Origin of the sequence: Cellulosimicrobium cellulans, assembly GCF_024124905.1 — a bacterium.
GTDB classification, from domain to species: domain Bacteria; phylum Actinomycetota; class Actinomycetes; order Actinomycetales; family Cellulomonadaceae; genus Cellulosimicrobium; species Cellulosimicrobium cellulans_G.
This window is the reverse complement of sequence record NZ_JAMXST010000003.1, coordinates 454,141-816,349: the sequence shown is the minus strand read 5'-3', so window position 1 is coordinate 816,349 and position 362,209 is coordinate 454,141. Positions and strand designations below refer to the sequence as shown.

General features: G+C 74.6%; 295 protein-coding genes, 4 tRNA genes and 3 pseudogenes (1 of these 302 cut by a window edge). 118 read left to right on the top strand and 184 right to left on the bottom strand.

Annotated elements, in window-relative coordinates:
• Window positions 1-176: 176 nt before the first annotated feature.
• The 7 genes from NHH00_RS12265 to NHH00_RS12235 all read right to left on the bottom strand — a co-directional run bounded on the left by NHH00_RS12265 (window position 177) and on the right by NHH00_RS12235 (window position 9,849).
• Window positions 177-4,526, bottom strand: a complete 4,350-nt coding sequence (locus tag NHH00_RS12265) for an HtaA domain-containing protein (RefSeq protein WP_253052458.1) — start codon at window positions 4,524-4,526, stop codon at window positions 177-179.
• 254 nt (window positions 4,527-4,780) lie between these two features.
• Window positions 4,781-5,356, bottom strand: coding sequence for an orotate phosphoribosyltransferase (gene pyrE, locus NHH00_RS12260; RefSeq protein ID WP_253052456.1), 576 nt, complete (start codon window positions 5,354-5,356; stop codon window positions 4,781-4,783).
• Between the two features lie 25 nt (window positions 5,357-5,381).
• On the bottom strand, window positions 5,382-6,146 hold the full coding sequence (locus NHH00_RS12255) for an SDR family NAD(P)-dependent oxidoreductase (RefSeq protein WP_253052454.1): 765 nt from the start codon (window positions 6,144-6,146) through the stop codon (window positions 5,382-5,384).
• Window positions 6,147-6,205: 59 nt separating this feature from the next.
• The gene (locus NHH00_RS12250; RefSeq protein WP_253052452.1) at window positions 6,206-6,604 is read right to left on the bottom strand and encodes a universal stress protein; all 399 of its coding nucleotides are present in this window, start codon (window positions 6,602-6,604) and stop codon (window positions 6,206-6,208) included.
• A complete protein-coding gene (locus NHH00_RS12245; protein ID WP_253052450.1) occupies window positions 6,604-8,175 on the bottom strand; it encodes a tripartite tricarboxylate transporter permease in 1,572 nt (523 codons plus the stop codon). The genes NHH00_RS12250 and NHH00_RS12245 overlap by 1 nt, the downstream gene beginning before the upstream one ends.
• A complete protein-coding gene (locus NHH00_RS12240) occupies window positions 8,168-8,794 on the bottom strand; it encodes a tripartite tricarboxylate transporter TctB family protein (RefSeq protein WP_253052448.1) in 627 nt (208 codons plus the stop codon). Before NHH00_RS12240 ends, NHH00_RS12245 begins: the two co-directional genes overlap by 8 nt.
• Window positions 8,791-9,849 (bottom strand): Bug family tripartite tricarboxylate transporter substrate binding protein, encoded by a 1,059-nt coding sequence (locus tag NHH00_RS12235; protein WP_253052446.1) that lies wholly within the window; start codon window positions 9,847-9,849, stop codon window positions 8,791-8,793. Before NHH00_RS12235 ends, NHH00_RS12240 begins: the two co-directional genes overlap by 4 nt.
• A 183-nt stretch (window positions 9,850-10,032) precedes the next feature.
• Between NHH00_RS12235 and NHH00_RS12230 the strand changes: the two genes are divergently transcribed.
• The 5 genes from NHH00_RS12230 to NHH00_RS21095 are packed head-to-tail and all read left to right on the top strand — an operon-like array spanning window position 10,033 to window position 14,714.
• Window positions 10,033-11,724, top strand: a complete 1,692-nt coding sequence (locus NHH00_RS12230; RefSeq protein WP_253052444.1) for an ATP-binding protein — start codon at window positions 10,033-10,035, stop codon at window positions 11,722-11,724.
• Window positions 11,721-12,455, top strand: a complete 735-nt coding sequence (locus tag NHH00_RS12225) for a response regulator (RefSeq protein WP_253052442.1) — start codon at window positions 11,721-11,723, stop codon at window positions 12,453-12,455. The genes NHH00_RS12230 and NHH00_RS12225 overlap by 4 nt, the downstream gene beginning before the upstream one ends.
• A 42-nt stretch (window positions 12,456-12,497) precedes the next feature.
• Window positions 12,498-13,283, top strand: coding sequence for an exodeoxyribonuclease III (locus NHH00_RS12220; protein WP_253052440.1), 786 nt, complete (start codon window positions 12,498-12,500; stop codon window positions 13,281-13,283).
• A 34-nt stretch (window positions 13,284-13,317) separates the two neighbouring features.
• The gene (locus tag NHH00_RS12215; protein WP_253052438.1) at window positions 13,318-13,920 is read left to right on the top strand and encodes a DUF4190 domain-containing protein; all 603 of its coding nucleotides are present in this window, start codon (window positions 13,318-13,320) and stop codon (window positions 13,918-13,920) included.
• Window positions 13,921-13,922: 2 nt separating this feature from the next.
• Window positions 13,923-14,714 (top strand): septum formation family protein, encoded by a 792-nt coding sequence (locus tag NHH00_RS21095; protein ID WP_253052436.1) that lies wholly within the window; start codon window positions 13,923-13,925, stop codon window positions 14,712-14,714.
• 23 nt (window positions 14,715-14,737) lie between these two features.
• Here NHH00_RS21095 and NHH00_RS12205 read toward each other — a convergent pair whose 3' ends face one another.
• Both NHH00_RS12205 and NHH00_RS12200 read right to left on the bottom strand, forming a co-directional pair.
• Window positions 14,738-15,415, bottom strand: a complete 678-nt coding sequence (locus NHH00_RS12205; RefSeq protein WP_253052434.1) for a TetR/AcrR family transcriptional regulator — start codon at window positions 15,413-15,415, stop codon at window positions 14,738-14,740.
• Window positions 15,416-15,513: 98 nt separating this feature from the next.
• Window positions 15,514-16,317 (bottom strand): peptidoglycan-binding domain-containing protein, encoded by an 804-nt coding sequence (locus NHH00_RS12200; RefSeq protein WP_253052432.1) that lies wholly within the window; start codon window positions 16,315-16,317, stop codon window positions 15,514-15,516.
• A gap of 291 nt (window positions 16,318-16,608) precedes the next feature.
• On the opposite strand from NHH00_RS12200, the gene NHH00_RS12195 reads away from it, so the two are divergent.
• From NHH00_RS12195 to NHH00_RS12180, 4 genes are all read left to right on the top strand, one after another.
• Window positions 16,609-17,322: an ABC transporter ATP-binding protein gene (locus NHH00_RS12195; RefSeq protein ID WP_253052430.1), complete on the top strand. Its 714-nt coding sequence runs from the start codon at window positions 16,609-16,611 to the stop codon at window positions 17,320-17,322.
• Entirely contained in the window at window positions 17,322-18,215 is an 894-nt protein-coding gene (locus tag NHH00_RS12190) for a hypothetical protein (protein ID WP_253052428.1), read from the top strand. Before NHH00_RS12195 ends, NHH00_RS12190 begins: the two co-directional genes overlap by 1 nt.
• A gap of 222 nt (window positions 18,216-18,437) precedes the next feature.
• A complete protein-coding gene (locus tag NHH00_RS21090) occupies window positions 18,438-19,763 on the top strand; it encodes a sensor histidine kinase (RefSeq protein ID WP_253052426.1) in 1,326 nt (441 codons plus the stop codon).
• Complete coding sequence (locus NHH00_RS12180; RefSeq protein ID WP_253052424.1) at window positions 19,760-20,419, top strand: response regulator; 660 nt, start codon at window positions 19,760-19,762, stop codon at window positions 20,417-20,419. The genes NHH00_RS21090 and NHH00_RS12180 overlap by 4 nt, the downstream gene beginning before the upstream one ends.
• 2 nt (window positions 20,420-20,421) lie before the next feature.
• Here the strand turns inward: NHH00_RS12180 and NHH00_RS12175 are convergent, their stop codons facing one another.
• The 5 genes from NHH00_RS12175 to clpB all read right to left on the bottom strand — a co-directional run bounded on the left by NHH00_RS12175 (window position 20,422) and on the right by clpB (window position 26,247).
• A complete protein-coding gene (locus NHH00_RS12175) occupies window positions 20,422-21,237 on the bottom strand; it encodes a YqjF family protein (RefSeq protein ID WP_253052422.1) in 816 nt (271 codons plus the stop codon).
• Window positions 21,234-21,962, bottom strand: a complete 729-nt coding sequence (locus NHH00_RS12170; RefSeq protein ID WP_253052420.1) for a UdgX family uracil-DNA binding protein — start codon at window positions 21,960-21,962, stop codon at window positions 21,234-21,236. Before NHH00_RS12170 ends, NHH00_RS12175 begins: the two co-directional genes overlap by 4 nt.
• Window positions 21,963-22,051: 89 nt before the next feature.
• Entirely contained in the window at window positions 22,052-22,450 is a 399-nt protein-coding gene (locus tag NHH00_RS12165) for a hypothetical protein (protein ID WP_253052418.1), read from the bottom strand.
• Window positions 22,451-22,520: 70 nt separating this feature from the next.
• On the bottom strand, window positions 22,521-23,501 hold the full coding sequence (locus tag NHH00_RS21085; protein ID WP_253052416.1) for a diacylglycerol/lipid kinase family protein: 981 nt from the start codon (window positions 23,499-23,501) through the stop codon (window positions 22,521-22,523).
• Between the two features lie 124 nt (window positions 23,502-23,625).
• The gene (gene clpB / locus NHH00_RS12155) at window positions 23,626-26,247 is read right to left on the bottom strand and encodes an ATP-dependent chaperone ClpB (protein ID WP_253052414.1); all 2,622 of its coding nucleotides are present in this window, start codon (window positions 26,245-26,247) and stop codon (window positions 23,626-23,628) included.
• A gap of 295 nt (window positions 26,248-26,542) precedes the next feature.
• Here clpB and NHH00_RS12150 point away from each other — a divergent pair, with 295 nt between their 5' ends.
• A complete protein-coding gene (locus tag NHH00_RS12150; RefSeq protein WP_253052412.1) occupies window positions 26,543-27,853 on the top strand; it encodes an LppM family (lipo)protein in 1,311 nt (436 codons plus the stop codon).
• A gap of 291 nt (window positions 27,854-28,144) precedes the next feature.
• A complete protein-coding gene (locus tag NHH00_RS12145; RefSeq protein WP_253052410.1) occupies window positions 28,145-29,230 on the top strand; it encodes a ThuA domain-containing protein in 1,086 nt (361 codons plus the stop codon).
• A gap of 89 nt (window positions 29,231-29,319) precedes the next feature.
• On the opposite strand, the gene NHH00_RS12140 is transcribed toward NHH00_RS12145, so the two are convergent.
• Window positions 29,320-30,651, bottom strand: a complete 1,332-nt coding sequence (locus NHH00_RS12140) for an enoyl-CoA hydratase/isomerase family protein (RefSeq protein ID WP_308202301.1) — start codon at window positions 30,649-30,651, stop codon at window positions 29,320-29,322.
• A 169-nt stretch (window positions 30,652-30,820) separates the two neighbouring features.
• On the opposite strand from NHH00_RS12140, the gene NHH00_RS12135 reads away from it, so the two are divergent.
• The 3 genes from NHH00_RS12135 to NHH00_RS12125 all read left to right on the top strand — a co-directional run bounded on the left by NHH00_RS12135 (window position 30,821) and on the right by NHH00_RS12125 (window position 34,177).
• Window positions 30,821-31,849: an alpha/beta hydrolase gene (locus NHH00_RS12135; protein ID WP_253052532.1), complete on the top strand. Its 1,029-nt coding sequence runs from the start codon at window positions 30,821-30,823 to the stop codon at window positions 31,847-31,849.
• 154 nt (window positions 31,850-32,003) lie between these two features.
• Window positions 32,004-33,614, top strand: a complete 1,611-nt coding sequence (locus tag NHH00_RS12130; RefSeq protein WP_253052408.1) for an AlkA N-terminal domain-containing protein — start codon at window positions 32,004-32,006, stop codon at window positions 33,612-33,614.
• On the top strand, window positions 33,611-34,177 hold the full coding sequence (locus NHH00_RS12125) for a methylated-DNA--[protein]-cysteine S-methyltransferase (RefSeq protein WP_253052406.1): 567 nt from the start codon (window positions 33,611-33,613) through the stop codon (window positions 34,175-34,177). Before NHH00_RS12130 ends, NHH00_RS12125 begins: the two co-directional genes overlap by 4 nt.
• An 81-nt stretch (window positions 34,178-34,258) precedes the next feature.
• Here the strand turns inward: NHH00_RS12125 and NHH00_RS12120 are convergent, their stop codons facing one another.
• The 10 genes from NHH00_RS12120 to NHH00_RS12075 all read right to left on the bottom strand — a co-directional run bounded on the left by NHH00_RS12120 (window position 34,259) and on the right by NHH00_RS12075 (window position 44,639).
• A complete protein-coding gene (locus NHH00_RS12120; RefSeq protein WP_253052404.1) occupies window positions 34,259-35,251 on the bottom strand; it encodes a cation diffusion facilitator family transporter in 993 nt (330 codons plus the stop codon).
• 95 nt (window positions 35,252-35,346) lie between these two features.
• Window positions 35,347-35,775 carry a monovalent cation/H(+) antiporter subunit G gene (gene mnhG, locus NHH00_RS12115; RefSeq protein ID WP_253052402.1) on the bottom strand — a complete coding sequence of 143 codons (429 nt, stop codon included), beginning with the start codon at window positions 35,773-35,775 and terminating at the stop codon, window positions 35,347-35,349.
• Window positions 35,775-36,182: a monovalent cation/H+ antiporter complex subunit F gene (locus NHH00_RS12110; RefSeq protein ID WP_087470905.1), complete on the bottom strand. Its 408-nt coding sequence runs from the start codon at window positions 36,180-36,182 to the stop codon at window positions 35,775-35,777. Before NHH00_RS12110 ends, mnhG begins: the two co-directional genes overlap by 1 nt.
• Window positions 36,179-36,778: a Na+/H+ antiporter subunit E gene (locus tag NHH00_RS12105; RefSeq protein WP_253052400.1), complete on the bottom strand. Its 600-nt coding sequence runs from the start codon at window positions 36,776-36,778 to the stop codon at window positions 36,179-36,181. Before NHH00_RS12105 ends, NHH00_RS12110 begins: the two co-directional genes overlap by 4 nt.
• Window positions 36,775-38,373 carry a Na+/H+ antiporter subunit D gene (locus tag NHH00_RS12100; protein WP_253052398.1) on the bottom strand — a complete coding sequence of 533 codons (1,599 nt, stop codon included), beginning with the start codon at window positions 38,371-38,373 and terminating at the stop codon, window positions 36,775-36,777. The genes NHH00_RS12105 and NHH00_RS12100 overlap by 4 nt, the downstream gene beginning before the upstream one ends.
• Window positions 38,370-38,954, bottom strand: coding sequence for a Na(+)/H(+) antiporter subunit C (locus tag NHH00_RS12095; protein ID WP_253052396.1), 585 nt, complete (start codon window positions 38,952-38,954; stop codon window positions 38,370-38,372). The genes NHH00_RS12100 and NHH00_RS12095 overlap by 4 nt, the downstream gene beginning before the upstream one ends.
• Window positions 38,955-38,965: 11 nt before the next feature.
• Window positions 38,966-42,025 (bottom strand): Na+/H+ antiporter subunit A, encoded by a 3,060-nt coding sequence (locus tag NHH00_RS12090; RefSeq protein WP_253052394.1) that lies wholly within the window; start codon window positions 42,023-42,025, stop codon window positions 38,966-38,968.
• A gap of 204 nt (window positions 42,026-42,229) precedes the next feature.
• The gene (locus NHH00_RS12085) at window positions 42,230-43,303 is read right to left on the bottom strand and encodes a hypothetical protein (RefSeq protein ID WP_253052392.1); all 1,074 of its coding nucleotides are present in this window, start codon (window positions 43,301-43,303) and stop codon (window positions 42,230-42,232) included.
• A gap of 65 nt (window positions 43,304-43,368) precedes the next feature.
• A complete protein-coding gene (gene dcd, locus NHH00_RS12080) occupies window positions 43,369-43,944 on the bottom strand; it encodes a dCTP deaminase (RefSeq protein WP_141390646.1) in 576 nt (191 codons plus the stop codon).
• A gap of 107 nt (window positions 43,945-44,051) precedes the next feature.
• Window positions 44,052-44,639, bottom strand: coding sequence for a TM2 domain-containing protein (locus NHH00_RS12075; RefSeq protein ID WP_253052390.1), 588 nt, complete (start codon window positions 44,637-44,639; stop codon window positions 44,052-44,054).
• Window positions 44,640-44,795: 156 nt separating this feature from the next.
• Between NHH00_RS12075 and NHH00_RS12070 the strand changes: the two genes are divergently transcribed.
• Window positions 44,796-44,866 (top strand) — tRNA-Gly (locus NHH00_RS12070).
• Between the two features lie 142 nt (window positions 44,867-45,008).
• Here the strand turns inward: NHH00_RS12070 and NHH00_RS12065 are convergent.
• The 7 genes from NHH00_RS12065 to NHH00_RS12035 form a co-directional block, all read right to left on the bottom strand.
• Window positions 45,009-46,304 (bottom strand): AGE family epimerase/isomerase, encoded by a 1,296-nt coding sequence (locus NHH00_RS12065; protein WP_253052388.1) that lies wholly within the window; start codon window positions 46,302-46,304, stop codon window positions 45,009-45,011.
• A gap of 151 nt (window positions 46,305-46,455) precedes the next feature.
• Window positions 46,456-51,876, bottom strand: a complete 5,421-nt coding sequence (locus NHH00_RS12060; RefSeq protein ID WP_253052386.1) for a GH92 family glycosyl hydrolase — start codon at window positions 51,874-51,876, stop codon at window positions 46,456-46,458.
• A 204-nt stretch (window positions 51,877-52,080) separates the two neighbouring features.
• A complete protein-coding gene (locus NHH00_RS12055) occupies window positions 52,081-53,220 on the bottom strand; it encodes a LacI family DNA-binding transcriptional regulator (protein WP_253052384.1) in 1,140 nt (379 codons plus the stop codon).
• Entirely contained in the window at window positions 53,220-54,434 is a 1,215-nt protein-coding gene (locus NHH00_RS12050) for a sugar ABC transporter permease (RefSeq protein ID WP_253052382.1), read from the bottom strand. Before NHH00_RS12050 ends, NHH00_RS12055 begins: the two co-directional genes overlap by 1 nt.
• The gene (locus NHH00_RS12045) at window positions 54,431-55,252 is read right to left on the bottom strand and encodes an ATP-binding cassette domain-containing protein (protein ID WP_253052380.1); all 822 of its coding nucleotides are present in this window, start codon (window positions 55,250-55,252) and stop codon (window positions 54,431-54,433) included. Before NHH00_RS12045 ends, NHH00_RS12050 begins: the two co-directional genes overlap by 4 nt.
• Window positions 55,249-56,382 carry a substrate-binding domain-containing protein gene (locus NHH00_RS12040; protein ID WP_253052378.1) on the bottom strand — a complete coding sequence of 378 codons (1,134 nt, stop codon included), beginning with the start codon at window positions 56,380-56,382 and terminating at the stop codon, window positions 55,249-55,251. Before NHH00_RS12040 ends, NHH00_RS12045 begins: the two co-directional genes overlap by 4 nt.
• A complete protein-coding gene (locus tag NHH00_RS12035) occupies window positions 56,379-57,497 on the bottom strand; it encodes an ROK family transcriptional regulator (protein ID WP_253052376.1) in 1,119 nt (372 codons plus the stop codon). Before NHH00_RS12035 ends, NHH00_RS12040 begins: the two co-directional genes overlap by 4 nt.
• 372 nt (window positions 57,498-57,869) lie before the next feature.
• Between NHH00_RS12035 and NHH00_RS12030 the strand changes: the two genes are divergently transcribed.
• The 7 genes from NHH00_RS12030 (at window position 57,870) to NHH00_RS12000 (ending at window position 71,920) form a co-directional block, all read left to right on the top strand.
• Window positions 57,870-59,168 (top strand): ABC transporter substrate-binding protein, encoded by a 1,299-nt coding sequence (locus NHH00_RS12030; RefSeq protein ID WP_253052374.1) that lies wholly within the window; start codon window positions 57,870-57,872, stop codon window positions 59,166-59,168.
• Window positions 59,169-59,306: 138 nt separating this feature from the next.
• Window positions 59,307-60,209, top strand: coding sequence for a carbohydrate ABC transporter permease (locus NHH00_RS12025; protein WP_237841486.1), 903 nt, complete (start codon window positions 59,307-59,309; stop codon window positions 60,207-60,209).
• Window positions 60,206-61,108 carry a carbohydrate ABC transporter permease gene (locus NHH00_RS12020; protein ID WP_253052372.1) on the top strand — a complete coding sequence of 301 codons (903 nt, stop codon included), beginning with the start codon at window positions 60,206-60,208 and terminating at the stop codon, window positions 61,106-61,108. The genes NHH00_RS12025 and NHH00_RS12020 overlap by 4 nt, the downstream gene beginning before the upstream one ends.
• A 190-nt stretch (window positions 61,109-61,298) precedes the next feature.
• Window positions 61,299-65,021 carry a glycoside hydrolase family 97 catalytic domain-containing protein gene (locus NHH00_RS12015; protein ID WP_253052370.1) on the top strand — a complete coding sequence of 1,241 codons (3,723 nt, stop codon included), beginning with the start codon at window positions 61,299-61,301 and terminating at the stop codon, window positions 65,019-65,021.
• A 331-nt stretch (window positions 65,022-65,352) separates the two neighbouring features.
• Window positions 65,353-69,330, top strand: a complete 3,978-nt coding sequence (locus NHH00_RS12010) for a discoidin domain-containing protein (RefSeq protein WP_253052368.1) — start codon at window positions 65,353-65,355, stop codon at window positions 69,328-69,330.
• Window positions 69,331-69,519: 189 nt separating this feature from the next.
• Window positions 69,520-70,287, top strand: a complete 768-nt coding sequence (locus NHH00_RS12005) for a response regulator transcription factor (protein ID WP_290445179.1) — start codon at window positions 69,520-69,522, stop codon at window positions 70,285-70,287.
• A 94-nt stretch (window positions 70,288-70,381) separates the two neighbouring features.
• Window positions 70,382-71,920 (top strand): sensor histidine kinase, encoded by a 1,539-nt coding sequence (locus NHH00_RS12000; protein WP_253052366.1) that lies wholly within the window; start codon window positions 70,382-70,384, stop codon window positions 71,918-71,920.
• A 15-nt stretch (window positions 71,921-71,935) separates the two neighbouring features.
• On the opposite strand, the gene NHH00_RS11995 is transcribed toward NHH00_RS12000, so the two are convergent.
• The 5 genes from NHH00_RS11995 to NHH00_RS11975 are packed head-to-tail and all read right to left on the bottom strand — an operon-like array spanning window position 71,936 to window position 78,109.
• The gene (locus NHH00_RS11995) at window positions 71,936-73,915 is read right to left on the bottom strand and encodes an HlyD family efflux transporter periplasmic adaptor subunit (protein ID WP_253052364.1); all 1,980 of its coding nucleotides are present in this window, start codon (window positions 73,913-73,915) and stop codon (window positions 71,936-71,938) included.
• On the bottom strand, window positions 73,908-74,855 hold the full coding sequence (locus NHH00_RS11990) for a hypothetical protein (RefSeq protein WP_253052362.1): 948 nt from the start codon (window positions 74,853-74,855) through the stop codon (window positions 73,908-73,910). The genes NHH00_RS11995 and NHH00_RS11990 overlap by 8 nt, the downstream gene beginning before the upstream one ends.
• Before the next feature lie 49 nt (window positions 74,856-74,904).
• Window positions 74,905-76,122 (bottom strand): ABC transporter permease, encoded by a 1,218-nt coding sequence (locus NHH00_RS11985; RefSeq protein ID WP_253052360.1) that lies wholly within the window; start codon window positions 76,120-76,122, stop codon window positions 74,905-74,907.
• The gene (locus NHH00_RS11980; protein WP_308202300.1) at window positions 76,119-76,865 is read right to left on the bottom strand and encodes an ABC transporter ATP-binding protein; all 747 of its coding nucleotides are present in this window, start codon (window positions 76,863-76,865) and stop codon (window positions 76,119-76,121) included. Before NHH00_RS11980 ends, NHH00_RS11985 begins: the two co-directional genes overlap by 4 nt.
• Window positions 76,862-78,109 carry an efflux RND transporter periplasmic adaptor subunit gene (locus tag NHH00_RS11975; RefSeq protein ID WP_253052358.1) on the bottom strand — a complete coding sequence of 416 codons (1,248 nt, stop codon included), beginning with the start codon at window positions 78,107-78,109 and terminating at the stop codon, window positions 76,862-76,864. The genes NHH00_RS11980 and NHH00_RS11975 overlap by 4 nt, the downstream gene beginning before the upstream one ends.
• A gap of 456 nt (window positions 78,110-78,565) precedes the next feature.
• Here NHH00_RS11975 and NHH00_RS11970 point away from each other — a divergent pair, with 456 nt between their 5' ends.
• Window positions 78,566-79,279, top strand: a complete 714-nt coding sequence (locus tag NHH00_RS11970; protein ID WP_253052356.1) for an anaerobic ribonucleoside-triphosphate reductase activating protein — start codon at window positions 78,566-78,568, stop codon at window positions 79,277-79,279.
• A 91-nt stretch (window positions 79,280-79,370) separates the two neighbouring features.
• Here the strand turns inward: NHH00_RS11970 and NHH00_RS11965 are convergent, their stop codons facing one another.
• The 4 genes from NHH00_RS11965 to NHH00_RS11950 all read right to left on the bottom strand — a co-directional run bounded on the left by NHH00_RS11965 (window position 79,371) and on the right by NHH00_RS11950 (window position 81,951).
• A complete protein-coding gene (locus NHH00_RS11965; protein ID WP_253052354.1) occupies window positions 79,371-79,994 on the bottom strand; it encodes a GyrI-like domain-containing protein in 624 nt (207 codons plus the stop codon).
• An 89-nt stretch (window positions 79,995-80,083) separates the two neighbouring features.
• A complete protein-coding gene (locus NHH00_RS11960) occupies window positions 80,084-81,109 on the bottom strand; it encodes an alpha/beta fold hydrolase (protein ID WP_253052352.1) in 1,026 nt (341 codons plus the stop codon).
• Between the two features lie 37 nt (window positions 81,110-81,146).
• On the bottom strand, window positions 81,147-81,755 hold the full coding sequence (locus NHH00_RS11955; RefSeq protein ID WP_253052350.1) for a TetR/AcrR family transcriptional regulator: 609 nt from the start codon (window positions 81,753-81,755) through the stop codon (window positions 81,147-81,149).
• Window positions 81,756-81,878: 123 nt separating this feature from the next.
• Window positions 81,879-81,951 (bottom strand) — tRNA-Arg (locus tag NHH00_RS11950).
• Between the two features lie 231 nt (window positions 81,952-82,182).
• Between NHH00_RS11950 and NHH00_RS11945 the strand changes: the two genes are divergently transcribed.
• Together NHH00_RS11945 and NHH00_RS11940 are read left to right on the top strand one after the other, a co-directional pair.
• Window positions 82,183-83,100 (top strand): ABC transporter ATP-binding protein, encoded by a 918-nt coding sequence (locus NHH00_RS11945; RefSeq protein ID WP_253052348.1) that lies wholly within the window; start codon window positions 82,183-82,185, stop codon window positions 83,098-83,100.
• Complete coding sequence (locus tag NHH00_RS11940) at window positions 83,097-84,467, top strand: FtsX-like permease family protein (protein WP_253052346.1); 1,371 nt, start codon at window positions 83,097-83,099, stop codon at window positions 84,465-84,467. Before NHH00_RS11945 ends, NHH00_RS11940 begins: the two co-directional genes overlap by 4 nt.
• Window positions 84,468-84,592: 125 nt before the next feature.
• Here the strand turns inward: NHH00_RS11940 and NHH00_RS11935 are convergent.
• From NHH00_RS11935 to NHH00_RS20705, 8 genes are all read right to left on the bottom strand, one after another.
• A tRNA-Ser gene (locus NHH00_RS11935) sits at window positions 84,593-84,681 on the bottom strand.
• A 102-nt stretch (window positions 84,682-84,783) separates the two neighbouring features.
• Window positions 84,784-86,061: a threonine/serine exporter family protein gene (locus tag NHH00_RS11930; protein ID WP_253052344.1), complete on the bottom strand. Its 1,278-nt coding sequence runs from the start codon at window positions 86,059-86,061 to the stop codon at window positions 84,784-84,786.
• A 109-nt stretch (window positions 86,062-86,170) separates the two neighbouring features.
• Window positions 86,171-90,628, bottom strand: a complete 4,458-nt coding sequence (locus NHH00_RS11925; protein WP_253052342.1) for a prealbumin-like fold domain-containing protein — start codon at window positions 90,626-90,628, stop codon at window positions 86,171-86,173.
• Window positions 90,629-90,879: 251 nt separating this feature from the next.
• Window positions 90,880-90,964, bottom strand: a tRNA-Ser gene (locus NHH00_RS11920).
• A 99-nt stretch (window positions 90,965-91,063) separates the two neighbouring features.
• Window positions 91,064-91,600, bottom strand: coding sequence for a GTP-binding protein (locus tag NHH00_RS11915; protein WP_082141054.1), 537 nt, complete (start codon window positions 91,598-91,600; stop codon window positions 91,064-91,066).
• A 439-nt stretch (window positions 91,601-92,039) separates the two neighbouring features.
• Window positions 92,040-92,426 (bottom strand): DUF742 domain-containing protein, encoded by a 387-nt coding sequence (locus NHH00_RS11910; protein WP_031317001.1) that lies wholly within the window; start codon window positions 92,424-92,426, stop codon window positions 92,040-92,042.
• Between the two features lie 34 nt (window positions 92,427-92,460).
• Window positions 92,461-92,910 carry a roadblock/LC7 domain-containing protein gene (locus tag NHH00_RS11905; protein WP_024839165.1) on the bottom strand — a complete coding sequence of 150 codons (450 nt, stop codon included), beginning with the start codon at window positions 92,908-92,910 and terminating at the stop codon, window positions 92,461-92,463.
• A 36-nt stretch (window positions 92,911-92,946) separates the two neighbouring features.
• A complete protein-coding gene (locus tag NHH00_RS20705; protein ID WP_290445178.1) occupies window positions 92,947-96,858 on the bottom strand; it encodes a sensor histidine kinase in 3,912 nt (1,303 codons plus the stop codon).
• Window positions 96,859-96,924: 66 nt separating this feature from the next.
• On the opposite strand from NHH00_RS20705, the gene NHH00_RS11895 reads away from it, so the two are divergent.
• Window positions 96,925-98,067, top strand: a complete 1,143-nt coding sequence (locus tag NHH00_RS11895) for an NAD(P)H-quinone oxidoreductase (protein ID WP_308202299.1) — start codon at window positions 96,925-96,927, stop codon at window positions 98,065-98,067.
• A 77-nt stretch (window positions 98,068-98,144) separates the two neighbouring features.
• Window positions 98,145-98,792 (top strand): bacterial proteasome activator family protein, encoded by a 648-nt coding sequence (locus NHH00_RS11890; RefSeq protein WP_290445177.1) that lies wholly within the window; start codon window positions 98,145-98,147, stop codon window positions 98,790-98,792.
• Window positions 98,793-98,856: 64 nt separating this feature from the next.
• On the opposite strand, the gene NHH00_RS11885 is transcribed toward NHH00_RS11890, so the two are convergent.
• The 5 genes from NHH00_RS11885 to NHH00_RS11865 form a co-directional block, all read right to left on the bottom strand.
• A complete protein-coding gene (locus NHH00_RS11885) occupies window positions 98,857-99,783 on the bottom strand; it encodes an EamA family transporter (protein ID WP_253052338.1) in 927 nt (308 codons plus the stop codon).
• Between the two features lie 110 nt (window positions 99,784-99,893).
• Entirely contained in the window at window positions 99,894-100,844 is a 951-nt protein-coding gene (locus NHH00_RS11880) for a carbohydrate ABC transporter permease (RefSeq protein ID WP_253052336.1), read from the bottom strand.
• A complete protein-coding gene (locus NHH00_RS11875; protein ID WP_253052334.1) occupies window positions 100,841-101,824 on the bottom strand; it encodes a carbohydrate ABC transporter permease in 984 nt (327 codons plus the stop codon). Before NHH00_RS11875 ends, NHH00_RS11880 begins: the two co-directional genes overlap by 4 nt.
• A gap of 181 nt (window positions 101,825-102,005) precedes the next feature.
• Window positions 102,006-103,412, bottom strand: coding sequence for an ABC transporter substrate-binding protein (locus tag NHH00_RS11870; RefSeq protein WP_253052332.1), 1,407 nt, complete (start codon window positions 103,410-103,412; stop codon window positions 102,006-102,008).
• 262 nt (window positions 103,413-103,674) lie between these two features.
• Window positions 103,675-104,685, bottom strand: a complete 1,011-nt coding sequence (locus NHH00_RS11865) for a LacI family DNA-binding transcriptional regulator (protein WP_253052330.1) — start codon at window positions 104,683-104,685, stop codon at window positions 103,675-103,677.
• Window positions 104,686-104,917: 232 nt separating this feature from the next.
• Here NHH00_RS11865 and map point away from each other — a divergent pair, with 232 nt between their 5' ends.
• Window positions 104,918-105,709: a type I methionyl aminopeptidase gene (gene map, locus NHH00_RS11860; protein ID WP_064316124.1), complete on the top strand. Its 792-nt coding sequence runs from the start codon at window positions 104,918-104,920 to the stop codon at window positions 105,707-105,709.
• On the opposite strand, the gene NHH00_RS11855 is transcribed toward map, so the two are convergent.
• The 3 genes from NHH00_RS11855 to serS form a co-directional block, all read right to left on the bottom strand.
• Complete coding sequence (locus NHH00_RS11855) at window positions 105,684-105,863, bottom strand: hypothetical protein (RefSeq protein WP_253052328.1); 180 nt, start codon at window positions 105,861-105,863, stop codon at window positions 105,684-105,686. The genes map and NHH00_RS11855 overlap by 26 nt on opposite strands.
• A 77-nt stretch (window positions 105,864-105,940) precedes the next feature.
• Window positions 105,941-106,765: an HAD family hydrolase gene (locus NHH00_RS11850; RefSeq protein WP_308202298.1), complete on the bottom strand. Its 825-nt coding sequence runs from the start codon at window positions 106,763-106,765 to the stop codon at window positions 105,941-105,943.
• On the bottom strand, window positions 106,762-108,045 hold the full coding sequence (gene serS, locus NHH00_RS11845) for a serine--tRNA ligase (protein WP_253052326.1): 1,284 nt from the start codon (window positions 108,043-108,045) through the stop codon (window positions 106,762-106,764). Before serS ends, NHH00_RS11850 begins: the two co-directional genes overlap by 4 nt.
• A gap of 72 nt (window positions 108,046-108,117) precedes the next feature.
• Between serS and NHH00_RS11840 the strand changes: the two genes are divergently transcribed.
• Window positions 108,118-109,254: a diacylglycerol/lipid kinase family protein gene (locus NHH00_RS11840; RefSeq protein WP_253052324.1), complete on the top strand. Its 1,137-nt coding sequence runs from the start codon at window positions 108,118-108,120 to the stop codon at window positions 109,252-109,254.
• Window positions 109,255-109,270: 16 nt separating this feature from the next.
• On the opposite strand, the gene NHH00_RS11835 is transcribed toward NHH00_RS11840, so the two are convergent.
• A complete protein-coding gene (locus NHH00_RS11835) occupies window positions 109,271-109,825 on the bottom strand; it encodes a TetR family transcriptional regulator (protein ID WP_253052322.1) in 555 nt (184 codons plus the stop codon).
• A gap of 2 nt (window positions 109,826-109,827) precedes the next feature.
• A complete protein-coding gene (locus NHH00_RS11830) occupies window positions 109,828-110,352 on the bottom strand; it encodes an FBP domain-containing protein (protein WP_253052320.1) in 525 nt (174 codons plus the stop codon).
• 172 nt (window positions 110,353-110,524) lie between these two features.
• On the opposite strand from NHH00_RS11830, the gene NHH00_RS11825 reads away from it, so the two are divergent.
• Window positions 110,525-115,234 carry a hypothetical protein gene (locus tag NHH00_RS11825; protein ID WP_253052318.1) on the top strand — a complete coding sequence of 1,570 codons (4,710 nt, stop codon included), beginning with the start codon at window positions 110,525-110,527 and terminating at the stop codon, window positions 115,232-115,234.
• Between the two features lie 10 nt (window positions 115,235-115,244).
• Here NHH00_RS11825 and bsh read toward each other — a convergent pair whose 3' ends face one another.
• The 6 genes from bsh to NHH00_RS11795 all read right to left on the bottom strand — a co-directional run bounded on the left by bsh (window position 115,245) and on the right by NHH00_RS11795 (window position 121,645).
• Entirely contained in the window at window positions 115,245-116,192 is a 948-nt protein-coding gene (gene bsh / locus NHH00_RS11820; RefSeq protein WP_253052316.1) for a choloylglycine hydrolase, read from the bottom strand.
• Window positions 116,193-116,341: 149 nt separating this feature from the next.
• Complete coding sequence (locus tag NHH00_RS11815; RefSeq protein ID WP_374614856.1) at window positions 116,342-117,226, bottom strand: glycosyltransferase family 2 protein; 885 nt, start codon at window positions 117,224-117,226, stop codon at window positions 116,342-116,344.
• A gap of 188 nt (window positions 117,227-117,414) precedes the next feature.
• On the bottom strand, window positions 117,415-118,239 hold the full coding sequence (locus NHH00_RS11810) for a DUF5926 family protein (RefSeq protein ID WP_253052314.1): 825 nt from the start codon (window positions 118,237-118,239) through the stop codon (window positions 117,415-117,417).
• 10 nt (window positions 118,240-118,249) lie between these two features.
• A complete protein-coding gene (locus NHH00_RS11805) occupies window positions 118,250-119,329 on the bottom strand; it encodes a pirin family protein (protein ID WP_253052312.1) in 1,080 nt (359 codons plus the stop codon).
• Between the two features lie 641 nt (window positions 119,330-119,970).
• The gene (locus NHH00_RS11800; RefSeq protein WP_253052310.1) at window positions 119,971-120,978 is read right to left on the bottom strand and encodes a hypothetical protein; all 1,008 of its coding nucleotides are present in this window, start codon (window positions 120,976-120,978) and stop codon (window positions 119,971-119,973) included.
• A 91-nt stretch (window positions 120,979-121,069) separates the two neighbouring features.
• Window positions 121,070-121,645: a DinB family protein gene (locus tag NHH00_RS11795; protein ID WP_253052308.1), complete on the bottom strand. Its 576-nt coding sequence runs from the start codon at window positions 121,643-121,645 to the stop codon at window positions 121,070-121,072.
• 142 nt (window positions 121,646-121,787) lie between these two features.
• Between NHH00_RS11795 and NHH00_RS11790 the strand changes: the two genes are divergently transcribed.
• The 3 genes from NHH00_RS11790 (at window position 121,788) to NHH00_RS11780 (ending at window position 124,572) form a co-directional block, all read left to right on the top strand.
• Window positions 121,788-122,402: a TetR/AcrR family transcriptional regulator gene (locus tag NHH00_RS11790; RefSeq protein ID WP_253052306.1), complete on the top strand. Its 615-nt coding sequence runs from the start codon at window positions 121,788-121,790 to the stop codon at window positions 122,400-122,402.
• A gap of 103 nt (window positions 122,403-122,505) precedes the next feature.
• A complete protein-coding gene (locus NHH00_RS11785; RefSeq protein WP_253052304.1) occupies window positions 122,506-123,807 on the top strand; it encodes an MFS transporter in 1,302 nt (433 codons plus the stop codon).
• A 96-nt stretch (window positions 123,808-123,903) separates the two neighbouring features.
• The gene (locus tag NHH00_RS11780) at window positions 123,904-124,572 is read left to right on the top strand and encodes a biliverdin-producing heme oxygenase (RefSeq protein WP_253052302.1); all 669 of its coding nucleotides are present in this window, start codon (window positions 123,904-123,906) and stop codon (window positions 124,570-124,572) included.
• 33 nt (window positions 124,573-124,605) lie between these two features.
• On the opposite strand, the gene NHH00_RS11775 is transcribed toward NHH00_RS11780, so the two are convergent.
• Both NHH00_RS11775 and fdhD read right to left on the bottom strand, forming a co-directional pair.
• Complete coding sequence (locus tag NHH00_RS11775) at window positions 124,606-126,894, bottom strand: FdhF/YdeP family oxidoreductase (RefSeq protein ID WP_253052300.1); 2,289 nt, start codon at window positions 126,892-126,894, stop codon at window positions 124,606-124,608.
• A complete protein-coding gene (gene fdhD, locus NHH00_RS11770; protein ID WP_253052298.1) occupies window positions 126,891-127,757 on the bottom strand; it encodes a formate dehydrogenase accessory sulfurtransferase FdhD in 867 nt (288 codons plus the stop codon). Before fdhD ends, NHH00_RS11775 begins: the two co-directional genes overlap by 4 nt.
• A 178-nt stretch (window positions 127,758-127,935) precedes the next feature.
• Between fdhD and NHH00_RS11765 the strand changes: the two genes are divergently transcribed.
• From NHH00_RS11765 to NHH00_RS11740, 6 genes and pseudogenes are all read left to right on the top strand, one after another.
• The gene (locus NHH00_RS11765; RefSeq protein WP_253052296.1) at window positions 127,936-129,177 is read left to right on the top strand and encodes a heme/hemin ABC transporter substrate-binding protein; all 1,242 of its coding nucleotides are present in this window, start codon (window positions 127,936-127,938) and stop codon (window positions 129,175-129,177) included.
• A 131-nt stretch (window positions 129,178-129,308) separates the two neighbouring features.
• Window positions 129,309-130,319, top strand: coding sequence for a FecCD family ABC transporter permease (locus NHH00_RS11760; RefSeq protein ID WP_253052519.1), 1,011 nt, complete (start codon window positions 129,309-129,311; stop codon window positions 130,317-130,319).
• The gene (locus NHH00_RS11755) at window positions 130,316-131,188 is read left to right on the top strand and encodes a heme ABC transporter ATP-binding protein (protein WP_253052294.1); all 873 of its coding nucleotides are present in this window, start codon (window positions 130,316-130,318) and stop codon (window positions 131,186-131,188) included. Before NHH00_RS11760 ends, NHH00_RS11755 begins: the two co-directional genes overlap by 4 nt.
• Before the next feature lie 471 nt (window positions 131,189-131,659).
• On the top strand, window positions 131,660-132,115 hold the full coding sequence (locus tag NHH00_RS11750) for a helix-turn-helix domain-containing protein (RefSeq protein ID WP_253052292.1): 456 nt from the start codon (window positions 131,660-131,662) through the stop codon (window positions 132,113-132,115).
• A gap of 10 nt (window positions 132,116-132,125) precedes the next feature.
• Window positions 132,126-132,431 (top strand): transposase, encoded by a 306-nt coding sequence (locus tag NHH00_RS11745; protein ID WP_253052290.1) that lies wholly within the window; start codon window positions 132,126-132,128, stop codon window positions 132,429-132,431.
• A pseudogene (locus NHH00_RS11740) lies at window positions 132,431-132,895 on the top strand (IS3 family transposase); the annotation flags it as partial. The gene NHH00_RS11745 and the pseudogene NHH00_RS11740, both read left to right, overlap by 1 nt.
• Window positions 132,896-132,945: 50 nt before the next feature.
• Here the strand turns inward: NHH00_RS11740 and NHH00_RS11735 are convergent.
• Together NHH00_RS11735 and NHH00_RS11730 are read right to left on the bottom strand one after the other, a co-directional pair.
• Window positions 132,946-133,203 (bottom strand): annotated as a pseudogene (locus tag NHH00_RS11735) (transposase); the annotation flags it as partial.
• Window positions 133,204-133,464: 261 nt separating this feature from the next.
• On the bottom strand, window positions 133,465-134,295 hold the full coding sequence (locus NHH00_RS11730; RefSeq protein ID WP_253052288.1) for a hypothetical protein: 831 nt from the start codon (window positions 134,293-134,295) through the stop codon (window positions 133,465-133,467).
• A 162-nt stretch (window positions 134,296-134,457) separates the two neighbouring features.
• Here NHH00_RS11730 and NHH00_RS11725 point away from each other — a divergent pair, with 162 nt between their 5' ends.
• The gene (locus NHH00_RS11725) at window positions 134,458-135,177 is read left to right on the top strand and encodes a hypothetical protein (protein WP_253052286.1); all 720 of its coding nucleotides are present in this window, start codon (window positions 134,458-134,460) and stop codon (window positions 135,175-135,177) included.
• A 42-nt stretch (window positions 135,178-135,219) separates the two neighbouring features.
• Here the strand turns inward: NHH00_RS11725 and NHH00_RS11720 are convergent, their stop codons facing one another.
• Window positions 135,220-136,290 carry a hypothetical protein gene (locus NHH00_RS11720; protein WP_253052284.1) on the bottom strand — a complete coding sequence of 357 codons (1,071 nt, stop codon included), beginning with the start codon at window positions 136,288-136,290 and terminating at the stop codon, window positions 135,220-135,222.
• A gap of 422 nt (window positions 136,291-136,712) precedes the next feature.
• On the opposite strand from NHH00_RS11720, the gene NHH00_RS11715 reads away from it, so the two are divergent.
• Window positions 136,713-138,560 (top strand): hypothetical protein, encoded by a 1,848-nt coding sequence (locus tag NHH00_RS11715; protein WP_253052282.1) that lies wholly within the window; start codon window positions 136,713-136,715, stop codon window positions 138,558-138,560.
• A gap of 201 nt (window positions 138,561-138,761) precedes the next feature.
• On the opposite strand, the gene NHH00_RS11710 is transcribed toward NHH00_RS11715, so the two are convergent.
• Window positions 138,762-140,864 carry an elongation factor G gene (locus tag NHH00_RS11710; RefSeq protein WP_253052280.1) on the bottom strand — a complete coding sequence of 701 codons (2,103 nt, stop codon included), beginning with the start codon at window positions 140,862-140,864 and terminating at the stop codon, window positions 138,762-138,764.
• Between the two features lie 104 nt (window positions 140,865-140,968).
• Window positions 140,969-141,793, bottom strand: coding sequence for a MerR family transcriptional regulator (locus tag NHH00_RS11705; protein ID WP_253052278.1), 825 nt, complete (start codon window positions 141,791-141,793; stop codon window positions 140,969-140,971).
• A gap of 194 nt (window positions 141,794-141,987) precedes the next feature.
• On the opposite strand from NHH00_RS11705, the gene NHH00_RS11700 reads away from it, so the two are divergent.
• Complete coding sequence (locus NHH00_RS11700) at window positions 141,988-142,773, top strand: SAM-dependent methyltransferase (RefSeq protein ID WP_253052276.1); 786 nt, start codon at window positions 141,988-141,990, stop codon at window positions 142,771-142,773.
• Window positions 142,774-142,836: 63 nt separating this feature from the next.
• Here the strand turns inward: NHH00_RS11700 and NHH00_RS11695 are convergent, their stop codons facing one another.
• From NHH00_RS11695 to NHH00_RS11675, 5 genes are all read right to left on the bottom strand, one after another.
• Window positions 142,837-143,514 (bottom strand): HAD family hydrolase, encoded by a 678-nt coding sequence (locus NHH00_RS11695; protein WP_253052274.1) that lies wholly within the window; start codon window positions 143,512-143,514, stop codon window positions 142,837-142,839.
• The gene (locus NHH00_RS11690) at window positions 143,511-143,909 is read right to left on the bottom strand and encodes a hypothetical protein (RefSeq protein WP_253052272.1); all 399 of its coding nucleotides are present in this window, start codon (window positions 143,907-143,909) and stop codon (window positions 143,511-143,513) included. The genes NHH00_RS11695 and NHH00_RS11690 overlap by 4 nt, the downstream gene beginning before the upstream one ends.
• 122 nt (window positions 143,910-144,031) lie before the next feature.
• Window positions 144,032-144,562, bottom strand: a complete 531-nt coding sequence (locus tag NHH00_RS11685) for a DinB family protein (protein WP_253052271.1) — start codon at window positions 144,560-144,562, stop codon at window positions 144,032-144,034.
• A 59-nt stretch (window positions 144,563-144,621) separates the two neighbouring features.
• On the bottom strand, window positions 144,622-144,990 hold the full coding sequence (locus NHH00_RS11680; RefSeq protein ID WP_253052269.1) for a MazG nucleotide pyrophosphohydrolase domain-containing protein: 369 nt from the start codon (window positions 144,988-144,990) through the stop codon (window positions 144,622-144,624).
• 99 nt (window positions 144,991-145,089) lie between these two features.
• A complete protein-coding gene (locus NHH00_RS11675; RefSeq protein WP_253052267.1) occupies window positions 145,090-145,863 on the bottom strand; it encodes a YwiC-like family protein in 774 nt (257 codons plus the stop codon).
• Window positions 145,864-146,121: 258 nt separating this feature from the next.
• Here NHH00_RS11675 and nrdD point away from each other — a divergent pair, with 258 nt between their 5' ends.
• Window positions 146,122-148,377 carry an anaerobic ribonucleoside-triphosphate reductase gene (gene nrdD / locus NHH00_RS11670; RefSeq protein ID WP_253052265.1) on the top strand — a complete coding sequence of 752 codons (2,256 nt, stop codon included), beginning with the start codon at window positions 146,122-146,124 and terminating at the stop codon, window positions 148,375-148,377.
• An 8-nt stretch (window positions 148,378-148,385) separates the two neighbouring features.
• Window positions 148,386-148,979: an anaerobic ribonucleoside-triphosphate reductase activating protein gene (nrdG, locus tag NHH00_RS11665; protein WP_253052263.1), complete on the top strand. Its 594-nt coding sequence runs from the start codon at window positions 148,386-148,388 to the stop codon at window positions 148,977-148,979.
• Window positions 148,980-149,077: 98 nt separating this feature from the next.
• On the opposite strand, the gene NHH00_RS21080 is transcribed toward nrdG, so the two are convergent.
• From NHH00_RS21080 to NHH00_RS11650, 3 genes are all read right to left on the bottom strand, one after another.
• Complete coding sequence (locus tag NHH00_RS21080) at window positions 149,078-150,202, bottom strand: cytochrome P450 (RefSeq protein WP_253052261.1); 1,125 nt, start codon at window positions 150,200-150,202, stop codon at window positions 149,078-149,080.
• Window positions 150,203-150,402: 200 nt separating this feature from the next.
• Window positions 150,403-151,263 (bottom strand): ABC transporter permease, encoded by an 861-nt coding sequence (locus tag NHH00_RS11655; RefSeq protein ID WP_374614844.1) that lies wholly within the window; start codon window positions 151,261-151,263, stop codon window positions 150,403-150,405.
• Complete coding sequence (locus NHH00_RS11650; protein ID WP_253052257.1) at window positions 151,260-152,270, bottom strand: ABC transporter ATP-binding protein; 1,011 nt, start codon at window positions 152,268-152,270, stop codon at window positions 151,260-151,262. The genes NHH00_RS11655 and NHH00_RS11650 overlap by 4 nt, the downstream gene beginning before the upstream one ends.
• 132 nt (window positions 152,271-152,402) lie before the next feature.
• On the opposite strand from NHH00_RS11650, the gene NHH00_RS11645 reads away from it, so the two are divergent.
• Both NHH00_RS11645 and pgm read left to right on the top strand, forming a co-directional pair.
• The gene (locus NHH00_RS11645) at window positions 152,403-153,332 is read left to right on the top strand and encodes a TetR/AcrR family transcriptional regulator (RefSeq protein ID WP_253052252.1); all 930 of its coding nucleotides are present in this window, start codon (window positions 152,403-152,405) and stop codon (window positions 153,330-153,332) included.
• Window positions 153,333-153,477: 145 nt separating this feature from the next.
• Complete coding sequence (gene pgm, locus NHH00_RS11640; protein WP_253052250.1) at window positions 153,478-155,172, top strand: phosphoglucomutase (alpha-D-glucose-1,6-bisphosphate-dependent); 1,695 nt, start codon at window positions 153,478-153,480, stop codon at window positions 155,170-155,172.
• Window positions 155,173-155,248: 76 nt separating this feature from the next.
• On the opposite strand, the gene NHH00_RS11635 is transcribed toward pgm, so the two are convergent.
• Both NHH00_RS11635 and NHH00_RS11630 read right to left on the bottom strand, forming a co-directional pair.
• Window positions 155,249-156,151, bottom strand: a complete 903-nt coding sequence (locus tag NHH00_RS11635; RefSeq protein WP_253052248.1) for a 2Fe-2S iron-sulfur cluster-binding protein — start codon at window positions 156,149-156,151, stop codon at window positions 155,249-155,251.
• A complete protein-coding gene (locus NHH00_RS11630; RefSeq protein WP_253052246.1) occupies window positions 156,148-158,052 on the bottom strand; it encodes an FAD-binding protein in 1,905 nt (634 codons plus the stop codon). Before NHH00_RS11630 ends, NHH00_RS11635 begins: the two co-directional genes overlap by 4 nt.
• Before the next feature lie 228 nt (window positions 158,053-158,280).
• Here NHH00_RS11630 and NHH00_RS11625 point away from each other — a divergent pair, with 228 nt between their 5' ends.
• Window positions 158,281-159,009 carry a hypothetical protein gene (locus tag NHH00_RS11625; protein ID WP_253052244.1) on the top strand — a complete coding sequence of 243 codons (729 nt, stop codon included), beginning with the start codon at window positions 158,281-158,283 and terminating at the stop codon, window positions 159,007-159,009.
• Window positions 159,010-159,120: 111 nt separating this feature from the next.
• Here the strand turns inward: NHH00_RS11625 and NHH00_RS11620 are convergent, their stop codons facing one another.
• Window positions 159,121-159,426, bottom strand: coding sequence for a GNAT family N-acetyltransferase (locus NHH00_RS11620; RefSeq protein WP_253052242.1), 306 nt, complete (start codon window positions 159,424-159,426; stop codon window positions 159,121-159,123).
• 203 nt (window positions 159,427-159,629) lie between these two features.
• Here NHH00_RS11620 and NHH00_RS11615 point away from each other — a divergent pair, with 203 nt between their 5' ends.
• Window positions 159,630-160,904 (top strand): MFS transporter, encoded by a 1,275-nt coding sequence (locus tag NHH00_RS11615; protein ID WP_253052515.1) that lies wholly within the window; start codon window positions 159,630-159,632, stop codon window positions 160,902-160,904.
• Between the two features lie 64 nt (window positions 160,905-160,968).
• On the opposite strand, the gene NHH00_RS11610 is transcribed toward NHH00_RS11615, so the two are convergent.
• From NHH00_RS11610 to NHH00_RS11600, 3 genes are all read right to left on the bottom strand, one after another.
• Entirely contained in the window at window positions 160,969-161,286 is a 318-nt protein-coding gene (locus tag NHH00_RS11610; protein ID WP_141389852.1) for a type II toxin-antitoxin system PemK/MazF family toxin, read from the bottom strand.
• A complete protein-coding gene (locus NHH00_RS11605; protein WP_253052240.1) occupies window positions 161,283-161,609 on the bottom strand; it encodes a hypothetical protein in 327 nt (108 codons plus the stop codon). Before NHH00_RS11605 ends, NHH00_RS11610 begins: the two co-directional genes overlap by 4 nt.
• 148 nt (window positions 161,610-161,757) lie before the next feature.
• A complete protein-coding gene (locus NHH00_RS11600; RefSeq protein ID WP_253052238.1) occupies window positions 161,758-162,333 on the bottom strand; it encodes a helix-turn-helix domain-containing protein in 576 nt (191 codons plus the stop codon).
• A 47-nt stretch (window positions 162,334-162,380) separates the two neighbouring features.
• Between NHH00_RS11600 and NHH00_RS11595 the strand changes: the two genes are divergently transcribed.
• The 6 genes from NHH00_RS11595 (at window position 162,381) to NHH00_RS11570 (ending at window position 169,732) form a co-directional block, all read left to right on the top strand.
• Complete coding sequence (locus tag NHH00_RS11595; RefSeq protein ID WP_253052236.1) at window positions 162,381-163,265, top strand: class I SAM-dependent methyltransferase; 885 nt, start codon at window positions 162,381-162,383, stop codon at window positions 163,263-163,265.
• Between the two features lie 84 nt (window positions 163,266-163,349).
• On the top strand, window positions 163,350-164,342 hold the full coding sequence (locus tag NHH00_RS11590; protein WP_253052234.1) for an NAD(P)/FAD-dependent oxidoreductase: 993 nt from the start codon (window positions 163,350-163,352) through the stop codon (window positions 164,340-164,342).
• Between the two features lie 203 nt (window positions 164,343-164,545).
• On the top strand, window positions 164,546-166,342 hold the full coding sequence (locus NHH00_RS11585; RefSeq protein ID WP_253052232.1) for a pyruvate dehydrogenase: 1,797 nt from the start codon (window positions 164,546-164,548) through the stop codon (window positions 166,340-166,342).
• Window positions 166,343-166,415: 73 nt separating this feature from the next.
• Window positions 166,416-167,450: a phosphotransferase family protein gene (locus NHH00_RS11580; protein ID WP_253052230.1), complete on the top strand. Its 1,035-nt coding sequence runs from the start codon at window positions 166,416-166,418 to the stop codon at window positions 167,448-167,450.
• A 173-nt stretch (window positions 167,451-167,623) separates the two neighbouring features.
• Window positions 167,624-168,094 carry an NfeD family protein gene (locus NHH00_RS11575; RefSeq protein ID WP_253052228.1) on the top strand — a complete coding sequence of 157 codons (471 nt, stop codon included), beginning with the start codon at window positions 167,624-167,626 and terminating at the stop codon, window positions 168,092-168,094.
• A gap of 168 nt (window positions 168,095-168,262) precedes the next feature.
• The gene (locus tag NHH00_RS11570) at window positions 168,263-169,732 is read left to right on the top strand and encodes a flotillin family protein (RefSeq protein ID WP_253052226.1); all 1,470 of its coding nucleotides are present in this window, start codon (window positions 168,263-168,265) and stop codon (window positions 169,730-169,732) included.
• A 95-nt stretch (window positions 169,733-169,827) separates the two neighbouring features.
• Here the strand turns inward: NHH00_RS11570 and NHH00_RS11565 are convergent, their stop codons facing one another.
• Window positions 169,828-170,706: a GAP family protein gene (locus tag NHH00_RS11565; protein WP_253052224.1), complete on the bottom strand. Its 879-nt coding sequence runs from the start codon at window positions 170,704-170,706 to the stop codon at window positions 169,828-169,830.
• Window positions 170,707-170,856: 150 nt separating this feature from the next.
• Here NHH00_RS11565 and NHH00_RS21075 point away from each other — a divergent pair, with 150 nt between their 5' ends.
• The gene (locus NHH00_RS21075) at window positions 170,857-172,227 is read left to right on the top strand and encodes a sensor histidine kinase (RefSeq protein WP_253052222.1); all 1,371 of its coding nucleotides are present in this window, start codon (window positions 170,857-170,859) and stop codon (window positions 172,225-172,227) included.
• Window positions 172,224-173,003: a response regulator gene (locus NHH00_RS11555; protein WP_253052220.1), complete on the top strand. Its 780-nt coding sequence runs from the start codon at window positions 172,224-172,226 to the stop codon at window positions 173,001-173,003. Before NHH00_RS21075 ends, NHH00_RS11555 begins: the two co-directional genes overlap by 4 nt.
• 12 nt (window positions 173,004-173,015) lie before the next feature.
• On the opposite strand, the gene NHH00_RS11550 is transcribed toward NHH00_RS11555, so the two are convergent.
• Window positions 173,016-173,609: a TetR/AcrR family transcriptional regulator gene (locus tag NHH00_RS11550; protein ID WP_253052218.1), complete on the bottom strand. Its 594-nt coding sequence runs from the start codon at window positions 173,607-173,609 to the stop codon at window positions 173,016-173,018.
• Window positions 173,610-173,704: 95 nt separating this feature from the next.
• On the opposite strand from NHH00_RS11550, the gene NHH00_RS11545 reads away from it, so the two are divergent.
• Window positions 173,705-174,769 carry an ABC transporter permease gene (locus NHH00_RS11545; RefSeq protein WP_253052216.1) on the top strand — a complete coding sequence of 355 codons (1,065 nt, stop codon included), beginning with the start codon at window positions 173,705-173,707 and terminating at the stop codon, window positions 174,767-174,769.
• A gap of 46 nt (window positions 174,770-174,815) precedes the next feature.
• Here the strand turns inward: NHH00_RS11545 and NHH00_RS11540 are convergent, their stop codons facing one another.
• From NHH00_RS11540 to NHH00_RS11525, 4 genes are all read right to left on the bottom strand, one after another.
• Window positions 174,816-175,712, bottom strand: a complete 897-nt coding sequence (locus tag NHH00_RS11540; protein ID WP_253052214.1) for a carbohydrate kinase family protein — start codon at window positions 175,710-175,712, stop codon at window positions 174,816-174,818.
• A 21-nt stretch (window positions 175,713-175,733) separates the two neighbouring features.
• Entirely contained in the window at window positions 175,734-176,399 is a 666-nt protein-coding gene (locus NHH00_RS21070; RefSeq protein WP_253052212.1) for a pentapeptide repeat-containing protein, read from the bottom strand.
• A gap of 59 nt (window positions 176,400-176,458) precedes the next feature.
• A complete protein-coding gene (locus tag NHH00_RS11530; RefSeq protein WP_253052210.1) occupies window positions 176,459-177,778 on the bottom strand; it encodes an MFS transporter in 1,320 nt (439 codons plus the stop codon).
• Window positions 177,779-177,880: 102 nt separating this feature from the next.
• Window positions 177,881-178,843, bottom strand: a complete 963-nt coding sequence (locus NHH00_RS11525; RefSeq protein WP_253052208.1) for a sugar phosphate isomerase/epimerase family protein — start codon at window positions 178,841-178,843, stop codon at window positions 177,881-177,883.
• Window positions 178,844-178,930: 87 nt separating this feature from the next.
• Here NHH00_RS11525 and NHH00_RS11520 point away from each other — a divergent pair, with 87 nt between their 5' ends.
• The 3 genes from NHH00_RS11520 to NHH00_RS11510 all read left to right on the top strand — a co-directional run bounded on the left by NHH00_RS11520 (window position 178,931) and on the right by NHH00_RS11510 (window position 183,016).
• Window positions 178,931-179,911: a pyruvate, water dikinase regulatory protein gene (locus NHH00_RS11520; RefSeq protein ID WP_253052206.1), complete on the top strand. Its 981-nt coding sequence runs from the start codon at window positions 178,931-178,933 to the stop codon at window positions 179,909-179,911.
• Window positions 179,908-182,649 carry a pyruvate, phosphate dikinase gene (gene ppdK, locus NHH00_RS11515; protein ID WP_253052204.1) on the top strand — a complete coding sequence of 914 codons (2,742 nt, stop codon included), beginning with the start codon at window positions 179,908-179,910 and terminating at the stop codon, window positions 182,647-182,649. The genes NHH00_RS11520 and ppdK overlap by 4 nt, the downstream gene beginning before the upstream one ends.
• 97 nt (window positions 182,650-182,746) lie before the next feature.
• Window positions 182,747-183,016: an HPr family phosphocarrier protein gene (locus tag NHH00_RS11510; RefSeq protein ID WP_253052202.1), complete on the top strand. Its 270-nt coding sequence runs from the start codon at window positions 182,747-182,749 to the stop codon at window positions 183,014-183,016.
• Window positions 183,017-183,185: 169 nt separating this feature from the next.
• Here the strand turns inward: NHH00_RS11510 and ptsP are convergent, their stop codons facing one another.
• Both ptsP and NHH00_RS11500 read right to left on the bottom strand, forming a co-directional pair.
• Window positions 183,186-184,865 carry a phosphoenolpyruvate--protein phosphotransferase gene (gene ptsP, locus NHH00_RS11505; RefSeq protein WP_290445301.1) on the bottom strand — a complete coding sequence of 560 codons (1,680 nt, stop codon included), beginning with the start codon at window positions 184,863-184,865 and terminating at the stop codon, window positions 183,186-183,188.
• A gap of 50 nt (window positions 184,866-184,915) precedes the next feature.
• A complete protein-coding gene (locus tag NHH00_RS11500; RefSeq protein ID WP_253052200.1) occupies window positions 184,916-186,298 on the bottom strand; it encodes a PTS transporter subunit EIIC in 1,383 nt (460 codons plus the stop codon).
• A gap of 375 nt (window positions 186,299-186,673) precedes the next feature.
• Here NHH00_RS11500 and NHH00_RS11495 point away from each other — a divergent pair, with 375 nt between their 5' ends.
• The 5 genes from NHH00_RS11495 to NHH00_RS11475 all read left to right on the top strand — a co-directional run bounded on the left by NHH00_RS11495 (window position 186,674) and on the right by NHH00_RS11475 (window position 188,990).
• Window positions 186,674-187,513, top strand: a complete 840-nt coding sequence (locus NHH00_RS11495) for a GntR family transcriptional regulator (RefSeq protein WP_253052198.1) — start codon at window positions 186,674-186,676, stop codon at window positions 187,511-187,513.
• Complete coding sequence (locus tag NHH00_RS11490) at window positions 187,510-187,755, top strand: PTS transporter subunit EIIB (protein ID WP_024839826.1); 246 nt, start codon at window positions 187,510-187,512, stop codon at window positions 187,753-187,755. The genes NHH00_RS11495 and NHH00_RS11490 overlap by 4 nt, the downstream gene beginning before the upstream one ends.
• 147 nt (window positions 187,756-187,902) lie before the next feature.
• Window positions 187,903-188,133 (top strand): PTS transporter subunit EIIB, encoded by a 231-nt coding sequence (locus tag NHH00_RS11485; RefSeq protein ID WP_087470800.1) that lies wholly within the window; start codon window positions 187,903-187,905, stop codon window positions 188,131-188,133.
• Entirely contained in the window at window positions 188,133-188,597 is a 465-nt protein-coding gene (locus NHH00_RS11480; RefSeq protein ID WP_253052196.1) for a PTS sugar transporter subunit IIA, read from the top strand. Before NHH00_RS11485 ends, NHH00_RS11480 begins: the two co-directional genes overlap by 1 nt.
• 144 nt (window positions 188,598-188,741) lie before the next feature.
• The gene (locus tag NHH00_RS11475; protein ID WP_087470798.1) at window positions 188,742-188,990 is read left to right on the top strand and encodes a hypothetical protein; all 249 of its coding nucleotides are present in this window, start codon (window positions 188,742-188,744) and stop codon (window positions 188,988-188,990) included.
• An 87-nt stretch (window positions 188,991-189,077) separates the two neighbouring features.
• On the opposite strand, the gene NHH00_RS11470 is transcribed toward NHH00_RS11475, so the two are convergent.
• On the bottom strand, window positions 189,078-191,102 hold the full coding sequence (locus NHH00_RS11470) for an NHL domain-containing thioredoxin family protein (RefSeq protein WP_253052194.1): 2,025 nt from the start codon (window positions 191,100-191,102) through the stop codon (window positions 189,078-189,080).
• Window positions 191,103-191,156: 54 nt separating this feature from the next.
• The gene (locus NHH00_RS11465; protein WP_253052192.1) at window positions 191,157-192,338 is read right to left on the bottom strand and encodes an FAD-dependent oxidoreductase; all 1,182 of its coding nucleotides are present in this window, start codon (window positions 192,336-192,338) and stop codon (window positions 191,157-191,159) included.
• A 94-nt stretch (window positions 192,339-192,432) separates the two neighbouring features.
• On the opposite strand from NHH00_RS11465, the gene NHH00_RS11460 reads away from it, so the two are divergent.
• Genes NHH00_RS11460 through NHH00_RS11445 form a run of 4 tightly spaced genes read left to right on the top strand, consistent with a single transcriptional unit; the run spans window position 192,433 to window position 196,265 of the window.
• A complete protein-coding gene (locus NHH00_RS11460; RefSeq protein ID WP_253052511.1) occupies window positions 192,433-192,645 on the top strand; it encodes a heavy-metal-associated domain-containing protein in 213 nt (70 codons plus the stop codon).
• Window positions 192,642-193,601, top strand: a complete 960-nt coding sequence (locus NHH00_RS11455; protein ID WP_253052190.1) for a heavy-metal-associated domain-containing protein — start codon at window positions 192,642-192,644, stop codon at window positions 193,599-193,601. The genes NHH00_RS11460 and NHH00_RS11455 overlap by 4 nt, the downstream gene beginning before the upstream one ends.
• 46 nt (window positions 193,602-193,647) lie before the next feature.
• A complete protein-coding gene (locus tag NHH00_RS11450; RefSeq protein WP_253052188.1) occupies window positions 193,648-195,966 on the top strand; it encodes a heavy metal translocating P-type ATPase in 2,319 nt (772 codons plus the stop codon).
• A gap of 26 nt (window positions 195,967-195,992) precedes the next feature.
• Window positions 195,993-196,265, top strand: coding sequence for a hypothetical protein (locus NHH00_RS11445; RefSeq protein WP_253052186.1), 273 nt, complete (start codon window positions 195,993-195,995; stop codon window positions 196,263-196,265).
• 113 nt (window positions 196,266-196,378) lie between these two features.
• Here NHH00_RS11445 and NHH00_RS11440 read toward each other — a convergent pair whose 3' ends face one another.
• The 5 genes from NHH00_RS11440 to NHH00_RS11420 form a co-directional block, all read right to left on the bottom strand.
• Complete coding sequence (locus NHH00_RS11440) at window positions 196,379-196,639, bottom strand: hypothetical protein (RefSeq protein ID WP_253052184.1); 261 nt, start codon at window positions 196,637-196,639, stop codon at window positions 196,379-196,381.
• A gap of 76 nt (window positions 196,640-196,715) precedes the next feature.
• On the bottom strand, window positions 196,716-197,804 hold the full coding sequence (locus NHH00_RS11435; RefSeq protein ID WP_253052182.1) for a hypothetical protein: 1,089 nt from the start codon (window positions 197,802-197,804) through the stop codon (window positions 196,716-196,718).
• A gap of 121 nt (window positions 197,805-197,925) precedes the next feature.
• Window positions 197,926-198,252 carry a hypothetical protein gene (locus NHH00_RS11430; RefSeq protein WP_253052180.1) on the bottom strand — a complete coding sequence of 109 codons (327 nt, stop codon included), beginning with the start codon at window positions 198,250-198,252 and terminating at the stop codon, window positions 197,926-197,928.
• 45 nt (window positions 198,253-198,297) lie between these two features.
• A complete protein-coding gene (locus NHH00_RS11425) occupies window positions 198,298-200,622 on the bottom strand; it encodes a YhgE/Pip domain-containing protein (RefSeq protein ID WP_253052178.1) in 2,325 nt (774 codons plus the stop codon).
• Entirely contained in the window at window positions 200,619-203,627 is a 3,009-nt protein-coding gene (locus NHH00_RS11420) for an MMPL family transporter (RefSeq protein ID WP_253052176.1), read from the bottom strand. Before NHH00_RS11420 ends, NHH00_RS11425 begins: the two co-directional genes overlap by 4 nt.
• A gap of 128 nt (window positions 203,628-203,755) precedes the next feature.
• On the opposite strand from NHH00_RS11420, the gene NHH00_RS11415 reads away from it, so the two are divergent.
• Window positions 203,756-204,460: a TetR/AcrR family transcriptional regulator gene (locus NHH00_RS11415; protein WP_253052174.1), complete on the top strand. Its 705-nt coding sequence runs from the start codon at window positions 203,756-203,758 to the stop codon at window positions 204,458-204,460.
• A gap of 59 nt (window positions 204,461-204,519) precedes the next feature.
• The gene (locus NHH00_RS11410) at window positions 204,520-204,885 is read left to right on the top strand and encodes a VOC family protein (protein ID WP_253052172.1); all 366 of its coding nucleotides are present in this window, start codon (window positions 204,520-204,522) and stop codon (window positions 204,883-204,885) included.
• A gap of 33 nt (window positions 204,886-204,918) precedes the next feature.
• On the opposite strand, the gene NHH00_RS11405 is transcribed toward NHH00_RS11410, so the two are convergent.
• The 4 genes from NHH00_RS11405 to NHH00_RS11390 form a co-directional block, all read right to left on the bottom strand.
• Window positions 204,919-205,791: a helix-turn-helix transcriptional regulator gene (locus NHH00_RS11405; RefSeq protein WP_253052170.1), complete on the bottom strand. Its 873-nt coding sequence runs from the start codon at window positions 205,789-205,791 to the stop codon at window positions 204,919-204,921.
• Between the two features lie 115 nt (window positions 205,792-205,906).
• Window positions 205,907-207,340 carry an MATE family efflux transporter gene (locus NHH00_RS11400; RefSeq protein ID WP_253052166.1) on the bottom strand — a complete coding sequence of 478 codons (1,434 nt, stop codon included), beginning with the start codon at window positions 207,338-207,340 and terminating at the stop codon, window positions 205,907-205,909.
• Window positions 207,337-207,984, bottom strand: coding sequence for an acyltransferase (locus tag NHH00_RS11395; RefSeq protein WP_253052164.1), 648 nt, complete (start codon window positions 207,982-207,984; stop codon window positions 207,337-207,339). The genes NHH00_RS11400 and NHH00_RS11395 overlap by 4 nt, the downstream gene beginning before the upstream one ends.
• Window positions 207,984-208,946 (bottom strand): glycosyltransferase, encoded by a 963-nt coding sequence (locus NHH00_RS11390; RefSeq protein ID WP_253052162.1) that lies wholly within the window; start codon window positions 208,944-208,946, stop codon window positions 207,984-207,986. The genes NHH00_RS11395 and NHH00_RS11390 overlap by 1 nt, the downstream gene beginning before the upstream one ends.
• Before the next feature lie 437 nt (window positions 208,947-209,383).
• Between NHH00_RS11390 and NHH00_RS11385 the strand changes: the two genes are divergently transcribed.
• The 6 genes from NHH00_RS11385 (at window position 209,384) to NHH00_RS11360 (ending at window position 213,450) form a co-directional block, all read left to right on the top strand.
• Entirely contained in the window at window positions 209,384-210,121 is a 738-nt protein-coding gene (locus NHH00_RS11385; RefSeq protein ID WP_253052160.1) for an alpha/beta fold hydrolase, read from the top strand.
• A 190-nt stretch (window positions 210,122-210,311) separates the two neighbouring features.
• Window positions 210,312-210,518, top strand: a complete 207-nt coding sequence (locus NHH00_RS11380; protein ID WP_047231861.1) for a hypothetical protein — start codon at window positions 210,312-210,314, stop codon at window positions 210,516-210,518.
• A 102-nt stretch (window positions 210,519-210,620) separates the two neighbouring features.
• Complete coding sequence (locus tag NHH00_RS11375) at window positions 210,621-210,809, top strand: hypothetical protein (protein ID WP_253052158.1); 189 nt, start codon at window positions 210,621-210,623, stop codon at window positions 210,807-210,809.
• 136 nt (window positions 210,810-210,945) lie between these two features.
• A complete protein-coding gene (locus NHH00_RS11370; RefSeq protein ID WP_253052156.1) occupies window positions 210,946-211,500 on the top strand; it encodes an RNA polymerase sigma factor in 555 nt (184 codons plus the stop codon).
• 233 nt (window positions 211,501-211,733) lie between these two features.
• Complete coding sequence (locus NHH00_RS11365; protein ID WP_253052154.1) at window positions 211,734-212,135, top strand: YciI family protein; 402 nt, start codon at window positions 211,734-211,736, stop codon at window positions 212,133-212,135.
• A gap of 7 nt (window positions 212,136-212,142) precedes the next feature.
• The gene (locus tag NHH00_RS11360; protein ID WP_253052152.1) at window positions 212,143-213,450 is read left to right on the top strand and encodes an RNA polymerase sigma factor; all 1,308 of its coding nucleotides are present in this window, start codon (window positions 212,143-212,145) and stop codon (window positions 213,448-213,450) included.
• A gap of 96 nt (window positions 213,451-213,546) precedes the next feature.
• Here NHH00_RS11360 and NHH00_RS11355 read toward each other — a convergent pair whose 3' ends face one another.
• Entirely contained in the window at window positions 213,547-215,820 is a 2,274-nt protein-coding gene (locus NHH00_RS11355) for a prolyl oligopeptidase family serine peptidase (protein ID WP_253052510.1), read from the bottom strand.
• 292 nt (window positions 215,821-216,112) lie between these two features.
• Here NHH00_RS11355 and NHH00_RS11350 point away from each other — a divergent pair, with 292 nt between their 5' ends.
• Window positions 216,113-217,114, top strand: coding sequence for a type IV toxin-antitoxin system AbiEi family antitoxin domain-containing protein (locus NHH00_RS11350; protein ID WP_253052150.1), 1,002 nt, complete (start codon window positions 216,113-216,115; stop codon window positions 217,112-217,114).
• A gap of 49 nt (window positions 217,115-217,163) precedes the next feature.
• Here NHH00_RS11350 and NHH00_RS11345 read toward each other — a convergent pair whose 3' ends face one another.
• A complete protein-coding gene (locus tag NHH00_RS11345) occupies window positions 217,164-219,317 on the bottom strand; it encodes a cytochrome c oxidase assembly protein (protein ID WP_253052148.1) in 2,154 nt (717 codons plus the stop codon).
• 68 nt (window positions 219,318-219,385) lie between these two features.
• A complete protein-coding gene (locus NHH00_RS11340; RefSeq protein WP_253052146.1) occupies window positions 219,386-219,901 on the bottom strand; it encodes a PPOX class F420-dependent oxidoreductase in 516 nt (171 codons plus the stop codon).
• Window positions 219,902-220,151: 250 nt separating this feature from the next.
• On the opposite strand from NHH00_RS11340, the gene NHH00_RS11335 reads away from it, so the two are divergent.
• From NHH00_RS11335 to NHH00_RS11300, 8 genes are all read left to right on the top strand, one after another.
• Window positions 220,152-221,150 carry an AAA family ATPase gene (locus tag NHH00_RS11335; protein WP_253052144.1) on the top strand — a complete coding sequence of 333 codons (999 nt, stop codon included), beginning with the start codon at window positions 220,152-220,154 and terminating at the stop codon, window positions 221,148-221,150.
• A 32-nt stretch (window positions 221,151-221,182) separates the two neighbouring features.
• Window positions 221,183-222,085, top strand: a complete 903-nt coding sequence (locus NHH00_RS11330; RefSeq protein ID WP_253052142.1) for a DUF58 domain-containing protein — start codon at window positions 221,183-221,185, stop codon at window positions 222,083-222,085.
• Window positions 222,072-222,575: a hypothetical protein gene (locus NHH00_RS11325; protein WP_253052140.1), complete on the top strand. Its 504-nt coding sequence runs from the start codon at window positions 222,072-222,074 to the stop codon at window positions 222,573-222,575. The genes NHH00_RS11330 and NHH00_RS11325 overlap by 14 nt, the downstream gene beginning before the upstream one ends.
• Complete coding sequence (locus NHH00_RS11320; RefSeq protein ID WP_253052138.1) at window positions 222,569-223,663, top strand: vWA domain-containing protein; 1,095 nt, start codon at window positions 222,569-222,571, stop codon at window positions 223,661-223,663. The genes NHH00_RS11325 and NHH00_RS11320 overlap by 7 nt, the downstream gene beginning before the upstream one ends.
• 7 nt (window positions 223,664-223,670) lie before the next feature.
• Window positions 223,671-224,855, top strand: a complete 1,185-nt coding sequence (locus NHH00_RS11315) for a vWA domain-containing protein (RefSeq protein WP_253052136.1) — start codon at window positions 223,671-223,673, stop codon at window positions 224,853-224,855.
• The gene (locus NHH00_RS11310; RefSeq protein WP_253052134.1) at window positions 224,852-225,895 is read left to right on the top strand and encodes a hypothetical protein; all 1,044 of its coding nucleotides are present in this window, start codon (window positions 224,852-224,854) and stop codon (window positions 225,893-225,895) included. Before NHH00_RS11315 ends, NHH00_RS11310 begins: the two co-directional genes overlap by 4 nt.
• A 157-nt stretch (window positions 225,896-226,052) precedes the next feature.
• Window positions 226,053-226,688, top strand: a complete 636-nt coding sequence (locus tag NHH00_RS11305; protein WP_253052132.1) for a nitroreductase family protein — start codon at window positions 226,053-226,055, stop codon at window positions 226,686-226,688.
• A 109-nt stretch (window positions 226,689-226,797) separates the two neighbouring features.
• Window positions 226,798-227,520, top strand: a complete 723-nt coding sequence (locus tag NHH00_RS11300) for a GNAT family N-acetyltransferase (protein WP_253052130.1) — start codon at window positions 226,798-226,800, stop codon at window positions 227,518-227,520.
• 4 nt (window positions 227,521-227,524) lie between these two features.
• On the opposite strand, the gene soxR is transcribed toward NHH00_RS11300, so the two are convergent.
• Window positions 227,525-227,995 (bottom strand): redox-sensitive transcriptional activator SoxR, encoded by a 471-nt coding sequence (soxR, locus tag NHH00_RS11295; RefSeq protein WP_253052128.1) that lies wholly within the window; start codon window positions 227,993-227,995, stop codon window positions 227,525-227,527.
• Between the two features lie 149 nt (window positions 227,996-228,144).
• On the opposite strand from soxR, the gene NHH00_RS11290 reads away from it, so the two are divergent.
• Window positions 228,145-229,185: an alcohol dehydrogenase catalytic domain-containing protein gene (locus NHH00_RS11290; RefSeq protein WP_253052126.1), complete on the top strand. Its 1,041-nt coding sequence runs from the start codon at window positions 228,145-228,147 to the stop codon at window positions 229,183-229,185.
• Window positions 229,182-230,687: an MFS transporter gene (locus NHH00_RS11285; RefSeq protein WP_253052125.1), complete on the top strand. Its 1,506-nt coding sequence runs from the start codon at window positions 229,182-229,184 to the stop codon at window positions 230,685-230,687. The genes NHH00_RS11290 and NHH00_RS11285 overlap by 4 nt, the downstream gene beginning before the upstream one ends.
• A gap of 159 nt (window positions 230,688-230,846) precedes the next feature.
• On the opposite strand, the gene NHH00_RS11280 is transcribed toward NHH00_RS11285, so the two are convergent.
• The 15 genes from NHH00_RS11280 to hisC form a co-directional block, all read right to left on the bottom strand.
• Complete coding sequence (locus tag NHH00_RS11280) at window positions 230,847-231,749, bottom strand: sirohydrochlorin chelatase (RefSeq protein ID WP_253052123.1); 903 nt, start codon at window positions 231,747-231,749, stop codon at window positions 230,847-230,849.
• Window positions 231,746-232,837, bottom strand: a complete 1,092-nt coding sequence (locus tag NHH00_RS11275) for a uroporphyrinogen-III synthase (RefSeq protein ID WP_047232004.1) — start codon at window positions 232,835-232,837, stop codon at window positions 231,746-231,748. The genes NHH00_RS11280 and NHH00_RS11275 overlap by 4 nt, the downstream gene beginning before the upstream one ends.
• 119 nt (window positions 232,838-232,956) lie before the next feature.
• On the bottom strand, window positions 232,957-234,315 hold the full coding sequence (cobA, locus tag NHH00_RS11270) for a uroporphyrinogen-III C-methyltransferase (protein ID WP_253052121.1): 1,359 nt from the start codon (window positions 234,313-234,315) through the stop codon (window positions 232,957-232,959).
• Window positions 234,312-234,770, bottom strand: a complete 459-nt coding sequence (gene nirD, locus NHH00_RS11265; protein ID WP_253052119.1) for a nitrite reductase small subunit NirD — start codon at window positions 234,768-234,770, stop codon at window positions 234,312-234,314. The genes cobA and nirD overlap by 4 nt, the downstream gene beginning before the upstream one ends.
• Entirely contained in the window at window positions 234,767-237,499 is a 2,733-nt protein-coding gene (gene nirB, locus NHH00_RS11260) for a nitrite reductase large subunit NirB (RefSeq protein WP_308202294.1), read from the bottom strand. Before nirB ends, nirD begins: the two co-directional genes overlap by 4 nt.
• A 244-nt stretch (window positions 237,500-237,743) precedes the next feature.
• Window positions 237,744-239,570 (bottom strand): FAD-dependent oxidoreductase, encoded by a 1,827-nt coding sequence (locus NHH00_RS11255; protein WP_253052117.1) that lies wholly within the window; start codon window positions 239,568-239,570, stop codon window positions 237,744-237,746.
• A complete protein-coding gene (locus NHH00_RS11250; RefSeq protein WP_253052506.1) occupies window positions 239,567-241,783 on the bottom strand; it encodes a molybdopterin oxidoreductase family protein in 2,217 nt (738 codons plus the stop codon). Before NHH00_RS11250 ends, NHH00_RS11255 begins: the two co-directional genes overlap by 4 nt.
• A gap of 41 nt (window positions 241,784-241,824) precedes the next feature.
• Window positions 241,825-243,333 (bottom strand): MFS transporter, encoded by a 1,509-nt coding sequence (locus NHH00_RS11245; RefSeq protein ID WP_253052115.1) that lies wholly within the window; start codon window positions 243,331-243,333, stop codon window positions 241,825-241,827.
• A gap of 161 nt (window positions 243,334-243,494) precedes the next feature.
• Window positions 243,495-244,196, bottom strand: a complete 702-nt coding sequence (locus NHH00_RS11240; RefSeq protein ID WP_253052113.1) for a DUF6766 family protein — start codon at window positions 244,194-244,196, stop codon at window positions 243,495-243,497.
• 85 nt (window positions 244,197-244,281) lie between these two features.
• Complete coding sequence (locus NHH00_RS11235) at window positions 244,282-244,770, bottom strand: hypothetical protein (protein ID WP_253052111.1); 489 nt, start codon at window positions 244,768-244,770, stop codon at window positions 244,282-244,284.
• A 97-nt stretch (window positions 244,771-244,867) separates the two neighbouring features.
• Window positions 244,868-246,340, bottom strand: coding sequence for a dihydrolipoamide acetyltransferase family protein (locus NHH00_RS11230; RefSeq protein WP_253052109.1), 1,473 nt, complete (start codon window positions 246,338-246,340; stop codon window positions 244,868-244,870).
• Window positions 246,341-246,396: 56 nt separating this feature from the next.
• Complete coding sequence (locus tag NHH00_RS11225) at window positions 246,397-247,389, bottom strand: alpha-ketoacid dehydrogenase subunit beta (RefSeq protein WP_253052107.1); 993 nt, start codon at window positions 247,387-247,389, stop codon at window positions 246,397-246,399.
• The gene (gene pdhA, locus NHH00_RS11220; RefSeq protein ID WP_374614819.1) at window positions 247,386-248,591 is read right to left on the bottom strand and encodes a pyruvate dehydrogenase (acetyl-transferring) E1 component subunit alpha; all 1,206 of its coding nucleotides are present in this window, start codon (window positions 248,589-248,591) and stop codon (window positions 247,386-247,388) included. The genes NHH00_RS11225 and pdhA overlap by 4 nt, the downstream gene beginning before the upstream one ends.
• A 221-nt stretch (window positions 248,592-248,812) precedes the next feature.
• Window positions 248,813-249,079, bottom strand: a complete 267-nt coding sequence (locus NHH00_RS11215) for a DUF805 domain-containing protein (protein ID WP_253052105.1) — start codon at window positions 249,077-249,079, stop codon at window positions 248,813-248,815.
• Between the two features lie 72 nt (window positions 249,080-249,151).
• Window positions 249,152-250,231: a histidinol-phosphate transaminase gene (gene hisC / locus NHH00_RS11210; RefSeq protein ID WP_253052103.1), complete on the bottom strand. Its 1,080-nt coding sequence runs from the start codon at window positions 250,229-250,231 to the stop codon at window positions 249,152-249,154.
• A gap of 92 nt (window positions 250,232-250,323) precedes the next feature.
• Here hisC and NHH00_RS11205 point away from each other — a divergent pair, with 92 nt between their 5' ends.
• A complete protein-coding gene (locus NHH00_RS11205; protein WP_253052101.1) occupies window positions 250,324-250,713 on the top strand; it encodes a phage holin family protein in 390 nt (129 codons plus the stop codon).
• A gap of 33 nt (window positions 250,714-250,746) precedes the next feature.
• Here the strand turns inward: NHH00_RS11205 and NHH00_RS21065 are convergent, their stop codons facing one another.
• Together NHH00_RS21065 and NHH00_RS11200 are read right to left on the bottom strand one after the other, a co-directional pair.
• Complete coding sequence (locus NHH00_RS21065) at window positions 250,747-252,417, bottom strand: PGAP1-like alpha/beta domain-containing protein (RefSeq protein ID WP_308202293.1); 1,671 nt, start codon at window positions 252,415-252,417, stop codon at window positions 250,747-250,749.
• Window positions 252,414-252,728: a hypothetical protein gene (locus NHH00_RS11200; RefSeq protein WP_253052099.1), complete on the bottom strand. Its 315-nt coding sequence runs from the start codon at window positions 252,726-252,728 to the stop codon at window positions 252,414-252,416. The genes NHH00_RS21065 and NHH00_RS11200 overlap by 4 nt, the downstream gene beginning before the upstream one ends.
• Window positions 252,729-252,923: 195 nt before the next feature.
• Here NHH00_RS11200 and purB point away from each other — a divergent pair, with 195 nt between their 5' ends.
• Window positions 252,924-254,411, top strand: coding sequence for an adenylosuccinate lyase (gene purB, locus NHH00_RS11195; protein WP_253052097.1), 1,488 nt, complete (start codon window positions 252,924-252,926; stop codon window positions 254,409-254,411).
• Between the two features lie 102 nt (window positions 254,412-254,513).
• On the opposite strand, the gene NHH00_RS11190 is transcribed toward purB, so the two are convergent.
• Both NHH00_RS11190 and NHH00_RS11185 read right to left on the bottom strand, forming a co-directional pair.
• Window positions 254,514-255,677 (bottom strand): hypothetical protein, encoded by a 1,164-nt coding sequence (locus NHH00_RS11190; RefSeq protein ID WP_253052095.1) that lies wholly within the window; start codon window positions 255,675-255,677, stop codon window positions 254,514-254,516.
• Window positions 255,674-256,087 (bottom strand): PadR family transcriptional regulator, encoded by a 414-nt coding sequence (locus NHH00_RS11185; RefSeq protein ID WP_253052093.1) that lies wholly within the window; start codon window positions 256,085-256,087, stop codon window positions 255,674-255,676. The genes NHH00_RS11190 and NHH00_RS11185 overlap by 4 nt, the downstream gene beginning before the upstream one ends.
• A gap of 136 nt (window positions 256,088-256,223) precedes the next feature.
• Between NHH00_RS11185 and NHH00_RS11180 the strand changes: the two genes are divergently transcribed.
• The 6 genes from NHH00_RS11180 (at window position 256,224) to NHH00_RS11155 (ending at window position 262,637) form a co-directional block, all read left to right on the top strand.
• Complete coding sequence (locus tag NHH00_RS11180; protein WP_253052091.1) at window positions 256,224-257,567, top strand: glycoside hydrolase family 6 protein; 1,344 nt, start codon at window positions 256,224-256,226, stop codon at window positions 257,565-257,567.
• A 349-nt stretch (window positions 257,568-257,916) separates the two neighbouring features.
• Window positions 257,917-258,372: an NUDIX hydrolase gene (locus NHH00_RS21060; RefSeq protein ID WP_253052089.1), complete on the top strand. Its 456-nt coding sequence runs from the start codon at window positions 257,917-257,919 to the stop codon at window positions 258,370-258,372.
• Window positions 258,373-258,500: 128 nt separating this feature from the next.
• Window positions 258,501-260,303 carry a hypothetical protein gene (locus tag NHH00_RS11170; protein ID WP_253052087.1) on the top strand — a complete coding sequence of 601 codons (1,803 nt, stop codon included), beginning with the start codon at window positions 258,501-258,503 and terminating at the stop codon, window positions 260,301-260,303.
• 50 nt (window positions 260,304-260,353) lie between these two features.
• Window positions 260,354-261,676, top strand: a complete 1,323-nt coding sequence (locus tag NHH00_RS11165) for a CoA transferase (RefSeq protein ID WP_253052085.1) — start codon at window positions 260,354-260,356, stop codon at window positions 261,674-261,676.
• A complete protein-coding gene (locus NHH00_RS11160) occupies window positions 261,673-262,131 on the top strand; it encodes a helix-turn-helix transcriptional regulator (protein ID WP_253052083.1) in 459 nt (152 codons plus the stop codon). Before NHH00_RS11165 ends, NHH00_RS11160 begins: the two co-directional genes overlap by 4 nt.
• A gap of 68 nt (window positions 262,132-262,199) precedes the next feature.
• On the top strand, window positions 262,200-262,637 hold the full coding sequence (locus tag NHH00_RS11155) for a VOC family protein (RefSeq protein ID WP_253052081.1): 438 nt from the start codon (window positions 262,200-262,202) through the stop codon (window positions 262,635-262,637).
• Between the two features lie 55 nt (window positions 262,638-262,692).
• Here NHH00_RS11155 and NHH00_RS11150 read toward each other — a convergent pair whose 3' ends face one another.
• From NHH00_RS11150 to NHH00_RS11140, 3 genes are all read right to left on the bottom strand, one after another.
• On the bottom strand, window positions 262,693-263,628 hold the full coding sequence (locus NHH00_RS11150) for a Ppx/GppA phosphatase family protein (RefSeq protein WP_253052079.1): 936 nt from the start codon (window positions 263,626-263,628) through the stop codon (window positions 262,693-262,695).
• 104 nt (window positions 263,629-263,732) lie between these two features.
• Window positions 263,733-266,438, bottom strand: coding sequence for a GH92 family glycosyl hydrolase (locus NHH00_RS11145; RefSeq protein WP_253052077.1), 2,706 nt, complete (start codon window positions 266,436-266,438; stop codon window positions 263,733-263,735).
• A gap of 226 nt (window positions 266,439-266,664) precedes the next feature.
• Window positions 266,665-268,086 carry a glutamyl-tRNA reductase gene (locus NHH00_RS11140; RefSeq protein WP_253052075.1) on the bottom strand — a complete coding sequence of 474 codons (1,422 nt, stop codon included), beginning with the start codon at window positions 268,084-268,086 and terminating at the stop codon, window positions 266,665-266,667.
• Between the two features lie 50 nt (window positions 268,087-268,136).
• Here NHH00_RS11140 and hemE point away from each other — a divergent pair, with 50 nt between their 5' ends.
• From hemE to hemL, 6 genes are all read left to right on the top strand, one after another.
• Window positions 268,137-269,297, top strand: a complete 1,161-nt coding sequence (gene hemE / locus NHH00_RS11135) for a uroporphyrinogen decarboxylase (RefSeq protein ID WP_253052073.1) — start codon at window positions 268,137-268,139, stop codon at window positions 269,295-269,297.
• Window positions 269,294-270,775, top strand: coding sequence for a protoporphyrinogen/coproporphyrinogen oxidase (locus tag NHH00_RS11130; RefSeq protein ID WP_253052071.1), 1,482 nt, complete (start codon window positions 269,294-269,296; stop codon window positions 270,773-270,775). The genes hemE and NHH00_RS11130 overlap by 4 nt, the downstream gene beginning before the upstream one ends.
• 175 nt (window positions 270,776-270,950) lie before the next feature.
• Window positions 270,951-272,087 carry a hydroxymethylbilane synthase gene (hemC, locus tag NHH00_RS11125; RefSeq protein ID WP_374614811.1) on the top strand — a complete coding sequence of 379 codons (1,137 nt, stop codon included), beginning with the start codon at window positions 270,951-270,953 and terminating at the stop codon, window positions 272,085-272,087.
• Window positions 272,084-273,163, top strand: a complete 1,080-nt coding sequence (locus NHH00_RS11120) for a uroporphyrinogen-III synthase (RefSeq protein WP_253052068.1) — start codon at window positions 272,084-272,086, stop codon at window positions 273,161-273,163. Before hemC ends, NHH00_RS11120 begins: the two co-directional genes overlap by 4 nt.
• Window positions 273,160-274,194, top strand: a complete 1,035-nt coding sequence (hemB, locus tag NHH00_RS11115) for a porphobilinogen synthase (protein ID WP_253052066.1) — start codon at window positions 273,160-273,162, stop codon at window positions 274,192-274,194. The genes NHH00_RS11120 and hemB overlap by 4 nt, the downstream gene beginning before the upstream one ends.
• Window positions 274,191-275,606 (top strand): glutamate-1-semialdehyde 2,1-aminomutase, encoded by a 1,416-nt coding sequence (hemL, locus tag NHH00_RS11110; RefSeq protein WP_253052064.1) that lies wholly within the window; start codon window positions 274,191-274,193, stop codon window positions 275,604-275,606. Before hemB ends, hemL begins: the two co-directional genes overlap by 4 nt.
• A gap of 120 nt (window positions 275,607-275,726) precedes the next feature.
• Here the strand turns inward: hemL and NHH00_RS11105 are convergent, their stop codons facing one another.
• The 3 genes from NHH00_RS11105 to NHH00_RS11095 form a co-directional block, all read right to left on the bottom strand.
• The gene (locus NHH00_RS11105; protein ID WP_253052062.1) at window positions 275,727-276,320 is read right to left on the bottom strand and encodes an HdeD family acid-resistance protein; all 594 of its coding nucleotides are present in this window, start codon (window positions 276,318-276,320) and stop codon (window positions 275,727-275,729) included.
• 138 nt (window positions 276,321-276,458) lie between these two features.
• Window positions 276,459-277,562, bottom strand: coding sequence for a DUF2330 domain-containing protein (locus NHH00_RS11100; protein ID WP_253052060.1), 1,104 nt, complete (start codon window positions 277,560-277,562; stop codon window positions 276,459-276,461).
• A 171-nt stretch (window positions 277,563-277,733) separates the two neighbouring features.
• On the bottom strand, window positions 277,734-278,216 hold the full coding sequence (locus NHH00_RS11095) for a hypothetical protein (protein WP_253052058.1): 483 nt from the start codon (window positions 278,214-278,216) through the stop codon (window positions 277,734-277,736).
• Window positions 278,217-278,456: 240 nt separating this feature from the next.
• Between NHH00_RS11095 and NHH00_RS11090 the strand changes: the two genes are divergently transcribed.
• The 3 genes from NHH00_RS11090 to NHH00_RS11080 all read left to right on the top strand — a co-directional run bounded on the left by NHH00_RS11090 (window position 278,457) and on the right by NHH00_RS11080 (window position 282,140).
• On the top strand, window positions 278,457-278,795 hold the full coding sequence (locus tag NHH00_RS11090; RefSeq protein WP_141389926.1) for a metal-sensitive transcriptional regulator: 339 nt from the start codon (window positions 278,457-278,459) through the stop codon (window positions 278,793-278,795).
• Window positions 278,796-278,819: 24 nt separating this feature from the next.
• Window positions 278,820-279,203, top strand: a complete 384-nt coding sequence (locus NHH00_RS11085; RefSeq protein WP_253052056.1) for a heavy-metal-associated domain-containing protein — start codon at window positions 278,820-278,822, stop codon at window positions 279,201-279,203.
• 255 nt (window positions 279,204-279,458) lie between these two features.
• A complete protein-coding gene (locus tag NHH00_RS11080; protein ID WP_374614807.1) occupies window positions 279,459-282,140 on the top strand; it encodes a heavy metal translocating P-type ATPase in 2,682 nt (893 codons plus the stop codon).
• A 110-nt stretch (window positions 282,141-282,250) separates the two neighbouring features.
• On the opposite strand, the gene NHH00_RS11075 is transcribed toward NHH00_RS11080, so the two are convergent.
• From NHH00_RS11075 to NHH00_RS11060, 4 genes are read right to left on the bottom strand one after another with little or no spacing between them, the layout of a single operon-like run.
• Entirely contained in the window at window positions 282,251-283,042 is a 792-nt protein-coding gene (locus tag NHH00_RS11075; RefSeq protein WP_253052054.1) for an ABC transporter permease, read from the bottom strand.
• On the bottom strand, window positions 283,039-284,013 hold the full coding sequence (locus tag NHH00_RS11070; RefSeq protein WP_253052052.1) for an ABC transporter ATP-binding protein: 975 nt from the start codon (window positions 284,011-284,013) through the stop codon (window positions 283,039-283,041). The genes NHH00_RS11075 and NHH00_RS11070 overlap by 4 nt, the downstream gene beginning before the upstream one ends.
• Window positions 284,010-284,315: a transcriptional regulator gene (locus NHH00_RS11065; RefSeq protein WP_253052050.1), complete on the bottom strand. Its 306-nt coding sequence runs from the start codon at window positions 284,313-284,315 to the stop codon at window positions 284,010-284,012. The genes NHH00_RS11070 and NHH00_RS11065 overlap by 4 nt, the downstream gene beginning before the upstream one ends.
• Complete coding sequence (locus tag NHH00_RS11060; RefSeq protein ID WP_253052048.1) at window positions 284,308-285,078, bottom strand: hypothetical protein; 771 nt, start codon at window positions 285,076-285,078, stop codon at window positions 284,308-284,310. Before NHH00_RS11060 ends, NHH00_RS11065 begins: the two co-directional genes overlap by 8 nt.
• 274 nt (window positions 285,079-285,352) lie before the next feature.
• On the opposite strand from NHH00_RS11060, the gene NHH00_RS11055 reads away from it, so the two are divergent.
• From NHH00_RS11055 to NHH00_RS11045, 3 genes are all read left to right on the top strand, one after another.
• A complete protein-coding gene (locus NHH00_RS11055) occupies window positions 285,353-286,303 on the top strand; it encodes an SPFH domain-containing protein (RefSeq protein ID WP_253052046.1) in 951 nt (316 codons plus the stop codon).
• A complete protein-coding gene (locus NHH00_RS11050; protein WP_253052044.1) occupies window positions 286,300-286,599 on the top strand; it encodes a hypothetical protein in 300 nt (99 codons plus the stop codon). The genes NHH00_RS11055 and NHH00_RS11050 overlap by 4 nt, the downstream gene beginning before the upstream one ends.
• Before the next feature lie 305 nt (window positions 286,600-286,904).
• Window positions 286,905-287,654, top strand: a complete 750-nt coding sequence (locus NHH00_RS11045) for a CPBP family intramembrane glutamic endopeptidase (RefSeq protein WP_253052500.1) — start codon at window positions 286,905-286,907, stop codon at window positions 287,652-287,654.
• Window positions 287,655-287,693: 39 nt separating this feature from the next.
• On the opposite strand, the gene NHH00_RS11040 is transcribed toward NHH00_RS11045, so the two are convergent.
• Window positions 287,694-288,542 carry a hypothetical protein gene (locus NHH00_RS11040; protein WP_253052042.1) on the bottom strand — a complete coding sequence of 283 codons (849 nt, stop codon included), beginning with the start codon at window positions 288,540-288,542 and terminating at the stop codon, window positions 287,694-287,696.
• A 36-nt stretch (window positions 288,543-288,578) separates the two neighbouring features.
• The gene (locus tag NHH00_RS11035; protein ID WP_253052040.1) at window positions 288,579-289,466 is read right to left on the bottom strand and encodes an HdeD family acid-resistance protein; all 888 of its coding nucleotides are present in this window, start codon (window positions 289,464-289,466) and stop codon (window positions 288,579-288,581) included.
• A gap of 169 nt (window positions 289,467-289,635) precedes the next feature.
• Here NHH00_RS11035 and NHH00_RS11030 point away from each other — a divergent pair, with 169 nt between their 5' ends.
• Entirely contained in the window at window positions 289,636-292,455 is a 2,820-nt protein-coding gene (locus NHH00_RS11030) for a flippase-like domain-containing protein (RefSeq protein ID WP_253052038.1), read from the top strand.
• Window positions 292,456-292,474: 19 nt separating this feature from the next.
• Here NHH00_RS11030 and NHH00_RS11025 read toward each other — a convergent pair whose 3' ends face one another.
• On the bottom strand, window positions 292,475-292,801 hold the full coding sequence (locus NHH00_RS11025) for a hypothetical protein (protein WP_253052035.1): 327 nt from the start codon (window positions 292,799-292,801) through the stop codon (window positions 292,475-292,477).
• A 256-nt stretch (window positions 292,802-293,057) separates the two neighbouring features.
• Between NHH00_RS11025 and NHH00_RS11020 the strand changes: the two genes are divergently transcribed.
• Both NHH00_RS11020 and pntB read left to right on the top strand, forming a co-directional pair.
• Window positions 293,058-294,659, top strand: coding sequence for a Re/Si-specific NAD(P)(+) transhydrogenase subunit alpha (locus NHH00_RS11020; RefSeq protein WP_253052033.1), 1,602 nt, complete (start codon window positions 293,058-293,060; stop codon window positions 294,657-294,659).
• Window positions 294,656-296,068, top strand: coding sequence for a Re/Si-specific NAD(P)(+) transhydrogenase subunit beta (gene pntB / locus NHH00_RS11015; protein ID WP_253052031.1), 1,413 nt, complete (start codon window positions 294,656-294,658; stop codon window positions 296,066-296,068). The genes NHH00_RS11020 and pntB overlap by 4 nt, the downstream gene beginning before the upstream one ends.
• Before the next feature lie 72 nt (window positions 296,069-296,140).
• Here pntB and NHH00_RS11010 read toward each other — a convergent pair whose 3' ends face one another.
• The 10 genes and pseudogenes from NHH00_RS11010 to NHH00_RS10965 form a co-directional block, all read right to left on the bottom strand.
• Window positions 296,141-296,728 carry a hypothetical protein gene (locus tag NHH00_RS11010; protein ID WP_253052029.1) on the bottom strand — a complete coding sequence of 196 codons (588 nt, stop codon included), beginning with the start codon at window positions 296,726-296,728 and terminating at the stop codon, window positions 296,141-296,143.
• Between the two features lie 62 nt (window positions 296,729-296,790).
• Window positions 296,791-299,046 carry an immunity protein Imm33 domain-containing protein gene (locus NHH00_RS21055; protein WP_253052027.1) on the bottom strand — a complete coding sequence of 752 codons (2,256 nt, stop codon included), beginning with the start codon at window positions 299,044-299,046 and terminating at the stop codon, window positions 296,791-296,793.
• A 74-nt stretch (window positions 299,047-299,120) separates the two neighbouring features.
• Window positions 299,121-299,984: an HpcH/HpaI aldolase/citrate lyase family protein gene (locus NHH00_RS11000; RefSeq protein ID WP_253052498.1), complete on the bottom strand. Its 864-nt coding sequence runs from the start codon at window positions 299,982-299,984 to the stop codon at window positions 299,121-299,123.
• Between the two features lie 164 nt (window positions 299,985-300,148).
• Window positions 300,149-300,640 (bottom strand): annotated as a pseudogene (locus tag NHH00_RS10995) (MaoC family dehydratase); the annotation flags it as partial.
• A gap of 131 nt (window positions 300,641-300,771) precedes the next feature.
• The gene (locus NHH00_RS10990) at window positions 300,772-301,947 is read right to left on the bottom strand and encodes an acyl-CoA dehydrogenase family protein (protein WP_253052025.1); all 1,176 of its coding nucleotides are present in this window, start codon (window positions 301,945-301,947) and stop codon (window positions 300,772-300,774) included.
• The gene (locus tag NHH00_RS10985) at window positions 301,944-304,529 is read right to left on the bottom strand and encodes an ATP-binding protein (protein ID WP_253052023.1); all 2,586 of its coding nucleotides are present in this window, start codon (window positions 304,527-304,529) and stop codon (window positions 301,944-301,946) included. The genes NHH00_RS10990 and NHH00_RS10985 overlap by 4 nt, the downstream gene beginning before the upstream one ends.
• 4 nt (window positions 304,530-304,533) lie before the next feature.
• Window positions 304,534-306,189, bottom strand: coding sequence for a carboxyl transferase domain-containing protein (locus NHH00_RS10980; protein ID WP_253052021.1), 1,656 nt, complete (start codon window positions 306,187-306,189; stop codon window positions 304,534-304,536).
• Entirely contained in the window at window positions 306,186-307,943 is a 1,758-nt protein-coding gene (locus tag NHH00_RS10975; RefSeq protein ID WP_253052496.1) for a dihydrolipoamide acetyltransferase family protein, read from the bottom strand. The genes NHH00_RS10980 and NHH00_RS10975 overlap by 4 nt, the downstream gene beginning before the upstream one ends.
• Complete coding sequence (locus NHH00_RS10970) at window positions 307,943-309,016, bottom strand: alpha-ketoacid dehydrogenase subunit beta (protein WP_253052019.1); 1,074 nt, start codon at window positions 309,014-309,016, stop codon at window positions 307,943-307,945. Before NHH00_RS10970 ends, NHH00_RS10975 begins: the two co-directional genes overlap by 1 nt.
• A complete protein-coding gene (locus NHH00_RS10965) occupies window positions 309,013-310,335 on the bottom strand; it encodes a thiamine pyrophosphate-dependent dehydrogenase E1 component subunit alpha (RefSeq protein ID WP_253052017.1) in 1,323 nt (440 codons plus the stop codon). The genes NHH00_RS10970 and NHH00_RS10965 overlap by 4 nt, the downstream gene beginning before the upstream one ends.
• 253 nt (window positions 310,336-310,588) lie before the next feature.
• Between NHH00_RS10965 and NHH00_RS10960 the strand changes: the two genes are divergently transcribed.
• Window positions 310,589-311,065 carry an Lrp/AsnC family transcriptional regulator gene (locus tag NHH00_RS10960; RefSeq protein ID WP_253052015.1) on the top strand — a complete coding sequence of 159 codons (477 nt, stop codon included), beginning with the start codon at window positions 310,589-310,591 and terminating at the stop codon, window positions 311,063-311,065.
• Between the two features lie 55 nt (window positions 311,066-311,120).
• On the opposite strand, the gene NHH00_RS10955 is transcribed toward NHH00_RS10960, so the two are convergent.
• From NHH00_RS10955 to rpmF, 12 genes are all read right to left on the bottom strand, one after another.
• Window positions 311,121-312,164 (bottom strand): glycosyltransferase family 2 protein, encoded by a 1,044-nt coding sequence (locus NHH00_RS10955; RefSeq protein WP_253052013.1) that lies wholly within the window; start codon window positions 312,162-312,164, stop codon window positions 311,121-311,123.
• Window positions 312,161-312,799, bottom strand: a complete 639-nt coding sequence (locus tag NHH00_RS10950) for a hypothetical protein (RefSeq protein WP_253052011.1) — start codon at window positions 312,797-312,799, stop codon at window positions 312,161-312,163. Before NHH00_RS10950 ends, NHH00_RS10955 begins: the two co-directional genes overlap by 4 nt.
• Window positions 312,800-312,819: 20 nt before the next feature.
• Window positions 312,820-315,348, bottom strand: coding sequence for a glycoside hydrolase family 3 C-terminal domain-containing protein (locus tag NHH00_RS10945; protein WP_253052009.1), 2,529 nt, complete (start codon window positions 315,346-315,348; stop codon window positions 312,820-312,822).
• Window positions 315,349-315,593: 245 nt separating this feature from the next.
• The gene (locus NHH00_RS10940) at window positions 315,594-318,587 is read right to left on the bottom strand and encodes a glycoside hydrolase family 3 C-terminal domain-containing protein (RefSeq protein WP_253052007.1); all 2,994 of its coding nucleotides are present in this window, start codon (window positions 318,585-318,587) and stop codon (window positions 315,594-315,596) included.
• 200 nt (window positions 318,588-318,787) lie between these two features.
• Window positions 318,788-319,201, bottom strand: a complete 414-nt coding sequence (locus tag NHH00_RS10935) for a hypothetical protein (protein ID WP_253052004.1) — start codon at window positions 319,199-319,201, stop codon at window positions 318,788-318,790.
• A 128-nt stretch (window positions 319,202-319,329) separates the two neighbouring features.
• Complete coding sequence (locus NHH00_RS10930) at window positions 319,330-321,726, bottom strand: glycoside hydrolase family 3 protein (RefSeq protein WP_253052002.1); 2,397 nt, start codon at window positions 321,724-321,726, stop codon at window positions 319,330-319,332.
• A 267-nt stretch (window positions 321,727-321,993) separates the two neighbouring features.
• On the bottom strand, window positions 321,994-323,379 hold the full coding sequence (locus NHH00_RS10925) for an ATP-binding protein (protein WP_253051998.1): 1,386 nt from the start codon (window positions 323,377-323,379) through the stop codon (window positions 321,994-321,996).
• Window positions 323,376-324,089, bottom strand: coding sequence for a LytR/AlgR family response regulator transcription factor (locus tag NHH00_RS10920; RefSeq protein WP_253051996.1), 714 nt, complete (start codon window positions 324,087-324,089; stop codon window positions 323,376-323,378). Before NHH00_RS10920 ends, NHH00_RS10925 begins: the two co-directional genes overlap by 4 nt.
• Window positions 324,090-324,264: 175 nt before the next feature.
• Complete coding sequence (locus NHH00_RS10915) at window positions 324,265-328,500, bottom strand: SCO7613 C-terminal domain-containing membrane protein (protein ID WP_253051994.1); 4,236 nt, start codon at window positions 328,498-328,500, stop codon at window positions 324,265-324,267.
• Between the two features lie 93 nt (window positions 328,501-328,593).
• Window positions 328,594-329,511, bottom strand: coding sequence for a ketopantoate reductase family protein (locus tag NHH00_RS10910; RefSeq protein WP_253051992.1), 918 nt, complete (start codon window positions 329,509-329,511; stop codon window positions 328,594-328,596).
• Window positions 329,512-329,543: 32 nt separating this feature from the next.
• Window positions 329,544-330,839, bottom strand: a complete 1,296-nt coding sequence (locus NHH00_RS10905) for a YibE/F family protein (RefSeq protein WP_253051990.1) — start codon at window positions 330,837-330,839, stop codon at window positions 329,544-329,546.
• A 61-nt stretch (window positions 330,840-330,900) separates the two neighbouring features.
• A complete protein-coding gene (rpmF, locus tag NHH00_RS10900) occupies window positions 330,901-331,071 on the bottom strand; it encodes a 50S ribosomal protein L32 (RefSeq protein ID WP_154797174.1) in 171 nt (56 codons plus the stop codon).
• Between the two features lie 177 nt (window positions 331,072-331,248).
• Here rpmF and NHH00_RS10895 point away from each other — a divergent pair, with 177 nt between their 5' ends.
• Window positions 331,249-331,620, top strand: coding sequence for a hypothetical protein (locus NHH00_RS10895; RefSeq protein ID WP_253051988.1), 372 nt, complete (start codon window positions 331,249-331,251; stop codon window positions 331,618-331,620).
• Window positions 331,621-331,831: 211 nt separating this feature from the next.
• Here NHH00_RS10895 and NHH00_RS10890 read toward each other — a convergent pair whose 3' ends face one another.
• The 3 genes from NHH00_RS10890 to aztD form a co-directional block, all read right to left on the bottom strand.
• Window positions 331,832-332,113: an HU family DNA-binding protein gene (locus tag NHH00_RS10890; RefSeq protein WP_087470693.1), complete on the bottom strand. Its 282-nt coding sequence runs from the start codon at window positions 332,111-332,113 to the stop codon at window positions 331,832-331,834.
• A gap of 177 nt (window positions 332,114-332,290) precedes the next feature.
• Window positions 332,291-332,704, bottom strand: coding sequence for a Fur family transcriptional regulator (locus tag NHH00_RS10885; protein WP_308202292.1), 414 nt, complete (start codon window positions 332,702-332,704; stop codon window positions 332,291-332,293).
• Window positions 332,705-332,828: 124 nt separating this feature from the next.
• A complete protein-coding gene (gene aztD / locus NHH00_RS10880; RefSeq protein WP_253051986.1) occupies window positions 332,829-334,241 on the bottom strand; it encodes a zinc metallochaperone AztD in 1,413 nt (470 codons plus the stop codon).
• Window positions 334,242-334,406: 165 nt separating this feature from the next.
• On the opposite strand from aztD, the gene NHH00_RS10875 reads away from it, so the two are divergent.
• Entirely contained in the window at window positions 334,407-335,465 is a 1,059-nt protein-coding gene (locus tag NHH00_RS10875) for a CobW family GTP-binding protein (RefSeq protein WP_253051984.1), read from the top strand.
• 84 nt (window positions 335,466-335,549) lie between these two features.
• On the opposite strand, the gene NHH00_RS10870 is transcribed toward NHH00_RS10875, so the two are convergent.
• The 12 genes from NHH00_RS10870 to rpmB form a co-directional block, all read right to left on the bottom strand.
• Window positions 335,550-339,125: a choice-of-anchor M domain-containing protein gene (locus tag NHH00_RS10870; protein WP_290445163.1), complete on the bottom strand. Its 3,576-nt coding sequence runs from the start codon at window positions 339,123-339,125 to the stop codon at window positions 335,550-335,552.
• Window positions 339,126-339,319: 194 nt separating this feature from the next.
• A complete protein-coding gene (locus NHH00_RS10865; RefSeq protein WP_253051982.1) occupies window positions 339,320-339,901 on the bottom strand; it encodes a hypothetical protein in 582 nt (193 codons plus the stop codon).
• A gap of 168 nt (window positions 339,902-340,069) precedes the next feature.
• Complete coding sequence (locus NHH00_RS10860; protein WP_253051980.1) at window positions 340,070-341,014, bottom strand: anchored repeat-type ABC transporter permease subunit; 945 nt, start codon at window positions 341,012-341,014, stop codon at window positions 340,070-340,072.
• Window positions 341,011-341,793: an anchored repeat-type ABC transporter ATP-binding subunit gene (locus NHH00_RS10855; RefSeq protein ID WP_253051978.1), complete on the bottom strand. Its 783-nt coding sequence runs from the start codon at window positions 341,791-341,793 to the stop codon at window positions 341,011-341,013. Before NHH00_RS10855 ends, NHH00_RS10860 begins: the two co-directional genes overlap by 4 nt.
• Before the next feature lie 71 nt (window positions 341,794-341,864).
• Complete coding sequence (locus NHH00_RS10850) at window positions 341,865-342,941, bottom strand: choice-of-anchor M domain-containing protein (RefSeq protein WP_253051976.1); 1,077 nt, start codon at window positions 342,939-342,941, stop codon at window positions 341,865-341,867.
• 63 nt (window positions 342,942-343,004) lie between these two features.
• Window positions 343,005-344,585 (bottom strand): anchored repeat ABC transporter, substrate-binding protein, encoded by a 1,581-nt coding sequence (locus tag NHH00_RS10845; protein WP_253051974.1) that lies wholly within the window; start codon window positions 344,583-344,585, stop codon window positions 343,005-343,007.
• A gap of 96 nt (window positions 344,586-344,681) precedes the next feature.
• Window positions 344,682-348,812, bottom strand: a complete 4,131-nt coding sequence (locus NHH00_RS10840; protein ID WP_253051971.1) for a TIGR03773 family transporter-associated surface protein — start codon at window positions 348,810-348,812, stop codon at window positions 344,682-344,684.
• A 214-nt stretch (window positions 348,813-349,026) separates the two neighbouring features.
• Window positions 349,027-349,149, bottom strand: coding sequence for a type B 50S ribosomal protein L36 (gene ykgO, locus NHH00_RS10835; protein ID WP_021483271.1), 123 nt, complete (start codon window positions 349,147-349,149; stop codon window positions 349,027-349,029).
• Window positions 349,146-349,442, bottom strand: coding sequence for a type B 50S ribosomal protein L31 (locus tag NHH00_RS10830; RefSeq protein WP_253051969.1), 297 nt, complete (start codon window positions 349,440-349,442; stop codon window positions 349,146-349,148). Before NHH00_RS10830 ends, ykgO begins: the two co-directional genes overlap by 4 nt.
• Window positions 349,443-349,501: 59 nt before the next feature.
• Window positions 349,502-349,807 carry a 30S ribosomal protein S14 gene (gene rpsN, locus NHH00_RS10825; RefSeq protein WP_253051966.1) on the bottom strand — a complete coding sequence of 102 codons (306 nt, stop codon included), beginning with the start codon at window positions 349,805-349,807 and terminating at the stop codon, window positions 349,502-349,504.
• Complete coding sequence (gene rpmG, locus NHH00_RS10820; protein ID WP_021483268.1) at window positions 349,807-349,974, bottom strand: 50S ribosomal protein L33; 168 nt, start codon at window positions 349,972-349,974, stop codon at window positions 349,807-349,809. Before rpmG ends, rpsN begins: the two co-directional genes overlap by 1 nt.
• The gene (gene rpmB, locus NHH00_RS10815) at window positions 349,974-350,210 is read right to left on the bottom strand and encodes a 50S ribosomal protein L28 (RefSeq protein ID WP_021483267.1); all 237 of its coding nucleotides are present in this window, start codon (window positions 350,208-350,210) and stop codon (window positions 349,974-349,976) included. Before rpmB ends, rpmG begins: the two co-directional genes overlap by 1 nt.
• Window positions 350,211-350,384: 174 nt before the next feature.
• Here rpmB and NHH00_RS10810 point away from each other — a divergent pair, with 174 nt between their 5' ends.
• Entirely contained in the window at window positions 350,385-351,599 is a 1,215-nt protein-coding gene (locus NHH00_RS10810) for a CobW family GTP-binding protein (RefSeq protein WP_253051963.1), read from the top strand.
• Between the two features lie 37 nt (window positions 351,600-351,636).
• On the opposite strand, the gene NHH00_RS10805 is transcribed toward NHH00_RS10810, so the two are convergent.
• From NHH00_RS10805 to NHH00_RS10795, 3 genes are all read right to left on the bottom strand, one after another.
• Complete coding sequence (locus NHH00_RS10805; RefSeq protein WP_253051960.1) at window positions 351,637-352,491, bottom strand: SDR family NAD(P)-dependent oxidoreductase; 855 nt, start codon at window positions 352,489-352,491, stop codon at window positions 351,637-351,639.
• Window positions 352,492-352,625: 134 nt separating this feature from the next.
• Window positions 352,626-353,927: a 5'/3'-nucleotidase SurE gene (gene surE / locus NHH00_RS10800; RefSeq protein ID WP_253051958.1), complete on the bottom strand. Its 1,302-nt coding sequence runs from the start codon at window positions 353,925-353,927 to the stop codon at window positions 352,626-352,628.
• Between the two features lie 337 nt (window positions 353,928-354,264).
• On the bottom strand, window positions 354,265-357,984 hold the full coding sequence (locus NHH00_RS10795; protein WP_253051956.1) for a PQQ-dependent sugar dehydrogenase: 3,720 nt from the start codon (window positions 357,982-357,984) through the stop codon (window positions 354,265-354,267).
• 387 nt (window positions 357,985-358,371) lie between these two features.
• Here NHH00_RS10795 and NHH00_RS10790 point away from each other — a divergent pair, with 387 nt between their 5' ends.
• Window positions 358,372-359,241: a helix-turn-helix transcriptional regulator gene (locus NHH00_RS10790; protein ID WP_253051954.1), complete on the top strand. Its 870-nt coding sequence runs from the start codon at window positions 358,372-358,374 to the stop codon at window positions 359,239-359,241.
• A gap of 152 nt (window positions 359,242-359,393) precedes the next feature.
• Window positions 359,394-360,092, top strand: a complete 699-nt coding sequence (locus NHH00_RS10785; RefSeq protein WP_253051952.1) for an SDR family NAD(P)-dependent oxidoreductase — start codon at window positions 359,394-359,396, stop codon at window positions 360,090-360,092.
• 7 nt (window positions 360,093-360,099) lie between these two features.
• Here the strand turns inward: NHH00_RS10785 and NHH00_RS21050 are convergent, their stop codons facing one another.
• Entirely contained in the window at window positions 360,100-360,693 is a 594-nt protein-coding gene (locus NHH00_RS21050; protein WP_253051950.1) for a TetR/AcrR family transcriptional regulator, read from the bottom strand.
• A 90-nt stretch (window positions 360,694-360,783) separates the two neighbouring features.
• Between NHH00_RS21050 and NHH00_RS10775 the strand changes: the two genes are divergently transcribed.
• Window positions 360,784-361,224 carry a DUF1772 domain-containing protein gene (locus NHH00_RS10775; protein ID WP_253051948.1) on the top strand — a complete coding sequence of 147 codons (441 nt, stop codon included), beginning with the start codon at window positions 360,784-360,786 and terminating at the stop codon, window positions 361,222-361,224.
• Window positions 361,225-361,457: 233 nt separating this feature from the next.
• Here NHH00_RS10775 and NHH00_RS10770 read toward each other — a convergent pair whose 3' ends face one another.
• Window positions 361,458-362,078, bottom strand: a complete 621-nt coding sequence (locus NHH00_RS10770; protein ID WP_253051946.1) for a DUF1775 domain-containing protein — start codon at window positions 362,076-362,078, stop codon at window positions 361,458-361,460.
• Window positions 362,075-362,209 carry the end of a copper resistance CopC/CopD family protein gene (locus NHH00_RS10765; protein WP_253051944.1) on the bottom strand. Its footprint extends 1,593 nt past the window's final position, so 135 of the gene's 1,728 nt are visible here — the last part of the coding sequence; its start codon lies beyond the right edge, outside the window; the stop codon is at window positions 362,075-362,077. Before NHH00_RS10765 ends, NHH00_RS10770 begins: the two co-directional genes overlap by 4 nt.

Here is a 362,209-nt window from a genome sequence, read left to right as displayed (position 1 = left end):
GACGGGCTCCACGAAGATGTCCGACGTCGACCGGTTCCCGTTCCGCCCGAGCAAGGTCGTCGACTCCGTCGCGGACCTCGTCGACCTGGTCTGACGCCCCCGCTCCCCCCGCACGCACGACGGCGCCCGGTCACCTCGTGAGGTGACCGGGCGCCGTCGTGCCGGGGGCCGGTGGCTCAGGCGGTCGCGACCGCCTGGACGCCACCCGCGCGCCGGCGCCGCACGGCCAGGATCGCCCCGCCCGTGAGCAGCAGGGTCCCGGCGAGGAGCGCGAGGCTGCCCGCGTCCGTCCCGGTCGAGGCGAGCGCGCCCGAGTACGCGTCGCACTCCACGTCGCCGCCGATCGGGAAGCCGAACGTCACGGGCGACAGCGCCGTGCCGGCCTCGTAGAACCCGGCGAAGGCCTTCGCCCCGGCGGCCGTGAGGGTCGCGGGAGCGCCGCTCCACGTGATCGTGGAGCCCGACGTCGACTTCTTGCCCGACAGGTCCAGGCTCGCGAACGCGACGCCGTTCGACGAGCTCTTGGTGCCCTCCATGTCGCTGCTCCGGACGTCCACCACGAGCGTGCCCGACGAGCCGTTCACGACGACGCGCGGGTTGCTGATCTGCAGGTCGAGGATGCCCTCGTGCCCGGAGAACGACACCGAGCCGCCGAAGCTCGCGCGCCCCTTGCCCAGGTCCGTGTTGAACGAGCCCTTGCCGCCGCTCCACGTGAACGCCGAGCCGGAGTCCTGCACGCCGCTCGTCGAGACCGAGCCCTTCGCGATCGGGCCCGTCACGTACGCGCGGAACCGGTCGCTCACGCCCCACGAGAGCGTCGCGCCGTTGACGCCCTGCGCGAAGCACTGCTCCGCCGCGCCGCCCGTCCCGGTGCCGGTGGTCCCGGTGCCGACGATCGTGATGGGCGCGGACGCCGTGTGGTTCGCGCCGACCAGCAGCAGCGTGTGCTCGCCCGGGGCGACGTCCTGGGGGATCGTCACCGTGGAGGTCGCGGCGCCGCCGGCGTTCGCCGTGACGCCCGTCGCGAGCGTGCGCGGGGTCGAGCGGATCTCCGTGCGGATCCCCGCCTCGTTCGTGCCGAACCCGATGCCGCTGATGGTGACCTCGTCGCCCGGGGCGGCCTGGTACGCCGAGAGCGTCGCCTTCGTCCGGTCCACCGAGCCGCCCGTCGAGCCGTCGCCCGGGGTGCCGATCGTGCCGCCGCCCCCGGGTCCGGTCGCCGTCGCGCCGACCGTGAACGTCACCGGGTCGAGCGCGGTCCCGGCCGGGTAGAAGCCGACGAACGCGAGCGAGCCGTCCGCGGTGAGCGTCGCCGCGGCGTCCGTGTACGTCACGGACCCGTCCGCGCTCGTCGTCGGCGCGCCGAGCGCGAGGGTCGCGACCGCGACACCCTTGCGGTCGAACGTCGAGCCGTCGAGGCCCGTGGAGCGGGCGTCGACGAGCAGGCGGCCAGCGCCCGGGCCGGTGACCTCGACGACCGGGTTCGCCAGGGTGAGGTCGAGCGCCCCCGCGTGTCCGGTGAAGCGGACCGTCCCGGCGTACGCGACGGTCCCGCGGCCGCTCGCGGCGGTCCACGTGCCACCGTCCGCCTGGCCGAAGCGGAAGACGCCGTCGACGACGCTCGCGCCGTTCGTCGCCGTCGCGCCACCGCCCGCGACCGGGCCCTGGATGTAGCTGCGGAACGACTCCTTGACGCCCCAGGTCAGAGCGCCTGCCGTCGTCGGGACCGACGGCTTCGCCGTCACCGTCACCGTGACCGGCGACGAGGTCGAACCGACGAACGCGGTGCTGTCCGCCGGGACGAACGTCGCCGTCACGGCGTGCGACCCGGCCGCGAGACCGGTCGCCCGGTACGACGCGGCGCCGTCGACGACCGTCGCCGTGTCGAGGGCCGTGTCCCCGGCGGTGAACCGGACCGTGCCGGCCGCCTTCGGGGTGACGGTCGCCGTGAACGTCACCGCCGTCCCCTCGACGACCGAGGTCGCCGAGGAGGCGAGGGTCGTCGTGGTCGGTCGAGCCCCCGGAGCCGGGGCCGTGACGGTGAGCGTCGTGCTGCCGGTCACCCCGAGCTCGGAGGTCACGACGACGGGGACGGGCCCCGCGGCGGCGTCGGCCGGGACGGTGAGCAGGATCGCGGTGCCGTCGCGCGAGAAGGTCGCGGCCTTGCCGCCGAACGTCACGCCCTTGACGTCGTCGCCCTCGACGAGGCCGCCCACGGTGAGCCGGACGCTGCCTCCGGCCGCGACCGTCGTCGTGGCGGGTGTCAGCGTGAGCGACGCGGGGGCGTCGAACGCGACGGGAGCGAAGAGCTCCTGGTCCGCGTTGCTCACGCCGCCGGCGCCGTAGGTGTAGACGCCGTACCGGCCGCCGTCGAGCAGCCCCGGGCTCTTCACCACGAGCCGCGCCTCGAACGTGCCGTCCGCGGCGATGTCCGTCCACTGCGCGCGGACCACCGACTGGTACTGGGCGGGGACCTGGTCGAGCACCGGCTCGGCGAGGGCCCACACCTGCGACCCGACCTTGCGCGCGGACGACGCCGCGCCCTCGGACGGGCGCCACTGCTCGGCGAAGCTCCCGAACACGACGTACGTGCCCTGCGGCAGGCTCGCCGGGATCGGGACGCCGCGGCCACCCACGTTCGCCGCGGGGTCGAAGCCCGAGCCGCGGACCACGATCGTGTCGCCCACCGAGACCGCCGTGTCACCGAGCGGCGTCACGCCGTCCTCGGCGAGGACCGCGATCTCCGGCTCCCACACGGGAGCGGCGGGCTCGGTCGTGAACGCGACGGGCGCGTAGAGCTCCTGGGCGGCGTTGACGGTGCCGCCGGCGGCGTAGGTGTAGACGCCGTAGCGGCCGCCGTCGAGCTCGAGCTCGCTCGCGACGAGCTCGGCCGTGAACGTGCCGTCCTCGGAGAGCTCTGCCCACTGGGCGCGGATCGCGCCCTGGTAGCGCGGGTCGACCTGGTCGAGGGCCGCGGACGCGAGCGCCCACTGCTGCGACCCGGCCTTGCGCGCGGACGACGCCGCGCCCTGGGACGGCCGCCACTGCGGCGCGAACTTGCCGAACACCACGTAGGTGCCCGCCGGGATGCCCCCGGAGATCGGCGGGCGGTTGCCCTCGGGGGCGACATTCGCCTCCGGGTCGAAGCCCGAGCCCTTGACGACGATCGTGTCGTCCGGACGGACCGGGGTGTCGCCGAGCGGGGTGGTGCCGTCGGCGGCGAACAGCTCGATCGACGGCTCCCAGCCGGGTCCCGGGGTCGTGGCGCCCTGCACCGCGACCGGCGTGAACGTGTCGAGGCTGCGGTCGGTCGCGGAGAGCGCGTGGGCGGCGGACGTCGCGACCACGTACTCCGTGGCCGGGTCCAGCGTGCCCGCCGGGACGGTGAGGGTCGTGGTGAACGCGCCGTCGCGCACCTGCTGCGGCATGACCCAGCCCTGGGCGAGCCAGCCGCTCGCGACGAGCGGTCCGCTGCCGTCCCAGATCGAGGCGTCCCCGAGGAGCACGTAGGCGCCGTTTGCGGCGCCCGCACCGACGAAGCCGGTGCCGGAGACCGTGAACGTGTTCTCCACGGCCGGGTCCACCGGGGCCGACGGCGAGACGGTCACCACCGGGTCGGCGACCGGCTCCGGCTCGGGCTCGGTCGCGGGCTCCGTCACCGTGTGCGCGACGGCGCCGGAGGCGGACGCCACGAACGCCGCCGGGTCGGCGGGCGTGAACGCCGCGCTCAGCTCGTGCGCACCCGTAGCGAGGGCCGACGTCTCGAGGCGCGCGACGCCGTCGGTCACCGGCGCGGCGCCGAGCACGGCGCCGCCGTCGCGGAACTCGACCGTGCCCGCGGCGGCGGGCGCGACGGTCGCGGTGAGCGTCACCGGGGCGCCCGCGACGGACGCGCCGGACGGTGCGACGGCGAGCGCCGTCGACGTCGCGGTCGCCGGGGCGACGGGCGCGGGGACGTCGAGGGTCGCGGTGAGCGTCGAGATCGGCTCGTCGACGTAGCCGCCGAACTGGGGGTCCACCGCCGCGATGCCCGCGGCGAAGGTGCCGTTCGCGGTGAGGACGAGCGTGTCCCCCGCGCGTGCGGTGCCGACGGAGACCTCCGCGACGACCACGTCGTCCGACACGGTGCCCGCCGACGTGAAGTCCGCGGTGAGCACGCCCGACGTCGGGCCCGTGACGGCGAGCCGGAGGTCGGAGATCGTCAGGTCGAGCGCGCCGCCGTGCGCGGAGTAGCGGACGGAGCCGCCGAGGCGGACCGTGCCGACGGCGGTCTCCGGGTCGACGCTCCCGGACGCGGAGGGGTAGACGGACTTCCCGCCCACCAGCGCGGGCGTGATGGTGCCCGCGCCGCCGACGTAGCCCGTCCAGGAGTCCTTGAAGTTCCAGGTGGCCGAGCCGCCCCGGATCTCGGCCGGCGCGGCCTGGGCCGGGGCGGACGTGCCGGCGACGGTGAGGCCGGCGGCGAGTGCCGCGGCGAGGAAGGAGGCGAGGCCGCGGCGGACGCGTCTCGACGAGGAAGTGCGCACAAGGTCTCCCGTGCTGGTCCGGGCGAGGTCCCGGCGGGGAGCGGGACCGACGACGCGGAGCGTGCTGACGCTCCGTCGTGACGGACCATATAAGGCTCGCCTCACCAAAGCAAGGTAAGCCTGACCTATCTCGATGTGACGCACGCCTCGTCGCACGTCGCGCCGCACCGCCTGACCCGCACGACGACGCCCCGCGGCACGGCCACGGGGCGTCGTCAGGCAGGCGGCGGCGCTGCGCCGGGGACCGTCCGGGCTCAGGCGAGGCCGAGGTCCTCCAGGCTGAACAGGAAGTGGTAGGGCACGCCGAGCGCCTCGATCTTCTCGCCCGCGCCCGTCGCGCGGTCGACGATCGTCGCCACCCCGACGACCTCGCCCCCGGCGGCGCGCACGGCCTCGATCGCGGTGATCGGGGACCCGCCCGTCGTCGTGGTGTCCTCGACCACGACGACCTTGCGGCCGGCGACGTCGGGACCCTCGATCTGCCGCTGCATGCCGTGGGCCTTCGCGGCCTTGCGCACGACGAACGCGTCGAGGTCCTGCCCGCGCGAGGCCGCGGCGTGCAGGAGCGCGGTCGCGATCGGGTCCGCCCCCAGCGTCAGCCCGCCCACCGCGTCGACCTCGGCCGTCCCGAGCCCGCGCTCCTCGAGGAGGTCGAGGAGCTGGTGCCCGATGAGCGGCGCCGCGCGGTGGTGCAGCGTCACGCGCCGCAGGTCGACGTAGTAGTCCGCCTCCTTGCCCGAGGAGAGCGTCACCCGGCCGTGCACGACGGCGAGCTCGCGGATGAGGTCGAGCAGCTGCTCGCGGGGCGTCGAGGAGAGATCACTGGTCACGCCGCCAGCGTAGTCGGCTCCCGGTCTACCGGTACTTGCCGATCGCCCGGACGGCCGAGCGCGGCATCGCCCGCAGGGCGGCCGACGCGACGCGGTAGCGCACCGACGGGGTCGAGATGACGACGCCGCGCCGCACGTCCGCGAGCGCCGCGGAGACCACGCGGTCGGCGTCGAGCCACGCGAGGTCGGGCAGGACGGACTTGTCGATCCCGGCGCGGTCGTGGAACTCCGTGTGGGTGAAGCCCGGGCACAGCACGGTCGCGGTGACGCCGGTGCCGTGCAGCTCGACGGCGAGCCCCTCCGTGAACGAGCGCACCCACGCCTTCGCGGCGGCGTAGGTGCCGCCCGCGGTGAGCGCCGCGACGGACGCGACGTTGAGGATCGCGCCCCGCCCCCGCGCGGTCATCTGACCGGCGGCGGCGTGGGACAGGACCAGGACGGCCCGCACCATGACGTCGAGCGCACGGAGCTCGACGTCGAGGTCGCCGTCCACGAAGTGCTGCTGGGTCGCGAAGCCCGCGTTGTTCACGAGCAGCCCGACCGGGCGCTCGTCCGGGCCGCCGGGAGAGGCGAGGCGCTCGGCCACGCGCGCGACGTCGTCGGGCACGGAGAGGTCTGCCGGGAGGACCTGGACCCGCACGCCCGCGGCGGCCCGGATCTGTCCGGCGACCTCCTCGAGGCGCGCCTCGTCGCGCGCGACGAGCACGAGGTCGTGCCGCGCCGTGGCGAGCTGCCACGCGAACTCCAGGCCCAGGCCGGCGCTCGCGCCGGTGATGAGTGCTGTCGCCATGGCCACAGCCTACGGGCGCCCGGGACCGGGACGCCCGCAGGCGGGGGTGGGGCCGCGGCTCACCGCGCGGGCGGCTTGACCGCGAGCACCGGGCAGGTCGCCCCGAGCAGGATCTGCTGGGCGGTCGAGCCGAGGACGAGCTTGCCGACCGGGGTGCGGTGCCGGACCCCGACGACCACGAGGTCCGCCTGCACCTCCTTCGCGACCCCGAGCACGACCTCCGCCGGGAGCGCGGACGACTGCAGGTGCCGCACCGTGTGCTCGATGCCCGCTCCCTCGAGGAGGGTGCCGACCTCGACGAGCTGGTCGTGGTCGGCCCACCGTGGGTCGACGAGGCGGTCGCCGCGCGTCGTGTTCACGACGACGACGTCGGTCCCGAGGAGCAGGGCCGCGCGGCCCGCGGCCCGGATCGCGGCGGTCCCGAGCTCTCCGGGGGCGTAGGCGAGGACGACGGTCATCAGCGCACCTCCTGGTCCTGGGCCTCCACGCGGACGTCCTCCGCGAGGTCGGCGAGCTCCGTCCCGGAGCCGGGGCCGGCACGGCGCTCCCGTCGGCGCAGCCACAGCCCGGCGAGCACGACGAGGCCGACGAGCGCGTACGCGGTGGCCGCGAACGGGCTGGTCACGAGGGTCGTGAGGTCGCCCTGGCTGATCGCGAGCGAGCGCCGCAGCCGGTCCTCGGCCATGGGGCCGAGGATCATGCCCACGACCATGGGGGCGACGGGGTAGCCGTAGCGGCGCATGAAGAAGCCGATCGCCCCGACCACGAGCAGGACGAGGACGTCCACCGGCGAGAAGTTCAGCGCGTACGAGCCCAGCGCGCCGAACAGGAGGATGCCCGCGTACAGGTAGTGGCGCGGGATCTGGAGCACCTTCACCCACATGCCGACGAGCGGCAAGTTGAGCACCACGAGCATGAGGTTGCCGACGTACAGGCTCGCCACGAGCGCCCACACGAGCGCCGACTGGTTCTCGAACAGCAGCGGGCCGGGCTGGATGCCGTACGACTGGAAGGCGACGACGATGATCGCCGCGGTCGCCGTCGTCGGCAGCCCGAGGGTGAGGAGCGGGACGAGGACGCCGGTCGAGGCGGCGTTGTTCGCCGCCTCCGGCCCGGCGACGCCCTCGATCGCGCCCTTGCCGAACTCGTCCTTGTGCTTCCCGGCGGCCTTGCGCTCGGCGGCGTAGGACAGGAACGTCGCGACGTCCGCCCCGCCGGCCGGGATCGTGCCCACCGGGAACCCGATCGCCGTGCCGCGCAGCCACGGCTTCCAGGAGCGCCGCCAGTCCTCGCGCCGCATCCACGAGCGCCACCCCTTCGCCACCGGGATGACGCGCACGGGACCGTGGCGCAGGCGCGAGCCGACGTACAGCGCCTCCCCCACGGCGAACAGCCCGACCGCCACGATGACGACGTCGATCCCGTCGGCGAGCGTCGGCACGCCGAACGTGAACCGCTGCTGACCCGTGAGGGTGTCCGTCCCCATGAGACCGAGGAACAGACCCAGCGACAGGGACGCCATGCCGCGCGGCACCGACGAGCCGAGCAGCGCCCCGACCGTCACGAACGCGACGACCATGAGGGCGAAGTAGTCGGGCTCGCCGAGCTGCACGGCCCACCGTGCCACGTACGGCGCGACGAACGTCAGCGCCACCGTCGCGATCGTGCCCGCGACGAACGAGCCGATGGCGGCCGTCGCGAGCGCCGCCGCGCCCCGCCCGAGCTTCGCCATCCGGTTGCCCTCGAGAGCCGTGACGATGGACGCGGACTCGCCGGGCGTGTTGAGCAGGATCGACGTCGTCGACCCGCCGTACATGCCGCCGTAGTAGATGCCCGCGAACACGATGATCGCGGCGGTGGCGTCGAGCGAGTACGTGAGCGGCAGGAGCAGCGCGATGGTCATGGCCGGCCCGATGCCCGGCAGCACGCCGACCGCCGTCCCGACGAACACGCCGAACAGCGCGTAGAGCAGGTAGACGGGCTGGACGACGGTCGCGAACCCGTCCATCAGCGCGGAGAAGTTATCCACGGAGCCAGGTCACCCCCTCCAGGAGCGGTCCGGGCGGGAGGGACAGGCCGAGCAGGCCGCCGAACACCACCTGGATCACGAGGGCCAGGACCACGCCGAGCACGACGGCGCGCCACCAGGGGCGCGCCCCGAGGACGATCGCGCCCCCGGCGAAGAGGACCGTCGCCGCGACGGGCCAGCCGAGCAGGTTGATGGAGTAGACGTGCGCGAGCAGGAGGGCGCCGAGCAGCCCGACCGTCGTCCAGTCGGTGCGGGCGTCGGGGTCGACGTCCTCCCCCTCCTCGGGGTCGCCGAGGCGGCCGCGCCAGACGGCGACGAGCAGCACGAGGCCGGTGACGAGGAGCATCCCCCCGACCAGGTACGGGAAGGCGCGCGGCCCGAGCGTGTTCGTCGACCCGGGCACGACGATCGACCCGGCGTCGACGAGCACGAAGACCCCGAGGGCTGCGGTGGTCCCGGCGACGACGAGCTCACCGGGACGCCGCCGGGGCCCCGCGGCGGGGGTGTCGTCCGCGGGTGCCCCGGCGGCCGGGGCGCCGACGTGGTCGTCGGCGACCGGAGCCGACGTCGCCCCGGGGCGGGGGACGACGTCGGCCGGTTCGGGGGCGTCGGCACTCACGGGGCGACCAGCCCGATGTCGACGAGGGTCTTCTGGATGTCCGCGATGTTCTCGCCGAGGTACGACTCGAACTCGGAGCCGAGGAGGAACGCGTCGTCCCACCCCTTCTCCTCGAGCGTGAGCTGCCACTCCTCCGAGGTGGCCATCTCCTCGACCACGGTCTCCAGCGCTTCCCGGTCGGCGGCGCTCAGGTCGCCCGGCGCCACCACGCCGCGCCAGTTCGTCAGGTGGACGTCGTAGCCCGCCTCGATCGCGGTCGGGGTGTCGGGGAGCGTCGTGGTCCGCCCGCCGCCCGAGACGGCCAGCGCACGCACCTCGCCGGCGTTGATCTGCTCGGCGTACTCGGCGACGCCCGAGATCCCGGCGCTGACCTTGTTGCCGAGGAGCGCCGCCAGCGACTCGCCACCGCCCGAGTACGGGACGTAGTTGAGCTTCGTCGCGACGTCCGCGGGGGCGACGCCCGCGGCCTGCAGGAGCATGCCCGCGAAGATGTGGTCGGCGCCGCCCGCGGAACCGCCCGTGATCGACACGTCCTTCCCGTTCGCGACGACGTCAGCGACGAGGTCCTCGAGCGTCTGGTACGGGGACTCGGCGGGGACGACGACGACCAGCTGCTCCTCCGTGAGGCGCGCGATGGGTGTCGTGTCCTCGAGGCGGGCCTGCGACTCGTTCGTCTCGACCGCGCCGACCATCACGAGGCCCATGACCATGAGGGTGTGGGGCTCGGACGTGGTGGCGAGCGACGCGAGCCCGACGGTGCCGCCCGCGCCGCCCACGTTGGTGACGGTCGCCGTGCCGACGAGACCGGTCTCCTGCAGGTTCTGCTGCATCGCGCGGCCGGTCTGGTCCCAGCCGCCGCCGGGGTCGGCCGGCACGATGATCGCCAGCTCGTCGACGGACACCGCCTCGGCCGACCCCCCGCCCTGCGGGGTGCTCGGCTCGAGCCCCGAGCACGCGGCGAGCGTGAAGCCCAGACCGACCGCGAGGGCCGAGACGGAGAGCGCGGAGCGCGGACGGACGGGGTGCCCGGGGAGCGGGCGGACGACGGATCGCATGTCTCCTCCTTGAGCGGGCCCGCACCGGCGCGGGCCTCACGACCTGGTCCGGGGAGCGTAGGAGCGGCGCCCGGCCCGCCGGGGGCTGCGGTCGTACTGGACGTTGTGGTCGATCCGGACGTTGCGGTCGTTGTGGTCACGGCGCGTGGCGGAGCGGCCTGCCGCCTGGGGCACACTGGTGCGGTGGGTCGGGCAGTGTCGCTCCGTGTGCAGCTCCTCGTGCTGCAGGTCGCCATCGTGCTCCTGGTCGTGTCCGCGGCCGGCGGGGTCGCCTCGACGCTGCAGCAGCGCCAGCTCCGCGACGCCTACCTCGACCGCATGACGGCCGTCGCGCTCTCCGTCGCACGCCTGCCCGCGATCATCGACGCGTTTGACGACGACGACCCGGCCGCCACGATCCAGCCCATCGCCGAGGTCATCCGCGAGGCGTCCGACGTCACGTACGTCGTCGTCACCGACGACGCGGGCGTGCGCTACTCGCACCCGGAGCCCGACCGCATCGGGGAGCGCGTGTCGACGGACCCGTCCGTCCCGCTCTCCGGGGAGGTCTGGACGGGCACCCAGACCGGGACGCTCGGCGAGTCGTGGCGCGTGAAGGTCCCGGTGTTCGACGCCGACGGCGAGGTCATCGGGACGGCGAGCGTCGGCATCCTCGAGTCCCACCTCGCGGACGACCTCGCCGACGACCTCGGGTGGCTGCTCGCCGCCCTCAGCGCCGCGGCGGCGCTCGGGGTCGTGTGCGCCGCCCTCGTGACGCGCGCCGTGCGGCGCCGGATCTTCCGCCTGGAGCCGGAGGAGATCGGCACGCTGCTCGAGACCCGGGACGCGATGCTCCACGGCATCTCCGAGGGCGTCGTCGCGATCGACCGCGAGGGCCGGGTGGTGCTCGTCAACGACGAGGCCCAGCGCTTGCTCGGGCTCGGCGCCACCGCGGAGGTCGTCGGGCAGCCCGCGCACGACGTCCTGGACCACCAGCTCCTCGCGCTCGTGCCGGACGGCACCGCGGAGCCGGGCGGCCCGGGGCCGGAGGCCGACGAGGGCGGGGCGCTCGTGCTCGCGGGCGAGCGCGTCCTGCTCGCCCGCGCCGACCGTGCGCGCGTCGACGGGCGGCCGGTCGGCACCGTGCTCCTCCTGCGCGACCACACCGAGCTGCACGCCCTCCTGCGCGACCTCGACGGGGCGCGCGGGCTGACCGACGCCCTCCGCGCGCAGTCGCACGAGTTCGCGAACAAGCTCCACGTCGTCTCCGGCCTGCTCGAGCTGGGGCAGCCGGACGAGGCGGTCGCGTTCATCGAGCGTGCCGGCCACGGCGGGCTGCTCACGGCGTCGGGCGTCGCGCCCGGCGTCCACTCCCCCGAGGTCGCCGCGCTGCTGCTCGTCAAGGCGACGACGACGCGCGAGCGCGGCTCACGGCTCGAGGTCTCGCCCGCCGCCCACCTCGCCGCGCCGGACGGCACGGACGGCGCCGTGCTGCACGGGGACGTCCTCACCGTGGTCGGCAACCTCGTGGACAACGCGGTCGACGCCGCCGGGCCGGGCGGTCACGTCCGGGTGCTCGTCACGGACCGCGACACCGAGGGCCCGGCGCCGACGCGGGACGGCGTGGTCGTCGTGGTGGAGGACGACGGTCCGGGCGTCCCGCCGGGCGCCCGGTCCGACGTCTTCGCCGCCGGGTACACGACGAAGGCGGGGCCGCACGGCCGCGGCATCGGGCTCGCGCTGGTCCGCCGCGTGGCCGCACGGCGCGGCGGGACGGTCGACCTCACGACGTCGACCCTCGGCGGTGCACGCGTCGTCGTGGTCCTCCCCGCGACGGCCACGGACGGGCCGCCCGCCCGCGCCGCCGCGTCGCCGGGGCTCGGGGTGACGTCGTGATCCCGGCGACACGCACCGCCGTGGCGGCGGGGACGCCGACCGTGGACGACCGCCTGCGCGTCCTCGTCGTGGAGGACGACCCGACGATCGCCCGGCTGCACCGCGGCTTCGTCGAGTCACACCCCCGCTTCGTCGTCGTGGGCGAGGCCCGGACGGCCGCCGAGGCGCTGCGCGCCTTCGCCGTGCTCGACCCCGACGTGGTGCTCCTCGACATCTACCTGCCCGACGCGACCGGCCTGCACGTGCTGCGCCAGATCCGACGGCGGCCGTCGCCCCCCGTGGACGTCGTCGCGACGACCGCCGCGCGCGAGCTCGAGAACGTCCGGCAGGCGATGGCGGGCGGCGTGCAGCACTACCTCGTCAAGCCCTTCACGGCCGCCGCGCTGCGCGGTCGGCTCGACGAGGTCGTCCGGCTGCGCGCCGAGCTGCGGGCCGCGGGCGACGAGCTCGACCAGGACGCGGTCGACCGGCTCGTGCGACGCGGCGCGCCCGGCTCCGGGAGCATGCCCAAGGGCCTGTCGGACCGGAGCCTGCGCCTGGTCGTCGAGGCGCTCGCGGCGGTGAGCGCCGAGGCCGGCGACGCGTCGGCGGGCGAGGTGGCCGCACGCACCGGCATGTCGCGCGTGAGCGCACGCCGCTACCTCGAGCACCTCGTCGCCTCCGGCCGTGCCGAGGTCGCGCCGCGCTACGGCGCCGCCGGCCGCCCGGAGAACGGCTACCGCCCGGCCTGACCGAGAGCCTGCTCGACCGTCCGAGGCCGTACCGTGGGGCCCGTGCGCCTCGCGACCTGGAACATCAACTCCGTCCGCGCCCGGGTCGACCGGGCGATCGCGTTCCTCGAGCGGACGGGGACCGACGTCCTCGCGCTCCAGGAGACCAAGTGCGCCGACGCGCAGTTCCCCGTCGCGCCGTTCGAGGCGGCGGGGTACGAGGTCGCGCACGTGGGCGTGAACCAGTGGAACGGCGTCGCGGTCGTCTCGCGCGTCGGCCTGGACGACGTCGCGACCTCCTTCCCGGGCCAGCCCGCGTTCGGCGAGAAGGTCGAGGCGCGCGCGCTCGGCGCGACGTGCGGCGGCGTGCGCGTGTGGAGCCTGTACGTCCCGCACGGCCGCGAGGTCGGGGACCCGCACTACGCGTACAAGCTGCGCTGGCTCGACGAGCTCCGCGCGCAGGCGGCGGGCTGGCTCGCGGACGACCCGACCGCGCGGGTCGCGCTCGTCGGCGACTGGAACGTCGCGCCGCTGGACACCGACGTGTGGGACGTCGCGTACTTCGCGGGGAAGACGCACGTGACGCCGGCGGAGCGCGACGCGTTCGCGGCGTTCGGCGCGGCCGGGTACACCGAGGTCACGCGCGAGGCGATCCCCGGCGAGCACACGTACACCTACTGGGACTACCAGCGGCTGCGGTTCCCGCGGAACGAGGGCATGCGGATCGACTTCGCGTACCTCTCCCCCGCCGCGCGCGCCCGCGTGACCGGCGTGGCGATCGACCGTGACGAGCGCAAGGGCAAGGGCGCGTCCGACCACGTGCCGGTCGTCCTCGACCTGGCGGACTGAGCGACCGCCTCGCGCGCGTCGCTACGGTGTGTCCATGACCACGCCCCCCGTCCCGCCGTACGGGTCTCCCGACGAGCCGGTCGACCCGTACGCCGCACCGCGCCCGCACCAGCCGCCGCTCACCCCGTACAACCCGCCGGCGGACGCCCCGGCACCCGAGCAGGGCGGCTTCGTCGCACCGTCCGGGGCGGGCGGCGCGTACCCGGGCGCACCCGGGGCGGGCGCCCCCTACGGCTCGCCCGCCGCTCCGGCCGGGCCCGCCTCGCCCTACGGCCCCGGCGCGGGACCCGCCTACGGGTCGTTCCCGGGCGCGGGCCGCGCGCCGTCGGACCCGGCGGGCTACGCGGGCAGCTCCGGCTACGGCGCGTACCCGCCCCCGTACGGGTCCGCGTACACGCCGCCGCCGCGGACGAACGGGCTCGCGCTGGCGTCGATGATCGTCTCGATCGCGAGCCTCGTCGTCTGCGCCGGCTTCCCGGGGATCGTCGGCCTCGTGCTCGGGATCGTCGCCCTCAACCAGGTGATGCGGGACGGGACGCGCGGGCGAGGGTTCGCCGTCACCGGCATCGTGGTGGGCGCCGTCTGCACGGCGTTCGCGATGCTCATCGTGCTCGCCGCGACCCTGAGCGACTCGTAGCCGTGGCCGACGACGACCTCTTCGCCCCGCCCGGCGGGCCGACCGTCCCGCCCCGACCCACCGCCCCGGTGCCGCCGCCGCCCGCGGGTGTCCCGGCGCCTCCGGGCACCGCGGTGCCACCCCCGGCCGCCTCGGCCGCCCCGGCCGGGCAGGCCGGACCGGGATTCGCGCCGGAGACGTACTACGCGCCCGGGTGGCAGCCGGCCGCGCCGCGCGTCGAGCCGCTGGCCGTCGCGAGCGTGCCGGCGGGCCTGGTGCTCGGCCCCGTCGGGATCGGGCTCGGCGCCGCGGGCCTCTCCCGCGTGCGGTCCCGGAGGACGCGCGGGCGCGGTCTCGCGGTCGCCGGCATGGCGGTCGGTGCCGTCGTCACGCTCGCGTGGACCGCGGGCGCGCTCGCCTGGTGGCAGGGCGAGCAGGCGCGCGTGCCGCTCGCGGGCGACGTCTCCACCCCGCAGACGGTCAACGCGGTCCAGCTCGTGCTCGGGACCTGCCTCGACGAGCTCCCGCCCGACGGCGAGGTGACGCAGGTGCGGGCCGTGCCCTGCGCGGACGAGCACCGGGCCCAGGTCGTCGCGCGGACCGACCTCGGCGCGGACGAGGTGTGGCCCGGTCAGCAGGCCGTGGACCGGCGGGTGGCGCGGGTGTGCACGCCGGACGTGCTGGGGTCGGACGCGCCCGAGGGCGTCGAGCTCGTCGTGTGGTCGCCGACCGAGGCGTCGTGGCGCGACGGCGACCGGACCGGCCTGTGCCTGGCCGCCGGCACCGACCCCCTGCCGGGCGACCTGCTCGGCTGAGCCGCGACCGGGGGCCACCGGGCTCAGCGCGCGGAGACGTCCTCGGCGAGGATGAGCCGGAGGTAGGCGCGCAGGTCGGCCGCCATGTCGACGCGCTCGGCCCGGGGGCGGTCGAGCGACAGCAGCCACTGGACCTGGAGCCCGTCCATGAGCGCGACGATCTGCCGCGCCGCGGCGCGCGGGTCGACCCCGGCCCGCAGCCCGCCCGCGCTCGCCCGGCGGGAGAGCTGCTCGACCGCCCGAGCGACCGCCCACTCGTACCGCCGGACTAAGTACTCGTGCGCCGGGTGGTCCGGGGACGTCGCCTCGGCCGCGAGCGCCGTGAACAGCTCGACGATGTGGCGTCGGAGGGCGTTGCGCTCGACAAGGCGCACGAGCGCGTCGAAGTAGTCCGTCCCGCGCGCGAGGTCCTCGTCCAGGTCCGCCTGGTCGACGGTGTCGCGGTAGTCGAGCACCGCCTCGAGCAGCGCGACCTTCGTCGGGAAGTGGTGGAGCAGGCCGGGGTGCGACATGCCGACGCGCGACGCGAGCTCGCGCAGCGAGGCGGCGTGGAAGCCGACCTCGCCGAAGAGGACGACCGCGGCCTGGATGATCTCCTCGCGCTTGGCGCGGCCCTTCGCGTAGCCGCGCCCGAGGTCCGGGGTCGCGGCGCGGCCGGGTGCCCCGCGGTCCTGACCCGCGCCGATCGCCGCGCTCGTCATGGTCCTGCTCCGTCCGTCGTCCGACGAGGGAAAACCCTACCGACCGCGGCGCGGTCCGGGGCCCGCACGCCGCGAGTTCACCCGCGGCCGGCCGGCGCTCAGGACGCGGGCGTGAGGGCCGGGTCCGCCGGCCCGCCGGAGCTCGGGGCCGTCGCGCCGGGCACGGTGGCCGACGGCGTGTCGGTGGGCGACGGCGGCGCGGGCTCCGTCGGGGCGGCGCCGCCCGGGTCGGTGGACTCCTCGCCCCCGCCGGCAGGTGCGGCGGCCAGCGCCTCGGCGGTCGCGGCCGTCACGGCGCCGTCCGCGGGCAGCCCGTGCGCCTGCTGGAACGCGCGCAGCGCCGCACCGGTCGCGTCGTCCATGGTGCCCGTGACCTCGACGTCCGCGCCGTGCACGCGGAGCCGCTCCTGGAGCCAGGTCACGGACGCGGCGTCGTCCGTCGGTGCCGTCGGCGCGGGATCCGGCGTGCCCGCGCCCGGGGTGGCCGCGGGCTCCGACGTCGGCGCCGACCCGGGGTCGGCCGACGAGGGGGGCGTGCCCGTCCCCCCGGACGACGGTCGCGGCGCGGGCGTCGCCGCCGGGTCGCCGCCCTCCTCCGGTTCGTCCGCCTGGTCGGGCGGCGGGATGCGCGTCACCTCGGGGCGGGGCGCGTCGGGGCGGGGCGTGACGGCCGGGACGCCGTCCTCGACCGCGGTGCCGCCGTCGGTCGAGGCGCCGACGACGACGGCCTCGCCACCGCCGGTCGCCGCGCCCACCATCCCGGCGACCGCGACGACGAGCGTCACCGCACCGGCACCGGCCGCGACCGTGACCCACGGCGTGGCCGCGCGGTGCGCGACGGGCGTCGGCGAGGCGGCGTTGCGCCCCTCGGGGGTGGCGGACGAGTCGTGACGTCGGCGCACGTCGCCTCCTTCCGGGGCGGTCGGGGACCGGCGGACGACGCGTGGCGCTGCCCGCCAGAGCGGTCGGGTGAACGTCCACCCTGCCCCATGCGCCGGTCGGATGTCACGCCCGGTGCCCTCACCTGCGGCGACACCGGCCGGTCGGCGCGGGTCCCGTCGTGCCGACGACGCTTGCGACGGAGGTCGCAACCCAGGTTCCTCCCTGCGCCGCAAGACCCGGCGTCCCCCCGCGCGACAGCCTGGTGGGGCACCGCGCGGGAACCGTGCGGGACGCGACGAGAAGGGACCGGCATGACCACCATCCACGTCTCCGGGCTGCGCAAGTCCTACGGGGCGTTCGACGCCGTGCACGACGTGACCTTCACGGCCGCGCCCGGCCGCGTCGTCGGGCTGCTCGGGCCGAACGGCGCCGGGAAGTCGACGACCCTCCACGTGCTCCTGGGGCTGGCCGCAGCCACCGCCGGGAGCGCGACGTTCGACGGCCGCGCGTTCGCCGACCTGACCCACCCGGCCCGCACGGTCGGCGCCCTGCTCGACGCGGGCGGCCTCCACCCCGGGCGCTCGGGCCGCGACCACCTGCGCGTGCTCGCCGCCGCGGGCGAGATCCCGGCCCGGCGGGTCGACGAGGTGCTCGCGCTCGTCGGCATGACGCCCGCGGCCGACCGGCGTGTGCGCACCTACTCCCTCGGGATGCGGCAGCGCATCGGCATCGCCGCCGCGCTGCTCGGCGACCCGGAGGTGCTCGTCCTCGACGAGCCCGCCAACGGGCTCGACCCGGCGGGCATGCGCTGGCTGCGCGACCTGGTGCGCGGCTTCGCGGACGACGGCGGGACCGTGCTCCTCGCGAGCCACGTCCTGTCCGAGGTGCGGCAGGTCGCGGACGACCTCGTGGTCGTCGGGCAGGGTCGCGTCGTCGCCGACGGCCCCCTCGACGACCTGCTGAGCGGGGAGTCCCTCGAGGACTTCTACCTCGACCTGACCGCCACGACCGAAGGGGTGCGCTGATGTACCGCGCCGAGATGCTCAAGCTCCGCACGACCCGCGCGACGTGGGTCGTCGCCGCCGTCGCCGTCGCCGGGATGCTCGTCGTCCAGGCCTTCACCCTCCTGCTGCCCACGATCCTGCGGGGCACCGAGGCGCTCGGCGGGGGCGCGACCGTCGGGTTCCAGGCGTCACCCGAGATGCTCGAGGACCTGGCACCGGACCTCGGCGCGCTCACCGACGCCGCCCAGCCGGCGTTCCAGCGCGGCATGCTCGACCTGCTCGGCAACGGGCTCAACGGCTCGGGGTCGGTCGGCGTCGCGACCATGTGCATGCTGCTGCTCGGCGTGCTCGCCGTGACCACGGACTTCCGCACGGGCGGCATCGTGCCGACCGCGCTCGTGCAGCCGTCGCGGCTGCGCATCCTCGCGGCCAAGGCCGGCGCGACCGCGACCGTCGCCCTCGGCGTCGGCGTGGTGCTCGCCGTCGTGGGCGCCCTGGGCCTCACCGTCGCGATCGTCACGACCCCGGGCGCGTCCCTCGCGCTCGGTCCCGGCGAGGTCCTCGGCGTGTGGGCGCGCGGCCTCGCGGTCCTCGTGCTCCTCACCTGGTTCGGGCTCGGGATCGGGACGCTCGTGCGCGGCCAGGTGGCCGCCGTCGTGACCGTCGCGGCGCTCGCGCTCGCCGAGCCGATCGTCCGGGGCGCGGCGACGCTGCTGTCGGGCGGCGAGTCCGCCGCGGCGGAGTGGCTCCCGCTCGGCCTGGGCGCGCTCGCCTCGACCGGACAGTCCGGGGCGGCGCTCCTGGGCGGCGCCGCGCCGCTGGGGACGCTCGCCGCGCTCGCCGGGCTCGTCGCGTGGGTCGCGGTACTCCTCGGGAGCGGCGCCCTCACCCTCCAGCGCCGCGACCTGGTCTGACGCCCGCCGGGGGAGAGCCCCGGTACCGCGAGGGAGAGGCGTGGTCACTCATCCTGGAGACCACGGCTCTACCTCGCGGCACCACGGCTCTCCCTCGGTGGACCACGGCTCTACCTCGCGGCTGGGGCGGTGCGCCCCCGTAGGGTGGGCGGGCCGCCGTGCCGTCCGTGACCGTCGTCCGAACCCCGTCGTCCGAACCCGTCGTCCCCCTGGAGGAGACTCGTGACCGAGGCCCTGCGCCGCGCGCTCGACCGGGTCGGCGTGCGCACCGACACCGGGCGCGACGCCGTGCTCGCCGGGGTCGTCGCCGTCGCGACCGTCGTGCTGTTCCTCGGCATCGAGCGCGTGCTCGCCACGGACGTCGGTGCGACCTTCGGCGCAGGGCCCGGCGCCGTGATCCTCACGCCCGGCGTGCGCGCGACGGTGCTCGCGCTCGTCGTGCTCCAGGCGGCGACGCTGACGGTGCGCCGTCGGGCGCCGCTGGTCTGCCTCGCGCTCGCGGTGGCTGCCCAGGTCGCGATCACCGTGCTCCTGCCGCCGTACGTCGGCTTCCAGGCCCCTGCGACCCTCGTCGCCGCGTACTCCGCCGGCGCGTACGCGCCGCGGCGGGCGCGCCTCGGCGCCCCGGCGCTCGCGGCGCTCGCGCAGGTCGTGCTCGTCTTCGCCCTCGGGGGCTTCGCCGTCCCCGCCGGGGCGGGACCGGCGCAGCACGCGCTCCAGGTGGGCGGCGCGCTGCTCTCCGCGCTGCTCACGTTCGTCGGGGCGGCGCTCGTCGGCTCGTACGTCGCCACGCGGCGGGAGCTCGTCGCCGAGCTGCGCGACCGGGTGCTCCGCGCCGAGCGCGAGCGCGAGGCGCTCGCCGCCCAGGCGGTCCTCGAGGAGCGCGCGCGCATGGCCCGCGAGCTGCACGACGTCGCGGCGCACCACCTGTCCGGCATCGTCGTCCAGGCGTCCGCCGCCGAGCGCCTCGTCGAGGCCGACCCGGAGCGCGCCAAGGAGTCGGTGCGGTGGATCCGCGCGCAGGGCCGCGAGACGCTCGACGACCTCCGCCTCGTGGTCGGGATCCTGCGGGGCCGCGACGACGAGGACGGCGCCGAGCGGGAGGCGCCGCAGCCGACGCTCGCGGAGGTCCCCGCCCTCCTCGACACGGCGCGCGCCGCGGGCACCGCGGCGACGGTCGAGACCGCAGGGACGCCGTGGGACCCCACGCCGAGCGCGCAGATCGCCGTGTACCGCGTGCTCCAGGAGGCGCTCGCCAACGCGCGCCGGCACGCACCGGGAAGGCCCGTCGCGGTGCGGTTCGCGTGGTCCGCCGCGGACCTCGTCCTCACGGTGCGCAACCCGACGGCCGGCACGGTGCCGCCCGCGGACCCGCGGCCCGGCCACGGGCTCGTCGGTATGCGCGAGCGGGCGGTCATGCTCGGCGGCAGCCTCGACGCTCGGCGGGCGCCCGACGGCGCGTGGCTCGTCCGCCTCACCGTCCCCCGCGCCGCGGCACGGGATCCCCGCGCCCCCGACCAGCACCCTGCCGACCAGGAGGTCTCGTGACACGCGTCGTGCTCGTGGACGACCAGGCCGTCGTCCGCGCCGGGTTCACCGTCATCCTCGAGAGCGAGGGCGTCGAGGTCGTCGGCGAGGCGTCGAACGGCACCGACGCCGTCCGCGTCGCGCGCCGCGAGCGCCCGGACGTCGTGTGCATGGACGTCCGCATGCCCGGCGGCGACGGCATCACCGCGACGCGCGCGCTCGCCGGGCCGGACGTCGTCGACCCGGTCCCCGTGCTCGTGGTGAGCACGTTCGACCTCGACGACTACGTGTTCGGCGCCCTGGAGGCCGGGGCGAGCGGGTTCCTGCTCAAGGACGCCGAGCCGGACGTGCTCGTGGACGCCGTCCGGCGGGTCGCCGCCGGCGACGGTCTGGTCGACCAGACCCTCACGCGTCGGGTCATCGGCGAGTTCGCGCGCCGACGCGCGCCCGTCGCACGGGACGACGCCGCGGCCGCGCTCCTCACCCCGCGCGAGCTCGACATCGTCGACCTGCTGTGCCGCGGGTCGTCCAACGCGGAGATCGCGACGGCCCTGTTCCTCGAGCCGAGCACCGTGAAGTCGCACCTGAGCCGGGCCATGACCAAGACCGGGTCGCGCGACCGCGTGCAGCTCGTCGTCTGGGCGTTCCGGCACGGGGTCGTCGACCCGGCGGGCTGACCTCAGCCGACGGGCCGCGGGAGCGCGAACCGGGCGTGCACGGGCGCGGCCACGTGCACGAGCCCCGGGTCGGCGGACGGCAGCCCGAGGCGGGCGAGCACGTCCGTGTCGAGCGCGTCGAGCGTGCCGCGCCGCAGGGTCCACGGCTCGTGCACGACCGGGAACCGCCACAGCCGTCCGGCCCGCACGCCGTACGCGTTCCAGCGCGCCGTGAGCCACCGCACGAGGCCCGACGACGCGTCGACCTCCTCGTGCGCGCGCACCTCGGCGCGGAACGTGGCGTCGCGCAGCAGCCCCGGGTGCTCGTGCGGGACGCGCAGGGGACCTCGGCCGGTCGAGCGGAACCGGTAGCGCACCGCGGAGGGCGGCCCGTTGCGGTCGCCGCCCGCGTGCACCGCCGCGTCCACCGCGGCGCGCGCCGGGTGGTACGGGACGCCGGCCGCGCGCGTCGCGGCGACGAACGCGGGCGACGTGGCCCACAGGCCGAGGAACCACACGCCCTCGGTGCCCGCGCGGTCGCGCACGTACACGCGGACGTTGAGCTCGGGGAACGTCGACCACGCGCCGAGAGCGGGCAGGGGCGGGACCCGGACGCCCGCCATGACGAACGGGACCACGCCGAGCCACGTCGTCCCGTCGACCTCCTGCACGGAGAGGCCGGGTGGGAGCCAGCCCTGCACGACGGCCGGGTCGACGCGCCAGTGGAGGAACGTGAGTGCGTCCCAGCGCTGCACGTTCACGACGACCCGCGAGGCACTGGGCCGCGAGACTCCCGGCGCCGCGGGGTCGGGTGCGGTCGGGAGCGGACGGTCGGTCACCGGGCGCCCGCCGTGTCGGACGCGAGGCGGAGGTCGTCGACGAACGCGGCGAACGCCGCCTCCCGCTCGGCCCGCTCACGCACGCGCAGCAGCGCGGACGGGTGCGTGGTGAGCACGACGCGCGGCGGGCGCTGCCGGGGCGGGCGGTCGCCGTCGGGCACACCCTGCGAGAGGGGCGACGCGGACCCGGCGCCCTCGTCGTCGAGGTCGAGCACCCGGCCGCGCTCGGCGGTGACGCGCACCGGGCGCCCGAGCACGGCACGCCCCGCGGTCGCGCCCATCGCGACGACGACACGGGGCGCGACCGCGGCGACCTCGGCCGTGAGCCACGGGAGGCACGCCCGGACGTGCGCGACGTCCGGGCTCTTGTGCAGCCGGCGCTTCCCCCGCTCCTCGAACCGGAAGTGCTTCACGGCGTTCGTCAGGTAGACGTCGTCGGCGGACAGCCCGGCGGCGTCGAGCGCCTCGTCGAGGAGGCGCCCCGCCGGCCCGACGAACGGCTCGCCCTCGCGGTCCTCCCGGTCGCCCGGCTGCTCACCGACGAGCACCAGCCGGGCGCGCTCGGGTCCGCGCGAGAACACGACCTGCGTGGCGTCCGCCCACAGCTCGCACCCGTGGCAGTCCCGCGCTGCCCGGGCCAGGGCGTCGACGTCCCTCGCGGCACGCCCGCGCGGGAGCCACTCCTGCGCGCCCGGGCGCTCCGGAGCCGGTCGTCGGGGGCTCATGGGCCCACCGTGCAGCACCGCACGCCGACTCGCACCCGGCGCCCGCGGGACGCACGAGCCCGGCCCGGGACCAGGCCGGGCGGAGGTGGTCAGAGAACCTGGTAGAGCGCACCTTGGACGAGGCCGAGGACGACGCTCAGGAGCGCCGCCGCGCCGAGCGCCGTGCCGGCGGACGCGAGCGCCGTGCCGGGCAGCCGCCGCACGAGCGCGACCGCGCCGGTGACCGTCGCGGCCAGCGCGAGGACGCCCGTGAGGATGCCGTTGACGAGCTGGAGCACGCCGACCGACGACGGCGAGTAGCCCGACGACGAGAGCACGAACGGGAAGGCCAGCGTGACGACCGCACCCACCAGGACGGTCGCGACCCCCAGGACGAAGGCCACGACGGCGAGGGGCGAGCGTCGCGCGCCGGTGGCCGGTGCGGGTGAGCCGTAGGCGGACGGGGCGGGGGCGGACCAGGACTCGGGGCCGGGCCGGGGAGCGCTCATGCGCCCATCCTGCCGAACCTCGCGGTCCGGCGACGGGGACGTCCGCGGTCCGCGACCTCGGGCACCGGGATCACCGACGGCCGGGGGCGCCCTGCGCGAGGTCCTCCGACTCCTCGGGCCGGTACACGCACACGTGCAGCGCCTCCGGTCGCACGCTGACGTCGAGCCGCTCCGCCGGCTCGATCACGTCGCCGTCGAGCTGGCGCGGCTGCGGCCGGTCGGAGACCACGGAGACCTCCCGGCCCCGCACGACCTCCCGGCTCGGCACCCGGCTCTTGCCCCGCACGACGCCCCACAGCAGCTGGACCCAGTGCTGGAGGTTGCGCGGCGCGATGATCGCGACCTCGAGCTGCCCGTTGTCCGGCTCCGCGTCCGGGAGCAGGTTGGTGCCGGCCTGGAGACGGCCCACGTTGCCGACGACGACCGTGCGCGCACGACGGCGCCGCGTCCGCCCGTCGACCGTCACCTCGACGTGCATCTCGTCGTCGGCGAGATGCTTGAGCGCCGAGAAGACGTACGCGACCGACCCCGCCCGGGCCTTGAGCGCCGTCGGGGCGTCGCGCATCATCGCCGCGTCGAGCCCCATCCCCGCCATGATCGCGAACGTCTGCCCGTCCGCGACGCCGACGTCGATGGTCCGCCGGCCGCCCCGGAGGACGAGGCGCAGACCCTCCTCGGCGTCGGTGGGGACGCCGAGGTTCACCGCGAGGAGGTTCCCCGTGCCGCCCGGGAGGATCGCGAGCGCGGCGTCGGTCCCCGCCAGCCCCTCGACGACGGCCCGCACGGTCCCGTCCCCGCCGCTGACGAACACCACCTCCGCGCCGTCCTCGACGGCCTGGCGCGCCTGCCCCGTGCCCGGGTCCTCGGCCGTCGTCTCGAGCCACGCGGGCTCCGGCCACCCCGCCTCGGTGAGCCGCGCGACGATGAGGTCGCGCAGCGCGTCCAGGCCCTCCACCCGGTTCGGGTTGACGATCACGGCCGAACGGCGCGGGGCGTCGTCGGGCTGCCGCGGGGAGGAGGGTGCGGGGCTGGTCGTCTCGTCGGTCGGCACGGACCGAGTATGTCCCGGCGCCGCACCACCCGCCCGGCGTCGGACAGCGAAGCACCGGCCCCGGCACCGCGAGGGAGAGCCCTGGTCGGGCTCTCCCTCGGCGGACCGCGGTTCTGCGTGATGCTCAGGCCGTGAGGATCTCCGTGCCGAGGGTCAGGCCCTCGGCCTCGGGGTCGCGGTCGACGCGCACCACGTCGCCGTCGGCGACGTCGCCCGAGAGCAGCAGCCGCGCGAGGCGGTCGCCGATCTCGCGCTGCACGAGGCGGCGCAGCGGGCGCGCCCCGTACGCGGGGTCGAAGCCCTCGAGCGCGAGCCACTCGCGCGCCGCCGTCGTGACGTCGAGCGTGATGCGCCGGTCGGCGAGGCGCTTCGCGAGGTGCGCGACGCTGATGTCGACGATCCGGCCGAGCTCGTCGAGCGTGAGCGGCTCGAACACGATCACGTCGTCGAGGCGGTTGAGGAACTCCGGCTTGAAGCTCGCCCGCACCGTGCTCATCACGGCCTCGCGCTTCGCGGCGTCGTCGAGCATCGGGTCGACGAGGAACTGCGAGCCGAGGTTCGACGTGAGCACGAGGATGACGTTGCGGAAGTCGACGGTGCGGCCCTGGCCGTCGGTGAGGCGGCCGTCGTCGAGCACCTGCAGCAGGATGTCGAAGACCTCCGGGTGCGCCTTCTCGACCTCGTCGAGCAGCACGACCGAGTAGGGGCGGCGCCGCACGGCCTCGGTGAGCTGGCCGCCCTCCTCGTACCCCACGTACCCCGGGGGCGCGCCGACGAGCCGGGCGACCGAGTGCTTCTCGGAGTACTCGGACATGTCGATGCGCACCATGGCGCGCTCGTCGTCGAAGAGGAAGTCGGCGAGCGACTTCGCGAGCTCCGTCTTGCCGACCCCCGTCGGGCCGAGGAAGAGGAACGAGCCCGTGGGGCGGTCCGGGTCGGCGACGCCCGCACGCGAGCGCCGGACGGCGTCGGACACCGAGCGGACGGCGGCCTGCTGGCCGATGAGGCGCTCCCCGATGACCTCCTCCATGTGCAGGAGCTTCTCGCTCTCGCCCTGGAGCATGCGGCCCGCGGGGATGCCCGTCCACGCGGACACGACCTCCGCGATCTCGTCCGCGCCGACCTTGTCGGCGATCATCGGGGCGGCCTCGGGCCCGGACGCCGCGAACGCGTCGTCCGCCTGCTCCTCGGCCTCGGCCGCGTCGAGCTCGCGCTGGAGCTGCGGGATCTCGCCGTACTGGAGCCGGCCCGCGGTCTCGAGGTCGCCCTCGCGGATCGCGCGCTCGACCTGGACGCGCAGCTCGTCGAGCTTGGCGCGCAGGTCGCCCACGCGGTTGTGGCCCGCCTTCTCGGCCTCCCAGCGCGCGGTGAGCGCGGCGAGCTCCTCGCGCCGGTCGGCGAGGTCGGCGCGCAGCTTCTCGAGGCGCTCGAGCGACGCGGGGTCGGTCGACTCGGACAGCACGACCTCCTCCATCTCCAGGCGCGTGACCGCGCGCTGCAGCTCGTCGATCTCGATCGGCGAGGAGTCGAGCTCCATGCGCAGGCGCGACGCCGCCTCGTCGACGAGGTCGATCGCCTTGTCCGGGAGCTGGCGCCCGGTGATGTACCGGTCGGAGAGCGACGCCGCGGCGACGAGCGCCGAGTCGGCGATCGTCACCTTGTGGTGCGCCTCGTACCGCTCCTTGAGGCCGCGCAGGATCGCGACGGTGTCCTCGACCGAGGGCTCGCCGACGAACACCTGCTGGAACCGGCGCTCCAGGGCCGGGTCCTTCTCGATGTACTCGCGGTACTCGTCGAGCGTGGTCGCGCCCACGAGGCGCAGCTCGCCGCGGGCGAGCATGGGCTTGAGCATGTTGCCCGCGTCCATGGCGCCCTCGCCGCCCGCGCCCGCCCCGACGACCGTGTGCAGCTCGTCGATGAACGTGACGACCTCGCCGTCGGAGGACCGGATCTCCTCCAGGACGGCCTTGAGCCGCTCCTCGAACTCGCCGCGGTACTTCGCGCCCGCGACCATGCTCGCGAGGTCGAGGGACACGAGGCGCTTGCCCTGGAGCGACGTCGGGACGTCGCCCGCGACGATGCGCTGGGCGAGGCCCTCGACGACGGCGGTCTTGCCGACGCCGGGCTCGCCGATGAGCACCGGGTTGTTCTTGGTGCGGCGGCTGAGCACCTGCACGACGCGCCGGATCTCGGAGTCGCGCCCGATGACGGGGTCGAGCTTGCCCTCGGCGGCGGCGGCGGTGAGGTCGGTGCCGTACTGCTCCAGCGCCTTGTAGGTGCCCTCGGGGTTGGGGCTCGTCACGCGCGCGCTCCCGCGCACCGCGGGCAGCGCCGACCGCAGCGCGTCGGCGGTCGCGCCGGCCTGCTGCAGGATCGTGGCGGCCTGCGAGGATCCCGCGGCGATGCCGAGCAGCAGGTGCTCGGTGGAGACGTACTCGTCGCCGAGCGCCTGCGCCTCCTTCGCGGCGTTGTCGAGCGCGGTCGACGTGGCGCGCGACGGCGTCGGCTGCGCGACGGCGGACCCGCTCGCCGTGGGCAGCGCGACGAGCGCGGCCCGGACCTTCTGCCCGACGGCCTGCTTGTCCGCGCCGACGGCGTCCAGGAGCCCGACTGCGACCCCGCCCTCCTGCGCGAGCAGCGCGGCGAGGAGGTGCGTGGGCTCGAGCTGCGGGTTGCCGGCGGCCGACGCGGTCTGGATCGCCTCGCCGATCGCCTGCTGCGACATCGTGGTGAACTTCGTTTCCATAGGTGCTCCGGTGTGGTGCTCGAAAAGATGGTCTGACCAGTGGAACGACTCCGAAGTTGAGTGTATTCCGCTCAACTTCGATCGTCAGCCTCGCGCCCGACCTCCCGGTGGTCCGTCGTCCGACGTGGATGAACTCTCGGCCGCATTCCGTCTCAAATCGGCATCGTCCCTCGCCTCGGGCGACGATCCGCGACATGCTGGGCCGGTGAACTCCTCACCCTTGCGCAGACGACTCGGCCTCGGCGCCCTCTTCGCCACCCTCGCACTGTTCCTCGCGGGGTGCATGAGGATGGACATGGCCATCACCCTCAACGAGGACGACACGTTCGACGGCAGCGTCGTGATGGCGTTCTCCGACGAGATGGCCCAGTCCCTGGACATGGACCCGCAGGAGATGTGGGACCAGATGGGCTCCGAGATGGAGTCCGACCTGCCCGAGGGCGCGACGCAGGAGCCGTACGCGCAGGACGGCTACACCGGCACCAGGATCACGTACGCCGACCAGCCCATCTCCCAGCTCGACACCGGCGCCACCGACTCCATCTCCGTGACGCGCGAGGGCGACGAGTACGTCGTGAGCGGCTCGATGGACATGACGGGCGAGGAGTTCAACCCCGAGACCGGCGACGCGGCCGGCGACGAGATGACGCGGCAGATGATGGACAGCCTCGACATCAAGGTCGCCATCACGTTCCCCGGCGAGGTCTCCGAGTCCAACGGCACCGTCGACGGCAACACCGTGACCTGGACGCCGGTCGTCGGCGAGGTCAACGAGATGACGGCGCGCGGCTCGGCCGTCGCGGGCGGCGCGGCCGGCACGGGCGACGAGGGCTCCGAGGAGGCCACCGACGACTCCGACGGCGCCACTGCGCCCGACGGCGGGGAGAGCGCGGGCGACTCCTCGGACTCGGGCTCCCTGGCCTGGCTGTGGTTCGTGATCGGCGGCGTCGTGCTGCTCGGCATCATCGGCCTGGTGCTCTGGCTGGTGCTCCGCTCCAAGCCGGGCACGCAGGACGGCCAGGCGGCCGGCTTCCAGCAGGGCGGCTACCCGGGTCAGCCGGGTCAGCCGGGCGCGTACCCCGCGGCCGGTCAGCCCGGTCAGTACCCCGGTCAGCCCCAGGGCCAGTACCCGGGCCAGCAGGGCTACCCCGCCCAGCAGCCGAGCCAGCAGGGCGGCTACCCCGGCCAGCAGGGTCAGTACCCGGGACAGCAGCCGGGTGCCTACCCGGGCCAGCCGGGTCAGCAGCCGGGCGCCTACCCCGGGCAGCCGGGGGCACCGCAGGGCTACGGGGCGCAGCCCCCGGCCCCGGGCCCGTACGGCACCCAGCCGCCGGCCCCGCCGCAGCCGCAGGGGGGCTACCCGGGCGCGGCTCCGTACGCCCCTCCCGGCGCGCCGCACCCGCAGTCGTCGCCGACGACGCCGCTCCCCGCCCAGCCGCCCGTCCCGCCGGGGGCGACGCAGCCGCTGCCGCCGTACCAGCAGCCCGCGCCGACCCAGCCGCTCCCGCCGCAGCCCGGCGCCCCGGGCCCGGACGGCCCGGCGAGCCCCGCCGGCCCGGACGACGAGATCGACGACGCGACGCGCCTGCGCCCGCCGCCCGAGTGACGGCTGCGCGTCCGACGGCGCGTGGTCGGTGACCGGCGGTCGGTGACCAGCGGTCGCTGACCACCCGCTGGCCCCCGTCGCCGGTCCGCCCGCAGCACCACCCTTGACGGCCCGCCCCGAGACCGGGGCGGGCCGTCGTGCGTCCCCGAGCCTCGTCCCCACCACCCGACGGCATTTTGTTTATCGGTATTGCCTTTTAGGGACGGGGCGGGATACCGTCGCTCGAAGCCGCCGGGCACCTGGATGCCCGACGGTCGGGGGGCGTACCGGTTCACTCAACGAGGAGTCACCATGAAGCACCACGCCTGGCGTCTGGCCACCGGCCTCACCGCTGCAGCGAGCGCTCTCGCGGTCGGGGTCGCCGCGGTCCCGGCGAGCGCGGCCGACGACGAGTACAAGGTCCTCGTCGTCGGCGAGACTCTCGGCTTCCGTCACTCGCACATCGACGAGACGACCGAGGCGGTCATCGCCATCGGCGAGGAGCGCGGGTTCACGGTCGACGTGTGGGACTCGCGGCAGCCCGAGCTGACGCTCGACTCGACGCCGTTCACGAGCGCCGAGGACCTCTCGCAGTACGCGACGATCCTCTTCGCCTCGCCGGTCGACGGCACCAACAACCAGGACCCTGCTCGTCCCCGGCTGCTGAACGACTCGGAGCTCGCGGCACTGCAGGGCTACATCCGCGACGGCGGCGGGTACGTCGGCCTGCACGCCGCGACCGACACCATGCACGCGGTGCCGTGGTACAGCGAGCTCAGCGGCGGGTCGGCGCGGTTCAAGAGCCACCCGGCCCAGCAGACGGCCACGATGCGGGTCGAGAGCCCCGGCCACCCGTCGACCGAGATGCTCCCCGCGGAGTGGACGAGGTTCGACGAGTGGTACAACTTCACCAGCAACCCGCGGGAGGACGTGCACGTCCTCATCACGCTGGACGAGTCGACCTACAACCCCGGCCGCGACGCCATGGGCGACGACCACCCCCTGGCCTGGTGCCAGAACTTCGAGGGCGGACGGTCCTGGTACGAGGGCGCCGGCCACGTCGACTCCTCCTACTCGGACCCGCTGTTCCTCGCGCACCTCGCCGGGGGCATCGAGTGGACTGCCGGCAAGGTGAGCGGCGGCGGTGACTGCGTCACCTTCAAGGAGGTCGACGGCATCGTGACGTCGCTCTCGACGGGCTCGAACCGCGCGGAGAAGCTCTCCGCCGGCGTGCGCGACTACCTCGACCGGGCCGAGGCGGCCGCCGACGCGGGCGCGCACGCGGACGCGATCCACATCCTCAAGCAGGCCCAGGGGAAGGCGCACGGTCTCCAGGACGAGACCCTCGTCGCGAAGATCGGCGACCTGATCGAGTGGCAGCAGACGCTCGTCTTCTGACCTCGGGAGCCCACCTCCGGCCGAAGCGGCCACGCCTTCCGGGCGTGGCCGCTTCGGCGTCTTCCGGCGAGCGCGTGCGTGCCGGCGAGTCAGGACTCGACGGTGACCTCGACGACGTCGCCCACGGCGTCGAACCGCACCGCGGGCCAGTACCCGTCGAGGAAGTGCTCGCCACACGAGTCCGCGAGGTGCACGACCGTGCCGCCGTCGTCGCGCCGCTGGACGAGCTCGACCACGAGGTCGTCGGCCGCCTCTGCCATCTCCTGGGCGGTCGGCTCGTCCTCGCTGAACCGGCGTACGACGGCCTCGACCGCGCGGCGTGCGAGGCGCGGGCTGAGCGCGTCGTCCCACAGGGGCTCGGCGGGGACGTAGGCGAGCGCCTCGGCGCCGACCCCGGGGTCGACCTCGGCGAGCGTCGCCGGGCTCCACGAGGGGTCGCGGTCCTTGTCGACGAGCTGCGCGCGGACGCCCTCGACGAGGTCGGGCTGCGTGTCGACGAACCAGGAGACGAGGCCGTACTCCTGCTCCAGCGCCGCGCGCAGGTCGGGGAGGTCGCGCGCGCTGCGCACGGCCGCGAGCGCCACGGTGACCGCGGTCGGGGAGAGCCGCTCGAGCTCGTCGGCCTCGGCGCCGGACTGCTCGTCCCCGTCCTGGGCTGCGGCGCGCAGGCGGGCCAGGATCTCGGGCACGGTGTCCGCCGAGTACGCGGCCTCGACCGCCGCCTGTCGGGTGACGAGTCGCGAGACCGGCGCCGGCAGGGCGTGGCGACGCACGACCTCCCGCACGTCCTCGACGTCGAGCGGGTCGACCCCCGCGCTCGCGAGCGCGGCGAGGTCGGCGGCGAGCACGGGCAGCCGCTCGCTCGGCACGTAGTGGTCCGCGAGCCCGACGAAGATCGCGTCGGCGGCGTCCATCGTCACGGCACCGAGCGCGAGCATCTCCCCCAGCCGCCCGGGCGCGCGCGCCAGGAGCCAGGACCCGCCGACGTCGGGCGTGAAGCCGATCCGCGTCTCCGGCATCGCGACGCGCGACCGCTCGGTGACGACGCGCACCGGGGCGTGCGCGCCGAGGCCGACCCCGCCGCCCATGGTGATGCCGTCCATGATCGTCACGACGGGAACGGGCAGCTCCGCGAGCGCCGCGTCCACCGCGTACTCGCGCCGGAAGTAGCGGCGCGCCTCGGCCTGCTTCCCGGCCACGATCGACGCGTGGAGCGCGCGGACGTCGCCGCCCGCGCACAGGCCGCGGTCGCCGGCGCCGTCGAGCAGCACGACGCGCACGGTCGGGTCGACGCGCCACTCCTCCAGCACGTCGGCGATCTCGCCGAGCATCGCGTCGCCGAGCGCGTTGAGCGCGCGGGGCCGGTCCAGGGTGAGGTGCCCGACGCCGTCGTCGACGCGGGCGATGATCTCGCTCGTCACGCGCGCCACGCTACCTCGCACCGCGAGGCGTCGGCGCGCCGCGGGTGCCGGGGCCCCGGGCCGCCGACACGTCTCGCCGCCGTCCCGTGCCAGCGCTCGACGGGCCCGGGGAGCGGTGGGACGCTGACAGGTCGGACGAGCCGGTGACGAGGAGGAGACGGTGGACGAGATGGCCGGGACGGGGACGTGGCGCACGGACGTGCTGGGTGAGGACTGGGTCGCGCGGGACCTCGACCTGCCGGACGGCGCGGTGGCGACGCTCGTCCGCAGGGCCGACGGCGCACGTCCGGCCGCCCCGTCCACCGCGCCGGGCGCGGGTCCCGCCGCGGGCGGGGAGCCGCCGTCGGGCGCGGGAGAGCGGCCCGCGGTGCTGTACGTCCACGGGTTCATCGACTACTTCTTCCAGACGCACGTCGCCGAGGCGGTCGAGGCGCGCGGGTACCGGTTCTACGCGCTCGACCTGCGCGGCTACGGGCGCTCGATCGGGCGCGGCTCGGGCGCCCCGGCCCGGCCCGACGACGACCCCAACTTCGTCACGGACCTCGCCGTCTACGCCCGCGACCTGGACGCCGCCGCGCGCGCGATCCGCGCGGAGGGGCACGAGCGGCTCGTCGTGCTGGGCCACTCGACGGGCGGGCTCGTCGCGAGCCTGTGGGCCGACGCGCGCCCGGGCCGGCTCGCGGCGCTCGTGCTCAACAGCCCGTGGTTCGACCTCAACAAGCCGTGGGTGTTCCGGGGCCCGGTGACGTGGGTGGTCGACGCGGTCGGCCGGGTCGCGCCGCGGCTGGTGGTGGGCGGCCTGGACCCGCACTGGGCCGAGGCCCTGCACGCGAGCACGGGTGGCGAGTGGGACTTCGACCTGGCCTGGAAGCCGATCGAGGGCTTCCCGGTCCGTGCGGGGTTCCTGCGCGCGGTGCGGCGCGGGCACGCGCGCGTGGCGCGCGGTCTGCACGTCGACTGCCCCGTCCTCGCGCTGGCGTCCGCGCGCAGCGGCCCGGCGTCGGGCTGGCACGACGCGCTGCTCACGACCGACAGCGTGCTCGACGTCGGGCAGATCGCGTCGCGTGCGGAGCGGCTGGGCGACGACGTCACGGTCGTCACGGTCGAGGGCGGCGCGCACGACCTCGCGCTCTCCCCCGAGCCCGCGCGGTCGACCTACCTGCGCGAGGTGCTCGACTGGCTCGACGCCCGCGTCTGACGGGTCCCGCCGACGCCTCCGGCTGCCGAGCCCGGGGTGGCTCCCCACGACCCGACCCTCCTGAGGAAGGACCCCGGGTTCGCGCCGGAGGGGCGACACCGTCGTGTCCGAATACCGCTAGCCAGGCGTGGGTTCGTCGGGTGAGGATCGAGGCATGACCACGACCCTCGCGACCCCCCGAACGACGGCGGACCCCGTCTTCGCGGAGCGCTACCGCGCCATCGCGTCGCGCGACCGCCGGTTCGACGGGCAGTTCATCACGGCGGTGAGCAGCACGGGCATCTACTGCCGGCCGTCGTGCCCGGCACGGACGCCCAAGCCGGAGAACGTCACGTTCTACCTCACGTCCGCGGCCGCGCACGAGGCCGGCTACCGCGCGTGCAAGCGGTGCCTGCCGGAGGCCGTCCCCGGCACGCCGAGCTGGGACCTCGGGCACGACCTCTCCGCCCGCGCGATGCGCCTCGTCGCCGACGGGGTCGTGGACCGCGAGGGGGTCGACGGCCTCGCCGCGCGGCTCGGGTACTCGGCCCGGCACGTGCACCGTGTGCTCGTCACGGAGCTGGGCGCCGGTCCCGTCGCGCTCGCCCGCGCGCTGCGCGCCCAGACCGCGCGCGCCCTGCTCACGGGCACCGACCTCCGGCTCGCCGACGTCGCGTTCGCCGCGGGCTTCGGCAGCGTCCGGCAGTTCAACGACACGATCACCGAGGTCTTCGACACCACGCCCAGCGAGCTGCGCCGTCGGGCCCGGCCCGGCCGCCCGACCCCTCCGCGCGGCGGCGCGGGCGTGCGCGTCCCCGACGACGCTCGTGCCGTCCGGGACGACGGCGGCACCACCGCGGTGCTCGACCTCACGCTCCCCCTGCGCGAGCCGTTCGACGCACGCGGCGTGTTCGCGTTCCTGGCGGCCCGCGCCGTCGACGGCGTCGAGGTCGCGGACCTCACCGGACCCCTCCTGTCGTACGCGCGCACGCTCGCGCTGCCGCACGGGCCGGGCGCGTTCCGCGCGACGTACGGCCCGCCGCCGGGGCGCACCCGCGGCGCGGCGCGGTTCCACGTCGAGCTCGAGCTCACGTCCGTGGCCGACCTGCCCGCGGCGATCGCCCGGGTCCGCCGCCTGTTCGACCTCGACGCCGACCCCGCGGCCGTGGACGCCGCCCTCGCCACCGACCCGGCGCTCGCCGCGTCGGTGCGCGCCGTGCCCGGCATCCGCGTCCCGGGCGCGGTGGACGCGACGGAGATCCTCGTCCGCGCGCTCGTGGGACAACAGATCTCCGTCGCCGCCGCGCGCACGCACCTGTCGCGGCTCGCCGTCGCGCTCGGCACGCCGTTCGCGTCCCGGTTCGGGCCGACCCGCCTCTTCCCGACGCCGGCGCAGCTCGCCGACGGCGGAGCCGACCACGTGCGCGGGCCGGCGCGGCGCACGGCCGCGATCCTCGGCGTCGCCCGGGCCCTCGCGGACGGCGCGCTCGCGCTGTCCCCCGCCGACGACCCGGCGGCCCAGTGCGCGGCGCTCGAGGCGATGCCCGGCGTCGGCCCGTGGACGTCCGGGTACGTCGCGATGCGCGTCCTGCACGACCCCGACGTCCTGCTCGACGGCGACCTCGCCCTCCGCGCGGGCGCCGCGGCGCTCGGTCTGCCCGACGAGCGTCGCGCGCTCGCCGCGCACGCCGAGCGTTGGGCGCCGTGGCGCTCGTACGCCGCGATGCACCTGTGGCGCGCCGCGACTCCCCGACCCTCGTCCGACCCCACGAAGGAGACCCCGTGACCACCGCACCCACCGCCCCCGCGACCTCCGCGACCGCCGTGACGACGACCGTCGAGACGCCCGACGGTCCGTTCACCGTCGTCGTCGACCCCGACGGCACGGTCCTCGCCTCCGGCTGGACGGCCGAGCCCGCGGCGCTCGTCGCGCTCGTCCACCCCGACCTGCGTCCCGCGGACGTCTCGACCGTGCCCGACGACGCGCCCGCCGTCGTCCCGGCCGTCGCCGCGGTCCGCGCGTACTACGCGGGCGACGTGCACGCGATCGACGCCGTCCCCGTGCGCCAGGTCTCGGGCCCGTACCGTGCGCACGCGTGGGACGTGCTGCGCACGGTCGAGCCGGGCGACCCCGTCACCTACACCCGGTACGCCGAGCTGTCGGGGCGGCCCGCCGCCGTGCGCGCCGCTGCGGGCGCGTGCGCGATGAACGCCGCCGCGCTGTTCGTCCCGTGCCACCGCGTGCTGCGCACGGACGGCAGCCTCGGCGGGTTCCGCTACGGCCTCGAGGTCAAGCGCAGCCTGCTCGACCGCGAGGCCCGCGCGACGGGGGCGCCGTCGCTCCTCTGAGCACCCCCTGAGCCGAACCCGGGGTCGCTCCCCGGCTCGGCGTCGAACAGGGGAGAAACCCCGGGTTCGGCACCGTCAGGGTCAGGAGATCGACGGCTCCTCGGGGGCCGAGACGGTGAAGACCGCGCCCGCGATGAGCGGCACGGACGTCACGCGGCGCTCGAGGTCGTCGAGGCGGCGCGCGACCGTCGTCTCGGTCTCGTCGCCGCGGAGGTCGACGCTCGCCACGAGGTAGAGCGCGCGCGGGCCCACGTACTCGAGCCGCAGGTAGGTCACGCGCTCGACCTCCGGCAGGTCCCGGATGCCCTGCAGGACCGCGGCCCGCGTCGCGGGCAGCGCGGCCTCGCCGACGAGGAACCGGCGGTTGCGGTCGATGAGCACGACCGACACCACCGCGAGCACGAGGCCGACGACGATCGACCCGATCGCGTCCGGGACGGGAGAGCCGGTGAGCTGGTGCGCGAGCACCCCGCCGAACGCGACGACGAGGCCGACCAGGGCGGCGGCGTCCTCCGCGTACACGGCCCGCAGCGTGGGGTCGGAGGTGACGAGCACGTGGTGCAACGTGTCCCGGTCGGCGGCCCGCGCCTCGTCGCGCGCCTGGCGCCGGGCGCGGAGGAACGACACGCCCTCCAGGACGAACGCGAGCGCCAGCACCGCGTAGGCGACGACGAAGTCGTCCGCTGGCTCGGGGTGCACGAGCTCCTGGATGCCGTGCGTGATCGAGACCCCCGCACCGACGGCGAACAGACCGATCGCCGCGAACATCGACCACACGTACGCCTCGCGGCCGAACCCGAGCGGGTGCTCGGCGTCGGCGGGGCGCCGCGAGCGCTTGTCGGCGACGAGCAGGAAGACCTCGTTGCCGGTGTCCGCCCACGAGTGCACGGCCTCGGCGAGCATCGACGCCGACCCGGTGATCGTCGCGGCGACGGTCTTGGCGCCCGCGACGAGCGCGTTCGCGAGGAACGCGACGACGACGGTGACGGTGCTCTCTCCGCCGTCCTCCGGCCGGGCGACCCGCGGGTTGCGCGACTCCGGCTGCGGCGGGGCGGGCGTGGGGGCGTCGGCCATGCAGCCGGTCTACCAGCCGCGCCCGCGGCCCGCGCGCGGAGCAGCGAACGACCGTCGAGCGCTCCGGCCGTCGGCCGCAGGTCCGGACGAGCGCGTCAGCGCTCCGAGGTGTCGGCCCCGGCAGCGGGCCCGACGTCCTCGTGCTCGCCCGAGTCCTCGCGCTCGGCCGCGTCCTGGTCGCGCGTGAGCTCGTCCACGACGAGCAGGTCCGTGCGCACCTTGCCGGTCCGGTACCCGGCGCGACCGACCATGTGCGCCGCGACCGGCGACGTGAGGAGCTGGAAGATCACGACGAGGAACAGCGTCGCGACGGCGCCCCACGAGCGCAGCCGCAGGCTCAGGCCCGCGAGCACGAGGATGAGCCCCAGGACCTGCGGCTTCGTCGCGGCGTGCATGCGCGCGAGCAGGTCGGGGAAGCGGACGACGCCGACCCCCGCGGCGAACGCGAGGAACGCGCCGCTCAGCAGGAAGACGGCCGAGACGACGTCGGCCAGGGTGTCCCAGAAGCTGGTCGCCGGGTCCATCAGCGCACCTCCCCCTCGGGCGCGCCGCCGTGGTGCTCGGGGTCCACGGCGGAGTCGCGGTCGGCCTCCTCGGCCTCGCGGCGCGCGGCGTCCTCCGCGGCGACCTCGTCGGCCGTGCGGATGCGGCCCTCGTCCTCGGGCTCGACGGACGCGAAGCGCGCGATCGTCACCGAGCCCACGAACCCGACGAGGGACAGCACGACGAGGATCGGGATGGTGTCCGTGCGCCGCGAGAACGCGGCCTCGAGCGCGATCGCGCCGACGAGAGTCGTCGTGAAGACGTCGAGCGCGATGGTGCGGTCGAGCATCGACGGGCCGCGCTCGGCGCGCACGATCGCGAGGCTCGCGCCGACCGCGAGGAGCGCGGCAGACGCGATCACGACGACGAGGTAGACGGTGTCGCTCATGCCTCGGCCACCTCTCGCTCCGACGGTTCGCGGTACAGGCCGGCGGCGCGCAGCTCGTCGTTGGACGCGAGCGCGTGCAGCACGCGGGCCTCCAGGGCGAGCGTGTCCTGGCGGACCTTCTCCACCCCGCCCGCCGTCTCGACGTCGAGCACGTGCAGGTAGAGCATCCCCGTGAGCCGGTGCGCCTCGACGACGATGGAGCCGGGCACGAGCGAGGAGAGCTCGGCCGTGATCGTCAGGTAGATGTCCGACGGGTTGCGCAGCCGCACGCCCACGACGGCGCCGCGCGGCGTGTGGCGGGGCGTGAGGGCGAGCAGGCTCACCTGGAACGAGGCGACGACGAGGTCGGCGACGAAGCGCCCGACGAGCACGGCGAACGGCCACGGCCGGAGCTTCCCGCGCGCCGCGATCGACGGCAGCGGGAAGAACGTGATGACGGCGAAGCCGAGGATCACGCCCGCGAGGACGTTGCCCCACGACAGGTCGCCCCAGAGCATGACCCAGACGAGCGTCAGCCACAGGATCGTGCGCCACTGCGTGGTGACGCGCGCGAACCAGCCGGAGGCGAGCGCGCGACGGCGGCGGTGCAGGCTCATCCGTCCCCACCCCCGGTCGTCGTGGCGGGCTCCGTGCCGTCCGACTCGCCCGTCGCGACCTCGTTCGACTCGCCCTGCCCGCGGTCGGAGTCGCCCGGGAACACCGCGTCGACGTACGTGTGGCCGTCGAGGAGCGTCGTGGCCGCGCGCTCGGTGTACGAGTAGAGCGGGCCGGCCACCACGGTGAGCGCGAGGCCGAACGCGACGAGCGCCGTCGCCGGCCCGACCATGCCGCGCGGGAGGCGCGCGTCCGCAGGGATCTCCACGGGCGCCGTCTGCCAGAACGCCTTGTTCCACGCCTTGACGATCGCGTACAGCGTGAGGAGCGACGTGACGACCGACCCGACGACGAGCGCCCACGTGAGCGGGGTGCCCTGCGCGACGCCCTCCTCCAGCAGGCCCACCTTGCCGAGGAAGCCGGACAGCGGCGGGATCCCGGCGAGGTTCATCGCGGGGATGAAGAACAGGATCGCGAGCCCGGGCGCGAGCTTGGCGAGGCCGCCGAGCCGGTCGAGCGAGGTCGACCCGCCGCGGCGTTCCACGAGGCCCACCACGAGGAACAGCGTCGTCTGGACGGTGATGTGGTGCACGACGTAGAAGATGGCGGCCGCCATGCCCGGCTCGGACGCGAGCGCGATGCCGAAGATCATGTAGCCGATGTGGCTCACGAGCGTGAACGACAGGAGTCGCTTGATGTCGTTCTGCGCGACGGCGCCGAGGATCCCGACGACCATCGTGAGCAGCGCGAGCCACATGAGCACGTCGTCGACCACGCTGTCCTCGGGGAACAGCAGCGTCTGCGTGCGGATGATCGCGTAGACGCCGACCTTCGTGAGCAGGCCGGCGAACACCGCCGTGACGGGCGCGGGCGCGGTCGGGTACGAGTCGGGCAGCCACGCGGACAGCGGGAAGATCGCCGCCTTGATGCCGAACGCGAGCAGCAGCAGGAGCTGGATCGTGAGCGCCATGCCCGGGTCGATCTCCCCGTAGCGCTCGGAGAGCTGGGCGAGGTTCACGGTGCCCGTCGCCGCGTAGGTCAGCGCGATCGCGACGAGGAACACGATGGACGACAGCAGTGCCACGACGACGTAGATCGACCCGGCGCGGATGCGCTCGCCCGTGCCGCCGAGCGTCAGGAGCACGTAGCTCGCGGCGAGGAAGATCTCGAACCCGACGTAGAGGTTGAACAGGTCGCCCGAGAGGAACGCGTTGAACACCCCCGCGGCGAGCACCATGAACGTCGGGTGGTAGATCGCGACCGGCGCCTCCTCGTCGCCGTCCGCCACGCCCTGCGCGAGCGAGTACAGCAGGACGCACAGCATGACGAAGCTCGAGACCACGAGCATGAGCGACGAGAGCCGGTCCGCGACGAGGTCGATGCCGACCGGGGCGGCCCAGCCGCCGACGTCGACGACGATCGGACCGGAGTCGGCCGCGACGAGCAGCCCCACCGACGCCGCGAGGACGAGCGCGAGCGCGGCGACCGTGATGAGCCGCTGGGCGCGCGGGTGGCGCCACAGCGCGAGCGCGGCGCCCGCCGCGACGAGCGGGAGGACGACGGGCAGCGGGACGAGCGCCGCGGCGGTGAGGCTCATCGCGGCTCCTTCCCGTCGTCGCTGCGGTCGTCAGGTCGTGGGTCGTCCGGGCGGTCGGGCCGGGCGGCGTCGTCGTCCGGCGCGGCCGGGGACGACGGCGGTTCCTGCCCGTCGGTGATCCCGTCGCCGTCGCCGTCGGTCTCGTCGCGGACCTCGGCGGCCTCGTCGTCCAGGCTCGCGCCGCTCTCCTCCGTGTCCGCGTCCTCGAACGCGGGGGCGTTGCGCGCGGCGTGCCGCGCGACGCGGCGGTCCTCGAGGTCGTCCTGCACCTCGTCGTGGCCGTGGAGCTGCCACGACCGGTACGCCATCGCGAGCACGAACGCCGTGATGCCGAGCGTGATGACGATCGCGGTGAGCACCATCGCCTGGACGAGCGGGTCGCTCATCTCGTCCTCGGGCGTCGTGCCGATGAGGGGCGCGCCCCCGGCGCGCCCGCCCGCGACGAGGAACAGCAGGTTCGCGCCGTTGCCCATGAGGATGAAGCCGAGCAGGACGCGCGTGAGGCTGCGCTCCAGCAGCAGGTAGACGCCCGCCGCGAAGAGCACGCCGATCGCGAGCACGAGGACGACGCTCGGGGTCATGTCGATGACGTTCACCGGCGGCCGCCCCCGATCGAGTCGGGCTCCATGGCCTCGAACGGCCCGGTGTCCTCGCCCGGCTCGCGCCCGGCGGCGGCGCGCTCGGCGTGCCGGTCGATCTCCGCCCCCAGGGTGCGCAGGATGTCGAGGACGAGGCCCACGACGACGAGGAACACGCCGACGTCGAAGAACAGCGACGTGACGAGGTGGATCTCCCCCACCAGCGGCAGCGCGATGTCGTACGCGTCGCTGCCGAGCACGTTGCCGGTGAGCAGGAACGCGACGAGCCCCACGCCCGCGGACAGGAACAGGCCCGTGCCGAGCAGCAGGCCCGGGTGGACCGGCGCCGCCTCGCCGAGCTCGTAGCGACCGCCCGCGAGGTAGCGCACGATGAGCGCGATCCCGACGACCAGCCCGGCCGCGAACCCGCCACCGGGCGCGTTGTGGCCGGAGAACAGCAGGAAGAGCGCGAAGACGATCATCGCGTGGAACAGCACGCGCGTGACGACCTCGAAGATCACCGAGCGTCTCTGGGGCGCGAGCGTGCGCCCCGCGCTGAGCCACACGAGCATGCGCGGCTGGTCCTTCTCGGTGACGCCGCGGCGGCGCAGCGCCGCGCCCGGGTCCGCGCTGCCCTCGCTCCAGACGCCCGAGCCGGACGCCGTCGTCGCGGGCTTCGCGCCCGAGGCGCGCAGGATCTCCCCGCTGCGCGTGCGCAGGAACACCAGCGACGCGACACCCGTGGCCGCGGCCAGCAGGACGGAGATCTCGCCCATCGTGTCCCACGCGCGGATGTCGACGAGCGTCACGTTGACGATGTTCTTGCCGTGCCCGAACTCGTACGCCTCGGCCGGGAAGTCGACGGAGATCGGCGTCGCGACCCGCGCGAGCGGCGCCACGACCGCGAAGCCCATCATGACGACGGCGACGGCCAGGCCGATGCCCAGGCGCACCCAGCGGCTCGCGGCGAGCGGCCGGTTGGAGAAGTACGCGGGCAGGCGCCGCAGCACGAGCACCATGACGACGAGCGTGATCGTCTCGACGAGGACCTGCGTGAGCGCGAGGTCGGGCGCGCCGTGCAGGAGGAAGAGGACGGCGTTGCCGTACCCCGCGATGCCGACGAGGATCACGGCCTTGAGGCGGCGGCGCGAGCGCGCGGCGAGCACCGACGCGACGCAGATCGCGGCGACCGCGACGAGCTGCGCGGGGCGGTCCCACGCCTTGAGCTGCTCGGGCCACGCCGTCTGCGCGACCATGACGACCCCCGGCCCCAGCACGAGGACGACGAGGATCGCGCCGAGGTAGAACGGCAGCGAGCCACGCTGGGTGACCGCGGTGACGTCGGCCGCGAGGTCGTCGAGCTTGCGCATGACCTTGCGGTACGTGACGTCGGCCTCCGGGCCGGTCCACAGCGACGCCTGGAAGCGCTCGACGCGCGCCCGCTGCCAGAACAGCACGACGCCGACCGCGAGGACGAGGACGGTGAGCGCGAGCGCGGGGGTGAAGCCCGCCCATAGGACGAGGTGCCCGGGCTCGCCCACGGGATACGTGTCCGCGTAGGGCGCGAGGAGGTCCTCACCGAAGTGGGGAACGAGCGCCGTCGCGAGGCCCAGGACGGCGAGCACGACGGCCGGGCTCACGAGCAGGAACGGCTGGCGATGGATCCGCGCGGGGTCGATCGGCGGCTCGTCCGCCGCGACGGCGGGGCCGCGCGCGGCGAGCGCGCGCAGGTTCACGTGCTCGTTGGCCCGCGCCGGGGGCGTGCCGAGGTGCGGCTTGGACGCGAACGCGCCCCACCAGAACCGGATCCCGTAGGCGACCGTGAACATCGACCCGACGACGACGGCCCACAGGACCACCGTGTCGACCCAGACGGGCCCCGAGCCGTGCAGGAGCGACTCGAGCGCCGCCTCCTTCGCGACGTAGCCCGCGAACGGCGGGAGCCCGATCATCGAGGCGGTCGCGAGCCCGCCCGCGACCGCCGTCCACGGGAGAGCCTTGCCCACGCCCGTGAGGCGACGCAGGTCGCGCGTCCCGGTCGCGGCGTCGACGACGCCGACCACGAGGAACAGCGACGCCTTGAACATCGCGTGCGCGCCGATCATCGCGAGACCGGCGAGCGCTGCCCCGCGCGTCCCGAGGCCGACGAGCAGGATGATGAGGCCGAGCTGGCTCACCGTGCCGAACGCGAGCACGAGCTTGAGGTCGTACTGGCGCAGCGCGCGGTAGCCGCCCACGAGCAGGGTGCCCGCTCCGAGCGCGATGACCATCGACCGCCACACGGTCGTGTCGGAGTAGGCGGGCGCGAACCGCGCGACGAGGTAGACGCCGGCCTTGACCATCGCGGCCGCGTGCAGGTAGGCGCTCACCGGGGTCGGCGCGGCCATCGCCGCGGGCAGCCAGAAGTGCAGGGGGATCAGCGCGGACTTGCTCGCCGCGCCCACCAGGAGGCACACGATCGCGGCCGTCACCGCGCCGCCCGTGGGCGGGTCGGCGATGATCTCCGACATCCGGAAGGTCCCGCCCTGGACCCCGAGGATCACGACGCCCACGAGCATCGCCAGACCGCCGGCCGTCGTCACGACGATCGCCTGCATCGCGGCGCGCCGGCTCGCCTTGCGATCGGCGTAGTGCCCGATGAGGAGGTAGGAGAAGACGGTCGTGAGCTCCCAGAAGACGAACAGGAGCAGCATGTCGTCCGCGGTGACGAGCCCGACCATGGCCCCGGCGAACGCCGTGAGGACGCCGCCGAACCGCCGCAGGCCCTGCGCGGTGGGCGAGAAGTAGGCCGAGCAGTAGACGAGGACGAGAGCGCCGACGCCGCCGACGAGCAGCAGCATGAGCCACGACAGCGTGTCCATGCGGAAGGCGAGCTCGAGGCCCAGGCCCGGCACCCACTCGACGACCTGGGTGGGGTGCTCCCCCGCCATCACGCGCTCGGTCCAGGCGAGCGCGTAGACGGCCGCCGACGCCGGCGCGAGCGCCATGACGAGGAACGCCCGGCGGCCGAGGAGCGAGACGAGTGCGGGCGCGCCCAGTGCCATCACGAGATGAGCAACGAGCACGTAGAGCACGGGCCGCTCCGTCCGGGTCGGGGGCGGGGTGGGCAGGCAGAGCCGGGGTTCTTGCTGGACTTGTCATCGTCGCACCCGCGGAAGGGAGTCGCAGGGCACGACAGTTCACGGCGACGGCGATGCCGTGCCGAGGATCATTTTACCGACTCCCCAGCCCTCCACCGGCCCCGCAGGCCGGACCGTGACCGATTCCTCAGTCTCCCGTCACAGATCCTCGGGGTCCACGAGGAACTCCGCCTCGTCCGCGATCTCGCCCCCGACGGCGTCGTGCAGCGTCCGCGCGATCTGCGCGACGACCTGCGCCGCACGCTTGCGCGCGACCTGGTGGTCGAGCGACGGCTGCTCCTGCTGCGACTCGACGAGGTCGCGCGGCTCCCACCGCACCCGGTAGCTCACGGCGCCGTCGGCCGTCCACGGCAGGCCGCGCAGCAGCAGCGGCAGGGCCTCCTCGCCGCCCACCTCCACCGCGACGAGCCCGTCCATGCCGAGGTCGACGATCAGCCCGTACCCGTCGAGGACCGCACCCGTCGTCAGCGCCTTGATGTCGACGTCGTCGGCGGCCGCGTGGATCGCGCGCCGGAGCGCGGGGTCCATCTTCTCGCCCGGGTAGAGCGGCAGGTCCGCGATGCCCTTCGGCGGCCCCTCGTACGACTTGCCCTCGGTCGCGAGCCGCGTCCGGGGGTGCAGCCGCGCGACGAGCGCGAGCGCGGCGTTGGGGTCCAGCCAGACGTCCGAGTAGAGGGTCATGTCGATCGCGACGCCCGGGTCGGGCGTGAGGACGACGCCCGGGCCGGCCGGGTTCCCGACGTCGGTCCGCACCGACCCGCCGAGCCTGCGCGCCGCCGCGACGAGGAACGCCACGACCCGCTCCTCCTCCCGCACCGGCAGCCCGCCGGGGAAGGCGCGGCCGATCCCGTCGCGGTCTCCGCCCCCCGGGTAGGGGACGTCGCCACGCTCGCGCGGGCACACGACGTCGAACACGAGCGTCGTGCCCGGCGGCAGGCCGGCCCCGGACCCCGCGTACGGCCCCGTGATCGTCGTGTGACGCGACGTGCGCAGCACGCCCGGCGCCCCCGGGGCCGCGGTGCGGGCGGGCGGCACGAGCGGCTCGGTCCCCTCCGGCGCGACGTCCCAGCGCGCGCCCGCGAACCGCGAGAGAGCGAGCGTCTCGACCTCGTCCACGACGACGTCGGCCGGGAGCCCGAGCAGGTGCCGCGCCTGGTAGGACTGCGCGGCGCCGGGCCCGTCGGGGTGCGGCAGCGGCGGGAGCGGGCTCATGCGGTGCGGTCCTCCGGTCCTCGGGTCCTGCGGGGTCGAACGGCGTCCGACGCGGCGTGCCGCGCTCAGACGTCGGTGCGGTGGAAGCTCTGCCACGAGCGGGAGGCCGTCGGGCCGCGCTGGCCCTGGTAGCGGGAGCCGTAGACGCTCGAGCCGTACGGGTTCTCGGCGGGAGACGACAGGCGGAAGAAGCAGAGCTGCCCGATCTTCATGCCCGGCCACAGCGTGATCGGCAGCGTCGCGACGTTGCTCAGCTCGAGCGTCACGTGCCCGGAGAAGCCCGGGTCGATGAAGCCGGCCGTGGAGTGCGTGAGGAGGCCGAGCCGACCGAGGCTCGACTTGCCCTCGAGGCGCGCGGCGACGTCGTCGGGCAGGGTCACCGTCTCGAACGTCGACCCGAGCACGAACTCCCCCGGGTGCAGCACGAACGGCTCCGCCGGGTCGACCTCGACCAGGCGCGTGAGGTCCGGCTGGTCCTGCGACGGGTCGATGAACGGGTACTTGTGGTTGTCGAACAGCCGGAAGAACCGGTCGAGTCGCACGTCGATGCTCGACGGCTGGAGCATCGACGGGTCGTACGGCTCGAGCTGGACGCGCCCGGCGTCGAGCTCGGCCCGGATGTCGCGGTCGGAGAGCAGCACGGCCCCACGCTAGCCGACGCCGGCGCCCGCCAGGACCGGTCGCCGAACCCTGGATCGCTCCCCGGGAACGCGTCGCCGTGGGGAACGGTCCAGGGTTCGGCGCGGCGTCAGGCGCGCAGCGGGCGGCCCGTCGAGTCGACCGAGTAGTAGCCCGTCTTCGAGGTCAGGTAGAGGATGCCCTCGACGAGGCCCCAGATCGCGATGACCGGCGCGGCGAAGCCGAACGACAGCACCGACACGAGCAGCATCGTCAGGCCGATGCCCGTGTAGCCGAGGTAGAACCGGTGGATACCGAGGCTCCCGACGAGGATCCCGAGCAGGCCCGCGGCGAGCCGGGACTTGGCCTGGGGGTCGTACGCCGGGTCGAAGCCGGGCTGCCCGTACCGGCCGGGCTGCGCGTACCCCGGCTGCTGGCCGTAGCCCTGCTGGGGGTAGCCCTGCTGGGGCGCCGCACCGTAGGCCGCGCCCTGCGGCTGGCCGTACCCCGGCTGCGCACCGGGCGTCCCGTACGGCCGCTGGCCGTAGGCGTCGCCGTAGCCCTGCTGCGACTGGCCGTACGCGTCGCCGTAGTCGGGCTGCTGGTCGTGGCCCGGCGCTGCGCCCGACGGCGTCGCCCCGCCCCCGTAGACCGGGTCGCCCGGGGCCGGGGTCCCCTGCGCGGGGTCGGGCTGCTGCTGGTACGGGTTCTCGGACAAGGCTGCTCCTCGGGCGGCGCGCGGCACGTCGGCGCGGTACTGGGTCGTGGTGCGGTCGGGTTCTGGCATCACCGGCGACGTCCGCTATGATCGGGGCGCGCGCTGGTTCGCCGAGGATCCTCCCAGAGGGCCCGGGGCGGACGCCACCGGCGCCGCGCGGGTGTAGTTCAATGGTAGAACTTCAGCTTCCCAAGCTGACAGCGCGGGTTCGATTCCCGTCACCCGCTCAGCGCTCGAGAGCCCCGCACCGGTCCGGTGCGGGGCTCTCGTCGTCGTTGTCCGGCAGAGGACGGCGCCGAGCCCGGGGTTGCTCCCCACGGCGACGGTGACGTGGGGAACGACCCCGGGCTCGGCGGTCTGGGTGGGCGATCAGCCCAGGATGCTGCCCGCGGCCTTGGCCGATGCGGCGAGCGAGCCCGTCAGGGGCAGGTCCGGGAGGATCACGGCCTGGGCGGCGTGGTAGACGTCGGGCTTGCCGACCCACGTGACGCCGTCGGGGCGGTTGGACGTGTCGAGCTCGTGGTGCCACGAGCCGCGCTCGGGGTCGACGAGGAACCTGTCGATCCACGCCCACCACCCCGCGGCGGCCTCGGCGAAGCGCGACTCCCCCGTGACCCGGCCGAGCACGTCGGCCGCGGCGACGGCCTCGGCCGCGACCCAGTGGTAGCGGCGCGGCTCGACGGGTACCCCGGACCAGTCGACGGTGTACACGAACCCGCCGCCGTGCTCGCCGTCCCAGCCGTCGGCGACGGCGCGGTCGAACAGCGCGACCGCGGCCTCGGTGCGCGCACCGGGCGTGCCGGCCGCGACGTCGACCTGCAGGACGAGGCGCGACCACTCGAGCCCGTGCCCCGGCGTCGACCCGTACGGCTTGAACGGGTCGCGCGGGCGGTCGGCGTTGTAGTCCGGCAGCGGGTTCCAGTCCGCGTCGAAGTGCTCGGGGATGCGCCACTCGTTCTCGCTCGCCCAGCCGATCACGCGGTCCGCGATCGACGCGGCGCGGCCGAGCCACTCGGCGTCGCCCGTCGCGTCGTGGGCCGCGAGCAGCGCCTCGACCGCGTGCATGTTGGCGTTGACCCCGCGGTACGCGTCGAGCGTGGTCCAGTCGCGCGACCACTCGTCCGCGTGCATCCGGGGCCCGGGCTCCCAGAACCGCTCGTCGAGCACGGCGAGCGCCGCGTCGAGCAGCTCGCGCGCGCCCTCGCGGCCCGCGATCGTCCCCGACGCCGCGGCGAGCACCACGAACGCGTGCGCGTACGCGCTCTTGGTGCCGTCGACCGCCCCCTCCTCCGTCGCAGCGAAGTCGCCGGGCCGCGGGCCCGGACCGCGCGAGGACACCCAGCCGCCGTACTCCGCGTCGACGAGCACGCCCCGCAGACCCCGCAGCGCCTTGTCCGCGAGCTCGCCCGCGCCGGGGACGCCGAGCAAGGACGAGAAGGCGTAGACGTGCGCCATGCGCGACGTGATCCACGTGTGCACCGGCCGCGCGAGGTCGGGGACGTCGTCGTCGTCGAGCCACTGCGCGGCGCCGTCCGACCGCAGCGAGGCCGCGCCGAAGTACAGGAGGTCGGCGAGCTGGTCGCGCCGCCACGCCGTGAGGTCGGCCGTGGGGTCGACCCGGGGGGCCGCTGCGGGCGAGGGCTGCTCGGACGGGTGCTCGGTCATGTCTCGGTCCTTCTCGTGCTGGGAACGTGGTGCCGCACCGGGCGCGGTGCCGGTACGGCGCGGTGCCCCGGGACGATCATCCCGGGGCACCGCCGGTGGTGCATGCTCACCGTGCGCCCCGGAGACCGGGGCGCACGGTGGGCTCAGGGGCTCAGCCGCAGGTCACGGCCGCGTAGTCCGCCGTGATCGACGCCGTCACCCCCTGGTCTCCTCGGGTCGCCTCGACGGTGACCGTGCCGGCCTCGACCGACGTCGCCCGCGTCGCGAACGACTGGTAGGCGTTGGCCCCCGGCGCGACGGCCGCGAACTCCTTGGTCCCGAACGGCGTGACGAGGCGGATCGCGACGGGCGCGTCCTCGCCGTTCTCGGCGCGGACCGCGACGTACGCCTTGCCGGCGAGGCAGCGCGTGCTCACGGTGACGTCGATCGCGAGCTGCGGCTGGCCCTCGGTCACGGTCACGGGGACCTCGACCACCTGGCTGGTCCAGCCGTCGTCGACCACGACGTACGCGGTGTACGTCCCGGCCGCCGCGTAGGCGTGCGCCCCGGAGACGGAGCCGTCCGCCACGGTGCCGGCCGCGACGTCGGAGCCGTCGCCCCACGTGACCGCCGCGCGGAGCTCGGCGCCCTCGCGGCCGCCGGTCACCTGGGCGAGCACGGCGTCCGCGGACTGCCCGACGGCGAGGGTCACGCCGTCCGCGGCCGTCACCTCCAGCGCGGGGTGCTCGGCGAACGTGCCGTCGTGCGCGACCGCGACCACGTGGATCCGGCCGTCGCGCGCGAGCTCGCCCGGCTGGTCCGGGAGCGTGAGGCTCACGGCCCGCTTGCCCTCGGGGAGCGTGATCGGCGCCGTCGCGAAGAACGCGGCAGGGGTGCCGGTCTGCGGGCTGCCGCCGCGCAGGCGGTTGTCCGTGACCGCGACGGGGATGTTGCCGAACACCGGGTTGCGCGCCGCGCCCGACCAGTCGCCGAAGCTCAGGTCGATGGGCTGCGACGAGCCGTCGTCGAAGGTCAGCACGCCCTGGGCCTGCTGGTTCTTCTCCGTGCCGGTGCCGATCACCGAGAGCTGCTCGGCGTCCGCGGGGACCTCGAGCTCGATGGTCTGGCCGTCGCCCGTCGCGTTGTCCGGCTGGCCGGCGGGGACCGCCGGGACGTCGAACGCGAGGTCCGTGCCGGGCACCGTCGAGCGCTGGCCCTGGACGAAGCCCTTCGCCGCGAGCTGGGCCCGGTCGAAGAAGACGCCCTGGCCGTCGCACGACCCGACGGTCGTGCCGAGGTCGCCGATGCAGACGTTGTCGTACGCCGCGAGCAGCGAGCCCTCGCGCAGGAGCGAGACGGAGACGTACGAGGTGGTCGAGACGGGCTCGATCCCCTCGCCCGAGACCGTGACGGTCACCGGGTAGACGCCCGGGGCGGTCCACGAGTGCGCGGCGTTCACCGCGTACCCGCCGAACGCGCCCGCCTGGAGCGAGCCCGCGACCGGCTCGGAGCCGTCGCCGAACGCGACCTGCACGTCGAGCGCCGACGCGTCGCCCTCGACCCCGGTGAGGGTCGCGAACGAGCCCGAGACCTCGCGCCCGGTGACCGTGTCGCGGTCGGGCGCGGCCGAGAGCGTCAGCTCCTCGGCCCCGGAGGCCTTCGGATCGGCGAGGAGCTCGACCTCGGCGAGCGACAGCGCGCCCGAGCCCGAGGCCGCGGTGACGGTCACGCGGTACTGCGCGAACGCCGTCGGCTCCTTGACCGTGAACGGCCGCGTCTGCAGCGCCCAGCGGAACTGCTCGCCGGACCGCTCGTCGAGGGTCGTCCAGGTCTCGCCGTCGTCGGAGCCCTCGAGGGTCCACGCGGACGGCGACGCCGTCCCGCTCGCCCCGGAGGTCAGCGTGTACGACTCGACCGTCGGCCGGATGCCGTTGCCCGCCCACGTGATCGACGGGGTGGTCGTGGCGAACGTCGTGCGCGTGCCGGACGTGTTGTCCGTCAGGGCCGCGGCGCTCGTCGCCGCGTCGCCGTCCGCGACGGTCGTCGTGCCGAGGCCCGACGTCGTCGCGTCCTGGACCGGCGCCGGGGGCTCGTCGCCCTCGGTGAGCGACGGCGGCGCGTCGTCCTCGCCCGTGCCCCAGTCGGACGGCTCCGGACCCATGACGAAGTCCAGCGTCGCGCCGCCCGAGAGGTCGGCCTGGGAGAGCGACGTCGAGGTGCGGGCCTCGCCGTCCACCGCGAGGGACTGCACGTAGACGTTGTCCACCGAGTTGTTCTCGGCGTTGACCACGAGGTCGCCGTCCGGCAGGTGCACGGTGGCCTTGTCGAAGAGCGGCGAGCCGACCGCGTACTCGTCGGAGCCGACCTGGAGCGGGTAGAAGCCCAGCGAGGCGAAGATCCACCACGACGACATCTCGCCGTTGTCCTCGTCGCCCGGGTAGCCCTGGCCGATCTCGCTGCCCACGAACAGGCGGCGGGTGACCTCGCGGACCTTCTCCTGGGTCTTCGAGGGCGCGCCCGCGGCGTCGTACAGCCACGGGATGTGGTGCGACACCTGGTTGCTCATGCCCCACATGCCCATGCGCACGTCGCGCGCCTCGCGCTGCTCGTGGATGCCGCCGTTGCCGGCGCCCTTCTCCGGGGTGGAGAAGAACAGGTCGAGCTTGTCCTCCAGGCCCTGCTTGCCGCCGTAGAGGTTGGCGAGACCCTGCGGGTCCTGCGGCGCGTGGAACGCGAAGTTCCAGCCGCTCGTCTCGGTGTACCCGCCGCCCCAGGCCTCAGGGTTGTAGGTCTCCGGGTCGACGGCCCACGTGCCGTCCGCGTGCCGCGGCACGAAGAAGTCCACCTCGGGGTCGAACAGCTCGACGTAGTGCGTGGCGCGCTCGAGGAAGTACGAGGACTCCTCGCGCAGCGTCTCGCGACGCTCGTCCGGCGTGGCCGGGTCCTCCGCGAGGGCGGCGGCCATGTTGCCGATGCCGAAGTCGTTGATCAGGCCCTCCAGGCCCCACGACACGGACTCGTGCGTGGACTCCGGCGTGAACCCGAGGAACGGCGACGTCTGGAGGCCCTTGCGGCCCACGGCGTTGTTCGGCGGCGCGACGGACGCGTTGCGCAGCGCGGCGTCGTACGCCTCGAGCGCGGTGGCCGTCGGGAGCGAGCCCTTGAGGTACGCGTCCGCGAACGCGACGTCGGAGCTCGTGCCCGTCATGAGGTCGGCGTAGCCCGGCGAGGACCAGCGCGCGACCCAGCCGCCGTCGCGGTACTGCTGGACGAACCCGTCGACCAGCTCGCCCGCGAGCTCCGGGTAGAGGAGCGAGTACGCCGGCCAGGCCGTGCGGTACGTGTCCCAGAACCCGTTGTTCACGTAGATCTTGCCGTCGACGATCTTCGCGTTCGTCTGCGTGTCCGTCGCGGAGCCCGTGGTCGCGGAGACCGGGCTCGCGTACTTGTACGCCGGCGCCTGCGCCGTGCCCGTGTTCTCGAACTGCGAGTTCGGGTACAGGTTGAGGCGGTAGAGGTTGGAGTACAGCGTGACGAGCTGGTCCTCGCTCGCTCCCTCGACCTCGATGACGCCCAGGCGGTCGTTCCACGCCTGCGCGGCGGCGGCCTTGACCTCCGTGAAGGTCTTGCCCGTCACCTCCAGGTCGAGGTTCTTGCGCGCCTGGTCGAGGCTGATGAAGGAGGTCGCGACGCGCAGCTCGACCGTCTTGTCGGACGACGTGTCGAACGTCGCGAAGCGCGCGTCCGCACGGTTGCCCGCCGCCGTCCCGACCGCCGTCGGACTACGGTCGAAGGTGCCGGCGACGAACATGCGCGTACGGCCCACGGACAGGCCCGAGCCGTTCTCGACCCACCCGGAGAGCGTCCCCGTGGCCTGGTCGTACGTGAGCTTGGACGAGCCGTCCACCTTGTCCACGAGCACGTGGCCCGTGGCGCCGGGGTAGCTGAACCGGAGCACCGCGCCGTGGTCGGTGGGCGTCGCCTCGATGGCGGACCCGTTGGTGAACGTGACCCCGTAGTAGTCCGGACGCGCCAGCTCGTCGGCGTGGTCGAACTCGAGACCGCGCGTCGAGAGCGTGGCGTCGGGCGTCCCGGACGCCGTCGACGGGAGGAACGTGAGCTGGTTGCGGTCGCCCATCCACGGGCTCGGCTCGTGCGAGACGCCGAATCCCTGGAGCACGGGCTTGTTGTTGGCGTTGTTGGCCTTGTGGTACTCGTACAGCCAGCTCTGCGAGGAGGCGTTGGTGTAGGGCACCCAGAAGTTGAAGCCGTTGGGCGTCGCCGTCGCCGGGATGTTGTTCCCGCGCGAGAAGCTGCCCGACGCGAGCGTGCCGCGACGGGTGTCGACGTAGTTGGCGAGGCTCGAGCCGTCGATGGTCGCCGGGTTCGCGGTGATCGCGACGTCGTCGAGCCAGCCCGCGAACTTGGTGCCCGCGTGGCCGCCCGGGTTGTCGTAGCCGAGCAGCACCTGGTCGACGGTCTTGCCCGCGGCGACGTCGCCGAGGTCGATCCGCACGGAGTTCCACTGGTCGGCGTAGAGGATCTTGCCCTCGCCCTGGGCCTGCGCCGTCGCGACCGTCTCGTGCGCGTCGCGCGCGCCGAGGTCGGACAGGTAGGTGCCGTCGGTGAACAGCACGTCCACCGCCGCGTACGTCGACGGGTACTGCAGGTCGTCGAGCAGCTCGGGGAAGATCGTGTAGCTCAGACGCGTGTCCTCGCCCACGACGACGTCGACGTCGTCGTAGAGCACGTTGGTCGCGTAGGTCTCGCCGTCGGCGAGGTGCGAGCCGTCGTACCGCAGCGAGTGCAGGCCCGAGAACCCGACGCCCGCCTTGTTGGTGAAGCTCACGCGGGGCCCGGTGCCGACCTTGGTGTTCATGGGCGCGGCGGAGGGGCCCGCGCTCAGGTCGTCCGAGAGGTCCCACCCGGCGAGCTGGACGATGGAGTCGCCCGAGTTCGCGGTCACGTTGAGGCGCAGGTACGTGTACGCCTCGGTGGGCTCGTCGAGCTCGAAGCTGCGCGTCTGCTGCCGGTTCGGGAAGTCCTCGTCGGTGCGCTGGTCGAGGGGGGTCCACGTGGAGCCGTCGTTCGAGCCCTCGATCGTCCAGGTCTTCGGGTCGCGGCCCGCGGCGTCGTCGCCCGACGTCATCGAGTAGGCGACGAACGAGACCGGCTCCGTGAACTCGTACCGGACCCAGCCGGTCGAGGCGAACGCGAGCCACTTGGTGCCGGAGCTGCCGTCCGCGAGGTTCGCGGCGCCCTCGTTCGGCAGGTTCTGGGCGCTCGCCGTGACGGCCTTGAGCTTCCCGAGCACGCTGCCGGGGAGGCCGCTCGTGAACGACCCGACGTTCGCCTGCCAGGGCGCGCCGTCGCGCTCGGCCACCGTGGAGGCGAGCGCTGCGGGGTCTCCCGACTCGAAGGACGACGAGAAGTCCCCGGGCTCCGCGGCAGCGGCGGGGGCTGCCGTGAGGGCGCCGACGGGGACTGCGAGAGGGACGGTGAGGGCCGCGGCGAGCGCGAGGCCGAGGGGCCTCGCGCGGCCGCTCCTGGAGCGCGCGGCGTCCGCGCGTCCGGGCGGGAGGGGTCTGGTCATGCTCGCGATCTCCTTCGATCATCTGACAGCGCTGTCAGGCTGCAGGGGTGCCCCTGACAACGCGCAGGGGGGAAGCGTTGTCAGGGGCAGCCCGAACTTATGCGCGGGCGACGGTCTTTGTCAACGCGGCCGACGCCGCCGTGACCGGACGGGACGCTGCCGTCGCGCCCGGCACCGCGGGCCCGGGCTCCCGGGCCCGCGGGCCTAGGCTCCCGGGCCGGAGACCTCGCCCGTGCCCCGCACGACGAGGCGCGTGGGCACCACGACGAGGCGCGGGGCCAGCTCCGGGTTCTCGGCCCGTGACACCGCGAGCGACGCAGCCTGGCGCCCCATCTCGACGACGTCGTACCCCACGACCGTCACGTTCAGCAGGTCCGCGAGCTCGAAGTCGTCGAAGCCGACGAGCGCGACGTCCGCCGCGCCGCCCGCGGACACGCGGTCCCGCAGCGCGTGGAGCGCACCGACCGTGATCTTGTTGTTCGCCGTGACGAACGCCGTCGGGGGCTCCGGGAGGGCCAGGAGCTCCGCGACGAACGCGCGCGCGAGATCGGCGTCGTGGGCACCGTCCCGCACGTACCGCGACGGGTCCTCGACGCCCGCGCCGCGCAGCGTCGCGACGAACTCGTCGCGACGCTCCTGGAACGTCCACAGGCGGGAGACGTCTCCCACGAGGGCGATCCGCCGGTGCCCGTGCGCGAGCAGGTGCGTGACGGCGTCGCGCACCCCGCCGCGGTTGTCGATGACGACGGTGTCCGCGTCGACGCCCTGCGCGGGCCGGTCGATGAAGACGACGGGCAGGCCGTCGTCGAGCTCGCGGCGCAGCGACGAGTGGTCCGTCGACGTGGGCGTCACGACGAGCGCGCCGACGCGGCGCTCGACGAGCGCCTCCGTGAGCGAGCGCTCGCGCTCGGGCTCCTCGTCGGAGCTCGTCGTGATGAGCTGGAGCCCGTGGTGACGCAGCTCGCGCTCGATCCCGCTCGCGAGCGCGGAGTAGAACGGGTTCGCGAGGTCGCCGGTGACGAAGCCGACGAGCCGCGAGGAGCCACCGCGCGCCAGGTCGGCCGCCACCGCGTTGCGGCGGAAACCGAGCCGCTGCGCGGCCTCCTGCACCTTGGCCCGCGTCTGCGGCGCCACGTTGGGCTCGTCGTTGAGGACGCGCGACGCCGTCTTGAGGCTCACGCCGGCGACCTCCGCGACGGCCGCGAGGGTCGGCCGTCGGCCCCCGCGCCCTGCGTGCGGGCGTGCCGCCGTCTCCGTCGGGGCGCCCGTCCCGGCACCCCGCGCCGTCGCCGCGCTCCCGCCCGGCGGGAGCGCGCCCGTGCTCTCCCCCTGCATCACCATCATCAGACCTCCCGTCGACCGCGGATGAGCATGTCGACGACGATAGCGAGCAGGAGCACCGCTCCGGTCACGATGTATCGCGTCGCCGTGTCGAGGTTGAGCAGCGTCAGCCCGTTGGCGATCGACTGGATGACCAGCACGCCGAGCAGCGCGGACCATGCGCTCCCGCGTCCGCCGAACAGGCTCGTCCCGCCGATGACCGCCGCGGCGATCGCCGTGAGGTAGGTGTCGGCGGCGCCGGTGCCCTGGTTCGCGGCGGCGAGACGCCCGGCCGCGAGGATGCCGCCCAGTGCGGCGAACGTGGAGCAGGCGACGAAGCACGAGACGACGGTCCGCCGCACCGCGACGCCCGCGAGGAGCGCGGAGCGTCGGTTCCCGCCGACGGCGCGCACCGACCGCCCCCAGCGCGTGCGGCGCAGCAGGACGTCCACCACCACGACGAGCGCGACGAACAGCACGACCGTGTAGCCGATCCCGCGCGCGGTCCCCAGGTACGCGACCGAGCCGACGAGGACCGCGGCGAGCACGGCGGTGCGGACCGCGATCCGGCCCAGGCCCGGGCTCGGCAGCTCCGCGCGCACGCGACGCAGGTGGTCGACGACGCGCAGCGCGGCGTACCCGACCACCACCACGACCACGAGGACCCAGGCGGCGGCCGGCGCGAGGAAGCCCTGCTGCACGGTGCGCACGAGCCAGGACTCGAACGGGATGTTGATCGAGCCCGAGGGACCGAGCACCCGCAGCTGCACGCCCGCGAGGACGAGCAGCCCGGCCAGGGTGAAGACGAACGACGCGAGCCCGAGGCGCGTGGACAGCATCCCGTACCCCAGGCCGACCACGACGCCCACGGCGAGCGCCGCGAGGATCGCGAGCCCGACGGGCCAGTCCAGGTTCACGGTCCCGACCGCCAGCACCGCCGCGGCGAGCCCACTCACGGAGCCGACGGACAGGTCGATCTGGCCGACCAGCAGCACGAGCACGACCCCGAGCGCGATGATCCCCGTGGGCGCGCTCTGGAGCGTGAGGTTGACGAGGTTCTCCGCCGAGAGGAACGCCGGGTTGATGGCGCCGAGCACGACCCAGATGAGCAGGAGCGCGCCGACGATCGGGAGCATGCCGAGGTGGGCGCCGCGCAGCTGCCGGACGACGCTCCCGGACAGCGCGCCGGTCGACGAGCGGTCGAGCGCCGCGCCCGAGGTGCGGCCGGGGACGCTCATCGGTGCACCGCCCCGGTGCCGCCGGAGCGCCGCTCGCGCGGCTCGCGCCCGGGGCCGGTCGGGGGCCGGGTGGCGCCCCCCGACCGCGCGGGCCGGACGGCGCCCGTCATCGCGGCGAGCAGGTCCTCGTAGGACGTGTCGCCCGCGAACTCGCCGTGCACGCGCCCGAGCCGCAGCACGAGGATGCGGTCGGCGACGGCCTGCAGGTCGCCCGCCTGGTGGCTGATGAGCACGACGGCGTGGCCGCGCTCGCGCAGCTTCTCGATGAGGTTGAGCACCTCGGCCGTCTGCCGGACGCCGAGGGCCGCCGTCGGCTCGTCGAGGACGAGCACGCGCGGTGCGCCCAGCAGCGCCCGCGCGACGGCCACGACCTGCCGCTGCCCGCCGGACAGCGTGCGCACGGGCTGCCGCACGGACGGGACGGTCGCGGCGAGCTGGTCGAGCAGGCCCCAGGCCTCGCGCTCCATGGCGATCTCGTCGAGGAACGGGCCGCGCAGCGTCTCCTGCCCGAGGAACACGTTCTCGACGACGTCGAGGTCGTCGACGAGGGCGAGCTGCTGGAACACCGCCGCGATGCCGTGCGCGCGCGCCGCCGCGGGCGAGTCGAGGACGACGGGCGCGCCGTCGAGCAGGACCTCTCCCGCGTCGGGCCGGAACGCGCCCGCGACGACGCCCGCGAGGGTCGACTTGCCGGCGCCGTTGTCGCCCACGACGGCGAGCACCTCGTGCTCGTGCACGTCGACGTCCACGTCGACGAGCGCGCGGACGCCGCCGAAGTTCTTGGAGACGCCGCGCAGCGACAGGACGGGGGCGCTCACGGGGCGACCTCCAGGAGCCCCGCCTCGACGCACGCGTCGACGTAGTACGAGGTGCAGATCTCGTCGACGGTGTAGACCCCGCCGTCGACGATGACGCGCTGCACGTCGTCGATCCCGACCGCGCGCGGCGCGAGGAGGAGGCTCGGGACGCCGTCGATGACGGCGGTCGCGCGGGGGTCCTCGCCGCGGAGCACGCGCACGGCGAGCTCGGCCGCCGTGCGCGCCTGCTGGGCGGTCGCCTTGTACACGGTCATGTACTGGTCGCCGGAGACGACGCGCTGGACCGCCGCGAGCTCGCCGTCCTGTCCCGTGGTGGGCGGGACGGGGTCGAGGCCGGCGGCCTTCATCGCCGCGATCGCGCCGCCCGCGATGCCGTCGCTCGCCGCGAACACGCCGTCGACGCGGCCGCTGTACTGCGTGAGCTGCCCCTCGACCCACTCGGTCGCCTTGTCGGGGCTCCAGTCGGGGGTGTCGTACTCGGCGAGCACGTCGATGTCCTCTCCCTCGAGCGCGCGGTGGGCGCCGGCGGCGAGCTCCGCGGCGTTCGGGTCGGTCGGCGAGCCCTGCACGAGCAGGACGCCCGGCCGCCGGCCCTGCGCCGGCGGGTCCTGCTCGGCGCGGTCGAGGACCGCGCCCACGAGCGCCTCCCCCATGAGGTACCCGATGAGCTCGTTGTCGAACGAGACGTAGTAGTTCGCACCCTCGACGAAGCGATCGTAGGCGATGACCGGCACCCCGAGCCGCTGCGCCTCCGCGACGATGCTCACCGCGGCGACCGCGTCGACCGCGTCGAGGACCAGCACGTCGGCACCGCGCGCGAGCATGGACTCGGCCTGCTGCTGCTGGTTCGCGGCGTCCTGGGCGGCGTTGGCGTACAGGACCTCGCACGTGGGGCAGCGGCGCTCGACGACGCCGACGAAGGTCGGGCGGTCGGTGGTCTCGTAGCGCGCGGTCTTCGCCTCGGGCAGCAGGAGCCCGATGGTCCCCTCCGACGGCCCGGTCGGCTCCTCGGGCGCGGCGCAGCCGGCGAGCGCGAGCAGCGCGACGACGACGGCCGCGAGGGCGCCGGTCACGGCGGTCCGGGCCCGACGGCGGGTCGGCCCCGTGCGCGCGGCGGTCGCCCCGGTCATGCGCTCACCCCCAGCGACCCGCTGACGCGTGCGAGGTCGAGCGCGACGGCGAGCGCCCCGCGCACCTCGGCGGCGGACCCGAGCTCGGACGCGACCACCTCGACGGGGCCGGCGGTGCTCGGCACGGTCCGCTGCTCGAGCGCCGTGCGCAGCGGCCCGAGCAGGGCCTCCCCCGCGTCGGCCAGCTGTCCCCCGACGACGACGATCTCGGGGTCGACCAGGTTGCACAGGTTGGCGGCCGCGACGCCGAGGTGCTGGCCGGCGTCGAACAGGACGCGGCGGCACCCGGGGTCGCCCTCCTGGGCGCGCGCGATGACGTCGCGCAGGGTGAGGGGGCCGCGGCTCTCGGAGAGCATGGACAGCAGCACCCCGGCACCGACGTACATCTCGAGGCAGCCCCGGTTGCCGCACCGGCACACCGGGCCGTTCTCGTCGATGGTGACGTGGCCGATCTCGCCCGCGACGCCCGCGCGCCCGTGCACGACCCGCCCCCCGAGCACCAGCCCTCCGCCCACGCCGTGAGAGACCCGCAGGTACGCGACGGCGTCGTGCCCGACGGCGGCCCCGAACCGGGTCTCGGCGAGCGCGCCGAGGTTGGCGTCGTTGTCCACGGTCACGGGCGCGCCGAGCTCGGCCTCCAGCACCTCGGGCACCACGACGCCGTCCCAGCCGCGCATCATGCCGACCGTCGCGATGCGCCCCGCGCGCACGTCGACGGGCGCGGGCACGCCGACGCCGACGGCGAGGAGCTCGTCGGGTGCGGCGTCGACGGACGCGACCATCTCCTCGACGAGCAGGGCGGCGCGCTGCAACCCGGTGTCCGCGCGGTGGTCGGGGGCCAGGGGCATGCGCTGGTCCGCGAGGACGCGCATGGACGCGTCGGCGAGCGCGACGCGCATGGACCGGGTGCCGAAGTGGACGCCGGCGACGAGCCCGAGGTTGCGCGCGAGCGTGACCTGGAGCGCGCGGCGGCCGCTGCGCGTGGACGGCGAGGTGTGCAGGACGCCCGCGCCGGTGAGCTCCTTGACGATGTTGGAGACGGTGGCCGGGGACAGGCCGGTGACGCCGGCCAGCTCGATCTGCGTGAGGGAGCCACGCTGCTGGACGGCGCTCACGATCCGAGCTCGGTTGGCCTCACGCAGTGAAGTCTGCGAGCCCGGGGTCACCCGGTCAGCGCGCACGCAGGTCAGGATACCGCCGGGGCACTCCCGTCCAGGTGGGACAGGCCGGGCGTGGACGCTGAGCCGATCTTCTGAACGAACTGGACAGCGCTGTCATCCTAGGCCAGACTCGACAGAACCGCTGGTTGCGTGCAGGACCTGACGCGAAGATCACGATTCGGCGACGCTTGCGTTCATTTCTTGACATCAAGCCGCACCGGGTCGTTGTATGGGCAGCGGGTTCGAGGGCGCGCCGGTGCGCCCGGCCGATGAGACGTGGTCGTCTCGCCGGTCCCCCACGACCGAAGAAGGCGTAGGGAAATCACGATGCGAATCGATCGCAGGACGAGCGCGACGGTGGCGACGGCCGCCCTCGTGGGTCTCGCACTCGCCGCGTGCAGCGGCGGTGGTTCCGGTGACGGGGGCACCGGGGACGGAGGCGCTTCGGGGGGCGGCGACGAGGTCGAGGTGTTCACCTGGTGGGCCGCGGGCTCCGAGAAGGCGGGTCTCGACGCGCTGGTCGGCGTGTTCAACGAGCAGCACCCCGACGTGGAGTTCATCAACGGCGCGGTCGCCGGCGGCGCCGGCTCGGCCGCGAAGGACCTCCTCCAGTCCCGCCTGCAGGCGCAGGACCCGCCGGACACGTTCCAGGCGCACGCCGGTGCCGAGCTGCAGGACTACATCGACGCCGCGCAGATCGAGGACGTCTCGTCGCTGTACGACGAGTTCGGCCTCAACGACGTCTTCCCGGCCGACCTCGTCGACCGCCTCAAGTCCGACGACGGCGCGATCTACTCGATCCCGTCGAACATCCACCGCGCGAACGTCGTGTGGGCCAACCCGACCGTCCTCGAGGCCAACGGCGTCGACCCGGCGGCGACCTACGCGGACCTGGACGCCTGGATGGCGGACCTCGACAAGCTCAAGGCCGCGGGCGTCACGCCGCTGTCGGTCGCGACGACCTGGACCCAGGTCAACCTGCTCGAGACCGTGCTCCTCGCGGACCTCGGCGCCGAGGGCTACAACGGCCTGTGGGACGGCTCGACCGACTGGGAGGGCGCCGAGGTCACGGCCGCCCTCGAGGACTTCGAGAAGCTCATGAGCTACACCAACACCGACCGCGACGGGCTCGACTGGCCCGAGGCGACCCAGATGGTGATCGACGGCAACGCCGCGTTCAACGTCATGGGCGACTGGGCCGTCGCGGCGTTCGAGGAGCAGGGCAAGACGCTCGGCACCGACTTCACCGCGTTCCCGGTCCCGGGCACGGACGGCGTGTTCGACTTCCTCGCCGACTCGTTCACCCTCCCGGTGGGTGCGCCGCACCCCGACGGCGCCAAGGCGTGGCTCGAGACCGTCGGCTCGCTCGAGGGCCAGGTCGCGTTCAACAAGGCCAAGGGCTCCATCCCGGCCCGCACCGACGCCGACCCGTCGGAGTTCTCGGAGTACCAGCAGACGGCGATCGAGTCGTTCGGCAACGACACGATCGTGTCCTCGCTGGCGCACGGCGCCGCCGCGCCGGTCGCGACGCTCAACGCGATCTCCGACGCGACGAGCAAGTTCACGTCCGGTGGGTCCGACCTCGCGACCTACCAGTCCGAGCTCGCTGCCGCCGCACAGGGCTGACACCGCTCCACCGGAGCCGCCGCGCGTCGTCGGGAACCTCCCGTCGGCGCGCGGCGGACCCGCGCGACCGGAACGCGTCCCCGGGACACCGGGCGCCCCCTGCGCCGCGTCCCACACCCACGACCGGGAAGACCCACCATGCTCAAGTCACTGCGACGAGCCGGCCCCGCGCTGCTGATGCTCGCCCCCTCGCTGATCCTCGTCGGCGTGTTCGTGTACGGACTCATCGGCGCGAACTTCCAGACCTCGATCACGGACAACCACACCGCCGCGCAGGCCACGGGACAGAAGCCGTCCGTGGTGGTCTGGTTCGAGAACTACGTCGACCTGCTCGGCAGCGAGGCGTTCCAGCACTCGCTGAAGAACCTCGTCCTCTACACGGTGGTGTTCCTCGCCGGCACGCTCGTCATGGGCTTCCTCTGGGCGTGGATGATGGACAAGCCCGTCAAGGGCGAGGGCCTGTTCCGCTCGGTCTACCTGTTCCCCTTCGCCGTGTCGTTCGTCGCCTCCGGCGTCGTGTGGCGCTGGCTCCTCAACTCGAACCAGGACGCGCAGGCGAGCGGGCTCAACCGGCTGTTCCAGATCATCGGGCTCGACTTCCTCCAGAACAACTGGTGGAACAACGTCACCTGGGGCATCACGGCCATCGCGATCCCCGCGATCTGGCAGCTCTCCGGCTACGTCATGGCGCTCTTCCTCGCCGGGTTCCGCGGCATCCCCGACGAGCTGCGCGAGGCCGCCCGCATGGACGGCGCCAGCGAGTGGAAGCTCTACCGCCACGTGCTCTTCCCGCAGCTCTCGCCGGTGGCGCTCTCCGCGCTCATCATCATCGGCCACATGTCGCTCAAGTCGTTCGACCTCATCATGTCGATCTCGAAGCCGGCGAACTACCAGACCAAGGTGCCGGCCGTCGACATGTACGTGTTCAAGTCGAGCTTCGACTACGCGAACGCCGCGGCGGTCGGCTCGATCCTGCTGATCATCGTGGCCGTCGTCATCGTGCCCTACCTGGTCCGCACCAACCGTCAGGAGAAGCGATGACCGACGTCGTAGCCACCTCGGTGCCGGCACCGGACACCGCCGGTCGCCCGATCGACCTGCACCGCACGGTGCCCAAGAACCGTTTCTCCGTGGGTCGCACCCTCAAGTACGCCGCGCTGATCTTCTTCGTGATCATCGTGCTCATCCCGGTCTACGTGCTCCTCGTGACGAGCTTCAAGGGCACCGGCGACGCGTCGCCCGCTCGCGCGTGGTCGCTGCCGCAGGTGTGGACCCTCGAGAACTGGCAGACGGCCTGGACCGCGCTGTCCCCCGCGATCCTGCGCACGCTGCAGATGGTCGTGCCGTCGGCGATCATCGCGGCCTTCCTCGGCTCGCTCAACGGGTTCGTGCTCTCGCGCTGGTCCTTCAAGGGCTCGAACCTGGTCTTCACCCTGATCCTGTTCGGGATGTTCATCCCCTACCAGGCCGTGATGATCCCGCTCAACCAGCTCGTGCTGGACCTCGGCATCCCGAGCGGCGTGCCGTCGCTGATCCTGCTGCACGTCGTGTACGGCATCCCGATCACGACGCTCATCTTCCGCAACTACTACATGACCGTGCCGCACGAGCTCATCGAGGCCGCGCGCGTCGACGGCGCCGGGATGTTCCGGACGTACTGGTCGATCATCCTGCCGATCTCGATCCCCAGCTTCGTGGTCGTGCTCATCTGGCAGTTCACCTCGTCGTGGAACGACTTCCTCTTCGCGGTGTTCTTCTCCTCGAGCCAGAACGGCCCCGTCACGCTCGCGCTGAACAACCTCGCGAACGGCGCGCTGCTGCAGAACTACGGCGTGTCCATGGCCGGTGCGCTCTTCGCGTCCCTGCCGACACTGCTGGTCTACATCATCCTCGGCAAGTACTTCATCGGCGGACTCATGTCCGGCTCGGTGAAGGGCTGACCTCCGGTCGAGCCGAGCACGCGGGGGGCGGGCGGGACCTGGTCGTACCAGGTCCGGCCCGCCCCTCCGTCGTACCACCACCCACCGCACGACGACGGGCGCGCACCCCGCGACCGCCGCGCCGCGCGGCACCCGCGCACGACCGCAGGCTGCCGACGGCCCCCAGGACGACGACGTCTCAAGGAGCCTCGTGTACCACCACATGCCGCACCATCCCACCCCGCCCCCGCCGACCGCACGACGCCGCCGCGCCCGTCTGCTCTCCGGCGCCGCCCTCACGCTCGCGCTCGTCGCGCCCGTCGGCGCCGCGGCTCCCGCGCTCGCCGCACCGGAGGCGTCCGCCTCCTCGTCGGCCGTCGAGCCGCTCGACGGGCACGAGGTCTCGTCGCCCGACGGCAGCCTCGACCTCACGGTCGGCGTCGTCGACGGGCGCCTCACCTACGACGTCGTGCGGGACGGCACGACGACGGTCGTCGGCTCCTCCGGTCTCGGCCTCGTGCTGCGCTCCCCCGACGTCGACCTCACCTCCGGGATGACCGTCGAGTCCGTCGAGCGCGACGAGATCGACGAGACGTGGACACCCGCGTGGGGCACGAGCTCGTCGGTGCGCAACCACGCGAACGAGCTCACCGTGCACGCGCGCCACTCCTCCGGCCTGGCGCTGGACGTCGTGGTCCGCGTGTTCGACGACGGCGTCGGGTTCCGCTACGTCCTGCCTCACCAGGACGCGCTCGCGAGCGGCCCGTTCGTCGTGACGGCCGAGCGGACCGAGTTCGCGCTCCCGGCGGACCTCACCGCGTACTTCATCCGCGCCGGCACGGACTGGAACGCGGACGAGAAGCACTACAGGACCGCGCCTGTCGGCGACGTGCCCGACGCGCAGACGCCGCTCACGCTCTCCCGCGGCGACGACCTGTTCCTCGCCGTCCACGAGGCCGACCTCACGGACTACGCGAGCATGACGCTCGTCCGCGGCGCGACCCCCGGGACCCTGGTGAGCGAGCTCGTCGCGCTCCCGGACGGCACCAAGGCGGTGCTCGACGCGCGCGAGAAGGACGTCGTGACGCCCTGGCGTACGGTGCAGGTGGGCCGCGCGGCGGGCGACCTCGCCGAGTCGCACCTGGTCCAGAACCTCAACCCGCCGTGCGCCGTGTGCGACGTCGACTCGGACGGCGACGGCACCGCCGACACGACCGACTGGATCGAGGCGGGGACGTACACCGGCGTGTGGTGGGAGCTCCAGCGCCGCGACACGACGTGGACCGCAGGTGCCAAGCACGGCGCCACGACCGCGCGGATCAAGGACTACATCGACCTCGCGGCCGACGCGGGGGCCCGGTACGTGCTCGCCGAGGGCTGGAACACCAACGCCGGGGGCTCCTGGACCAACCAGGACTTCACGACGCCGATGCCCGACGTCGACCTCGACGAGGTGCTGCGCTACGGCGCCGAGAAGGGCGTCGGGTTCGTCGCGCACAACGAGACGCGCGGCTACGTCGACTACTACGACCAGAACCTCGAGCGCATCTTCTCCCAGTACGAGGAGTGGGGGATCCACGCGATCAAGACCGGCTACGCGACCCGCTTCCAGCTCGGCGGCGTCAACCGCAGCCACTACGACCAGGAGGCGGTGAAGCACTACCAGCGCGTCGTCGAGGCGGCGGCGCGGCACGGCATCTCCGTCAACGCGCACGAGGCGATCAAGCCCACGGGCAAGGACCGCACCTGGCCCAACATGATGACGGGCGAGGGCGTCGCGGGCATGGAGCAGCAGAACTACATGGGCGCGAACGGCAACCCGCCGGAGCAGGCGACCATCCTGCCGTTCACGCGCTGGATCGGCGGCCCGGCCGACTACACGCCGGGCGTGCTCGACGTGCTGTGGGACCCGGCGAAGCTCAACACGCGGGTGCAGACGACCGCCACCACCCAGCTCGCGCTCTACACGACCTTCTACAGCCCGCTCCAGATGCTCGCGGACACGCCCGAGAACTACGCGAAGCACCCCGAGGCGTTCGAGTACCTGCGCGGGATGCCGGCGACGTGGGACGAGTCGCGCGTGGACGCGCAGATCGGCGACCACGTGACGACCGCCCGCCGCAGCGGCGACACCTGGTACGTGGGCGTCGTGACCGACGAGGTCGACCGCACGCTCGACGTCCCGCTGGACATGCTCGACGACGGCGTCACGTACGTCGCGGAGGTCTGGGCCGACGCCCAGGACGCGAGCTGGAAGGGCAACCCCACGGCGGTCGAGGTCACGCGGTCCCTCGTGACCTCCGACGACGTCCTCAGCGCGTCGCTCGTCGGGGCGGGCGGGCAGGCGGTCCGGCTCCGGCCCGCCACCGCGGAGGACCTCGCGGAGCTCACGCCGTACGAGCGCGCCCGTCTGGACCTCGTGGGGACGCCGACCGCGACGTTCGACCCGGCGACCGGGTCGGTCCACGTCACGGCCCAGGTCGCGAACGCGGGCAGCACGGTCGCGGAGGCGCACCTGGTCCTCGACGGCGAGACGGTCGCGGGCACGACCGCGCGGGTCGGCGGCGGACAGACGCGCGAGCTCGCGTTCACCCTCGACGCGGCCGACGTGTCCTACACGGAGCACAACGAGCTCGCCGTCGCCGGGGCGGACGGCGCGCTGGGCGAGCCCGCCCGGGCGGCGCTCCTGCCGTACCCGGACGGCGCCGCCCTGGAGGCCCTGGTGGCCGCCGCTCGCACGGACGGCGACCTCGACCCCGCGACGGCGGCGCTGCTGACGACGCGGGTCGGTGCGCTCGTCGCGGCGGCGGCCGACGCCGACCTGGGCGCCGCCCAGGTCGCCGCGCAGAGCGTGCGGACGGTCCTGCTCACGCGCTCGTCCGAGCAGGTCGGGGGAGGCGCGCTCGCGACGCTCGACACCGCGGTGGCGCCGTGGCTCGGCGAGCGGGTCGGGCTGCCGCGCGTGCTCGCCGACCTGCACGCGGCCGAGGAGGCGGGAGAGCTCACCGCGGGCGACGCCGCCGCCGCGAGGGCACCGCTGGCCGCCGCGGTCCGTGCCGCGACGCGCGACGACGACGCCGCCGTGGGCAGGGCCCTCGACCGGGCGGCCGCCGCGCTCGCCGCCCTGCCCGCCGGTCCCGCGGCCGAGGCCCTGGGCGGTCTCGTCGCGGCCCAGCGCGAGGAGCTCGTGCTCGAGGCCGAGGCCGGGACGCTGAGCGGGGGCGCGATCACGACGACCGAGCACCCCGGCTACACGGGCACGGGCTTCGTCCGCACCCTCAGCCGCGAGGGGGCGGCCTTCGCCGTGGACGTCGCGGGCGTCGCGCCGGGGACCACCTACGAGGTGAGCTTCCGCTACGCCAACGGCATGGTCGTCGCCCCCCTCGACCGCCAGCTCTCGCTCACGGTCGACGGCGTCTCGTCCGGCCCCGTCCCGTTCCCGAACCTCGGGCAGGACGCCGAACGGTGGCGTCGCTGGGGCTTCACGGAGCCGGTGCGCGTGACCGTGGGCGAGGGGACGACGCGCGTCGGCCTGCGCTACGACCGCGGCGACACGGGCAACGTGAACGTCGACCACGTGCGGCTCGTCCCCGACCGTGGCGTCGTCGTCGGGTCGTCCGGCGGCGTCGTCGGCACCGCCGCCGACGTGCGCGTCGAGGCGCAGGCGCGGTGCCTGGCCGGCAAGGCCTACGTGGCCCTGCGCGCGCTCAACGGCGAGGACGTCCCGGTCGGGCTCACGCTCGGCCTGGCGACCGCGTTCGGCGAGCGCACGGTCGCCGACGTCGTGCCCGGCGCGTCCGGCTACCAGTCGTTCGCGACGCGGGCGCGGGCCGTCGAGGCGACGACCGCGGTGGTCACCGCGCACGGCGAGCTCGGCGGAGAGCCCGTGGACGCGCAGGTGTCGGTCGACGTGCCCGCCGTCGACTGCGGCTGAGCGGACCGCCCGGTCGGCCGTCACGGCGGCCGACCGGGCGAAGTCCGCGGCGCTCCCTTCACTCCCGGGAGAACCCCGCCTATACTCGCTGTCGACAGCGCTGTCAGGTGGCCTCGCGTCACCGCGTGCGACGTCGCACCACCCGAGAGGAACGCACCGCGTGAGCATCCCCCGCCCCGCCTGAGCGGCTCCCCCGACCCGCGCGGGGGCGCCGGTCGTCCGACCCTGGACCGGCGCTCCCCGCGCGCACGCACCACCTCCCACCCGCCCGCACCCGTACCACCCGCCCGAGCACCAGCACCGTTGCCGCTCGACGACGCCCGGAGGCCCCATGACCCGCCCGCCCACCCCACCGCCCGGACGGCGCGCACGCCGCCGCGCCACCGCCGCCGTCGCGCTCGCGACCGCCGGGGCCCTGCTGCTCACCCCCGCGGTCGCGCAGGGAGCGCCCTCGGCCGCCTCCCCCGCAGCCGTGACGGCGGAGGTCGACCCCACGCCCGCGTTCGGCGCGCCCGACGCGACCGCGGCCGACTATTACGGCGCGCTGCTGCGCCACACCCGCTGGGTCGAGACCGTCTGGGACGAGTCCGCCGGGGTGTACCAGCTCAAGGACTTCAACTTCGCCGTCGTGCTGGGCAACGCCGTGCTCCTGACCCACGGCGAGTACGACGCCGAGCTCGCGGGCATCTCCGAGGAGACGCTCCGCGCGCACACGCTCGCCACGATCCGGCACTACGCCGCGAGCAACCGGTTCGTCGACCCGGCGGGCACGTGGGGCAAGAAGCTGTTCTGGGACTCGACGTTCCAGTCCTACTTCCTCGCGGCCGGGACGCTGCTGTGGGACGAGCTCGACGCGACGACGCAGGCCAACCTCACGACGATCGCGACCGGCCAGTCCACGTACACCGCCGACCTCGACTTCGGCAAGGACCCCCTCTCCGGGTCGTGGACCGCCGACTGGCCGACGGGCAAGTTCGAGGGCGACACGGCGCAGGAGGAGGTCGGCGTCTACACGCAGGCGCTCGCCCCCGGCCTCGCCTGGGCCCCCGACGACCCCGACGCGGCGCGCTGGGCCGAGCAGCTCGGCGACTGGGGCCGCAACGCGGCGGGGCAGCCGACCGCCGACCGCAACAACCCGGCCGTCGTCGCGGGCAAGCCCGTGTCGACGAACACCATGCAGACCATCCACGACACGTACCTCGTGGAGAACCACGGGTCGTTCGGCCCGCACTACCAGTCCGACATCTGGCGGTCCGGCGGGCGCAACGCGATCCACTTCCTCCTGCGTGACGAGCCGCTGCCGGAGATCCTCACGCACCAGCCCAACTCGGCGGAGCTGTGGGAGTCGATCAAGCTCGTCATGTCCGACGCGGGCGAGCCGTTCATGCCGATGGTCGCCGACCGCGAGTACCTCTACGGCCGCGACGCCATCCCGATGGCGTTCCTCGGCCAGGTGCTGCGCGACCCCGACGCCGCGCGCGCCGAGGCGAACCTCGCGGCCGCGCTCGCGGACTACCAGTCCTACGCCCCGGTCTACCGCCTCGCGAAGTTCTCCGGCGAGCCCAAGTACGAGCCGGAGGCGCGCGCCGAGATCGCCATCTCCTACCTGCTGCACGTCGAGGCCGCCGAGTCCCCCGAGGGCCCGGTCGAGCCGACGCCGCAGGACGCGTTCTTCGAGCGCCTCGCCGGGGTGCGCGACTTCGGCGCCGGCCCCGGGCTGACGGTCCAGCAGTCCGCGGACGCCTGGGCCGCGGCGTCGAGCCGCAAGGGCTTCGTGAAGTTCCCCTGGGTCCCGTCGCACGACTCGTGGCTCTTCCACGTCTCGGGCTCGACCCCCTACCTCTACCCCAGCACCGGCGCGGCCGTCGACGAGCGGCACGTGACGACGTACACCGGGCCGCGCGACGGCTTCGAGGGCACGTCGTCGGTGTTCCGGATCGGGACGGGGTACGCCGGCCAGGTCACGCTCCCGACCGGGGCCGCGGTCTACGCGTCGACCGGCGCGGGCACCGAGGACGCGAGCCTGTCCGTCCGCAACCTCGACATGAACGGGTACTCCGGCCTCGACGGGTCGCGGACCTACACGACCGCGGAGGGCGAGACCACCGCGACGCTCCCGGTGACGCGCCCCGCCGACCCCGCGGACGCCAAGGCCGCGCGCGTGGACGACCTCACCTTCGCGCCCGTCACCGCGCGGTACGTGCGGCTCCTCGGACAGCAGGGCCACCCGCAGTACGGCTACTCGATGTTCGCGTTCCACGCGTACGGCGCGGACGAGGGATCGGCGACCGACCTCGCGGCCGGCAAGGTCGCGACCGCGTCCAGCGAGGACGCCGCGAACGGCCGTACCGCGGCCCGCGTGACCGACGGCAACGCGTCGACCCGCTGGGCCGTCGCGGTCGGCGAGCGCACCCGCCCCGACTCGTGGATCCAGGTGGACCTCGGCGAGGAGACGACCGTGGGCGGCGTGCGGTTCGCGTGGGAGGCGAGCGCGGGAGCGCGGTACCTCGTCCAGACGTCGACCGACGGCCAGACCTGGACGACGGCCACGGCCTACGGCAAGGCCCCGGCGGACGTGAACGTCGCGCGCCTCGACACCGTCGACCTCACCCCGGAGGGCGCGGACGAGCCCGCGCCGGTCACGACGCGCTACGTCCGCATGCAGGGCGTGCGCGGGGACGCGGCGTACGGCTACTCGCTCTACCACCTGCGCGCGTTCTCCCCGACCGGCACGGACGTCGCGGCGGGCAAGCCGGCCACGGCGTCGAGCGCCAACGGCTCCAACCCCGCGAGCGCCGTCACCGACGGCTCGGCCACGACCCGCTGGGCCGTCGCGGTCGCGGACCGCACGAAGCCCGACTCGTGGATCCAGGTCGACCTCGGCGCCCCGACCGAGGTCAGCCAGGTCCAGCTCGGCTGGGAGGTCGCCGCGGGCCAGGAGTACCGCGTGCAGACGTCGCTCGACGGCCGGACCTGGCACGACGCCGCGTCGTTCCGGTACACCGGCGACCAGGTGCTCAGCAGCGACGGCGACTGGCTCAACGTCGAGGGCGAGGCCGGGTTCGTCGTGCGCGGCTCCGACGCGCCGGTGACGGTGTCGCGCGCGACCGACACGCGGCACGTCGTCCGGCTCACGGACGGCGCGACCGGCCCCCGGCTCGTGGAGATGGTCCCGGGCGACGCCGCGGCGACCGCCGCGCAGGCCGGGGCCCGCGTGCCCACGGCCGCCGACCCGGCGGTGCTCGTGAGCGCCGTCGACGGCTACGTCGTGGCGTTCAACCTCACGGGCGCGGACGTCGCGACGACGCTCACCGTCCCGCACGACGGCGGGGCCGTCCCCGTCTACGCGGGCACGCAGACGGTCGGCGCGGACGCCTCGACGCTCGACGTCACCGTCCCCGCGGGCGACGCGGTCGTCCTCGCACCCCGCGCGACGGTCGCCGCGCACGGCGGAGCGACCCCGGCCGGGGTCACCGTCGCCGTCGACGACGCCCGGTCGTTCCGCGTGAGCGGCGACGGGACGCCGGTCGAGCTCCGCCACGCCGAGACGGGAGCGACCCGCACGGTCGGGGCGACGCCGTCCGGCACGCGCGTCACCTTCCGGGACGCGACCCCGTTCCCGGTCGCCGACCACGCGCTGAGCACCCTCACGTTCCCCGCGTCGGTGCTGCCCGACGGCATGACGTCGCCGTCGCTCGCCGTCGACGGCGACGCCACCACGGCGTGGGTCCCCGGTCCGGACGGCCGCATGGTCACCGACCTGGGCGCACCGCGCGAGATCGGCACCGTCGTCGCCGCCTGGGAGCGGGGCGGGGCGCCGGAGTCGGTCGTGTCCGTGAGCGACGACGGCCTGACGTTCACCGACGTCGGCACCCTCGGCGCAGGGGACGTCCGCGGCACGCTCGCCGTCGACCGCACGGCGCGGTACGTCGCGCTGAGCACGTCGTGGCAGGACGGCGACCCGGGGCTCACCGCGCTGCGGGTGCTCGCGCCCGGCGCGGCGGACCCGACGTCTCCGGCAGCAGTCGCCGTCACCGCGACGGCCGAGGTCCGGTGCCTCGGCGGCAAGCCGTACGTCGCCGTGCGGGTCGTGAACGACGACGACGCGCGCCTCGACGTCGAGGTCGCCACGCCGTGGGGCTCGAAGAGCTTCCCCTCGGTGGCCCCCGGCAAGAACGCGTACCAGTCGTTCGCCGTCCGCGGCGACGCCACGGACGGTCCCGTGAGCGTCACGGCCGCGCCGTCGGACGACGCCGACGAGCGCGAGACCGTCGCGACGCCGGAGCACGGCCGACCGACCTGCGGCTGACCCCCGGCCGCCCGCGGCCGACCCCGGCCGACCCCGGCCGAACCACCCCGAACCCGGGGTCGCTCCTCGATCCACCTCCGGATCGAGGAGCGACCCCGGGTTCGGCGCGCTGGGGTGCAGCCCTCAGGACCTAGGTGACTCACAGGTTCGGCTCAGGCGCGTCACCGGGTCAGGGAGGAGGCTGGTTCCATGACCGCAGCCACCGCCCCCGTCGGCCGTCCCGACCAGCCCCGCCTGACGCGCCCGGACGGCTCGCCCGTCCGCGTGCTCGTGGTCGACGACGAGCCCAACCTCGCCGAGCTGCTCACCTCGGCGCTGCGCTACGAGGGCTGGGACGTGTCCACCGCGCTCGACGGGGGCTCCGCGATCCGGACCGCGCGCGAGACCGATCCCGACGTCGTCGTGCTCGACGTCATGCTCCCCGACATGGACGGCCTCACCGTGCTGCGACGCCTGCGCGAGCAGGAGGCCCGGAGGCCGGTGCTGTTCCTCACGGCGCGCGACGCCGTCGAGGACCGCGTCGCCGGGCTCACCGCGGGCGGCGACGACTACGTGACCAAGCCGTTCAGCCTCGAAGAGGTCGTCGCGCGCCTGCGCGGGCTGCTGCGCCGGGGCGGCGCCACCGCGCGCGAGGACTCGGTGCTCGTCGTCGGCGACCTCGAGCTCGACGAGGACGCGCACGAGGTGCGCCGCGCGGGCGAGGAGGTCCGGCTCACGGCCACCGAGTTCGAGCTCCTGCGCTACCTCATGCGCAACCCGCGCCGCGTGCTCTCCAAGGCGCAGATCCTCGACCGCGTCTGGAGCTACGACTTCGGCGGCCAGGCGAACATCGTCGAGCTCTACGTCTCCTACCTGCGTCGCAAGATCGACAAGGGCCGCGAGCCCATGATCCACACGCTCCGCGGCGTCGGCTACGTGCTCAAGCCCGCGGCGGGCGCGGCCGACGCCGGTGCCTGAGCCGTCACGGGCCGGGACGGCCCCGGCGCAGGGGACCGGGACACCGGGCCCGGCCCGCCGACGTCCCACCGCGCTGCGGCGACGGCTCGTCCTCGTGGTCGCCGGTGTCGTCCTCGTCGTGACCGTCGGGCTCGCCGCCGCCTCGACCGCGGCGCTGCGCACCCAGCTCGTCACCCAGGTCGACCACGAGCTCGAGCAGGCGAGTCAGCGGCTCGCGCAGGGGCCCGGGGGCCTTCCGCCCGGCAGGCAGCTCCCTGACGACGCGACGGGCACCCCGGCCCCGTCGCCCAGCAGCCTTCCCGACGGCGACGACCCGGCACGCCTGCCTGCCGGCATCGGTCCGGGGAGCGCGCTCGTGCGCTACGCCGACGGCGAGATCGTGCTCGCGGAGTACGTCTCGCCGACGCTCGAGCGCGTCACGCTCGACGAGGCCCAGATCGCCACGCTCGAGGCCGTCCCGGCCGACGGCAGGGCGCACGACGTCGACCTGCCGGACCTCGGGCCGTTCCGTGCCGTGCACCGGACGACGGACGACGACCAGCCCGTCGTCGTCGCCTCGAGCACGACGAGCGTCGACGCGACGGTCGAGGACTACGTCTCCGTCCAGGTCGCGCTCGGCGCCGCGGGCCTGCTCGCCGCCGTGCTCCTGGGCACGTGGCTCGTGCGGCGCTCGCTCCGGCCGCTCGACGACGTCGCCGCCGCGGCGAGCCGCGTCTCCGAGCTGGAGCTCGCGCAGGGCGAGATCGACGCGATCCCGCGCGTCCCGGCCGACCTCACCGACGAGCGCACCGAGGTCGGGCAGGTGGGCGCCGCGCTGAACCGCATGCTGGAGAACGTCGAGACCTCGCTCCAGGCGCGCCACGACTCCGAGACCCAGGTGCGGCGGTTCGTCGCCGACGCGAGCCACGAGCTGCGCACCCCGCTCGCCTCCATCCGCGGGTACGCCGAGCTCGTGCGCCGCTCCCCCGACGACGTCCCGCCCGCCACCGCGCGCTCGCTCGACCGCATCGAGTCCGAGGCCGTCCGCATGACGGGGCTCGTCGAGGACCTCCTGCTCCTCGCGCGGCTCGACGCCGGCCGCCCGCTCGACCGCGCGCCCGTCGACCTCGCCGGCCTCGCCGTGGACGCCGTCATGGACGCCCACGCCGCCGGGCCCGACCACGACTGGGACCTCGACCTGCCCGGCACCGGCGACCTGGACGTCGACCTCGCCACGGACCTGCCCGACGCGCGCGGCGAGGACACCGACGAGGACGTCGACCTCGAGGTCCTGGGCGACGAGGCGAGCCTGCGCCAGGTGCTCGCGAACCTCCTCGCCAACGCGCGCACGCACACCCCGCCCGGCACCCACGTCGCGGTACGGCTGACGACCGACGGCGAGGACGTCGTGCTCACCGTCGCCGACGACGGCCCCGGCGTCCCGCCGACCCTGCGCCCGACGCTCTTCCGGCGCTTCACGCGCGGCGACGACGCCCGCAACCGCACCGGCGGCTCCACCGGCCTGGGCCTCGCCATCGCCGACGCGATCGTCACCGCGCACGGCGGCACGATCACCGTGACGTCGGCGACCGCGGACGAACCCGACCCCACCGGCACGACCTTCACCGTCCGCCTGCCTCGCGGGTCCGGATGACCTGGATCGACGTCCTCATCCGCCGGTGCGGGAGAAGCCACCCTCAGGGAAGCCCCCCTCGGGGAAGCCCCCCTGGGGGAAGCCTCCCTGGGGGAAGCCGCTCTGCCCCTCGGACCCGCCCAGGCCGGCGAGCCCGCTCGACTCCTCGTCGTCGGGCACGAGCTCTCGGGCCAGGTCGGCCAGCACGACCTCGTCGCCTGCGGCGAGGCCCTCGGTGACCTCGGTGACCTCCGGCCCGACGGCGCCCGTCGTCACCGTCACGGTGCGCACGCCGTCGCCGTCGAGCACCCGGACCGTGCGCGCCGGCCCGTCCGCGGCCACGGCGGACGTCGGGACGACGAGGACGTCGCTCACCTCGGCGACCGCGATCGTCGCGGACGCGGACGCGCCCTCGGGCAGCTCGCCGTCGACCGCGTCGAGCGCGACGGCCGCGGCGTACGACGGGGTCGAGGTCTGCGAGTCGTCGAGGATCCCGATGCTGCTCACGGTGCCCGTGTACGCACCGCCCGTGGCGGGAACGGTCGCGGTGACGGCCTGGCCGACCTCGACCGCACCCACCTCGGCGAGGTCGAGGGTCGTCGTGAGCACGTAGCCGCCGTCGCCGAGGACGGTCACGGCCGTGTCGCTCGTGCCGACCGACGCGCCCGGGGTCACGTCCACCTGTGCCACGGTCCCGGAGATCGGCGCGGTGAGGGTGCCCGCCACCGCGGCCGCCGCGGCGATGTCGAGCTGCCGCTCGGCCACGCTGACGGCCGCGCGGTCGGCGAGGATGCGCTCCGCGGTCACGGTGCCCGACGACGTCCCGTCGCCCCTGGTCGTCGCGGATCCGCCCGACGGCGCGCCGCCCGCGGCCGACCCGACGGCCCCGGTACCGCCGCCCGAGAGATCCGGGGTCGCCCCCGCGCCCCCGCCCGAGGGAGCGGCTCCGCCCCCGGGGGACGCACCGCCGTCGGCGCCCGTCCCCGCCCCCGTGCCGGCTCCGGCATCAGGTGCCCCACCGGCGCTGCCGGAGCCGCTGCCCGGACCGGAGGCGTCGAGGAGCGCCGCCACCGCGGCGTCCAGCTCGGCGGACCTCTCGCCGAGCGTGGTCACGGCGTCGTCGAGGTTCGCCACGAGGTCCCGCAGGGCCGTCTGCGCCGCTCCGGTCGTCTGCTGGGCGCCGTCGGTCGCGGCGAGGGCCTCCTGCGCGGAGACGATCGCGGCGACGCACGCGGTCAGCTCGTCCTCGGTCACGGCGGCGTCGGCGGTTCCGGCCACGAGGACCGCGGCGCACGGGCCCTGGTCGCCGGTCGCGGCGGCGACCGCGTCGCCCGAGGTGCCCAGCGCCGCGGTGCCGGCGAGCAGGGCGTCCGCGACGGACTCGTACCCCGCGAGGAGCGCCTCCTGCGCCGTCTGCACGGCCGTCCGTGCGTCGGCCAGCGCGTCGAGCGCGGTGGTGACCGCCTGCTCGGCCTCGCTCGACCCGTCGGCGGCCGTGAGCGTCACGGCGCGCGCGCCCGCACCCGTCGTGCTGACGAGGAGCACGGACCCGCCCGCGGAGGTACCGGCCCCGACCGCGCCCGTCCCGGAGGCGGACGTCACGCTCGCCGTCGAGCCCGAGCCGGACGACTGGGCGTCGAGGTCGTCGGCGAGGGTCTGCTGCGCCTCGGCAAGGGTCTCGTTCGCGTCGTCGACGGCGTCCTGCAGCGCGTCGGCGTCGAGCGTGGCGAGGACCTGGCCCGCCTCGACGCGGTCACCGGCGGCGACGTCGACGGTCGCGACGGTGCCCGACGCGCCGAACGTCACGTCGGCGCGGCTCGCGGACGCCACGGTGGCGCTGACCGACACCTGCTGCGCGACGTCACCCGTGGCGACCGTCGCCGTGCGGTACTGCGCGGCAGCAGGCCGCAGGGCGACGGCGGCGCCCCCCGCGCCCAGCACGGCGACCGCGATGCCCGCGGCGACCCACCGGTGGCGCCGCGACCGGCGGCGACGACGAACGACCGCGTCACGCATCGCGACCGTCCTCGTCCTGGCCACCGCGCACGCCGGGGAACCCGCCCCGGCCGCCGGGGAACCCGCTCGTGCACCCGTCGTCGCCGGGAGCGGAGACGCTCAGGCTCGTCGCGGCGAACACGCCGCCGTCCTCGCTCTCGCCCTGGGCGGTGACGCACTGCCCGACGACGACGTCGTCGGCCGTGCCCGCGCGCTGGACCGTGTAGGTGGTCGCGTCGTCGACCGAGACGCTCTCCTCGGAGGTCTCCCCCTCGGGCGAGGTCGTGCGCACCGTGATCGTGGAGCCGTCGACCGTCGTCACGAGGCCCGTCGTCAGACCGCCGAAGCCTCCACCCGGCCCGCCCTCGCGGTCCGGTGCGCCCGAGGGCATGTCGGTCGGTGCGCCGTCGGGCATCTCGGGCAGGTCGGACGGCATGTCCGTCGGCGCGCCCTGAGGTCGCTCACCGCCGCCGGGGAACCCGCCACCGCCGAACCCTCCGAAGCCGCCGGTGCACGCGCCGTCCACCGGCTCGCTCACGGCGACGCTCGTGGCCGCGTCTCCCGCCGAGTCCTCGGCCTCGTCCCGCGGCAGGGAGCCGGTCACCGCCAGGACGCACGACCCGACGGTCACGTCGGTGAGCGCGCCGTCCACCGTGACGCTGATCGTGGTGTCGTCGGCCCAGACGACGGCGGTCTGCGACTCGTCGTCCTGGACCTGCGCGGTCGTCCCGTCGACGGCGGCGATCTCGCCCGAGACGCCGGGGGCACGGCCGCCGCGGCCCTGGGACGCGCCCTCGGGCGCCGCGCCCTGGTCGGCCGCGGCGTCCGACGGTGAGTCGTCGGGGGTCGCGGCGTCCAAGGCGGAGCACGCCGTGAGGGCGAGCGCGAGGCCGAGGGCGCCGAGCGCGACGAGGGCGCCGCGAGGCCGGCCGGTGCGGGGGCGCGTGGTGCGCGAGGTCATGGAGCTCTCCAGGTGTGCGTGTCGAGGATCGGGAGGGAGCAGGGCGGGGTCACTCGCTGCGCAGCGCGTCGATCGGGGCGAGGCGCGCGGCACGGACGGCGGGATACACGCCGAACACGAGCCCGATGGCCAGGGCCACGGCGATCGAGCCGCCGACGGCGAGCGGCGAGACCACGATCGAGGAGCCCAGCGCGGCCGGGAGGGCGAGCGCCGCGACGACGCCGAGCAGCGCGCCGACGAGGCCGCCGGTGACGCCGAGGATCGACGCCTCCGTGAGGAACTGACGGCGGATCGCGCCGGGCGGCGCACCCAGCGCCTTGCGCAGGCCGATCTCGCGCGTCCGCTCGGACACGGACACGAGCATGATGTTCATGACGCCGATGCCTCCGACGAGCAGCGACAGGCCGGCCACCCCGGCCAGCAGGACCGTGAGCGTGCGGTACACCGACGTCGCGGTGGACACGAGCGAGTCCTGGGAGTCGATCGTGAAGTCGGCGGCGTCCGCGCTCGACGCGCCGTGCAGCGCGAGGAGCAGCGACTGCGCCTCCTGGTAGGCGGCGGAGATCGCGTCGGTGTCGGTCGCCTTGAGGTAGATCGTGCTGACCGACGTGTTCGTGCCGCCCGTGATCGCCGACGTCATCGCGGTCATGGACACGACGGCGACGTCGTCCAGGTTCGCCGACGCGCTCGACCCGGCGGCCTCGAGGACGCCCACGACGTCGAACGTCGTCCCGGCGATGCTCACGGTGCGGCCGACGACGTCGGTCGTGCCGAACAGCTCGCTCGCGGTCTCGGGGCCGAGCACGACCTCGTCGGTCGAGGCGACGTCGACGAACGCGCCGACCGCGACCTCGCGCGAGCGCACCTCGAGCCAGTCGTCGGTGACGCCCGTGACGGTCGTCGTCCAGTTGGCGTCGCCCGCCTCGAGCGACTGCGACGACTCCTTCTCCGCGGCCACCGCCGCGACGTCGGGCACCGCGACGTCCGAGGCGAGAGCCTCGGCGTCGGCCACGGTCAGCGTCGACGCGGAGCCGAACCCGCCGCGGATCCCCGAGGAGTCGGTGGAGGACCCGGGGGTGACGATGAGCAGGTTCGACCCGAGCGAGCTGATGTCCTCGGAGACGTCCTTCTGCGTCCCCAGACCCAGCCCGACCGTGAGGATGACGGCGGCGATGCCGATGAGGATGCCGAGCACCGTGAGCAGCGAGCGCATCGTGTGCGCGCGGATCGCGTGCCACGCCGTGGCGGCGGTCTCGGTCCAGCTCATGACGCCACCACCCGCTCGTCCGACGTCACGAGGCCGTCGAGCACGCGCACGACCCGCCGGGACCGCTGCGCGACCTCGTGCTCGTGCGTGATGAGGACGATCGTGCGGCCCTGCGCGTGCAGCGCGTCGAGCAGGTCGAGCACGTCGGCGGTCGAACGGGAGTCGAGGTTGCCGGTCGGCTCGTCCGCGAGGACGAGCGCCGGCTCGCCGACGAGCGCCCGCGCGACGGCGACGCGCTGCTGCTGGCCGCCCGAGAGCTGGCCGGGCCGGTGCGCGGTGCGGTCGGCGAGGCCGACGCGGGCGAGCGCCTCCGCGGCCCGCTCCCGGCGCTCCGCCGAGGCCACGCCCCGGTACACGAGCGGGAGCTCGACGTTGCGCAGCGCGGAGAGCGACGGCAGCAGGTTGAACTGCTGGAACACGAAGCCGATCTGCTCGTTGCGCACGCTCGCCAGGTCGGTCTCGTCCAGGTCGTCGACGTCGTCGCCCGCGAGCCGGTACGTGCCCGAGGTGAGCGTGTCGAGGCAGCCGAGCACGTTCATGAGCGTCGACTTGCCCGAGCCCGACGGCCCGACGATCGCGACGTACTCGCCGCGATCGATCCGCAGGTCGACGCCGCGCAGCGCCTCGAACTCGAGGTCGCCCGTGCGGTAGGTCTTGCGCGCGCCGCACAGGTCGATGACCGGCGAGTAGCCCGGATCGGCCGGGAGACCCGCGAGACCGACCACGCTCGTCGCGGCGGTCACGAGTTCCCCCCGCGGCCGGGGAAGCCGCCGGCGGGCAGCTGCGAGGGATCGAAGCCCTCGGGGAACCCGCCCTGGCCGCGCCCGGGCATCTGGGACGGGTCGAAGCCTCCCACCCCGCCCTGGCCGCGTCCGGCGCCCGGGGTGAACGCGGTGTACTGCACGGTGTCCCCCTCCGACAGGCCGGACACGATCTCGATCATCTGGCCCGACGACTCACCGGTCTCGACGACCTGCTCCGAGGTCGACCCGTCCCCGTCCACGAGCGTCACGACCGAGGCCCCGTCGTCGTTCGTCGAGACGGCTGCGGCCGGCACGGAGAGCACGTCGGTGCGGCGCTCGGTGACGATCGAGACGTCGACGCTCACGCCGTCGTGCAGGCCCTCGGGACTGCCGGTGACCGCGACCGTCACGGGGTACGCGACCGCGCCCTGCGTCGTGGAGGGCAGACGCCCGATCTCGCTCACGGTGCCGAACACCGTCTCGGCGAGGTCGTCCGACGTCATCTCGACCTGATCTCCCGTCTCGATCGCCGCGACGTCGGACTCCCCGACGCTCACCTCGACCGTCCACGCGTCGGTCCCGACGATGGTGAACGCCGCGGTGTCGGACGAGCCGGACGACGAGGTGCTGGTCGACCCGCCGCTCGACGTGCCGGGCATCGCTCCGGCACCACCCTGGTCGGCCGCGCCGGTCGACCCGGACGAGCCCGTGCTCGACGACGGGCCCACCGTGTCCCCCACCGCGACGCCGACCGACGTCACCAGACCACCCACCGAGGCGGTGAGCGTCGCGTCGGACATCGCCGCCGCGGCCTCGTCGTACGCCTGCTGCGCGACCGCGACGGCGGACTCGCGCGCCTCGACGGCTGCCTCCGCCGCGTCGCTGCCGTCGTCGGACTCCCGCGCGTCCGCGAGGTCGGCCTGCGCCTGCGCGAGGTCCGCGTTCGCCCGCGCGAGCGCGGCGTCGAGCTGCAGGGTGTCGATCGTCGCGAGCGTCTGACCCGCCTCGACCGTGTCGCCCGCGGCGACCTCGACCGACTGCACGGTGCCCGACGCCGCGAACGACACGTCCTCCCGCACGCTCGGCGTGAGCGTCCCCGTCGTCGTCACGGTCCGCTCGAACGTCGTCGTGCTCGCCTGCGCGGTGGTCGGCTGCAGGGCTCCCGCCTCCGGGGCCGACGACGCGCGCGGCCGCAGGACCGTGAGGTAGACGACCAGCGCGGCGACCACGAGGACGGCGATCACCCCGACCACGACCGCCCGCCGGCGGGGCCGAGGCCCGCGCAGCCGCCGCGTCAGCCGGCCACGACGGGTGCCGCGGTCTTCGCTGGTCCCCGGCGCCTCGTCCGGCTCCGGTGGATCGGCGGGCCTCGTCCCCGACTCCGTGGTGGGCACGGACGACCGCGAGCGTTGCAGCAGCACCCTCGACTCCCAGGATCGATGCCACCCCGACGGGTGGCGGATGACCAGGACGCTAGGGAGCGCGACTGGGACGGGAGTAGCGCGCGGCTATGTCCTCCCTGTGAACCCGCCCGCGGCGGCGGGGCGTCGACCGGGGACGCCGTCGTGCGCCGCGCAGGTCGGGACCTTCGGCCGGTCCGGCGCACCGGGCGGCGGCGCTACGTTCGAGGTCCTGGCAGCGCGGCGGGCGACCCCGACCCGTCGGACTGCCGGGCCGTCGTGCGTCGGAAGGAGCCGCCGATGACCCGCCCCGGCCTCGTGGTCGCCGGACTGAACCGGTTGTCCGTCACGGACTGGCCCGGGCGGAGGGTGGCGACGGTCCTCACCCAGGGCTGCCCGTGGCACTGCGGGTACTGCCACCACCCGGGACTGTGCGCGGTCGCGGCCCACGGCGCACCGCCGCCCGGGGACACGGTCCCGTGGTCGGAGGTCGTCGCGTTCCTCGCCCCGCGCCGTCGGCTGCTCGACGGCGTCGTCTTCTCGGGCGGCGAGCCGACGCTCCACCCCGGCCTGCTCGGCGCGATCGACGACGTGCGCGGCCTCGGCCTCGACGTCGGGCTGCACACCGCCGGCCCCTGGCCGGCCCGGCTCGCGCGGCTCCTGCCGTTCGTGGACTGGGTCGGGCTCGACATCAAGCACCTGCCCTCGCGCTACCCGGTCGTCACGGGGACGATCCCGTCCGGGCGCCGCGCGTTCGAGGCGCTGACCGTGCTGCTGCGCTCCGGCGTCGACCACGAGGTGCGCACCACGGTCGACCCGAGCGTGCACTCGCGCACCGAGCTCCTCGCGCTCGGCACGCACCTGCGCCGCCTCGGGGTGCGCGAGTGGGTGCTCCAGGAGGCCGCGCCGGACGGCGCGTCCGCCGCGTGGACCCGCGCGCTCGCGGGCCGCCGGCTCGCCGACGTGCTCGACGAGACGGACCTCGCCTGGGCACGACGCCGGTCGGCCGCCTGACCGCGGGTGGTCGCTGCCCAGGTAGCGCGAGGCAGAGCCCTGGTAGCGCGAGGTAGAGGCCCGGTAGCGCGAGGTAGAGGCCTGGTCGTCGTCAGACCGGGCGGACGGGTTGGCGCAGCACCGTGCGGAGCCTCGCCGGGTCCGTGCGTCGCACGTCGCTCAGGTAGATCTCGTGGTGCGGACCGGCGAACGTGAGGCCGTGCTCGGGCAGGTAGACGTCGTGCAGCTCCGCGAGCACCGGGCCCTCGTCGTCGTACGACCCGACGTGCAGGGTCTCCACGGACCGGCCCTCGGTCAGGCTCGTGCGCCGCACGAGGTCGAGCGCGGCCGGTGCGTCCTTCTTCGCGCGGACCGACTCCGTGGCCGCGACGACGAGGTCCTCGTCGACCCAGTCCGGCTGGAGCACCAGCAGCGTCCAGCGCCACGCGCCCTTCTCCCGCCGCACGAACGTGCCCGGGTCGTCGGCCGTCCACAGGCCCTCCAGCGGACCGACGACGTAGTCGCGGCCCTCCCGCTTGCTCGCGAACTTCACGGCGTACGCGAGGGAGAAGAGCGCCTCGACCGCCTCGCCGTAGGCGGGCGACGTGTTCGGGTCGCCCTCGCCGTCGACCGCGAGGTAGGCGAGCGTCGGGACGTCCACCTCGACGAACCTCCCGCGCGGCGGGGCGTACAGCTCGCGGTGCAGCGCCTTGAGGTCCACCTTGTCCGAGGGCATGGCCCGACGCTACCCGCCGCCCCCGACGCCGGCCTGCCCGCGCCGTCGTGCGGGCCACGGGCACCCTGCCCCGGCCTGACGCGACGGGCTCAGGCTCCGCGGCGCGCGAGGTCGGGCTCGACGGGCGTGTCGGGGCGCAGCGGCGTCACGTAGTCGACGACGGCCCGCACGACCTCGGGGTCGCGCAGCAGCCGGTGGTGCCCGAGCCCGTCCGTCGTGAGGAGCTCGCCCTCGGGCCATGCCGCGGCGAGCGCCGCCCCGACGGGGTACGGGACCTCCTTGTCCGCGCGGTCGTGCACGACGAGCGCGGGCGGGACCGGGTGGGTGCGCAGGGTCTCGCGCACGTCCAGCTCGGCCAGCGGACGGCCCGCGACGTCGGAGAGCAGGCCCCGGAGCAGCTCGCGGGTCCGGCGCGAGAGCCGGAGCACGTCCGCGAACCCGTCGAGCTCGCCCAGCACGTCGGCGATCGCCGCGACGAGCACCAGCCGACCCGCGGACAGCCCGTCGCGGACCGCGAGGACGGTCGTCGCGGTGCCCAGCGAGTGCGAGACGACCGCTGCGGGCTCGCCGTGGGACCGGACCACCGTCGCGAGCGCGTCCGCGAGCTCGGGCATGGTGCTGCGCCGCCGGCCGAGGCTGCCGGGACCGGAGTCGCCGTGGCTCGGCGCGTCGAACGCGACGACGCGGTAGCCGGCTGCACGGAGCGGCTCGACGAACGCGCCGAGCTGGCCGCGCCACCCGCCCCACCCGTGGGCCAGGTAGACGACGCCGACCTCGGTGGGCGCACGGGTGCCCGCCGGGTCGCCGTCCGGGCTCGTCGCCCCCTCGCCGCCGGTCGCGGCCCACGTCTCGACGACGACCCGCGACCCGGCGGCCGTGGTCACCGTGGTGAGCGTGCCGGGGGCCGTGCGGTCGTCGCGGCGCCGCCCCGCGCCGTCGGGCGGCGTGCACCAGAGGTCGAGCGCGAGACGCGCGGCCCGGCGCGGGGAGACCGCCTGGAGGACGGCGAGGCGCGCGCGGACGACCGCGAGCCGCAGGGCGGCCTTGCGCCGTCGCGCGGCGCGTCGCCGGTCGGCACGAACGGTCGTGCTTTTCTTCGAGCCTGGGACGCCCACGGCGGTTCCTCTCGGTCGGCGGTGCAGACGGCGGGGGTCAGCGGACGGGGAGCGGCGCGGTCGTGCGCGCCGCGTCGAGCAGCGCCTCGAACGCGCGCCGGGCGCGCTCCTCGGCGAGCGGGTCGGCCATGAGGACGTGCGCGTGGTTCACCCCGAGCATGACGCCGTAGAGGTCCGAGGCGAACTGCTCCGGGTCCGCGTCGGCGCGGAACCCGCCCTCCGCGACGCACGTGCGGAAGACCTGCGCGACGGCGTCGCACAGGTCGCGGTGGTCGCGCACGAGCTGGTCCCGGACGGGACCCTGCTGCGCGGAGAGCTCGGTCGCCGCCTTGACGAACAGGCAGCCGCCGGGGTCCTGGCGCAGGTCGCACGCGAGCCACCCCTCGAACAGCGCCCGCATCCGCGGCTCGCCGCGGGGGGTGCGCAGCGCGGGGGCCACCACCGTGTCGATGAACTCGGCGCGCGCCTGGCCGAGGACGGCGAGCTGGAGCGACTCCTTGGAACGGAAGTGCGCGTACAGGCCGGACTTCGACATGCCCGTGGCCGACGCGAGCTCGCCGATGGTGAGGCCGGTCAGCCCGACGCGGTACGCGGCCTCCACGCCACGGTGCAGGATCACCTGCCGCGTCTCGTCGCCCTTGGTCATCCGGCGAACGTAGCACGATCGTGCGGAAAGGGGGAGGGCCCGCTCGGCGCGGGACGGGAGCGACGCCCACGCTCAGAACGACGAACGGCCCCACCCGTGCGGGTGAGGCCGTTCGTCATGAGGTGCGCCCGAAGGGATTCGAACCCCCAACCTTCTGATCCGTAGTCAGATGCTCTATCCGTTGAGCTACGGGCGCCGGTCCTGCCTGACCGCTGATCGCTCACCGGCCGTCGAGAACACTACCGTGTCCCCGCCCCGAACCCAAACCGATCCGGCCCCGGACGGGTGCGAGGTGACGGACGCCACGCCGTCCGACCCTCGCCGCACGCGACGCGCCGGACGGTCCCCCCAGGGTCGGACCCGCACGCGACGACGTCCCGTCCTCAGCCCGACGCGGCGGGACCCGCCGCCGTCGGACGATCGGTCCATGACGTTCACCGGCCCCTCCTCCGCCCCCGGCGGCTCGCCCCTCGTCGCGAGCGCGCTCACCAAGGTCTACGGCTCCGCCCAGACCGCGACGCACGCCCTCGCGGGCGTGAACCTCACGGTCCACCCGGGCGAGTCGCTCGCGATCATGGGCCCCTCGGGGTCCGGCAAGACGACGCTCCTGCACGTCCTCGCGGGCATCGTCACCCCGACCTCCGGCTCCGTGTCGTGGCGGGGCGAGGACGTCACGACGCTCTCCGAGGCCCGTCGCACCGTCCTGCGGCGCCAGGACTTCGGCTTCGTGTTCCAGTCGGGTCAGCTCCTGCCGGAGCTGCCCGCGGTCGAGAACGCCGCGCTGCCGCTCATGCTCGCGGGGACGGCGCGCACGGAGGCGACGGCCGTCGCCGCCCGCTGGCTCGCGCACCTCGGCCTCGCCGGGATGGAGCAGCGCCGCCCGGGCGAGCTGTCCGGCGGCCAGGCGCAGCGCGTCGCGATCGCGCGCGCGCTCGTCGGGTCGCCCGGCGTCGTGTTCGCCGACGAGCCGACCGGCGCGCTCGACCAGTCGACCGGTGCCGAGGTCCTCGACGTCCTCACGCGCGCCACCCGGGACTCCGGCGCCGCGCTCGTCGTCGTCACGCACGACGCGGGCGTCGCGCGGCACTGCTCCCGCACCGTGACGATGCGCGACGGGCGCATCTCCGGCGAGTTCTTCGCGCCCGGGGCCCAGCCCGCCCCGGGCGCGACACAGCCCGCGGCGACCGCCGTCGTCGGGCAGCCCGCTCCCCTGCCGCCCGCCCCGTACGACGCCGCCACGCGGGCCGCGATGGCCGCGCACCCGGCCGCGGGACACGCACCCGGCGCGCCCGCGCCCGTGGCGCCGGCCGCTCCCGCCGCACCGAGCCAGGAGAGCGCCCGATGAGGACCGTCGACCTCTGGTGGCTCCTGCGCCGTCGCAGCGCCGACGAGCGCGACCCGCAGGGCCTGACGAACGTGCTCGCGATCATCGCGTTCGCGGTCACCACCGCGATCCTGCTCGTGGTCATGGGCGGCTTCCACGCCTTCCTCCTGCGCGCCGGCGGTCTCGAGGGCGTCCGCGAGGGCATGGAGGGCGTGACCCCCTACGACGCGCAGTACCCGTTCCTCGCGGGCATCGCCTCGCTCCTGCTGCTCATCCCGCTCGTGACCCTCGGCGCCGCCGCCGCGCGCCTCGCCGTCGCCCGCCGCGACGCGCGGCTCGCGGCGCTGCGCCTCGCGGGCGCCACGACGGGCCAGGTCACGACCCTCACCGCCCTCGACGCCGCCGCGCAGGCCGTGATCGGGGCGCTCGTGGGGCTGGTCGGCTACGGAGCGCTGCTGCCGCTCGTCGCCCAGCTCCGCTTCCAGGGCCGCACGTTCGACCTCGGCGAGCTGTGGGTCGGCGTCCCGGCGCTCCTCGGGGCGGTCGTGCTCGTGGTCGCCGTCGCGCTCGTGTCCGCCCTCGTCAGCCTGCGCCGCGTGGCGATCACGCCGCTGGGCGTCGCGGCCCGCGTGACGCCTCCGGGGCTCAAGGCCGTGCGGCTGCTGTCGATGGGCGTCGCGTTCGTCGCGCTGATCGTCGCGACGAACCTGTCGTTCGGGTCGGTGGCGGTCGTCCTCACCGTCCTGACGGTCATCCTCCTGGTCGGCTTCGCGACCGTGAACGTCGTCGGGCCGTTCGTCATCTGGCTCGTCGGCAGGATGACGGCCGGCGGCGCCCGCCGCGTGCCGACGCTGCTCGCGGGGAGGCGGATCGTCGACAACCCGAAGACCGCGTGGCGCTCCGTCGGCGGGGTCGCCCTCGCGACGTTCATCGCGGGGCTGACGAGCATCTTCGCGCTCCTGGAGCCGGGCATGGGCGCGGACCCGGACGAGGTGCAGTACCTCACCGACATGAAGACCGGCGGGTTCCTCACCCTCGCCATCGCGGGCGTGCTCGCCGCCGTCTCGACCGGCGTGATGCAGGCCGGTCGCGTGATCGACCAGCGCAACGAGTACCGCACGCTCGTCCTGTCCGGGACGGACCTGCGCACGCTCGACCAGGCCCGGTTCCGCGAGACGCTCGTCCCGCTCGTCGTGAGCGTCGGCGTGGCGACGTTCGCCGCGCTGCTGTTCATGGTCCCCGTGATCGGGCTCAACGCGTTCGCGAACGTCGGGGTCGTCGTGCAGTTCCTGCTGTGCGTCGCCGCCGCGTCGGCCCTCGTGCTCGCCGGGGCCGGGGCGTCCCGGTTCGTGGTGCGGTCCGCGCTCGCGACGTCGGGCAGCGCGTAGCGCCCCGGACCTGTCAGCGCCCCGCCGGTCACCCCACCGGTGGGGCGCTGACGGCTCTGCGCCGGGCGACAGAAGTCGGGCAACAGAAAAGGCCCCGGGCGCTCGGCAGCCGGGACCTTCCTGAGCGGAGACGGAGGGATTTGAACCCTCGAACGGATTGCTCCGTTACCACCTTAGCAGGGTGGCGCACTAGACCTGACTATGCGACGTCTCCTCGCAGGCTCGGCGGAGAGCCTGCGTCGCCCAGGGTACAAGGGCGCCGCCGCGAGACCAAACCGCCGAGCCCTGCGGGTCGCCCGCGCCGCCGTCCGGACCGCTACCGCTCGAAGGTCCACTCCCGGTCGGTGAGCATCCGGGCCACGGCGAGCCCGATCGCGAGCGCGACGATCACCAGCCCGGCCTCGACGGCGTAGGCGAGCGCCTGCGCCGTCGCGCCGGTGTTGAACTCGTACACCGCCCGGTACGCCGTCACGCCGGGGACCATGATGACGACAGCGGGCACGGAGACGGTGATGCGCGGGACGCGCAGCGCCGGGGCGACCGTGGCGGCGAGCAGGCCCACGAGCAGGGCGGCCGCCGCGGCGGCCGCCTGCGGGACCACGTCGGCGTCCACGAGGAGCAGGCGCCCCACGTTCGCGACCATGCCGATCGACGCGGCCCCGAGCGCCATCGCCCACGGGCTGTTGAACATGAGGGCGAACCCGAGCACCCCGAGGAAGCTCGCGACGCTCCGCAGGCCGAGGAACAGCGGCTCCGCCAGGCCGGGCGGCGGCACCGGGTCCGGGGCGAGGCCCGCCGCGGCCGACACGCCCCACACGGCCAGGGCGGCCGAGGCGAGGATCATGAGCGCGTACGTCACGCGCGCGACCCCGGCCGAGAAGTCGAGCTTCGCGAGGTCGAGCGCGCCCGTGACGAGCGCGAACCCCGGCACGAGGAACAGCACCGCGGAGACGTACCCCGCCTCGTGCCCGCCGTCGACGCCCGCGAGCGCGGACAGCGCCAGGACGAGCGCGAGGTAGGCGATGCTCGCGACCGCTGCCGCGAGCATCGTCACGCCGAACTGGTTGATCCCCCGGTGCAGCATCGCGCGGCGCACGCCCTGGCCGAGCGCCGCGGCGACCAGCACCGCCCCGCACTCGACGAGCCCGCCGTTGTTGAGGAACGCGAACGCCGCGCACGCGATCCCCGCCCAGAGGGCGTTGAGCAGCGCCCCGTACAGCGGCGGGCGGCGCGAGATCCGGTCGAGCTCCGCCTCGACGGCATCGAGGTCGGCGCCCGCCGGGAGGGCCGCGGAGAACCGCTCGAGCTGCGCCAGGCGGTCGGCGTTGATCCCGATCGACCGGACCTCGGTGAGCTCGGTGCGGAAGATCGGGCCCCGGTACGACGTCGCCGTGATCTCCGTGAGCGTCACGTGGGCGGCGATGTGGTCGAGCCCCAGCGCGCGCGCCGCGCGGGTCATGTGCGACTTGACGCGGTAGCTGCCCGTCCCGGCGGAGAGCGCGAGGCGACCGATCCGCAGCACGGTGCCCGACCGGCGGATGAGGTCGACGGGCTCGAGACCGGCTTCGTCGGCCGGGGAGGGCTCAGGCGTCACGAGGCCATGATCCCGTAGGTCCGTCCGCGCGGCACTCGCCGAAGGTCCCGGTCCCCGGTGCCCAGGGGCCGGACGCCGGACGTCCCCGGTCCGCCCGGCCCGGGCCCGGTCAGGAGCGTCGCACCCGCCGGACGGCGAGGAGGCCGCCTCCCACGAGCAGCAGCGCCCCGGCCACCCCGAGCAGCCAGCCCGGGTCGGCACCGGTCGCCGGGAGCGGCCGGTCCGCCTGCCCGGGCGGCACGGTCGGCCCGGGAGCCGGCGGCGTGGGGCCGCCGTCGTCCGGGGGCTCGGGTGCGGGCGCGCACGCGGCCGCCTCCGACTCGGCCGCGCCGTCCTCCCCGAGCACGGCCGCGGTGTTGAGGAAGCCGCCCGGGGCCGCACCCGCCGGGTCGCACAGCAGCGCGTCCGGGACGACGTCGGCCGGGACCTGCGCGGTGACCGTCACCCGGAAGAGGTGCGTGGCTCCCGCGGCGAGGGTCGCGCCGGAGACGACCGTCGTGCGGTCCCCGCCGTCCCAGTCGTCGGCGACCGGCGGGCCGTCCACGGGCTCGACCGTCGCGTCCCGCACAACGATGCCCCGGCCGAACGCGAGCCGGTCGACGAGGTCGTAGGTCCGCTCGACGGCCGCGGCGTTGCGCACCGCGACCTCGTAGACGACGCGGACGACGCCGGGCGCGACGGCGACCGGGCCCTCGACCACGGTCTTGGCGACCTCGAGCGCCGTCGGGCGGGCGTTCGTGAAGGTGCACAGCACCGTCTCCCCGGACCTGACGTCCACGGTCGCGGTCGCGCCGTCGACCGTCGTCGGCGCGCTGGACCCGACGCACACGAGGTCCGCGAGGGTCCAGCCCGGGGTCGGCGTCTCCGTCACGGTGTACGTCCCCGGAGCGAGCGGGCCCGGCGAGAACGGCTCGTCGCCGTCGGTGAGGGTGAACGGGGACGACGCGCCGCCCTCCGGCGCCCACGCGAGCCCGAACTCCTGGTCCGACCCCGCGGGCTCGGTGACCTTGTCGACGACGAGGGTGCCCCACGGCGTGTTCGTGTAGGTGCACACGACGGTCTCGCCGGGGTCGAGCGCGATCGCCCCGGTGCTGCCCGAGGCCGTGGACGGTGACCCGTCCGGGTCGCCGTCGACGCACGTCAGCGCCGTGTTCTCGAACCCGTCCTGCGCCACCTCGGTCACGACGTACGACCCCGGGGCCACGTCCTCGAACGTCGTGGTCCCGACCCCGCCCTCCGTGACGACGGAGAAGCCCTCCGCGTCCGGCCAGTCCCCGCTGAAGTCGAACTCGCCGTCGGCGCCGTCGACGACCTTGGCGACCACGATCGTGCCGTGGCGCGCGTTCTCGGCCGTGCACGCGGCGACGTCGCCGGGCCCGACGGAGAAGTCGGAGAGGTCCGTCAGCGGGAACGGCTCCCCACCGTCCGCGGGGGTGACGAGGCACGTCAGCGCGCCCTCGACCCAGCCGTCCCCGTCCGACTCCACGAACGAGTACCGCACGCCCGGGACGATCTGCGGGAGGCCGAGCGTCGCCGTGCCGTCGACGGTGGTGACCGGCACCGTGATGGGGTCGACGGCGCCGTCGACGTCCGTGAGCACGAACTCGAACGTCCCGTCACCGCCCAGGGAGGTCTTCGTGAGCGTGCCGCTCCCCTGCACCGCGGTGTTCGTGAGCGTGCACGACACGTCCAGCCCGACCGGGGCGACGAACTGGATCCCGGGCGTGCCCGGGTCGGTGTCCGTGACTCCCGTGCACGCGACGTCGACCGCGGTCCAGCCCGGGACCGGCGCCTCGGTGATCGAGTAGGCGGTGCCCGGGACGAGACCGGACCACGTGACGACGTCCGCCGCCTGTCCGGCGCCCGAGGCGGTCTGCGGCGACGTCTGCCCTGCGGGCACGGGGTCGATCGCGACGTCGAACGACCACGGCAGGTCGCCGCCGATCCCGGTGGCCACCTTGGCCACGGAGATGCTCGACGTCGCGACCGAGTTCTGCACCGAGCAGGCGATCTGCTGCCCGGGCGTCGCCTCGATCTGGAACCCGGGCGCCGTGGGGTCGGCGTCCGCGAGCCCCTCGCACGTGACCTCCCCCCGGGTCCATCCCGGCGGGACCGTGCCGGCCTCCCGCACCGTGTAGAGCGCGCCGGGGACGAGCTCTCCCCACGCGACCGTGGGCGCCGCCGTCGTCGCCGTCCGGCCGTCCACCGTGCCGTCGGGAGCCACGAGCTCGACGTCGACGGACCATCCGAACGCGGGGTCGGCGCCCACGACCGTCTTGGTCAGGGAGAGCGACGCCGGCGCGGCCAGGTTCGTGAAGAAGCACACGATGACGCCGCCGTCCGGCAGGTCGACCGTCACGCCGCGCCCGTCCGCGCTGGGGGACCAGAAGTCCGCGTTGCACGTGGGCGGGTCGGCCGCGAGCGACCACCCGACCGGGTCCGCCGGCTCGGTGATCGTGTAGGTCCCGGGCTCGAGCCCGTCGAACGAGCGCAGGGCGACGTTCGGCGGGGTGGAGCTTCCGCTCAGGCTGAACGCCGTCGGGTCGCCGACCGGTGGGACGAAGAGGAAGTCGAAGTCCTGCTCGTACTCGACCGGGACGGTCCGCTTGACGACCGCGATCGACCCGGGGGTGACGTTCGTGAAGAAGCAGCGCACCGTCTCCCCGGGGAGCACCGTCAGGCCGATCGTGCGGCCCTCGGGGTCGGCGGAGTGGTCCTCGCCGCCGTAGGTGCACGCAAGGTCGGCCAGCCGGGTCGCGGGCAGCTCGTCGTCCGTGAGCTCCTCGATCGTGTACGTCCCGGCCGGGACGTCCTGGATCGTGTGCTCGTAGAGCGTCCCGTCGCCCTGCTCGACCGTGATCGAGAAGTCCTCGTTCCCCGGGAGGTCGCTCGTGAAGTCGAACGTGCGCCCGTCGACGCCGTGCGCCTCCTTGGAGACGATCACCGTGCCGAGCTGCGTGTTCGTGAACGTGCACTCGATGTTCTGCCCGGCCACCGGGGTCACCGTCACGGCCTGCCCGGCCGGCGTGGAGGGAGCCGTGCAGACGATCCCCGGGGGGAGCCACCCCGGCGTCGCCTCCTCGGAGACCGTGAACGGCACGCCGGCGGGCACGGGGAAGGACGCGCTCTCGCCGTCGTGGAGCGTGAAGCCCGCCTGCCCCGTCGCCTCGAAGGAGAACGCCTGCGGCGACCCGTCGGGGTCGGTCTGCTTGGTCACCGTGACGACGGCCGCCTCGTTGGTGATGACGCAGTCGGTGGTGCTCAGCGGACGCACCGGGAACCGGTCCGCCGGGTCGTCGAGCACGAACTGCTCGGGCGGCCCGCCCCCCGCGGGGACCGCGGTGCACACGACGGACTGCAGGTCCCACGGGGGCGGGACGTCGGTCTCCGTGAGGGAGAAGGCAGAACCGAACAGGACGTCGTCGAACCGGACGGTCTCCCCGCTCGCGAGCGTCCCCGAGACCGTCGGCACGGGCGGCGGACCCGGCTGCACCGGGCCCGTGTCGCTCGCCACCGTGAAGCCGAACCGGGCCCCGGTGTCCGCGCTCTGCGGGACCGTCGCCTTGGTCACCGTGAGCGCACCGCAGTTGGCGATGATCATCCGGTCCGGCGCGTGGTCGGCGAAGTCCTGGATGTTCGCGTTCGGCGAGTTGCCGGTGCGCGTGAGCATCTCCGAGACCTCGTAGGTCGCGCACTCGGAGGGCGCGAGGACGCCCGCCGTGTTCAGGTCGATGGCGAACTCCCCGAACGTGTCCTGAGGCTGGTTCGTCAGGGGCGGGCCCTCCGAGCGCACGCCGACCGCCCAGGCGAAGTCCACCGAGCCGGCGTCGGCCGCCCAGGTCCCGGGCCCGAGCGGGTTCGCGCACCCGTCCCCCGCCGTCGGCGCCCACCGGTGGACGGCGGCCGTCGTGCCCGACGACGCGTAGTTGAACTCGAGCAGGACGTCGTCGCAGCGTCCCGGCCCGGGGCCCTCGAGGTGCTGGAAGACGCTGACCTCGCCCGCTCCCGAGTACCGCGTCCAGTACCCGTAGAGGATCGCGTGCCGCATCCCGTCGTCGTCGACGACGTACTCGAGCCCGTAGGCGGTCGAGCAGAGGTCGCCCTTCGCGTTGGGGTTCGCTGGCCCGGGCCGCCACGGGTTCGTGCTCGGGCTCTGGCTCGGCGGCGCGCCCGTCTGGTCGGGGTTCGCGTTGCACGACTCGGCGAGGCTCCCGTTGTCCCACGCGAAGCTGGCCTGCACGATCCCCGACGACTCGAACCCCTGCGGCGTCGTGTAGGGGCCGGTCGGCGTGAACGTGAACGCGCCGTCGGGCTGCACGTCGGTGAGGAAGTCGTCCCAGTTGAACGTCTCGGGCGGGCTGCCGGAACCGGACGTCCCGTCGATCTCCATGCCCGTCTGCAGGCCGGACGGCTGGAGCGTCGCGGCGTCCGCCGTCGGCGGCGGGGTAAGAGGCACCAGCACGGCGCCGAGCAGGAGCGCCGCGACCAGCCCGGCGAGCAGCCGCCGCACCCGCGCGCGCGACGAAGGCAGACCGCGCTCGTGCACCGTCCCGGTCGTGCTCGTCATGGGCCGCTCCCCCCAGAGACCGCACCTCACCCGCTGGCGGACGCACCGCGCCGTGCCGTCCCGTGCGCCCAGGCCGGTCCCCGTGGCACGCGCCCCCGCCCGCCGGACCACCCGTGGCGACGCGCGCAGGCACGTCCGACCGTCATCGTCCGACCGACGATAGTACGAAGGGGTCCTCGTCGCGCGGGCGTCGCCGGGACGCACGTCGGGCCGGGTCCGGAGCACTGCTCCGGACCCGGCCCGACGACCTGCGGAGGGCGAGGGATTCGAACCCCCGGTGCGTTGCCGCACAACGGTTTTCAAGACCGTCACATTAGGCCGCTCTGTCAGCCCTCCCGGCGAGCCATTGTGGCACGCCCGTCCCGTGCACGACGACGGCGGGCCGCCCCGTGGAGGGCGACCCGCCGTCGGGCGGTGGGACCGGGACCGCGGAGGTCAGGCCGCCCCGCGGAGCTGGCGCATCGCGAGCTGGACGAGCGCGATGAGCGTCTGCTTGGTGGCAGCCCGCGACCGCGCGTCCGTGTAGAGCATCGGCACGTGCGCAGGGATCTGGAGCGCCTCGCGCACGTCCTCGAGCTTGTGCTTGGCCACGCCGTCGAAGCAGTTCACGCCGACGACGAACGGGATGTTGCGTGACTCGAAGTAGTCGATCGCCGGGAAGCACTGCTCGAGGCGGTCGGTGTCCACGAGCACGACGGCACCGATCGCGCCGCGCACCAGGTCGTCCCACATGAAGAGGAAGCGGTCCTGGCCCGGCGTGCCGAACAGGTACAGCCACAGGTTGCCCGGGAGGGACACGCGGCCGAAGTCCATCGCGACGGTCGTCGTCGTCTTGCGGTCGGACACGCCGCCCGCGTCGTCGACGCCCACCGAGTGCTCCGTCATCGCAGCCTCGGTGTTGAGCGGCTCGACGTCGGAGATCGACCCGATGAACGTGGTCTTGCCGACGGCGAACCCGCCCGCGACCACGATCTTGACGACCGTCGGCGCCGTCCGCGCCGCGGCCGGGGCACCGGCGGGCTGGGCTGCGGCCGACGGCTGGCCTGCCGCGGGAGCCTGCGCCGCGGAGGGCTGCGCCGGGGCGACGGACGGGGCGGGCTGGGCCGGGGCCGCGGGCTGCGCGGCGGCGACGGGCTGCGGCGCGGTGCGCGGCTGAGCCGCAGCCTGGGCGACCGGTGCCGGCGCCACGGCGGGCGTCGCCGGGGCGACGGCCGAGACCGACGGCGCCGTCGGTGCCGGTGCCGGTGCCGCGACGGGACGCGCCGGAGCCGACGCCGCCGGCGCCTGCGTCGGCACGCCGGCGGGCGCGCTCACCGGAGCCCACGCGGTCTGACGGGCGGCCGCCTGGCCACCGGGCACACCCCCGATCACCCCGGACGGCTGCCCGGCCTGCGGCGCGCTGCCCGAGCCGTCAGAGGGTGGAAATGCCATTGAGAACACTCTCCAAGACGCTCAGGGACAGACCCGAGTGGTTGCTGCCGTGACCCGTGTGGACGTTGAGCGGGGTCGACGTGTGGACGGTGATGTAGTTGTCCTCCTGCAGGTCCGCGACGAGCACCTTCGTCACGCCGAGCGGCAGGCGCAGGAGCGCGGAGAGCTCGGCGATCGAGACGTACGTGTGCGCGGCGTGCTGGAGGATCGAGCGCTTCTCGGGCGGGAGCCCGAAGCTGTTCACGGCGCCCGGCATGACCTCGACGAGCGCCTCGAGCGGGAGGTCGGACGTGGCGGAGCGCACACGACCGCCCGTGACCGCGTACGGGCGGACCGTGGCCGCCTCGTACCCGTCGTGTGCTCCCATGCTGCCGAAAGGTACGTTCGTCATCGATCAGTCCTCATCCCACCGGGGCTCGCGTCGCGCCGTCGACGGGAAGGCTACCCCGCATCTCCGAGATGAGCTGCGGCGTCAGTGTCGCCTCGGTGCGGGAGACCAGGAGCGCCATCTCGTAGCCGATGAGGCCGATGTCGCAGTTCGCCTCCGCCACGACGCCCAGGACGGACCCGTTCGAGACGTTCATCAGGAACAGGAACCCGTTGTCCATCTCGATGATGGCCTGGCGGACGTTCCCTCCGTTGAGCTGCCGGGCCGCCCCGCGGGTCAGGCTCGACATGCCGGAGACGATCGCCGCGAGCTGGTCGCCGCTCGTGCGGTCGAGCTGGTCCGACATCGCCATGAGCAGGCCGTCCGCCGACACCACGAGCGTGTGCCGGCTGCCCGGGACCGTCCGCACGAAGTTGTCGAGCAGCCACCCGAAGTTGGTTGCCTCGGTGCTGAGCGCGTTCACTCTTCCTCCTCGTCAGTTGCCGCAGACGGCATGTCGTCACCGCGCCTGCGGCGCTGAATCAGGGACATAATCCATGGCCTGGGGGGTCCAGGTCGAACTCGTCTCGTCCTGGCCCTCGACACGGCCACGGGCCGTGGCCGACTGGAACGCCGACAGACGGGCCCGGAGCTGCTCCGGGTCACGGTCGATGCGGGCCGTGAAGCGGTCGACGTAGCCCTCCCGCTCCTCGCCGCGCGAGCGTCGGGTCAGGCCCGACGCCGTCGTGCCGTCGACCTGGAGGGGCTGGTAGATGCCGTCGTTCGGGTCCGCCAAGGTCGCTTCCTGGAAGTCGGTGCTGCCCTGCAGCAGGGTGGACATCTCCTCGTACAGCACCGCGGACGCCATCCAGTCCGACCGCGCCTCGACCGAGTCGGCGATGTACCCGGGCTCCAGCGGCTCGATCGCGTCGCCCACCTGTCGTCGGACGAGCGGGGTCGGCGGGCCGTACCCCGTCGCAGCCGGGCTCGGCGCAGGGTCGGGGGCAGCGACCGACGGCTCCGGCGCCGTGTAGCCGGCACCGGCCGGCGGCGCGTCCTGGACCGGGTCGAGCGCACGCGTCTCCTGCACCGGGGCGACGGGCGCCTCCGGGGCGAACGACGACGCGTTCGCGGCTCCTGCGGGCTGACCGGCTCGCGGGGCGAACGCCGACGTCCGCGCGGGGGCCTGGGCCTCCTGCGGCGGAGCGGCGGGCGCGGCGACCGGAGGAGCGGCGACCGGGGCTGCCGCGACGGCGGGCGCGGACGCCGGGGCAGCAGGGGCCGGGGTCGGAGCGGGGGCCCCGGGTGCTCCCACCGGGCGCGAAGCCAGGGCCTCCGGGGACGGTCCGGCCGGCCGCGCCGACGGCGTCGCCGTCGTCCGAGGACGCCGGCCGAAGAGCCCGCGCTTGCGCGCCTGGCTCTCCCGCAGCGACCGCCGCGTCGGCAGGTCGGCCATGAGCTCCTCGAAGCGGGGAAGCGCCTCGAAGGTGAGCTCCGCAGGGATGTCCTCCGCCACCGCGGCCTCGCCGCCGGTCGCCACGACCGGGACGTCGGTCGGGAGCTCCGCCTCGACCGGGGTCGCCGCCGGCGCGGGGGCCGCGGCCGGCTCGGGGGCCGCCGGGGTGCGCTGGACCAGCGGGACGCGCGCGACGGTCGCGTCGTCGACGGGCTCGGCCGGGACCGCCGGCACGACACGCGTCGCGTCGAGCGGCGCGTCGGCCACGGACGACGGCGCCCACGCGTCGGCAGCCGGCTCGGGCGTCCACGCCTGCTCGGCGGGCTGCTCGGGTGCCCAGGCGTCGGCGGCAGGCTCGGGCGTCCACGCCTGCTCGGCGGGCTGCTCCGGCGCCCAGGCCTGCGCAGGGGTCCACGTGTCCTGGACCGGCGCGACGGCGGGGTCCTGCGGCGTCCACACGTCCTGCTGGACCGGGGTGTCGGCCGGGGCCTCGGCGACGAGCGGGATGTCCGTCGCCGTGACGTCCGGGGCGACGGGCAGCTCCACCGGGTTCTCGGTGGCCGGACGGTCGCCGACCGGGCGGAAGCTCGAGAAGAGCGCGCTGCGCGTGCTCACGTCGAGGACCGGGATCTCGGCGGAGACCGGCTCCACGGGGGTCGCGGCCGGGCGCGACCGGCTCGGGAGGGCAGCGCCGGCGTCGGCGACCTCCGCGGGCGGGGTCCATGCCTCGTCCGCCGCCGGGAGCTGCTCCGGGAGCGCCGGCGTGGCCAGCGGCGGGAGGACGATCGCGCCGGTCTGGGGACCCGACGCGAAGGACGCGCTCGGTGCCGCGGCGGCGGGGTCGACCGTGCGCGAACGACGGCGGGGCATGCCGGTCTGCGTGGTGCCGTCCGTGAGCGCGTCGAGGTCGACGGGCACCGCGACGGGCGCCTCGGGCTCGACGGTCGGGAACGACGCCGTCGCCGCGGGTGCGGGGACGGACGGCGCGGCCGGGGCCGCGACGTCGGCGGCGGGGAGCGCCGGGAGGACCCCCGTGCCGGCAAGCTGCTGGGCGGCGGCCTGCGTGCTCGTCTCCAGGGGATCCGTCGGCTGCGGGAGCGGCACGTTCGAGTCAGGGACGAAGAGCGCGGCCGGGAACGACACGACGACCTCGGTCCCCTGGTCCTCGCCGCTCGTGCTGAACCGGACCTTCGCGCCGAGGCGGTCGGAGAGACGACCGACGACGAAGAGGCCCAGGCGCTGCGCGCCGACGACGTCGGACGCCGCGTGCGTCGCGACCTTGCGGTTCGCCTCCGCGATCTCGTCCGGCGTCATCCCGAGGCCGTGGTCGCGGACCGTCACGTAGACGAAGTGCTCGTCCCGGCCGGTCGTCACCTCGACGGGGGTGTGCGGCTCCGAGAACATCGTCGCGTTCTCGAGGAGCTCGGCGAGCAGGTGCGCGGCGTTGAGCGCGTTGTGCCCGAGCATGAGCGGGTCGACGACCAGGTTCAGGCGGACGCGGTCGTACAGCTCGATCTCGGACGACGCCGTACGGATGACGTCCGAGGCCGGCATGGGCTGGCGCACGCGGCGACCCGAGTCGATGCCCGCGAGGACGAGGAGGGACTCCGCGTTGCGGCGCATACGCGTCGCGAGGTGGTCGAGGCGGAAGAGGTTGGACAGCGTGCCCGCGTCCTCCTCGGAGCGCTCGAGGTCGTCGAGGAACGCGAGCTGTCGGTTGAGGAGCACCTGGTCGCGGCGCGCGACGTTGACGAACATCTCCGCGATCGAGCCACGGAGAGCGGCCTGCTCGCGCGCGACCTTGATGGTCGTCTGGTTGACGTCGTTGAACGCGGTCGCGAGCTGGCCGACCTCGTCCGTGGACTCCACCGTGATCGGCGCCAGGTCGATGCCGGGGCCCTGCCCCGGGACGGCGACCTGCTCGACGAGGCGGGGCAGCTGGTCACGCACGTCCTCGGCCGCGTCGGTGAGGCGCCGCAGCGGGTTGACGATCGCACGGGCGATGAAGCCCGCGACGAGGATCGAGGCGATGACGGCCGCGAGGGTCGCGAGGATCGTGACGACCGCGCGGGTCGTCGCCGCACCTGCGAGGTCGGACGCCTTCTCCGCGGTAGCGGTACGGACGTCGTCGCGCACCGGGCTCGTCTGGTCGCGGTCCGCCTGCGACAGCGTCGGCCACTGCGCGGCCTGGCTGGGGGGCGTCGACTTGGGTCGGGAGCCGGCGAGGTTCTGCCGGATCTGGTTGTACGTGGCGCTCGGCGGCTCCAGCAGGAAGTCGCCCGGGAGCCGTCGGACGGCCGTGGCCGTGCGCGCCGTGAGGGCGTCGCCGTTGGTCACCAGGACCGCGGCCTGCTGGTTCGTCTCGGTGCTGTCGACGCCCTGCTGGGCCGCGGCGAGGACCGCACCGGCGAGCGGCTGCTCGAGCGCCTGCTGGGCGAGGAGCTCGTCGAGGAGGACGTACGCGTCGAGGTACTGCGCGAGCTCGCGGTCCGGGGCCGTGTCCGCGAGCGTCCGCGGCACCTCGAGCGCATCGTCGATGAGCGCGTTGTACTGCGAGTTGCGCGCGAGCTGGCCGATGGAGGACCTGTCGATGCCCTGCCGGATCGCCAGGAGGTCGGCCCTGTCCGCGATCGTGTCGGAGACCGCCTTGCGCACCCGCGGGTCGAGCGCGGACGTGTCAAGCTTCTCGTACGCGCGGTCGCGCGCGTCGAGCGCCTTGTCCGTCTTCTCGCGCTGCGCCATCATCTGCGCCGCGGCTTCCTCGGAGCCTTCGTTCGCGTCCAGGAACGAGTACGTGCGCTCGGCCGCGATCTCTGTCCCCGCCGCGTCCTGTGCCGCGAGCGCCGCGACGAGCGCGCTCGTCTGGCTGGCGTCGCGCGCCGACCCGATGGCCTGCGCCGAGATGATCGCGGCGGCGGCGAAGAGGACGAGGACGGGCACCGCGAGGGCCGCAAGGATCTTCCCGCGAACGCTCAACCTGCGGAGCATACGAACCTGCCTCCATCACCCTGGTCCACCCGTTCGGCGGCGCGGTCGGCGCGCGTGGCAGCGGCGCCTCCCGGGCTCCGCTCCCCGGTCGTGCGTACTAACTATCGGTGCACATCCCCCGGACACCTAATCCGCGAGGAGCGTGAACTTTCGTCCCGCGCTCGCGGTGCCCCGTCGGCGAACCGGCGCCTCCCGGGCCGTCCGCGTAGTCTCGGCGATGTGCGAGGCGTCACGATATCGGCCCCCGGTGGCCCTGAGAAACTAACGGTTTCCGCGCTCCCTGACCAGACCCCCGGGCCGGACGAGCTCGTGGTCCACGTCGCTTCCGCTGGCGTGAACCGTGCTGACCTGCTACAACGCGCCGGATCCTACCCACCTCCCCCCGGCGCGCCGGACTGGCCCGGCCTCGAGGTCTCGGGCACGGTCGCGGCCGTCGGCGAGTCCGTCACGGGGTGGTCCGTGGGAGATCGCGTGGTCGCGCTGCTCGACGGCGGTGGCTACGCCGAGCAGGTGCGCGTCCGGTCGACGCAGGTGCTCCCCGTCCCCGACGGCGTGGACCTCGTGGACGCCGCCGCGCTCCCCGAGGCCGCGTGCACGGTGTGGAGCAACGTCGTCGACGTGGGCCGCCTCGGCGCGGACGAGTGGCTGCTCGTGCACGGCGGGTCGGGCGGCGTCGGGACGGTCGCCGTGCAGGTGGGTGCCGCGCTCGGCGCCCGCGTCGCCGTCACGGCCGGCGGGCGCGACCGGGCCGACCGGTGCCTCGCGCTCGGTGCGAGCCTCGCCGTCGACCACCGCGAGGAGGACTTCGTCGCCGCGGTGCGGGAGTCCTCCGGCGGGCACGGCGCGGACGTCGTGCTGGACGTCGTCGGCGCCGCCTACCTGCCGCGCAACCTGGAGGTGCTCGCCACGGGCGGGCGACTGGTCGTCATCGGCATGCAGAAGGGCCGACGCGCGGAGCTCGACCTGGGCCTCCTCCTCGCCCGGCGCGCCACGGTGGCCGGGACGACGCTCCGGGCGCGCCCGCCGGCCGAGAAGGCGCGGATCGTGCACGAGGTCCTCACGCACGTCTGGCCGATGGTGGAGGACGGCCGCGTCCGCCCCGTGGTGCACGCGCGCCTCCCGCTCGAGGAGGCCGCGACGGCGCACGAGCTGCTCGACTCGGGCGACGTCTTCGGCAAGGTGCTCCTCGTGCCCTGACCACGGGCGACGGCCGACGACGGCTGGAGATCCCGCGCCTCGGTGCGCGCGTGGGCGCCGCGCGCCAGACTGGACCCATGGCTGACGAACCGCGCGACCCCCGCCCCGACGACCCCACGGCCCCCGAACCCGCGAACGGTGCGCAGGACGCCGCCGACGACGCCGACGAGCCCGCCCGCGCCACCGTCGTGATGCCGGACGGGACGGGGGTGAGCGTCGTCGAGAGCGACGACTCCACCGACCCCGACCGCAACCCGGCGACGGTCATCGAGGAGCCCGCCAAGGTGATGCGCATCGGCGGCATGATCAAGAAGCTCCTCGACGAGGTCCGGGACGCCCCGCTCGACGAGGCGGCGCGGTCGCGCCTCGCCGAGATCCACGAGCGCTCGCTCACCGAGCTCGAGGAGGGCCTCTCCCCCGACCTGGTGGCGGAGCTGCACCGGATCACGCTGCCGTTCTCGGACGACACCGTCCCGACCGACGCGGAGCTCCGCGTCGCGCAGGCGCAGCTGGTCGGCTGGCTCGAGGGCCTGTTCCACGGCATCCAGACGGCGCTCGTCGCCCAGCAGATGGCTGCGCAGGCGCAGCTCTCGCAGATCCGGCGCGCACTGCCTCCCGGCTCGCTGCCTCCGATGGGCCCCGGTGGCCCCGGCGCCGCTCCGGGACATCCCGGCGGGCGTCCCGACGAGCACGACGGGCGGCCGTCTCCGGGCCAGTACCTCTGACGGCCCTGCTCGCCCTCGCCGGTCCCGGGCGGACGCGCCCGGACCGGTGGCGCGCGGTCGCTCGTCAGGCGGGCGGCGGGTCGAGCGGGACGTCGTCCCCGGGCGGCGTCCCGCCCGCGCGCCCGCCCGGTCGCGCCGCGGTCATGGCGATGGCCCCGGACACGAGGACGAGGCCGACGAGCTCGGGGACCGTGGGGACCTGCCGCAGCACGACGGCGCCCACGACCGCAGCGGACGCCGGGAGCAGCGCGAGGAGCACCGAGAACGTCGCCGCGCTCACGCGGCGCAGGATCACCTGCTCGAGCGCGTACGGGACGACGGACGAGAAGAGCGCGATCCCCGCGACGGCCGCGACGTGCCGCCAGTCGCCGAGGACCGGCAGGGCGTCGCGCGCGAGGAAGGGCGCGAACACGACCGCGCCCACGGTCATCGCGACGGCGAGCGACGTCACCCCCGACCCGGAGACGGCGACCCGCCGTCCCAGCAGGATGTACGCCGCCCAGCACGCGGCCGCGACGCCGATCGCGGTGAGCCCGAGCACGGCGTCCGCGCGCGGGAGGTCCGACTCGATCGTCACCCCGGCGAGCAGCACGACCCCCGCCGCCGCGACCGCGATCGCGCCCCGCTCGCGCCACCCGCTGCCCGTGACCGCGGCGACCGCGACGGGGCCGAGGAACTCGATGGCGACGGCCGTCCCCAGCGGCAGGTGGTCGATCGCGACGTAGAACGCGAGGTTCATCGCGGCGAGGGCGACGCCGAACACGGCGACCCACGCGAGGTCGTGCCGGGTCCATCGCCGACGCCACGGCCGACGCCATGCGAGCAGCAGCAGCGCGGACGCCGCGATGCGCAGCCACCCGATCTCGATCGCTCCGGCCACGGCGAACAGCCCGACGGCGATCGCCGCGCCCAGGTACTGCGTCAGCCCCGAGACGACGAACAGCGCCGGGACCGGGACCCGGTCGAGGGCGGCGGCGGGGTGGCGAGGCACGCGACGACTCTAGGCGCCCGCGCGGCACGGGACGGCGCCGGCCGAGCACACGGCTGCGGCCCGTCCCGTGCACGGGACGGGCCGCAGACGCCTGCGCGAAGAGGCGGGCGTCAGCCCTTGACCGACCCGGCGAGGAGACCGCGCACGAAGTAACGCTGCAGCGCGAGGAACACGATGACCGGGACGACCATCGAGATGAACGCGCCCGCCGGGAGCAGGTGCCAGCTCGCCCCGCGCGAGCCGGACAGCTCGGCGAGGCGCACCGTGATGGGCGCGGTGTCCTGGCCGGACGCGAACGTGAGGGCGACGAGCAGGTCGTTCCAGACCCAGAGGAACTGGAAGATCCCGAACGCCGCGATGGCGGGCACGAGCAGCGGCATGAGCACCTGGAAGAAGATCTTCACGTGCCCGGCGCCGTCCACGCGGGCGGCCTCGACGAGCTCGCGCGGGATGTCCTTCATGAAGTTGTGCAGGAGGAAGATCGCCAGGGGCAGGGCGAAGATCGAGTGCGACAGCCACACGGGCCAGAACGACCCGTCGATCCCCCAGTCCACGTACTGGGTGAGGAGCGGGACGAGCGTGACCTGGATCGGCACGATCTGCAGCGCGAACACCGCGACGAACAGCAGGTTGCGGCCCTTGAAGTCCACCCAGGCGAACGCGTACGCGGCCAGCGACGCGAGCGTGATGGGGATGATCACCGCGGGCAGCGTGATGACCAGGGAGTTGATGAAGTACGTCGCGAAGCTCGTCGACCCGCCGAACAGCGCGTCGGTGTAGTTGTCGAGCGTGAACTCGGGGTTGGCGAACGCCTCCCACCAGCCCGACCGCCGGATCTCGCGCGGCGGGCGGAACGACGTGACGAGGAGCCCGAACGTCGGGATGGTCCACAGGACGGCGAGGACGATCGCGATGATCGACGCCGGCCGGGACGAGACCTTGCGGCGCACCTTGCCCGCGCGCTCGTCGAGGCCCGCGACGATGCCCTTGCCGCTGCCCTCCTCGGCGGTCTCGTCGACGAGCGGGGCGTCCGGGACGGAGGCGGACAGTGGGGTGCTCATCGGATCTCCTCCGCCTGCTTCAGCTGCCGCACGTTGTACACGATGATCGGGATGACCAGGACGAACAGGATGACCGCGAGCGCGGCGCCGAGCCCCTGCTCGCCCTGCCGCAGCGCCTGCGTGTAGAACTCGTTGGCGACCACCGACGTCTCGAAGCGGCCGCCGGTCATGGTGCGGACGATGTCGAAGACCTTGAGCGTGCCGATCGCGATCGTCGTGAGGACGACCACGAGCGCGGGGCGGATGCTCGGCACGGTGATGTAGCGGAACATCCGCATGCCGCCGACGCCGTCGAGCCGGGCGGCCTCGACGATGTCGTCCGGGATGGCGCGGATCGCGGCGGCGAGGATCGTCATCGCGAACCCGGCCTGGATCCAGATCATCACGAGGATGAGGAAGAACGTGTTGGCCGGCGCGCTGAGCAGGAACTGCTGCGGCTCGAGCCCGAGCCAGACGAGGACCTGGTTGAACAGGCCGATCTGCGGCTGGCTCGCCGGCTTGTACTCGTACATGAACTTCCAGATGATGCCCGCGCCGACCATGGAGATCGCCATGGGCAGGAAGATCAGCGTCTTGGCGAACTTCTCGAAGCGGGACCTGTCGACCACCACCGCGTAGACGAGGCCGAGGAAGGTCGAGACGAGCGGGACGACGATGACCCAGATCGCGGTGTTGCGCAGGACGATCTGGAACTCGTCGCGCGTGAACGCGGTGACGTAGTTGTCGAGCCCGACGAACGCGGAGCCCGTGCGGTTGTAGAACGAGTCCCGGATCGTGCGCAGGCCCGGGTAGAGCAGGCCGAACGCGAGCATGACGACCGCGGGCCCGGCGAACGCGAGCGCGACGACCCAGCCCGGCACGCGCCGCGGCCGGTCGACGAGGAAGAGGATCAGGCCCATGACGACGACGAAGAGCAGGATCGCGACGAGCATCACCGCGAGCTTGCCCCCCGTCCCGGCGGGTTCGAGCAACCAGTCCATGTGAGAGCTCCTGAGGTGGCCGGCGGCGGGCCGGACGACGACGTGGTGTGCGGCGGGGACGGCCCGGGGACGGGTCGTCCGGGGATCGGCCCCCCGGACGACCCGCCCCCGGGTCGACGCGTGGACCCGGAGCCCGGCCCGCGGCGCGTGCCGCGCGGTCAGGCCCCGGGTCGCCCGCGGGTCAGGACGTCGGCCAGGACGCCTCGATGGCGTCGAGGACGGCCTCGTCGGACTTGTCGCTCGCGATCCACTCCGTCATCTCGGTCCAGAACGAGCCGGCACCGACGGCGGCGGGCATCATGTCCGAGCCGTCGAAGCGGAACGTGTAGCTGTCGTCCGTGAGCAGCTCGTACGCCTGCTGGTCCATCGGCGACTGGAGCAGCTCCGGGTCGAGGCCGTTGTTGGCGCTGATCCAGCCCTGCGGGGTCACGCTCGCCTTGGCGTTGGACCACTCGGGGCTCGACAGGTACGCGTGGAACGCCTGGACCTCGGGACGGTCGTTGAACGCGGCGACGAACTCGCCGCCACCGAGCAGCGGCTTGTCCTCCGCGGTCTCGCCCGGGAGGTAGAAGGCCCAGACGTCACCGTCGGGCGCGACCACCAGGTCGGGGTCGAGGGTCGTCCAGTTGGCCTGGTAGAACGTCGCCTGGCGGTGCATGTAGCACAGGCCGTCGATGATCGGGTAGCCGCCCTCGGTGAACTCGGTCGTCGCGATGGTGCTCACGTCGCCGAGGCCGCCGTTGACGAACTCCTCGTTCTTCAGCACGTCGCCGACCGTGGCCAGCGCCGTGGCGATCTGCGGGTCGTTGAACGGGATCTCGTGGTTGACCCACTGGTCGTAGACCTCGGGGCCCGCCGTGCGCAGGACGACGTCCTCCATCCAGTCGGTGGCCGGCCAGCCGGTCGCCTCGCCGGACGCGATGCCCGCGCACCACGGCTTGACGTCGCCGCCGGGGTTGTCCGCGACGATCTGGTCGGAGAGCTCCATGAGCTCGTCCCACGTCGTCGGGACCTCGTAGCCCGCCTCCTCGAACATGGACGGCGAGTACCAGACGAACGACTTGACGTTGGCGCCGAGCGGCGTCGCGTACAGCGTCCCGTCGACGGTGCCGTAATCCTTCCAGGACTCGGTGTAGTACTGGTCGACGTTCGCGGACGCCGCCTCCCCGACGGGCTGGATCGCGTCGGGGAAGTCGGCGACGATGCGGCGCAGCAGGCCGGGCTGCGGCAGGTACGCGATGTCCGGCGCGCTGCCGGACTGGATGCGGACGGGGAGCTGCGCCTCGAACTCCTTGGAGCCCTCGTACTCGATCGTGGCGCCCGTGCACTCCTCGAACGGCTCGTACGACGCCTGCTGCTGCTCCGCCTCGGTGTCGACGATCGTCGAGTACACCGTCACCGTCTTGCCGGAGAGGTCCCCGTACTGCTCGTAGTCGGCGCAGTCCACCTCGGCGCTCGGCGACTCGTCGTCACCTCCGCCGCCGCCACCGCCGCTGCACGCCGCGAGCACGAGCGCGAGGCTCGCGCCGCCGGCGGCGACCACCAGCGTGCGACGACGCGCCGCGCTGGTCCTCGTGGTCCTGGTCATGTCAGCCTCCACCTCGTCGTGGGTACGGACGCCGTCACCCCGGTCCGGTGAGGACCGGGCGCATCGCGACGTCGCGAGCGCGGGTGCGCTCTCGCCCTAGGCACCATGCAAGCGGTTGCATCGCGCTGCCGCAAGCACAGGAGAGGCGAGTTTGCGTAACGATTCCGTCACGTGCGCCGGGTGCGCGCTCTCTCACCCCTCCCCTCCTGGCCACGCTCCCACGCGGCGTCGTCGAGCGCGCGGCGAGGCGCGGCTCGGGGCCTCAGGCTCCGGCGCCCGGCGGCGCCGTCGAGCCGCGGCGCACCAGCTCGGTCGGATAGGTGAGGCTCTCCGGCACCGGGGCGCCGTTGATCATCTCGAGCAGGAGGAGCGCCGCGTCGAACCCCTGCTGGTAGGCGTCCTGGGCGATCGTCGTCAGCCCGACGAGCTCCCCGAGGTCGTGGCCGTCCACCCCGACGACCGACAGGTCGTCCGGGACGCGCAGCCCCAGGTCCCGCGCCGCGAGGATGGCCCCCATGGCCATCTCGTCCGACGCCGCGAAGACGGCGGTCACGTCCGGCCGGCGGCGCAGGAGCTCCGCCGTGGACTCGCGCCCTCCCGCGACGTCGAAGTCGCCGTTCACCTCGAGGTCCGGCTCGACGACGATCCCCGCCTCCTCCAGGGCGCGCACGTAGCCCCGGGCCCGCTCGACAGGCGGCGACCACGACGACACGAGGTCGGGCACCCCGGTCACGTGGCCGATGACCCGGTGCCCCAGGTCGAGCAGGTGGCGCGTCGCGGCCCGGCCGGTCGCGACGTCGTCGAGCCGGACCGTCACCTGGTCGGCCGGCCCCGACCCGACGAACGCGAGCGGCCGGGCGAGCCCGACGAGCGAGCGCACCTCGTCGTCGTCGAGCGGCAGCCCGACGACGAGCGTCCCGTCCACGCGGTGGCGCAGCACGCTCGGGTCGACCCGGCGGCGGGACGACGTCCGGCGGACGTCGAACGTGTACAGCAGGACGTCGTAGCCGAGGTCGCGGAGCGCACGCTCGGCGCCCTCGATGACGTTGGCGAAGAACCAACGGTTGACCCACGGGGTGAGCACCCCGATGGTGCGGGTGCGCCCGGTGGCCAGCGACGACGCCGACGGCGTGGGCACGTACCCGAGCCGGGCCGCCTCCGCGAGCACCCGCAGGCGCGTCGCCTCCGACACGTTGGGCAGGCCGCGCAGGGCGCGCGAGACGGTCGCCGTGGACACCCCGGCGGCCTGGGCGACGTCGTCGATACCTGCCACGACGGGTGATGCTGCCACGCCCGGAGGCCACGTGGCGAGGCGCCGTGCCGCATCGTGAGCAGATCGATGCAAGCGCTTGCGCCCCGGCGGCGTGCGCACGGCACCCGCTCCCGCCGCACCGCGGCAGCGCGGACCGATATCGTGGGGAGGCCCGTCCCGCGGCACCGCTCGGCACCGCTCGAGCCGGCCGCGCCGCCGTCGGGCACGCCACCTGCGAACCGGAAGGACCACGATGATCGAGCTGAGGACCCCGCGGGAGATCGACCAGATGCGACCCGCGGGACGGTTCGTCGCCGACGTCCTCACCACGGTGCGCGCCGCCACCAAGGTCGGGACGAACCTGCTCGAGCTCGACGAGGTCGCGCACAAGATGATCCGCGACCGCGGGGCCGAGTCGTGCTACATCGACTACCACCCGTCGTTCGGGGCGAGCCCGTTCGGCAAGGTGATCTGCACGTCCGTCAACGACGCCGTGCTGCACGGCCTCCCCCACGACTACGCGCTGCGCGACGGCGACCTGCTGAGCATCGACTTCGCCGCGTCCGTCGACGGGTGGGTCGCGGACTCGGCGCTGTCGTTCGTCGTCGGGACGCCGCGCGCCGGGGCGCTCGGCGAGGCCGACGCGAAGCTCATCCAGACGACCGAGCGCGCGCTCGAGGCCGGCATCGCGGCCGCGCAGCCGGGCAAGAAGGTCGGCGACATCTCCGCCGCCATCGCCGACGTCGCGCACGCCGCGGGCTACTCGGTGAACACCGACTTCGGCGGGCACGGCGTGGGCCGCACGATGCACGGCGAGCCCCACATCCCCAACGACGGCCGTCGCAAGCGCGGGTTCCCCCTCAAGCCGGGCCTCGTCATCGCGATCGAGCCGTGGTTCCTCGAGACCACGGACGAGATCTACACCGACCCCGACGGCTGGACCCTGCGCTCGGCCGACGGCTCGCGCGGCGCCCACAGCGAGCACACGGTCGCGATCACGCCCGACGGCCCGGTCGTCCTCACCGCGCGCGAGCCCCGCGACTGACCACCCCCGCGAGGTAGACCCCCGGTACCCCGGAAGAAACGTCCCCCGCCTCGGCGACGAGGAGCAGCGCGTCGTCGTCCGCGAGGAGCGTCGCGAACGACGCGTCGAAAGCCGCACGCTCGGGGACGAACGACGTCGCGAAGACGCTACCCATCCCGCCGAGGTAGAACCGCAGGTCGCGACGTAGAACCCCGCGAGCTCTATCTCGCGCCCTGCTGTTCTACCTCGCGGTCAGGGCAGGAGGCTGCGCAGGAGGTGGGCCGCGCCGTCGTCCTCGATCGAGCCGGTGACCTCGTCGGCGGCGGCCTGCACGACGGCGTCCGCGTGGCCCATCGCGACGCCGTGCGCCGCCCAGCGGAGCATGTCGACGTCGTTGCGGCCGTCGCCGACCGCGACGGTGCGGTGCGGCTGGACGTGCAGGGTGCGGCGCACGAGCTCCAGGCCGGTCGCCTTCGTGACGCCGAGCGGCGCGATGTCCATCCACGCCGTCCAGCCGACGGCGTACGTGACGTCGTCCAGGCCGAGGCGCTCGACGAGCTCGTGGAACTGCTCGCTCGTCGACCCCGGCGCCCGCACGATCACGCGCGTGACCTCGCCCGACCACAGCTCGTCGAAGTCGACGACGCGGTGCACGCCGTCGAGCTCGCCGTCGGGGAAGAGCTCGTTCATGCGGAAACCGACGCCGACGTCCTCGACGGCGTACCGCGCGTCGGGCAGGTGCTCGCGCAGGAGCCGCAGGGCCGGGCCCGGGTCGAACGTCACGACGTCCTCGAGGACGTACCCGTCGGGCTCGTCCGGGTCGAGCCGCGCGGTCACCGCGCCGTTGGACGCGACGACCCAGCCGCGGTCGATCCCCAGGATCTCCGCGACGGGCGTCATCGCGATGAGCGACCGCCCCGACGCGAGCACCACGTGGTGCCCGGCCGCGCGCAGGTCGGCGACGGCGTCGCGCACGTCGTCCGACAGCTCCTGGTCGTACGACATGAGGGTGCCGTCGATGTCGAGCGCGACGAGCAGCGGCCCGGACGCGTCGTCCGGGACGAGGGGACCCGTCACGCCACCACCGGCTCGAGGACCTCGAGGCCGCCGAGGTACGGCCGCAGCCCCTCCGGCACGCGGACCGACCCGTCGGCCTGCTGGTGGTTCTCGAGGATCGCGACGATCCAGCGCGTCGTGCCGAGCGTGCCGTTGAGCGTCGCGACGGTGCGCGTCTCGCTCTTGCCGTCGACCTCGACGCGCTCGCGCACGTTGAGGCGGCGCGCCTGGAACGTGGTGCAGTTCGACGTCGACGTGAGCTCGAGGTAGCGCTGCTGCGTGGGCAGCCACGCCTCGCAGTCGAACTTGCGCGCGGCGCTCGACCCGAGGTCGCCCGCCGCGGTGTCGATGACGCGGTACGGCAGGTCGACGAGGCGCAGCATCTGCTCCTCCCAGCCGAGCAGGCGCTGGTGCTCCGCCTCGGCGTCGGCCGGGTCGCAGTAGGAGAACATCTCGACCTTGTGGAACTGGTGCACGCGGATGATGCCGCGCACGTCCTTGCCGTGCGAGCCGGCCTCGCGGCGGTAGCACGCGCTCCACCCGGCGTAGCGCAGCGGCCCGGCCGAGAGGTCGACGATCTCGTTCGCGTGGTAGCCCGCGAGCGCCACCTCGCTCGTCCCGACGAGGTAGAGGTCGTCCTTCTCGAGGCGGTAGATCTCGTCCGCGTGGGCGCCGAGGAACCCGGTGCCCTGCATGACCTCGGGCCGCACGAGCGTCGGCGTGATGACGGGCGTGAACCCGGCCGCGACCGCCGTGTCCATCGCGGCGTTGAGCAGCGCGAGCTCGAGGCGCGCGCCCACGCCCGTGAGGTAGTAGAACCGCGCGCCCGAGACCTTCGCGCCGCGCTCGGTGTCGATCGCGCGCAGGCCCTCGCCGAGGTCGAGGTGGTCGCGCGGCGTGAAGCCCTCCGCGGCGAAGTCGCGGATCGTCCCCTCCTCGCGCAGCACGACGTAGTCGTCCTCGCCGCCCGCGGGAGCGCCCGCGACGACGTTCGAGATGCGGTAGAGCAGCCCGCGCAGCTCCTCCGACGCGGCGTCCGCGTCGGCCTGGCGCGCCTTGACGTCGGCCGCGAGCTGCTTGGTGCGCGCGAGCAGCTCCTGCTTCTCCTCCCCCTGCGCCTGGGCGACCTGCTTGCCGAGGGACTTCTGCTCGGCGCGCAGGCTCTCGAACTCGCTCAGCGCGGCGCGGTGACGGGCGTCGGCGTCGAGGGCGGCGTCCACCAGCGCGGGGTCGTCACCACGGGTGACCTGGCTGGCACGGACGATGTCGGGGTTGTCGCGCAGGAGGCGGAGGTCGATCACGCCAGCAGCCTAACGAACCGGGCGGCCCCCGGTCGCGGACCGTTCCCGCGCCCACCCCGCTACGGTGTCGCCATGTCCTGGACGCTCTGGCTCGCGATCGCGGCGCTCGCCGTCGCGGTGGTGGCACTCGTCGTCGCGCTGGGCCTGCGCGCGCAGCAGACCCGGCAGCGCCGCGCGCACGGCGACGCGCCGCCCGTCGAGGAGCCCGCGGTCGAGGACGACCCGCGCGAGCTCGTCGCGTTCGTCGCGAACCCGTCGAAGCCCGACGTCGCCGGGCTGGAGGCGGTCGTGCGCGCGGCCTTCGCGGACGCCGCCCTGCCCGACCCGCTGTGGTTCCAGACGACGGTCGAGGACCCGGGCGTCGGGCAGACCCGCGCGGCGCTCGCGCAGGGCGCGGACGTCGTCGTCGCCGTGGGCGGGGACGGCACGGTCCGCGCGGTCGCCGAGGGCATGGTCGGCAGCGGCCGCACCATGGGCCTGGTCCCGGTGGGCACCGGCAACCTCCTCGCGCGCAACCTCGACCTGCCGGTGGGCGACGCGCGCGCCGCGCTGGCCGTCGTGATCGCGGGTTCCGACCGCCCGGTCGACGTCGGCTGGGTCAAGGTCCTGCGCTACGCCGACGTCACCCCCGCCGAGGGGGACGAGCCGGGGACGGCGCCCGACCCCGCCCAGGACACCGACAAGGAGCACATCTTCCTCGTCATCGCCGGGCTCGGGTTCGACGCCGCGATGGTCGCCGACACCGACGACGACCTCAAGGCGAAGGTGGGCTGGGTCGCCTACTTCGTCGCGGGCATCCGGCACCTGCACGGGCGCCGCATGCGCGCACGCATCCAGCTCGACGACACGCCGCCCGTCGAGGCGCGGCTGCGCTCGCTCCTCATCGGCAACTGCGGCCGCCTCCCCGGGGGCCTGACGCTCCTGCCCGACGCGGTGATCGACGACGGGATCCTGGACATCGCCGCGATCGACACGCGCGGCGGGGTCGTGGGCTGGGCGCAGCTCTTCGGGGAGGTCGTCATGCAGGGCCTCGGCGTGCGCAACGACCTGCCCGCCAAGATCGGACGCATCGACCACGCGCGCGCCCGGCGCGTCCGCGTGCGCGTGGAGGGCGGCGAGCAGGCCCAGGTCGACGGCGACGTGCTGGGCCTCGCCGTGGAGATCGAGTCCCGCGTCGACCCCGGCGCGCTCGTGGTGCGCACGGCCTGACCCGCGTGCCGTGCGGTCAGCGCGACGTCGTCTCCGTGTCGATCGCCGACCGCATGACCGCGCGCGGAGGGATCGCCGCGGCCCCACCCACCCGGCTCAGCCCCGCCAGGCCGACGCCGACCATGAGCACCCTGCCCGCGGCGTCGCGGCGGTCCGGGCCGCCGAGGACGTCCGCGAGGACGGCGACCAGGTGGTCGAGCGTCTCCACGTAGGCGTCCGCGACCTCCGGCCGCAGCTGGGCGTGGGCGCCCGCCTCGGCCCAGAGCGCCAGGGCCCGGCCGTCACCGTCCGGCCCGACGAGGTCCTCGAAGAAGAGCTCGAGCCCCGCGCGCGGCGCCAGACCGCGGGACGCGCCCTCGAAGGCGACGATCTCCTCTCGGGCATAGCGCCGCCAGGCCTCCGCGACGAGCTCGTCCGTCGACGCGAAGTGGTGGTGGATCTGGCCGGGGGAGCCACCGAGCTCGTCGGCCACGACGCGCGCGGTGACGGCGCCGAGCCCGGCACGGCGCACGACGGCGGCCGCTGCGGCGACGATCGAGTCCCGACGCTCCGCGCGCGGCAGGTAGGCCATCGTCAGCTCCTCGTCCGTGTCGTGCCGACGCCGTCGGTCAGGCCGTGCAGGAACGCGAGAGTACGCGCCCGGAGCCCCGCCCGGCGAGCCCGGACGACCTCCTCCGCGGGCGGGTCGAGCGGGCCTCGCACGGGGGCAGCCAGCACGTTCCGGCCGCAGTCCAGGTCGGTGCAGACGAGGATGCCCACGGTGCTCAGGCGCCGCCTCTTGTCGGACGACGGCCGGGGAGCGGCGAAGAGCGCCACCTCGTTGAAACGCCTCGTGAAGCGACAGAGGGCGCACATGACCGCGCGCCCTCCGGTCTCCGCGTGGCTCGGGCTCTGGCGCAGGACCGCGCCCAGCGCACGGCCGTCGAGGCCCTCGGCCACGAGGAAGGCGCGCTGGGGCGCCCGAGGGTCCCGCCACCCGAGGTAGTCGAGATCGTCCCAGCGCAGAGCGTCGAAGTGCGCAGGCAGGCGGACCCTGCCCTCCGACGGGTCGGTGTTCACGATCGCGGCGCGCGCCTCGGCACGGCTCAGCGGTCGCACGGTCGGCTCCCAAACTTGTACATGGACCCAATTTGTACACGGGTACAAGTTTGACCGTCCAGCGCATACCCGCGCAGCGGGCGTGGAGGGCGCGTGAGCGTCCCGCGCGGACCTGCGACGACGCCGCTCGTCGGCCCGGTCCGGGCGCGAGGCGCCCCCGTAGGCTGGACCGGTGACGTTCCCGGCCGCCGCGCTCCCCCCTGCCCGCACCCTCCCCGCACGCCGGGGAGCGACGGGCACGCGGGCGACCGCGCTCGCGGCGGCGGTCGCCCTGACCCTGCTCGCCCTCCTCGGGACCGTCGCCGCGCCGGCAGCGGCCGCGACGCCGTCGGGCACGACCGCGACCGCGACCGGCACCACGAGCGCCGCCGCGACGGGCACGACGACCGGCACCGCGCCGACGCACGACCCGCGCCCCGTCGTGCTCGTCGCGGTGGCGGGCCTGTACTGGAGCGACGTCTCGCCCACCGCGACGCCCACGCTGTGGTCGATGATCCGGACGGGGTCGGTCGCGTCGCTCGGCGTGGGGCGGACGTCCTGCGCCACGGACGCGTGGCTCACGCTGTCCGCCGGGCAGATGGTCTCGTCCTCCGACCCGGCGGCCGACGAGCCGGTGGAGGCGCCGCCCGTCAGCGCCGAGCCGCCCACGCCGGGCTGCCCGCCGCTCCCCGTCCCCACCCCGACGACGTCGGGAGCGACCGCGCCCGAGGCGCTGCCCGCCGACGTCCCCGGGTGGGCGACGCTCACGGCGCCCTCCGAGGAGGAGGCCGCCGCCCCGACGACGCACCACGCGCCCGGGACCCTCGCGACGCGGCTCGCCGAGACCGGCGTCTGCACGACGGCGGTCGGGCCGGGCGCGGCCGTGATGCTTGCCGACGCGAACGGGCACGTCGAGCGGTACGCGTCCGCGCTCGCGGCGCTGCCCGAGGGCGGGCTCGACGCGTGCGACGTGACGGTGGTCGACCAGGGCGAGATCGTCGACTCCTCCCCCGGGCGGGGGCAGAGCCTCGACGCGCTCGACGAGGCGCTCGCGCGCGTCATGGACGAGGTCGACCGCGGGACGCGCGTCCTCGTCGCGGGCGTGCCCTCGGGGCCGGTCGGCGAGCCGGGGCTCCCGGTCGTCGTCGACTGGCGCAAGGGCGAGCCCACGAGCCGCTGGCTGCACTCCCCGAGCACGCAGAAGGACGGCATCGTCCAGCTCGTCGACCTCACGGCGACCGTCGTCGAGGAGGCGGGCGGGAGCACCGAGGGTCTCGACGGCGCACCGCTGTCGCTGGGCGAGGTCCGACGCATGGACGTGGCGCGCACGGTCGAGAACCGGCAGTACCTCAACGTCCTCACGAGCACCATCCCGACGCTCTACCCCGTGCTCGTCGGGCTCCTCGTCGCGACGCTCGTCGTCGCGCTCGGCGGGGCGCTGTGGGTGCGCCGCGCGGCCGCGCGGCGCGGGCTGCCGGCGCGCCCCGGCCCGGCCGGCCTGCGCGTCCTGTCCGCGGTGCTCCTGGTCGCGGCCGCTGCCCCCGTCGCAGCCTCCCTCGCGAGCCTGTCGCGGTGGTGGGTGTGGAGCGCGCCGGCGCCCGCGCTCACCCTCGCCCTCGCCGTCAGCGCCGTCGCCGTCGCCCTCGTCGCGTGGGCCGCCTCGCGCCTCCTCCCGCGCCGCCCGTGGGCGCTGCCGACGGCGCTCGCGGGCGTCACGTGGCTCGTCCTCACGGTCGACGGCGCGACGGGCACGACCCTCCAGCAGGCGTCCCTGCTCGGCACGTCCGCCGTCGCGGGCTTCACGCGCTTCTACGGCTTCAACAACGTGACGTTCGCCGTGTACGCGGTCGCGGGCCTCGTGCTCGCCGGCGGCCTGGCGTCCACGGCGCTCGCCCGGGGACGGCGGCGGCTCGCGGCGTGGCTCGTGGTCGCGGTCGGGGCGGTGACGATCGTCATCGACGGCTGGCCCGCGTTCGGCGCCGACTTCGGCGGGATCCTCGCGCTCGTCCCCGCGTTCGCCGTCCTGGCGCTGCTCGTCGGCCGGGTGCGGATCACGTGGCTGCGGGCGCTCGTCGTCGCGGGGCTCACCGTGCTCGTGGTCGCCGTCGTCGCGGTGGTGGACTGGCTGCTGCCCGGTGGCAGCTCGCACCTCGGCGGGTTCGTGCAGACCGTCCTCGACGGGGCGGCGCTCGAGGTCATCGGACGCAAGGCTCTCGGGGCCTGGCACACCGTCGCACAGCCGGCGGGTGCCGTCGCGGCGGTGCTCGTCGTCCTCACCGCCCTCGCCGCGCTGCGTCCGGAGCGCTTCCGTCTGCCCGAGGTCGCGCGTGCCTACGAACGGTGGCCGCTGCTGCGCGAGCTCGTGGTCGCGCTCGTGGTCGTCGCGGGGGTCGGCTCCGTGCTCAACGACTCGGGCATCATCATCGCCGTCATGGTCGTCGTCGTCGGGACCGCGATGATCGTGCCCGGCTTCCTCGCGCGCGAGGCGCCGCGACGCCCGACGTCCGCGCTCCCCGAACCGGGGATCCGGCACATGCCCACGATGCTCCTCACGGTCGGGGGCGGGCTCCTGCTCGTCGTCCTGCTCGTGTCGACGGTGCTCGCCTCGGGTGGGCTGCGTCCCACGTCCAGCGCCGCGCCCGCGGGAGGCGAGGCGGCCGTGACCCGTGCGGACGCCATCGCCACCGACCGGCCGCTCGTCGTCGTCGGGACCACGGGCGTCACGTGGAGCGACGTCACGGCGGCGACGACGCCGAACCTGCACGCCCTGCTCACCGACGGTGCCGGCGCCGGCGGCGTCGCCCAGCCGACCGGAGCGGCGAGCCGCTGCACCGTCGGCGGCTGGCTCGCGCTCTCGGCCGGGCAGCTCGCCGAGGTCGCGACGCAGCGCGCGCCCGACGGCACGTGGGAGTGCCCGACGGCGCAGCCCGTCACCTCCACCGAGGCCGCCGACGGCGCGCAGGTCGAGGGCTGGGACGAGCTCGTCGCGCTGCAGCACGGCTCGGGCTACCAGGCACGGCTGGGCGTGCTCGGCGACGCGCTCACCGGCGACGTCGCGGGCGCCTCGTCGGGCGCCTCGACGAGCACAATGTGCGCGACGGCCGTCGGGCCCGGTGCGGCGATCGCCCTCGCGGACTCGCGGGGCGACGTCGCGCGCTACCGGGACCTCGCGCGCGCGACCGCCTCCGGGAGCGACGCGTTCGCGTGCCCCGTGACCGTCGTCGACGCCGGCGACGCGACGACCCCGACCATCGACCCCGACCTCCCGGCCGAGGAGCGCGCCGCGCTGCGGGCCTCCCTGCGGACGGACCGGCTCGCCGCCGTGGACGCCACCGTGGGCGCCGTGCTCGACGCCACCCCGACCGGGACGACGGTGCTCGTCGTCGACGTCGCGGGCACGCCCGGGACGCGCCCGGCGCTCGGCGCGACGCTCGTGCGACCGTCGTTCGACGGCCCCGAGCAGGCGCGCTACGTGACGAGCGCCGCCACGCGGACCGACGGCGTCGCGCGCGTGCTCGACGTCCCGGCGACCGTGCTCGACGCCGCCGGCGTCGCGACCCCCGCACGCATCCAGGACACGCCGCTGGCGTGGGGCTCGCCGCGGCCCCCGGACGCGACCTCGACCGCGGACGCGCTCGCCGACCTCACGACGCGCGACCACGTGCGGCGCGCCGTCTACACCGCGTTCGTCGACGTGCCGCTCTACGCGGGCCTCGCCATCGCCGGGCTGTGCCTGCTGCTCGCGCCGCGGGCCGCGCGCGCGACCGGCGACCGGGCGCGCGCCCGCTGGGCCCGGGGCGCCCACTGGGCGCGCGGGGCCGCGCTCGTCGTGGCCGCCGTCCCGACCGCGGCCTTCCTCGTGTCGCTCACCGGCTGGTGGCGGTTCGCGAACCAGACCCTCGCGATCGTCGTGTCGACCGTGCTCGCGACGGCGGCCGTCGCCGCGCTCGGCGCGCTCGCCCCGCGGCGTCCCGTGTGGCTCGGGCCGGGGATCGTCGCCGGGATCACCTTCGCGGTGCTCACGCTCGACGCGCTCGTCGGGACGCCGCTGAACCGCGCCAGCCCGCTCGGCTCCGCACCGACGTTCGGCGCGCGGTTCTACGGGTTCGGCAACCCGACGTTCTCCGTGTACGCGGTCGCGGCGCTCGTCCTCGCGGCCGCGCTCGCCCAGTGGCTCGTGGTCCGCGGGCGCCGGTACGTGGCCGCGACGGTCGTGGGCGTCATCGGCGTGGTGACGATGGTCGTGGACGTGTGGCCGACCCTCGGGGCCGACCTCGGCGGCGGGCTCGTCGTCGTGCCGGCGTTCGCCGTGCTGGGGCTGGCGGCGTCCGGGGCCCGGGTCACGTGGCGACGGTTCCTGCTCGTCGCCGCCGCCGGCGTCGGCCTCGTCGCCGCCGTCGGCGTGCTCGACTGGCTGCGCCCGGCCGACGAGCGCTCGCACCTCGGCCGGTTCGTCGGCCAGGTCGTGGACGGCTCGGCGTGGGAGACCCTGCTCCGCAAGGCCGGCTACGCGGCCCGCTCCGTGCTGGGCGGCGTGCCCGTGTGGCTGACGATCCTCGTCCTCGTCGCGACGGCGCTCGTGCTGTTCTGGCCGCGGCGGTACACGCCGGGGTGGTTCACGCGGACCGAGGCCGCGTGGCCGCTCGTGCGCCCGACCGTGCTCGCCCTGTGGATCGTGTGCGTCGCCGGGTCGCTGGTCAACGACTTCGGCGTGCGCATCGCGCTCATCGCGCTCATCCCGGCGGTGCCGCTGCTCACCGTCGCGGCGCTGCACGCCGCCGCCGACGGCACCGGGACCGAGGAGGGGCCGGGCTCCCGGGAGGGCACGCCGGGCGCCGCGCCGGACGCGGCCGGGAGCGAGCCGGAGGACTCCACCTCACGGGTGCAGAGCGCGGCGCGCTGAGCCTCCCCTCCTACGCGAGCACGAGCTCGGTGCCGCCCGCCGCGAGGTCGGACATCGCGACGCGCCGGACCGCCGGGTCCTCGTAGGTGTTCCAGTAGTAGGTCGACGTGCGCGAGGAGAACAGCCCCGTGTAGACGGTGATCTCGGACTCGCCCGACGCCATCACGGCGCTGCCCTCGACCATCGCGACCTGCTGCAGCGTGTGGAAGGCGCGGCTGACGTTCTGCTCCTCGCTCTCCCGCGTCGGGTAGTGGGCGTTGACGTAGGCGGCGCGGACGAACCGCGACGGCGAGTAGTAGTCCCCCGGGATGCCGCGCATGTGCGAGCCCGAGCCGAACGGGGTGAGGACCGCCCCGCCCAGCTCCGTGTCCCCGGGGAAGTCGGGCGAGGTGTTGAGGTAGTTGCGCAGGTTCTCGTGGTGCCAGCCGAACCCGGGCTGGTTCGTGAGGACGTCGACGTCGTCGTGGAAGACGTGCATCCCGTCCGCCGTGTGCTCGACGACGACGGCGCGCGTCGCGTCGGCGACGATCCAGTGCAGCATCGAGCTCGGGTAGGTGTCGTCGATCGGCCGGTCGACGACCACGACGTCCTGGAGCGCGGCCTCCACCTCGTCCACCGTCGCGAACTGCGAGCACACCCACAGCGGGAGCTCGTACGCGGCGACGTTGACCGCGCCGTCGACCGGGCCGGGCGCGTACGCCGCGTATCCCGGGAAGTTGAGCCCCGCGACGGCGAGGCCCGCGTCGTTGCCGCAGTCGAAGTAGAGCGGAGTCCCCTCCGCCACGATGCCCATGCCGAGCGTCGCGTGCCGGACGGCGGGCACCGCGCCGAACGGTGACCTCGGCGCGTACCCGGTGGGCGTCAGCACCACCCGTTGCCCGTACCCGCTCGTCCAGTCGAGGTTGCGTGCGAGGTAGACGCTCCCCCTGCCGTCCGAGAACCTGATGCCCGTGCACATGGCGATGCCCCCGTCGTCGTCGGTGCGGCCTCGCGCGGACGCGAGCCACCGGGCACGACACCGTGCTCCGTCCACCCAGGGTGGGCTCCCCCGGAGACGCTCGCCACCCGCGGGACGGGACCGCGCGCCGGGCGGTGGCCGGGCCGGGCTCAGTGCTGGTCGGCGGCCCGCACCCGGTCGACGGCGGAGCGCATCTTGCGCGCGTTCACGGCCAGGAGCACGTCGCGGTACTGCGCGGCGCGGTGGAGCTGGCCCTTGAGGTCGTTGGACGACGCGCGGTGGCGCAGGTCGCACGGCACCTCGACGGCGACGTACCCCTTGCGGAGCAGGTCGATCGTCATGCCGGTCTCCACGCCCCAGCCGCGCGCGAGCGGGGTCGCGGCCTCGAACGCCTCGCGCGTGAGGCAGCGCATGCCCGAGAGCGGCTGCGTCGGGGTCCACCCCGTGAGCGACTGGATCGCGCGGCGCGCGGCCCCGACGACGATCCCCCGGCCGCCGGCGCCCGGCTGCGGCGGGAGCAGCGCGATCGCGAGGTCCGCGTACCCGTCGAGCACGGGCGCGACGAGCGGCGCGGTGTTCACGGCGGTCTCGCCGAGGTCGCCGTCGATGAAGAGCAGGAGGCGCGGGGGACGGTCGGCGGCGTCGCGCATCGCGACGACGGCCGCGCCGGTCTCCATGGCCGCGGCCTTGCCGCGGTTGTGCGAGTGGCGCACCACGACCGCGCCGGCCTCGCGCGCGACGTGCTGGGTGTCGTCCTCGCTCCCGTCGTCCACGACGAGCACGAGGTCGACGTGCGGGATCGCCTTGGCCGCGCGGACCGTCGCGGCGATGCGCCGGGACTCGTCCTTCGCCGGGATGATCACGGCGACGCGCTGCCGCACCGCGCGGCCGGTCCGGCCCTCGCCGGTCGTCGGCCGGGGCGTGCGTGCCCGCGTGCCGGACGCCGAGAGGTACGTCGGCGGCGTGCTCGCCGCGCCGGCAGGAGCACTGCCCGTGTTGTTCCCCGACTCAGTCGACCGATGGTCCGCGTTCACGCCGTCCAGCCTAGTAGTGCAAAGAGTTGGCCGCAGAAGTGTCGTCGTTCCACCAGCAGATCCGCTCGGGATCTTCGCAGGACGACCGGGCTGCGTTCCCAGGTCCCCCGGATCCTACTCGACGCGACAGCCCGCCGACAGGGGCGTCGGCGGGCTGCGCGTCGGGCCGCCGGCCGGCAGCGGGTGCGTCAGCGCAGGGTCACCTGGCGCGACACGATCCCCGCGCGCGCCCGGCGCTCGTTCGCGTCGAGCGGCTCCGTGACGGCGAGCGCCTCCGTGAGGAGCGCGTCGAGCTCCGCGACCGGGCCCTCGAGCTCGTCGGCCTCCGTCCCGCGCGGCAGCTCCCACACCGGGACGAGCACACCGCTCGACCGGAACGCGCCGACGAACTTGCCGCCCGCGAGGCCCGACTCGCGCCGCGCGTGCAGGCGCGAGATCGCGTCGATGAGCGCGTCCTCGGGCTCCGGACGCGCCCAGCGCAGGAACTCGCGCGACATGCGGCACCAGTACGCCGAGGGGACGGCGTCGAGCTTCACCGTGGGCACCATCGACTCGGCCGCCTGGTCGAGCGACGCGCGCAGGTCCGGCGTGACCTCCTCGGCGGGGTCGAGCCAGAACGCGAAGTCGTCGTGGACGGTGACGTCGAACGGGACGGAGAGGTCGAGGACGTCCTGCAGGCGCGGGCCGGCGTCGGGCAGCGCGCTCATCTCGATGGACGTGCCGGGCTCGGCGTCGATCGCCTCCAGCAGCGCCGCGGCGAGGTCGCGGCTCGTGTCGCCCGAGCCCGCGAGCGTCTGGACCGCGAGGAGGATCGCGCCGTCCTGGCGGTGCAGCGCGGCCCAGCCCGCGGGCAGGACGGTCACGACGGTGACGTCGCGCGCGCCGTGCTCCGCGGTCGTGCGGGCGGTCGCGGTGGCCGAGGGCACGACCTCGCGCATCGCGACCCAGTCGGTCTCGCCGGGGAGCCCCTCGAACGGGCGCAGCACGAAGTCGGGCGTGGAGTTCTTGGCCATGCGCGGCAGTCTACTGGCGCGCCGCCGGGCGGGTGCGGGGCCGCAGGCGGACGTCGGGCAGCGCGGGTGCCGGGAGCGGGCCGCCGTCGTACCCGACGACCTCGCCGTAGCGTCCGTCGCGCGCGCCCTCGGCGTACCGCGTGCCGCCGTGGTTCGGCCCCTCCCCGCCGGTGACCACCAGCTGCGCCTGCCAGTCGGCGCGGGCGCGCGCGACGTCGTCGTGCGAGCGGCCGACGAAGTTCCACCACATGACGATGTCCTCGCCGAACGGCTCGCCGCCCACGAGCACGACCCGCGCGGGGCCCTCCGGCCCGGCCTCGACGGTGAGCGTCGCACGGCCCGGCGCGACGTACCCGAGCGACGACGGCGGGACCACCTCGCCCTCCAGGCGCACCGTCCCGTCGTCCACGAGCAGGCCGTGCTCGAACGCCGGGTCGACGTCCAGCGTCACGCGCGCCCCGGCCGCCAGGTCCACCTGCGCCCCGACGAGGGGCGAGTACGTCGTCGCGGGCGAGCGCAGCCCCGCGCCCGCGACCCGCAGGCTCCCGAGGAAGACCTGGACCCGGGCACCGGCGACGTCCGCGACCGGCAGGTCGGCGTGGTGCTCGAACGCCGGCGGGTCGTCGAGCCGGTCGCCCGGGAGCGCGACCCAGAGCTGGACCCCGTGCAGGACCGGCGGGCGGACGCCGCGCGGCGACTCCTCCGAGTGGGAGATGCCACGACCCGCGGTCATGAGGTTGAGCTCGCCGGGCCGGACCGTCTGGAGGGAGCCGACCGCGTCCCGGTGCAGGATCTCCCCGGCGAACAACCACGTGACGGTCTGCAGGCCGGTGTGCGGGTGCGGCGGGACCTGCATGCCGTCGGTGCCGTCGCCGATCGCGGGCAGCGGGTCCGGCCCGTAGTGGTCGAGGAAGCACCACGCCCCCACGAGCGAGCGCGCGCGCTGCGGGATCGTGCGGCGCACCCGCATCGCGCGCGTGCCCCCGAGCGGGACGTCGCGGTGCTCGAGGATCTCCACCGCGGGCGCCACGCCGTCAGGGGCGCCCGCGGAGCAGACGCGCTCCTCGGGCCGGGTCTCGAGGTTGCTCATGGCACGAGCGTAGGCGCGGCGGACGGACCCGGCCCACCGGCCCGCGGACGGGTCTTCGCGTCGCGGGACGCCCGCGAGAGAATGGCAGCGAGGCCCCTCGGAGCAGGATTCCGAGGGGCCTCGCCGTGTCCGCGCGACCCCGGGGCGGTCGGGCCGGTGGCCCGTCGGGGCGCCGCTCGCGACGTGGCGGCCCGGCGTCCCCACGCCCGCTCCGGATGGCCCGGGCAGGCGTGCTGACGCCGATCGCGGTCGGCCTTCCGGGTCCGGTCGGAACCTGCGCCGTCGCGCGCAGCCCGCAGCAGGGGGTCGCGGGTCGTCCACCGTTCTCCGGTCAGCCGTGCCCTGGCGTGCGCGCCGGTCGTCGTGCGCTCCTGGCGGGGCCGTCAGACCCCTGCGTGCGGAACACCGTCGTCCGTCTGCGCCCGTCCGGGCCGTTAGCACGTTTGTAGTCCTCACCCGGAGGCCCTGCAAGAGTTCCCACCGATGTCATTTGACCGGTCGCGAAGGCCACAGGTTCGTCCACAGGCGGCCCCGCACGATTCCCACGGGACCCACAACCCTGTGGACGAAATCTGTGGACAGTTCGCGCGGGCGACACGCCCGGTTCCACCACGACCCGCGCCTCGTGCGCACGCCGTCGCTCAGACCCAGAACTGCGTCGTCGGCGTCGCCGCCGGCGTGAGCCGCTCGTCGAGGTCGAGGTCCCGCACGACGAAGCCGCCGTCGTCGACGAGCGTCCCCGCGAGGCGGCCCTGGAGCATCGCCGCGAGACGGGCGACGAGCACCCGGGCGCGCGAGCGCGCGATGACGTGCAGCCCCGACGGCCGCTCGACCTCGAGCTCGTACGGGTCCTGGGGGACCCACGTGACGCGGTAGGCGTGCGGCCCGTGCTCGCGCCAGTCGAGCGCACCGAGCGCGAGCGGCACCTGCGGCACGCGCTGCGCGGCCAGCCGGACCGCGCCGTCGTACGGGGTGTCCCCCGACAGCACGTACTCCGCGAGGCCGTCCGGGCGGGGGTGGACCGCGACGACCTGCGCGCTCGGGACCGTCGTGCGCAGGACGCCGAGCGCGGCGTCGGGGCCGAGGACCTGGGCGCTGTAGAGGGTCAGGTCGACCCCCGAGGCAGGGTCGGGCGTGAGCACGGTCCGGCCGTCCGCGACGACCGCGCCCCCGACGCGCCGGGCCGCCGCGACCGCCCAGCCCAGCACCTGGAGCTCGAGCCCCTGCGGCAGCCCCGCCGCGAACGCCCGCGCGAGGCCGTCGCGGTCGTCGACGAGCGGGGCCGGGGCCCCGCGCGGCGCCGGGTCGTCGACGTGCAGGGCGAACGCCTCGGCGCTCCCGCCCGCGAGGTCGAGCGCCTGCGTCTGCGGTGGCGTGAGCGGGAAGGGTCCGACGAGGCGCGCGCCCTCGGCGAGCCGGAGCTCGCCCGGCGTCACCACGCCCTCGGGCACCACGCCGCGGAACCGCGCCCCCACCATGGGCCGGGTCGCTCCCCCGCCGCCGGGCGGCGTCGTCCACGCCGCGTCGGCGAACCAGGCGCGCGCGAGGGTGTCCACGGGCGTACGAGCCGCGCCGCGGGAGCGAGGCACCGCGAGAAGGTGCGCTCCCGCGTGCGCGTCCGGCACGAGACCGGCGACGGTGGCGTCCATGACCGGACCGTAGGGCGTCCGGAATGCCGGGACGTTACGGCCGTGTCACGACCGTGCTTCTCCTGCCGCGGCGGGCCGGGGCCGCGCCCGGTCAGGCGCCGACGTCGTGCAGGTGGTGGACGACGTCGTGGACGAAGTACTGGCCGAGGGTGCGGACCGTGAACGCCGACCCGTTCGAGCGCCGTCCGGGACGCTCCCACTGCTCCGGGACGAGCGCGTCGAACCGGCCCGCGACCCGGTCGCCCGCGATCTCGAGCTCGCGCGCCACGGTCGCCGGGTCCTGGTGCGCGTAGTCCTGCTCGACCGCCGTGGCGTCCTGGTCCCAGTTCGCGAACTGCGGGTCGTCGCCCTCGACCATCGACTGCACGCGCACGTCGAAGACGGAGAAGACGTCGCGGACGTGCGCGGCGTACTCCAGCACGGACCAGGTCGTGGCGTCGGGGCGGACGCGCACGTCCTCGCGGCCCAGCGCGCCGACGTAGCGCGGGATCGCGTCGCGCACCGCGGCCCCCACGCGGTCGGGCGACACTTCGGCCGCCACGAACCCGCACTCCGGGCACGGCCGCTCCATGACCCACGTCCAGTCCTTGGTGTCCGCGGGGACGGGCGGGAAGTCCGGGTCCGGGGCGCTGGCGGGGACGCCGTCGGGCGCCGCGGTCGTGTCCATGGCGGCAGTGTGCCAGACGTCGGGGCGCGCCCGGGAGGCCCGGCTGCGGCCCGGCTGCGGCCCGGTTCCGGCCCGGTTGCGGCACGGTTGCGGCACGGAGGAGCCGATTAGCGTTCTGACACGACCTCCCTATGATGTCAGCATGCCCAAGATCATCGGAGGGTCCCTCCACGAGCACCGCGCCCAGACCCGGCAGAAGCTCTTCGCGGCGCTCTCGACCCTCATGATGGACCGCGGCTTCGACGCCATCTCGCTCGCCGACATCGCCGCCGCCGCGGGCGTCGGCCGCACCGCGGTGTACAACCACTTCCCCGACAAGGAGGCCCTGCTCCTCGGGTTCATCACCCACGAGACGGAGCAGTACGTCGGGACGCTCGAGCGGGCGCTGGAGGACGTGGACGACCCGGTCGAGCAGCTCCGCACCTACATCCGCCAGCAGGCGCAGCTCAAGCGCATCTTCCACCTCGCCCCCGGTCCGGACCTGCGCACCGTGCTGTCGCGCACGACGCGCCAGCGCCTGCGCGAGCACGCCGAGCTCGTCGAGACGATCCTGCGCCGCATCGTGGCGTCGGGCATCGAGGTCGGGGAGTTTCCCGAGCAGGACATCGACACCACCGTGCAGCTCGTCAACGCGTGCCTGTCCGGTCGGCTCGTCCCCGACGACCCGGCCGCGCGCGAGCAGGCGATCGAGGCGACCGAGGCCTTCGTGCTGCGTGCCGTCGGGGCCGACGCGACCTCACCCGCGCTCTCGCGCTGACGCTGCGCCCGCGCACGGACACCAGCGGCCGCGCCCTCTGCTGCGCGCAGAACCGACCGGAGGGTCGGTGATGCCCCCGGCAACGGTCGCTTAGCCTCGGGGGGTGCCGACCCGCCGCCGCAGGCTCCCCGACGCCCCCGCCCGGGCGCGCGCCGGGCTCGGCGCGCCGTTCCGCAACGTCTTCACCGCGAACCTCAGCTCCAGCCTGGGTGACGGCATCGCGCGCGTCGCGTCGCCGCTGCTCGCCGCGCGCCTCACCGACGACCCGTTCCTCGTCTCCGGCATCGCCGCCGTCTCGCTCCTGCCGTGGCTGTTCTTCGCCATCCCCGCCGGGGTCCTCCTCGACCGCGTCGACCGTCGGCACGCGCTCGCGCTCGCGAACGGTGCCCGCACGCTGCTCGCCCTCGGGCTCGTCGCCCTCGCCGCGACGGGCACGCTGACGATCTGGTGGCTGTACGCCGTCGTGTTCCTCTACGGCGCGCTGGAGACCGTGTACGACGGCGCGATCCGCGCGGTGCTGCCCTCGATCGTGCGGCCCGCCGACCTGCCGCGCGCCAACTCGCGCATCGAGGCGGGCGAGATCACCGTCCAGAACTTCCTCTCGGCACCGCTCACGTCGGCGCTCTTCGCGGTCGCCGTCGTCGTGCCCCTCGGCACGGGCGCCGCCGCGTACGCCGTCGCGGGCGCGCTCGCGCTGTTCCTGCCCGCCGTCGCGGCGGGCGAGCACCGCGCCCCGGCCGACGCGGGCGCAGAGCCCGCTCCGCCCTGGTTCCGCCAGCTCGGGGACGGCTTCCGCTACCTGTGGGCGCACCCGACGCTGCGACCCCTGTGGGTCCTGTCCGTCGTCGTCGGGCTCTGCTTCTCGGCCGCGACCGCGACGACCGTGCTCTACGTCCTCGACGTGCTCGGCGTCCCGGAGGCCTGGTACGGGACGTTCCTACTCGTCGGGGCCGGAGGGTCGCTCGTCGCGGCGGCGCTCGCGAACCCCGCCAAGGAGCGCTTCGGGACCGGGCGGACCATCGCCGTCGCGAACCTCGTGACGCCCGTGGCCCTCGTCCTCCTCGGGGTCGTGCCGCACCTGCCGGGCGGCGGCGTCGCCGTCGCGGCCGTGCTGCTCGCGGTGGGGTTCGGCGCGGTGACGGTCTGGAACGTGCTCGTCATGTCGCTACGGCAGGCGATGATCCCCGGCCGCCTGCTCGGCCGCGTGCACGGCACGTGGCGCACGCTCCTGTGGGGCGCCATGCCGCTCGGGTCCTTCCTCGGCGGTCTCCTCGCCCGGGCGGACCTGACCACGCCGCTCGTCGTCGGCGGCGGGCTCGGCACGCTGGTCGCACTCCTGGGTTTCCGGTTCCTCGCGGGGCTCCCCGACCCGGAGGACGTCGACCAGATCCCGGACCGAGGATAGGCAAGCCTCACCTGGGTGGGTTACAGTTCCTGACGCATCGTCATGACGTCGCGTCAGGACGAGCGCCCCGACCCGACGCTACCCGCAGGAGCCACCGTGACTGCTCTCACCCAGGACCTCGACCGCACCGACGAGTCCGTGCCGCTGTCCCAGCGCCTGCGCGAGGGCACGCGCCCCGAGCACGAGCGGGCCGAGAGCTCCGGGTTCGTCGAGCGGCTCATGTCCGGGCAGCTCGACGTCTCGGCGTACGCGGACCTCGCGGCCCAGCAGTGGGCGATCTACGGCGCGCTCGAGGACGCGAGCGCCGCGATCCGCGCCGACGCCCAGGGCTCCACGCTGGTCTTCGACGAGCTCACGCGCACCCCCGAGATCGAGAAGGACCTCACGTTCCTCGTCGGCGCCGACTGGGCCGAGCGCATCACCCTCCACCCCGCGACCGAGCGCTACGTCGCGCGCCTGCGCACGGTCGGCGCGTCGCTGCCCGCCTACGCCGCGCACGCGTACACCCGCTACCTCGGCGACCTCTCCGGCGGGCAGATCATCAAGCGCATGCTGGAGCGGCACTACGGCCTCTCGGGCGACGGCCTCGCGTTCTACACGTTCGTCGAGATCCCCAAGTCCAAGCCGTTCAAGGACGTCTACCGCGAGCGCCTCGACGGCCTCGTCCTCACGCCCGAGCAGCTCGACGAGACCGTCGCCGAGGCCAAGCACGCCTTCCGCCTCAACAGCGACCTCTTCGCCGACCTGGGCGCCGCCCACCGCTGAGCCCGCCGCGACCCCGGCAGCCGGACCGGGGCTCTACCTCGCGGCGTGCAACCGGACGACGACGGACTTCGAGACCGGCGTGTTGCTCCCGTAGGCCGTGCTCTCGAGCGGGACGAGGACGTTCGCCTCCGGATAGTAGGCGGCGGCCGACCCCCGCGCCGTCGGGTAGGCGACCACGCGCTGGGCGGCGAGGACGCGGTCGGGCTCGCCGGGCCACTCGGCGTGGACGTCGACCCGGTCGCCGTCGGCGAACCCCAGCTCGGCGAGGTCGTCCGGGTGCACGAGCACGACGTCGCGGCCCCCGCGCACGCCCCGGTACCGGTCGGACAGCCCGTAGATCGTCGTGTTGAACTGGTCGTGCGAGCGCAGCGTCTGCAGGATCAGGCGACCCGGTGGGCACTCGACGGGCTCGAGCTCGTTGACCGTGATCTCGGCGCGCCCGCTCGGCGTCGTGAACGTGCGCGAGTCGCGCGGGCCGTGCGGGAGCACGAACCCCTCGGGGCGCCGCACGTCGACGTTGAACCGCTCGAACCCGGGCACGACGCGGCTGACGTGGTCGCGCACCACGTCGTAGTCGTCCCGCATCGCCGCCCAGTCGATCCCCGGCGCCGGGTCGGCGCCCGGGCCACCCCGCAGCGTCGCCTCCGCCATGCCGACGACGATCGCCACCTCGCTGCGCAGGCCCGGCGCGACGGGGTCGACCTTGCCGCGCGACGCGTGCACCGCGCACACCGAGTCCTCCACGGAGACGATCTGCGCCCCGCTCTTCTGCACGTCGACCTCGGTGCGCCCCAGCGTCGGCAGGATGAGCGCCTCGCGCCCGGTGACGACGTGCGAGCGGTTGAGCTTGGTGGAGATCTGCACCGTGAGGTCGGTGCCGCGCAGCGCCGCCTCGGCGGCCGCGGTATCCGAGATGGCGCCGGCGAAGTTCCCCCCGAGCGCGACGAACGCGCGGATGCGCCCGTCACGCATGCGCCGGAGCGTCTCGACGGCGTCGGCGCCGTGCGCGCGCGGCGGCTCGAACGCGAACTCGCGCCCCAGCGCGTCGAGGAAGGAGTCCGGCATCTTCTCCCAGATGCCCATGGTCCGGTCGCCCTGCACGTTGGAGTGCCCGCGGATCGGCGACGCCCCGGCGCCCGGCCGACCGATGTGGCCGCGGAGCAGGAGCAGGTTGACGATCTCCTTGATCGTGTCGACGCCCTTGCGCTGCTGCGTCAGGCCCATCGCCCACGTGACGATCACGCGGTCCGCGGCGAGGTAGCGCGCCGCGAGGTCGTCGACGTCGGCCGGCGTCAGGCCCGTGGCGGCGAGCACCGCGTCCTCGTCGAGGTGCGCGAGGTGCGCGCGGAACGCGTCGAGGCCGCGGGTGTGCGCGCGCAGGAACGCGTGGTCCAGCACCGTCCCCGGGGCGGCGTCCTCGGCGTCGAGCACGCGGCGGGACACCGCCTGCAGGAGCGCCATGTCCCCGCCCGGGCGCACCTGGTACAGCCGGTCCGCGATGTCCGTGCCACGGCCGACGAGCCCGCGCACGGTCTGCGGGTTGCGGTAGCGCACGAGCCCGGCCTCGGGCAGCGGGTTCACCGACACCACGGACCCGCCCGCGCGCTTGGTCCCCTCGAGCGCGGTGAGCATGCGCGGGTGGTTGGTGCCCGGGTTCTGCCCCATGACGATGACGAGGTCGGCCCGGGCGAAGTCGTCGTAGGAGACCGTGGACTTGCCGATCCCGATGGTCTCGAGCATCGCGGTGCCGGTGGACTCGTGGCACATGTTGGAGCAGTCGGGCAGGTTGTTGGTGCCGAACGCCCGGACGAACAGCTGGTAGACGAACGCCGCCTCGTTCGATGCGCGCCCGCTCGTGTAGAAGGCGGCCTCGTCGGGGGACCCCAGCCCACGCAGCCGGTCCCCCACGATCTCGAACGCGCGCTCCCAGGTCACGGGCTCGTAGTGGTCCGAGCCCGCCGGCTTGTGCACCGGCTCGGTGAGCCGGCCCTGCTGCCCCAGCCAGTACTCGTCGCGCCCGGCGAGGTCGGTGAGGGAGTTCTCGACCCAGAACTCGCGCGGCACGGTGCGCGGCGTCGCCTCCCACGTGATCGCCTTCGCACCGTTCTCGCAGAACTCGGCGTGGCTGCGGTGCGCCGGGTCCGGCCAGGCGCAGCTCATGCAGTCGAAGCCGTCCTTCTGGTTCGCGGACGTGAGCAGCCGCGCCGCCCGGGCGGGGCCCATCTCCCGGACCGACGCGAGGAGCGTGCGCACCACGGCCTCCGGTCCGGCCGCGTGGTCCTGGGGCGGGCCGACGCGGAGCTCGTCCCCGGGCCCGCTCATGCCGGGACCGCCGTCGGGCGCGGGACCGCGGTCGCGCCCGGGGCCGCCGCGCGGACCCGGTGCTCGCCCGCGTAGACGACCATCGAGTCACCTCGGGCGAAGCCTGCGAGCGTGATCCCGGCCTCGACCGCGAGGTCGACGGCGAGGGTCGAGGGCGCGGAGACGGCGACCATCGCCGGGATCCCGGCCGTCGACGCCTTCTGCACGAGCTCGAACCCCGCGCGCCCGGACACGACGAGCACCGTGCTGGGCAGCGGCAGGCGGCCCCGCTGGACCGCCCACCCGACGACCTTGTCGACCGCGTTGTGCCGCCCCACGTCCTCGCGCACGACGAGCAGCTCGTCGCGCTCGACGTCCACGAGCGCGGCCGCGTGCAGCGACCCGGTCCGCGCGAACACGACCTGGGCGGCTCGCATCCGGTCCGGCAGGCCGAGGAGCCAGGCGGGGTCGAGGTCCGGCCCGTCGTCGGACAGGGCGTGGGCGGAGCGGGTCCGCACCGCGTCGATGCTGTCCGCGCCGCACAGCCCGCACGCGCTGGTCGTGGGCAGCGCCCGCGCGAGGCCGACGGCGCGCGGCCGGGCCGCCTCGGCGAGCGTCACCTCGACCGTGTTGTCGGCCGTCGTGCACAGGCGTGCCGTGCGCACGTCGTGCGGGTGGTGCACCACGCCCTCGGCCACGAGCAGCCCGAGCGCGAGCTCGAGGTCGTGGCCCGGCGTGCGCATGGTGACGGTCAGCACCCGACCGTCGACGCGGACCTCGAGGGGCTCCTCGACCGTCAGCTGGTCCTCGCGCCTCGAGACGTGCGCGGAGTCGTGGCCGAGCGTGTAACGGGTGACGCGTCGTCGCGCCGAGTGTTGTCCCACCCCGCCTATGGTGCCAGGCCCGGCACGTGGTGACGGAGGTGACATGGACGACGGTCGGGATTTCCTCGAAGTCAGGTTAGGCTCGTCTTACCCGGGCCTGGCGACGACCACGCCGTGTCGCGCCGCCCCAGCGCACCTGCCCCCTGGAGATCTCCCCATGCGTCACCGTGCCCGCGCCGTGCAGCGACCGAGCGACTCGTCGACCCGGGCGGCGAGCGCGCCCTCGACCACGCGCAGGTCCCGACGCGCGGCGACGAGCCTGGCCGGGGCGGCTGCCGGCGTCGTGCTGGGGCTCGTCGCCGCGTGCGCGCCGCTCCCCTACGAGCCGCCCGCGACGCCGTCGGCGGAGGCGAGCCAGGACGCCGCGCCCGTCGAGGCGGCGCCCGCGGAGACGGCCGACGCGGCGACGGGCGCGCCGGTCTGCACGACGCTCGACGCGTCCCGCGCCGCGGGGGGCGGGACCGACGTCGACCCGGCGTCCTTCCCCACCGGGCCCACGAGCGCGACGTTCGCCGACGACGCGATCCACCCGGTCGCCGAGGCGCCCGTGCCGCAGCTCCCGGTGACCGTCGAGTCGGTCGACGGACGCCAGGTCGAGATCACCGACGTGAGCCGCATCATCCCCGTCGACCTGTACGGGACGCTCGGCGAGATCGTCTACAGCCTGGGGCTCGGCGCGAACGTCGTGGGCCGCGACCTGCCGACCGGCTTCCCCGAGGCGGCAGACGTCCCCGTCGTCACGGGCGCGGGGCACGCGCTCGACGTCGAGGCGATCCTCGGGCTCGACCCCTCCGTGATCCTCACCGACGCGACGATCCTCACCGACGACGTGCGGGGCCAGCTCGAGAGCTCGGGCATCCCCGTCGTGTACTTCGACGAGGCCCGCACGCTCGACGGCGTCGACGACCGGATCCGCGCCGTCGCGACCGCGCTGGGCGTGCCCGAGCAGGGCGAGGCGCTCGTCGAGCGCACGGACCGGCAGATCTGCGCGGCCCTGGCCGCGGTGCCGCAGGACACCGGGACGCCGCGCGTCGCGTTCCTCTACCTGCGTGGGGCGAACATCAAGATGCTGTTCGGGCCCGGCTCCGGCGCCGACGACCTCGTCCGCGAGATCGGCGGCGAGGACGCCGGGACCGCGATCGGCCTCACGCAGCAGTACGCGCCGGTCACGAGCGAGGCGATCATCAGCGCCGCGCCCGACGCCTACCTCGTCATGACCGACGGGCTCGAGTCCATGGGCGGGCTCGACGCGATGATGGCGATCCCCGGCCTCGCGCAGACGCCCGCGGGCGAGGCGCGGCGCGTCGTCGACATGGACGGCTCGCGCCTCCTCACGTTCGGCCCCCGCACCGGGTACACCATCGCGTCGCTCGTCGAGGCGTTCTACGGCGTGCCCGCGCCCGAGCTCCCCGCGTCGTGAGCGCGGTGACGCGCCCGCCGGGCGCCACGGAGGACGCCCCCGCGCCCGACGACGCCCCGCGCCCGGGAGGTCGATCCGCCCGGGTGGGTCCCGCCGTCGGGCAGCAGCGCCGTCGGGCAGCACGCTGGCTCATGGTCGGGCTGGGCGTCGCGCTCGCGGTGCTCACGATCGTGTCCGGCATGACCGGCCAGGTGCCGGTGTCCCCCGCGGAGGTGCTGGGCTCGCTCGCGCACCACGTCGGGCTCGACTGGGGGCCCATGCCGTCGCACCCGCAGGGCGAGAACGCGCTGTGGGTCGTGCGGTTCCCGCGCGTCGTCCTGGCGATCGTCGTGGGCGCGGCGCTCGCGTGCTCGGGCGCGCTCATGCAGGGCGTGTTCGGCAACCCGCTCGCGGAGCCCGGCGTCATCGGGGTCTCCTCGGGCGCGGCCGTGGGCGCGTGCGCGGTCATCGTCACCGCGGGCGCGCTCGTGCCCGGCACGTGGGTCGCCGCGGCGGCGTTCGCCGGCGGGCTCGTCACGACGTTCGTCGTCTACGCGCTCGCGCGCGCCGGCGGCCGGACCGAGGTCGTGACGCTCGTCCTCACGGGCATCGCGGTCAACGCGTTCGCGGGCGGGATGCTCGCGTTCTTCACGTTCGTCGCCGACCCGGCCGCGCGCGAGCAGATCGTCTTCTGGCAGCTCGGCTCGCTCGGCGGCGCGACGTGGCAGTCCGTCGCGGTGGTCCTGCCGATCGCCGTCGTCGGCGTGACCGGCGCGATGCTCGTGCGGCGCAAGATGGACCTGCTCGCGCTGGGCGAGCGCGCCGCGCAGCACCTCGGGGTCGACGTCGAGCGGCTGCGCCAGCTCGTGATCGTCCTCGTCGCTCTGCTCGTCTCCGCCGGGGTCGCGTTCACGGGGATCATCGCGTTCGTCGGGCTCGTGGTGCCGCACCTCGTGCGCATGGTGTGCGGGCCGAGCCACCGCACGCTCGTCCCCGCGTCCGTGCTGGGCGGCGCCGTCGTGCTGCTCGCCGCGGACCTCCTCGCGCGCAGCGCCGTCGCGAACGTCGAGCTGCCGCTCGGCATGATCACGTCGCTCGTCGGCGGGCCGTTCTTCTTCTACCTGCTGCGCCGCACGCGCTCGCGCCAGGGAGGCTGGGCATGAGCGACCTCCGCCACGAGGGATCGTCGTTCCTCGGCGCGCTGCGCACCGCCGTCACCGGTGCCCGACGGCGGCCCCGCCTCCCCCGGCCGGCCGCGCCCGGCGACGTGGTCACCGCCGCGCACGGCGTGTCCCTCACCCTGGGCGAGGCGCCGATCCTGCGCGACGTGTCCGTCGACGTCCGCGCGGGCGAGGTGCGCGCGCTGCTCGGCCCGAACGGGGCCGGGAAGTCCTCGCTGCTCGGTGTGCTCACGGGCGATCTGGTCCCCGAGGCCGGCGACGTCGTCGTCGACGGCCGACAGCTGCGCGCGTGGACGCCCACCGAGCTCGCCCTGCGCCGGTCCGTCATGCTCCAGCAGGTCTCGCTGAGCTTCCCGTTCACGGCCGTCGACGTCGTGCGCATGGGCCGCTCGCCCTGGCGCGGCACCCCGTTCGAGGACGAGGACGACGCCGCGGTCGCCGAGGCCCTCGCCGCGACCGACGTCGGGCACCTCGCCGACCGGCACTTCACGTCGCTGTCCGGCGGGGAGAAGGCCCGCGTCGCGCTGTCCCGCGTGCTCGCGCAGCGCACGACGCTCCTCATGCTCGACGAGCCGACCGCCGCGCTCGACCTCAAGCACCAGGAGCTCGTGCTCCAGCTCGCCCGGGCGCACGCCGCCGCGGGCGGTGCCGTGGTCGTCGTCGTGCACGACCTCTCGCTCGCCGCCGCGTACGCCGACCAGGTCACCGTCCTCGCGGGCGGGCGCGTCGTCGCCGACGGCGGCCCGCGCGACGTCCTCACCGCCGGGCTGCTGAGCGACGTCTACGACTACCCCGTCGAGGTCGTCGACCACCCCGGCGGCGGCGCACCGATCGTCCTGCCGCGCCGCTGACGGCGGTCGGCAGCGGCAACCGCTCAGCTATGGGGTTCACGGCCGATGCCTCGCCGTGCACCGCGTCCACGTGGTCACTTGTCAGGCACTTTGCTCGTCGCCGTGTCATCCGCCGGTGAGGACGGCTCCTTGCGCGCGACGCCGGTGCACTGGTGACCAGCCAGCGTTCCGCTGCCGCTGCTTCACGCTCACGACACCGAGCGCTCGCGGCGAGGAGTCGCGGTTCGACGCGTGGGCCACGGATGGTCAAGGGTGCTGGGCGGTTCGCGACAACTCATCCCTGCCATTGAAACGACGGCGGTCTCAACCCACCAACGCACCACGAGGGTGGATGATGCGTGGTCGTGGAGGCTGGGATGGGTGTGGTGACGTCGCTGCCTGCAGCGATACAGGATGTTGTATGGCAGGCGTGGGGCGAGGGCGAGTCGTTGCGGCGAATCGCCGATCGGGCTGGCCTTCCAGGAGCAGAACGTGCGCCGCTACCTGCTGCGCCACGGCGGAGTGCGGCCCTCGCTGCCGAGACGGTCGCCGCGACACCTGAGTCCTTGTGAACGGGAGGAGATCTCGCGTGGGATCGCCGCTGGTCTCTCTGCCCGGGTGATCGCCGAAGGGCTGGGTCGGTCTGCGTCGACGGTCTCGCGCGAGATCGCCCGTAACGGTGGCCGCGACGCCTACCGCGCTACGCGCGCGGACGAGCGGGCCCGGGTGAAGGCCAAACGTCGTCGTATTCCGCGTCTTGCCGGCGACGAGCGATTGCGCACCGTGGTGCTGTCGCGGCTCGAGTTGGACTGGTCGCCGCAGCAGATCGCTGCGTGGCTGCGTCGCGAGCACCCCGACGAGCCGGCCATGTGGGTCTCGCACGAGACGATCTATTGGTGTGTCCCGCGTTCCGTGGAGTCGGATTACTGGATTCACCTGACCCTGTAGGAGGGGCCTCGTGGGACGTCGTGGGTATCCGCCGGAGTTCCGGCGCAAGGTGTTGGACCTGCTCGAGTCGGGCCGCAAGGTCGTGGACGTCGCTCGCGATCTCGAGATCAGCGACCAGACGATCTACGCCTGGCGGCGACAGGACCGCATCGACAAGGGTCTCGAGCCGAGCCTGACCAGCGGTGAGAAGGCAGAACTGGTTGCGGCCAGGAAGCGGATCGCCGAGCTTGAGACCGAGCTGGCGGTCCACCGGCGCGCGAGCGAGCTGCTGGGGACGGTGGTGCCCCCAAAAGGCGGTTCGAAGCGATCGCGGTGATGGCCAGTGAAGGGCTGCCGGTTCAGCAGGCAGTACGGGCCCTCGGCTGCTCGGAGTCCGGCTACTACGCCTCGCTGGTGCGGGCCCCCTCGGTCCGACACGTGCGACACGCCCCGCTGACCGAGACCATCCGCACCATCCACACCGCCTCGCGCGGCGTCTACGGCGCCCGGCGGGTGCACGCCGAGCTGACCAAGGGCCACGGCATCCAGGTCTGGCACGGCACGGTGGAGATGCTCATGGCCCGTGCTGGCCTCAAGGGCGTGGGCGGGCGTCCGAAGTGGCGTCGCGCCCGGCCCGACCTGATCTCCACCGACCTCGTCGATCGGCAATTCGCCCGCGATGGCGTGAACGAGTTGTGGGTCACTGACATCACCGAGCACCCCACCCGTGAGGGCAAGGTGTACTGCACCGTCGTGCTCGACGTCTGCTCGCGGCGCGTGGTCGGGTGGTCGATCGACTCAGCGCCGACCGCAGCCCTGGTCACCAACGCGCTCGGCATGGCCATCGAGAACCGCCGGCGGTTGTGGAAGATCTCGAGGTACTCGAAGATCGCGTTCGCTAATTCCAGGCGGGTGCGCCATCGACGCCGGTCCAGGAGTTCGACCTGCATGCGCGACCAGAAGCTCTCGATGACGGCGTTGTCGTAGCAGTCGCCGATCGATCCCATAGAGGGCACGAGGCCAGATGCCTTCGCTCGCGTGGTGAAGGCCCAGGAACCGAACTGGACTCCGTGGTCGGAGTGAATGATCGTCCCGGCCGGTGGCCAGCGCCGCCACTCCGCGCTCGGATGGCTGACGCCCGTAGGGTTCGAGAACGCAGCAACGATCACCGTGGCCTAGATTCCAGCAATCCGACTCCACGGAAGCCGGGGCACACCAGAGCCTCCACTGAACCCGGGGCGGTTCACTCCCGAGCACGCACGCCTACCGGTCAGAGAATGCGTCACGCGCGAGACCGTAAGCCCGGCCCTCCATGGTCCTTGCTCGCGGCACAGTGCGATACCTCAACGGCGTGCATCGTGGGCGGGCGGTCAGTAGATGGCGACGGCGTTGAGCACGATGGCGGGACCGGGGATGAGTGCTTGGACGTCGTCGACGGGCAGGTCGATGTTGAGCGCCTTTGCCAGGCCGGCGACGGTGTCGTCCATCTTGACCATGAGGTTGCGTCTGACGATCCACTCCCACCCGTGCAGGAGCCACTTCTCCGCGTTGATGAACTCGCCGTCGTCCACGAGCGTCTCGACTGTGCCGAGCAGACCGATCTCCCCTTCGATGTGGTCGGGGGCGGCAGCGTCAACGAAGTGACCCGGCGGGACCGAGAGCAGCACACGCTGCTCCAGGCCCGTGCCCTTGACCTCGAACAAGGTCGGGATGGGCACGAGCTCGTTGCCGAGATACACGCTCTTGAGACCCTCCTGCACGCTCGCGGGCATCTTCGCGGCCTGGAGGTCCTCCAGTGAGGTCTCGGCAGAGGCGATCGCCTGCAGCAGGACGTAGAAGATCTTGCCGACGACGGATGCTGTGGTCAGCTGTGCGGTGCCCTCAAGGACGTATGGGCGGTCCTTGACCGGTACCGCGTCGTCGCTCGCGGTGAAGACCTCGTTGGTCACGACGAGCTTGTCCAGGACCTTGCTGACCGCGGCCTTCTGGTTCGGGGCCAGGGTATAGCTCGTCTGGACCTCGATCTCGCTGCCCCGCTCGCCTCCAACCTCGTTGTTGCCGAACCCGAGCTTGCCGCCACCCTTGCGGTTCTTCACAGTGCGCTCGGTGATCTCCTGCTCGAGCGGCACCTCGATGTCGGCGTAGTCGGCTAACGCGAAGAACGTCTCGGTGTCCAAGAACTTCGGGATGCGTAGCGGCATGGGCCGATCATGCCCGAGGCCGCCCACACGACGTGGAACCACCCGTGTGCGATCCAGTTGGAGGCGCAAAACAAGAACCCCCTCGCCGAAGCGAGGGGGTTCTGAGGTAGGTGCGCCAGTCCAAGCCTGACGCTCGCTAACTACCAGTGTACGGTCTCGCGTGTGACGCGGCAAAGGACGTTGGAGTCGTTCCTCGGGCAAGCCAGGCTGGCCACCTACCTGACCGCAGCCGACGACGATATAGCTCGCGCAGCCGACCTGTACCTGTGGGTCACCGAGCTCGCGGGCGCGCTGCACGCACAGCTGTCGTTCGTCGAGGTGGCGGTCCGGAACGCGATCGACCCGCAACTCGCCGCATGGAACACCGCCCAGGGCTACCCCCAGGACTGGACGAGCAACGGTGGCGCCGCGCCCACGCTGTACGCGGTGCTGGGAAAGCCCGTCGCCGATGCGCGCTACTGGGCTGGCAAGGAAGCGGCAGAGCGACACCCGAAGCACCCTCGCCACGGTGCGGGCGTGACGCACGACGACATTGTTGCTCAGCTCATGTTCGGTGCCTGGGTCAAGGTGATACGCCCGATCTCCGCGTCCGAGTCGGCCGCCCGTCAGGAGCAGCTATGGACCGACGTGCTGCACAGAGCGTTCCCTCATGCCGACCCGAGCCAAGCCGGCCGTAAGGCGATCGGCAACCAGCTGGAGACTCTTCGTCGTCTGCGTAACCGGGTCGCGCACCACGACAACCTGCTCGATGTCGAGGTGCGTCACCGACTCAACGGCATCTTGTCGTTGCTGTCGAAGATCGACCCGACCTTCCCCTCGCTCGCTGCGGCGCGCAGCCCCCTTCGTCGGATCATCCGCGAGGACCCGCGACGGACCTGGTGACCCGCCTGCTCTTTCGGTGACGGTGTTGTCCGCCAGGACGGGTCATTGCCCAGTTGCTTCAGCGCGTGCCTGAGTGCGTGGGCTCGTGCCGTCGGCGATCCGTAGGAAGTCCGCAGCGGTGAGGTAGGTCCACATCAGGCACGTCTCCGCCTCTGCACTGGAGACCTCGTCGTGCACTCCCTTCGAGGACAGCTCGTTGAGTCGGGCGAGCCGGTTCCCCAGGCCCCGCAAGGTCTCCTTGACCAACCCCTGATGTGTCGACCCGTCGATGTTCTCCAACGCGAACTGCAGGAGCCGGTTGTTGTACGCCTCGTCAGACATGACGCGTTCGCGCCCATCGGCGCCGGTGAACGCCTCGCCTGTCGCTGGATACAGCGCATCCGCCAGCGCTTTGATCATCCGCCGGCAGGAAGTGAGGGCATGGCTCAGGTCCTCCGGCATCCCCTCCTCGAGCGCGTCTTCGGCCGCTCTGAACCGAGCAAGCGCTTCGGGCGCCCGCCGAGCCAGCGACGCCTCGATGTAGGCCTGACCACGCTCGAAGACACTCGGCCGACGCTGCCCGGACTCCAGTTGTCGCTCGGTCTCGACAAGCATGTCGTGCACAACCTGCCTGATCCTCTCCAGCACGGTCTGGAGGTCCGCCTGGTAGGGCAGGATGTCGGCGGTGGCTTTGTCGTAGTTCTTCGCCACGAAGTAGGTGTCGATCTGCGTGAGGTTGCCCGGCACCGTCGAGTAGTGCCTCACGGCGTCGGAGACCTGCCCCAACTGCGCCTCGAGCTGCCCAACGCTGGCCCCGTGCACATTACCCCCTTCGCGGGTGCTCAACCGACCGCGAAGGTGGCGTCTCGTGATCTGCAGCACTTGACGATCGGCTTCCTCGACACCGACGAGAAGAGCCAGGTTCGCCCGCGCGTCGGTGAATGCCGGGTGGTCGATCGGCCCCTTGGCCGTGTAATCGAACGTCTCGGGCAGCAAGCGGATCAAGGCGACGTAGTCCTGCCGCCGTGTCGCGATCCGTATCGCCCGGCGCACGTGGCTCGCGACCGGCTGGGACTGATCATCAAACAGATCAAGCGCCTCATGCACGAGCTGTTCGACGGACTTCTCAGGCATCAAGCTCCTCAGGGATCGAGCACCGGCATCAAGGACCCGATTATCTGCTCATCAACCCACACGGGGTCGCCGCTGGGCCCGGTCCGGTCGGCTGACGGCCATTCGGACCCTAGGCTGGCACCGCCGCTTCTACGCCACGGAGGTCGAAGCGCTGCTCGAGGGGAACGCCGAGGAACCCGCGGAACAACCCGGGCAAGCAGCACAAAACCACATGAAGTCCGTTATCGGCGTTCTACAGAATGCGAGTTGAATCTGATGCGAGAGCTCGCACTTCGGGGCGAAGTAGCCCGCGCCAGGTCCCGAGCGACTACGCGCGCGCCGTGTTCGAGGCGGACGGGATGTCCAAGCCATGTCGCGCTGCAGAAGCGCTCGCGCAGCGGCAGCGAGCAATTCGACTCGTGGCGGGCGCTACGGTCTGCAGCATGAGCAGTGACGACGGGTTGGAGAGACTGGTTCGTGCCATGACCGGGGGCATCCCTGCTGGTCTCGACGGGTTTCTCGCGAGCCCTGAAACTGGTGCCACGTACTTTGAGGGCACGACGGTGCGCGCCCTCGAGCCGACGTTCTCGCTGGCTCCGTCCGGGTTGTACCTGCCCGAGCATCTGTCTCGCGAGCCCGAGCCCATCGATCTCGTCATGGTGTATACGACCCTTGTCGAGCTCAACGAGACCCCGACGGACCTGCGTGCGTTCCTTGAGGTGCTGGGACGCGTGGCTGCTGGCGACGTGCTGCTCTTCTGCGCACTCTGGCTCGCTCGGCTACGGGCGGCCACCGACTACGCAGAAGTCGATCGGGACTACCTGGCGCTCCTGCCCGAGCCGCAGGCCACGAGAGCTCGGGCACTGCTCGCAGCGCAGGAGAACCGGCACCTCGTCACACCCCAGCAGCTGCAGGTCCTCGCCTGCCTCGCGGCCGCACGGTGCCCGCTCATGCCGGAGGACCCGCTGCGCGGCGAGGCAGCAGAGACGGCCTTCGTCATGTTGCCGCTGGCTGTGGGCGAGCTTCTCGGCGCGGACTACGCGAATGCGTCTGAGGGCGCCGTCGATGGGGAGGCGCTGCAGCGGGAGATGGTCAGCAACCAGATCTTCCACACGCCCCGGACGCTGCAGTCCATGCTCGCGCGCTGGTACCGGACCTGGTTCCAACTGCCCGCTGCCGACCCCACTGCGCCGGGCGACTTCCTGGCCGACCTGTACCGGGAGGCCACGGGAGCAGATCTGCTCCACGTCGCGATCATGACCTTGGCGATGTGGCAGTCGGCGCGGACCGGACAGGTAACCATCCAGGATGCATCCCTGACGGCCGTCGGGATCCCCGCCGACGCCGTCACGGTCACGCTCGACGCGATCGCCGGGAACTACAGCCAGGTCATGGAACACCTGAGGGAAAATCCGCCGGGCCCGTGGAACACCGACGTCCTGCGTCAGTTCCCGGCCTTGCACTACGACGACGGTATGACCTTGGTCATCGACCCTCAGCTCCTGATCGAGAGAGTCTTCAGCTGGTTGCCGTACTGGGACGTCAATACCCACCTTAGGAGCGACAACAAGCGGCGCGGCCAATTCTCAGAACGGTTGCGCCACTACAACGAGGTCTACGCCACCGAGGCGATCACCTCCGTCGCTGGCGCTGGCCGCGTCTACGACGAGCGCGCGCTACAGACGGCGTACGCTGCCCCAGGGGTGAAGATCGCTGACTGCGCGATCGCCTACCCGAGCGGCTGGGTCGTCCTCGACGTCTCCACCCGCTCGCCTACCCGCGACACGGCGCACGGACGTACCCCTGGTGCCATCGACCGGGAGATCGACACGCTGCTGATCACTAAAGCGCGCCAGCTGCAGTCCACGATCGACAAGATCCGTGCGGACGAGTCACGGCTGACCTCGACGGCGAGACCAGCCGGGCCCAGAGTGTTCCAGCCGATCGTGCTGGCGACCGAGGGATTCCCGATCAACCCGATCACCGCCGAGAAGATCCGCACCGCGCTGCACGACGCCGATCTATTGACCGCACCGGACGTCCTGCCGTTGCAGGTCCTCGACCTCCAAGACATCGAGATCGTGGAAGGTATCCAAGAGGCGGGCGGCCCGGACCTGCTCGCCCTCCTGCAGGAGAAGGCCCACAGCAAGCTCGCCGACACCGCCGTGCGGGACTACGTTCTGGCCGTGCATCGCCCGCTGGCCAAGGACCCTGAGCGAGTACACACCATCTTCCAGGAACTCACCGACCGGGTCGGAGAAGAGGCGAGGAAGGGTCGGAACGAGTCGTGAGCCGACGAACCAGCGAGCGAGGAGACCAGCCGCGCCCCGAGTAGGGCCGTTACACGACGAGGCGCAGTGGGGCGCGCCGCGTCGGTCGACGAACCGACGTGGATTCGTAGTCGCGAGAACGAGCAACTCGCACCCCTTAAGCACGCATCACTACCAGCTAACTCGTGATAGTCACACCGCGACTCGTCGAGGTGAACACCCCTAGCGACTCGCCCCGACGCCGCCGGGCAGGACCTCGTAGCGGTCGGGGGCGGCCGTGAACGACCCTCGCCCGCCCGTGAGGGAGCGCAGGTCGAGGACGTAGCGGGTGAGCTCGGCCTCGGGGACGAGCGCGTCGACGCGGACGCGGCCGTCGGGCAGGGAGTCGGTCGCGGTGATGTGGCCGCGGCGCGCGGAGAGGTCGCCCATGACGTCGCCCTGCGCGTCGGACGGGACGGTCACGGACACGGCGGAGACGGGTTCCAGGACGACGGTGCCCGCGGCCGCGAGCGCCTCGCGCACCCCGACCCCGCCCGCGGTGCGGAACGCCATGTCGGACGAGTCGACGGAGTGCGCCTTTCCGTCGAGCACCTCGACGCGCAGGTCGACGACCGGGTAGCCGTGCGGCCCGCCGCTCTCCATGGCCTCGCGCGCACCGCGCTCCACGGCGGGGAGGTACTGGCGCGGCACCGACCCGCCGACGACGGAGCTCACGAACTCGAACCCGTCGCCGCGCGGGAGCGGCGACACCCGGAGCTGCACCACCGCGAACTGCCCGTGCCCGCCCGACTGCTTCTTCACCTTGCCCTCGACCTCGACGGCGCGCGTGACGGTCTCGCGGTACGCGACCTGGACGGGCTCGGTCGTGACGCGCACGCCGAACGAGCGTTCCAGCCGCTCGACCGCGACGGCGAGGTGCGTGTCGCCGAGGCCCCTGAGCACGGCCTGCGACCCGGTGAGGTCGACGTGCAGGGTCGGGTCCTCGGCGCGCAGGCGGGTGAGCGCGGCGGAGAGCTTGTCGTCGTCGGACTGGGACACCGGCCGCAGCGCGAGCGCGTAGACGGGTGCGCGCGACGGCAGGTCGCGCGCGGCGACGGGCATCCGTCGCCCTGCGAGCAGCGTCCCGGTCGCGGCGGCGGAGAGCTTCGCGACGGCGGCCACGTCACCGGCGACCACGCGGTCGACCGCGACGTGCTCGCGCCCGCGCAGCCGGAACAGACCGTGCACGCGGTCCTCGGCGCCCGTCGCGGTGCTCACGAGGCGGTCGCCCGTCGCGACGGACCCGGAGAGCACCTTGAACACCGACACCTGGCCCACGAACGGGTCGACGACCGTCCGGAACACGTGCACGAGCGCGTCCCCGGACGGGTCGGCCGCGACCTCGGTCGTCGCGCCCGACGGGGAGCCGTCGGCGCCCGCCGACCCCGCGCCGTCGGGCAGCGCGACGACGGCCGCGCGGTCGGCGGGCGAGGGGCCGAGCTCGCACACGAGGTCGAGCACGCGGTCGACGCCGACGCCCGTCACCGCGGACGCGAGCAGGACGGGCACGGCCTCGCCCGTGAGCACCTCGTGCGCGAGCGTGCGCTCGAGGTCCGCCGCCCCGGGCTCGTCGCCCGCGAGGTACGCCTCGAGCTGGTCGTCGTCGTGCGTGACGATCTCCTCCACGACCTCGTCGTGCAGGGCGTGCTCCTCGTCGCGCACGTCCGCGGGGACGTCCTCCTCGTGGGTGCGGCCGTCGCCGTCGTACTCCCGGGCGCGCTCGGTGAGGACGTCGGCCACGCCGTGCAGCGACTGCTCCTCGCCGAGCGGGAGCTCGAGCGGCACGAACGGCGCGTCGAGCGCGCCGCGCAGCGCGCCGAGGACGGTGCGGAAGCTCGCCCGCGCGCGGTCCTCCTGGGAGACGACGACGAGGCGGGGGATCCCCGCCTCGTCGCAGCGCCGCCAGACCTCCTCCGTGCCCGACTGGACCCCGTCGACGGCGCTCACCACCACGACCGCGAGGTCGGCCACCGCGAGCGCCGCGTCCACGGACCCGGCGAAGTCCGGGGCCCCCGGGGTGTCGAGCAGGGTGACCTGGTGCGTGACGCCGTCCGGCGCCCGCCAGTCGAGGTGCGCGACGCTGAGGCTCACCGAGATGCCGCGCGCGACCTCCTCGGGCTCGTGGTCGCAGACGGTCGTGCCCTCCGCGACGGACCCGGCCCGCGGGATCGCGCCCGCGCGATGGAGGAACGCCTCCGCGAGCGTGGTCTTGCCCGAACCGCTGTGCCCCACGAGGGCGACGTTGCGGGTCGTGGCCGGGCCGGTGGACGTCGACGTCGTGGCCATGGCTGCCTCCTGGCGGCGGCGGGGCCCCGTGTCCCGCCACGTTCCAGGCTAGTGACGTCGCGCGGTTCGCGCCCGGGCCGGAGGTCCCGGCCCGGGCACGAGCCCTACAGGTGCAGGTCCGCGTAGACGCGCAGGGCGTCGCGCACGAACGTCGCGCCCTCGACACCGCCGTAGTTCTTCGCGAACCGCTCGTCTGCCACGTACATCTCGCCGAGACCGACGACGTACTCCTTGACCGGGGCCGCACCGGCGCCCGGCGTGCCGGGGATCGCGCCGAGCCACTCGACGTGGCGGCGCGCGAGCGCCTGCGCCTCCTCGGAGGCCGGGTCGACGCCCCGCGCGGCCGCCGCGGCCCAGTCCTCGCCGAGCTCGCGGGAGCGGGCCTGCCACGCCGCCCGCTCGTCGTCGGACATCCCGCGCCACCAGGCGTCGCCGCGCGCGTACGCGTCCTTGCCCCAGCGGTCCTCGACCTCGTCCTTGTACTGCGTGTGGTCGAACCCGTCGAACATGTCGTCCGCCATGAGCTCGCCACCTCCTTCCATCGTGGTGATCGTCCGTTCGACCGACGCGATCTGTCGCGCCAGCCGCTGCCGCTCCGCCTGCAGCCACTCGAGGTGGCCGCGCAGGGCCCGCACCTGGGCGTCCCTGCCCGACGGCGGCCGGTCGCCCCGCGCGCCCGGGTCGCCGTCGAGCGCCTCCCGGATCGCGGGGAGCCCGAGGCCGAGGTCGCGCAGGAGCAGGATCCGCTGGAGCCGCACGAGCGCGTCGGCGTCGTAGTGGCGATAGCCGTTGGACGCGACCCGGCTCGGGCGCAGCAGCCCCACCGCGTCGTAGTGGCGCAGGGTCCGGCTCGTCGTGCCGGCGAGGCGCGCGACCTCCTGGATAGACCAGTCGGCCGTACGCTCGCTCGTCGTTCCGGCGGGGTGCATCTCCTGTCTCCTCTCACGGCCTCGGTGGCTCGGCGGTCGCCTCGTGCGGCAACGAGCACCACGCTAGAAGTTGACGTTACGTCAAGGTCAACAGGTTGCCTCGGACAGGGCTTCCGGCACGGCAGGGCAGGGCCGACGGGCGTACCGTCGAGGGAGAGCGCCCGCGGGTGGGCGCGACGAGCACGGAGGCCGCCATGGCCACGACGCAGCAGGTACGGCAGCACTACGCCGGGAAGGACCTCGCGGCCCGCCTCCTTGCCGCAGCAGGAGCCGGCGACGGGCCCGTGACGGTCGACGCCCTCGCCCCGTACGACGAGCTGCACGCCGGGGGCGTGACGACGACCGTCGCGCTCCTCGACCTCCTCGGGCTCGCGCCGGGCACCACGCTGCTCGACGTCGGCAGCGGGCTCGGGGGGCCGGCGCGGCTCGCCGCGCACCGGCACGGCTGCCAGGTCACCGGGGTGGACCTCAGTCCGGACTTCGTCGACGCCGCGCGCGAGCTCACCGCGCGGACGGGTCTCACCGACCTCGTGACGTTCGCGCTGGGCGACGGCGAGCGGCTGCCCTGCGACGACGCGTCGCACGACCGCGCGATGCTCGTCCACGTCGGCATGAACGTGCCGGACAAGGCGGCGCTCTTCACGGAGGTCCACCGCGTGGTGCGCCCCGGGAGCCCGTTCGGGCTGTTCGAGCAGATGCGGGTCGGACCGGGCGACCTGCCCTTCCCCCTGCCGTGGGCGGTCGACGCCAGGTCGTCGTTCGTCGAGACCCCGGACGACTACAGCCGCGCGCTGACGGCCGCCGGGTTCGACGTCCTGCGGGTCGAGGACCGGCGCGCGGCGCTCGCCGCCGGCGGGGTTCCCGAGCAGGACGGGCGCGTCGTCGTGTTCGGTCAGGAGTTCGTGACGCGGATCGGGAACAACGTCGCGGCGACCCGCGCCGGGCTGCTCGCGCCCGTCCTCGTCGTCGCCCGCGCCTGAGCGGCGACCCACGGTCCGCTCCGGCACGATCGGCCCGCGTCGCCGACGGCCGGCGGTGTCCGGTCAGGCCGCGAGCGGCGCCCGGTGGAGCAGGACGGTCGCGAGCTCGGCCGGCGTCCTGACGACCGCCGTCGCGCCCGCCGCGGTCAGCTCACCCGGGCGCGCGTAGCCCCACGCGACCCCCACGCACGGGATCCCGTGGACGCCGGCGCCGAGGACGTCGTGCTCGCGGTCGCCGACCATGACCACGCGCCGAGCGGCGTCGAGCGACGCGAGCGCGTGCGCGACGACGTCCGCCTTGGCACTGCGCGAGCCGTCGAGCGTCGCGCCGAACACGTCGTCGAGGCCGCGGTCGAGGTGCGCGTCGAGCCCGAAGTGGGCGACGATCCGCCGCGCCATCGGCTCCGGCTTCGACGTCGCGACGGCGAGGCGCAGCCCGGCGCCGCGCAGTGCCGTCAGGCACGCGGGGATGCCGGGGTAGACCGCGTTGTCGAGGAGGTTCCCGGCCGCGTACACGTCACGGTAGGCGGCGACGGCGTCGGCCACGCGATCGTGCGGCACGCCGTGCGCGGCGAACGAGTCCCCGAGCGGCGGGCCGACGAAGCCGCGGAGCACCGCCTCGGCGGGGACCGGGAGCCGCAGGACGCCGTACGCGTGCCGCACCGACGCGAGGATGCCGGGGGCCGAGTCCGTGAGCGTGCCGTCGAGGTCGAGCAGGACGAGGTCGTCGCGCGCGCTCATCCGGCAGGCGCCTCGTCGGCACCGTGACCTGAGGTCTCGCCCGGGCCCGCGGCACCGCCGGGGCCGGAGGTGCCGGGTCCGGTCGTCCCGGAGCCCACCACCGCAGCCGGGCCGCTGCGGCGGCCCACGACGAACCCGACCGCTCCTCCGACGAGCAGCGCGCCCGCGCCGGCGAGGAGCGCCGCGGTACCCAGCGGGTACGCCCCGCCGGGGACGAACGTGGTGCCGGACAGCGGCGCGTACGCGAACCATCCGGACGCCGTCGGGCGGCTCGCGACCCAGGTCGCGACGGCCAGCAGGGCGACCCCGACCAGGACGAGCGCCGCGAGGACCACGGTCGCGACGCTCGGACGGCGCGAGGGAGGGACGGACGAGGGCTGCTCAGGAGCGGTCACGCGGCCATGGTCCCGGGCGACGCCGCTCGCGGCAACCGTCGTCCGTACCCCGCCGGCTCCACGAGACGACCGCGTCCGGACCCGGCGACCGCGACCCTGTCGTGCACACGGCGCTGGTCGCGCTACTCGCCGACGGTTCCGTCGATCGCCTCGCGGAGCAGGTCGGCGTGGCCGTTGTGCCGGGCGTACTCCTCGATCATGTGGACGAGGATCCAGCGCAGGTTCCATCGCTCGCCCGTGTGGCGGTCCGCTCGCACGCTCAGCCGGTCGAGGCCACCGTCGGCGAGCGCGTCGTCGAGGATCGCGTCGGACGCCGCGACGGCGCGGTCGAACAGCATGCGCAGCTCCTCCGGGGAGTCGCCCGCCGCCGTCGTCCAGTCCCAGTCGCGGTCCTCGGCCCAGTCGGCGGTGTCGAACGGCGCCATGAGCGGGTCACCGAGCAGCACCTCGGAGAACCAGTTCGACTCCACGAACGCGAGGTGCTTGAGCAGCCCGCCGAGCGTCATCGACGAGGGCCGGAGCCGGTGGGAGAGCTCGGCCGCGTCGAGGCCCGACGTCTTCCAGCGCAGCGTGTCGCGGTGGAAGTCGAGGAAGCCGCGCAGCGTAGCCACCTCGTCGGCGGTGACGGGCGGATCGGTGCGGTGGTCGGTCACGGCGCCACCCTAGCGGCGCCGGTAGCGCCCCGGCCGCACGGCGCCGGACCGGCGCCGGGTCACGGCAGCTCCGCCTCCCACGCGAGCCACTTGCGCCGTACGGCCGCGTCGACGTCGACCCCCTGGGAGCGCGCGAGCAGGAGCAGGTGCGCCAGGACGTCGGCGACCTCGTCCGCGAGGGGCGAGGCCCCGCCGTCGTTCCCGGTGGCCCCGTCAGGGGCGGCGCCGGACGGCGGTGCGTCCCCGCGCGGGCGGGTGCGTCCCGTCGTGACGAGGAACGCCTGGGTGAGCTCCCCGACCTCCTCGGCGAGCTTGAGCATGAACCAGTCCGGGTCGCGCTCGACGCCGAACTTGCGCGCGTAGAGCGCCGAGACGGCCTCGACGCGCTCGCCGAGGCCGGAGACCGTGAGGGGCGCGTCGTCGTCCATCGGGCCAGTGAACCACCGGACGCCGCCGACCGTCCGGCAGCCGTCGTCCGCACCCGGCAGCACGGGGGGGGCAGGACCCGCGCGAGACGGACGGCAGCCCTACCGCACGGCGAGCGCGACGACGAGCAGCAGCACGGTCGCGACGATCTCCCCGATCCCGACGGCCCGCGGGCTCAGGGGCCGTCCCGGCAGCGCGGCCGCGCGCACCGTCGCCGCGGCGAGGAACGCCGTCGCCCACCACCACGAGGGGTCGTGCACGACGGCGACCACGCCCGCCGCGACGGTGACCGCCGCGTGGTATGCGACCGAGGCGACGACGTACGACCGCACGCCGCGCTCGCGGATCATCGTCTTGACGTAGAGCACGGTCCCGAACAGGTAGGCGAGCAGGAGCGCGGCGACGAGCCACACCACCACGGGGACCGCCAGCACGGGCGCGCCCGGGGGCCGGCACGCGGCGTACGCGACGACCGTCATGAGCGACGCCGCGACGGTCATCGCGCCGCCCGCGGCGACCGACCGCTCGGTGCGCTGGGCGGAGGCCCACAGCCCGAGCGCGAGGAACGGGACGAACGCGGGCGCCCAGAGCACGAGCGCCGGGTCGAGCACGAGCACGACCAGCCCGAGCGCCGCGGCGGTCGCGCCGTACGTGAGCATCGGGCGCCGGTAGCGCGGCCGACGACGCGACTTCAGCCAGAGCCCGGCCGCGAAGTAGGCGAGGTAGCCGACGAGCCACAGCGCACCGAGCGCGACGGTCACGGGCCGGAACCCGGCGTCCTGGATCCCCCGGACCGACCCGACGACGAACGGCAGGAGCAGCATCGGCCACGCGCCGTGCTGGTTCGGCACCCAGCCGGGGGGACGTCGGGACACGCCCCGAGGCTAGCGCCGCGACGCACGGTCCCGACCGCGAGAAATCCCCGTCGCGCCGGGCCCCAGGACCCGCCCCGACGGGACCAAGGTCACGACCTGTCCCGCGCTCCCCGCCACGCCGGGGATGCGCGTCGCACGGGCCCTGCGAACTAGATATGGTGGCGCAGCCGTGATCCAGACCCCACATGTTGGGGTGCGGTCCGTCTCGCAACCCCTGCGGGACGCAGACGAGAACTCGGTGGGCAGAGGGGACGAGCGATGACCACCATCGAGCTCGACCAGGCAGCACCGCGCATCACGACCGCCACGCTGGAGGTCCTCAAGCGCGACGGCCGTCGGCGGCCGTTCGACGACGGCCGCATCCGCGCCGCCGTGACGAAGGCCTTCGCGGAGGTGCACGGCGACCTCACGGCCGCGCACCGGAGCCGTGTCGACGAGGTCGTGGACCGCGTCGACGCGGAGATCGCCGCGCGGTTCGTCGGCACCGTGAAGATCTACGAGATCCAGGGCGTCGTCGAGCACGTGCTGCTCGGGTCGCACGAGTACGACGTCGCCCGCGCCTACATCGACTACCGCGTGCAGCGCGACTTCGCGCGCAGCCGCGCGACGGACCTCAACCACTCGATCGTGCGGCTGCTGGACAAGGACTCCACGGTCGTCAACGAGAACGCGAACAAGGACAGCGAGGTCTTCAACACCCAGCGCGACCTCACGGCCGGGACCGTGGGCAAGGCGATCGGGCTGCGGATGCTCCCGCCGCACGTCGCCAACGCGCACCAGAAGGGCGACCTGCACTACCACGACCTCGACTACCACCCCTACGCGCCCATGACGAACTGCTGCCTCATCGACTTCCGGTCGATGCTGTCGAGCGGCTTCCGGATCGGGAACGCGCAGGTGGAGCCTCCCCGCTCGATCCAGACCGCGACGGCGCAGATCAGCCAGATCATCGCGAACGTGTCCTCCAGCCAGTACGGCGGGTGCTCGGTCAACCGCATCGACGAGCTCCTCGCTCCCTACGCCGAGCGCAACCTGGAGAAGCACCTCGCGGACGCGCGCCGCTGGATCGCCGACCCGTCCGCGCACGAGGAGTACGCGCGCGAGAAGACGCGCAAGGACATCTACGACGCGATGCAGTCGCTGGAGTACGAGATCAACACCCTGTTCACGTCGAACGGGCAGACGCCGTTCACGTCGGTCGGGTTCGGGCTCGGCACGGGCTGGCTGGAGCGCGAGATCCAGCGCGCGATCCTCCAGATCCGGATCCGCGGCCTCGGGAGCGAGGGCCGCACCGCGATCTTCCCCAAGCTCATCTTCACGCTGCGCCGCGGCGTGAACCTCGACCCCGGCAACCCCAACCACGACCTCAAGCAGCTCGCGGTCGAGTGCGCGACGAAGCGCATGTACCCGGACGTGCTGTCGTACGACAAGATCGTCGAGCTCACCGGGTCGTTCAAGGTGCCCATGGGGTGCCGGTCGTTCCTCCAGGGCTGGCAGGACGAGCACGGCCAGGACGTCTCCGAGGGGCGCATGAACCTGGGCGTCGTGACGCTCAACCTCCCGCGCATCGCGCTCGAGGCGGACGGCGACCTCGACATGTTCTGGCGACTGCTCGACGAGCGCCTGGAGACCGTGCACGACGCGCTCGTCTTCCGCATCGAGCGCTGCAAGGAGGCGACGCCGGGCAACGCGCCGATCCTCTACGTCCACGGGGCCTTCGGGGAGCGCCTCGCACCGGACGACGACGTCGACCGGCTCTTCCGCGACGGCCGCGCCACGGTGTCGCTCGGGTACATCGGGCTGTACGAGGTGGCCGCCGCGTTCTACGGCGGCGCCTGGGAGCACGACCCGCGGGCCAAGGAGCTGACGCTCGACGTGCTGCGGTCCCTGCACGCGCACGCCGCCGGGTGGACGGCGCGGCTCGGCTACCGGATCAGCGTCTACGCGACGCCGAGCGAGAGCCTCACCGACCGGTTCTGCCGCCTCGACCGGGAGCGGTTCGGCGCGGTGCCCGACATCACCGACAAGGACTACTACACGAACAGCTTCCACTACGACGTCCGCAAGAGCCCGACGCCGTTCGAGAAGCTCGACTTCGAGGCCGAGTACGCGCGGTACACATCCGGCGGGTTCATCCACTACTGCGAGTACCCCGTGCTCCAGCAGAACCCGAAGGCCCTGGAGGCGGTCTGGGACTACGCGTACGACCGCGTGGGCTACCTCGGCACGAACACGCCCATCGACCGCTGCTACGCGTGCGGGTTCACGGGCGACTTCGACCCGACCGCGCGCGGCTTCGCGTGCCCGTCGTGCGGCAACGCCGACCCGCGCACGTGCGACGTCGTGAAGCGCACGTGCGGATACCTCGGCAACCCGCAGCAGCGCCCCATGGTGCACGGCCGCCACGCGGAGATCTCCGCGCGGGTCAAGCACCTGGCGGGACCGCCGTCGTCCACCGTGGACGACGGCGCGCCGACCGCACCGGGCCGGGCTGCGCCGTCGGGCACCGCGTAGGAGGGACGGTGGCACGCACCCCGGGCCCCGGCTGGCGCTCGGACCGCGTCAGCCGGGGGTACGTCGCGGACTACAAGCCGTTCGTCATGGTCGACGGCGAGGGCGTGCGTTGCTCGCTCTACGTGAGCGGCTGCCTGTTCGCGTGCGAGGGCTGCTTCAACGAGGCCGCGTGGAGCTTCCGCTACGGACGCCCCTACGACGACGCGCTGGAGGAGCGCGTCCTCGCCGACCTCGCGCACCCCGCCGTGCAGGGCCTCTCCCTGCTCGGCGGGGAGCCGTTCCTCAACACGGAGGTGTGCCTGCGGCTCGTCCGCCGGCTGCGCGCGGAGCACGGCGACCGCAAGGACGTGTGGTGCTGGACGGGCTACACCCTCGAGGAGCTGCGCACCGGCTCCCCCGACCAGCGCGCGCTGCTCGCCGAGGTCGACGTGCTCGTCGACGGCCGCTTCGAGCTCGCGCGCCGCGACCTCACCCTCGCGTTCCGCGGGAGCACCAACCAGCGCGTCCTCGACGCGCGCGCGTCGCTCGCGTCGGGCCACGCGGTCCCGTGGCCGCGCGTGCCCGACGCCGGACCCGCCGCGGGTGCGGACCTCGCCTCGTAGCGACCGACCGAGATGGGAGAAGTGGCCCCTCCGGCCGGTGTCGGAGGGGCCACTTCTCCCGTCTCGTCGGGGCTCGGTCGCCGTCGGGGCTGGGTGGGTCAGCGGGCGGCGACGACGCGCACCGGGACGGTGCGGAAGCCCGCGACGGGCGCGGTCTCGCGCTCGGCCGGCCGCGCGTCGTCGTGCACGACCGTGCCCGCGCGCAGGAGGCGGCGGACGAGGACGCGCAGCTCGAGCGTCGCGAGCGGGCGGCCCGGGCACACGTGCGGACCCGTCCCGTAGACGAGGTTGCGGTCGGCGTGGCCCTCCGGGTCGTACGCGGCCGGGTCGTCGAACGCCTCCGGGTCGCGGTTGGCCGCGCGCCAGTCGAGCACGACCTGCTCGCCCGCGGCGACGGGGCACCCGGCCACGACGGTGTCGCGCGTCGCGACGCGCCGGTTGGACACGAACGGGTCGTCGAGGCGCAGGATCTCGTCGACCGCCGCGTCGAGCGCGGCGTCCGGGGCGTCGCGCAGGTGGCGCTGGTGCTCGGGGTGCTCGGTCAGCCAGTGCACGACGACGCCCGCGCACAGGGCGAGCGAGGACAGGTCTCCCCCGGTCCAGTTGCGCAGGATCGAGACGAGCTCCTCGTCCGTCCAGGCCGGGCGGCCGTCGTCGTGCTGGGCGAGCAGCCGGGCGGTGACGTCGGGACCGGTCGCGGGGTCGCGCTCCGGGCCGGTCGGTGCCGGTCCGACCGTCGCGCCGGCGCGGCGCGCGTCGAGCAGGCCGCGGACGATGCGGTCGAAGCGCGCGGCGACACGACCCGTCCAGGCGCGGTCGCCGGAGCGGGTCGCGGCACGGTTCTCCGCGACCCAGTCGAGCAGCTCGGCCTCGAGGTCGGCGGGCCAGCCGAGCCACGCCGACTGGGCGCGCACGGCGTAGCGGGCGCCGAGCTCGACGGCGTCGAACGGGCCGCCCGCGACGTCGTCGACCAGCCCGGCGGCGAGGTCGTCGAGCACCGGGGCGAGCCACGCGAGCTCGTCCGGGGCGAAGAACGGGTCGAGGAGCCGGCGCGCCCGCGCGTGCTCCGCGCCGTCGAGCCCGTTGGGCACCTGCAGGTGGGCCGACGCCGCGCTGGAGAAGAGGACGGGGTCCTGCGCCGCCGCGACGACCTCGGCGTGCCGCCGCACGACCACCCTCCCCGCGCGGTCCCGCGTCCCCTGCGCCGTCTCGGTCTCGCTCACCCTCGACCCTCTCGTCCCGTCGTCGGCCCGGGTCACCGGGCCTCTGCGAGCGTACGACCGCCCGAGTAGCGCCTCGCGGCGAACACCGCGAGGACGGGCACGACGTCCGCCCGACCCGGGACGAACGTCCTCGGTCGAACCCGGGGTCGCTCCCCACGACGGTGTCGCGGTGGGGAGCGGTCCCGGGTTCGCCGCGAGGGTCAGACCGTCTTGCGGGTGCGGCGGATGCCGATCCAGAGGCCGACGACGCACGTCACCGCCGCGGCGACGAAGCCCCACAGCACGTCGGGGTCCGCGAACCTCCCGGCGAGCAGCGCGCGCTCCGCGTCGACGATGTACGTCAGCGGGTTGAACAGCGCCGCCGTGCGCATCCACGCCGGCCCGGCCTCGAGCGGCAGCATCATCCCGGAGAGGATGAGCAGCGGGAACAGCAGCGACTGCTGCACGCCCCAGAACAGCCACTCGCGGTTCTTCGCGGCGAGCGCGAGCGCGATCGACAGCGCGCCCACGCCGATGCCGAACAGCCCGAGCAGCAGCAGCCCGACGAGCAGGTGCAGCGGGTAGAGCGTGAACCCGAACGGGACGCAGACGAGCGCGATGAGCAGGCCCTGCACGACGAGCGGCGCGAACTCCTTGAGCGAGCGGCCGACGAGGATCGCGGACCGGTCGAGCGGCGTCGCGAGGACGCGCTCGTAGGAGCCGGTCATCATCTCGTACAGCAGGTTCGACCCGCTCATGGACGTGCCGAACAGCGAGATCATGACGATCACGCCGGGCACGAACCACTGCAGCGTCTCCGCCGTCGACCCGCCGCCGCCGGGCGCTCCACCCCCGAACCCGCCGACCGCGCCCGTGAGCAGCGGGCCGAACAGGCCGAGGAAGATCAGCGGCTGGAGCAGCGAGAAGATCAGCGTGAAGGGATCACGCAGGACGAGCAGGATCTCGCGCGTGAAGACGGCCCAGGTGTCGGCGAGGAACTTCGCGGCCCCGGTCCGCATCACCGCGTCGGTGCCGGGCGTCGTCCGGCTCGCCGGGGACGACAGGTCGGTGCGCGTGCTCATGCGGCCTCCTCTCGCAGGCTGCGCCCGGTGAGGTTGAGGAACACGTCGTCGAGGCTCGCCTGCTTGAGCTCGGCCGAGCGGACGGCCAGGCCGCCGACGCGCAGCGCCTCGATGGCCTCGGGCAGCCGGTCGGCGCCGTGGGTCGTGGAGATCCGGACGGACACGACGCCGTCGGCGCCGCTCGTGCTCTCGACCTGACCCACGTCCTCGGCGAGGGACGCGCGGACGCGGCCGACGACGTCGGGCACCGCGACCGGCCCTTCGCCGGGGACGCTGCTCCCGCCGGCCGCGGGGACCACCGCGAGCGTGATGACGTCGTCGGCGTGGCTGTGCTTGAGCGCGTCCGGCGTGGCGTCGGCGATGATCTCGCCGTGGTCGATGACGACGACGCGCTCGGCCATGCTGTCGGCCTCGTCGAGGTAGTGCGTGGTGAGCACGATCGTCATGCCGTACCGCTCGCGCATCGCGGCGATGTGCTCCCACAGGTTGGCGCGGGCGTGGGGGTCGAGGCCCGTCGTCGGCTCGTCGAGGAACAGCAGCGGCGGGTGGTTCATGAGCCCGAGCGCGACGTCGAGCCGACGCCGCTGCCCGCCGGAGAGCGACTGGACCGTGCGCTTCTCGAGCCCGCCGAGGTCGAGCGCGGCGAGCAGGTCGGCGGCGCGCCGCGCGTACTCGGCGGGCGGCAGACCGTAGAACCGGCCCTGGTTGTGCAGCTCGTCGAGCACGCGGTAGGAGTAGCCGCCGCCGTTGCCCTGGCCGATGAAGCCGATGCGGGAGCGGACCCGTGCCGGGTCGCGGGCGACGTCGTAGCCGGCGACCTCGGCGGTCCCGGCGGTCGGTTCGAGGAGGCTCGTCAGCATCCTCAGGGTCGTGGACTTGCCGGCCCCGTTGGGACCGAGGAAGGCGACGAGCTCGCCCTCCCGGACGTCGACGTCGATGCCCTTGACGGCTTCGACGGTCTCTTTCTTGCGATGGAAGGTCTTGGTCAGGCCACGGGCTCGGATCACCGGAGCCACCCTTTCGTACGCCGTACCGAAATTGACGATCCACGTTAGCATACGGTGTACGGGAACAGGCAAGCCTTTGTCCCGCCGGGCTCCTCCGGGCGGGACGCGACCGAAGTCGGGGAGGATACGCACGTGACGACCGACCGCACCGACGAGCGCGACGGCGACCTCGCGCCGTCGGGCACCCCGCAGACCTCGCCCGCGCCCCCGGAGCCGGAGGAGCCGGAGCGACCGCGCGGCGTCGTCGCGGCCGCGGACGCCGGGGTCGCCTCCGCCGTGCAGGCCGCGGAGCACGCACGGGCCCAGTTCACCGAGGTCGTCCGGACGCCCGAGATCACGCGCCGCCTCGCGCTCCTGTGGGACCCGCCCGCGCCCGCGACGCGCGGGCGCAAGCCGCGCCTCACGCTCGACGACGTCGTGAAGGCCGGGACCGCCGTCGCGCAGGAGGGCGGGCTCGACGCGCTGTCCATGCGACGCGTCGCGACCGAGCTCGGGGTCGGCGCGATGTCGCTGTACACCTACGTGCCCGGCCGCACCGAGCTCGTCGACCTCATGATCGACCGCGCGTACGCCGAGCTCGACCTGCCGGCGGCGGGAGCCCCGTGGCGGCCCGCGCTGGCGCAGTACGCGCACGAACTGTGGAACCTCTACCTGCGCCACCCCTGGATCCTGCAGACCAACATGTGGCGCGCCCCGCTCGCGCCGCACGTCCTCGACGCCCAGGAGGCAGGGCTGCGCACGATCGTCGACACCGGCCTCTCCGAGCTCCAGGTCGTCGACACGCTCGGCCTCGTCGACAACTACGTCCAGGGCCTCGCGCGCGCCACGATCGCCGAGCGGACCGAGCGCGACGCGACCGGCGTCGGCAACGACGAGTACTGGACGACGCTCGGCAGCTTCTGGGAGGACTGGTTCGACGTCGAGCGCTACCCCGTCATGACCCGCGTCTACGTCGCGGGCGGGTTCGACGCCCCGCAGGGCCCCTTCGACGCGAGCCTCGACCGCCTCCTCGACGCCGTCGAGATGGCGATCGACCGCGCGAACACCCCCGAGCCGACGTAGAGCCCCGGTCCGCCGAGGTAGAGCCCCGGTCGGCCGAGGTAGAGCCCCGGTCCGCCGAGGTAGAGGTCTGGTCCGCCGAGGTAGAGGTCTGGTCGCACCGCGGTAGCGGCTGACGCGCGGGCGCCACCCCTGGCAGGATCGACCCATGGATCCCCGCGCCGGCACCCCCGCCCAGCCCAGCGACCTCATCGACGTCGACGCCGTGGTCGGCGCCTACTACGACCTCACCCCCGACGTCGACGACCCTGCCCAGAAGGTCGTGTTCGGCACGTCGGGCCACCGCGGGTCGAGCCTCGATCACGCGTTCAACGAGGCGCACATCATCGCGATCACCGCGGCGATCGTCGAGTACCGGCGCTCGCAGGGCACGGACGGCCCGCTGTTCATCGGGCGCGACACGCACGCGCTGTCGCTGCCCGCGTGGCAGACCGCGCTCGAGGTCCTCGTCGCCGCGGGCGTCCAGACCTACGTCGACGCGCGCGACTCGTTCACCCCCACCCCCGCCGTCTCGCAGTCGATCCTCCTGCACAACGAGGCGACGACGGTCGACGGCGTCCGCACCACCGGGCCCGGGCTGGCGGACGGGATCGTCGTGACGCCGTCGCACAACCCCCCGCGCGACGGCGGCTTCAAGTACAACCCGCCGCACGGCGGCCCCGCCGGCTCGGAGGCGACCGGCTGGATCGCGGACCGCGCCAACGAGATCCTGCGCACCGGCGTCGGCAGCGTGCCGCGCGTGCCGCTGACCCAGGCGCTCACGTCCGAGCACGTGCACAAGCACGACTTCCTCACCACGTACGTCGACGACCTGGCGAACGTCCTCGACCTCGACGCGATCCGCGACTCCGGCGTGCGGATCGGCGCCGACCCGCTGGGCGGCGCGTCGGTCGAGTACTGGGGCGAGATCGGCGAGCGGTACGGGCTCGACCTCACGGTCGTCAACCCGCAGGTCGACCCGCGCTGGGCGTTCATGACGCTCGACTGGGACGGCAAGATCCGCATGGACTGCTCGTCGCCGTACGCGATGGCGTCGCTCGTCGCGGGGATGACCGGCGACTCCGGCGACGCCGAGGGCGGCGCGCCGTTCGACGTCGCGACCGGGAACGACGCCGACTCCGACCGCCACGGGATCGTCACGCCCGACGCCGGGCTCATGAACCCCAACCACTACCTCGCCGTCGCGATCCAGTACCTCTACGGCGGCGCGCGCGAGGGCTGGCGCGACGACGCCGCGATCGGCAAGACGCTCGTGTCGTCCGCGCTCATCGACCGGGTCGCGGGCGGCCTCGGGCGGCGCCTCGTCGAGGTGCCGGTCGGGTTCAAGTGGTTCGTGCCCGGCCTGCTCGACGGGACCGTCGGGTTCGGCGGCGAGGAGTCCGCCGGGGCGTCGTTCCTGCGCAAGGACGGCCGCGTCTGGTCGACCGACAAGGACGGCCTCCTCCTCGCACTGCTCGCGTCGGAGATCATCGCGACGACGGGTCGCACGCCGTCCGAGCACCACCGCGACCTCGTCGAGCGCTACGGCGAGTCCTGGTACGCGCGCGTCGACGCGCCCGCCACGCTCGAGGAGAAGGCCACGCTCGGCAAGCTCTCGCCCGAGCAGGTCACCGCGACCGAGCTCGCGGGCGAGCCGATCACCGCGAAGCTCACGAACGCGCCCGGCAACGACGCCCCGATCGGCGGGCTCAAGGTGACGACCGAGAACGCGTGGTTCGCGGCCCGGCCGTCGGGCACGGAGAACGTCTACAAGATCTACGCCGAGTCGTTCGTCTCCGCCGAGCACCTGACCCAGGTCCAGGCCGAGGCGAAGGACGTCGTCTCCGCGGCTCTCGGGAGCTGACGACCCCGCCGAGGTAGAGGCGTGGTCACGACCACGCCTCTACCTCGCGGGACCAGGGCTCTACCTCGCGAGGGGGCTAGGTCGCGCGACGGCGTTCGCGCGCGTCCCACGTGTCCGTCGCGACGCGCTGGGCGTCGCGGAGCGCGCGGGCGGGGTCGACGCCCTTGGGGCAGACCTGCGTGCACGCGCCGACCTGGATGCACGGCCAGACGCCGAACTCGGTGTCGAGCACGTCGGCGCGGTCGAGCTCGCCCGCGTCGCGCGAGTCCTCGTCCCAGCGGCGCGCTGTCGCGACGACGGCCGGGCCGAGGAAGTCGGGCGCGACGTCGAGCTGCGGGCACGCGGCGTAGCAGAGCATGCAGTCGATGCACTCGGCGAAGCCCTTGAACGCGGCGAGCTCGCCCGGCGTCTGCCGGTGACCCGACGCCGGCCCGACCGCCCGCAGCACGTCCCCACCGTCCGGCGTCCGCGAGCCGTCGACGCCCTCGCCCACCTCGACCCCGACGCCGACCCCCGCTCCGGCGGCCCCGGCCCCCGCCCCGGCTGCGCCCGAGGGCGGGTCGACGAGCGGGAGGCGCGTGGCGCCGTCGGGCACGAGCCAGGGCTGCACGGAGGCGAGCTTGCCGAGGAACGTGTCGGTGTCGACGACGAGGTCGCGCAGCACCTCGGCGTGCGCGAGCGGCTCGACGACGAGGCCGGACGTGCGGTAGCCGCGCACGAACGTCTCGCAGCCGAGCACCGGGCGGCCGTTGACCATGACGCCGCAGCTCCCGCAGACGGCCATCTTGCACGACCACCGGAACGTCAGCGTGGGGTCGGCGTGGTCCTTGACCCACTGGAGCGCGTCGAGCACGGAGGTGCGGTCGTCGTAGGGCACGTCGAACACGTCCCGCCGCCCGGTGCCCGCGCCGTCGGGCGACGTCCGCGCGACCTCCAGCCGCACCCTGCGCCCCTCGACCGGCGACTCTGCCTCGCTCACAACCCCGCCCCCTCGTCCGCCGAGAACGACATGGGGGTCGTTGTCGGGCTCTTTCCGACCCTCAGGTCGTGTTCGGCGCCCACGGGGTGGGGCGCGGCGACCGCACCCACGGGGACGTGCTCTACCTCCAGCGTGCCGTCCACGCCCAGCCGGGCCTCCGAGTGGTGTGCCACCGGCTCGCGCTCCGGGAAGTCGAGGCGCTGGTGGGCGCCGCGGGACTCCTCGCGCGCGAGCGCGGCGGCGACGGTCGCGTGCGCGACGAGCAGGGTCGCGCCGAGCTCGACGGTCGTCGCCCAGTCGGTGTTGAGCACGGCGCTCGTGTCGGCGACGCGCACGTCGGCGTACCGGGCGCGGAGGTCCTCGACCGCCGCGAGCGCCCGCCGCAGCCCGTCGGCGTCACGGTAGATCCCGGCGTCGGCGTCGAGGACGCGCCCGAGCTCGGCCCGGATCGCGGCGGGCGGCTCGGTCCCGCGGCCCCGCATCGCAAGGTAGCCGTCGGCGATCTCGGCGGCGCGGTCGACCACCGCCCCGTCCGCCGACGCCGGACCGACGCCGGCCCCGGCACCCGCCGCGCCGCTGTCGGCCCCCGGGTGCCCGACCGACCGCGCCCACGCGAGCGCCGCCTCGCCCGCCGCGCGCCCGACGACGAGGGTCTCGACGAGCGAGTTGGACCCGAGCCGGTTGGCGCCGTGCAGACCCGTGGACGCGCACTCCCCCGCGGCGAACAGCCCGGCGACGGCGGTCGTGCCGCGCACGTCGGTGCGGATGCCGCCCATCGTGTAGTGCGCCGTCGGGCGGACGGGGACGGGCTCGGTCGCCGGGTCGACGCCCGCGAACTGCCGGGCGAGGCCGGTCACCAGGGGCAGCCGCTCGGCGAGGCGCTCCTTGCCGAGGTGGCGCAGGTCGAGCAGGACGACGCCGCCGTCGGGCGTCGGGATCGTGCGCCCGTCGCGGTCGGCGTGCCAGAACGCCTGCGAGAGCCGGTCGCGCGGCCCGAGCTCCATGGTGCGCGGCACCGGCGCCCCGACGGGCGTCTCCGGGCCGAGCCCGTAGTCGGCGAGGTAGCGGCGGCCCTCGGCGTCGAGCAGCACGCCGCCCTCGCCGCGGGCGGCCTCCGTGAGCAGGATGCCGCTGCCCGGCAGGCCGGTCGGGTGGAACTGGAGGAACTCCATGTCGCGCAGCGGCACGCCCGCCCGCAGCGCCATCGCGGTGCCGTCGCCCGTGCAGATGCCCGCGTTCGTGCTGGTCCCCCACGCGCGCGCCGAGCCGCCCGTCGCGAGGACCACCGCGGGCGCCTCCAGGAGCAGCGGCTCGCCGCGGTGCTGGTCGTGCACGACGACGCCGCGCACCCGCGCGTCCGGCCCGTCCGGGTCGTCGACCACGAGGTCGAGCACGTGGTGCTCGTCGTACCGGCGGACCGGGCCGTCCGCGCTCGAGTACCGCAGCGACGTCTGGAACAGGGTGTGGAGCAGGTGGAAGCCGGTCTTGTCGGCCGCGAACCAGGTGCGCGCCCGGCTCATGCCGCCGAACCGGCGGACGGCCACGTCGCCGTCGTCCGTGCGCGACCACGGCAGGCCCCAGCGCTCCAGGCGGTACAGCTCGCCCGCCGCGCGCTCGACGACGAACCGGACGGACTCCTCCTCGCACAGCCCCGCGCCGCCGGCGAGGGTGTCGGCGACGTGCTGCTCGAGCGAGTCGTCGTCGCCCACGACGCCCGCGGCCCCGCCCTCCGCGGCGACGGTGTGCGAGCGCATCGGGTAGACCTTCGAGACGAGCGCGACGACGGGCGAGCGGCGGTCGTCCTGGCCCGCGGCCTCCGCGATCGCGAGCGCGGCACTGAGACCTGCGCCACCGCCACCCACGACGACGACGTCGGCGCGCTCGACCCGCAGGGCACTCACGCGCACCCCCACGGTGCGGAGGTCGCGGGGCGAACGCGCAGGTCCGCGCACGCGGGAGGGGCCGGGGAGAAGGAGCGGCGAGGCATAGGGGAAGGGTCCTCGCGCCCCGGCCGCGGCGCAACAGGCGAAGGTCCCGGGCCGTCTCATGGGCACCGCTCCCCATCGAAGCGCGCGCTCGTCTGTGGGTAAGGTCCGTCCGGCACCTCTCCCCGACACCCGGAGCTCACCATGCGTCCCGTCCGTTCCGCCGCACGTCTGACCGTCGCCGCCGCGCTCGCGCTCGGCCTCACCGCGTGCACCATCAACGTCGGCGGCGACACGCCCGAGACGCCGACGCCGGACGAGACGTCCGCCGAGGAGACCGCGCCGGTCGACGACGCGGAGGAGGTCGACGACGCCGCGGCGGAGGAGACCGGCTCGAGCGGCGAGCTGCCCGACTGGGCGAACCCCGTCACGACCCCGGGCGAGCAGATCTCGACCTTCAACGTGGGCGACGTGCGCGTCGACGTCTACCAGGTGGGCGTCACGCAGGCGACGAAGGACGGCCTGTTCGTCGACCCGGAGAACAACCTGCCGATCATCGCCGAGGGCGACGACATCGTCTTCGTCAACTACGTCATCACGAACGAGGGCGCGCCGATCGACCTCGGCTCGAGCCTCGTGAGCATCGACGAGCGCTACGACGACTGGCCGTACATGCAGGGCATGGACACCATCGTCGACGACGAGCTGTACGAGGCGCAGGGCGTGAACGACGACGGCATGGCGCCGGGCGCGTACCGCGAGCCGACCGTCTACACGTTCGGCACCGGCCAGTCCTACTCGTACGCGACGAACTTCCGCTACCAGCCGGGCTCGCCCATCACGTTCGACGGCACGATCGTCCCGGTCGACGCCGAGGGCGAGCTGCTGCACGACGAGCGCATGGAGGGCGAGGGGACCGGCACCATCTCGTGACCCCTGGCGAACCCTCGCCGGTTCGCTGCCGCGCGCGAGCGCCCTGGTCCCTCGGGACCGGGGCGCTCCGTCGTCTCACCGGCGAGCGTCGCACCGCCGCCGGGTGTCGCCTCACCGCTGCGTGAGGTCCGCGTAGTCCGGGTGGCGCTCGATGTACGCGCGGATGAACGGGCACAGCGGGACGACGCGCTCCCCCGACGCCCGGACCTGGTCGAGCGCACCGACGGCGAGCGCGGAGCCGACGCCCTGGCCCTCGAACGCGGGGTCGACCTCGGTGCGCGTGAAGATCACCTTCCCCGGCTCGCGGACGTAGGCGGCGAACCCGGCGACGACGCCGTCGTCGGTGCGGGCCTCGAAGCGGTCGCCCTCGTCGGTGACGGTGACGGTCGTGGCGCGGGGTGCGGGGCTGTCGGTCATGGCGCCCATCGTCGCCGCCGCACGGCCGGCGGACAACCGGCGCGCGCCGGACTGGCCACGTGGCGAGACGGTCGTCACGTCCGGCCGCGAGCCGCGAAATCGCTACCGGGCGGGCGGCTTCCGGGTGCGACACTGGGACGGTGGTCCAGGATTCTCCGTCGCGCGCTGACGACCCCGAGCACCCCGAGCACCGGCGGGACGACCTGACGACCGACGGGACGACGTCGGGCACCCCCGCGGAGGCCGGGACGACGTCCCGGAACCCCTACCGCGCCGTGCTCGCGCTGCCCGGCGCGTGGCGGTTCTCCGCCGCGGCGCTCGTGGCGCGCCTGCCGATGTCGATGGTCGGCATCGGCACGATCCTCATGATCCAGGGCATCTACGGCGAGTACGCGCTCGCGGGCCGGGTCGCGGCGGCGCTCGTCGTCGCGCAGGCGATCGTGTCGCCGCAGATCGCGCGGCTGGTGGACCGGACCGGCCAGCGCGCCGTCATGCTGCCGATGCTGGCGGCCGCGACGGTCGGCCTGGGCGGGCTCATCCTGTGCGCGGTGCTGCGCGCGCCCGAGTGGACGCTCTACGCGTTCGCGGCGCTCGCCGGCGCGACGCAGGGGTCGTACGGGTCGATGGTCCGCGCGCGCTGGACCCACACGGTGCCCGACGCGCGTCGCCTGCACACCGCCTACTCGCTCGAGTCGGCGCTCGACGAGCTCGTGTTCGTCGTCGGCCCGGTGCTCGCGACCGTGCTCGCGACGAGCGTGTCGCCGTCCGCGGGGCTTCTCGTGCCGCTCGTCGCGGCGGTCGTCGGCGGGCTCTGGTTCCTGTCGCAGCGCGCGACTGAGCCGCCGGTCGTGGTCCCGGAGCCCGGCGTGAAGCAGCGCTCCGCGATGCGGTCGGCCGGGATGATCGTGCTCGCCGTGATCTTCGTGGCGATGGGCATCGTGTTCGGCGCGACCGACGTGTCGACCATCGCGTTCGCCGAGGAGCAGGGGCAGAAGGGCGCGGCCGGGCTGATCCTCGCCGTCTTCGCCATGGGCTCGCTCATCTCCGGCCTCGTGTACGGCGCGCGGCACTGGGTGTCGCCGCTGTGGCGCCGGTTTGTCATCGGGATCGTCGCGCTCGCCGCGGGTGTCTCGCTGTTCTTCTTCGTCACCTCGATCCCGGTCCTCGCCGCGGTGATGTTCGTGACCGGGTTCGCCATCGCGCCCACGCTCATCAACGGCAACAACCTCGTCCAGAACCTCGTCGCGCCGAACCAGCTCACCGAGGGCCTCGCCTGGGTCGGCACGTCGCTCGGCGTCGGCGTGTCGATCGGGTCGTCCGTCGCGGGGTCGCGCATCGACGCGGGCGGCGCGCACGCCGGGTTCGAGGTCGTCGTCGCGGCCGCGGCGCTCGCCGTCGTGCTCGTGCTCGCCGCGCTCCGGTCGCTGCGCCGCAACGCGGACCGCGAGGACGTCACGGACGGCACGCCCGCCCACTGACGCGGGGTACCGCGAGACGATCGACGTCGAGGCCCCCGAGGACGACGGACGGGACGGCTCGGCCTCAGATGATGCCGAGGTAGCTCTGCACGGCCCGCTCGAGCGCGTCCAGGTCGTCTCGAAGAAGGAAGTCGACCGGCTCCCCGACGACGTAGTCGGTGTCGATCGCACGGAGCTGGTCGACGAGGAGCACGGTCTCCTGGCCGGCGATCTCGAGGACGGGCCGGAAGATCGCACGCTGCGCGCTGGTCGAGGTCGGCACGATCGTCGCGACGGACCACGGCATGTTCGTCGGGGACAGGACCACCCCGTACCGCCGACCGCCCTGCTCGTGGCCCCGGGGGTCACCGAGGTCGACGCGGTAGACGGCGCCGCGGATCACCAGGCGTCCGGCTCGTCGTCGAGGTTCTCGTGGGCGAGATTCTCCGCATCGACGCGGGCCTGGTCGACCCACTTCTCGTGCGCGACCAGGTGCAGGCCACGGCGGACGGCGTCGCTGGCGGTGACGCCTTCGTCGCGGAGGCGGTCGAGGATCCGGCGCTCCTCGGGGGTGGGTCGGAACGTGACGGAGTCGCGCTTCGCCGACGCGCCCTCGCCCTTCCCGGCCCGCGGGGTCCCCCCGGCAGGCACGTTCTTCCCGCCCCGCGAGGTCGAGCCTCGGGGGGCCGTTCTCTCGTGCGCGGTGCTGCGGGTTCTCATCGCCATGATCACGACACTACGCCTTCTGTCCCACATTTGTCAGACACGGCCCGGCTCGACTGACGCCCGCACGTCCTCTCAGCGTCGCCCCCTCGGGTCGACGAGCACTCCGCGGGATCGGCGGGGTCCACGACGCCGCTGGTCGCGCCATCCGTCAGGCCGGGTCGGTCCCCGAGAGGTGGGCGCGCTCGCCCTCCTGGTCGAAGATCGTGAGGATCTCGACCGGGCCCTCGTGCGCGCCGAACGAGTGCGGCACCATCGTCGAGAACTCGGCCGCCTGGCCCTCCTGCACGAGGATCCGGCGGTCGGCGAGGTAGACGACGGCCGTCCCGGACAGGACCGTGAACCACTCGTGACCCGGGTGGACGCGCTGGTGCTCCGGGCCGACGGCGCGCTCGGGCGTCAGGCGCATCTTCGCGACCATCGTCCCGGGACGGTCGCGGGACAGCAGCCACGTCGTCTCCCCCGGCCGGCGCTGCGGCTCGGGCCGGATGACCACGTCCTCGTCGTCGACCGGCTCGACGAGCTGGTCGAGCGTCGTGCCGAGCGCGCGGGCGATCGGTACGAGCTGGTCGAGCGCGATCCGTCGGTGCCCGGTCTCGAGGCGGCTGAGCGTCGACGGGCTGAGGAAGCACCGTGCCGCGAGCGCGTCCAGGGTCCAGCCGCGCGCGAGGCGCAGCCCGCGGATGCGCTGGCGGACGACAGCGTCCAGATCGACTTCTTGCGTCATGAGCAAGATCCTATGCCTCCAGCGCAGAACCGTCCTACCGTGGAGGCATGGACTCCCCCGGGAACCACGGCGCGCACCACCACGGCCACGACCACGCTGTCGGGCACGGGGATGCCACTGGGCACGGGCATGCCGCGGGCCACGCGCACGACGGCCACGGGATGGCCGAGCTGCTCGAGCTCGACGCGTCCGTGTTCGGCGGGCTGCTCGACCAGGCCGTCGCGGTCGCGGTCCAGCACGCACCGGCCCCCACGCGCGTCGTCGTCGACCTCGGCGCCGGGACCGGCACCGGGACGCGCGCCCTCGCCCGCGCGTTCCCCGACGCGGAGGTCGTCTCCGTGGACGCGGACCCCGCGATGCTCGAACGGCTGCGCGCGGGGCTCGCGGGAGACGGGCTCGAGGCACGCGTGCGCACCGTCGAGGCCGACCTCGACGCCGGGTGGCCCGACGTCGGCAGCGCCGACCTCGTGTGGGCGTCCGCGTCGCTGCACCACGTCGCGGACCCGGCGCGCGTCCTGCGCGACGCCCACGACGCGCTCGCTCCCGGGGGCCTGCTCGTCGTCGTCGAGATGACGGCGACGTCGCCCGTCCTGCCCGACGACGCAGCGCACGCCGACCTGGCCGCGCACCTCGAGAGCGCGATGGCCCACGCCGGCTGGAACCGCTACCCCGACTGGACGCCCTACCTGACCGACGCCGGGCTGGAGGTCGTCGACCGGCGCGCGCCGACCGCCGTCGTGCCGCCGGGACCGGACGCGTCCCGCTGGGCACGCGCCACCGCGGCGCGCCAGCGCGAGCACCTCGCGGAGCACCTCGACCCCGCCGATCTCGCCGCGCTCGACGCGGTGCTCGCGGCGACCGACGACCCCTCGACGCACACCGTCGGAGCGCGCGGCGGCCGCATCGTCTGGGCCGCCCGCCGACCCCGCTGAGCGCGTGACACAGTCGCCGTCCGGGCCGATCCCCGCGACTCGTTCACGCACTCGGCGAAGCCCCCGTCACTGCTGAGGAGAGCCATGACCGCCACCACCTCCACCCCTGACCACCACACCTACGACGTCGCGATCGTCGGCGGCGGGCCCGCCGGGCTGAGCGCCGCGGTGACGCTCGCGCGGTCGCTGCGCTCCGTCGTCGTGCTCGACGCCGGCGAGCCGCGCAACGCGCCCGCGGAGGGCGCGCACAACCTGCTGGGGCGCGAGGGCGTCCCCCCGCGCGAGCTGCTGGCCGCGGGCCGTGCCGAGGCCGAGGGCTACGGCGCCGAGGTCCGCGACGCGCGCGTCGCCCACGCGGCCGGCGACGCCGAGTCCGGCTTCACGCTGACGCTCGACGACGGCGCGACCGTCCGGGCACGGCGCGTCCTGCTCGCGACGGGCCTCGTCGACGAGCTCCCCGACGTCCCCGGGGTCCGCGAGGGCTGGGGGTCGACCGTGCTGCACTGCCCGTTCTGCCACGGCTGGGAGGTGCGCGGGCAGCGGGTCGCGGTCCTCGCGACCGGCCCGGCGGCGGCGCACCAGGTGCTGCTGTTCCGCCAGCTCACGCCGCACGTCACGCTCTTCCAGCACACCGCCCCCGAGCCCGACGACGCCACGTGGGAGCAGCTCTCGGCGCTCGGCGTGCGCGTGGTCGAGGGCGAGGTCGCGCGCCTCGACGTCGAGGGTCGGGCCGTGCGGTCGGTCGTCCTCGCGGACGGGACGTCGTTCGCGGTGGACGCGGTCGTCGTCGGGCCCCGGTTCGTCGCGCGCGGCGAGCTGTTCGAGCAGCTCGGCGGGTCGCTCGAGGACCACCCGGCCGGCCGGTTCGTGCCCGCCGACCCGCGGGGCATGACCGCCGTCCCAGGCGTCTGGGCGGCCGGCAACTCGAGCGACCTCATGGCCCAGGTGGGCGCGTCGGCGGCGGCCGGCGTCATGGCGGGCGCGGGGATCCACGGCGAGCTCGCCCAGGCCGACGCGGCGCTGGCCGTGGCGCGCCGCCGCACCCCGTTCGCGGCGCACGCCGAGCCCGCGGTCTGAGCCCCCCACGATCAACCCGCCGAACCCGGGGTTGTTCCCCAGGATCGTGCCGAACCCGGGAACAACCCCGGGTTCGGCACCTTGGGGTGCGACAGGCCGGGGTCGGCGGCGACCGTGACGCACGAGACGTCGGCTCGCGCTGCGGCCCACGCCGGCCCGGCGCACGATGGGAGACGACCCCAGCCCAGCCGTGGAGGTACGTCATGCCGTTCGGAATCGGTCGCTCCCCCGTCGACAAGCGCAACCGGACTGTCGCGGACCTGCTCGTCGCGCAGCTCATCGAGGCGGGGGTGCGGCGGATCTACGGCATCGTCGGCGACAGCCTCAACCCCGTGGTCGACGCGGTGCACCGGTCCACCACGGGCGAGAACGCGGGCAAGGGGATCGAGTGGATCCACGTGCGCCACGAGGAGGCGGCGGCGTTCGCAGCGGCCGCGGAGGCCGAGGTCACGGGCAGCCTCGCGGTGTGCGCGGGGTCGTGCGGGCCGGGGAACCTCCACCTCATCAACGGCCTGTACGACGCCAACCGGTCGCGCGTGCCCGTGCTCGCCATCGCGAGCCACATCCCGAGCAAGCAGATCGGCACCGGGTTCTTCCAGGAGACGCACCCGAACCGTCTGTTCACGGAGTGCTCCGTCTACTCGGAGATGATCTCGAGCGCCGACCAGGCGCCGCGCGTCATCAACTCCGCGATCCACCACGCGTACGGCGCCCGCGGCGTCTCCGTCCTCACGCTCCCGGGCGACGTCGCCGACCTCGACGCCCCGGCCGCCGTGCCCGACGTCGCGTGCCGGCCCGCTCCCCCGCGCGTCGTCCCCGACGCGACCGCCGTCCAGCAGCTCGCGGACGCGATCGACACCGCGAAGAAGGTCACGATCTTCGCGGGCGCGGGCGTGCGCGGCGCGCACGACGACGTCCTCGCGCTCGCGGACAAGATCGCCGCGCCCGTGGGCCACTCGCTGCGCGGCAAGGAGTTCATCCAGTACGACAACCCGTTCGACGTCGGCATGTCCGGCCTCCTCGGCTACGGCGCCGCGTTCGACGCCATGCACGACTGCGACCTCCTCGTGCTGCTCGGCACCGACTTCCCGTACGACCAGTTCCTCCCGGAGTCGGTCCGCACGGCCCAGGTCGACGTCGACCCGACCCACCTCGGCCGACGCACGCGCCTCGACCTCGCCGTCGTGGGCGACGTCGGCGAGACGGTGCGCGCGCTCCTGCCGCTCGTGAAGAAGGCGCGGTCGCGCAAGTTCCTCGACGCGATGGTCGCCAAGCACGAGAAGGCGATGACGGGCGTCGTCGGGGCGTACACCAAGAAGGTCGAGCGCACGACGCCGATCCACCCCGAGTTCGTCGCCGACACGCTCGACCAGGTCGCCGCCGACGACGCGGTGTTCACCGTCGACACGGGCATGTGCAACGTGTGGGCGGCGCGGTACATCACGCCCAACGGGAAGCGGCGCGTCATCGGGTCGTTCATCCACGGGTCGATGGCCAACGCGCTCCCCCACGCCATCGGCGCCGCCGCTTCGCAGCCCGGCCGGCAGGTCGTCGCCATGGCCGGGGACGGCGGCCTCTCGATGCTGCTCGGCGAGCTCGTGACGCTCAAGCACTACGACCTCCCGGTCAAGGTCGTCCTGTTCGACAACGCGAGCCTCGGCATGGTGCGCCTCGAGATGCTCGTCGACGGGCTGCCGATGTTCGGCACCGAGTCGCCGCACGTGGACTACGCCGCGGTCGCGAACGCGATCGGCATCCCCGCGGTGCGCGTGGAGAAGCCCAAGGACCTGCGCCGCGCGCTCCAGGACGCGCTGCACCGCCCCGGGCCGGCGCTCGTCGACGTCGTGACCGACCCCCGCGCCCTCTCGATCCCGCCGAACATCACCGCGGGCCAGGTGCGCGGGTTCGCGGTCGCGATGAGCAAGGAGATCCTCGGCGGCGGCATGGGCGAGGTCGTGTCGATGGCGCGCGCGAACCTGCGCAACGTGCCGCGCCCGTAGCCGGACGCGTCCCGGCGGGGCGAGCGCCGGACGGCCGTCGCCCCGCCCGTCGGCGCGCCGCTAGGCTCGCGCGGTGCTCACCAAGACGTCGGTCACGCACGACCAGCTCGCCGCGATCGTGGCCCCGCTCGGCGAGGCCGTGCGGAGCGAGGCGCTGAGCGGGGGGATGTTCGCGAGCGTCTTCGCCGTGGACCTCGCCCCGCGCCCCGGCGGGGACGCGCCCGACGGCGCGCCCGTGCGCGTCGTCGTCAAGGTCACCGGGGCGGACACGTCGCGCCTGCTGCGCTACGAGCACGGGATCCTCACCACGGAGGACGCCGCGTACCGGGCCGCGCACGCGGCCGGGCTGCCCGTCCCGCGCGTCCTGCACGCCGACCTCACGCGCGAGCACGTCGACGGCGACGCGCTCGTCGTCACGTTCCTCGACGGCGCCCTGTGGAGCGGGCGCGAGCTCGACGCCGCGGCGACCGCGGTCGTGCGCCGCGGGCTCGGGTCGTTCATGGCCCGGCTGCACGGCATCACGGGCGACCGGTTCGGGTACCCGGCCCCGGCGTCGGACCTGGCCGCGGCGACGTGGCCCGACGCGTTCGCGCGCATGGTCGGGGCCGTGCTCGACGACGCGCGCCGGTGGGGCGTGGAGCTCCCCGAGACCCGGGTGCTCGACGCCGTCGCGCGCCACCGCGACCTGCTCGCCCGGGTGACGGTCCCCCGGCTCGTGCACGCGGACCTGTGGCCGGGGAACGTGCTGCTCGGCCGCGCCGACGTCGACGCGGGACCCACGATCGTCGGCGTGCTCGACGCGGAGCGGTCGCTGTGGGGCGACCCGATGTTCGAGCTCGCGGGCGCGGACCAGCTCGGGACCGGACCGGTCGACCCCGACCTCCTCGCGGGCTACGCCGCCGCGGGCGGCGACCTCGGCCTGGGCGACGGCACCCCGGGGTCGGGCGACGCCGACGCGTGGACGCGGCTGCGCCTGTACCGGGCGTACCTCGCGTGCCTGCTCGTCGTCGAGGTCGTGCCGCGCGCCTACGAGGGCGACTGGGTCGAGGGGTACGCCGCGACCGCGCGGGCGAACCTCGGTCGGATGCTGGACGAGCTCGGCTCCTGACCGCGGCCGTCGCACTGGGGAGTGCTCCCCATGCCCGGACGCCTCGGGCGGGCTCTCGGCACGGTCGGGTCACGATAGGGTGTGCGTACGTTCACGACAACTCCACACGCCACGTCAACACGACGGTCCGCACGACCGTCCGCACGGCACCGGCCGCAGCAAGGGGACCTCGCATGATCGCGTTCATCGTCATCGGCATCGCCGGACTCGCCCTCCTGCTCCTCTCGCTGCTCGTCGGCGAGATCGTCGACCTGGGTGACGGCGCGGTGTCCGGGACGACGCTCGGCGTGGGTGGCGTGGTCTTCGGCGCCGTCGGCGTGATCGTGGCGTCCAACGACCTGCCGACGTGGCTCGCGTACGTGGGGTCGCTCGTCGTGGCGCTGATCGTGATGGTGCTCGTCCAGGCCCTGGTGAAGCACCTGCGGGAGTCGGAGGACGGTGTGCCCACCTCCCTGGTGGGCGTGCAGGGCACCGCGACGACCGCGATCGACCCGTCCCGCGGCGAGGTCTCGCTGGACGCCGCGCACGAGCTCGAGCGCCGCCTCGCCTGGGCGGACGAGCCCATCCCGGAGGGCGCGCGCGTCGTCGTGCTCGAGCAGTCCGGGAGCCGCGTGCGCGTCCAGCGCCACTACCCCAACGACTGAGGTCCTCCGAGGACCGACCGCGACGCCCCGCGCGTCGACCCGTGGGTGCCGCGCACCCGCACGCACCACCGACGGGCCGGCCGGGCACCGCCCGGACCGTCCACCGAGCACTGCCGCACGCCCCGACCTGCACGCACCCACGGAAGGAGACGCGCCCCGGCGCGGACCATGTTCGACGACACGAACCTCATCACGACCCTGGCGATCGTCGCCCTGGTCATCGCGTTCTTCGCGGTGGTCATCTTCATCAGCAAGCGCATCCGCCGCGTCCCGCCGAACGAGGCCCTGGTCATCGTCGGCCGCGGCGCGGGCCGCAAGGAGGCCGCGGGCAGCGGGCAGAAGGTCGTCGTCGGCGGCCGCACGTTCGTCTGGCCGATCCTCCAGCAGGGCTTCTCCATCTCGCTCGAGCAGCGCCAGATCGGCATCACGGTCGAGGGAGTGGACAAGAACCGCATCAAGATCGCCATCAAGGCGTCGATCAACTTCAAGGTCCGCGGCGACGAGGAGGGCGTGCGTCGCGCGGCCCAGCGGTTCCTCTCCCAGCAGGGCACGCTGACGGAGATCATCAAGGAGTCCCTCGAGGGCTCGCTGCGCTCCATCGTGGGCGACATGACGATCGAGCAGATCATCTCCGACCGCAAGGGCCTGTCCGACCGCGTCGTCGAGTCCACCAAGGCCGACCTCTCGGAGCAGGGCCTCCAGGTCGACCTGCTCAACATCTCCGACATCTCGACGCCGGGCTCGGACTACCTGGCCAACCTCGGCCGCGCCGAGTCGGCCCGCGCCCGCCAGGTCGCCGAGGTCTCCGAGGCCGAGGCGCAGCGCGCGTCCGAGTTCGCCGTCATCGAGGCGGCCGAGCAGATCGCCGAGCGCCAGAAGGCGCTCGACCTCAAGCGCGCCGCGATCAAGGCCGACACCGACCGCGCGAACGCCGAGGCCGAGGCCGCGGGCCAGCTCGCCCGCGCCGAGCAGGACCGTCTCGTCGCGCAGCAGGAGCGCGAGGCGCTCGCCGAGCAGGCCCGCGTGACGCAGGAGCGCCTCGACATCGAGATCCGCAAGCCCGCCGAGGCCAAGGCGTACGCGGAGGTCCAGGAGGCGAACGCTCGCCGTGACGCCGCGAACGCCGCGACCGAGGCCGACGCGTACAAGCGCACCGTCATCGCCGAGGCGAACAAGACGGCCGCGATCCAGGACGCAGAGGCGTCCGCGCAGGCCGTGCGTCGCGCCGGTGAGGCCGAGCGCGACCGCCAGGTCGCCCTCGCGGCCGGTATCAAGGCCGAGGGTGAGGCCCGCGCCGCGGCGATCGAGGCCGAGGGTCGCGCCGAGGCGGCGGCGACCGACGCCAAGGCCGACGCGCTCCAGAAGTACGGCGAGGCGGCGCTCGTCCAGGAGCTCATCGAGCGCCTGCCGGAGATCGTGCGGGCCGCGGCCGAGCCCATCGGCAACATCCAGGGCATGACCGTCGTCTCGACCGACGGCGCGTCCGCGGTCACCAAGAACGTCGCGTCCGTCCTCGGCGAGGGGCAGGGCGTCATCAAGCAGCTCACCGGCGTCGACATCAACCAGCTCATCGCCAACCTCGCGGGCACGCAGCTCACGGGCCCGGGCGAGAAGGCGTCGAACGGCACCTCGCACTGACCGGCTGACCGGCCACGCCGGTGGTACGACGACGGCCCGCCCGGGATCACCCGGCGGGCCGTCGCCGTGCGGGGCGCGGTACCGGCGCGGCCCGCTCAGGTCCAGCCGAGGCGGCCGAACGCGTTCAGCGCGAGCAGGACGCCGAGGATCCCCAGCACCCAGCCGGTCATGTCGGTCGCGTTCCTCGTCAGCCATGCGTCGAGCCGGCGCAGCAGCGGGTCCACCGCGCGCGCGGCGACGAGGCGCCCGAGCAGCAGCAGGAGCGCGGGCGCGATCATCACGACGCAGTAGGCCGCGAGGATGCCGCCGGTCGCGGGCCAGCCGACGTCCGACGTCGTGAGCAGCCCGATCGCCGCGAGGTACGGCAGCATCGTCCCGACCTCGAGCGCGACGGCGCCGAGCGCGAGCCCTATGAGCGGCAGCACGGAGGGGCGGGCCTGCTCCGCACCGGCACCGGCCGCGTCCGCCTCGATGCCCAGCGCGCGCTCGCGCCAGCGGGACAGCCGCCCGGGACGCGGGCCGGACGTCGTCCCCCGCGTCACGCCTGTCGCGTCGCCCTGGCCGGCGGGCAGGGCGCCGACCGTCGCCGGCGCCGCGGCGGACGCCCGGGCGTCCCGCCGGGCCGCGCGCTTGCTGTCGAAGCGGAAGCTCAGCGCGAACAGCCCGATGCCGAGGAGGAGCTGCACGATCGCGGCGGCACGCGTGTCCAGGGCGTCGCCGAACCGGTCGAGGAACGCGCCCGCGCCGAGCAGCACGACGATCCCGACGGCCAGGTAGAACGCCGCGACCGTGCCGAGGTAGACGAGCACGCGCCCGGCGCGCAGGCGACCCGGGGCGAGCAGCAGCCAGACCGGGATGAGGAGCGTGCCGAAGCTCGTGAAGTCGATGAGGGCCAGCACGACGAGCACGCCCGCCATCGCGGCGAGCCCCAGGCCGGACCCGCCGACGGCGTCGAGGTCGAGAGGGATGTCCATGGCGTCGAGCCTCGCCTCCGGGGCACCGTCCCGTCGTCGGGCGAACGACCGACCCCGCGCCCTCGGCGCGCCGCCCGCGGGGACGGTGACGCCGTCGTCGTACACCGTTCGACCGATCCGCGGAACGGCGCGCTGTGCTGGGATGGGTGCGTGAGGACGGAGGCGGGCGACGCGGACGACGCGCGGCGCGTCGCGCCCGGACGCAGCGGGTGGCGGGCCGCGAGCCGGTCGATCCCCCAGGTGTGGCGCATCGAGGACCGCCGGAACGACCTCTTCTCCGCCGTCACGACGTTCGTCCTCGGGTGGGTCCTCCTCGAGGTGGGTCTGGTCGGGCTCGTCCGGGCGCCCTTCGTCGTCGAGCCGGCGGAGCCGTGGTGGCGCGTCGCGCTGCTCGGGGTCGGCTGCCTCCTCATCCTCGTCAAGCGCGCCCACCCGGTCCTCGCGCTCCTCGGGGGCGTCGCCGTCACCGCCGTCGACATCCGGTGGGGCGGCAGCCTCGCGATCACGCTCGTCCTGTGGGACCTGCTCTACGCCGCCGCGCTGTGGTCGGGGCCGCGGGCACGCGCGTGGCTCTGGGGGGTTGCCGTGACCGTCGCCGTCCTGGGCTCCGTCGCGGCGGGCGAGGCCGCGCGCGACGTGCGGCAGTTCGTCTACATGGGTCTCCAGCTCGGTGCCGTGCTCCTCGTGCCGATGTGGTGGGCGACCAACGTGCGCACCAAGAGCGAGCTCGCCGAGCTCGCGGGCGAGCGCGCCGACCTCGCGGCGCGCGAGGCCGAGGCCGCGGCGCGCACGGCCGACCTGGAGCGGCAGCGCGCGAGCGACCTCGAGCGGATCGCCGAGCTCGACCGGCACGAGGCGGTGCAGGCGGAGCGCGCCGCGATGGCGCGCGACCTGCACGACGTCATCGCGTCGCACCTGTCGACCATCGCGATCCACTCCGGTGCCGCGCTCGCGCTCCCGCCCGACGCCGCGAAGGACCGGGCCGCGCTCGAGCAGGTGCGCTCCAGCGCCGTCGCGTCCCTGGACGAGATGCGGTCGATGATCCTGCTGCTCCGCACGGAGGGGCGGCGCGACGACGTCCCCGACGCCGTGGCAGCGCCCGGCCGGCTCGCGGGCCTCGACGCCCTGCTCGACGCCGCGCGCGCGACCACCACGGTCACGCTCGACGACCCCGACCGCGTCGTCGAGTCGGCACTGCCCGCCGCGGCGGACCAGGCGCTGTTCCGGATCGCGCAGGAGGCCGTGACCAACGCGCTCAAGCACGCGCCGGGCTCGCCCGTGGCGGTGCGGGTCGTCCGCGACGGGTCGGCCGTCGTGCTCGAGGTGCGCGACGACGGCGCGCCGGGCTCGGCGGCGCCGGTCGAGGCACCGCTGAGCGCGGGCACCGGGCTGCTGACCATGCGGGAACGGGCGGACGGCCTCGGCGGGACGTTCGACGCCGGGCCGACGACGGCCGGCGGGTGGGTCGTGCGCGCGGCCGTCCCGGTCGCCGGAGGTCCGAGCGAGAAGGAGTCCGCGTGACGCCACGACCGGTCCGGGTGCTGCTGGCCGACGACCACGCCGCGATCCGCGCGGGCCTGCGCCTCCTGCTCGACGCCGCCGACGACGTCGAGGTCGTCGGCGAGGCGTCGGACGGCACCGCGGCGATCACCAACGCCCGGGCGCTGCGGCCCGACGTCGTGCTCATGGACCTGCGCATGCCCGGTGTCGACGGCATCGAGGCCACGCGCGTCATCACGGGCGAAGGGCTCGCCGACGTCCTCGTCCTCACGACCTTCGACCTGGACGAGTACGTCGACGGCGCGCTCCGCGCGGGCGCCGCGGGCTTCCTCCTCAAGTCCGCGGAGCCCGCCGCGCTTCTCGACGCCGTGCGCCGCGTCGCCGACGGCGACGGCGTCCTCGCACCCGAGGTCACGCGCCGCCTCCTCGCGGCGTTCGCCCGCGGCCCGGCCCCCGACGACGCCCCGCGCCCGCGACCGTCCGCCCACCCGGGCGAGCCGGGTCCCTCGGCCGCGGGGCCGACGTCGGGCACGGCCGGTGGCCTCCCGGCGCCCGCCGCCGGGCGGAACGACCCCGCGATGGGCCCGGACCGGGACGCACGGCTCGCCGACCTCACGCCCCGCGAGGTGGACGTGCTCGCGGCGCTCGGGCGCGGCCTCTCCAACCAGGGCATCGCCACAGACCTCTACATCACCGAGGCCACGGCCAAGACCCACGTCTCGCGCGTCCTCGCCAAGCTCGGCGTCGCGACCCGCATGCAGGCCGCCATCGTCGCCCGCGACACAGGCCTCGCCTGACCGGTCGCGGCGTCAGCGCGGGAGGTGGCGGGTCGTGCGGTCGAGGTAGGCGTCGGGGTCGAAGTCGTCCATGAGCGCGCTCTGGATGATGAAGCCCTGGCACGCGGCGACGAACAGCGGCGCCTGCTCGGCGCCGAGCTCTGCCGCGCGTGCGGGGTCGAGGCCGTGGGTGCGCTCGTGCCAGGCGGCGACGTAGTCGGCGAAGACCGCGCGCAGCCGGGCGAGGACGGCCGAGGCGAACTCGAGGATGCGGGGGTCGGTCACGGCCTCGCCCCACACCTGGAGCAGGATGGCGGTGCTGCCGATCTCGCGCACCACCCCGTGCATGAGGACGGCGACCAGGTCGGACGGCGGAGGGAGCGGGTCGCGCTCGGCGAGCCGTTCGACATCCGCGATGCGCCCGCCGACGATCCGGCCCGCGACGTCATGCACGATCGCCATCTTGGAGTCGTAGTAGCCGTAGATCGCCCCGGCGGACAGCCCGGACTCGGCGATGATCTCCGCCATCGACGTGGCGGCGAAACCCTTGCGGCGGAACACGCGCAGGGCCGCGGCGGCGATGTCGTCGCGCCGCTGCGCTCGGTACTCGTCACTCACCCGGGGCACCCGCCCACCCTAAACCGAACGATCGTTCTTGACAGGAGGCAGCGGGCAGGTCGACCCTATAGAGAACGAACATTCGTTTTAGGAGAGGTCTCCCCATGAGCTCCGCCGCCCCGCACACGCACTGGCCGCGCGTCGTCACGACCGCCGTCGGGCTCGTCGCCGTCGTCGCGGTCGTCGTGCTCGCGTTCCTCTGGCCGTCCGTCACCGCCGACCCGAAGGACCTGCCCGTCGCGGCGGTGGGCGACCCCGCCGTCGTCGCCCCGGTGCAGGCCGGGCTCGACCAGAACGCCGAGGGCGCGATCGAGCTCGTCCCGGTGACCGACCGCGACGCGGCCGTCGACCTCGTCGAGTCGCGCGACGCGTACGGCGCGCTCGTCCTCGGCGAGCAGCCGGAGGTGCTCACGGCCTCGGCGGCGAGCCCCGCCGTCGCGCAGCTCCTCGCCGGGCTCCAGCCCGCGCTCCAGGCCCAGGTCTCCGCCGCAGCGGCCGCGCAGGGCGTGCCCGCCGAGGCGGTCCCGACCGTGGCGGTGACCGACGTCGTCCCGCTCTCGGCCGACGACGCGCGCGGCTCCACGCTCGCCGCGGCGTCGTTCCCGCTCGTGCTCGGCGGCATGGTCGGCGGCATCGCGATCTCGCTCGCCGTCGTCGGGGTCTGGCGACGCGTCGCCGCGCTGGGTGTCTACGCGGTGGTCGGCGGGCTCGCGATCGCGGGGATCCTGCACGGCCTCGGCGGGCTGCACGGGACGTACCTCGCCGACTCGCTCGCGGTGGGGCTGACACTGCTCGGCATCGGGGGCACGATCGTCGGCGCCGTCGCGGTGCTCGGGCGCCCCGGCATCGCCGTGGGGCCCGTCCTGTTCCTGCTGGTCGCGAACCCGCTCTCCGCGTCCGCGATGCCGGTCGAGTTCCTCCTCAGCCCGTGGGGCGCCGTCGGGCAGTGGTTCCCGCCGGGCGCGTCCGCGACGCTCCTGCGCGACCTGTCGTACTTCCCCGCCGCCGACTCGACCTTCCCCTGGCTCGTGCTCACCGGCTGGGCCGTGCTCGGGCTGCTGCTCTCGCTCGTCGGCCACTTCCGCGACCGGGGCGCGGCGACCGTCGCCGCCCTGCGCGAGGCCGACGACGTCGCGCCCGCGGCCGACCCGGTCGGCGCCGCGCACTGACCGGTCGCCCGCCGACCGGGCGCGCGGTCGCCGCCCGCCCGGTCGGTCAGGCCGGGACGAGGTCCGGGCTCTGGACGACGCGCGCGGCGTGCCGGGCGCCCGCCGTCATCGCCTCCTCGACACCTGCCCCGCGCAGGTGGGCGTCGAGGAAGCCCGCGAAGAAGCCGTCGCCCGCGCCGTTCGTGTCGACGACGTGCGGCACCTGCTCCGCGGGCACCTCGACGAGACCACCGTCGGGCGTGAGCGCGACGGCGCCGCGCGACCCGTGCGTGCACACCACGAGCCGCGCGCCCGCGTCGATCCGCGCGGCCATGAAGCCGCGCCAGTCCGCCAGCCGGTCCCCGCTGAGGAACACGTGCGTCCCCGCCTCGACCCACGGCCGGTGGAACGCGGACTCGCCGTCGTAGTCGTGCAGGTCGACCCAGACGTCGCGTCCGCGCGACACGGCGAGGTCGAGCACGGGCAGCGCGGGGACCGCGAGGTCGACGACGACGGCCCGCGCCGCGTCGAGCGCCGCGACGGCGACGTCCCACGACGGGCCCCGGGCCGGGACCTCGCCGGGGGCGCGCAGGTAGACCGAGACGCGCCCGCCGTCGTCGTCCATGAGGTTGAGGTGGCTCTCGGTGCGCCCGTCCGGCGACGGCTCGGCGAGCACGCGGACACCCGCACCCTCGAGCACGGACCGGACGCGCGCGGCCTCGTCGTCCGCGCCGAGCACGGTGCGCAGCAGCACCGCGCGGCCGAGGCGCGCGAGGTTGAGCGCCTTGCCCGCCGACGTCCCGCCCACGGTGGCGCGGTGGGAGCGGGCGAACACCGTGTGGGGCGTGGGGGCAGGCAGCTCGTCGAGCTGCACGACGAGGTTCCACGACGCCGGCCCGGCGACGAGGACTTCGGCCCCAGCAGGGTCGGGCAAGGCGGTGGACGGGTGTGTCGCGTCGGTCACGTCGCGCACCCTATCCCCCGGTCAGTCGGTGACCGTGATGCCCAGGCTGTGCGCGAACGTCGCGGCGAGGCGCCCGAGCTGCGCGGAGTCGATCGTCGAGCCGCGCAGGGACTCGATCCCGCTCAGCTCGTCGATCTCCGCACCGCGCAGGTCCACGTGCGCCAGCGTCGAGGCCTGCACGTCGAGGCGGCGGACGCGCGTCCCCTCGAACGCCACGCGCAGCGCGTCCGCGGCGACGAGGTCGAGCTCGTCGATCGTGCAGTCGGTGAACATCACGTCGCGCAGCGTCGCGCCGCGCAGGTTGACGAAGCCGAGCTTGCAGCCGACGAACCGGACCCCCGCCCACGACGACTCGTAGAGCTCGGCCGACCCGAGACGCGCGCCGCGCACCTCGACCTCACGCCACCGGCCGCGCGTGCCGCGCAGCACGGGCACGTCGAGCCGGTCGAGCACCACCTCCGTGAGCGTCGCCGCCCCGAGGTCCGCCTCGTCGGCGCGCACCTGGTCGAGCCGCGTCGAGAACACGCTCGCGCCGTGCAGGTCGAGCCTGTCGAGGCGGAGGTCGACCAGCTCGAACCCCTCGAGGTCGGCCTCCGCCTCGAGGTCGTAGGCGTCGCCGCGCTGGAGGTCGTCCAGCACGACAGGATCGATCACGGGCGGCTCGGTCGTCGGCTTCTTCGGAGGCACGCCCCGAGCCTAGGGCGCCCCACCGACGCGCTGCCGTGAGCGCGTCGGCTGAGCCCGTCTCAGGGCTCGGGGTGCAGGGCGTCGTAGCGCCAGAACTTCCGTTGCGACCGCACGACGAGCCACAGCACGACGACGCACGCCACTCCACCGGCGACGGCGGCCCAGGCCTCGCCCACCCACGTCGCCTGGGCGCCGAGCACGAGCTCGCCGAGCCGCGGCCCGCCCGCGACGACGACGATGAACACGCCCTGGAGGCGCCCTCGCATGTCGTCGGGCGTCGCGGTCTGGAGGATGGTCTGCCGGAAGACCGAGCTCACGGCGTCGGACGCGCCGGCGAGCGCCAGCGCGACGCTCGCCGCGACGACGCCGCCGACGAGGACGGCCGTCGGGGTGGTCGCCCCGACCCCGACGAGCACGAGCCCGAACAGCACGATCGACACCCCGTACGCCGTGACCGCCCAGACGATCACGCGACCCTGCCAGCGCACGCGCGAGAGCCCGCCGGAGAACACCCCCGCGAGCACGGCCCCGACCGCGAACGCCGCGGTGAGGACGCCCGTCGTCGCCTCGCCCCCGCCGAGGAACACGACCCCGGCCGCGGGCAGGAGCACGCGCGGCGACGCGAGCACCATCGCCGCGAGGTCGACGAGGAAGGTCGTGCGGACGTTGGGCTGCGTCGCCAGGTACCGCAGGCCGTCGACGACGGACCGCCACCCCGCGACCCGACCTCGCCGCCCCGCCTCCGCGGGCCGCGGGGCGTCGTCGCCGGTCAGGGGCGGGATGTCCGGGAGCCGCCACACCGCCCACAGGGCCGCGGTGAAGAGGACGGCGTCGATCGTGTACGCGACCTGGTAGCCCCACAGCGCGACGAGGAACGCACCGCCCAGCGGGCCGACGGTGAGCGCGACGTTCCAGGCGATCGTCTGGAGCGCGTTCGCGGCCGGCAGGAGCCGTGGCTCGACGAGCCGCGGGATGATCGCCGAGCGTGCCGGGTTGTTGATGGCGAACGCCGCGGACTGCGCGGCGACGAGGCCGTAGAGCACGCCGACGGAGTCGAGGTGCAGCCACGCCTGGACCGCGATGAGCGCGGTGACGACCCAGAGCGCGGTCGACGCCGCGAGCGCGACCTTGCGACGGTCGTACGCGTCGACGAGCGCGCCGCCGTACAGGCCGAGCACGACGAGGGGCACGAGGGCACAGATGCCGAGCACGCCGACCGCGAGCGACGACCCCGTGAGCGCGTAGACCTGGAGGCCGACGGCGACGACCGTGAGCTGCGAGCCGAGGTTCGAGACGCCGAGGCCCCACCAGAGGCGACGGAACGGCGGGGAGGTGCGCAGCGGCGTCGTGTCGGCGAGGAGACCGTTGACGCGAGCCACGATCGCCGAGCCTACGTCAGCGCTGCCGCGCCCGTGTCCGTCGGGCGAGGCGGCTCGGAGACCCTGCGCGGGTCCCTCGGCTCGTGACGGTCCCGTCGGGCGTCAGGCCGTCCCCGTGTCGTCCGGGGTGCTGTCCGCCGCGCCCTCGCGCGCGTCGGCCTCGCCCCAGGCGTCGGCGTGGCGGTGCGGGTGCCCGGGCGGCGGCTCGTAGCCCGGGTGCGGCCCGGGCGTGAGGTAGGTGCGCGCGAAGAACAGCGACGCGGCGAGGTCCTCGCGGCGCTCGGCCGCGGTCCGGGCTCGACGGGTCGAGATCTCGACGACGACGTCCCCCGCCCACCCTCGCCGCACGAGCTCGGCGAGGACCCGGTCGCACGGCTGGTCGCCGCGGCCGGGGACGAGGTGCTCGTCGGTGATGGACGACGACCCGTCGGCGAGGTGGACGTGCGCGAGGCGGCCGTCGAACACGTCGAGCAGCGCGAGCGCGTCCTGCTGCGCGACAGCGGCGTGCGACAGGTCGAGCGTCACGTGCTCGTAGCCGTGCTCGGACGGGTCCCAGCCCGGGAGGTAGGCCTGCATCTCGCGCTTGCGGCTGCGCCAGGGGTACATGTTCTCGACCGCGATGGTCACGCCGTCGGTCTCGTCGAGCTCGCCGACGAGGTCCTCGAACTCGCGGGCGTACCGGTACTGCCAGCGGAACGGCGGGTGCACGACGACGGTGCTCGCGCCGACCTCCTGCGCGAGCCGGACGCTGCGCCGGAGCTTGGGTCCGGGCGAGCGCCCCCACACGCGCTGGCTCACGAGGAGCGTGGGCGCGTGGATGCTGCGGATGGGGACGTCGTGCTCGGCGGCGAGCCGCCGGAGCGTCGCGGCGTCCTGGGTCGTCTCGTCGGACCACACCATGACCTCGACGCCGTCGTACCCGAGGTCGGCCGCCACCTCGAAGGCGTACGGAGCCTTGCGCGGGTAGACGCTGGCCGTCGAGAGCGTGACGTGGATGCGCTGCGCCTCCCCGGGGACCGGGGACGCCTCGGGGGACGCCGCGCGCGGCGTCGTCGCGTCGGACATGCCGGTCACCCTAGACCCGTCGGCTGTGCCCCACACCCAGCAGGCCTTCCGCTGGGGAGAACCCGCGCCCCGACCTAGCCTGAGGTCATGGCGGCGACGGCGCGCGTCATCGACATCCACGTGGTCGCGGACTCGACGGGAGACACCGGGACCCGCGTCGCGCGCGCCACGCAGGCGCAGTTCCCCGGGCAGCAGGTCCGGGTCGTGCGGCATCCGCGGCTGCACAGCGCGCGAGGCGTGGACGACGTCGTGGCCCAGCTCCGCGCCGACCCCGCCGCGGCCGTGGTGTTCTGCACCGTCGTCGACGACGCGCTGCGCACGCGCGTGCTGGAGGCGTGCGCGGCGCTCGACGTCCCGTGCGCCGACCTGCTGGCCCCCGCGCTCGACGCGTTCACCGCGCGCACGGGCGCGCAGCCGGCACGGGTCGTGCAGCCGGTCGGGCTCGCCGCGGACTACTTCGACCGCATCCACGCGATGGAGTTCGCGGTCGCGAACGACGACGGCCACCTCACCGACGGGCTCGACGAGGCGCAGGTCGTGCTCGTCGGGGCGTCGCGCACCGGCAAGACCCCGCTCTCGATGTACCTCGGCTATCTCGGCTACCCGACCGCCAACATCCCGCTCGTCCCGGGCGTCGCGCCCCCGCGCGAGCTGTTCGAGGCCGAGCGCTGGAAGGTCGTGGGCCTGACGATCGACCCCGGGCGCCTGCTCGAGATCCGGCAGCGCCGCGTGCACGCCATGGGCGTCGCGGGCCGCGGTGGCCCGGGCGGCACAGCCCTCGGCGGGTACGCCGACCTCGCGCGCATCCACGACGAGCTCGACGAGGTCGCCCGGCTGCAGCGGCGGCTCGGCTGCCCCGTGCTCGACACGACGACGCTCGCGCTCGAGGAGGCGGCGGGGCGCGTCGTCGAGCTCGTCGCCGCGCGCCGTCGTGCCCTCGCGCCCGACGACGCGGCACGGCCCCCGGGCGACGACCTCGCCCGGGCGACCCCCCAGACCCGGCCGGCGGACCGCCGTCGGGCAGGAGACAGCGCGGCCACCGCCGCCGACCACGAGGAGCAGCCATGAGCGACCGGTACGTCTACGACCTCGCGGAGGGCCGCGCAGACATGCGGGCTCTGCTGGGCGGCAAGGGCGCGGGCGTCGCGGAGATGCGGCGCATCGGCGTGCCCGTGCCGGACGGCTTCACCGTGACGACGGCGGCGTGCGTCGCGGCCACGGAGCGCGGCGGGTCGTGGCCGGACGGCCTGTGGGACGAGGTCGTCGCGCACCTCGACGCGCTCGAGGAGCGCACCGGGCGACGCCTCGGCGCGCGCGAGCGCCCGCTGCTCGTGTCGGTGCGCTCGGGAGCCGTGTTCTCGATGCCCGGGATGATGGACACGATCCTCAACCTGGGAATCTCGGACGACTCGGTCGAGGGGCTCGCGGCCGAGTCCGGCAACGCGCGCTTCGCGTGGGACTCCTACCGGCGGTTCGTGCAGATGTACGGCGAGGTGGTCGAGGGCGTGCCCGCCCACGCGTTCGCGGACGAGCTCGACGCGCTCAAGGCGCGCCGCGGCGTCGCGCAGGACACCGACCTCGACGCGGACGACCTGCGCGCGCTCGTCGCGACGTTCCGCGCCGTCGCGCGGCAGCACACGGGCGAGGACCTGCCGACGGACCCGCGCGAGCAGCTCCGGCGGTCGGTCGACGCGGTCTTCGCGTCGTGGGGCAACCCGCGCGCGGCCGTCTACCGGAAGGCGAACGGCATCCCCGACGACCTCGGCACGGCCGTGAACGTCATGCAGATGGTGTTCGGCAACAAGGGCGCGACGTCGGCGACCGGCGTGTGCTTCACGCGCAACCCCGCCACGGGCGCCAAGGAGCTCTACGGCGAGTTCCTCGTGGACGCGCAGGGCGAGGACGTCGTCGCCGGCATCCGCACGCCCCGGCCCCTCGCGGAGATGGAGACCGTGCTGCCGGACGCGTTCCGCGAGCTGCGCGCGACCATGGACCGGCTCGAGCAGCACTACGGCGACCTGCAGGACATCGAGTTCACGGTGGACGACGGCGCGCTCTACCTCCTCCAGACCCGCACCGGGAAGCGCACCGCGCAGGCCGCGCTGCGCATCGCGCGCGAGCTCGTCGAGGAAGGCGTGATCGACCGGGACACCGCCCTGCGGCGCCTGGACCCGGCGCAGCTCGACCAGCTGCTGCACCCGGCGCTCGACCCCGGCCACGGCGCGACCCCGCTCACGCGCGGGCTCAACGCGTCTCCGGGGGCCGCCGTCGGGCGCGTGGTGCTCGACGCCGAGACCGCGGCCGAGCGGGGCAAGGCCGGCGAGGCCGTCGTGCTCGTGCGGTGGGAGACGAACCCGGACGACATCGCGGGCGTCATCGCCGCGCAGGGCGTGCTCACCGCGCACGGCGGCATGACGTCGCACGCCGCGGTCGTCGCACGCGGCATGGGCAAGCCGTGCGTCGCGGGTGCCGGCGCGCTGCGGATCGACGTCGAGGGGCGGCGCGTCCACGTCGGGGACCACGTGCTCACCGAGGACGACACGATCACGCTCGACGGCACGACCGGCGACGTCTACGCGGGCGCGCTGCCGCTCGTGCCGCCCCAGGTCACCGACGACTTCCGGACCGTGCTCGGGTGGGCGGACGACGTGCGGCGCCTCGGCGTGCGCGCGAACGCCGACACCGGCGAGGACGCGGCGAAGGCCCGCGAGCTCGGGGCCGAGGGCATCGGGCTGTGCCGCACCGAGCACATGTTCATGGCGCCCGACCGGCTGCCCGTGGTGCGCGAGATGATCCTCGCCGAGACCGACGCCGCGCGCGCCGCGGCCCTCGACCGCCTGCTGCCCATGCAGCAGGCCGACTTCGAGGAGATCTTCGCCGCGATGTCCGGGCTGCCCGTGACGATCCGGCTCCTCGACCCGCCCCTGCACGAGTTCCTGCCGGACCTCGTCGAGCAGTCGCTCCTCGTGCGGCGGCTCGAGGACGAGGTGGGGGACCCCGGCGCGCCCCTGCACGGGACGGACGCCGTCGCCGAGGGCTGGGCCGCCGCGGCGGGCGGCGGGGAGACGACGGCGCGACTCGCCCGGGCGCGTCGCCTCCTCGCGCAGGTGCGCAGGCTGAGCGAGACGAATCCCATGCTCGGCACGCGGGGCGTGCGGCTCGCGCTGCTGCACCCGCAGATCGCCGCGATGCAGGTGCGGGCTATCGCGCGCGCCGCCCTCGCCGTCCGCGCGGCCGGGCACGACCCGCGCGTGGAGATCATGGTGCCGCTCGTCGGGTTCGCGGAGGAGCTGCGGCGCATGCGCGAGGTCGTCGACGCGACGATGGTGGAGGAGCTCGCGGGCGCAGACGCCCCGCTGCCGTACGCCGTCGGGACGATGATCGAGCTGCCGCGCGCTGCGCTCGTCGCGGACCGCGTCGCCGAGCACGCGGAGTTCTTCTCGTTCGGCACGAACGACCTCACGCAGACGACGCTCGGCATCTCGCGCGACGACGCGGAGGGGTCGTTCCTCACCGCGTACCTGGAGTCGGGGGTCGTGGGCACGAACCCGTTCGCGACGATCGACCGGGACGGGGTCGGCGAGCTCGTGCACGTCGGGCTGGAGCGCGGGCGCCGCGCCCGGCCGGGGCTGCACGCCGGGGTGTGCGGCGAGCACGGCGGCGACCCGGCGTCCGTCGCGCTGTTCGACGAGATCGGGCTCGACTACGTGTCGTGCTCGCCGTACCGCGTCCCGATCGCGCGGCTCGCGGCCGCGCGCTCGACGCTCGACCGGCGCGATGGAGCGGGGGCCGCCCGGGACGTGTGAGGCTCGCGGGCACGGAAGGACGTCAGCCCCTCCCTTTTCGGCGTGCGATCCCCTAGGATGCACTGGTCCAGACCACTTGTCTGCCGGAGGAGCACCCATGGACCGTGCCGTCGTCGTCGCGATCACCGAAGGCCTTCATGCCCGACCCGCCGCCCTGTTCGTCAAGGCCGCGGCCGCCCAGCCCGCCCCCGTGCGCATCGCCAAGCAGGGCGGCGACCCCGTGGAGGCCGCGAGCATCCTCAGCGTCATGACGCTCGGCGTGACCGCCGGGGACGAGGTCGTGCTGTCGACCGACGCCGACGGCGACGACGCGAGCGCGTCGATCGACGCGCTCGCGTCCTTCCTGGAGCAGACCGAGGTCGCCTGAGCCGGTCGGGCCCGTCTCCGCGAGCGCCTCGAGGCTCAGGAGAAACGACGCCCACCTGGTGCCGCAGCGGTGCACGAACACCCCCGGGTGCGCCGAACCCGGGGTTGCTCCTCACCGTGACGAGTCGGTGAGGAACAACCCCGGGTTCGGCAGCGAGGCCGGGCGCGGGCTAGAGGCCCAGCTCCGCGAGGATCGGGAGGCGGGTACGCACGGCCGCGCGGGCGGCGTCGGGCGTGGGCTGCTGGAGCGCGAGGAACGCGAGCTCCTCGCACTGCTCCGACGTCGTCGCGGCCAGCACCGCGGCGACGTCCGCGAGCGCTCGGGGCGTCATGGACAGTGACGTCACGCCGAGCCCCACCAGCACCGGCGCGAGCACCGGGTCGGCCGCCGCCTCGCCGCAGACGCCGAGCGGGCGACCGTTGAGCGCCGCCCCCGATCCCGTGGCCCCGACGAGCGCGAGGACCGTCGGCTGCCAGGCCGTCGACAGGCGCGCCAGGTCGGAGACCTCGCGGTCCGCGGCCATCGTGTACTGCGTGAGGTCGTTCGTGCCGATGCTCGCGAACGACGCCTTGGCGAGCACCCAGCGCGCACCGAGGGCCGCGGCGGGCACCTCGATCATCACGCCCGCGGTGCCGAGGCCGTGCTCCGCGCACAGCGCGACGAACGACTCCGCCTCGTCGGGCGTCGCGATCATCGGCGCCATGACCCACACGTCCGCCGACTCGGCCTCGGCGGCACGCGCGATCGCCGTGAGCTGGCGGTCGAGCACCTCGGGGTGCCGGCGGGCGGTACGCAGCCCGCGCACGCCGAGCGCCGGGTTGGGCTCGGCCTCGGGCGTGACGAACGGGAGCGGCTTGTCCGCGCCCGCGTCGAGCGTGCGCACGACGACCTTGCGCCCGCCGAACGCCGCGAGCACCTCGCGGTAGGCCGCGACCTGCTCGTCGATCGTCGGCTCGACCGTGCGGCCGAGGAAGCACACCTCGGTGCGGAAGAGCCCCACGCCCTCCGCACCCGCCTCCGCGGCGGCCCGCGCGTCCTCCCCGTTCGCGACGTTGGCGAGGAGCTCGACGCGACGACCGTCCGCCGTCCGGCCCTCGCCGTCGAACCGGCGGCGCTCGCCCCGGGCGCCCCGCGCGGCGACGACGGCGGCCACGTCCTCGGCGGACGGCTCGCGCTCGACCGTGCCGAGCCCGCCGTCCACGAGCACCGTCTCGCCGTCGTGCAGCGTCAGCGCGTCCTCGACCGCCACGACGGCCGGGATGCCGAGGGAGCGCGCGAGGATCGCCGTGTGCGACGTCGGCCCGCCGCCGCGCGTCACGACCGCAAGCACGCGCTCGGGGTCGAGCTGCGCGGTGTCCGCGGGCGCGAGGTCGTCCACGACGAGCACGAACGCGAACCCCGGGTCGGGCACGCCCGGGGCAGGCAGGCCGAGCAGCGTCGCGACGATCCGGTCGCGCACGTCGCGCACGTCGCGCGCCCGCTCGGCCATGAGCCCGCCCAGGGCCTCGAGCTGCCCGACGACGACGCCCGCCGCGTCCCACACCGCACGCGCCGGGGTGGAGCGCTGCTCGCGCACCCGCCCGACGGCGTCGCGCGCCAGGGCGGGGTCCGCCGCCATCGCGGCGGTCACGCCGAGCACCTCCGCCGCGGTGCCCTCGGCCCGCGCGGCGCGGGCCGTGAGGTCCTCCTGGACGGTGGTGACCGCCGCGAGGACCTGCGTCACCGCGAGGTCCACGTCGGCGTCCGTGCTGTCCGCGGCGAGCGGGGCCGGGTCGGGCTCGGGGACCGGGTCGGGCATGCGCACGACCGTCCCCGCCCCCCGCCCGGGGCTGACCGGCACGCCGGTCAGCCCCGGGTCGGAGACCCGCGCGGGTGCGCGCGTCGCGTCGTCGGCGACGGTCACGCCGAACTCCCGCCTCGCGCCTCGTCGGAGCGCGCGGACGCTCCGCGCCCGGCCGTGCTCGCCTCGTCCGCGGTCGCGGACCTCTCGGACGCACCGGCAGGGGCGTCCGCGTCCTGCGCCGCGCCGGTGTCGGCGATCGCACCGTCGGCGTCGTCGTCCTCGCGACCCGGCGTCCTGAGATTCCACCGCGTGATGACGAAGCGGAAGAGGAAGTAGTAGATCACCGCGTACCCGAGACCGATGAGGATGAGCAGGAGCGGCATCTCGGCGATCCGGAAGTTCAGCAGGTAGTCGATCGCGCCCGCGGAGAAGCCGAAGCCGTCACGGATGCCGATCGCGTTGACGAGCGCCAGCGACGTGCCCGTGAGCACGGCGTGGATCGCGTAGAGCGGGTAGGCGACGTAGACGAAGGCGAACTCGAGCGGCTCGGTGACGCCGGTGACGAACGCGACGAGCGCGGCCGAGCCCATGATGCCCGCGACGACCTTGCGGTTCTTCGACTTGGCGGTGTGGACGATCGCGAGCGCCGCGGCGGGCAGCGCGAACATGAAGATCGGGAAGAACCCGGTCATGAAGGTCCCGGCCGTCGGGTCGCCGTGCAGGAAGCGGGCGATGTCGCCGTTCCACACCTCGCCGTTCGCGTCGGTGTACTCGCCGAACTGGAACCACGGGAGGGAGTTGAGCAGGTGGTGCAGCCCGACCGGCAGGAGGAGGCGGTTCACCGTCCCGTAGACGAAGGCACCGAGGATCGTCGAGCCGGTGACCCAGTCGCCCACGGCGGTGAAGCCGGTGTCGAACGCCGGGTAGATGAGCGCGCCGACGACGGCGATGAGCACCGCGACACCGGCGGTGACGATGGGGACGAAGCGGCGGCCCCCGAAGAACGCGAGGTAGGGGGGCAGCTTGATGCGGTAGTACTTCTGGAAGAGCAGCGCCGCGGTCAGGCCGATGACGATCCCGCCGAGCACGCCGTAGTTGATGAGCTCCTGGTCCTCGCCCTCCGGCGCGACACCGAGCACCGCCGGCGAGAGCGCGTCGCTCACGCCCTTGAAGACCAGGTACCCGATCACGGCGGCGAGGCCCGTCGAGCCGTCCGCCTTCTTCGCGTAGCCGACGGCGACACCGACGGCGAACAGCAGCGGGAGGTTCGCGAACAGGGCGTTACCGGCCGAGGCGAAGACGTCGGCGACGTACTGCATCCACGGCAACGTCCCCGCAGCCCCGTCCGCCCCGAGGAAGTCGGCCTGTCCGAGCCGCAGCAGCAGCGCGGCGGCGGGCAGGGACGCGATGGGCAGCATGAGGGAGCGCCCGACGCGCTGGAGCTGCGCGAAGCCGGGCACCCCCTTCTTCGTCCTCGTCGGTTCGGCGACGGTGGTCATGTGTCGTTCTCCTCCTGGGTGGGCCTGGGCGCAGGCCGAGGTGCGTCGTGCGGCAGCGGTGGCGCGACGTCGTACGGGCGTCGTTGCCGGTCTCCGGGCACGCCGAGGACGACTGGGGTCGTTCCTGGCTCGTCGTGCCGGACATCCGGTCCAGGTTGTCTGGACCACTTGCAGGAAGAGTGGTCTAGACCTCATGATGTGTCAACCCCCGGAGGTGACCCGGGACACACGGACAGGTCCAGGACCCGCGTCGCCGCAGGTCGCACGACGGACAATGCACCCGTGGAGATCGAGGCACCGACGCAGGGTCGTCCGTCCGGCCAGGGCACGGACGCGGACGAAGGACCAGGACGACGACGAGGACGCGGCACGACGATGAGCAGGTCACGATCGCAGGCGAGCGAGCACAAGTACCTCACGGTGCGCGCCTACCTTGCCGACCTCGTGGCGAGCGAGCTCTCCGTCGGCGACGCGGTGCCCTCCGAGCGCAGCCTGACCGAGAAGTTCGGCGTCTCGCGCATGACCGTGCGCCAGGCGATCGACGCGCTCGTCACCGAGGGCGTGCTCGAGCGCGCGCAGGGTCGTGGGACGTTCGTCGCCCCGCCCCGCGCGGACTTCGAGATGCGCCTCACGACGTTCGGCGAGGAGGCGCGACGCCGCGGCATGGAGCCGGGCAGCGAGGTGCTCGAGGTCGGCACGGCGCCCGCGCCGGCGTCGGTCGCCGAGTCGCTCGGGCGCGCGACGGGCGACCCCATGCACCACGTGGTGCGCCTGCGCTCCGCCGACGGGTCCCCCATGAGCGTCGAGGAGGCGTGGATCCCCGTCGACCTCGCCCCGGACCTGCTCGACGACGGCGTCCCCGAGAGCCTCTACGGCGCCCTGCGCGAGCGCGGCCTGGCCCCCACCTGGGGCGAGGACACCATCACCGCGTCCGACGCCACCGTGCAGGAGCAGAAGCTCCTCGGGCTGCGGGCCTCGCGAGCCGTCATGCGCACGGTGCGCCGCACGTTCGCAGGCGACGCGCCGCTCATGTACTCCCGGTCGAGCTACCGCGGCGACCGGTACAGCGTGTTCGTCCCGCTGCGCGAGGCGCGCCCGACGCTCGTGCCGCGCAGCGGCGCGACCGACCCGACGAGCACCCCCGACCCGACGACCACCGACGACCTCGCCCCCGTGCCAGTGCCGGCCCGGGCGACCGAAGGGAACGACCGATGACACAGTCCGACGCGGAGCGCGCCGCGACGATCCTCGCCGGGCTCGGCGGGGTCGCGAACATCGACGAGATCGACCCGTGCACCACACGGCTCAGATCGCTCGTCAAGGACCCCGCGCTCGTCGACGCCGCGCTCCTGCGGCGCGCCGGGGCGTTCGGCGTCATGGTCAACGGCCGCGTCGTGCAGGTCGTCGTCGGCCCGCAGGTCGACACGATCGCGTCCGACCTCGCCGACCTCATGTGAGGACCGGCACCACCGCAGCACCACCGCCGTCGCACCACCCCGGCGACGGCGCCCCGACCCCGCGCGCCCCGCGCACCCCGACCGGCACGGCTGCCGGCCGGGACACCTGACCCGGCCCCGGCCGGAACACGACCACGAGGAGCACCCGTGAGCAAGGCAGAGCAGATTCTCCGAGGCCTCGGCGGCGACGCGAACGTCCTCGACCTGGAGGCGTGCATCACGCGCCTGCGCGTCGAGGTCGAGGACCCGGCGCTCGTCGACGACGCCACGCTGACCGCCGCCGGGGCGATCGCCGTCGTGCGCTCGGGCGCGGCGATCCAGGTCATCGTCGGGCCCGACGCCGACAACATCGCCTCCGACATCGAGGACCTGCGCTGATGGCGGCGCCGCTCACGGTGCTCGTCCCCGTCACGGGCACGGTCGTGGACGTCGGCGACGTCGACGACCCCGTCTTCTCCGCCGGGCTCGTCGGCCCGGGGCTCGCCGTCGAGCCCGACGACGCGCAGGGCGGCGAGGCCGTCGCGCCCATCACGGGCACGGTCGTCAAGCTGCACCCGCACGCGTTCGTCGTCCAGCACGACGACGGCCGTGCGGTCCTCGTCCACCTCGGCATCAACACCGTCCAGCTCGGCGGCGAGGGCTTCACCACGCACGTCGCGCAGGGCGACCACGTCGAGCGCGGCACCGTCCTCGTCTCGTGGGACCCGAAGGCCGTCCGTGCCGGCGGCAGGTCCGCCGTGTGCCCGGTCGTCGCGCTCGAGGCCGCCCCGGACGACGTGACCTCCCTCGCGGAGGTGGGCGCCTGGGCCGCCCGCGGCGAGGAGCTCCTCACCTGGGGCTGACCATCCTTCCGCGGGATCGGAGACCGCGACCGACCTATTGTGCGGACCCCTTCCATATGCAAGGCTTCCTCCGGCACCACGCCCACAGGGGGCGAGCCTGGTGCCACGATGCCCCGGGCATCACCACCCAATGGAGGGGGAACGATGAAGTTCAAGAGGCTCGTCGCCGTCGTCGCCACCGCTGCGGCGCTGGCCGTCGCTGCGCCCACCGTCGCGAACGCGGCCGAGACCCGGACGTACACCAACACGTTCGGGAGCTGCAGGGTCCTCGTGGTGTCCTACGCCAACGGCGGAGGGGCGAAGGCCACCGCCTCCTACCGGCTCCTGGCCGGCCAGTCCAAGGTCTTCAGCACCGCGGGCCACATCCTCGGCCACTCCTGGACCGTCTGCTGACGACACCCGCACCCAGGGCCAGGCTTCCTCGAAGCCTGGCCCTGGGCATGTCCGGCACCAGCCCGGGCTGGGCCCCGCGACGCCGGCCTACCCCCTCAGAGGCAGCGTGAGGGTCGGGACGTCGCCCGGCTCACCGCGGTCGACGACACGGACCGGCACGCCCCAGTCCTGCTGCGCGAGATGGCACGCGGGGAACACGTCCGGGTCGGGCTCGCCGTCCGGGCCGAGCGGGACGACGTCGCACGACGCCGCCCGCGCGGTCACGTGCAGCACGCCCTCGCGGACCTCCGGGTTGATGACGAGGTCGCGCCCGAGCTCGACGCCCGTCCCGTCCCCGGACAGCAGCAGCTCGGGCGGCGTCGCGCTCACGCTCAGCTCCGTCGACGGGCCGAACCGGTCGTCGAGCTTCTGCCCCGGCGCCGGGACGAACGGGACGTCGAGCCACAGCGGCCCGGCCCCGATGTCGGTCACGGGGCGCTGCGTGCGGTGCGCGCCGCCGTCGAGCACCTCGCCCGCGAGCGACGCCGGGAGCGCGACGCGCGTCAGGCGGTGCGCCGCGGACTCCACGACGAGCAGGTGGACCTGCGGCTCGCCGTCCGGCCCCTCGCCCACCTGCACGACGACGCCGCTCGGCTCCACGAGGCCCGTCGCCAGGGTCGTGACCTCGCCGGCGAGACGAGTCCCGGAGGTGTCGTCCCCGACGCTCCCGGCCTCCCCGGCCGCGGGCGCGAACCGGCGCAGCGCGCCGTCGTAGGTGTCGGCGACGACGACGCTCCCGTCCGGCAGCGTCGCGACCCCGAGCGGGTGCTGCATCAGCGCCTGCTCGGCCGGGCCGTCCCGGTGGCCGAAGTCGAACAGGCCCTGCCCGACGGCGGTCCGCACCTCCACACCCTCGCCGGGGACCGCGGTCACGCGGCGCAGCGCCGACGTCTCGGCGTCGGCCACCCAGACGGCCCCGTCCTGGTCGACGGCCAGCCCGGACGGCTGCGCGAACCAGGCCGACGCGCCGGGCCCGTCCTCCAGGCCCTCGTTCATGGTCCCGGCGAGGTGCGTCATCGACCCCTGCTCGCCGTCGAACGCCCACAGCGTGTGGTTCCCGGCCATCGCCACGACGAACGCCGCGAGGTCCTGCGACCAGACCACGTCCCAGGGTGACGAGAGTCGCACGTCGAGCGGCGCGTACTGACCGCCCGCCGCGGCAGGACCGTGGCCCGTGACGTCGGCGCCCCGTCCCTCCCGCAGCACGACGTTCTCGACCCCGCCGACCATGAACTGCTCGCCCGTCCCTGCGACGGTGGTCACGTGGCCGTCCGCGAGGCGCACCCCGCGCAGGACGTGGTTGGCCGTGTCCGCGACGACGACGTCGTACCCGAGCCACGGTCGGAGCTCGACCGGGACCAGGCACAGCCCGTTGGGCTCGGCGAATCGTGCGTCGTCCGGGCCGCCGTCGGCGAGCCCGCGCTCGCCGGACCCGATGCGCCGGACGAGGGTCTCGCCGTCGGGCAGGAGCTCGGCGAGCGCGTGGTGTCCCGCGTCCGCGACGAGGAGGTTGCCGCCGGGCAGCTCGATCGCCTTCGCGGGGAAGCGCAGCGCGCCGGACGACGGCGCGGGCGCCACGTACGGGCCGTCGCCGCGGTGCAGCGTGCCCTTCGACTCGTGCTCCGCGACGAGCTCCTCGACGAGGGCGGCGATCGCGGACGCGTGCCCCTCCCCTGCCATCTGCGCGACGACGTAGCCCTCGGGGTCGACGACCACGAGCGTCGGCCAGGCGCGCGCCGCGTACGCGGACCACGTGACGAGCTCGGGGTCGTCGAGCACGGGATGGTGGACCTCGTACCGCTCGACCGCGGCCGCGAGCGCCGCCGGGTCCGCCTCGTGCTCGAACTTCGGCGAGTGCACGCCGACGACGACCAGCACGTCGCGGTGCCGCTCCTCGAGCTCGCGCAGCTCGTCGAGGACGTGCAGGCAGTTGACGCAGCAGAAGGTCCAGAAGTCGACCAGCACGATCTTGCCGCGCAGGTCGGCGAGGGTCAGGTCGCGGCCGCCGGTGTTGAGCCAGCCGCGCCCGACGAGCTCGGACGCGCGGACACGGGGAAGTCGCTCGGTGGTCACGCGACCATTCTCGCGCCCGAGCACGCCCGAGGCAGACACCCCGGAGCCACCACCTCAGGGCCGGCGCAGCTCGGAGCGCAGCGCGTGGAGCTCACGCGTCGCACCGAGACCGACCGCCGCGACGAGGTCGCCCCCGACGCGGAGCTCGGTGAGCAGCCCGCCGCCGTCGAGCGTGCGGTGCTCCGGGGTCGCGCCGGGCACGGCGACGCCGAACCCGGCGACCTGGGTGCCGTGCAGCACGAGAGTGAACCCGGCGTCGGGCACGTACGGGCCGGGGTCCGGGCCGCCGACGAGACGGCGCAGGACGGCGCGCGCCGCGTGGGTGCCTTGCGCGGCGGCGGCGTCCCAGTGGTCGGTCCGGAACCGTCGTCCGCGCCGGTCCCGGTGGACGGCGACCGCCCCGGCGGCGAGCAGGCCGGGCGCGCCGGGAACAGCGAGGCGGTCGTCGACGTCGACGCCGCCGCCGGTGCCGGGCGCGGCGGGCGCGGTGCCGTGCGCGACGACGGCAAGGTCGGACTCCAGGGTCGTCCCGCCCGCGAGGCGCACGGTGACGCCGCCCGGATGCTCCGTCACCGCCTCCACCCGGCGGCCGAGGTGGGCGTCGAGGTGCTCCTCGTGGAGCATGGCGACGGCGCGCGCGACCGCGGCCCCGAGCGCCCCGGCGAGGGGGAGCCGGGAACGGGCGACGAGGTGGACGGTCGCGCCGACCTCGGCGAGCCAGGCGGCGGTCTCGGATCCGACGAACCCGGCGCCGAGCACGGTGACCGTGCGCCGCGCGGGATCGGGGCCGAGCAGGGCACGCAGCCGCACGGCGTCCCGCGCGGTGTGCAGGTGCACCACGCGGGGCTCCCCGGCGTCGGCGCCCGCGAGCGCCGGCAGGCGGTCCACGGCCGGGCCGGGTCGAGGGACCGCGCCGGTCGCGAGGACCACGGCGGCGGCGGTGAGCTCGCGCCCGTCCGCGAGGACGACGGCCCGCCGCGCGGGGTCCAGCCCGGTCGCGCGCGCCCGCACGAGCTCGACGTCGGGCGGCACGGGCAGGGCGGCCTGCTCCGCGGTGAGCAGGCCCTGGAGGATCGCCTTGTCGACGAGGGTGCGCAGGTAGGGCGCCTCCTCCTCGCCGTGCACGAGGACGACGCGACCGGCGAACCCCTCGCCGCGCAGCGTCGTCACGGCGGCGTGCCCGGCGGCTCCGCCACCGACCACCACCACGTCCGCCGGCCTGTCCACGTCGCGCATCTCTCCTCCTTGACCTCGATACCCCCTCTGGGTATATTCGCCATCCTAGTCATACCCCATGGGGGTATCAGCACCGAGGAGGAATGTCGTGAGCATCGTCGAGATCGAGTACCAGGTGACCGGCATGACGTGCGGCCACTGCGAGATGTCGGTGCGCGAGGAGGTCGGGCAGGTGCCCGGCGTCACCGCGATCGACGTCAGCGCGACCACCGGTCGGCTCGTCGTCACGGCCGACCAGCCCCTCGACGACGTCGCGGTCCTCGCCGCCGTCGACGAGGCCGGCTACAGCGCGGAGCGGGTGCGATGAGAGCCCCCGCCCGGATCGGGCTCTACGTCGCCGGGCTCGGGGTCGTGTTCGTGGCCTCGGCCGCGGTCGCGGGCGCCGTGGTCCCCGAGGGCGCGCTGCCGGAGCCCCCCGCCGCGCACGCGCCGGAGCAGCGCGTCGCCACGAGCGACGACCCCCCGCAGGAGACCACGAGAGGAGCGGACATGGTCGGCGGACTGTCCCTGGAGCAGGGCGGCTACACGCTCGGCGAGATCGAGGCGCCGCGGACGCCGGGCACGCCCGGCGAGCTCGCCTTCACCCTGACTGACCCCGCGGGCGCTCCGGTGACCGACTTCGCCGTCGCGCACGAGCAGCGCCTGCACCTCGTCGTCGTGCGCTCCGACGGGGCGCACTACCGCCACGCCCACCCCGAGCTGGACGAGGCAGGCCGCTGGTCGGTGCCCTGGACGTGGGACGCCGCGGGCACCTACCGCGTGTACGCCGACGCCGTCCCCACCGGGGGCGCCCCGCTCACCCTGAGCCGCACCGTCGAGGTCGCGGGCGACGTCGTGCCCGACCGGGCGGACGCCCCGACGACCACCGCGTCGGTCGACGGGTACGACGTCGCGCTCGAGGGGAACCTCGAGGCCGGGGCCGTCTCGCGGCTGACGCTTCAGGTCACGCGGGACGGCGAGCCGGTCACGACGCTCGAGCCGTACCTCGGCGCCTTCGGTCACCTCGTCGCGCTCCGTGACGGCGACCTCGCCTACCTGCACGCCCACCCCGAGGGCGCCGAGGCGGTGCCGGGCGAGGTGTCGGGCCCGACCGTGACGTTCGGCGTCGAGGCGCCCACCGCGGGCCGGTACCTCCTCTACCTCGACTTCCAGGTCGAGGGTCAGGTACGCACCGCCGCCTTCACGGTCGAGGCCGCTCCCGCCGCCGACGCGACGGGCGACGCCCCCGCGGCCGACCACGACACCACCCCGCACGACCACTGACGACCCTGCACCGGGCGGCACGCCGCCCGGCCGGAAGGAGAACCTCATGACGACATCGGCCGCCCCGCCGCCGGGGACGTTCGTCGAGCTCGAGATCGGCGGGATGACCTGTGCCTCGTGCGCCATGCGGATCGAGAAGAAGCTCAACCGGCTCGAGGGCGTCACCGCGACCGTGAACTACGCGACAGAGAAGGCGAAGGTCACCGTCCCGGAGGGCGTCGACGCGGCCACGCTCATCGCCGAGGTCGAGAAGACGGGGTACACCGCCCAGCTCCCGCGCGTCGAGGACCCCGAGGTCCCGACGCCGGGCGAGGCGGACGACGCCGACCCCGAGCTCACCGCGCTGCGGCAGCGCCTCGTCGGGGCCGTCGTGCTCTCGGTCCCGGTCATCGCGATGGCGATGGTCCCCGCGCTCCAGTTCGCGTCCTGGCAGTGGGCCAGCCTCGTGCTCGCCGCGCCCGTCGTGGTGTGGGCGGCCTGGCCGTTCCACCGCGCCGCGTGGACCAACCTGCGCCACGGTGCGGCGACGATGGACACCCTCATCTCCGTGGGGACCAGCGCCGCGTTCCTCTGGTCCCTCTACGCGCTGTTCCTCGGCACGGCGGGCGAGCCGGGCATGACCCACCCGTTCACGCTGTCCGTGGCGCCCACCGACGGCGCCGGGAACATCTACCTGGAGGTCGCGGCCGGCGTCACGACCTTCATCCTCGCGGGCCGCTACTTCGAGAAGCGGTCCAAGCGGCAGGCGGGCGCCGCGCTGCGCGCCCTGCTCGAGCTCGGCGCCAAGGACGTGGCGGTGCTGCGCGACGGCGCCGAGACCCGCGTCCCGATCTCGGAGCTCGCCGTGGGCGACGAGTTCGTCGTGCGCCCCGGCGAGAAGATCGCGACGGACGGCACGGTCGTGGCCGGCACGTCCGCCGTCGACGCCTCGATGCTCACGGGCGAGTCCGTGCCCGTCGAGGTGGGCGAGGGCGACGCCGTCACCGGTGCGACCGTCAACGCGGGCGGGCGGCTCGTCGTGCGCGCGACGCGCGTCGGCGGCGACACCCAGCTCGCGCAGATGGCCCGCCTCGTCGAGGACGCGCAGTCCGGCAAGGCCCAGGTCCAGCGGCTGGCCGACCGCGTCTCGGCCGTCTTCGTCCCCGTCGCCATCGCGATCGCCGTCGGCACCCTCGGCGCGTGGCTCGGCGCCGGCGCGCCGGCCTCGGCCGCGTTCACCGCCGCCGTCGCGGTGCTCATCATCGCGTGCCCGTGCGCGCTCGGTCTCGCCACCCCGACGGCGCTGCTCGTCGGGACGGGCCGCGGAGCCCAGATGGGCGTCCTCATCAAGGGACCCGAGGTGCTGGAGTCCACCCGGACCGTGGACACCGTCGTGCTCGACAAGACAGGGACCGTGACGACGGGCGTCATGACGCTGACCGACGTCGTCACGGGCACCGGTGTCGACCGCGCCGAGCTCCTGCGCCTCGCCGGGGCGCTCGAGGACGCCTCGGAACACCCGGTCGCCCGGGCGATCGCCCGGGGCGCCGCCCAGGAGGTGGGCCCGCTCCCCGTGCCCGCGGAGTTCACCAACGTCGAGGGCAAGGGCGTGCAGGGCGTCGTGGACGGGCACGCCGTGCTCGTCGGCCGCGAGTCGCTCCTCGCCGAGTGGGCGCAGCACCTCCCGCGCGACCTCGCCGACGCCAAGGCCCGCGCCGAGGAGCAGGGCGGCACCGCCGTCGTCGTCGGCTGGGACGGGCGCGCCCGCGGCGTCCTCGTGGTGGCCGACGCGGTCAAGCCCACGAGCGCCGAGGCGATCCGCCAGCTCCGCGCACTCGGCCTCACCCCGGTGCTCCTCACCGGGGACAACGCGACCGTCGCACGCCGGATCGCGGCCGAGGTGGGCATCGACGAGGTGATCGCGGAGGTCATGCCGCGCGACAAGGTCGACGTCGTCAGCCGCCTCCAGGGCGAGGGCAAGGTCGTCGCGATGGTCGGCGACGGCGTGAACGACGCCGCCGCTCTGGCCCAGGCGGACCTGGGCCTCGCCATGGGGACCGGGACGGACGTCGCGATCGAGGCCGCCGACATCACCCTCGTGCGGGGCGACCTGCGCTCCGCGGCCGACGCGATCCGCCTGTCACGCCGGACCCTCGGCACGATCAAGGTGAACCTCTTCTGGGCGTTCGCCTACAACGTCGCCGCGATCCCGCTGGCCGCGCTCGGCCTGCTCAACCCCATGCTCGCCGGCGCCGCGATGGCGTTCTCCAGCGTCTTCGTCGTGGGCAACAGCCTGCGCCTGCGGTCGTTCCGGAGCCGGGCCACGAGCCCGGACCCGACGGCCACCACCCCGACCACGCCGGCCGCGCAGCTCGCCGGCGTCTGACCGTCCCGACCCTCAGGAGGACCCGCATGTGCCACCACCACGACGACGCCCCGCCGCACGACGACGCCCGCCCCGAGCCGGCCGGCGCCTGTCACGCGCACGCCGCACCCTCGGTCGGCTCCGTGCCGGACGACGACCTCGCCGAGTGCCCCGTCATGCCCGGCAGCACGACCGTCAAGGCGCACGCCGAGGCGGCCGGGCTCGTCCGTGACCACGAGGGCGTCCGCTACTGGCTGTGCTGCTCGTCGTGCGGCCCCCTCTTCGACGCCGACCCCACCCGCTACGCCCGCGCGTCGTGACCCGGTGAGCACGTCGACCCGGTGAGCACGGGCCCGGTGCCGCCCACGGGGCGGCGCCGGGCCGCGGCGTGGGTGGCGACGTCCCCGGCCCTCCCGCGCGGCCGTCGCGGGGTTCAGACGCGCGACGCCGTGACGTCCCCGACGACGCGTACCTCGACCTCCACGCCGTCGACGGTCTCGGGGACGTCGACGTCGTCCGAGGTCACGTTCACGCGCAGCAGCCAGTCGTCGACGACGTCCTGCGCCCGCGGGCCGCGCCCTGGCGCGCCCGACGCGTCGGCACGGGCGATCCCGACGCCGGTCACTCCGTCGAGGCCCGCGAGCTCGTCGCGGAGCGCGGCCTTGGCCTCGCGGGCTCGTTCGAGGGTCGCCACGGCGAACCACCTCCCGACCTCATTGTGCGCCCGTCGGGGCGTTCGCGGCAGGGCCGGGAGTCCGTGCCGGGCGGCGTCACCCGAGCAGCGTCGCGCCCAGCCGCTCGAGGACGGTCCCGATCGGGTTGCAGTACGTGAGCCCCGTGCCGTTCGCGCCGCCCGTCTCCGACCCCGCGAACAACAGCCCCAGCGCGACCCCGTCCTCGCGGTACACGAGCGACCCGGAGTCGCCGCCGCGCGAGAACGGCCCGTCGCCCGTCGACTCGACCTCGATCTGGTCGTCGAACCGCAGCGCGCCGAGGCCGTCGCCGTAGCCCACCACGACGTCGTCGAGCTCGATCGCCGTGACGCGCCCTGTCGTGACGCCGGTGGTCCGGCCGGACTTCCCGACCGCCTCACCGCCGAGCGCGACCGCGGTCTCCGTGATCCGGCCGACGGGGTACTCCGGGTCCACGGTCGGGTCGTCGAGGAGCGCGACGGCGGCGTCGACGGTCTGCGTGACGCCCGCCTCCAGCGGGACGAGCGCGGCGAGGGTCCCGACGCGGTCGTCCGGCGCGCTGCCGCCGTCGGCGGGGCCGGGCTGCACGACGACGTCCCCGACCCGGGCGGACGGCGACCCCGCGAGCACGTGCCAGTTCGAGAGCGCGTAGACCGACGCGGCGTCCGCGCCCGCCACGGGCGGCTCGGCGACCCGCACGAACGCGCCGAGCGTCCCCGCGGTGACGTCCACGTGGGCGATCGAGACCCCGGGACGCAGCGGCCGGACCCGGCCGGTCTCGCCGGTCGCGTACGCCGTGACGACCGGCGGGCGCAGGCCCGGTCCGTCGGCGCCCGCACGCCCCGAACCCGGCGCCGCGGCGAGGGGCCGGATCCGCCCCGTGCGTCGCACGTCGACCGTGTCCCCCGCCTCCGAGGCGACCTTGCGCGCGATGCTGCGCGCGGTGGGCACGCCCAGCCGGTACCGGACCGCGATGGCGTACCCGCCGTCGTCGTGCGGGGCGAGGCCGATCGCGAGGGTGGGCGCGCGCACGACGTCCGCAGCGTCGGGCACGTCGCGCGCCTCGATCTCCGTGTCCGACCGGCCCGGCAGCCCCGACCGCTCCGCGAGCTCGCGCGCGTAGTCCGCGAGCTGCGACTTGATCTCCCGTGCCTTCTGCTGGTCCATCGGTGCACCGTCCCCTCGCCCGACGGACGGCTCCCGCCGTCCGCGTCCTGCCGAGCGAGTCTGACGGCCGCCGCCCACACCCGCACCGCGCCACGCCGACGCAGACGGCGACGCGGCGGGATCAGGCTCCCGGCGCCTCGACGGCCGGTCCCGGCCGCGGGCTCCTCGCCCGGCGGCCGACGGCCCACAGGAGCCCGGCGACGCCGAGCGCGACGACCGCCGCGACGAGGGTCACGTGCGCCTGGCGCAGGCGGTCGTAGACGTACCACCAGTCGGCGCCGTCCGGCGCGCCCGCGGAGCGCGCGAACATCTCCGCGACGTACCACCGGTTCGCCCACGCGACGAGCAGAGCCGTACCGACGACTGCTGCGACGACCCCCAGCGCCCTCGCGAGGCGCCCCGCGCGCTCGGTCCGCCGTCGTCCTGCTGCCGTGCCCCCGTGCGTCATGCGAGGCATCCTCTCGCGCCCACGGCACTCGGCACCAGACCCGGCTCAGGCCCGGAGCAGCTGCTCGACGCGGACCGACCGGCGGCGGGCGACGACGAGCGTCGTCACCGCGACGGACGCGAGGCCCCAGAGCACCAGCGCGACGGCGTCACCCGCTCCCCCGGCCGCGCCCGGGTCGACGATCGACGTGAGCAGGCGGAGCGCCGAGCCCACGGGCAGCAGGTCGCGCAGCCCGGTGAGCGCGGCCGGGACGGTCGCGACGATGCCGGTCGCGACGAGCAGGACCGCGACGAGCAGGCTGATCGCCCGCCCCACGTTCCCGAGCAGGGCGGCGAGCGCCTGGTTGAGCGCGACGAAGACCACCGAGGCGAGCGCCCCAGCCGCGAGCAGGCCGACCCAGCCGCCCACGTTCGCTCCCTCGACCGCGGCGAGGACGCCGCCGACCACGAGGCCCGTCGCGGCGGCGATCCCCGCCGGCAGCGCGAGCGCGGCGAGCGCGAGCCGCCCCGCGGTCCGGGTCGACCCGAGCAGCTTCGCGGGCACGGGCGGGAACGCGACGAAGATCGCGAGCGCGCCGAGCCACAGGGCGAGGACGGCGAACAGCGGGCCGGTCGACCCGGTGCCGAGGTCCTCGACGCCCGGAGCGGCCACCGGGTCCGCGACGACCGCGGAGAGGTTCTCGCGCTCGGCGTCCGTGTACGAGGGGATCTGCTCCGTCGCGTCGCCGAGGCCCTGGGCGAGCTCGCTCGTCCCGTCCGCGAGCTGCGCGACGCCGCCCGCGAGGTCGCCCGCGCCCGTCGCGAGCTCCTGCGTCCCCGTGGCGAGCTGGTCGGCTCCCGTCCCGAGCGCCCCGACGCCGGTCGCGAGGCCGTCCGCCCCCGACGACAGCGCGCCCGCGCCTCCGGCGAGCCGGGCGGCGCCGTCGGCCACCTGGTCCGCACCGCCGGCGAGCTGCCCGAGCCCCGTCGAGAGGTCGCGCGCGCCCCCAGCCACGCCCGTCGCGCCGGTGGCGGCCTGCGCCGCCCCGGTCGCGAGCCGGTCCGCGCCCTGCGCGGCCTGGTCGACCCCGGCCGCGAGCGCGTACAGCCCGGTGGGCCCGTCCGCGCCCGACGGCACCCCGGCGAGGGCGGCGTTCCCCGCCGCGACCTCCGCCGCGCCCACCGCGAGCGGTCGCAGCGCGGCGAGCTGCTGGTCGAGCGCCACGCACGCGGGCGACGTCGGGGCCGCCGCGCACCCCGCCTGGACCTTCTGCTGCTCGATCCCGGCGACGACCTGCGCGAGGCCGCCGGCGACGTCCCGTGACCCCGTCGCGAGGCTGGTCCCGAGCGACGGGAGCGACGTCGACCCGCCGTCGGGAAGGGGAACGGCAGAGATCGAGGCGTCGAGCGTGCCGAGCCCGGTCGCGAGGTCGGACACGCCGGTCGAGACCGCCGCGACGCCGTCGGCCAGCCCCTGCGCGCCGGTGGCGAGCGAGCCCGCGCCCGTGGACGACTGCGCGACGCCGTCCGCGACCTGGCTCGATCCCGTCGCGACGCCCTGCGCCCCGCTCGCCAGGTCACCGGCGCCGGACGCGAGCCGGTCGGCGCCCGAGCCGAGCTCGCCGACCCCGGACGCGAGCTCCCCGGCGCCGGTCGCGAGCTCGCCCGCGCCGGACGCGAGCCGCGTCGCGCCGTCGTCCGCCTGGGACGCGCCGTCCGCGAGCTGGTCGGCGCCGTCCGCGGCCTCGCCGAGCTGCTCGTTCAGGGTCGTGAAGCCGACGAGCACGCCGTCGACGTAGTTCTCGGTCAGCGTCGTGCCGAGCACCGAGGTCGCGGTGGTCGTGACGATGCGCGCGAGCGCCTCGTCCACGACGCGCCCGCCGGGTGCCGTCTCGACCGTCAGCGTGGCCTGCGTCGCGTCGGACGCGTCGCCGCCGAACGACGTGGCCGCAGCGGAGAAGTCCTCCGGGATGGTCACGACGGCGGAGTACGTGCCGTCGGCCAGCCCGGACGCGGCGTCGGCGGCGTCGGTGACGACCCAGTCGTAGTTCGTCGTGCCGGCGTCGGGCTGGACGGCGACCGGACCGGTGTCCGTCGACGCCGCGCCGCCGCTCACCAGCCCCGCCGTGAGCTGGCGCCCGAGGGGGACGGTCTGGCCGTCGACCTCCACGGGCTCGTCGAGGTTGACGACCGCCGCCTGCACGGTGTCGAGGCGCTCCTGCGGGTTCCACAGCGCCCACAGGAGCAGGCCGAGCACGGCGAGCGGGAGCGCGACGGCCGCGGCCACGGTCCACACGCGTCGCGCGTCGACCCGGGTCCGGGCGCGGGCAGGCGCCGGCGCGCCCGGGGTGGTCGGTCCGGTCTGCGCCGTGTCGGGCGGGAAGACGCTCATGCGGGCACCTCCTCGGTGCGCGGGCCGACGACGGACGCCGGGTCGGTGGGGGCGGGCACCGTGGGGGCGGGGTCGGGAGCGTGCAGGTCGAGCACCTGCGTCCTGGGCGGGGCGAGGTCCGTGGGCGCGGGTCCGACGGCACCCAGGACGACCGCCGTGCCGCTCGCGGTGGCCTGCCCGAGCACGTCGGCCAGCGCCGCCCGCTCCGCGGGCGACGTGACGGCGTCGGTCCCCACGACGGCGAGCAGCCGCGGGCCCTCGCGCAGCAGCGCGGCGACGCTCGACGCCGCGGGCACGCGGTGCGCGGCGGGCGCGGGAGCGTCGCCGGGCAGGGCCGCGACGTCGGCCGCGAGGTCGACGAGCGCGACGCGGCGACGCACGCTCAGCGCGCGCTCGGGCAGGACGAGGCCCGTCACCTTGAGGGCCCCGGCGGCCGGCCTGAGCCGCCCGGCGAGCGCCAGCACGACGCCGGACACCGCCGCGGGCGACGTCCCGTGCACGACGAGCGACCCGCCGTCGGGCACGCGGACCGTGACCGGCTCCGCGAGGGGGCCGTGCGCCCCGGCGACCACGAGGTCGTGCGCGACGACGGCGTCCGTGCTGCCGGGCTCCGGCCAGTCCGCGAGCGCGAGCTCCTTGGACAGCCCCTCGCCCTCGACGTCGAACGAGGGGAGCACGCGGTCGAGCCAGCGCGGCATCCACCACGCCTTGTCGCCGAGCATCGCGAGCACGGCCGGCACAAGCGTCATGCGCACGACGAACGCGTCGACGAGGACGCCGACCGCGAGCCCGAGCGCGATGGGCTTGAGGCTCATGTCGCCCTCGGGCACGAACGCGACGAACACGGCGAACATGATGACGGCGGCCGCGGTGACGACCTTCGCCGACGCCTGGAACCCCGTGAAGATCGAGCGCCGCGCCTTCCCGGAGTGGACGTAGTCCTCCCGGATGCGCGCGACGAGGAACACCTCGTAGTCCATCGCGAGGCCGAACAGCACGCCCATGAGGACGATCGGCATGAACGAGATGACGGGCCCGAGCCGTGTCACGTGCAGCGCGTCGGCGAGCAACCCGTGCTCGAACACGAGCGTCACGACGCCGAACGCCGCGCCGACCGAGAACAGGTAGCCGAGCGTCGCCTTGATCGGCACCGCGATCGACCGGAACACCATGGTCAGCAGCACGAGCGACAGGCCCACGACGACGAACGCGAACGGCAGCAACGCCGCCCCGAGCTTGGCGGACACGTCGATCCCCACCGCCGTGAAGCCCGTGACCGCGAGGTCCACGCCGTACTCGTCGAGGAAGTGGTCGTGCTGCGCGCGGATCTCCGTGACGAGGTCCTTGGTCTCCTCCGAGTCCGGCGCGCCCGTCGGCACGACCTGGACGATGCCCGTGTCCGCGGTGAGGTTGGGCGTGGAGAGCGGCACGTCCGCGACGCCCGGCAGGCCCGCGATCTCGTCGCCCAGGTCGTCCATGAGCCCCACCGGGTCCGTCGACGTGACGATCGTCCCGGTGACAATGAGCGGCCCGTTGAAGCCGGGCCCGAAGTGCTCGGACACCAGGTCGTACGTGACGCGCGCCTGGTTGTCCTCGGGCAGCGTCCCCGCGTCGGGCAGCGCGAGCTGCAGGTCCCGCGCCGGCAGCGTCAGCAGCACGATCGCCGCCACGACGAGACCGATCGTCAGCAGCGGGACCCGCGTGACGGTCCGCACCCACCCGGCGAAGAACCGGTTGCGGTGCGCGGTCGTGGTCGGGTCGGAGACGTCCCGGGTGGGGTCCGCGGCGGGGGCGCCCTCGGTGCTCGGGGCTGCCGCGCCGTCACCCTGGTCTTCCGGGCGGGGGTTCACGAGCGCGGCTTGACGCCCTGTCGCATCCGAGCCCGCCCCCGCCGCTCGTCCGGTCCGTCGCCTCGTCGTCTCGTCGAGGTCCGACGACGCCGCACCCGCACGCCGTCGCCCACGCCCACGACGGCGCGGAGCCTTCGGGCGGAGCCGCTCGCCGGCGAAGCCCAGCATCGCGGGGAGGAGCGTGATCGACACGAGGACCGCGAGGCCGACGCCGACGGCGGCGGCGACGCCCATGACGGTGAGGAACGGGATGCCGGCGACGCCGAGGCCGACGAGCGCGATCATCACGGTGAGGCCGGCGAAGATGACCGCGGAGCCGGCGGTCGCGACGGAGCGGGCGGCGGCCTCCTCGACGCTCAGCCCGGCGGCGAGCTCGTCGCGGTGCCGGGACACGATGAAGAGCGCGTAGTCGATGCCGACGGCGAGGCCGAGCATGACGGCGAGCATCGGGGTCGTGGAGTTGATCTGCGCGACGGCGGTCGCGGCGAACAGCAACCCCATGCTCACGCCGACCCCGACGACGGCGTTGAGGAGCGGCAGCCCGGCCGCGACGAACGAGCCGAACGTGAGGACGAGCACGACGAGCGCGACGAGGAGGCCGAGCGCCTCGGTGACGGTGAGGGTCGGGAACTCGGTGCTGAAGAGCTGGCCGCCGAGCGCGGCCTGCGCGCCGTCGGGCAGGGCCGCGGCGAGGTCGTCGACGACGTCACCGAGCGCATCCTTCGTGGTGTCGGTGACCTCGCTCTGGCTCTCGTCGAGCTGGACCGTCATGAGCGTCGCGACGCCGTCGTCGCTGATCGACGCGGTCATGGTGTCGTCGTAGGGCGACGTCACGGCGGCGACGCCGTCCACGTCGCCGAGCGCGGCCACCGCGTCCGCGACGGGGCCGCGGACCGCGTCGTCCTCGATGGTCGAGCCGTCGGGGGCGACGACGACGACCTGCGCGGAGGCGCCGCTGACCTGCGGGAACGTCGCCGCCAGGCGGTCGAGCGCGGCCTGGGACTCGGTGCCGGGGATGGTCACCTCGTCGTCGAGCCCCTGGCCGACGAGGCCGGCGAGCGCGCCCGCGAGGACGAGGATCCCGAGCCACGCGGCGAGGACGAGCCGGCGCGCCCCGACCGCCCAGCGGCCGAGCGAGTACAGCGCTGAGGACACGAGCGGCCTCCCGAGGAGAGTGCAGACGGATTTCAGGATACGCCGCTGTATCCGATACGCGACCGTATCGGATACACTCATGTATCGCAAGGCCGCCCGGTGCGGACGGCCCGTCCGACAGTGGGAGCATGTCCGGCGTGACCACCGACCTCGACCCGACCCGAGTCGACCGCGGCGCGGAGAGCGAGACCCCCCTCTCCCCCCGCCGCGAGCGCACCCGTGAGCGCCTGCTCGACGCCGCCTACGGGCTGTTCGCCGAGCACGGCATCAACGGCACGTCGATCGAGGCCGTGTGCGAGGCGGCGGGCTTCACGCGCGGCGCGTTCTACTCGAACTTCGACACCAAGGAGTCGCTGTTCCTCGCCCTCACCGAGCGCGAGATCCGGATGCGGATGCGGAGCCTGGAGGCCGCCGTCGAGCACCTGCCGGACGACCCGGTGCGCGACGGCGTCATCGCCCCCGAGGCGATCGCCACGATCGTCGCGGCCGTCATGGCCGACCCGCGCGACGAGCGCCGGTGGTGCCTCATGAGCGCGGAGCTCGAGCTGCTCGCGCTGCGCGACCCGCAGGTCGCCGCCCGGTTCGCGGACCAGGAGGAGTCGTTCCGTACGGAGCTCGCGGACATCCTCACGCGCGTGCTCACGAGCGTCGGGATGCGCTTCGCGATCGACGCCCCGGCCGCCACCCGCGTCCTCATCAGCGCCTACACCTCCGCGGCGAGGGACGCGTTCCTCAGCCCCGACGGCGAGGACGCCGTGCGGCGCGCGCAGGCCGCGGACTGGCTGCCCGCGCTCGTCGGCCGCCTCGTCGAGCCGGATCCCGAGGCGGCCTGACGCCGCACCCGTCGGGTCGACACGATGGCCCTGTGGGTGGCGCACGTCACACTGGCGGCATGACACTCACCTTCAGCGGCGCCGTGGTCGACTGCGCCGACCCCGCCGTCGTGGCGGACTTCTGGCAGGCCGCGCTCGGCTGGACGGGGCGCGAGACCGGACCGCACGGCGAGGCCGTGCTCTACCCACGCGACGGCGAGACGGTCCTCGGGCCGCCGAGCCTCGTCTTCCAGCGGGTCCCCGAGGGCAAGGCGGTGAAGAACCGCGTGCACCTCGACTTCTCGTCGTCCACCCAGGCGGCCGACGTCGCACGGCTGGAAGGGCTCGGCGCGCGCCGCGTCGACGTCGGCCAGAGCGAGCAGGAGACGTTCGTCGTCCTGGCCGACGTGGAGGGCAACGAGTTCTGCGTCCTGCGCGGGGACTGACGGCCCACCGCCGAGCGGCGTCCGCGGTCGGGGTCAGGCAGGGTCGTAGACCGCCGCCGCGCCGGCGGGCGGCTCGCCGACGTCCTCGACCGGGCGGGGCGCGTACGTCTGGGCGGTGAGGTCCGCGCGCTCGACGCGCGACAGCCGGAACCAGCGGATCGCCTCGCGCGACCGGCACCACGCGACGAGGTACCAGCGACCGTCGGTGTGCGCGAGCAGCACGGGCTCGACCCGGCGCGCCGAGGTCGCGCCGCGGCCGTCCCGGTAGCGGATCGCGAGCACGCGCGACCCGGCCAGCGCCTGCTCGACCGCGCGCAGCACCCCGAGGTGCGAGCGGGCGCGCCCGACGACGTCCCCGCCGCCGTCCGCGCCGTGCGACGCGGCGTCGTCACCGGCCCGGGCGACACGACCCGGCGACGCACCGGCTCGCGGTGCGGCGTCGGGCGGGAACGCCGTCGTGCCGGAGCCTCCGCCCACCGCCGATGCGGAGGGCTCGAGCGGCGCGGAGCCCGCGTCGTGCCGCACCCACACGCGCGCGGCGAGCGCCTCGGCCCGCGCCCGGTCGCCGGCCGCGAGCGCGTCCCACACCTTGCCCCGCGCGGCGAGCGCGTCGACCGCGAACGGGCTGCCCGGCGGGAGCGTCGCGAGCGCGACCGCGACGGCGACGGCCTGGCCGGGCGTGAAGTTCACCGGCGGCAGGGACGCGCTCGGGTCGAGCACGTAGCCGCCCCCGGGTCCCGCCTGCGCCCAGATCGTCAGCCCCGCCTGCTGCAGCGCGGCGACGTCGCGCTTGATCGTCCGCTCGCTCACCTCGAGCGCCGCCGCGAGGCGCGGGCCCGTCGTGCCCGTGCGCCCCGCACGGCGCAGCTCCTCGGCGAGCGCGTAGAGCCGCTCGGTCCTGTTCATGCCGTTCCTCCCCCGCCCGATCCTGCCCGCCCGGCACCCACCGCGTCACCCGGTCCGTCGTCGGACGGCCGGACGCTCCCGACCGGCCCGCCCCGCCCCCTCCGGCACCGGCGGCTCATGCCGCCGGCACGAGCGACACGACCCACCGCCGGGACCGCACGCGGCGCACCGCGACGACGATCCGGAACGTCTCCTCGATGAGGAGGAGCGCGAACACGTGGACGGGCTCCGCGTCCACGACGAACCGCAGGAGCGCGGCGAGAGGCAGGAGCAGCACCCACTGCGCCACGACGTCCAGGAGGAGACAGAACCGCGCCTCGCCGCCCGATCGCAGGACGCCCATAACGAGCGTCATCGCGACGCTCTTGAGGACGAACCCGACGACCATGACGTCGAAGAGCTCGCCCGTGAGAGCCAGGCTCTCCGGCGACACCCCCGGGAAGAGGCCGAGGACCGGGCGTTCGAGCAGCCACACCCCGAGACCCGTGACCGCTCCGGCGACGGCACTCACGAGGACCAGCGACCGGGCGAGCGCGTACGCCTCGTCGAACGCGCCGGCCCCGAGGCGCGCGCCCAGCAGGACCGCGGTCCCGTTCGCGAGTCCCACGGAGAACGCCAGCGACAGGGACTCGACGGGCGAGAGGATCGCGAGCGCCGTCGCGCTGTGGACGCCCATCCCCCCGACGATCGCGTAGAACGCGAAGACACCCAGCGCCCAGAGGGTGCTGTTGACCGCGGCGGGGACCGCGAGCCGGACGAGGGCGTGCACGTCGTCACGCCGGATCCCGGCGAGGTCCGCGCGCGGGAACGCGCCCAGCAGGCGCCGCCCCCAGCGCAGGTGCAGGGCGAGCAGCAGGGTCTCGACGCACGCGCTCACCAGCGTCCCGTACGCCGCCCCGGTGATGCCCAGGGCCGGGAACCCCCAGAGCCCGGAGATGAGCACGGCGTTGAGGCCGACGTTCAGCAGCACCCCGAGGCCCGCGTACAGCATCCCGACGGACGCCCGGCCCATAACGCGCAGCCCGGCGCTGATGCTCGTGGTGTACGCGAGGAGCACGTACGTCGCGCTCACGAGTCGCAGGAACCCCGCACCCCGCTCGGCGACCTCCGGGGAGTCCGTCCCCAGCGCCATGACCTCGCGCGGGAACGCGAGGAACAGGACGGTCACCAGCGAGCCCGCCGCGGTCGAGACCACCCACCCGAGCCACACAGTCCGGCGGAACGCCGCGTCCCGTCCCGGCCCGTCGCCGCCCCAGATCTGCGCGCCGAGCTGGGCGGCGCCCACGGACAGCCCGACGACGAACATCGACGCGACGAACATGGCCCGCGCGGCGAGACCGATCGCCGCGACGTCCACCTCGGACTGCGACCCGAGCATCGCCGCGTCGACGATCCCCTTGCTGGAGAAGAAGATCGTCTGCGCGGTCACCGGCACCGCGACGCCCAGCACCTGGCGCAGTGCCGCGCCCGGGAGCGCGCGGCGCACCCGCCCGAGGAGCCGCCCGGGCCGCGGGGCCGTCGCACCGCCCGCGCGGCGGGCGCCCGTCACAGCTGCTTGACGACGCGCGCCGGGTTGCCCACGACGACGGCACCGGCGGGGACGGACTCGTAGACCACGCTCTGGGCGCCGACGACGCCCCCCTCGCCGATCTCGACCCCCTTGAGGATCGTCGCCCCGGTCCCGACCCACGCGCCGTCGCCGACGCGCACGGGTGCCGACGTGATCCGGGCGGCCTCGCGCGCGCCGCCCCGGTCGCGCAACGGGTGCCCGCTGCTGTCCATGATCGTGACCAGAGGGCCGAACATCACGCCGTCGCCGATCTCCACGTGCTCGTACGCGACGATCGCGACACCCTGGAGCACGACGTCGTCGCCGACCTCGATGCGCCCGGCGTCCCGGTCCGCGACCTTGATCGAGCTCAATTTCACCGGCTGGCTGTGGAACGCCGGGTTGACGGTCGACTCGACGTAGCAGCGGGCACCGATCCGGATCGCGCCCCGGAAGTCGTCGCGGCGCAGGGCGCGGGGACCGTCCTCCGAGTCCGCGACCTGGGTGAACGCGACGCGCGGGACGCCGACGAAGCTCGTGCCGTCCCCGACGTCGACCCCGTGCGCCCGCAGCGCCTCGGTGACCGTGCCGGCCACGGGCCAGTCCGGGCGGCAGGGGTACTCGTTGTCGTAGAGCGCGACCATCAGCGCGCCCCCGGGGTGCCGCGGGTCGCGCCGGCCGCATCGGTCGCTTCGGCGGTGCCGGTCGTGCCGGTCGACGGCTTGGTGCCCTGGGCGCCGTTGCCGGTGAAGATCCGGATGACCTTGTTGAGCGAGTACTTCTCGTCCTGGAGATCCTTGCCGTAGAAGCTGGTGACCCACAGCCCGTACTTCTCGTGGATCCGGTCCGCGGCGTTGGCGGACGACTCCCGCAGGTCCTCCACCTCCTTGTCGTGCGGCCAGTGGAACGACCTCGCGGTGCGCTCCATGACGAACAGGTTGTTGCGCTGGAAAAGGCGGACGCCGAGGTCGACGTCTTCGCCTCCCCAGCTCGTGAACGACTCGTCGAACATGCCCGCTGCGAGGACCTCCTCGCGCTCGGCCGAGGCGTGGCAGGTCCAGAAGATGTCGAACGGGGCGGGCCAGCCCGCGATGATCTCGCCGAGCTCCTGGTACTGCTTCTCACGGACGTCGAACGCACCGCGCTCGTGGAGGAGGTCGATCGTCGCGTCGGCGTCCTGGTGGTCGAGGCCGCCGGCGAGCGCGTCGAGCGCCGCCGCGTCGAACTCGAACCCGTACACGTAGCCGACGACCACGGTCGGGTAGGTCGCGCGGCCGTGGATCTCCAGGTGGGTCTCGAGCGTGCGCGACCCGAGCAGGACGCCCGTGTCGACGTAGACGACGTACGTCCCCGAGGCGATGGCGGTGCCGATGTTCCGGGCCTTCCCGGCGCGGAACCCGGCGTCCTCCTGCCAGTAGTACTTGACGTCGAGGTCGTCGGCGAACGAGCGCACGACGTCCTCCGCGTCGTCGCTCCCGCCGTCGTCGACGACCACGACCTCGAACCGGTCGGCGGCGAGCGTCTGACGTCGGAGCGCGTCGAGGGTGTGGTGGAGCAGCCGTGCGCGGTTGTACGTAGGAATGACGACACTGATCTCGATGGTCATGGCGAAATCTCCAGCCTGTGCGGCGGACGCAACGCGAACATGGCCGGCGTGTCGCACGTCGCTCGTGGCGTGCGGCGGCGACCGAGAATGTCGGGATGGGTGTCTTCCCGGGCGCCTGTGCGTTCAACGACCCGACCAGCCCATCCTTGGGTGGGGCAGGACGAACATACCGGGACGAACCGCTCGAATGCCAGTGGAATTCGCCGGGGAGAAATACCGCGAGAATGCGTCGCGAAGAGGCATTTCTTGGCATGCCGAGAAAGGGCCTGAATTCCCCCGGGAACGACGGCACGCAGGATCGAGGCTGCCGATGGCGCCGTTCGAAAGGGAGACTAACAAACCTCCGCACGGGTCGCGAGGGTCGACCGCGACTCCCCGACCTCGTCGCCGAGATCGGTGACAGGCGGCTGTCACCGACGTGCTGCCAGGGTGAGCTCATGAGCAACCACGACACGCCGGAACCGCCCGTCCACGTCGTCCTCGTCCCCGGCTTCTGGCTGGGCGCGTGGGCGTGGGACGACGTCGTCCCCCACCTCGAAGCCGCCGGCCTCGTGCCGCACGCCGTGACCCTCCCCGGGCTGGAGCCCGGTGCAACCGCACAGGACCGGGCCCGCGTCACGCGCGACGACCACGTGGACGCCGTCGCGCGGCTCGTCGCCGGGCTCGACGGCCGGGTCGCGCTCGTCGGCCACAGCGGCGGCGGGCCCGTCGTGCAGCAGGTCGCCGACCGCGACCCGGCCCGGATCGAGCGGATCGTGTACGTCGACACCGGCCCCCTGGTCGACGGTGCGGCCCTCTCGCCCGACCTCCCGGCGGACGCGGCCGAGGTCCCGCTGCCGGGCTGGGAGGTGCTGGCCGAGGACGGGTCGAGCCTCGACGGCCTGGACGACGACGCGCTCGCACGGTTCCGCGAGCGCGCGGTGCCGACGCCCGGCCCGGTCGCGCGCGGCCCGGTGCACGTGACGAACCCGGAACGCCTGCACGTCCCGACGACCGCGATCTGCTCCTCGATCCCCTCCGCCGTGCTCGCCGAGCTCGCCCACCCCGGCCCGCCCCTGCACACCGAGCTGGGCGAGCTCACGGACCTCACCTACGTCGACCTGCCGACCGGGCACTGGCCCATGTTCTCGCGCCCGCGCGACCTCGCGGCCGCGCTGGTCGCCGCGGTCTCCTGACCGACGCCCCACCCAGCGCAGCGGCTGGTCGTGAGCCGGTCGCACGGGAGGGACCCACCCGTGCGACCGGCATCACACGTTCTCCGGAAAAAAGTCACCGAACTCGCGTCACGGACGGCGACTTGTGCCGTCTTGTCGGGTGAAAGCGGTCATCCGGCCGCCCGAAGACCGACCGACGACGAGACGGACCATGCACGACACCCTGCCCTCCGCCCCTTCGCGCACCGAGGTGCGCACGGCCCTGCTCTGGGCCCTCGAGCACGACCGCGACGCCCTGCTGGAGCACCGCGAGACGACCCAGCACTGCGCGTGGGCCGCGGCCCGGGGTGCGGCCGACCGCCGCCTCGTGCGCCGCTGGCGCGCGGCCTTCGCCCCGCTCCCGTCCACCGTCGCCTGACGCGCGACCGCCGGGTCCGGACCGCGCGAGCGCATCCGTCCGAGGGCCCGCGGGCGAACCCCGGACGAGAGGGCACGTCCGCCCCCTCGGGAGGAGGTCGCCATGTTCGCGTCGCTCGCTGCCGGATCCGGCGGGACGATCGGCGTCACGGGGATCGGGAACGGCATGTCGCAGTGGTTCCTGATCTTCGGTGCGCTCGTCATCACCGCGATCCTCGTCGGCTCGATCTACGAGCTCGGCAAGGCCGTGCACGACCGGCACGTCCACCAGCGCCGCCCGGTGCACCGCTGACGCCCGCCTGACCGCGGCCGCCCGCCACCGCCGCCGCCGTTCCCGCCCCGCCGCGCCGCGCGACCTCGCGTCCCGCGCCGCGGCGTCGGACACTGGGAGGAGGACGACGAGGACCGGTGACGCGATGGTCGGGACCGTGGCACGTCTCCCCCGCGCCGAGCAGGGCGCGAGGCGGGGCGAGCGCGCGCCCGGCGCCCTCGACGGCGACCGCCCGTTCGACCTCCGCGCCGCGTACGCGCGCTGGGCGCCGCTCGTCCGCGCGGTCGTCGCCCGGCGCCTGGGCGACCCGGCCGACACCGACGACGCCACCCAGCTCGTCTTCCTCGCCGCGTGGCGCTCGCGCGACCGGTTCGACCCGGCGCGGGGCGACCTTCCCGTCTGGCTGCTCGGTATCGCGCGCCACGTCGCCGCAGACCTCCTGACGGACCGCGCACGCGAGGCACGACGCCGCGAGGCGGCCTCGCGCGGCCGGCCCGTGACGGTCGTCCGCGACCCGGCCGACGACGTCGTCGCTCGCGTCGACCTGGAGGGCTCGCTGCGCCGCTTGTCCCCGGAGCGGCGGCGCGTGGTGCGCCTCGTGTACGCGCAGGGCCGCACGCACGCCCAGGTCGCGGCCGAGACCGGCCTCCCGCTCGGCACGGTCAAGAGCCACGCGCGCCGCGGCCTGGCCCAGCTCCGCGCCCACGCGTGACCCGCCGAGCACGACGTTGCTGTCGGAATACGGCCCCTCGCGACAGCGACGTCGTGCTCGACAGCGCGGTACGTCGCACTCGGCAGGCTCGCCGACGCTCGTCACGACCAGGGTGACTGTGGTGTGATCCAGTTCACACGGACCCACGACCGAGACGTGTCGGGAGCGGGCCGTCGGCTCCGACCTCCTCGTGACGGCGCCGACGGAGCGCCGACCGACGGAAGGAACGGACCATGAGGTACATGCTGGTGAAGACGTACACGCAGGCGGCGCACTGCGACCTCCCGATCCACGAGTGGGCACCGGAGGACGTCGAGGCGCACATCGCGTTCCAGCGCGCGCTCGGCGAGCAGCTCGCCGCGTCGGGCGAGCTCGTCGACGCCCAGGGGCTGGCCGGTCCGGACCAGGCGCTCGTCGTCACGTCCGACGGCCGCACGGCCCCGGTCGTCACCGACGGCCCGTTCCCCGAGTCGAAGGAGTTCCTCGCGGGCTACTGGATCGTCGACGTCGACAGCCAGGACCGCGCGGTCGAGATCGCGGCGCAGGCGTCGGCCGCGCCCGGCCCAGGAGGCGCCCCGATCGGCGAGTACATCGAGGTCCGCCAGGTCATGAGCGCGCCCGCGTCCGAGCAGTGACCGCCACGTGACCGCCACGGCCCCCGAGCCGGTGGAGGACCTGCTGCGGGACCTCCGCCCGCGCGTCCTCGGCCTCCTGGTGCGGCGCTGCGGCGACCTCGCCGACGCCGAGGACGCGCTCCAGGAGGCGTTGCTCGCGGCCGCGACCCGCTGGCCGGCGGACGGGCTCCCCGACGACCCGCGGGCCTGGCTCGTGCGCGTCGCGGAGCGGCGGCTCGTGGACACCGTCCGGGCCGACGTCGCGCGGCGCCGCCGGGAGGAGACGACCGCGCGGCGCGACCCGGACTCGGCGGGCCTCGCCCCCGCAGGCCTCGGGGGCGAGGCCTCGTCCGCCGCCCGGTCCGCCGCGCCCGGCGGCGGGCCGGGCGCGGCGGGGCGGGCGATCGACGTCGACGACTCGCTCACCCTCTTCTTCCTCTGCTGCCACCCCGACCTGCCGCCCGCGAGCGCCGTCGCGCTGACGCTGCGGACCGTCGGCGGGCTCACGACGGCGGAGATCGCCCGCGCGTTCGGCGTCCCCGAGGCGACCATGACGCAGCGCCTCACGCGCGCGAGGCGGCGCCTCGCCGCGCTCGACCGCCCGTTCGCGACCCCGGGTCCGGGCGAGTGGGACGCGCGGCTCGCCGCCGTGCTGCGCGTCCTCTACGTCGTGTTCACCGAGGGGCACACGGCGACCTCGGGGCCGCTGCTGCGGCGCGCGGACCTGTCGGGCGAGGCGATCCGGCTGGCCCGGACGGTGCACGCGCTGCTGCCGGACGACCCGGAGGTCGGCGGGCTGCTCGCGCTCATGCTCCTCACGGACGCCCGTCGCGACGCCCGGACCGGTCCGCGGGGGGAGCTCGTGCCGCTCGCCGACCAGGACCGCACGCGCTGGGACCACGCGGAGATCGTCGAGGGCGTCCGGATCGTCACCGCGACGCTCCGCCACGGTCTCGTCGGGTCGTACCAGGTGCAGGCCGCGGTCGCGGCGCTGCACGCGCAGGCACCGAGCACGGACGCGACCGACTGGGAACGGGTCCTGGCGCTGTACTCGGTGCTGGAGCGCCTCGACCCGAGCCCGCACGTCACGCTCAACCGCGCGGTCGCGGTCGCGATGGTCGACGGCCCGCGCGCGGGCCTCGCCCTCCTCGACGGCCTCGACGGCGCGCTCGCGACGAGCCACCGCCTGCCGGCGGTGCGCGCGCACCTGCTGGAGCGGGCGGGCGAGACGCGGGCCGCCGTCGGGCAGTACGTCGCCGCCGCGGCGGCGACGCCGAGCCCCGCGGAGCGCGACTACCTCACGCTCCGCGCGGCCCGCCTCCGCACCCTCCCGTGACCGCCCCGCGGATCACCGGCGTCGAGCACGAGGTCGCTGTCGTCATCGAGCCGATCACGACAGCAACCTCGTGGTCGCGTGCGGGCTACCTCGTGCTCAGCCGAGCGTCGTCGGCAGCGCCGCGTCGTCCTCGCCCGGGGTGGCGCCGAGCACGTGCTCCGCGAGGAACGCGAGCACGACCTGGTACCAGACCTTCGCGTGCTGCGGCTGGAGGATCCAGTGGTTCTCGTCCGGGTAGAACAGGAACCGGTGCACGGTCTCGCCGTCGGGCCCGGCGGGCAGGCCGGACGAGTCGAGCAGCTCGTACCAGAGCCGCAGGCCCTCGCCGATCGGCACCCGGTAGTCCTTGTCGCCGTGGATGACGAGCATCGGCGTGACGATGTCCTGGACGAACCGGTGCGGGCTGTTCTCCAGCGCCATCTCCGGCGTCATCTCGCGCGCCCAGTAGTACGCGTGGTCGGTCGTCGGGCCGAACTGGTCGAGCGCCCACAGGCTCGCGTGCGTGACGATCGCGCGGAAGCGGTCCGTGTGGCCCGCGACCCAGTTCGCCATGTACCCGCCGAACGAGCCACCCATCGCGGCCGTCCGCGACGCGTCGACCTCCGGGCGCGCCTCCACGGCGTCCGTGATCGCGAGCAGGTCCGTGTACGGGGCCTTGCCCCACGCGCCCCACCCGCGCTGCACGAAGTCCTGCCCGTACCCGGTCGAGAGCGCCGGGTCCGGCAGCAGCACCGCGTACCCGCGCGCGACCATCAGCCACGGGTTCCAGCGCCAGCTCCACGCGTTCCACGAACCGAGCGGGCCGCCGTGGATCCACAGCAGCAGCGGGGCCGGGTTCTCCGCGGACGCACCGTGCGGCAGCGCGAGCCAGCCGCGCACGCGCACGTCGTCGGCCGCGGCGGTCTCGACGTCGACGAGCGTGCCCGGGAGGTCGGGCGTCGCGACCGGCCCGCGCAACGGCGTCGCGGGCACCGGGGTGCGGCCGCCCGCCGCACCGGAGTCGAGGAACGCCCCGACGTCGATGCGCACCGGGTGCGACGGCTCGAGGTAGCTCGTCCGCAGCGCGTACGCCGTGCGCCCGTCGGGCGCGACCTGCACGTCCGTGAAGACGGCGTCGTCGCTCGTCACGCGCTCGGCGGTGCCGTTCTCCGCCGCGCCGTCCGGGGAGAAGGCGACGAGGAAGACCGGCCCGCGGCCGTCGTCGTCGGCCGTGACGAGCAGGCCCGAGCCGTCGGGGAGCCAGCGCAGCGACGTCGGCCAGCGGTCCCAGTGCGGCACGAGCGTGCGCGGGGTCGCGTGGTTCTCGGCGCGTGTCGTCGCGGAGTCGTCGTGGTCGACGCCCGCGCCGGCAGGCCCGTCGGGCGCGTGCAGCGGCACGACGGCGAGGCTCTCCTCCGGCGCCTGGTGCGGCGTCGAGATCGTCTCGCGCACGAACGCGACCCACGCTCCGTCCGGCGAGATGCGCGGCCAGTGCGCCTCCGCGCTCGGCTCGTCGACGAGCGTGCGGCGCGCGCCCGTCGCGGTGTCGATCGCGACGAGCGTGTTGCGCACCTGCGGCCCCGGGCCGGCGACCTGCCACGTCGTGACGAGGGTCGTGCCGTCGGCGGAGAGGTCTGCGGAGTGGTCGTGCAGCGCGCGGCCCGGCGCGGACGCCTGCCCGACGCCGCGGGCCACGTCGCGCAGGTCGAGGAGCCGGGGGTCGTGGGGCGCGTCGGTGCCGTCGGACCCGGCGTCGTCGGCCGGTGCGGGGAGCGGGTGGGCGGGCTCGTCGACGAGGGCCGTGAGGTCGCCGACGAACCGGTGCGCCTCGTCCGGGCCGCGGTCGTGGTCCCACTGGCGCACGGGGTACGCGCTGTGGAGGATCGCCGCGACCTTGGCGTCCTTGCGCGCGGCGCGGAGCTCGGCGTCGTGCGCCAGGTCGCGCGCGCTCGGCAGCACCTTCGCCGCGACCGAGACCACCGGTGCGTCCGCCGCGGCGAGCGGGCCGCTCACGCCCGCGGGCGCCGTCGCGACGACGCGCGCCTCGCCGCCCGTCGCCGGGAGCAGCCACAGCGCGGCCTTCGGGTCGTCGTCGGAACCGCCGTCCGGGTCGGGGCGGGCGGACGTGAACAGGACGTCGCCCGCCCCCGTGAACGTCGCGCTCGACTCGCCCTGGGTGCTGCGCGTGAGCCGACGCGCCGGGGCGTGGCCCGCGGGGTCCACCTCCCACAGCGCCGTCCGGTACCCCGTGCGCTGCGGGTCGAGGGTCTGGACGGTCGTGACCAGGCGCGCCCCGTCGGGCGACAGCGCCAGCCCCCCGACCCGCGGGATCGCGAGGTACTGGTCGAGGTCGTGGAACGGATTCGCGGACGAGTCGGAGGTACCGGGCATGGCGGCGTCGTTACTCACCCGTACGTCCTATCACGGCAGCGACCCTCCCTCGCCCCCACCCCGACCTTGCCGAACACGAGGTTGCTGTCGTTCTGGGGCCTAGAACGACAGCAACCTCGTCCTCGACACCGCGCAAGGTCGTGGTCGGGGCGCCCGCGCGCGCCGAGAGCTCGGGCTGTCGTCCTGGGGTACGCGGAACGGGGCCGTCCACAGGGCCCGTTCCGTGATCGCTGTCCACAGCCTGCGCATCCCGCCGGTGCGCGGCCGGGCGCGTCTCTGGTCAGATCCGGAGGTGCGCACACTGACCACGGTCCCGACCGAGCTCCTCGTCCTCGCCGAGCGTCAGGCCGGGCTCGTCTCCGCCTCGCAGTGCGACGCGCACGGTGTGAACGCGAACCGCCGCTCGCGACTCGTCGACCAGGGCCGCTGGCGCCGACCCACGCGAGGGGTGTTCGAGGCGACGCCGGGGCTGTTCGCGCCGTCGGACCCCCGGGTGCACGACCACCGTCGGCGCCGCGCCGCCTGGCTCGCGCTCCTCGCGTACGGACCCGAGGCGATCGCCGTCGGACCGTGCGCGCTCGTCCTGCTCGGTGTCCAGGGGATCAGCACGGGCGTCGTGCCGCAGGCGACGCTCCCCGGGGCACGGGGAGCGCTGCCGCGCGACGGGATCCGGCTGCGCCAATTCGACGACGGGATGACCGTCGTCCAGGTCGACGGCCGCTACGTCGCGAGCCCTGACTGGGCGCTGGCCCAGGCAGTCCCCGAGATGGGTCGGCGGCGCGCCGTCGCGGCGATGGACAGCGTCGGCCATCTCGGGCTCCTCGACGCCGAAGGCCTGGCTCGCGCCCACGACCTGGCCCGTGGGCGGCGGGGTGTCGCGCGGACGCACGCCTGGTGGGCCGAGGCGGACGCACGGTCCGAGTCACCGCTCGAGACGTTCGCTCGCCTCGAGTGCGCGGACGTCGGGCTGGCACCCGACGACCTCCAGGTCGAGGTGGTCGACGACGGCGCGTTCGTCGGGCGTGGAGATCTCGGGTGGCGGCTGCCCCGAGGGCGGTGGCTGATCGGCGAGATGGACGGCACGGACGTCCACGGCTCGCCCGACGCGCTCCTCCGCGACCGCTCGCGTCAGAACGCGCTCGTGACGCACGGCGGGGTGGAGGTCCTCCGCTTCACGGGTCGGGACCTGACGCAGCCCGGGACGAGCCGACCGGGTCGCATGACGACCTCGCTGCGTCGCCACCTCGATCGAGCACGAGGCTCCGCGCCGTCGAACGCGAGGTTGCTGTCGTGATCGGCCCGAGAACGCCAGCAACGTCGTGTTCGGCGGGTAGGGGGTGGGGTCAGTCGTCGCGCTTCGACATCTCCGCGAGCATCGCGTTGTACTCCTGGAGCTCGGCGTCGCCGTCGCGGTCGGCCTGGCGGTCCCGACGCTTGGCCTCGCGCTCGTCGGAGCGCGTCCACATGACCGCGACGACGATGGCGAGGATGAGCGTCGGGAGCTCGCCGATGCCCCAGGCCACGCCGCCGCCGCGCTGCTGGTCGGCGATCGCGCTCGGGCCCCACTCGCGGCCGAGCAGACCGAACCACTCGGGCACGAGCAGCACCTCGCCCGACGTCAGCGCGACGCCGAAGAACGCGTGGAACGCCATGGTCGCGAAGAGCAGGAGCAGGCGCTGCGGGTAGGGCGGGCGGTGCGGACCGGGGTCGATCCCGACGAGCGCGTTGGCGAACAGGTACCCCGCGAGCGTGAAGTGCGCGAGCATCGCGAGGTGCCCGGCGTACGTCGTCAGGGCGTACTCGAACGCGGGCGTGTAGTAGAAGACGATCATCGAGCCGGCGAAGTTCACGGCGGCGACGATCGGGTTCGCGAAGAACTGGCCCACGCGCGACGTCACGATGGCGAGCACCCACTCGCGCGGGCCGCGCGACCCGTCCTTGCGCGGCGGCACCGCCCGCAGGAGCAGCGTCACGGGCGCCGCGAGCACGAGGAAGATCGGCACGACCATCGCGAGGATCATGTGCTGGACCATGTGCGCGCTGAACAGCACGTGCCCGTACATGGCCGGCCCGCCCGACGTCACCCAGAAGAGGACGAGGATGCCGACGCACCACGAGACCGTGCGGCCCACCGACCAGGAGTCGCCGCGCTTCGCGAGGCGGCGCACCCACCGCAGGTAGACGACGAGCGCCGCGACGCACGCGAACGCGGGCAGCAGGTCCCAGCGCCACTCGGTGAACCAGCGCGCGAGCGTCGGCTCCGGCGGCAGCGCGTGCCCCGTCACCTGGTATGCGGCGGAGGTGTCGAGCGGCTCCTCCTGCGGCACCGGCGGCGCGGTCGACCCGAGCGCGACGGCGACCCCGGACACCGCACCCATGATCGCGAGCTCGACCGCGACGAGGCGCCAGAACAGCCACCGCGTGCCCTCCGCCGCGGCGCCCTTCGCACCCCCGGACGACGTCGCCCCCTTCGCTGCCTTGCCCGACGAGCCCTTCGACGAGCCCTTGGCAGCGGCCGTCGACGAGCCCTTCGACGACGCACGGTCGCCGCTCGGCCGCGCGACCGCCGTCGGGCCGGAGAGCCGCCGCACGACGAGCTCGCGGTGCGCGAAGCCCACGGCGCCGAGGACCAGCAGCAGCGCGAGCTTGGTGAGCAGGAGGATGCCGTAGTCGGTGGTGAGGCCCGCGAGCGTGTCGACCCGGATGCTCGCGTTCGCGATGCCCGAGACGGCGACGGCGACGTAGCACCACAGCGCGATCGCGGAGTACCGCGCGACGGACGCCGCGAAGTCCGCACGTCCCAGCCCGCCGCGCACGCGCACGACGGCGAGCGTCCCCAGGCCACCGACCCAGAGCGCCGCGCCGGCCAGGTGGAGGAACATCGACGAGACGGCGAGCTCGTGGCTCACGGCGCCGGCCGCGTGGCCCGTGTTGGCCTGCATCGCGATCGCGACGAGCGCGAGGGCGGCCGTCCACATGGCTCCCGTGGCGCCGCGCACGGCGAGCGCCGCGGCGGACGTCAGCGCCGCGACGACGATGATCGCGAGGTAGTTGCGGCCCAGGCTGACCTGCGAGACGAAGAGGCCGAGCTGGTCGCCGAACGTCGGGCCCGTGATCGGCGTGCTCGAGATCGAGGAGTAGCGCAGCACGACCTGCGCGACCGACAGCACCGCCCACGTCGCGGCCGACGCGCCCGCGACCCCGAGCGCCTTGCGCACGGGCGTCCCGGCGGGCAGCACGCACGCCGCGAGGACGAGCGAGCCGAGCGTCAGCGCGACGGCGAGCTCGGTGAGGACCGTGACGACCGGGGTGCCGAGGCGCGCGAGCGCGCCCGGGTCGGGGAAGCCGGCGGGGACGGTGAACGCGGCCGAGAACGCGCCGGCGGCGAGCACCGCGACGACGGCGACGACGACGGCGAACGGTCCGGCGAGGACGAGCCACCACGGGTTCGCGGGTCGGGCGTCCGACGGCGCGCGGCGCAGGGCAGTCGTGGTCACCGGACCAGGGTATCGAGCGCGCGGACCCCTCCGGTCATCGCCTGTGGACGACCGCTCTCACGGCCGCCTCACGGTCGCGGCAGCCGCGCCATCCCGTAGACCCGCGTCGCGCGCAGGCGCAGCACCTGACGGCGGTCGGCGACCATCGCGCGCCGGAACTCCTCCCAGTCGGGGTGCTCGCTCCCGGAGGCGGCGCGGAACGTCTCGACGAGCTCGTCGGCGGCGTCGTCGTGCGGGTCGAGCGCGACGGCGCTCAGCTCCGCGTCCCCCTCGACGACGGCGTAGCTCCAGAAGTCCTCGGCGCTCACCTGGAGCGAGACGCGCGGGTCGCGCGCGGCGTTGCGGGTCTTGGCACGGTCGGCGGTGACGGAGACGCGCGCGACGCCCGCGTCGGGGTCCCACGCGTAGAGGACGTTGGAGAGCTGGGGGCGCCCGTCCTTCTTGACCGTGGCGAGCACGCCCTGGCGGCGGGCGGCGACGAGCGCGAGGAGCGCGGGCTCGCCGAGGCGGTCGAGGGCGGTGCCGGTGGGGGTGGACAGGGCGGTGGCGGTGGCGTCGGTCGTCCCGACGGCGTCGTGGCTCATGCCGGGCCAACCCCGCGACGCTCGCCCGACATTCCCGACGAGCGCGCGGACGCCCCCCGGTGGGGAAGGTCCGAGCCCTCCCCGGTGGGGACCTCTCCCCACCCGGACCTGTGGACGACGCCCGGTCCGACGCGGGCCGCGCTGGCATACTGGGCCGGGTTCGCCGGGGGCTCGCGACGCACCGTCCACACCCCTCCGGCCGCGCACGGGACCACACCCGCACGACCACGCACGACCCGGAGGACGATCGATGGCCGCAGGGCACGGCAGCATCTCGACGCAGGACCTCGACCGCGCGAGCCACCTGCTCAAGCGCGTCGGCCAGGTCTTCGACCAGCGCGTCGTGGGCCAGGACGCGCTGCGCACGGCGCTGGTCAGCTCCCTCCTCGCGGGCGGCCACATCCTGCTCGAGTCGGTGCCGGGGCTCGCCAAGACGACGGCGGCGCAGACGCTCGCGGCCGCGGTCGACGGCTCGTTCCACCGCATCCAGTGCACGCCGGACCTCATGCCGAACGACATCGTCGGCACGCAGATCTTCAACTACGCGACCGGCGAGTTCACGACCCAGCTCGGCCCGGTGCACGCCAACGTCGTGCTGCTCGACGAGATCAACCGCTCCTCGGCCAAGACGCAGTCGGCGATGCTCGAGGCGATGCAGGAGAAGCAGACGTCCATCGGGGGCGAGAACTTCTCGCTGCCCGACCCGTTCATGGTCCTCGCGACGCAGAACCCCATCGAGGAGGAGGGCACCTACGTGCTGCCCGAGGCCCAGATGGACCGCTTCCTCATGAAGGAGGTGCTCACCTACCCGACGCCGCCGCAGGAGCTCGAGATCCTCCAGCGCATCGCGACCGGGCAGATGACGCAGCCCCTCACCGCGCAGCCGATCTCGCTCGACGACGTCCGCTTCCTGCGCGGCCTCGTGGACGACGTGTACGTGGACGACTCGATCAAGCGGTACGTCGTCGACCTCATCAACACGACGCGGCTGTCCGGCCCGCGCCCGATCCCCGGGCTCGACCGTCACGTGCGCGTGGGCGCGTCGCCGCGCGGCGGCATCGCGCTCATGCGCGTGGGCCAGGCGCTCGCGATCCTGGCGGGCCGCGCGTACGTCATCCCGGACGACATCAAGGCCGTGCGCTACTCGGTGCTGCGGCACCGCCTGGTGCGCACGTTCGACGCGCTCGCCAACAACGTGCCGCCGGAGCAGCTCGTGGACGCGGTGTTCGACGCCGTCCCCACGCCCTGAGCGTCCCCCTCACCGTCTCGAGAGAGCACCACGTGCCCGACGTCTCCCGTCTCGCCCAGGTCCGGGCCCGGCTCGACCTCCCGGTCGCGCGCCGGGCGTCCGGCCTGCTCGAGGGACGGCACCGGTCGGTCTTCAAGGGGCACGGCCAGGACTTCGACGACCTGCACCTGTACGCGCCCGGCGAGGACGTCGGCGACATCGACTGGAAGTCGTCGGCGCGCGCGGGGCTCCCGATCATCCGCCGGTTCGTGCGCGAGTCGAACCTCAACCTCGTGCTCGTGGTCGACACCGGCCGCACGATGGGCGCGACCGCCCCGAGCGGCGAGACCAAGGCGGAGATCGCGAGCTTCTGCTGCGCGCTCGTCGCGTACCTCGCGCGCGACCGGGGCGACCGTGTCGCGCTCGTCGCGGGCGACGCCCGGCGGCTCGTCCAGCTCCCGCCCCGCGCGAGCACGCAGGACCTCGAGGTGCTGCTGCGCACGGTGGAGGACCTGTGGCGGCCCGACGCGCCCGCGAGCGACCTCGCGCGCCCGCTCGACCGCGCCCGGTCCGCGTTCCGGCGCCGCTCGCTGGTCGTGGTCGTGACCGACGAGGCGCGCCCGGGAGCCGAGCACGAGCAGCTCCTGCGGTCGTTGCGCGTGCGCCACGAGGTCATGGTCGTCCAGATCGCGGACCTGTCCCCCGTCGGCGCGGGTGCGGGGCCGCACGCCACGGGCGAGGTCGCGGACGTGGACGGGACGCTGCGCCTGCCGGCGTTTCTGCGCGGCCGGGCCGCGCTCGCCGCGTCCGCGGCCCAGGCCCTCGCCGCGCGGCGGGCCGAGGTCGCGGAGCGCCTGCGCGCGCTCCAGGTCGAGGGCGTGCTCGTCGAGGGGTCGGACGACGTCGTGCAGCGGTTCGTCGAACTCCTGGGGAGGCAGAAGCGTGCCCGTCGATGAGCTCGTCGACCCCGTGGGCTACTCGGGGTGGTGGACCGTCCTGGGGATCGTGCTGATCCTCGCGGCGGCCGCCGTCGTGTTCCTCGTGATCTGGCTGACGCGCGCGAGCGCGGCGGAGAAGGCCGTGCCACCCCCCGCGCCCCGGCTCCCCACCGGCCCCTACGACCCGTACGCCTCGCTGCGCGCCGAGTACGAGCGACGCCTCGACGTCGTCGCGGAACGCTTCCGCGCGGGCGAGCTCGACGAGCGCGCGCTGCACCTCGCGCTCTCGGCCGAGATGCGGGGTTTCGCGACCGGTCGGCTCGGGCAGGACGCGTCGTCCATGACGCTCTCGGAGATCCAGCAGATCGGCGAGGCGGGACGCCTCACGCAGGTCATCGCGCGGTACTACCGGCCGTCGTTCGCGGACCACGACAACGACCCCGCCGCGCGCGCGACCGACGCGGAGGACTCGATCGACCGTGCCCGATCGGTGGTGCGCGGATGGTGAGGCACGCGCTCGCGACGAGCACCGCCGTCGTGCCCGGTCCCCAGGGCGCGTCCATCCTGTGGCCGTGGCTGTGGGGCGTGCTCGTCGTCGCCGTGCTCGCCGCCGGCGTGGTCGCCTGGTGGCTCGCCCGGCACCGCCGGAGACGTGACGCCGACGCCGACGTGCTCTGGGTGGCGAACTCCGACTACCTCGCGCGCGTGCCGGCGTTCGCCGCGTGGGTGCGGCGCTACCGCGTGCTGCAGGGGCTCACGGCGGCGGGGCTGCTCGTCGCCGTCGTCGGGGCGGGCGCCGTCGCGGCACGCCCGGTCGAGACGGACGTCGTCGTCGACCGCCTCGGCACGCGCGACATCGTGCTGTGCCTGGACGTGTCGGGCTCGATGATCGAGTACGACGGCGCCGTGCTCAAGGTGTTCCAGGAGCTCGTGGACAACTTCGAGGGCGAGCGGATCGCGCTGTCGATCTTCAACTCGTCGTCGCGCACGGTCTTCCCCCTCACGGACGACTACACGCTCGTGCAGGAGGAGCTCCAGGGCGGCATCGACGCGCTCGACAAGGACCCGTCGACGTTCGACTACACCGGTGGGTCGGACGACGCGGAGATCCTCGAGTACGCGCAGTTCACCGCCGGGACGACGGCGAACCTCTCCGGTGCGAGCCTCATCGGCGACGGGCTCGCGAGCTGCGCCCTCCAGTTCGACGCGGAGGACACGGAGCGCTCGCGCTCGATCATCCTCGCGACCGACAACTACGTCTCGGGCGAGCCGATCTACACGCTCCCCCAGGCCGCCGACCTCGTCGCGTCGCGCGACATCACGCTGCACGGGATCTTCGGCGGGTCGCAGCGCTACGAGGGCACCCCGGAGGAGAGCGAGTACCGCAGCACGGTCGAGGACGGCGGCGGGCTCTACTTCCTCGCCGACGACCCGGCCGCGGTGCAGGGCATGGTGGACGACGTCGTCGCGCAGCAGGCGGTCGAGCTCGACGCGTCGCCCGAGGTGATCGTCACGGACCGGCCCGCGGGCTGGTTCCTCGTCGCGGTCCTCGGCGTCGCGCTGCTGCTCGTGGTCGCGTGGCGGGTGAAGGAGTGACGGACCGATGAACCTCGCCGGGCTGACCCTCCAGCCGCTCGTGCCCGTGTGGGCGCTCGCGCTGCTCGTCCTGCCCCTGCTCGGCCTCGCGGTGTGGCAGGCGGTCGTGGCGGGGCGCCCCGGGCCCGACGGCGCCCCGCGCCCGGGCGCGCCGCGCGCGGCCTGGCTGCGCCGCGCCGGAGCGGTGGTCCTGCTCGGGATCATCGGGCTCGCGCCGTCGGTCGCGTCGACGGACCGCGACACGTCGGTCGCGAACGTCGACATGTTCTTCGTCGTCGACCGCACCGGGTCCATGGCGGCCGAGGACTACGGGCCCGAGGGCGGCCAGGAGCGGCTCGACGGCGTGCGGCACGACATCAGGAGCCTCACCGAGGCGATCCCCGGCGCCCGGTACTCGATCATCTCGTTCGACTCGCAGGCCTCGCGCCAGCTCCCCCTGACGACCGACGCGCGCGCGATCACGTCGTGGGCCGACACGTTCCACCGCGAGATCACGCGGTACTCGCAGGGCTCCCTCACCGACCGGCCCCTCGACGAGCTGCGCTCCGCGCTCCAGGGGTCCGCCGAGCAGCACCCGGCGAACGTGCGCCTCGTCTTCTTCCTCAGCGACGGCGAGCAGACGGCGGAGGGCGAGCCGCGGTCGTTCGCCGACCTGGCGCCGCTCGTCGACGGCGGCGCCGTGCTCGGCTACGGCACCGCCGAGGGCGGCCGGATGAAGGAGTACGACCCCGACGTCGAGCCCGAGGAGGCGGAGTACATCATCGACTGGTCGCAGCCGAGCGAGGACGGCGAGCCCGTGGAGGCGCTGTCCGTGCTCGACGAGGAGTCGCTCACCACGCTCGCGGACCAGCTCGGCGTCCCGTACGTGCACCGGCAGGAGCCGTCGGAGACGGCGTCGCTCGTCGCGGGCGTCGACCCGCAGCAGGTCGCGGCCGACGGCCGGCGCGACGTCACGGCGTACCGCCCCGTCGTCTGGCCGTTCGCGCTCGCGCTGGTCGCGCTGCTCGGCCTGGAGGCGTGGTTCTGGTCGCGCTCGGCCAGCCGCTCGCTCGTGCGCCCGACGACGGCCCGGGCGTCGGCGACCGGCGGACCCGCGCCCGGCCCGGGCGCTGGGGAACCGGGCGCGCACGGCGACGGCGACCGGTCGCCGTCGGGCACCCCCACGGCGGACCGGGTGGAGGTGCGTCGATGACCTGGCCCTCTCCCCCGACGCCCCCGACGGGGCGGCGGAAGCCGCGCCCGACGGGTGTCGCGGCCCTGCGCGCCGCGCGGCTGCGCCGGCGCACCTGGTGGCTCGTCGGGACGCTGCCCGTCGTGCTCGCGCTCGTCGTCCTCGGGGTCAAGCTGGCTCTCCTCGCGCCGATCGCCGCGACGGCCAAGGACCGCTACGAGGCCGGGGAGGCGACGACCGCGGCGGACTACTACGGGATCCAGCGGGTCCTCAACATCGTCGAGCCGTGGAAGGCGCACTACAACCACGGGACGGCGCTCGCCCGGTCCGAGGACTCGTGGGCGCTGTACGACGCGATCACGTCCCTCGACCGCGCGTACGACCTCGCGGAGCACGAGAGCCCCGAGGAACGCTGCATGATCCAGACGAACCTGTCGCTCGCGTACGAGATCCAGGGCGACGGCGACATGGCGTACGCGGAGGGCAAGGCGGCCGAGCTCGCGCTCGTCGAGGAGGCGATCGCCGCCCGCGACGCGGGGATGCCGTACGACGAGGAGGTCCTCGACCCGTACGGCGACGGGAGCGAGGAGCCCGACCCGGAGGAGCTGCGCCAGGACGTCCAGGACTGGTACGAGTACGCCGAGCAGGAGTACGCGACGGCCGAGCAGATCCGCGGCTGGCCCGACTGCGGGGAGTCCGAGCAGACGCCCGAGCAGGAGGAGCAGAACGAGGCCGCGCAGCAGCGCCTCCAGGACAAGCAGCAGCAGGCGCAGGACTCGCAGCCGGAGAACGAGGGCGGCGGGGACACGCAGGAGGGCGAGGGCTCCGAGGGCGACGAGCAGTCGGAGGCCTCGGGCGGCGAGGGCTCGGAGGGCGAGGGCCAGCAGAGCCAGGCCGAGCGCGAGGAGCAGCAGCGCCAGGAGGAGCTCCAGCAGCAGGGCTCGGAGGCGCGCGAGGAGCAGGAGCGGCTCGAGCAGGAGTACCGCGACCTCTACGGCGACCAGCCCGGGACCGGCAGCGACCCGGGAGACGGCAGCGGGAGCGGCACCAAGAACTGGTGAGCGGCCCCGGCCCCCCGCGGGTGGGCAGCCGTTCCGTGACCACCCGCTCCCCCGTCCGAGGCCCGTGGACCAGGACGTGCCGCAGGCGTGACCACCCTGCGAGACGGCGGCCGGGACCCGCGAGCGCGCCGGACGGTGGCCCGTACCCTCGGCGACCGTGACCACACCTGAGGATCTGACCGTCCTTCGAGCGCTCCACTCGACGCCGTCGCGCCGCTACCTCGCGCCGGACCCGGTGCCGGACGACGTGCTCGACGCGATCCTCGACGCCGCGGTCCGCGGCCCCAGCGGGGGCAACCGCCAGCAGTGGGCGTGGGTCGTCGTGCGGGACCCGGCGACCAAGGCGCAGATCGCCGAGTGGTACCGCGAGGGATGGCGTGCCGCGTACGGAGACCGGCGCGACGCCGTCCTCGGAGCCGCGACCGACGACGCGGGCGTGAGCGACGCGGGCTTCCGCGCCGTCGAGCACCTGGCCCTGCACCTGGAGGAGGCACCGGTGTGGGTCGTACCGGTGCTGCGGGACGCGGCGGGCTCGACGGACCCCCGGCTCGGCGCCTCGATCTACGGCGCGGTGCAGAACCTCGTGCTCGCCGCCCGGGCCTACGGCCTGGGGACGACGCTCACGACCTTCCACACGGTCCGCGAGACCGACGTCGCCGCGCTGCTCGGCCTGCCCGACGACGCCCTGACGATGGGCCTGGTCCCGCTCGGCTACCCGGCTCGCGGGCGCTGGTCCGAGCCGCGCCGTCGGCCCCTCGCGGAGGTCGTCCACCGGGACCGGTGGGAGGGCTGAGCGCACCTGGAAGAGGCGCGCGCCCGCGAGCGTTCGCCCCGGAGGAGACGCACGGTCGGACGACCGTGACGACGGCACGCACCCGGGCGACCGGGCGAGGAGGAGCACGATGACCGCGACGAGCACGCAGACCGGCGCCACCGGCGTCGACGACGCCGCCCTGGACAACCCGTCGTGGAGCGCCCTCACCGGCGCCCACGCGCACCTCGCCGAGGGCGACGACCTCGCGCGGCGCTACCCGGCCGACGTCTCGCCCATCACGGGCGTGCGCTCGTGGGACGAGCCCGGGGTGTGGGACGCGATCGCCACGCTCGTCGGGCCGGGCGGACGCTTCTCGGCGCCGCCCCAGGGCGTCGACCTGCCGACGGGCTGGACGCTCGAGGCCCGCGTGGAGGGGGTCCAGCTCGTCGAGACCGAGCGCCTGGTCACCCGCCCCGACCCGGAGGCGGTCGTGCTCGGCGCGGCCGACGTGCCGGACATGCTCGCGCTCGTCGAGCGCAGCCGGCCGGGGCCGTTCGAGGCGCGCACCTACCTGCTCGGGCGCTACGTCGGGTTCCGGGACGACGCCGGCCGGCTCGTCGCGATGGCGGGCGAGCGCCTGCACCCCGCAGGCTGGACGGAGATCAGCGCCGTGACGACCGACCCCGCGCACCGGGGACGCGGCCTCGCGTCACGCCTCGTCCGCGACGTCGCGTTCCACGTGCAGGAGCGGGGCGACCGCGCGTTCCTGCACGCCGCGGCCGAGAACACCGGCGCGATCGCCGTGTACGAGCGGCTCGGGTTCGCGCTGCGCCGCCGCACGAGCTTCGGGTCCCTGCTCGCGCCGGCCTGACGCCTCAGTCCTCGATCCCGTCCACGAGCAGGGTCCGCGGGCCGGGGCCCTCGTCGGCGAGCGCGTCGTGCGGGTTGACGAGGACGCACTTGCGCAGCGACAGGCACCCGCAGCCGATGCAGTCCGTGAGGTGGTCGCGCAGCCGCGTGAGTTGCTCGATGCGCGCGTCGAGGTCGGCGTGCCATCCCGCTGAGAGGCGGTGCCAGTCCTTGGCCGTCGGCGTGCGGTCGCCGGGCAGCGTCGCGAGCGCGGCGCGGATGCGCGCGAGCGGGATGCCGACGCGCTGGGACGCGCGCACGAACGCGACCCGGCGCAGCGTCTCGCGCGCGAAGCGCCGCTGGTTGCCGGGGGTCCGGCGGCTCGTGATGAGCCCCTCGCGCTCGTAGAAGTGCAGCGCGGACACGGCGACGCCGCTGCGCGCGGCGAGCTGGCCGACGGTGAGCTCGTCGCTCGGGGACGGGACGTCGTCGGGCACGCGGGCTCCTCGCCGGACGGCCGCCGCGCGGCTCGCGGCGGACTGCTTGACCTCAACATTTGTTGAGGTTCGAGACTAGCAGGGCGCGCCCGGACCGGGTCGCGTGCCGCCGCTCCGGCGCGGCCCGTCGCCACTGAGGGAGCACACCCGTGGACGCCATCCGCCTGCACGCGTTCGGACCGCCCGAGAACCTCGTCCTCGACCAGGTCCCCGACCCCGTCCCCGGACCCGGCGAGGTCCTCGTCGCCGTCCGGGCGCACGGCGTCCACCTGCTCGACACCACCCTGCGTCGGGGCGAGGCGGCGGGCGGCCCGCTCCCGCTGCCCGCCTTGCCCACGATCCCGGGACGCGAGGTCGCCGGGGTCGTGGAGGCCGTCGGGCCCGGGGTCGACGCGGCGTGGCGCGGGCGTCGCGTCGCGGCCCACCTCGGCGCCACGCCCGACGGCGGCGGGTACGCGCGGCTCGCCACCGTCCCCGTCGCGCTGCTGCACCGGATCCCCGACCACGTCACGGCGCCCGACGCGATCGCGATGATCGGGACCGGCCGCACCGCCGTCGGCATCCTCGACCTCGCCGAGCTCGGCGCGACCGACACCGTGCTCGTCACGGCCGCGGCCGGCGGGCTCGGCACGCTCCTCGTGCAGAGCGCGCTCGCGATCGGCGCACGGGTCGTCGCGCTCGCCGGCGGCCCGGAGAAGGTCGCGCTCGTCCGCGGGCTCGGTCGGGAGCCGCACGCCGAGCGGCTCGTCGTGATCGACTACCGGGCCGAGGGCTGGCTCGACGAGGCGCGGGCCGCCGTCGGGCAGCACTCCCCCGACGGGGCGACCGTCCTGCTCGACGGCGTGGGCGGGGACGCAGGCGCGGAGGCCGCGACGCTCCTCGCCCCCGACGCGCGTCTCGTGCTCTTCGGGTGGTCCTCGGGCGCACCGAACCGCGCCGGTGACGTCGACCACGGCGCCGGGAACGTCCCGAATCCCGGTGCGGGAGCGGTCGCGCGGGACGTACGGTGGGCCGTGGGACCCCAGGCCCGACCCTGGGGAGACCTGTTCGACCTGCAGGAGCGCGCGCTCGCGCTCGCGGCGGACGGGACGTGGCACGTCGTCACGCACCAGGTACCCCTCGCGGAGGCAGCGCGCGCCCACCGTGAGCTCGAAGCGCGCGCCACCACCGGAAAGGTCGTTCTCGTATGACGGCGGAGCCCCGCACCGACGCCGACGCGCCGACGTACGGCACCCCCGACGCCCCCGCCGTACCCGCGGCCGGCGCGGCGCTCGCCCCCGGGACTCAGCGCACCGTCCTGTTCGGCATGGTCGCGTTCGTGTTCCTCGGCGCGTTCGAGGCGCTCGCCGTCGCGACCGCCATGCCGACCGTCGCCGTCGAGCTCGACGGCCTCACCCTCTACACGCTCGCGTTCGCCGCGTCGCTCGCGTCGAGCGTCGTCGGGATGGTCGCGTCGGGCCGCTGGAGCGACCGTGCCGGCCCGACGACGCCCCTGTGGACCGGCATCGGGCTCTTCCTCGCGGGCCTGCTGGTGGCGGGACTCGCGCAGGACATGCTCGTCCTCGTCGCGGGCCGCGTGCTCCAGGGCGTCGGGACGGGCCTGTACATCGTCGCGCTCTACGTGCTCGTGGCACGCGTGTTCCCCACCGACCGACGGCCGAAGGTCTTCGCCGCGTTCGCCGCCGCGTGGGTCGTCCCGTCGATCGTCGGCCCGGCCATCGCGGGGCTCGTCGTCGAGCACGTCGGCTGGCGCTGGGTCTTCCTCGCGGTCCCGGTGCTCGCCGTCCCGGCGCTGATCCTCATGCGCCCGGGGATGCGCGCCGCCCGCGGCTCGGCCCCCGACGACGCCGCGTCCCCGGCGTCCGACGACGTCTCCGCCCCGTCGGAGGACGTCCCTCCGGACGGGACCGACGACGCCGAGTCACCTCTCGACCGGACCGCGCGCCAGGCGTCGCTCGCCTGGGCCGTCGTGGCCGCCGTCGGGATCGGGGCGCTCAACTACGCGGGCCAGCTCCGCGGGCTCGGGCTCGCCGCTCTCCTCGTCGCGTCGCTCGCGGCCGTCGCGCTCGCCGTCCCGCGGCTCCTGCCCCCGGGCACGACCCGCGCCGCGCGCGGCCTGCCGAGCGTCATCGCGATCCGCGGGCTCGTCGCCGCCGCGTTCACCGGCGCCGAGGTGCTGCTCCCGCTCCTGCTCTCCCACGAGCGCGGGCTCGCGCCGTCGCTCGCCGGCGCGGTGCTCACGTTCGGCGCCGTCGGCTGGTCGACCGGGTCCTGGCTGCGCGGCCGCGCGACGTGGGGGCTCCGGCACGCCGACTACGTGCGCCTCGGCGGGACGCTCGTCGCGCTCGGCATCGGCGGCGCGGCGCTGCTCGCGTGGACCGCCGTGCCGCCCGTCGTCGGCATGGTCGCGTGGACCCTCGCCGGCCTCGGCATGGGCATGACCCACCCGACCCTGTCGGTGCTGACGCTCGAGCTCTCGCCCGTGGCGGAGCAGGGTGCCAACTCCTCCGCGCTCCAGGTCTCCGACGCCGTCGCGGCCGCCACCGCGCTCGCCGTCACCGGGTCGCTCCTGTGGGCCCTGCACCCGACGCTCGGCCTCGCGTCGTACGTCGTCTGCTTCGGCGTCACGGTGCTGCTCGCCGCCGGCGTCGCCCTCCTCGCCCCCCGCACCCGCCCGACCCTCACGAGGTAGGCCCCCGCTCGGATCGAGGGAGAACGGTGGTCCGGCGAGGTACAGCCCTGGTCCGTTCAAGTAGAGCCCTGGTCCCGCGAGGTAGTGCCCTGGTTCTCCCTCGATCGACCAGGGCTCTACCTCGCTGGACCGGGGGTCTTCATGGGCGGGGCCCGGGTGCTATCTCGGCGCGGCGAGGGTCGCCGCGGCGGTGGTGTAGCGGTCGAGGACGATCTCGGTGAGCCGGGGGTCGGGGGCCAGCGGGGCGGTGACGACGTCGCCGCCCGCCTCGAGGACGCGGTCGTAGAAGAAGCCCGGCGCGAGCAGGTAGGCCGCGACGACGACGCGCGCGCCCGGGGCGAGGTCGGCGCGGGCGGCGGCGACGGCGTCGGGCACGGACGGTGCGGCCATGGCGCCGTAGCCCACCGTGACGGAGTGGGGGACGCGCTCGCGGAGCCGTGCGGCGAGCTCCTCGACGTCACGCGCGGCGCCGGGCCGGCTGGACCCCGCGGCGGCGATCACGACGGCGTCGCCCGGGCGCAGCCCGGCCTCCGCCAGCCGCTCGGCGAGGAGGTCCGCGAGGCGCGGGTCGGGGCCGAGCGGCGTGCCTGCCGCGGCCCGTCCGCTCCCAGGGCCGCGGTCCTCGACCGCCGCCGCGACGTCGACGCTCACGTGGAACCCGCCGGAGAGCAGCAGCGGCACGACGACCGCGTCGCCCGGCCGCGCGCCGTCGACCACGGAGCCGTCGGCAGTGCTCGTCGCGGAGCGTCGCGGGTCGTCCGTCGCCGCGGACGGGGCGACGACCGACGTCACGACGTCCGCGACCTCGGGCTGCTGCACGTCGACGAACGCCTCGCGGACGTCGAGGTCGGGGCGCGCGGCGCGCACGTCGTCGAGGAGCGCACGGATCACGTCGCGGCCGGTGAGGTCGCTCGTGCCGTGCGAGCAGCCGATCAGCACGGGCGCGGCGCCGAGCGTCCCGCCGTCGGCGACCTCCGGCCCGGTGTCGGACGACGCCCCCGAGCCGGGCGACGCTTCCGACGGGACAGCGCCTCCGAAGAAGGCCGGGCTCTCCGCGCTCATGCGAGCTCCAATCGATATCCGCGCTTGACGACGGTCTTGACGAGGTCGCGCCGGCCGGTCGCCTCGCGCAGGCGCGCGACGGCGACCTCGGCCGCGTGGGGGTCGCGCGAGTCGCCGGGCAGGACGTCGAGCACGTCGTCGCGCGTGACGACCTCGCCGCGGCGCGCGGCGAGGAGGCGCAGCACCTCGAGGCTGCTGGGCGAGAGGGGCAGCACCTCGCCGTCGAGCACGGCGACGCGCGAGCGGATCTGGAGCGCGCCGGCGACGGTCGCGAGCGCGACGGTCTCGGCCTGCTCGTAGTGCGCGACGAGCGTGCGCACGAGGGCACCGAGCCGCCCGCGCTCGGGCTGGAGCGGCGTGACCCCGCGGTGCTCCAGCGGCTTCGCGGTGATCGGCCCGACGGCCGCCGCGACCATGGACCCGTCCTGGAACCGCGACACGACGAGGCGGCCCACGCCGTGCTCCTCGGCCGCGCTCAGCCACGCCTCGGCGCCGGGCGCGGAGGTGAACACGACGGCGTCGATCTCCCCGACGGCCGCGGCCTCGACGGACGCGCGCAGCGCCTCGGGGTCGGGCGGCGGCCCCCAGCGGTAGACGACGAGGCTCGCGACCTCGGCACCGGCCTCGGCGAAGACGACGTCGAGGCCGTCGGCCCCGGCGCCGTGGTGCTGGACGGCGATGCGCAGCCCGGCGACGCCCTCGCCGAGCAGCACGTCGGCGATCTCCGCCGAGGTCTCGGACTCGGCGACCCAGTCGGCCGTGAGCCCGGCGGCCTGGATCGCGCCGCGCGCCTTGGGCCCGCGCGCGACGATCCGCGCGTCGGCGAGCACCTCGAGCAGGCGGTCGGCGAGGCCGTGCGCGTCGGCGGCCTCGACCCACGAGCGGAAGCCGATGCCGGTCGTCACGACGACGACGTCCGGCGGGTGCTCGACGAGGTCGCGCGTCCCCGCGAGGAGCTGCTCGTCGTCGGCGTGCGGGATCATGCTCAGTGCGGGCGCGTGGCGGACCTCGGCACCCCGGCGCTGGAGGGCGGCGGCGAGCTCGCTCTTGCGGCGGTCGGCCGTGACGAGCACGGTGCAGCCGGCCATGACCTGGCCGAGGGCGGGGCGGTCGACGCCAGGGTCGGACGCGAGATCGACCCGAGCGTCCGAGATCGACCCTCCGTGGGTCGACGTCGCGACGGGCGGGTCGATCTCAGTGCTGCCGGTCACGCGACCGTCGCCGGGTCGAGCCGTCCCTCGGCGGCGACGTCTCCCATGACGATGATCGCCGGGGGGCGGACACCTGCCTGGGCGGCGTGCGCCACGATCTCGCCGAGCGGGGCCCGCGTGACGCGCTGGTGCGGCGTCGAGCCGCTCTCCACGATCGCGACGGGCATCGCGGGGTCGGCCCCGGCGCCGAGGGCCTGGGCCGTGATGCGTGCGAGCTGCGAGACACCCATGAGGACCACCAGCGTAGCCGTGCGGTCGCGCACCCCGGCCAGCGCGGCGGCGTCGAGCCCGTCGTGCCCGCTGGTCACGTGGAACGCGGCGACCGTCCCCCGGTGCGTGAGCGGGATGCCCGCGAGCGCCGGGACGCTCAGCGCGCTGGACACCCCTGGCACGACGTCGACCGGCACGCCCGCCTCGCGGCACGCGATCACCTCCTCGCCGCCGCGCCCGTAGACGAACGGGTCGCCGCCCTTGAGCCGCACGACGCGCCGTCCGCGCTGCGCCTGCTCCACGAGGATCGCGTTGATCTCGTGCTGCGGCACCGGGTGGTTGCCGGGCGTCTTGCCGACGTCGATCACCTCGACACCGGGCGCGAGCTCGTCGAGCACGTCGCCCGGCCCGAGCCGGTCCGCGACGACGACGTCCGCCTCCGCGAGCGCCCGGCGCCCCCGGAGGGTGAGCAGGTCGACGGCGCCCGGTCCGCCACCGACGAGCGTCACGCGCCCGAGCCCGCCGTCGGCCGGCCGGTGCCGCCGCTGGTCGGCGCCGCCGGAGCGCAGGTGCTCGGCGATCGCGTCGCGCACCGCACGCGCCCGCCGCGGGTCCGCGCCGCGCCGCTCGGCCGCGCCGTCAGCCGCTCGTCGCGCCCGAGCGCGGCGGTCCGGCGACAGGTGCGCCGCGGGGACGTCCGTGACGACCCCGACGAGCACGTCGCCGCTGTGGGTCGTCGCAGGCGTGCGCGCGGTGCCCTCGTGCGCGGCCCCGGCGTTGACGCACCAGGTGCGGCGCGCGGCCGCCCACGCGGCGACGTCGCGGTTGGTCCCCGAGTCGTCCGTCGCCGCGAGCACGAGCCACGCGTCCTCGACGTCGGACTCGCGCACCTCGCGCGGCGCCCAGGTGACGCCCCCTCCGCCGGGTGCGGGGTGTCTGTCGTCCCGAGGACGGATCGACGACAGATACCCCGCACTCAGCGAGGCCGCGACGAGGTCGCGCAGGTCCTCGCAGACCTGCGGCGCGACGACGCGGACGTGCGCGCCGTCGTCGGCCATCGCCCGGGCGCGGCGGGCGGCGACGGGCCCGCCGCCCGCGACGAGGACCGTGCGCCCGGCGAGGTCGAGGCCCAGGAGCGTCGTCACGGCGCACCGTCCGAGGCATCGTCGGCCGTGGGGTCCGCGGCGGCGAGGGGGCGCGTCCCCACGTGCACGACGCCGTCGCGCACCTCGGCGGGCCACGTCGCCAGGTCCGGGGCGAGGCCCTGGACGGGCACGTACCCGGCGGCCTCGAGGCAGCGCCCGGTCGCGAGGTCGAAGACCTGCTTGTACATGGGCCCGGCGACGGTCGGGACGCCGCCGCGCGTCCCGACGATCCCGCGCGACATGACGTTCGCCCCCGAGAACGGGTCACGCTGCTGCACGACGCGCACCGTGTCGTCGGGGAGGCGGAAGAGGGCGACCTGCACCCCGCCCACGAGGGCGGCGACGCCGCGCTCGACGAGGAGGTCGCGCAGCAGGCACACCCGCTCCCACTCCGTGGTCGCCGACGTGGCCGTCTCCCCGGGGGGCACGGCCTGCTCTGCGGACACGACGCTCATCGACGGACCTCCAGGGTCGTGCCGGCGATCACCACGGGGCCGGCGGGGACGGTGGCGAGACCCGCGGCACGGGCCTCCTCCAGGGCGGCGCGCTCGTCCGCCGTCGCGGGCCGGATCTGGCCGCGCTCGGTGACGTACGCGAGGTCGGGGTCGGGCTCGGCGGGCGCGTTGACGAACGAGCCGAAGCGACGCAGCTTCTCCGGGTCCTCGAGGACCGCGCGCCACTCGTCCTCGTAGTCGCCGACGTGGCGGGCCATCGCGGCGTCGAGGTCGGCGCCGAGGCCGAGCGAGTCCTCCACGATCACCTCGCGGATCGCGTCGAGGCCGCCCTCGTAGTCCTCGACCCACGCGGCCGTGCGCTGAAGGCGGTCGGCCGTGCGGACGTAGTACATGAGGAAGCGGTCGATGGTCCGGACGAGCGCCTCGTCGTCCAGGTCCTCGGCGAGGAGCTGCGCGTGCCGGGGCGTGAACCCGCCGTTGCCGCCGACGTACACGTTCCAGCCCTTGTCCGTCGCGATGACGCCGACGTCCTTGCCGCGCGCCTCGGCGCACTCGCGCGCGCACCCGGAGACGCCGAGCTTGAGCTTGTGGGGCGAGCGCAGCCCGCGGTAGCGCAGCTCGAGCTCGACGGCCATGCCCACCGAGTCCTGCACGCCGAACCGGCACCACGTGGACCCGACGCACGACTTCACCGTGCGCAGGGACTTGCCGTACGCGTGCCCCGACTCGAACCCGTGCTCCACGAGCCGGCGCCAGATGTGCGGGAGCTGCTCGATGCGAGCGCCGAACATGTCGATGCGCTGTCCGCCCGTGATCTTCGTGTAGAGCCCGAAGTCCTTGGCGACCTGGCCGATGACGAGCAGCCCGTCGGGCGTGATCTCGCCGCCGGGGATGCGCGGGACGACGGAGTACGTGCCGTCCTTCTGCATGTTCGCCATGACGTGGTCGTTGGTGTCCTGGAGCGTCGCCTGCTCGCCGTCGAGGATGTGGCCGTTGCCGAGCGACGCGAGGATCGACGCGATCGTGGGCTTGCAGATGTCGCAGCCGCGCCCGGCGTCGCGGACGAGCACGGCGCCGTGGGTGTCCGTCACAGGTTCCGGTACACGACCGAACCGCCCGACGATCTCGCTGAACGTGTGCAGGTCCGCGACGCGCACGGCGTCGAAGAGCTGCGCACGGGAGAGGTCGAAGTGCTCGCACAGCGCGTTCGAGACCTCGACGCCGGCACGGGCGAGCTCGGTCGTCGTGATCTTCTTGACGAGCGGCAGGCACGACCCGCAGCTCGTCCCCGCGCGCGTGCACGCCTTGACGCCCGCGAGCTCGGTGCACCCGTGCTCGGTGACCGCGCCGCGGATCGTGCCCGCGCTGACGTTGTTGCACGAGCAGACCGTGGCGTCGTCGGGGAGCTCGAGGCTCGGCGCCCTGCCCCCGGAACCCTCGGGCAGCAGGAACACCCCCGGGTCGCCCGGGAGCTCCGTGCCGAGCATCGGCCGCAGCGACGCGTACGGCGCGGCGTCCCCGACGAACACGCCGCCCAGGAGCGTGCGCGCGTCGTCGGACAGCACGAGCTTCTTGTAGACGCCCGCGACCGGGTCGGCCCACACGAGCTCCATCGCGCCCTCGGTGCGGGCGAACGCGTCGCCGAAGCTCGCGACGTCGACCCCCTGCAGCTTGAGCTTGGTCGCCGTGTCCGCGCCCGGGAACGTCGCCTCGCCGCCGAGCAGGCGGTCCGCGACGACCTCTGCCATCGCGTAGCCCGGCGCGACCAGGCCGATGCACCGACCCTCGATGCACGCGACCTCGCCCACGGCCCACACGTGCTCGTCCTCGGTGCGGCACGCGAGGTCGACGACGGCGCCCCCGCGCTCCCCGATCGCGAGCCCCGCCGCGCGCGCGAGCTCGTCGCGGGGCCGAACGCCCGTCGCGACGACGACGACGTCCACGTCGAGCCGGCCGCCGTCGGCGAAGTCGAGCCGGCCCACGTGGCCGGTCTTCCGGGAGACCTTCATCTCCTGGGTCCCGGTGCTGCAGCGGACCGCGATGCCCATGCCGTTGATGAGGCGCTTGAGCGCCTCGCCGCCGCCGAGGTCGATCTGCGCGTCCATCAGGTGCGTGCCGAACTGGATGACGGTGGCCTGCGCGCCGAGCGCCTTGAGCGCGCCCGCCGCCTCGAGGCCCAGGAGGCCGCCGCCGATCACCGCGCCGCGGACGGGGCGCTCCCAGCCACCCTCGGTCGTCGCGTGCCGACGCTTCTCCTCGACCCACCCGCGCAGGGCCGCGACGTCGTCGATCGTGCGGTAGACGAACACGCCCGGGAGGTCGTTGCCCGGGATGGGCGGCATCGCGGCGCTCGACCCCGTCGCGAGGACGAGCTCGTCGTAGGCGTGCACCCGCCCGAGGCGGTCGGTGACGGTCTGCGCGTCGCGGTCGATCGACGTCACCGCGCAGTCGCGGTGCAGCGTGACGAGCGGGTCGTCCCACAGGGCCGGGTCGCCGAGCGTGAGCTCCTCGGCGTCGCGGGCCGAGAAGTAGCTCGTCAGGGCGACGCGGTCGTACGGCTTGCGCGGCTCCTCGGCGAAGAGCGAGACGCGCCATACGCCAGCGGTGTCGCGGGCACGCAGCGCCTCGACGAGCCGCTGGGCGACCATGCCGCCGCCGACGACGACGAGGTGCCGGGGGGCGGCGGGAGCGCTGTGCGCGGGGGCGGGATCGGTCTGAGGTCCGGTCACGTCGGGCTCCTGGGGCGTCGGGCGGATCGGTCACCCGCCCGCGGGTCCGACGAGGGCTCCCGGGACGGTGCTGACGACGCTACGGACGGGCGGTTTCGCGGCCGTGCCCCGTCCGTTGCCCGTCCGTAACGGTGTTCTCACCCGGCGCCGCACCGCCGTGTGAGGTCGGCGGAGCGGGGCGAGATCGGCAGGTCGTGCCGAGATCGGCGATCGTGACTGCCGATCTCGACGAGGCCCGCCGATCTCACGTGTCGAGGCCGACCGGCGCCGGTGCTGCCTCGTTCTTCGGCTGGTCCGGGTCCGCCTTCGCGAGCCAGTCGACCAGACCGCACACGACGTCCTTGCAGCCCCCGCAGCCCGTCGTCGCGCGCGTGGCCCGCGCGACGTCGTCGACGCTGCGGGCGCCGTCGTGCCAGCACCCGACGACGTCGCCCTTGGTCACGCCGTTGCACGTGCAGACGGTCGTGCGGTCGGGCATGTGGGTCGGGGACGACGCCGGCGCGGGGGCCTGCGCGACAGGGCGCAGCAGCAGGTGGGCCGGGTCCGCGGGGACCGGGACCCGACGGGTGTACGTCGCGGTGAGGTCCGCGCCCACCTCGGGCGCGCCGACGCACGTCACGCCGACGAGCAGGCCGTCCGCGACGACGACCTCGACGTGCCGCCCCGACGCGGGGTCGCTCAGCGTCACGGAGCGGTGCGCGGGGTCGGGCGCCCGCCGCTCGCCGCACACGCCCATCGTCACGATCTCCAGCCCCGCCGCCTTGACGCGCACGACGTCGGTCCCGGCCCTCGGGCGCTCGTCCACACCGGGGTTCCCGGGACCAGGAGGGCGCGGACGACCCGTGGACCCGGGACCGGCAGGGTGGGCAGCGACCCCGGACACGCCCGGTGCCGACGGCCCGGGCGGCTCCCCGAGCGGGCGCGCGACGACGTTCATGGCGAGGCGCAGCGCCATGCTCGGCCGGTCGGCGTCGACCCCCAGGCGGACCCGTGGGCGCCCCGACGCCGCCCCCTGCGCGGCGTCCGGGTTCACCGCGCCGCCCCGGTCGGTCCACCTCGCGCACCGCTCCGCGAGGTGGTCCGCGAGCCGGCGCGACTGGTCCCAGCCCTGCGCGATCAGCCCGGTGCCGCCCTCGGGCGGCTGCGCGCAGTCGCCGATCGCGAACACGCGCGGGTCGTCGGGGCTCGCCAGGTCCGGCCCGACGACGACGCCCCGGTCGACCGCGAGGCCCGCCGCACGCGCGAGCCCGGCCTCGGGCACGGTGCCGCACGCGAGCACGAGCAGGTCGGCCTCGATGCCGACGAGCCGCGTCGCGTCGTCCCCCGCGCCCCCCGCCGGGCGGGCCGACGGGCCGGCGGGCGCCCCGCCGTCGGGCACGCGGAGCGTCACCCCGCGCACGGAACCCGACTCCACGAGGACGCGCTCGGTGCGCGCGCGCGTCCAGGTCCGCACGCCGAGACCCGCGAGGCCGCGCGCGACGACGCCCCCCGCGGCGCGGTCGAGCTGGCGGTCCATGACGCTCGCACCCCCGTGCACGAGGCTCACCGCGACGCCGCGGCGCGCGAGCCCGCACGCGACCTCCAGCCCGAGCACGCCCGCCCCGACGACCACGGCGTGCCGCGCGTTGACCGACGCCGCGACGATCTCGCGCGCGTCGTCGAGCGTGCGCAGCGCGTGCGCGCCACGAGGCAGGCCGCCCGGGAGGTCCGTCAGGCCCGGCAGGTCGGGGACCCGCGCGGCCGCACCCGTCGCGAGCACGACGACGTCGTACGGGTGCGCGCCGTCGCCCGTGACGACGCGGCGCGCGGACCGGTCGATCGCGATGGCCTCGGTGCCGCGGCGCACCGTGACGCGGGCGTCGTCCGCCCCCGGCAGGCCGATCGCCGCGACGTCGACCTTGCCCGCCACGACCTCGCTGAGCAGCACGCGGTTGTACGGCGCGTACTCCTCCGCGCCGAGCACGGTGACCTCCACGGCCGACGTCCCCGCGGGCGCCCCGCAGCGCGCCACGAGGTCGCTCGCGAACCGCGACCCGACCATGCCGTTGCCGATCACGACGACGCGCGTCATGCGACCACCTCCTGCGCCGTGGACGCGCGCCGCACGTCCACGGCGCACACCTTGAACTCGGGCATGCCCGAGACCGGGTCGGTCGCGTCGGTGGTGACCCGGTTGACGCTTCCCTCCCCGCTCCAGTGGAAGGGCATGAAGACGGTGTCCGGGCGGATCCGGTCGGACCACCGCGCGACCGCCTCGATCGCTCCGCGGCGCGTCGTGAGGCGGGCGCGGTCGCCGTCGTCGACCCCGAGCCGCACGCCCAGGACCGGGTGGAGCTCGACGAACGGCTCCGGCACGAGCCGGTCGAGCTCCGGCACGCGGCGCGTCTGCGCGCCCGACTGGTAGTGCTGCAGCACGCGACCCGTGACGAGGTAGAGCGGGGCGTCGGCGCGCACGTCGTCGCTCGGTCCGACGTGGTCGACCACGACCATCCGCGCGCGCCCGTCCGGGGTCGCGAACCGGTCGAGGAACAGCCGCGGCGTACCCGGGTGGTCCGCGGTGGGCACCGGCCAGTGCAGCCCCGGGCCGCCGTCGTCCTCGTCCGCGTCGAGACGCGCGTGGCTCAACCCCGCGTAGTCGGCCACCCCGCCCGCGGACGCGCGCGCGAGCTCGTCGAAGACGACGGCGGGGTCCGTCGGGAAGGAGACCGACGAGCCCAGGCGACGCGCGAGCTCCGCGAGGATCCACAGCTCCGAGCGCGCCTCCCCGGGCGGGTCGACCGCGCGACGGCGCCGGATGACCCGCCCCTCGAGCGACGTCATGGTGCCCTCCTCCTCGGCCCACTGCGTCACCGGCAGCACGACGTCCGCGAGCAGCGCCGTCTCCGACGGCACGAGGTCGAACACCACGAGCAGGTCGAGGGCGCGCAGGTTCGCGGCGACCTGGTCCGCGTCCGGCGCGCTGACCACGACGTTCGACCCGTGCACGAGCAGCGCGCGCGGGCGCCCGTCCTCGGCGTAGGTGGTCCGCGCACCGGCCGGTCCGGGCCGGGCGCCGAGCGCGCGCAGGAGCCTGACGGCGGGCATCCCCGGACCGGGGATCGTCGCCGGGTCCACGCCCCACACGGACGCGACGTGCGCGCGCGCCGCCGGGTCGTCGATCCTGCGGTAGCCCGGGAGCTGGTCGGCCTTCTGCCCGTGCTCGCGCCCGCCCTGCCCGTTCCCCTGGCCGGTGATCGCGCCGTACCCGGAGCCGACGCGTCCCGGCAGGCCGAGCGCGAGCGCGAGGTTGATCGCGGCGGTCACCGTCGCGGTGCCCTGCGACGACTGCTCGACACCCCGCCCCGTCAGCACGTACGCGCCCGCGCCGCCGTGGGCGGGCGACGCGGCCGCGAGCAGCCGCGCGACGTGCCGCAGCCGCGCGGCCGGGACCCCGCAGACGGTCTCCGCGCGCTCGGGCCACCACGCCATGACGGAGCGCCGGACGTCGTCGAACCCCGACGTGCGCGCGGCGAGGTACTCCGCGTCCGCGAGCCCTTCCGTGACCACGACGTGCAGCAGCGCGAGGAGCACGACGAGGTCGGTCCCGGGCACGGGCTGGAGGTGCACGCCCTGGTCGCCCACCGGCCCCGCACCCGGAGGCGGGACCAGCCGCCCCGGCGACCGACCGTCGTCGGGCACGGCACGCTGCCCGACGACGCCCGCCGGCTCTCCCGTGAGCGCCGCGGTGGCGCTGCGGCGCGGGTCCACGACGACGAGCCCGCCGCGCGAGCGCACGCCCGCGAGGTGCTGGACCGACGGCGGCATGGTCTCGGCGAGGTTGGAGCCGAGCAGGAGCACGGCGTCGGCGCCGCCGAGGTCGGCGAGCGGGAACGGCAGCCCGCGGTCGACGCCGAACGCCCGGTTCGCCCCGGCTGCCGCCGACGCCATGCAGAAGCGCCCGTTGTAGTCGATGTTCGCGGTGCGCAGGACCGTCCGCGCGAACTTGCCGAGCGCGTACGCCTTCTCGTTCGTCAGCCCGCCGCCGCCGAACACGGCGACGGCGTCCCGCCCGTGCTCGGCCTGCACCCGGGCGATCCCCGCCACCACGACGTCCAGCGCCTCGTCCCACGACGCCGGGTGCAGTACGTCGTCGCTCCCGCGCAGCAGCGGGGTCGTGATCCGGTCCGCCGCGCGGAGGACCGTCGCGCTCGTCCAGCCCTTCTGGCACAGCCCACCCCGGTTGGTGGGGAAGTCGCGCGGGGCGACGGTGACCGGGAGCGGTCCTGCGCCGGGCGTCAGGGACATGCCGCACTGGAGCGCGCAGTAGGGGCAGTGCGTGTCCACGCTCAGATCCCGGCCGACGCGAGCGCCGACCCCTTGCGGAGGTACACCGCCCAGGCGACGACCGCCATGACGGCGTACATCCCGATGAACGCCCACAGGGCCGGGACGAGCGAGCCGGCGAGGCTCGTCGACGCCGCGAACCCGCGCGGGATGAGGAACCCGCCGAACGCCCCGATCGCCCCCGCGATGCCGATGCACCCCGCCGCGGCCTTGCGCGCGCGGGCCCGGGCCTCGTCGAGAGCGGCGGCGTCGACCGCCGTCGGCCCGTCGAGCGCGCCGCCCGGGACGGCGCTCGCCTGGAAGACGGCGGGGATCATGCGGTAGGTCGAGCCGTTGCCGATGCCCGTCGCGACGAACAGGACGAGGAAGGAGGCGAAGAACAGGCCGAAGCTGTGCGACCGCAGCGCCTGGATCGCGCCGAACGCCCCGAGCGCCATGACGCCGTACGACGCGATGGTGACGCGCGTGCCGCCCACCCGGTCCGCGATGACGCCGCCGAGGGGCCGCGTGACCGAGCCGACGAGCGCGCCGAGGAACGCGATCGACAGCGTCACCTCGGGGAACTGGCCCGTGAGCAGCAGGGGGAACGCCCCGGCGTACCCGATGAACGACCCGAACGTGCCGATGTAGAGGAACGAGATGATCCACGTGTGCTTGTTCCGCGTCGCGGCGGCGAACGACTTCGGGTCGGCCTTCGCGGTGGACAGGTTGTCCATGAACCGCCACGCGAGGAACGCCGCGAGCAGGATGAACGGGATCATCATGAGCCCCGCGCGCTCGAGCGCGACGCCCGCTCCGGCGACGATGACGAGCGGCACCGCGAGCTGCACGACCGCCGTCCCCAGGTTGCCGCCCGCGGCGTTGAGCCCCAGCGCCTTGCCCTTCTCCCGCTCGGGGTAGAAGAACGAGATGTTCGCCATCGACGACGCGAAGTTCCCGCCACCGAAGCCCGCGAGCGCCGCGACCGCGAGCATGACCCCGAACGGCGTCCCCGGGTCCTGCACCGCGACGGCGAGCGCCGCCGTCGGGAGCAGGAGCAGGAGCGCCGAGACCACGGTCCAGTTGCGGCCGCCGAACAGCGGCACCGCGAACGTGTACGGGATGCGCAACGTCGCGCCGACGAGGCTCGGCACGGCGATGAGCCAGAACTGCTGGTCGACGGTGAACGTGAACCCGGCGGCGGGGAGCTGCGGCACGACGATCGACCACAGGGCCCACACCGCGAACCCGAGGAACTCGGCGAACACCGAGATCCACAGGTTGCGCGTCGCGACCTTCCGGCCGCCGTCGCGCCAGAACGTCGGGTCCTCCGGATCCCAGCGGTCGATCCAGCGTCCGGAGCGGTGGGTCGGGGCGGTCGCCGTGCGGCCGGCCGTCGAGGCGGTGGTCGGCCCGACGGCGGTCGTGGCCCTGGGCGCGGAGGCCGCGGCGGTCGTGGTGGTCGCGGTGCCGGAGGGGTGCTCTGCGGACTGCTCACCCTCGTGGGTGGTGGGGCTCGTGGGCGCGGACATGGCGGCTCCTTCAGCAGGTCCCGGTCAGTACCGAGGACGCTAGGAACGCCGTGTTTCCCCCGCGCGCGGCCGTCGTTAAGCCCGTGTGAGGTCTTCCGCACACCGAGCGCGGGGCCGCTGTGAGCGGTTGGCGAGGTGGTGCGGCGTGCGGCCGCGCGGGGTCAGCCCTCGACGCCCGTCGCCTCGTGCGACGAGCCGACGGGCTTCGACTCGGGCGACCCGCGCTCGCGCAGGTAGATCGCGAGCACGACCATGCTCAGGACCGCCAGCATCTCGGACTGCCAGTTCTGGAACGTCCGGCTCCAGAAGTCGGGCATCGAGAGGTACTCCGTCCAGGGCACGGGGTCCTCGAGCTCGCGCAGCTGCTCCTCGCTGAACGCGACGGCGCCCGCCGCCGACTGCGCCGCCCACGAGCCGAGGAAGATCGCGCCCATGACGAGCGAGAGCGAGCGCGAGTAGACCGCGAGCCGCCAGCCCCCGGCCCGCGCCCAGGCCGAGGAGTCGGGCGTCGCGTGCTCGCCCACCTTCTGGTCCTCGTCGGACTCGCGGCCGGCCTCCTCGAGCTTCTTCGACTCGGGCGAGCCGCGCTGCACGAACCACACGGTCGCGGTGATGAAGAGCAGGAACTGGAGGTACTCGGACTGCCAGTTCTCGGTGACGTCGACCCAGAACGCCGACGACGCCACGTACTGGCCGAACGTCACGGGGTCCAGCCCCGCCGCGCGCTGGTCCGTGTTGAAGACCGCGACCCCGCTCACCGCCTGGGCGACGAGCGACGCGAGGAACGCGGCGGCGAAGAAGAGGCTCAGCGAGCTGGCGCGCAGCCCGCCGAGGACGCCGCCCTTGCCGGGACCGGCGCTCATCGGTGCACCGCCGCGAGCACGAACGTGACGGCGAGGCCCGCGCCGACGAGCACGAGCGTCGCCCAGAACATCAGCCGCGGGACCCTCATGCCTCGACCTCGCAGTCGTAGGGGCGGTCCTCGCGCGGGGTGCAGCCGGCGGCGGTGATGATCCAGCCGTCGCCCGACACGGCGAGGAAGAGGGTGTCGGTCGCGGTGACGACCTGCGCCTGGCGGCCGGCCAGGTGGACGTCCTCGACGACGAGGTCGTCCCCGGCCGCGGCGAGCGCGGCGAGCGGACCGTCGGGCGCGGCGACCACGTCCGCGCACGGCTCGCCCTCGTCCGCGGCGAGCGCGTCCGCGGCGTCGGGCAGGAGGAGTGCGCACGCGGCGGCGCCGTCACCCCCGGCGACCGCGGTGGCGAGCTCCTCGACGACGGCCCGGGCGTCCGCGGCCCCCGGTCCGGCGCACGCAGTGAGGCCGAGCGCCGCAAGACCGACGAACGCACCCGTGGGGATCGCCGCCCGAGCCCGGCGCCCGCGTCCCGGCCCGGCTCCCGCCGTCGGCCGGACCGCCCTGCCCTGAGCGCTGCGCACGCGACCTCCCTCGAACGACACCGGTGAGGTTCACCGGCCCCTCCGAGGCCCATGCTCGCCGTTCCCCGGGTGCCCGCAAGCGGAGCACCGCGCGGGCTCAGCCCCAGACGAGGCCGCGCGCCGGGTCCTCGAGCACCTTCGCGACGTCGGCCAGCACGCGCGCGCCGAGCTCGCCGTCGACGAGGCGGTGGTCGAAGCTCAGCGCGAGCTGCGTGACCCAGCGCTTCTTGATCTTGCCCTTGTGGACCCACGGCTGCTCGCGAATCGCGCCGAAGGCGAGGATCGCGGCCTCGCCCGGGTTGAGGATCGGCGTCCCGGTGTCGATGCCGAACACGCCGACGTTCGTGATCGTGATGGTGCCGTCGGACATGTCGGCGGGCGACGTGCGGCCCGCCCGCGCGGTCGCGGTGAGGTCCGCGATCTCGCCTGCGAGGCCGTGCAGGTCGAGCCGGTGCGCGTCCTTGATGTTCGGCACGACGAGTCCGCGCGGCGTCGCCGCCGCGATGCCGAGGTTCACGTAGTGCTTGTAGACGATCTCCTGCGCGGCGTCGTCCCAGCTCGCGTTGATCTCCGGGTGGCGGCGCACGGCGAGGAGCAGCGCCTTCGCGGTGACGAGCAGCGGGGTGACGCGCACGTCGGCGAACTCCCGGTCCTCGCGCAGGGTGTGCACGAGGCGCATGGTCTTGGTGACGTCGACCGTGTGGAACACCGTGACGTGCGGGGCGGTGAACGCGCTCGTCACCATCGCCTCGGCCGTGCGCTTGCGCACCGACTTCACGGGCACGCGCGTCTGGCGGCCGTCCGGGGTGACGGCGCCGGACGCGAGCCACGGCTGGTCGTCGTCGGCGTACGTCGCCAGCGGCTTGGCCTTCGCCTGCTCGTGGTACGCCTGCACGTCCTCGCGCGTGACGATCCCGCCCGGGCCGGTGCCGGCGACGCTGGCGAGGTCGACCCCGAGGTCCTTGGCGAGCTTGCGCACCGGCGGCTTCGCCAGCACCGGCAGGTGCACGTGCCCGACGGCGGCGGGCGTCGGCGCGCTCGCCGCAGGCACGGCCGCGGGTGCCGGGGCAGGAGCCGGGACGGCGGCGGCCGGGGCCACGACCGGAGCGGCGGCCGGGGCCGCGTCCGGAGCGCGGCGGCGGCGACGGGCCGTACCCGGCTCGACCGTCCCGTATCCCACGAGCACCGAGCCGGAGCCGGAGGCCGCGGCGGTCGCCCCGCCCTCCGACCCGGCACCCGGGGCGGGCGAGGCAGGAGCGGGAGCCGCGTCCGCGCCGTCGGGCACGACGCCGGCCGGCGCGGCGGGCGCCGGCGCGGTGCCGGACGGGTCGGTGTCCACGACGATGATCGGCACGCCGACCTCGACCGTCGTCCCCTCGGGCGCGAGGATCTCCGTGACGACCCCCGTGTACGGCGACGGGAGCTCGACGAGCGACTTGGCCGTCTCGATCTCGACGATCGTCTGGTTGACCGTCACGGCGTCACCGACGGCGACGTGCCACTGCACGATCTCGGCCTCGGTGAGGCCCTCGCCCGCGTCGGGGAGGTTGAACTTCTCGAAGGTGGGCACTGCGTGGTCCTCCTGGTGGTCCCGGTCGGCGCTGTCGAGGTCGCGGCGGACGCGCGTCAGAACGCGAACGCGCGGTCGACGGCGTCGAGCACGCGGTCGAGGCTCGGCAGGTAGTCGTGCTCGATCTTGGCGACGGGGTACGGGGTGTGGAAGCCGCCGACGCGCAGCACCGGCGCCTCGAGCGAGTAGAAGCACTCCTCCGTCACGCGGGCCGCGACCTCGGCGCCCGAGCCCAGGTAGGCCGGGGCCTCGTGCACGACGACGCAGCGCCCGGTCCGGCGCACGGACTCCACCACGGTCACGGTGTCGAGCGGGGAGATGCTGCGCAGGTCCACGACCTCGACGCTGCGTCCCTCCTGCTCGGCCGCCGCGGCGGCGCGGAGCGCGGTCGCGACGGTCGGGCCGTACGCGACGAGGGTCAGGTCGGCGCCGGGGCGGACGACGCGCGCACGGTCCAGCACGGTCGCGCCCTCGCCGCGGCCGGAGACCTCGACGGGGCCCTTCTCCCAGTAACGGCCCTTGGGCTCGAAGAACAGCACGGGGTCGGGCGAGGCGATGGCCTCCTGGATCATCGTGTACGCGTCCTGCGGCGTGGACGGCGACACGACGCGCAACCCGGCGGTGTGCGCGAACAGCGCCTCGGGGCTCTCGCTGTGGTGCTCGACGGCGCCGATCCCGCCGCCGTACGGCACGCGGATCACGACGGGCACCTGGAGCTTCCCGCCCGAGCGGTAGCCCATCTTCGCGAGCTGCGTGGTGATCTGGTCGTACGCGGGGAAGATGAACCCGTCGAACTGGATCTCGCACACCGGCCGGTAGCCGCGCAGCGCGAGGCCGATCGCCGTGCCGAGGATGCCGGACTCCGCGAGCGGCGTGTCGACGACGCGGTCCTCGCCGAAGTCCTTCTGGAGCCCGTCGGTCACGCGGAACACGCCGCCGAGCGCGCCGATGTCCTCGCCCATGAGCAGGACCTTCGGGTCGGTCTCGAGCGACCGGCGCAGGCCCTCGTTGATCGCGCGGGCGAGGGTCAGGGTCTTGTTCTCGCTCATCGGGCCACCTCCGCGGCCGGCTCCTCGAAGGACTGCTGGTAGTCGGCGAACCACGCCTTCTCGCGCTCGACCACGGCGTTCGGCGTCGCGTAGACGTGGTCGAACATGGTCGACGGGTCGGGCGCGGCGAGCGCGCGCACCTCGTCGCGCAGCCGCTCGCCGAGCGCGTCGGCCTCGGCCGCGACGTCGGCGGCGAACGCGTCGTCCCACGCGTCCTCGGCGCGGAGCAGGTTCTCGAGCCGGTCGATCGGGTCGCGACGGCGCCAGTACTCCTCCTGGGCCCGCGAGCGGTACTTGGTCGGGTCGTCCGACGTCGTGTGCGCGCCCATGCGGTAGGTGAACGCCTCGACGAACGTCGGACCGCCGCCCGTGCGCGCCCGTTCGAGCGCCTCGGCCGTCACGGCGTAGCACGCGAGCACGTCGTTGCCGTCGACCCGCACGCTGGGCACGCCGAACCCGCCACCGCGGCGGTACAGGGGCACGCGCGACTGCTTGGTCGTCGGCTCGGAGATCGCCCACTGGTTGTTCTGGCAGAAGAAGACGACGGGCGCGTTGTTCACCGCGGCGAACACCAGCGCCTCGTTGACGTCCCCCTGCGACGTCGCGCCGTCGCCGAAGTACGTGACGACGGCCGTGTCGCGCTCCGGGTCCCCCGACCCGACGAGGCCGTCGCGCTGGACGCCCATCGCGTACCCGGTCGCGTGGAGCGTGTGCGACCCGATGACGAGCGTGTACAGGTGCACGTTGTGCTCCGTGGGGTCCCACCCGCCGTGGTCGACCCCGCGGAACAGGCGCAGGCGCGCCGTCGGGTCGATGCCGCGCACGTGCGAGACGCCGTGCTCGCGGTAGGACGGGAACACGTAGTCCTGCGGGGCGAGCGCACGGCCGGAGCCGATCTGCGCCGCCTCCTGGCCCTTCGCCTGCGCGAACAGGCCGAGCTCACCCTGGCGCTGGAGCGACGTCGCCTCGTCGTCGAAGCGGCGCGTGAGCACCATGTCGCGGTAGAGGCCGCGCAGGGCCGCGGCGTCGAGGTGGGCGACGCGCTCGCGGTAGCCGTCCGTCTCGGGGGTCGTGACGCGAGATCCGGCCGGCGTCACGAGCTGGAGCAGGGGGGCGTCGTCGGGACCGCCCGCGACGTCGGGGAGGTCGGGGGGCGTGCTCGCGCCGTCCCGCGCGGCGGTTCTCGCGTCGTTCTCGGTCACGCGACTCTCCTTCGGTGCGGCCCGGCCGTGCGGCCGGCCCGCTCGGGGGCAGGAGGCGCCCGGTCGGGGCGCCGTCGGAACCTACGTCTCCGTAGCCTACGCAAGCGTAGGCTACGACACCGTAGGTTCGGCTGCCGACGTGTCGCCCAAGATCCGCCGGGACAGGCTGTAGGGATCCTCCAATCCCCACCGGACGGCCCCCGCGCCGACGGGGGCCCGCCCTACCTCGGGTACGCGCCGCCCGCGCGCAGCGCGTCGCGCTCGCGCAGCACCGGCCAGCGCGAGAACGCGAAGACGAGGAACATGACGACGTTGAGGATCGGCACCAGGCCCACGAGGATCCACCAGCCCGAGTAGCCGGCCTTCTGGATGATCCGGATGTAGGCGATGAGGAAGATCACCGCCACCGCGACGTAGAGGACCAGCGCGGCCGTGCCGAAGGCCCAGCCGTACTCGTCGACGAGCTGGTCGGTATCGATGGAGTCCATGCTCGCGAGTGTTCTCGCGCCGTCGGCGCCCGGCAACAGGGACCGCTCGGCACGGGTCCGGGACGGACGGCCTCAGAGCCAGGTGGCGCTCACGCGCAGGAACAGGTCCGTCGCCTCCGGCTCGCCGACGCTCACGCGCAGCCCCTCGCCCGCGAACGGGCGCACGATCGCCCCGGCGGCGCGCGCCTCCTCGGCGCGCTGCGCGGTGCGCTCGCCCAGGTCGAACCACACGAAGTTCGCCTGCGACTCCGGCAGCACCCAGCCCTGGTCGCGCAGGCCCTCGACGAGGCGCGCGCGGTCGGCGACGAGGTGCTCGACCCGCTGCAGCAGCTCGTCGCGCGCCGCGAGCGACGCGATGGCCGCGCGCTGCGCGACGTGGGAGACGCCGAACGGCGTCGACACGGCGCGGATCCCCGCCGCGAGCCGCGGGCGCGCGACGGCGTAGCCCACGCGCAGTCCCGCAAGGCCGTACGCCTTGGAGAACGTGCGCAGCAGCACGACGTTCGGGTGCTGCGCGTACACCGCGAGGCCGTCCGGGGCCTCGGGGTCGCGCACGAACTCCAGGTACGCCTCGTCGAGCACGACCAGCACGTCCGACGGCACCGCCGCGAGGAACGCGTCGAGCTCCTCGCGGTGCACGACCGGACCGGTCGGGTTGTTGGGCGTGCACACCATCACGACGCGCGTCCGCTCCGTGATCGCCGCGGCCATCGCGGGCAGGTCGAGCCGGCCGACGTCCGCCCCGGTCCGCAGCGGCACCTGGACCGACGTGCCGCCCGCGACCGCGACAGCGATCGGGTAGGCCTCGAACGAGCGCCACGGGTACACGACCTCGTCGCCCGGCTCGACGACCGTCTGCAGCACGTGCGCCAGCACCGCGACCGAGCCGTTGCCCACCACGACCTCGTCCGCGCCGACGCCCAGGTCGGCCGCGAGCGCCTCGGTGAGCTCGGTCGCGTACATGTCCGGGTAGCGGTTCACGTCCGCGGCGGCGTCGGCGATCGCGGCGACGACCGACGGCAGCGGCGGGTACGGGTTCTCGTTGGAGGAGAGCTTGAACGCCGCCGCGCCCGGGGCGACACGGGCCCCGGGGACGTAGGCCGGCAGCGCGGCGACGGCGGGACGCAGGGGGACGCGGGGTTCGTGGGCCACGGTCCTCGATCATGCCACCTGCCCGGCGCGGTCCCGCCGGGGCGCGGCCCGGCGCCGTGCCCGGGCGCCGCCCGGATGGCAGGATGCCCGGTATGAGCTTCGTCGTCCGCGTCCTCGTCACCGGCCTCGCGATCTGGCTCACGAGCCTGTTCATCGACGAGCACTTCCAGATCGTCGGGTCCGACACCGCCGGCGGGCAGGTCGTCATCATCCTCGTGGTGGCCCTGCTCTACTCGCTCGTGAACGCGATCATCAAGCCGATCGTGCAGATCCTGTCCATCCCGCTCTACATCCTCACGCTGGGGCTGTTCTCGCTCGTCGTCAACGCGCTCATGCTCATGCTCACCGCGTGGATCACGGAGCAGACGGACTGGGGCATCCGCATCATCGGCGGGTTCTGGTGGGCCCTGCTCGCGGCCCTGATCATCGGGCTCATCAACTTCGCCGTCTCGGCCGTCGTGCCCCGGGCCCAGGACCGCTGACCCCGGCCGCCTCGGTCCGCAGGACGGGCGCCGCTACCGCGCGTCGTCGTCGCCTCCCCCGCCGTCCGGGCCCGGCGCGGTGAGCTGACCGGCCCCCGGACTCCCCGTGAGCGGGGTCCCCGGCACCGCGGGCGACGGCGCCCCCGGCGCCGGCACCCCCGGCGCGCCCGGGAACGGCGTGCCCGGGGCCCACGGGGGCGTGAGCGAACGCGGGACCGCCAGGTCCCCGATGCAGAACGTGGTGTCCGGGTCGGGCACCAGGCGCGCCTCGTAGACGAGCGGCTCCTCCGCCTGGCCGTCGAGCAGCCGCTCGACGTCGTCCAGGTGCTCCTCGAGGCCACGGTCGCCCACCTCGACGGCGGCGTCCAGGACCTCCTGGTGGAAGTGCACGCTGTGCGGCCACTCGAGCGACGGCCCGCCGCCCGGAGCCGGCAGGGTCCCCGTCACCGTGACCCTGTCGGGCGTCGCCCGGTTCTCCGCGCCGTCGAGGTCGGAGATCCCCTCGCCCTGGGTCTCGAGGTGCGTGCCCTTGACCCCCGGTGGGAGGGCGTGGCCGGCGACGGGCGAGCCCGCCGTCACGACGTGCCGCACGGAGTACGTCCCGACCGTCGCCGCCGCGACGGTCGCGGCGATCATGCCGCCCTGGCTGTGCCCCACGAGCACGACGTCGTCGTCGGGCCCGATCCCGGCCTGTCGCATCGCCTCCAGCACGGCGCGGGCGCTGTCGGCCCGCGCCCGCACCGCCGGGTCGTCGTCCATGAGGTCGTAGTTGGACGTCATGGTGAAGACCGACCGGAGATTGCCGGGCTGCGTACCGGGGATCGCGACCACCCACGTGGGGGTGCCGTCGTCCTTGACGATCCGCTGGACGCTGAGCGTCGAGTCCGTCGCGAGCGCGTCCACGGCGCCGAGCGCGGACCGCACGTCGGTGGGCGTCGGCAGGTCGCGTGGCGCGTCGACGAGCCGGACGTCGGGGTCGGGCAGGAAGCGGTCCCGCAGCGGCTGCGCGAGGCCGCGCAGCACCGACGCGCCGTTGCCGACGGTCGGCATCCGGTACCACGGGCGGTCGGCGTCGAGCAGGCCGATCGCCCGGCTCAGCGCACGGATCGTGGCAGGGTGCAGCGACTCTCCCGAGGTGACGACCCTCAGCGCGGACGGACGACCCTCCAGGAACGAGTGCAGGACCCCGACGGTCCCCAGGGAGAGGATGCCGATCAGCCCGGCGGCGGCGGCACCGACCGGGCTGAAGCCCCCGACGGCGAGGAGCGCGAGGTCCTGCCACAGTGCCGTCGCCGCGGCGTCCGCGTCGTCGTAGACGCGCACCGCATGCTGCAGGCGCGACGCGAGGTCGCGCAGGCCCCGCTCCTGCTCCTGCGCGAGGCCGATCGCGAGGTCGAACGCCTCGAGCGCGGCCGCGCGCGCCGCACGCACCTCCGCCGACCAGCACGGCGTGGCGTGGACGCCCCAGCCCGACGCGGCCTGGATGGGCGCCGGTGCCGCGAGGCGACCCGCGAACGACGTGGGGCTCGCGGTCGTCACGTCCACGGAGTCCCGCGCGGCTCGGAGCGCGGCCACGGTCCCGGCGACGAGGTCCGCCCGCGCGCCGAGCGCCACCGCCTGCGCGACGACCGCCGCCGTCTCGACCGCGGTCGGCTCCGTGCCGCCGCGCACCACGACCACGGGTGCCGGGCGAGGGCCGCTCACGGCAACCCCGCCGCGGCGAGCTCGGCCCGGATCCTCGCCACCTCGGCCTCGGCGAGGACGGTGAGCGCGTCGAGGCGCAGGAGGCAGCTGTCGAGCAGCATGCCGAGCCGGAGCAGCCCGCCGCGCTGCTCGGCGGCGGCATCGTCGTACGACGCGCGCGCGTGGCCCGCCCACGGCAGGTCCGGCGCGACGAGCGCGGCACCGGCCCGCGCGACGTCGTCCTGGGCGGTGAGGACCCGGGCCCGGGCGAGCGAGACGCCGAACGGCGCAGCGTCGCACGGCGGGGGCGGCGGGGGCGACGAGGAGGACATGGCGGCGACCGTACGCAGGGCCTCGGCCCGGACGCCGCGGCCCCGTCCGCCGCTGTGGACGGGCCGCTCGGAAGACGGCCCTGGGGACGGCCACGCACCGCGCGGCGCCCACGGATCGCGCGCCGGCCCAGGACCGCGTGCCCGGACTGCGGGAGGCGCGGGCCGCCGTCGGGCACGCGTGGGAGAATCAGGGGCGTGCCCGAGAACCCTGCCGCAGACGCCCCTGCCCGCGTGTCGCTCGCCGAGGTGACCCCGCCGATCGCGCTCGGCCCGCTCGACGGGCGCTACCGCGCGGCCGTCGCGCCGCTCGTCGACCACCTCAGCGAGGCCGCGCTCAACCGCGAGCGCGTCCACGTCGAGGTCGAGTGGCTCATCACGCTGTGCAACGGCGTCCAGGCGGTCGACGAGAACGCGGTCCGCCCGGTCGTGCCGGGCGCCCCCCAGCTCTCCGACGCGGAGGTCGCGTACCTGCGTCAGATCCCCGCGACGTTCGGCGGCGAGGAGATCGCCGAGCTCGCCGCGATCGAGCGCGAGACGGTGCACGACGTCAAGGCGGTCGAGTACTTCGTCAAGCGCCGCCTCGCCGCGGCGCCCGACGCCCTGGGCGCGGACACCGTGCTCCCCGGCGTCGGCGAGCTCGTGCACTTCGCGTGCACGAGCGAGGACGTCAACAACCTGTCGTACGCGCTCATGGTGCGCGGCGCCGTCGAGCAGGTGTGGCTGCCCGCCGCGACCGCCCTGGCCGACCAGCTCGCGGACATGGCGCGCGAGCACGCGGACGTGCCGATGCTCTCGCGCACGCACGGCCAGCCCGCGACGCCGACGACGCTCGGCAAGGAGCTCGCCGTCCTCGCGCACCGGCTGCGCCGCCAGCTCCGCCGGATCGGCGCGGCCGAGTACCTGGGCAAGCTCAACGGCGCGACGGGCACGTACGGCGCGCACACCGTCGCCGTGCCGGGCGTGGACTGGCCGTCGGTGTCGAAGCACTTCGTCGAGGGCCTGGGGCTCACGTGGAACCCGCTGACGACGCAGATCGAGTCGCACGACTGGCAGGCCGAGCTGTACGCCGACGTCGCGCGGTTCAACCGCATCCTCCACAACCTCGCGACCGACGTGTGGACCTACATCTCCCTGGGGTTCTTCACGCAGATCCCCGTCCCCGGCGCCACCGGGTCGTCGACCATGCCGCACAAGGTCAACCCGATCCGGTTCGAGAACGCCGAGGCGAACCTCGAGATCTCGTCCGCGCTGCTCGACACGCTCGGCGCGACGCTCGTCACCTCGCGCCTCCAGCGCGACCTCACGGACTCGACGACGCAGCGCAACGTCGGCCCCGCGTTCGGCCACTCGCTCCTCGCGATCGACAACGTGCGCCGCGGCCTCAAGGCCCTCGCCGCGAACGCCGACCTCATGGCGGCGGACCTCGACGAGAACTGGGAGGTGCTCGGCGAGCCCATCCAGTCGGCGATGCGCGCGGCGTCGGTCGCGGGCGTCCCCGGCATGGAGAACCCGTACGAGCGCCTCAAGGACCTCACGCGCGGCCAGCGCGTCGACGCCGCGCGCCTGCGCGAGTTCGTCGCCGGCCTCGGCCTTCCGGACGACGTAGCCCAGCGCCTCGCGAACCTCACCCCGGCCACCTACACGGGCCTGGCATCCCGCCTGGTGTCGGCCTACCTGGACTGACCCAGCCCCGCGCGGAACACGACATGAGGGCCGTTATCCGGTAGATAACGGCCCTCATGTCGTTCTCGCGAGCGCGCAGCGTCGTTCTCGGCGGCGCCGGTGTCAGACGGCGGTCGGCTCGCCCGGGTGCGGCGCGTCCGGCCCCAACGTCTCTCCCGTCGCGGCGAGCAGAGCCCCGTGCGCGGCGCGCGCCTCGGAGAGCTCGTCGAGACGGTTGACGACCCAGCGCAGCACGAGCGTCGCCGCGGCGGCGAACGCCAGGAGGCCGACGACGTTCCCGAGGTCCGCCGTCTGGATGCTCACCGTGCCGGACCAGAAGAAGGTCGAGCGGCTCAGCAGCACGGCGACCGCGAGACCGCCGAGCACCGGGACCGCCTGGCGCGTCCGGCGCCACAGGAGGGCGACGCCGAGGAGCAGGACGACCGGTACGGCGAGCGCCTGAAGCGTCCACGAGACCAGGGCGCCACCCGACCACCACGGCATCCCGAGGTGCGCCGCGTCGGCGAAGGTCGCCGCGACGAAGGCGCCGAGGACCAGCGCCATGGCCCAGACCGTCGCCGCCCGGAGCGCGACCGGCTCGGCGCCGACCCGGCACGTCCGTCCCGCGGCGAGCACCCCCGCGTACGCGACGAGCCCGACGACCCACGGTGCGTCGAGGTACGCGGCATAGGCGCTGCCCGCAGCGACCGACCCGACGAGCGCGGCCACGCCCGCCCCGGCGGCGAGCACCGCGACCACGAGGCCGACGCGTCGCGCCCCGACGAGCGTGAGGGCGACCGCCGCGATCCACAGGGCCCACATCGGCGCCGTCGGGACGGTCGCCGCGAGCGGCGCGCCGCCGTCCGGGCCGAGCATCGCCCGGACGATCGCGGCAGCGAACGCGAGGACGCGCACCGCCATGACCACGAGCACCGCCGGGAGCAGCACGAACAGCAGCCCGGTCGCCGCCCGCCGCTGCCGCGGCGTCGAGCCCAGCGGCGCGAGCGCCCACTCGCGGGCGGCGGCGCGCAGCAGGTCCCACCGCTCGGCCCGGGTCGGGCGCGACCGCCCCGGCCGCGCGCCGTCGAGCAGGTGACCGAGCATCTCGGCCTCGTGCGCCCGTCGGTACGTGTACGGGAAGAGCCGCAGGAGTCGGCGGTAGTCCCGCACGAGCACGGGTGCGACGAGCACCGGCGGGCCGGGCTCCGCCGTCGGGCTCGCCGCAGCAGGAGCTGCCGTCGCTCCGTCGCCCGCCGCACCGGGGCGGCCCCCGCGGTCCCCGCTCATGCCGGCACCGCCCCGCCGTCGGCGAGACCTCCCGCGACGCCGCGGGCGGGGCGCGCCGCGACGCCGTCGCGCGCCACCGCGGTCGCGCGACGGCGGGCGCCGAGGCGTTCGAGCGCGCGGCGCGCCTGGGCCTCGGCACGCTCGGCCTCTGCGGCGAGGCGCGTCCCGCCCTCCGTGGTGAGCCGGTAGTAGCGGCGCAGGCGCGAGTCGACGACCTCCTCGCGGTCGACCTCGACGAGCCCGGCGGCGACGAGCCGGTCGATCGCGCCGTAGAGCGTCCCGGCGCGCAGCGTCACGCGGCCGTCGGAGCTGGACTCGACGTCCTGCGCGATGCCGTACCCGTGCAGCGGACCGGCCGCGAGCGCGGACAGGACGAGGAACGCGGGTTCCTGGAGCGGTCTCGATGCCATGGCGACGACCATACCCTCGCAACGAACCTATGGAGCACGACGCGCCGCAGTGCGAAACGTTTCGCACCCTCCCGGCCGCTCCCCGACAGTCCCTACCGTGGCGGAGTCCTGACCCCGAGGCGACGGAGCCCCGAGCATGAGACCGACCTCCCCCACCCGACGACCCCGTGCGGCGACGCTCGTCGCCGCCGTCGCGACCCTCGCGACGCTGGGCGCCACGGCGACCGCCGGTGCGGCGCTCGCGACGACCCGCGCGGCCGCGCCCTCCGCGGCCTGCACGGTCGACTACCGCATCACGAGCGCGTGGTCCGGCGGCTTCCAGGCCGACGTCACCGTCACGAACCTCGGCGCCCCGCGCTCAGGCTGGGAGCTGGCCTGGGACCTGCCGGCGGGCGAGAGCATCAGCCAGCTCTGGAACGGCACGCTCGGGCGCGACGGCGGCCGGGTCACCGTGGGCGACGTGGGATGGAACGCGTCGCTCGCCACGGGCGGCAGCGCCTCGTTCGGCCTCGTGGGCACGGCCGCGTCCGCCCCGGCCGTGCCCGCGAGCTTCACGCTCGACGGCGTCGCGTGCGGCGGCGACGTCCCACCCGACCCCACCGACCCGCCGGACCCCACCGATCCCCCCGAGACGCCGGACGACGTGACGTTCCACGTGGACGAGACGAACCAGGCGTGGGAGGCCTGGCAGGCGGCGTCGGGCACGGACCGGGACCTGCTCGCGAAGATCGCGCTCACGCCCCAGTCGACGTGGGTCACCGACGCGGACGCGCAGGTGTCGCGCGCGAAGGTCGCGGCGTTCACGAGCGCCGCCGCGGCCGAGGGAGCGACGCCGCTCCTGACGATCTACGCGATCCCCGGTCGCGACTGCGGCTCGCACTCGGGCGGCGGCACCGCCGAGGCGGCGTACCGGAGCTGGGTCCAGACGGTCGCGTCCGGCATCGTCGGCGAGCCGTGGGTCGTCCTGGAGCCCGACGCGCTCGCCCAGCTCGGCGACTGCTCCGGCCAGGGCGACCGCGTCGGCATGCTGCGCGACGCGGCGCGCATCCTGACCGACGCCGGCGCGCGCGTCTACATCGACGCGGGTCACTCCGCGTGGCTGAGCCCGGCGACCGCCGCGGCCCGCCTCCAGCAGGTGGGCCTCGACGACGCCGTCGGGTTCGCGCTCAACACGTCGAACTACCGCACGACGGCCGAGTCGCGCGCGTACGGCGAGCAGGTCGCGGCGCTGCTCGGCGGCGACGTGTCGTTCGTCGTCGACACGTCCCGCAACGGCACCGGGAGCAATGGTGAGTGGTGCAACCCCCGCGGTCGCGCGCTGGGCGACCCGCCACGCGCGGTCGACGACGGCACGCACCTGGACGCCCTGCTCTGGGTCAAGCTGCCCGGCGAGAGTGACGGGTCGTGCAACGGCGGGCCGCCCGCCGGACAGTGGTGGCAGGACGTCGCGCTCGAGCTCGCCCGCAACGCGTCCTGGTAACCCGACGCCGTCGAGCACGACCCTGCTCGCCCTCGAACACGACATTGCTGCCGTTATCGCCCGGATAACGGCAGCAATGTCGTGTTCGGCGTCTTCCCAGGGGGCTAGCGCGGGTGCGCAGCGCGCACGGTTCGCCGGTTGGTGTGACGATCGTCTGTGCCGGGCCCGGCCCGGCACCATCGCCTCTCGCCGGAACTGGGGCCGCGCGAGGGGCAGGCCCGACGGCGCGTGGCTGCTGGGTGCGCCACGCGCCGTCGGGGGTGCCGGTCGTCGTCGAGCCGTCAGCGTCGAGCCGTCCGGGTCGGACGGCGCCGCGGAGACGGCGCGCCGGAGATGGCACAGTGGGGGCGTGACGTCGCACGACCTCCCCCGCACCGACCCGCCCTCCCCCGAGCCCGCCGCCCTGCCGCCGCTGCGCACCGTCGGCTGGGTGAACGTCCGCGACGGGCGCCTGCTCGCCGTCCGCACGACCGGCAAGGACCGCTTCTTCATGCCGGGCGGCAAGGTCGAGCCCGGCGAGTCGGACGCCGAGGCGCTGGTGCGCGAGATCCACGAGGAGCTGGGGGTGCGCCTCGACCCGACGTCGGTCCGCCCCGGCTTCGTCGCCGAGGCGCCCGGGCACGGCCTCGGCGGGCGGGTCGTGCGCATGCACTGCATGTACGCCGAGCCGGCTCCCGGGTCGCCCGAGCCGGCACCGAACGCCGAGATCGCCGAGCTCGCGTGGCTGACCCCGGCCGACGCGCACCGCGTCCCGCCGGCGGGTCGGATCGTCCTCGACCGGCTCGCGGGGGTCCTCTCCGCCTGACCGCGCGCCGTGCTCGCGTGCCGCGACGCGCGCCCGATGGGGACCTCGCCCCATGAGCGGGACGAGACGCGGCGGCGCCCGCCCGCGTACGCTCCGGAGGCACGATCCGCAGCGACAGAGGGACGACCATGGGGTTCTACGGTGCCGACATCGGCGAGCTGCGCGCGCTCGCGCAGAGCCTCACGACGGCGTCCGAGGCGCTCACGACCACGCGGAGCACGCTGGACTCGACCGTGAGCGGGGCCCGCTGGGCCGGACCGGACGGCGACGAGCTGCGCGGCCGCTGGTCCGCCGAGCTGGGCCCGGCGCTGGCCGCCGCCACCGCGACGCTCCGGGACGCGGCGGACAAGGTCCGCAAGAACGCCGACCAGCAGGAGAGCGCCAGCTCCGACGGCACGGGCGGCAGCGGCGGCCCTGGTGGCGGGCCGGGCGGCGGGCCCGGTTCCGGGGGCGGGCCGGGCTCCGGCGGTGGGCCCGGTGGCGGCGGAGGCGACGCGTCGGGCGACGAGAGCCCCGGCGGCCCCAAGGTCACGGTGAAGGGCGACCACGGGTCCGGCACGGACAACGGGAGCCTGGGCAACCCGGCGACGGAGGGCACCGACGCGAAGGTCGGGTTCGGCGTGACCCACGACCCGGAGAGCGGCGAGACCACGTACTCGGGCAGCGGCTCGCTCTCCGACTGGATGAAGACGACGAACGGGTCGAAGATCTCGTTCGGCGTCAACGGCGGTGCGGAGTACACGGTCGGCGAGAAGTCGGAGGACGGCTTCACCACGTACACGTCCAAGTCCGACGTCTCGATCGGCGTCGAGGGCGGCGTCGACAAGGGCGGCACGGGCGTCAGCGGCGGGTACACGACCGGCGTCACGTCCGCGTACACGGTGAAGGTGCCCGACGGCGCGGGCGTCACCGACCCCGGGAGCATCAACCCGTTCGACCCCCGCAGCATGCCGGTCGGCTCGTCGGTCACGATGGACGGCGGCAGCTACGCGGAGACCGAGCTCAACGCGGCGTTCCGCCACATCGCCGTCGAGTCGTCCGTCAAGGACGCGAGCGGCGTGACGAGCCTCATCGAGCGCACGGGCGACGACACGGTGCGCGTCACCGCGGGCCCCACCGAGGCCATCGCGAACCACGCGGGCCTCGGTCTCGACTTCGACGCCGTGAAGGTCATGCTCGGCAACACGACGTCGCTCGACGGCGCGTCGCTGCGCAGCGCCGAGTTCGACCTGTCCACCCCGGAGGGCCAGGCCGCGTACGACAGGTATCTCGTCACCGGCGAGATCCCCGCCGACGCGTCGACCGGGATCTCCGGCACCACGAAGATCGAGCGGGTCGAGTTCGACTCGACGTCGACCGTCGGCTTCGACACCCCCGTCGGCGGGGCCGAGTGGGAGATCGGCAAGAACACGGGCTCGCTCGTCGCGACGACCAACCCCGACGGCAGCACGGAGCAGCTCCTCACCGCGACGTACGGCGACCGCGGCGACTTCCGCATGTCGCAGGCCTTCGACGCGTCGGGGACCGAGGACGTGTCCGCACGGACGTACTCGTTCGACGTCACGGCCGACGACATGTCGTCGCAGTACTTCAACACGAAGGAGTTCTCGGGCTTCTCCCCGTCGAGCGAGGTGTCGTCCGGCCAGCAGGTGACGATGACGCTCACGGAGTCGCAGATGAACCGCCTCGCGGACAGCGTGCGCACGGCGGTCGAGAACGACAGCCTGGGCATGCAGACGCGCATGATCGTCACGGACTACGACATGAAGCCGATCACCGACCCGTACCAGCTCGCGACCAGCCTCGCCCGCGCCGCGGACTCCGACCTCGAGCTCGTCATGATGATCTCCGAGATCAACGCGGCGGGCGACGGTTCCGCGACCGACCGCTCGGCGGCCCGGTTCCCCGGCACGGTCACGGTCGGCCACTGATCGGTCGCGGGTCCGGGCACCCGGGCCTCCCGTCGGCGTAGTGTCGCGGGGTGGGTGCCGCGCCGTTCCTCGCCGCGACGCTGCCGGTCCTGGACCTCGCGGTCGCGTCGGTCGTCGCCGTGCGCGACGCCGCGGCGCGCGGGGGCGGGTTCGACGTCGGTCCGCCCCCTGACCCGGAGCGCGTCGCCGCGGCGTTCGCGAGCGACCGGCTGCTCCGCGTCGACGGCGCCCCGGTGGACGGCTTCGCGCCGCTCTCGGGCTTCTTCCGGACCGCGGACGGCTGGGTCCGCACGCACGCGAACTACGCACACCACCGCGCGCGTCTGCTCGCCCTCCTCGACCTGCCCGCGACGGCCGACGGGGCGGCGGCGCGCGACGCCGTCGTGAGCGCCCTCGCGGACCGCTCGGCCCAGGACGTCGAGGACCGCGCCGCGGAGACCGGCGCGATCGCCGTGCGCGTCCGCAGCGAGGACGCGTGGCGCGCCACCCCGCCGGGCCGGGCGTCGGCGTCGGGGCCACCGGTGCGCACGGCCGTGCGCGAGGACGCCGCGCCCGCGCGCCCGCTCGGGTCCGGGCCGCGCCCGCTCGCCGGGGTCCGGGTGCTCGACCTCACGCGCGTCATCGCGGGCCCGGTCGCGACGCGCACGCTCGCCCTGCTCGGCGCGGACGTGCTGCGCGTCGACCCGCCGGGGCTCCCGGAGATCGAGGTCCAGCACCTCGACACGGGGCAGGGCAAGCGGTCGGCGCTGCTCGACCTCGCGACACGCGACGGCCTCGCCCGCGCCCAGCGCCTGCTCGACGAGGCCGACGTGCTCGTGACCGGGTACCGCCCGGGCGCGGTCGAGGCCTTCGGCCTGCGGCTCCCACCCGGCGCCGTGCACGCGCGCGTCACCGCATGGGGCGACGACGGCCCGTGGGCCGGGCGGCGGGGCTTCGACTCGATCGTCCAGGCGGTGAGCGGGATCGCGCTCGTGGAGGGGTCGCGGGACGGCACCGCGTGCGCGCCCGAGGACGCCGCCCCGGGCGCCCTGCCCGCCCAGGCGCTCGATCACGCGACGGGCTACCTCGTCGCGGCCGCCGTCGTCGACGCGCTCGCCGACCGCGCGAGCGACGGCCGCGGGCGCGAGGTCGACGGCGCGCTCGCTCGGACGGCCCGCGCCCTGCTCGCCGCCCCGGGCCGCGACCCCGCGCACGACGCTCCGCGCACTCCCGGCCCGCGCTGCGTCGTCGTGCACCCCGCGCGCCTGGACGGCCGGGACAGAGCGGCGACGACGACGCGCCCCGCGCTCGACCACCTCGCGGGCGTGCCGGTCGACGACTACCCCGCGCCCGCACGGCCGTGGGGCGTGGACGAGCCGCGGTGGACGGCGTGAGCGCCGGGCCCGAGGTCGCCGTCCACCTGCGGCGGGCGCGCGACCACATGGACGCGCACTTCACGGAGCCGCTCACCCTCGCCGGCGTCGCCGCGGTCGCGGGCTACTCGCCGTTCCACTTCGCGCGCGCGTTCGCCGCCGCGTTCGGCACGAGCCCGATGGCCTACCTCGCCACACGCCGCGTCGAGCGCGCGAAGACCCTGCTGCGCACCGCGAACCTCACCGTGACCGAGGTCTGCCACGCCGTGGGCTTCACGAGCCTCGGGACGTTCTCCGCGCGCTTCCGCGCGATCGTCGGCGTCACGCCGACGGCCTACCGGGACGAGCACGCCCGCGCCGGCGGTCCGCCCGTCCCCGGGTGCTTCGCGCTCGCGTGGGGCCGGCCGCAACCGGTGCCCCGGCCGACGTCGGGCTCCGCACGATCGGAGAAGCGGGACCGGGACGGCGCGTCGTAGCGTCGAGGACGACGGCCGGAGGGGCCGTCGTCCCTGCGCCGGCAGTCGGCGCCCCGAGAGGAGAGCCCGTGCTCACGCTGTCCCACACCACCGTGTTCGTGCTCGACCAGGACTCCGCCAAGGAGTTCTACACGACCGTGCTCGGCTTCGAGCTGCGCGACGACTTCTCGATGGGCGCGGAGTTCGAGGGCGGTGGCGCGGGCTTCCGCTGGCTCACGGTCGGGCCGCAGGGCGACCCGACGCGCACGATCATCCTGGCCGACTGCGCCATGGGCCGGGACCCCGAGTCCGCGGCACAGCTCCGGTCGCTGGTCGCCAAGGGGTCGATGGGGGCGGGTGTCCTCCAGACCGACGACTGCGAGGCCACCTACCGCGACCTCGTCGCGAAGGGCGTGACGTTCCGCCAGCCGCCCGCGCACCGCCCCTACGGCGTGGAGGCCGTCTTCGTCGACGACTCCGGCAACTGGTTCAGCCTCACCGAGCCGAGGTCTGCCGCCGCCGGCTGACGGGGCCCGGGCCGGACCCGGCCGAGGAGGACCCCGAGGCTCCGCGCGGGCGAGGTCAGCTGTGGTCGAGACGGCGCAGGATCGCGCCCTCGCGCAGCGCCCAGGGGCAGATCTCGACCTCGTCGACGCCGAGCGCGCGCATCGTCTCGACCGCGACCACCCCGCCCGCGACGATCTGGAACGTGCGCTCGGGCGTGATGCCGGGCAACGCGGTGCGGCCCTCGGCCGTGATGCGCGCGAGCCGCGGCACCCAGTCGGCGAGCTGCGAGCGTCGCATGCGCCACCGGTCGTCGGGGCCGACGGCCTCGGTCTGCATGCCTGCGAGCCGCGCGAGCGAGCGGAACGTCTTGGACGTCGCGACGACGTGGTCGGGCCGCGGGAGCCGGGCGAACTGCGCGACGGCGGGGGCGAGCGTCGCGCGCACGTGCTCGCGCAGGGCCTCGACGTGCTCGGGCGCGGGCGGGTCGTCGGGCAGGAAGCCCATCGTCATGCGCCCGGCGCCGAGCGGGAGGGAGACGGCGAGGTCGGGCTCCTCGTCGACGCCCGACGCGATCTCGAGCGACCCGCCCCCGATGTCGAGGACGAGCAGGCGGCCCGCGGCCCAGCCGTGCCAGCGGCGCGCCGCGAGGAACGTCAGGCGCGACTCGTCCTCGCCCGAGAGCACGCGCACCGGCTGGCCGACGCGCTCGCCGATCGCGGCGAGCACCTCGGGACCGTTGGTCGCGTCGCGCAGCGCCGACGTCGCCATCGGCAGCATCTCGTCGACGGCGGACTCGCGCGCGAGCGCCATCGCGTCGTCGACCGCGGTGAGCATCGCGGCGACTCCCTCGGGCGACAGCGACCCGTCCGGCCGGAGGTAGCGCATGATGCGCACGACCGTGCGCGCACCCGCCGCCTGCACGGGGCGTGCCGCGTACGCGGCGTCCACGACGGCGAGATGCACGGTGTTCGAGCCGATGTCGAGGACGCCCAGGCGCGTGGTGGTGCTCACGCGCCGAGCCTAGCGGCGCGGCGAGGGCCGCCGCCGGGCGGGGTGCCCGACGACGGCCCTCGTGCGGGAGCGCGAGCGCTCCCCTGTCGCGACCGGACCGCGGGTCAGCCGCAGTCGAGCGCCTCGTACGCCACGTCGACCTGGGACGTGGTCCCGTCCGCGGCGACGACGGTCACGGTGGCCGCGCCCGCCGCGACGGACGTGGTGCGCGTCGTGAACGACTGGTAGGCGTTCTTGCCCGGCAGCACGTGCCGGACCGTCCGCTCGCCGAACGGCGTCGAGAGCGTCACGTCGACGGGCTCGTCGGCCGTGCTGGTCGCGCGGACCGCGACGAACGCCCGACCACCGAGGCAGCGCGCGCTCGCCTCGACCTCGACCGGCGCGGGCGGGGCCGCCGCGGAGACCGACGGGATCCGGTCGGCGGCCGCGGTGCCCCACGTGAGGCCCGCGCTCGTGTCGGACAGGTCGAAGTCGAGCGTGCCGCCGTCCTGCAGCGCCGCGACGTCGAGCCACGCGGCGGTGTGCGCGACGCCGTCGACGTCCAGACCGGCGACGTAGCTCGGGAGCTTCTCGTTGGCGCCCGCCGCGTCGATGCGGAGCGTCGCCCCGGCGTCGGTCGTGAGCGTCGCGGCCTGCACCTTGGGGGCGTTGAGCGCGAGGATGCCGGAGCCCGGCATCACCGGCTCGAACCCGAGCGACGCCATGACGTACCAGGCGGCGAGCGTGCCGAGGTCGTCGTTCCCCACGCCGCCGCCCGGGGTGTCCGGGAAGCGGTTGAGGTTCGCGGCGAGCACGTCGTTCGTCTTCCACGGCTGGCCCACGTAGCCGTAGAGCCACGCGTTCATGATCGTCGGCTCGTTGCCCGGGTTGTAGCGGATCGTCGTGTAGTACGAGCTGCCGCCCTTGGCCCACGTGCTCGGCGAGACGCCGGGGTTCGCGGCGAGCGCCGGCTGGTCGAAGTAGTAGTCGAGGCGCTCGACGAACCCGTCCTCGCCGCCCATGACCTCCTGGAGGCCCGTGACGTCCTGCGGCACCATCCACTGGTACTGCCACGGCACGCCCTCGTGGAAGCCGGAGCGCGTGACGTCGGTCAGCTCGGGCAGCGTGACGAACTCGCCCGTCGGGCGCTTCGCGTTGACCATGCCCTGGAAGCCGCCGGAGAGCTCGACGTCCGGGTTCCAGAGGTTGCGCCAGTTGCGGCCCTTGTCGAGGAACGCCTGCCCGCCCTCGCGGCCCGTGCGCTCCGCCGCGGCGCCGAGGCTCGCGTCGGCGAGCGCGAGCTCGAGCGTGGCGGAGCCGCCGTGGCGGTACTCCTCGAACTGGCCGCCGAGGCCGCCCTCGTTCTCGGGGTAGAACGGCACGTGGCCGTGCTCGGCGTAGAACTCGGTGCTGCGCCGCCCGACGGACGCGACGTCGTCGGGCGGGGTCGTCGTGGCGTTCTCCACGAGGTAGTCCCACAGCTCGTCGGCGATGTCGTCGGGGACCGTGCCGAGCGCGAAGTTCTCCGCGAGCCACGGCGTGACGGGGTCGCCCGCCATGATGTTGGTCTCCAGCGCGCCGAGCGACCAGCGCGGCAGCCAGCCGCCCTCGACGCGGTGCTGGTACATCGAGCGCACGATGTCCTGCGCGCGCTCGGGCAGCAGGAGTGCGTGCAGCGTCGCCTGCGTGCGGTACGTGTCCCAGAGCGAGAAGTTCTGGTAGTAGTCCCAGCCGTCGGCCTGGTGGACCTCGAGGTCCATGCCGCGGTACCGGCCGTCGACGTCGCTGCCGATCGTCGGCGAGAGCAGCGTCTTGTAGAGCTGGGTGTAGAAGATCCGGCGCTGGTCGGGCGACGCGTCGATCGCGGCACGGCCCAGCTCGGCGTTCCACGCGTCGCGCGCCTCCTCGCGCACGGTGTCGAACGCGACCTGGCCGCCCTCGACCGTGGCCTCGGCCTCGCGGTTGGCGCGCGCGCCGTCGACGCTCACGAACGACACGCCCACGCTCACCTCGACGTCGCGGTCGCTCGTGGTGTCGAACACCGCGACGGCGCCGTTGTTGCCGCCCGCGACCTCGCTCGTCGTGGACCCCGCGACGTACCGCGCGTCGGTGCCCCACGTGCCGCTCGACGCGACCGGGCGGTCGAACGTCGCGCTGAAGAAGTACCGCTGCTTGTCCGGCGTGCCGCCGCAGAAGCCGCCGTTGTCGACCCAGCCCTCGAGCGTACGGTCGTCGACCCACGTCACCGAGCTCGCGCCGGCGTCGCGCAGCGTCTGGCCCACGTTGAACGACAGGTGCGACGTCGTCGAGGCGGGGAACGTGTAGCGGTGCGCGCCGACGCGCGTGGTCGCGCTGAGCTCGGCGTGCACGTCGTTCGCGAGCGTCACCTCGTAGAACCCGGCGGAGGCGTGCTCGGTGTTCTTCTGGTCCTTGATCGCGATGAAGGAGCGCGACGTGCGCGGGGTCGCGCTCGTGTCCGGCGTGACGAGCAGCTCGCCCGCCGCGGGGCAGCCCGCGCTGTTCACGTGCCGGTGGCTGAAGCCCCACACGCGCCCCGCGTTCGTGCTGTACGACGTCGAGGCGTAGGAGTTCGTGTTGTCCGGGCTGAGCTGGACCATGCCGAACGGCACGGTCGCGCCCGGGTAGGCGTTGCCCTCGCTCTCGGTGCCGACGAACGGGTTGACCTCGAGCGTGAGGTCGTCGCCCGCGGCGGCGGTGACGGTGCCGTCGTCGCCGGCGGGGGCGGCGCCCGCGGCGGCAGGCAGCAGCGTGCCCGGCGCGACGGCGAGCGCGAGCCCGGCGGCGAGCAGGGCGAGTCGTGGTCGTCTCATGCCATGTCCTCTTCGACGTGCGACCGGGCTGCGTCGCCCGGGGCGCCCCGGGTCCGCCGGCCAGGTGCCGCCCGGGCCGCTCGTGGCGGGGCGACGGTGCTCCTGGTCGACGACGGGCGTCCGCCGGTCACTCTCTCCCGCGTATGACTGCGCTGTCAATTGCATGCCCGGGCGAACGACCGGGTCGAGCGTGGAGGGCGCAGCGCGCCGAACCCGGGGTGGCTCCTCAGCGGGCGGCGGGTGCGGGGAGAGATCCCGGGCTCGTCGGCCGTGCCGGCGCTGCCGCCTCGTCGGCGAGGGCCTGGGCGTCCGCGACGACGGCGCGCTCCTCCGCCTGCGCGGCCGCGACGGCCTCGGCGCGGGCCTCGACGATCGCGCGGTGCAGGTCGGCGTGGACGCGACGTCGCACGTCGCGCGCGAGCTCGTCGGCCTCGTCCGGCTCGACCGGGTCGCCGTCCGCCTCGCGCAGCGCGACGACGTCGGCCACCTCGAGCGCGATGCGCCGCTCCGCGTCGGCGAGCAGCGCGACGACCGCGGTGTCCGCCGCGCGGCCGAGCCGCGTCTCCTCGAACGCGCGCGTCGCGTCGTCCACGATCGCGCGGGCCTGGACGACGAGCTCCGACGCGATCGACGGCGAGTGCGCGGCGAGCGTCGCGAGGTCGTAGAGCAGCACGCCCTCGACGTCCGCGACGCGCGGGTCGACGTCGCGGTGCAGCGCGAGGTCGAGCACCACGGTCGGGCGGGCCGCGGGCTCGTCCCCGGCGCGGACCGCCGCGCGCTCGCGCGCCCGGACCACGGCGGCGGCGTCGAGCACGTGCTCGATGGCCTGCTCGCGGCGGTCGCCGCCCCCTCCCGGACGCGCGACGCCGTCGGCCGGCGCCCGCCCGCGGGCGCCGCTGCACGACACGACGAGATCCGCGTCCTCGAGCGCGGCGACGAGGTCGGTGACCGCCTCCACGCCGCGCGCGGCGGCGAACTCCTCGGCACGGCCGGACTGCGAGTAGACGCGCACGTCGTCGCAGCCGAGCGCCCGCAGCGCCGCGAGGCTCGCGCCCGCGTACGACCCCGTCCCGATGAGGACGGCCCGCACCTGGTGCCACGGCGGCAGCTCGGCCCCCGCGAGGTCGAGGCCCAGCGCGACGACGGAGCGGCCCGCGCCGCCGAGCGTCGTCTGCGTGCTGACCCTCTTGGACGTGCGCGACGCCGTCTGGAACAGGAGCTCGAGGGTCGAGGAGGTCACGCCGTCGGCGTGCGCGGTCTCCAGGGCGCGCTTCACCTGGCCCGCGATCTCGCGCTCGCCCACGACCATCGAGTCCAGCCCCGACGCGACGGCGAACAGGTGCTCGGCGACCTCGGTCCCGGCGCGCGTGCGGAACGAGGCGAGCGCCTCGGCCGGCTCGACGCCCGACGCGTCGGCGACCATGCGCGCGACGTGCTCGGTCGCGTGCTGCACGCCCGTCCCGTCGAGGGGCGCGTCCACGTCGAGGTACAGCTCGAACCGGTTGCACGTCGCGAGGACGACGGCACCGGTGATCACGTCGCACGCCGCGACCGCGGAGCCGCCGATCGAGTGCGCCCCGGTGGAGAGTCGCTCCAGGGCGTCGAGGTCGAGCTCGTGGTGGCTGGCCGTGAGGGAGAGAAGAGCCACAGTGCCTCCGATTTAATCATTCCACCGGGAGGGAGGCAGAATCGGTAGCTGTGATTCCTGTCGCCCTTTCCCCGGGCCATCCCCTGACCGACGGCCGCACGGACCGTTCGCCGCTCGTGCAGGCCCTGCGCGCGGGCACGACGGGAAATCGCCCGGAAATCACACCGGTGTGGTTCATGCGGCAAGCCGGCCGCTCGCTGCCCGAGTACCGCGCCGCCCGCGAGGGCGTGAGCATGCTCGACTCGTGCCTGCGCCCCGACCTCGCGTCGGAGATCACGCTCCAGCCGGTGCGACGCCACGGCGTCGACGCGGGGATCTTCTTCTCCGACATCGTCGTGCCGCTGCGTCTCGCGGGCGTCGAGGTCGACATCGTGCCGGGCGTCGGGCCGGTCATGGGCCAGGCGTACCGGACGCCCGACGACGTCGCGCGCCTCGTGGAGACCGAGCTCACCGAGGAGTCGCTCGCCCCGGTCCGCGAGGCCGTCGCGCTGACCGTCGACGCGCTCGGCACGACGCCGCTCATCGGGTTCGCGGGCGCGCCGTTCACGCTCGCCGCCTACCTCGTCGAGGGTCGGCCGTCGCGCGACCACCTCGCCGCGCGCGCCCTGCTGCGCGGCGACCCGGAGACGTGGCAGCGCCTCGTCGACTGGGCCGCCGACCTCACCGGCACGTTCCTGCGCGCCCAGGTGCGGGCGGGCGCGAGCGCCGCCCAGCTCTTCGACTCGTGGGCAGGCTCGCTCTCGCGCGCCGACTACGCGGCGGGCGCCGCCCCGGCGAGCACGCGCGCGCTGACGCACGTCGCCGACCTCGGCGTGCCGGTCGTGCACTTCGGCACCGGCACGGAGCACCTGCTCCCCACGATGCGCGACGCCGTCACCGCGGCCGGGGTGCGCGACGTCGCCGTGGGCGTCGACTACCGCACGCCGCTCGACGACGCCGCCCGGCTCCTCGGCGAGGACCACGACCCCGTCCCCGTCCAGGGCAACATCGACCCCGCGCTCCTCGCCGCGCCGTGGGACGTGCTCGAGGCGCACGTGCGCGACGTCGTGCGGCGCGGGCGCACCGCGCCCGGGCACGTGGTGAACCTCGGGCACGGCGTCCCGCCGAACACCGACCCGGACGTCCTCACGCGTGTCGTCGGCCTGGTCCACGCGCTCGGCGCAGACTGGACGGGACAGGACGACGCGCACGAGGAGGCGACCCGACGGTGAGCACCGAGCCGACGACGTCCCGCACCTCCCCCGGGACCGTCCCCGAGGGGGTGGACGCGATCGTCGTCGGCGCGGGGGTCGCGGGGCTCACCGCCACCCTGTCCCTGCGCGAGCAGGGGTTGCGCGTCGTCGTGCTGGAGGCCGCGGACGTCCCCGGCGGGCCCGTCCGCGGCGGCGACCTGCCCGGGCTCGACGGCGTCCGCGTCGACCTGGGGGCCGAGTCCTTCGCGGCCCGCGGCACGGCCGTCGGCGACCTGGTCGCCGCGCTCGGCCTCGACGTCGTCGAGCCGTCGGGGGACGGCGCCTGGGGCTACGCCGCGGGCCGCGCCTACCCCCTGCCGCGCGCCGGCGTCCTCGGGATCCCCGCCCACCCGTGGTCCCGCGACGTGCGCCGCGCGGTCGGCGTCGGCGGGGCGCTGCGCGCGAGCCTCGACCGCGTCCTGCCTCGCCGCGTCACCGACCTGCGCACGCTCGAGACGTTCGCGCGCTCGCGCATGGGGACGCGCGTCACGGAGCGGCTCGTCGCGCCCGTCGCGGCCGGGGTGCACTCGGCCCCGCTCGACCGGCTGGACGTCGCCGCGGTCGCGCCGGGGCTCCGCGAGGCGTTCGAGCGCGAGGGGTCGCTCGCGCGGGCCGTCGCGTCGCTGCGCGCGCTCGCCCCGGCCGGCTCGGCCGTCCGCGGGATCGACGGCGGCATGCACCGGCTCGTCGAGGAGCTCGCGGCGGACGCCGACGTGCGGCTGCGCCACGAGGTCACGGAGATCGCCCGGAGGGACCCGGACCGCGGGCGTTCCGGCGGCGACGCGCCCTCCGGCTCCTGGGTCGTCCGCGCGCTGACGCCGGACGGGCCCGTCGAGCTCGCCGCGCCGCGCCTCGTCGTGACGACCCCGGCGCTCGTGGACGCGCTCGGCCCGCTCGTCGGCACCGCGGCGGACCTGCTGCCGGACCCGGAGCCCGGCGCGGACGTCCGCCTCGTCACGCTCCTGCTCCGCGCCCCCGAGCTCGACGACGCGCCGCGCGGGACCGGGCTGCTCGTCGCCCCGCCGCACCGCGACGCCGGGCGGGCCGCGCCGCCGTCGGACGTCGAGGCGAAGGCCCTGACGCACTCGACGGCGAAGTGGCCGTGGCTGCGCGAGCGCGTGCGCGCCGCCGTCGGACCGGGCCACCACGTGGTGCGCCTCAGCTACGGACGCATCGGCGCGACGACGGAGCCCGACCTCGACCGCGTCGTCGCCGACGCGTCACGGCTGTTCGGCGTGGACCTGCACGGCCGCGTGCTCGGGCACGTCGTGACGCGCTGGAACGGCGCGCTGCCCCCGCCCACCCCCGCGTACCGCCGCGAGGTCGCGGCGTTCGTCGAGCGGGTCGACGCCGTCCCCGGGCTCGCCGTGACGGGTGGCTGGATCGCCGGCACGGGGCTCGCGGCGATCGTCGCGCACGCCCAGGAATGCGCCCGGGGCCTCGCCGTCCTCGACTGAGGCAATCCTTACCGGAATCCCGAGAAATGCGGCGTCAAATGCGCTCGCGAATTGTCCTGACATCGTGTCCGGAAGTTCCTGACCGCGCGTCAGGACCACGTCACTCCCGCACGTATTCCCGGCAGCGTGACGTGCGCATTTCCGTGGAATGCCGAAGTGGGGAGAGACTGGGACCGTGAGCCCTGCAGGTACCCCTCCCCTCCGCGTGGGCACGCGCGGCAGCGCCCTCGCGACGACCCAGTCCGGCCACGTCGCCCGCCGCCTCGAGGAACTGACCGGCCGGGACGTCGAGCTCGTCCGCGTCCGCACCGACGGCGACGTCCTCACCGGGTCGCTCGCCCAGATGGGCGGCACCGGCGTGTTCGTCACCGCGCTGCGCGAGGCGCTGCTCGACGGACGGTGCGACGTCGCCGTCCACTCCCTCAAGGACCTCCCGACCGAGCCCGCCCCCGGGCTGACCGTCGTGACGCCGGAGCGCGAGAACCCGCGCGACGTCCTGTGCGCCCGCGGCGGTCTCACCATCACGACGCTCCCGCGCGGTGCGCGCGTCGGTACGGGGTCGCCGCGCCGCGCCGCGCAGCTCCGCTCCGTCCGGCCGGACCTCGACGTCGTCGACATCCGTGGGAACGTCGACACGCGCCTCGCCCGTGCTCTCGGCCCCGACGCCGACCTCGACGCCGTCGTGCTCGCCTACGCGGGGCTCGCGCGGCTCGGCCGGCTCGACGCGGTGTCCGAGGTCGTCGACACCGCGATCATGGCGCCCGCCGCCGGGCAGGGCGCCCTCGCGGTGGAGGTGCGCACGGCGTCGCTCGACGACCCCGTGCTCGCGCGCGCCCTGCACGACCTCGACCACGAGCCGACGCGCCTCGCCGTGCTCGCCGAGCGGTCGCTGCTCGAGCGCCTGGAGGCCGGCTGCGCCGCGCCCGTCGGCGCGCACGCCCTGGTCGAGGACGGCGAGGTCGTCCTGACGGCCGTCGTCGCCCGGGTCGACGGCGTCGAGCAGCTCACGCACTCCGGTCGCACGGCGGTCCCGGTCGGCGCGTCGTCGCAGGACGCGCGGGACGACGCCGCGCGCGCCCTCGGCGTCCGCGTCGCCGACGCGCTCCTCGCCGACGGCGCCGCCCGCCTCGCCCCGCTCCGCGAGACCGGCTCCGGCCCCGGAGCCGGGGCTGAGTCCGGGACCGCGACCGGGACGGCCCCGGCGACGACGCGACAGGCCACGGACGCCGACGCCGTCCCGTCGTCCGACCGCGCCGTCGAGACCGCGCGCGAGCAGCTCCGCGACGGCGGCTACCGCGGCGAGGCGGAATGAGCCCGGGCCCCCTGCGCGACCCGTCGCGCGGCCCCGCACCCGTCGTGCCGCCCCCGCCCGGGCGACCGAGCCCGCACGGCGACGCCGAGGCCGCCACCCTGGCGTCGGTCCCGCGTGCCGCGGGCTCGACGCTCGCCGGCCGCACGGTCCTCGTCCCCCGCGCGCCCGAGCGCGCCGCGGGGCTCGCCGCGACGCTCCGCGACGCCGGCGCGCGCGTCCTCGTCAGCCCCGCGATCGAGCGCGCCCGGGTCGAGGACACCGCCCCGGTGGACGGCGCCGTCGCCCGCCTCGCGCACGGCGACTTCGCCTGGGTCGTCGTGACGAGCGTCAACGCGATCGACGAGCTCGTCGCGAGCGCCGCCCGCCAGGGCGTCCACCTGGGTGACGCCGCCCGCCGAGCCCGCTGGGCCGCCGTCGGGCCTGCGACCCGCCGCGCCCTGGAGGCCGTCGGCGTCCAGGTCGACCTCGAGCCGATCGAGAACTCCGCCCGCGGCCTGGTCGCCGCCTTCACGACCCTCGCCGCGACCGACCACGCCTCTACCTCACCGAACCAGGGCTCTCCTTCGCCGAACCAGGGCTCTACCTCGGCCGACCAGGGCTCTCCCTCGCGAGGTAGAGGCCTGGTGCTGCTGCCGCAAGGGGACCTCGCCGCACCGACGATGCACGACGGGCTGCACGACCTCGGGTACGTCCCGCACGTCGTCACCGTCTACCGCACCGTCACGCACGCGCTCGCGCCGGACGTCGTCGCGGCGTGGCACGCCGGCGAGGTGGACGCCGTCGTGCTCACCTCGGGGAGCGTCGCGCGCGAGGTGGCACGTCAGCTCGGCCCGCGCGACGACGTCGTGGGCGTCGCGATCGGCGATCCGACCGCCCGGGCGGCGCGCGCCGTCGGGCTGCGGCTCGACGCCGTCGCGGAGCGCCCGACCGACGCCGCGCTGGCCGACGCGCTCGGGGACGCGCTCGCCGCCACCGGCTCCGCCACCCGCACGGCCGCCCTGCCCGACGACCCGGCCGCTCCCCCGGCCGCCGGCACGACCGGCGTCGACCCGACCTCCGAAGGAGACCCCTCGTGACCCACCAGCTCCCCGTCGGGCACCACCGGCCGCGCCGCCTGCGCACGAGCCCGCGCGTGCGTCGGCTCGTCAGCGAGACGCGCGTGCACGCGTCGGACCTCGTGCTGCCGCTGTTCGTCAAGGAGGGCCTGGGCGCGCCGCGGCCGATCTCGTCGATGCCGGGCGTCGTGCAGCACACCGAGGCGACGCTCGCGGACGCCGTGCGCGACGCTGCCCGTGCCGGGGTCGGCGGCGTCATGCTGTTCGGCATCCCCGCCGAGCGCGACGCGACCGGGACGCAGGCCGACGCCGAGGACGGGATCCTGCAGCGCGGCATCCGGGTCGCGGTCGAGGCCGCGCGCGAGCACGCCGGCGGCGGGCCGGTCGTCATGGCCGACACGTGCCTGGACGAGTTCACCGACCACGGGCACTGCGGCGTGCTGACGACCGGGCGCGACGGGTCCGTCGTCGTCGACAACGACGCGACGCTCGACCGCTACGCGTCGATGGCCGTCGCGCAGGCGCGCGCGGGCGCGGACGTCGTCGCGCCGTCGGGGATGATGGACGGCCAGGTCGGCGTGATCCGGGAGGCGCTGGACGCCGCAGGGTTCGACGACGTCGGGATCCTCGCGTACTCCGCGAAGTACGCGAGCGCGTTCTACGGGCCGTTCCGGGAGGCCGTGGACTCGGCGCTCCAGGGCGACCGCCGCACGTACCAGATGGACGCGGCCAACGCGCGCGAGGGGCTGCGGGAGGCGGACCTCGACCTCGCGGAGGGCGCGGACATGGTGATGGTGAAGCCGGCCGGGTCGTACCTCGACGTGCTCGCGGCGGTCGCGGAGATGTCGCCGGTGCCCGTCGCGGCGTACCAGGTGTCGGGCGAGTACGCGATGATCGAGGCCGCCGCCGCGAACGGGTGGATCGACCGGCGCGGCGCGATCACGGAGTCGGTGCTCGGCATCAAGCGCGCCGGCGCGGACGTGATCCTCACGTACTGGGCGACGGAGCTCGCGGGCTGGCTGGACGAGAACGAGGGAAGGACGCGGGCATGACGGACACCGGAGGCTTCGGGACGGCCGAGGCGGTCCAGGCGGAGAACGCGGCGCTGTTCGGCGCGCCGGGCGCGGGCGGGGCGGACAACCACGCCGCGTTCGTGCGCGCGCAGGGCGTGCTCCCGGGCGGCGTGAGCTCGCCGGTCCGCGCCTACGGGTCCGTGGGCGGCGACCCGCGGTTCCTCGCGTCGGCGCGCGGCCCGTACGTCACCGACGTCGCGGGGCGCGAGTACGTCGACCTCGTGTGCTCGTGGGGCCCCGCGCTGCTGGGGCACGCGCAGCCCGACGTCGTCGCCGCGGTCCAGGAGGCGGCGGGGCGCGGGCTGTCGTTCGGCGCGCCGACGCTCGGCGAGGTCGAGCTCGCGGAGGAGATCCGCCGCCGGGTGCCCGCCGCCGAGCGCGTGCGCCTCGTGTCGACCGGCACGGAGGCGACCATGACCGCGATCCGCCTCGCGCGCGGCGTGACCGGGCGCGACGTCGTCGTGAAGTTCGCCGGCTGCTACCACGGGCACGTGGACGCGCTGCTCGCCGAGGCGGGGTCCGGCGTCGCGACGCTCGCCCTGCCCGGCTCGGCCGGGGTCACCGAGGCGACGGCAGCCGAGACGCTCGTCCTCCCGTACAACGACCTCGCGGCCGTCGAGGCGGCGTTCGCGGAGCGCGGCTCCGAGATCGCGGCCGTCATCACCGAGGCGTCGCCCGCGAACATGGGCGTCGTCCCGCCCGCGGAGGGCTTCAACGAGGGCCTGCGCCGCATCACGGCGGCGCACGGCGCGCTGCTGATCCTCGACGAGGTGCTCACGGGCTTCCGCGTCGGGCCGAGCGGCTGGTGGGGCCTCGAGAACGCGGTGCTGCGCGGCCAGGGCGCGGACGGCTACACGCCCGACCTGTTCACGTTCGGCAAGGTCGTGGGCGGCGGGATGCCCGTCGCCGCGGTCGGGGGTCCGGCGACCGTCATGGGCCAGCTCGCGCCGCTCGGGCCCGTCTACCAGGCGGGCACCCTGTCCGGGAACCCGGTCGCCGTCGCGGCCGGCCTCGCGACGCTGCGCCTCGCCGACGACGCCGTGTACGCGCGCGTGGACGAGGTCGCGGGCGTGCTGTCGTCGGCCGTGGGCTCGGCGCTCGACGCGGCGGGCGTGCCGCACCGCGTGCAGCGCGCGGGGTCCCTGTTCTCCGTGTTCTTCGGCGACCTCGCCGCGACCGCGGGCGTGCGCGACTACGCGCAGGCCCAGGCGCAGGAGACGTTCCGGTACCGCGCGTTCTTCCACGCGATGCTCGACGCCGGGGTCAGCCTGCCGCCGTCGGTGTTCGAGGCGTGGTTCCTCTCCGCCGCCCACGACGACGCCGCGGTGACCCGCATCCTCGACGCCCTCCCCGCCGCAGCCCGCGCCGCCGCGGAGGCCCGCCCCGCCTGACCCCCACAAGGCGCCGAACACGACGTCGGTGTCGTTATCCGGCGGAAAACGACACCGACGTCGTGTTCGACGGCGCGGGATCGCGTGCTCGGCCGCGCGGGGCCGCGCGGGGCCGCGGCGTCAGTACGTCGCGGCCTGCCCCGCTCGCCTGCCGAGCGAGCGGATCTGGAACCCGAACGCGATGAGCATGACGCCCCAGAGGATCGCGAAGATCGCGAGGATCCAGACGATGGAGACCAGCCCGGCGTTGACGTTGAACAGGACCAGCAGACCGAAGACGAGACCCAGCAGGCCGGCGAAGACTCCCCAGCCCCAGCCGCTGCCGGGGACCTTGCGCAGGTCGAGGCTCGCGACCGTCTGGAACAGGCCGTAGACGACGGCCCAGAAGCCGATGATCCACGTGAGGACGATCGCGGTCGTGCCCGGCCAGACGAGCAGCACGATGCCGACGGCCAGGCTGAGGACGCCCATGGTCACGAGGAACGCGGTGCCGCTGCCGGTGCCGCGGCGCCGGATGCCCTCGATGATCTCGACGATCCCGTCGACGACCGCGAAGATGCCGATGACCCAGATGATCACGGCGGCGGTCTTGTCCGGCCACGCCAGGGCGACGATACCGAGGATGATGGCGAGCACGCCGCGGAGCACTGGCCAGTACCAGACCTGCTTCGCGGTGCTGGAGAATGCGGTGAGGATCGGGTCCTGCGTCGTCATGGTCACTCCCCGTGCTAGGTGACGGGCCGGCTCACCGGCGGCCTGGGGCCTGTGTCGCCTCCCGCTTCGCCTCCATGGAACACCCAGAAATCCCGCGTGTCGCGGCGAAGCGCGCGTTTCGCCCGCTCGCGCCCCCGGTCAGGCCTGCGCGGGGCGCGGCGCGAGGACCGGCGCGGGTGCGCGTCGACGTCGGCCCGACCAGACCACGAGGGCGGCCAGCGCCAGCACCGCCGAGAACGCGAGGACGGGTCCTGCGAAGAACGGGCCGATCCGCTTGTCGGCCACGACGGCGTACGTCGTGGCGTACGCGACGTCGGCCGCGGCCGGCTCGAAGGTGAAGTCCGAGACGATCTCCGCCCCCGGGTCGTCGAAGACCTGCTCGTGCGACGTGACGAAGCCGCCGGCGGCGAGGAGCGCGGCGAGCTCGTCGGAGCCCACCGACGCCGGGTCGACACGGCCCGCGAACCGCAGCGTGGGCTCGTGCGCGACGGCGGTCGCGTCGGTGCGGTCGACCCGGTGGTCGGCCAGCACGTAGGTGCGCGTGCTCTGGGTGTCGTCGGCGACGACGGACATGCGCATCGGGTAGACGAGCGAGGCACTCGGGAACGTGACGCGCAGGGGCTGCAGCGTCCCGTCGAACGCGGCCGCCTCCTCGGGCGCGAGCCGGGCCGCGACGAACGACCAGCCCTCGCTCACGTACGGCGTGAGCGCGGTCTGGATCGACTCGGGGAGCTGGAACCCGCGCTCCGTGAGCCACGACCCGAGCGCGCCCGGGTCGGTCGCCGCGAGCGTCGTGACGTCGAGCGGGCCGAGCCGCACCTCGTCGAGCACCGCGACACCCGCCGGAGCGCCGGCCGCGTCGGCCCCGGCCGCGCCGAACCCCAGCTCGGGCCACCAGCGGTAGTCGGAGACGACGGCGCGCGGCTGCGTGAGGTCGTCGAGCTCGCGGAAGACCTGCGGGTCGGCGAGCGCGACCTCGGCCGGCGCGGGGGTCGGCAGCAGCAGCCCGACCTCCGGGGCGTTCGACAGCGTGTCGAGCTCCAGCAGCATCGTCTCTGTCGTCCCGTCCCACTGGAGCACGGCCGTCTCCTGCGAGACCGACGTGTCGTACGCGGGCCCGTCGACGAGGCCGCCGCACGCGCACGCGCTCGCCGGCGGTGCCGCGACGACGCTCGCGCCCGCGAGCGCGAGCGCGATCGACACCGCGCGGGCCGCCCGTCCTGCTCCTGCTCCCCTGCCCATGCTTGGGAGGGTAGGGGCGCGCCCGGGGCCTCGCCCGACGAGCGCCGCAATCGTGATGAGGCCGTGACAGCAGCGTGACCCGCTGCTCCCGACCGTCCGCCGGGCGCGCCGTCGGGCCGGGGCCGGGCCGGGCCGGGAGCACAGGGCCGGGAGCACGGGCCGGGGCCCGTGTCAGGCGACCGCCGCGCTGACGCCGAGGTGCACGAGCGCACCCAGCACGACGGCCCACGCCGTCACCGCGACGACGCCCCACGTGAAGACGCGGGCGCGCGGTGCGCCGAACCCGACCATGGCGGCCGCGGTGACGTGGCTCGGCAGGAGCAGGGGTCCGAGGAGGCTGACGCCCGGCACGCCGTACCGGTCGAACACCTGCCGCATCCGCTGCCGCTTGGGCGACTGCTCCGCGGCACGTCCGCGCGTGACGCCGGAGCGTGCGGCACCGATCAGCCAGACGACGAGCGCGAGGGCGATCGCGTTGCCCACCACGGCAGCGAGGATCGCGACGACGGGGTTCACCCCGGAGACGACGCCGAGGATCGCGGCGCCCTCCGCCTCGACGTAGGGGATCGCGCCGGCGAGGAGGACCCCGACCCAGCGCAGCAGGGGCGGAAGACCCTGGGTGAGCTCCTGGAGCCCGGTGATGATGTCGGTCATGGTGCGCCTCTCGTCGTGGGTGCCTCCAGCCTCTCGGTGGCGTCGGCGGGTCGACAGTGCGCCCGTTCACCGCAGGACGTGGGCCCGTCACCCCGCGGGCATGACACGTGTCAGGCCGTGCTCGTCGGGACGACCGAGCGCCCGTACCCTTGGGGGGTATGCATCAGTTACCCTGGTGGGGTATAGGACGACGATCGACCGCCGCAGTCGCGGCACCGCGCCCTGGACGAGGAGGAGAGCATGACCGACACCACCGAGGCCCCCGCCGTCGAGCACGAGCACGCGGCCCACACCGGTCCGCACGGCTACGCGTCCGACAAGGAGGCGTACCTCAAGCGCATGCGCCGCATCGAGGGCCAGGTGCGCGGCATCGCGCGCATGATCGACGAGGACGTCTACTGCATCGACATCCTCACGCAGGTCTCCGCCGTCACGAAGGCGCTGCAGGCCGTGAGCATCGGCCTCGTCGAGGACCACCTCGGCCACTGCGTCGTCGACGCGGCCCGCCAGTCCGAGCAGGAGGGCGCGGCCAAGGTCAAGGAGGCCGCCGACGCCATCGCCCGCCTCGTCCGCAGCTGACCCACCCCACCACCGAGGAGCACCATGAGCACCGTCACCACCCTGGGCGTCACCGGCATGACCTGCGGCAACTGCGTCGCGCACGTCACCAAGGACCTCGAGGCCGTCGCCGGCGTCGAGAACGTGAGCGTCGAGCTGCGCGTCGGCGGCGCGTCCGAGGTCACGGTCTTCTCCGACGACCCGCTCGACGAGGCAGCGCTCCGCGAGGCCGTGGACGAGGCGGGCTACGAGGTCGCCTCGCTCGAGGTGCAGGAGGACGCGCTGGCCGCCCAGTACGCCGAGCAGGCGGCGGAGAAGCAGGAGGCGCACGCGTGCGCGTGCGGCTGCGGCACCGTCCCGAGCACGTCCGCGGACGCCGCAGCCCCGGTGACCAAGACCTACGACCTCCAGGTCCCGCCCCGCGCCTGACCCGCTCGCGACGGTCGGCACCCTGCGCGGCACCTGCCGCCTCCCGCGGACACGTCGCACCGCCCCGGTGCCCGACGACGGGGCTCGCCTCGCCCGCGCGAGGTCGCCTCCGCCGTCGGGCACCACCCCACGGGCCGACCGTCGCCACCGCGACGCGCCCCCGGCGCCGCACCCGTACGGCGCACGCCGCGACGTCCGCCACCCCGGACCGCCGTCGGTGACCTCCACCCGAGCACCCGTCGAGGAGTCACCCGCATGACCGCCCAGCCCACGCCCACCCCGACGACCGCCACCCCGCCGGGCGACGCCGTCGACGGTCGGCCCTTCGCCGAGGTCGACCTGGCGATCGGGGGCATGACGTGCGCGTCGTGCGTCGCGCGCGTCGAGAAGCGGCTCAACCGCGTCGACGGCGTCACCGCCACCGTCAACCTCCCGCTCGAGAGCGCGCACGTCGTCCTCGCCGCCGACGTCACGGACGCCGACCTCGTCGCCGCCGTCGAGAAGGCCGGTTACACCGCCCGCGTCACCACCCGTCGTGATCTCACCCCCGTGGACGAGGGTTCCGCCTCGCGGCACCACGGTTCTCCTCCGGCACACCAGGGCACTCCCTCGGCCGACCAGGGCTCGACCTCGGCCGACCGCGGGGAGTCCGCCGTGGAGGCGACCGAGCGGCGGGACGAGGCGAACGGCGAGGCGGGCCTGGCCGAGCGAGACTCCGGAGCGAGCGAGCGAACGCAGGCGGATCGCGACCGGGGCGCCGTGCTGCTGCAGCGTCTGCGCGTCGCTGCGGTGCTGACGGTCCCGGTGGTCGCGGTCTCGATGGTCCCCGCGCTGCAGTTCACGGGATGGCAGTGGGTCGTCGCGGCGCTCGCGCTGCCGGTCGTCACGTGGGGCGCGTGGCCGTTCCACACGGCGGCGTTCCGCGCGGCGCGGCACGGCGCGTCGACGATGGACACGCTCGTGTCGCTCGGGGTGGTCGCGGCGACGCTGTGGTCGCTGTGGGCGCTGCTGCTGGGCGGCGCGGGCGAGCTGGGGATGCGGATGCAGCCGACGCTGATCCCGTCCCGCGACATGACGGGCGCGCCGGAGCTGTACTTCGAGGTCGCGGCGGTCGTCACGACGTTCCTGCTGGCCGGCCGGTACGCGGAGCACCGCTCGAAGCGCCGCGCGGGGGACGCCCTGCGGTCGCTGCTGGAGCTGGGTGCGAAGGACGCCGAGCGGGTGGTCCTCGGGCCGGACGGTTCCCCGCGCACGGGTGCCGACGGCGCACGGGTCACCGAGCGCGTCCCGGTCGCGGACCTCGCGGTGGGTGACGTGTTCGTCGTGCGGCCCGGCGAGAAGGTCGCGACCGACGGCGTGGTGCTGGAGGGGTCGAGCGCGGTCGACACGTCGCTGCTCACGGGCGAGCCGGTGCCGGTGGACGTCGGCCCGGGCGACGACGTGACGGGCGCGACGGTCAACGCGGCGGGTGCGCTGCTGGTCCGGGCGACGCGCGTGGGCGAGGAGACGACGCTCGCCCAGATCGGACGGCTCGTCACGCAGGCGCAGACGGGCAAGGCGCCGGTGCAGCGGCTCGCCGACCGCATCTCCGCGGTGTTCGTGCCGGTCGTGCTCGTGCTCGCCGTGGCGACGCTCGCCGGCTGGCTGCTCGCCGGCGCCGGGACGCAGTTCGCGTTCACGGCCGCCGTCGCGGTGCTCATCATCGCGTGCCCGTGCGCGCTGGGCCTGGCGACGCCGACGGCCCTGCTCGTCGGCACCGGCCGGGGCGCGCAGCTCGGCGTGCTCATCAAGGGGCCGGAGATCCTCGAGTCGACGCGGCGCGTGGACACGGTCGTGCTCGACAAGACGGGGACCGTCACCCAGGGCGCGATGGCGCTGGAGGCGGTCGTGACGCCGTCGGGCCGCGTGCCGCTCGACGTCCTGCCCGCGGAGGGCCGCGCTCCGGCGCGAGGCGACGCCGACCGGTCGCGCCAGGCCGTCGACGACGCGCGCGACGCCCTGCGGCACGCGGGCGCGGTCGAGGCCCTGAGCGAGCACCCGATCGCCCGGGCGGTCGCCGAGGCCGCGCGCCGCGTGGCTGCACCGGCATCGAGCGGCGGGGACGCACCCGTGGGGGCCGACGGCGTCGTGATCGGCTCGCTGCAGGCGTTCGACTTCCGCAGCGCCCCGGGCGGCGGGGTCGAGGCCGTCGTCCGCACCGCGCACTCCGGGCTCTCCCTGGGCGACGGCGGCGGGCTCGCCGCGCGGCGCGTGCTGGTCGGGCAGCCGTCGTGGCTCGCGCGCGCGGGCGTGTCGCCCGACCCGGCGCTCGACGACGCGTTCGCGGCCGCCGAGGCGTCGGGGGCGAGCGCCGTCGTCGTCGCGTGGGGCGGCCGGGCGCGCGCGGTGCTCGTGCTGCGCGACCCGGTGAAGCCGACATCGGCCGAGGCGGTGCGCGAGCTGCGCGACCTCGGCCTGCAGCCCTACCTGCTCACGGGCGACGGCGAGGGCGCGGCTCGCGAGGCGGCGCGCGCCGTCGGGATCGCGGAGTCGGACGTCGTCGCGCGCGTGCTCCCCGACCAGAAGGTCGACGTCGTCGCGCGGCTCCGGCGCGAGGGGCGCGTCGTCGCGATGGTCGGGGACGGCGTGAACGACGCCGCCGCGCTCGCGACGGCGGACCTCGGGCTCGCGATGGGCACGGGGACGGACGTCGCGATCGAGGCGAGCGACCTCACGCTGGTGCGCGGCGACCTGCGCAGCGCCGCGACGGCGATCCGGCTCTCGCGCCGGACGCTGCGCGTGATCCAGCAGAACCTGTTCTGGGCGTTCGCCTACAACGTGGCGGCGATCCCGCTCGCGGCGGCGGGCCTGCTCAACCCGATGATCGCGGGCGCGGCGATGGCCGCGAGCTCGGTGCTCGTAGTCGGCAACTCGCTCCGCCTGCGCCGCGCCGCCTGACCCGGCCTGCGCCGTCGCCGACCACGACGTTCGTCGCTGTCGAGCACGACGTTGCTGTCGCTATCCCGCGGATAACGACAGCAACGTCGTGTTCGGCACCGGGGGGCCGGTCAGCGGAAGCGGCGGCCCTCGTCGCGGCGGTAGGCGCCGACCGCGAGGGCGGCGAAGACCACCGTCCAGCCGAGGAGCACGAGCCACGCGCCCGCGTACGCCGGCTCGCCCGTGAGCGCCTGGACGAGCAGGTCACGGCCCGCGCGCGTCGGCGTCGCCATCGAGATCGCGTCCAGCCACGAGGGGAAGAGGAACGGCGGGAGGAACAGGCCGCCCGCGAACGCAAGGGGGAAGAGGATGACCTGCACGACCGGCAGTGCCGCCTTCGCGGACAGCGAGTAGCCGATCGCCATGCCGAGCAGCACGAACGGCACGGACACGAGCAGCACCGTCCCCACCCCCGCGAGGAGCTGGCTCCACGTGACGCTCGCGTCGGTGAACAGCCAGCCGATGAGGATGAGCGGCACGAGCCCGAACAGCGAGAAGATCCCGCCGTTGAGCACGCGCGCCGCCATGCGCGGCGCCGGGCCCGCGGGCAGCGAGCGCACGAACGGGTCGAACGGGAGCTGCCGGTCCTCCGCGACGCCGAGCCCGTAGGTGAACAGGCTCGCCGAGCAGATCGCGAACAGGCCGAGCGACGCGACGGCCGTCGTCGCGGCCACCGGGTTCTGCGCGACCTCCTTCTGCGGCACGACGAAGAAGAACATCGCGAGCGCCGGGAACAGCAGGTTGCCCAGCACGGCGACCGGCACGCGCACCGTCTCGAGGAACTGGTACTTGAGGTGCAGCCAGGTGAGGCGCAGCGGCCCGGGGAGGGCGGTGGCGCCGCCGGGGATGGTCGAGGTGGTCATCGTGCCCGTGCCTCCGTGGTCGGGGCCGCGTCGCGCGCGACCATCTGCTCGAACGCCTCCTCGAGGCTCGCGCCCCGGATCTCGAGGTCGTGGAAGTCGACGCCCGAGGCGACGAGCTCGCGGACGAGGGCGTCGGCGTCGGGCGTGTAGAGCTCCTGGCGTCCGTCGCCGAGGCGGTCGGACCGCACGACGCCGGGCCGGTCGGCGAGGTCGGCGGTCGACCCGACGACGACCCGCCGCAGCGACACGCGCCGCAGGATCGCGTCGAGCGAGTCGTCGGCCTTGACCACGCCTTGGTCGATGACGACGACGCGCTGCGCGAGCGCCTGCACCTCCTCCAGGTAGTGGCTGGTCAGCAGCACGGTGCCCCCCGCCGCGTGGTACGCGCGGATCGCGTCCCACAGCGCCTGCCGGGCGCTCACGTCGAGGCCCGTCGTCGGCTCGTCGAGGAGGACGACGCGGGGGCGACCCACGAGCGAGAGCGCGACGGCGAGGCGGCGCTTCTGCCCGCCGGACATCGCGCCCGTCTGGCGGCCCCCGAGCTCGGTGAGCCCGAACTGCTCCAGCAGCTCCGCCGTCGGGACGGGGTCCGGGTAGTGGCCCGCGACGAAGTCGACGACCTCGCGCACCTTGAGCGTCGCGGGCAGGCCGGTCTCCTGCGGGGTGAGGCCCAGGCCGACGCGGCTGCGCGCGTCGCGCGGGTCGCCGCCGAGCAGGCGGACCGTCCCGGCGTCGGGCTTGCGCTGACCGCTGACCAGGGACAGCAGCGTCGACTTGCCGGCGCCGTTGGGGCCGAGCAGGCCGACGAGCTCGCCCGCCCCGACGGTCAGGGACACGTCGTCGAGCGCGACGACCGTGCCGAAGCGTCGCGTCACGTGGTCGACGGCGACCACGGGTCGGGCGGGGTCGGTGGTCGACGGCGCGGGGTCGGGCCGGGCGGCCCGAGTGCGCGGGGCGTCGTCGGTGCTCATCCTGCGGCTCCCTTCAGGAGGGTGTTCAGGGCGGTCGTGTAGTCCTCGAAGGCGCTACGGCCGCGGGCGGTGAGAGCGAGGTAGGTGGCCGGGGTGCGGCCCTCGTGGGTCTTGGTGACGGACACGTAGCCGGCGTCCTCGAGCTTGCGCAGGTGGGTGGAGAGGTTCCCGGCGGTCATGTCGAGGAGCTTCTGGAGCTTGGGGAAGGACAGCTCGTCGCCGGTCGGGAGGGCCGCGAGCGTCGCGACGACGCGCAGCCGTGCCGGGGCGTGGATGACGGGGTCGAGCCCGGCGTCAGACATCGGCCGCGCCCTCCGCCGACGCCCGGGCGGGTGCGGGACGGGTCGCGAGGCGCCGCCGTCGGGCACGCAGGACGTGCTCGATCGCGGCCATGACGAGGAACCCGCCCCCGCCCGCGAGCGCCATGACGAGGTAGGTGAGCGGCAGCCCGGCGAACGTCGCGACGGCGGCCGTGAGCAGGATCCACACGCCGAGCACGAACAGCCCGCGGTCGCCGAACGCCGCCGCCCCACCGAGGTACAGCAGGCCCACGACGACGCACGCGAACGCGTTGCTCGCGAGCGACATGACCTCCTCCGACGCACCCGCACGGGCGAGCCCGCCGAGCACGAACCCGAAGCAGACGAAGCCGAGCATCCACGACCAGCCGTACATGGCCCCGGTGCGGGCGCTGACGCCACGCGTCCCCGCGGTGCGCGTGACGCTGTGGACGATCGTGAACGCGACGGCGGCCGCGATGAGGCTGAAGAAGACCCAGAACGCCCACGGCTCGGGCTGCGCGCCCACGACCTGCCCCGCGCGGGTCGTGAGGCGCACGGTCGCGGTCCCGTCGACGACGCGGACCGCGCTCGCCCACAGGCACAGGTACCCGACGAGCCAGGCGACGCCCCACGCGAGGAACAGCAGCCGCGAGTCCGGCTCGGTCGCGCGGCGCGCGCGGTCCTGCTGCTCGCTGATGAGGCGGAGCGTCTCGGCGACGTCGAGCGCCGGCTCGTCCGGCTCGCCAGCCCCGTCGCGGGGGCCGTCGCCGTGGTCCGTCGTCATGGTGGCCTCTCGAGAGATCGGAAAACTACTTTGCGCTACAAACCTATTTGCACTCTGCCACCCCGACCACCGCTCACGCAACCCCCCACCCGCCGAACACGACATGAGGGTCGTTATCCGGTCGATAACAGCCTTTATGTCGTGTTGGACAGCGGGCGGGGTCGTGCTCGGCACGCTAGGGGCCGGTGCGAACGTGCTGGGGGGCGGCATAATGTGATATCACTTTGCTATCCACGACACGCGCGGCCGTCGGCCGCAGGAGAGGACGGGCCCCGTGACCGAGAGCGCAGCACCCCCGCAGGAGTCCGTCGGCGGCGAGCCGACCGGCCGTCCCGTCGGCCACGACGGCACGCGCGTCGACGTCACCGAGCAGCCCGCGTGGTCGCTCGGCGCGGGCGGGGGCGGTCTCGTGATCCTGCTCGTCCTCGTGCTGCTCGGCGGGTCGATCCCGATGTTCGCGACGGCCACCCCCGTCGGTGCCGTGCTCGGCGTGGTCGCGATCCTGCTCGGCGTCTTCCTGCTCACGATGGTCAAGGTCATCAACCCCGGGCAGACGCTCGTCGTCCAGTTCTTCGGCCGGTACCTCGGGACCATCCGCCGCACCGGGCTCGTCGCCACCGTGCCGTTCTCGACGCGCAAGCGCGTGTCGGTCCGCGTGCGCAACTTCGAGACGAGCGAGCTCAAGGTCAACGACGCCGACGGCAACCCGATCAACATCGCCGCGATCGTCGTCTGGCAGGTCGCGGACACCGCCAAGGCGAGCTTCGCCGTCGAGGACTACACCGACTTCGTGCGCGTCCAGGCCGAGTCGGCGCTGCGCCACGTCGCGATGTCGCACCCCTACGACGACGCCGAGGCCGGCGAGCAGTCGCTGCGCGGGGCCACCGAGGTCGTGTCGGCGGAGATCGCCGCCGAGGTCGCGGCGCGCGTCGTCGTGGCGGGCGTCGAGGTCATCGAGGCCCGCATCTCCAACCTCGCCTACGCCCCGGAGATCGCGCAGGCGATGCTCCAGCGCCAGCAGGCAGGCGCGATCATCGCGGCACGGTCGCGCATCGTGGAGGGCGCGGTGTCCATGGTCGAGGACGCGCTCTCGCGCCTCGAGGCCGAGGACATCGTGACGCTCGACGACGAGCGCCGCGCGACGATGGTCTCCAACCTCCTCGTGGTGCTCTGCGGGGACAGCCGCGTGACGCCCGTCGTCAACACGGGGTCCCTGTACCAGTGACGCCCGCCGGGCCCACGCCGCCCGAGAAGCGCGACGCGCCCGACGACGGCGACCAGCCGTCGTCGGGCACGGGCACGGGCACGGGCACGGGCCGAGCGCAGCGTCCGCAGCGCAAGTCGGTCCTCCTGCGCCTCGACCCCGCCGTCCACGACGCGCTCGCGCGCTGGGCCGGCGACGACCTGCGCAGCGTCAACGCGCAGATCGAGATGCTCCTGCGTCGCGCGCTCGACGACGCCGGCCGCCTCCCCCGCGGCGTCCGCCCGCCCCGCCGCCCGGGCCGCCCGCGCAACCCCTGACCCACCGAGCGATCAACCCTGACCCGCCGAGCACGAGGTCGCTGTCGTTCTGGGGCCGAGAACGACAGCGACCTCGTGGTCGACGCGGAGCAGATCCGTGCTCGGCGGACAGCGCACGTCCAGGCGGCGTCGAGCCCGCTCCCGGGGACCGGTGCTATAACCGGACGGTGCCCGACCTGACCGCGTCCACCCCCGCGACCGCGCCCGAGCCGCTGCCCGCGCCCGGCCCGACGGCGGCACCCCGCGCGGCCGACGCCGTCAGCGCCGAGGCGCACGACCGCCCGGACCGCGCGACGCGACGACGCATCGGCGCGGAGATCTGGATCGTCCTCGGGCTGAGCCTCGGCAAGTCGGCGGTCTACGCGATCATCAACATCGTCGCGCGGCTCACCGCCGGGACGCCGCTCGGCGAGCAGTCCGCGAGCCTCAACGTGAGCCGGTCGGCCCGGCCGTACCTCGACCTCACGTACCAGCTCGTCGGGATCTTCTTCGCGGTGCTGCCCGTCGCGCTCGCGCTGTACCTGCTCAGCGCGCGCGGCCGCTCGGCCGTCCGGGCGATCGGGCTCGACGGCGCCCGGCCCCTGCGCGACGTCGGGTGGGGGTTCGCGCTCGCCGCGGCCATCGGCATCCCCGGGCTGGGCTTCTACGCGCTCGGCCGCCTCCTCGGCATCACGGTCGAGGTGCAGGCGTCGGCGCTCAACGCCGCGTGGTGGACGGTGCCCGTGCTGATCCTCTCCGCGCTGCAGAACGGCCTGCTCGAGGAGGTCATCGCCGTCGGCTACCTGTTCGAGCGCACGCGCGACCTCGGCTGGGGCCGCGTGAAGTTCGTCGTGTGGAGCTCGCTCCTGCGCGGGTCGTACCACCTGTACCAGGGGTTCGGCCCGTTCGTCGGGAACGTCGTCATGGGCGTCGTCTTCTCGTGGTTCTACACGTCCCGCTGGGGACGGCACCGCGTCATGCCGCTCGTGATCGCGCACACCCTGCTCGACGTCGTCGCGTTCGTCGGGTACGCGCTCCTCCCGCTGGAGTGGAAGCAGTCCCTGGGCCTCGCGTGACGGCCGCGGCGCCGCTTCGCGACTCCTGGGACGCCGCGGTCAGGCGATCCCGAACGCGCCCGTCTCCAGGTCGACCAGATGGGTCTCGCGGTTGCCGTAGTCGACGCCCCAGGTGGGCGTGGACAGCTCGAGGTAGTACGGCGTGAAGCCGCCCGGGAGCGAGTCGACCATCGCCTCGGACGTCCCGCCGAGGTGGTCGTCCGCCCAGGGGCGCTCCTCCTCCGCCGGCCCGGTCCAGTCCTCGTCCCACGGCGAGACCCAGCCGTCCTCCTCCCGGCCCGGGGCGAGACCCGCGTTCGGGTCGTCGACCCTCGGGACGAGGTAGGCCCACCGGGTGACCGTCATGTCCTCGCCGCGACGCGTGCCGAGCGGCGGGTCCCACGCGTTCTGCCCCTCGTCCGTCGCGACGTGCTCACCGGGACGACGGGTGTCGGGCGGGGCGGCCGTCGGGCCGGCCGCGAGCTCCTCCTCGGTCAGCCAGACCAGGGCGAAGCTCTGGCCGATGATGTCGCTGAGCACGAGCGCCTGCGGGTGCTGCCGGGCCGCACGCAGGTCCACGACGAACGGGTCGTCCGGGTCGCTCGCGTCGTGCTCGGTGGCGAACTGCCCCTCGCCGAGGAAGTACGCCACGCCCGGGAGCCCGGGGCCCCGACGCTGGTACTCGGCCGGCAGCCGCAGCGTGACGGCGTGCCGCATCGGCAGCCCGGTGCTCGGGCTCCGCGGCCACGTCCGCGGCTCGATCCCCGGCCCCGCGTCGCCGATCCACCCCCAGGCGGCCTCGCCCCAGGGCGCGACGGGCGGCGGCAGCAGGTCCGTCGTCCCGACCGGTGACCCGTCCACCGCGTCCTGCGGGGTCAGGCCGAACAGGATGTCGTACGCAGTGACCACCGGTGCTCCTCGTTCTCGACGGACAGCGGTCACATGCTAGGGCAGCCGTCCCGCTCCCCCGCGCTCGTCCGGCTCCGACCCGCGCGCCGGCCCGGGCGACGACTCCGCCCCCGGCGAGGGCGACGGGGCCGGCGAGGGCGACGGCGACGGGGCCGCGCTCGGGTCGCGCGGCGTCGGCCCGCCCGTGGCCGACGGCGGGGCGACGCCCGGGTGAGCGGCGGGCGCGCCGAGCACGGACCCGCCCGTCACGACGACGCCCGCCGCGACGGCCTGCGCGCGCAGGTCCGCGAGCTCGCGCGCGACGGCGCGCACGGCGAAGCCCGACACCACGTGGATCGCGCCGGTCACGAACGCGTACAGCGCGAACACGACGGTGACGAGCCGCAGCACGTCGAAGGCGTCGAGCGGCCGCGTGACGAGCAGGACCCCGAACAGCACCGAGACGATCCCGACCGCGAGCATCCAGGCCCAGCCCAGGTCGCGATTGCGGACGAGCGCGGCGGCCCCGGCGATCGTGGTGATGCCCAGCACGAGCACCCAGACCGCGAGCACGTAGTAGAGCGCGGTGGCGGTGAGGTCGGGCCAGAGCGCCACGACGACGCCGAACACGACGTTGACCCCCGCCTGCGCGAGCCACCACGCCGACCCGACCTGCCGGCGGTGCACGAACCCCTGCACGGCGACGAGCACGCCGTCCGCCACGAGGAACGCGCCGAGCACCACGCGCAGCGTCCCGAGCTGCTCCAGCGGCTCGATCATGAGGAGGAGGCCGAGGACGACGAGGAGGCTCCCCCGCACCACGGGCAGCCACCACACCTTGCGGAAGGGGTTGCGCTCCTGCCCGTTCGCGTCGGGCGTCTCAGGGCGGTCCGGACGGTCGGCCCCGTCCGCGGTGCCGTGCTCCGTCGTCGTGCCACGTGCCATGCCGACCTCCCGGGTCCGGTCCTCCGCCCATGCTAGGGAGGCCTTGCTCACACCCGCCCGCCGAGCGGGGGCCGCGAGCCGTCCAGCATGCGGGCGAACCGGGCGAATCACCCGGAGGAATCGGCCAAATACCGCGCCTCCTCAGGGGCCCCGACCTAGACTCGCTCGCATGGCCTCCCCCGCCCCCGAGCCGAGAGAGCGCGCCGCTCCCCACGTCGGCGCGGTCGTCGAGGTCGGCTCGCTGGCACGGGCCGAGCAGGCGGAGCCCCGCCCCCAGACCGGCGCGCTCGAGGCCCTGCTCGCGCGTCGGGGGCACGACGACGCGGGCACGGTCCGCGTCGTCGACACGGCCGAGCAGCGCGTCCGGCACCCGATCGACCTCGTCAACCTCGTGCTGTGCGCGGTGGGCGTCGTCGTCGTCCTGCTCATGTCGGTGTACGCGCACGGCACCACGGCCGGCGTCGCGGAGGACGTCCGCAGCTTCTCGGACCTCCTGTACAACATCCTGTTCATCCCGGTCGCGGTGCTCGAGGGTCTCATCACGCTGTTCGTGCCGATCGCCGTCCTCACCGAGCTCGGCGTCCGCCGGCTGGGGCGCCAGGTCGTCGAGTCGATCGTCGCGGCCGCGCTCGGCCTGCTCCTGGGCGTGCTGGCCGTGCTGGCGCTGCGCGCGTGGGGCTCGGACGACCTCGTCCGCGGGCTCTCCGTGTACTCGCGGGGCGAGTGGCGCCTGACGATCCCGGGCTACGTGGCCGCGATCGGCGGGCTGCTCACCGCCGCGGGCACCCGTACCCGGCGACGCACCGTCAAGTGGTCGTGGAACCTGCTGTTCGTCGCGATCGGCGTCGTGCTCATCACCGGCCAGGTGTCGCTCCCGGGCATCATCATCACGCTGCTCCTCGGGCGCATCGCCGGGCTCGCCGTGCGGTACGTCTCGGGCGTGCGCAGCGAGCGCGCGTACGGGCCCGACCTCGTGGCCGGCGTCCGGCGCGCCGGGTTCTCCCCCGCGGCCCTCGTGCGCGTGCGCGACGTCACCGACGACGAGGAGCTCGCCGAGGCGGCGGACGACCCCATCACCGAGGTGGACGCCGAGGGGCGCATCACCGCCGAGGTGCACGTCGGCGTCCTGCGCGCACCCGGCGCCACCGACGACGCCGGGACGGTCCTCACGGCCGACGCCGCGCTCGCCGCGCAGCACCTCGGCTCGGCCCCGCACCCCGACGAGGCCGGGGCGTCGGACGGGGCGAACGGGACGAACGGGCAGACCCCCGCGACGGAGTCCCAGGACGCGCCGTCCGACTCGGCGGCCATCGCGCTGACGCGCGCGGGCGACAACCGCGTCTACGCGATGCTCGCGGAGGACGGCGTGCGGCGTGACGTCGTCGTGCTCGACGGCGACCGGCAGGTCGTCGGCTTCCTCGCCCGGTTCTGGCGGTCGCTGCGCCTGCGCGGCAGCGAGGGACGCGCGGCGATCTCGCTGCGCGCGGCGGCCGAGCGCACCGCGCTGCTGTCCTACGCGGCGCGCGCCGCGGGCGTCCGCACCCCGCGGCTGCTCGGCATCGGCGAGTCCGCGGACTCCATGGTCCTGGTCCAGGAGCACGCGACCGGCGCGGTCTCGCTGCGCGACCTCCCCGTCGAGGACCTCACGGGCTCGGTGCTCAACGAGGCGTGGCGCCAGCTCCGGCTCGCGCACGCGGCGGGCATCGCGCACCGCGCGCTGACGTCCGACGTCATGCTGGTCTCGCGCGAGCCCGCGACGGGGGCCCCGCAGGTCTGGCTCACCGGGTGGGAGCAGGGGGACATCGCGTCGTCCGAGCTCGCGCGCCGCATGGACCTGGCGCAGATGGTCGCGCTCCTCGCGCTGCGCGTCGGGGCGCGCCGGGCCGTCGAGTCCGCGGTGAGCGTCCTGCCGGACGACGACATCGCCGCCATCGGCCCGCTGCTCCAGCCCGTCGCGCTGCCGCCGAGCACGCGCGAGGAGATCCGGCAGAACAAGGAGCTCCTCAAGGAGCTGCGCGCCGCGCTGGTCGAGCGGCTGCCCGAGGCGAGCATCGAGCCGCAGCGCATCACCCGGTTCGGCGCGCGGACGATCCTCACGCTGACCCTGACGATCGTCGCGGTGACGGTCGTCGTCACGACGATCAACTTCGACCAGATCACCGAGGCCGTCTCGTCGGCGAACCCCTGGTGGGCGGCCGTCTCGTTCCTGCTCGGGATCGTCACGTGGTTCGGCGCCGCGCTCACGCTCGTCGCGTTCGCGTCGAAGCGGCTGCCGCTCTGGCGCGTCACGCTCACCCAGGCGGCGGGCTCGTTCGTCGCGCTCGCCGCGCCCGCCGGCATCGGCCCGGCGGCGCTCAACCTCCGGCTCCTGACCCGGCGCGGGATCTCGACCCCGGTGGCGGTCGCGACGGTCGCGCTCGTCCAGGTGTCGCAGTTCGTCGTGACGATCCTGCTCCTCGTCGTGCTGTCCGTGGCCACCGGCGACGGCGGGCTCGTCCAGCTCCCGTCGACGACCGTGCTCCTCGCGATCGGCGGCGTCGCGCTCGCCGTCCTGGCGACGCTCCTCGTGCCGGCCGTGCGGGCCTGGGTGCTCGCCAAGATCCGCCCGACGATCCAGCAGGTGTGGCCCCGGCTGTCCGAGATGCTGGGCCAGCCCGGGCGGCTCGCGCTCGGCATCGCGGGGAACGTCGTCATGACGCTCGGCTACGTCCTCGCGTTCGACGCCGCCCTCGCCGCGTTCGGGCAGGAGCTCTCGCTCGTCGAGGTCGCGGTCATCTACCTCGTCGGGAACGCCGCGGGTGCGGCCGTCCCGACACCCGGCGGCCTCGGGGCGATCGAGGCCGCCCTCATCTTCGGCCTGACCACCGCGGGCGTCCCCGCCGCGCTCGCGACGTCCGCGACCGTGCTCTTCCGCGTCGCGACCTACTGGGCCCGCATCCCGATCGGCTGGGCCGCGATGCGGTACCTGCAGAGGAAGGGCGACCTGTAGCCCGGGGGACCGGCCCGGGTCAGCCCTGGGGGGCGTCGGCGACCTTCACGTCGACGTGGTACTTCGTCCCGTCGACGTCGGACAGCGTGACGGTCGTGTCGTAGACCTCCCCGGACGCCGGGTCGGTGAGCTCGCACTCGACGACCTCGCCGTCCACCAGGTCGACGTTCTCCTCGCCGCAGTCGACGTCCGCCTCGCCGATCTCGGCGAGCGCGCCCTCCGCGTCCTGCGCGATCTTCGAGGCCGGCACGGTGAGGTTCGCGCTGACGGAGCACGCGGCGAGCGCGACGGTGCACAGCGCGACGACGGGCGCGAGGACGGCGGTACGGGTGGTGGTGCGGCGCATGGTTCCCCCTGGGTCTGAGCGGATGGCGCCCCGATCCTCGCGGACCCGGCGCCGGGGGCGCCACCTCGCGCGATGGTGAGAACTCCCCGCCGCTCCCCGCCGCGGCGCGACGAGCGCCGACCAGGTCGAGGCTCGCCCGCCCGGGGACGTTCGACCCGGGACGACGCGGGCGACCCCCGATAGGCTCGCGGCGCACCCGCCGTCGTCCCCGGTCGCGCGGGCGCCCACGATGCTCGACGAGGTGAGGAGCCCGCACGTGAGGATCGGTGTCCCCCGCGAGGTGAGGGACGGGGAGCGGCTGGTCGCCGCGACCCCGCGCACGGTCGAGCGCCTGCGGGCGCTCGGGTACGAGGTGGTCGTCGAGCACGACGCCGGCGCGGGGGCCACGTTCTCCGACGCCGCGTACGAGGCGGCGGGCGCCACGGTCGTCGACGCCGCGGCCGCGTGGGGCGCCCACGTCGTCACGGCGGTGAACGCGCCGACGGACGCCCAGGTCGCGCTCCTGCGCCCGGGCGCGACGCTCGTCGCGATGCTCGGCCCCGCGAACGACCCCGACCTCGTGCAGCGCCTCGCCACCCGCGGCGTCACCGCGCTCGCGCTCGACGCCGTGCCCCGCATCTCGCGCGCGCAGGCCCTCGACGTGCTGAGCACGCTGTCCAACGTCGCGGGGTACCGCGCGGTCGTCGAGGCGGCCGGCGAGTACGGCGGCATGTTCGCCGGGCAGGTCACGGCCGCGGGCAAGACGCCGCCCGCGAGGGTCTTCGTCATCGGCGGCGGGGTCGCGGGCCTCGCCGCGGTCGGCGCGGCGGCGAGCCTGGGCGCGCAGGTGCGCGCGTTCGACGTGCGGTCCGAGGCGGCCGAGCAGATCGAGTCCATGGGCGGCACGGCCGTGCGCGAGCCCGCGGCGCAGCAGGGCATGTCCGCCGACGGCTACGCGAAGCCGCTCACGCCCGAGCAGGAGGCCGCGGCCCTCGCGGTGTACGCGCGCGAGGCCGCCGAGGCCGACGTCGTCATCACGACGGCGCTCGTGCGCGGCCGCGCCCCGCGGACCCTCACGGCCGATGCGGTCGCCGGGATGCGCCCCGGGAGCGTCGTCGTCGACCTCGCGGCCTCGGGCGGCGGGAACTGCGCGCTCACGGTGCCGGGCGAACGCGTCGTGACGGAGAACGGCGTCGTGGTCGTCGGCTGGACCGACCTCGCCGGGCGCCTGCCCCAGCACACGTCGCAGCTCCTCGGGACGAACGTCGTGCACCTGCTGGAGCTGGTCACGCCCGGCAAGGACGGCGAGCTCGCGCTCGACCTCGACGACCCGGTGCAGCGCGGCATGACCGTCGCGCGCGACGGCGAGGTGCTGTGGCCGCCGCCGCCCGTCGCGGTGAGCGCGGCCCCGGCCCCGGGGTCGACCGCGCCACCACCCGACCCCGCGCTGGAGGCCGCGGCACGCGAGCGGGCCGCCGCGGAGGCGGCGTCGGCCGCGAGCCTGAGCCGCCGTCGTCGGACCGTGGGCGCCGCGCTCGCCGCGGTGCTCGTGACGCTCGCGCTGTCGTTCGCGCCGCCGTCGCTCGTCGGGCACGTCACGGTGTTCACGCTCGCGGTGATCGTCGGGTACTACGTGATCTCGAACGTCACGCACTCGCTGCACACGCCGCTGATGGCCCAGACCAACGCGATCTCCGGCATCATCCTCGTCGGCGCGCTCCTGCAGATCGGCTCGGACGACTGGGTCGTCACGACGCTCGCGCTGCTCGCCGCGACCGTCGCGAGCATCAACATCTTCGGTGGCTTCCTCGTGGCGAACCGCATGATCCGCATGTTCCGCAAGGACGCCCCGGCGCGTGCGCAGGAGGTGGCCCGATGACCGCGACGTCCGTCGCCCAGGCGGTCTACGTCCTCGCCGCCGTCCTGTTCGTGCTGAGCCTCGCGGGGCTGTCGAAGCAGGAGTCCGCGCGCCGCGGCAACGTGCTCGGCATGGTCGGCATGGTCCTCGCGCTGGCCGCGACGATCGTGCTCGCGCTCGGCACGAGCGCCCGGCCCGTGCTCGTCACCGCGCTGCTCATCGCGCTCGTGCTCCTCGTGGGCGCGGCGGTCGGGACGTGGCGCGCGCGCCGCGTCGAGATGACGCAGATGCCGGAGCTCATCGCGATCCTGCACAGCTTCGTCGGCGCCGCGGCCGTGCTGGTCGGCTTCAACTCCTACCTCACCGCGCAGGCCGCTGGGTCCGACGACGTCGCGCACCTCGTGGAGGTCTCGCTCGGCGTGCTCGTGGGCGCAGTGACGTTCACCGGCTCCGTGGTCGCGTTCCTCAAGCTGTCGGGGCGCACGCGATCGGCCCCGCTCCAGCTCCCCGGCCGGAACCTGCTCAACCTCGCGGCGCTCGTCGTGAGCCTGGGGCTCGTGGTGTGGTTCGTCGTCGCGCCGTCGATCTGGCCCCTGCTCCTGCTCACGGTCGTGTCGCTCGCGCTCGGCTGGCACCTCGTCGCGTCGATCGGCGGGGGCGACATGCCCGTCGTCGTGTCGATGCTCAACTCGTACTCCGGCTGGGCCGCCGCCGCGGCGGGCTTCATGCTCGGCAACGACCTGCTCATCGTCACCGGAGCGCTCGTCGGGTCCTCCGGTGCGATCCTCAGCTACATCATGTGCCGGGCCATGAACCGGTCGTTCGTGTCCGTCATCCTCGGCGGGTTCGGAGCCGAGGAGGGCGCCGCGCCCGCCGGGGGCGGCGAGGGCCCGCAGGGCGAGCACCGCGAGGTGAGCGCCGACGACGTCGCGGCCCTCCTGCGCGACGCCCGCAGCGTCGTCATCACGCCGGGCTACGGCATGGCGGTCGCCAAGGCGCAGTACCCCGTCGCGGAGCTCGTCGAGCTCCTGCGCGACGGCGGTGCCGAGGTCCGCTTCGGGGTGCACCCGGTCGCGGGTCGCCTGCCCGGGCACATGAACGTCCTGCTCGCCGAGGCGCGCGTCCCGTACGACATCGTGCTGGAGATGGACGAGATCAACGACGACCTGGCGGACACGGACGTCGTGCTCGTCATCGGCGCGAACGACACCGTGAACCCGGCCGCGCTCGACGACCCCGGCTCCCCCATCGCGGGCATGCCGGTGCTGCACGTGTGGGAGGCCGGGCAGGTCGTCGTCTTCAAGCGCTCGATGGCGGCCGGCTACGCCGGGGTGCAGAACCCGCTGTTCTTCCGCGAGAACACGGGCATGCTCTTCGGGGACGCGAAGCAGCGGGTCGAGGACATCGTGGCGGCGCTGCGGGTCGGCTGACGCGCGTCTCGACCCGCGCGGCGTCGCACCGGACCCGCGGTACCGCCGTGCCGCCGTGCCGCCGTGCCGGGATCAGCCGAGCACGCGCTCGCGGACGTGGCCGAACGTGAGCGACGGCAGGGTCTCGAGCGCGCCGTGCGCCGCGACGTAGTCCTTGAGGTCGCCTCGGAAGACGACGCGGCCCGGCAGGTCGAGGAGCGTCTGCGGTCGCACCTGCCACCGCTCGACGCCGAGGTCGCACACTCCCGCGCCGTGCAGCACGTGGTAGACGAACTCGGAGCAGAAGAACCGGTCCTCCACCTCGTGGCCGCGGCCGAACCGGGCCCCGACGAGGCCGCGCACGTTGTAGGAGAACGCGTGCGAGTCCAGCAGGAACTCGGTGATCCGCACCCGGATCGCCTCGTGCTGCTCCGGCGTCACGGGGACCGCGAGCACGACGCCGGGCACGACGTCCATGCCGCGGTACAGGCCGTCGTCGAACCGCTCGCGCCGGAAGCACCCGACGAACGGGTTCCCGGCCCGACGGCGCCCGAAGCTGAACATGAGCTCGAGCCCCGGATCGAGCGCCAGGGAGGAGTGCGTGAACTCGTCGCGGGTCGCCAGCGCGATCGTCCGCGACAGGACCGTACGGCTGCGGGACAGGACGACGTAGACGTTCACGCGAGTGACCATACGATGCCCGGGCCCGCAAGTGGAACGGGCTGTGAGCGTCTTTTGTCCGGTCAGTCCGCGGCGAGCGCTCCGACGACCTGCTCGGCGAGCTGCGGCGGGAACTGCGCGGCGGCGTCGCGCACGTCGAACCCGAGGTCCTCGGCGAGCGCGAACGCCCGGCCGGCGCGGGCCGAGTCGGGCAGGGACCCGTCCCCCGTGAGCATCATGACGCCCGCCGTGAACGCCGCGCGGCCGTTGCCGCGGTCGCCCGCCGCGAGGTAGAGCTCCAGGGCGCGCGCGGAGTCCCGCGGACGGCCCCGACCCGTCGCGTGCTCCGCCGCGAGGTTGTAGAGCGCCCGCGGGTGGCCCGCGTCCGCGGCCTGCTCGAGGAACGCGCGCGAGCGCGCCTCGTCCACGGGCGTGCCCTGTCCGGTCGCGGTGAGGACGGACAGCTCGAACAGCGCGTCGGCGTTGCCGCGGCGCGCCGCCTCCTCGTGGTCCGCGACGGCCGCCGCGGCGTCCTGCGCGAACCCGTAGCCGTTGTAGCGCATCCACCCGCGCAGCACGTGCGCGCCGCCGTCAGGGTCGTCCTCGGCGAGCCGGTCGACCCGCTCGGCGGCCTCCGCGGCGAGCGGCAGCCGGCGGAAGTACGCCTCGCGCACCCAGGACGTCGCCGCCTCGCGCGACACCGCGTCCGCCCCGCCCGCGTCGGCCCTCCGGTACGTGTCGACGAGCACCTGCTCCGCGTCGGCCGGCAGGAGGCCGATCATGTGCTCGTTGCGGACGAACGCGTCGCGCAGCCCGTGCGCGGCGGCCAGCACCCGCTCGCGGCTCGCGGCGCGGTCGTCGAGCGCGTCGCGCGCCGCCTCGTAGGCGACGCTCCCCCGAGGGCGGGTGGTGCCCGACGTCGACGCCCCCTGGCCGGTCGCGCTCGCCGACGCGTCACCCGCCGACGAGGAGGCGGCCGCGGCGTCGGCTGCCCGGGCGTCGCCGGTCCCCGTGCCCGTCGCCGGAGCGGGTGCGCCCGTCGCCGTCCCCTGCTGCGCCGCTGCGGCCGCGTTCGCCGCGTCGCGCGCGTCGGCGTCCCAGACGAGCTCGCCGTCCGGGTTCCAGATCTGGTTCGTCCGGTTCTTCGCCCACACCGCCCGGAAGCCCTCCGGGAGCGAGAGGTAGCGCACGAGGTGCGGCGCCCGGCGGTACAGCTCGTGCGCCGGCACGGGAACGAGGCCGCCCCGAGGCTGCGCGGCGATCGACTTCACGACCCACCCCGACGCCCCGTCGCCCACCGGCCGGGTGCGCTCGACGAACATCTCCGGGGCGTCGTACACGTCGTTGTAGACGAGCACGGTCTCCGTGAAGCGCGTGCTCTTCGAGCCGACCTTGCAGAACGCGACCATCTCCCGCTGCTGCCGGTAGGTGTCGAGCATCGGGTCGACGTCCCAGGTGAGCGTCGAGATCCCGTCCTTCGTGAGGTCCGTGACGGCGACGCGCAGGTCGTCGCCCGACGCCGAGAGGACGACCCACCAGAAGCCGTGCCAGACCTGGTAGCCCTTCACGACCTTCTCCGCGGGCAGGGTCGCGACCCAGTCCAGGAACGACTGCGCCGTCGGGGCGAGGAACGGCGTCGTCTGCGTCCACACGCGGCGACCCGTGGCCGACCGGACGTCGAGCACGACCCGCGCGGGCGCCGTCGTCGGCGTCCCGTCCGCCCACCAGCGCACCGCGTCCGCCGCGGGCGGCGGCCACGCGGTGCGGCCGTTGGCGATCGGGTCGAGCGCGAGCACCTGCTCGCCGTCGAAGTACGCGACGTACCAGTGGCCCGGCCCGTGCGCGCGGTCCACGCCCACGACGACGAACGCGCCCTTGCCGCGGGCGCGCAGCCGTGCGGCGATCTCGTCCGGCGTCGTCTGCTCGAACGCGCCGCCGACGAGCTCGGCGAGCTCTGCCTCGCTCGGGCCGACGGGCGTCGCGGGCTGCGCCGGCTCTCCGCGCAGGATCCCGACCATCGAGGCCACCGCCGACGCCGCGTGGTTCACCGGGAGGGTCGCGGCGTTCGCGTCGTTGCGGTGACCGGCGTGGAACGCCTCCACCATCTGGGCCTGCGTGAAGCATGACTCCCGCACGTACGCCGAGCCGTCGAACCCGACGATCGCCTGCGCGCCCCCGCGACCCGGGGTCCACACGTGGAACCCGCCCGGGACGACCTTGTGGTGGCGCGCGACCGTCGCGACGTCGACGCCGAGCAGCGTCGCGGCCCGGTCGGCGAGGTGCGGGAAGCCCTCGGTCCAGTGCTGCTCCTGCGGGTCCGGGGCGTTCACGTCGGTCACGGGGAGAGGCTATGCGGCGCCCCCGACGCACCGCACCGCCCCGGCATGGGGACCGGTCCCCATGGGAGCACCGCTCAGGTGGCCGCCCGGCGCAGCACGGCCTCCGCGTGGCGCAGCACGGGGCCGTCGACCATCCGGCCGTCGTGCGTGAAGACGGCGTCCGGGCCGCCGGGGTTCGCGGCCGCCGCGTCGAGCAGCGCCCGCGCCGCGGCCACCTCCTGCGGCGTCGGGGCGTAGGCGGCGCGGATCACGGGGACGTGGCTCGGATGGATGCACGCGGTCGCGGCGAACCCGGACGCGGCGGCGTCCTCGGCCTCGGCCCGCAGCCCGTCGAGGTCGCCGACGTCGACGTGCACGGCGTCGACCGCGGCCTTGCCCGCGGCACCGGCGGCGAGCAGGACCGCCGACCGCGCGTGCCGCGCGACGTCGCGGTACTTCCCGTCCGGACGCCTGCTCGACGTCCCGCCGAGCGACGCGACGAGGTCCTCCGCGCCCCACATGAGCGCGACGACCTCGGGTCGCCGGGCGAGCTCGGGCGCCGCGAGCACGCCCGCCGCCGTCTCGCACAGCGCGAGGACCCGGACACCCGGGAGGGTGGCCGCGAGCGCACCGAGCGAGCCCAGCAGCTCCGGCCCGGCCTTGGCGACCATGACCGTGCGCAGCCGCGTGTCCGCGAGCGTCGCGACGTCGAGCGCGTGCTCGCGCGTCCCGACGGCGTTGACCCGCACGACCGTCCGCGCCGGGTCCAGCGTCGCGGACGCCTCGACGACCGCCCGCCGCGCGGCGTCCTTCGCGGGCGCGGCGACGGCGTCCTCGAGGTCGAGGATGACGGCGTCGGCGCGCTCGGCGGCCTTGCCGAACCGGTCCGGCCGGTCGCCGGGGCAGAACAACAGCGCCGGCCCGAGTCCGCACCCGGGCGACCCCGCGTCGTCGGGCACGGTGCGGGGCACGCCGACGGCGTCGCTCACCACGCGCCCTCCTCGTCGCCGCGCTCCAGGACGGGGTCGTGAGACCCGCTCTCGCCGCCGAGCCCTGGATCCCTCCCCACGCGGGCGCCGGGCTGGGGAGCGATCCCGGGTTCGGCAGCACCGGGGTGCCCGGCCCCGGGTGCTGCGGATGCCGCCTCGTGGGCGGCTCGGGTCCAGAAGAGCGCGGTGCGGACGGCGCGTGCGACGAGGACGCCGTCCTGGTTGAGTCCGCGGTGCTCCAGCGTGACGACGCCCTGGCCCGGGCGCGACGCCGACAGCCGCTTCTCGACGACCTCCGTCTCCGCGTACAGCGTGTCGCCGTGGAACAGCGGCTTCGGGAACTCGACCTCGCGGAAGCCGAGGTTCGCGACGATCGTGCCCTGCGTGACCTGCCCGACCGACAGCCCGACCAGCGTGGACAGCGTCATCATCGAGTTGACGAGGCGCTGCCCGAACGGCTGCGTCGCGGCCCACGCGGCGTCGAGGTGCAGCGCCTGGTGGTTCATCGTGAGCGTGGAGAAGACGACGTCGTCCGCCTCCGTGAGCGTGCGGCCGGGCCGGTGGCGGTACACCACGCCCGTCTCCAGCTCGTCGTAGTACAGGCCCCGCTGGACCACCTCGCGCATGCTGCTCCTCCCTCCTCACCTCGGCCTCGGCGACGTCCGCCGAGAACGACCTCACCCGCCGTCGAGCACGACATGAAGGACGGAAAGAGGCGGATAACGTCCTTTATGTCGTGTTCGGCGTCGGTCGTGGCCTAGCCGTCCAGGCCCAGGCTCCTCGCGATGACCATCAGCTGCACCTCGGTGGTGCCCTCGCCGACCTCCAGGACCTTCGCGTCGCGGTAGTGGCGGGCGACCGGGTTCTCGTTGAGGAAGCCGTAGCCGCCGAAGATCTGCGACGCGTCGCGCGCGTTCGCCATCGCCGCCTCGCCGCCGACGAGCTTGGCGACCGACGCCTCCGCCTTGAACGCCTTGCCGCGCACGAGCTTCTGCGCGGCGTCGAGCCACGCGAGCCGCGCGGTGTGGACGCGCGCCTGCATGCGGGCGAGCGTGAAGGCGACGTGCTGGTTCTCGCCGATCGAGCGCCCGAACACGACCCGCTCCTTCGCGTACCGCAGCGCCTCCTCGAGGCAGCCCTGCGCGGCGCCGGTCGCCAGCGCGGCGAACGCGATGCGCCCCTCGTCGAGCGCGCGGAGGAAGTTCGCGTACCCGCGGCCGCGCTCGCCGAGCAGGTTGCCGGCGGGCACGCGCACGTCGGTGAGCGTGAGGGGGTGCGTGTCCGACGTGTGCCACCCGACCTTGTCGTACGACGGCCCGACCTCGAGCCCGGGCGTGCCCGCGGGGACGATGATGCTCGACAGCTCCTTGCGCACCTCGCCGTCCTGGCTGACGTGCTCGTCCGTGACGGCCGTGATCGTCACGAGGCTCGTGATCGGCGTCCCCGAGTTGGTGATGAACTGCTTGGAGCCGTCGATCACCCACTCGTCGCCGTCGAGCCGTGCGGTCGTGCGCGTGCCGCCCGCGTCGGAGCCGGCGTCGGCCTCCGTGAGCCCGAACGCCGCGAGCGCCCGCCCGGCGAGGAGGTCGGGCAGCCAGCGCTCCTGCTGCTCGCGCGACCCGTGCCGGAAGATCGGCACGATCCCCAGCCCGACGCCCGCCTCGAGCGTCACCGCGATGGACTGGTCGACGCGCGCCAGCGCCTCGACGGCGAGGCACAGCGACACGTAGTCCTGGCCCTGACCGCCGATCTCGCGCGGGAACGGGAGCCCGAACAGCCCCAGCTCCCCCATCTGCGCGATGATCTCCATCGGCAGTCGGCGCTCGGTGTCGTACCGGTAGGCGGCGGGCGCGACGACGCTGTCCGCGAAGTCGCGCACCACCTGGCTGAGCTTCCGCTGCTCGTCGTCGAGCAGGACGTCGGCCTCGATCATGATGCTCCCTGGGTGTCGGGTTGCGGGACCGGGGCGGCGGGGTCTGCCGCGCCGGAGTCGTGGGGGTGGACGACAGCGACCACCTGGTCCCGGCGCACGAGGTCGCCGGGGCGCACGCGCACGTCGGCGACGCCGTCGTGCGGGGCGAGGAGCGGGTGCTCCATCTTCATGGCCTCGACCGTCACGAGGACGGCCCCGGCGGCGACCGGCTCGCCGTCGGCGGCAACCGTCACCACCGTGCCGGGCATGGCGGCCCGCACCTCGGGGTCGGTCGTGCCGGGCGCGTCGCCGCGGGCCCGACGGCGCTCGTCCCGCGCCCGTGCGGCGCGCTGCTCCCGGTCCGGGGCGGCCAGGGCGACGGTCCGCCCGTCGCGCCACACCCACACCGTCGCGGGCTCGCCGTCGGCGGACGGCACGTCGAGCGCCAGCCGCACGCGCTCCCGGACGCCGTCCACGGTGAGCCACCACGCGCCGTCGGCCCCGGCGTCACGCTCGATCGACGCCCGCACCTCACGCGGCCGCGCGGCGCCGGGTCCCCACCCGCCGTCGGTGTCGCGCGCCGGCGGACACTGCACGACGGCGTCCCGCGCCGACCCGGAGACCCGCACCTCGTGCACACTCCCGGCGGCATCGACCAGCACGACCCGCCACGGCGCGGCGGCCGCGTTGAGCCGCCACCCGTCCCTGACCCGCCACGGATCGTCGTCGCCGGTCCCCGCCGCCCCGCCGAACCCGGGGTGGTCGCGCGAATCGTCAGCGAACCTGTCGACAACCCCGGATTCGGCACGGCGCGGGGTTGTCGCGAACAGCGCCGCGGCCACGAGATCGACCCACGCGGCGTCGTCGGACAACGAGCCGACCTCCGGGGTGAGGACCCGGGGGGTGTGCGCTCCGTCGTGCTCGGCGGGCGAACCAACCTCCGAGGCGAGGGGACAGCGGGTGTGCATGCTGTCGTGCTCGGCGGGTGAGCCGACCGCAGAGGTGAGGGGTCGGGGGGTGTGCGCGCCGTCGTGGTCGGGCCTGGCGGGAGCGCCCGAGGAACGAGGGCGCGGATGGTAGACGGCGCGCACACCCCCCGACCCCTCACCGGACCCGACCACAGACCCCGACGACGAACCGGAAGACACGAGCCGGTCGATCAGCCCCGTGTCGAGCCGCCCCGCCCGTACGTCACCGTCCGCGAGCAGAGACCGCAGGAACGCCGTGTTCGTCTCGACCCCCAGCACGACCGTCCGCGCGAGCAGCCCGTCGAGCCGGTCGACGGCCTCGTCGCGCGTCTGTCCCCACGCGACCGCCTTGGCGAGCATCGGGTCGTAGTGGCCGCCGACCACCGTCCCGGTGGCGATGCCGGAGTCCAGGCGCAGCGGCGACGCACCGGGCCCGGACGGGACGCCGCCGTCGTCGTAGACCAGCACCGACCCGGTGGCCGGGAGGAACCCGCGCTCGGGCGACTCGGCGTAGAGGCGCGCCTCGACGGCGTGGCCGCGGAGCACGACGTCGTCCTGCGCCACGCCGAGCGGCGCGCCCGCCGCGACGCGCAGCTGGAGCGCGACGAGGTCGAGGCCGGTGACCATCTCGGTCACGGGGTGCTCCACCTGGAGGCGCGTGTTCATCTCGATGAAGAAGAACTCGTCGGGGCGCGCGGCGGGGACGAGGAACTCGACCGTCCCGGCGCCCACGTACCCGACGGACCGCGCGACCTCGCACGCGGCCTTGCCCATGCGGGCGCGCTGCTCCGCGGTGAGGAGCGGCGACGGCGCCTCCTCGACCACCTTCTGGTGGCGGCGCTGGAGCGAGCATTCGCGCTCGCCGAGGTGGACGACGGTCCCGTGCGTGTCGGCGAGCACCTGCACCTCGATGTGGCGCGGTGCCTCGACGAGCCGTTCGAGCAGCAGCGTGTCGTCGCCGAACGACGACGCGGCGACCCGGCGCGCGGACGCGAGCGCGGTCGGCAGGTCCTCGGCCGTCCGCACGACGACCATCCCCTTGCCGCCGCCCCCGGCGGACGGCTTGACGAGCAGCGGGAACCCGACGTCGCCCGCGGCGGCCAGCAGGTCGTCGTCGGACATCCCCGGCTCGCCCGCCCCGGGCACGACCGGCACGCCCCGGGCGCCGACGAGGCGCTTGGCGGCGAGCTTGTCCGCCATCGCGTCCAGGGCGTCCACGCCCGGCCCGACGAACGCGATCCCGGCGCGCTCGCACGCTCGGGCCAGCGCCGGGTTCTCGGACAGGAAGCCGTAGCCGGGGTGGATCGCCTCGGCCCCGGTCGCGACGGCCGCTGCGACGACCGCCTCGACGTCGAGGTAGCTGCGCGCGGCGGAGGCCGGGCCGATCCGGACGGCGAGGTCCGCCTCGCGCACGTGGCGGGCGTCGGCGTCGGCGTCGGAGAAGACGGCGACGGACCGCACGCCGAGGCGACGCAGCGTGCCGATCACGCGGCACGCGATCTCGCCGCGGTTCGCGACGAGGACCGTGCGGAACCCGGGACCGCCGCCGGGCTGGTCCGTGCGCTGGTCCGCCGGGCGCTCGGACGGTCGGTCCGCCGTCCGGGCGGGCGCCTCGTGGGGGGTGTCGGAGGTCATCGGCTCACATCCGGAAGAGGCCGAACCGATCACCGGTCCAGGTCTCGGCGAGGGGCGTGCGCGCGCACACGCCGAGGGCGAGGCCGAGCACGCGGCGCGTGTCGGCGGGGTCGATCACGCCGTCGTCCCACAGGCGCGCGGTCGCGTAGTAGGGGCTGCCGTGCTCGTCGTAGTCGGCGCGGATCCCGGCGGAGAACGCGGCCTCCTCGTCGGGGTCCCACGTCTCACCGCGCGCGGCGAGCTGGTCGCGCTTGACGGTCGCCAGCACGGACGCGGCCTGCGGACCGCCCATGACGGAGATGCGGCTCGCGGGCCAGGACCACAGGAAGCGCGGGGAGTACGCGCGCCCGCACATCGAGTAGTTGCCCGCCCCGAAGGACCCGCCGACGATCACGGTGAGCTTGGGGACGCGCGTCGTCGCGACGGCGGTGACCATCTTGGCGCCGTCCTTCGCGATCCCTCCCGCCTCGGCGTCGGTGCCGACCATGAACCCGGAGATGTTCTGCAGGAACAGCAGGGGGATCCCGCGCTGGTCGCACAGCTCGACGAAGTGCGCTCCCTTGAGCGCCGACGCCCCGAACAGCACGCCCTGGTTCGCGAGGACGCCCACGGGGTGCCCGTGGATCCGCGCGAACCCGGTGACGAGCGTGTCGCCGTACTCGCGCTTGAACTCGTCGAACCGGCTGCCGTCGACGAGCCGCGCGACGATCTCGCGCGGGTCGTACGGAGCTTGTACATCGGTCGGGACCGCACTGTACAAGCCTTCGCTCGTCGTTCCCTGGCCGGGGGCGCGGGCGTCGTCGTGCCCGACGGCGGGCGGCACGCTCGCCGCGACGTCCCACGCGGGTGCAGGGTCGGGCGGGAGCGTCGCGACGATGCGGCGCACGGTGTCGAGCGCGTCCTCGTCGTCGTCGGCGAGGTGGTCGACGACGCCGCTGCGACGCGCGTGGAGCTCGCCGCCCCCGAGCTCCTCCGCGGTCACGACCTCCCCGATCGCCGCCTTCACGAGCGGCGGGCCGCCGAGGAAGATGGTGCCCTGGTCGCGCACGATGACCGTCTCGTCGCTCATCGCGGGAACGTAGGCGCCGCCGGCCGTGCACGACCCGAGCACCGCGGAGATCTGCGGGATCCCCGCCGCCGAGAGGCGCGCCTGGTGGTAGAAGATCCGGCCGAAGTGGTCGCGGTCCGGGAACACCTCGGCCTGCCGGGGCAGGAACGCGCCGCCCGAGTCGACGAGGTAGACGCACGGCAGGCGGTTCTCGAGCGCGATCTCCTGCGCGCGCAGGTGCTTCTTCACCGTGAGCGGGTGGTACGTGCCGCCCTTCACGGTCGCGTCGTTGCACACGACCATGACCTGCCGCCCGCTGACGACCCCGATACCCGCGACGACGCCCGCGGCCGGCCACGCGCCGTCGTCCACGCCGTACCCGGCGAGCGGCGCGATCTCGAGGAACGGGCTGCCCTCGTCGAGCAGGCGGTCGACGCGGTCGCGCGGGAGCAGCTTGCCGCGCGACACGTGCCGGTCGCGCGCCGACGCCGGCCCCCCGCGCGCGACGGCCGCCGTGCGCTCCCGCAGCTCGCCGGCGAGCGCCCGCTGCGCGGCGTCGTTCGCCCGGGCCGCGTCCGACCCGGGCTCGACGGCGCTCGTCAGGACGGTCATCCGGTCACCCCTCCCTGCCGAACCCGGGATCGCTCCCCACGCGCGGCCGATCCTGGGGAGGGATCCAGGGTTCGGCCGAGCGCGGTGCCACCTGTGGGGGGCGGACCGTTCGCCAGGAGGGCGAGGGCCGGGTCCTCGAGCAGGGCGCCGAGGTCGGCGAGGAAGCGCGCGCCCTGCTCGCCGTCGACCACGCGGTGGTCGAACGACAGGCTCAGCGTGACGACGTCGCGCAGCGCGACCTCGCCGTCGTGCTCCCAGGGCCGACGGCGCACCGCGCCCAGGCCGAGGATCGCCGCCTCCCCGGGGACGAGGATGGGCGTGCCCGCGTCGACGCCGAACACGCCGACGTTGGTGATCGAGATCGTCCCGCCGGTGAGGCGCTCGGGCGTCGTGCGGCCGTCGCGCGCCGTGACCGTGAGGTCGGTGAGCGCGGCGGCGAGGTCGGGCAGGTCGAGGTCCTGCGCGTCGGGCACGTGCGGCACGACGAGCCCTCGGTCGGTCGCGACCGCGATCCCCAGGTGCACCCGTCGGTGCCGCATGATCTCCGCCGAGCCGTCGGCGAGGTCGCGCCACGCGCTGTTGAGCGCGGGATGGCGCGGCAGCACGAGGCACAGCGCACGGGCCGCGAGCGCCAGGACGGTGATCCGCTCGCCGCGCGCGAGGCGATGGGTGCGCAGGCGTTCCAGGAGCTCGACGCTGCGCGTCACGTCGACCGTGAGGAACACCGTCGCGTGCGGCGCCGTGAACGCGCTCGCCACCATCGCCGCCGCGGTGTGCTTGCGCACCCCCCGCACCGGCACGACCTCGGGCTCGAGCCCGGCCCGCGCGTCGACGCCGGCGGCCGCCGAGACGGGAGACGTGGCCCCTCGTCCGAGCCCTCCCGGGGCCACGTCTCCCTTCTCGTCCGCGGTCGCCGACGGAGCGTCGGCCGACGCGGCCGAGCCGGTCGAGGCGGCCGAGGCTGCCGAGGCTGCCGAGGCTGCCGAGGCTGCCGAGGCGGTGAGCGTGCCGTGGACGTCGCGCGGCGGGCGCGCGACGTCGCGGTGGCAGCTCACCGCGGCGAGGACGTCCTCGCGGGTGATGAGCCCGTCCGGACCCGTGCCGTCCACGCGGTCGATGCGCACGCCGAGCTTCTTAGCGAGCGCCCGCACCGGCGGCGTCGACCGGGGCCGCTCGCCGACCCGGCCGGGCGTCGCGTCGGCGTCGAGCCCGGGATCCGTCCTCACGATCGGGACCGCCTGGGGAGCGACCCCGGGTTCGGCCGGCTCGGGCCGGCCCCCGGCGCGCCCAGCAGCAGACACGGGAGCCCGACGGCGGCGCGTGGGCCTGCCCGCACGCTCCGGCGCGGCCCCGTACCCGACGAGGTTCGGCTCTGGCCCGTCGTCGTCCCCCTGCTCGCCGAGCCCGGGGTCTCTCCTCACGGGGACGGCCGTGTGAGGAGCGACCCCGGGTTCGGCAGCCTGGGGTGTCGCGGGCGGGGCACTGTCCCCGGTCGGGGCGGCAGGGGTGCCGTCGTCGATCTCGAAGGTCACCAAGGGGGCGCCGACGGTGACGGTCTGGCCCTCCTCCGCGTGCAGGGACGCGACGACGCCCGTGTACGGGGACGGGAGGTCGACGAGGGCCTTGGCCGTCTCGACCTCGGCGATGACCTGGTTGAGCTCGACGTGGTCGCCCGCATGGACGTGCCAGCTCACGATGTCGGACTCGGTGAGGCCCTCCCCGAGGTCGGGGAGGCGGAACTCGCGCATCGTCATCATCGGGCCACCGCCTCGACGGTGCGGGTCGCGCCGGGCGACCGGGGAGCCCCGACCGAACCGGCGTCGGGCACGGACGACGGCACGAACGGCTCGACGCGACCCAGGACGCGGTCGACGCCGTCGAGGATGCGGTCGAGGTCGGGCAGGTAGTGGCCCTCGAGCTTGGCGGGCGGGTACGGAATACCGTGACCCGTGACGCGGACGGGCGCGGCCTCGAGGTACTCGAAGCAGCGGTCGGTCACGGTCGCGGCGATCTCCGCGCCGAGCCCGGCCTGCCGCGGCGCCTCGTGCGTCACGACGACGCGACCCGTCTTGCGGACGGACGCCGCGACGGTGTCGTGGTCGATCGGCGAGAGCGAGCGCAGGTCGATCACCTCGACGGACACGCCGTCGTCCGACGCGGCGACGGCGGCGTCGAGCGCGGTCCCCACGAGCCCGCCCCACGTGACGAGGGTGACGTCGTGGCCGTCGCGCACGACGCGCGCCCGGTCCATCGGCAGCGGGTCGACGGGATCGAGGTCGACCTCGCCCTTGAGGTGGTACCGGCGCTTGGGCTCGAAGAAGATCACCGGGTCGTCGCACGCGACGGCCTGGCGGAGCACGGTGTACGCGTCCTGGGGGTTCGCGACCGACACGACGCGCAGCCCGGCCGTGTGCGCGAACAGCGCCTCGGGCGACTCCGAGTGGTGCTCGGCCGCGCCGATGCCGCCGCCCACGGGGATGCGGATCGTGATCGGCAGGCGCACCTTCCCGCCGGTGCGGGCGTGCATCTTCGCGAGCTGGGACAGGATCTGGTCGAACGCGACGAACACGAAGCCGTCGAACTGGATCTCGCACACCGGCCGGTAGCCGCGGTACGCGAGCCCGACGGCCGTCCCGATGATCCCCGACTCCGCGAGCGGCGTGTCGAGCACGCGCCGCGGCCCGAACTCCGCCTGGAGGCCGTCGGTCACGCGGTAGACGCCGCCCAGGCGGCCGACGTCCTCGCCCATGACGACCACGCGGTCGTCGTCCGTCATCGCGCGGCGCAGCCCCGCGCCGAGCGCCTTCGCCACGGTGAGGGTGCTCATCGCGCCACCCCCGTCACGGTCCCGGTGCCCGACGCCGCCCGGTCGCCCGCGGCGCCCGGCCCACCCGCGCCGTCGTCCCCGTCCCCGAACGACGCCAGGTAGTGCGCGTACTCGGCGCGCTCGCGCTCCAGCGCGTGGTGCGGCTCGGCGTAGACGTGGTCGAAGAGCGACAGCGGCGGCGGGTCGGTGAGCGCGACGCACCCGGCACGCAGCTCGGCCGCCGCGGCGTCGGCGACGCCCTGCACCCGGGCCGCCCCCGCGTCGTCGAGCACGCCGACGGAGCGCAGGTACGCCTCGAACCGCGCGATCGGGTCGCGCCCGGTCCACTCCTCGACCTCCGCGGCGTCGCGGTACCGCTTCGGGTCGTCGGCCGTGGTGTGCGGGCCCATGCGGTAGGTGACGGCCTCGATCAGCGTCGGGCCGCCGTCGTGGCGGGCCCGGTCGAGCGCGGCGCGCGTCACGGCGAGCACCGCGAGGACGTCGTTGCCGTCCACGCGCACGCCCGGCATGCCGAACCCGCGGGCGCGCTCGGCGAGCGGGACGCGCGACTGCAGCGCGACCGGCTCGGAGATCGCCCACTGGTTGTTCTGGCAGAAGAAGAGGACGGGCGAGCGGTACGTGGACGCGAAGACGAACGCCTCGTTGACGTCGCCCTGGCTCATCGCGCCGTCGCCGAGGTACGCGACTCCCACCGGGAGCCCTGCGGACGCATCGACCCGGCCCGCGTCGACGTCGTTCTGCACGCCCATCGCCCAGCCGGTCGCGTGGAGCGTCTGCGCGCCGATGATGACCTGCGGCGACGCCATGCCGATCGCGTAGGGGTCCCAGCCGGAGACCGCGACGCCGCGCCACACGCGCACGAGGTCGACGAGCTCGGCGCCGCGCACGCGCGCGACCGCGTGCTCGCGGTAGGAGGAGAAGACGAAGTCGTCGTCGCGCAGCGCGCGCGCCGAGCCGACCTGGGCCGCCTCCTGCCCGAGGAGCGGGGGCCAGAGCGCGAGCTCGCCCTGCCGCTGGAGGGCCGTCGCCTCGGCGTCGATGCGGCGCGCGACGACCATGTCCTCGTAGAGCCGCAGGAGCGTCGTCCGGGCGGCCTCACGCGCGGCCTCGTCGGGCGCCGCGGGGTCGAGGTCGGCGAGCCACCGGTCGAGCTCGGGTTCCGGGAGCCGCGTGCCGTCCTCGGTCAGCACGCGCAGGGTCGGGGTCGTGCCCGACGGCGTGTCCCCGACGTCCCGGGGGGCGTCACCGGCGCGGGGCGGCCTGCCCGGAGCACCCGCGCGCCGGGCGGCGGGCGTGTCCGGGCGCACGTCGTGGGCCATGGTCTTCCGGTCTGCTCGTGCGTCGCGCGGGGTTGCCGCCCGGTGACCGTTCTGCGCCTTCGGCGGGGTCGCCGCCGTCGGTCCGGTCCGCACCGCAGGTTCGCTGGGCATCGTCGCCACCTCACCTCGGGGAGCCGGTCCTCACCGTCGAGGACCGAGGTAGGGCGAACGTAACCCCTGCCACGCACATGGCTCCACCGACCTCCGACACGCTGCGCAGTGTGACCGCCGTCACTCGGCTAGGGTGAGCAGCATGCACAGCGCCGACGCTGTCGACCTCGACCTCCTGCTCGCCCTCGCCGACGACCCGCGGGCGACGATCGTCGCGCTCGCCGACCGCCTGCGGATCTCCCGCAACACCGTCGCCGCACGCCTCGCACGGCTCGAGGCCGAGGGCGCGTTCCTCGCGCTCGACCGGCGGATCGACCCGCACGTGCTCGGGCACCCGCTCACGGCGTTCGTCGAGGTCCAGGTGCGGCAGAAGGAGCTCGCCCGGATCGTCGACGACGTCGCGCGCATCCCCGAGGTCGTGCAGGCGTTCGGGCGCAGCGGGACGGCCGACCTGCGCGTCACCGTCGCGTGCCGCGACACCGACCACCTGTTCCGCATCGACGCGGCGATCCTCGCGATCGACGGCGTCGAGCGCACGGAGACCTCGCTGTCGATGGGCGAGCTCATCCCCTACCGCCTGCGCCCCCTCATCGAGCAGCAGCGTCGCGGCGCTCGCTGACGCGGACGGCTGCGCGTCCACGGCGACGCCGCTCCGGGCGTCGGGCCGCGGGACGTCAGCTGAAGCCGATGGCGCGCTGCGCGACCCGGTAGGCCAGGACGGTCACGCGCCGGCCCGCCGGGCCGGGGAGGTTGGCGATCTGCCCGAGGCCCGACCAGCGCACCTGGTGGTAGAGCTCGGGGTCCTGGGCGCGCAGGCGCGACCAGAGCCGTTCCTTCTCCACGAGGCACGCGGGCGTCCCGGCGCGGACCAGCAGGATCGACGACACCGCGCAGATGATCTCCACGTAGTGCAGCAGGTAGCGGCGCAGGCGCCGGTCGGCCACGGGCGTCCGGGAGACGTGCTCGAGCATGAGCCAGTTGACGCGGAGCTGCTGGTCGAGGCGCTGGAGCATGACCGCCTCGTGCACGGACTGGTCCTCGCGGCCGATGAAGTACCGGTAGAGGTCGACGTCGAGGTAGTACAGCGTGCGCACGTGCGCGAGCGGGACGAGCGCGTACAGGTTGTCCACGTAGAACGTGTGCTCGGGCAGCCGGAGGCCCGCGTCGCGCAGCACCTGGGTCCGGTACATCAGCGCGTGCATCATCATGTACTGGCGCTTGGCGAAGCGGCGGGTCTGCGACCACGTGAGCACGCGCCCGCGCGGCAGGGCGCCGCGGTACCGGACGGCCGTCTTCACGCGCTTGCCGACCTTCTCGTACACGAAGTTGCTCACCAGCAGGTCGACGGGCTCCCCGCCGGGGGTCCCGGCGTCCACGAACCGGCGCACGAACCCGCGCAGCGTCGCGAGCACCTGCGCCAGCGCGGCGCGGTCCACCCAGTCGTCGGCGTCCACGACCTTGAGGTACTCCCCGCGCGCGTGGTCGAGTCCGGTGTTGATCGCCGACCCGTGCCCGCCGTTGGCCTTGCGGAGCACGTGCACCTCGCCCGGGTGCCGGTCGGCGTAGCCCTGCGCCAGCGCGGCCGTGCCGTCGGTCGAGCCGTCGTCGACGACGAGGACCTCCACCTCGGGCCCGAACCCGACGAGCGAGTCGAGCGCGCGTGCCAGGTAGGGCTCGGCGTTGTACGCCGGGACCACGACGGTCAGGAGCGGGGTCACGACGCACGCACCTCTCCGGCGTGCTCCGCCTCCGGCGTGGCCGGCACCTCGGGCACCTGCTTGAAGATGACCTTGAAGATCGGGAAGAACACCCAGAACGAGATCGCCGCGTTGATGATCATCGTCGTGAAGTCCGCGAGGGTCTCGCCCGCGGCGCCCAGGCCCCACGTGTCGATGAACAGCTCGTAGATCGGCGTCTTGTACAGGCCCTGCGCGGCGGCGGCGGCGACGGAGATGACGACGTACGCGATGGTGTACCAGAGCGCGGCCTTCGCGACCGACGAGTTGGACTTGAACGTGATGTTGCGCTGAGCGAAGAAGTTGATCACCTGCGCCACCAGCAAGGTGATCTGCACGGCGAGGAAGTATGCCAGCCCACCGCCACCGCCCGGGAGCGGGCCGGCGGCGTAGTCGAAGACGTAGTACGTCGACCCGTCCGGGTTCGTCCCGATCGGCCAGACCTGGAACGCCACGTCCACCAGGGCGGTCATGCCGAAGACCCACTTGATGAGGGGCATGAGCGCGAGCTGGAGCACGGTGATGCCGTTGCTCAGCACGAAGAACACGACGAACTGGGCGGTCCCGGGGCGCTTCTCGGAGAACCGGCGCCAGGCGTCGCGGAGGCGGGTGAACATGGGTCTTCCCTTCGAGCAGGTCAGGCGTCGCCGCGGAGGGTGCGCGCGGTGCGACGGTCGGCACGGCGGTTGCGGACGAACCCGCGCAGGACGGCGCCGGTGCCGCGGAAGAGGTGGCCGTTGACGATGCGGAGGATGCCCTCGACCATCGCGGCGTCGACCAGGCCGCCGGTCATCTTCCCGATGGCCCGGAACGGCATGTTGAGCAGGAACAGGATGTTGAGGTCCGGCGTCCCCTTGCGGTCCGCGGCGTCGCGCCGCCAGGACAGGATCCGGAACGCGAGGCGGGCGAGCGGCGAGCGCGCGTCCGCGAGGCGCGACAGCGGGTCGTTGACGCCGAGGGGACCGGACCAGGCCGCCGTCGGGACGGGGCGACCCAGGAGCGCCGCGAACTGAGCGTCCGACACGTCGTGGACGCGCCCGGTGCGGTACGGCTCCGGCAGGTCGTCCTCGGTGCGGGGCGGCACGGTGCCGGCGAGCTCGACCGTCGCCCCGAGCGGCAGGTCGTCCACGTGGGAGCCGACCAGCACCGACCACGCGCCCTGCTCGACCTGCCACGCGCCCGTCGCGACGTCCCAGTGCCGGAACGCCGCCTCTCCGAGGGGCACGGTGACCGTGCGCGACTCGCCGGGCGCGAGCTCGACCCGCGCGAACCCGGCGAGCGTGCGCACCGGGCGGTGGACGCCCGGCGTCTCGCGGCGCACGTAGACCTGCACGACGTCGGCCCCGGCGACCGTCCCGGTGTTCGTCACGGTCACGGTCGCGGTCGCGGTGACCGTCGCAGCACCCGTCGCAGCACCCGTCACAGGGCCGCTGTCGACCACGAGGCCCGAGTGCGCGAACGTCGTGTAGGAGAGCCCGAACCCGAACGGGAACGCCACGGGGACGTCGGCGCTCGTGTAGTACCGGTAGCCGACGTACAGGCCCTCGCGGTAGACGGCGGTGCGCCCGGTCGCGGGGAACGCGCCGGCGGTCGGGGTGTCCGCCAGACGCACGGGCAGCGTCTCGGCGAGCCGCCCGGACGGGTTGACGACGCCCGTGAGCACGTCGAGGATCCCGCCGGCACCGGCCTGGCCGGAGAGGTAGCCGTGCACGAGCGCCCGGGCGGAGCCGAGCCACGGGGTCGAGATCGCGCCGCCGCCCGCGAGCACCACGACCGTGGCGGGGTTGGCCGCGGCCACGGCCTGGAGCACCTCGACCTGCGACCGGTGCAGCGCGATCGTCGAGCGGTCCAGCCCCTCCGACTCGGCGATCTCGTCCAGACCGAGGAAGAGGAGCACGACGTCGGCGCCGCGCGCGGCCTCGACGGCCTCGTCGCGCAGCGCGGGGTCGGGCGTGCCGTCGCGGCGGAAGCCGGGGGCGAAGGCCGTCAGGTCGAGGCCGGAGTCCCCGATCACGTCGAGCACGCTGTCGAGACGCGTCGGGTTCACCGCGGACGAGCCGGAGCCCTGGTAGCGCGGGGTGCGCGCGAAGTCGCCGACGACCGCCACGCGCGTCCCGGCGGCGAGCGGCAGGATCGCGTCGTCGTTCTTGAGCAGCACCGCCGAGCGCGCCGCGACCTCGCGGGCGAGCGCGTGGTGCGCGTCGGCGTCGACGGCGGGGGCGGTGCCCGGCTCGCGGGCCTCCGCCACGAGGCGCAGCACCTCGTCGGCGCGCGCGTCGAGGTCGGCCTCGTCGAGGCGTCCGGACCGGACCGCGTCCACGAGCTGGCGCGCCGAGCCGAGCCCGGCCGCCGGCATCTCGAGCGTCCCGCCCGCCGCCGCGGCCGCGACGACGTCGTTGGACCCGCCCCAGTCGGAGACGACGGCGCCGTCGAAGCCCCACTCGCGGCGCAGCACCTGGGTGAGGAGGAACGGGTCCTCGTGGGCGTACACGCCGTTGACGAGGTTGTAGGAGGACATGATCGTCCGGGGCCGGGCCTCCGCGACGACGATCCCGAACGCCGTGAGGTACACCTCCCGCAGCGTCCGCTCGTCGACCACGGAGTCCGAGACCATGCGGCGCAGCTCCTGGGAGTTCGCCGCGAAGTGCTTGGGGCACGCGGCGACGCCCTGGGACTGGATGCCGCGCACGTACCCGGCGGCCATCCGGCCCGCGAGCAGCGGGTCCTCGGAGAAGTACTCGAAGCTGCGCCCGCCGAGCGGCGACCGCTTGATGTTGAGGCCCGGGCCGAGCAGCACGTCCACGTCCTGCGCTGCGGCCTCGGCGCCGAGCGCGGCGCCCACGCGCTCGGCCAGCTCGACGTCCCACGTGTTCGCCACGGCGGCGGCCGTCGGGAAGCACGTGGCCTCCTGCGAGGCCGCGATGCCGAGGTGGTCGGCCGCGCCGAGCTGCTTGCGCACGCCGTGCGGGCCGTCGGCCAGCCACAGCGAGCGGATGCCGAGCCGCGGGACGTCGTGCGTCTCCCACACGGTCTTCCCCGTCAGGAGCGCGGCCTTCTCCAGGAGCGTCAGGCTCGCGGTCGGGACGACGCCGGTCGTCGCGGTCGTCGTGCCCGGTGCCGAGGCCGTCTCGCCGGCCGCGGCGGTGGTCTCGCCGTGGAGCTGCACGGTGCTCTCCTTGCGTGGTCGTGGGGTCGTGCGGGGTCTGTCCGAGCGGTCTGCGGGCAGGGCGGGGCCTGCCGTCGGCGGTGCGTCGGCGACGGCGCAGCTCGGGACGTGCGGGGCGGGGCCCGGTGCCGGACGGCGGTCCGGGGTCCCGGCGTCGGGCCGGCGGTGGTGGGCGCCACCGGCCCGACGGCGCCGGGTGCCGGGTCCCCGGGCGGTCGCCCGCCCGGGGACCCGGTGGTCACCGGCTACCGGGCGGCGGGGACCGCCGGCTCGGAGGCGGGTGCGGCGACCTTCTCGGCCGCCGACCGGTGCCGGCGGACGCGCCGGACCACGAGGAAGGCGCCGACCAGGACGAGCAGCCCGAGCAGGACCGACACGCCGATCTGGACGTAGACCCAGGTGGGCGGCGTGTAGGTGACCGTCGCGCCGGGGGCGAGCCCGTTCATGGCGTTCGAGTTGGCCACCGTGAACAGGATGTTGTGGGTCGCGTTCCGGATGTCCGTGACGGCCTTCGCGGACGTCGTGTCGCCGAACGACTTCGACGGCTGGAAGGTGAGCGTCAGGTCCGTGCCCCCGTCGAGGCCCTCGTTGGGGTTCATGTACGGGTACAGGTTGAAGTCCGTGATCGCGAAGCCCTCGAAGCCCCACTCCCCGCGCAGCACGTCCGTCATGAGCGGCTTCGAGCCGCCCGTCCACGTCGCGCCGATGCGGTTGAACGAGCTCATGATGCCGAGCGCCCCGACCGTCGTCTCCTCGATCGTGCCCTCGTCGTCCGCGATGTAGCGGACGTCCAGGGAGACGTCCTTGATCGCGAGCTCGAACGGCTTGAGGTAGATCTCGCGGATCGTCTGCTCGGTCGCCCAGGTCGCGGGGCCGTTGTCGACGCGGTTCGTCTCCTGCTCGTTGAGCGCGAAGTGCTTGAGCATCGTGTAGACGCCCTTGCTCGCCGCGCCGTTCGACACGGCGGCGGCCATCCGGCCCGAGAGGAGCGGGTCCTCCGAGTAGTACTCGAAGTTGCGGCCGCCGAAGGGCGAGCGGTGCAGGTTCACCGCCGGCGCGTACCAACCGTTGAGGCCCTTCTGGAGCGCCTCCTCGCCGATCATCGTGCCCATGGCGGTGCCGAGGTCGACGTCCCACGTCTGCGCGATGAGGACCTCGGACGGGTAGGCGACGCCGTTGATCGACGAGTTGATGAAGGACGAGAAGCCCGCCGGTCCGTCGGGCTCGACCGTCTGCGGCTTGGCGATCGAGGCGATCGCGGCCGTCTGGTACGCACCGTTCAGCAGCATGTCCGTCATGTCGCCGACCGTCAGCGAGTCGAGCAGCTCGTCCCACTGCGGGTCGTCCTTGGGCAGCCCGCGCAGGTCGACGAGCGTCAGGTCGGAGCGCTCGCCCGTCGTCGGCATCTCGCCGTCGAACGCGGCGGCCTCGGCGTCGTAGTCCCAGGCGGCGAAGCCGTCCTGCGTGGCCTCGTCGGCGACCGACTGCTCCGCCGTCGGGGCCTGCGGGAACGTGCCCGCGAAGTCCGCGCGGGACATCGGGACGACCGTGCCGTCCGCGCCGTCGGCGCTGAAGCGCGCCGAGACGTCGTCGAACCGGTTGGTCACCTCGGCGAGGTCCGACGCGCGGTGCTCCTCGCCCGCGTACACGACGTCGGACGCGACCGGGTACGTGATCGGCTCAGTGCCCGCCGCGACGGTGTGGGAGTCGGTGCGCAGGCTGAGCGTGTAGTCGCCCGCCTCCAGGACGTACGCCTTCGCGCCCAGGTGGTCGTAGGACGCCATGTCCTCGACCGCGATCTCCAGGGTCACGGTCTCGCTCGCGCCCGGCTCGATGACGCCCGTCTTGGCGAAGTCGCCCAGGACGACCTCGGACTTCTCGATCCCGCCCGGCGTGTACGGGGCGGTGTAGTAGAGCTCGACCACGTCGCGGCCCGCGACGGCACCGGTGTTCGTGACCTCGACCGTGACCGCGACGGTCCCGTCGACATCGCCCGCCTCCGTGCCCGTGACCGCCCAGGTGAAGTCCGTGTAGCTCAGGCCGTAGCCGAACGGGTAGACCACCGCGTCGTCGTAGTCGACGAAGCCCTCGGCCGCCGCGGTCTCGTAGTAGCGGTACCCGACGTAGATGCCCTCGGTGTAGTCGACGAACGGGGCGTTGCTCGTGACGGTCGCGTTGGACGTCGCCTTCTCGACCGCGGAGACCGGGTAGGAGGCCTCGATGTTCGAGTAGAAGAAGCTGCCGAAGTTCGCGAACGTCGGGTCGGCGGTGAAGTCCGCGGCCCAGACGTCGGTCGTGCGGCCCGACGGGTTGACCTCGCCCGTGAGGATCGTCCCCAGGGCGTTGAAGCCGGTGGCGCCGGGCGAGCCCGCGAGCAGGATCGCGTCGACCTCGGGGTCGGCCTGCAGCTCGCCGAGCTCGAGGGTCGTCGACGCGTTGACGACCACGACGACGGTGTCGAAGCTCGCCTTCGCGAGCGCGATCAGGTCCTTCTCGTCCTTGTTCAGCTCGAGCTGGTGCTGCCCCGGCTCGGCGTTGTCGTCCCAGCCCGTCATGTCGCGCGTGAGGTCGCCGCCCTCGCCGCCGGGGCGGCCGATCGTGACGACCGCGGCGTCGCCGAACTCGGCGAACGTCCCGGACTGCGCCTCGTACTCGCCGACCGGCAGCTCGCCGATCGTGTAGCTCGACGCGTCGGGGTTGTCCATCTCGATGTGGCCGCGCGGGTTCTCGGCCGCGAACGCCTCGATCGTGGCGTAGACCTGGTCGTTGACCGTGAGGCCCGCGTTCTCGAGACCGCCGCGGACGGTCACCGCGGAGTTCGTGTCGACCGATCCGGAGCCCGAGCCGCCGAACACCGGGTCGGCGGACGCGCGGCCCAGCATCGTCACGCGGGCGTCCGCGGCGAGGGGCAGCGCGCCGGCCTCGTTCTTCGCGAGGACGATGCCGCCCGCGGCGATCTCCTCGACGAGCGCCTTGGCGGCCTCGTCGACGGACTCCTGGCTGTCGTGCTCGGCCGTGTAGTACTCGGTGTCCCAGCCCGAGGACTCCTCGGAGTTGGTGAACGTGTAGGTGCCGGACCCGAGCTGGGACGCGACCCAGCCGCCCGCGACGTTGAGCGCGACGTTCGCGACGACGACGAGCACGGTCACCGTCGCGAGCACGGGTACCCAGATCCACAGGAACTTCTTGTTCGACATCGGCGTCCTGCCACCGTCGGCGTTCTTCGCCCTGGCGTTCACTGCATTCCTCCTCGAGTGCGGGCCCGTTCCTCAGGCTAGGAGCGGGGTACGGCGCCGCCCGCCGCGGCTGCACGATCGGTCGTTTCTGCGGCACGGACGGTCGTCGTCGTGCGCGACCCGTGCGCGGGGTGGTGCCTCGTCCGTCCGACGTGCCGCCCGGCGGACCGGACGAGCCCGCCGGACGGGCGAGGCACGGGTGGCTACTCCCCGGCCGGGGTGATGGTGCCGTCCTGGTCGATCTGCCACGTCTCGCCGGTCGCGGCCGAGTCGGCCTCGATCGTGTACTTCCCGTCCTTGATGTCGACCGTGCCCTGGACGCGCGAGGCGGCGTCCGAGGGGACGAAGGGCACCACGAGGAGGCCGTACTTCACGGTCGGCTCCTTGACGTCGCTGGCGAGCATGATCTGCGCCCAGCTGTCGTCCTCCGCGAGCGCGTCGGCGACCGCCGTGCGCGCGTTCTCGAGGTCGGTCGCCACGTCGACGTCGGCCGACTGGCTCTCCGACGAGGACCCGCCGGCGGAGTCGTCACCGCTGCCGCACGCCGTCAGCCCGAAGGCCCCCGTGACGGCGACGAGCAGCCCGATCCCCGTGGTCAGCGCCTTGTTCCGCTTCACTTCCTGCTCCTTGGTTCGTTCGTGCCGCGGGCCCACCCCGCGGCCTGGTCGGGGTCGGACGGCGCCGGGCGGGCGCCGTCCGCCCCGGACGGGCGGCCGCTCGTGCGACCGCCCGCCCGTGCGGTCCGTCAGTCCGTGATCGGCCCGCTGAAGTTCAGGCCGAAGCCGAACGCGTACGCGTTGCCCGCCGCGTCGGTGTAGGGCTCGGCGTCCTCCCCGACGTCCTCGAGCTGCTTCTCGACCGCGTCCATGGAGGCCGGGAAGCCGATCGGCAGCCGGCCCTGCGTCTCGTGCAGGCCGAGGGCCGACTCGATGAGCGCCTGGTCGCTCACCCCGAAGCCGACGAGGATCGCGTCGGACCGCGACTCGAACTCGGCCGGGACGGTCGGGTTCGTCGCCTTGAGGACGGTGATCACCGGGATGTCCTTGCCCGACGCCTCGACGGCCGCGAGCGCCCGGTCGAACGCGTCGAGGTCCGACTCGTTCGCGATCCGCGAGGTCTTGCCGTAGTAGGACCGGTTCTCCTGCGTCCCGTCCGGGAGCAGGTCGCCGGAGATCGACGTCTGGCGCACGTTCGCGCCGTCGGCGGTGTACGGGCGGTACTGCAGGGAGAGCGGGTACCACTCGCCGGTCTCGCTGTCGTGGCCGGCCTGCGAGAACGGGTTGCCGTTGTTGGGGCTCTTCATGCCCACGAGCACGAGGTCGACGTCGGACAGGTCCGGCGCGGTGTAGCTCGTGACCTTGCCGTCGGCGTCCGTCACGGCCTCGTCGGTGACGACCTTCCCGAAGTACTCCTCGGCGGTCTCCTGCGTGATGCCCGTGCCCTCGGTGTACTCGCCCGGGCCGAACACGCCGGCGAAGCCGGTGTCGTAGGACCGCGGGATGTAGACCGTCTTGTCCTTCCACGCCTCGGCGTCCGAGGCCGCGACGGTCCCGTCGTTCTTCAGCATGACGACGGAGTCGAGCTGCGCCGCGTAGCCGGCGTCGACCTTGTCCTCGCTGCCGACCGTCGCCGTGGAGGCGTCGAGGTCGAGGTACGGGTTCTCGTAGAGTCCCGGCTGGAACAGCATGGTGAGGATGCGCGTGCCGGACTGGCGGAAGCGGGTGTCGGCGTCGACGTCGTTCGTCCCCGCCTCGAAGTCCTGCTGCCACAGCTCGTGGGCCGCCAGGACGGGCTCGACGGCGTTGTTGCCGCCGAACATGTCCACGCCGTTCTTGAGGATCGCGTAGTGGCGCTCCTCGACCGTGAGGTCCTCGACGCCCCACGACGTCCCGATCATCGCGTCGGGGTCCGTGGTGCCGCCGGCGGTGACGCCCCAGTCCGTGACGACGACGCCGTCGTAGCCGTTGTCGTCGCGCAGGATGCTCAGGCGCTTCGAGTCGTAGGCCGAGCCGACGCGCTCGCCGAACAGCGGCTGCCCCTCACCGTCCAGCGCGATCGAGTAGGCGGACATGACCGCGGCCGCGTCGAGCGCCCCGACGAACGGCTCGGTGTGCTGGTCGAAGTTGCCGCCCGGGTACACGCCGTACTTGCCCGCGGTCGTGTGGGACTCGCGACCGCCCTCGCCCGGCCCGTCGCCGGCCCAGTGCTTGATCATCGCGTTTACCGACTCGGTCCCCCAGCCCTCCTGGCCCGGGGTGCCCTGGAAGCCGCTCACGTAGGCCTGGGCCATCTCGGTGCTGAGGGCGACGTCCTCGCCGAACGTGCCGTCCACGCGCAGCCATCGCGGCTCGGTAGCGAGGTCGATCTGCGGGCTGAGCGCCGTGGCGATGCCCAGCGCGCGGTACTCGGCGGACGCCGCCTCCGCGAACTTCCGCGTCTGCTCCGCGTCGAACGTCGCCGCGAGGCCGAGGTTCGACGGCCACCGGGAGATGTCGCCCGAGGCGTTGTAGTCCGAGGCGCCGGCGGTCGAGCGCGGGTCGGAGCTGAAGTTCACCGGCACGTAGGGCTCGTCCGCGGTCGCGAGCGACTCGGCGAAGGCCTGCATCTGGTTGGACCAGGTGACGTTGGCCTCGACGTCGTTCGGGCCGGCGTTGAGCACGTTGCGCAGGTGGGAGTCCGTCAGGTACTCCTTCTGCGCGTCGGTCAGCCCGTCGGCGGGCGACCGCTCGTGCGAGCTGAACAGCATGAGGCCGGCGATCTGCTCGATCGTCAGCTCCTCGGACAGCGCCGCGGCGCGGTCCTGCGCGCTCTCGCGCCAGTCCTCCCAGGTGTCGAGCGTCCCGTTCGCGTTCATGTCCTTGAACGCGTACTCCTGACCGTCGACCTCCTCGGTCAGCAGCTCGACGGCGCTGTCCGCGCCGTAGGAGAGCGTGGGGCCGTCACCCGGGTTGTCGACGACCACGAAGGCCGTGGTCCCGTCGGTGACCTCCCGCGTGGTGAACGCGTCCGACGCCTTCTCCTCGTCCGGGGTGCCGGCCGTGCACCCCGCGGTGGCCACGAGGGCCAGGCCCGCGAGCGCCGCCGCTCCCCGGACGCGCGCCGCCCTGCCGTCGAGCTTTCCCGCCGTTGTCGTTGTCCTCATCGACCTTCCCTTGTCGTCTCCGCGCTCGTCGGCCACCGCGCCGTCCCCGCCGCCCCACCGGGGCACGTGCGTGGCTGAGCGAGCTCTGCGAACCCGTCGAGGCCCGGACGTCGTGGTCCTGAGCCGCGCCGCCACGCTATGGACGGCCCGGGCGGCCCGGGCGGCGCGGTGCACGAACCGTCGCTTTGCGTGCACGATCGGTCGGCGAGGTCACGACGGGGTCACGGCGCGGGGGCCGGAGGTCCCGTCGGGTCGGGCCCGGAAGGCCTACGCGGTGGTGGCCCCCGACGTGGCCGACCGCCGGGCGGCGGCGGTGGGCGGCCGGTCCTGCGGCAGCGGGAGCAGCACGCGCAGCAGGAACCAGCGGTCCTCGGTGTTGACCGTCATGGAGCCGCCGTACTTCTCCGCGGTGTACCGGATGGACTTGAGGCCGTACCCGTGCCGGGTCCGGTCGGCGCGCCGCGTGACGATGTCGCCGCCCTCCGTGTGGAGCTCGCCGGAGAAGTAGTTCTCCACCGTGAGCAGCACGAACCGGTCGCGCGCGTAGACGGCGACCTTGATGATCCGCCGCTCCGGCTCGGGCACCGCCATGACGCCGTCGATCGCGTTGTCCAGCGCGTTGCCGAACACCGCGGCGACGTCCATGGCGGACATGAAGTCGAGCAGCGCGCCGTCGACCACGCACGTGAGGTCGATGTCGCGCTCGGCGCACTCCTGGCTCTTCGTCGTGAGGATGACGTCGAGCACCCCGTTCCCGGTGTCCGCCTGCCGGGCGTGACCCGAGATGCTGGCCTCCAGGTCGTCCAGGTAGGACGCCCGGCGTCGCGGGTCGACCTCGGCGCGGATCACGCCGATCTGGTGCTTGAGGTCGTGGTACTTGCGGTGGACGATCTTCATGTTCCGCTTGGACTGCAGGTACTGCTCGTGCTGGCGGCGGAGCATCTCGTCGATCGCCCGCACCTCCGACCGCGCCTGGTGCTGGAGCCGCTGGCCCTGCTGCGCGTACAGCGCCACGAACCCGCACAGGTCGACGAGCGTGCGGATGTAGAAGATCTCCAGGCCGAGGCGCCCGCTGAACGGGGTGTTGGCGTTGAGGAAGCTGATGTTGCTCATGAAGAACGTGACGAGCGCGATCGCGACGGCCGACGCGAGCTCGCCGACCGTGACGTCGAGCTCCTGGTCGGGGCGGAAGTGCCGGGACTCGACGACGTACGCGACCCCGTACCCGACCGCGTAGACGAGGACGAAGAACGCGACCTGCCACGCCGTGCCGGGCCGCCCCTCGGGGAGGAAGAAGAAGCAGTGGACCTGCCAGTGCAGGGCCGCCACGAGCTCGGCGAGCACGAGCGCGCGGGCCGCGAAGTACCCGGCGTCCCGTGCCGAGACGCGCGCCGCCGCGACGATGAACCCGTACATGCACGCGACCGCGGCCGCCATGCCCACGGTCCAGAGCTGCCGCGGGAGCAGGTCGGCGAGGGCCTGCACGCCGACCTGCGCGCCGAGCGCCGCGGCGGCGAGGAGGACGAGGCGCGGGCGCGGGAGCCGCGGTCGCCGCAGGAGCACGTAGACGAGGCACGCGAGCCACTCGGCCAGCCCGGTCAGCGCGCGCGGGATGTCCGGCAGGGTCTCCAGGATCGAGGGTGCCTGGGTCATGCGCGTCGCGCCCCGAGGTAGTCGGTGAGCGCCGCGAGGAACGCCTTCTTGCGGGCCCGGCTGATGAGCAGGTCGTGCCCGCCCACCAGGAGCACGCTGCTGCCCTGGATGGCCAGCACGTGCCGCAGGTTGACGAGGTAGCCGCTGTTGCTGCGGAAGAAGTCCTTGCCCTCGAGCTGCGCCTCGAGCGCCTTGAGCGGCCCGACGACGGAGTACCGTCCGTCCACGGTATGCACGGTCGTCCGGTGCTTCGCGCTCTCGAGGAAGACGATGTCGTCGGTCGACACGCGAGCGAGCCCGCCGTCGACCGCGAGCAGCAGGTAGTCCGCCGACCGGCGCCGGAGCCGCGCGACCGACCGCTTGAGCTCCTGCGAGAACGCGAAGTACCGCAGCGGCTTGAGCATGTAGCTCAGCGCGTCGACCTCGTAGCCCTTGATCGCGTGCTGCGTCATGTTCGTGATGAAGATCAGCACGACGTCGGCGTCGACCTGCCGGATGCGCTGCGCGGCGCTGAACCCGTCCAGGTGCGGCATCTCGACGTCGAGGAGCAGGATGTCGAAGTCGGGCCGGTACCCGGCGACGACCTGCTCGCCGTCGGTGAACATGGCGACCGCGAACTGCTCGTCGTGCTCGCGCTCGTACCGTCGCAGGTACTCCACGAGCAGCGCGCTGCTCGCGGGGTCGTCCTCCACGATGCCGATCCTGATCACGATGCCGTTCTCCAGGGACTGTGTCCCCCGGGCACGACCGCGCCGGCGGACACTGCCGTGTGCCGTCGCGGCCTCGCCCTGCTCCTCCGTTGCCGATTCGCCCGCCGGCACGCGGCGGGCCCCGATCATTATGGGCCACGCGGCGCGAAAACGGGCCAGTCGGTAGGGATTTGCGTCAGCGGAGGTCGCGCACGTACGCCGCGGCGCCGTCGTACGCGGCGATCCGGCGCTCGTAGTACGTCGCGATGATGAGCAGCAGGCCGCCGGCCGCGGCGAGCGTCAGCATCCAGGGTCCGGCGGAGATGCGCGTGCCGAGCTGGGACACGAACACGACGAGGATCTCGACCGGCAGCACCGCGACTCCCAGCAGGAACGGCGCCGCGAGATGCTTGCGCGTCCCGACGAGCACCGCGGCCAGCGCGAGCACGACGACGAGCACGGCCCGCCAGGTGCGCGCGTCGGTGTACGTGGCGAGGACCGACGGCCCGAGGAGCGCGAGCAGGCCGGGGGCGAGGGTCCGCCACGACCCGGCGAACCCGACGGGCCACCCGGCGAGCGACGGCGGCGCGCTCGCCTGCGCCCCCGCCTGGCGGGCCGCCCCGGCCGGGCCGCCCGGAGCACCGAGGCCGTCGCCCGCCGTGCCGCCCGAGGTGCCGGGCACCGCCGTCGTGCCGGCCGCGAGCGCGAGGTACCCGGCGACGAGCAGGCCGACGCCGAGCGGGACCGAGAAGACCTCGACGCGCAGCTCGCGCGGCGACCACGCGCCGATCGCGGCGACGAGCGCGAGCGACCACGTGAACCAGGCGGGCGGGAGGTCGAGCCGACCGCGCACCGCGCGCCGCACCCCGACCACGAGGAGCGCGAGCAGGGCCACCTCGACGAGCCAGACCGTCGCGATGACGCCCCACACCGGCCGGACGTTCGCGACGGCCCCGACCACGGCGAGGGTGGCGGCGGGCGCCACGGCCCAGCGCCGCGCGACGTCGGCGCCCCGGCCCCGGCCACCCGCCACCACCCGGGCGCCCACGAGGCCCGCGCCGAGCGCGACCCCGCCCGCGGCGAGCGCCCAGGCGAACCCGAGCAGGAACACCGCGCCGCCGCCCGGCGCGTGCGCGACGTGGAGCGACTCGACGGTCCCGCCGGTCGCCGCGAGCACTCCCGCGCCCGCGAGCCGCAGGGCCGCGGCGCGTCGCCAGCCGCCCTCGCCGGTCCCGCGGCCCAGCAGCACCGCGGCGAGGACGCACCCGGCCCCGGCCACGACGAGGAGCGGCGCCCGGACGTCGCCCGCGCCCGGCGCCGCGCCCAGGGCGAGCACGGACGGCACGACGAGCAGCACCAGCCCCGCGCTCGCGAGCTCCCACCACCGGCGCCCGCGGCGTGCGAGCAGCGCCCCCACGACGAGGGCGGCGAGGGCGGGCGGCGCGGTGTACGCCTCGACGAGCCCGACCTCCGCGGCGGCGAGCGCCGTCCACAGCGCGGCGGTCGCGAGCGCGGCGGCGAGCCACCACTCGCCGCGCCGGTCCCGGTCGCGCGCGGCGAGGCCGGCGCCCACGGCGAGCAGGAGCAGCACCGCGACCGCGACCGTGGGCCCGGCGGCAGGGCGCCCGAACGCGAGCCCGACGGCGATCGCCCCCGTGAGCGCGGCGCTCGCCTCGACGGCGACGCGACCGGCGGCCAGGTGGATCCGGGCCGTGACCGGGCGGGCCGCGGCGAGCGCCGTCGCCACGAGCAGCGCGACGACCGGCAGCACGACGGGCGACCCGCTGCCCGGCAGGAGAAGGGCGCCCGCGCTGACGACGGCGACGGCCGCCGTCGGCAGGACGAGCGCCGCGGCGAGGACGCGCAGCGCGGTGACCGACCCGGGCCGCCGCGAGCCGACGAGCACGACCTCGAGCGCGAGCATCGCGGCGCACGCGGCGACGGACCACCAGCTGCGCTCGTCGACGACCGTGAGGACGCCGAGGCCGAACGGCACCGCGGTCACGCCGAGCACGGCCCACCACGAGTCCCGGTCGACGCGCGGGACGAGCGTCACCGCGAGCGCGGCGAGCGAGGCGACCCCGGAGACCGCGCACAGGACCGCGACGGTCCCGGCGCCGCTCCACGCGAGCGTCACGCCGACCACGAGCAGCGCGTAGCCGTAGGCGGTGCCGACGAGCGGGGCGTGCAGAGCGCGCGGCGCGGCGGCCCGCGCCGCGAGCAGGAGCCCGCCGACGACGACCGCCCCGGCCGTCGCGGTCGGGCGTGCGACCCACGAGCCGGCGACGAGGAGCAGGACGGCGACGATCGCGCCCGCGACGGCGGCCGCGTACCAGACGCGCGCCTCGGCCCGTCCGACCGGCACGGCACCGTGCCGCAGGACGGTTCGGGGGGCGGGGAGCGCCCCGGCGACCGGGCGCAGGGCACGACCGAGCCCTCGTCGGACGGCGCGGACGATCGCGCCCGGCGCGGCGCCACCGGCGCCGACCCCCGGGTCGCCGGCCCCGGCCGCCAGGCCCGCCCGGTGCCCGTCGGGCGGAGCGGTCGTGACGGGCCGGGCGGTCGCGACGACGAGCAGGGCCGCGAGCAGCGCGAGCAGCAGGAGCGAGGTGACGCCCGCGAGCCGCGGGTCCAGCACGAGCGCGACGACGAGCGCGAGGAGCACCCACGGACCGAGCGCGCGCCCCGTCCGCACGACGGGGGCGGCACCGAGCCGTCGCGCCCCGGCGAGGCGCGGGAACGGCACGGCGACGGGCGTGCGCAGCGGGAGCCGGGCGGCGACGAGCAGGACGACCAGGGCGGACAGCAGGCCGAGAAGCGTCCCGTCGAGCAGCGCCGCGCCGACGGTGCCGCCGCGGACGCCCTCCCCCCACAGCCCGGCGGACAGGACCCCGACGCCGAGGGGCGCGTCGTCGAGCGTCGCGGCGGTCCCGGCGGTGCCGGTCACGAGGACCTCCGCCGCGCGCACCCCCGCGACGGCCAGCGCGGGCCCGGCCCCGACGAGGGCGACGACCGCGCCGCCGAGGAGGGCGTCCGACCGTCCGACCGCCGGGGCCGGGGAGCCGAGCACGCCGGACACCGCACGCGGCGAGGTGAGCGCGAGGACGAGGAGCCACGTGCCGGCCGCGAGGGCGGGGACGAGGCCGAGCCATGCGACGTCACCCCCGATCCCGAGCAGCGCGCCCGCGAGGACGGCCGTCGCGCCGCCGACCGCGTACCAGCGCCGCTCGCGGGTCGTGACGCGCAGGAGCACGGCCGCGAGCGCGGCGCCGAGCGCGACGAAGGCAGCCCCGGAGCCGGTCGGGAGGCCCGGCGGGGCGGCGACGGCCAGCCCGACGACCACGGCGAGCGGCACGGCGACCGTGCGCACGACGCCGAGCAGCGCCTGCTCGCCCCGGAGGGCGCTGCCGGCCCGCGCGCCGGAGCGCGCCGCGACGGGCGCGGCGAACGCCGTGAGGCACGCCGTCGTGAGGAGGGCGGCCGCCCAGCCCCACGGCGCCTGCGCGGCCGGCGCCGCGACGAGCGGCACGAGCGGCCCGAGCACCACGGCGCTCGTCACCCACGCCCGGACGCGCGCCCGGTCCCCGACCACGCCGAGGCCGGCCACGACCGCGGCGAGCAGCGACGCGCGCGCCGCCGCGGTGCCGACGCGGTCGAGGCCCCACGCGCTCAGCGCGAGCTCGACGTCCACGACCGCGAGCACGACGGCGAGCGCCGCGACGGCTTCGGCGGACGAGCGCAGGCCGCGCGACCGCAGGAGCACCGCGACCCCGACCGTGAGCACCGTGACGACCCCCGTCACGAGGGCGCGCAGGGCGAGGTCGTCCGCGAAGGTGAAGAACACGAAGACGACCGTCGCGACGGCGAGGAGTCCCGCCCCCGCCCCGGCGAGGACGGGCTGGAGACCCACCGAGCGCGACGGCGCCGCGCCCGGCACGACGGCGGCGCGCGACCCCGCGGGTGCGGGCGGGACCGACCCGGCCGGCGACCCGGGCGACCCGGGCAGCGAGGGACGGACCGGCGCCGGACGGCGTGGCCCGGGCGCGGGCACGGTGCCGGCCACGGTCCCGGCCACCGGCGCGACGGCGGGCGGGCGCGGGCCCGCCTGTCCGCGGCCGGTCGGGTCGAGCGGGCGCATCGCGCCGGGCGGGCCGGCGGGGACCGCGCGGGCTCCGGGCGGGGCGGCGGCCGTACGGGCCGCCCACGCGGCGGCCTCGGGCTGGGCCGCGCGCAGGGCGTCGAGGGCGACCTGGCGACGCGAGAGCGCGTCGGCCGCCTCGCTCGACGCCGCGGCGACCTCGAACGCGAGCGGGCCGGTGAGGTCGAGCAGGCACCGGTCGCAGCGGGACGACCGCAGCGTCGCGGCGCACGCGGGGCAGGAACGCGTCTCGGGCAGCCGCGCCAGCGCGACGTCGACCCACGGCTCTCTCATGACGGACATCCTGGCGAACCTGTGAGGCGCCTGGGGACGCGTCCACAGGGGGTCGCGTGGCGGTCCGGTGAAGGCTCCCGGCGGACGCCGCCGTCAGCCGCCGAGGCCGGCGACGAGCGCGCGCGTGAGCGGCGCGTCCACGCCCGCACGGTCGGCGGCCCGGACGATCGCGCCGCCGATGGCGTCCACCTCGAGCGGGAGACCGGCCTCGGCGTCCCGCAGCATCGAGGACTTGGCCTCCGGCGCGAAGCGCTCGTAGCGGGCGAGCGTCCGCTCGGGGTCCGACGGTGCCCCGCTCGCCGCGGCGACGGCCGCGACCTCGCGCACGAGCGCCTCGAGCTCGGCACCGTGCGCGGTGCGCACGTCCCCGATCGGGGCACGGTACGTCGTCGTGAGCAGGGCGAACGGGGCGAGGAACGAGAGCTTGGCCCACATCAGCGCGGTCTCGTCCGCGTGGACCCTCGTCTCGATCCCGGCCCGGTCGAGGAGCTTCCGCACGGCCTCGACGCGCTCCGGCTCGACGGCGCCGGGCGCGAGCCCCACGTCGACGAACGCGCTCGTGTGCTCGATCTCCCCCGGGGCGACGCGCGCCGACTCGACGCTGATCGTCGCGGGCAGCACGCGCTCGGTCCCGTAGCGTGCGCGCAGCACGTCGAGGTGGTCGAGCCCGTTGAGGAACGGGACGACGACGCCGTCGCCGAGCGCCTCGGGCGGCACCCGGTCGAGCGCGTCGTCGAGCGCGGTCTGCTTGACCGCGACGAGCACGACGTCGACCCGCCGGTCGAGCCGCGTGACCGCCCGCGCGGGGACGTGGAGCTCGCCGACCTGCCGGCTGCGCACGTGCACCCCGTGCTCGGTCAGCGCCGCCGCCGTGGCCTCCCCCGCGAGGAACGTCACGTCGGCCCCGGACCGCGCGAGCAGCGCGCCGACCAGCCCACCGACCCCTCCCGGCCCCAGCACCGCTGCGCTCCGGCCGTCCCGGCCGTCTCGGCCGCTCGTCGTCCCCGTCACCGTCGTCCTCCCGTCGTCCCGCCGGGCCGTCGTCAGGCCGCGGGGACCTCGACCCTACCCACGGGGACGGACCCCACGGACGCCGTGCCCGGCACGGTGAGCGCCGCGATGGCCGTGGTGATCGGGATGGCGAGGACGAGGCCGATCGAGCCGACGAGCGTGCGCACGACCTCCTCCGCGATCTCGCCCGAGGTGAGGCTCGTCGCGAGGCTCTGGTCGGAGAGGTAGACCGCCATGAGCAGCGGCAGGGCCGCGCCGACGTAGGCGAAGGCGATCGTGTAGACGGTCGAGGCGATGTGGTCGCGCCCGATGCGCATGGCGCGCGCGAACAGCTCGCGCCGGGTCGCGAGCGGCGCGACCGCCCGCAGCTCCCAGACCGCCGACGCCTGGGTGATGGTCACGTCGTTGAGCACACCCATGCCCGCGAGGACGATGCCGCACAGCACCACGCCCTGGATGTCCAGGGCGGGCGCGTACTGGGGTATCCACAGGGACTCCTCCGAGGTGAGCCCCGTGATGTTGGCCGCGCCCGAGCCCCACCACCCCAGCACGGCCGTGAGCGCGAGCCCGGCGAGCGTGCCCAGCAGCGCCGTCGACGTGCGCGCGGTGAACCCGTGCGCGACGTAGAGGACGACGAACATGACGAGCGACGACGTCACGAGCGCGACGCCCAGCGCGTCCTGGCCCGTGAGCAGCGCGGGCAGGGTGAACCAGGTGATGACGACGAACGCGCCCGCGAGCCCGGCGAGCGCCGCGAGGCCCCGCCAGCGCGCGACCGCGAGCACCACGACGGCGTACGCGACCGCGAGGATCCCGATGGGGAGCCCGCGCTCGAAGTCCATGAAGACGTACGGGCTCGCGCCCGCCCCGACGGCCTCGGCGATGTAGAGGACGCGAAGCCGGTCACCCTCGTCGAACCCGTAGGCGACGTACTCGGGCGGCGCGCTGACGGTGATGGCGTCGCCACCGACGTCCTCGCCGCCCGCGCGGGAACCGGCGTCGAGGCGGGCGGGCACCTCGCCGGTCTCCGCGTCGATCGGCCCGGTGACCGTGGCGCGCAGGACCGAGCTGCCCTCGGCCGCGACGGGGATGCGGTCCGGGACGTCCGCCGACGCGGGCCACAGCGCGACCAGCCCGGCCAGCGTGGCGAGCAGGGCGGGGACGAGGAACGCCGCGAGCGTGAGACGCACGCGCCGCGTCGCCGGGGCCGCCGGCCCGTGCGCGTGGCCGTGCCCGTGCAGGTCGGCGCGCGACCACCCGGTCTGCTCGCGCCGTTCCCCGCGCCCGGGGACGGGGCCGGACGTCGGGTCGGGGCTCGGCTCGCTCACCCGAGGATGCTGCCACGGCGGGCCGACGGCGCGGGGCGGCACGCGCCGTCGGGCACCGGGATCACTCCGGGAGCGTCACGTAGCCTCGACGCACGCCCGCGACGAGGCGGCGCGGGAGGGTGACCTCGCGCCCGTCGACGACGACGGTGACGAGCTCCGGCACCTGCGCCTTCCACTGCGAGCGACGAGCCCGGGTGTTCGAGCGGGAGAGCTTGCGCTTGGGCACGGCCATGGGGAGTCCTTCCGGTGGGTGGTACGCCCAGCCTAGCGGTTCATGAGAACGATTCTCAAGACGTTCGCCGGGCGGACGCGGGCGGGCGGTAGCATCCCGAGGGCCGTCCGCCCGAGCGGCGGCGACACAGCGGTCACACCCCGTCACAGCCAGCCACGAACGCCACGAGGAGCCAGCATGGCCACGGTCGACTACTTCCTGTCCGGCGACCCCGAGGTCGCCAAGCAGCACCTGCACGCCGCGCTCCAGGAGCAGGGCTTCACCGTCACCACGCGCCCGACGGGCCAGTGGGCCGCCGAGCGCGGGAGCAAGCAGAAGACGTTCTGGCTCGGCGCGTTCGCCGGCAAGGCGCAGCACCTCGTCTTCACGGTCGACTTCATGCTCCACGGCGACCAGCTCGTCGCCCGCATCGACCGCCCGACGGGGCACGGCGCCATGGCCGGTGCCATCGGCGTGGCCCGCTCGAACAAGGCGTTCTCCGAGGTCGACCAGGCGATCGGCACGCGCCTGACCCAGCACGGCATCCTCGCGAACGTCGTCCACGCCTGACCCCCCACCCCCCGGCCCCCCACCCCTCGCGCCGAACACGCCTCCACCCCGCGTCGAGAACGACCTGAGGGTCGTTATCGGGCGCATAGCGACCCTCATGTCGTGTTCGGCGCTGGGGCGGGGAACGGGGACGACGAAGGCCCGGAGCCCCTCACGGGGTTCCGGGCCTTCGTGCTGCTGACCGGACCGGCAGCGGCCGGTCAGCGAGACGTCACTTGGCGACGGCCTTCTTGAGCAGGCTGCCGGCGCTGATCTTCACGCCGAAGCCGGCCGGGATCGAGATCTCCTCGCCCGTACGGGGGTTGCGGCCCGTGCGGGCGGCACGCTCGACGCGCTCGACGGACAGGAGGCCCGTGACCTTGACGGCCTCGCCCTTGCCCAGCGACTCGATGAGCACCTCCTGGAAGGCGTTGAGGGCCTTCTCGGCGTCCGCCTTCGACAGGTCGGCCTTGCTGGCGATGGCCGAGACGAGCTCGGACTTGTTGAGCGACATGCGAATCCCTTCTTCGGTTCACGACGCGCGGTGGTCACCACCCGTCGTCACGGTCTCAGTGTGCCAGCCGCGAGGCCGTGCACCGGGGACAACACTAGGGAACACGCGGAGTTTCGCGCGACTTCTCGGGCCGATCGCGTCCGGCGCGCCGCGCCGTGAGCCCCGCGCGCAGGGCCGTCAGGCGCGATCGGAGCGCGCCTGTCCGTCGCGAGCCCGGCACTCCGCGCACGTGCCGAAGAGCTCCACGACATGCTCGATGTCCACGAACCCGTGCGTCCCGCCGACGCTCCGCGCCCACGACTCGACGCTCGGACCGTCGATCTCCTCCGCGCGGCCGCACGAGCGGCACACGAGGTGGTGGTGGTGCTCCGCGCGGGCGCAGCGCCGGTAGAGGCTCTCGCCCTCGGCGGTGCGCAGGCTGTCGACCACGCCGGCGTCCGCGAGCGCCTGGAGGCCCCGGTAGACCGTCGCGAGCCCGACGGCATCGCCGCGGGCCCGCAGGTCCTGGTGGATCGCCTGCGCGCTGCGGAAGCCCTCCTGCTCCTCGATCGCCTCGAGCAGTGCCGCCCGCTGGCGCGTCATCCTCTGCACGACACCCACCTCCCGCTCGGTCAACGCCCGAGGATCTCACGGGATTCCGGGGCACGCTGACGCCGCGGCCCGCCCCCGGGAGGGCGGACCGCGGCGTGTCGGCACCGTGCGGGCCCCGGTCGGGTCAGCCCTGCGAGGCCGTCTCCTCGTCGGCGTGCTCGTGGTCGTGGCCGTCCTCGGAGTGCTCGTCCTCCGCGTGCTCGCCCTCGGAGTGCTCGTGACCCTCCTCCGCGTGCTCGCCCTCGTCGCCGTGCTCGTGCGCGGTGTCGCTCGTCGCGGCAGCACCGGAGACGCCGTTGATCTCGTTGGGCTCGACGTCGAGGTCGACGCTGTTCCACACCTCGCCGGTCTCGATGTCGACGGCGTGGATCGCCTTGTTCGCCGGGTCCGTGACGTAAGCCGAGCCGTCGAGCACGAAGATCGCCGGGCGCGGGGACTGCCACTCGTCCGGCTCCTCCCACGCCTCGATGACCGGGATCGAGCGGACGAGCACCTTGGTCTCCGGGTCGATGACGTGGATCTGCCCGTCGGTGCCGAGCACGAGCGCCTCGCCGTCGTCACCGCGCGCGAGCGAGCGGAAGGTGTAGCTCGACGGGAGGTCGACGAGCGTCAGCTCGCCGGTCGCGGTGTCGGTCAGGGAGACGCGCGTCGGGCGCTCGAGCTCGGCGTCCGGGTCGGACTTGTAGTCGCCGAGGACGACGGTCGACGCCTCGGAACCGGCCTGGTTGCCGATGCGGCCGTATGCGTCAGGGCTCGCGACCTTCGTGATCTGCCCGTCCTTGTAGACGAGGACGCCGTCCTCGCACCCGACGAGCACGGCGTCGTCGGCCGCGACGGCCTCACCGTGGACGCCCGGGCACTCGTCGGAGGCCGCGATCTCGCGATCATCGGCGTCGAGCGCGCGGATGCCGGTGCGCGCGTCCTCGGTGCCCTCGGACACGACGAGCGTGCCGTCGTGCAGCTCGATCGCGACGCCGTGGTGCGCCTCGGGGGTCGTGTGCTCGCGCGTATCGCGAGCGTCGTCGGCCACCGCGGCGGAGTCGAGGACGGTCACGTGGCCGGTGCCGTCGTCGAAGAGGGCGGTCCGGCCGTCGTGCACGACGACGTGGCCCGGCTTCTCCGCCTCGAACACCGTGTCGGTGAGCTCCGGGTCCGCCGTGTAGTAGTGCGAGTGGTCGCCGTGCGGCTCGGCCCACGTGCCGGCGTCGAGGACCTGGAAGCCGCCGGACGTGGAAACGAGCAGGTGGCGGCCGTCGCCCGCCCCGTTGAGGCGGTTGAAGCCGTCCAGCTCGATGTCGTCGACGACCTCCAGGGTCGTGGCATCGAGGACCTGGATGCCGCCGTCGTACGTGACGGCGAGCCGCGGCGTCACGGTGGCGGCCTCGTTGGGCGCGCTCGTCGCCTCCTCGGTCGCGGCCTGGTCGGCACCGGGCTCCGCGTCGGTCTCGCCCGACGAGCAGGCGGCGAGGAACGTGAGCGGCAGGACGAGACCGAGAGCCGTCAGGCTCCGGGTCCGGGTGCGTGCTGAGGGGGTCATGCGTGGTCGGTCGTCGCGGGATCGGACGCGACGACCACTCCTTTCCGTGCAGGGGACGTGGCCGCGAGGCGGCTCCGCGCGACACCGTAACAGAAACTGGAATCATTCTCATTATCTCCTCGCCATCACTGTGCACCGATTCGACGGCGCGCTATCGTGCGCGGGATGAGCACGGCCCCAACATCCCGACCACGCAGAGCACCGCTCCCCGTGCTCGTGGTCTCGGGCTTCCTCGGGACGGGCAAGACGACCCTCGTCAACCACCTGCTCGCCCGTGCCGGCGGGCGTCGGCTCGCGATCGTCGTCAACGACTTCGGCCCGACGGGGATCGACCCGTTGCTCGTCGAGGGCGGCACCGAGAGCATCGACAGCGTGGCGGGCGGCTGCCTGTGCTGCGCCGCCGAGGACGACGACCTCCCACCCCTGCTGACGCGGCTCGCCCGCGCACGACGACGGGTCGACGCCGTCGTGATCGAGGCAAGCGGCCTCGCGGAGCCCGTGACGCTCGCGCGGCGCGTCGCGCTGCACCCCGACGTGCGCGTGTCCGCGCTCGTGCACGTCGTCGACGCCGCCGAGGGGCCGACGACGCTCGCCCAGCACCCCCGCCTGGCGCGCCACGTCGCGGCGGCGGACGTCGTCGTGCTCAACAAGGCCGACACCGCACCCGACCTCGACGCGACGACCGCGTGGTGCCGCGGGCTCAACGCTGCCGCTCCGCTCGTGCGGACCGTCGAGGGTCGGCTCGACCCGCGTCTCGTGCTCGACGACCCCGCGCCGCGCACCGCCCCGTGGCAGCCGTCGCTCGCCCTCGCGAGCGAGGGCTACGTGACCACCGGGGACGGACCCGGCCCCCACGGTTCCGATCGGCACGACGGGCACACCCACGTGCACGACCTCTACACCGCGCACGACCTCGTCGCCGACGCCCCGCTGCACCCCGCGCGCCTCGCGGCGCTGCTCGACCCGCGACCGCCCGGCCTGTTCCGCGCCAAGGGCGTCGTGCGCATCGCCGGGCCCGACAGCGCGTCCTCGTTCACGCTGCAGGTCGTGGGTCGGCAGGTGCGCTGGACGCGTCGCCGAGGCCCGGGCGACGGGACGAGCCGGCTCGTGTGCCTCGGGGCCGGCATGGACGACGCCCGCGTGCGCGCGTTGCTCGACGCGTGCCCGCTGCGGCCCGGAGAAGCCGTGACCGCGGACGATCTCGGTCGGCTGCCCGGCCGGTAGCGCAGCAGGCGCACGCGACGACGTCGCCCACGTCGCGCCGGCCCAGGACGTGAACCCGGGACCGGCGCGACGCAGGGGTGGCGCTCAGGACCTGCGCAGCGGTGCGCGCTCCCGCCCGGGCGCCGGCGCCAGACGGCGGCGAGAGGCGACGAGCAGCGTTCCCAGTCCCGCGACGAGGAGGGCTGTCGCCGCTGCGGCTGCCGCGTCGAGACCGGTCGTCGCGAGCGACCCACCCCTCATGCCCGACGCACCGTTCCCGGCGCCGGCGGTGCCGCCAGCACCATCGCCGGACGTGCCGGGGCTCGGCACGTCGGTCGGGCCGTCGGTCGGGCCGTCCGTGGGGTCGTCGACCGGGTCGTCGACCGGGTCGTCGACCGCCGGAGCGACGACGTTCAGAGGCGTCCAGCCGACGAGCGAGCCGTCGGCCTGGGTCACGGCGAGGCGGTGCGCACCGAGCGCGACGTCGTCGGGCAGCACGACCGTGTACGTACCGTCCGCCGCGACCTCCGCGGTGCCGAGGGCGACCGGGTCGGAGAACAGCCAGGACGCCACGGTCTCGCCCGCCGCCTCCGGACCCACGGACACCGGGACCGTGTCGCCGGGCGAGAACTCGCCCTCGACGCGCACGGTGCCGCGGCGGGCATCGGTGAGGTCGTCCTCGCTCGGGGCGCCCGGGTCCGTGGGGCCACCCGGGTCGGTCGGCCCCACGGCGACGTCGTCGGCCGTCATGCCGCAGTGCTGCTCGTCGACGCGCCGGGCGTCGACCCCGACGGCGAGCACGAGCGTCCCGCCGTCCGTCGCACCGGGGAGCTCCGCTCCGGACGCGTCGAGCGCCGTCTGGCGCACGTCGAGGCAGTACACGCCCGCGGCGGCGAACGCCCACGTCCCGTGCGCGTGCTCCGCGTACGTGAGGGACGCGTGCTCGGCGCCGTCGAGCAGGACGCGCGGCGCGCCCCAGTCGTCGCCGGCCGAGTCGTAGAGCGTGAACGACCCGGGCCCGCGCACGTCGTCGAGGTCCCAGCGCACGGCGTTCGCGCCGGAGCCCTCGGCCGCGTCGAGGTTCCACCCGGGCCACACGAGGTCGGCCCGCGGGCTCTCGGGCAGGAGCCACACCGGGTCGCCGGGCTCGCCGAGGAACGCGTAGGCAGGGTCGGCGGGGACCTGCTGGCGGGCGCCCTCGGGGACGTCGAGGACGACCTCGTCCAGGTCGTGCTCCAGCGCGGGCACCACGGAGTCGTCGCGGACGACGGTCTCGAGCACCGTGCCCGCCGCGTGGGCCGAGACGCGCGCGAGCAGGTCGACGTGCCCGCTGCTCAGGACCGTCCGGTCAGTGACGGGCCATACCGGGTCGGCCGGGTCGGTCGGGTCGGCCGGGTCGGTCGGGTCGGTCGGGTCGGTCGGGTCGGTCGGGTCGGTCGGGTCGGTCGGATCCGTGGGGTCTGCCGGCTCGCAGGGCTCGACGCCTGCTGGGTCGACACCCGCAGCGACGGTGAGAGTCGTGGTCCTCGCCACGGGTTCTCCGGCCGCCGTCGTGCCGGAGAGCGTCGTGGTGACGCAGTACCGTCCGGCGTCGGAGAAGCTCCAGCGCAGCAGGTTCGCCGCCCCCGGAGCCACCGTCGTCGACGTCGCCGGGTAGTCCGCGTGCGTCGACAGCAGGGCGCCCTTGTGCCCCGGGACGAGGGACTGCCACTCGTCGACGACGAGGAACGAGCCCGGGCCGTCGACGTCGTCGAGCGTCCAGGTGAGGTCGCCGTCGAGGGCGGCCGGGTCGAGGCCGGCCAGGTCGAGGCTCAGGTCGTTCGTCGCCGCGGACTGCGCGCGCAGCTCGTAGCCGCGCACGTACGGTTCCTCCGCGTCGCGCCAGTCCTCGCGCAGGGCCTCCACGGACAGGGAGTGCACGGTGTCGCCCGTCGCGACGACGACGTCGGCGAGGTCGTGGCGCACGCCCGACGACGCCCGGTCGCCCTCGACGAGCGAGAGGTCCAGCCCGGCGTCGGTCAGGCGCGGCGTCAGATGCGCGAAGTGCACGTGCTCGAGGTAGCGGGGCTCCTCGATGACGGCCGTCTCGCCGGCCGGCGCCTCGGCCGGGGCGACGACGTGGCTGACGGCGCGGTCGACGTCCGACTGCAGGCACGTGGGCGCCGAGGTCGGGTCGTACGACCTCCCGCCGACGACGAAGGTGAGCACGGTGTCGTCGCCGACGCGCGTGCCGTCCGTCTGGGTGGCATCGGCCGTGATCCGGACGCAGTACGTCCCGGGCGCCGTGAAGTCCCAGCTCAGGTGCTTGTGCGCGAGGCTCGGCGGGAGCGCCTGGTGCGCCTGCGGAAGCCCCTGCTTCGTCGAGAAGTACGGGGCCGCTCCGGAGCGCACGAACGCCTCGTCCGCGCCGAAGAAGAAGTCACCCGGTGCCGCACCGCCGTCGAGCCCGGTCACCGAGACGACGCGCAGGTTCGGCAGCCGCTCGTAGTCCGTCGCGTCGAAGTGCTCGGACGCGAGACCGAGCCAGGCGATGTTCGGCTTGGGCTGCTTGGGCAACCGGTAGATCGTCTCGCCCGCGGGCGCGAGGAACGTCGAGTCCGCCGAGGCCGTCGGCTCGGGCACGGTGACGCGCGCGGCGTCCGGGACGTGCACGACCGTCGTGGCCGGCTCGTGCCACGTCTCCGACGACGTGGTCGACTCGCGCAGCAGCAGGCGCAGCGCGTCGTCGCCAGGACGCAACGAGAGGTCCGTGTGCGTCGGCGGCAGCACCGTGTTGTTGCGCGGGTCGGTGAGGTCACCTGGCTCGACGGGGTCCACCGGGTCGACAGGATCCACCGGGTCGACGGGCTCCTCGCCCTCGGGCGGCAGCACCGGCTGACCCGGGTCGACGGCGGCCCCGCACTCTGCGGTGGCGGCGTCCGGGACGTTGCCGACCGCGACCCGCAGCGTCACCGGCTCCGAGGAGACGACCTCGCCGCCGGTCGTGGTGATCTCGGCGCGCAGGTGCACGCAGTGGAGCCCGAGCTCGGTGAAGTACACCGAGTCGGACGTCGAGTGCTGGCCGGGGTTCATCGTCAACGGCTCGAACGGGGCAGCCATGTCGTGTGCGGCGTACCAGCCTCGCGCCGGCGTGCCCTCGATGAAGACACCGGGCTTGCCGAACGCGACCAGGCCGCCCCCCTCGACGTCGTCGACCACCCAGCGCACCCCGCCGGCCACGACGTCGGTCCGCGACATCCCGTAGGTGCTCAGGACGATCGTCGCGGCCGTGCCTTCGAAGCCGCTCGCCGGGACGGAGCGTTGCGTCCCGTAGACGGTGGTCCCCTCCGGTCCCAGCGGTGCCCACGTCGCGTCGGCGGGGACGATGCCCTGCTTGGGGCGGGGCACGGAGACGACGACGTCCTCCACGCCGTACCGGGACTGCACGTCCTTGGGAGCGGTGGTCGTCGTCGGCCCGTGTCCCAGGTCGATCGTCGTCCGGCCGTCCGCGTACGCAGCGGTGAGGAACGACACCCCCTCGTCGATCAGGACGGGAGCCCTCGTGGGGACCGGGGCGAGCGCGCCCGCCCCGTCGAGGCCGTGGGCCACCGGAGCGAGGGGCAGGGCGATTCCTGCTGCCAGCACTCCCGCCACCGCGGCGCGGCGCGCCGCTCGCCCGGCCGGGGTCCGGCGTCCTGTCATCTGTCGTCCCACTGCGTTCGTCCGTCCTGGTTCGTCGGGACGCGCCGTGCGTCGACGCGTCGTCCATCCGTTCACGTCCGGCACCCGCCGGGCCGGCGCTCGCGAGCCTCGTCGCCGACGCCTCCCTCCGGCGGAGCGCGGCAGGCGTGCGTGCGGGCGGGGCACAGCGCCCCGCCCGCACGCACGTGCACCCGTCAGGAGCTCTTGAGGGGGAGCTCCTCGGACGTCGCCCACGGCACGCCGTCGACGCTCACGTCGAACGTGAGGACGTACGTGCCAGTCGTGGCGAACGACCACCCGACGTCCTCGTGACCGCCGGCTCCGAGCGTGACCGATCCCGAGGAGGCGGTCTTGCTCGCCGAGAACACGCCCGCGAGCCCGCTCGCCGACAGCGACGTCCCCGTGCTCGACGCGGCCAGGGTGTTCGCCGTGAACTCGACCTCGGAGAGGTCGCACGTCGCGTCCTCCTCCACGGCGAAGCCGACCGACGGGCCGTTCGCGCCGCCGCCCGTGAAGGCCAGCCAGTCACCCACGGGCAACTCGACGTGCGCGCCACCGACGTGCTCGTGGACGTGCGCGTGCACATCCACGACCTCGCCGTTCGCGTCGCACTCGATCTCCGCGGCCACGTCGAAGTGTCCGCTCGTCCGGTCGGCGGCCGCCGCCGACGTGGCGAGCGCCGAGGCGAGCCCGACGGTCGCCACCGCCGTCCCGAGGACCGTGCCCAGAACCGTCACGCCCGTCCGGGCACCCCCTGCCGTACGCATCCGATGCATCGTCGTCTCCTTGTCCAGCCCGCTCACCCTGAGCGAGCATTAATGATAATGATTCTCAGTTAGCGTCTGCGCAATCCCTGGGCCCTCACGTCTCACCGTGCGGACGAAGCGGGCACCGCTCGCCAGAGCCATGGGCGGGCGACCGGCCACGTCGACGCGGCGCGCGACCTACGGCGCCGTCGTCGCGGGTTCTCGGTCGTCCGACGCTCCGGGGGCCTGAGCCAGGCCGCCCGCCTCCTCTTCGGGCGTGCGCGCGGACGCGTGCGCACGGCGGCGTGCCAGGAGGCCGTGGCGCGGGGCGAGGAACCATGCGAGCAGGAAGACGGTGGTCGCGACGAGGACGATCGTGCCGCCCGCGGGCAGGTCGAGGCTCCACGACAGGTAGAGCCCGACGAGGGCCGAGCCGCCGCCGATCACGGGCGCGAGGAGCATCATCACGCCGAGCCGGTCGGTGAGCAGCCGCGCCGCGGCCGCGGGGGTGATGAGCAGCGCGAGCACGAGGATGTTCCCGATCGTCTGCACCGAGATGACGATCGCGATCGTCACCAGCACGTACAGCACGAGGTCGAGCCAGAACACCGGCAGGCCGGCGGAGCGGGCCATCTCCCGGTCGAGGCTCACCGCGACGAACTCCTTGTGCAGGAGGAAGGCGAGCAGGAGCAGGACGGTCCCCGCGACGGCGACCACGGCGACGTCCTCGTCGGGGATGCCCGTGATCGAGCCGAAGAGGAACTGCTGCAGCGACCCGGCGTACCCGGGTGCCGTCGAGATGACGACGATGCCGAGCGCGAACGCGGCGACGAAGAAGACCCCGATGATCGAGTCCTCCTTGAGCCGCCGGTTCTGGGAGAACACGGCGACGAGGACCGCCGTGACGACGCCCGCGACCGCGCCGCCGAGGACCAGCGAGCCCTGCAGCACGAAGGCGACCGCGAGGCCGGGGAAGACGGCGTGCGCGACGGCGTCGCCGATGAACGCCATGCCGCGGAGCACGACGTGGCACCCGATGACGCCGCACACGACGCTCGACATCACGGCGACGAGGAGCGCTTTGGGCAGGAACGCGAGGTCGGGATTGAGCAGGTCCTGGACGAAGTCCCCGATCGAGATCACGCGTCCGCCTCCTTCTCGTGGGTCGGGGCAGCGGAGGTGGAGGCAGCGGGAGCGAGCCCGAGCGAGGCGAGCAGCGGCGAGGACGCCGAGATGCCGAACGCGCGCATCCACAGGTCGGGGTCCGCGAGCTCCGCGGGCGTGCCCGTCGCGACGACGGTGCGGTTGAGCAGGCAGACACGCGTGCACGCGTGCATCGCCGCTACGAGGTCGTGCGTCGTCATGAGCACAGCCTGGCCGTCCTCGCGCGCGAGCTCGGCGAACAGGTCGGTGAGCAGCTCCTGCGTCGGGACGTCGAGGCCGGTGAACGGCTCGTCGAGGAGCAGCGCGCGGGGCCGCAGCGCGAGGGCGCGAGCGACGAGGACCCGCTGGCGCTGGCCGCCGGACAGCTCCCCTACCGGGCGCCGGCGGAGGTGCGTCATGCGCACGCGGTCGAGCGCCTCACGCACCGCGCGGTAGTCCGCCACACCGGCCCTGCGCAACCAGCCGATGCTCCGCACCCGCCCGGACAGCACGGCGTCCTCCACGGAGATCGGGAAGTCCCACGCGAACTCGTGCCGCTGGGGCACGTACCCGATCCCCGCCGAGGCGGAACGCCCGCCCGCGCCGTCCACGAGGACCTCGCCCGACCTGCGTCGGACGAGACCGAGAACCGCCCGCAGGAGCGTCGTCTTGCCCGCGCCGTTGGGACCGATCAGCCCGACGAGCTCGCCGGCACCCACGTCGAGACTCGCGTCACGCAGCACGAGCCGGCCCCCGAGCTCGACCGACACGTCGCGCACCCGGAGCACCGGAACACCCCCGCTGCCTTCTCTCGTGGTCGACGACGTCGTGTCCGCAACGGCCGGCGCGCTCACGAGCGGTCCTTCGCGCCGTCGGCGGACCCCGCGTGGGCGTCACCGCCGTCAGCCTCTTGCTCGGCGAGCGCGCGAGCGCGGCGGCCCCGGACGACCGTCACGACGACGGCGGCCACGAGCACCAGCGCCGCGAGCCCGACCCAGAGTGCCACGCCGGACGCCGACGCATCCTCGCTCTCGGGGTCGGTGACCTCGTCCGCCTCGTCGGCGTCGTCCGCCGGGTCGGTTTCCGTGTCCGGGGCGTCCGTGGTGGGCTCTGTCGTCCCCTCGGCCGGTTCCTCGTTCGCGGCGGGGAAAGCGGTCTGCGGGTCGGTGGAGGTGCCGACCGCGAAGCGCAGGACGCCGGGATCCTCGACGTGGGTCCCGTCGGTGAGGTCGGCGAGCATCGTCACGTCGAGCGTGTAGACGCCGGGCTCGGTGAACACCCAGTTGGCATGGACGTGCGTGTTGACGTCCATCCACAGATCCTGCGGGTACGCCGTCCCCGAGTTCCACAGGACGTTGGGTGGGCCCGTCACCCCCTCCTGGAGGAAGAGGAAGAACGAACCCGGCCCCTCGACCCCGTCGAGGCGCAGAGTCGCGCCCCGGTCGATGCGCTGCGTCACCTCGGGGTCCTGGGTGTTCCAGCCGAGCCAGACGACGGCCTGGTTCTGGGCCTGCGGCACGACGTAGAGAAGCGCTCCTGGCTCAACGCCGAGGAAGGCGTAGTCCTCGCTGTCCGGTGCCTCGAGGATCGACTCGTCGACGACGTGGAAGACCGTCTCGTCGGGGAACCGCCAGACGGGTGGCACGGCCCGGTCGTCCCGGGCCTGGAGCGTCCACGTGTCGTCGAGGAAGCGCGGGCCGACGTCGACGTGGCCGTCGGTGATGACTTCACGCCCTTCGACGCTCGCCTCGTTGCCCTCGACGGTCTGCTGCAGCGCCGGATCGTCCTCGATGTCGGCGGGCAGTGCCGACGCCCCCGAGCCGACGAGGAGTGCGCCGACGACGGCAAGGGTGACGAGCGCGGGCCGTCGCGCGGTGCCGTGCGACGACGCGTCGGCGTACGACCGGTCGGTGGTGCGGGTGTTCATGGGTGATCCTTCGTGCTAGCAGGGTGCCGCGATGGGTCGGGCACTCGCGTGGTCGTGGGTGGTTCAGGAGAGACAGCGTCTGAGCGAGTCCGCGTTGGCGCGCATCATCTCGACGTACGTCGTGACGTCGCGGTCGAACGCGTCGGAGTAGATGCGGCACACCTCGATGCCGTTCTCCTTCGCGACCTCGGTGAGGACCGACGAGCGCGCGATGAGGTTGGGTTCGAGGAAGACCGCGGGCACCTGCAGCGTGCGCACGGTCTGGGTGAGCTTGCGCCGCTCGGCGATGCTCGGCTCGGTCGCGGGGTTGGGCGTGACGAACCCGGCGATCTCGATCCCGTACGCCGCACCCAGATAGGCGAAGGCGTCGTGGGTCGTCACGAGGTAGCGCTGCGAGCGCGGGATGGACGCGATCGTGTCCTCGACGTACCGGTCTGTCTCCTGCAGCGTCTCGAGGTACGCCGCGGCGTTGGCGCGGTACTCTGCGGCGCCGTCCGGGTCTACGTCGACGAGCGTGTCCCGCATGATCTCGACGTACGCCTCGGCGTTGCGCACGTTCTGCCACAGGTGCGGGTCGATCTCGCCGTGCACGTGCTTGCCCAGCACGGCCTGCGGGAGCTGGTAGATCTGCTCCCCCGCCTTGCCCAGGAAGCGGAAGTCCTGACCGGCCGGCACGGGCGCGAGCGCCTTGTTCGGCACGGAGATCACCGTCTCGGCCGGGTCGTGCAGGTGGTGGTGACCTCCGACGTCGTGCTCGTCGTCGGCCGCGAGGACGACCCGCCCGTCGTCGAGCTCGACCGACACGTCCGCGTGACCGCCGGCGAGCACCGCCGCGTCCTCCATCCCCGGGACCGAGTACGGGTCGACCCCGACCGCGAACGTGATCGTCGAGGTGCCCATGCCGACCGGACGGGCGTCCGGCGTCGGTGCGAGCGCGGCGCTCAACGTCAGTCGGTACACGCCCGGCTCGGAGAACGTCCAGCTCATGTGGGTGTGGGCGTTCGTGGGCAGGGTCACGGTGTCCGCCGCGTACCCGTCGCCGGCGTCGAACCCGTCCGCCGAGTCGAAGTAGGTGCGTGGCTGGCCGAACGTCTCCGTGAGGTAGCCCGTGAGCTGGCCGGGCCCTTCCAGGCCGGTGGCGCTGAGGTGCACGTCCGAGGACCGCGTAGCGCCGTGCTCGGTGCCCGAGCCGCTCACGCGGAGCCCGAGCCAGATGGTGTCGAGGTTGACGTTCTCGACGAGGGGGATGATCTCCGCCGCGTACTTCACCGCCGACTCCGCGAGCGAGACGTTCGGGACCCCTTCGGGAAGGTTGGAGTCGAGCATCTTGATGATGTTGTGCTCCTCCAGCAGCATGTAGTTGCTGAAGGCGACGTCCGCGTAGACGACGTCGCGCACGTCGCGCAACGAGGGCTCGTAGGAGTGCGGGTCCCCGCCCTCCGGCACGAGCGACGTCACGACCGCGCGGTCCCCGGCGACGTTGCGCGCGAGGTCGGCGAGGATCCCGGTCGTGGTGACGACGTCGAGCGTGTCCGTCGACGGAGCATCCGGGCCGGACGCGCAGCCCGCCGTCACGAGGGCGAGGCCGAGGAGGGCCGCCGTAGCGGTCGCGCGGCGTCGCCGACGCCACCTACCCGTGGTCATGAGTCCAACTTTCGTTCTCGTGGTGCGCACACCGTCCTGCGACGACACAGGAGGAGGTGGAGGTGTCGTCGCAGGACGGTGCGGGCTGCAGGCGCGTCAGACGGTCGAACGCGCGCCGCGCCGCCTGCGGGAGGCGCCGTAGAGCGTCGTACCGGCGACGAGCAGGAGGGCACCGAGCGCGAGAGCGCTCGCGGGGTCGGCACCAGTCGTCGCCAGTGCCGCCTTCTGGTCGGCGCTCAGCTCGCAGTCCTCGCCCGACGCGGTCTTGCCGACGTACGTCGTCTTCGTCGCGGTACCCGAGCTGTCCCCGACGGAGAACGTGATCGTCGCGGAATCGGAGACCGTGCCGCCGCTCTTCAGCGGCACCGACAGCGTGAACGTCACCTTGTAGACGCCCTGCTCGCTGAAGGCCCAGTTGCCGTGCACGTGCTGGTTGAGCGGCACCGACGTCGAGCGCGGGAACCCGTCCATCGTCCCGAAGTACTTGGTGCCCACCCCGCCGAAGTTCCCGGTGGCGTAGACCCCGAGCTTTCCGGGGCCGTCGACGCGATCCAGCGTGTACGTCACCGGTCCGGCCGCCGCCTCGATGAGCGAAGGGTGCTGCGTGTTCCACCCGACCCAGGGCACACCGGGCTCCTGGACCTGGCCGATCGACCAGATCGTCGCCCCGGCCTTGCCCAGGAAGGCGAAGTCGGCGCCGGCGGGAACCTCGCGCTTGGCGGCGTCCCCGAGCCGGAACGTCAGGGACTCTGGGTCGACCCAACTCGGCGGCTGCTTGCGGTCGTCCTTCGTCTTCGCGACGAGCGTGCCGTTCTCCACCATCGACCCGAAGTCGAAGTGACCTTCCGTGATGCCGCTGACGGCGCCGGTCTTGACCTCGCTCGTGACGGGCGTCGGGATGCACTGCTCCGGCGTCGTCGAGCCTGCGCCCGTCCCGGCATCGGAACCCGAGCCGTCCCCGGCGCCAGCACCGCCGCCGTCGCCATCTCCTGCGCCTCCGACGTCGTTCGCGGCGGCGGTCGCGGTGAACGGCGCCCAGCCGAGGAGCTCACCCGTGGGCGAGTCGTAGAGCGCAAGCTTGTGCGCGCCCGTCCCGACCGTCGACGGGATCGTGACCGTCACCGCACCGTCGGCCGCCGTCAGCTCACCGGCCGAGGTGGGCTCGGAGTAGACGTACGCGACGACCCTGCGGGCGTCCGTGAGTGCCGACGACGACGCGACGGCGTCCGACCCGAGCGGGTAGCTGTCCTTGTCGAGCGTCAGCCCGCCCCGGTTGGCGTCGGTGAGCTGGTCCTCGGGCAGCGGCTCGAACGGCGGCATGTAGGCACCGACGCGGACGTGGTAGTCGGCGCTGTCACCGGTGATCGTCCTGTTGTCGGCCGTCTTGAGGGACGGCGTGACGGTGAGGTGATAGTCACCCTCGGCCGTGAACACCCAGTTGGTGTGCACGTGCGCGTTGGCCGTGACGGGGATGGTGCCGCCCGCCGACGTCGTGGTGTCGACGTACCGGTTGATCGGGTTGCCGAAGGAGTCGTTCTGGAACGTGAACACGTCGCCCGGGCCGGTGACCTCGACCGCGAGCGAGACCGGGCTGCCCGCGGCCGGAGTGATGCCGGTTCCCTGCAGGGTGGACAGCAGACGCTCGGTGCTCCACCCCATCCAGGGCAGATAGGTCTGGTCCTCGCCCGTCTGGGTGCCGATCCACGCGTCGGCGCCCCCGTACTCGCCGAGGAACGACCAGTTGCCCTGGGCCGCGGGGAGCTTTTGCACGGCCCGGGCGTCCTCGTAGGCGATGGTCACGTCCGCGGGCCTGCGGAACGTCGGACCCGCGTCGTAGAGACGCGTGTCGTCCTTCACCGACAGCACGAGCTCCTCGCTCGAGGCGTCGTAGGTGGTCTCGAAACCGTCGATGTGGCCCTTGTTCAGGACGAACTCACGGTTGGGCTCCGACGCGTCCGGGTTCGGGCCGGGACCGGGGTCCGGCTTCGCGGTAACGTCCAGCCTCAACGGCTCCGACGTGCCCGCGACCCGCTCACCGTCCAGCAGTACCGCACGCACCCGTGCACCGTCGTCCGCCGTGGTCAGCGCACGCTCGTACGACGCGCCCGAGGCGCCCTCGACCGCGACGAACTCGTCCGAGCCCGCCTCCGCGACCTCCCACCGGTACGTCACCAGGTCCGTCACCGGATCCTGCGACGCGGTGAGCACCGCAGACTCGCCCTCGGCGTAGGAGTCCTTGTTCGACGTGACCGTCACCGTCGTCGTCACCGGCTCGGGTGCCGCCTCACCGACCTGGAACGTGTAGGTCTCGGTGTCGCTGACCAGCGAGGTGCCGTCGGACAGCGAGCCCTTCGCGGTGACGCGGAGCGTGTAGGTGCCCTGCTCGGTGAAGCCCCAGCTGGTGTGGACGTGCGCGCCCAGGTGGACCGAGATGACGTCGGGCTCGTCGTCGCCGCTGTCGAAGTGCACGCTCGGCGACCCGTTCATCGCCCCGGCCCAGGCGGACACGTCACCCGGACCCTCGGCCTCGATCTCGTAGCGCAGGTCGGAGACCGTCTCGCCTGCGGGCAGGCTCTTCTCGAGCTGCTCGGTCGACCACCCGGGCCACGGCAGCCCTGTCTTCCCCGACCCCGGCAGCACGTAGACCTCGTTCCCGGGCTCGCCGAGGAAGTCGTAGCCCGTGTCCGGCACCGGCGTGGCGCTCAGCTCCGGGTCGACGGACACCGTCACCGCGCTCGGTGCGCGGTCGACCTTCCGGCTCGCGTGCTGCCGCGTATCGTCGACGACCGACAGCACGAGGCGGCCGGCGTCGAGGTACAGGCTGAACAGGTCGATGTGGCCCTCGGTGAGAACGACCGGCGTGTCGTCGAGGACGGGTGCCTCCCACGGGACCTCGCGGACCCCGGGGATCACGACCGGCTCGGACATCGCGAGCTCGGCGCCCTGCGCATCTAGCGCGACGACGCGCCATGCGACGCCGGTGGCGTACTCGTTCGCCAGGAGCGTCAGGTCGGCGTCGCGGAACACGGTCGGGTAGAACGGCGTGAACTCCGAGGCGTCGACGAACCGTCGCTCCCAGCGGAAGGTCGCATCCTCGACTGCCGGCTCGATCACGGCCTCAAGAAGGATCTCGCTGTTCAAGGCGTACCAGTCCTGGAGCCCGGTGATCTGCACCGTGTGCGCCGCGGCGGCCGCAGTCACGGCGAGAGTGACCGGCTCGGACGTGCCCACCACCCGCTTCCCGTCCAGCAGCACGGCGCGCACCTGCGCACCGTCGTCCGCGAGGGTCAGCTCGCGCTCGTACGACGCGCCCGAGGCACCTTCCACCGCGACGAACTCCTGCGAACCCGCCGCCGCGACCTCCCACCGGTACACCGCCAGCTCCGTCACGGGTTCCTGCGACGCGGTGAACACCGCCGACTGACCCTCGAGGTACGACCCATGGTCCGAGGTGACTGCGACCGTCGTCGTCACCGGCTCGGGCGCACGCTCGCCGACCCGGAAGTGGTAGGTGGCCGAGGACCCGGCGATCGTCCGGCCGTCGGCCGTGGCCAGGGACGGGGTCACGACGAACGTGTAGTCGCCCTCGGCCGTGAAGACCCAGTTCGTGTGGACGTGGGCGTTCTGCGCGACCGGGATCGTGCCGGCCCCCGTGAGCGTGTTCACGTACACGTTGATCGGCCCGCCGAACGCGTCGTTCTGGAACGAGAACACGTCCCCCGGGCCCTGGACGCGCACGTCGAGGCTCACTGGCGTGCCCGCTGCCGGCGTGACGCCCGTCCCGGCAAGGCTCGTCAGCAGCCGCTCTGTGCTCCACCCCACCCAGGGCGCGTAGGTCTGGTCCCCGCCGGACTGGGTGCCGAGCCACGCCGTCGTGCCGCCGTGCTTCCCGAGGAACGCCCATCCCGCGGTCGCCGGGGGCAGCGTCGTACGTGACCGTTCGTCCTGGTAGGCGAACGTCGTCGTCTCCGGCACGCGGAAGACGGCGCCGGTGTCGTGGATGCGGGTGTCGTCCTTGACGCTCAGCACGAGCCTGCCGCTCGCCGCGTCGTAGATGGTCTCGAACCCGTCCACGTGGCCGTGCGTGAGCACGAACTCACGATCGGGGACGGTCTGCGCGGAGGCCGTCGGGAGCGCTCCGGCGGCCGTCGGGACGACGAACGATGCGAGCAGCGCGAGCAGGCCGAGGGCGGCGGCCCACGCCCTGCCTCGGATGGCGACTGACACGGTGGATCCTCTCTAGGCCGTCGGGTCCGACGGCGGGCTCGTCCTGGGCGGCGCCTGACGGCCGCCCGCGCTCGGACTATATACGAACGATAATCGTTCTCACAAAGCTCGACAGCCTCGCTGTCCCACTCTCGAGCGACCTCGGCGCGGGGCGGTCACCCACGGGACACAGCGAGGCCCCGACCCCCGAGGGGGCCGGGGCCTCGATCCGGCGTCAGCCCTGACGGGCCTTCCAGCGCGGGTTGGCCTTGTTGAGGACGAAGGTCTTGCCGTGCCGGCGCACGACCTTCGCCCCGGGCTTGTCCTTGAGCGAGCGGAGCGAGGCGCGGACCTTCATCGCGCACCCCCGCCCTGGACTCCGCGGGCGCCGTAGCGCTGGCGGAACTTCTCGACGCGGCCGGCGGTGTCCACGACGCGCTGCGTGCCCGTGTAGAACGGGTGGCTCGCGCTCGAGATCTCGACGTCGACGACCGGGTAGGTGTTCCCGTCCGTCCACGTCACGGTCTCGCGCGGGACGCCGGGGCCCTGCGGGTGGTCGCCCGCGAGGGTCGAGCGCGTGAGAAACGCGAAGTCGGCGGACTTGTCGCGGTAGACGACGGGCCCGTAGACGGGGTGGATGCCCTTCTTCATGGTGGTTCTCCTTGCTGGGCCGGTGACGGGACGGGAGCCGCCGCGCAGGGCGGCCGCCGTCACCAGCTCGACTTCGTGACTCCGGGCAGCTCGCCACGGTGCGCCTGTTCGCGCAGGCGCACGCGGGAGAGCCCGAACTTCCTCAGGTAGCCGCGCGGGCGGCCGTCGACGACGTCGCGGTTGCGCACCCGCGTGGCGCTCGCGTCGCGGGGCTGGCGCTGGAGCTCGCGCACCGCGGCCGCCTTCTCCTCGGGCGAGGAGGTCGGCGACGCGACGACGCGCTTGAGCTCCGCGCGACGCTCGGCGAAGCGGGCGACGACCTCGACGCGCCGGTCGTTGCGCGCGACCTTGGACCGCTTCGCCATCAGCGCTCCTCGCGGAAGTCAACGTGGCGGCGGACGACGGGGTCGAACTTGCGCAGGACCATGCGGTCGGGGTCGTTGCGGCGGTTCTTGCGGGTCACGTACGTGAACCCGGTGCCCGCGGTGGACCGGAGCTTGATCACGGGACGGAGGTCGGTGCGGGTAGCCATCAGAGCTTCTCCCCTCGGGCGAGGATCCGCGCCACGACGGCGTCGATCCCCTGGCGGTCGATGGTCTTGATGCCCCGGGCACTGACGCGCAGGGTCACGTGACGACCCAGCGACGGCACCCAGTAGCGCTTCTTCTGGATGTTCGGGTCGAAGCGACGCTTGGTCCGCACGTGGGAGTGCGAGATCGCGTGGCCGAACCCGGGAGCGGTGCCGAGCACCTGGCAGACGGCGGACATGGCGGTTCCTCTCGGGGTCGGTCGGGGCGACGGGGACGACACTAGATAGTGAGAATCATTCCCGTCAAGACGCTATGCTGACCCGCTGTCGAGAACAGTTCTCAGGAGCGGGTTGTTCCCGGCGTCGACCACGAGGTCGCGCGGGGCGCCCCAGACCACGGATCGGAGCGCTTCATGCCCTTCTCGTCACCCTCTGCGTCGGAGGCCACGCCCGACGTTCCCTCCGACGCCGGAGACCCGCGCGTCGCGCTGAGCGTCCTGGCGACGATCGACCCCGTGCTGCGGGACAGCGCCGTGTTCGGGCTCGTCGTCGGGGCGCCGCGCGTCGTCGCGCTCCGGCACGACATCCGGGCCGCCGAGGACGCGCTGCGGCGCGTCGTCGTGGACGCCACCGGCGTGATCGAGGACGAGGTCGTGCCGCTCGAGCACGCGTGCTTGTCGTGCGCCGTGCGGGAGGACGCCGTCCCGACGCTGCGCCGGCTCGCCGACGACGGCCGCTGGGACCACGTCGTCCTCGCGCTGCCCGTGGCTGCGGAGTCGCTGCCGGTCGTGCGGGCGCTCGCCGCGCAGACCACCCCCGGCGGCGAGCTCGAGCGCCTCCGTCTCGCTACCGTCCTCGCCGTCGCCGACGTCGACACGCTCGAGCACGACCTGCTCGACGACGACCTCGTCTCCGAGCGCGGCGTCGGGCTGACGGAGGACGACCAGCGGGCGGTCGGCGAGGTGCTCGCCGCCCAGCTCGAGCACGCCGACCTCGTGGTGACGACCGGTGACGTCGCGACCGCGGCCACCGGGTCCGGGCTCGTCGACCGCCTCCGCGGCGTCGGCACCCGGCGGGTCGACGGGCTGCACGCGCTCGTGGCCGACGACCTCGCCCGGTACACGCACGACCCCGCCGCCGGCGAGCGCCGCGCCCACCCCCTCGGCGCGCGGGGTCCGCTCCCCCGGCGCGACGAGCCGTCCGGCGACCGGAGCTGGACGATCGAGCTGTGGTCGGCCCGGCCGTTCGATCCCGAGCGCCTGCTGCGCCGGATCGAGGACCTCGGCACCGGCCGGGTCCGGTCGCGTGGGGTGTTCCACGTCGCGAACCGCCCCGACTCGCTGTGCGCGTGGGACGGCGCGGGCGGCCAGCTCTGCATCGGCACCCTCGGCACCTGGGACGACGCCACGACGGCCGAGGGGCGGCCTGTCGAGCCGCACACGCGCGTCGTGATCGTCGGGGCGACGGCCGCGGGCGACGCGGACGACGACGGCGGTCGCCGCCGGCTCCTCGACGCGTTCCGCGACGTGCTGGCGACGCCCGACGAGCTCGCCGACGGCGGCCTGCGCTGGCTCGGCCGCACCGACGTCCTCGCGCCCTGGCTCGGCGCCCGCAGCGACGCCGTGTGACCTTCAGGCACGCAGGGTGACCGCTCGGGGCGTCACGTCATGCGGTGATGTTGGCGCTGTCGCCGCCAGTGACGGCGAAGCTGGTACCGCTGACCATCCTCGCCTCGTCGGAGGCGAGGAACACGACCAGCGGTGCGACGTCCTCCGGCTCGACCCACGGCACCCCCAAGGGGAGCTTGGCACGCTGGGCCTCCGCGGCGGTCTGCTCGTCCTGGGCGACGTCTCCGGTGGGCTCGTGCCCGCCGGCGCGGATGATCTGCGCGTAGCGGTCCTCGTGACGGGTCAGCGCGGTGTCGACGAGTCCCGGGATCACCGCGTTGACGGTGATGCCGTGCTCACCGAGGTCGAGCGCCGCGGACTTCATGAGCCCGATCAGCCCCCACTTGGACGCCGAGTAGCCGGCGCCCCCGAGCGTGCCGTGCTGGCCCTGCGTGGACGAGGTGATGATGATGCGCCCGCCGCCGCGCTCGATGAGCAGCGGTGCAGAGGCCCGCACGACGTTCGCCGTCCCGGTGAGGTTGATGTCGATCTGGTCGTCCCAGAGCTCGTCGCTCATGTCCAGCAGCGACGCGAAGCCCTGCACGCCGGCGTTGGCGAAGACCACGTCGACGCCCCCGAACCGCTCGACGACCTGGGCGAACCCGGCGCGGACGGCCGCCCGGTCACGCTGGTCGAAGACCACCGGGAGCCACTCGACCCCGGCTTCCTCGACGAGGCGGCCGGTCTCGGCAAGGTCCTCGGGGTCAGCGGGGGCGTAGTCCATCGCCGGGCTCGCCAGCGCCGCGATGTCGGCTCCGGCGACACGGTATCCGGCGCCCGCGAACGCGACCGCCGCAGCGCGACCGATCCCCCGTGCCGCCCCGGTGACGACCACCACTCGTCCGTCGCTCACGGGTGTCTCCTGCTCTCTACGCGTTGCGGCCACTGTCGCCGCTTCGGCACACCCGCGCCACCCGAGGAAGCGCGGCGATCGGTCCCGGGTGCCGGGGGTGGAACGCGTCGGACGACGTTCCACCCCCGGCGTCGTCAGCAGGCGACGGCGGCGTAGTCGACGTCGACCTCGACGCTCCGACCGTCGCCGGAGGCCGTGAGCCGGCTCGTGCCGGCCTCGACGGAGCGCGACCGGGAGCTGAACGACTGGTACGCGGCGGCACCGGGCTGGACGTCGCTCACGGACCTCTCCCCGAACGGCGTCGAGAGAGTGACGTCGAGGGGCACGGTGTCGTCGTTGCGGACGAGCGCCGCGACGTACGCGGTCCCGGCGATGCAGCGGCCGGTCGCGCTGGCCCGTACCGCCACCGTCGACAGCTCGCTGATGACCGAGCCGATCTCGGGCGTCGCGGCGAGGTGGGTGCGGTCGGGCGTCAGCGGCGTGACGGTGATGTAGCCGGCCCGGTTCATGAGGTAGTCGGCGTCGGGACGGGTCTCCGCGACGCACGTGGTGTCGCCGGCCTGGCACCCGCTGAGGCCGACGGTGAAGGACCGCTCGCCGCTCGGGTTGTAGGAGTGGCGCGCGGTCGTGCCGGTGCCCACCGGGGCGACGACGACGCCGGCCGGGCTCTGGTCCGCCGTGAGACGCGGGAAGTTGATGTTCGTGACGTACTCGGTGGTCAGCGCGTCCTGCCGGACGACCTCCTCCACGTACCGGACGGCGAACCGCGCGGTCCGCTCGTAGACCGCCTGGTGGTCCGCGCCGGTCGCCGACGCGCTGATCGCGAAGCCGGGGGTGTTGACGGACAGGGCGGACAGGGCGGCCCCCGCCGTCCCGGAGTCGTTCACCGACGAGCCGAGGTTGGGTCCGGAGTTGATGCCGGACAGCACCAGGTCGGGGCGCTCCGTCCACCCGAGCACGTGCTGCAGGCCGCCGCGGACGGCGAGCTTGACCGTGTCGACGGGGGTGGCGCTGCGCGACTCCGGCGTGCACCGCCCGTCGATCGGCTGGCACACCCCGAACACGGCACCCTGGCTCGGCGCGTCGCCGCAGTCTGCGGCGTAGCGCTCGGGGAGCGTGTCCGCCTCCTGCATGTGGAACGTGCCGCTGTTCGTCACCGCGGTCCCGGCCCCGCTCTGGTAACCCCAGGGCGCGACCACGACGACGTCGGCACCGGCGTCGCAGAAGACCTTGCGCAGCTCGTACAGCCCCTCCCCGTCGGAGCCGTTCGGCCGGGAGTTCTGCATGGAGTCGTCGTTGGAGATGACGATCCGGAGACCCTCGAGGGGGCCGTCCGGGACGGTCGACGCAGAGGCAGGGCCGAGCGCGGCGACGAAGGCTGCCGCGAGGGCCGCCGATCCGGCCAGCAGGGCGCGTCGAAGAGTACGTGCGGTCATGGGTGTGCTCCTGGATGTGAGTGGTGGGGACCGACGTGACGTCGATCGGGTCCGTCGGTCACGTCGTCGTGACCGACGCGCTCCGGAGCGGTCGGACTGCCAGGACCCCGTCGTCCTGCCGTCTCGACCCTCGGTCGCGAGGAGGCGCGGCGACACTGCCGCGTCCGCGAGGGATCGTGAGGAGGTGGTGCGCCCGCTGCGGGGCGTGCCGGCGCCGCCGGGGGGCGCACCACCGTGGAGAGGGTGGGGCGGCATCGGCCGCCGCCCCACGTGGCGCCCCGGTGTCGCCGGGTGAGACGGTGTCGGACGCCCGCCTCACCCGGCGCTCGGGATCAGATCAGCTGCACGACCGCGCGTCGTACGCGGCCGTGACCGTGTCCGTCGCTCCGTCCGGGTCGGTGACCGTGACGGTCACCTCACCGGCCTCGATCTCCGTGGCACGAGCGTTGAACGACTGGTAGGCGTTCTTGCCCGGGGCCACGTCCTCGAAGGTCTTGCTGCCGAACGGCGTCTCGATCGCGACGTCCAGCGCGGAGTCGTCCGCGTTGAGCGCACGCACCGCGACGTAGACCTTGCCGGCCATGCAGCGCGGCTCGACCGTCACGTCGACCTCCGGGGTGTCCGCACCGGCGGGGATGCCGGTGAGGTACTCGAAGCCCTCGACGGAGAACACGTCGTTCGCCGGCGAGCCGTCGTACTCCATGACGAAGTACGCCACGTCCGCATCGAGACCGGCCCGCAGGATGTCCTGCAGCGGCATGTCGCCCTCACCGAGGTTGGTGAACGTCGGACGCCCACCCGCGTTGAGGTTGGTCGCGTCCTTGATGTGCAGGAGCTCGATGCGGTCCGCGTACTCGTCGATCAGCGCCGGCACGTCCACGCCGGCGTTCGCCGCCCAGGCCGTGTCCAGCTCGAAGGCGACGTACTCGGGGTTCGTCTCCGCCACGAGGATCTCCCACGCGGAGGTCAGCTCACCGTTGTACTCGTACTTGGTGTTGAACTCCTGGTCGTGGTTGTGACCGAACAGCTTGCCGGTGCCGTTCGCGACCGAACGCTCGCCGAGACGGTCCATGGCGTCGGCCGTGGCCAGCACGTTCTCCAGGCCCCCGCCGATGCCGGGGGACGGGAAGCCGCCCGAGCCCACGTACTCCTGGCCCAGCGTCTTGACGTACGCGAGGGTCGCGTCGAAGGTGCCCTCGTTCACGGTGTAGTGCGAGGACGGGACACGAAGACCGGCCGCGTCGAACTGGGCACGAGCCTGCTCGGCCGTGAGGCCGGAGAAGTTCGACCCGAAGGGCTCGACGTTCTGGAAGCCGATCTCGCCCAGGCGGTCGTAGACGCCCTCCCAGCCGATCTGGCGGCTCCACGAGCTGAGCGAGAACAGCTGCATCGAGACCTTCTCCACCGGGATGGTGACCGGCTCGGTGGTGCCGTCGCCCACGGCGAACGAGAGCTGGTCGACGTCGACGCCGCCGGTGGTCGTCACGACGATCGAGCCCGACCCCTCGGGCACGCTGCCCAGGGTCTTCGTGACGTCCTGCCAGCCCGCGCCCGTGAAGGCGAAGTCGGCCAGCGGCTCGGCGGACTCCGACCCCTCGGCCTGCCAGCTCAGCGTGACGGTGCCCTCGCCGCTGCCGCGGACGGTGATCTCGTCGATCGCCTCGCCCGTCGGCGCGTGGACGAGCGCCAGCGGCTGGTAGGTGAAGGAGTCGCCCGCGTCGAACGAGGTGACGTAGCGCCCGGCGTGCGCCGCCGGGTCCTCGACGACCTCGACGCCCTCGGCCGCGTCGTACCACTCGGCCTGCTGCGCCTGCGGCTTGAGGATGTGGGTGGCCTCGCCGCGGATCGACGGGACGGTGCCCTGCGCCTGGTCGTTGTAGGTCACGACGAGGGTGCCGAAGATCTTCTCGCCCTCACCGTGCTCGACGGCGTCCGGGCTGGTCTGGATCGTGAAGCCGCAGCCGGCCTCCGTGTCCGCGGCCCGACCGCTCACCTCGGGGTGCGCGTGCGTGTTGTGGCCCAGCCCGAAGGTGTACTGGATGTTGCGGCACACCGGGGTGTCGCCGTCCTCCGCGTCGTGCACGGAGACGGTGTACGGGACGGCGTCGCCCCAGTTGAAGATGGCGCCGTCGGGCTGGCTCAGCGTGATCTCCGGAGCGGTGTTCCCGACCGTGATCTGCTGGATCGCCAGACCGAACTTGCCGCCCTCGTCGGTGACGCGCAGCTGCACGTTGAACTGGCCGCGCTCGGTGAACGTGTGGGTCACCGTCTCGCCCTGGGCGTCGTACACGCCGTCGGAGTTGAAGTCCCAGTCGAAGGTCAGGCCCGCGTTCGGGGTCTCGGCGTCCGAGGTCCCGGACGCGTCGAAGGTCACCTCGAGCGGCGCGTCCCCGCCCGAGGTCGGGGACGCGGAGATCGCGGGGCGCGGGGTCTTGTTGTCGGAGCCGTAGGTGATCCGGTACAGGCCCGCGTCGGGGTTCTGGCGGAAGAAGCCGTCGCCGTACTCCAGCACGTACATCGTGCCGTCGGGGCCGAACTCCATGTCCATGACGTTGTCCCAGATCGGCTGGTTGACCGTCTCCAGGTGCGCGTTGGGCAGGAAGTCCTCGACCGCGGTGACTTGACCGGCCGACGACAGCTCGTCCAGCGTGAAGGCGACGACGTAGTCCTGCGAGAACTCCGCCATGAACGGCTTGCCGTCCCAGTACGCGGGGAACTTGCCCGGCGCGTCCGGGTAGTCGGCGGAGCGGAAGATCGGCCCGCCCATGGGCGCCTGACCGCCGCCGCCGAGCTCGACCAGCGGGTCGAGCAGCTCGGGCTGGTCGCCGGGGCGGTCGCCGTAGTAGACCTGCGGCGCCGTCGCCGGCGGCAGGACGTCGAGGCCCGTGTTCCACGTGGAGTTGTTCTTCGCCCCGGCCTCGCAGTCGAACCACTCGCCCGGCGTCTGCGTCGCGAAGTCCCACTCGTTGTAGTTCGCGTTCGGGCCGTGGCAGTACGGCCAGCCACCGTTCATCGGCTCGGTCGTCAGCTGCCACTCCACGTAGCCCATGGGGCCGCGGTTCGGGTTGGCGTTCGCCGCGTCGGGGCCGTAGTCACCCCACACGAGCGCGCCGGACTCGATGTCGTAGTCGATCCGGAACGGGTTGCGCAGCCCCATGACGTAGGTCTCGTTGCGCACGAGGTCCTGGACGTCGTCGTACTGCGGGTCGTCGAAGAGGTTGCCCTCGGGGATCGTGTACGTGCTCCCCGGGCCCACCTCGGTGCCGGGGGCGAGGTCCTCGATCGGGTTGATCCGCAGGATCTTGCCGCGCAGGTCGTTGGTGTTGCCCGCGCCGCGACGGTCGTCGAAGCCCGGGTTCATGCCCGGGGCGTTGTTGTTCGGCGCGTACCCGTCGGCGCCGGGCGTGCCCGCCGGCGTGTTGTCACCGGTGGACAGGAACAGGTTCCCGTCGGCGTCCCACGCCATGTCCGCGCCCACGTGGCAGCACTGGCCGCGCTGCGCGTCGACCTTGAGGATCGCGCGCTCGGTGGAGAGGTCGATGGAGTCGGTCGCCGGGTCCCACGTGAACCGCGAGAGCTGGTTGTACCCGAGCCAGCGGTCCCAGTAGCTCTCGTCCTCGCCCGCCGGAAGCGAGTTCGGCGCGCTGCCCGACGGGGTCGTCTCCGGGTACTCCACGCCGGAGGGCGACGTGCCCTCCATGACGCGGGGCGCGTAGACCAGGTACAGGTAGTGGTTCTCCTCGAAGTTCGGGTCCAGGGAGATGCCCTGGAGCCCGTCCTCGGAGTTCGCGTAGACGTCGAGCTTCGCGATCTGGGTGGTCAGGCCCGTCGCGGAGTCGGTGAGGCGCACGACGCCGTCGCGCGAGGTGTGGAGGACCCGCGAGTCCGGCAGGACGGCGAGGTCGATCGGCTCACCGGTGTTCTTGCTCAGCAGCACCTTCTCGTAGCTGTCCCAGTCGAGAGCCGCTTCGGCGTCCGCGGCGGCGGTGACCGCGGTGCTGTCCTGCTCGTGCCCGGGGTGGGCCGAGGCGCCGCCGATGGTCAGCGGTACCAGCACGGCGGCCGACGCCGCCGCGGCGGCGTAACGAGACCACCATCGGTGGCCTAGTGGAGTTCTGTGCACAACGTCCTCCTTGAGGCGTTCGGGGGAACCAGACAGCCGCAGCGGTCGAGCGGGACGCGGGGTCTCCACCTCCACTCCGTTGTGGCTCACGCCGGTACAGGCATGGCGAGCCCTCGACACTGAGGCTGCGCTTGCGACGGACCGGGGATGCCCGGTACCCGACGAAAACCGACCGTACCTTCGAGATTTACTTTTGTCGACACCAAGACGAAAGTTGCATGCTCTTCAGCATTGTTGTGTTAGTCAACTATGCAAATGGCCCCGAGGCGCTGCTTCTCGTCGCCGCCTGCCGAGCCGGGGTCCATGGCCTACTTTCGAGCCATGGATGCCCGTGCGCTGGTGCGCGACTTCCTCGTCGCGCGACGCGAGAGGATCACCCCGCAGGAGGTGGGGATCACCCCGCGCCCGGGGCGCAAGGTCCGCGGCCTGCGCCGCAGCGAGGTGGCGACGCTCGCCGGCGTGAGCGTCGAGTACTACACGCGGATCGAGCGCGGCGCGATCTCCCGCGTCTCTCCCCAGGTGCTCGACGCGATCGCCCGCGCGCTGCGGCTCGACGAGGCCGAGCGCGCACACCTGTCGAACCTCGCGGAGATCGTCGCCCGCGGCGGAGAGGCGGACCGGCGCACGAGCACCCGGTCGTGGCAGCCGCACCCCAGCCTCCAGTGGGTGCTCGACGCCTTCACCGCCGGACCTGCGTTCGTCCGCAACGGAGCGATGGACATCCTCGCCGAGAACGCCCTGGCGCACGCCTTCCACCAGGACCTGCACGACATGCCCGGGACGCCGAACATGGCCCGCTTCACGTTCCTCAGCGACCGTGCCCGGACCTTCTGCCCCGACTGGGACGTGTTCGCGGACATCGCGGTCGCGATCTTGCGCACGGAGGCCGCGCGCGACCCGCGCAGCGCCGACCTGCACGAGACGGTCGAGGAGCTGCTCTGCCACAGCGCCGAGTTCGAGACCCGGTGGCGCGCGGGCGAGGTCCGCCGGCACGGCACCGGGCTCAAGACGTTCCGCCACCCAGTGGTAGGGGAGCTCACGATCGCCTACGAGGCCTGCGCCATGGAATCCGAGCCAGGACTCACCCTCACCCTCTACTCCCCCGAGCCTGGGTCGACCTCGGCGCGGCGGATGGCCCGGCTCGCGGACCTCACGGGGGCCGGCCGACCGCCCACCTCGACGACCACCTGAGGACGGCGTCGACCGCGATGCGGTCCGCCGCCGTCTCACCGGGCGGTCGGGGGTCCTGACAGGGACTCCCAGCACTCCCCTCCACCTGTCTACCGTCCGGTACGCGCGACGGCCAGGGCCCCGCGCACGGTGACGACGGCGAGGGAGACAGGATGACGACCGTGGCGATCGTCGGGACGAGCGCGTCACGCGGTGCGGCGATCGCGCGGCGCTTCGGGGCCGCGGGTCACGACGTCGCGTTCGTCTCCCGGTCCCTGGACCGCCTCGGGCCGGTCGTCTGCGCGCTGCGCGGTGAGGGAGTGCGGGCGCGGGTCTACGCCGCGGACGCGCACGACGCCGACGCGCTGGTCCTCGCGCTCGACCGCACCGCGCAGGACCTGTCGGCGATCGAGGTCCTCGTCTACGACCCACCGTCGGCGCCCGGTGCGCGCCAGCACGTCCTCGAGACGTCGCCCGAGGAGATCCAGGACGCGGTCGACCGGGCCGTGGTCGGCCTCGTCACCGCGGTCGAGTACGTGGTCGGAGGGCAGCGCGTTCTCGGCCGGGGATCCGTCCTCGGCATCACCGACGACGACGCGCTCACCGGCAGCCCGTTCGCGGCCGGGGCGGCCGTCGCGGCCGCCGCCGTGTCCGCGTACCTCGGCATGCTCCGGGACGCGCTCGCACCGGACGGGATCCAGGTCGCCCGGCTCGTCACCGCGGGCGCCGACGAGCACGGCGACCCGAGCCTCGACCCGGCGGAGTGCGCGGAGCTCCTCTGGCACCTGCACACCCACCCGGCGCAGCGGACCGCGTCCGTGGCGGCCGCGACCGACGCCCCTCGTCGGGTGCCGGACGGACGGACGTCGTGACGCGGGGTCAGCCGACGATCCGGCGGACCAGCTCGTCGACGCGCCGGTCGTCGTTCCCGACGGAGAACCTGCCCGCGCGCTCCAACGTCGCGACGCCGTGCATCGCCCCCCACACGACCTCGGCAGCCGTGCCTGGGTCGGCCGGCGGGCGGTCCAGCGCGAGGAGCGTGTCGATGATCGCGTCGAACCCCTCGCGCATCGCGCGCGGCGTCTCCTCGGACGCGAAGGCGGCCCGGATCGGCAGGTGGAACATCGCCTCGTACGTCGCTGGATGGCGCTCGGCGAAGTCGAGGTAGGCGAGCACGAGCGCGCGGACCCGGTCCTCGCCGCTCCTGTCCGCGCCGGGCGCCGGACGGGCCGCGGACAGCGCGACGGCGAGCTCCTGGAAGCCGACGAGCGCCACAGCGGTGACGATCTGGGACCGGCCCTCCGGGAAGTGCCCGTAGAGGACGGGCTGGCTGTAGCCGATCGCGTCGGCGAGCCGACGGGTGGTGACGGCTTCCCACCCCTGCTCCTCGGCGAGCACGCGCGCGGCCGCGACGATCTGCGCTTCCCGCTCCTCGCGGAGCCGTGCCTTGCGGGCTGCTGCCGGTGTGCTCACGGGACGAGTCTAGCGTCGCTAGATTGTCTGTGCTAGTTTTTCTAGCGTTGCTAGATTCTCTGCCCGTTCCCTGGATCGAAGGAGCCTGACATGCAGTGGTTGCCGATCGTCGCGGTGGTGGTCGTGGGGCTGATGGTGGGGGTCGAGGTGTCGGTCGCGTTCGTCGTCAACCCGATCGTCGACCGGCTGCCGGGGAACGCGGGCCTGCTCGCTCGGGCCGACGGCGGCCGGATGCTCGGGCGGGCCATGCCGTTCTGGTACTTCGGCTCGCTCCTGCTCACCGCGGCCACCGCCCTCGTGCTGCCCGACGGGGCGTGGGCGGCCTGGACCGCCGCCGCAATCCTGGCCCTGAGCATCGTCCTGTCGGTCGCTGTGCTCGTCCCCATCAACAACCGCGGCAAGACGTGGACCCCCGAGACCGCGCCCGCCGACTGGCGCGAGCAGGCCCACCGCTGGGACCGGTACCACCTCGTCCGCATCGCCCTGCTCGTCGCCGCGTTCGCGCTGCTGGCCCTCGCGGTCGCGGCCTGACGCCGCCACGCAGGGGCCCGCAGACAGAGGAACCGGTGGCGATCCGCCGCGAGAGCTCCCCCCAGCGAAGCTCTCGTCGCGGACCGCCACCGGTCCAGGTGTCGCCGCGTGACCCGTCGCGGCGACGTCCCCCACCAGTGCAAGAGGCGGTGGGCGCATGTTCGGGACGTTCACGAACAGTGATCTGGATCACAGTACGACGGGTGCGGTCCCGACGCCCGCGCAGCGACCTCTCAGGTGGCCCGCAGCCGACGCCGGGCCGACCAGCCGCCCGCGGCCCCGATCCCTACGGCTCCCACCACGACGGCCGCGACGAGGGGCGCCGTCGGCGTCGGGGACGCCCCGGCGACGACGGGCGCCGGGGCGAGCGACGCCGCGGTCGCGACGAACGTCGGCGCGGGCCGGGCGCCGGACGGGTCGGTGTCCGTCCACGCGTACGACTCCCCCGACGGGCACTCCTGCACGGCGGGGAAGACGAACGCCTGCCCGACGTCCCCCGTGACCCGGACGTCGAGCGTGTAGGCCGCGCGCTCGCCGTCGGGCACGGGCGCCCCGGACCAGGCCACCGCGTCGTCGGTCATCTCCGAGGTCCATCCGTCCGGCTGGCCGGTGGCGAGCGCCTCGACGCCCTCGGGGAGCGTGACGCGCAGCGCGTCGGTGGGCTCGCCGTCGCACCCGTGGTCGAACGTGAAGGTGAGCGTCGACGTGCCGTCGCCGTGGGGTTCCACGGTCTCGATGAGCACGTGCGCAGCCGCCGGGCCGGCGGTCAGCACGGCGAGCGTGCCCGCGGCGACGGCGGCGAGGACGACGCGCAGCCCGCGCCGCCCGGGGAGCGACCGCTGGGGACCGGTCATGAGGACACCTCCACGGGGATCTCGACGATCGGGTTCTCGTACTTGGACGTCCGGACGCTCACGTGCACGGTCCAGTCGCCCGCCATCGGCAGGTCGAGCGTCGCCTCGTACGCGCCCGTCCCGGTCTGCGT

Excerpts from the sequence above, each read along its gene's own strand:
- NHH00_RS12255 (WP_253052454.1), bottom strand. The coding sequence starts at position 6,146 with ATGGCGACAGCACTCATCACCGGCGCGAGCGCCGGCCTGGGCCTGGAG.
- NHH00_RS12250 (WP_253052452.1), bottom strand. The coding sequence starts at position 6,604 with ATGACCGTCGTCCTCGCCTACGCCCCCGGAGAGCTCGGGACCGCCGCG.
- NHH00_RS12235 (WP_253052446.1), bottom strand. The coding sequence starts at position 9,849 with ATGCGATCCGTCGTCCGCCCGCTCCCCGGGCACCCCGTCCGTCCGCGC.
- NHH00_RS12215 (WP_253052438.1), top strand. The coding sequence starts at position 13,318 with ATGACCACGCCCCCCGTCCCGCCGTACGGGTCTCCCGACGAGCCGGTC.
- NHH00_RS12205 (WP_253052434.1), bottom strand. The coding sequence starts at position 15,415 with ATGACGAGCGCGGCGATCGGCGCGGGTCAGGACCGCGGGGCACCCGGC.
- NHH00_RS12195 (WP_253052430.1), top strand. The coding sequence starts at position 16,609 with ATGACCACCATCCACGTCTCCGGGCTGCGCAAGTCCTACGGGGCGTTC.
- NHH00_RS12190 (WP_253052428.1), top strand. The coding sequence starts at position 17,322 with ATGTACCGCGCCGAGATGCTCAAGCTCCGCACGACCCGCGCGACGTGG.
- NHH00_RS12170 (WP_253052420.1), bottom strand. The coding sequence starts at position 21,962 with ATGAGCCCCCGACGACCGGCTCCGGAGCGCCCGGGCGCGCAGGAGTGG.
- NHH00_RS12165 (WP_253052418.1), bottom strand. The coding sequence starts at position 22,450 with ATGAGCGCTCCCCGGCCCGGCCCCGAGTCCTGGTCCGCCCCCGCCCCG.
- clpB (WP_253052414.1), bottom strand. The coding sequence starts at position 26,247 with ATGGAAACGAAGTTCACCACGATGTCGCAGCAGGCGATCGGCGAGGCG.
- NHH00_RS12150 (WP_253052412.1), top strand. The coding sequence starts at position 26,543 with ATGGCCATCACCCTCAACGAGGACGACACGTTCGACGGCAGCGTCGTG.
- NHH00_RS12145 (WP_253052410.1), top strand. The coding sequence starts at position 28,145 with ATGAAGCACCACGCCTGGCGTCTGGCCACCGGCCTCACCGCTGCAGCG.
- NHH00_RS12135 (WP_253052532.1), top strand. The coding sequence starts at position 30,821 with ATGGCCGGGACGGGGACGTGGCGCACGGACGTGCTGGGTGAGGACTGG.
- NHH00_RS12130 (WP_253052408.1), top strand. The coding sequence starts at position 32,004 with ATGACCACGACCCTCGCGACCCCCCGAACGACGGCGGACCCCGTCTTC.
- NHH00_RS12120 (WP_253052404.1), bottom strand. The coding sequence starts at position 35,251 with ATGGCCGACGCCCCCACGCCCGCCCCGCCGCAGCCGGAGTCGCGCAAC.
- mnhG (WP_253052402.1), bottom strand. The coding sequence starts at position 35,775 with ATGGACCCGGCGACCAGCTTCTGGGACACCCTGGCCGACGTCGTCTCG.
- NHH00_RS12110 (WP_087470905.1), bottom strand. The coding sequence starts at position 36,182 with ATGAGCGACACCGTCTACCTCGTCGTCGTGATCGCGTCTGCCGCGCTC.
- NHH00_RS12105 (WP_253052400.1), bottom strand. The coding sequence starts at position 36,778 with ATGAGCCTGCACCGCCGCCGTCGCGCGCTCGCCTCCGGCTGGTTCGCG.
- NHH00_RS12100 (WP_253052398.1), bottom strand. The coding sequence starts at position 38,373 with ATGAGCCTCACCGCCGCGGCGCTCGTCCCGCTGCCCGTCGTCCTCCCG.
- NHH00_RS12095 (WP_253052396.1), bottom strand. The coding sequence starts at position 38,954 with ATGACCCCGAGCGTCGTCCTCGTGCTCGCGATCGGCGTGCTCTTCGCG.
- NHH00_RS12085 (WP_253052392.1), bottom strand. The coding sequence starts at position 43,303 with ATGAGCCCGCTCCCGCCGCTGCCGCACCCCGACGGGCCCGGCGCCGCG.
- NHH00_RS12065 (WP_253052388.1), bottom strand. The coding sequence starts at position 46,304 with ATGACCGAGCACCCGTCCGAGCAGCCCTCGCCCGCAGCGGCCCCCCGG.
- NHH00_RS12060 (WP_253052386.1), bottom strand. The coding sequence starts at position 51,876 with ATGACCAGACCCCTCCCGCCCGGACGCGCGGACGCCGCGCGCTCCAGG.
- NHH00_RS12055 (WP_253052384.1), bottom strand. The coding sequence starts at position 53,220 with ATGATGGTGATGCAGGGGGAGAGCACGGGCGCGCTCCCGCCGGGCGGG.
- NHH00_RS12050 (WP_253052382.1), bottom strand. The coding sequence starts at position 54,434 with ATGAGCGTCCCCGGCCGCACCTCGGGCGCGGCGCTCGACCGCTCGTCG.
- NHH00_RS12040 (WP_253052378.1), bottom strand. The coding sequence starts at position 56,382 with ATGACCGGGGCGACCGCCGCGCGCACGGGGCCGACCCGCCGTCGGGCC.
- NHH00_RS12030 (WP_253052374.1), top strand. The coding sequence starts at position 57,870 with ATGCGAATCGATCGCAGGACGAGCGCGACGGTGGCGACGGCCGCCCTC.
- NHH00_RS12025 (WP_237841486.1), top strand. The coding sequence starts at position 59,307 with ATGCTCAAGTCACTGCGACGAGCCGGCCCCGCGCTGCTGATGCTCGCC.
- NHH00_RS12020 (WP_253052372.1), top strand. The coding sequence starts at position 60,206 with ATGACCGACGTCGTAGCCACCTCGGTGCCGGCACCGGACACCGCCGGT.
- NHH00_RS12010 (WP_253052368.1), top strand. The coding sequence starts at position 65,353 with ATGACCCGCCCGCCCACCCCACCGCCCGGACGGCGCGCACGCCGCCGC.
- NHH00_RS12005 (WP_290445179.1), top strand. The coding sequence starts at position 69,520 with ATGACCGCAGCCACCGCCCCCGTCGGCCGTCCCGACCAGCCCCGCCTG.
- NHH00_RS11995 (WP_253052364.1), bottom strand. The coding sequence starts at position 73,915 with ATGCGTGACGCGGTCGTTCGTCGTCGCCGCCGGTCGCGGCGCCACCGG.
- NHH00_RS11990 (WP_253052362.1), bottom strand. The coding sequence starts at position 74,855 with ATGACCTCGCGCACCACGCGCCCCCGCACCGGCCGGCCTCGCGGCGCC.
- NHH00_RS11985 (WP_253052360.1), bottom strand. The coding sequence starts at position 76,122 with ATGAGCTGGACCGAGACCGCCGCCACGGCGTGGCACGCGATCCGCGCG.
- NHH00_RS11970 (WP_253052356.1), top strand. The coding sequence starts at position 78,566 with ATGACCCGCCCCGGCCTCGTGGTCGCCGGACTGAACCGGTTGTCCGTC.
- NHH00_RS11965 (WP_253052354.1), bottom strand. The coding sequence starts at position 79,994 with ATGCCCTCGGACAAGGTGGACCTCAAGGCGCTGCACCGCGAGCTGTAC.
- NHH00_RS11955 (WP_253052350.1), bottom strand. The coding sequence starts at position 81,755 with ATGACCAAGGGCGACGAGACGCGGCAGGTGATCCTGCACCGTGGCGTG.
- NHH00_RS11945 (WP_253052348.1), top strand. The coding sequence starts at position 82,183 with ATGACGTTCACCGGCCCCTCCTCCGCCCCCGGCGGCTCGCCCCTCGTC.
- NHH00_RS11940 (WP_253052346.1), top strand. The coding sequence starts at position 83,097 with ATGAGGACCGTCGACCTCTGGTGGCTCCTGCGCCGTCGCAGCGCCGAC.
- NHH00_RS11925 (WP_253052342.1), bottom strand. The coding sequence starts at position 90,628 with ATGACGAGCACGACCGGGACGGTGCACGAGCGCGGTCTGCCTTCGTCG.
- NHH00_RS11910 (WP_031317001.1), bottom strand. The coding sequence starts at position 92,426 with ATGGGAGCACACGACGGGTACGAGGCGGCCACGGTCCGCCCGTACGCG.
- NHH00_RS11890 (WP_290445177.1), top strand. The coding sequence starts at position 98,145 with ATGGCTGACGAACCGCGCGACCCCCGCCCCGACGACCCCACGGCCCCC.
- NHH00_RS11880 (WP_253052336.1), bottom strand. The coding sequence starts at position 100,844 with ATGAGCACCCCACTGTCCGCCTCCGTCCCGGACGCCCCGCTCGTCGAC.
- NHH00_RS11875 (WP_253052334.1), bottom strand. The coding sequence starts at position 101,824 with ATGGACTGGTTGCTCGAACCCGCCGGGACGGGGGGCAAGCTCGCGGTG.
- NHH00_RS11870 (WP_253052332.1), bottom strand. The coding sequence starts at position 103,412 with ATGACCAGGACCACGAGGACCAGCGCGGCGCGTCGTCGCACGCTGGTG.
- map (WP_064316124.1), top strand. The coding sequence starts at position 104,918 with ATGATCGAGCTGAGGACCCCGCGGGAGATCGACCAGATGCGACCCGCG.
- NHH00_RS11855 (WP_253052328.1), bottom strand. The coding sequence starts at position 105,863 with ATGGGTAGCGTCTTCGCGACGTCGTTCGTCCCCGAGCGTGCGGCTTTC.
- NHH00_RS11840 (WP_253052324.1), top strand. The coding sequence starts at position 108,118 with ATGTCCTGGACGCTCTGGCTCGCGATCGCGGCGCTCGCCGTCGCGGTG.
- NHH00_RS11835 (WP_253052322.1), bottom strand. The coding sequence starts at position 109,825 with ATGGCCTACCTGCCGCGCGCGGAGCGTCGGGACTCGATCGTCGCCGCA.
- bsh (WP_253052316.1), bottom strand. The coding sequence starts at position 116,192 with ATGTGCACGGGCATCAGGTTCTCGGACGGCAGGGGGAGCGTCTACCTC.
- NHH00_RS11810 (WP_253052314.1), bottom strand. The coding sequence starts at position 118,239 with ATGGCCAAGAACTCCACGCCCGACTTCGTGCTGCGCCCGTTCGAGGGG.
- NHH00_RS11805 (WP_253052312.1), bottom strand. The coding sequence starts at position 119,329 with ATGAGCAACCTCGAGACCCGGCCCGAGGAGCGCGTCTGCTCCGCGGGC.
- NHH00_RS11800 (WP_253052310.1), bottom strand. The coding sequence starts at position 120,978 with ATGGACGCCACCGTCGCCGGTCTCGTGCCGGACGCGCACGCGGGAGCG.
- NHH00_RS11795 (WP_253052308.1), bottom strand. The coding sequence starts at position 121,645 with ATGGACACGACCGCGGCGCCCGACGGCGTCCCCGCCAGCGCCCCGGAC.
- NHH00_RS11790 (WP_253052306.1), top strand. The coding sequence starts at position 121,788 with ATGCCCAAGATCATCGGAGGGTCCCTCCACGAGCACCGCGCCCAGACC.
- NHH00_RS11775 (WP_253052300.1), bottom strand. The coding sequence starts at position 126,894 with ATGAGCGGGCCCGGGGACGAGCTCCGCGTCGGCCCGCCCCAGGACCAC.
- NHH00_RS11760 (WP_253052519.1), top strand. The coding sequence starts at position 129,309 with ATGGTCGGGCTGGGCGTCGCGCTCGCGGTGCTCACGATCGTGTCCGGC.
- NHH00_RS11755 (WP_253052294.1), top strand. The coding sequence starts at position 130,316 with ATGAGCGACCTCCGCCACGAGGGATCGTCGTTCCTCGGCGCGCTGCGC.
- NHH00_RS11730 (WP_253052288.1), bottom strand. The coding sequence starts at position 134,295 with ATGCCGCTACGCATCCCGAAGTTCTTGGACACCGAGACGTTCTTCGCG.
- NHH00_RS11720 (WP_253052284.1), bottom strand. The coding sequence starts at position 136,290 with ATGCCTGAGAAGTCCGTCGAACAGCTCGTGCATGAGGCGCTTGATCTG.
- NHH00_RS11715 (WP_253052282.1), top strand. The coding sequence starts at position 136,713 with ATGAGCAGTGACGACGGGTTGGAGAGACTGGTTCGTGCCATGACCGGG.
- NHH00_RS11710 (WP_253052280.1), bottom strand. The coding sequence starts at position 140,864 with ATGGCCACGACGTCGACGTCCACCGGCCCGGCCACGACCCGCAACGTC.
- NHH00_RS11705 (WP_253052278.1), bottom strand. The coding sequence starts at position 141,793 with ATGCACCCCGCCGGAACGACGAGCGAGCGTACGGCCGACTGGTCTATC.
- NHH00_RS11700 (WP_253052276.1), top strand. The coding sequence starts at position 141,988 with ATGGCCACGACGCAGCAGGTACGGCAGCACTACGCCGGGAAGGACCTC.
- NHH00_RS11695 (WP_253052274.1), bottom strand. The coding sequence starts at position 143,514 with ATGAGCGCGCGCGACGACCTCGTCCTGCTCGACCTCGACGGCACGCTC.
- NHH00_RS11680 (WP_253052269.1), bottom strand. The coding sequence starts at position 144,990 with ATGGACGACGACGCGCCCCTCACGGTCTCCGGCCTCGGCGAGCGCGTC.
- nrdD (WP_253052265.1), top strand. The coding sequence starts at position 146,122 with ATGACCACCATCGAGCTCGACCAGGCAGCACCGCGCATCACGACCGCC.
- NHH00_RS11655 (WP_374614844.1), bottom strand. The coding sequence starts at position 151,263 with ATGAGCACGCGCACCGACCTGTCGTCCCCGGCGAGCCGGACGACGCCC.
- pgm (WP_253052250.1), top strand. The coding sequence starts at position 153,478 with ATGGATCCCCGCGCCGGCACCCCCGCCCAGCCCAGCGACCTCATCGAC.
- NHH00_RS11625 (WP_253052244.1), top strand. The coding sequence starts at position 158,281 with ATGCGTCCCGTCCGTTCCGCCGCACGTCTGACCGTCGCCGCCGCGCTC.
- NHH00_RS11620 (WP_253052242.1), bottom strand. The coding sequence starts at position 159,426 with ATGACCGACAGCCCCGCACCCCGCGCCACGACCGTCACCGTCACCGAC.
- NHH00_RS11605 (WP_253052240.1), bottom strand. The coding sequence starts at position 161,609 with ATGGCGATGAGAACCCGCAGCACCGCGCACGAGAGAACGGCCCCCCGA.
- NHH00_RS11600 (WP_253052238.1), bottom strand. The coding sequence starts at position 162,333 with ATGACGCAAGAAGTCGATCTGGACGCTGTCGTCCGCCAGCGCATCCGC.
- NHH00_RS11595 (WP_253052236.1), top strand. The coding sequence starts at position 162,381 with ATGGACTCCCCCGGGAACCACGGCGCGCACCACCACGGCCACGACCAC.
- NHH00_RS11590 (WP_253052234.1), top strand. The coding sequence starts at position 163,350 with ATGACCGCCACCACCTCCACCCCTGACCACCACACCTACGACGTCGCG.
- NHH00_RS11585 (WP_253052232.1), top strand. The coding sequence starts at position 164,546 with ATGCCGTTCGGAATCGGTCGCTCCCCCGTCGACAAGCGCAACCGGACT.
- NHH00_RS11575 (WP_253052228.1), top strand. The coding sequence starts at position 167,624 with ATGATCGCGTTCATCGTCATCGGCATCGCCGGACTCGCCCTCCTGCTC.
- NHH00_RS11570 (WP_253052226.1), top strand. The coding sequence starts at position 168,263 with ATGTTCGACGACACGAACCTCATCACGACCCTGGCGATCGTCGCCCTG.
- NHH00_RS11565 (WP_253052224.1), bottom strand. The coding sequence starts at position 170,706 with ATGGACATCCCTCTCGACCTCGACGCCGTCGGCGGGTCCGGCCTGGGG.
- NHH00_RS11545 (WP_253052216.1), top strand. The coding sequence starts at position 173,705 with ATGAGCTCCGCCGCCCCGCACACGCACTGGCCGCGCGTCGTCACGACC.
- NHH00_RS11525 (WP_253052208.1), bottom strand. The coding sequence starts at position 178,843 with ATGTCCGACGCGACGACGCCGCGCGCGGCGTCCCCCGAGGCGTCCCCG.
- NHH00_RS11520 (WP_253052206.1), top strand. The coding sequence starts at position 178,931 with ATGGCGGCGACGGCGCGCGTCATCGACATCCACGTGGTCGCGGACTCG.
- ppdK (WP_253052204.1), top strand. The coding sequence starts at position 179,908 with ATGAGCGACCGGTACGTCTACGACCTCGCGGAGGGCCGCGCAGACATG.
- NHH00_RS11510 (WP_253052202.1), top strand. The coding sequence starts at position 182,747 with ATGGACCGTGCCGTCGTCGTCGCGATCACCGAAGGCCTTCATGCCCGA.
- NHH00_RS11500 (WP_253052200.1), bottom strand. The coding sequence starts at position 186,298 with ATGACCACCGTCGCCGAACCGACGAGGACGAAGAAGGGGGTGCCCGGC.
- NHH00_RS11495 (WP_253052198.1), top strand. The coding sequence starts at position 186,674 with ATGAGCAGGTCACGATCGCAGGCGAGCGAGCACAAGTACCTCACGGTG.
- NHH00_RS11490 (WP_024839826.1), top strand. The coding sequence starts at position 187,510 with ATGACACAGTCCGACGCGGAGCGCGCCGCGACGATCCTCGCCGGGCTC.
- NHH00_RS11480 (WP_253052196.1), top strand. The coding sequence starts at position 188,133 with ATGGCGGCGCCGCTCACGGTGCTCGTCCCCGTCACGGGCACGGTCGTG.
- NHH00_RS11475 (WP_087470798.1), top strand. The coding sequence starts at position 188,742 with ATGAAGTTCAAGAGGCTCGTCGCCGTCGTCGCCACCGCTGCGGCGCTG.
- NHH00_RS11465 (WP_253052192.1), bottom strand. The coding sequence starts at position 192,338 with ATGCGCGACGTGGACAGGCCGGCGGACGTGGTGGTGGTCGGTGGCGGA.
- NHH00_RS11455 (WP_253052190.1), top strand. The coding sequence starts at position 192,642 with ATGAGAGCCCCCGCCCGGATCGGGCTCTACGTCGCCGGGCTCGGGGTC.
- NHH00_RS11450 (WP_253052188.1), top strand. The coding sequence starts at position 193,648 with ATGACGACATCGGCCGCCCCGCCGCCGGGGACGTTCGTCGAGCTCGAG.
- NHH00_RS11445 (WP_253052186.1), top strand. The coding sequence starts at position 195,993 with ATGTGCCACCACCACGACGACGCCCCGCCGCACGACGACGCCCGCCCC.
- NHH00_RS11435 (WP_253052182.1), bottom strand. The coding sequence starts at position 197,804 with ATGGACCAGCAGAAGGCACGGGAGATCAAGTCGCAGCTCGCGGACTAC.
- NHH00_RS11430 (WP_253052180.1), bottom strand. The coding sequence starts at position 198,252 with ATGACGCACGGGGGCACGGCAGCAGGACGACGGCGGACCGAGCGCGCG.
- NHH00_RS11425 (WP_253052178.1), bottom strand. The coding sequence starts at position 200,622 with ATGAGCGTCTTCCCGCCCGACACGGCGCAGACCGGACCGACCACCCCG.
- NHH00_RS11415 (WP_253052174.1), top strand. The coding sequence starts at position 203,756 with ATGTCCGGCGTGACCACCGACCTCGACCCGACCCGAGTCGACCGCGGC.
- NHH00_RS11410 (WP_253052172.1), top strand. The coding sequence starts at position 204,520 with ATGACACTCACCTTCAGCGGCGCCGTGGTCGACTGCGCCGACCCCGCC.
- NHH00_RS11405 (WP_253052170.1), bottom strand. The coding sequence starts at position 205,791 with ATGAACAGGACCGAGCGGCTCTACGCGCTCGCCGAGGAGCTGCGCCGT.
- NHH00_RS11395 (WP_253052164.1), bottom strand. The coding sequence starts at position 207,984 with ATGGTCGCGCTCTACGACAACGAGTACCCCTGCCGCCCGGACTGGCCC.
- NHH00_RS11390 (WP_253052162.1), bottom strand. The coding sequence starts at position 208,946 with ATGACCATCGAGATCAGTGTCGTCATTCCTACGTACAACCGCGCACGG.
- NHH00_RS11385 (WP_253052160.1), top strand. The coding sequence starts at position 209,384 with ATGAGCAACCACGACACGCCGGAACCGCCCGTCCACGTCGTCCTCGTC.
- NHH00_RS11380 (WP_047231861.1), top strand. The coding sequence starts at position 210,312 with ATGCACGACACCCTGCCCTCCGCCCCTTCGCGCACCGAGGTGCGCACG.
- NHH00_RS11375 (WP_253052158.1), top strand. The coding sequence starts at position 210,621 with ATGTTCGCGTCGCTCGCTGCCGGATCCGGCGGGACGATCGGCGTCACG.
- NHH00_RS11365 (WP_253052154.1), top strand. The coding sequence starts at position 211,734 with ATGAGGTACATGCTGGTGAAGACGTACACGCAGGCGGCGCACTGCGAC.
- NHH00_RS11355 (WP_253052510.1), bottom strand. The coding sequence starts at position 215,820 with ATGCCCGGTACCTCCGACTCGTCCGCGAATCCGTTCCACGACCTCGAC.
- NHH00_RS11340 (WP_253052146.1), bottom strand. The coding sequence starts at position 219,901 with ATGAGCCACGACGCCGTCGGGACGACCGACGCCACCGCCACCGCCCTG.
- NHH00_RS11335 (WP_253052144.1), top strand. The coding sequence starts at position 220,152 with ATGGCCGCAGGGCACGGCAGCATCTCGACGCAGGACCTCGACCGCGCG.
- NHH00_RS11320 (WP_253052138.1), top strand. The coding sequence starts at position 222,569 with ATGGTGAGGCACGCGCTCGCGACGAGCACCGCCGTCGTGCCCGGTCCC.
- NHH00_RS11315 (WP_253052136.1), top strand. The coding sequence starts at position 223,671 with ATGAACCTCGCCGGGCTGACCCTCCAGCCGCTCGTGCCCGTGTGGGCG.
- NHH00_RS11310 (WP_253052134.1), top strand. The coding sequence starts at position 224,852 with ATGACCTGGCCCTCTCCCCCGACGCCCCCGACGGGGCGGCGGAAGCCG.
- NHH00_RS11300 (WP_253052130.1), top strand. The coding sequence starts at position 226,798 with ATGACCGCGACGAGCACGCAGACCGGCGCCACCGGCGTCGACGACGCC.
- NHH00_RS11285 (WP_253052125.1), top strand. The coding sequence starts at position 229,182 with ATGACGGCGGAGCCCCGCACCGACGCCGACGCGCCGACGTACGGCACC.
- NHH00_RS11280 (WP_253052123.1), bottom strand. The coding sequence starts at position 231,749 with ATGAGCGCGGAGAGCCCGGCCTTCTTCGGAGGCGCTGTCCCGTCGGAA.
- NHH00_RS11275 (WP_047232004.1), bottom strand. The coding sequence starts at position 232,837 with ATGGCCGGCTGCACCGTGCTCGTCACGGCCGACCGCCGCAAGAGCGAG.
- nirD (WP_253052119.1), bottom strand. The coding sequence starts at position 234,770 with ATGAGCGTCGTGTCCGCAGAGCAGGCCGTGCCCCCCGGGGAGACGGCC.
- NHH00_RS11255 (WP_253052117.1), bottom strand. The coding sequence starts at position 239,570 with ATGACGCGCGTCGTCGTGATCGGCAACGGCATGGTCGGGTCGCGGTTC.
- NHH00_RS11250 (WP_253052506.1), bottom strand. The coding sequence starts at position 241,783 with ATGTCCCTGACGCCCGGCGCAGGACCGCTCCCGGTCACCGTCGCCCCG.
- NHH00_RS11245 (WP_253052115.1), bottom strand. The coding sequence starts at position 243,333 with ATGTCCGCGCCCACGAGCCCCACCACCCACGAGGGTGAGCAGTCCGCA.
- NHH00_RS11240 (WP_253052113.1), bottom strand. The coding sequence starts at position 244,196 with ATGAGCGCCGGTCCCGGCAAGGGCGGCGTCCTCGGCGGGCTGCGCGCC.
- NHH00_RS11225 (WP_253052107.1), bottom strand. The coding sequence starts at position 247,389 with ATGAGCGAGAACAAGACCCTGACCCTCGCCCGCGCGATCAACGAGGGC.
- NHH00_RS11215 (WP_253052105.1), bottom strand. The coding sequence starts at position 249,079 with ATGGACTCCATCGATACCGACCAGCTCGTCGACGAGTACGGCTGGGCC.
- NHH00_RS11205 (WP_253052101.1), top strand. The coding sequence starts at position 250,324 with ATGAGCTTCGTCGTCCGCGTCCTCGTCACCGGCCTCGCGATCTGGCTC.
- NHH00_RS11200 (WP_253052099.1), bottom strand. The coding sequence starts at position 252,728 with ATGTCCTCCTCGTCGCCCCCGCCGCCCCCGCCGTGCGACGCTGCGCCG.
- NHH00_RS11190 (WP_253052095.1), bottom strand. The coding sequence starts at position 255,677 with ATGAGCGGGGACCGCGGGGGCCGCCCCGGTGCGGCGGGCGACGGAGCG.
- NHH00_RS11185 (WP_253052093.1), bottom strand. The coding sequence starts at position 256,087 with ATGGCATCGAGACCGCTCCAGGAACCCGCGTTCCTCGTCCTGTCCGCG.
- NHH00_RS11180 (WP_253052091.1), top strand. The coding sequence starts at position 256,224 with ATGAGACCGACCTCCCCCACCCGACGACCCCGTGCGGCGACGCTCGTC.
- NHH00_RS11170 (WP_253052087.1), top strand. The coding sequence starts at position 258,501 with ATGGGGTTCTACGGTGCCGACATCGGCGAGCTGCGCGCGCTCGCGCAG.
- NHH00_RS11145 (WP_253052077.1), bottom strand. The coding sequence starts at position 266,438 with ATGAGACGACCACGACTCGCCCTGCTCGCCGCCGGGCTCGCGCTCGCC.
- NHH00_RS11120 (WP_253052068.1), top strand. The coding sequence starts at position 272,084 with ATGAGCCCGGGCCCCCTGCGCGACCCGTCGCGCGGCCCCGCACCCGTC.
- hemL (WP_253052064.1), top strand. The coding sequence starts at position 274,191 with ATGACGGACACCGGAGGCTTCGGGACGGCCGAGGCGGTCCAGGCGGAG.
- NHH00_RS11105 (WP_253052062.1), bottom strand. The coding sequence starts at position 276,320 with ATGACGACGCAGGACCCGATCCTCACCGCATTCTCCAGCACCGCGAAG.
- NHH00_RS11100 (WP_253052060.1), bottom strand. The coding sequence starts at position 277,562 with ATGGGCAGGGGAGCAGGAGCAGGACGGGCGGCCCGCGCGGTGTCGATC.
- NHH00_RS11095 (WP_253052058.1), bottom strand. The coding sequence starts at position 278,216 with ATGACCGACATCATCACCGGGCTCCAGGAGCTCACCCAGGGTCTTCCG.
- NHH00_RS11090 (WP_141389926.1), top strand. The coding sequence starts at position 278,457 with ATGACCGACACCACCGAGGCCCCCGCCGTCGAGCACGAGCACGCGGCC.
- NHH00_RS11085 (WP_253052056.1), top strand. The coding sequence starts at position 278,820 with ATGAGCACCGTCACCACCCTGGGCGTCACCGGCATGACCTGCGGCAAC.
- NHH00_RS11080 (WP_374614807.1), top strand. The coding sequence starts at position 279,459 with ATGACCGCCCAGCCCACGCCCACCCCGACGACCGCCACCCCGCCGGGC.
- NHH00_RS11075 (WP_253052054.1), bottom strand. The coding sequence starts at position 283,042 with ATGACCACCTCGACCATCCCCGGCGGCGCCACCGCCCTCCCCGGGCCG.
- NHH00_RS11070 (WP_253052052.1), bottom strand. The coding sequence starts at position 284,013 with ATGAGCACCGACGACGCCCCGCGCACTCGGGCCGCCCGGCCCGACCCC.
- NHH00_RS11065 (WP_253052050.1), bottom strand. The coding sequence starts at position 284,315 with ATGTCTGACGCCGGGCTCGACCCCGTCATCCACGCCCCGGCACGGCTG.
- NHH00_RS11060 (WP_253052048.1), bottom strand. The coding sequence starts at position 285,078 with ATGACGACGGACCACGGCGACGGCCCCCGCGACGGGGCTGGCGAGCCG.
- NHH00_RS11035 (WP_253052040.1), bottom strand. The coding sequence starts at position 289,466 with ATGGCACGTGGCACGACGACGGAGCACGGCACCGCGGACGGGGCCGAC.
- NHH00_RS11030 (WP_253052038.1), top strand. The coding sequence starts at position 289,636 with ATGGCCTCCCCCGCCCCCGAGCCGAGAGAGCGCGCCGCTCCCCACGTC.
- NHH00_RS11025 (WP_253052035.1), bottom strand. The coding sequence starts at position 292,801 with ATGCGCCGCACCACCACCCGTACCGCCGTCCTCGCGCCCGTCGTCGCG.
- pntB (WP_253052031.1), top strand. The coding sequence starts at position 294,656 with ATGACCGCGACGTCCGTCGCCCAGGCGGTCTACGTCCTCGCCGCCGTC.
- NHH00_RS10990 (WP_253052025.1), bottom strand. The coding sequence starts at position 301,947 with ATGATCGAGGCCGACGTCCTGCTCGACGACGAGCAGCGGAAGCTCAGC.
- NHH00_RS10985 (WP_253052023.1), bottom strand. The coding sequence starts at position 304,529 with ATGACCTCCGACACCCCCCACGAGGCGCCCGCCCGGACGGCGGACCGA.
- NHH00_RS10980 (WP_253052021.1), bottom strand. The coding sequence starts at position 306,189 with ATGACCGTCCTGACGAGCGCCGTCGAGCCCGGGTCGGACGCGGCCCGG.
- NHH00_RS10975 (WP_253052496.1), bottom strand. The coding sequence starts at position 307,943 with ATGACGATGCGCGAGTTCCGCCTCCCCGACCTCGGGGAGGGCCTCACC.
- NHH00_RS10970 (WP_253052019.1), bottom strand. The coding sequence starts at position 309,016 with ATGAGCACCCTCACCGTGGCGAAGGCGCTCGGCGCGGGGCTGCGCCGC.
- NHH00_RS10965 (WP_253052017.1), bottom strand. The coding sequence starts at position 310,335 with ATGGCCCACGACGTGCGCCCGGACACGCCCGCCGCCCGGCGCGCGGGT.
- NHH00_RS10960 (WP_253052015.1), top strand. The coding sequence starts at position 310,589 with ATGCACAGCGCCGACGCTGTCGACCTCGACCTCCTGCTCGCCCTCGCC.
- NHH00_RS10950 (WP_253052011.1), bottom strand. The coding sequence starts at position 312,799 with ATGTTCACCCGCCTCCGCGACGCCTGGCGCCGGTTCTCCGAGAAGCGC.
- NHH00_RS10930 (WP_253052002.1), bottom strand. The coding sequence starts at position 321,726 with ATGAGGACAACGACAACGGCGGGAAAGCTCGACGGCAGGGCGGCGCGC.
- NHH00_RS10925 (WP_253051998.1), bottom strand. The coding sequence starts at position 323,379 with ATGACCCAGGCACCCTCGATCCTGGAGACCCTGCCGGACATCCCGCGC.
- NHH00_RS10915 (WP_253051994.1), bottom strand. The coding sequence starts at position 328,500 with ATGAGAGAGCCGTGGGTCGACGTCGCGCTGGCGCGGCTGCCCGAGACG.
- rpmF (WP_154797174.1), bottom strand. The coding sequence starts at position 331,071 with ATGGCCGTGCCCAAGCGCAAGCTCTCCCGCTCGAACACCCGGGCTCGT.
- NHH00_RS10895 (WP_253051988.1), top strand. The coding sequence starts at position 331,249 with ATGGCCACGGTCGACTACTTCCTGTCCGGCGACCCCGAGGTCGCCAAG.
- NHH00_RS10890 (WP_087470693.1), bottom strand. The coding sequence starts at position 332,113 with ATGTCGCTCAACAAGTCCGAGCTCGTCTCGGCCATCGCCAGCAAGGCC.
- aztD (WP_253051986.1), bottom strand. The coding sequence starts at position 334,241 with ATGACCCCCTCAGCACGCACCCGGACCCGGAGCCTGACGGCTCTCGGT.
- NHH00_RS10875 (WP_253051984.1), top strand. The coding sequence starts at position 334,407 with ATGAGCACGGCCCCAACATCCCGACCACGCAGAGCACCGCTCCCCGTG.
- NHH00_RS10870 (WP_290445163.1), bottom strand. The coding sequence starts at position 339,125 with ATGACAGGACGCCGGACCCCGGCCGGGCGAGCGGCGCGCCGCGCCGCG.
- NHH00_RS10865 (WP_253051982.1), bottom strand. The coding sequence starts at position 339,901 with ATGCATCGGATGCGTACGGCAGGGGGTGCCCGGACGGGCGTGACGGTT.
- NHH00_RS10850 (WP_253051976.1), bottom strand. The coding sequence starts at position 342,941 with ATGAACACCCGCACCACCGACCGGTCGTACGCCGACGCGTCGTCGCAC.
- NHH00_RS10845 (WP_253051974.1), bottom strand. The coding sequence starts at position 344,585 with ATGACCACGGGTAGGTGGCGTCGGCGACGCCGCGCGACCGCTACGGCG.
- ykgO (WP_021483271.1), bottom strand. The coding sequence starts at position 349,149 with ATGAAGGTCCGCGCCTCGCTCCGCTCGCTCAAGGACAAGCCCGGGGCG.
- NHH00_RS10830 (WP_253051969.1), bottom strand. The coding sequence starts at position 349,442 with ATGAAGAAGGGCATCCACCCCGTCTACGGGCCCGTCGTCTACCGCGAC.
- rpsN (WP_253051966.1), bottom strand. The coding sequence starts at position 349,807 with ATGGCGAAGCGGTCCAAGGTCGCGCGCAACGACCGGCGCGTCGAGGTC.
- rpmG (WP_021483268.1), bottom strand. The coding sequence starts at position 349,974 with ATGGCTACCCGCACCGACCTCCGTCCCGTGATCAAGCTCCGGTCCACC.
- rpmB (WP_021483267.1), bottom strand. The coding sequence starts at position 350,210 with ATGTCCGCCGTCTGCCAGGTGCTCGGCACCGCTCCCGGGTTCGGCCAC.
- NHH00_RS10810 (WP_253051963.1), top strand. The coding sequence starts at position 350,385 with ATGCCCTTCTCGTCACCCTCTGCGTCGGAGGCCACGCCCGACGTTCCC.
- surE (WP_253051958.1), bottom strand. The coding sequence starts at position 353,927 with ATGACCGCACGTACTCTTCGACGCGCCCTGCTGGCCGGATCGGCGGCC.
- NHH00_RS10790 (WP_253051954.1), top strand. The coding sequence starts at position 358,372 with ATGGATGCCCGTGCGCTGGTGCGCGACTTCCTCGTCGCGCGACGCGAG.
- NHH00_RS10785 (WP_253051952.1), top strand. The coding sequence starts at position 359,394 with ATGACGACCGTGGCGATCGTCGGGACGAGCGCGTCACGCGGTGCGGCG.
- NHH00_RS10775 (WP_253051948.1), top strand. The coding sequence starts at position 360,784 with ATGCAGTGGTTGCCGATCGTCGCGGTGGTGGTCGTGGGGCTGATGGTG.
- NHH00_RS10770 (WP_253051946.1), bottom strand. The coding sequence starts at position 362,078 with ATGACCGGTCCCCAGCGGTCGCTCCCCGGGCGGCGCGGGCTGCGCGTC.